The organism is Shewanella sp. HL-SH4, from assembly GCF_051164845.1.
GTDB lineage: Bacteria > Pseudomonadota > Gammaproteobacteria > Enterobacterales > Shewanellaceae > Shewanella > Shewanella glacialimarina.
Genome location: NZ_CP195037.1, coordinates 3,072,988 through 3,534,360 on the forward strand (window position 1 = coordinate 3,072,988; position 461,373 = coordinate 3,534,360).

General features: G+C 40.5%; 391 protein-coding genes, 19 tRNA genes, 1 other RNA gene, 11 pseudogenes and 1 other annotated feature (2 of these 423 cut by a window edge). Of the genes and pseudogenes, 263 read left to right on the plus strand and 159 right to left on the minus strand.

Annotated features, from left to right (window positions below; all coding sequences use genetic code 11):
• From mrdA to leuS, 7 genes and pseudogenes are all read right to left on the minus strand, one after another.
• A pseudogene (gene mrdA / locus ACRWQL_RS14400) lies at nucleotides 1-209 on the minus strand (penicillin-binding protein 2); it reaches 1,698 nt to the left of the window's first position.
• 98 nt (nucleotides 210-307) lie between these two features.
• Entirely contained in the window at nucleotides 308-778 is a 471-nt protein-coding gene (gene rlmH, locus ACRWQL_RS14405; protein ID WP_226413719.1) for a 23S rRNA (pseudouridine(1915)-N(3))-methyltransferase RlmH, read from the minus strand.
• Nucleotides 778-1,107 (minus strand): ribosome silencing factor, encoded by a 330-nt coding sequence (rsfS, locus tag ACRWQL_RS14410; RefSeq protein WP_226413721.1) that lies wholly within the window; start codon nucleotides 1,105-1,107, stop codon nucleotides 778-780. The genes rlmH and rsfS overlap by 1 nt, the downstream gene beginning before the upstream one ends.
• 154 nt (nucleotides 1,108-1,261) lie before the next feature.
• On the minus strand, nucleotides 1,262-1,915 hold the full coding sequence (nadD, locus tag ACRWQL_RS14415) for a nicotinate-nucleotide adenylyltransferase (RefSeq protein WP_434950694.1): 654 nt from the start codon (nucleotides 1,913-1,915) through the stop codon (nucleotides 1,262-1,264).
• 14 nt (nucleotides 1,916-1,929) lie between these two features.
• On the minus strand, nucleotides 1,930-2,961 hold the full coding sequence (holA, locus tag ACRWQL_RS14420; protein ID WP_434950696.1) for a DNA polymerase III subunit delta: 1,032 nt from the start codon (nucleotides 2,959-2,961) through the stop codon (nucleotides 1,930-1,932).
• A complete protein-coding gene (gene lptE, locus ACRWQL_RS14425; RefSeq protein WP_434940682.1) occupies nucleotides 2,962-3,456 on the minus strand; it encodes an LPS assembly lipoprotein LptE in 495 nt (164 codons plus the stop codon).
• Nucleotides 3,457-3,612: 156 nt separating this feature from the next.
• Complete coding sequence (gene leuS / locus ACRWQL_RS14430) at nucleotides 3,613-6,204, minus strand: leucine--tRNA ligase (protein ID WP_434953393.1); 2,592 nt, start codon at nucleotides 6,202-6,204, stop codon at nucleotides 3,613-3,615.
• A gap of 138 nt (nucleotides 6,205-6,342) precedes the next feature.
• Between leuS and ACRWQL_RS14435 the strand changes: the two genes are divergently transcribed.
• Complete coding sequence (locus ACRWQL_RS14435; protein WP_434950698.1) at nucleotides 6,343-6,843, plus strand: zinc ribbon-containing protein; 501 nt, start codon at nucleotides 6,343-6,345, stop codon at nucleotides 6,841-6,843.
• 40 nt (nucleotides 6,844-6,883) lie between these two features.
• On the opposite strand, the gene ACRWQL_RS14440 is transcribed toward ACRWQL_RS14435, so the two are convergent.
• The 7 genes from ACRWQL_RS14440 to miaB form a co-directional block, all read right to left on the minus strand.
• On the minus strand, nucleotides 6,884-7,174 hold the full coding sequence (locus tag ACRWQL_RS14440; RefSeq protein ID WP_434950700.1) for a DUF6482 family protein: 291 nt from the start codon (nucleotides 7,172-7,174) through the stop codon (nucleotides 6,884-6,886).
• 234 nt (nucleotides 7,175-7,408) lie between these two features.
• Nucleotides 7,409-7,927 (minus strand): type II secretion system protein, encoded by a 519-nt coding sequence (locus ACRWQL_RS14445; protein WP_434931313.1) that lies wholly within the window; start codon nucleotides 7,925-7,927, stop codon nucleotides 7,409-7,411.
• Entirely contained in the window at nucleotides 7,914-9,518 is a 1,605-nt protein-coding gene (gene lnt / locus ACRWQL_RS14450; protein WP_434950702.1) for an apolipoprotein N-acyltransferase, read from the minus strand. Before lnt ends, ACRWQL_RS14445 begins: the two co-directional genes overlap by 14 nt.
• Nucleotides 9,519-9,719: 201 nt before the next feature.
• Nucleotides 9,720-10,595, minus strand: coding sequence for a CNNM family magnesium/cobalt transport protein CorC (gene corC, locus ACRWQL_RS14455; RefSeq protein WP_434931315.1), 876 nt, complete (start codon nucleotides 10,593-10,595; stop codon nucleotides 9,720-9,722).
• 61 nt (nucleotides 10,596-10,656) lie between these two features.
• Nucleotides 10,657-11,121 carry an rRNA maturation RNase YbeY gene (gene ybeY / locus ACRWQL_RS14460; protein WP_434926966.1) on the minus strand — a complete coding sequence of 155 codons (465 nt, stop codon included), beginning with the start codon at nucleotides 11,119-11,121 and terminating at the stop codon, nucleotides 10,657-10,659.
• Nucleotides 11,118-12,188 carry a PhoH family protein gene (locus ACRWQL_RS14465; RefSeq protein ID WP_434950704.1) on the minus strand — a complete coding sequence of 357 codons (1,071 nt, stop codon included), beginning with the start codon at nucleotides 12,186-12,188 and terminating at the stop codon, nucleotides 11,118-11,120. The genes ybeY and ACRWQL_RS14465 overlap by 4 nt, the downstream gene beginning before the upstream one ends.
• 147 nt (nucleotides 12,189-12,335) lie before the next feature.
• The gene (gene miaB / locus ACRWQL_RS14470) at nucleotides 12,336-13,760 is read right to left on the minus strand and encodes a tRNA (N6-isopentenyl adenosine(37)-C2)-methylthiotransferase MiaB (RefSeq protein ID WP_434926964.1); all 1,425 of its coding nucleotides are present in this window, start codon (nucleotides 13,758-13,760) and stop codon (nucleotides 12,336-12,338) included.
• Nucleotides 13,761-14,157: 397 nt separating this feature from the next.
• On the opposite strand from miaB, the gene ACRWQL_RS14475 reads away from it, so the two are divergent.
• The 11 genes from ACRWQL_RS14475 (at nucleotide 14,158) to ACRWQL_RS14525 (ending at nucleotide 18,991) form a co-directional block, all read left to right on the plus strand.
• Entirely contained in the window at nucleotides 14,158-15,432 is a 1,275-nt protein-coding gene (locus tag ACRWQL_RS14475) for an FAD-dependent monooxygenase (protein ID WP_434950706.1), read from the plus strand.
• Nucleotides 15,433-15,565: 133 nt separating this feature from the next.
• The gene (gene pth / locus ACRWQL_RS14480) at nucleotides 15,566-16,153 is read left to right on the plus strand and encodes an aminoacyl-tRNA hydrolase (protein WP_434926962.1); all 588 of its coding nucleotides are present in this window, start codon (nucleotides 15,566-15,568) and stop codon (nucleotides 16,151-16,153) included.
• Between the two features lie 62 nt (nucleotides 16,154-16,215).
• A complete protein-coding gene (ychF, locus tag ACRWQL_RS14485) occupies nucleotides 16,216-17,307 on the plus strand; it encodes a redox-regulated ATPase YchF (RefSeq protein WP_434926961.1) in 1,092 nt (363 codons plus the stop codon).
• Nucleotides 17,308-17,635: 328 nt separating this feature from the next.
• Nucleotides 17,636-17,712 (plus strand) — tRNA-Met (locus ACRWQL_RS14490).
• 44 nt (nucleotides 17,713-17,756) lie between these two features.
• Nucleotides 17,757-17,841 (plus strand) — tRNA-Leu (locus tag ACRWQL_RS14495).
• A 47-nt stretch (nucleotides 17,842-17,888) separates the two neighbouring features.
• Nucleotides 17,889-17,963 (plus strand) — tRNA-Gln (locus ACRWQL_RS14500).
• 52 nt (nucleotides 17,964-18,015) lie between these two features.
• A tRNA-Gln gene (locus tag ACRWQL_RS14505) sits at nucleotides 18,016-18,090 on the plus strand.
• Between the two features lie 19 nt (nucleotides 18,091-18,109).
• A tRNA-Met gene (locus ACRWQL_RS14510) sits at nucleotides 18,110-18,186 on the plus strand.
• Between the two features lie 90 nt (nucleotides 18,187-18,276).
• Nucleotides 18,277-18,361: transfer RNA gene (locus tag ACRWQL_RS14515), tRNA-Leu, on the plus strand.
• 38 nt (nucleotides 18,362-18,399) lie between these two features.
• Nucleotides 18,400-18,474, plus strand: a tRNA-Gln gene (locus ACRWQL_RS14520).
• Nucleotides 18,475-18,700: 226 nt separating this feature from the next.
• The gene (locus tag ACRWQL_RS14525; protein ID WP_226413751.1) at nucleotides 18,701-18,991 is read left to right on the plus strand and encodes a YkgJ family cysteine cluster protein; all 291 of its coding nucleotides are present in this window, start codon (nucleotides 18,701-18,703) and stop codon (nucleotides 18,989-18,991) included.
• 78 nt (nucleotides 18,992-19,069) lie between these two features.
• On the opposite strand, the gene ACRWQL_RS14530 is transcribed toward ACRWQL_RS14525, so the two are convergent.
• The 4 genes from ACRWQL_RS14530 to lolB form a co-directional block, all read right to left on the minus strand.
• Nucleotides 19,070-21,214, minus strand: coding sequence for a M3 family metallopeptidase (locus tag ACRWQL_RS14530; RefSeq protein WP_434950708.1), 2,145 nt, complete (start codon nucleotides 21,212-21,214; stop codon nucleotides 19,070-19,072).
• A 187-nt stretch (nucleotides 21,215-21,401) separates the two neighbouring features.
• Nucleotides 21,402-22,349, minus strand: coding sequence for a ribose-phosphate pyrophosphokinase (locus ACRWQL_RS14535; protein ID WP_226415846.1), 948 nt, complete (start codon nucleotides 22,347-22,349; stop codon nucleotides 21,402-21,404).
• A gap of 47 nt (nucleotides 22,350-22,396) precedes the next feature.
• Nucleotides 22,397-23,296, minus strand: a complete 900-nt coding sequence (gene ispE / locus ACRWQL_RS14540) for a 4-(cytidine 5'-diphospho)-2-C-methyl-D-erythritol kinase (protein ID WP_434950710.1) — start codon at nucleotides 23,294-23,296, stop codon at nucleotides 22,397-22,399.
• Nucleotides 23,297-23,322: 26 nt separating this feature from the next.
• Nucleotides 23,323-23,928 carry a lipoprotein insertase outer membrane protein LolB gene (gene lolB / locus ACRWQL_RS14545; protein WP_434926958.1) on the minus strand — a complete coding sequence of 202 codons (606 nt, stop codon included), beginning with the start codon at nucleotides 23,926-23,928 and terminating at the stop codon, nucleotides 23,323-23,325.
• Nucleotides 23,929-24,139: 211 nt separating this feature from the next.
• Here lolB and hemA point away from each other — a divergent pair, with 211 nt between their 5' ends.
• From hemA to ACRWQL_RS14585, 8 genes and pseudogenes are all read left to right on the plus strand, one after another.
• Entirely contained in the window at nucleotides 24,140-25,390 is a 1,251-nt protein-coding gene (gene hemA, locus ACRWQL_RS14550) for a glutamyl-tRNA reductase (protein WP_434950712.1), read from the plus strand.
• 14 nt (nucleotides 25,391-25,404) lie between these two features.
• Nucleotides 25,405-26,490 carry a peptide chain release factor 1 gene (prfA, locus tag ACRWQL_RS14555; RefSeq protein WP_434926957.1) on the plus strand — a complete coding sequence of 362 codons (1,086 nt, stop codon included), beginning with the start codon at nucleotides 25,405-25,407 and terminating at the stop codon, nucleotides 26,488-26,490.
• Nucleotides 26,491-26,499: 9 nt separating this feature from the next.
• A complete protein-coding gene (gene prmC, locus ACRWQL_RS14560; protein ID WP_434950713.1) occupies nucleotides 26,500-27,354 on the plus strand; it encodes a peptide chain release factor N(5)-glutamine methyltransferase in 855 nt (284 codons plus the stop codon).
• A gap of 86 nt (nucleotides 27,355-27,440) precedes the next feature.
• Nucleotides 27,441-27,836, plus strand: a complete 396-nt coding sequence (locus ACRWQL_RS14565) for a SirB2 family protein (protein ID WP_434926955.1) — start codon at nucleotides 27,441-27,443, stop codon at nucleotides 27,834-27,836.
• A 10-nt stretch (nucleotides 27,837-27,846) separates the two neighbouring features.
• Nucleotides 27,847-28,635 (plus strand): transglutaminase family protein, encoded by a 789-nt coding sequence (locus tag ACRWQL_RS14570; RefSeq protein WP_434938857.1) that lies wholly within the window; start codon nucleotides 27,847-27,849, stop codon nucleotides 28,633-28,635.
• Between the two features lie 157 nt (nucleotides 28,636-28,792).
• Nucleotides 28,793-30,041: pseudogene (locus ACRWQL_RS14575) on the plus strand (DUF819 domain-containing protein).
• Between the two features lie 16 nt (nucleotides 30,042-30,057).
• On the plus strand, nucleotides 30,058-30,909 hold the full coding sequence (gene kdsA, locus ACRWQL_RS14580; RefSeq protein WP_226413771.1) for a 3-deoxy-8-phosphooctulonate synthase: 852 nt from the start codon (nucleotides 30,058-30,060) through the stop codon (nucleotides 30,907-30,909).
• An 84-nt stretch (nucleotides 30,910-30,993) separates the two neighbouring features.
• Nucleotides 30,994-31,866, plus strand: coding sequence for a multidrug transporter (locus ACRWQL_RS14585; RefSeq protein ID WP_434950715.1), 873 nt, complete (start codon nucleotides 30,994-30,996; stop codon nucleotides 31,864-31,866).
• 24 nt (nucleotides 31,867-31,890) lie between these two features.
• On the opposite strand, the gene ACRWQL_RS14590 is transcribed toward ACRWQL_RS14585, so the two are convergent.
• Both ACRWQL_RS14590 and ACRWQL_RS14595 read right to left on the minus strand, forming a co-directional pair.
• Entirely contained in the window at nucleotides 31,891-32,838 is a 948-nt protein-coding gene (locus tag ACRWQL_RS14590) for a 2-dehydropantoate 2-reductase (RefSeq protein WP_434950717.1), read from the minus strand.
• Between the two features lie 16 nt (nucleotides 32,839-32,854).
• Nucleotides 32,855-33,220 carry a VanZ family protein gene (locus ACRWQL_RS14595; RefSeq protein WP_434931320.1) on the minus strand — a complete coding sequence of 122 codons (366 nt, stop codon included), beginning with the start codon at nucleotides 33,218-33,220 and terminating at the stop codon, nucleotides 32,855-32,857.
• Between the two features lie 152 nt (nucleotides 33,221-33,372).
• Here ACRWQL_RS14595 and ACRWQL_RS14600 point away from each other — a divergent pair, with 152 nt between their 5' ends.
• Complete coding sequence (locus ACRWQL_RS14600) at nucleotides 33,373-33,858, plus strand: YajQ family cyclic di-GMP-binding protein (protein ID WP_226413779.1); 486 nt, start codon at nucleotides 33,373-33,375, stop codon at nucleotides 33,856-33,858.
• Nucleotides 33,859-33,916: 58 nt separating this feature from the next.
• Here the strand turns inward: ACRWQL_RS14600 and ACRWQL_RS14605 are convergent, their stop codons facing one another.
• From ACRWQL_RS14605 to ACRWQL_RS14620, 4 genes are all read right to left on the minus strand, one after another.
• A complete protein-coding gene (locus tag ACRWQL_RS14605) occupies nucleotides 33,917-35,311 on the minus strand; it encodes an AmpG family muropeptide MFS transporter (protein ID WP_434950719.1) in 1,395 nt (464 codons plus the stop codon).
• Nucleotides 35,312-35,442: 131 nt separating this feature from the next.
• A complete protein-coding gene (locus ACRWQL_RS14610) occupies nucleotides 35,443-35,775 on the minus strand; it encodes a hypothetical protein (protein WP_434950721.1) in 333 nt (110 codons plus the stop codon).
• Between the two features lie 314 nt (nucleotides 35,776-36,089).
• A complete protein-coding gene (locus tag ACRWQL_RS14615) occupies nucleotides 36,090-36,689 on the minus strand; it encodes a peptidylprolyl isomerase (protein ID WP_434950722.1) in 600 nt (199 codons plus the stop codon).
• A 49-nt stretch (nucleotides 36,690-36,738) separates the two neighbouring features.
• Nucleotides 36,739-37,305, minus strand: coding sequence for a YajG family lipoprotein (locus tag ACRWQL_RS14620; protein WP_434950724.1), 567 nt, complete (start codon nucleotides 37,303-37,305; stop codon nucleotides 36,739-36,741).
• Between the two features lie 170 nt (nucleotides 37,306-37,475).
• Between ACRWQL_RS14620 and ACRWQL_RS14625 the strand changes: the two genes are divergently transcribed.
• Together ACRWQL_RS14625 and ACRWQL_RS14630 are read left to right on the plus strand one after the other, a co-directional pair.
• A complete protein-coding gene (locus tag ACRWQL_RS14625; protein ID WP_434950726.1) occupies nucleotides 37,476-38,501 on the plus strand; it encodes a DUF2804 domain-containing protein in 1,026 nt (341 codons plus the stop codon).
• 38 nt (nucleotides 38,502-38,539) lie between these two features.
• Nucleotides 38,540-39,442 (plus strand): sterol desaturase family protein, encoded by a 903-nt coding sequence (locus ACRWQL_RS14630; protein ID WP_434950728.1) that lies wholly within the window; start codon nucleotides 38,540-38,542, stop codon nucleotides 39,440-39,442.
• Here ACRWQL_RS14630 and ACRWQL_RS14635 read toward each other — a convergent pair.
• Nucleotides 39,432-40,565, minus strand: coding sequence for a methyltransferase (locus ACRWQL_RS14635; RefSeq protein ID WP_434950730.1), 1,134 nt, complete (start codon nucleotides 40,563-40,565; stop codon nucleotides 39,432-39,434). The two genes, ACRWQL_RS14630 and ACRWQL_RS14635, sit on opposite strands and share 11 nt — an antisense overlap.
• A gap of 286 nt (nucleotides 40,566-40,851) precedes the next feature.
• Between ACRWQL_RS14635 and ACRWQL_RS14640 the strand changes: the two genes are divergently transcribed.
• On the plus strand, nucleotides 40,852-41,262 hold the full coding sequence (locus ACRWQL_RS14640) for a hypothetical protein (protein WP_434938841.1): 411 nt from the start codon (nucleotides 40,852-40,854) through the stop codon (nucleotides 41,260-41,262).
• 93 nt (nucleotides 41,263-41,355) lie between these two features.
• On the opposite strand, the gene ACRWQL_RS14645 is transcribed toward ACRWQL_RS14640, so the two are convergent.
• Nucleotides 41,356-41,679, minus strand: a complete 324-nt coding sequence (locus ACRWQL_RS14645) for a hypothetical protein (protein ID WP_434953465.1) — start codon at nucleotides 41,677-41,679, stop codon at nucleotides 41,356-41,358.
• A 72-nt stretch (nucleotides 41,680-41,751) separates the two neighbouring features.
• Nucleotides 41,752-41,847, minus strand: a pseudogene (locus ACRWQL_RS14650) (prepilin-type N-terminal cleavage/methylation domain-containing protein); the annotation flags it as partial.
• Nucleotides 41,848-42,071: 224 nt separating this feature from the next.
• On the opposite strand from ACRWQL_RS14650, the gene ACRWQL_RS14655 reads away from it, so the two are divergent.
• Nucleotides 42,072-43,853 (plus strand): ABC transporter transmembrane domain-containing protein, encoded by a 1,782-nt coding sequence (locus ACRWQL_RS14655; RefSeq protein WP_434953394.1) that lies wholly within the window; start codon nucleotides 42,072-42,074, stop codon nucleotides 43,851-43,853.
• Nucleotides 43,854-43,926: 73 nt separating this feature from the next.
• On the opposite strand, the gene ACRWQL_RS14660 is transcribed toward ACRWQL_RS14655, so the two are convergent.
• A complete protein-coding gene (locus ACRWQL_RS14660) occupies nucleotides 43,927-45,525 on the minus strand; it encodes an AMP-binding protein (RefSeq protein ID WP_434950731.1) in 1,599 nt (532 codons plus the stop codon).
• Nucleotides 45,526-46,102: 577 nt separating this feature from the next.
• On the opposite strand from ACRWQL_RS14660, the gene ACRWQL_RS14665 reads away from it, so the two are divergent.
• On the plus strand, nucleotides 46,103-48,667 hold the full coding sequence (locus tag ACRWQL_RS14665; protein WP_434950733.1) for a TonB-dependent receptor plug domain-containing protein: 2,565 nt from the start codon (nucleotides 46,103-46,105) through the stop codon (nucleotides 48,665-48,667).
• A 95-nt stretch (nucleotides 48,668-48,762) separates the two neighbouring features.
• Here ACRWQL_RS14665 and ACRWQL_RS14670 read toward each other — a convergent pair whose 3' ends face one another.
• Entirely contained in the window at nucleotides 48,763-49,293 is a 531-nt protein-coding gene (locus ACRWQL_RS14670) for a thioredoxin family protein (protein WP_434950735.1), read from the minus strand.
• A 112-nt stretch (nucleotides 49,294-49,405) separates the two neighbouring features.
• Here ACRWQL_RS14670 and ACRWQL_RS14675 point away from each other — a divergent pair, with 112 nt between their 5' ends.
• Nucleotides 49,406-50,023: a LysE family translocator gene (locus ACRWQL_RS14675; RefSeq protein WP_226413808.1), complete on the plus strand. Its 618-nt coding sequence runs from the start codon at nucleotides 49,406-49,408 to the stop codon at nucleotides 50,021-50,023.
• A gap of 144 nt (nucleotides 50,024-50,167) precedes the next feature.
• Here ACRWQL_RS14675 and ACRWQL_RS14680 read toward each other — a convergent pair whose 3' ends face one another.
• Nucleotides 50,168-50,521 (minus strand): DUF3144 domain-containing protein, encoded by a 354-nt coding sequence (locus tag ACRWQL_RS14680; RefSeq protein WP_434950737.1) that lies wholly within the window; start codon nucleotides 50,519-50,521, stop codon nucleotides 50,168-50,170.
• Nucleotides 50,522-50,588: 67 nt separating this feature from the next.
• Nucleotides 50,589-51,131, minus strand: coding sequence for a prepilin-type N-terminal cleavage/methylation domain-containing protein (locus tag ACRWQL_RS14685; protein WP_434931334.1), 543 nt, complete (start codon nucleotides 51,129-51,131; stop codon nucleotides 50,589-50,591).
• 90 nt (nucleotides 51,132-51,221) lie between these two features.
• Between ACRWQL_RS14685 and ung the strand changes: the two genes are divergently transcribed.
• On the plus strand, nucleotides 51,222-51,881 hold the full coding sequence (gene ung / locus ACRWQL_RS14690; RefSeq protein ID WP_434950739.1) for a uracil-DNA glycosylase: 660 nt from the start codon (nucleotides 51,222-51,224) through the stop codon (nucleotides 51,879-51,881).
• 65 nt (nucleotides 51,882-51,946) lie between these two features.
• On the opposite strand, the gene ispB is transcribed toward ung, so the two are convergent.
• Complete coding sequence (gene ispB, locus ACRWQL_RS14695) at nucleotides 51,947-52,918, minus strand: octaprenyl diphosphate synthase (RefSeq protein WP_434926935.1); 972 nt, start codon at nucleotides 52,916-52,918, stop codon at nucleotides 51,947-51,949.
• A 553-nt stretch (nucleotides 52,919-53,471) separates the two neighbouring features.
• Between ispB and rplU the strand changes: the two genes are divergently transcribed.
• From rplU to ACRWQL_RS14730, 7 genes are all read left to right on the plus strand, one after another.
• A complete protein-coding gene (gene rplU / locus ACRWQL_RS14700) occupies nucleotides 53,472-53,783 on the plus strand; it encodes a 50S ribosomal protein L21 (RefSeq protein WP_226413818.1) in 312 nt (103 codons plus the stop codon).
• A 16-nt stretch (nucleotides 53,784-53,799) separates the two neighbouring features.
• Nucleotides 53,800-54,054, plus strand: a complete 255-nt coding sequence (rpmA, locus tag ACRWQL_RS14705; protein WP_006080527.1) for a 50S ribosomal protein L27 — start codon at nucleotides 53,800-53,802, stop codon at nucleotides 54,052-54,054.
• Nucleotides 54,055-54,361: 307 nt separating this feature from the next.
• Nucleotides 54,362-55,537 (plus strand): Obg family GTPase CgtA, encoded by a 1,176-nt coding sequence (gene cgtA / locus ACRWQL_RS14710; protein WP_226413820.1) that lies wholly within the window; start codon nucleotides 54,362-54,364, stop codon nucleotides 55,535-55,537.
• 16 nt (nucleotides 55,538-55,553) lie between these two features.
• A complete protein-coding gene (locus ACRWQL_RS14715) occupies nucleotides 55,554-56,312 on the plus strand; it encodes a threonine/serine exporter family protein (RefSeq protein ID WP_226413822.1) in 759 nt (252 codons plus the stop codon).
• On the plus strand, nucleotides 56,312-56,782 hold the full coding sequence (locus tag ACRWQL_RS14720) for a threonine/serine exporter family protein (RefSeq protein ID WP_434950740.1): 471 nt from the start codon (nucleotides 56,312-56,314) through the stop codon (nucleotides 56,780-56,782). Before ACRWQL_RS14715 ends, ACRWQL_RS14720 begins: the two co-directional genes overlap by 1 nt.
• Before the next feature lie 14 nt (nucleotides 56,783-56,796).
• Entirely contained in the window at nucleotides 56,797-57,300 is a 504-nt protein-coding gene (gene folA, locus ACRWQL_RS14725) for a type 3 dihydrofolate reductase (RefSeq protein ID WP_434950742.1), read from the plus strand.
• 64 nt (nucleotides 57,301-57,364) lie between these two features.
• Nucleotides 57,365-57,766: a DUF3718 domain-containing protein gene (locus ACRWQL_RS14730; RefSeq protein WP_434931338.1), complete on the plus strand. Its 402-nt coding sequence runs from the start codon at nucleotides 57,365-57,367 to the stop codon at nucleotides 57,764-57,766.
• Nucleotides 57,767-57,953: 187 nt separating this feature from the next.
• Here ACRWQL_RS14730 and ACRWQL_RS14735 read toward each other — a convergent pair whose 3' ends face one another.
• The 7 genes and pseudogenes from ACRWQL_RS14735 to lptD form a co-directional block, all read right to left on the minus strand.
• Complete coding sequence (locus ACRWQL_RS14735) at nucleotides 57,954-59,975, minus strand: HAMP domain-containing methyl-accepting chemotaxis protein (RefSeq protein ID WP_434950744.1); 2,022 nt, start codon at nucleotides 59,973-59,975, stop codon at nucleotides 57,954-57,956.
• Between the two features lie 110 nt (nucleotides 59,976-60,085).
• Nucleotides 60,086-60,904, minus strand: coding sequence for a symmetrical bis(5'-nucleosyl)-tetraphosphatase (locus tag ACRWQL_RS14740; protein ID WP_434950746.1), 819 nt, complete (start codon nucleotides 60,902-60,904; stop codon nucleotides 60,086-60,088).
• Between the two features lie 4 nt (nucleotides 60,905-60,908).
• Nucleotides 60,909-61,289 (minus strand): Co2+/Mg2+ efflux protein ApaG, encoded by a 381-nt coding sequence (gene apaG, locus ACRWQL_RS14745; RefSeq protein ID WP_434926928.1) that lies wholly within the window; start codon nucleotides 61,287-61,289, stop codon nucleotides 60,909-60,911.
• Nucleotides 61,290-61,355: 66 nt separating this feature from the next.
• Nucleotides 61,356-62,168 (minus strand): 16S rRNA (adenine(1518)-N(6)/adenine(1519)-N(6))-dimethyltransferase RsmA, encoded by an 813-nt coding sequence (rsmA, locus tag ACRWQL_RS14750; protein ID WP_434950748.1) that lies wholly within the window; start codon nucleotides 62,166-62,168, stop codon nucleotides 61,356-61,358.
• An 8-nt stretch (nucleotides 62,169-62,176) separates the two neighbouring features.
• A complete protein-coding gene (gene pdxA, locus ACRWQL_RS14755; protein WP_434931341.1) occupies nucleotides 62,177-63,160 on the minus strand; it encodes a 4-hydroxythreonine-4-phosphate dehydrogenase PdxA in 984 nt (327 codons plus the stop codon).
• A gap of 9 nt (nucleotides 63,161-63,169) precedes the next feature.
• Nucleotides 63,170-64,473 (minus strand): annotated as a pseudogene (gene surA, locus ACRWQL_RS14760) (peptidylprolyl isomerase SurA).
• A gap of 152 nt (nucleotides 64,474-64,625) precedes the next feature.
• Complete coding sequence (gene lptD, locus ACRWQL_RS14765) at nucleotides 64,626-66,926, minus strand: LPS assembly protein LptD (RefSeq protein WP_434950750.1); 2,301 nt, start codon at nucleotides 66,924-66,926, stop codon at nucleotides 64,626-64,628.
• Between the two features lie 144 nt (nucleotides 66,927-67,070).
• Between lptD and ACRWQL_RS14770 the strand changes: the two genes are divergently transcribed.
• The 5 genes from ACRWQL_RS14770 to ACRWQL_RS14790 are packed head-to-tail and all read left to right on the plus strand — an operon-like array spanning nucleotide 67,071 to nucleotide 71,306.
• Nucleotides 67,071-68,126, plus strand: coding sequence for an aminoglycoside phosphotransferase family protein (locus ACRWQL_RS14770; protein WP_434950752.1), 1,056 nt, complete (start codon nucleotides 67,071-67,073; stop codon nucleotides 68,124-68,126).
• Nucleotides 68,127-68,843, plus strand: a complete 717-nt coding sequence (gene murU / locus ACRWQL_RS14775) for an N-acetylmuramate alpha-1-phosphate uridylyltransferase MurU (protein WP_434950754.1) — start codon at nucleotides 68,127-68,129, stop codon at nucleotides 68,841-68,843.
• Between the two features lie 41 nt (nucleotides 68,844-68,884).
• Entirely contained in the window at nucleotides 68,885-69,658 is a 774-nt protein-coding gene (gene djlA, locus ACRWQL_RS14780; protein WP_434931344.1) for a co-chaperone DjlA, read from the plus strand.
• A 57-nt stretch (nucleotides 69,659-69,715) separates the two neighbouring features.
• Nucleotides 69,716-70,333, plus strand: coding sequence for an outer membrane beta-barrel protein (locus ACRWQL_RS14785; protein ID WP_434950755.1), 618 nt, complete (start codon nucleotides 69,716-69,718; stop codon nucleotides 70,331-70,333).
• A 25-nt stretch (nucleotides 70,334-70,358) separates the two neighbouring features.
• On the plus strand, nucleotides 70,359-71,306 hold the full coding sequence (locus ACRWQL_RS14790) for a D-2-hydroxyacid dehydrogenase (protein WP_434950757.1): 948 nt from the start codon (nucleotides 70,359-70,361) through the stop codon (nucleotides 71,304-71,306).
• Nucleotides 71,307-71,477: 171 nt separating this feature from the next.
• On the opposite strand, the gene purT is transcribed toward ACRWQL_RS14790, so the two are convergent.
• The gene (purT, locus tag ACRWQL_RS14795) at nucleotides 71,478-72,653 is read right to left on the minus strand and encodes a formate-dependent phosphoribosylglycinamide formyltransferase (protein WP_434929111.1); all 1,176 of its coding nucleotides are present in this window, start codon (nucleotides 72,651-72,653) and stop codon (nucleotides 71,478-71,480) included.
• Between the two features lie 220 nt (nucleotides 72,654-72,873).
• On the opposite strand from purT, the gene ACRWQL_RS14800 reads away from it, so the two are divergent.
• Both ACRWQL_RS14800 and ACRWQL_RS14805 read left to right on the plus strand, forming a co-directional pair.
• Nucleotides 72,874-73,302, plus strand: coding sequence for a DUF3302 domain-containing protein (locus ACRWQL_RS14800; RefSeq protein ID WP_226413854.1), 429 nt, complete (start codon nucleotides 72,874-72,876; stop codon nucleotides 73,300-73,302).
• Nucleotides 73,302-74,444, plus strand: coding sequence for an HlyD family secretion protein (locus ACRWQL_RS14805; RefSeq protein WP_434950759.1), 1,143 nt, complete (start codon nucleotides 73,302-73,304; stop codon nucleotides 74,442-74,444). Before ACRWQL_RS14800 ends, ACRWQL_RS14805 begins: the two co-directional genes overlap by 1 nt.
• A gap of 80 nt (nucleotides 74,445-74,524) precedes the next feature.
• On the opposite strand, the gene ACRWQL_RS14810 is transcribed toward ACRWQL_RS14805, so the two are convergent.
• Nucleotides 74,525-75,100, minus strand: a complete 576-nt coding sequence (locus ACRWQL_RS14810) for a DUF4136 domain-containing protein (protein ID WP_434938814.1) — start codon at nucleotides 75,098-75,100, stop codon at nucleotides 74,525-74,527.
• An 85-nt stretch (nucleotides 75,101-75,185) separates the two neighbouring features.
• On the opposite strand from ACRWQL_RS14810, the gene ACRWQL_RS14815 reads away from it, so the two are divergent.
• Nucleotides 75,186-75,497: a DUF1289 domain-containing protein gene (locus ACRWQL_RS14815; protein ID WP_434938812.1), complete on the plus strand. Its 312-nt coding sequence runs from the start codon at nucleotides 75,186-75,188 to the stop codon at nucleotides 75,495-75,497.
• Here ACRWQL_RS14815 and ACRWQL_RS14820 read toward each other — a convergent pair.
• The 7 genes from ACRWQL_RS14820 to ACRWQL_RS14850 form a co-directional block, all read right to left on the minus strand.
• Nucleotides 75,494-76,765, minus strand: coding sequence for an ATP-binding protein (locus ACRWQL_RS14820; RefSeq protein WP_434950761.1), 1,272 nt, complete (start codon nucleotides 76,763-76,765; stop codon nucleotides 75,494-75,496). The genes ACRWQL_RS14815 and ACRWQL_RS14820 overlap by 4 nt on opposite strands.
• Before the next feature lie 14 nt (nucleotides 76,766-76,779).
• Nucleotides 76,780-77,493, minus strand: coding sequence for a response regulator (locus ACRWQL_RS14825; RefSeq protein ID WP_434926913.1), 714 nt, complete (start codon nucleotides 77,491-77,493; stop codon nucleotides 76,780-76,782).
• Nucleotides 77,493-77,912 carry a DUF3019 domain-containing protein gene (locus tag ACRWQL_RS14830; RefSeq protein WP_434950763.1) on the minus strand — a complete coding sequence of 140 codons (420 nt, stop codon included), beginning with the start codon at nucleotides 77,910-77,912 and terminating at the stop codon, nucleotides 77,493-77,495. The genes ACRWQL_RS14825 and ACRWQL_RS14830 overlap by 1 nt, the downstream gene beginning before the upstream one ends.
• 2 nt (nucleotides 77,913-77,914) lie before the next feature.
• A complete protein-coding gene (locus tag ACRWQL_RS14835) occupies nucleotides 77,915-78,406 on the minus strand; it encodes a MipA/OmpV family protein (RefSeq protein ID WP_434950764.1) in 492 nt (163 codons plus the stop codon).
• Between the two features lie 11 nt (nucleotides 78,407-78,417).
• Complete coding sequence (locus tag ACRWQL_RS14840) at nucleotides 78,418-78,795, minus strand: MipA/OmpV family protein (protein ID WP_434950766.1); 378 nt, start codon at nucleotides 78,793-78,795, stop codon at nucleotides 78,418-78,420.
• A gap of 186 nt (nucleotides 78,796-78,981) precedes the next feature.
• The gene (locus ACRWQL_RS14845) at nucleotides 78,982-79,572 is read right to left on the minus strand and encodes a TetR/AcrR family transcriptional regulator (RefSeq protein WP_434953395.1); all 591 of its coding nucleotides are present in this window, start codon (nucleotides 79,570-79,572) and stop codon (nucleotides 78,982-78,984) included.
• Between the two features lie 14 nt (nucleotides 79,573-79,586).
• Nucleotides 79,587-81,011 (minus strand): coniferyl aldehyde dehydrogenase, encoded by a 1,425-nt coding sequence (locus tag ACRWQL_RS14850; RefSeq protein WP_434950768.1) that lies wholly within the window; start codon nucleotides 81,009-81,011, stop codon nucleotides 79,587-79,589.
• A 182-nt stretch (nucleotides 81,012-81,193) separates the two neighbouring features.
• Here ACRWQL_RS14850 and ACRWQL_RS14855 point away from each other — a divergent pair, with 182 nt between their 5' ends.
• Nucleotides 81,194-81,625 carry a universal stress protein gene (locus ACRWQL_RS14855; RefSeq protein WP_434931356.1) on the plus strand — a complete coding sequence of 144 codons (432 nt, stop codon included), beginning with the start codon at nucleotides 81,194-81,196 and terminating at the stop codon, nucleotides 81,623-81,625.
• Between the two features lie 233 nt (nucleotides 81,626-81,858).
• On the opposite strand, the gene ACRWQL_RS14860 is transcribed toward ACRWQL_RS14855, so the two are convergent.
• Nucleotides 81,859-83,436, minus strand: a complete 1,578-nt coding sequence (locus tag ACRWQL_RS14860) for a PH domain-containing protein (protein ID WP_434950770.1) — start codon at nucleotides 83,434-83,436, stop codon at nucleotides 81,859-81,861.
• On the minus strand, nucleotides 83,429-84,037 hold the full coding sequence (locus ACRWQL_RS14865; RefSeq protein ID WP_434950772.1) for a PH domain-containing protein: 609 nt from the start codon (nucleotides 84,035-84,037) through the stop codon (nucleotides 83,429-83,431). Before ACRWQL_RS14865 ends, ACRWQL_RS14860 begins: the two co-directional genes overlap by 8 nt.
• A gap of 193 nt (nucleotides 84,038-84,230) precedes the next feature.
• Here ACRWQL_RS14865 and ACRWQL_RS14870 point away from each other — a divergent pair, with 193 nt between their 5' ends.
• From ACRWQL_RS14870 to secF (ACRWQL_RS14945), 16 genes are all read left to right on the plus strand, one after another.
• A complete protein-coding gene (locus ACRWQL_RS14870; RefSeq protein ID WP_434926904.1) occupies nucleotides 84,231-84,842 on the plus strand; it encodes an alpha-ketoglutarate-dependent dioxygenase AlkB family protein in 612 nt (203 codons plus the stop codon).
• A 213-nt stretch (nucleotides 84,843-85,055) separates the two neighbouring features.
• Nucleotides 85,056-85,355: a BolA family protein gene (locus tag ACRWQL_RS14875; RefSeq protein WP_434926903.1), complete on the plus strand. Its 300-nt coding sequence runs from the start codon at nucleotides 85,056-85,058 to the stop codon at nucleotides 85,353-85,355.
• A 407-nt stretch (nucleotides 85,356-85,762) separates the two neighbouring features.
• On the plus strand, nucleotides 85,763-86,272 hold the full coding sequence (gene luxS / locus ACRWQL_RS14880) for an S-ribosylhomocysteine lyase (protein WP_226413880.1): 510 nt from the start codon (nucleotides 85,763-85,765) through the stop codon (nucleotides 86,270-86,272).
• A 166-nt stretch (nucleotides 86,273-86,438) separates the two neighbouring features.
• A complete protein-coding gene (locus ACRWQL_RS14885) occupies nucleotides 86,439-88,511 on the plus strand; it encodes a hypothetical protein (protein ID WP_434950774.1) in 2,073 nt (690 codons plus the stop codon).
• A gap of 479 nt (nucleotides 88,512-88,990) precedes the next feature.
• Nucleotides 88,991-90,325 carry a Na(+)-translocating NADH-quinone reductase subunit A gene (locus tag ACRWQL_RS14890; protein ID WP_434953396.1) on the plus strand — a complete coding sequence of 445 codons (1,335 nt, stop codon included), beginning with the start codon at nucleotides 88,991-88,993 and terminating at the stop codon, nucleotides 90,323-90,325.
• Nucleotides 90,325-91,524, plus strand: a complete 1,200-nt coding sequence (locus ACRWQL_RS14895) for an NADH:ubiquinone reductase (Na(+)-transporting) subunit B (RefSeq protein ID WP_434926900.1) — start codon at nucleotides 90,325-90,327, stop codon at nucleotides 91,522-91,524. The genes ACRWQL_RS14890 and ACRWQL_RS14895 overlap by 1 nt, the downstream gene beginning before the upstream one ends.
• Nucleotides 91,517-92,302, plus strand: coding sequence for a Na(+)-translocating NADH-quinone reductase subunit C (locus ACRWQL_RS14900; RefSeq protein WP_434950776.1), 786 nt, complete (start codon nucleotides 91,517-91,519; stop codon nucleotides 92,300-92,302). Before ACRWQL_RS14895 ends, ACRWQL_RS14900 begins: the two co-directional genes overlap by 8 nt.
• A complete protein-coding gene (locus ACRWQL_RS14905) occupies nucleotides 92,302-92,934 on the plus strand; it encodes an NADH:ubiquinone reductase (Na(+)-transporting) subunit D (protein ID WP_226413890.1) in 633 nt (210 codons plus the stop codon). The genes ACRWQL_RS14900 and ACRWQL_RS14905 overlap by 1 nt, the downstream gene beginning before the upstream one ends.
• Nucleotides 92,935-92,939: 5 nt before the next feature.
• Nucleotides 92,940-93,548, plus strand: a complete 609-nt coding sequence (gene nqrE, locus ACRWQL_RS14910) for an NADH:ubiquinone reductase (Na(+)-transporting) subunit E (RefSeq protein ID WP_226413892.1) — start codon at nucleotides 92,940-92,942, stop codon at nucleotides 93,546-93,548.
• A gap of 47 nt (nucleotides 93,549-93,595) precedes the next feature.
• The gene (gene nqrF / locus ACRWQL_RS14915) at nucleotides 93,596-94,843 is read left to right on the plus strand and encodes an NADH:ubiquinone reductase (Na(+)-transporting) subunit F (protein WP_235088546.1); all 1,248 of its coding nucleotides are present in this window, start codon (nucleotides 93,596-93,598) and stop codon (nucleotides 94,841-94,843) included.
• 97 nt (nucleotides 94,844-94,940) lie between these two features.
• The gene (locus ACRWQL_RS14920; RefSeq protein WP_434953397.1) at nucleotides 94,941-95,954 is read left to right on the plus strand and encodes an FAD:protein FMN transferase; all 1,014 of its coding nucleotides are present in this window, start codon (nucleotides 94,941-94,943) and stop codon (nucleotides 95,952-95,954) included.
• Nucleotides 95,955-95,979: 25 nt separating this feature from the next.
• A complete protein-coding gene (gene nqrM, locus ACRWQL_RS14925) occupies nucleotides 95,980-96,201 on the plus strand; it encodes a (Na+)-NQR maturation NqrM (protein WP_226413896.1) in 222 nt (73 codons plus the stop codon).
• 275 nt (nucleotides 96,202-96,476) lie between these two features.
• Nucleotides 96,477-96,953, plus strand: coding sequence for a transcription elongation factor GreA (greA, locus tag ACRWQL_RS14930; protein ID WP_235088551.1), 477 nt, complete (start codon nucleotides 96,477-96,479; stop codon nucleotides 96,951-96,953).
• A 234-nt stretch (nucleotides 96,954-97,187) separates the two neighbouring features.
• On the plus strand, nucleotides 97,188-97,775 hold the full coding sequence (locus ACRWQL_RS14935) for a hypothetical protein (RefSeq protein ID WP_434950778.1): 588 nt from the start codon (nucleotides 97,188-97,190) through the stop codon (nucleotides 97,773-97,775).
• Between the two features lie 144 nt (nucleotides 97,776-97,919).
• Nucleotides 97,920-99,731, plus strand: a complete 1,812-nt coding sequence (gene secD, locus ACRWQL_RS14940; protein WP_434950780.1) for a protein translocase subunit SecD — start codon at nucleotides 97,920-97,922, stop codon at nucleotides 99,729-99,731.
• 4 nt (nucleotides 99,732-99,735) lie between these two features.
• Nucleotides 99,736-100,659 carry a protein translocase subunit SecF gene (gene secF, locus ACRWQL_RS14945; RefSeq protein ID WP_434950782.1) on the plus strand — a complete coding sequence of 308 codons (924 nt, stop codon included), beginning with the start codon at nucleotides 99,736-99,738 and terminating at the stop codon, nucleotides 100,657-100,659.
• A gap of 68 nt (nucleotides 100,660-100,727) precedes the next feature.
• Here the strand turns inward: secF (ACRWQL_RS14945) and yhbY are convergent, their stop codons facing one another.
• Nucleotides 100,728-101,027: a ribosome assembly RNA-binding protein YhbY gene (gene yhbY, locus ACRWQL_RS14950; protein WP_226413900.1), complete on the minus strand. Its 300-nt coding sequence runs from the start codon at nucleotides 101,025-101,027 to the stop codon at nucleotides 100,728-100,730.
• Between the two features lie 90 nt (nucleotides 101,028-101,117).
• Between yhbY and rlmE the strand changes: the two genes are divergently transcribed.
• The 14 genes from rlmE (at nucleotide 101,118) to rpsO (ending at nucleotide 114,271) form a co-directional block, all read left to right on the plus strand.
• Complete coding sequence (rlmE, locus tag ACRWQL_RS14955) at nucleotides 101,118-101,747, plus strand: 23S rRNA (uridine(2552)-2'-O)-methyltransferase RlmE (RefSeq protein WP_434950784.1); 630 nt, start codon at nucleotides 101,118-101,120, stop codon at nucleotides 101,745-101,747.
• A gap of 46 nt (nucleotides 101,748-101,793) precedes the next feature.
• A complete protein-coding gene (ftsH, locus tag ACRWQL_RS14960) occupies nucleotides 101,794-103,761 on the plus strand; it encodes an ATP-dependent zinc metalloprotease FtsH (RefSeq protein ID WP_434926896.1) in 1,968 nt (655 codons plus the stop codon).
• 76 nt (nucleotides 103,762-103,837) lie between these two features.
• Nucleotides 103,838-104,671, plus strand: coding sequence for a dihydropteroate synthase (gene folP, locus ACRWQL_RS14965; RefSeq protein WP_434950786.1), 834 nt, complete (start codon nucleotides 103,838-103,840; stop codon nucleotides 104,669-104,671).
• A 61-nt stretch (nucleotides 104,672-104,732) separates the two neighbouring features.
• Nucleotides 104,733-106,070, plus strand: a complete 1,338-nt coding sequence (glmM, locus tag ACRWQL_RS14970; protein ID WP_434950788.1) for a phosphoglucosamine mutase — start codon at nucleotides 104,733-104,735, stop codon at nucleotides 106,068-106,070.
• 147 nt (nucleotides 106,071-106,217) lie between these two features.
• Entirely contained in the window at nucleotides 106,218-107,000 is a 783-nt protein-coding gene (gene tpiA, locus ACRWQL_RS14975; RefSeq protein ID WP_434926893.1) for a triose-phosphate isomerase, read from the plus strand.
• Nucleotides 107,001-107,004: 4 nt separating this feature from the next.
• Nucleotides 107,005-107,340 carry a preprotein translocase subunit SecG gene (gene secG / locus ACRWQL_RS14980; RefSeq protein ID WP_226413912.1) on the plus strand — a complete coding sequence of 112 codons (336 nt, stop codon included), beginning with the start codon at nucleotides 107,005-107,007 and terminating at the stop codon, nucleotides 107,338-107,340.
• A 12-nt stretch (nucleotides 107,341-107,352) separates the two neighbouring features.
• Nucleotides 107,353-107,439: transfer RNA gene (locus ACRWQL_RS14985), tRNA-Leu, on the plus strand.
• Between the two features lie 83 nt (nucleotides 107,440-107,522).
• Nucleotides 107,523-107,599, plus strand: a tRNA-Met gene (locus ACRWQL_RS14990).
• Between the two features lie 160 nt (nucleotides 107,600-107,759).
• On the plus strand, nucleotides 107,760-108,215 hold the full coding sequence (gene rimP, locus ACRWQL_RS14995) for a ribosome maturation factor RimP (RefSeq protein WP_226413914.1): 456 nt from the start codon (nucleotides 107,760-107,762) through the stop codon (nucleotides 108,213-108,215).
• A 31-nt stretch (nucleotides 108,216-108,246) separates the two neighbouring features.
• The gene (gene nusA, locus ACRWQL_RS15000; RefSeq protein WP_434926890.1) at nucleotides 108,247-109,746 is read left to right on the plus strand and encodes a transcription termination factor NusA; all 1,500 of its coding nucleotides are present in this window, start codon (nucleotides 108,247-108,249) and stop codon (nucleotides 109,744-109,746) included.
• A 25-nt stretch (nucleotides 109,747-109,771) separates the two neighbouring features.
• Nucleotides 109,772-112,417, plus strand: coding sequence for a translation initiation factor IF-2 (infB, locus tag ACRWQL_RS15005; protein ID WP_434950790.1), 2,646 nt, complete (start codon nucleotides 109,772-109,774; stop codon nucleotides 112,415-112,417).
• A 61-nt stretch (nucleotides 112,418-112,478) separates the two neighbouring features.
• Nucleotides 112,479-112,901, plus strand: coding sequence for a 30S ribosome-binding factor RbfA (gene rbfA / locus ACRWQL_RS15010; RefSeq protein ID WP_226413920.1), 423 nt, complete (start codon nucleotides 112,479-112,481; stop codon nucleotides 112,899-112,901).
• Nucleotides 112,901-113,863 (plus strand): tRNA pseudouridine(55) synthase TruB, encoded by a 963-nt coding sequence (gene truB, locus ACRWQL_RS15015; protein WP_434926888.1) that lies wholly within the window; start codon nucleotides 112,901-112,903, stop codon nucleotides 113,861-113,863. Before rbfA ends, truB begins: the two co-directional genes overlap by 1 nt.
• Before the next feature lie 138 nt (nucleotides 113,864-114,001).
• Nucleotides 114,002-114,271 carry a 30S ribosomal protein S15 gene (rpsO, locus tag ACRWQL_RS15020; RefSeq protein WP_235088586.1) on the plus strand — a complete coding sequence of 90 codons (270 nt, stop codon included), beginning with the start codon at nucleotides 114,002-114,004 and terminating at the stop codon, nucleotides 114,269-114,271.
• Nucleotides 114,272-114,354: 83 nt separating this feature from the next.
• On the opposite strand, the gene ACRWQL_RS15025 is transcribed toward rpsO, so the two are convergent.
• Nucleotides 114,355-116,391 (minus strand): putative bifunctional diguanylate cyclase/phosphodiesterase, encoded by a 2,037-nt coding sequence (locus ACRWQL_RS15025; RefSeq protein ID WP_434938784.1) that lies wholly within the window; start codon nucleotides 116,389-116,391, stop codon nucleotides 114,355-114,357.
• 413 nt (nucleotides 116,392-116,804) lie between these two features.
• Between ACRWQL_RS15025 and pnp the strand changes: the two genes are divergently transcribed.
• The 10 genes from pnp (at nucleotide 116,805) to deoD (ending at nucleotide 129,795) form a co-directional block, all read left to right on the plus strand.
• Complete coding sequence (pnp, locus tag ACRWQL_RS15030) at nucleotides 116,805-118,901, plus strand: polyribonucleotide nucleotidyltransferase (RefSeq protein WP_434926886.1); 2,097 nt, start codon at nucleotides 116,805-116,807, stop codon at nucleotides 118,899-118,901.
• A 158-nt stretch (nucleotides 118,902-119,059) separates the two neighbouring features.
• A complete protein-coding gene (gene nlpI / locus ACRWQL_RS15035; protein WP_434926885.1) occupies nucleotides 119,060-119,962 on the plus strand; it encodes a lipoprotein NlpI in 903 nt (300 codons plus the stop codon).
• 77 nt (nucleotides 119,963-120,039) lie between these two features.
• The gene (gene prfC, locus ACRWQL_RS15040; RefSeq protein WP_434950792.1) at nucleotides 120,040-121,623 is read left to right on the plus strand and encodes a peptide chain release factor 3; all 1,584 of its coding nucleotides are present in this window, start codon (nucleotides 120,040-120,042) and stop codon (nucleotides 121,621-121,623) included.
• A 94-nt stretch (nucleotides 121,624-121,717) separates the two neighbouring features.
• The gene (locus ACRWQL_RS15045) at nucleotides 121,718-122,479 is read left to right on the plus strand and encodes a TatD family hydrolase (protein WP_434953398.1); all 762 of its coding nucleotides are present in this window, start codon (nucleotides 121,718-121,720) and stop codon (nucleotides 122,477-122,479) included.
• A gap of 182 nt (nucleotides 122,480-122,661) precedes the next feature.
• The gene (locus ACRWQL_RS15050; protein WP_434926883.1) at nucleotides 122,662-123,936 is read left to right on the plus strand and encodes a NupC/NupG family nucleoside CNT transporter; all 1,275 of its coding nucleotides are present in this window, start codon (nucleotides 122,662-122,664) and stop codon (nucleotides 123,934-123,936) included.
• 360 nt (nucleotides 123,937-124,296) lie between these two features.
• Entirely contained in the window at nucleotides 124,297-125,133 is an 837-nt protein-coding gene (locus ACRWQL_RS15055; RefSeq protein ID WP_434926882.1) for an outer membrane protein OmpK, read from the plus strand.
• A 395-nt stretch (nucleotides 125,134-125,528) separates the two neighbouring features.
• Nucleotides 125,529-126,302 (plus strand): deoxyribose-phosphate aldolase, encoded by a 774-nt coding sequence (gene deoC, locus ACRWQL_RS15060; RefSeq protein ID WP_434950794.1) that lies wholly within the window; start codon nucleotides 125,529-125,531, stop codon nucleotides 126,300-126,302.
• Between the two features lie 119 nt (nucleotides 126,303-126,421).
• Nucleotides 126,422-127,753, plus strand: a complete 1,332-nt coding sequence (gene deoA, locus ACRWQL_RS15065) for a thymidine phosphorylase (protein WP_434950796.1) — start codon at nucleotides 126,422-126,424, stop codon at nucleotides 127,751-127,753.
• 11 nt (nucleotides 127,754-127,764) lie between these two features.
• Complete coding sequence (locus ACRWQL_RS15070; RefSeq protein ID WP_434950798.1) at nucleotides 127,765-128,982, plus strand: phosphopentomutase; 1,218 nt, start codon at nucleotides 127,765-127,767, stop codon at nucleotides 128,980-128,982.
• Nucleotides 128,983-129,084: 102 nt separating this feature from the next.
• On the plus strand, nucleotides 129,085-129,795 hold the full coding sequence (deoD, locus tag ACRWQL_RS15075) for a purine-nucleoside phosphorylase (protein ID WP_188840584.1): 711 nt from the start codon (nucleotides 129,085-129,087) through the stop codon (nucleotides 129,793-129,795).
• Between the two features lie 70 nt (nucleotides 129,796-129,865).
• Here the strand turns inward: deoD and ACRWQL_RS15080 are convergent, their stop codons facing one another.
• Nucleotides 129,866-130,516: a YtjB family periplasmic protein gene (locus tag ACRWQL_RS15080; protein ID WP_226413946.1), complete on the minus strand. Its 651-nt coding sequence runs from the start codon at nucleotides 130,514-130,516 to the stop codon at nucleotides 129,866-129,868.
• A gap of 140 nt (nucleotides 130,517-130,656) precedes the next feature.
• Here ACRWQL_RS15080 and serB point away from each other — a divergent pair, with 140 nt between their 5' ends.
• Entirely contained in the window at nucleotides 130,657-131,703 is a 1,047-nt protein-coding gene (serB, locus tag ACRWQL_RS15085; RefSeq protein WP_434950800.1) for a phosphoserine phosphatase SerB, read from the plus strand.
• 136 nt (nucleotides 131,704-131,839) lie between these two features.
• Nucleotides 131,840-132,746: pseudogene (locus ACRWQL_RS15090) on the plus strand (alpha/beta fold hydrolase).
• 30 nt (nucleotides 132,747-132,776) lie between these two features.
• Here ACRWQL_RS15090 and ACRWQL_RS15095 read toward each other — a convergent pair.
• Nucleotides 132,777-135,182 (minus strand): PilZ domain-containing protein, encoded by a 2,406-nt coding sequence (locus ACRWQL_RS15095; RefSeq protein WP_434950802.1) that lies wholly within the window; start codon nucleotides 135,180-135,182, stop codon nucleotides 132,777-132,779.
• A 214-nt stretch (nucleotides 135,183-135,396) separates the two neighbouring features.
• On the opposite strand from ACRWQL_RS15095, the gene radA reads away from it, so the two are divergent.
• Nucleotides 135,397-136,761, plus strand: a complete 1,365-nt coding sequence (gene radA / locus ACRWQL_RS15100; RefSeq protein ID WP_434950803.1) for a DNA repair protein RadA — start codon at nucleotides 135,397-135,399, stop codon at nucleotides 136,759-136,761.
• A 33-nt stretch (nucleotides 136,762-136,794) separates the two neighbouring features.
• Here the strand turns inward: radA and ACRWQL_RS15105 are convergent, their stop codons facing one another.
• The 4 genes from ACRWQL_RS15105 to ACRWQL_RS15120 form a co-directional block, all read right to left on the minus strand.
• Nucleotides 136,795-137,160, minus strand: coding sequence for a PilZ domain-containing protein (locus ACRWQL_RS15105; protein ID WP_434931375.1), 366 nt, complete (start codon nucleotides 137,158-137,160; stop codon nucleotides 136,795-136,797).
• A gap of 211 nt (nucleotides 137,161-137,371) precedes the next feature.
• Complete coding sequence (locus ACRWQL_RS15110; RefSeq protein WP_434950805.1) at nucleotides 137,372-140,827, minus strand: two-component regulator propeller domain-containing protein; 3,456 nt, start codon at nucleotides 140,825-140,827, stop codon at nucleotides 137,372-137,374.
• Nucleotides 140,828-141,121: 294 nt separating this feature from the next.
• Complete coding sequence (locus ACRWQL_RS15115) at nucleotides 141,122-142,429, minus strand: HlyC/CorC family transporter (protein WP_434938770.1); 1,308 nt, start codon at nucleotides 142,427-142,429, stop codon at nucleotides 141,122-141,124.
• Nucleotides 142,430-142,646: 217 nt separating this feature from the next.
• Nucleotides 142,647-143,435 (minus strand): cytochrome C assembly family protein, encoded by a 789-nt coding sequence (locus ACRWQL_RS15120; protein WP_434931379.1) that lies wholly within the window; start codon nucleotides 143,433-143,435, stop codon nucleotides 142,647-142,649.
• A 358-nt stretch (nucleotides 143,436-143,793) separates the two neighbouring features.
• On the opposite strand from ACRWQL_RS15120, the gene ffh reads away from it, so the two are divergent.
• The 8 genes from ffh (at nucleotide 143,794) to ACRWQL_RS15160 (ending at nucleotide 150,421) form a co-directional block, all read left to right on the plus strand.
• Nucleotides 143,794-145,167, plus strand: a complete 1,374-nt coding sequence (gene ffh, locus ACRWQL_RS15125) for a signal recognition particle protein (RefSeq protein ID WP_434931380.1) — start codon at nucleotides 143,794-143,796, stop codon at nucleotides 145,165-145,167.
• A gap of 191 nt (nucleotides 145,168-145,358) precedes the next feature.
• Nucleotides 145,359-145,610 carry a 30S ribosomal protein S16 gene (gene rpsP, locus ACRWQL_RS15130; protein WP_160053063.1) on the plus strand — a complete coding sequence of 84 codons (252 nt, stop codon included), beginning with the start codon at nucleotides 145,359-145,361 and terminating at the stop codon, nucleotides 145,608-145,610.
• 20 nt (nucleotides 145,611-145,630) lie between these two features.
• Nucleotides 145,631-146,161, plus strand: a complete 531-nt coding sequence (gene rimM, locus ACRWQL_RS15135) for a ribosome maturation factor RimM (RefSeq protein ID WP_226413964.1) — start codon at nucleotides 145,631-145,633, stop codon at nucleotides 146,159-146,161.
• A 15-nt stretch (nucleotides 146,162-146,176) separates the two neighbouring features.
• A complete protein-coding gene (gene trmD, locus ACRWQL_RS15140; protein WP_434950807.1) occupies nucleotides 146,177-146,923 on the plus strand; it encodes a tRNA (guanosine(37)-N1)-methyltransferase TrmD in 747 nt (248 codons plus the stop codon).
• Between the two features lie 34 nt (nucleotides 146,924-146,957).
• Nucleotides 146,958-147,311, plus strand: a complete 354-nt coding sequence (gene rplS / locus ACRWQL_RS15145) for a 50S ribosomal protein L19 (protein ID WP_188955527.1) — start codon at nucleotides 146,958-146,960, stop codon at nucleotides 147,309-147,311.
• A 379-nt stretch (nucleotides 147,312-147,690) separates the two neighbouring features.
• The gene (locus ACRWQL_RS15150) at nucleotides 147,691-148,782 is read left to right on the plus strand and encodes a 3-deoxy-7-phosphoheptulonate synthase (protein ID WP_434950809.1); all 1,092 of its coding nucleotides are present in this window, start codon (nucleotides 147,691-147,693) and stop codon (nucleotides 148,780-148,782) included.
• Between the two features lie 11 nt (nucleotides 148,783-148,793).
• A complete protein-coding gene (gene tyrA, locus ACRWQL_RS15155) occupies nucleotides 148,794-149,933 on the plus strand; it encodes a bifunctional chorismate mutase/prephenate dehydrogenase (RefSeq protein ID WP_434953399.1) in 1,140 nt (379 codons plus the stop codon).
• 131 nt (nucleotides 149,934-150,064) lie between these two features.
• Nucleotides 150,065-150,421 (plus strand): hypothetical protein, encoded by a 357-nt coding sequence (locus ACRWQL_RS15160; protein ID WP_434950811.1) that lies wholly within the window; start codon nucleotides 150,065-150,067, stop codon nucleotides 150,419-150,421.
• A 66-nt stretch (nucleotides 150,422-150,487) separates the two neighbouring features.
• Here ACRWQL_RS15160 and ACRWQL_RS15165 read toward each other — a convergent pair whose 3' ends face one another.
• Nucleotides 150,488-152,428 carry a chorismate mutase gene (locus ACRWQL_RS15165; protein WP_434950813.1) on the minus strand — a complete coding sequence of 647 codons (1,941 nt, stop codon included), beginning with the start codon at nucleotides 152,426-152,428 and terminating at the stop codon, nucleotides 150,488-150,490.
• 48 nt (nucleotides 152,429-152,476) lie between these two features.
• Nucleotides 152,477-152,601, minus strand: a sequence feature (Phe leader region).
• Between the two features lie 112 nt (nucleotides 152,602-152,713).
• On the minus strand, nucleotides 152,714-153,064 hold the full coding sequence (hpf, locus tag ACRWQL_RS15170; protein ID WP_434926868.1) for a ribosome hibernation-promoting factor, HPF/YfiA family: 351 nt from the start codon (nucleotides 153,062-153,064) through the stop codon (nucleotides 152,714-152,716).
• Between the two features lie 386 nt (nucleotides 153,065-153,450).
• On the opposite strand from hpf, the gene ACRWQL_RS15175 reads away from it, so the two are divergent.
• Nucleotides 153,451-154,116 carry a cytochrome b/b6 domain-containing protein gene (locus ACRWQL_RS15175; RefSeq protein WP_434950815.1) on the plus strand — a complete coding sequence of 222 codons (666 nt, stop codon included), beginning with the start codon at nucleotides 153,451-153,453 and terminating at the stop codon, nucleotides 154,114-154,116.
• A 94-nt stretch (nucleotides 154,117-154,210) separates the two neighbouring features.
• Here ACRWQL_RS15175 and ACRWQL_RS15180 read toward each other — a convergent pair whose 3' ends face one another.
• Nucleotides 154,211-154,660, minus strand: a complete 450-nt coding sequence (locus tag ACRWQL_RS15180; RefSeq protein ID WP_226413978.1) for a c-type cytochrome — start codon at nucleotides 154,658-154,660, stop codon at nucleotides 154,211-154,213.
• 195 nt (nucleotides 154,661-154,855) lie between these two features.
• On the opposite strand from ACRWQL_RS15180, the gene trpR reads away from it, so the two are divergent.
• Nucleotides 154,856-155,131: a trp operon repressor gene (gene trpR, locus ACRWQL_RS15185; RefSeq protein WP_434950817.1), complete on the plus strand. Its 276-nt coding sequence runs from the start codon at nucleotides 154,856-154,858 to the stop codon at nucleotides 155,129-155,131.
• A 94-nt stretch (nucleotides 155,132-155,225) separates the two neighbouring features.
• Here the strand turns inward: trpR and ACRWQL_RS15190 are convergent, their stop codons facing one another.
• Both ACRWQL_RS15190 and slyD read right to left on the minus strand, forming a co-directional pair.
• Complete coding sequence (locus ACRWQL_RS15190) at nucleotides 155,226-155,609, minus strand: hypothetical protein (RefSeq protein ID WP_434950819.1); 384 nt, start codon at nucleotides 155,607-155,609, stop codon at nucleotides 155,226-155,228.
• 283 nt (nucleotides 155,610-155,892) lie between these two features.
• On the minus strand, nucleotides 155,893-156,465 hold the full coding sequence (slyD, locus tag ACRWQL_RS15195; RefSeq protein WP_434950821.1) for a peptidylprolyl isomerase: 573 nt from the start codon (nucleotides 156,463-156,465) through the stop codon (nucleotides 155,893-155,895).
• A gap of 710 nt (nucleotides 156,466-157,175) precedes the next feature.
• On the opposite strand from slyD, the gene thrA reads away from it, so the two are divergent.
• The 4 genes from thrA to ACRWQL_RS15215 all read left to right on the plus strand — a co-directional run bounded on the left by thrA (nucleotide 157,176) and on the right by ACRWQL_RS15215 (nucleotide 162,652).
• Nucleotides 157,176-159,644: a bifunctional aspartate kinase/homoserine dehydrogenase I gene (gene thrA / locus ACRWQL_RS15200; RefSeq protein ID WP_434950823.1), complete on the plus strand. Its 2,469-nt coding sequence runs from the start codon at nucleotides 157,176-157,178 to the stop codon at nucleotides 159,642-159,644.
• Entirely contained in the window at nucleotides 159,644-160,594 is a 951-nt protein-coding gene (gene thrB / locus ACRWQL_RS15205; RefSeq protein WP_434950825.1) for a homoserine kinase, read from the plus strand. The genes thrA and thrB overlap by 1 nt, the downstream gene beginning before the upstream one ends.
• 37 nt (nucleotides 160,595-160,631) lie before the next feature.
• Entirely contained in the window at nucleotides 160,632-161,915 is a 1,284-nt protein-coding gene (thrC, locus tag ACRWQL_RS15210) for a threonine synthase (protein ID WP_434950827.1), read from the plus strand.
• Nucleotides 161,916-162,100: 185 nt separating this feature from the next.
• A complete protein-coding gene (locus ACRWQL_RS15215) occupies nucleotides 162,101-162,652 on the plus strand; it encodes a hemerythrin domain-containing protein (protein ID WP_434953400.1) in 552 nt (183 codons plus the stop codon).
• 95 nt (nucleotides 162,653-162,747) lie between these two features.
• On the opposite strand, the gene ACRWQL_RS15220 is transcribed toward ACRWQL_RS15215, so the two are convergent.
• Together ACRWQL_RS15220 and ACRWQL_RS15225 are read right to left on the minus strand one after the other, a co-directional pair.
• Entirely contained in the window at nucleotides 162,748-162,933 is a 186-nt protein-coding gene (locus tag ACRWQL_RS15220; RefSeq protein WP_226413992.1) for a DUF3545 family protein, read from the minus strand.
• A 473-nt stretch (nucleotides 162,934-163,406) separates the two neighbouring features.
• A pseudogene (locus ACRWQL_RS15225) lies at nucleotides 163,407-163,517 on the minus strand (IS3 family transposase); the annotation flags it as partial.
• A gap of 2 nt (nucleotides 163,518-163,519) precedes the next feature.
• Here ACRWQL_RS15225 and ACRWQL_RS15230 point away from each other — a divergent pair.
• Nucleotides 163,520-163,684: pseudogene (locus ACRWQL_RS15230) on the plus strand (IS4 family transposase); the annotation flags it as partial.
• A 37-nt stretch (nucleotides 163,685-163,721) separates the two neighbouring features.
• Here the strand turns inward: ACRWQL_RS15230 and pgi are convergent.
• From pgi to ACRWQL_RS15250, 4 genes are all read right to left on the minus strand, one after another.
• Nucleotides 163,722-165,356: a glucose-6-phosphate isomerase gene (gene pgi / locus ACRWQL_RS15235; RefSeq protein WP_434950829.1), complete on the minus strand. Its 1,635-nt coding sequence runs from the start codon at nucleotides 165,354-165,356 to the stop codon at nucleotides 163,722-163,724.
• 17 nt (nucleotides 165,357-165,373) lie between these two features.
• A complete protein-coding gene (gene tal / locus ACRWQL_RS15240) occupies nucleotides 165,374-166,327 on the minus strand; it encodes a transaldolase (protein WP_434926860.1) in 954 nt (317 codons plus the stop codon).
• A gap of 291 nt (nucleotides 166,328-166,618) precedes the next feature.
• A complete protein-coding gene (locus ACRWQL_RS15245; RefSeq protein ID WP_434950830.1) occupies nucleotides 166,619-167,737 on the minus strand; it encodes an OmpA family protein in 1,119 nt (372 codons plus the stop codon).
• 484 nt (nucleotides 167,738-168,221) lie between these two features.
• Nucleotides 168,222-170,588 carry a phosphoketolase family protein gene (locus ACRWQL_RS15250; protein ID WP_434950832.1) on the minus strand — a complete coding sequence of 789 codons (2,367 nt, stop codon included), beginning with the start codon at nucleotides 170,586-170,588 and terminating at the stop codon, nucleotides 168,222-168,224.
• A gap of 511 nt (nucleotides 170,589-171,099) precedes the next feature.
• Here ACRWQL_RS15250 and ACRWQL_RS15255 point away from each other — a divergent pair.
• The gene (locus ACRWQL_RS15255; RefSeq protein ID WP_434931978.1) at nucleotides 171,100-172,536 is read left to right on the plus strand and encodes an alanine/glycine:cation symporter family protein; all 1,437 of its coding nucleotides are present in this window, start codon (nucleotides 171,100-171,102) and stop codon (nucleotides 172,534-172,536) included.
• A 124-nt stretch (nucleotides 172,537-172,660) separates the two neighbouring features.
• On the plus strand, nucleotides 172,661-173,437 hold the full coding sequence (gene yaaA, locus ACRWQL_RS15260) for a peroxide stress protein YaaA (protein WP_434950834.1): 777 nt from the start codon (nucleotides 172,661-172,663) through the stop codon (nucleotides 173,435-173,437).
• A 155-nt stretch (nucleotides 173,438-173,592) separates the two neighbouring features.
• On the opposite strand, the gene ACRWQL_RS15265 is transcribed toward yaaA, so the two are convergent.
• Nucleotides 173,593-175,032, minus strand: coding sequence for a M20/M25/M40 family metallo-hydrolase (locus ACRWQL_RS15265; RefSeq protein WP_434950835.1), 1,440 nt, complete (start codon nucleotides 175,030-175,032; stop codon nucleotides 173,593-173,595).
• A 134-nt stretch (nucleotides 175,033-175,166) separates the two neighbouring features.
• On the opposite strand from ACRWQL_RS15265, the gene ACRWQL_RS15270 reads away from it, so the two are divergent.
• Nucleotides 175,167-175,463, plus strand: coding sequence for an ArsR/SmtB family transcription factor (locus tag ACRWQL_RS15270; RefSeq protein ID WP_226415862.1), 297 nt, complete (start codon nucleotides 175,167-175,169; stop codon nucleotides 175,461-175,463).
• Between the two features lie 167 nt (nucleotides 175,464-175,630).
• Here ACRWQL_RS15270 and rpsT read toward each other — a convergent pair whose 3' ends face one another.
• Nucleotides 175,631-175,897: a 30S ribosomal protein S20 gene (gene rpsT, locus ACRWQL_RS15275; RefSeq protein ID WP_226414009.1), complete on the minus strand. Its 267-nt coding sequence runs from the start codon at nucleotides 175,895-175,897 to the stop codon at nucleotides 175,631-175,633.
• Between the two features lie 257 nt (nucleotides 175,898-176,154).
• On the opposite strand from rpsT, the gene murJ reads away from it, so the two are divergent.
• From murJ to ACRWQL_RS15335, 12 genes are all read left to right on the plus strand, one after another.
• Nucleotides 176,155-177,723, plus strand: coding sequence for a murein biosynthesis integral membrane protein MurJ (gene murJ, locus ACRWQL_RS15280; protein WP_434950837.1), 1,569 nt, complete (start codon nucleotides 176,155-176,157; stop codon nucleotides 177,721-177,723).
• A 111-nt stretch (nucleotides 177,724-177,834) separates the two neighbouring features.
• Complete coding sequence (ribF, locus tag ACRWQL_RS15285) at nucleotides 177,835-178,770, plus strand: bifunctional riboflavin kinase/FAD synthetase (protein ID WP_434950839.1); 936 nt, start codon at nucleotides 177,835-177,837, stop codon at nucleotides 178,768-178,770.
• Between the two features lie 30 nt (nucleotides 178,771-178,800).
• Nucleotides 178,801-181,623 carry an isoleucine--tRNA ligase gene (gene ileS / locus ACRWQL_RS15290; protein ID WP_434950840.1) on the plus strand — a complete coding sequence of 941 codons (2,823 nt, stop codon included), beginning with the start codon at nucleotides 178,801-178,803 and terminating at the stop codon, nucleotides 181,621-181,623.
• 12 nt (nucleotides 181,624-181,635) lie between these two features.
• The gene (lspA, locus tag ACRWQL_RS15295) at nucleotides 181,636-182,154 is read left to right on the plus strand and encodes a signal peptidase II (protein WP_434950842.1); all 519 of its coding nucleotides are present in this window, start codon (nucleotides 181,636-181,638) and stop codon (nucleotides 182,152-182,154) included.
• Complete coding sequence (gene fkpB / locus ACRWQL_RS15300) at nucleotides 182,151-182,594, plus strand: FKBP-type peptidyl-prolyl cis-trans isomerase (RefSeq protein ID WP_226414019.1); 444 nt, start codon at nucleotides 182,151-182,153, stop codon at nucleotides 182,592-182,594. The genes lspA and fkpB overlap by 4 nt, the downstream gene beginning before the upstream one ends.
• 9 nt (nucleotides 182,595-182,603) lie before the next feature.
• Complete coding sequence (gene ispH, locus ACRWQL_RS15305) at nucleotides 182,604-183,563, plus strand: 4-hydroxy-3-methylbut-2-enyl diphosphate reductase (protein WP_434950844.1); 960 nt, start codon at nucleotides 182,604-182,606, stop codon at nucleotides 183,561-183,563.
• A gap of 257 nt (nucleotides 183,564-183,820) precedes the next feature.
• The gene (gene pilV, locus ACRWQL_RS15310; protein ID WP_434950846.1) at nucleotides 183,821-184,369 is read left to right on the plus strand and encodes a type IV pilus modification protein PilV; all 549 of its coding nucleotides are present in this window, start codon (nucleotides 183,821-183,823) and stop codon (nucleotides 184,367-184,369) included.
• Nucleotides 184,370-184,378: 9 nt separating this feature from the next.
• Nucleotides 184,379-185,350: a PilW family protein gene (locus ACRWQL_RS15315; RefSeq protein WP_434950848.1), complete on the plus strand. Its 972-nt coding sequence runs from the start codon at nucleotides 184,379-184,381 to the stop codon at nucleotides 185,348-185,350.
• Nucleotides 185,351-185,400: 50 nt separating this feature from the next.
• Entirely contained in the window at nucleotides 185,401-185,826 is a 426-nt protein-coding gene (locus tag ACRWQL_RS15320; RefSeq protein ID WP_226415863.1) for a pilus assembly PilX family protein, read from the plus strand.
• A gap of 6 nt (nucleotides 185,827-185,832) precedes the next feature.
• Nucleotides 185,833-189,366 (plus strand): pilus assembly protein, encoded by a 3,534-nt coding sequence (locus tag ACRWQL_RS15325; protein ID WP_434953401.1) that lies wholly within the window; start codon nucleotides 185,833-185,835, stop codon nucleotides 189,364-189,366.
• A 5-nt stretch (nucleotides 189,367-189,371) separates the two neighbouring features.
• Nucleotides 189,372-189,767: a type IV pilin protein gene (locus ACRWQL_RS15330; protein ID WP_226414027.1), complete on the plus strand. Its 396-nt coding sequence runs from the start codon at nucleotides 189,372-189,374 to the stop codon at nucleotides 189,765-189,767.
• Nucleotides 189,764-190,057, plus strand: coding sequence for a TapY2 family type IVa secretion system protein (locus ACRWQL_RS15335; protein WP_434950850.1), 294 nt, complete (start codon nucleotides 189,764-189,766; stop codon nucleotides 190,055-190,057). Before ACRWQL_RS15330 ends, ACRWQL_RS15335 begins: the two co-directional genes overlap by 4 nt.
• 67 nt (nucleotides 190,058-190,124) lie before the next feature.
• On the opposite strand, the gene ACRWQL_RS15340 is transcribed toward ACRWQL_RS15335, so the two are convergent.
• Nucleotides 190,125-190,649: a GspH/FimT family pseudopilin gene (locus tag ACRWQL_RS15340; RefSeq protein ID WP_434950852.1), complete on the minus strand. Its 525-nt coding sequence runs from the start codon at nucleotides 190,647-190,649 to the stop codon at nucleotides 190,125-190,127.
• Between the two features lie 90 nt (nucleotides 190,650-190,739).
• Nucleotides 190,740-191,261, minus strand: a complete 522-nt coding sequence (locus ACRWQL_RS15345) for a GspH/FimT family pseudopilin (protein ID WP_226414033.1) — start codon at nucleotides 191,259-191,261, stop codon at nucleotides 190,740-190,742.
• A 239-nt stretch (nucleotides 191,262-191,500) separates the two neighbouring features.
• Between ACRWQL_RS15345 and glnB the strand changes: the two genes are divergently transcribed.
• Both glnB and ACRWQL_RS15355 read left to right on the plus strand, forming a co-directional pair.
• Nucleotides 191,501-191,839, plus strand: a complete 339-nt coding sequence (glnB, locus tag ACRWQL_RS15350) for a nitrogen regulatory protein P-II (RefSeq protein ID WP_226414035.1) — start codon at nucleotides 191,501-191,503, stop codon at nucleotides 191,837-191,839.
• A gap of 94 nt (nucleotides 191,840-191,933) precedes the next feature.
• Nucleotides 191,934-193,220, plus strand: coding sequence for an NAD(P)/FAD-dependent oxidoreductase (locus tag ACRWQL_RS15355; RefSeq protein ID WP_434950854.1), 1,287 nt, complete (start codon nucleotides 191,934-191,936; stop codon nucleotides 193,218-193,220).
• A gap of 96 nt (nucleotides 193,221-193,316) precedes the next feature.
• On the opposite strand, the gene ACRWQL_RS15360 is transcribed toward ACRWQL_RS15355, so the two are convergent.
• Nucleotides 193,317-194,330: a LacI family DNA-binding transcriptional regulator gene (locus ACRWQL_RS15360; protein WP_434950856.1), complete on the minus strand. Its 1,014-nt coding sequence runs from the start codon at nucleotides 194,328-194,330 to the stop codon at nucleotides 193,317-193,319.
• 396 nt (nucleotides 194,331-194,726) lie between these two features.
• On the opposite strand from ACRWQL_RS15360, the gene ACRWQL_RS15365 reads away from it, so the two are divergent.
• The 3 genes from ACRWQL_RS15365 (at nucleotide 194,727) to ACRWQL_RS15375 (ending at nucleotide 199,827) form a co-directional block, all read left to right on the plus strand.
• Nucleotides 194,727-197,339, plus strand: a complete 2,613-nt coding sequence (locus tag ACRWQL_RS15365) for a TonB-dependent receptor (RefSeq protein ID WP_434950858.1) — start codon at nucleotides 194,727-194,729, stop codon at nucleotides 197,337-197,339.
• A 75-nt stretch (nucleotides 197,340-197,414) separates the two neighbouring features.
• The gene (locus ACRWQL_RS15370) at nucleotides 197,415-198,938 is read left to right on the plus strand and encodes a tryptophan halogenase family protein (protein WP_434950860.1); all 1,524 of its coding nucleotides are present in this window, start codon (nucleotides 197,415-197,417) and stop codon (nucleotides 198,936-198,938) included.
• Between the two features lie 187 nt (nucleotides 198,939-199,125).
• Nucleotides 199,126-199,827 (plus strand): SapC family protein, encoded by a 702-nt coding sequence (locus tag ACRWQL_RS15375; protein ID WP_434950862.1) that lies wholly within the window; start codon nucleotides 199,126-199,128, stop codon nucleotides 199,825-199,827.
• A 115-nt stretch (nucleotides 199,828-199,942) separates the two neighbouring features.
• Here ACRWQL_RS15375 and ACRWQL_RS15380 read toward each other — a convergent pair whose 3' ends face one another.
• The gene (locus tag ACRWQL_RS15380; protein ID WP_434926839.1) at nucleotides 199,943-200,845 is read right to left on the minus strand and encodes a sulfite exporter TauE/SafE family protein; all 903 of its coding nucleotides are present in this window, start codon (nucleotides 200,843-200,845) and stop codon (nucleotides 199,943-199,945) included.
• Nucleotides 200,846-201,434: 589 nt separating this feature from the next.
• On the opposite strand from ACRWQL_RS15380, the gene ACRWQL_RS15385 reads away from it, so the two are divergent.
• The 6 genes from ACRWQL_RS15385 (at nucleotide 201,435) to nagP (ending at nucleotide 210,301) form a co-directional block, all read left to right on the plus strand.
• Nucleotides 201,435-204,122 carry a family 20 glycosylhydrolase gene (locus tag ACRWQL_RS15385; RefSeq protein ID WP_434950864.1) on the plus strand — a complete coding sequence of 896 codons (2,688 nt, stop codon included), beginning with the start codon at nucleotides 201,435-201,437 and terminating at the stop codon, nucleotides 204,120-204,122.
• A 267-nt stretch (nucleotides 204,123-204,389) separates the two neighbouring features.
• Nucleotides 204,390-205,295: an N-acetylglucosamine kinase gene (nagK, locus tag ACRWQL_RS15390; protein WP_434950866.1), complete on the plus strand. Its 906-nt coding sequence runs from the start codon at nucleotides 204,390-204,392 to the stop codon at nucleotides 205,293-205,295.
• A 100-nt stretch (nucleotides 205,296-205,395) separates the two neighbouring features.
• Entirely contained in the window at nucleotides 205,396-206,397 is a 1,002-nt protein-coding gene (gene nagB-II, locus ACRWQL_RS15395) for a glucosamine-6-phosphate deaminase NagB-II (RefSeq protein ID WP_226414053.1), read from the plus strand.
• A gap of 35 nt (nucleotides 206,398-206,432) precedes the next feature.
• Entirely contained in the window at nucleotides 206,433-207,623 is a 1,191-nt protein-coding gene (gene nagA, locus ACRWQL_RS15400) for an N-acetylglucosamine-6-phosphate deacetylase (RefSeq protein ID WP_434950868.1), read from the plus strand.
• 54 nt (nucleotides 207,624-207,677) lie between these two features.
• The gene (gene nagX / locus ACRWQL_RS15405) at nucleotides 207,678-208,838 is read left to right on the plus strand and encodes a transmembrane glucosamine N-acetyltransferase NagX (protein WP_434950870.1); all 1,161 of its coding nucleotides are present in this window, start codon (nucleotides 207,678-207,680) and stop codon (nucleotides 208,836-208,838) included.
• Between the two features lie 158 nt (nucleotides 208,839-208,996).
• A complete protein-coding gene (gene nagP / locus ACRWQL_RS15410; RefSeq protein ID WP_434950872.1) occupies nucleotides 208,997-210,301 on the plus strand; it encodes an N-acetylglucosamine MFS transporter NagP in 1,305 nt (434 codons plus the stop codon).
• A 293-nt stretch (nucleotides 210,302-210,594) separates the two neighbouring features.
• Here nagP and ACRWQL_RS15415 read toward each other — a convergent pair.
• Together ACRWQL_RS15415 and ACRWQL_RS15420 are read right to left on the minus strand one after the other, a co-directional pair.
• Nucleotides 210,595-210,670, minus strand: a tRNA-Thr gene (locus tag ACRWQL_RS15415).
• A gap of 7 nt (nucleotides 210,671-210,677) precedes the next feature.
• Nucleotides 210,678-210,753, minus strand: a tRNA-Phe gene (locus ACRWQL_RS15420).
• A 384-nt stretch (nucleotides 210,754-211,137) separates the two neighbouring features.
• Between ACRWQL_RS15420 and ACRWQL_RS15425 the strand changes: the two genes are divergently transcribed.
• Nucleotides 211,138-211,689 carry a cytochrome b gene (locus ACRWQL_RS15425; RefSeq protein WP_434950874.1) on the plus strand — a complete coding sequence of 184 codons (552 nt, stop codon included), beginning with the start codon at nucleotides 211,138-211,140 and terminating at the stop codon, nucleotides 211,687-211,689.
• 33 nt (nucleotides 211,690-211,722) lie between these two features.
• Entirely contained in the window at nucleotides 211,723-212,310 is a 588-nt protein-coding gene (locus tag ACRWQL_RS15430) for a YceI family protein (RefSeq protein ID WP_434926831.1), read from the plus strand.
• A gap of 297 nt (nucleotides 212,311-212,607) precedes the next feature.
• Here ACRWQL_RS15430 and ACRWQL_RS15435 read toward each other — a convergent pair whose 3' ends face one another.
• Nucleotides 212,608-212,883, minus strand: coding sequence for an oxidative damage protection protein (locus ACRWQL_RS15435; protein ID WP_226414073.1), 276 nt, complete (start codon nucleotides 212,881-212,883; stop codon nucleotides 212,608-212,610).
• Between the two features lie 2 nt (nucleotides 212,884-212,885).
• On the minus strand, nucleotides 212,886-214,004 hold the full coding sequence (mutY, locus tag ACRWQL_RS15440; RefSeq protein WP_434950876.1) for an A/G-specific adenine glycosylase: 1,119 nt from the start codon (nucleotides 214,002-214,004) through the stop codon (nucleotides 212,886-212,888).
• A 159-nt stretch (nucleotides 214,005-214,163) separates the two neighbouring features.
• On the opposite strand from mutY, the gene trmB reads away from it, so the two are divergent.
• The 5 genes from trmB to ACRWQL_RS15465 all read left to right on the plus strand — a co-directional run bounded on the left by trmB (nucleotide 214,164) and on the right by ACRWQL_RS15465 (nucleotide 218,645).
• Nucleotides 214,164-214,880, plus strand: coding sequence for a tRNA (guanosine(46)-N7)-methyltransferase TrmB (gene trmB / locus ACRWQL_RS15445; RefSeq protein ID WP_434926829.1), 717 nt, complete (start codon nucleotides 214,164-214,166; stop codon nucleotides 214,878-214,880).
• Nucleotides 214,881-214,906: 26 nt separating this feature from the next.
• On the plus strand, nucleotides 214,907-215,233 hold the full coding sequence (locus ACRWQL_RS15450) for a 50S ribosome-binding protein YggL (protein WP_226414077.1): 327 nt from the start codon (nucleotides 214,907-214,909) through the stop codon (nucleotides 215,231-215,233).
• The gene (glsB, locus tag ACRWQL_RS15455; RefSeq protein WP_434926828.1) at nucleotides 215,234-216,148 is read left to right on the plus strand and encodes a glutaminase B; all 915 of its coding nucleotides are present in this window, start codon (nucleotides 215,234-215,236) and stop codon (nucleotides 216,146-216,148) included. It begins immediately after the preceding gene.
• 235 nt (nucleotides 216,149-216,383) lie between these two features.
• Nucleotides 216,384-217,235 carry a YggN family protein gene (locus ACRWQL_RS15460; protein WP_434926827.1) on the plus strand — a complete coding sequence of 284 codons (852 nt, stop codon included), beginning with the start codon at nucleotides 216,384-216,386 and terminating at the stop codon, nucleotides 217,233-217,235.
• Nucleotides 217,236-217,703: 468 nt separating this feature from the next.
• Complete coding sequence (locus tag ACRWQL_RS15465) at nucleotides 217,704-218,645, plus strand: LysR family transcriptional regulator (RefSeq protein WP_226414080.1); 942 nt, start codon at nucleotides 217,704-217,706, stop codon at nucleotides 218,643-218,645.
• 443 nt (nucleotides 218,646-219,088) lie between these two features.
• Here ACRWQL_RS15465 and ACRWQL_RS15470 read toward each other — a convergent pair whose 3' ends face one another.
• From ACRWQL_RS15470 to ACRWQL_RS15500, 7 genes and pseudogenes are all read right to left on the minus strand, one after another.
• Nucleotides 219,089-220,942: a DUF885 domain-containing protein gene (locus ACRWQL_RS15470; RefSeq protein WP_434950877.1), complete on the minus strand. Its 1,854-nt coding sequence runs from the start codon at nucleotides 220,940-220,942 to the stop codon at nucleotides 219,089-219,091.
• Between the two features lie 212 nt (nucleotides 220,943-221,154).
• Nucleotides 221,155-222,290 (minus strand): annotated as a pseudogene (hemW, locus tag ACRWQL_RS15475) (radical SAM family heme chaperone HemW).
• A gap of 80 nt (nucleotides 222,291-222,370) precedes the next feature.
• Entirely contained in the window at nucleotides 222,371-222,988 is a 618-nt protein-coding gene (gene rdgB / locus ACRWQL_RS15480) for an RdgB/HAM1 family non-canonical purine NTP pyrophosphatase (RefSeq protein WP_434950879.1), read from the minus strand.
• Nucleotides 222,989-223,127: 139 nt separating this feature from the next.
• Complete coding sequence (locus ACRWQL_RS15485; RefSeq protein WP_434950880.1) at nucleotides 223,128-223,568, minus strand: DUF4426 domain-containing protein; 441 nt, start codon at nucleotides 223,566-223,568, stop codon at nucleotides 223,128-223,130.
• 198 nt (nucleotides 223,569-223,766) lie between these two features.
• Entirely contained in the window at nucleotides 223,767-224,315 is a 549-nt protein-coding gene (locus tag ACRWQL_RS15490) for a YggT family protein (protein ID WP_434926823.1), read from the minus strand.
• Nucleotides 224,316-224,447: 132 nt separating this feature from the next.
• Nucleotides 224,448-225,266 carry a pyrroline-5-carboxylate reductase gene (proC, locus tag ACRWQL_RS15495; RefSeq protein ID WP_434931415.1) on the minus strand — a complete coding sequence of 273 codons (819 nt, stop codon included), beginning with the start codon at nucleotides 225,264-225,266 and terminating at the stop codon, nucleotides 224,448-224,450.
• A gap of 220 nt (nucleotides 225,267-225,486) precedes the next feature.
• Nucleotides 225,487-226,179 carry a YggS family pyridoxal phosphate-dependent enzyme gene (locus tag ACRWQL_RS15500; protein ID WP_434950882.1) on the minus strand — a complete coding sequence of 231 codons (693 nt, stop codon included), beginning with the start codon at nucleotides 226,177-226,179 and terminating at the stop codon, nucleotides 225,487-225,489.
• Between the two features lie 24 nt (nucleotides 226,180-226,203).
• On the opposite strand from ACRWQL_RS15500, the gene ACRWQL_RS15505 reads away from it, so the two are divergent.
• The 34 genes and pseudogenes from ACRWQL_RS15505 (at nucleotide 226,204) to ACRWQL_RS15670 (ending at nucleotide 262,487) form a co-directional block, all read left to right on the plus strand.
• The gene (locus tag ACRWQL_RS15505) at nucleotides 226,204-227,241 is read left to right on the plus strand and encodes a type IV pilus twitching motility protein PilT (protein ID WP_434926820.1); all 1,038 of its coding nucleotides are present in this window, start codon (nucleotides 226,204-226,206) and stop codon (nucleotides 227,239-227,241) included.
• 11 nt (nucleotides 227,242-227,252) lie between these two features.
• Nucleotides 227,253-228,364: pseudogene (locus ACRWQL_RS15510) on the plus strand (PilT/PilU family type 4a pilus ATPase).
• Nucleotides 228,365-228,543: 179 nt separating this feature from the next.
• Nucleotides 228,544-229,668: a hypothetical protein gene (locus tag ACRWQL_RS15515; RefSeq protein WP_434950884.1), complete on the plus strand. Its 1,125-nt coding sequence runs from the start codon at nucleotides 228,544-228,546 to the stop codon at nucleotides 229,666-229,668.
• Between the two features lie 386 nt (nucleotides 229,669-230,054).
• Nucleotides 230,055-230,567 carry a glutathione peroxidase gene (locus ACRWQL_RS15520; protein WP_434953402.1) on the plus strand — a complete coding sequence of 171 codons (513 nt, stop codon included), beginning with the start codon at nucleotides 230,055-230,057 and terminating at the stop codon, nucleotides 230,565-230,567.
• A 113-nt stretch (nucleotides 230,568-230,680) separates the two neighbouring features.
• Nucleotides 230,681-231,694, plus strand: coding sequence for a ferrochelatase (gene hemH / locus ACRWQL_RS15525; protein ID WP_434931419.1), 1,014 nt, complete (start codon nucleotides 230,681-230,683; stop codon nucleotides 231,692-231,694).
• A gap of 589 nt (nucleotides 231,695-232,283) precedes the next feature.
• Nucleotides 232,284-232,613, plus strand: coding sequence for a stress response translation initiation inhibitor YciH (gene yciH, locus ACRWQL_RS15530; protein ID WP_226414092.1), 330 nt, complete (start codon nucleotides 232,284-232,286; stop codon nucleotides 232,611-232,613).
• A gap of 139 nt (nucleotides 232,614-232,752) precedes the next feature.
• Nucleotides 232,753-233,358 carry a YqgE/AlgH family protein gene (locus ACRWQL_RS15535; RefSeq protein WP_434926815.1) on the plus strand — a complete coding sequence of 202 codons (606 nt, stop codon included), beginning with the start codon at nucleotides 232,753-232,755 and terminating at the stop codon, nucleotides 233,356-233,358.
• A gap of 54 nt (nucleotides 233,359-233,412) precedes the next feature.
• Nucleotides 233,413-233,838 (plus strand): Holliday junction resolvase RuvX, encoded by a 426-nt coding sequence (gene ruvX / locus ACRWQL_RS15540; protein WP_434950885.1) that lies wholly within the window; start codon nucleotides 233,413-233,415, stop codon nucleotides 233,836-233,838.
• Nucleotides 233,839-233,971: 133 nt separating this feature from the next.
• Nucleotides 233,972-234,526 (plus strand): DUF4136 domain-containing protein, encoded by a 555-nt coding sequence (locus ACRWQL_RS15545; protein WP_434950887.1) that lies wholly within the window; start codon nucleotides 233,972-233,974, stop codon nucleotides 234,524-234,526.
• 288 nt (nucleotides 234,527-234,814) lie between these two features.
• Complete coding sequence (locus ACRWQL_RS15550; RefSeq protein WP_434950889.1) at nucleotides 234,815-237,550, plus strand: SLBB domain-containing protein; 2,736 nt, start codon at nucleotides 234,815-234,817, stop codon at nucleotides 237,548-237,550.
• 17 nt (nucleotides 237,551-237,567) lie between these two features.
• Nucleotides 237,568-237,966, plus strand: coding sequence for a type II secretion system major pseudopilin GspG (gene gspG, locus ACRWQL_RS15555; RefSeq protein WP_434950890.1), 399 nt, complete (start codon nucleotides 237,568-237,570; stop codon nucleotides 237,964-237,966).
• Complete coding sequence (locus ACRWQL_RS15560) at nucleotides 237,963-239,633, plus strand: GspE/PulE family protein (RefSeq protein ID WP_434950892.1); 1,671 nt, start codon at nucleotides 237,963-237,965, stop codon at nucleotides 239,631-239,633. Before gspG ends, ACRWQL_RS15560 begins: the two co-directional genes overlap by 4 nt.
• Nucleotides 239,634-239,635: 2 nt before the next feature.
• Nucleotides 239,636-240,832, plus strand: a complete 1,197-nt coding sequence (locus ACRWQL_RS15565) for a type II secretion system F family protein (protein WP_434950894.1) — start codon at nucleotides 239,636-239,638, stop codon at nucleotides 240,830-240,832.
• On the plus strand, nucleotides 240,833-241,438 hold the full coding sequence (locus ACRWQL_RS15570) for a pilus assembly FimT family protein (protein WP_434950896.1): 606 nt from the start codon (nucleotides 240,833-240,835) through the stop codon (nucleotides 241,436-241,438).
• On the plus strand, nucleotides 241,428-241,850 hold the full coding sequence (locus ACRWQL_RS15575) for a PulJ/GspJ family protein (protein WP_226414108.1): 423 nt from the start codon (nucleotides 241,428-241,430) through the stop codon (nucleotides 241,848-241,850). Before ACRWQL_RS15570 ends, ACRWQL_RS15575 begins: the two co-directional genes overlap by 11 nt.
• On the plus strand, nucleotides 241,850-242,545 hold the full coding sequence (locus ACRWQL_RS15580; RefSeq protein ID WP_434950898.1) for a PulJ/GspJ family protein: 696 nt from the start codon (nucleotides 241,850-241,852) through the stop codon (nucleotides 242,543-242,545). Before ACRWQL_RS15575 ends, ACRWQL_RS15580 begins: the two co-directional genes overlap by 1 nt.
• A gap of 3 nt (nucleotides 242,546-242,548) precedes the next feature.
• Entirely contained in the window at nucleotides 242,549-243,445 is an 897-nt protein-coding gene (locus ACRWQL_RS15585; RefSeq protein ID WP_434950900.1) for a hypothetical protein, read from the plus strand.
• Nucleotides 243,446-243,468: 23 nt separating this feature from the next.
• A complete protein-coding gene (locus tag ACRWQL_RS15590; protein WP_434950902.1) occupies nucleotides 243,469-244,695 on the plus strand; it encodes a hypothetical protein in 1,227 nt (408 codons plus the stop codon).
• Nucleotides 244,696-244,706: 11 nt separating this feature from the next.
• On the plus strand, nucleotides 244,707-245,261 hold the full coding sequence (locus ACRWQL_RS15595) for a hypothetical protein (RefSeq protein ID WP_226414116.1): 555 nt from the start codon (nucleotides 244,707-244,709) through the stop codon (nucleotides 245,259-245,261).
• Nucleotides 245,261-245,935, plus strand: coding sequence for a hypothetical protein (locus ACRWQL_RS15600; protein ID WP_434950904.1), 675 nt, complete (start codon nucleotides 245,261-245,263; stop codon nucleotides 245,933-245,935). Before ACRWQL_RS15595 ends, ACRWQL_RS15600 begins: the two co-directional genes overlap by 1 nt.
• 125 nt (nucleotides 245,936-246,060) lie before the next feature.
• Nucleotides 246,061-248,181, plus strand: coding sequence for a type II secretion system protein GspD (locus tag ACRWQL_RS15605; RefSeq protein ID WP_434950906.1), 2,121 nt, complete (start codon nucleotides 246,061-246,063; stop codon nucleotides 248,179-248,181).
• A gap of 437 nt (nucleotides 248,182-248,618) precedes the next feature.
• Nucleotides 248,619-250,079 carry a hypothetical protein gene (locus ACRWQL_RS15610; protein WP_434950908.1) on the plus strand — a complete coding sequence of 487 codons (1,461 nt, stop codon included), beginning with the start codon at nucleotides 248,619-248,621 and terminating at the stop codon, nucleotides 250,077-250,079.
• A 378-nt stretch (nucleotides 250,080-250,457) separates the two neighbouring features.
• Nucleotides 250,458-251,762: a flippase gene (locus ACRWQL_RS15615; protein ID WP_434950910.1), complete on the plus strand. Its 1,305-nt coding sequence runs from the start codon at nucleotides 250,458-250,460 to the stop codon at nucleotides 251,760-251,762.
• Nucleotides 251,763-251,854: 92 nt separating this feature from the next.
• Complete coding sequence (locus ACRWQL_RS15620; protein WP_434950911.1) at nucleotides 251,855-252,946, plus strand: nitroreductase family protein; 1,092 nt, start codon at nucleotides 251,855-251,857, stop codon at nucleotides 252,944-252,946.
• Nucleotides 252,947-253,066: 120 nt separating this feature from the next.
• Entirely contained in the window at nucleotides 253,067-254,227 is a 1,161-nt protein-coding gene (locus ACRWQL_RS15625; RefSeq protein ID WP_434950913.1) for a polysaccharide pyruvyl transferase family protein, read from the plus strand.
• Nucleotides 254,196-255,137 carry a glycosyltransferase gene (locus ACRWQL_RS15630; protein WP_226414130.1) on the plus strand — a complete coding sequence of 314 codons (942 nt, stop codon included), beginning with the start codon at nucleotides 254,196-254,198 and terminating at the stop codon, nucleotides 255,135-255,137. Before ACRWQL_RS15625 ends, ACRWQL_RS15630 begins: the two co-directional genes overlap by 32 nt.
• On the plus strand, nucleotides 255,124-256,200 hold the full coding sequence (locus tag ACRWQL_RS15635; RefSeq protein WP_434950915.1) for a glycosyltransferase family 4 protein: 1,077 nt from the start codon (nucleotides 255,124-255,126) through the stop codon (nucleotides 256,198-256,200). The genes ACRWQL_RS15630 and ACRWQL_RS15635 overlap by 14 nt, the downstream gene beginning before the upstream one ends.
• 149 nt (nucleotides 256,201-256,349) lie before the next feature.
• On the plus strand, nucleotides 256,350-256,832 hold the full coding sequence (gene pssD, locus ACRWQL_RS15640) for a PssD/Cps14F family polysaccharide biosynthesis glycosyltransferase (RefSeq protein ID WP_226414134.1): 483 nt from the start codon (nucleotides 256,350-256,352) through the stop codon (nucleotides 256,830-256,832).
• A complete protein-coding gene (gene pssE, locus ACRWQL_RS15645) occupies nucleotides 256,829-257,281 on the plus strand; it encodes a PssE/Cps14G family polysaccharide biosynthesis glycosyltransferase (RefSeq protein WP_434950917.1) in 453 nt (150 codons plus the stop codon). The genes pssD and pssE overlap by 4 nt, the downstream gene beginning before the upstream one ends.
• A 47-nt stretch (nucleotides 257,282-257,328) precedes the next feature.
• Nucleotides 257,329-258,279, plus strand: a complete 951-nt coding sequence (locus ACRWQL_RS15650) for a Wzz/FepE/Etk N-terminal domain-containing protein (RefSeq protein WP_434950919.1) — start codon at nucleotides 257,329-257,331, stop codon at nucleotides 258,277-258,279.
• Nucleotides 258,280-258,283: 4 nt separating this feature from the next.
• On the plus strand, nucleotides 258,284-259,594 hold the full coding sequence (locus ACRWQL_RS15655; protein WP_434950921.1) for a hypothetical protein: 1,311 nt from the start codon (nucleotides 258,284-258,286) through the stop codon (nucleotides 259,592-259,594).
• Nucleotides 259,595-259,636: 42 nt separating this feature from the next.
• Nucleotides 259,637-260,758, plus strand: a complete 1,122-nt coding sequence (gene wecB, locus ACRWQL_RS15660) for a non-hydrolyzing UDP-N-acetylglucosamine 2-epimerase (RefSeq protein ID WP_434950923.1) — start codon at nucleotides 259,637-259,639, stop codon at nucleotides 260,756-260,758.
• A gap of 98 nt (nucleotides 260,759-260,856) precedes the next feature.
• Complete coding sequence (locus tag ACRWQL_RS15665; RefSeq protein WP_434950925.1) at nucleotides 260,857-261,543, plus strand: WecB/TagA/CpsF family glycosyltransferase; 687 nt, start codon at nucleotides 260,857-260,859, stop codon at nucleotides 261,541-261,543.
• Nucleotides 261,544-261,572: 29 nt separating this feature from the next.
• Nucleotides 261,573-262,487, plus strand: coding sequence for a glycosyltransferase (locus ACRWQL_RS15670; protein WP_434950927.1), 915 nt, complete (start codon nucleotides 261,573-261,575; stop codon nucleotides 262,485-262,487).
• 144 nt (nucleotides 262,488-262,631) lie between these two features.
• Here ACRWQL_RS15670 and ACRWQL_RS15675 read toward each other — a convergent pair whose 3' ends face one another.
• The 8 genes from ACRWQL_RS15675 to wecC are packed head-to-tail and all read right to left on the minus strand — an operon-like array spanning nucleotide 262,632 to nucleotide 271,328.
• Complete coding sequence (locus ACRWQL_RS15675) at nucleotides 262,632-263,792, minus strand: glycosyltransferase (RefSeq protein ID WP_434950928.1); 1,161 nt, start codon at nucleotides 263,790-263,792, stop codon at nucleotides 262,632-262,634.
• Nucleotides 263,789-265,228: an MOP flippase family protein gene (locus tag ACRWQL_RS15680; RefSeq protein ID WP_434950930.1), complete on the minus strand. Its 1,440-nt coding sequence runs from the start codon at nucleotides 265,226-265,228 to the stop codon at nucleotides 263,789-263,791. Before ACRWQL_RS15680 ends, ACRWQL_RS15675 begins: the two co-directional genes overlap by 4 nt.
• The gene (locus tag ACRWQL_RS15685; protein ID WP_434950932.1) at nucleotides 265,225-266,322 is read right to left on the minus strand and encodes a TDP-N-acetylfucosamine:lipid II N-acetylfucosaminyltransferase; all 1,098 of its coding nucleotides are present in this window, start codon (nucleotides 266,320-266,322) and stop codon (nucleotides 265,225-265,227) included. The genes ACRWQL_RS15680 and ACRWQL_RS15685 overlap by 4 nt, the downstream gene beginning before the upstream one ends.
• On the minus strand, nucleotides 266,312-267,448 hold the full coding sequence (gene rffA, locus ACRWQL_RS15690) for a dTDP-4-amino-4,6-dideoxygalactose transaminase (RefSeq protein WP_434950934.1): 1,137 nt from the start codon (nucleotides 267,446-267,448) through the stop codon (nucleotides 266,312-266,314). Before rffA ends, ACRWQL_RS15685 begins: the two co-directional genes overlap by 11 nt.
• Entirely contained in the window at nucleotides 267,448-268,137 is a 690-nt protein-coding gene (gene rffC / locus ACRWQL_RS15695) for a dTDP-4-amino-4,6-dideoxy-D-galactose acyltransferase (protein ID WP_434950936.1), read from the minus strand. The genes rffA and rffC overlap by 1 nt, the downstream gene beginning before the upstream one ends.
• Nucleotides 268,121-268,996, minus strand: a complete 876-nt coding sequence (rfbA, locus tag ACRWQL_RS15700; protein WP_434953403.1) for a glucose-1-phosphate thymidylyltransferase RfbA — start codon at nucleotides 268,994-268,996, stop codon at nucleotides 268,121-268,123. The genes rffC and rfbA (ACRWQL_RS15700) overlap by 17 nt, the downstream gene beginning before the upstream one ends.
• Before the next feature lie 8 nt (nucleotides 268,997-269,004).
• A complete protein-coding gene (gene rfbB / locus ACRWQL_RS15705; RefSeq protein WP_434950938.1) occupies nucleotides 269,005-270,063 on the minus strand; it encodes a dTDP-glucose 4,6-dehydratase in 1,059 nt (352 codons plus the stop codon).
• Nucleotides 270,060-271,328 carry a UDP-N-acetyl-D-mannosamine dehydrogenase gene (wecC, locus tag ACRWQL_RS15710; RefSeq protein ID WP_434950940.1) on the minus strand — a complete coding sequence of 423 codons (1,269 nt, stop codon included), beginning with the start codon at nucleotides 271,326-271,328 and terminating at the stop codon, nucleotides 270,060-270,062. The genes rfbB (ACRWQL_RS15705) and wecC overlap by 4 nt, the downstream gene beginning before the upstream one ends.
• Nucleotides 271,329-271,680: 352 nt before the next feature.
• On the opposite strand from wecC, the gene wecA reads away from it, so the two are divergent.
• The 6 genes from wecA to rfbC all read left to right on the plus strand — a co-directional run bounded on the left by wecA (nucleotide 271,681) and on the right by rfbC (nucleotide 278,473).
• Nucleotides 271,681-272,721, plus strand: a complete 1,041-nt coding sequence (gene wecA, locus ACRWQL_RS15715) for a UDP-N-acetylglucosamine--undecaprenyl-phosphate N-acetylglucosaminephosphotransferase (protein ID WP_434950942.1) — start codon at nucleotides 271,681-271,683, stop codon at nucleotides 272,719-272,721.
• Between the two features lie 160 nt (nucleotides 272,722-272,881).
• Entirely contained in the window at nucleotides 272,882-274,291 is a 1,410-nt protein-coding gene (locus ACRWQL_RS15720) for an MBL fold metallo-hydrolase RNA specificity domain-containing protein (RefSeq protein ID WP_434950944.1), read from the plus strand.
• A 596-nt stretch (nucleotides 274,292-274,887) separates the two neighbouring features.
• Entirely contained in the window at nucleotides 274,888-275,970 is a 1,083-nt protein-coding gene (gene rfbB / locus ACRWQL_RS15725) for a dTDP-glucose 4,6-dehydratase (RefSeq protein WP_434950946.1), read from the plus strand.
• Nucleotides 275,971-276,020: 50 nt separating this feature from the next.
• Nucleotides 276,021-276,893, plus strand: a complete 873-nt coding sequence (gene rfbA / locus ACRWQL_RS15730) for a glucose-1-phosphate thymidylyltransferase RfbA (RefSeq protein WP_434950948.1) — start codon at nucleotides 276,021-276,023, stop codon at nucleotides 276,891-276,893.
• Nucleotides 276,893-277,924, plus strand: a complete 1,032-nt coding sequence (rfbD, locus tag ACRWQL_RS15735; protein WP_434950949.1) for a dTDP-4-dehydrorhamnose reductase — start codon at nucleotides 276,893-276,895, stop codon at nucleotides 277,922-277,924. The genes rfbA (ACRWQL_RS15730) and rfbD overlap by 1 nt, the downstream gene beginning before the upstream one ends.
• Nucleotides 277,925-278,473: a dTDP-4-dehydrorhamnose 3,5-epimerase gene (gene rfbC / locus ACRWQL_RS15740; protein ID WP_434950951.1), complete on the plus strand. Its 549-nt coding sequence runs from the start codon at nucleotides 277,925-277,927 to the stop codon at nucleotides 278,471-278,473.
• A 181-nt stretch (nucleotides 278,474-278,654) separates the two neighbouring features.
• Here the strand turns inward: rfbC and ACRWQL_RS15745 are convergent, their stop codons facing one another.
• Nucleotides 278,655-278,945, minus strand: a complete 291-nt coding sequence (locus ACRWQL_RS15745; RefSeq protein WP_434950953.1) for a GIY-YIG nuclease family protein — start codon at nucleotides 278,943-278,945, stop codon at nucleotides 278,655-278,657.
• Between the two features lie 183 nt (nucleotides 278,946-279,128).
• Nucleotides 279,129-280,958, minus strand: coding sequence for an ABC transporter ATP-binding protein (locus ACRWQL_RS15750; protein WP_226414167.1), 1,830 nt, complete (start codon nucleotides 280,956-280,958; stop codon nucleotides 279,129-279,131).
• A 214-nt stretch (nucleotides 280,959-281,172) separates the two neighbouring features.
• Between ACRWQL_RS15750 and ACRWQL_RS15755 the strand changes: the two genes are divergently transcribed.
• The 6 genes from ACRWQL_RS15755 to sstT all read left to right on the plus strand — a co-directional run bounded on the left by ACRWQL_RS15755 (nucleotide 281,173) and on the right by sstT (nucleotide 288,437).
• On the plus strand, nucleotides 281,173-282,741 hold the full coding sequence (locus tag ACRWQL_RS15755; RefSeq protein ID WP_434950955.1) for a DNA-3-methyladenine glycosylase 2 family protein: 1,569 nt from the start codon (nucleotides 281,173-281,175) through the stop codon (nucleotides 282,739-282,741).
• 73 nt (nucleotides 282,742-282,814) lie between these two features.
• Complete coding sequence (locus tag ACRWQL_RS15760; protein ID WP_434926767.1) at nucleotides 282,815-283,372, plus strand: methylated-DNA--[protein]-cysteine S-methyltransferase; 558 nt, start codon at nucleotides 282,815-282,817, stop codon at nucleotides 283,370-283,372.
• Nucleotides 283,373-284,090: 718 nt separating this feature from the next.
• On the plus strand, nucleotides 284,091-285,368 hold the full coding sequence (locus ACRWQL_RS15765; protein ID WP_434950957.1) for a DEAD/DEAH box helicase: 1,278 nt from the start codon (nucleotides 284,091-284,093) through the stop codon (nucleotides 285,366-285,368).
• A 7-nt stretch (nucleotides 285,369-285,375) separates the two neighbouring features.
• Nucleotides 285,376-285,855 (plus strand): dual specificity protein phosphatase family protein, encoded by a 480-nt coding sequence (locus ACRWQL_RS15770; protein ID WP_434950959.1) that lies wholly within the window; start codon nucleotides 285,376-285,378, stop codon nucleotides 285,853-285,855.
• A 284-nt stretch (nucleotides 285,856-286,139) separates the two neighbouring features.
• Nucleotides 286,140-287,066 carry a chemotaxis protein gene (locus tag ACRWQL_RS15775; protein ID WP_434950961.1) on the plus strand — a complete coding sequence of 309 codons (927 nt, stop codon included), beginning with the start codon at nucleotides 286,140-286,142 and terminating at the stop codon, nucleotides 287,064-287,066.
• Between the two features lie 144 nt (nucleotides 287,067-287,210).
• A complete protein-coding gene (sstT, locus tag ACRWQL_RS15780) occupies nucleotides 287,211-288,437 on the plus strand; it encodes a serine/threonine transporter SstT (RefSeq protein ID WP_434938608.1) in 1,227 nt (408 codons plus the stop codon).
• 172 nt (nucleotides 288,438-288,609) lie between these two features.
• Here sstT and ACRWQL_RS15785 read toward each other — a convergent pair whose 3' ends face one another.
• The 3 genes from ACRWQL_RS15785 to ACRWQL_RS15795 form a co-directional block, all read right to left on the minus strand.
• Entirely contained in the window at nucleotides 288,610-289,263 is a 654-nt protein-coding gene (locus tag ACRWQL_RS15785) for a pseudouridine synthase (protein WP_434950963.1), read from the minus strand.
• A gap of 102 nt (nucleotides 289,264-289,365) precedes the next feature.
• Nucleotides 289,366-289,926 (minus strand): protein disulfide oxidoreductase, encoded by a 561-nt coding sequence (locus tag ACRWQL_RS15790; protein ID WP_434950965.1) that lies wholly within the window; start codon nucleotides 289,924-289,926, stop codon nucleotides 289,366-289,368.
• A gap of 107 nt (nucleotides 289,927-290,033) precedes the next feature.
• A complete protein-coding gene (locus ACRWQL_RS15795) occupies nucleotides 290,034-290,630 on the minus strand; it encodes an ACP phosphodiesterase (protein ID WP_434950967.1) in 597 nt (198 codons plus the stop codon).
• Nucleotides 290,631-290,850: 220 nt separating this feature from the next.
• Here ACRWQL_RS15795 and ACRWQL_RS15800 point away from each other — a divergent pair, with 220 nt between their 5' ends.
• The 6 genes from ACRWQL_RS15800 to secF (ACRWQL_RS15825) all read left to right on the plus strand — a co-directional run bounded on the left by ACRWQL_RS15800 (nucleotide 290,851) and on the right by secF (ACRWQL_RS15825) (nucleotide 296,804).
• Complete coding sequence (locus ACRWQL_RS15800) at nucleotides 290,851-291,066, plus strand: hypothetical protein (protein WP_434950969.1); 216 nt, start codon at nucleotides 290,851-290,853, stop codon at nucleotides 291,064-291,066.
• Between the two features lie 192 nt (nucleotides 291,067-291,258).
• Nucleotides 291,259-292,299 carry a tRNA preQ1(34) S-adenosylmethionine ribosyltransferase-isomerase QueA gene (queA, locus tag ACRWQL_RS15805; protein ID WP_434931450.1) on the plus strand — a complete coding sequence of 347 codons (1,041 nt, stop codon included), beginning with the start codon at nucleotides 291,259-291,261 and terminating at the stop codon, nucleotides 292,297-292,299.
• A gap of 155 nt (nucleotides 292,300-292,454) precedes the next feature.
• A complete protein-coding gene (gene tgt, locus ACRWQL_RS15810; RefSeq protein ID WP_434926757.1) occupies nucleotides 292,455-293,579 on the plus strand; it encodes a tRNA guanosine(34) transglycosylase Tgt in 1,125 nt (374 codons plus the stop codon).
• Nucleotides 293,580-293,641: 62 nt separating this feature from the next.
• Nucleotides 293,642-293,974, plus strand: a complete 333-nt coding sequence (yajC, locus tag ACRWQL_RS15815; protein ID WP_226414194.1) for a preprotein translocase subunit YajC — start codon at nucleotides 293,642-293,644, stop codon at nucleotides 293,972-293,974.
• 17 nt (nucleotides 293,975-293,991) lie between these two features.
• Nucleotides 293,992-295,842: a protein translocase subunit SecD gene (gene secD, locus ACRWQL_RS15820; RefSeq protein WP_434926756.1), complete on the plus strand. Its 1,851-nt coding sequence runs from the start codon at nucleotides 293,992-293,994 to the stop codon at nucleotides 295,840-295,842.
• Between the two features lie 14 nt (nucleotides 295,843-295,856).
• A complete protein-coding gene (secF, locus tag ACRWQL_RS15825; protein WP_434926755.1) occupies nucleotides 295,857-296,804 on the plus strand; it encodes a protein translocase subunit SecF in 948 nt (315 codons plus the stop codon).
• 87 nt (nucleotides 296,805-296,891) lie between these two features.
• Here the strand turns inward: secF (ACRWQL_RS15825) and ACRWQL_RS15830 are convergent, their stop codons facing one another.
• Nucleotides 296,892-297,347, minus strand: coding sequence for a hypothetical protein (locus ACRWQL_RS15830; RefSeq protein ID WP_434931452.1), 456 nt, complete (start codon nucleotides 297,345-297,347; stop codon nucleotides 296,892-296,894).
• 175 nt (nucleotides 297,348-297,522) lie between these two features.
• Nucleotides 297,523-297,933, minus strand: a complete 411-nt coding sequence (locus tag ACRWQL_RS15835) for a DUF3224 domain-containing protein (protein WP_434950971.1) — start codon at nucleotides 297,931-297,933, stop codon at nucleotides 297,523-297,525.
• 203 nt (nucleotides 297,934-298,136) lie between these two features.
• Here ACRWQL_RS15835 and ACRWQL_RS15840 point away from each other — a divergent pair, with 203 nt between their 5' ends.
• The 5 genes from ACRWQL_RS15840 (at nucleotide 298,137) to ACRWQL_RS15860 (ending at nucleotide 301,246) form a co-directional block, all read left to right on the plus strand.
• On the plus strand, nucleotides 298,137-298,454 hold the full coding sequence (locus ACRWQL_RS15840) for a DUF2007 domain-containing protein (RefSeq protein ID WP_434931453.1): 318 nt from the start codon (nucleotides 298,137-298,139) through the stop codon (nucleotides 298,452-298,454).
• A gap of 72 nt (nucleotides 298,455-298,526) precedes the next feature.
• Nucleotides 298,527-298,886, plus strand: coding sequence for a rhodanese-like domain-containing protein (locus ACRWQL_RS15845; RefSeq protein WP_434926751.1), 360 nt, complete (start codon nucleotides 298,527-298,529; stop codon nucleotides 298,884-298,886).
• Nucleotides 298,887-299,798 carry a precorrin-2 dehydrogenase/sirohydrochlorin ferrochelatase family protein gene (locus tag ACRWQL_RS15850; protein WP_434931454.1) on the plus strand — a complete coding sequence of 304 codons (912 nt, stop codon included), beginning with the start codon at nucleotides 298,887-298,889 and terminating at the stop codon, nucleotides 299,796-299,798.
• 75 nt (nucleotides 299,799-299,873) lie between these two features.
• Nucleotides 299,874-300,410 carry a YaeQ family protein gene (locus tag ACRWQL_RS15855; protein ID WP_434950973.1) on the plus strand — a complete coding sequence of 179 codons (537 nt, stop codon included), beginning with the start codon at nucleotides 299,874-299,876 and terminating at the stop codon, nucleotides 300,408-300,410.
• A gap of 254 nt (nucleotides 300,411-300,664) precedes the next feature.
• Nucleotides 300,665-301,246: a CBS domain-containing protein gene (locus ACRWQL_RS15860; RefSeq protein WP_434950975.1), complete on the plus strand. Its 582-nt coding sequence runs from the start codon at nucleotides 300,665-300,667 to the stop codon at nucleotides 301,244-301,246.
• A 107-nt stretch (nucleotides 301,247-301,353) separates the two neighbouring features.
• On the opposite strand, the gene ACRWQL_RS15865 is transcribed toward ACRWQL_RS15860, so the two are convergent.
• Nucleotides 301,354-303,765 carry a S8 family serine peptidase gene (locus tag ACRWQL_RS15865; RefSeq protein WP_434950977.1) on the minus strand — a complete coding sequence of 804 codons (2,412 nt, stop codon included), beginning with the start codon at nucleotides 303,763-303,765 and terminating at the stop codon, nucleotides 301,354-301,356.
• A 368-nt stretch (nucleotides 303,766-304,133) separates the two neighbouring features.
• Between ACRWQL_RS15865 and ACRWQL_RS15870 the strand changes: the two genes are divergently transcribed.
• Nucleotides 304,134-304,628, plus strand: a complete 495-nt coding sequence (locus tag ACRWQL_RS15870) for a GNAT family N-acetyltransferase (RefSeq protein WP_434950979.1) — start codon at nucleotides 304,134-304,136, stop codon at nucleotides 304,626-304,628.
• 155 nt (nucleotides 304,629-304,783) lie between these two features.
• Here the strand turns inward: ACRWQL_RS15870 and ACRWQL_RS15875 are convergent, their stop codons facing one another.
• The 14 genes from ACRWQL_RS15875 to ACRWQL_RS15940 all read right to left on the minus strand — a co-directional run bounded on the left by ACRWQL_RS15875 (nucleotide 304,784) and on the right by ACRWQL_RS15940 (nucleotide 321,968).
• A complete protein-coding gene (locus tag ACRWQL_RS15875; protein WP_434950981.1) occupies nucleotides 304,784-305,167 on the minus strand; it encodes a rhodanese-like domain-containing protein in 384 nt (127 codons plus the stop codon).
• 69 nt (nucleotides 305,168-305,236) lie between these two features.
• A complete protein-coding gene (locus tag ACRWQL_RS15880; protein ID WP_434953404.1) occupies nucleotides 305,237-305,449 on the minus strand; it encodes a YgaP family membrane protein in 213 nt (70 codons plus the stop codon).
• A gap of 45 nt (nucleotides 305,450-305,494) precedes the next feature.
• Nucleotides 305,495-308,728, minus strand: a complete 3,234-nt coding sequence (locus tag ACRWQL_RS15885; protein ID WP_434950983.1) for an efflux RND transporter permease subunit — start codon at nucleotides 308,726-308,728, stop codon at nucleotides 305,495-305,497.
• Between the two features lie 14 nt (nucleotides 308,729-308,742).
• Nucleotides 308,743-309,813, minus strand: a complete 1,071-nt coding sequence (locus ACRWQL_RS15890; protein WP_434950985.1) for an efflux RND transporter periplasmic adaptor subunit — start codon at nucleotides 309,811-309,813, stop codon at nucleotides 308,743-308,745.
• A 195-nt stretch (nucleotides 309,814-310,008) separates the two neighbouring features.
• Complete coding sequence (locus tag ACRWQL_RS15895; RefSeq protein WP_434950987.1) at nucleotides 310,009-311,259, minus strand: outer membrane protein transport protein; 1,251 nt, start codon at nucleotides 311,257-311,259, stop codon at nucleotides 310,009-310,011.
• Nucleotides 311,260-311,658: 399 nt separating this feature from the next.
• A complete protein-coding gene (gene putP, locus ACRWQL_RS15900; protein WP_226414231.1) occupies nucleotides 311,659-313,122 on the minus strand; it encodes a sodium/proline symporter PutP in 1,464 nt (487 codons plus the stop codon).
• A 144-nt stretch (nucleotides 313,123-313,266) separates the two neighbouring features.
• Nucleotides 313,267-313,974 carry a DUF3379 domain-containing protein gene (locus tag ACRWQL_RS15905; protein ID WP_226414233.1) on the minus strand — a complete coding sequence of 236 codons (708 nt, stop codon included), beginning with the start codon at nucleotides 313,972-313,974 and terminating at the stop codon, nucleotides 313,267-313,269.
• On the minus strand, nucleotides 313,967-314,530 hold the full coding sequence (locus tag ACRWQL_RS15910) for a sigma-70 family RNA polymerase sigma factor (RefSeq protein WP_226414235.1): 564 nt from the start codon (nucleotides 314,528-314,530) through the stop codon (nucleotides 313,967-313,969). Before ACRWQL_RS15910 ends, ACRWQL_RS15905 begins: the two co-directional genes overlap by 8 nt.
• A gap of 208 nt (nucleotides 314,531-314,738) precedes the next feature.
• Entirely contained in the window at nucleotides 314,739-316,364 is a 1,626-nt protein-coding gene (locus ACRWQL_RS15915; RefSeq protein WP_434950989.1) for a BatD family protein, read from the minus strand.
• Nucleotides 316,358-318,502: a VWA domain-containing protein gene (locus tag ACRWQL_RS15920; protein WP_434950991.1), complete on the minus strand. Its 2,145-nt coding sequence runs from the start codon at nucleotides 318,500-318,502 to the stop codon at nucleotides 316,358-316,360. The genes ACRWQL_RS15915 and ACRWQL_RS15920 overlap by 7 nt, the downstream gene beginning before the upstream one ends.
• Nucleotides 318,499-319,503: a vWA domain-containing protein gene (locus ACRWQL_RS15925; RefSeq protein WP_434950993.1), complete on the minus strand. Its 1,005-nt coding sequence runs from the start codon at nucleotides 319,501-319,503 to the stop codon at nucleotides 318,499-318,501. Before ACRWQL_RS15925 ends, ACRWQL_RS15920 begins: the two co-directional genes overlap by 4 nt.
• Complete coding sequence (locus ACRWQL_RS15930; protein WP_434950995.1) at nucleotides 319,497-320,072, minus strand: DUF4381 domain-containing protein; 576 nt, start codon at nucleotides 320,070-320,072, stop codon at nucleotides 319,497-319,499. Before ACRWQL_RS15930 ends, ACRWQL_RS15925 begins: the two co-directional genes overlap by 7 nt.
• Nucleotides 320,073-321,008 carry a DUF58 domain-containing protein gene (locus ACRWQL_RS15935; RefSeq protein ID WP_226414247.1) on the minus strand — a complete coding sequence of 312 codons (936 nt, stop codon included), beginning with the start codon at nucleotides 321,006-321,008 and terminating at the stop codon, nucleotides 320,073-320,075.
• 3 nt (nucleotides 321,009-321,011) lie between these two features.
• Entirely contained in the window at nucleotides 321,012-321,968 is a 957-nt protein-coding gene (locus ACRWQL_RS15940; RefSeq protein WP_434950997.1) for an AAA family ATPase, read from the minus strand.
• 335 nt (nucleotides 321,969-322,303) lie between these two features.
• Between ACRWQL_RS15940 and fadI the strand changes: the two genes are divergently transcribed.
• The 3 genes from fadI to ACRWQL_RS15955 all read left to right on the plus strand — a co-directional run bounded on the left by fadI (nucleotide 322,304) and on the right by ACRWQL_RS15955 (nucleotide 326,256).
• Nucleotides 322,304-323,614, plus strand: coding sequence for an acetyl-CoA C-acyltransferase FadI (gene fadI, locus ACRWQL_RS15945; protein WP_434950999.1), 1,311 nt, complete (start codon nucleotides 322,304-322,306; stop codon nucleotides 323,612-323,614).
• 5 nt (nucleotides 323,615-323,619) lie between these two features.
• The gene (gene fadJ / locus ACRWQL_RS15950; protein ID WP_434951001.1) at nucleotides 323,620-325,746 is read left to right on the plus strand and encodes a fatty acid oxidation complex subunit alpha FadJ; all 2,127 of its coding nucleotides are present in this window, start codon (nucleotides 323,620-323,622) and stop codon (nucleotides 325,744-325,746) included.
• Between the two features lie 330 nt (nucleotides 325,747-326,076).
• The gene (locus ACRWQL_RS15955) at nucleotides 326,077-326,256 is read left to right on the plus strand and encodes a hypothetical protein (protein ID WP_434953405.1); all 180 of its coding nucleotides are present in this window, start codon (nucleotides 326,077-326,079) and stop codon (nucleotides 326,254-326,256) included.
• Nucleotides 326,257-326,574: 318 nt separating this feature from the next.
• On the opposite strand, the gene ACRWQL_RS15960 is transcribed toward ACRWQL_RS15955, so the two are convergent.
• From ACRWQL_RS15960 to ACRWQL_RS15970, 3 genes are all read right to left on the minus strand, one after another.
• The gene (locus ACRWQL_RS15960) at nucleotides 326,575-327,174 is read right to left on the minus strand and encodes a hypothetical protein (protein WP_434951003.1); all 600 of its coding nucleotides are present in this window, start codon (nucleotides 327,172-327,174) and stop codon (nucleotides 326,575-326,577) included.
• A 107-nt stretch (nucleotides 327,175-327,281) separates the two neighbouring features.
• The gene (locus ACRWQL_RS15965; RefSeq protein ID WP_434951005.1) at nucleotides 327,282-331,574 is read right to left on the minus strand and encodes an EAL domain-containing protein; all 4,293 of its coding nucleotides are present in this window, start codon (nucleotides 331,572-331,574) and stop codon (nucleotides 327,282-327,284) included.
• A 285-nt stretch (nucleotides 331,575-331,859) separates the two neighbouring features.
• Entirely contained in the window at nucleotides 331,860-334,646 is a 2,787-nt protein-coding gene (locus ACRWQL_RS15970) for an insulinase family protein (RefSeq protein ID WP_434951007.1), read from the minus strand.
• 189 nt (nucleotides 334,647-334,835) lie between these two features.
• Here ACRWQL_RS15970 and sixA point away from each other — a divergent pair, with 189 nt between their 5' ends.
• Entirely contained in the window at nucleotides 334,836-335,303 is a 468-nt protein-coding gene (gene sixA / locus ACRWQL_RS15975) for a phosphohistidine phosphatase SixA (RefSeq protein WP_434951009.1), read from the plus strand.
• A 75-nt stretch (nucleotides 335,304-335,378) separates the two neighbouring features.
• Here sixA and smrB read toward each other — a convergent pair whose 3' ends face one another.
• Entirely contained in the window at nucleotides 335,379-335,906 is a 528-nt protein-coding gene (gene smrB / locus ACRWQL_RS15980) for an endonuclease SmrB (protein WP_226414271.1), read from the minus strand.
• Between the two features lie 79 nt (nucleotides 335,907-335,985).
• Between smrB and prmB the strand changes: the two genes are divergently transcribed.
• From prmB to ACRWQL_RS16010, 6 genes are all read left to right on the plus strand, one after another.
• Nucleotides 335,986-336,930: a 50S ribosomal protein L3 N(5)-glutamine methyltransferase gene (gene prmB, locus ACRWQL_RS15985; protein WP_226414274.1), complete on the plus strand. Its 945-nt coding sequence runs from the start codon at nucleotides 335,986-335,988 to the stop codon at nucleotides 336,928-336,930.
• A 62-nt stretch (nucleotides 336,931-336,992) separates the two neighbouring features.
• Nucleotides 336,993-338,087: a chorismate synthase gene (aroC, locus tag ACRWQL_RS15990; RefSeq protein WP_434951011.1), complete on the plus strand. Its 1,095-nt coding sequence runs from the start codon at nucleotides 336,993-336,995 to the stop codon at nucleotides 338,085-338,087.
• Nucleotides 338,088-339,257, plus strand: a complete 1,170-nt coding sequence (locus ACRWQL_RS15995; RefSeq protein ID WP_434951013.1) for an MFS transporter — start codon at nucleotides 338,088-338,090, stop codon at nucleotides 339,255-339,257. It begins immediately after the preceding gene.
• A gap of 64 nt (nucleotides 339,258-339,321) precedes the next feature.
• Complete coding sequence (locus tag ACRWQL_RS16000; protein WP_434951015.1) at nucleotides 339,322-340,506, plus strand: ATP-NAD kinase family protein; 1,185 nt, start codon at nucleotides 339,322-339,324, stop codon at nucleotides 340,504-340,506.
• A 4-nt stretch (nucleotides 340,507-340,510) separates the two neighbouring features.
• Complete coding sequence (locus tag ACRWQL_RS16005) at nucleotides 340,511-340,789, plus strand: YfcL family protein (protein WP_226414285.1); 279 nt, start codon at nucleotides 340,511-340,513, stop codon at nucleotides 340,787-340,789.
• A gap of 3 nt (nucleotides 340,790-340,792) precedes the next feature.
• Nucleotides 340,793-341,374, plus strand: coding sequence for an RNA methyltransferase (locus tag ACRWQL_RS16010; protein WP_434951017.1), 582 nt, complete (start codon nucleotides 340,793-340,795; stop codon nucleotides 341,372-341,374).
• Between the two features lie 798 nt (nucleotides 341,375-342,172).
• Here the strand turns inward: ACRWQL_RS16010 and ACRWQL_RS16015 are convergent.
• The 4 genes from ACRWQL_RS16015 to ACRWQL_RS16030 all read right to left on the minus strand — a co-directional run bounded on the left by ACRWQL_RS16015 (nucleotide 342,173) and on the right by ACRWQL_RS16030 (nucleotide 342,697).
• Nucleotides 342,173-342,249: transfer RNA gene (locus ACRWQL_RS16015), tRNA-Met, on the minus strand.
• A 51-nt stretch (nucleotides 342,250-342,300) separates the two neighbouring features.
• Nucleotides 342,301-342,377, minus strand: a tRNA-Met gene (locus tag ACRWQL_RS16020).
• Nucleotides 342,378-342,494: 117 nt separating this feature from the next.
• Nucleotides 342,495-342,571 (minus strand) — tRNA-Met (locus ACRWQL_RS16025).
• Between the two features lie 49 nt (nucleotides 342,572-342,620).
• Nucleotides 342,621-342,697, minus strand: a tRNA-Met gene (locus ACRWQL_RS16030).
• 309 nt (nucleotides 342,698-343,006) lie between these two features.
• On the opposite strand from ACRWQL_RS16030, the gene rlmKL reads away from it, so the two are divergent.
• The 5 genes from rlmKL (at nucleotide 343,007) to rmf (ending at nucleotide 349,667) form a co-directional block, all read left to right on the plus strand.
• Nucleotides 343,007-345,142, plus strand: a complete 2,136-nt coding sequence (gene rlmKL / locus ACRWQL_RS16035) for a bifunctional 23S rRNA (guanine(2069)-N(7))-methyltransferase RlmK/23S rRNA (guanine(2445)-N(2))-methyltransferase RlmL (RefSeq protein ID WP_434953406.1) — start codon at nucleotides 343,007-343,009, stop codon at nucleotides 345,140-345,142.
• Nucleotides 345,132-345,362, plus strand: a complete 231-nt coding sequence (locus tag ACRWQL_RS16040; protein WP_434926724.1) for a glutaredoxin family protein — start codon at nucleotides 345,132-345,134, stop codon at nucleotides 345,360-345,362. The genes rlmKL and ACRWQL_RS16040 overlap by 11 nt, the downstream gene beginning before the upstream one ends.
• Before the next feature lies 1 nt (nucleotide 345,363).
• Complete coding sequence (locus tag ACRWQL_RS16045; RefSeq protein WP_434951019.1) at nucleotides 345,364-347,280, plus strand: ABC transporter ATP-binding protein; 1,917 nt, start codon at nucleotides 345,364-345,366, stop codon at nucleotides 347,278-347,280.
• A gap of 26 nt (nucleotides 347,281-347,306) precedes the next feature.
• Nucleotides 347,307-349,211, plus strand: coding sequence for a DUF3466 family protein (locus ACRWQL_RS16050; RefSeq protein WP_434951020.1), 1,905 nt, complete (start codon nucleotides 347,307-347,309; stop codon nucleotides 349,209-349,211).
• A 279-nt stretch (nucleotides 349,212-349,490) separates the two neighbouring features.
• Nucleotides 349,491-349,667 (plus strand): ribosome modulation factor, encoded by a 177-nt coding sequence (gene rmf, locus ACRWQL_RS16055; RefSeq protein WP_226414298.1) that lies wholly within the window; start codon nucleotides 349,491-349,493, stop codon nucleotides 349,665-349,667.
• Nucleotides 349,668-349,777: 110 nt separating this feature from the next.
• Here rmf and fabA read toward each other — a convergent pair whose 3' ends face one another.
• Complete coding sequence (gene fabA, locus ACRWQL_RS16060) at nucleotides 349,778-350,293, minus strand: bifunctional 3-hydroxydecanoyl-ACP dehydratase/trans-2-decenoyl-ACP isomerase (protein ID WP_434931477.1); 516 nt, start codon at nucleotides 350,291-350,293, stop codon at nucleotides 349,778-349,780.
• A gap of 76 nt (nucleotides 350,294-350,369) precedes the next feature.
• Nucleotides 350,370-352,127 (minus strand): S16 family serine protease, encoded by a 1,758-nt coding sequence (locus ACRWQL_RS16065; RefSeq protein ID WP_434951022.1) that lies wholly within the window; start codon nucleotides 352,125-352,127, stop codon nucleotides 350,370-350,372.
• Nucleotides 352,128-352,370: 243 nt separating this feature from the next.
• Between ACRWQL_RS16065 and ACRWQL_RS16070 the strand changes: the two genes are divergently transcribed.
• The 3 genes from ACRWQL_RS16070 (at nucleotide 352,371) to ovoA (ending at nucleotide 356,584) form a co-directional block, all read left to right on the plus strand.
• A tRNA-Ser gene (locus ACRWQL_RS16070) sits at nucleotides 352,371-352,460 on the plus strand.
• Between the two features lie 715 nt (nucleotides 352,461-353,175).
• On the plus strand, nucleotides 353,176-354,309 hold the full coding sequence (locus ACRWQL_RS16075; protein ID WP_434951024.1) for a MalY/PatB family protein: 1,134 nt from the start codon (nucleotides 353,176-353,178) through the stop codon (nucleotides 354,307-354,309).
• A gap of 112 nt (nucleotides 354,310-354,421) precedes the next feature.
• Nucleotides 354,422-356,584 carry a 5-histidylcysteine sulfoxide synthase gene (gene ovoA / locus ACRWQL_RS16080; protein ID WP_434951026.1) on the plus strand — a complete coding sequence of 721 codons (2,163 nt, stop codon included), beginning with the start codon at nucleotides 354,422-354,424 and terminating at the stop codon, nucleotides 356,582-356,584.
• On the opposite strand, the gene ACRWQL_RS16085 is transcribed toward ovoA, so the two are convergent.
• On the minus strand, nucleotides 356,556-357,689 hold the full coding sequence (locus ACRWQL_RS16085; protein WP_434951028.1) for an ADP-ribosylglycohydrolase family protein: 1,134 nt from the start codon (nucleotides 357,687-357,689) through the stop codon (nucleotides 356,556-356,558). The two genes, ovoA and ACRWQL_RS16085, sit on opposite strands and share 29 nt — an antisense overlap.
• Nucleotides 357,690-358,060: 371 nt before the next feature.
• On the opposite strand from ACRWQL_RS16085, the gene nhaC reads away from it, so the two are divergent.
• Nucleotides 358,061-359,473: a Na+/H+ antiporter NhaC gene (gene nhaC, locus ACRWQL_RS16090; RefSeq protein ID WP_434951029.1), complete on the plus strand. Its 1,413-nt coding sequence runs from the start codon at nucleotides 358,061-358,063 to the stop codon at nucleotides 359,471-359,473.
• A gap of 233 nt (nucleotides 359,474-359,706) precedes the next feature.
• Here the strand turns inward: nhaC and ACRWQL_RS16095 are convergent, their stop codons facing one another.
• Both ACRWQL_RS16095 and ACRWQL_RS16100 read right to left on the minus strand, forming a co-directional pair.
• Nucleotides 359,707-360,780, minus strand: coding sequence for a hypothetical protein (locus tag ACRWQL_RS16095; protein WP_434951031.1), 1,074 nt, complete (start codon nucleotides 360,778-360,780; stop codon nucleotides 359,707-359,709).
• 5 nt (nucleotides 360,781-360,785) lie between these two features.
• On the minus strand, nucleotides 360,786-361,835 hold the full coding sequence (locus ACRWQL_RS16100; RefSeq protein WP_434951033.1) for a hypothetical protein: 1,050 nt from the start codon (nucleotides 361,833-361,835) through the stop codon (nucleotides 360,786-360,788).
• A gap of 704 nt (nucleotides 361,836-362,539) precedes the next feature.
• Here ACRWQL_RS16100 and ACRWQL_RS16105 point away from each other — a divergent pair.
• Nucleotides 362,540-364,165, plus strand: coding sequence for a methyl-accepting chemotaxis protein (locus ACRWQL_RS16105; protein ID WP_434951035.1), 1,626 nt, complete (start codon nucleotides 362,540-362,542; stop codon nucleotides 364,163-364,165).
• Between the two features lie 244 nt (nucleotides 364,166-364,409).
• Here ACRWQL_RS16105 and ilvN read toward each other — a convergent pair whose 3' ends face one another.
• The 3 genes from ilvN to ACRWQL_RS16120 form a co-directional block, all read right to left on the minus strand.
• Nucleotides 364,410-364,904 carry an acetolactate synthase small subunit gene (gene ilvN, locus ACRWQL_RS16110; RefSeq protein ID WP_226414341.1) on the minus strand — a complete coding sequence of 165 codons (495 nt, stop codon included), beginning with the start codon at nucleotides 364,902-364,904 and terminating at the stop codon, nucleotides 364,410-364,412.
• Entirely contained in the window at nucleotides 364,904-366,622 is a 1,719-nt protein-coding gene (locus ACRWQL_RS16115; protein WP_434951037.1) for an acetolactate synthase 3 large subunit, read from the minus strand. The genes ilvN and ACRWQL_RS16115 overlap by 1 nt, the downstream gene beginning before the upstream one ends.
• Nucleotides 366,623-366,969: 347 nt before the next feature.
• On the minus strand, nucleotides 366,970-368,145 hold the full coding sequence (locus tag ACRWQL_RS16120; RefSeq protein WP_434953407.1) for a multidrug effflux MFS transporter: 1,176 nt from the start codon (nucleotides 368,143-368,145) through the stop codon (nucleotides 366,970-366,972).
• A gap of 376 nt (nucleotides 368,146-368,521) precedes the next feature.
• Here ACRWQL_RS16120 and ACRWQL_RS16125 point away from each other — a divergent pair, with 376 nt between their 5' ends.
• On the plus strand, nucleotides 368,522-370,267 hold the full coding sequence (locus tag ACRWQL_RS16125) for a SulP family inorganic anion transporter (protein WP_434953408.1): 1,746 nt from the start codon (nucleotides 368,522-368,524) through the stop codon (nucleotides 370,265-370,267).
• Between the two features lie 103 nt (nucleotides 370,268-370,370).
• Here ACRWQL_RS16125 and ACRWQL_RS16130 read toward each other — a convergent pair whose 3' ends face one another.
• From ACRWQL_RS16130 to ACRWQL_RS16140, 3 genes are read right to left on the minus strand one after another with little or no spacing between them, the layout of a single operon-like run.
• Nucleotides 370,371-371,429, minus strand: coding sequence for an HlyD family secretion protein (locus ACRWQL_RS16130; protein ID WP_434951039.1), 1,059 nt, complete (start codon nucleotides 371,427-371,429; stop codon nucleotides 370,371-370,373).
• Nucleotides 371,429-372,757 carry a glycosyltransferase family 2 protein gene (locus ACRWQL_RS16135; protein WP_434951041.1) on the minus strand — a complete coding sequence of 443 codons (1,329 nt, stop codon included), beginning with the start codon at nucleotides 372,755-372,757 and terminating at the stop codon, nucleotides 371,429-371,431. Before ACRWQL_RS16135 ends, ACRWQL_RS16130 begins: the two co-directional genes overlap by 1 nt.
• Nucleotides 372,754-374,148 (minus strand): diguanylate cyclase domain-containing protein, encoded by a 1,395-nt coding sequence (locus ACRWQL_RS16140; protein ID WP_434951043.1) that lies wholly within the window; start codon nucleotides 374,146-374,148, stop codon nucleotides 372,754-372,756. The genes ACRWQL_RS16135 and ACRWQL_RS16140 overlap by 4 nt, the downstream gene beginning before the upstream one ends.
• A gap of 431 nt (nucleotides 374,149-374,579) precedes the next feature.
• Between ACRWQL_RS16140 and ACRWQL_RS16145 the strand changes: the two genes are divergently transcribed.
• A complete protein-coding gene (locus ACRWQL_RS16145) occupies nucleotides 374,580-375,203 on the plus strand; it encodes a 2OG-Fe(II) oxygenase (protein ID WP_434951045.1) in 624 nt (207 codons plus the stop codon).
• A 60-nt stretch (nucleotides 375,204-375,263) separates the two neighbouring features.
• Nucleotides 375,264-375,668 carry a hypothetical protein gene (locus ACRWQL_RS16150; RefSeq protein ID WP_434951046.1) on the plus strand — a complete coding sequence of 135 codons (405 nt, stop codon included), beginning with the start codon at nucleotides 375,264-375,266 and terminating at the stop codon, nucleotides 375,666-375,668.
• Nucleotides 375,669-375,817: 149 nt separating this feature from the next.
• Here ACRWQL_RS16150 and ACRWQL_RS16155 read toward each other — a convergent pair whose 3' ends face one another.
• Entirely contained in the window at nucleotides 375,818-376,573 is a 756-nt protein-coding gene (locus ACRWQL_RS16155; RefSeq protein ID WP_434951048.1) for a substrate-binding periplasmic protein, read from the minus strand.
• 120 nt (nucleotides 376,574-376,693) lie between these two features.
• Between ACRWQL_RS16155 and ACRWQL_RS16160 the strand changes: the two genes are divergently transcribed.
• The 8 genes from ACRWQL_RS16160 to ACRWQL_RS16195 all read left to right on the plus strand — a co-directional run bounded on the left by ACRWQL_RS16160 (nucleotide 376,694) and on the right by ACRWQL_RS16195 (nucleotide 381,518).
• A complete protein-coding gene (locus tag ACRWQL_RS16160) occupies nucleotides 376,694-377,245 on the plus strand; it encodes a DUF1569 domain-containing protein (RefSeq protein WP_434951050.1) in 552 nt (183 codons plus the stop codon).
• Between the two features lie 41 nt (nucleotides 377,246-377,286).
• Nucleotides 377,287-377,709 carry a secondary thiamine-phosphate synthase enzyme YjbQ gene (locus ACRWQL_RS16165; protein ID WP_434951052.1) on the plus strand — a complete coding sequence of 141 codons (423 nt, stop codon included), beginning with the start codon at nucleotides 377,287-377,289 and terminating at the stop codon, nucleotides 377,707-377,709.
• Between the two features lie 203 nt (nucleotides 377,710-377,912).
• The gene (gene uvrY / locus ACRWQL_RS16170) at nucleotides 377,913-378,557 is read left to right on the plus strand and encodes a UvrY/SirA/GacA family response regulator transcription factor (RefSeq protein ID WP_226414368.1); all 645 of its coding nucleotides are present in this window, start codon (nucleotides 377,913-377,915) and stop codon (nucleotides 378,555-378,557) included.
• Nucleotides 378,558-378,631: 74 nt separating this feature from the next.
• Nucleotides 378,632-380,464 carry an excinuclease ABC subunit UvrC gene (uvrC, locus tag ACRWQL_RS16175; protein WP_434951054.1) on the plus strand — a complete coding sequence of 611 codons (1,833 nt, stop codon included), beginning with the start codon at nucleotides 378,632-378,634 and terminating at the stop codon, nucleotides 380,462-380,464.
• Between the two features lie 44 nt (nucleotides 380,465-380,508).
• Nucleotides 380,509-381,057, plus strand: coding sequence for a CDP-diacylglycerol--glycerol-3-phosphate 3-phosphatidyltransferase (gene pgsA / locus ACRWQL_RS16180; RefSeq protein WP_226414372.1), 549 nt, complete (start codon nucleotides 380,509-380,511; stop codon nucleotides 381,055-381,057).
• Nucleotides 381,058-381,214: 157 nt separating this feature from the next.
• Nucleotides 381,215-381,290 (plus strand) — tRNA-Gly (locus ACRWQL_RS16185).
• An 18-nt stretch (nucleotides 381,291-381,308) separates the two neighbouring features.
• A tRNA-Cys gene (locus ACRWQL_RS16190) sits at nucleotides 381,309-381,382 on the plus strand.
• Nucleotides 381,383-381,432: 50 nt separating this feature from the next.
• Nucleotides 381,433-381,518 (plus strand) — tRNA-Leu (locus ACRWQL_RS16195).
• Between the two features lie 737 nt (nucleotides 381,519-382,255).
• Here ACRWQL_RS16195 and panP read toward each other — a convergent pair.
• Nucleotides 382,256-383,896, minus strand: coding sequence for a pyridoxal-dependent aspartate 1-decarboxylase PanP (gene panP, locus ACRWQL_RS16200; RefSeq protein ID WP_434951055.1), 1,641 nt, complete (start codon nucleotides 383,894-383,896; stop codon nucleotides 382,256-382,258).
• A gap of 515 nt (nucleotides 383,897-384,411) precedes the next feature.
• Between panP and ACRWQL_RS16205 the strand changes: the two genes are divergently transcribed.
• Both ACRWQL_RS16205 and ACRWQL_RS16210 read left to right on the plus strand, forming a co-directional pair.
• Entirely contained in the window at nucleotides 384,412-386,379 is a 1,968-nt protein-coding gene (locus ACRWQL_RS16205) for a BCCT family transporter (protein ID WP_434938510.1), read from the plus strand.
• A 109-nt stretch (nucleotides 386,380-386,488) separates the two neighbouring features.
• Complete coding sequence (locus ACRWQL_RS16210) at nucleotides 386,489-386,842, plus strand: YajD family HNH nuclease (protein ID WP_226414380.1); 354 nt, start codon at nucleotides 386,489-386,491, stop codon at nucleotides 386,840-386,842.
• 125 nt (nucleotides 386,843-386,967) lie between these two features.
• Here ACRWQL_RS16210 and ACRWQL_RS16215 read toward each other — a convergent pair whose 3' ends face one another.
• The gene (locus ACRWQL_RS16215; protein WP_434926687.1) at nucleotides 386,968-387,192 is read right to left on the minus strand and encodes a DUF1289 domain-containing protein; all 225 of its coding nucleotides are present in this window, start codon (nucleotides 387,190-387,192) and stop codon (nucleotides 386,968-386,970) included.
• A 93-nt stretch (nucleotides 387,193-387,285) separates the two neighbouring features.
• Between ACRWQL_RS16215 and ACRWQL_RS16220 the strand changes: the two genes are divergently transcribed.
• The 7 genes from ACRWQL_RS16220 to ACRWQL_RS16250 all read left to right on the plus strand — a co-directional run bounded on the left by ACRWQL_RS16220 (nucleotide 387,286) and on the right by ACRWQL_RS16250 (nucleotide 396,024).
• Complete coding sequence (locus ACRWQL_RS16220; RefSeq protein WP_434951057.1) at nucleotides 387,286-388,641, plus strand: methyltransferase; 1,356 nt, start codon at nucleotides 387,286-387,288, stop codon at nucleotides 388,639-388,641.
• Between the two features lie 304 nt (nucleotides 388,642-388,945).
• Nucleotides 388,946-389,995, plus strand: a complete 1,050-nt coding sequence (locus ACRWQL_RS16225) for a 3-oxoacyl-ACP synthase III (RefSeq protein ID WP_226414388.1) — start codon at nucleotides 388,946-388,948, stop codon at nucleotides 389,993-389,995.
• Nucleotides 389,996-390,060: 65 nt separating this feature from the next.
• A complete protein-coding gene (locus ACRWQL_RS16230) occupies nucleotides 390,061-390,954 on the plus strand; it encodes an alpha/beta fold hydrolase (RefSeq protein ID WP_434951059.1) in 894 nt (297 codons plus the stop codon).
• Between the two features lie 114 nt (nucleotides 390,955-391,068).
• Nucleotides 391,069-392,811: an olefin beta-lactone synthetase gene (gene oleC / locus ACRWQL_RS16235; RefSeq protein WP_434951061.1), complete on the plus strand. Its 1,743-nt coding sequence runs from the start codon at nucleotides 391,069-391,071 to the stop codon at nucleotides 392,809-392,811.
• Nucleotides 392,811-393,881, plus strand: coding sequence for a 2-alkyl-3-oxoalkanoate reductase (gene oleD / locus ACRWQL_RS16240; RefSeq protein ID WP_434951063.1), 1,071 nt, complete (start codon nucleotides 392,811-392,813; stop codon nucleotides 393,879-393,881). Before oleC ends, oleD begins: the two co-directional genes overlap by 1 nt.
• 149 nt (nucleotides 393,882-394,030) lie before the next feature.
• Nucleotides 394,031-394,546, plus strand: coding sequence for a hypothetical protein (locus tag ACRWQL_RS16245; RefSeq protein ID WP_434951065.1), 516 nt, complete (start codon nucleotides 394,031-394,033; stop codon nucleotides 394,544-394,546).
• A 293-nt stretch (nucleotides 394,547-394,839) separates the two neighbouring features.
• Complete coding sequence (locus tag ACRWQL_RS16250; RefSeq protein ID WP_434951067.1) at nucleotides 394,840-396,024, plus strand: trans-sulfuration enzyme family protein; 1,185 nt, start codon at nucleotides 394,840-394,842, stop codon at nucleotides 396,022-396,024.
• Nucleotides 396,025-396,048: 24 nt separating this feature from the next.
• Here the strand turns inward: ACRWQL_RS16250 and ACRWQL_RS16255 are convergent, their stop codons facing one another.
• A complete protein-coding gene (locus ACRWQL_RS16255; RefSeq protein ID WP_434951069.1) occupies nucleotides 396,049-396,774 on the minus strand; it encodes a tRNA (adenine(22)-N(1))-methyltransferase in 726 nt (241 codons plus the stop codon).
• Between the two features lie 179 nt (nucleotides 396,775-396,953).
• Between ACRWQL_RS16255 and ACRWQL_RS16260 the strand changes: the two genes are divergently transcribed.
• The 3 genes from ACRWQL_RS16260 to ACRWQL_RS16270 all read left to right on the plus strand — a co-directional run bounded on the left by ACRWQL_RS16260 (nucleotide 396,954) and on the right by ACRWQL_RS16270 (nucleotide 401,108).
• Nucleotides 396,954-400,172 carry an SNF2-related protein gene (locus ACRWQL_RS16260; RefSeq protein ID WP_434951071.1) on the plus strand — a complete coding sequence of 1,073 codons (3,219 nt, stop codon included), beginning with the start codon at nucleotides 396,954-396,956 and terminating at the stop codon, nucleotides 400,170-400,172.
• Nucleotides 400,173-400,189: 17 nt separating this feature from the next.
• Complete coding sequence (locus tag ACRWQL_RS16265; RefSeq protein ID WP_434951073.1) at nucleotides 400,190-400,510, plus strand: hypothetical protein; 321 nt, start codon at nucleotides 400,190-400,192, stop codon at nucleotides 400,508-400,510.
• A gap of 70 nt (nucleotides 400,511-400,580) precedes the next feature.
• A complete protein-coding gene (locus tag ACRWQL_RS16270) occupies nucleotides 400,581-401,108 on the plus strand; it encodes a tRNA-uridine aminocarboxypropyltransferase (RefSeq protein ID WP_434951075.1) in 528 nt (175 codons plus the stop codon).
• A 202-nt stretch (nucleotides 401,109-401,310) separates the two neighbouring features.
• Here the strand turns inward: ACRWQL_RS16270 and ACRWQL_RS16275 are convergent, their stop codons facing one another.
• The 5 genes from ACRWQL_RS16275 to ACRWQL_RS16295 all read right to left on the minus strand — a co-directional run bounded on the left by ACRWQL_RS16275 (nucleotide 401,311) and on the right by ACRWQL_RS16295 (nucleotide 410,036).
• On the minus strand, nucleotides 401,311-403,398 hold the full coding sequence (locus ACRWQL_RS16275; protein WP_434951077.1) for an MtrB/PioB family decaheme-associated outer membrane protein: 2,088 nt from the start codon (nucleotides 403,396-403,398) through the stop codon (nucleotides 401,311-401,313).
• A gap of 12 nt (nucleotides 403,399-403,410) precedes the next feature.
• On the minus strand, nucleotides 403,411-404,397 hold the full coding sequence (locus ACRWQL_RS16280) for a DmsE family decaheme c-type cytochrome (RefSeq protein WP_434951079.1): 987 nt from the start codon (nucleotides 404,395-404,397) through the stop codon (nucleotides 403,411-403,413).
• 103 nt (nucleotides 404,398-404,500) lie between these two features.
• Complete coding sequence (locus ACRWQL_RS16285; RefSeq protein ID WP_434951081.1) at nucleotides 404,501-406,477, minus strand: OmcA/MtrC family decaheme c-type cytochrome; 1,977 nt, start codon at nucleotides 406,475-406,477, stop codon at nucleotides 404,501-404,503.
• 278 nt (nucleotides 406,478-406,755) lie between these two features.
• Nucleotides 406,756-408,891: a multiheme c-type cytochrome gene (locus tag ACRWQL_RS16290; protein WP_434951083.1), complete on the minus strand. Its 2,136-nt coding sequence runs from the start codon at nucleotides 408,889-408,891 to the stop codon at nucleotides 406,756-406,758.
• A 329-nt stretch (nucleotides 408,892-409,220) separates the two neighbouring features.
• Nucleotides 409,221-410,036, minus strand: a complete 816-nt coding sequence (locus tag ACRWQL_RS16295; protein WP_434951085.1) for a hypothetical protein — start codon at nucleotides 410,034-410,036, stop codon at nucleotides 409,221-409,223.
• 262 nt (nucleotides 410,037-410,298) lie between these two features.
• Here ACRWQL_RS16295 and ffs point away from each other — a divergent pair.
• Nucleotides 410,299-410,396, plus strand: an RNA gene (ffs, locus tag ACRWQL_RS16300) — signal recognition particle sRNA small type.
• 114 nt (nucleotides 410,397-410,510) lie between these two features.
• Here ffs and ACRWQL_RS16305 read toward each other — a convergent pair.
• The 6 genes from ACRWQL_RS16305 to dinG all read right to left on the minus strand — a co-directional run bounded on the left by ACRWQL_RS16305 (nucleotide 410,511) and on the right by dinG (nucleotide 416,056).
• A complete protein-coding gene (locus tag ACRWQL_RS16305; RefSeq protein ID WP_434926672.1) occupies nucleotides 410,511-410,831 on the minus strand; it encodes a late competence development ComFB family protein in 321 nt (106 codons plus the stop codon).
• Between the two features lie 78 nt (nucleotides 410,832-410,909).
• The gene (locus ACRWQL_RS16310) at nucleotides 410,910-411,818 is read right to left on the minus strand and encodes a histone deacetylase family protein (protein ID WP_434951087.1); all 909 of its coding nucleotides are present in this window, start codon (nucleotides 411,816-411,818) and stop codon (nucleotides 410,910-410,912) included.
• 7 nt (nucleotides 411,819-411,825) lie between these two features.
• Nucleotides 411,826-412,530, minus strand: a complete 705-nt coding sequence (locus ACRWQL_RS16315; RefSeq protein ID WP_434951089.1) for a DUF2057 domain-containing protein — start codon at nucleotides 412,528-412,530, stop codon at nucleotides 411,826-411,828.
• Between the two features lie 9 nt (nucleotides 412,531-412,539).
• Nucleotides 412,540-413,202 (minus strand): primosomal replication protein, encoded by a 663-nt coding sequence (locus ACRWQL_RS16320; RefSeq protein ID WP_434951091.1) that lies wholly within the window; start codon nucleotides 413,200-413,202, stop codon nucleotides 412,540-412,542.
• Nucleotides 413,199-413,972, minus strand: coding sequence for a sulfite exporter TauE/SafE family protein (locus ACRWQL_RS16325; RefSeq protein ID WP_226414433.1), 774 nt, complete (start codon nucleotides 413,970-413,972; stop codon nucleotides 413,199-413,201). Before ACRWQL_RS16325 ends, ACRWQL_RS16320 begins: the two co-directional genes overlap by 4 nt.
• Before the next feature lie 8 nt (nucleotides 413,973-413,980).
• A complete protein-coding gene (dinG, locus tag ACRWQL_RS16330) occupies nucleotides 413,981-416,056 on the minus strand; it encodes an ATP-dependent DNA helicase DinG (RefSeq protein WP_434951093.1) in 2,076 nt (691 codons plus the stop codon).
• A gap of 74 nt (nucleotides 416,057-416,130) precedes the next feature.
• Between dinG and ACRWQL_RS16335 the strand changes: the two genes are divergently transcribed.
• From ACRWQL_RS16335 to ACRWQL_RS16370, 8 genes are all read left to right on the plus strand, one after another.
• Nucleotides 416,131-418,635, plus strand: coding sequence for a DNA polymerase II (locus tag ACRWQL_RS16335; RefSeq protein ID WP_434953409.1), 2,505 nt, complete (start codon nucleotides 416,131-416,133; stop codon nucleotides 418,633-418,635).
• A gap of 483 nt (nucleotides 418,636-419,118) precedes the next feature.
• Entirely contained in the window at nucleotides 419,119-421,977 is a 2,859-nt protein-coding gene (locus ACRWQL_RS16340; RefSeq protein WP_434951095.1) for a TonB-dependent receptor domain-containing protein, read from the plus strand.
• Nucleotides 421,978-422,849: 872 nt separating this feature from the next.
• Nucleotides 422,850-423,632: a DUF3450 domain-containing protein gene (locus ACRWQL_RS16345; protein WP_434926666.1), complete on the plus strand. Its 783-nt coding sequence runs from the start codon at nucleotides 422,850-422,852 to the stop codon at nucleotides 423,630-423,632.
• Nucleotides 423,632-424,987: a MotA/TolQ/ExbB proton channel family protein gene (locus ACRWQL_RS16350; protein ID WP_434926665.1), complete on the plus strand. Its 1,356-nt coding sequence runs from the start codon at nucleotides 423,632-423,634 to the stop codon at nucleotides 424,985-424,987. The genes ACRWQL_RS16345 and ACRWQL_RS16350 overlap by 1 nt, the downstream gene beginning before the upstream one ends.
• On the plus strand, nucleotides 424,987-425,514 hold the full coding sequence (locus ACRWQL_RS16355) for a MotA/TolQ/ExbB proton channel family protein (RefSeq protein WP_226414447.1): 528 nt from the start codon (nucleotides 424,987-424,989) through the stop codon (nucleotides 425,512-425,514). The genes ACRWQL_RS16350 and ACRWQL_RS16355 overlap by 1 nt, the downstream gene beginning before the upstream one ends.
• A gap of 13 nt (nucleotides 425,515-425,527) precedes the next feature.
• Nucleotides 425,528-425,932, plus strand: a complete 405-nt coding sequence (locus tag ACRWQL_RS16360) for an ExbD/TolR family protein (protein ID WP_226414450.1) — start codon at nucleotides 425,528-425,530, stop codon at nucleotides 425,930-425,932.
• A gap of 1 nt (nucleotide 425,933) precedes the next feature.
• Entirely contained in the window at nucleotides 425,934-426,554 is a 621-nt protein-coding gene (locus ACRWQL_RS16365) for an energy transducer TonB (protein WP_434926664.1), read from the plus strand.
• Nucleotides 426,554-427,801 carry a tetratricopeptide repeat protein gene (locus tag ACRWQL_RS16370; protein WP_434951097.1) on the plus strand — a complete coding sequence of 416 codons (1,248 nt, stop codon included), beginning with the start codon at nucleotides 426,554-426,556 and terminating at the stop codon, nucleotides 427,799-427,801. The genes ACRWQL_RS16365 and ACRWQL_RS16370 overlap by 1 nt, the downstream gene beginning before the upstream one ends.
• A gap of 70 nt (nucleotides 427,802-427,871) precedes the next feature.
• On the opposite strand, the gene ACRWQL_RS16375 is transcribed toward ACRWQL_RS16370, so the two are convergent.
• The gene (locus tag ACRWQL_RS16375) at nucleotides 427,872-428,381 is read right to left on the minus strand and encodes a diguanylate cyclase domain-containing protein (protein WP_226414458.1); all 510 of its coding nucleotides are present in this window, start codon (nucleotides 428,379-428,381) and stop codon (nucleotides 427,872-427,874) included.
• 74 nt (nucleotides 428,382-428,455) lie between these two features.
• On the opposite strand from ACRWQL_RS16375, the gene ACRWQL_RS16380 reads away from it, so the two are divergent.
• The 15 genes and pseudogenes from ACRWQL_RS16380 to ACRWQL_RS16450 all read left to right on the plus strand — a co-directional run bounded on the left by ACRWQL_RS16380 (nucleotide 428,456) and on the right by ACRWQL_RS16450 (nucleotide 448,588).
• Entirely contained in the window at nucleotides 428,456-430,294 is a 1,839-nt protein-coding gene (locus ACRWQL_RS16380) for a DUF885 domain-containing protein (protein ID WP_434951099.1), read from the plus strand.
• 76 nt (nucleotides 430,295-430,370) lie between these two features.
• The gene (locus tag ACRWQL_RS16385; RefSeq protein ID WP_226414463.1) at nucleotides 430,371-430,649 is read left to right on the plus strand and encodes a peptidylprolyl isomerase; all 279 of its coding nucleotides are present in this window, start codon (nucleotides 430,371-430,373) and stop codon (nucleotides 430,647-430,649) included.
• Nucleotides 430,650-430,733: 84 nt separating this feature from the next.
• Nucleotides 430,734-431,264 (plus strand): GNAT family N-acetyltransferase, encoded by a 531-nt coding sequence (locus tag ACRWQL_RS16390; RefSeq protein ID WP_434951101.1) that lies wholly within the window; start codon nucleotides 430,734-430,736, stop codon nucleotides 431,262-431,264.
• A gap of 176 nt (nucleotides 431,265-431,440) precedes the next feature.
• Nucleotides 431,441-431,674 (plus strand): FeoA family protein, encoded by a 234-nt coding sequence (locus ACRWQL_RS16395; RefSeq protein ID WP_226414467.1) that lies wholly within the window; start codon nucleotides 431,441-431,443, stop codon nucleotides 431,672-431,674.
• Nucleotides 431,671-433,981: pseudogene (gene feoB / locus ACRWQL_RS16400) on the plus strand (Fe(2+) transporter permease subunit FeoB). Before ACRWQL_RS16395 ends, feoB begins: the two are co-directional and overlap by 4 nt.
• A gap of 154 nt (nucleotides 433,982-434,135) precedes the next feature.
• A complete protein-coding gene (glnS, locus tag ACRWQL_RS16405) occupies nucleotides 434,136-435,806 on the plus strand; it encodes a glutamine--tRNA ligase (protein ID WP_434951103.1) in 1,671 nt (556 codons plus the stop codon).
• Nucleotides 435,807-435,874: 68 nt separating this feature from the next.
• The gene (locus tag ACRWQL_RS16410) at nucleotides 435,875-437,014 is read left to right on the plus strand and encodes a 4-phosphoerythronate dehydrogenase (RefSeq protein ID WP_434951105.1); all 1,140 of its coding nucleotides are present in this window, start codon (nucleotides 435,875-435,877) and stop codon (nucleotides 437,012-437,014) included.
• A 167-nt stretch (nucleotides 437,015-437,181) separates the two neighbouring features.
• Nucleotides 437,182-438,198, plus strand: a complete 1,017-nt coding sequence (locus ACRWQL_RS16415; protein WP_434926657.1) for an aspartate-semialdehyde dehydrogenase — start codon at nucleotides 437,182-437,184, stop codon at nucleotides 438,196-438,198.
• A 267-nt stretch (nucleotides 438,199-438,465) separates the two neighbouring features.
• Complete coding sequence (locus tag ACRWQL_RS16420; protein WP_434951107.1) at nucleotides 438,466-442,818, plus strand: FimV/HubP family polar landmark protein; 4,353 nt, start codon at nucleotides 438,466-438,468, stop codon at nucleotides 442,816-442,818.
• A gap of 94 nt (nucleotides 442,819-442,912) precedes the next feature.
• Complete coding sequence (truA, locus tag ACRWQL_RS16425) at nucleotides 442,913-443,698, plus strand: tRNA pseudouridine(38-40) synthase TruA (protein ID WP_226414479.1); 786 nt, start codon at nucleotides 442,913-442,915, stop codon at nucleotides 443,696-443,698.
• A 24-nt stretch (nucleotides 443,699-443,722) separates the two neighbouring features.
• On the plus strand, nucleotides 443,723-445,018 hold the full coding sequence (gene folC, locus ACRWQL_RS16430) for a bifunctional tetrahydrofolate synthase/dihydrofolate synthase (RefSeq protein ID WP_434951109.1): 1,296 nt from the start codon (nucleotides 443,723-443,725) through the stop codon (nucleotides 445,016-445,018).
• Nucleotides 445,019-445,033: 15 nt separating this feature from the next.
• Nucleotides 445,034-445,699: a cell division protein DedD gene (gene dedD, locus ACRWQL_RS16435; protein WP_434951111.1), complete on the plus strand. Its 666-nt coding sequence runs from the start codon at nucleotides 445,034-445,036 to the stop codon at nucleotides 445,697-445,699.
• A gap of 202 nt (nucleotides 445,700-445,901) precedes the next feature.
• Nucleotides 445,902-446,390 carry a CvpA family protein gene (locus tag ACRWQL_RS16440; protein WP_226414484.1) on the plus strand — a complete coding sequence of 163 codons (489 nt, stop codon included), beginning with the start codon at nucleotides 445,902-445,904 and terminating at the stop codon, nucleotides 446,388-446,390.
• Between the two features lie 35 nt (nucleotides 446,391-446,425).
• Nucleotides 446,426-447,940, plus strand: coding sequence for an amidophosphoribosyltransferase (gene purF / locus ACRWQL_RS16445; RefSeq protein ID WP_434926653.1), 1,515 nt, complete (start codon nucleotides 446,426-446,428; stop codon nucleotides 447,938-447,940).
• A 297-nt stretch (nucleotides 447,941-448,237) separates the two neighbouring features.
• Nucleotides 448,238-448,588 carry a hypothetical protein gene (locus ACRWQL_RS16450; protein WP_434951113.1) on the plus strand — a complete coding sequence of 117 codons (351 nt, stop codon included), beginning with the start codon at nucleotides 448,238-448,240 and terminating at the stop codon, nucleotides 448,586-448,588.
• A gap of 60 nt (nucleotides 448,589-448,648) precedes the next feature.
• On the opposite strand, the gene mnmC is transcribed toward ACRWQL_RS16450, so the two are convergent.
• A complete protein-coding gene (gene mnmC / locus ACRWQL_RS16455; protein ID WP_434951115.1) occupies nucleotides 448,649-450,664 on the minus strand; it encodes an FAD-dependent 5-carboxymethylaminomethyl-2-thiouridine(34) oxidoreductase MnmC in 2,016 nt (671 codons plus the stop codon).
• Nucleotides 450,665-450,819: 155 nt separating this feature from the next.
• On the opposite strand from mnmC, the gene fabB reads away from it, so the two are divergent.
• Nucleotides 450,820-452,031: a beta-ketoacyl-ACP synthase I gene (fabB, locus tag ACRWQL_RS16460; protein WP_226414494.1), complete on the plus strand. Its 1,212-nt coding sequence runs from the start codon at nucleotides 450,820-450,822 to the stop codon at nucleotides 452,029-452,031.
• Nucleotides 452,032-452,116: 85 nt separating this feature from the next.
• On the opposite strand, the gene ACRWQL_RS16465 is transcribed toward fabB, so the two are convergent.
• Nucleotides 452,117-452,713, minus strand: a complete 597-nt coding sequence (locus ACRWQL_RS16465) for a Yip1 family protein (protein WP_434926650.1) — start codon at nucleotides 452,711-452,713, stop codon at nucleotides 452,117-452,119.
• A 334-nt stretch (nucleotides 452,714-453,047) separates the two neighbouring features.
• On the opposite strand from ACRWQL_RS16465, the gene miaE reads away from it, so the two are divergent.
• Entirely contained in the window at nucleotides 453,048-453,812 is a 765-nt protein-coding gene (gene miaE / locus ACRWQL_RS16470; protein ID WP_434951117.1) for a tRNA isopentenyl-2-thiomethyl-A-37 hydroxylase MiaE, read from the plus strand.
• Nucleotides 453,813-453,924: 112 nt separating this feature from the next.
• Here the strand turns inward: miaE and ACRWQL_RS16475 are convergent.
• Nucleotides 453,925-454,643, minus strand: a pseudogene (locus ACRWQL_RS16475) (UDP-2,3-diacylglucosamine diphosphatase).
• Entirely contained in the window at nucleotides 454,643-455,134 is a 492-nt protein-coding gene (locus tag ACRWQL_RS16480; RefSeq protein WP_434926647.1) for a peptidylprolyl isomerase, read from the minus strand. The pseudogene ACRWQL_RS16475 and the gene ACRWQL_RS16480 overlap by 1 nt, the downstream one beginning before the upstream one ends.
• Before the next feature lie 142 nt (nucleotides 455,135-455,276).
• Between ACRWQL_RS16480 and cysS the strand changes: the two genes are divergently transcribed.
• Nucleotides 455,277-456,656, plus strand: a complete 1,380-nt coding sequence (gene cysS, locus ACRWQL_RS16485; protein WP_434951119.1) for a cysteine--tRNA ligase — start codon at nucleotides 455,277-455,279, stop codon at nucleotides 456,654-456,656.
• Between the two features lie 29 nt (nucleotides 456,657-456,685).
• On the opposite strand, the gene ACRWQL_RS16490 is transcribed toward cysS, so the two are convergent.
• The 4 genes in view from ACRWQL_RS16490 to ACRWQL_RS16505 are tightly spaced (at most 34 nt apart) and all read right to left on the minus strand, a layout consistent with a single transcriptional unit that may run on beyond the window.
• Entirely contained in the window at nucleotides 456,686-457,930 is a 1,245-nt protein-coding gene (locus ACRWQL_RS16490) for a CDP-glycerol glycerophosphotransferase family protein (protein WP_434951120.1), read from the minus strand.
• Nucleotides 457,931-457,964: 34 nt separating this feature from the next.
• Nucleotides 457,965-458,384, minus strand: a complete 420-nt coding sequence (locus tag ACRWQL_RS16495; protein WP_226414508.1) for an adenylyltransferase/cytidyltransferase family protein — start codon at nucleotides 458,382-458,384, stop codon at nucleotides 457,965-457,967.
• A gap of 31 nt (nucleotides 458,385-458,415) precedes the next feature.
• On the minus strand, nucleotides 458,416-459,768 hold the full coding sequence (locus ACRWQL_RS16500) for a sugar phosphate nucleotidyltransferase (protein ID WP_434951122.1): 1,353 nt from the start codon (nucleotides 459,766-459,768) through the stop codon (nucleotides 458,416-458,418).
• A gap of 9 nt (nucleotides 459,769-459,777) precedes the next feature.
• Nucleotides 459,778-461,373, minus strand: partial view of a WecB/TagA/CpsF family glycosyltransferase gene (locus ACRWQL_RS16505; protein WP_434951124.1) — the 3' portion only. Its footprint extends 387 nt past the window's final position; 1,596 of the gene's 1,983 nt are visible here — the last part of the coding sequence; the start codon falls outside the window, past its right edge; it ends in the stop codon at nucleotides 459,778-459,780.

The following is a 461,373-nucleotide window of genomic DNA, read 5'->3' on the forward strand; positions in this document are numbered from 1 at the left end:
CGACTGGGGGCGGTGGGGACAACTCTAATACGGTTGTCGTTGGAGCGGGTTTCATAATCTTTGTAAGAAACCACCTGTAATTGATACAGATTAAAAAATACTATACTGAGTAAAATGAACACGCAAAAAAAAGTGAACAATGCACGGCGTTTGAATAACGAAGCCTCGGCGGCGTGGTCATGCATTGTGATGCGCTTCTTTGGCGGCACTTAAGTCTCCAGCGGGTAAATAGCGAAAAGGTTAGCGTCGCTTTTATCGTGTTGCGGTGTCAACAACCATAAATGTCTTTTAATGAACTCACACCCTATTACTCGCGATGATAAGGATGATTATTATTGATGCTCCAGGCGCGATAGAGGCTTTCACCAATTAAGATACGCACAAGTGGATGTGGTAATGTTAGGGCTGACAAACACCAGCTTTGATCTGCTGCGGCCTTGCAGGCTGGGGCAAGTCCTTCTGGCCCACCAATCAATAAACTTACATCTCGTCCATCTAATTGCCACTTTGTCATTTGTTCAGCTAAATCGGGTGTTGTCCAATTTTTACCGGGCAAATCTAAGCTCACAATATGATTGCCTTTTGCAACAGCGGCTAGCATTGCTTCGCCTTCTTTTTGCAAAATTCGAGCGATATCAGCATTCTTGCCCCGTTTACCCGCAGTGATTTCGACTAATTCTAGCGGCATATCCCGGGGGAAACGACGCTGATATTCTTCAAAACCTCGGGTAACCCAGTCGGGCATTTTTGTGCCTACGGCAATCAGTTGTAACTTCATTAGGCGTTATTGTTCGACCACAATTTTTCAAGCTCGTAATATTCACGAGTTTGCTCTTGCATCACATGAACAATCACTTCACCTAGGTCTACTAATACCCATTCGCTGCTGTCACGGCCTTCAACACCAAGTGGTTGCATGCCAGCTTTTTTGGCTTCAACAACAAGATGTTCACCAATAGAGCGAACGTGTGTTTTAGATGTACCAGTACAAATCACCATAGTATCAGTGATAGTTGATTGTTTTTTAACATCTAATACAACGATGTTTTTTGCTTTTAAGTCTTCGATTTTATCGACGACGAAATCTTTCAGTTCGGTGCTTTGCACGCGAATTACCTCACTAGTCAAAATTAACGGAGCATTATACTCAATTTCATCCCACGGAAGCAATTAAGCAAAGGTGTTTATGCTGATCCATATTGCAATCAGGGCGCGACAAACAGCTTTAATCCTATTTAGATTTGTTTTGGTGATTGGTTATTTAACAAAGGTATAACTTATGTTGCTGAATATAGCTAAGCGTAGAAGGCATAATAAGTTCATTGACTGGCTGATTGTTGTGTAGCTTGTGACGTACATCGGTTGAAGAAATATTCTGTAAAGCGATAGCGACTGGAATGACTGCACCATGTGTAGGTGGTGTTTGATGAGATATTAATTGTTGTACATAATCGACATGGTTAATTGATTTGCTATCAAGTACTTGCTGCATTGAATTACAGGTGTCAAGTTGCCAGCCTGGACGTTGGCATAGCACGATATGGCAATGATTAAATAATGTTTGCCATAGATGCCAGCTAGGTAAGTGTAAAAATGAATCCATTCCCATAATAAAATAAAACTGATGCTGCGGATAAGTGTGCTGTAAATTCTGTAGGCTCACGACAGTATATGAAGGGCTATCACGGTTAATTTCAATGTCACAGACCTCAAGATCACTGAATTGCTGGCAAACATCTTCTACCATGGCAAGTCGGTGTTTGCTGCTAACATTAGTGGATTGCTTATGGGGCGGAATATGATTTGGCATCAGCCACACTTTGTCCAAGTGTAATTGCTGTTTCACTTCTAGTGCAGGGCGAATATGGCCTAAATGGATAGGGTCGAAGGTGCCGCCTAAAATACCTATTCGCATGTTTAATCCTAGGTCTAGCTTAATTCTATATGGGCTAAACGATTGTGTGCCCGCGGATCAAAAAGAATACACAAATGGCTCATACCCACCCAATCTTCAATACCATGCTGTTTAAGGTTGAGCTCTAATGTTGATGCCAAACCCAACATATGTTCAATATGGTGAAGCTCTAAACGCGTTAATGCAGCTTGATAAAGGGGTTTTCGTTTATCCCAAATTCGATATTTACCCCACAATTGACTGAGTTGCTCACCCTGTAATTGGGCGAGTTTCAAATTAAGTAATAGGGTTATTTCTTTAAAAATTGCCCACATTAAAATAGGCATGGCTGTACCTTCACCTTGCAGCTGTGCCAACATATGCTGAGCTTGCTTTTGATGATTAATCAAAATAGCGTCGGTAAGCTGGAACACACTGAAGCGTGATTGGTCTTCAAAATAGTCAGTCAGTTGCTCTGGGGTAATGTTGTCATTTGGGCTGACCAGTTGCAAAATTTGCATCGCTTGTTCGGCGGCGAGTAAATTACCTTCAAACAAATTAAACATCATTGCTTTGGCGTCATGATGTATAGTTAATTTATGCTGCTGGATGCGATTGTCTAACCAGCGCTCAAACTGTTTACCTTCAGGGGTGGCACAAGGAATATATAATCCCTGGCTATCTAGTGACTTAAACCACTTGCTGTTAGTTTGTTCAACGCCTGCTTTGGGACCTTGAATGATTAACAGAATATCTGGATTTAGTTGTTGTAATAATATTTGGAACGCATTAGCACCGTCAGTACCAGGCTTACCATTAGGTAAATTAAGTTCGATAATTCTTCTACTGGCAAACAAGCTCATCGATTGCCATTCTTGAATTAACTCACCCCAGTTAAAACCAGTTTCTTGACTAAGCTGTACGCGCTCATCAAAGCCTTGTTTTTTGGCGGCGGCAATAATTTGTCTTTTACTGTCTTCAATCAACCATAAATCATCACCAAATAATAAACACACTTGGGGAAGTTTCTGCAGATGAGTTTTTAGCTGGTCTGGATAAACCCGCATTTATTCACTACCGATTGAAGCAAGTGTTTGAATAATGCTGTCGGCGGCTTGGGCACGCATCTCACGGGTTAATATTTCCATTTCGCGGCTTTTAGCTAACGCGGTACGGGGATCGTCCTGGTAGTCTCGTCGTATTTCAGCTTGGAATTCTGTTGGTTCTTGCTCTGGTAACATCACGGTATAGTTGACCAAGTAAATTAACTCATACTCAGCGACATTGCCCGTAGGGTAGAGGGAGAGGGTTGCACGCTCTAATGAATCACTGACAAGTCTTAGCGTAGGCGTATCTTCTGCAGCTGCTACCAGTGTGACCCGATTAATACGTAGCCTGTCGCCCACTAAGCGGGTTAGTTCGCTATATTGGTCACTACTACTGAGGTGTAATTGTTGTAATTCAACCGGAATCGAGTAACTGCGCTGTAATTTAAAGCCACAACCTGCGGTGGCAATTAGCACAAAAAAGAGTAACGCTAAGCCAATACGTTTTACCAACATAAGTGTTATCGACATCCTTTATATCCATGGCAACCATGGCGGTAATAATGAATGCCCATCTTATGCTGGTTATCATAAGATGGGCAAGTTACTCATTAGTGTTTGGTAGACTTTACCCTACCTGTTATTTGCCAAGGTTAGACTGGCAACAACATACTAGTTAGCAACAATATTAAGCAATTTACCCGGTACATAAATCACTTTACGGACAGTCAGTCCTTCAGAGTGTTTTTGTACATGCTCATCTTCCATCGCGAGTGCTTGAACTTGTTCTTGAGTTGCATCTGCTGCGACAGTGATTTTTGCACGTAACTTACCGTTAATTTGCACAATAATCAGTTTGCTGTCTTCAACAAGGGCTGACTCATCAACTTCTGGCCAGCGGCTATCTTCGATATCGCTGCTATTGCCAAGCTCTTTCCATAGATTAAAACTGATGTGCGGCACGATTGGGTACAATAAACGTGTGACTGCGGATAAAGCTTCAGCCATTAATGCGCGATCTTGAGCGGACTCTTGTGGCGCTTTTAATAGATGATTCATCAATTCCATAACGGCTGCAACAGCGGTATTGAACATTTGACGACGACCAATATCATCACTGACTTTAGCAATGGTTTTATGCAGTTCACGGCGCAGTGCCTTTTGGCTGCCGCTCAGTGCTTTAACATCTAACGCTTCTGTTGTCCCGGCTGCGATATGATCACTGGCCAGTTTCCAAAAACGCTTGATAAAGCGGTGTGCACCTTCTACGCCAGATTCTTGCCATTCGAGGGTCAATTCTGGAGGTGAAGCGAACATCATGAATAAACGGACGGTATCAGCACCGTACTTTTCAACCATGACTTGTGGATCGATACCATTGTTTTTTGACTTCGACATTTTGCTCATGCCGGTGTAAACCAACTCGTTACCGTCTTTGTCGATAGCTTTGATGACGCGACCTTTGTCGTCTTTTTCAAGTTCAGCAACATCAAGCGGCGATACCCATACTCGGGCGCCTTTCTCGTTGTTGTAGTAGTAAGCGTCAGCTAATACCATACCTTGAGTCAGCAATTGCTTAGCTGGCTCGTTCGAGTTAACCAAGCCCATATCGCGCAACAGCTTATGGAAAAAGCGGAAATACAATAGGTGCATACACGCATGCTCAATACCACCAATATATTGATCTACCGGCAGCCAGTAGTTAGCTTTGGCTGGGTCAAGCATTTGATCTGCATGCGGGCTACAGTAGCGAGCATAATACCAAGATGACTCCATAAAGGTGTCAAAGGTATCGGTTTCACGCCAGGCAGTTTGACCATTAATGGTGGTTTCAGCCCAGGCTTTATCTGCTTTAATTGGACTTTGAATACCGTCCATCACCACATCTTCTGGCAGAATAACTGGCAGTTGATCTTCTGGTGTTGGCATAACTGTGCCATCTTCCAAGGTCACCATTGGGATAGGAGCACCCCAGTAACGTTGGCGAGAAACACCCCAGTCACGTAAGCGGAAGTTAACTTGGAGTTTACCTTTGCCTTCAGCGCTTAGCTTGGCGTTAATAGCTTCAAAAGCCGCTTTAAAATCTAAGCCGTCAAGTGCTGGGAAAGACGCGCCAGAATTAAACACGACACCTTTTTCAGTGAAGGCTTCTTTACTGATATCAACGTCGCCATCAACAGGTTTAATAACCGCTTCAATAGCTAAACCAAACTTTTTAGCAAATTCATAATCACGCTGATCATGTGCTGGAACTGACATGACTGCACCAGTGCCGTAGTTCATTAACACAAAGTTAGCGACCCAAATAGGCACAAGTTTGCCACTGATTGGATGCACAGCGTTTAAGCCTGTTGCCACACCTTTTTTCTCCATTGAAGCCATAGCGGCTTCAGTGGTGTCAGCATTTTTACATTCTTCAATGAACTCTGCTAAAGCTGGGTTATTCACAGCGGCTTGAACAGCTAAAGGATGACCTGCAGCAATAGCCACATAAGTCACACCCATTACAGTATCTGGGCGAGTGGTATAAATATCGAAACTTTGCTGGCTATTTTCCACCTGGAAGGTCATTTCAATCCCTTCACTGCGGCCAATCCAGTTACGTTGCATAGCTTTAACTTGCTCAGGCCAACCATCAAGCGTATCGATATCGTTTAATAATTCTTCTGCGTAGTCAGTGATTTTAATAAACCACTGTGGAATTTCTTTTTGCACGACTTCAGTGTCACAGCGCCAACAACAACCGTCTTGTACTTGCTCGTTTGCCAGTACGGTTTCGTCATTTGGACACCAGTTTACTGATGAGGTTTTTTTGTACACTAAACCTTTTTCATACAGCTTAGTGAAAAACCACTGTTCCCAGCGATAGTACTCAGGGGTACATGTGGCAATTTCACGACCCCAGTCATAACCAAAACCTAATAATTTGAGCTGGTTCTTCATGTACTCAATATTTTCATAGGTCCATGGAGCTGGCGAGGTTTTATTATTAATCGCTGCATTTTCCGCAGGCAGGCCGAAAGAATCCCAACCAATAGGCTGCAGAACATTTTTTCCTTGCAAACGTTGGTAACGAGCGACAACATCACCTATGGTGTAGTTACGGACGTGTCCCATGTGAAGGCGACCTGACGGATAAGGGAACATAGAGAGGCAGTAAAACTTCTCTTTAGTCTCATCTTCAGTCACTTCGAAGGTTTTTTGGTCTTGCCAGTGCTTTTGCACTAAGGCTTCAATTTCTAAAGGATTATATTGTTCTTGCATCAATCTATTTTCGGCCATGCCGCCCACTGTTGGATTTGCGCGTATTGTATGATCTAACGCGCATTCGCCTGATGAATAACTACATAGAATAAACTAGAAGTGATGCTTTAAAAAGGTTCGTCTTAAGGAGTATTTAATATGAGTGGAAGAAGTACAGCATTATTGGCCTTATATCAGGCATTAATTGACCAAGTGAAACAGCAGTTTGAGCAGGATAACTCATTGACTGCTAAAAGTTTGTTTAAATCTATTACTAAAGGAAAAAACTATTTACAGCTCAAATCTACAGCCGATGAACAAGAGCTGGCTTTGGTAGAAGAATTTTTAAAGCGTGATATTGCCAGCTTTTTAAAAGAGGAAAATGCCGACGATATTAGTTATAGCCCAACAGCAATTGCATTTGAAAATACCTTATGGCAATGGTTAAGTAGCATAACTGACAGAAGCCAGGTGCAATGGCACGAATTACAGCAAGATTTTAAGCATCATGGTTGCTATAAATCTGGAGAGATTATTAACCAAGGCGTATTGACCTGTGACAACTGCAACCATCAAATGACAATCGACTTTCCTGGCGTGATACCAGATTGTCCTAACTGTGACCACGATACGTTCTCTCGAGAACCCTTGTCGCCTTAAGTGTTGATTTTCTAATGACAGTCGAGTATCGACTGTCGTTTTAAAAATTAACCCTATATTGACAATTACTGGAGCTACTATTACCAATCATTTCATCATATGCGGTTTGGATTTCTATAATGGCGTAACGGATCCCTTGCAGTTTAAGCAGTTCTTCTGCTTCTTTAATTGAATTAAGGCTTAGCCATTTTCCATCTTTACTGCGTGCACTGCGAAAGTTACCACTGCTATCTTTAACACCTAACAGATAATGGTTCGAGTCAGCATAGCTGATGATGGTTGGCTGTAATGGTTGTAGTTCGATAGCATTTTTTATTTCTGAAAGTTGCATTTTTACACCCCATAATGTTTCATAATTGTTAACTATACGCAGGGGCGAGTTTTTAGGTTCATTATTGTGAATAAAAAAACACCATAATATGGATGGGAAAATCTATAGAGTGAGTTTTTGTAATGTTAAGCTGCAATATTTTTGTAAATTTTTAATAGCAATGTTTAACAGCATTCTTCAACACAATCTTCAACAGGAATATTCAATAGCCGTATTGTGTAACGTTATAGCTTTTTAGCAGCCGCTTAATTGTACAGAATATAAAGGGGGAGTATCAGCATTGGCTGCCTGGGTATAGCGGAAGTAACAGTTATCATTAATGACTTGACCATTTTTATCTATGTCATAACCTATATAGGTGTTGGCTATGCCCTGATATTGAATGCTCAAGCGACTATCAAGGCTAATCCATTTCTCAATGTCAGTATTATCCAAATAGCCCCATTTTAAGCGGGTTTCAAAAATACCGTCACCCTCTAAATCGATATCGATTAAATCAGCTCGACCGCTGACAGGCTGAACTTGTAGGCTAGGAAGTTTCGATTTGGCATACACAAGAGTGTTGGCGGTTTTCACCGCTGAGGATAAGCCCGATAGGGTACTGGCTCGGGCATCTGATCCTAAATTAATAAATTTTGGTAATGCGACAACGGCTAAAATAGCTAAAATTAAAATCACCACTACCAACTCAATTAACGTAAAGCCCTGTTTAAGAGATGGGGGCGCTCCTGTCGCGATTCTATTCAGTGACATCTTTGCTGTCTTGATGTGTTAATCCTCGATATCTTAACCACAGTGCGAATAATAACAATAACCAGCAAAGAGTCAGTAATGGTGTTTGTCCAATACGTTTGAACCAAGTTTCACCTTGATAAAGCGCAACGTCATTAATCAATACAGCTGTTTCAAATTGAGGCAGGATGTCGACAATTTTACCGTAAGGGTCAACCACAGCAGTGACGCCATTATTGGTTGCCCTGAGTAAAGGTTTACCCATTTCAATTGCACGCATTTGCGCAATTTCCATATGCTGCAATGGACCATTTGAGGTACCAAACCAAGCATCATTTGACACAGTAAGTATAAAGTCAGTATCGGTTTGAGTATTGGCTCTGACCTGTTCTGGAAAAACAATTTCATAACAAATTGCCGGAGCCACTTTATATCCTGCAGCAGATAAGTTTGGTTGAATAAAATCACCCCGTTGAAAAGAGCTCATTGGCAGATTGAAAAAAGGCGCTAATGGTCTTAATAATTCTGCCAAAGGGACAAACTCCCCTATAGGCAATAAATGATGTTTTCTGAATTCATTATCACCGTTAATTTGATAGTCAGCACTAGGTTGTTGCTTGCTGTGATGATTGCCTAAGACGATTAAAGAGTTATAAAAACTCTGTTCTTCTCGACTAATTATACCGGTAATAATGGCAGTGTTGTTTAAGTTAGCTACTTGGTTAGCATTAACTAAGAAATCTTCAACCATGGCTTCTGGTGCGGGGATTGCGGCTTCAGGCCAAATCACAATATCAACACTCGATTTTTCGTCAAAATGATTGCGAGTTAAATCCATAAATTTGAGCATGGTTGGCCATAATGCATCCGGCTCCCACTTCATGCTTTGGGCGATATTACCCTGTACTAATGCTACCTTGACTGATTTTCCACTTGGGGTTATTGGGTTAATATGTGGCGTGATGATTGCGGCAATAATCACAACAGATAAGACTGTTAGAACAGGTAATACACGTTTTTGTGTTGCTAGCATGACAGCGCCAGCGATTATCGCCAGCACAAAGCTGATTCCAAGTGCCCCAATAATACTGGCTAATTCACTTAATGGCCCATTGGTTTGACTATAGCCAATCCATAGCCATGGAAAACCGGTTAATACCCAGCCGCGAAGCCACTCTGTGAGTATCCATAACGCTGGAAACAAGCCTAAATATTTAAATACCAGCAAACCATAATGGCTAGATGCCGACTGTGGGCGAATAATGGTATTGAGTAAGTAACCCGCTAATGCTGGATAAAGCCCAAGATAGAGCGACAAAATAGCCATTAATGCTAATGAAACTATTAAGGGCAGCCCACCAAACGTGGCCATGCTGACGTGCACCCAGCTGATCCCGACGGCAAAGGTACCAAAACCGAAGCTAAGCCAATAGCGAAAGGCATGTTTGCCGATTAACTGCTGACTTTGCCATAATGCAAAAGCCAGTGCCAACGGCATAAGTGGCCAAACATTATAGGGTGCAAAAGATAAAGAGGTACTTGCACCAGCAGCAAACGCACTGATTAAGGTGATTAAACTTAATTGGCTTTGAGGTAATAATTTTTTAAACACAACTCGCCTTATTGATCGCTTTATTTTAACAATGCAGTTTGGGGTTAAGTGGCATCATGTAGATGCGTATTATGCCATGAGCCATTAGGCTATAAAGCCATTAACTTGCTACGACAGCGGATTTTAAAATGGATAAAATAAAAAAGCAGCTTAATTAACATTAAAGCTGCTTTATTGGTGTTAGATTTTTAATTAATAAAATTAGTTATCGTCGTTAATACTGTCAGAGTCAGGCAGTTTTACCCTTAATTGGATCAAACGGCGAGTGTCAGCATTAGTCACTTTAAATTCAATATTATCAATCATAATGGTTTCGTTTCGCTCTGGTAAGTGACCAAAAGCGTGCGAAACTAATCCGCCAACGGTGTCAAACTCTTCATCGCTGAAGTGGGTACCACAGGCTTCGTTGAAATCATCAATTTCAGTTAATGCTTTAACAATGAATACCGTATTACTGATTTTTTTCACCTCAGTGTCTTCCACTGAACTGTGATCAAATTCATCTTCAATTTCGCCAACAATTTCTTCAAGAATATCTTCAATGGTCACAAGGCCTGATACGCCGCCATATTCATCGACAACGATTGCCATATGGTAGCGCTGTGAGCGGAACTCTTTGAGTAACACATCAACCCGCTTACTTTCAGGTACAACTACCGCAGGGCGGATAACTTGAGATAATGTGAAAGGCACATCTGAATTTTTGAAACCATATTTAAGCAAATCTTTGGCTAACAAGATACCTTCAATATGGTCTTTATCTTCATTTACAACAGGGAAACGAGAGTGAGCAGATGCAATAACGGTTTCAAGAAGCTCATCTACCGTAGAATCAATTTGCAGAGTAACAATTTGTGAGCGTGGGATCATAATGTCTCGCACGCGTAGGTCAGAGACCTCTAACACACCTTTAATCATTTCGCGGGTGTCTTCAGTGATTAAGTCGCGCAGCTCTGCGCCATCTATCACGTCTACTAAGTCTTCGCGATTTTGAGGTTCGCCCTGGAATAATTGGTTAAATTTATCGAACCAACTTTTCTTATAGGCGTTTGTACTCGGGGGGATATCGTCACTCATAATATTTAACTAAATAGATAATTGGGCATCGATGTTATCTTGTGCCTGAAAATCTATTTATTTATGCTTCCTTATAGGGGTCTGTAAAACCTAAATGTTCAAGGAGTTGGGTCTCTAAAGATTCCATTTCCTCAGCTTCTTCATCGATAATATGGTCATAACCTAGTAAATGCAAGCAGCCATGTATCACCATATGAGCCCAGTGGGCTTCTAGGGATTTATCTTGCTGTTGTGCTTCTTTTTCTACCACATCTACACAGATGATTAAATCACCCAATAGTGGCAAATCAATTTCAGCAGGCGCTTCAAATGGAAAAGACAATACGTTAGTTGGTTTGTCTTTGCCACGGTATGTATGATTTAAATGCTGACTTTCGCTCACTTCCACAAGACGGATGGTCAGCTCTACTGCAGGCATTGTTTGACCCACAGCGATGCGTACCCATGATTCAAACTGCGCTTGAGTGGGCAAATTGTTTGCTTCAACCGCAATTTGCAGATCTAAATCTAAATTGATCTTGCTCATTTCGTCATGCTCACACTTTCTTGGGCTGCAAGTTGCCGTTTTTGTTCCCGCTCTTGGTAAGCTTTTTCTCTAGCCGCTTTCTCAAGCTGCTCTTTTTGCTCGAATGCTTCATAGGCTTCAACTATGCTGGCAACAATCGGATGACGAACAACATCTTGAGCCATAAAAAAGTTAAAGCTGATTTCAGGCACTTCACTTAATACTTCTATTGCATGACGTAGGCCAGACTTTTGACCTCGGGGTAAATCTGATTGAGTGATATCGCCAGTGATCACCGCACGAGAATTAAAACCAATACGGGTTAAGAACATTTTCATTTGCTCTACCGTAGTATTTTGGCTTTCATCCAAAATAATAAAGGCATCGTTTAATGTGCGACCACGCATGTAGGCTAAGGGTGCAACTTCAATTACGCTACGCTCAATCAGTTTTTCTACTTTCTCAAAGCCCATCATTTCAAATAATGCATCGTAAAGTGGGCGCAGATAAGGGTCGACTTTTTGACTTAAGTCACCGGGTAAAAAACCCAGTTTTTCACCAGCTTCAACCGCGGGGCGGGTGAGTAAAATACGGCGCACTTCTTGACGCTCATAAGCATCCACAGCTGCAGCTACTGCTAAATATGTTTTACCTGTACCGGCTGGTCCAACACCAAAGCTAATATCATGGCGAGTAATGTTATGCATATACACGCTTTGATTTGGGGTACGAGGCTTGATGACACCGCGTTTAGTTTTGATACTAATACCAGAATCATTCAGGCCATCATCGGCCTCTAGTGCGACTGCTTCTTGGATAGCCAAGTGCACCCTGTCAGGCTCTAAGTCAGGGGTACTACCTTTTACGGTTTGAGTTTCAATATAGAGTTGCTTGAGAATATTATTAGCGTTAAAGGCATTACGCGGTAGACCAACAATAGTGAAGTGATTATTTTTATGAATAATCTCAACACCCAAACGGCGCTCTAACTGTTTAATATTATCGTCAAATGGGCCGCATAATGAAGTTAAACGGCGTGTATCTGAGGGTTCCAGATACAAATTCATGGTAGTCACTTTAGTCGACAAATAAGGCTCCGTTAATTGCTGTGCTGATCATTTAAAAACAGTGTACGTAGGTACTGGAATTAATTCTAGCGTCCTGCATAAATAGAAACAAAAAATAAAAGGTGGACCAGCCACCTTTTATTTTATCTTGATACGCTTAAACCTGACTTAAGGTTTAAATTGGGTCACACCTATTTCATCATCTAGCTTATGCTTAGCTAAAATTTCAGCAGGGCGTAGGTTTCTGCGTAAGTCCATTTCAGCTTCACCGCGAACAAATTTACCGCGTAAAGAGTTAGTGTAAACATCAACAATCTCGACATCGACAAAACCACCAATGCTTGAATGTGGCGCTTCAAAGTTAACCACACGATTGTTTTCAGTACGACCACGTAATTCCATTGGGTTTTTAACTGACGGGCCTTCGACTAATACCCGTTGCACTGTGCCTAACATTTGACGGCTATAGCGCATGGCTTGCTGGGTGATACGGTCTTGTAAAATAGCGAGACGCTGTTTTTTCTCTTCATCTGATACGTTGTCTGGCAAATCTGCAGCAGGTGTACCTGGACGAGCACTATAAATAAAACTAAAGCTGTGATCGAAACTCACATCTTCAATTAACTTCATCGTGTCTTCGAAGTCTTGTTCTGTCTCACCAGGGAAGCCAATAATAAAGTCTGAGCTGATATGAATATCAGGGCGGGCTTTACGTAAGCGACGAATAATAGACTTATATTCGATTGCCATGTGGCCGCGCTTCATTTGAGTTAAGATGCGATCAGATCCTGATTGCACCGGTAAATGAAGAAAGCTAACTAATTCAGGCGTATCTTGATAAACATCAATAATATCTTGGGTGAACTCAATAGGATGGCTTGTCGTAAAACGAATACGATCAATACCATCAATACTGGCGACTAAGCGCAGTAACTCAGCAAAGGTACAAATTTGGTCGTCATGGGTTGCACCACGAAACGCGTTAACGTTTTGGCCTAAAAGGTTAACTTCACGTACGCCTTGTTCAGCTAATTGCGCAATTTCTAGAATGACATCATCGACAGGACGACTGACTTCTTCGCCACGGGTGTATGGCACCACGCAGAATGAACAATACTTGCTACATCCTTCCATAATTGACACGAAAGCCGTTGGACCATCAGCGCGAGGCTCGGGTAAACGGTCAAATTTTTCAATTTCAGGAAAACTGATATCGATAACCGCTTTCTCACCACGTTGAATTTGATCAATCATGTCGGGAAGGCGATGTAAGGTTTGTGGGCCAAAAATAATATCCACGCATTGAGCGCGATCTTTAATGGCTTTACCTTCTTGGGAAGCCACGCAGCCGCCCACGCCGATAATTAAATTCGGGTTTTTATCTTTCAAGGTTTTCCATCTGCCTAATTGATGGAAAACCTTCTCCTGCGCTTTTTCGCGAATAGAACAAGTATTAAGCAGTAATATATCTGCTTCACTTGGATCTTCCGTCAAGGTATAGCCTTGATATTCGTCTAATAAATCGGCCATCTTAGATGAGTCATACTCATTCATTTGACAGCCCCAGGTTTTAATATGAAGTTTTTTACTCATCACTGCTCGCCGGTAACCTATAGTAAAAATAGCGCGATATTTTACCTGTTGTCGGGCCTTGTGGCTAGCCTTTGTGCAAGTTTCGTTAATATTACCCAGGCAGAGACAATACCCTTGTTTTAGGTAATGACTTAATCGCATCTTAATATGCTCGCCTTTTAGAGGTTGTTTACGGTTTAAGCACGCCAAAAACTGCTACATCGTTTGACTGGTGACTTGCTTCCAAGACTATTTTTTTGTTCAAGTTTTCGATTAACGCTCGTCAGTATTTCCGTGCTTTATTGATATAGGGCATAATTGAACCGATTTTGATAACTTAACCTAATACTTGTTAATCATTGAGTTTGTGTAGACTGTTATACCTACTAAGTGATGTTTATTTACCCAAGGAAGTCGCATGTCGCAGAATCAATCCACATCAGAGCCTTTTAGTACAGCTGAGCATTCAGGCAATCAATCACACACTCGCCATTTTGATGTTGTTATTAATGGCGGCGGCATGGTGGGAGCTGCTGTTGCTGTTGGGCTTGGGCAGCTTGGATTATCGGTTGCTGTGATTGAGGCTCGGGCTCCACAAGCCTTTGATCTCAGCCAGCCTTTAGATGTGCGAGTATCGGCTATAAGTGTTGCATCAGCGCAGTTGCTGTCGCGCCTAGGGGTTATGGAGAATTTACTGACGTTACGCCATGTACCTTATACTGGGCTTGAAACATGGGAAATGGAAGGCTGTGTCACCCAGTTTAGTGCTGAACAAGTGGCTGAGCCATTGTTAGGTTACTTCTTTGAAAATAGGTTGATTCAACTGGGTTTGTGGCAACAGATTGAAACTTTAACCAATGTTGAGCTTTTTTGCCCCGCTAAAGTGGTTAAATTTGAACGCATAAAGCCATTGGATAAGGGGGAGTCGTTAGATGTTGCCCAAGATGCGATAACGATTGAACTTGATAATGGCAGTATATTGTCAACTCATCTTTTAGTCGGTGCTGATGGGGCTAACTCGCAAGTAAGGCAATGGGCAGGTATAGGCCTTACCGGTTGGGATTACTCACAATCGGCTATGCTGATTAATATTGAAACTCAAGCCCCGCAGCAGTTTGTTACATGGCAACAGTTTACGCCCCAAGGTCCCCGAAGCCTACTGCCTTTGCCGGGCAATAATGCGTCATTAGTCTGGTACGACTCGCCAGCACGCATAAAACAATTAATGCAGCTTAATGATGCCCAGCTAGCTGAACAGATCAAAGAAAATTTTCCGTCGCGTCTAGATCCTCACTTTACTGTAAAGGCTAAAGGTAGTTTTCCGTTAACACGTCGTCATGCCCAACGATACTATGAGCCTAACTTAGTGATACTGGGCGATGCTGCTCATACCATTAATCCCTTAGCGGGGCAGGGTGTCAATATCGGATTTAAAGACGTCGACATATTAATCACACAGGTAGCCAGTGCTATTGGTAGTGGTGACGTGTGGTGGCATGACTGCGTGTTAAAACGTTATCAACAAGCCCGATATGTCGATAACCAATTGATGATGACCGCGATGGATGCCTTTTATGCAGGATTTAGTAATGATATTTTACCTCTGAAAATCCTGCGAAATGGCATGTTGAAACTGGCTAACATCGACGGGCCTATTAAGCAAAAAGTGCTCAAATATGCACTTGGCCTGTAACTGAAAAATCTTAAGCTAAAATGGCTTTCGTTAATCGGTGTTTGTTGGTAGCCAAATTGAGTGTTAAAATGCCGCGTTTTAAAGCTGCAGTGCAATATGTGCTGTGGGTAATTCAAACAATATTTAGGTTGTCATGAGCCACATTAAACTGATTGTAGGGTTAGCTAACCCTGGTGCTGAGTATGCGCAAACCCGCCACAACGCTGGTGCTTGGTATGTCGAAGAGCTTGCACGCATTTTTAATGTGCCACTGGTCCCAGAGAGTAAATATTTTGGATTATCAGCTAGAGTGACCATTAACCACCGTGATGTGCGTTTATTAATTCCAACGACTTTTATGAATCTAAGTGGTAAATCAGTTGCTGCTTTAGCGAATTTTTTTCGTATTTTGCCAGAAGAGATTTTAGTTGCCCACGATGAGCTAGACATGCCACCCGGTGTTGCTAAATTTAAATTAGGCGGCGGACACGGTGGTCATAATGGTTTAAAGGACATTATTTCAAGTCTGGCTAACGATAAAGGTTTTCATCGTTTACGGATAGGTATCGGCCATCCTGGTGATAAAAATAAAGTCAGCGGCTATGTATTGGGCAAAGCCCCTGCAACCGAACAAGAATTGATTGTTGCGGCTATTGATGAAGCCGTACGCGCGACAGATATTTTATACAAAGAAGATATGGTGAAAGCCATGAACAGACTACATTCGTTTAAAGCTGAATAGCTTGGCGATACTATTTCGAACGTCATTATCATTAAGATAATTCTACATATAAAGGTATGCATATGGGTTTTAAATGCGGCATAGTTGGTTTGCCAAACGTTGGTAAATCAACGCTGTTTAATGCGTTAACACAAGCGGGTATTGAAGCGGCAAATTTTCCGTTTTGTACTATTGAGCCAAACACGGGCGTGGTACCGGTACCAGACGCACGTCTTGACGCGTTAGCTGCTATTGTCAAACCTCAACGTATTTTGCCTACTTCTATGGAGTTCGTCGATATCGCTGGCCTGGTTGCTGGTGCATCGAAAGGTGAAGGTTTAGGTAACAAGTTTTTAGCTAACATTCGTGAAACCGATGCAATCGGTCACGTAGTACGTTGTTTTGAAGATCCGAACATTGTCCACGTAGCGAACAAAATTGACCCAGCTGGTGATATTGAAGTGATTAATACTGAGTTAGCTTTAGCAGACTTAGACGCATGTGAACGTGCTATTTTTCGTCAAGCCAAACGTGCTAAAGGCGGCGATGGTGATGCAAAATTTGAAGTAGCAGTACTTGAAAAAATGCGTCCAGTGTTAAACGAAGGCCAAATGTTGCGTTCGTTGGCATTAACTAAAGAAGAGTTAGCAGCCGTTGCTTACCTTAACTTCTTAACCATTAAACCAACAATGTATATCGCTAACGTTGCTGACGATGGTTTTGAAAATAACCCGCATTTAGATGTCGTCCGTGCTATTGCAGCAACAGAGAATGCTATTGTTGTACCAGTATGTGCCGCTATTGAATCTGAATTAGCCGAAATGGAAGCTGATGACCGCGCAGAGTTTATGGCTGACCTTGGTTTAGAAGAGTCAGGTTTGGATCGCGTAATTCGTGCTGGTTACGAATTATTGAATCTACAAACCTACTTTACTGCGGGTGTAAAAGAAGTTCGTGCCTGGACAGTGCCAGTTGGGGCTACTGCACCACAAGCTGCTGGTGTCATTCACACCGATTTTGAACGTGGTTTTATTCGTGCACAGGTTATGGCATATGATGACTTTATCACTTACAAAGGTGAAGCGGGCGCTAAAGATGCCGGTAAATTACGCGTAGAAGGTAAAACATACGTGGTTAAAGACGGCGATGTAATGCATTTCTTATTTAACGTGTAATATTGACTGTTTTAGGGTTAACGGTTGCATTTTTTAACATGGAGTTGGTAGGATTAATTGTCATAAAAGGATAATTATTATCAATCTAGGTAAAAATATCCGTTTACCTAAAATAGTAAGCCTGTATTAGTTTAGGTTGAAATCTGGGCGTGTGATGTAAATGACAGCATTTTAGGTCGCTAATTCGTTGGAAGAACATTCAGTTTGGTGAAGTAATAGCCGAATAAACAAGAATGATGAAATAAGCGAAAAAAAGCAGTTGACCTCGATACCTTGAATAAGCATAATACGCCCCGTTCCTCAGTAAGAGGGCGATGAAAAATGTAGTGGCAATATAGCTCAGCTGGTTAGAGCACAGCATTCATAATGCTGGGGTCGCAGGTTCAAGTCCCGCTATTGCTACCATCTTCACTTAAAGTGAGTTCAAGATGTAAAACAAGAACAGTTGTGCGGGAATGGTGAAATTGGTAGACACGCCAGATTTAGGTTCTGGTGCCGCAAGGTGTGAGAGTTCAAGTCTCTCTTCCCGTACCATTTATTAGAGAAGCTGGCTTGTGCGGGTTTTTCAAAAGTGTTTCAGTTGGGGTATCGCCAAGTGGTAAGGCACCGGGTTTTGATCTCGGCATCCCCAGGTTCGAATCCTGGTACCCCAGCCATTTTATTGTAAGCGTAATGTTTTTAGTTTGACCATAGTCTTAAACAGATTATTGGGGTATCGCCAAGTGGTAAGGCACCGGGTTTTGATCTCGGCATCCCCAGGTTCGAATCCTGGTACCCCAGCCATTTTTAGTAATAAAAATGTGGCAATGTAGCTCAGCTGGTTAGAGCACAGCATTCATAATGCTGGGGTCGCAGGTTCAAGTCCCGCCATTGCTACCATATTTTTTATGGAATGGTTAGCTAGATCAGTAAGTTAATTTCAAAAGTTTATTCTAATATGAATTAGGGTATACTCGTAAAAAGTTTGATGCGGGAATGGTGAAATTGGTAGACACGCCAGATTTAGGTTCTGGTGCCGCAAGGTGTGAGAGTTCAAGTCTCTCTTCCCGTACCATCAAATTGTCTAAAGTAATTCATTCGTTATAAAAATATTGGGGTATCGCCAAGTGGTAAGGCACCGGGTTTTGATCTCGGCATCCCCAGGTTCGAATCCTGGTACCCCAGCCATATATAAAAACCTGTCTTTATGACAGGTTTTTGCGTTTTTGGAACATCATAATAGTAGACCATGTTTGAAGTGCATATCAGCTGAACTGGCATTGATATGAGACCCCTTACATTAGTGTTCATTACCTTCCTAGCAATTCAAATAGCATTAATATAACACTGTCTAGATAAGCTAAATTGTTATTGCTATCATGCAGTATTACTTTTCGGGACATTCAGGATATTGATGAATATTGAAATAAAAGATATCACCATTCAAGAGGTCAGTTGCTCAAACTGCCAAGCTTGTTGTTGCCGATTAGAAGTGATGATCATTTCAGACACTGGTGTGCCAAAAAAACATATCGCTTTCGATAAGTGGGGTGGCGAAACCATGTTGCGCTTAAACGATGGCTGGTGCTCAGCATTAGATAGAGAAACTATGATGTGCACGATTTATGAAAATCGTCCCTGGATTTGCCGTGAATTTGAGATGGGTTCATATGAGTGTGTCACTCAAAGGGCCGAGGTAAGTTAGTCTTCACTTATCAGCCAGTATCGAGATAAAAAAATGCCGCTAATATAATGTTAGCGGCATTGTCGTTTTTAATGGGGATTAATTTAAGCCACGGCGTTTAAGCAGTGCATCTGTAGTCGGTGCTTGTCCTCTGAAGGATTGGTAGGCTTCCATTGGTGGGACGCTATTACCTACCTCGCGAATAGTTTTACGATACTTCATGCCTATTTCACGGTTTAGACCACCTTGAGTTTGTACATAAGCAAAGGCGTCAGCGGCTAAGATTTCACTCCACATATAAGCATAGTAACTAGCAGAATAGCCTCCAGGGAATGAATGCGCAAAGAAGCTTGATTTATAACGTGGTGGTACCGCAGCAATATCAACACCATGCTTTTTGAGTGCGGCGGCTTCAAAGGTAACAACATCTTGCAGTGGCGCATCAGCAGGTAATGAATGCCATTCTAAATCCACTAGTGCTGCGGCCATGTATTCCAATGTGTCGAATCCCTGGTTAAAGCTACGTGCGTTAAGTAATTTTTGCAGTAGGGCTTCTGGGATCACCTCGCCGGTTTGATAATGCTTTGCATAGTTGGCTAACACTTCAGGATGTGCAGCCCAGTCTTCTTCAAATGTTGATGGGAACTCAACAAAATCTCGAGATACTGAAGTGCCTGCTAAGCTTGGGTATTTCACCTTTGAGAACATTCCATGGGTGCCATGACCCATTTCATGGAACATTGTCGTTACTTCATCGTAGCTTACAAATGTTGGCTCACCGTCAGGGGCTTTTCTAATGTTCATCACATTAACGACCACAGGCTTGGTATCAAGCAAAGTCGATTGGCCGACGAATGAGCTCATCCATGCTCCACCACTTTTACCTTCTCGGGTAAAATAGTCTGCATAAAAGATGGCGATTGAACTACCATCGACATCAAACATTTCATAAGCTTTGACATCTTCATGATATACAGGCAAGTCTGGACGTGGCTTCAAGGTCACACCATAAAGTTTTTCAAGGGTGAAAAACACCCCATCTTGTAACACACGTTCAAATTCAAAATACGGTTTAATTGATGCTGAATCTAAATCAAATTTTTCCTTGCGCACCTTTTCTGCGTAAAACTCCCAATCCCATGGTGCCAGGATAAAGTCACCACCGGTTTTGTTGATCATAGCTTGAATATCGGCAGCTTCTTTTTCAGTATTAGCGATAACGGCAGGTACCATAGAGCCAAACATGCTGTATACCGCTTCAGGTGTTTCTGCCATTTGAGACGATAATTGATAATCTGCCCAACTTTTAAAACCTAATAACGCTGCTCGCTCGGCACGAAGTTGTGCTAAACGTGAAACTAACGATGCGGTTTCATTTTCGCCGCTTAGCCCACGATTAGCTGATGCTAACCAGATACGCTCACGTAGTTCACGGTTTTCAAGTTTGGCTAGAACAGGCTGGCGCGTAGTGTTAGTGATGTTGACTAAGTATTTGCCCGTATGACCTTGTGCCTCTGCGTCCATTTGGGCTGCTCGAATACTGCTGTCCGATAACCCAGCTAACTCATCAACAGAATCAACTATTACCGCACTTTGTTTGGTTAGTGTCAGTAAGCGTTGGCTAAACTCATTCATTAAGTTTGATTGCTCTTCGTTTAATAAACGGATTTTTGCTTTTTGTTGGTCGGTTAACTTGGCGCCAGCAAGCACAAAACGCTGATGATACACCTCAATTAAGCGCACCTCTTCGGCGGTTAAGTTGAGTGCATTACGTTGCAGGTAAAGGCTATCAATGCGTGAAAAAAGAGCACTATTCAGGTGAATGTTATCTGAGTGCGCAGCCATAACAGGCGCCATTTCGGCTTTAATTTCAAGTAAGGTTGGATTGCTATTGGAGCCGGTTAGATTGTAGAATATTTGCGAAGTGCGAGTCAGTAATTCGCCACTGGTTTCTAATGCGACAATAGTATTGCTAAAGCTTGGTGCTTCACTATTGTTCGCGATATTAAGAACCTGCTGATAATGTTCTTTAATGCCTTGCTCTAAGGCAGGCTGAAAATGTGCATCTTTGATAATGCTAAAGTCGGGTGCTTGATATTGTAGAGCACTTGGGGTTAACAATGGGTTTTGCATTTGTACATTTTTAGCGGAAGATGCTTGAGTTGTTGATGAATCATGAGTGATTGAACAAGCTGTTGCCATCAAAGATGCTGCTATTGATACTGCCAGTAATGCCTTGCGCATATAAGTAAACCTTCAATAAATGATACCTATTATTTTTGTGCTGACAAGGTAACAAGTCTATCTTAAAAGCATCTTAATCTGACTGGATTAGCTATAGTTGCATTTTTACCGCATAAAAAATGCCGTTTGTAATAATACAAACGGCATTAATAAAACGGTATCAGTATATGTTTACTGAATGACGTGCTTAGTGACGGAACATCGCTGAGATCGACTCTTCGTTGCTTACACGACGAATTGCTTCAGCGAGCACTGCTGACATTGTTAACTGAGTGACTTTAGCAACCTTAAGCATTTCAGCACTTAAAGGTACTGTGTCAGTTACAATCACTTCATCAATCACTGAGTTAGCAATATTTTCTGCTGCATTGCCTGAAAATACAGGATGCGTAGCATAAGCAAACACGCGGTTAGCGCCGTGTTCTTTCAATGCTTCAGCTGCTTTACATAGGGTGCCACCTGTGTCGATCATGTCATCAACAATAATACAATCACGGCCTTGAACATCACCTATGATATGCATAACTTGTGCAACGTTGGCTTGTGGGCGGCGTTTATCAATAATGGCTAAATCTGAATCATCCAGTAATTTAGCAACTGCACGGGCGCGAACTACACCACCAATATCAGGAGAAACAACCACTGGATTATCTAATTTTTTCGCTAACATATCTTCAAGTAACACTGGGCTACCAAATACGTTATCTACAGGCACGTCGAAGAAACCTTGTATTTGTTCAGCGTGTAAGTCGCAGGTTAATACGCGGTCTACACCAACACTTGATAAAAAGTCTGCAACTACCTTAGCGGTAATAGGGACACGAGCACTGCGAACACGACGGTCTTGACGCGCATAACCAAAGTAAGGGATTACAGCGGTGATACGGCCTGCAGAAGCACGACGTAGTGCATCAACCATCACGATTAACTCCATCAGGTTATCGTTGGTTGGCGCACAGGTAGATTGGATGATAAACACATCCGCACCACGTACGTTTTCGTTAATTTGAACACTGATTTCACCGTCGCTGAAACGGCCTACAACTGCGTCGCCAAGTTTACAAAATAAACGGTCTGCAATCTTGATGGCTAGATTTGGGGTAGCGTTACCAGCAAAGAGCTTAATGTCGGGCACTTTATGAACCTCAGGTGTTTGCATTAAAATTAGTGGCTAAATCAATTTTACGTGTTAGCACTCAAAATTGACTCAGAAGAATATTGTTCGAACTCATCTAAGCGCACTAGTAGCGGCGAAGTATTAAGCCCTTTTGCAACAAAACCTTTCATATTAGCAGGAAGTTGCGCTAAGACATCAAGAGCTTGTTGCGAACGCTCGAATTCCCCAAACACACATGCGCCTGTTCCGGTCATTCTCGACGGCGCATATTCTACCAGCCAGCTTAAGGCATTGGCAACTTCGGGGTGTTGTTTGGTTACCAGATTTTGACAATCATTGCTCCATTCATTGGACATTAATGTGTCCAGTTGTAGCTTGGGTGTACTACGGGGCAAGTCAGGGTGTTGAAATACACTGCGGGTACAAACGTGGACATCAGGAGCGATAACGAGATACCAATATTCAGTAGGATATACCGGCTGAAGTTGTTCACCCACACCCTCAGCGAATGCCGCTAAGCCATTAATAAATACAGGAACATCAGCCCCTAGCGCTAATCCAATCTCAGCTAATTTACTCACTGAAAGGTTCGTTTTCCACAGGGCATTTAACGCCACTAACGTTGTGGCTGCATCAGATGAACCTCCACCTAAACCGCCGCCCATGGGCAGTAATTTATCTAACCAAATATGCGCGCCGCCATGATAATTTGTGTATTTTTTTAAAGACTTTGCAGCCTTAAGAATTAAGTTATCGCTGTCGGGGACAGAATCCGAGATATTCGAATGAAGATAGAGCTCAGGCGTTTCTGTAACTTGGAAGTCGAGGTAATCGCAATGATCTATAAATTGAAATAGGGTTTGCAGCTCATGGTAACCGTCTTCACGTTGGCCAGTAACATGTAAAAATAAATTTAACTTGGCAGGAGCTGGCCAGCTTTTAGAGGTTGAGTGATTAGGCTTCAATTTATTATCCTATTATTAAGTGGCGTTTATTTTGGCGTCAATGCCTGCCATAAATTGGTCTGAATTTTTATTTGTACGTCCTTACGGACAATTTTTAGCTGCTTAGGCACCAAAACACCGCTTTGTTGCTGCCAGCTAACAAAACTGACTTGCCAGTCGGCTTCATCATCAGGACTGTTAAATTGGAGCACCTGACCAGAAGAATTATAGCTGATAACGTTATCTTTGCTGCCAATTTGTCCTGTAAGCCATAAAGGTATATCAGCAAATGGAATCGTTATCCCACTTACGCCTTCTAACAATGCTTGGGGGTTATTGTCGTGGTAGGTTTTTCCGTCGACCTCTAATGTTGCAAGACCCTGATCATTTTTCAGGGTGAGCACATTGGTGCCCAGCGGAGTGGTTAGGCGTAACTCATTTCCATTAAGGTGATGAAACCAATATAAATTAGTACTAAACTTATCTGTTGATGACTTAAAAGCAATTTTGCCCTGTAGCTCCCAATTATCGGCGTCTTTGACATGGGTGACTTCAATTGGCTGATACTCTTGTGTTGGCAATGAGGTACAAGCACTCAAAAATAGTATCGATGCGGTAATAACCAAAAAGTGAGCTTTAAAAAAACGTTGCAAAAGTAACTCGTGTACTAAGAAGTGATTCCTCTATAATACTGGGCATTGGCATTGTTGTAAAAATGCTTTTGTGATTAAGGTTTGTTAATCGGTTATTTGAAAGAAAAATTAGACATATATTCGGTTTTGTTAACCCTACAGTGTTTTTAATTAGCCTGATTCAGTAGAATAGCCTAATTAACGATACCGAGAAAAACTTAGAACGAGTCAGATGAGCCTAGTAGCAATCGGGATAAACCATAAAACCGCCACAGTAGATCTACGTGAAAAAGTCGCTTTTTCACCAGATAAAATACATGATGCGATGAAAAGTTTGGCAAGTCGCACCACCACAGGCGAAGCTGTGATTGTGTCTACCTGTAATCGAACAGAACTTTATTGTAATAATGGCAGTGAAGCGGACATTATAGAATGGCTGCAGGATTATCATGGTTTAAAGCATGAAGACTTAATGCCATGCATTTATGTATATCGCGATCAAGTCGCAGTGAAGCATTTAATGCGGGTTTCCTCAGGGCTTGATTCATTGGTATTGGGTGAACCACAAATTCTTGGCCAGGTAAAACAAGCCTTTGTAAAAGCTAAAGAGGCTGGTACAACAGCGATAACCATCGACCGTTTATTTCAAAATACCTTTTCAGTTGCTAAAAAAGTGCGCACCGAAACTGAAATCGGCGCCGCAGCGGTATCAGTCGCTTTTGCTGCTGTGAGCATGGCTAAACACATTTTCTCAAGCTTGAGCCGTACTAAAGTCTTGCTTATTGGTGCCGGTGAAACGATTGAACTGGTTGCCAAACATTTAAAAGATAATAATGTAGAATCAATTATTGTCGCCAATCGCACTATTGAACGTGCACAAGCCATGTGCGAAGAGTTCAACGCGACTGCAATTACCTTGCAGCAAATACCTGATTACCTTGCTAAGGCTGATATCGTGATATCATCCACGGCTAGCCCTTTACCCATTTTGGGTAAAGGTATGGTTGAAAAAGCACTCAAGCAACGTCGTCATCAACCTATGTTGCTCGTCGATATTGCAGTGCCCAGAGATATTGAAGCGGAAGTCGGTGAGTTAGACGACGCTTTCCTTTATACTGTGGACGATTTACATAGTATCATTGAACAGAACATGGCTTCCCGTATGGAAGCAGCCGAACAAGCTGAATTAATAACTGAAGAACAATCTCATATTTTTATGGAATGGGTACGTTCTTTAGAGTCTGTTGACAGTATTCGTGAGTATCGCAGCCAAAGTGTGGCAATTAAAGATGAACTGGTCGAACGTGCCTTGAAAAAATTGGCTCAAGGTGGCGATGGCGAGCAAGTGTTATTGGAATTAGCAAATAGACTAACCAATCGCCTCATTCATGCCCCCACACAAGCATTAACGGTCGCAAGCCGTCAGGGCGATTTGAATACGTTAGGACAATTAAGAATAGCGCTCGGACTCGATAAAAATTAAGGTTAGCGAGCTAAATGAAACAATCCGTTATCCGCAAGCTTGAAGGCTTGCTTGAGCGAAATGAAGAAGTATTGGCATTATTATCAGATCCTGGTGTAATTTCCAATCAAGAGCGTTTTCGCGCATTGTCAAAAGAATATTCTCAACTTGAAGATGTCGTCAAAGGGTTTAAAGAGTTTCAACAAGCGCAGGACAATCTAGCGTCAGCGAAAGAAATGCTTGAAGAAGACGACGCAGAAATGCGTGAAATGGCACAAGAAGAAATGAAAGCGGCTAAAAATGAATTAGCCCGTTTAGAAGACGAACTTCAAATTCTATTACTGCCTAAAGACCCGAATGATGATACCAATGCATTTATGGAAATTCGTGCGGGTGCAGGCGGTGATGAAGCGGCTATTTTTGCGGGTGATTTGTACCGTATGTACAGCCGTTTTGCAGAAGCAAACCGCTGGCAGATGGAAATCATGAACGTCAATGAAGGCGAACATGGTGGCTTTAAAGAAATTATTGTTAAAGTCAGTGGTGAAAGTGTTTACGGCAAATTGAAATATGAATCGGGCGGACACCGTGTACAGCGTGTTCCTGAAACAGAATCTCAAGGTCGTGTTCACACCTCAGCTTGTACTGTAGTAGTTATGCATGAAGTGCCCGAAGCAGAAGCGATTTCAATTAACCCTGCCGACTTAAAAGTGGATACTTTCCGCGCATCTGGTGCAGGTGGTCAGCACGTTAACAAAACCGATTCAGCTATCCGAATTACCCATATTCCCAGCGGAATTATTGTGGAATGTCAGGATCAACGCTCACAGCATAAAAACCGTGCCCAAGCGATGAGTGTACTGGCTGCCCGTATTCAAGCTGTTGAAGATGAAAAACGTCGTAGCGAAGAAGAAACAACTCGCCGTAGTCTTGTGGCAAGTGGTGATCGTTCAGAACGTATTCGTACCTATAATTACCCACAAGGGCGAGTTAGTGATCATCGTATCAACCTGACTCTTTATCGTTTAGGTGAAATAATGGAAGGTGATCTCAATGCATTACTTGATCCTATTATGCTAGAACACCAAGCGGATTTACTTGCGGCCTTATCAGGCGATTAAGGAGCAACCTTGCCCCAGTCATCGTATTCAACAATAGTTGAAGCCCAGCAATGGGCTTTTTCACAATTGGCATCAACCTCTGACTCTGCCCATGTAGATGCAGAGGCTCTGCTTATTCATTGTCTCAATAAAACACGTAGTTTTTTATATACCTGGCCTGAGCGCACACTGACCGTTGAGCAGTTTAAAAACTTTCAGCAGATGGTTAAAAAGCGTCAGCAAGGCATGCCAGTTGCGCATATTATTGGTGAGCGAGAATTTTGGTCATTACCTTTTATTGTCAATGAATCAACACTTATCCCACGCCCAGATACTGAAATATTAGTTGAAACTGCATTAAATTTAGACATTCGATTTAATGCTAGGGTGCTGGACTTAGGCACTGGGACTGGCGCGATAGCCTTATCTATTGCCCATGAAAGACCTAAATGGCGGATAACAGCAATTGATAAAGTGCCAGAAGCTGTCGCCTTAGCTAAAGCTAATCGAGCAAACTTACAACTTGAACAAGTTGAAATATTGCAGTCAGACTGGTTTAGCGCGGTAAAAGATCGTGATTTTGATTTAATTGTCTCCAACCCTCCGTACATCGCTGAGCAAGACGAACATTTAAGTATTGGCGATGTTCGATTTGAGCCACAAAGTGCATTGACTGCTGCCGATGAAGGTTACGCTGATATTTACCATATAGCAGACAAGGCCCGTGAGCACCTGCTGCCTGGTGGCTTTTTATTACTTGAACATGGCTATCAACAAGCTATTAGAGTAAGAGAGAAAATGATCAACTTAGGTTACAAAGATGTCGCCACTGTAAGAGATTTTGGCAGTAACGATCGCTGTACTATAGGGACCTGGACAGAGTAGTCATTACACTGATGCTATTGGAAAGCGGCTAGTTTATCGAGTAGACTAGCCGCTATTTTATTTATGCCCAACTGAGAACAACAATAATGGAAACATTTTATAGTTTATATCCAGCGGTAAAACATACTCATTTAATGTTTATTGCTTTAAGCGTCTCGTTTTTTGTGTTGCGTTTTGTATTGCACCTACGCCAATCACCGCTTATGGACAGAAAATTCCTTAAAGTGGCACCCCACGTAGTTGATACTTTTTTATTAGCGTCAGGGATCACCCTTTGCTTCATGATCAACCAATATCCATTCGTGGATCCGTGGATGACGGAAAAAATTATCTCTGTAGTGGCATATATTGCATTAGGGATCATGGCGCTTAAATCAAGCCGTAATAAACTGTTTAAGTTTTTCGCCTTCCTCGGCGCAATCGGTTGGTTAGTGTTAGCGGCCAAACTGGCTCATTTCAAACAAGTCGTATTAATGGGTTAATTGATTTTTAATGGCAAAACTTCAACTTGATGATGCAGTTTCTATTCCTGAAACTGCATTTGAATTATCAGAACATTTAGGTTTTTCTCGTGCACAGCCAGCTCTATGGGCTTGGTATGAAATAGCAGGCTCAGTACTGAGCCATTATGTGGTTGATCAAGAAGCACGGCTGCAAAGGCTACTTAACTGGTTTTATAATGATTTAGGCTTTCAAGCACGTGAAGATTACTTCAGCGTAGAGGCGGCTGACCTTTGTTATTGTGTATTAAAGCGCCAGGGTAATAGTACAACTCTTGCGACATTACTCGTGTTGCTAGCTAAGCAATTGGATTTACCGCTTGAGGCTGTGTTACTGCCGGGGCAAACGGTTTTACGTAGTTTATTGAATGATAAAATCAGTTACTTTGATCCATTAACAGGTAAAGAGTTAAGCCGACATCAATTACATTCATTAGTGCGAGGCGAGTTAGGTAATGCCGCTAAGTTAAAACCAAGCCATATTAAGCCTGCATCTTTAAAACGTTTAATCAGTCGAATGTTGCATGAGCTAAAAGCGGGTTGTATTGTGAGCCAGAAGTTTGAGCAAGCAATGGAATGTTGTAATTTACTGTTGCAATGGCATCCTGATGATGTGAACTTAAATCGTGAACGTGCTTTTATTGCACAGCAATTAGGTTGCATTAAAGTGGCGATGTCTGACTTACAGCACTTTATTGATAATAGCCCACATGATCCCGTGATTGAGTTGGTTAAAATGCAGTTAAAAGAGCTAAGTCAGCACTCACAAATTTATCATTAATATATTAGGCTCATCTGAGCCTAAATATTGATATAAAGAAAAGTAAGCGCGCCTAAGAAAATTTACCAAGTCCGTACAATAAACAATAAATAAAAACAAGAAAATAACCATAAGCGAATTTCGCTTTCTATACTGCATTTGCAAGGGAGAAAACTGCATGACGACGTCGGCACTGGTCACAAATGACGCCACCGCACTGGGTTTACTAGCCGCTATTCTCGGGTTTGTATTTTATACCAGTTCATCGCCACATCCATTTTGGCAAAAATTCTATAAGTTTATTCCTGCACTTTTATTATGTTACTTCTTACCCTCATTGCTGAATACGTTTGGGGTGGTCGACGGTCATACCTCTCAATTATATTATGTAGCATCACGTTATTTATTACCGGCGTGTCTAGTGTTACTTATTTTAAGTGTCGATTTAAAAGCTATTTTAGGCTTGGGCCCTAAAGCGGTTATCATGTTTTTAACCGGCACTGTGGGTATTGTTATAGGCGGACCGATTGCGTTATTACTGGTTTCATTTATCGACCCAACACTTATCGGTAATAACGGCCCTGATGCGGTTTGGCGTGGTATGACAACCCTTGCTGGTAGCTGGATTGGCGGCGGTGCAAACCAGGCTGCGATGAAAGAGATTTATAGTGTAGGCGGGGAAATTTTCTCTGTAATGGTCACTGTAGATGTTATCGTCGCCAATATTTGGATGGCAGTGTTATTATTTATGGCCTCCAAAGCCAAAGAAATCGATGCCAGAACCGGTGCTGACACCCGTGCAATTGAAGTATTAAAAGCTAAAGTTGAAAAGTATCAAGCAGAAAACGCCCGTATTCCGAACCAGCGTGATTTAATGATGATAGTTGCAGTCGGTTTTGGTGTTACCGGTTTTGCCCATTTGGCCGCAGATTTTCTAGGACCCTTTTTTGAAACCAATTACCCCTGGACAGCAGATTACAGTTTAACCTCTAAGTTTTTCTGGTTAGTTGTTATTGTTACCACAATTGGCTTAGCGATGTCATTTAGCCCAGTCAGGCATTTAGAAAGCCGCGGGCGCATCGAAAGTAGCTACCGCCTTTTTATACATATTGGTGGCAACTATTGGCTTGCACATGGATGTTACCAAAATTATGGACACCCCGATTTACTTTTTAGTCGGGATTGTTTGGATGTTAGTTCATGCAGGCTTTATGCTATTAGTGGCTAAATTAATTAAAGCGCCGTTGTTTTATATGGCAGTTGGCAGTCAAGCCAACGTTGGCGGTGCCGCTTCTGCTCCTGTGGTTGCAGCAGCATTTCATCCTTCACTGGCTCCTGTAGGTGTTTTACTGGCAGTATTAGGTTATGCATTAGGTACTTACATGGCGTGGCTATGTGGTCAGTTTTTACTAATTATTGGCGCGTAAGCGTTAAGAAGGTCAAATGAATCAAAAAATCATTGAATTAGCTAATGGCACTGAAGTAGCCAACGACAAACCATTTGTGTTATTTGGTGGCATGAATGTACTTGAATCGCGTGATTTAGCCATGTCGATAGCTGAACATTATGTCGAAGTAACCCAAAAGCTGGGTATTCCTTATGTGTTTAAAGCCTCTTTTGATAAAGCTAACCGTTCATCAGTGCATTCATATCGCGGTCCGGGTATGGAAGAAGGCTTGAAGATTTTTGAAGAAATCAAAAAAACCTTTAATGTGCCAATCATTACTGATGTGCATGAAATCTACCAGTGTAAGCCTGTGGCTGAAGTGGTTGACGTGATCCAATTACCTGCATTTTTGGCTCGTCAAACTGACTTAGTTGTCGCAATGGCTGAAACGGGCGCTATCATTAATGTGAAAAAGCCGCAGTTTCTTGCGCCGCATGAAATGCGTCATATTGTGAAAAAGTTTAATGAAGCGGGCAATGACAACATTTTATTATGCGAGCGCGGCAGTTGTTTTGGCTACAACAACCTCGTTGTCGATATGCTGGGTATGGATGAAATGAAGCAATCTGGCTACCCAGTTATTTTTGATGCCACCCATGCTTTGCAACGCCCAGGTGGAAGGAGTGATTCAGCCGGTGGACGCCGTGCACAGGCAACTGAACTTGCTAGAAGTGGTATGGCGTTGGGCATTGCGGGTTTATTTATTGAAGCGCATCCTGATCCAGATAATGCTATGTGTGATGGCCCTTGTGCTTTACCATTACATCAATTAGAAAATTATTTGAAACAAATTAAAGCGGTTGATGATCTCGTTAAATCGTTTGAATATATAGATACCAGTAAGTAGTACATTAAAAAAAGCCCTGTTTATCAGGGCTTTTTTATGGCTGTTTAATCGACTTTCATACGACTTTTTATGGGGAAAGTAAGCATGTGGATTGCCTTTACTGTTCTTGCTGCATTTATGCAAGCGTGGCGCAATGCTTTTCAAAGTCAGTTAAGTCAAGACGTTAACATTGCCGGTGTCACGTTAGCGCGATTTATTTGGGCAGGGCCTATCGCGTTAGTGTATTTATTGAGTTTGTATCAATGGCAACCGACTCATATCCCAGATTTTAATGTTAATTTTATCCAATTTGTCGTCGGTGCATCCTTGATGCAAATCTTGGCCACAGGGTTAATGGTAAAGTTATTTAAAATGCAAAATTTTGCCGTTGGAGCTGGACTGGCAAAAAGTGAAGCTTTAGTTGCAGCTATTCTGGGGGTGTTTTTTTTCGGTACTCAGTTAAGTTTATTGGGCTGGTTAGGTGTCATGGTTGGCGGGGTCGCCATTATGCTATTAAGTGCCAAACAAGGCTTTAAACAACTGTCGATAAAAACAGTTTTACTTGGGCTAGCCTGCGGTAGTGCGTTTGCATTAACTTCACTTTGGGTAAGAGAAGCGAGCTTACAACTTGATGCGCCATTCCCCCACGGTGCAGCCTGGGTATTATTGGCCGTTATCAGTCTACAAACGGCTATATTAGTGAGTTATTTACTTAGCTATGATAAAGCAACCTTAGTTGATTTATTTAAGCGACCTAAGTTAACGCTACTTATCAGTGTTACCAGCTGTATAGGCTCAATCGGTTGGTTTACGGCTATGTCTTTACAGGCAGTGCCCTATGTTAAAACATTAGGCCAAATAGAAGTGTTTTTCATGATAATCATCGCCAGTTTTTGGCTTAAACAAAAGGTCAAAATAAACGACATGCTAGGGCTACTACTCATTGCTATTGCTGCCGTGTTAGTGATGTGGAGTTAGCTTGATTATGTGGCGCTTGTTTAGCTAAGTGGCATTTGACTGATTAGCAATTTCTAAGGCTTTAATGCCTTGCTGATTATTAAGGTTAGCGGGCACGGCAATCTGATGTTGTGCAGCGCGCTCAACCACATAACCACTGATATAATCTATTTCAGTTTTTCGCTGTTGAAGAATATCTTGATACATAGATGAGATGTTATTGGCCGTTAGCGTAATGACCTTGTAGACCATCTCTATGCTGGCAGGGAGCGATAACGATATACCATCAGCTTTAGCTACCTCGATACACTCTTCCACAATCTTGCGAATGTGCTTGGTAAAGCGATCCTCTTCCAACTGACCATTCTTGCATGCAAATATCGCTGTAAGTGGGTTAATCGCGCAATTTATGATTAACTTTTGCCATAATGCGGTAATAATGTCGGTGTGCCATATCAGCTCCGGTATTGCCTGCGATAAGCAGTCTTTTAGCGATGTAGCTAATTTTTGCCCTTGGTAATGACCGATAGTTGTTTGGCCATTGCCTGTATGGGTAACCTGCCATTGTGCGTTTCTTAAAGCACCTTGGGATGTTGTTGCTAAACTTAGGCCCATTTTAGGGTAACCACAAAGATGTTTAGCGGCATTTAAGTGTGGACCCATTCCATTATGAAGCAGAATAATATGACAGTGGCTGGCAAGTTTAGGTAATAGATTACACATCAGCTTATCGACCTGATAGGCTTTAACACAAACGATAACAAGATCTAGTTCAGCTAATTCTGGGTTTTCTTGACCAAGTACAATAATGGTATTTTTTTGGGTTGAGTGGGATAGAGTGATAAATTGAAGTGTGCTCGAATGAGAGCTTGGCTCACGGCCAATTAAATAAACGACAGTATCCGTTTGCGAGTTAGCTTGTGTCGCGATTAAATTGAACATTAATTGGCCGATAGCGCCAGCACCTATCACACCAATTTTTTGTGTCATCATCACAAGCACTCGTTAATTAAGGTTTAGCGCCTTTATCTTTCAGTTTTTTATACTGTAAAAAGCTGAAATGAAGCAAATAGAACAATGCAATGCCGACAAAGTCAGCAATAACATCCCCTATTGAAGCACTGCGGTAAGGAAGCCTTGATTGAACCAGTTCAATCAATACCGCATAGCTGGCCAATATACCGAACAAGTAATACCATTTGGGTTTAAAGGCATAGTGGGCAAGAAAAGCGAGACCAAAAAAACTGCCTAAATGACCGACTTTGTCCATATGCTGAAAAGACTGTGAATAGTTCGGCTTAGAAAATACTAAGTAGCTTGTTACTACAACAGCTATTAATAATGCCAGTTTAAAAGCATTTCGATAATTGATCACAAGTGTTACATCTGCCTTGAGGCTTATCTAAATTTGCCCCATGATAAGAAAACTACTGATTAAAGTCATCTATATTCCGCTGTTATATCGCCAAAACTGAATATTTTGCGTTAAAATAACCCAAATACCTCAAGCTTTATTAAAGGATCCCCATGCCATCAATGGATATCGTGTCAGAAGTTGACGAAGAAGAACTACGAAACGCGGTAGAAAACTCTCGCCGTGAAGTATCAGGCCGTTTTGACTTACGTGGAAAAGAAATCGATATTGATTTGAAAGACAATGTCGTTACCTTAAAGTCAGAGGATGATTTTATCTGTAAGCAGCTAGTCGATATATTACGGATGCAGCTGAGTAAGCGAAATGTTGATCCTTCATCAATGGAAGTTGACGATAAATCGGTTCACAGCGGTAAAACCTTCAGTTTAAAAGTTAATTTTAAGCAGGGTATTGATTCATTAGTGGCTAAAAAATTGGTCAAAGCCATTAAAGATAGCAAGCTTAAAGTCCAAGCTGCTATTCAAGGCGACTCAGTGCGTATTACCGGTAAAAAGCGTGATGACCTGCAAGCTGTTATGCGCCTAGCCAGAGAGTCGGAACTTGGCCAACCATTCCAGTTCAATAACTTCAGAGATTAATTCTGGGTGTTAATAAAAAAACCGACATTTATGTCGGTTTTTTTATTGGCAATAAAGATTAATGCGGATCAGTTGGTGTTTGTTCATCTTCGATTGCTTGGCGAGCATTCGCCCTATTAAGCAACACGATTAACAACAACACTGGGAAACCAATCAGACTAGCGGCAATAAAAAAGTTAACGTAGCCAAAAGCATTGACATACTCGCCTGAAAACCCTGCAATAAATTTTGGGAATAAGATCATAATAGAAGACAATAATGCATATTGGGTTGCGCTATAGCCGCTACTGGTTAAGTTGGAGAGATAGGCTATAAAGGCTGCGGTAGCAATACCTGCGCTGAAGTTATCGATAGAAATCGCGAAGGTTAAAAAGGGCACGTTGTAACCAATATAAGCCTGCCAAGCAAACAGCAAGTTAGTCACCGCAACTAAGAGTGCACCTAAAAATAGAATACGCATGGTGCCATATTTCATCACCAGAATACCGCCAGCACCTGCGCCGACTAATGTCATAATTAAGCCGTAAACCTTGCTTAAAAACGCTATTTCTTCTTTGCTAAATCCCATGTCAACATAAAATACGTTGGCCATCACGCCCATCACAATGTCGGAAATTCGGTAACAGGAAATCAGCAATAAAATTAAAATTGCAGTTTTACCATATCGTTTGAAAAAATCAGCAAATGGCAGCACACTTGCGCTGTAGATCCATGCGAGCGCTTTAGCTACTACATTTGGATAGCGTTTGGCAAAATGCTGCTGTAGCAGGCGCTCTTGTTCATCGGCCTCTTTAGTGTCTACCTGTGGCTCTTTAGCAAATAATGCAGTAATAAGCCCTACACTCATCATTAAGGCCATAATAAAGTAAGCTGTTTGCCAAGATTCAAGACTATAGCCTTGGCTGTCTGGTGACACCCAGGCGGCAATGGTTAATGCCCCCGCGGTAGAGACTATCATGGCACTGCGATAACCAATTTGATAAGCCGCGGCTAATGCGGCTTGCATTTTCTCTGGGGCGGATTCAATTCTAAATGCATCAATAACAATATCTTGGGTGGCAGAGGCGAAAGCGAGTAGCAGGGCGCAAATAGCTAAGCGTTCAAGATCTTCAATAGGATCACTTGTCGACATGCCAATAATAGCGCCAATTAAACACAATTGAGCGAAGATCATCCAGCCTCTTCGGCGGCCAAAAAAAGCGGTAAATAGTGGCAAAGACAGTCGATCAACTAACGGAGACCAGGCCCATTTAAAGGCATATGTGAGTGCTATCCAACTAAAGTAACCAATGGCAGCACGATCAACCCCAGCTTCTCGTAACCAAAAACTCAAGGTTGAAAATACCAGCATTAAAGGCAGACCGGCGGAGAATCCGAGAAATAATAGGATCAGTACCCGTTTGTGATAGTAAACGGAAAAAAGGTCACGACAACGGCTTAATATATCTGACATGGATGCTGGATTAATGAGGCGATGGGGCTAGCTTACGGGCTGGACTGAAATGGTTCAAGCCATTGATTATGAAATTAGCTTAAATCAATGGCTCGACTGCTGGAATTAACCATAAATATTCATTTACATGATTAAGGTCGAACACCGATGCAACTTTGAGGAAACGTGCCACCAATATTAATATAGTCACAGCATTCATTAACCTGACTGCGCAGGAACATATCACCCCGCAACGCCCAATCAGGCCACTTGTCAAAGCAGTGTAATAGATGCCAGAACACTTTTTCAGTGTCCGTTTGTGGGCATTCCACGGCAGGTGTTATTTCTGTTAAATATTGCCACTCCTCGAGTACATCCCACATATAGAGTTGAATTTCTTTGTATTCGAGTTGGTTGCTTAAAAAAGCTTTTCCATAGAATGCCAGTTGGGGAGCTTTGGTTTCAATAAAATCGTTAGCTGTCATAAAACGTCCTTGAAAATGAATGCATAAAGAAACAGCATTTGGAGTATATTTTAGAGTATAGACGCAAAGCTCTAAAACGGTAGCTAGGTACAGCAGAATTAATGTTTGTTACAAAATAGATTATTAATGATTTATTTTAATATGTTGCAGTAAATGCTGTTGGATTGGTCTGTTTATTTCAACAAATAAAACTGAAGTGTGGCTTAATTTGGTCGATAACGCGCTTTATAAATAAAACGCGTTATCACAAATACCCTTTATATGTTGTCGACAAGCCTGGTAAGAAGCCGATGATCAGCAGTTGAAGGAGTAAACTAACGAGCTTGTAATGTCGCTTTTTTAAGAATGACTTTATTTACTGGCACATCTGGCCAATTTAGAGTGGTATTTTGCTCTGTTGGCACTAACGAAATGGCTTCTAACACATCCATCCCTTCAATAACTTCACCAAACACGGCATATCCCCAGCGACGTTTAGATGGGTCGAGTTTTTTGTTATCGGCAACATTAAAGTAAAACTGACTATTAGCAGAGTGCGGATCGTTATCACGTGCCATAGCGATAGTGCCTAAGCCATTTGATAGACCATTGCCTGACTCGTTCACCACCGGAGCCATTGTTGGCAGTTCTTCTAATGCAGTGGTAACTCCGCCGCCTTGCACAACAAATTCAGCAATGACACGATGAAATAAAGTGCCGTTATATTCACCTTTTACAACATAGGTTAAAAAATTATCGACTGTACGTGGCGCGCGAGTCCGGTCGAGCTCAATCACTATGTTACCCATAGAGGTTTCTAGGGTGACTTTGGGATAAAGCGTATCGGGTTGAATATCGACAGTAGCTTGGGCGCTAAAGGTCGTTAATAACAATATAGACACGGCAGTGGTAACTGAACGAAATTTCGAAAACATGAATATTCCTTCTTTTTTAAAAAATCTATCTATCAACTTTTGGGTATATTTAGTTATTCAAAAATTGATGTAATTCATCATCGTTAAGAATTTCAGTGGTTAACTTATCAATCAGTTTGTTCATTTCCAGCTCTAACGTGGCGAAATCAGGACTGAATGAGTCTTTAAAATAACCGTTACCACTGAAGCTTTTGGTAAATTCTTGACGTGAATTCGACGCTTTAACATTGATCACTAAACGTGTTTTCGCTTCGTAATTTAAGGTGTTATTGATGACATTAGTGAGCAAATATTCTAGTTGAAATTCGACCTGCTTACTGGCAGCAGGATCGATCACATAACCAGCTTTACGCATTCCAGCTCTAAAAATAGTATCGAGCTGCGCTCGAATCGGTTCACTTGAGCTCACTAACTTTGGTGCCTCAGGGGCCTGGTCAAGTTGAACAATAAAGCTTTTTGAACGGGTATCAAGCATCTCGATACTGATCGCAGTATCATTAGTTGTGTGTAAACCGACTGCTCCAAGAGCTGGGTTTAATGCAATATGAGTTGGCTCGTGGCTAGCACAAGCAGTTAATAACAAGATACTTAATAAAGTAGGGATTATTTTTTTCATGGTGATACTTAAAAATCATTGTGTTGATAGATTATAGCGAAAGGATAACAGAAAACGAGCGTTTTAACATGGCTGGCATTGTGTGGGGTAAATGATTTATCTTGGTTGACAATCTGATTTTATCAGGTCAATTTAGCAGTCATAATAATGTTAAATAATATGGACCCAGTATGCAGCTTGTTCAGCCGCAATTTGCCCCTGAAAGTTTAATTGGCCATGACGGGCAACCTGTTTTTGGTTTATTTGATGGAAGTGTTAAAAACTTAAATGTGAAAGCCTTTAAGTATTTTAATGAAATGGATAAGCCCGCCTCGTTTATTGCAAAGTATTTTGATTTTAAACAATTTCAATTTGTCAGCATTGTGACTCAGCGTTATATATTAGGTTTGGCAATTGCTGATATTCGCTACGCTGCTTCCAGTTTTTGTTATTTATACGACATTCAAGCTAACCGCTTGGTGCAATCTGAATGGCTAAGGCCTTTTGGGATTGGGTGTCGATTAAGTGCATCTGCTAGTAAGGGCTCTGCAAAAGTGGGCAGTAAGCAGCATCATTTTGAATTTGATATTAAAGATGGTCAGTGGCAGGTCAATATTCTATTAACTAATATTCAAGCCAAGCTAGTTTTGTCGCCACCGGCATTAAGTTTGCCGCTCAGCTTGTCTACACCGACCGGTTATAATGGTTGGACATATACCCAAAAACATAATGCCTTGGCGGTGTCTGGCGAGCTAACTGTTTTCAATGAGCCGCAACCTTTACTTAATGCTTTGGCCAGTTATGATTTTTCAGCGGGTTATATGCGGGCTAAAACAGCATGGCGCTGGGCTTCAATTAATGCGTTAACCTCCCAAGGGGCGATAGGATTAAATTTGGCTGCGGGTGTTAATGAAACCGGTAATACTGAAAATGTTATGTGGATAAATGGTCAACGTCACTTTTTAGGTGCTGCGAACTTTATTTTTAACCGTCAGATTAGTGATGATTTTTGGCAGATATCGACTAATGATGGTCAAGTCGATTTGACTTTTAGGGCACTCAATTGCCGTAAAGAAAAGCTTAACCTTGGTTTTATAAAGAATAATTTTCGTCAATATATAGGTTATTACAGCGGGATATTGATTGATAATGATGGCACAAAGTATCACTTACACAATCAACTAGGGTTAGCGGAAGACCACTTTGCAAAATGGTAGTGATCGTTCACACATTAAGTTATAACACGGACAATTAGATGAATTTTGAATGGTTAATATCTCATCCTGAAGTGCTGCTATTAGCACTTGCACCGCTATTTTTTGTATGCATTTTACTCGAATGGCTGGTTCGAAACCGTTTACCTGTCAACGCTCAATATCATGGTGTTGAAGTGGCGTGTAACTTTGCCTTGGCGGCAATGCATCAGGCTACTGATTTATTGGCCGGGTTACTCATCGCAAAACTGTATTTATGGCTATTTGATTGGCGCATGTTCGATATTCAAATGACGGTGGTGAGTTTTATTGCGCTGATTATTGCCCAAGACTTTTGCTATTACTGGTTTCATCGTGCCAGTCATCGTATTCGTTGGATGTGGGCGGCGCATGTCGTGCACCATAGCTCGGAGAATATGAACTTTAGTACCGCTTTTAGACAAAGTTTAATGTATCCATTGGCGGGTATGTGGCTATTTTGGTTGCCTTTGGTTGTGATCGGTTTTGATCCTAACTGGATAGTATTTGTGGTGTTGTTAAACTTAGGTTTGCAGTTTTTTGTGCACACCCAAGCCGTGAAATCTTTAGGGTTTATAGAGTATATATTTAATACCCCTTCACATCATCGCGTACACCATGGCCGTAACCCGCAGTATATTGATAAAAATTACGCTGGTGTATTGATTATTTGGGATAAGCTTTTTGGCACGTTTGAACCCGAAGTGGATACGGTTGAATACGGTATCACTAAACCAGTAAACAGTTTTAATCCGTTAACGGTAACCTTTGCAGAGTGGCGTGATTTGTTAGTCGATGTGAGTCAGCCTCATTTAACTTGGCGGCAGAAAATTGCACTGCTATTGTCACCGCCGCAAGCGAGTAACACCATAGAAAATAGTGGTTCAGATAACAACAACCTTGCAGATGAAAAGACTACTGTTTAATTGCATGTAAAATAACGAATTTATCATTTGATGCAATGGTTGTGCAGTTTTTGAAAATGCGTTTTATTTTGACGTGATACTCTAAATGTCGATTACCTACTACGTGTAATACGCCGCCGGTTGCCAGTTTGCGATAGGCGTCTAAAAACATTTGCCAAGCAATATGGTCGGTAATCGCTTCACCTTGGTGAAATGGGGGATTACATAGGACTAAATCAGGCTCAACATCACCCAGATGGGTCAAACAGTCATCCCAATGAAACTCAGCATTAGCGTTAAGTTTATTGGCACTAAAGTTAACGCGGCTAGATTCAACCGCCATTTCAGAATCATCGACAAAATGGATATTAGCATTAGGATAAAGCTGCGCAGCTCGTAGCCCTAAAATGCCATTGCCACAGCCTAAATCGACAATGGTATGATACTGACCTTGTGGCATGTTATCTAACATGAAGCGCGCGCCGATATCGAGTTTGTTGGCGGCAAAAACATTAGTCATGTTATTAATGCTTAAGCCTAATTCAGTCACCTCCCAGCTCACATCTTGCGGCAAGGCTCTAGTTAAACCATCTGCTATACAGGAAATTACGCGGGTTTTTTTCCAGGTTAAGCTGGCTGATGCAGGGCCTAAATTTTTGTTAATCACATCAATAATCGATTTATTAATCGACTTTGCTTTAGCGCTAATCAACACTTCAACACCCTGAGGTAACACGTGCGATAACCGCTGTAATTGATGGGCAAAATAGCTGAGGTTTTTGGGCAACTTCATCAACACTAGTTGGATGTTACGTGGCAGTAACTCTCGGCTATTAAAGTACTCAATATACGTTGCATTAAGGTGATTGTCCGACAGGTTTTGCTGTGCGCCCAACAGACTTGTTTTTGCGTCTGTTTCAACCACTAATGGCCAGTGATCATTTATAGCGGTTAATGCACACTGTAAGGCCCCAAAACTATCATTGATGATGGCAGTATTAACCGGATTTTGCTGGTTTTCAATAAGGTGCTTAATCAGGTGTTCATCGCTAGCATCCCAGGCCTGCAGATTAGATTCTTGCTTTTTAGGGTAACGAAATAAGGTGAGTTCGATACCTTGGCAGGAAAATTGGCTGGTTGTCATTGATGTTACCCAAAAGTGAATGCATTAAAGCTGTTAATTATCGCAGTTAAGGCGTGTGATTGAAATCACTGGTTTGTATATTATATCAAACTGACTCTTACTATGGCTGATTGTGCGTATTGCCGGTGCTCATGTCATGGTGTGCAGCACTGTGGAAAGTGAGTTTGCTCCCTTAGTTATCTATTAAGTGCTAGGCCTTAGTACAAATGGCTGGTGTCGATATGATTGTATTTAAGCCTTTGACTGAGTAACATCTTCTAAAACATAATACATATAAAGGATTGATATGAAAGGTGCTGGTGGAACATCTGGGGGAATAGGGTCATTTTTTATTGGCTTAATTATGATGAGTGGTGGCTTTTATATGCTGCTCAAGGCGATTAAAGTCACCAGCTCATTTGGCCTTAGCCAAAGTTTATATAATGTAAGCGGTATGAACTTGACCAGCGGGATGATTATGATCCCCTTTATGTTTGGTGTGGGGTTAATGTTTTACAATGCTAAAAATATCTTTGGCTGGATATTGACCTTTGGCTCATTAGTAGGGTTAATTTTTGGGGTGATTAGTTCTATTAATTTCCGCTTCAGCCATATGAGCGCATTTGATTTAATTGTTATTCTGGTGCTGAGTGTCGGTGGTTTAGGTATTTTTCTTCGCTCGCTTAAAACGATTGAAAAACGCTATCCAGAAGCATGATATGTTAAGTGAGCGAGCGTTAACGTTTATAATAATAGATTCATTTTACTGAGCTGCTAGCAAGCCAGTGACAATAAGTCTACCAAGTACTCATTAACAACCTGTCGTCTCTACGTCAATAATTGGCCGGCCACTGACAGAAACTGCTTGCCTGTACCGCAAGTAGCAAGCCGCGACGCCCGCATCTTCTGCAATTTTACCGTGCCAGTAAATCCAAGCGCCAGAAAAAATACTAGGGCGTTTTTTCCAATCTCCACTGGGGACATCCATCAATAAGTCAATACCAGAAGCTGTGCCATCTGGATAACCATAAGCCAGCTTAACAGCAACTCCATCAATATTAATTGTATTTGTCGCCAGTTTTTCAACGCCAGCAATCGCGGCTTTTGAGTAAGTTAACGTTGCAGCTGTCTGCATCGCACTTTCCATACCTGCCATAGTTGAGATTATGGCATCCCGCCGGAAATTAATAAATTTACTTGAGGCAATAATGGCTAATATAGCCAAAATTAAGATGACTACGACCAATTCTATTAGGGTGAATCCGCGTGATAGTTTGAATGCATTGTTGGGGCTATAGTTCATATTTTTCTGGGTCGAATTAGATTTATGAATGGTCAGGATGTATGTTAGCTAACAGTGTAACAGTCATTATCATTCGATGGCTATACAGTGGATATGGATAATACATCCACAATACTACGATTTATTGGTAGTATCGTATCATCTTAATTTGTTATGTAGGTTATACAGTGACAAACTCCACGGCAGATAATGCTCCTGTTACTCCTTCAGAGAGTTGCACTCCTTTGCTATCCACTAGTGCATTATCGACATCAAATACTACTTATAGCGTACTACCTTGGCTCCTCGATTTTCTAAAACCTTATAAAGTGAAAGTGTTTGCTGCGATAGTCTTCCTATTCATCGGTTCACTTGCTTGGTTATCTTTAGGTCAGGGAGTGAAGTTAATGGTAGATGAAGGCTTTATTGCTGATAATGCCGACCGATTAAATCAGATTATGTTATTTATTTTGGGCATTACTATTATCAGTGCTAGTGCTGTTTTCTGTCGATTCTACTTAATGACCTGGTTGGGTGAGCGGGTCAGTGCAGATATTCGTTTAAGGGTTTATTCGCATTTGTTGACCTTGTCACCGGCTTTTTTTGCCTCGCAACGCATCGGAGAGGTTATTTCTCGTTTTACTGCTGACAGCACCTTGATACAAAGCGTTGTAGGGTCAAGTTTGTCGATGGCGCTAAGGTCATCTGTGACAGTTATTGGCGGTATTGTGATGATGGGTTTTACCTCGGTTAAATTAACTGGGTTAGTATTACTCGCTGTACCGTTAGTGCTAGGGCCGGTGGCCTTTTTTGGCAATAAAGTCAGACGATTATCGCGTGAGAGCCAAGATAGAGTTGGGGATTTAGGCGCTTATATTGACGAGACCTTGCATGAAATACATACGGTGCAAGCTTATACCCATGAGTCACAGGATAAAGCGGCTTTTACCGAACGTGTCGAGTCGGTGATGAGTGTGGCTAAAGGGCGGATTAAGTATCGCGCGTTATTGATTGCCACTGTGATGTTTTTAAGTATTTCAGCGATTGCTTTTGTGACTTGGGTCGGGGCGCAGGACGTGATGTCTGGCAGTATATCTGCTGGTGAGTTATCGGCCTTTATGTTCTATGCCGTGATGGTAGCTGGAGCGGTTGCAACCATCAGTGAAGTGTTCAGTGAGATTCAGCGTGCTTCAGGAGCAACAGAACGTTTAATTGAATTAAGCCTAGCGCCAGTTGATATCGTGCAACTAGCGATACCAGAGCAATTAAAAGGTAAGACTCATGGTGCATTATCATTGTCGGAGTTAGTGTTTGCTTACCCTGCAGAGACTAATATTGATGTGATTAATCATTTAAGCGTCGACATTCAAGCCGGTGAACGGGTCGCTTTAGTTGGACCCAGTGGAGCAGGTAAGAGTACTTTATTTGAATTACTGCTGCGATTTTATCAGCCCAAGTCTGGTTCGATATCGTTAGATGGTATTGATATCGCTAACTTGTCTTTACACCAATTACGCCAGCAGTTTGCCCTAGTGCCACAAGAGTCGGTGATTTTTGCCAGTAGTGTGTTTGAAAATGTGCGCTACGGGCGAATTGATGCGACAGAGGAAGAGGTTAAGCAAGCATGTATTGCTGCTAAGGCCGACGAGTTTATCGTTGATTTCCCTGAAGGTTATAATACCTATTTAGGTGAGCGCGGCGTACGTTTATCCGGAGGGCAAAAACAACGTATTGCAATTGCTAGAGCAATATTAGCCGATAGACCCGTGTTGTTATTAGATGAAGCAACCAGTGCTTTGGATGCGGTCAGTGAGGTGAAAGTAAAACAAGCTTTAGAGACATTAATGGCGGATCGCACCACACTGATAATTGCCCATAGGTTGGCAACGGTTATTAACGCTGATCGTATTTTAGTACTCGATAAAGGCCAGCTTGTCGCATCAGGAACGCATAATCAATTAATGCAATCGAGTGAGTTATATCGAGAATTTGCCAGTTTGCAATTACTGACTGAGCAGCCAGAGTGATCAGATTTGAGTTAAATCGTTCCCCAATAAAAAAGATGTCTGGGCATGTTTTTTTATTGGGGATTAGTGTTGGTTACTTACGTAATTCTCTGCGTAAAATTTTACCAACAGTACTTTTAGGTAATTGGGCGGTGAACTCAATAATACGAGGTACTTTATAGGCGGTAAGCTGAGTACGACAATATTGCTTAATCGATTCTTTGGCTGCTTCGCTATCTTGATCGGGATCTTTTAATACAATTACCGCTTTTACTGCTTCTCCGGAATGATCGTTTGCGACACCTACCACGGCACATTCCATAATAAGTTCATGGCCAGAAAGGACATCTTCCACTTCATTTGGGTAAACATTAAAGCCGGATACAATGATCATGTCTTTTTTACGATCAACGATAGTGTGGTAACCATCCTCTGTTGCTATCGCTATATCACCTGTTTTGAAATAGCCATCTTGAGTCATTATGTTAGCTGTTTCTTGTGGTTTATTCCAATATCCAGACATAACCTGGGGGCCACTTACAGCGAGTTCACCGGCTGTGCCAATGTCCACTTCGTTATCGTTCATGTCTAAGATTTTAATTTTGGTGTCTAAAACAGGCTTTCCGATAGTACCTAAGCGTTGATGTCCTGGCGCATTTAAACTGACAACTGGAGAGGTCTCTGACAAGCCGTAACCCTCAGATATCATGCAACCGGTAGTCTGTTGCCATAAATTGGCAGCAGCGCTCGTTAGCGCTGTTCCGCCGGAAATGGTAATGGTCATATGACTAAAATCGAGCGCTTTAAACTCTGGCTGGTGGCATAAGCCAATAAATAAGGTGTTAAGGCCAGCAAATCCTGTAAAAGGATAAGCTTTCATAGTGTTGATTAATCCAGCTATATCCCGAGGATTAGGGATTAATACTGAGCACCCACCCGATTCAAAATACAGCACTAAGTTAACCATAAAAGCGTAGATATGATAAATCGGCAACGGGGCAACAAAGATATCTTCGCCTTCGGTCATGGTGCTGGCAATTCTTGACTTAACTTGCCCTGAGTTAGCCAACAAATTGCGATGGGTTAGCATTGCGCCTTTTGATAATCCAGTTGTGCCGCCTGTGTATTGTAAGGCAATTAAGTCTGTTTGGTTAGGCTTTACTGGGGTGAATGTGTGCTCGCGACCTTGGGATAATAATGTATTAAATTCAATATTGTTGATGGCCGTTTGGGGTTGATCTTGTGGCGCGATCATATCCAGCGCGTGGGTGGAGATGACGTATTCAATGGTAGTAGATTTGACCACGTTTTCTAAGGTGGGCAGTAAGTCTGATAATACCACTAAAGCTTTAGCGCCAGAGTCATTATATTGATGAATTAACTCTCGTTCCGTATACAGTGGGTTAGTGTTCACTATCACAAAACCACCCCGAATAATACCGTAAGCGGCAATGACAAACTGAGTGATATTAGGTAACTGAACGGCGATACGATCACCAGGTTTTAAATTTGTGCAGTTTTGCAAATATGCTGCAAAGTCACGCGAAAGCTGTTCAACCTCGGTAAAGGTGATGTTTTTGCCTAGGCAAGCATATGCTGTTTTATTACCAAACTTGGCGCAGCTTTGTTCAATCAAATCAACAATAGATGTGTAGCAGCTTAGGTCGAGAGTTGAGTCAGCATCATATGCCATGGTATTCACCTTTATTAGTTTTATATTTATGCCGATTATATCGGTAGGTTAATAATCAAACGAGTGTTTAGATTAGAGTGCTTTTAGTTATCAGGTCAATGAAAACTTATTTGAGTCATAAAGTGGCAACTTATTATTTATACTGATGTATTTAAGAGTATTTGCTCTATTTGCGCTTAGTTAGCTCCGTTCACTTAATTTGGTAAACCTTGCTGCATTGACATACAAATACACCGTTTATTCAGTGAGTATAAATGGTTAAACATTAGCACTGACTTAATTGTAAATTTTAATTTCCAGTATATTTAATTGGTTTTTTTGTAAAAAAATTGATTTATTTTTAATTTGAATAAATCCCTTTTAAAACAGTTTCTTGGCCTTGTTTTTTGAGTTTTTACTCGAAAAGCACTGCTTTTTAGCGCATTAATTGCTAATAAATGTTGGCAATTGTGCTGCTGTTGTTATAAAAATGTAGCTGAGATGATGATAATTCATTTTGGGAGAGACGATTTCTTTATACAGGGAGTGTTAGGAAGTGGTGTTCAAACAATAAAATAATAATGACTGAGAATATAAAATGACTATTAACAATAAAAGAAAATTTGGCAAAAACTCATTGAGTTTAGCTGTTTCTATCGCATTATCCGGTTCTTTATTAAGCGCTCAAGTGTATGCAGCAGATGAAGAAGTTGTTGAGCAAAAAGTTGAGAAGATGGCCGTTATTGGCTCCCGATCAGCCCCTCGTTCAGTGGGTGAATCCCCAGTCCCTATTGATATTATTAGCAGTGATGATTTAAAGAAGAATGGTTCAACAGACATGATTGACATGTTGGTGACATCAGTGCCTTCTTTCAACTCACGTGCCCAGCCTATTAGCGACGCGGCAACACTTGTTCGTCCAGTTAATTTACGTGGTTTACCTTCAGACAGTACTTTGGTTTTAGTTAATGGTAAACGTCGTCACCGCGCATCAGTTATTGCTTTCCAAGGCGGCGGAGTTAACGACGGCGCCCAAGGCCCTGATATTTCAGTTATTCCAAGTGCGGCATTAAAGCAAGTTGAAGTGTTACGTGACGGCGCTGCTGCGCAGTACGGATCTGATGCGATCGCAGGTGTAATGAACTTTGTGTTAAAAGATAGCGCTGAAGGTGGCTCTATTTCAGCAACCCAAGGCCAGTATTATGAAGGTGACGGCACATCAACGACTATTGATGCTAACGTTGGCTTACCGTTAACAGACGATGGTTTTGTTAATTTAACCGCTCAGTATAAAACTGCTGATGCAACAAGTCGTAGTGTGCAACGTTTTGATGCAGCAGCTATTTCAGCTGCTGGTAATACAGATATTCCAAACCCAGCACAAACTTGGGGTAACCCAGAAATTAAAGATGATTACACTATCTTCATTAATTCTGGATTTGATATAAATGACAAACACAGTCTTTATGCCTTTGGTAACGTGTCTTCACGTGATGCTGTAGGTGGCTTCTATTACCGTAACCCACACAACCGTGGTTCTGTTTATTCAAACGACGGCGGTGAAACTTTATTAGTAGGTGATGTAGGTTTAGCTGAAACCGGCATTGCATCATGTTCTTGGGTAGGTAACGTTGCTGCAAATGTACCGAACGTATTAAACACTGCAGATTACCAGTCGATGGTTGCTGACCCAAACTGTTTTTCTATGAACCAAGTACGACCAGGCGGATACACACCACAGTTTGCCGGTACTATTGAAGATATGTCATTCTTCGCTGGTGTTAAAGGTGAAGTTGCTGATTGGGACTATGATGCAAGTGCGGGGACAGGGTCTAACAAGTCAACTTTTAGTTTACGTAACTCATTAAATCCATCATTAGGTTTAGCGACGCCAACTGACTTTGAAACAGGTGCTTATGAGCAAGTTGAGACTACGGTTAACCTAGATTTCTCACGCTTATTTGATGTTTTTGAAGGGCTAAATTTCGCAACTGGTGTTGAGTGGCGTGAAGAGTCATTTGAAATTACTGCAGGTGAACAAGCATCTTGGGAAGCAGGTCCTTATGCTTCACAGGGCTTTAACATAGGCTCGCACGGATTTAAAGGCTTTGGTCCTGAATCCGCGGGTAAAAATGATCGCAGCAATATCGGTGTTTACGCTGATGCAGAAGCCTATTTAGGTGAGAAATGGTTAGTTGGCGCAGCACTGCGTTATGAAGACTTTTCAACCTTTGGTGATACGCTAAATTACAAGCTAACTGCACAATATTCGGCTACCGATGATTTAGCCTTCCGTGCCTCACACAGTACGGGGTTCCGTGCACCGACAGTGGGTCAAGAAAACGTTGTTAACACACAAACTTCAATTGTTAACGGCGATTTGATTCAATCATTCATTGCGCCTCCAACGGATCCATTAGCCGCTTACTACGGTGGTAAAGTGCTAACTCCTGAAGAGTCTGTTAGTTATGCTTTAGGTGCTGTTTATCAAAGTGGTGATTTCTTCTTAACAGTTGATTATTACACTATTGAAGTAACAGGGCGTATTGCTCAATCAAGCCAAATTGATGTTGAAGCGGCAGATTATGATGACCTACGAGATCTAGGTGTTGAGTTTCCAGAGTTAATTTCTGCAGTAACGTATTATACCAATGACTTTGATACAACAACTCAGGGTGTTGATATTGTTGGTTCATATGATACTGAGTTGTTAGCTGGTGACACTAAGTTCAGCTTAGCCTATGGTTGGACTGACACTAATGTTGATAAATTTAATGAAGAAACCACTGATGCTGGTAAGGTTCGCCGTTTAGAAGATGGTATTCCAGCACATCGTGCCACATTAACTTGGGGTCAAAACTGGGATGAGTTAAGCATGAATTTACGTGCTAACTACTTCGGTGAGTACTATGCAACACATGCGGATGATACGTCTGATTGGGGTTCTGAAATGGCCAGTTCAGCAGTAACATTTGACTTAGAGGTGAGCTACACCGTTATGGATAGCCTAACCTTCTCGGTAGGTGCAAATAACATATTTGACCAAGAAGCGCAGAAGCTTAAAGATGGTACTTTAGGTGAACTAGGTGGTGTTTATTACGAAAGTGGTCCATTTGACTACAATGGTGGTTACTACTACGGTAAAGTTAATTACCGTTTCTAGAAACAACTTAAGGGCTTAATCAATTTAAGCCCCTAATTAATAACCAATAAAAAGACTGCCTAGGCAGTCTTTTTTGTACCTATTATGTTTTAACATCACTTCATCATGTCTAAAGCCTGATAAACATGCCTGATTTCAAGTACTTTAGGCAGCTCTATTCCTTCTGGGTAGGCTGGACCATAAACTTTGTTGTAAGGTGTACCTGCAGCGCCTTGAATACCCATATACTGTTCAATCACAGTATCAGCCTCAGACCAATTCCCCTGCATTAAAATAATGTTATCGGTCATTAGGGTATTAACTACTTGTTCGCGATGAAGCACATTGGCTTTATTTGCTTGGCAAGGAACACACCAATCAGCTGTTATATCGACAAAAACAGTAAAGCCTTGCTCAACATAAGGAGCTATTTTTTCTGGCGCAAGTGGTTGCCAATGAAGGTTTTTATATGCTTGATAGTTTTCGCCTTTATTAATAAAGGCGATAATGCTGGCAAGACAAAGCGCTAGGCCGCCTAAAACGAAAATAACCGCCATAGGGATAGCCTTGCCTTTAAACTTTGCGAACAATAAACCCGCAATCGCTAACATTAACGATATAAGTAACAATGAAGCAATAATAGACATAGTGATGCTTAATAAAGTGAACTTATAAATAGCATATCAAGATTTACTTAATTTGGTGTTAATGTTCGCAATAACAATGCAATAGTTTATATAAGAATAAGTAAGGGAAAGTATGAGTTTTACGACTTGGTTAGGGTTGCTGGCCATTTGTTGCCTAGGGGCAATGTCACCAGGGCCGAGCTTGGCTATGGTGGTTAGGCATACATTAGGTGGCAGTCGCTTACACGGTATTGTGTGTGCTTGGGCGCATTCCATTGGTATAGGGATTTATGCTTTAGTGACCTTATTAGGGCTTGCTGTTGTGCTTAGGGCATCGCCATTATTATTTAATGCGATTGCGATTGTCGGAGCCTTATATTTGGCTTGGATTGGTATTCAGGCTTTGCGCTCTAAAGGTGGTATGCAGCAAAAACTCGCCGCTGGAAACAAAACTAGTTTATTGGTTGCTGCACGTGACGGCTTGGCCATTTCATTATTTAACCCCAAAATTTTATTGTTCTTTTTGGCGTTATTTAGTCAGTTCGTATTAGCTGCAGAGACAATATCAGGGCAAACATTGATTGTACTAACCCCTTTAGTGATTGATGGCCTTTGGTACACCTTGATTGCGATTATATTATCGCATTCAGCGATATTGCCTAAGTTACGTGAAAAAGCGGTATGGATTGATAGGGTGTCTGGAGTGGTGCTAATTGCGCTTGCTGGGCGGGTTATTTTTACATTGATATAAAAATTTTCAGTATAGGCCTCGGTGTCAAGATTGCTGTGCGCGTTACATTTTTAACCTGTATGCACATATGAAAGAATGCTTACACTTTGAAATTATTAGTAATGCCATCTAGTTTAGAGATGGCATTATTTTTAATGCAATGATCTAGTTTTTGAAAACTTGCACACTGTCATCTTTTGCGGGTTCGTTTTCAGCTTTGGAGATTGGTGGGTGCTTAATGTGATCGTCTAAGTTTTCATTTAGCATGAGTTTATACTCATTGGCAAACCAAGCTAACGCATTGTCTTTTTCTGCTGCTAGATCAGAAGACTTTATTGCTGCTTCAAATGCATTATAGCGAGATGCTGCATAGCGCAATGCTGTACCCACTTTACCAATATCATTTTCTGTTTGACCGATTTGATTGGCTAAAGCGATAAATTGATCCGCTAGTTGATATATAGTCGTAGCGCTTTGTGTTTCAGAAGCGACGTTTTGAGATGCAGATTGTTCAGTCATAATGCTCACTTAAGGTGTTAGTAAAATAATGAGTGTATCGAGTTTAACAGCGAAATTCAGTTTAAATTTAGCTATTAGGATCCGAATCTGTGATGACCTGCCCATTACGGGAATCATAATAAATCGAAAGTGTATTTAATTTATTGTAGAAGAAACGACATTGGTCAGGGTTGATATAGGTGACTCTGTATTCAAATGCTGTTGAGTTTACATTGGTTGAAACACTAGGTGCGTCCTGCAAAATAGTGTTCCAAACAGAAATACAGTCGTTAGTGTTATTGAGTCGAGGTGAACTTTCAAATGGTGGGTAATTTTGAGCTGGGTATCCCCATAGATTTATATCAAGCTGTCCAGCAACACCAGCATTTTCATATATTTGTAAATTGTCCGCAGGACCAGAGTTTCCCATAGAAGCCCATTTGAGATGTGCAAGGCTAATGCCTGATGAAAATGCGCCACCTGTACCTTTGACATTTGATACATGGGCATCTTGTTGTAGGTTGATAAACTTAGGCAAAGCTGTGACAGCAAGAATAGCTAAAATAATAATAACAATGACTAATTCTATTAAGGTAAAACCTTGCTGCTGTTGAGTTGCTTTAAATTTCATAATACTTAATAAACGATTTACAATATCAGTACTTTAAAGTAGCTGATATAAATTAGCAATTTACTCCTAAAAAGTTAAGGATAATGGAAAGTGAAAAGTTGGCCTATATTTATCGAGAATGAACAACAACAGGATTACTTTATTCGGTTAAATCAATTTCTGTCTGAGCAGCAGTCGATGAACAAAGTCATCTTTCCTCCAAAGGCTGATATTTATCGTGCTTTTGAATTAACGCCAGTTGAAAAGGTGAAAGTGGTGGTGATAGGTCAAGACCCCTATCATGGCGAAGGGCAAGCCCATGGGTTAGCCTTTTCAGTTAAATCTGGCGTGAAGGTACCACCGTCACTAGCCAATATTTACAAAGAGTTAGCACAAGATATAGCGGGTTTTTCAATACCATCACACGGTGATTTAACCCATTGGGCTGAGCAAGGCTTGTTAATGTTAAATACGGTTTTAACGGTAGAACAATCTTTGGCGCATTCACATGCTAAGGCTGGGTGGGAAGTGTTTACCGATCATGTGTTAGATTATCTTAACAGCTTACCTCAGCCACTGATATTCGTACTGTGGGGCAGCCATGCTATTAAGAAGGGACGTCTAATTACCCATGAACATCATACTATTTTAAGTGGTCCTCATCCGTCTCCATTATCGGCATATCGTGGTTTTTTTGGATGCGGTCATTTCTCCAAAATAAATCAACAGCTTATTAAAAATGGCCTCAAACCGATTGATTGGCAGGTGTAAAAAAGCAGTAACAAGGGGTGTTACTGCTTTTTAAAACAACTTAGTGTACGTTAGTTAAACATAACCTAGTGCTTACGGTTTACTGATAAGTGGGCAAGGGCAATAAGCGCTTGTTTATAATCTGTATCTGGTAATACGATCAACGCATCAATGGCTTTTTGTGCTTCTTCTTCAGCCCTTTTTTGCGTGTATTCAAGCGCACCTGATTTGTTTAAGGCGGCCACTATCTCATCAATTGCCTGGGTGCCGTCACCTTTTTCTATGGCCATCTTTATTAACGCTTTGGCGGTATCATCACCATGCACCATTGCATAGATTAAGGGTAATGTAGGTTTACCTTCCGCTAAGTCATCGCCAATATTTTTACCTAGCTCACCCGTTTCTGCCGTGTAGTCGAGTAAATCATCGGTTAATTGAAATGCTGTACCTAAATACTTACCGTAATCACCAAGTGCTTGTTGCCATTCAGTTGGGGAGCCTGCTAATACACCTGCCAGTAATGTCGCTGCCTCAAACAGCTTTGCTGTTTTACAGTAAATGACACGCATATAGTTAGCTTCAGTGGTTTCGGGGTCATTACAATTCATTAGTTGCAGCACTTCCCCTTCAGCCAACACATTGGTTGTATCAGCCAGAACCTTTAGTACATGCATACTGTCGAGTTCAGTCATCATCTGAAAAGAGCGGGTATAGAGAAAGTCTCCAACCAATACACTCGCACTGTTTCCAAATAGTGCATTAGCTGTTTCGCGGCCGCGACGTAATGTTGATTCATCGACGACATCATCATGCAGTAGTGATGCAGTATGAATAAATTCAATAATAGCGGCTAATTTAACATGTAACTTACCTTGGTAATCTACAGATCTTGCTGCAAGAATTGACAGTAAAGGACGCAGACGTTTTCCGCCACCATTTATAATGTAGAAGCCTAGTTGGTTAATTAGGGCTACATCAGATTCAAGTTGCTTATAAATAAGTTGGTCGACAGATTGCATATCTGAGTCTGCCAACAGACGAATGGCGGTTAAATCCATAATACTCTCTAATTTATTGTGGAAGACGTTAACTGTCTTTCTATTTGGTGCGCATCTGGGGTCATATCTTACAGGAGAAACGCGCTGATTTTCAAAGTTGTTGTTACTAATTTTTAAACTTGTTATGACTTATTCTCAATTTCTAAAATCTATGTCGGTGCAAATGTTTTAGTTACTTCATTAATACAAAGGAAAATCCCTGATCTAATATGCTGTAAGAGCAAATGAGTCAGTGCTTTTCAAGATAAATTTAGGTAAAATCATTTCAAAATCCGGTGAAGATAACACAGGAAGATTTTAGCGCTACTTTTAAACTAATAGAATGAGTATTTTTGCGTGGTAGTTAAGGCAATTGTACTTAATGTTTATACAATATTCAGTTTGTAACAGTGAATATTGTGCAGTAGTAACGGCTTTTTAATTTGAACCTGAATTAACGCTTGCCAGTATGAAATTCTTCGCGTAGAATCCGCGCCCATTGTCATTAAAAGTTTTTTAGCACCTATTCTCGTAAGATCGAGTTAGTGTGTTAGTCATTTGGAGTGAAATAGCTATGTACGCTGTTTTTCAAAGTGGCGGAAAGCAACATCGTGTTGCTGAAGGTCATACAGTTCGTCTAGAAAAAATTGAAGTTGCTACTGGTGAAACGATTGAGTTTGATCAAGTTCTATTGGTTGCTGATGGTGAGAACGTTCACGTTGGTGCTCCATTAGTTGCTGGTGGTAAAGTTGTTGCTCAAGTGGTTAGCCACGGACGCGGTGAAAAGATTACTATTCAAAAGTTTAATCGCCGTAAGCATCACGAAAAGAAAACCGGCCACCGTCAGTGGTTCACTGAAGTTAAAATAACTGCGATTAGCGCATAATTTAGGAGTCTAACTCATGGCACATAAAAAAGCTGGCGGTTCTACTCGTAACGGCCGCGATTCAGAAAGTAAACGTCTTGGTGTTAAGCGCTTTGGCGGTGAATCAGTTTTAGCAGGTAACATTATTGTTCGTCAACGTGGTACTAAATTCCACGCTGGTGTAAATGTAGGTATCGGTCGCGACCATACTTTATTTGCTCTAACTGACGGCAAAGTTAAATTTGAAGTTAAAGGTGCTAATAACCGTAAGTTTATTAGTATCGAAGCTTAATTTTTTAACTAAGCTAAAATCTAAAGCCCTGCCTCTGGTAGGGCTTTTGTGTTTTTGTTATTGATCTTGTTTACCAATACAAAATTATTTCTAAGCTCACGTTATCCTCTTGGTTTTAAAACAATAGTGAACTGAGTGATTAGAAAGATCTATTTTTTGCAGCAAGCGGAAGATGTATTATCCATACACCACGCTTTTCTGCCCCCTGATATTTATTGTATTTAGGGTTATAATTAGCGCCAAGGTTCTATAGCTCAAAGGTGTCTTCACCTTGTGCTATTAGATGATTGAAGTGTTAGGAGTCCGTATGAAGTTTGTTGATGAATCCAATATCCGTGTAGAAGCCGGTGACGGTGGTAGCGGCTGCGTTAGTTTTCGCCGTGAAAAATATGTACCGGATGGCGGTCCCGATGGCGGTGACGGTGGCGATGGTGGTAGTGTCTTTTTACAGGCAAATGAAAACCTGAACACCCTTATTGATTATCGTTTCACTCGTTTTCATATGGCTGAACGTGGCACCAATGGTCGTGGTCGTGATTGTACTGGTCATGCCGGTGCAGATTTAGTGTTACAAGTACCTGTAGGTACACGTGCAATTGATCAAGAAACCGAAGAAGCTTTAGGCGACTTAACTAGCCATGGCCAAAAGTTACTGGTTGCTAAAGGCGGTTTTCATGGTTTAGGTAATACACGTTTTAAAAGTAGTACTAACCGTGCGCCACGTCAGAAGACTCTGGGAACTCCCGGTGAAGTGCGTGAAATAAAGCTAGAGCTGCTTTTACTGGCCGATGTGGGATTGTTAGGCTTACCTAATGCTGGTAAGTCTACGTTTATACGCTCGGTATCACGTGCTACACCAAAAGTGGCTGATTACCCATTCACAACTTTAATTCCAAACCTAGGCGTTGTTAACCCACGTCATGGGCAAAGTTTTGTTATTGCTGATATTCCTGGGCTAATTGAAGGTGCTGCGGAAGGTGCTGGCTTAGGTATTCGTTTTTTAAAGCATCTTGAACGTTGTCGCGCATTACTACACATTATTGATATTAACCCTATTGACGGTAGTGATCCTATTGATTCTGCCAGAGCTATTGTAGGTGAGTTAGAAAAGTATTCACCAAAGCTTGCCGCTAAGCCTCGTTGGATGGTATTTAATAAAATCGATCTATTGCTTGAAGATGAAGTAAAAGAAAAAGTCGCTCATATTATTAAAGAACTAGCTTGGGAAGGCGAAGTCTTCACTATGTCCGCCTATAACCGCCAAGGTACTGAAGAGTTAAGTATTAAGTTACTTGATTTCATTCAAACATTGCCTGTTGGTCAAGATGATCAAGATGACGAGCAAGAAGTTGAATTTAAGTGGGATAATTATCATCAGGGTAAAGACGACAGCATCAACGAGAATTATGATGATACTGATGACTTAGATGATGATGACTTTGATGATGATGATTATGACGTTGAAGTTATTTATCAACGCTAAGTTTTAAAGGATTACCGTGTACGCAGACAACCAAAATGATATAACCCGTTTAGTTGTCCGCTGCGCTCAATTGCTGCTTGCCTATGGTGCAGAGTCTGACTTGGTTGAAGAACTTAGTCAGCGATTAGGTAAAGCATTGGGCCTTGCAAGTGTTGAACTCTCTATATCTTCCAATGCACTTGTGCTAACTAGCCTTGTACATGGGCGTTGTATTACTACGACCAGACGGATCCGAGCTCATGGGATCAATATGATGGTGGTATGTGAATTACAACGGCTATGTTTGCTAGCTGAAAAAGGCATTTATGGCCCTAATGAGGTCCGCCGCCGTCTCGCTCGTATTCAGCCTAAAACATATCCTGCTAAAGTAGTTATTCCTGTCATTGGACTTTCCTGTGCTAGCTTTTGTCATTTATTAGGTGGCGATGTGATGGCCTGTTTAGTGACTTTTATTGCATCCTCCATAGGGATGAGTGTGAGACTTTTTCTTGCTAAAAGACATTTTAATTTATTAGTTAACTTTTCTATTACCGCCTTTATTACTAATGTTGTTGCCCAATTAGGTTACATTTATCCCATCAGTGAAACTCCTCAAATTGCATTAGCCGCAAGCGTATTAATGCTAGTGCCTGGTTTTCCGCTAATTAACGCTATTTCTGATATGGTAAAAGGTCATATTAATGTAGGAATATCGCGCTGGGGAAATGCAAGTCTACTTACCTTAGCTTCAGTAATTGGTATCACTATAGCAATGCAATTAGGCGGGATATTTTAATGCCGTCTCTGTTATTCGACTTGTTACATAATGCTTTTTTTTCCGCTATACCAGCTTTTGGTTTTGCCATTTTATTCAATGTACCGCAACGTTATCTTGGTTTCTGTGCGTTAGCGGGTGCATTAGGTCATAGTACTCGAACCGTGTTAATGCACGTTAATATGCCGATTGAGTGGGCTACATTTGCTGGAGCCGCTCTCGTGAGGGTTATTACAATTCAGTTTGCTAAACGTCATTTAGCGCCACCGTCAATGTATGCCGTTGCAGCTATTATTCCGATGATACCCGGAACCTACGCCTTTAATACTGTTATAGCGCTTATTCAATTAACGGCTCAAAACCAAGTCAGTCCAGAGTTAAGTGCGCAAGTCATTGTCAATGGGCTTAAAACGGTCTTTATTTTGGGAGCCTTAGCTGTAGGGCTAGCACTACCTAGTTTATTATATTATCGCAATCGCCCTATCATTTAATTAGAGGATTCATCATGCGTATCGCAATGATTGCCGCTATGGCTAACAATCGTGTTATTGGTAAAGACAATCAAATGCCATGGCATTTACCTGAAGACTTAAAGCATTTTAAAGCTATGACGTTATCAAAGCCTGTGGTAATGGGGCGTAAGACTTATGAATCAATAGGGCGTCCATTACCTGGAAGACACAATATTGTCATTACTCGACAGTCGAATTATGCACCGGATGGGGTCACTTGTGTCGGTAATTTTGATCAAGCTGTTGCTGCTGCGGGTGAGTGTGAAGAATTAATCATAATGGGTGGCGGTCAGCTGTATGCTGAACTACTCTGTAAGGCGGATGTATTATATTTAACTCAAATTGACCTAGATGTAAAAGGTGATACCTACTTTCCTGAATGGGATGATGGAAGTTGGCTTTTGAAACAAACTATTACAGCAACAAATGAGCATGGATTGCAATATAGCTTTAACACTTTTGTTAAAAACTGTAAACTTGTTCACGAGTTACCCTGAAACTAAATACAATCACAAAGATGAGCGTATTAAGATACAATAATAAATTATAAAGGAGTGTCAGATGCGTTTAATGCCTGTGGCGATAGCCGTACTGATAGCAGCATCTTCAGTGTCAGTCCCTGCTGTAGCGAACACTGATCAGTTAGTTGCTAACATATGCGATTATGTAAAGTCAGACGATAAAAATCGTTTACGTAAAAAGCTTAAAGAAGCCCGTGTAAAATTACGTAATATTTATTCAGCGGTGAGCTGTGATGGCAGCAGTTTATTGCGTACTGCCTACAATTCTAACGCGAATGATGTTGGTGAGTTTATTGCTAAACGTCTTCCTGCATCAGACCTTTCTGCTGCTGAATCAGATGGTACTTCTATTGTGGATTGGGCCAGTGCCAACGGTCATAGTGGTAGCCCTATCACAGCAGCGATTACTGAACGTCTAGGTGGCGGTGCAGGTGAGGACTAATCGTTAAGATTATTCTGTACCTACAATGCCAAATAAAAAATACCGACTAATAAGTCGGTATTTTTTATTTGGAAATAAGCTTTTAAGTAAAGCGACGACCTCTAATCGATAATTTATTCCATAAGTTAGCTGTAACAAAAAAGGCCTTTACGGCCTTTTCTCATTAGGAGGATAATTTAAATCTAGATTAGACTTTAAACTCTTTAACAGACGATTGTAGTTCTTCTGCCAACATGGCGACTTGGTGGCTTGATTGTGCAGTTTGTTCTGCACCAGAAGAGGTTTCTTCTGATATAAGCGCAATATGTTCAAGCTTCTCAGATACCTGCTGACTGACCAGATTCTGCTCTTGGGCTGCGTGAGCAATGTGAGTGCCAGAATCATAAGCTTTATGAACTGACTTGATAATTGTTTCAAGCGCTATATTGGCCTGTTCATTCTTATCAACACAGCTGCTAGCTTGCGATTTGCCTAGCTCCATAACAGCAACGGCTTGCTGAGCACCTTGCTGTAACACTTCGATCATTAACTGAATTTCTCGGGTTGAATCTTGGGTGCGTGAGGCAAGACTGCGGACCTCATCAGCAACTACCGCAAAACCTCGACCTTGCTCACCCGCTCTGGCTGCTTCAATTGCGGCATTTAATGCCAGTAGATTAGTTTGCTCGGCAATGCCTCGGATAACATCTAAGATTGAGCCAATAGATGCACTATCGGTGTGAAGTTTATTAATCACTGTGCCAGCTTTAGCCACTTCATCTGCCAGGGCTAAGATAGTAAGCTTGCTTTCATCAGCAAGAGAGCGCATGTGTTTGGTTTCTTCGTCGGCTTGTTTTATTTGTTCTAATGCCTGATCTGCGCTCATTGAAACCTGTTGAGAGCTTGAACTTAACTCAGTGGTTGCCGTTGCGACCTGATCGACCTGACTTTTCTGCTCTTGAATGCTAATAGTGGTCTGTGCTGTAATAGCTGAAGTTTCTTCTGCGGCCGCGGCAAGTTGATTTGAACGATCTAAAATCCCCATAATTAAGCTGCGAAGGCTGTCGACTAAACGGTTACAGTTTTTCGACAGTTCAGCAAATTCATCGTGGCCAGAGTCATCTAACTTATGGGTTAAATCACCTGAAGCTAATACATTAAGGGCTTGGTTTACTTGTGCTAAAGATTGTTTTAATGGCTGGACAACCATATAGCTGACAAAAATCGCAACAAATATAGCAAAAAGCACTACTGCCATCGTTTTAACTTCTGCAGAGTCAATCACATCAATTGCTTCGTTACTTATTTCGTTAGTAAATCCATCAATCGCCGTGGCAAATTCAGTCATTTTTACATTGACGGTTTTGGTTTTAACTTGGATATCACTTAAGGCGGCCGCTGCAGCCGCTTCATGTTGTAGTTGCTGCTTTTTTAGACCAATTATAGAGTTATTGCCCGATAATAGTTTAAACACTTTATCTGTTTCTGTATTAAGGTCAGCCAATGTATCACTGTCAATTATATCTTGGCCTTGTAAACTTATATGGCTCAACTTGCCTTTTGCTTCACTGACCATGAATTCCAATTCTTTTATAATCAGATCGTACTTGCTACTGTCAGTGACAGCAACGAGGTCATATACCGTAGTGATTAAATTGATAAATGTGTTATCAACAATATTGGCAGAAGAAGCTAAGCTTCTTTCTACTGAGTCTAAGCTTGTCTCTAAATCTGTTACGTCCAATAGAATAGAAGATGCGTCATCAGCAGCATTTTCTATCTCGCTGCGCATTTTTAATGCATCCTCTTGTTTAGATAAGGATTGCAATCTTTCGCTAAGCATCTTATCTGCTACATTTTCATAGGCTACATAAGCTGTTTTTAGTTGGTTTAGTGGTTGCGAAAGTTGCTCTTGCTCAGAAATTAAGTTTGTTAATTTACTGAATTCAGATACGAATTTTTTATTTTCACTAGCAAGGTATTGTTCTATAGCAGGGATTTTTGAAGAATGGTCACTGTAGTAACCCAAAATAAATTGAATCTGTTGGCCACTAATATTTTCGCTTAACAAATTAGTATGTGCCAAAGCGGGTAGACTAACTTGTTTTAAGGTTTGGGTACCTTTTTTGATGCTGCTATTGCCTAATAATGTGACAACGCCAAGTATGATTAGTAATAAAGTTAAGACAGAAAATCCGCCTATAACTCTAGTGGCCACTTTAATCTTCATATGTTACTCCAACCTATTATTATTTTATCCCAACAGCAAGGACTTTTGTATTCAGGTACTTTTTGAAATCCGATAGTAGATTATCGGCTTATTCGTCTTTTAGTTTAACGCTAAATGAGCTTTTTTTGGGTAATTTTTTCATTTGTTTCAAGGTGCCACAGTGTTAAATGTTCACCCCAACAGCATCCTGTATCTAAAGCATGTAAATGTGCTGCAGATGTTTGCCCCATTAGTGCCGCCCAGTGACCGAAAACGATCTGGTAAGGCGCTTTTAGCTTAGACTCAAAATCAAACCATGGCCTTAATATTTTATCTTTCACTTGGTTTGGAGGCAGTTTACATTCAAAGTCTAAACTGGCATCGGAATGTAAAAACCGCATCCGTGTTAGGGCATTGATACAATATATCGTGCGCTCAATTCCATTAAGGTTGTTACTCCAAAAATTGGGTTTATTCTGATACATTTGGCCAATAATACTTGTCAAATAATCAGCTTGTTTAAGCTGTTCACTAACCATTAAACTTTCAGATATAAGTGTTGCTAAATCCCACTGTGGGGTTACACCAGCATGAGTCATTATGAGATTATGTTCAGGTAAGTGGCGTAATAATGGTTGTTGCCTTAGCCAATTTATTAGCTTAGGGCAGTCGGGCGCTTCTAGCAATGCTTCTAAGCGGTCATTTGGGTTTGCGCGCTTTATTTTGCCATGAATAGCCATTAAATGAAGATCATGATTACCTAGCACTAACTTGCCGCTGTCTTGTAGTGATTCAAATAGTCTTAAGGTTTCTAGCGAACCCGGCCCGCGGGCAACTAAATCACCAACAGCCCAGAGTATATCTTTGGAAGGATTAAAACTGACTTTTTGTAATAGTCTCTGTAGCTCTTGAAAGCATCCTTGAATATCACCGACAAAATAATTGGCCATAATTTTATTGCAGCAACCCTGGCACAGCTAACCTGAAGGTGGGAATGACAGCTGAAAATAGTCTGCCATCATTGTAGACCATACCATATGAGCCTTCCATAAAACCGATAGGGGTTTCTAATACTGTTCCACTTGAATACTGGTAAGCGGTATTAGGTGCAATAGTAGGGGTTTCTCCTACGACGCCAGGGCCTTTTACTTCACTTTTATCGCCATTAGCATTAGTGATGATCCAGTGACGATCTTTTAACGTTACAGCTTGATCGCCCACATTGATTATAGTGATAGTGTAGGAGAATAAATATTTCTCATCTGCTATATCTGATTGATGCTCAAGATATTCAGTGTCGACTTTAATTTTTATCGGAGATTCAGCTTGACTCATAGGTGATATATTTCGTCCTTAAGCAAAAGGGCATATTCATTGAACATGCCCCTTAAGATGAAGTTATTAATTTGTTGTTTTTTTATCTATATATAAATTAGCCATCGCAACATATTGTTGCACACTGATTTGCTCAGGTCGCAGGGTTGAATCTATATTGAGTAGGGCAAAGTCTTCATCATTGAGCATGCCCTTTAAATTGTTGCGCAAGGTTTTACGGCGCATATGAAATGCTGTGGTGCATAAATGACGCATTACAGTTACGTCTTTGCATGGCCAAGGCTTTTGCTCATAAGGCAATAAACGTACCACGGCAGAGTCTACTTTTGGCGCCGGAGTAAAGCAGTGCGGAGGCACTTCTAATACAGGTACGACTTGACAAAAATATTGCGCCATAACGGTGAGACGTCCATAAGCTTTGCAACCTGGGCTGGCCGATAAACGCAATACCACTTCTTTTTGGAGCATAAAGTGCATGGTTTCAATATATTCTGCAAACTCAAATAAATGAAACATTAAAGGCGTTGAAATGTTGTAAGGTAGATTACCAAACACTTTCATTTTTTTGCCTTCTTGTCTAAGCAGGTTAAAATCAAACTGTAATGCATCACCTTGGTGAATAGTCAGTTTATTTTTTAATATAGGATGTGTTTTTAATCGCTCAACTAAATCGCGATCGAGCTCAACGACTGTGAGGTTATCTATGGTGTCTGCAACTGGCTCTGTTAGTGCACCTAAGCCTGGTCCTATTTCAACCATAACGTGGTCATTATCAGGGGAAATAGCACCAACAATGCTACTTATCACACCTTCATCAGTTAAGAAATTTTGTCCGAATCTTTTTCTGGCTGTATGGCCTAAATGTACTTTATTACTCATTAGATTAATTACTTACTCTTATCAATCATTTCAATGGCTTTATTTAATGCGCAAAATAAGCTGCCACTATCTGCTTGCCCTGTGCCGGCAAGATCTAACGCTGTGCCGTGATCTACAGACGTTCTAATATACGGTAGACCTAAGGTGATATTAACTGATTTACCAAAACCTATAGATTTGAGCACGGGTAAACCTTGATCATGGTACATAGCCAATACAACATCGGCTTGTTCTAGATATTTAGGCTGGAATAGTGTGTCTGCTGGAAGTGGACCGACGATGTCCATACCTTGCTGACGTAGCTCATTTAAGGCTGGTATGATGATATCAATTTCTTCACGACCTAAATGACCATCTTCACCAGCGTGCGGGTTTAAGCCACACACAAATATTTTAGGTGAACCTAAGCCAAATTTACTGACAAGCTCACGATGTAAAATACCGATAATGTGGTGCAACCTGTCACGCGTAATGGCTTTTGCCACATAAGCGAGTGGAATATGGGTTGTCATTAATGCAACCTGCAATCCGGGTGTTGCTAACATCATGACTACATCTGGGCAATTTGCCTGTAGGGCGAAGTATTCTGTGTGACCACTGAATGAAATACCCGCTTGATTAATGATGCCTTTATGGACTGGCCCTGTGACAACAGCGTCAAATTCTTTTGACATGTTCTTTTCACCGGCACATTTAAGCGTGTCAACAACGTAGCCACTGTTAGCTTCATTCAACACGCCACATTCAACAGGTTCTGCCAACTTAAATGGCAGAATAGTTAATGTGCCCGCTTGCTGCGCTTTAGCCGGTAATGTTGAGTCATACGTTTTTAGCTGTAACGGTAAATTAAGTAATTTGGCTCTATCTAATAATAATTGTGGATCAGCACAAACAACTAGCTCAGCAGGCCAATCCTGCTGAGCTAGTTTAATGACGATGTCAGGGCCGATACTCGCCGGCTCACCCGGCGTTATCGCGATACGTTTGATCATTGTGAGTTATTAGCCTCGTATATTGTCAGGCTCGAATACTTCGATGTATGCGTCACTGCGCATTTCATCTAACCAGTTTTGTAATTCTTCGTTAAATTTACGACGGAAAATTAATTGGTGTGCTCGATTACTATTAAATTTATCTGTTGCATCTGTTTTTCGACGATCCTCTAGCTGGACAATGTGCCAGCCGTGAGTGGTGCGAAAAGGTTCACTAATTTCACCCGGCTTTAAGTTTTGGAGCGTTTGTGAGAATTCAGGAACATATAAACTTGGTTCAGCCCAGCCTAATTCACCACCTTTTGCACCTGAACCAGGATCTTCAGAATATTGGCGAGCTAACTTATCAAAATCTGCATCGCCACTGCGTATGTCTTTTAAGAAGTTTGCTAACATAGCTTGAGCACGGTCTTCAGATAAAATAGGTGACGGTTTCAATAAAATATGACGTGACTTAACTTCATCGATTTCTTGAGTTTGTAAACCACGAGTATCCATGACCTTAATGATATGAAAACCTGAACCTGATTTTATCGGCCCTAAAATATCGCCTTTTTTAGCGTCAACAACAACTTCTGCAAACAAAGTTGGCATCTCATTGATGTTCATGAACTCCCATATACCGCCTTCAAGAGCTTTGGGGCCAGATGAAGAGGCTATCGCTGTACTGCGGAAATCATCACCTTCATTAAGCCGCTTTAATACAATATCTGCTCTACGACTTGATAGTTCCAGTTGCTCACTGGTTGGGTCGTTTGGGATCTCAATTAAGATATGACCCACTTGAAATTCAACATCTTTCAAACCCTGTTCTTCAATCAGTTTAACTAGACTGTTTATTTCTTGAGGGGATACTTGGATACGACGCTGTACTTGAATACGTTGAATTTCACCTAAAGTGATCTCTTCGCGAAGTTGTTCACGGTATTGGCTGAAGCTCATACCTTCTGATTCTAGTTGCTGCTGCATCTGGTTTACGGTAATTTTTTGTTCTTTAGCGATATTTTCAATCGTTTGATCCAATTGAAGATCGCCAATAGATAAACCAATCCGTTCAGCTGTTTGCAGTTGTAAACGCGTTGAAATTAAGCGATCAATAATTTGAGTGCGTAACGCTTCATCAGAAGGCAGCGTTTGATTAGATGCTTTTGCGTTTGCAGAAACAGTCGTAATCATGTTGCTAATTTCGCTTTCTAAAATAATACCGTCATTTAATTGAACGGCTACGCTGTCTAACGTTTGCGGAGCTGATAAAGCTGGTTGGCTTATTGTCAGTGCAAATAACGCAAAAAAAGTTTCTTACTGTGTTTCATCCAATAAATCCTTGGCACTTTTATTCTGGTATTTTGGGGGGGACCCAAATCTATTGTTATCATTTTTGTCAGTTAATCTTAATTAACTTAACATAGGACTACGGTTTTTAATCTTGGTTCAGCAATTTATCATAAGCTATCATAAAAGCGGCTTAATTCCTTAAGTAAAGTGGCTTACGGTAGTTAAATAAACCTTCATTTAGCATATCTTCAACTCCAAGTGGGCCTGAACCGCCTAAGCCTTTAATGACAAAGTTGAGGTAAATACCTTTATCAAATTCTTCACGCCCGTCGATACTTTGTGATAAATCGTCATCATAGTTTGTTTTGATGCGGTAATGGTAACTTAAACGTATAGCCCAGCAACATGACTCATATTGGACTCCAGTGTAGGTTTCAACACTGCGAGATTCATTTAAGTCATAATACCAATTACCAACAAAGTATAGGTCATCGTTAATCGGCCAAGATGTTCTGAGGCCAGCTTGAGAAATACTGACTCGGTCATTGGTGTTGGTATTGAGAAGATCAGGTACGTAACGATAGCTAAATTGCAGTAATTTGTCGTTACTAGGACGAAAATCTAAAGTGACTTCATTTTTTTTATTCTTACCATTTTCGGTATCATGTTGAACAGAACCGCTAATAAACCAATCTTTATATAACTGTGCATCGAGTTCTGCGGCCAAAATTGACGTTGATTCAGTTTCTTGTAAACGCTGGTTCTCACTTAATACTTTTGATTCGTCAAAATAGAGCGTTTGCCCCAAACTAAATTTAAACTTTTCGAAATTTAGCTCATCAAAGAAGCGAGTAGTGAAACCTAAAGTCAGTTGATTCGCATCAGCAATGCGGTCTAAGCCTGAATAACGTCTATCCCGGAATAAACCAAAATAATCTTCCTGAAGTTGAGCCGTGTCGTAAATGCCAATGTTTGTTTGGTCTTCATAACCCACATAGAGGTATTGAAATTGTGGCTCTAATGTTTGTTTTGATAGACTATCAAACATCGTTGTTGGACGCTCAAAATTTATTTGGCCCAACACTCGAACTTGAGGGATTGTACGGCTTACTGATTCGTCATAGCCAGTATCGAGATCGATAAGTTGCTGCCAATACTGGGTCTGCATAAGCTTAACTTCACTGGTTAAACTTCCAGCTGGCCCCTGAATAGGTAAGGTTAGACTAGGCACCATATGTAAGCGTGTCGCCGTTGAGTATTCATCTTGTTGATGACGGAAGTTAGTCAGTTCTGAGTTGAAATTAAAGTCAATACTATTGAAAAAATCGGTTTGACGATAATTGAAATTTAATTGTGGCATGACCTGGTAGGGTAACTCGTCCTCGCCCAGTACTTTGATGTCTTGTACTCGCATGTTGAAGTCCCAATTTTGCTCAAAATAGCTGGCTTCACCAATACGCGACAATTGATTATCTGTTGAGCGGTTAACATCGGAATTTAAGTCATTGAAATAGTTGTTATCAGATACATCGGTATAGTTTGCTCTGACACGCCAATTGTCATTAAGAGCGCCTTGATGACTCCAATGATATAAATAGCGATCAGGGTTGTTAAATAGTTTGCGATCACTGCCTAAATATTCAACATTCATCTGTCCATTTTGTTGTTCGCCAGCAAGATAACGGAACTCTGTTTTAGTAAATATACCGCGTGAAGACATGATATCTGGCGTAAAGGATAAGTCATACTCTGGTGCAATATTCCAATAATATGGCACGCTAAATTGCAGGCCATTAGTCGTACTTGTACTGAATGCTGGAAATAAAAATCCTGATTTTCGTTTATCGGATACCGGAATCGTCATGTAAGGGATATACAAAACGGGTACATCGGCAATACGCAGTTTGGCATTCCATATTTCACCCCATTCTTCTTCGCTGTCAATTTTAATCATGTCAGCTTCAAGTAACCAAGATTCATCACCAGGTGGGCAAGTGGTAAAGTTAGTGCCAGATAAAATTAAGTTATTGTCAGAGGTTATCTGTAACCGCTTAGCGTCCCCATGAATTTGTTGACCATTAAGCCAGTATTCAGCACCTTCTAAATTGGCGCTGCTGCTGCTCATTTGTGCTTGCAGTGAATCAGCAGTAATGGTGAATTGCTCATCTTTAAAAATGAGATTGCCATTAGCATTTAGTTGTTGTTTGCGCTGATCTAAAATGGCTTCGTCAGCTGCGATATGCCTTGTGCCCTGACTAAAACTAACATCTCCGCGAAAGTGCGCTTTGTTTTCAAAAGAGGCCGATGAATCGTCTGAAATAATCACAATGTCGGTATCTTTTATGCCAGATAGCTTTTCACGATCGCTAAATGAGCGAGAGACAGGGGGCTCGACTATACAAAGTTGAGGGAGTTCCTCTTCTACATTGGGTGCCTGAGCAAACACGTATTGAGGTAATAGGCATAAGGCCAGAAGATATCGGATCTGCATTATAGTCAAATAATTATGAATTCTTGTTCTGGAAAGTTTGGATTAATAAAGAAGTTAGCAGCTAACAAAAACAATCCATTCTTTAGCTGTTTCCAAATGTTATGCTGGCTATAATAAAGCAATTTTTGTTGAAGAGCCATTGAGATGAGTCAAACAGATTTAAGATTTTCCTTATTATCCTCTTGGTTAAATCAGTATTTTGGTCAAGAAGTAAACGTTTCGCTAATTTGTGGTGATGCTAGCTTTAGACGTTACTTTAAACTGACGGTCAAAAACAACCATTATATTGTCTCCGATTCGCCTGTGACTCTAGTGCCTATTGTGCCATTTATTGCGATAGCAAAGGCATATCATCAAGCCGGTGTATTAGTACCTGAAGTTGTACATTACTGTCTAGAACAAGGTTTTGTTTTGCAAACCAATGTCGGCGATGAACAGTTACTCTCTGTTTTACAGCACGATAATGTGACTGGCTACTATCAACAAGCACTAGATTTATTGGTGCCTATTTCTGGTGTGACTCAATACCATAATGCGGAAGGTATCAACCAATTATTACCTTATTACGATAGTGCATTTGTTGAAAAAGAATTAACTATTTTCACCGAATGGTTGATTGGTGCTCATCTTCAGTATGATTTGTCACAAGTAGAATCTACCATGTTGAATGACTGTTTTCAGCAGTTGATAGTTAATGTAGAGGCTCAGCCTAAAATGGGTATGCATCGTGATTTTCACAGCCGTAATTTGCTTATGAATCATGACATACCCGGTCTAGAGCGCCTTGCTGTGATTGATTTTCAAGATGCTGTAATAGGGCCGATAACCTATGATGCCGTATCACTGCTTCGTGATTGTTATGTCAGATGGCCAGAGAATATAGTGAATTCATTGATGCGTTATCATTATCAATTGCTAATGAAACATGAATTAATTGATCATAATGCCGATTTTTCTGTTTATCAACAATGGTTCGATTTGATGGGGCTACAGCGTCATATTAAAGCTGCGGGTATTTTTGCGCGATTAAAATTAAGAGATGGAAAAGCAGGTTATATGGCAGATATTCCTTTAACCTTACAATATATTGTCGATATTGCGGGGCGTTATCCTTCGCTGAAGTCCTTAAGCCAATGGGTTGAAGAGGTGGTGTTACCAAAGGTGCTCGCAAAGAATGCCACTTTAGGAGGAGGTCTCTAAATGAAGGCGATGATATTAGCGGCAGGGCGTGGTGAAAGATTAAGACCACTAACAGATTTAATGCCTAAACCTTTGGTTAAAGTTAATGGTAAACCTTTAATAGAATATCACTTAGAGAAGCTTGCTGAGTTGGGGATAACTGACGTCATAATTAATCATGCATGGCTTGGACACATGCTTGTTGAATCATTAGGTAATGGTGAACGTTGGGGGTTATCGATTCATTATAGCGCTGAAGCCGAGGCGTTAGAAACCGCAGGCGGGATAAAAAATGCTTTACCTTTGTTAGGTTCAGAACCTTTTTTATTACTGAATGGCGATATTTTTATAGATGCATTACCAGATATAGAAGCCGCATTATCTGTGGTTAATCAACGAAAGGCAGATGCTTATATTTGGTTGGTTGATAATCCAACACATCACTCTCAAGGGGATTTTTGCCTTATTTCTTCGTTAAGTTCTGTGGGTAAGAGCGATCTTGAGCATGCGTTAGTGGTTCTTGATGGTTCTACGCGATTCACTTATAGCGGAATGGGCGTGTATCATCCTAAAATGTTTACTGAGCTAGCAAACGGATCACAACCACTCGGTCCGTTACTTAGGCAATCTATTGCACAAGCACAAATTTATGGTCACTGTTTGACACAATATTGGTGTGATGTTGGCACTATTGCTAGATTAGATACATTAAATACACGAGTAATGTCATTATCTTAAGTTTGGATAACAAATTTTTATAAAATATAACGGAACAGTCAATGCGAATTTGGGGCAAGGTTTTTGGGTTTATCATTGGGTTTATGTTTGGCAGAATTGCTGGCGGCATAATGGGCCTTTTTTTAGGACACCTTTACGACAAGCGTAAACGTTTATCTGGCCTCATCCAACAAGCGGGTGAGCGACAAGCGACTTTTTTTAATGCGACCTTTGCTGTTATGGGGCATGTTGCCAAAGCATCTGGCCATGTAACCGAAGCTGATATTCGCGTAGCAACATTATTAATGGATAAAATGCAGCTTACTGGCCAGCCGCGTGCTGATGCTCAGGCTGCATTTCGTTCGGGTCGCCAAGCCAATTTTGATTTATTTCAAACCTTAGCCGATTTTAAACGAGTCACACAAAGCCGGCATGAACTGCTACAAATGTTTTTAGAAATTCAAATTCAAACGGCTCTGTCAGATGGCGAACTACAAGCTAAAGAACAGCAAGTGCTTGCTGTAATAGCGGAACAGTTAGGATTATCTGCAGTGCTAAAAGATTTACTTACTCGCTGGCAAGCAGAATTTCAACATCATCAATCAGGCCAAGGCAGTAAAATGCCACTTAACGATGCTTATCTGGTACTGGGTATTGCCGAGTCTGAAACGGATCAGCAAATTAAACGGGCTTATCGGAAACTAATGAATGAGCATCATCCTGATAAGTTGGTTGCCAAAGGGCTGCCGGAAGAGATGATGATGATAGCTAAAGCTAAAGCTCAGGATATTCAAGCCGCTTATGAAACGATAAAAACTTCTAGAGGTATGCGTTAATTGATTAATTAAGCGGTTATATTAATGGATAAAATGTAAACAGGAGTTGGGCAAAATATGAAGCTAGTAAGATTAGCACTTATGGCTGTTTGTGCATTGATTAACCCAAATAGTTATGCTGAGATATTTGTAGCCCCTTTTGGTGGTTATAGTTTTGGTAGTAATGGGCTAGAAGTCTCAGTTAATGATGCCCAGACTAATCTATCAGAGTTAAACATCACTGAAAGTGGCAACATAGGTATTATGTTAGGTGTAACGACCAATGATCCTGGCAATATGTACTTTCTATATAGCCGACAAGATACAGATTTACGTCAAGGCTCGCTGTCATCAGATAAGTTTACCGAACTAGAGGTTAATTATTTCCATCTTGGCGGAACATTATATTTTCCAAATGGAAATTTGAAACCTTATATTACAGCCAGTGCAGGTTTAACCCAACTGCGTCCAAGCAAAGAGTATTCAAGTGAAACTCATTTCTCTATCGGCATTGGTGGCGGTGTTGCCTATGAGGTTACTCAAAATGTTAGTCTGTTTGCTGATGTGCGCGGATATGCCACTTTTTTGAATTCAGATGGTGGATTATTTTGTAATCAAGCTGGCTGTATATGGCAAATACAGGGTGATTTAATGTGGCAAAGCCAAGTTAACCTTGGTCTTGAGATTGCTTTTTAATGTAAGGACTAAAGGCTAATAGATAATGAAAATAGTTGTGCTAGATGGATTTACATTAAACCCAGGTGATTTAAGTTGGCATGAATTGGCGCAACTAGCACCCTGCAAAGTGTATGAGCATAGCTTAATTGATGATGTGGTTATTCGTTGTCAGGGTGCAGAAATCATTTTAACTAACAAAACCCCAATAACAGCGGATATTTTAAAACAGCTTCCTGATATTAAATATATTGGTGTACTAGCCACTGGTACCAATGTGGTTGACCTTATCTACGCCAAGCAAAGGGGCATATTAGTCACCAATGTACCAGCGTATGGCCCTGACGCGGTAGCGCAAATGGTGTTTGCCCATATTTTGCATCATACACAACAAGTCGCCTTGCATGATAACGCGGTAAAGCAAGGCCTGTGGGCTGGTCAGCGTGATTTCTGTTTCACTTTATCTCCATTAATGTCGCTAAAAGGCAAAGTGCTCGGGTTAATTGGTTTTGGTGACATTGCTCAGCATGTGGCACAAATTGCGTTAGCTTTTGGGATGCAGGTTTTGATTCATACTCCTAAAATTAAAGTAGGACTTTCCCAAGGTATAGAGTGGTGCGAGTTAAACGATCTATTACCTAAAGTTCAATTTTTATCACTTCATTGCCCCCTGACTAATGCAACACACCAAATGATCAATACATTGTCTTTAGCGAAATTACCTAGCAAGGCATTAATAATAAATACTGCCAGAGGTGATTTAGTCAATGAACAAGATTTAGCAGACTGGCTTAACCAAGATAAAGGCTTTGCGGCGGTGGATGTATTGTCGAGCGAGCCTCCCAAAATTGATAATCCATTAATCAGTGCTAAAAATATTACATTAACTCCTCACATTGCTTGGGCAACGAAAGAAGCTAGGCAAAACTTGATGGATATAGCGGTGAATAATTGCCGACAATTCATACTAGGCAAATCAACTAATGTGGTTTAGTCGCATATTTATGTCCCTTTAATTAAAAGGCCAGAGTTACTCTGACTTGATAAGAGGGGTTATAAGATGAGTATGAGGTATGACATTGCATGAGCGGCATTAAAAAACGCCATATTAATATTTAATATGGCGAAGGTAGATGTCAGTTGCATCGCTTAATTTAGCTAATCACTAAAATATCACTTTAATTTCTGCAGCGGCCTTTTTTGCCTTTTCGATGGCATTTTCAATACTGGTATCTTTGGCCAAGGCGACACCTAGACGACGACGTCCATCAATATCGGGTTTGCCAAATAACCTAAGTTGAGTATCGGGTAAGGCTAAAGCCTTTCCCATACCTTGATATCGAATGTTGTCCGATTTCCCTTCCCCTAGAATGACCGCAGAAGCAGCGGGACCAAACTGCTCAATTTTACCGATAGGTAAGCCTAAAATAGCCCTCACATGTAATGCGAATTCCGATAAGTCTTGGCTGATTAAGGTGACTAGGCCAGTATCATGTGGGCGAGGGGAAACCTCAGAGAAGTAAACTTCGTCGCCTTTAATGAATAATTCAACCCCAAAGAGTCCATATCCGCCCAGTGCTTTAACCGTTTTCATTGCGACAATTTGCGCTTGTTCTAACACATTGTCCGGCATAGCTTGAGGCTGCCATGATTCACGATAATCGCCGTCTTCTTGTCTATGTCCAATAGGTGCGCAAAAATGAATGCCATCAATTGCGCTAATGGTGAGTAAGGTAATTTCGTAATCAAAGGGTATAAAGCCTTCGATGATCACTCGTCCTTGACCTGCACGCCCACCTTGCTGAGCATAATCCCAAGCCGCCTGAATATCGTCAGTAGACTTAATGACACTTTGGCCTTTACCTGATGAGCTCATCACAGGTTTGATCACACACGGGAAGCCAATTTGTGCTATTGCCTGGTTCAGTTCAATTAACGTGTCGCAAAAGAAATATGCTGAAGTCGGTAAGCCTAATGTTTCGGCTGCTAATCGACGAATGCCCTCTCTGTCCATGGTTAACTTTGCCGCTTGCGCGCAAGGCACTACGTTTAATCCCTTGGCTTCTAAAGCCAATAACATATCTGTTGCAATCGCTTCAATTTCAGGGATAACAATATCTGGTTTTTCTAATTCAATGACAGCAGATAAAGCAGCCCCATCTAGCATGTTAATCACATGGCTACGATGGGCTATTTGCATCGCTGGAGCGTTAGGGTATCTATCGACACCTATCACTTCAATACCAAATCGCTGCAATTCAATAGCGACTTCTTTACCCAACTCACCGCAACCAAGCAACATGGCCTTGACGGCATCAGTACAACCTGGCGTGCCTAATATCTCTAATGACGAAGTACTCATATTCACCCTTGTTCAGTGTTTTGTTATTAGAACAGTTTACCTACTTTGGAGGTCGCTTTGCTATTGTTTTACCGTAAATATTGAGCTAATACGTTAGATTTACTTATTTAGCTTTATCTTAACATTAAACAAACATTGTAAATTGTAAGTGGGTATGTAAGATTTATTGTTATGAGATTTTACATGGCCTGGAGGCTAAATGTTTTTAGATTACTTTGCATTAGGGATATTATTTTTTGTCGTTATTTTTATTTTTTACGGCATTATTGCTATCCATGATATTCCCTATGAGATTGCTAAAAAACGTAATCATCCGCAACAGGACGCCTTACATATTGCAGGTTGGGTTAGCTTGTTTACTTTGCATGCTATTTGGCCTTTTCTGTGGATTTGGGCCACGTTATATCGTGAGGATAGAGGCTGGGGATTTTCAGATAGCCGCCAAAGAGAGTTAATTCTTGAAGGTGAGGTAAAAGAACTTATTCAGCAAGTGACTCAATTAACGCTTAGGTTAGACCAGGTTGAGAGTAGTAAAGTGGCTAAAGCCATTGCCTCTAAAGGTGATTTAGCAGCGGTAAAAGTAACTGACGAGCTTCAAACCGAGTCAGTTGATAAGGAGATAAAATAATGGATTTACTGCTTATTCTGACCTATGGCGCCATTTGTATCGCAATTTTTAAAGTCTTCAAAATTCCATTAAATAAGTGGACTGTGCCGACAGCCTTACTTGGCGGCATAGTGTTAATAGGTTCATTGTTGTTATTAATGAACTATAACCACCCTTATACCAAGTTTACTCGAGAGTACTTTGTTTCTATTCCGATTACCCCTGCGGTGAAAGGGATTGTGACTGAGGTGAATGTTCAGCCCAACATGCCTGTCAAAGAGGGCGATGTTTTATTCAAAATAGATCCCACACCTTATGCTGCAACGGTAAAGCAAAAACAAGCAGCACTAAAAGAAGCTGAACAACAGGTTCCTCAGCTGCAAGCCGCTTTTGAAGCCGCTCATGCTAAATTAGAACAAGCTCAGGCAGATTCAACCCGTACCGAGTCAGCTTATAGACGTTATGAAGAAGGACGTAAAAAAGGCGGTCAAAACTCACCTTTTACTGAGCTTGAATTAGATAATCGTCGTCAACTTTACTTAGCATCATTAGCGCAGCGCGATGCTGCAAAAGCGGATGAACTTCGCAGCCGCCTAGCATTTGAGTCAAATATTGACGGGGTTAATACTAAGGTTGCGGGATTACAAGCTGAGTTAGCTAAAGCGCAATTTGAATTAGAGCAAACCATTGTGCGCGCACCTGCTGATGGTGTGGTCACCCAATTAGCATTGCGCAAAGGGGTAATGGCCGTTCCCATTCCACTTCGTCCTGCATTAACTTTTATTCCAGATGAAGAACGATATTTTGCCGGTGCTTTTTGGCAAAACTCGTTAATGCGTTTAAAGGAAGGCGATGAAGCTGAAGTGATTATCGATGCTGTGCCTGGTGTGGTGTTTAAAGGCAAAGTGGCTAAAATTTTACCCGCAATGGCCGAAGGTGAAGTCCAGTTTAGTGGTAGCTTACAATCATCAAGTAGACTGTTTCAACGTGGTCGGGTAGTAGTATTAATTGACCTTGATAAGAATGCCACCCTTGATAGCTTGCCTGCAGGCGTTGCTGGACAGGCAGCTATTTACACTGAACACTTCAGTCATGTTGCTGTTATGCGTAAAGTACTACTGAGAATGCAGGGCTGGTTGAATTATCTATTTGGCGATCATTAATTTTTAGCTGATCTCAATCCACTTGGTCTCACTAAAAACGTCCGCATTAGCGGACGTTTTTTTAACTAAAAGTGAAGTGATTATTTTGCCGGTTTGGGCGGAAACTGTTGAAGAATATGATAAACAGTTTCAGCCGTTTTCTGGGCTTTAAGCTCGCCACCTTGTTCAAAATCATATTTATCAGTACCGCGCCAAATCAATCGGTTTTCTTTTGGGTCAATGACATCAATCTGAATAGTTTGCATTTTTGCACTATCACTGCCGATCGGAACCCCAATACTAGTTCCAATACTTGCTCCACCGCTACTTCCCCAGCTACCTGTCCCCAAACCAATTGAAAGACCTGAACTTTTAGGCTTGGTCTCAGTTTGAAAGGCAAAACTAACCAAGAAATCAGCATTATTATCAGTTTGGATAAAACCTTGGTTGACCAATGCTTGCACAATGTCCCGGTTAACTCTTTGTACAGTGAGTGGATCGTCGGTATTGGCAACATCTACAAGGCTAAAGCTTTGTAACTGACTAAAATCATAATTAATATCATAGTCATTTTTTTGCGTACTTTGGCAACCTAAAGCAGCCAAACCTATTATCAACAATATGGCTTTAGAGAAAAAGTGCAACAAGGTTTTATAATGCATGATTGGCGTTAACATAAGAGGCGTCTCCAAAAAATGTACATTTTTACTGCAATTGGTATAACCTTAACTATATCGTTAATTGGTTAACTTCGCTCTCACTATGGAACAATTAAGTTTTTTCGCCATTCCTAGCCCCTGTGTTGGTATCTGTCAGTCAGATACTAAAGGGTATTGTTCAGGCTGTTTTCGCAGTCGTGACGAGCGCTTTAATTGGCTGCATTTCTCTGAACTTCAAAAGCAAGATATCGTGCGCTTGTGTGCTGCGCGGCGAAAAAGGCGTCAATATGCTGTATTCAAAGCGCAAAAATTACAGCAACAACAGCAACAAGCGAGCAGTAATAATCAGTTTGATTTTAACCAAGCTGATGATACGGATTTATTGAGTGATTTAAGTCAGTTTGAGCTAGATTAGCTTTTTGCCATTATTATAGGCCAGCTTAGAGTGAATTCAGTTTTTGCCTGGTTACTTGATATGGCTACATTTCCCTTATGGCGCATCATAATCCGTTTAACAATGGCGAGGCCCAAACCGTGGCCTTTATTGCCACTATGTTGGGATTGGCTACGATAAAAAGCATCAAAAATATAAGGATGATCTTCTACCGGAATACTAGGGCCGTCATTGTTAACTGATAAGTAGACTTTATGTTGATCCGTTCGTAAATTGATTTGAATACTTGATTTAGCATAGCGCTGTGCGTTGGTAACAAGATTTTGTATTGCCCGTTCGACCAAGGACCCTTCGCCTTTAATATAGATTTGCGTGCTGTTAGTAAGATTTAATTCAATATCATGATCACTTAAATCTTCAAGCCTGAGGATCAATTGTTTACAGATGCTGACCAGTTCGCAGTTTTCTAAAATGGGCTCAATTTGCATCGTTTCTAGGCTGGCGTAAGTCAATAACTCCTGCAACAAGTCCTCCATCTCTTTTATATCAGTTTGCATGCCCTCCAAAAAATCAATGCGTTGGTTAATATCGCTTTGAGGTAGACAATATTGCGGTAGTAGAGCAAGTGCGAACTTAAGCCTTGCTAAAGGTGTCCTAATTTCATGTGAGACAGCATTAGTAAGATGTTTTTGGTTATCTATTAAACTGCTGATGTGCTGTGCCATATCATTGAAGGTGAGAGCAAGAGGTGATACTTGAGAACTAGTACTGAGGTCAATGCGAGTATCCCAGTTGGCTTCACCAAATTTTTTAGTAGCGATACGCAGTATTTTTAAATCTCGCGAAAGGGGCCATACCCATATTAAAGCTACCAGTGCCAGTGAGGCATAAAAAACGATAGTAAATATTCCGCGTAATTGACTGCGGGGTTCAATGTCAAACGGTCCAGCCACAAGCACTTGTTCACCGACGGCAATAAATTGCAATTGTTGCTCATTTGATTCAGTGGTTAATATCTGATTATCTGCAAGTTGTATATCACCATTTAAGGCAACTTGATTACGTTGAAGCAGTTGTAATGAAAATGAGTGTTGATCACTTATCGCATCCAGAAGAGATTGCCTATCGGTCTCTGGCTGCTGAGATAAGAGCAATGCTAAAACAATAAGCGGCGTATCGACATCATCATTTTCGTCAACATGGTTTTGCCAAAGGCTATCTAATGTCCAGCCTATGCCTAAAAAGCTTAAGCTGAGTAGTAAATATAGGCTGATGAATAAACGTTTCATTTTAGTGTTATCACCTAGCCATTCCATGCTTCTGGCGCGAATAAATAACCTTGTCCCCATACTGTTTTAATACGAAACGGCGTTTCAATACTATCCCCCAGTTTTTTGCGTAGACGAGATGTGCGAACATCAATTTTGCGATCTTTGCCATCAAAATCGATGTTGAGTAGATATTGATAAATATATTGACGACTTAATACCTGACCTGCCTGTGAGGCTAACAGCCATAACAGCTCAAATTCATGGTTGGTAAGGTCAACTTGTGTATCGCCTAGTCGAATCGTTTGCGTATGCGGATCGATACTGAGCTTGCCAAAATTAAGACAATGAGACTCTGGCTTATTAGGCAAAGCTTGGCGACGAAGTAAATTATTAATTCTAGCCACTAATAATGCTGGTTCAACCGGTTTCACGACGTAATCATCTGCGCCTAATTCTAAGCCTTTAATTTGATCTTCATTGGTGCCCAAGGCACTCATTAATAAAATAGGGCCGGAAAAATAATCGGCTAACTTTTCGCAAAGACTGAATCCATCAAGTCCTGGTAGCATAATATCAAGCAAAATAATGTCAGGCTTGTAGCTGATTAAACGTGTCAATACTGTGTCGCCGCGACGTTCTACTTCAACATGCATGTCATGGGTTTTTAAGTAATCAACAATCAGGTTGGCTAGTCGAATATCATCTTCAACTAATAAAACTCTGTGGGTAGATTGTGGTTGGGTCATTAAAATAAGCTCCAAGGATTTCGATAGCGTCTTCTGATTTGTCGAGATGATGCTTTATTGACCTTTAATTTTACGCCCGCAAGCGTGATGTTGTCGTGTTTACTGACAAGTATAAATTGGATGTCTTTATCTGTTTTTATGGTTAAATTGACCGATTTTTCGTTTGGGTTGTCCGAACACCATCTCGGTATGCTTGGGTAGTCTGAAATAATGCATACGAGTTCTTCATTAACGAAATTCCATGTGAGTAAAAGGTCTATCTCACAGTAATCAAACTGATCATCAGTGAGGCAAAAATTTGGCATAGCATTTAGCTGCACTTGATGTTTAAGAGGCTCTGCCGTTGTTGAAAAAACACTCATAAACAAAACTGATATACCAATAAGCTGATATAAAATGCTGATAGGATGATATTTCAAAACTAAAACCTATAAGCTACGCCAACAAAATAACTTTGACTGTTATCTTGATTGACTAATGGACTATCAGTTATTTCATCAGACAAGGCTGTGTAACGATATGCCATTAAAATATTCCATTGCCCATTAAGAATGTAGCGGGTGGTGAGCTCCATCCCTTTATTCCAGCCTGAATGAGCTTGGTATTGCTGGCTCCAATAGTTATTCTCGTTTTGTCTAACCCCATAATAATATTGAATAACTTTAGCACTTTTCCAGTCAGTTCTTAGGGCTAGGTCAAATACCCATTGCTTAACCGCTAAGCCGTAATTCCAACTAATATGTGCAGTGTCACCATTATGAACATTGAACATGTCATGGGCATAAGCTACTTTAAAGAAGCCAAAACGAGCATAGTAGAAGGCTTCAAGACCACCATAAAAGGTAAATTTTCGCCTTTCTAAACTATTAAACACTTTAGGTTCACTGGTTCTAGGTAATGACGATAACCCCATCGGCATAGTGTTTAAATTGTCTGCAGAGCTTCGGCTAAAAAAAGGTTACTCGGGTCCCAATCATAAAAGAAAGCTCTGTCATCACTATAGCTGGTGATGAGGTTGAGCGAATACTTTTCGGCTTCTTGCAAACTATATCCAAAGTTGCCGTTATCAAAAAACCACTGCTCGCCGTAATAGGCTATCGATGGTAAGACATACAGTGGAATGTCATCATAATCTTGCAATGGATTGGTTTTCTGGCCAAAACCAATGGCGATAGATATGTCCCACTCACCTTCAGTGATACAGTCTCCTGAGACTAAACAAGGGTGATCTGTTTCTGCTGCTGCAGTAAAGTGCGCGCCGAGAATCAGCATAAAAATAACTGTATGGATATATTTAAGCATAGGTGACGGCATAACCTTATATATGTTTAATATTAAGATGTTGATATTTAAAGTTATTGAAACTAAGTCGTTAAATATGAAGCTCGTAATAAACAGTATGTTATCACTATCTCTCTATTGCATTAATAACTAACCCATGACTGATACAAAGTGTTACGAGTGAGAGGCATTTAAAAAGGGCTGGGTTTAGCTTTTGATTGCTTTCCAGAACAATTGAAAACTAGCTTGCCTGTGTAAGTCATCACACCCTAGTTCAGGATGATCAGTAAAGAAGCGGATTGCTGCTAAGTATTGTCCATGACAGTTTTCAAGTAGCAAAGGGAGCGGGTAGTGGCTAATTAGATTTTGTTGTTGACCTTGTTCAATTAACTCGACAACAAACCCTAATATGCTATTCATTGCTTGTTGCCGCGTAATGGGATCTATTTCCGCTGACAGTGAAAATTGCAGGAAAAACTTTTGTTTTATGGGGTGAGTAATCGCCCAATCAATGGCATTTTGCCACAGACTATTTGCATCTTGTTCTACATCATTTATGTATAGCGTATTAAGGGTTATTGCATCAGCAAACTCTTGTTTAATATCTAGAAAGAGTTGATTGATAATACTGTTTTTAGAAGGGAAGTGATGAAATAAGGTGCCGGTTGCCACGCCCGCAGCTTTGGCTATAGAAGCTGTTGAGGTGGCATGAAAACCTTGATTGACGAAAAGCGCTAACGCAGACGCTAAGATGGCTTGTTTCTTATCAGTTTGTTTGTTATTCGCGCTTTTAGTCATCACAAGGATTATTCCTAACGTAAAAAGAACTTCATTAACATCTTTTGAATCACAGTACCGTAAGGCGGGTGAACTAAAATGCCCGAGTTGATTTTACCGCTATTTAATACTGTTTTTGCATGACTAAAGGTAAGGAAGCCCTCTTTACCGTGGTAATGGCCCATACCTGAAGGTCCAATGCCACCAAAGGGTGCGTCATCAGCAGCCACATGAAATACGGTATCGTTAATGCAAACGCCACCTGAGTGGGTATGATGTAAAATATTATTTTGAGTCTTACCGTCAAAACTTAAGATATACAGTGCAAGCGGGCGATCGCGTTGATTGACATAACCTATCGCTTCATCTACCGATTGATAGCTAATAATTGGTAAAATAGGACCAAAAATTTCATCTTGCATCACTAGCATATCGGCATTCACATTGGTCATTAATTGGGTTGCTAGTTTTCGCTTGCCAGATGTGACTCTGCCAGTAGAAGCTGATATGACAGTCGCTCCCTTTGCCTTGGCATCATCAATCACTTTCGTTAAGCGTTCAAATTGGCGATCATTAATAATATTGCCGTAATCTGGGTTGCTATCAAAGTCAGGGTACATTTTGTTAAATCTTGCTTGGTAGGCTTGTATAAATTCGGCAATTTTATCTTCAGGGCAAAGTACATAATCAGGTGCAACACAAATTTGGCCTGCATTTAAGCATTTACCAAAAATTAATCGCTCTACAGCGGTTTCAATAGGCATGTCAGGGGCAATAATAGCCGGTGATTTACCGCCAAGCTCTAATGTCACTGGGGTGAGATTTTCTGCTGCAGCTCGCATAACATGACGGCCAACAACCGTTGAGCCAGTAAACAGAATGTGGTCGAAAGGCAGCGCTGAGAATTGAGCTGCTACATCAGCTTCACCTTCCACTAATGCGACTTCATTTTGATCAAAAACCTGTGCTAATAAGTCCCGCAATACTTGATTAATGTGTGGGGTGAACTCAGACATTTTTAACATGGCTCGATTACCCGCAGCGATAGCGGTGATCAGCGGACCAATTGATAACATCACTGGAAAGTTCCACGGCACAATAATGCCTACAACACCTAAAGGTTGATATTGCACAGAGACTTTAGAAGGCGAAAGTAATAAACCTGCATGGCGCTTACTAGGTTTCATCCAGGCTTTAAGATTTTTTAGGGTGTAATTAATGTTATTAATACAAGGCATAATATCGGAAATGACAGTATCGTTTTCTGAGCGGTGGCCATAGTCATTATTGAGTGCGGTGACTATTTCTTGCTGATTTTGCAATAGTGATTGCTTTAGTTGTTTCAGTTTAGCCACTCGCGACGTATAGCTTGGAGCAGGCATTGATAAATATTGGCTGCGTTGGGAATGAAGCAATTGCTGTAGTGGTGATAACTGTGAGTGTTCAACGGCCATATTCATAAGGTAACTCCTGCAAAAAGAATCGAAAATACGGTTAAATATAAACCGACTGATTAGTCGGTCTAATTTTAAGGGGGTTTTACTCGATATGCAATAACTGTTGAGTATTTGACCAAGATCACTTAGACGTTGTGATAAAAGACTACACTTTAAATAAGGCTACATTTTTTAAGGAGGTTATTATGCGAAGTAAAACGATTTTATGGCCGACAGATTTTTCTGAGACGGCGTCCCATGCACTGCAATATGCCATTGAAATGGCCAATCTGTATAACGTCAGCATAAGAATCTTGCATGTGGTTGATCAACCTTTTGGTGATGAAAATTATATGATCTTAGCGGTAACTCCAGAAGAGTTAGCTAAAAGCATGGAGGAGGCTGCGGCACAAAAAATGCACTCTTTGCTCGCTAAGTTAACTATTACTACTCCAGTTGAAACCATTGTCCGTAGAGGTGATGCTGTCACAGAAATAGTCGCTGAAGCTAATTCAGGCGATATAGGTATGGTTGTGATAGCCAGTCATGGACGTACAGGTTTTGCACATTTTTTACATGAAAATGTTGCTGAATCAGTCGCCAATCAAGCAAGTTGTCCGGTACTGGTGGTCAAATAGTGCAATTGTAGAAATGATTTAGATGGTCTCAGTTACTTCCCCATTAAATCTATCCTCTATTATTAATACTTAACCGTCATTAGCACCAAGACCGACTATTTATTGGCAAAATTAGTACTCATCTATAAAAAGATGACTTAGATAAAAAGATGACCTGGATAAAAAAATAACTGTGCCACAATAGTCAGTGGCACTCGTTATTTTGTTGAGTGTTAAGTGATGCTTGGTAATTGCTAAATCCACTGCTTATATTGAGTTGAAACGGTATTGAGTGATCGGGCTATTAATGTGTTTGCCACTTCAATAGGTATATAAGGCAGTATAATAGCACCACTTGCTAAACCTAATTCTAAATAGGCAAGTTGCTGTGTTTTTTGTCTTGCTGTCTGCGTGACTTTCACGTGTTGTATTTTTTCAAATGGAATTCGTTTCCAGTCTCGTCCTAGTAACCCGCTGTGTTGCCAAACTGCATCTTGTTCTAGCACATATCCCCATCGCTTATAGCGAATATAAAGCAGTAGGCTCACTAATATGGCTGCAACAAACGCGAACTCAACCAGTTTGATGCCTATATCCAAGGTGAAAAATAGGCCAAGTAAAATACTAAAGGGAATAAATGGCAGCCATATTCTTTTATATAACCAAGCAATATTTATCCCAGTGTAGTCGGTCGGTAATGTAATAACTGAAGGGCTTAATGAAGGTAACATACTGAATATCGATTCTATTTCAGTATTTTTAATAGAAGGGATAAGCATATGTTGCTTGGTTCTCTCCTCCACTTCATTACCTTTTACTTGCTTCAAAAACAGCGTCCAGCGGTTAACAAAGCGCGCTAATAACGGTTGTTGAAAATGGATAACCTGAATGCGCTTAATCGCTAATGCATCTTGTTGATGTGCAATAACCCCGCCACTACGTTGCAATGTCTGTTGATGTTTATCGAGTGAATATGGATGATATTTGAGTACTGAGGCTAGAACTGAAATAGCCGAAAAAAGTAGGTAACCCATGATAAATAAACTGCTAATCATGATTAATTGCAGCATGAAACTATCATGTGTGGCTTGGTTTACCCATTCTATTGATGCTTTAATTAAGGGAGATTGAGCGACTTTCTCCCACTCAATTTGTCCAGCTACAGGACCTGCAATAATGGCGAACCAAATAAAGTTATTTTGATAAAAACCAAATATGATCAGCTCCTTCAAGCTTCGTTTTATAATCGGTTGGTCCGAGGTCGTCGCTTTCATCGCTATTTTGCTAGTTTCATCATCCTTGCTTGTTACTGTTTCACTGACATTATTTAGCTGCAATAAGTGCTGCTTTAAAATCTGCGCATGTTGAGCGTCAAGGGCAGTTAGCTTGGCTTCATCTTTACTTGAACCAGCGGTTTCTATGACTAAAACGGCAAGTTTGAGTGGCTTGAAATAAAAAGGTTGTTCAAAACGAATATTTTGAATTCGATTAAGAGGGATTTCATCTTTTTTAGTGAAAAACAGCCCTCGTTTTACATCGAGTTGCTCTGTACTTATTCTGTAGCGAAATTTTCGCCATTGAATGAAGGCAAATGAGGTCAATAAAATAAGTAAGACTATGAATCCATCAATAACCCACACAATCGATACATCGTTGCTCCAACCAGCATAAAAAATTGGGATTAAAGCATAACCGTTACTTAGAATGTTTTTCAGCGAACCGAACACAAAGCTTAATATCGACCAAGGTGATAATGCTTTCCAATCAGTTAAAGTCGGCGTTTGCTTGATGTTGGCTTGTTCATGTGCGCTTGATGGTTGATCATCAGTCATGTTGAGGATCCAAATCAGTATTTAACACTTGTTGTTCTATTTGTTGGTTCTGCGCCGCTTGATGCAATAAATGCTGGCGAAGGTGTTCAGCTACTTCCGCCGGCAATCCGGGCAAATTTATTTCGGCTTCACCTGATCCCGCACTGAAACATTTTAGGGTAATAAGTTGGTATTTTCGTTCAAGTGGCCCCTGAGATAGATTAACGTGTTGTAACCGTGTGTAGGGTAGTGCGGTTGTTGATACCCAAAATAAGCCTTGTTGCATAATAAATTCATCTTTAAATACGCCATAGCAAACCGTTAATGCTTTTAAATAAGTCAATCGAGTAGCAAAAGCCCCAATGGCTACAATAATAGGCAAAATAATAATTTGACTGATCAAATCCAAGGGTGAGGCCAGTATTATATAAATACAAGTTACTATGGCTATTGCGCCAAATAATACACCACTGGTGTAGAGTTGCAGCTTAGGATAATTGTCGTCCACCTTATTTAGGACTAAATCCTGTAAAGGCGTTAGCTGAGTGGGATTCAATAAATCACCATGATCATAGCTTGTTAATGCAGGTGGCATCTGGCTGTGTATATCTGGATTAGTCATTATGTCTCATCAGTCATTAAAACTTGAAAGACACTATATCGACATTTTATGTCACATGATAGAGGGGTGATTGGTTGTAGTTTGTTTATTTGTAATCAGCTTCTTCCGATGATTGTTAGCATTTTTAGATGATAGTGATGTTCCATTTTAGGTGATAATTAGGTTTTATAAATGATGGAGCAGAGTGGCACACATGACGTTAGATTTATTTACTGATCACGATCCTAACATTAAGTTACCTCCAGTGGTGCACCAGCCAGATTTTCTGTCCGAGCGTCAGCAAAGGCTTTTATTACAAGAAGCGAGCGATTACCCTTTAACTAAAATAGAAATTGAGGTGTATGGAAAGAAGCACTTTATTCCGCGCACACAGGTTTGGTTTGGTGATGAAGGGTGTGATTGTCGATACTCTAAAACTTTGATTAATCCCTTACCTTGGCCACCAGTATTGTCAAAATTACGGCAAACATTATTACAAAAGTGCCACTTAGACTTTAATGCCGTGTTGGTTAATCGGTATGCTAACGGGACAGAATGTATGGGCTGGCACAGTGATGATGAGCCTGAAATTGTTGCTAATAGTGCTATTGCATCCATTACACTTGGAACATGTCGCGACTTTGTTGTGCGTCATAAGGCATCTCAACAAAAAATGTCATACGCTTTGCAATCGGGCGATTTATTGATTATGCAACCTGGGATGCAGCAAACTTGGCAACACTGTTTGCCTAAGCGTTTAACGGTCAATACTCCACGTATTAATTTTACTTTTAGGCAGATAACACCTTATTTTTACCAGCTATGAATTACCCACAATGTGTTTTATAAAACAGCACATAAGGTTTAAAGGGTTATCAAGACGCGGCCTGTTTGGTGTCAAAAACATCAGCCGCTATTCTCGCGAATTAATAATTCTATCTTTGTTTCTTGTTGAGTTAACATTTTATCGCCACAGTGTTTGACGTTTACGTTTTAACCCAGTACTCTTCGATTTTTAAGAGCCCAAGAGTAGGTCGCTATGTCAGTTGCACAGACTATTACTGATAAACTGAATCAGTCGTTTACACCATCACATCTTGAAGTGATTAATGAAAGTAATCGCCATCATGTTCCACCTAATTCAGAAACCCATTTTAAAGTGGTCATCGTCAGTGATCTATTTGATGGGCAGCGTCCATTAGCGCGGCATCGCAGCGTGAATGCGATTCTAGCTGATGAATTAGCGAATGGCGTACATGCATTATCAATTAATACCTATACTGAAGCAGACTGGCAAAGTCTTGCTGAAGTTCCTCGAACCCCAAACTGCAAAGGGTAATAGAGCCATTTAAAACCTCACTGATTAGTGGGGTTTTTTATTGAATTAAACTTCAAGTTAGCATAACTATTCTTTTGCGATCTAAGCTTGATTACCTTTACATTAACGCTATATTTATACGACTTGCTTGAGCTGATTGCGCCATTTGTCAATAAGATAAAAGGGACACTGATAATCAAGTGCCTATTTCTGTATAGAGAAACCATTGAGGTTATGTTTTAATCGGATGCCGAAACAGCAAACGGCTGAAAAACTATCACAATTAATCACTATAAGTCTTAGTTGAGTTTAATTCATGCTGGTAGAGAGTTGTGCATTGTTGATGGTATGATGATTCTGTTATCGTTAAACGTGTTGACCATTTTGAGTTGTTTCAAGTTAGCGCGCCCTTATCTTTGGAGAACACAATGCCGTTATTAGATAGTTTTACTGTAGATCACACTCGTATGAATGCTCCCGCTGTTCGAGTTGCCAAACATATGAGCACTCCAAAAGGGGATGCAATCACCGTATTTGATTTACGTTTTTGTGCTCCTAATAAAGACATTTTAAGTGAACGTGGTATTCATACTTTAGAGCATTTGTTTGCAGGATTTATGCGTGATCATCTTAATGGCGACAATGTTGAAATTATCGATATTTCACCGATGGGTTGTCGTACAGGGTTTTATATGAGCCTTATTGGTGAGCCAAACGAGCAACAAGTTGCAGATGCGTGGCTAGGCGCAATGGAAGACGTATTAAAAGTGACTGAGCAAAAAGATATTCCGGAATTAAACGAATATCAGTGCGGTACTTATGAGATGCATTCACTTGAACAAGCACAAGATATCGCCAAAAATATTATTGCTGCTGGTGTTAGCGTAAATAAGAATGATGATTTAGCATTAAGTGGTGAGATTTTAGGCACGCTTTAACGTCAGTTATTACACAAAAAAAAGCGGCTTAGGCCGTTTTTTTGTGCCTAAAATTAACTAATTTTTAACAGCTTGTGGTTGATGCTGTTTTTATGTGGATTAAACCGTTATTGTATATAGCATTAACAGTGCATTTTATAAGACAAGATAGAATACGGAGATTGATATGTCTGATCGCTCTTTTAGCGTTTCAATGGTGGCCTCAGCAGTATTATTAATGCTTGGCAGTTTTCCAAGTGTAGCAAGCACAGTAACGGAGTCTATTGAAGATAAAAACTCCCGTATTGATTTACAACAAGATGGAGTGTCAATATTTCATTATCGCCAATCGGCCAATGTATTGGCCAAAGCTGGTGTGACGGTCCTTCCCAATGTTGAACATGCGCAGAATGCGATTTCAATTCGTGGTGCAACCAATGGCGTTGCAATATTACAAGATAATATTTTTTATTCTGCGGCGCCTTATTCTGGCCAAAACCTTGTTTCTCAACCGAACTTATTTCTCCAATCGGCAGTCTCAACCAACAAGCACACCAATGTAAACTCAGGTGGGCAGGGCGCTTTTGGGCAACTTAATTATCTGACGGCCAAAATCAGTGAGCGTGAAACTGATGCGATTATTAATATTGAAGCCGATCAAGATGGATCGCCTGCTGGGGGCTTAATTGTCAGTGGCAAAACCAAGCAATATGGCATGTTATTGGGCGTTGATTACCAAAAAGATGATACAGATGCAGGGCTCAATACTAGTATTGATAATAAACATCAAGCCACAGATATCCTGTTTAAAATCAACGCTGACAGTTTAGTCGGTGCTAGAAATCCACAAAAAACAGAGTTCAGTTATCATTTTACTGATACGACACTTGATAATAGTGATATTGGATTAACCCTCTCAGATTTTACCACATCGGCTAATAATCGCTATGCAGCGACAACGTTGGATTTTGATCAAGGTAAGCGTCAACGATATGCTCTAGCGCATCAAGTTAATTTATCAGGCCAGTCGATTATGTCGACAGACTTTTATTATCAAAGCTTTGCTCAACGTGGCCATAACACGTTAACAATCAATGACGAAATAATTAACCGTCAGTTGTTACAGGTATTATCTGATTTTGAAACCAATCCTACTTCCCAAGGCTTACCCACAAGTGCAGTGGTTGCCAATAACGATTTTGATGGTTTTGGTGTGCAGACGAAGGGTGTCAGCCTTTATGGCGCTCATGAAGTAACCTACCAAGCGCGTTATCATAGTGATAAGGCTGAAATGAAAGTGGCTAAAATAGATTACTTATTAAGTGAAAATTTAGGCCTCAATGCACTGGATGTGCAATATGGTATTGGTGATTATACGGATGATGCAGATGCATTTACTACGTCGGTTAATACCAAGCTGAACTATGATGCCTGGTCAGTAAATTTCGGCTTAGGTTACGAAAGTGTGAGCGTGACGCGTGAGTTAGGTGACAATGCAGATTTATTAACCGCGACTGACTTTTCTGATGATGGCTGGTTACCTTCTGTTGAACTTGCTTATAAAAAGGATGCCTGGCTATTAGCATTAAGTGCTAAACAAGCCTGGACCGCTGCTGGTGCCGGTAATGCCGAGCAATTAGCACAAGAGGCATTACAATATCAACTGGCATTAAATTATCAACAAGAAAATTTCAATGTCGGTTTATCGACTTATATGCATGACTTTGACAATCAGCATATGACCTGTAAATTGGGTGTTAATTGTGTTCCTTTGCAGGAGGCATTACAGGTTAATTTACAAGATGTCTCTGTTGCAGGTGTAGATTTAACGATTGACTACAAAATGGACTTTAATAGTTTCTCTATTCCAATGGCGTTAGATTATAGCTATACCCAAGCTGAATTTGGTCAGTCTAGCTGTGATGCCGTTGTTGGTTGTTATGCTGATGGCCAACAATTGCCTTGGGTGCCAGAGCAACAAGTTAGCGCCAGTATTGGTCTGGTTATGGGCAAGTTTAGTATTTTTGCTAATGGCTTGTATCAATCAGAAACTGGCAGCGTGTTTACCTTAGGGAATTATGGTATTGACTCGCAACTTAAAATTGATTTAGCAGCGCATTATCAAATGACTCAAGCGCACAATGTCTATGTCCGCATAGAGAATTTGTTAGATGAAGAGTTAATCGCTAAAAATTATCAGATGGGAATGTTATCTCAAAGTGAAATGACAACCTACATTGGTTATCAAGGTAAATTCTAATTCAGATTGTAAATTTTACACCTGTCAACTAGCCTGCTTATTATAGGTTAGTTGGCTAATTATCCGCTGGGCAGTGTTCTGGTTGATAAATAATCATTTCATCTTTAAAGATAGTGTAAAGCTCATGCTGAAATAGCATGGGCTTTATTTCTAATCCTTCCTATTTTAAAAATATTACTTTTAAAATTAATGCTATATTTTAGTTTGCATGGAACAAAATATGCGCTTTAGACCTAATAAATAATCGCCAGTCGCTTTGTACTATATTACAAGACTAAATTGGTGCATTGGTTTGAAAACACCTATTATTTTCGTGGCGATAGTCTTATATATGGGGTAAAATGCGCGCGACCAGCGTGATTATGATCGCATTTCCGTGTTAAACCTGCGCTAGCTCCAGAATGAGGTGTTTTTTAACACATTGTTTTTGTAGCGGAACGTGGCGCATTGTCTTTCCTTCAAACGTAGTGCTTGTGGATATGATTACAATTAAGAAAGGATTGGAACTACCTATAACAGGTAGACCAGAGCAAGTTATCCATAATGGCCCAGCCATTAGATACGTAGCTACTTTGGGTGAAGAGTATATTGGCTTACGTCCAACGATGAAGATTAAAGTGGGCGATAAAGTACAAAAAGGCCAGGTTCTTTTTGAAGATAAGAAGAATTTAGGCGTTAAATATACGGCTTTAGCCAGTGGTACTATTTCCGAAATTAACCGAGGTGCTAAACGTGTACTTCAGTCTGTTGTCATTGAAGTTGAAGGTAACGATTGTGTTGCGTTCAATAAATATGATGCTGGCTCATTAGACACGTTAGACTCGCAAGTTGTTCGTGATAATCTGATTGAATCAGGTTTGTGGACGGCATTGCGTGTGCGCCCATTTAGCAAAGTGCCTGCAGTTGATGCTGCTACACAAGGCATTTTTGTCACTGCTATCGATACACAACCTCTTGCTGCAGATCCTGTGGTAGTCATTGCCGAATATAAAGATGATTTTGCCAATGGCTTAAAAGTGCTTGCGCGTTTAACTGAAGGTAAAGTGTATTTATGTAAAGCATCTGGTGCAGATATTCCTGCAGCAAATGCCCAAGTGGCTGAGTTTGCTGGAAAACACCCTGCAGGGCTTGTCGGTACACACATACATAACATTCTTCCAGCTTCAGCTACTCGTAGTGTTTGGCATGTGGGCTATCAAGATGTTATTGCTATTGGCCAATTATTCACTCAGGGCACTTTAAATACTGAGCGTGTTATTGCCATTGCCGGTCCTAAAGCAAAACAGCCTCGTTTAGTTCGTACTCAAGTAGGCGCAAGCATTACTGAGTTAACGACAAATGAAGTTGATGAAGGCAAAGTTCGCGTCGTTTCTGGCTCAGTATTAAACGGCCGCTTAGCAATCGGGCCTCATGCATACTTAGGTCGCTACCACACGCAAGTTAGCTTACTTGAAGAAGGTTACGAGAAAGAGTTATTCGGCTGGGCTATGCCTGGGGCGGATAAATTCTCAGTCACTCGTGCATTTTTAGGTCACTTAAGTCCTTCTCGCTTATTTCCAATGACAACTAGCACTGGTGGTTCAGACCGCGCTATGGTGCCGATTGGAAACTATGAGCGGGTAATGCCACTTGATATTCTTCCTACCATGTTATTACGTGACTTAGTGTCGGGTGATTATGATGGCGCTGTGAGACTGGGTGCTCTTGAGTTGGATGAAGAAGATTTGGCGTTATGTACTTTCGTATGTCCAGGTAAATATGACTATGCTTCATATCTACGTGACTGCTTAGATACGATCGAGAGGGAAGGCTAATGGGCTTGAAAGATTTTATCGAACGTATTGAACCGCAATTTGAAAAGGGCGGCAAATACGAGAAGTGGTATGCACTTTATGAAGCGGCTGCCACGGTATTTTATACTCCAGGTAAAGTGAACAAGGGTAGAACCCATGTTCGTGATAACATCGATCTAAAGCGTATTATGATTACGGTTTGGGCGTGTACGTTTCCAGCTATGTTTTTTGGTATGTACAACGTGGGTCTTCAAGCGCAAGTGGCATTAGTTGCTGGCTTCGGTACTCCAGATGTTTGGCAAGTTGGCTTGTTTGAGTTATTTGGTGCTCAGTTAACCGCTGACTCTGGGATCACATCATTGATGTGGTATGGCGCGTGCTTCTTCTTACCTATCTACGCGGTGACTTTCGCTGTCGGTGGTTTCTGGGAAGTATTATTCGCTTCAGTCCGTGGCCATGAAGTAAACGAAGGTTTCTTCGTGACTTCAGTGCTATTCGCACTAACTTTACCTGCAACGATTCCTTTATGGATGGTGGCGTTGGGAATTACATTCGGTGTTGTGGTTGCTAAAGAAATCTTTGGCGGTACAGGCCGTAACTTCCTTAACCCTGCGTTAGCGGGTCGTGCATTCTTGTTCTTTGCTTACCCCTTAAGTATGTCTGGTGACACGACTTGGGTTGTTGCCGATGGTTATTCTGGCGCAACATCACTAAGCTTGGCTGCACAAGGCACATTTGATTATGCTAACAATGCAAAATGGATTGATTCCTTTATGGGTTTCATTCCTGGCTCGATGGGTGAAGTTTCTACCTTTGCTATTTTGCTGGGTGGTTTAGTCATTATTTATGCTCGCATCGCTTCATGGAGAATCGTTGGTGGTGTTTTCATAGGTATGGCTGCTATTGCAACATTATTAAACGTAATTGGTAGCGATACTAACCCTATGTTCGCAATGCCTTGGTATTGGCACTTAGTGTTAGGTGGTTTTGCTTTCGGTATGATGTTTATGGCGACTGATCCTGTATCAGCTTCATTTACCAATTCTGCAAAGTGGGCTTACGGTCTGTTAATCGGTGCGATGGTAGTGTTTATCCGTGTGATTAACCCTGCATTCCCTGAAGGTATGATGTTGGCTATTTTGTTTGCCAACTTATTTGCCCCATTATTTGACCACTTCGTCGTGCAAGCAAATATCAAACGGAGGATCGCACGTGGCTAGTAATAAAGATTCGTTCGGTAGAACGCTATTTGTTGTTGTCGGCTTATGTCTTATCTGCTCAGTGCTTGTTTCTACCGCTGCTGTGGTATTAAAACCTATTCAGCAAGAGAACAAGTTACTTGATAAGCAAAAGTATATACTTGAAGCGGCAAGCCTTATTAATACTAAAGAAGGTAAGGTCACTAAAGCAGATATTCTTAGCAAATATAATCAATATGTTGAAGCGCGTTTAGTCGACCTGAAAACCGGTGAGTTTGTCGAAGGTGACGCTAATGCTTATGATCAACGTAAAGCATCACGTGATCTAAGTACTTCATCAATTCCTGAAAATGACATTGCCTCGATCAAGCGCGTTGCCGATAAAGCGGTAGTGTATTTGGTTCGTGATGATAATGGTAAATTAACAAGTGTTATTTTACCTGTTCACGGTTACGGCTTGTGGTCAACCATGTATGCGTTCTTAGCATTGGAAGCTGACTTGAACACGATTCAAGGCTTAGTTTATTACGACCAAGCTGAAACTCCGGGTTTAGGCGGTGAAGTTGAAAATCCAAAATGGAAAGCCTTGTGGAACGGCAAACAGTTATTTGATGAGCAAGGTAACTTTGCGATCAGTGTAACTAAAAACCCTGCAGTGGCGAGCACTGTTTACGGTGTTGATGCACTTTCTGGTGCAACATTAACCAGTAACGGTGTACAACATTCATTGCAGTTTTGGTTAGGTAAAGAAGGCTTTGCAAGCTTTATCGCTAAAGCACGCAACGGAGGGTTAAGCTAATGGCTGACGTTAAAGAACTTAAACAGGTTCTGACTGGACCGATTATCAATAATAACCCAATTGCCTTGCAAATATTGGGTGTATGTAGTGCCCTTGCTGTTACCACAAAGCTTGAAACTGCACTGGTAATGACGATTGCATTAACAGCGGTAACAGCGTTTTCTAACCTGTTTATTTCGCTTATTCGTAATCACATTCCAAGCAGTGTGCGTATTATTGTACAGATGACCATTATTGCCTCATTGGTAATTGTGGTTGACCAGGTACTACAAGCTTATGCTTATGCTATTTCTAAACAGTTATCAGTATTCGTAGGTTTGATTATTACTAACTGTATTGTAATGGGTCGTGCTGAAGCTTATGCAATGAAAACGCCTCCAATGATGAGTTTTATGGATGGTATCGGTAACGGATTAGGCTACGGTGTTATTTTATTGTCTGTTGGTTTTTTCCGTGAATTATTTGGTAATGGTTCATTATTCGGCGTAGAAATCCTCAGTAAAATCTCTGACGGTGGTTGGTATCAACCTAACGGTTTATTACTGCTTCCACCAAGTGCGTTCTTCTTGATCGGCGGTTTTATCTGGTTGATCCGTACTTATAAGCCAGAGCAAGTAGAAGCAAAAGGGTAAACGCAATGGAACATTATATTAGTTTATTAATTCGCTCCGTTTTCATTGAAAATATGGCGCTGGCGTTCTTCTTAGGTATGTGTACTTTTTTAGCTGTGTCTAAGAAAGTGACTACTGCGATGGGCCTAGGTGTTGCAGTTATCGTGGTACTGGCTATTTCGGTACCTGCTAACCAAATTATTTATCAAGGTTTACTTGCTCCTGGTGCTTTAGCTTGGGCGGGTATACCGGAAGCTGATTTAAGCTTCTTGAAGTTCATTACCTTCATCGGTGTGATTGCAGCGCTTGTACAAATTTTGGAAATGGCATTAGATAAATACTTTCCACCTTTATACAATGCATTGGGTATTTTCTTACCATTGATTACTGTTAACTGTGCAATTTTCGGTGCAGTATCATTTATGGTAGAGCGTGATTATAACCTAGGCGAAAGCGTAGTGTTTGGTATCGGCTCTGGTATCGGTTGGGCGTTAGCAATTGTATTGTTAGCGGGTATCCGTGAGAAAATGAAGTATTCTGATGTGCCAAATGGCTTACGTGGCTTAGGTATTACCTTTGTTACCGCAGGTCTTATGGCTTTGGGTTTCATGTCGTTCTCTGGTGTTTCTTTGTAAGAAATACTGAGACGAAGTATTAATTTGAACCTTTAAGGAATAAGTGAATGGGTATTCTTGAATCTACTCCAATAGATGTTTATCTAGGTGTGAGTATGTTTACTGTTATCGTACTAGTTTTGGTATTAGTGATTTTATTCGCTAAGTCGAAGCTGGTTGCTAGCGGTGATATCACCATTAGTATCAATGGTGATGCAGACAAGGCAATTAAAACAGGTGCCGGTGGTAAGCTACTGGGTGCCTTAGCCAATAATGGTATTTTCGTATCAAGTGCATGTGGTGGCGGTGGCTCATGTGGTCAATGTCGCGTGATGATTAAATCTGGTGGCGGTGATATTTTGCCAACAGAACTTGATCACATCAGTAAAGGCGAAGCTCGCCAAGGTTGTCGTTTGTCATGTCAGGTCAACGTAAAAAGTGACATGGACATTGAATTAGACGAAGAAATCTTTGGCATTAAAAAATGGGAATGTGCAGTTATCTCTAACGATAACAAAGCCACTTTCATTAAAGAACTGAAGCTTCAAATTCCTGATGGCGAAACTGTTCCATTCCGTGCCGGCGGTTATATTCAAATTGAAGCACCTGCTCATCATGTTAAATATGCTGAGTTTGAAGTGCCTGAACAATATCGTGGCGACTGGGAGCATTTTGGCTTCTTCAAGTTAGAGTCAAAAGTAGACGAAGAAACAATTCGTGCATACTCAATGGCTAACTATCCAGAAGAGTTTGGTATTATTATGTTGAACGTGCGTATTGCTACGCCACCGCCACGTAATTTAACCTTACCTTGTGGCAAAATGTCTTCTTACATTTGGAGCTTGAAAGCGGGTGATAAAGTCACTATTTCGGGGCCTTTTGGTGAGTTCTTCGCTAAAGACACTGATGCGGAAATGGTATTTATTGGTGGTGGCGCAGGTATGGCGCCAATGCGTTCTCATATCTTCGACCAGCTTAAACGCTTAAACTCGAAACGTAAGATCAGTTTCTGGTACGGTGCGCGTTCTAAACGTGAAATGTTCTATGTAGAAGATTTTGACGGCCTTGCAGCTGAAAATGATAACTTCAAATGGCATGTTGCTTTGTCTGATCCTCAGGCAGAAGATAATTGGACTGGTTACACAGGTTTTATTCATAACGTATTGTATGAAAACTATCTGCGTGATCATGATGCGCCAGAAGATTGTGAGTTCTACATGTGTGGACCTCCAATGATGAACGCAGCAGTTATAGGCATGTTAAAAGATTTAGGTGTTGAAGATGAAAACATCTTATTAGATGACTTCGGCGGTTAATATCAATTAAGTTAAGGTGCTAAATTTAGCACCTTAATTTTTTTATAGATTGCAGTATGCATTAGCTACTGCAATTTTTTGTTTTATGGGATAGTTCATTATGGCGACATCAATTAAATCATTCCTGCTCATCCTGATTGCTTGCACAATTACAGCCTGTACACAGCCTGAAACAACCATTAAGTTGGAAGGGCGAACAATGGGCACCACATATCATATTACTTTGGTCAGTAACGAGCATTTGCCACAAGTACAATTGTTACAAACAGAAATAGATATGGCCCTTGAGACCGTTAATAATCAAATGTCTACCTATCGTCCGAACTCAGAGTTATCTCGTTTTAATCAGTTACAAATTAGACAAGGCGTCGATGTCTCACCCGATACTCTTTTGGTTGTAAAAGAGGGGATCCGTTTGAACGAGATAACCGACGGTGCTTTAGATATTACTCTTGGGCCGCTGGTTAACTTGTGGGGATTTGGTCCAGACAAACGTCCTACATCTATTCCAACTGCTCAAGCCATAAGCGATGCTAAAGCAAAGACAGGGATCAATGAGTTAACTATTGAAGGAACCAAGCTAGTTAAACATAATGCCGATTTATATGTTGATCTATCCTCAATAGCTAAAGGCTTTGGTGTTGATAAAGTGGCATCTTTATTAGACAAGTATCAAATAGAAGGTTATTTAGTTGAAATTGGTGGCGAAATTAGTACTAAAGGCACTAAGTTTGATGGAACGCCTTGGCGTGTCGCAATTGAAAAGCCTGCAGAAGACGGGCAAGAAGTGCAGCAAGTCATAGAACTTGATACAATAGCGTTAGCAACATCAGGTGACTATCGCATTTATTATGAAGAAAACGGCGAACGTTTTACCCATTTAATTGATCCTCGCACAGGTTACCCGATTAAGCACAAATTAGCCTCAGCAACCGTACTACACAAAAGTTCAATGACAGCAGATGGTTATGCTACAGCAATGATGGTATTGGGGACTGAGGCATCATTAGCACTTGCCAAAGAGCAAAATTTAGCAATAATGCTGATTGAAAAGCAGGAACAAGGTTATCAGGTCTTTTATAGTGAGGCCTTTAAGCCTTATCTTGATTGATCCATCCATTAAACTGGAGTCCGAAATGAGCACATTTATTGCTGCGTTTGTGGTGTTATTAGTCTTTTTCTTATTGATGTCTATTGGCTATATCATTAAGAAAAAAGCAGTGGAAGGAAGTTGTGGTGGCTTAGGAGTGTTAGGCATCGAAAAAGCCTGCGACTGCGATGATCCCTGTGACAAACGTAAACGTCGAATGGCAGAAGAAGAACGCCTCGAGAAGTTAGCGCAAAACAGAATTATCTAACTTATTTGATTAGAGTTAATAAAGTTGTATATATAACAGCGCACAAAAAAAGTGGGCTGTTTTTATATGATGACGCTGAAATTTATCGTCTTTAGCAGCATTTTTAGCTATCTGACTAGCAAGTCAGTTAAAGCTTAGGTAAGCTGTTGCCCATTATCTATGTAACATCCCTGTCGTATTACTTGAAGGTTTTAAAGTAAGTCATTCCAAACGATTATTATAGTGTTGATATTTTATCGACACGGGATGCTTTTGTTTTATGGAGATCACTTAACATGAATAAAGTTCCAATGACTGTTGTTGGTGCTGATCAATTACGCAAAGAATTAGACATCTTAAAGTTTGATCGTCGCCCTAAAATTACAGAAGCCATCGCTTCGGCGCGTGAGCTTGGTGATTTAAAAGAAAATGCTGAATATCATGCCGCACGTGAAGACCAAGGAATATGTGAAGCCCGTATTCGTGACATTGAAGGTAAACTGTCGAATGTACAGATTATTGATGTCACTAAAATAGAAAATACTGGCCGAGTTATCTTTGGTACCACTGTAAGTATCCTCAATATCAATACCGATGCTGAAGTAACTTACCGCATAGTGGGTGATGATGAAGCTGATATCAAACAGAATTTAATTTCTGTTAACTCGCCTATTGCCCGTGGACTTATTGGCAAAAATGAAGGTGATGAAGTGGGGATTGCAACTCCAGGTGGCATTACTGATTATGAGATTTTATCGGTTAAATATATTTAGCTATATAGAAATATTAATGATTACCGCTTAAGCTTACAAAGCACTTAATTAATTATTAAGTGCTTTTTTGTTATATGCTGAATAATTAATTTGCTGAATATGACAGGTGCAGTTATTATCTTAAGTTGGCTATAAGCTATTTCTAATAGCATCACATGCAGTTTACACTTTATTGGCGATTTATTGTTTACGACTATATTGAGTAATAAAACTAATTAATAGGTTAAGGTCTATATGACGTTTTCTTGGGCTAAAATATTAATGATATTGATTGTTGTGGGGTTGAGCACTAGCTTCCTTGCCACTAATCATACTTTAATATCAGCTCAATTAAATTACTCTGCTGCACCTACCTGCACGAGTTCCTCTGCTACTGCTAATTGTGTTATCGCTTACCATCAATCAAATCAGTCCGATGTTAATCATCCTCATTTGATCGTGGATAGTACCGACTCAGTTATAAATGGCGAGATTACTGCCAATTACCCATCAACAATTATCGGTACTTCTTTATTCTACTTAGTTGATATAGCAAGTGTTAACACTCAATCTACTAAGCTCCCCATCTCTAATGACTTACATTATGTTCCAACCTATTCAGCACGCTATATTAATTTAGCTCAACACCATTCGGATGAAATTAAACCAAGCTACCTTTTAGCATATGAGTTTATTTCCCCTCCAGTACCAAGTTTGGCAATTGGTTATCAAATTGATTTCAGTCCACAACTAGACTGGACTTTATCGACTGTATCAGCCCCTTCAAGGCTTTCCGGTTGGAAAGAGTCTAATTTACTCTTCGTTCATACTCACATTTGTTAAACGTATAACACAACATTAAAAATAACCATTAGCTATCGCTAATGAATTTTCCTTGAGCTGTTGATCTGCAATAAATGCAGTTATAGCTTATGGTGCATTGTTTACGTGGATTTATTATTCCACGATGTTGTGAGATCTATTGTTATGAAACCTAAGTCAAAAAAAACTCTATTAAACCATTACTCCCAGTGGAAATATTGGCTGCTTATCAGTACGTTAGTAATATTTTTTTTAAGCGCTCTTCCGTCTTGGTATGGCGAAGATGCAGCTGTACAACTGTCATCAAAATCATCACACACCTTATCCTCTGAACATGTTTATCAGGTATTAAATCAAGCGGGGATCAGCAGTAAACGCATTGAGCAAAAGCAGCAGAATGTATTAGTCGTCTTGCAAGACCCACATCAACAAATGCTTGCTAAAAACACCTTAATAAACGAGTTTGAAAAACAGGCTCAAGTCACATTATCCTTATCACCTGCAGCGCCTACTTGGTTGTTAAATATGGGATTTGAACCCATTAAGCTAGGGCTGGATTTACGTGGTGGAGTGCAGTTTTTATTGGATGTCGACTTAGACTTAGTTTTTCGCCAACAAAGTATTATGGTTGGTGATTCGTTAAAACAGTTTGTCAGAAAACAGCATATAAACGGTGTTAGCATTCACTCTGGTGACAGCGCTGAAGTCACGGTTGACCTCACTTTGCCTGAGGCGAGAGGACAAATAAGACAGTTTATTGCAGAACAATATCCGTTATGGCAGGTAACAGGACAGAAAAATACACTATTTGTAGCGCTATCAGAAAATGAGAAGGTGAAATTAACTAATTTGACCGTACAGCAGAATTTACAAATTATGCGCAGCCGCATTGAAGAGTTAGGCATCACTGAGGCTTTGGTACAACGCCAAGGCGAAAACCGTATCCGTATTGAACTGCCAGGTGTGCAGGATCCAGCCACCGCTAAAAATGTCATTGGCGCTACAGCCAGCTTAGCTTTTTATCCTGTTCTTGAGAATGGTTCAGTTAATGCGTTAGTGTTAAAGGATCAAGCCAACAATCCAATTTATGTCGCGAGAACGCCTGTATTAGCTGGAGATCATATTGTTGATGCGCGTGCCGCCACTGGTGATTTTGGCATGGCAAAAGTGAATATCAGCTTAGATTCTGCTGGAGGAAAGTTAATGTCAGACTTTTCGCGCGATAATATAGGTAAACCAATGGCCACTTCTTATAGCGAGTATAGCCGTAATAGTCTGGGGAAATCACAGCAGACGACTAAAGTTATTAGCGTGGCAACGATTCAAAGTCAGTTAGGCAATAATTTTGAAATTACCGGTGTAGGTAGCCATCAAGAAGCTCAGCAGTTGGCATTATTATTACGAGCCGGCTCTATGACTGCGCCTGTAACCATCATTGAAGAACGCACAATTGGCCCAAGTTTAGGCGCTGAAAATATTGTCAATGGTTTTGCTGCGTTAGCATTAGGTATGTCATTGACATTACTCTTTATGGCTTGTTGGTACCGGCGTTTAGGCTGGGTAGCAAATATAGCGCTAATTGCTAATATGGTGATGTTATTTGGATTGTTAGCATTAATTCCAGGGGCAGTATTAACCTTACCTGGTATTGCAGGGTTAGTGCTTACAGTGGGTATGGCTGTAGATACTAACGTACTTATTTTTGAGCGAATAAAAGATAAACTAGCAGAAGGTCGAAGTTTTGCTAGTGCTATTGACGTTGGATTTGATAGTGCTTTTTCAACAATATTTGATGCCAACTTCACCACTATGATCACCGCCGTAGTGTTATTTTCTATTGGCAATGGCCCCATTCAAGGTTTTGCGTTAACTCTGGGTTTAGGCTTGCTAACTAGTATGTTTACCGGCATTTTCGCCTCACGTGCCATCATTAACTTAGTGTATGGCCGTGATACTCGTTACGCGATAAAGGTGTAATACAATGAACTCAACTCAAATGAATAACACAATAGATAAACTTAAGTTTCTAACCAAGTGGCGCTATGCATCGAGCATCCTTTCTATTGCGCTGATGTTGTTATCTTTAGGCATAATAGGTATCAAAGGGTTTAATTGGGGGTTGGACTTTACCGGCGGGGTGGTCACCGAAATTCAACTGGATAAAGGTATCACCGCCAGTGAAATACAACCGCTAATGGTTGCCGCTTATCAACAAGAGGTCAGTGTCATTTCGGCTAGTGAACCAGGGCGATGGGTACTGCGTTATGCCAATATCCCTGTTGAAAATCAACGTCCGGAACTATTAACAGTATTGGCGCCGCTGCAGAGTGACATCAATGTATTAAACAGCAGTATCGTTGGTCCTCAAGTTGGTCAAGAGTTAGTTGAACAAGGCGGCTTAGCGTTATTAATGGCCATGTTATGTATTATGGGGTATCTCAGTTATCGTTTTGAATGGCGTTTAGCATCCGGTGCATTATTGGCTTTAGTGCATGATGTTGTATTTGTGTTGGCTTTTTTTGCTTTAAGCCAACTGGAATTCAATTTAACCGTATTAGCGGCAATATTGGCTATTTTGGGTTATTCGCTCAATGACTCAATAATTATCGCCGACAGGATACGCGAGCAATTAGTCATTAAGCCTCAATGGAATATCACGGATATTAATAATTTAGCCGTTAAATCGACATTTTCGCGCACTATGGTGACTTCCGGTACAACATTATTAACCGTAGTAGCATTATGGATTATGGGGGGGGCGCCGCTGGAAGGTTTTTCAATTGCGATGTTTATCGGTATTTTAACGGGGACGTGGTCATCAATTTCTATTGGGGCAACATTTCCTGAATTACTGGGCTTAAATTCTGACCATTACAGGGTTATACCATTACCCGATACGCCGTAATATTTGTGCAATTTTTAACAATATAAAGCCGCTGAGTTCAGCGGCTTTATATTAACCAAAATCATAGATTATTTTGCTTTTGGAATGGCAATTTTCATCTCTGCTGATTGACGGAAGATAACTAAAATATGACCGATAGTTTGCACTTTCGTTGACTGAGTTTCACGTACAATGGCGTCAACGATGGCATTTTTAAGTTCTCTATCAGAAGAGGCTACTTTTACTTTGATCAATTCATGATAACTAAGTGCGCTATCAATTTCAGCCAGAACACCTTCAGTCAAACCATTGGCACCAAGCATCACAACTGGCTTTAAATTGTGCGCTAAGCCTTTTAGATGCTGTTTTTGTTTGGTTGTTAAATTCATTTATACCAACTTTTACTGAGTTACTGTTGAAAAGCGGCTATTCTACCCTTATATAGTCTTTATGTAACTCTCAATCGTTGCGGAATTTTAATGTCAGCTAAAAAACGTACAGCTAGTTCGAATCGTTGGATGCTAGAACACTTTGATGATCATTATGTTAAATTGGCTCAAAAACGTGGCTTACGCTCACGCGCAGCTTTTAAATTAGAAGAAATTCAGCAAAAAGATCACTTGATTAAGTCAGGTATGACTGTAGTAGACTTAGGTGCTGCACCTGGAGGTTGGTCTCAAGTTGCGGTTAAGTTAGCTGGAGAAAAGGGTAAAGTCATCGCCTGTGATATTTTACCTATGGATCCCATTGTCGGAGTCGATTTCTTGCAAGGGGATTTTAGAGAAGAAAAAGTACTAGAAGCTTTGCTTGACCGTGTAGGTGAAGCTAAAGTGGATGTGGTATTATCAGATATGGCGCCGAATATGAGCGGTGCAGATGTCGTTGACCAACCTAGATCAATGTATTTAGTTGAATTGGCATTAGACATGTGTAGGCAAGTATTGGCTCCAAACGGCTGCTTTGCCGTCAAAGTCTTTCAGGGGGAGGGTTTTGACGATTATATGAAGTCGGTAAAACAAGTTTTCAAAGTAGTAAAAACCCGTAAACCAGACTCATCTAGGGCGCGCTCTAGAGAAGTCTATTTAGTGGCGACTGGTTACAAGTTGTAGTAGTCTAATATCCATTATCGCAAGACTGTAATAGAGGTCTAATAATTTGAGTGACATGGCAAAAAATTTAATACTCTGGGTCGTCATCGCTGTTGTGTTGATGTCAGTATTTCAGGGTTATTCCCCCACTTCTTCGAATTCGCAGAAGATGGACTATTCCGCTTTTCTTGATAATGTCCGAGATGGACAGATTAAGACTGTTGAGATTAAAAGCGATCAGCGTACTATTGAGGGAACAAGATCTTCAGGAGATAAGTTCACCACGATTATGCCTATGTATGACCAAGATTTAATAAATGATCTTGATCGCAGAGGTATCTCGATGAAAGGTCAAGAAGCTGAAGAGTCAGGCTTCTTAACCCAAATATTCATTTCATGGTTCCCAATGCTACTGCTTATCGGTGTGTGGATTTTCTTCATGCGTCAAATGCAAGGTGGTGGCGGTAAAGGTGCAATGTCGTTTGGTAAGAGTAAAGCCAAACTGATGAGTGAAGACCAAATTAAGACAACTTTTGCTGATGTTGCAGGTTGTGATGAAGCAAAAGAAGAAGTTAAAGAGCTGGTTGATTATTTACGTGATCCAACCAAGTTCCAAAAGCTAGGCGGCCGTATTCCAACTGGCGTGTTAATGGTTGGTCAACCTGGTACAGGTAAGACCCTATTAGCTAAGGCTATTGCCGGTGAGTCTAAGGTGCCATTCTTTACTATATCAGGATCTGATTTTGTTGAGATGTTTGTTGGTGTTGGTGCATCTCGTGTGCGTGATATGTTCGAACAAGCAAAAAAATCTTCACCTTGTATCATCTTTATCGATGAAATCGATGCAGTAGGTCGCCAACGCGGCGCTGGTGTAGGTGGTGGTCATGATGAACGTGAACAAACCTTAAACCAAATGCTGGTTGAGATGGATGGTTTTGAAGGTAATGAAGGCGTCATCGTTATTGCTGCAACTAACCGCCCTGACGTTTTAGACTCTGCGTTACTTCGTCCAGGTCGTTTTGACAGACAAGTCGTGGTTGGATTGCCTGATGTTCGTGGCCGTGAACAAATTTTAAAAGTACATATGCGCAAAGTGCCTTTGTCTGAAGATGTTAAAGCAAGCGTAATTGCCCGTGGTACACCAGGATTTTCTGGTGCTGATCTCGCTAACTTAGTTAACGAAGCTGCATTATTTGCTGCACGTGGTAATCGCCGCATGGTTAGCATGGAAGAGTTTGAACGGGCCAAAGATAAAATTATGATGGGCGCAGAACGCCGTTCTATGGTGATGTCAGAATCTGAAAAAGAAATGACAGCTTATCATGAAGCTGGCCACGCCATCGTAGGTTGTTTAGTACCTGAGCATGATCCTGTGCACAAAGTGACTATTATCCCACGTGGACGTGCATTAGGTGTGACCTTCTTCCTGCCATTAGCTGATGCCGTTAGTCAAAGTCGTCTAAAACTAGAGTCACAAATTTCTGTGGCTTATGGTGGTCGATTAGCTGAAGAGTTGATCTATGGTAGTGATAAAGTGTCAACTGGTGCATCACAAGATATCAAATATGCTACTTCTATAGCGCGTAATATGGTGACTCAGTGGGGATTTTCAGACAAATTAGGTCCTTTACTTTACGCTGAAGAAGACAATGAAGTGTTTTTAGGTCGTAGCATGGGCAAATCAAAAGCTATGTCTGCCGATACCGCTTCGCTTATTGATTCCGAAATTAAGGCATTTATTGATAAAAATTATCAACGAGCGCAAACAATGCTGACTGAAAATATGGATATTTTACACTCCATGAAAGATGCATTGATGAAGTATGAAACCATTGATTCATTGCAAATTGATGACTTGATGAACCGTCGTGAAGTTCGTCAACCAGCTGATTGGCAAGTTGATGACTCTTCTGATGATAAAGGTGATGGTAAACCTGAAGCAAAAGATGATGATAAAGTTGAAAATGTGACAACTGAATCGGAAGATAATGCTAAGAAAGATGATTTAAAGCCTGATGAGTCACCCGTTAAATAATTACGTGGTGTAAGTTAAAAAAGCCCCGCAAGGGGCTTTTTTGTTTTAGCTGATGGGTAATTATAGGTAACCAGTAATGTTTAAATTATCACATGGTAATAAACAGTTAGATTTAGCTAAACCTGTTGTAATGGGGATTGTTAACGTAACACCTGATTCCTTTTCCGATGGTGGAGAATTCAATCTATTTGAACATGCCTGCAAACATGTTGATTATATTATCGAGCAAGGTGCTAGCATTATTGATGTCGGTGGTGAATCGACGCGTCCAGGTGCCTCTGAGGTCACTGTTGAACAAGAACTTGCAAGAGTATTACCTCTAATCAAATATATTGCTGATAAACATGATGTTTGGATCTCAATTGATACCAGTAAACCAGAGGTTATGCAGCAAGCTGTAGCAGCGGGTGCGAATTTAATTAATGATGTTAGAGCTTTACAGCTCCCTGGTGCAATTGAGATGGCAGCAACTTTAAAAGTGCCAGTTTGTTTGATGCACATGAAAGGTGAACCTAAAACAATGCAAGACTCACCAGAATATGGAGATGTTATCTCTGAGGTAAGTGCTTTTTTTGAGCGGCGCATTCTAGCTTGTGAGGCTGCAGGGATCACAAGAAGCAAGATAATATTAGATCCAGGCTTTGGCTTTGGTAAAACTTTAGCGCATAATTACCGCTTATTAGCGACATTGCCGCTGCTACATCAATTTCACTTACCAATATTAATAGGTTTGTCTCGAAAAAGCATGATTGGCGATTTATTAGCAAGGCCAACGTCTGAGCGCTTGGCCGGCAGTCTTGCCGGCGCGTTAATTGCTGCGCAGCAAGGAGCTCAAATTATACGTGTACATGACGTTCCCGAAACCGTCGATGTACTGAAAGTCATGTCGGCTACCATGGCGAATATTTAAGTTAGCCGCTGATAGTAAATTAATTACAACAAACTGAGTGAATTCACTTAAGTGGGGATATGTGAAACAAAGACAATTTTTTGGAACCGATGGCATTCGTGGAAAGGTCGGTTCAGGCAAGATGACACCTGAGTTAGCATTAAAACTAGGCTGGGCAGCTGGACGAGTGCTTTCACGCAGTGGTACTAAAAAAGTGATTATTGGTAAAGACACCCGTATTTCAGGTTACTTATTTGAATCAGCACTCGAAGCGGGCTTATCTGCAGCAGGTTTGAATGTGTTACTGCTTGGGCCTATGCCGACACCTGCGGTGGCATATTTAACCAGAACATTTAGAGCAGAAGCCGGGGTTGTGATCAGTGCATCGCATAATCCTTATTATGACAATGGTATTAAGTTCTTTTCAACCGATGGCAGTAAGCTAGATGATGCTATTGAACTTGAAATTGAAGCCGAACTTGAAAAGCCACTGGTATGTGTTGAATCACATTTGCTTGGTAAGGCACGCCGTATCGATGATGCAGCAGGGCGTTACATTGAGTATTGTAAAGGGAATTTCCCTGCAGAGCACACGCTTACAGGGCTAAAAATTGTAGTTGATTGTGCCCATGGCGCAACTTACCACATCGCACCGAGTGTATTTAGAGAGTTAGGTGCTGAAGTGGTTGCTATTGGTGATAAACCTGATGGGTTAAATATCAATGATAAAGTTGGCGCAACCGCAATGGCTAAAATTTGCGAAACCGTACTCGCTGAGAACGCAGATTTAGGTATCGCGTTAGATGGTGATGGCGATCGTATTATGATGGTTAATCGATATGGTGAAGTGATTGATGGTGATCAAATATTATACATATTAGCTGTCGATGCACAAAAGCGTGGTGTATTAAAAGGTGGGGTTGTTGGCACTTTAATGTCCAACTTAGGGCTTGATTTAGCCTTACAAGAGTTGAATATTCCTTTTGTTCGCTCTAATGTTGGCGACCGTTATGTGATGGAACTGCTGAAAAAGCATGAGTGGCGTATCGGCGGTGAAAATTCAGGTCATATTCTTAACTTAGATCATGGCACTACAGGCGACGGTATTATTGCAGGTATTTTAGTATTGGCCGCGATGCGTAGGCAGAATGCTTCCCTTGAGTCGCTTACCGAAGCGATGAAGATGCTACCGCAAGTGCTAGTTAATGTAAGATTTGAAGGCAGTAATAACCCACTTGATTCTGATGCAGTTAAATCGGCACAAGCCTATGTTGAGCAACAACTTGGTGCTCGAGGCAGAGTATTATTAAGAAAGTCTGGTACAGAACCGCTTATTCGCGTGATGGTAGAAGGCGATGAGCATGATCAAGTGCTAGCCTTTGCAAATAGAATTGCCGAAGCGGTAAAAATGTCCTGTTAGTCAGAAATAAATCATAAATATTTAATTAAGCTGTTGCTGGGGTAAAAAGTAACCACTTCGACAGCTTATTGTAAATATTCATCTATTACCTATTGTAACTTGATAAGTGGTTCGCTATTATTCACGCCGCTTTCAAAGGAGACAGTGATGGCACTCAGACGTCCTATGGTAGCTGGCAACTGGAAAATGAATGGCAATTCGGCATTAGCCCAAGAGTTATTTAAAAAGTTTGCAGCAAAGCTCCAAAATGATTCAGCTGAAGTGGTTTTATGCCCGCCTTCAATTTATCTTGAAAGTGTTAGGCAACTGCTTGAGTCAAACAAGCAAACCCTAGATGGGGCACTTGTTAGAATGGGCGCGCAAAATCTTAGTCAACATGACTTCGGCGCGTATACCGGCGAAATATCCGGGCAGATGCTAAAAGATTCAGGATGTCGATACGTAATTATCGGTCACTCCGAACGTCGCCGTATGTACGGTGAAACGAGTAATATAGTGGCAGAAAAGTTTGCCGCAGCTCAAAAACATGGTTTGACGCCTATATTATGTGTAGGGGAGTCAGGTCCAGCACGAGAAGCAAGACGTACTTTTGAAGTTATTGCTGAAGAGTTGGATATCGTCATTGAGAAAAATGGCACTATGGCTTTTGACAATGCGATTATCGCCTACGAACCTTTATGGGCTGTAGGTACAGGTAAGAGCGCAACTCCAGAGCAGGCACAAGAAGTTCATGCGTTTATTCGCAGTCGCCTCTCTGAAGTATCTCCATTTATTGGAGAAAATATCAGAATTTTATACGGTGGAAGTGTCACGCCAAGTAATGCGGCAGATATTTTTGCCCAACCTGATGTTGATGGTGGATTGATTGGCGGAGCTAGCTTAAATTCGTCCGAATTCCTAAGTTTATGTTCCATAGCAATGAGCGCATAATAATATGTACGAAGTACTTATAGTTGTTTACATGGTGGTAGCAATTGGCCTAGTAGGTTTAATTCTTATTCAGCAAGGTAAAGGCGCCGATATGGGCGCATCATTTGGAGCCGGAGCGTCTGGTACGTTATTTGGTTCTAGCGGTTCAGGTAACTTTCTGACTCGCAGCACAGCAGTTTTAGCTATCGCATTTTTCGCTTTAAGCTTAGTAATTGGCAATCTTAGTGCCAATCACAGTAAAGCTGAAGATAATTGGAGCGATATAGGTCCAGCAACTGAGCAAATCATTGATGAAGCGCCAGTAGTTGAACAACAATCAGAAGATAAAATTCCTGATTAAAGTACCAAATTAGCCGAGGTGGTGGAATTGGTAGACGCGCAGCCTTGAGGTGGCTGTGTCTTAACGGACGTGCGGGTTCAAGTCCCGCTCTCGGCACCAGTTAAAAATTGTTCAGTTGGCCTTGTATTACTGAATAGTTATTGCAAGATAAGACGTAAGTCAATATACTTGCATGAAGTTGACGCGGGATGGAGCAGTTTGGTAGCTCGTCGGGCTCATAACCCGAAGGTCGTCGGTTCAAATCCGGCTCCCGCAACCAGCTCCCTGTTATTGGATACTTCGATAACAGATACAGGTTCTATAGCAAAATAGCCTCGTATTTACGGGGTTTTTTGTTATATGGACTTTTGATTTTCCGTGATTTTAAGGCGGATTATACAGGGGCTTTTGCCCTTTTTTTGTTTTTTTGGGGGTCATTTTTGGCAACATTAGAATCAAGACTGGTAGACATGTTAACGGTACCAGTTGAAGCACTTGGTTTTAAGCTTTGGGGCATTGAGTATGTCCAAGCTGGTAAACACTCAATAGTACGCATATTTATTGATCATGAAAATGGCATCCATATTGAAAACTGTGCCGAAGTGAGCCGACAAGTGGGTGCGGTACTTGATGTTGAAGACCCTATTTCTACAGAATTTACCCTTGAAGTATCTTCTCCGGGTGTAGATAGACCTTTATTTACTGCTCAACAATATGCAGCCTATGTAGGCGAAGATGCAAAAGTACAATTGACTATGCCGGTAGCGGGTAGTCGAAATTTAAAAGGCGCCATTGCTAAAGTTGACGGGCAAATGCTCACAATAACAGTAGATGGAAAAGACTTGGTTGTTGCTTTGGATAATATCCGCAAAGGCAACATCATCGCAAAATTTTAATAGTTTCAGGTGAAGAACGAGGCTAGACCAAATGAATAAAGAGATCCTGCTAGTAGCAGAAGCGGTTTCAAATGAGAAAGCGGTTCCGCGTGAGAAAATTTTTGAAGCGTTAGAAACTGCCCTTGCAACAGCAACCAAGAAAAAATACGAAGGTGATATTGAAGTTCGTGTTGCTATCGATCGTAAAACCGGACACTACGACACTTTCCGTCGTTGGATGGTTATCGATGATCAAGGTGAGCCGTTAGAAAACCCATATAGCGAAATTACGCTTGAAGCTGCACGCTATGAGAACCCTGATCTTCAACCTGGCGATTATGTCGAAGATGAGATCGATTCAGTAGTATTTGACCGTATAACAACTCAAACCGCAAAACAGGTTATCGTACAAAAAGTACGTGAAGCTGAGCGTGCTCAAGTTGTTGAACAGTTTATTGAGCGTGAAGGCGAGATTGTTACTGGTGTTGTTAAGAAAAGCACCCGTGAAAACGTGGTTGTTGATTTAGGTAATAACGCTGATGGCGTGATATTTAAAGAAGACTTAATTAGCCGTGAATCATTCCGCCCAGGTGATCGCGTTCGTGCATTACTTTATGCAGTTCGCCCAGAAGCACGTGGCGCGCAGTTATTTTTAACTCGCAGCAAGCCTGAAATGCTTATTGAGCTTTTCCGTGTTGAAGTGCCTGAAATTTATGATGAATTAATTGAAGTTATGGGTGCTGCCCGTGAGCCAGGTGCCCGCGCTAAAATAGCCGTAAAGTCAAACGATAAACGCATAGATCCAATAGGTGCTTGTGTTGGTATGCGCGGTGCACGTGTTCAAGCTGTATCGAATGAATTATGTGGTGAGCGTGTTGATATCGTGTTGTGGGATGATAATCCAGCACAATATGTCATTAATGCGATGGCACCAGCTGATGTTGCTTCAATTATTGTTGACGAGGATAACCATTCAATGGATATCGCCGTTGAAGCTGACAGTCTGGCACAAGCAATTGGTCGTAACGGCCAAAACGTACGTTTAGCGACTCAACTTACTGGTTGGGAATTAAACGTAATGACAGTAGAAGACATGAATAAGAAACACCAAGCGGAAAGCGCGAAAGTGGTTGAATTATTTATGGCTACTTTAGAAGTAGACGAAGATTTTGCAACAGTTCTAGCGGAAGAAGGTTTCACTTCATTAGAAGAGATCGCTTACGTACCAGAAGCAGAATTACTTAATATTAACGGATTTGACGAAGATATCGTGGCTTCTTTGCGTGAACGCGCCAAAGCAGCGATTTCTACGCGTGCATTAGCTTCAGAAGAAGCATTAGATGGTGCACATCCAAGTGAAGACTTATTAGCGCTTGACGGTTTAGAAAGACATCTTGCCTTCGTATTAGCAAGTAAAGGTGTTGTTACATTAGAAGACCTTGCTGAGCAAGGTATCGATGATTTAATCGAAATAGAAGAATTGACAGAAGAAAAAGCAGGTGAGCTCATCATGGCAGCCCGCAATATCTGTTGGTTTGGCGAAGAAGCATAAGTCGATCAACAGGGGGATTTATTTGATGGCAGATACAAGTTTAGAAAAATTAGCTCAAGAAGTGGGCAAAACGGTCGATCGTTTAGTTGAACAATTTAACGAAGCCGGCATTACAAAGACAAAAGCTGACACCGTTTCTGAAAATGAGAAACAGCAGTTATTAGATTTTTTGAAGAAGCAACATGGTGGCGAATCTGCACCAACAAAAATGACATTGCAACGTAAAACCGTATCTACGTTAAGTGTGTCTGGTTCTGGTGGTCAGTCAAAAGACGTTAAAGTTGAAGTGCGTAAAAAACGTACTTTTGTTAAACGTGATGACGCCGATGTAGCTAAACTAGCTGCTGAAGAACAAGCTAAAGCTGAAGAAGCTAAGCTTAAAGCGGCTGCAGATGAAAAAGCTAAAGTTGAAGCAAAGGCTAAAGCTGATGCAGATGCAAAAGCTAAAGTGGCTAAAGACGCTGAAGCTAAAGCTAAAGCTGCCAAGGCACCAAAAGTTGAGCCTAAAGCTGATAAGCCTTTAGACCCAGCAGCTCAAGCAGCAAAGGAAGAAGCTGAACGCATTAAAGCGACTCAGGAGAAAGTTCTGACGCAAAAGCAAATTGAAGAAGCCGACAAAGCTGCTGAAAAGGCGCGTAAATTGGCTGAAGAAAACTCTAAGCGCTGGGCTGACGAAGAGCGTCTACGCCTAGAAGCTGAAAAGAATGGTGATCACCATGTAACCACATCTAAAGTAGCGCGAGCTGCTGAAGATAGTTCTGATATGGATGATGAAAAACGTGGTCGTCGTGCTCGCAACAAAAACACCAGTAAGAAACGCGGTGGTAAAGATGCACGTGACGGTCGTGAAAGACATATGCGTCGCAATACAGCACCACAGTCTATGGCTCATGGCTTTAACAAGCCTGTTGCCGCAGTGACTCGTGATGTGCGTATTGGCGAAACGGTTACAGTTTCTGAATTAGCTCATTTGATGGCAGTTAAAGCAACAGAAATCATTAAGCAAATGATGAAAATGGGTACTATGGTTACCATTAACCAAGTACTTGACCAAGAAACTGCGCAGTTAGTGGCAGAAGAAATGGGCCATAAAGTGGTTCTACTTCGTGAAAATGAACTAGAACATCAAGTAATGCAAGATCGTGATGATAACGTTAAGTTAGAAACGCGTGCGCCAGTTGTGACTATCATGGGTCACGTTGACCATGGTAAAACGTCATTACTTGATTATATCCGTCGCGCTAAAGTAGCAGCTGGTGAAGCCGGTGGTATTACCCAGCATATTGGTGCTTACCATGTAGAAACTGAGAACGGTATGATTACCTTCTTAGATACTCCTGGTCACGCTGCGTTTACCTCTATGCGTGCCCGTGGTGCTAAAGCGACTGATATCGTTATTCTAGTTGTTGCTGCTGATGATGGTGTAATGCCACAAACAATCGAAGCAATTCAACATGCTAAAGCTGGTAATGTGCCATTAATCGTTGCGATTAACAAAATGGATAAGCCAGACGCGGATCCTGAACGTGTTAAAAGTGAGCTATCTCAACATGGCGTAATGTCAGATGATTGGGGTGGAGATAATATGTTCGTCAATCTTTCAGCTAAGACTGGTGAAGGCGTTGATGATCTATTAGAAGGTATTTTACTTCAGTCTGAAGTATTAGAACTTAAAGCCGTTCGTGACACTATGGCAGCAGGTGTAGTCATTGAGTCTAAGCTTGATAAAGGCCGTGGACCTGTGGCAACTGTATTGGTTCAAGAAGGTACTTTACGTCAAGGCGATATCGTTCTATGTGGTTTAGAGTACGGAAAAATCCGTGCAATGAAAGATGAGAATGGTAATTCAATCACTGAAGCCGGCCCTTCAATTCCAGTTGAGATTTTAGGTCTTTCTGGTGTGCCATCAGCGGGTGATGAAGCTACCGTTGTACGTGATGAACGCAAAGCACGTGAAGTTGCACTTTATCGTCAAGGCAAGTTCCGCGATGTTAAGCTTGCTCGTCAGCAGAAGTCTAAACTTGAAAACATGTTTGCTAACATGGAAGAAGGTGAAGTTCAGGAATTGAATATCGTTCTTAAAGCGGACGTACAGGGTTCTCTGGAAGCGATTTGTGATTCATTAACAGGTCTATCAACAGCTGAAGTTAAAGTTAACATTATCGCTCGTGGCGTTGGTGCCCTTACTGAAACTGACGCAACGTTAGCTGCAGCGTCTAATGCTATTATGGTTGGCTTCAACGTTCGTGCTGATGCACAGGCGCGTAAGACAATTGAAGCTGAAAGTGTTGATTTACGTTATTACAGCATCATCTATAACTTAATTGATGAAGTAAGAGCGGCAATGACTGGTATGTTAGCGCCTGAGTTCAAGCAAGTGATCATTGGTCTTGCTGAAGTTCGTGATGTATTTAAGTCTCCTAAGTTAGGCGCAATTGCTGGCTGTATGGTTACTGAAGGTATTGTTAAGCGCAGTGCACCAATTCGTGTACTACGTGACAACGTGGTGATCTATGAAGGTGAGCTAGAGTCTCTACGTCGCTTTAAAGATGATGCCGCTGAAGTTCGTAATGGCATGGAATGTGGTATCGGGGTTAAGAATTACAACGATGTTCGCGTAGGCGACCAAATCGAAGTATTCGAAATCGTCGAAGTAGCTAGAACGCTATAACATGTGAAAGGGCGGCATTAGCCGCCCTTTTTGATTTAATGGCTTAAGTGGGTTAATAGTCATGGCAAAAGAATTTAGTCGTACTCGTCGCATCGCTCAGCAGCTTCAACAAGAGCTGGCTATGGTGCTGCAACGTGATATGAAAGATCCTCGTATCGGTTTTGTTACAGTTAATGACGTTGAAGTTTCACGTGATTTAAGTTACGCCCGGGTATTTGTGACTTTCTTCGAAGAAGACATTAAGTTAGTTGAAGAAAAAATTGCGGCGTTAACCGCTGCTGCACCTTATATCCGTACATTAATTGCAGGGCGCATGAAACTTAGGGTTATGCCTGAGCTGCGTTTTATGTACGATAGTTCATTAGTCGAAGGTATGCGCATGTCTAACCTAGTTAGCCAGGTCATCACTAAAGACAAGCAAAAGCAGCAAGACAGTGGTCGTGTTGATGAGATTGACCAAGACGATACCCAGGAGAAAGATTAATGGCGCGTCGTCAAAAAGGTCGTTTTATTGATGGCATCGTTTTACTCGATAAAGGCACGGGCATTAGCTCTAATCATGCACTTCAGCGAGTAAAACGTTTTTTTAATGCCAACAAAGCTGGACATACCGGTGCGCTAGATCCTCTAGCAACGGGTATGCTACCTGTGTGTTTAGGCGAAGCTACCAAGTTTTCTCAACATCTTCTAGATGCTGATAAACGCTATACAGTGATTGCTAAGCTAGGGCAGCGAACAGATACCAGTGACTCAGATGGCGAAGTGGTTCAAGAGCGAGACATTAATTTTACTGAAGATCAACTGCAACAAGCATTAGCGCATTTTCGTGGTGATACTATGCAAGTGCCTTCAATGTATTCTGCATTAAAGCATCAAGGTAAGCCGCTTTATAAATATGCTCGAGAGGGTATTGAAGTCCCACGTGAAGCAAGACCGATTACGGTTTTTGAATTGAACTTTTTGGGACTAGAAGGTGACGAGCTAACACTTGATATTCACTGTTCCAAAGGCACTTACATTCGCACTATTATTGATGATCTTGGTGAAATGCTAGGCTGTGGTGCGCATGTTATTATGTTGCGTCGCACACAAGTTGCCAATTATCCTTACGATAAGATGGTAACCTTAGAACAGTTAGCGGCGATGATTGACTCTGCGACTGAGCAAGATATTTCTCCTTTTGAAGCGTTAGATTCACTATTACTGCCTATGGATACTGCGGTAGCTAATTTCGCAGAAATAAATTTACCGCAAGATATGTTGTATTATGTTATGCAGGGCCAAGCAATACAGGCATCGGGATTAAAACCCGACGAATTAGTGCGCATCACCATTGGTGAAGAGCATAAATTTGTCGGCGTGGGGTCTATGAATGATGATGGTTTACTCGCACCTAAGCGTCTCATTGTTATTCGCGAAGCTGAATCAGATAATACTATAAGTTGATGCAAGTTTATTATTGCTTAAATTGGGCAAACTAATTATTTATATTGCTCTAGTCATTAATTCTCGGTAGAATGTCGCGCTTCCTTTAGCTGAGTTAGTGATCGGCTAAAGATTATTTATTATATTTTGGAGATACACATGTCACTAAGTGCTGAAACTAAAGCAAAAATTCTAGCAGACTTCGGTCGTTGCGAAAACGATTCTGGTTCTACTGAAGTACAGGTTGCTTTATTAACTGCTCAAATTAACCACCTTCAAGGTCACTTTAAAACGCATATTCACGACCACCACTCACGTCGTGGCTTGTTACGTATGGTAAGTGCTCGCCGTAAGCTTTCTGCTTATTTAAAGCGCACTGACGTAGCTCGTTATACTGCTATGATCCAGAAGTTAGGTTTACGTCGTTAATACGACTTTGACTTACTTTAGTAAGTCAAAATCGTAAAAAGGAGGCTTAGCCTCCTTTTTTATTGTCTTAAATTTGATGATTTCTAAAGTTGTAATATTTTAGCGCTTTCAGAGGCAATATACTTTTGTTCGAACTCTTCTAGTGGTAATGGCTTGCTGAAGAAAAAACCTTGCCCAATAGGACAGTTATTTTCTCTAAGCCAGTCAAGTTGCTCCTCATTTTCAATTCCTTCAGCAACAATTGATAAATTTAGTTGGCGCCCTAGCATCAAAATAGTTGATGCTATTGCACTATCAACCGGAAGGTCGCTTACAAAAGCGCGATCGATCTTCATCGTGGTTATAGGCAAATGGCGTAAATAAGATAACGAAGAGTATCCAGTACCAAAATCGTCAACTGCAATACCAAAACCAGCGGATTTGAGTTGTTCCAATTTTGCTATTGCCTGTTCTATATCATTCATCAATGATGTTTCGGTTATTTCTATTTCAAGTAAGTCTGGACGGATTTGATAGCGTAAAGCAAGTTGTTTGATATCAGGCACCAAACTTGAGTCGGCAAATTGCTGTGATGCGACGTTAACGGCAATAGGAACGGCATAATTGTATTTTTTCTGCCAATCTCTCAGTATTTTACAGCTTTGTTCAATGACCCATCTACCTATTGGAATAATAATACCAGTCTCTTCAGCTACAGGGATGAAAGACATTGGGCTGATGAGCCTGCCATCTTTTTGCCAACGAATTAATGCTTCACAACCAATAACTTTATTTGTGTTAATGTCGAATTTAGGTTGAAAATGAAGTAGGAACTCATTGTTTTTAAGTGCATCGTGCAAAGAGGCTTCTGTACGAAGTCTTACCGCTGCCCGCTCGGTCATTTGTTCTTTAAAAAACGCCCATTGATTCGAACCTGCCGCTTTAGCACTGTACATGGCGATATCAGCATGGCGTATTAAATCCTCTGCACTCTCACCATCATCAGGGTAAATGGAAATGCCGATAGAGGCCGCTGGGTGGATGGTATGTTCATTTAACTGCAGCGGAGCGTTAAGCTGTATCAGCAGTTTATCAACAAAGTCTGCCGCCTGATCTGGGCTTTGGATATCATCGGCTAATACGACAAATTCATCCCCACCTAGACGAGCAACGCTACCCTTATCACCAACAACGCGTTCCAGAATACGGGCGATACGTGCTAGAAATTGATCACCTAATGCATGGCCTAGCGAATCATTAACATTTTTAAAGCGGTCTAAATCGATAAACAGCAGTGCAAAGTTGCGTTTGTGCACACGCGATCGTTGAATAGTTACATTGAGTGTTTCTAGTAATAAAGTTCGATTGGGTAATCCTGTGAGTGGATCTCGGGTGGCCATTTTACGAAGCTTATTTTGAGTTTGACTAAATTGCAGTAAAATTTGATTAAATTTACTGGCCACTAATCCTAACTCGTCATCCTTATGAGCTTTAGAAATTGGCAATAAGTTTTCACCGGGTGAATCTGGATCTATTTTATCTATGGCTTCACTTATTCTTGCGATAGGTTGAGTTAAGAATCGATGGAAAACGACGCTCAGTACCAAGGTGAGTAATAATGCTCGGGCCAATGTTGCAATAAAGCTGAGCTGAAGTTGGTCAAACAGATGCGTCGTTAACTTTTGAGTGTCATAAAATATCGTTAAACTACCAATTAGCTGTTGCTTTTTACTGCCTTCAAAATAGAAGGGGCGGTATAAGGGGCGTGATATTTCCTTTAGGTCACCAAATAAACGGTTACTCAATAAAATGTAATTTTCTGAAAAGTCTTCACCTTCATTCACCACACTGACAAAAAGTGAGCCATCATCAAGCTCAAGCACCGCAGAGCCCACATTATCAACTTTAATAATACCCTCTAAGGTTTGCTGAGCTAATTTATCATCTAATGCCCAGATGGCATTCGTGGTTGTTTGCTCTACAGAGTTAAGTAGTTCTTGCTGCGAGCTAGATAGTTGTTGTTTAGTCGTAACAACAACTAGGGCTATTTCAACAACAAATACAGCGATTGCAAAAAACAACGCCGTAAATACGACAAGATTAGTTTGTTTCCAAGTCAGTGATTTAAATCTTGAGGTCATCATTAATTCCGTGTCTTATAAGACCAGTAATGTTATTCGTCTTTATTATTAGTTTTTGTCTATTATTTTAAGAGTTTTGTGACAAAAAAGTTCGTTTTATGTGATTGATAACAAATTAATTCATTAAATAGAATCTATCCATTACCCTAAAGTAACTGTAGTAAAATTAGTGCTCCTTGTCACTCATATTTATACGAATAGCGTCTAACGCAGGTGATTTAAGTTTACGCTAGCAAAAATAATGAAATAATTTACCAAGTTTGAAGTATTTTATTTATCAGTAAATAGGTAAGTATTTTAGAATGAAGAGTAAATTTTTATACCTAGATAAGAAGTGTCTATTTAACTATTGATTCTATTTGAAGTATACTTGCGCAGGTAATTTAAAGGTCATTAATTAAGGAATGGGTCACGTGAATCCAATTGTAAAGAGTTTTGAGTATGGTCAACATACTGTCACCTTAGAAACGGGTGTTATTGCACGTCAAGCTGATGCTGCTGTTTTAGCAAGCATGGGCGATACCACAGTGTTAGTTACTGTCGTCGGTAAAAAAGTTGCTGATTTAAGCCGCGATTTTTTCCCACTAACTGTTAACTATCAAGAAAAGACCTATGCTGCGGGTAAAATCCCTGGTGGTTTCTTCAAGCGTGAAGGTCGTCCGTCAGAAGATGAAACTCTGATTGCCCGTCTTATCGACCGTCCAATTCGTCCTTTATTCCCTAACGGTTTTAAAAACGAAGTTCAAGTTATCATTACTGTGGTTTCTGTTGACCCACAGATTGAGCCAGACATTGTATCAATGATTGGTACCTCCGCAGCATTAGCTATTTCTGGTATTCCATTTAGTGGTCCTTTAGGTGCTGCTCGCGTTGGTTATATCAACGGCGAATATGTGCTTAATCCAAGTGTTGATCAGCTAGCGACTAGCGACCTTAATTTGGTTGTAGCGGGTACGCAAAGCGCGGTGTTAATGGTTGAGTCAGAAGCGAAATCGCTTGCTGAAGAAATTATGCTAGGTGCCGTGACTTATGGTCACGATCAACAGCAAGTTGTTGTCAATGCGATAAGCGAATTTAAAGCTGAAGCAGGCAAGCCAACATGGGATTGGACTGCACCAGTTCAAGATCAAGATTTAGTTGCAAAAATCAAAGAACTTGCTGAAGCGGGTTTGACAGAAGCTTATCAAATTGAAGTTAAGCAAGATCGCTATGCACAAGTTGGCGTAGTTAAATCAGCGGCTAAAGCTGCATTAACAGCTCAAAATAGCGATGTTGATTTACGGGAAGTAGATAATCTACTTGCCAGCCTTGAAAAGAAAGTCGTTCGCGGCCGTATTATCAGTGGCAAGCCACGTATCGATGGTCGTGAACCTGACATGATCCGCGCATTAAGTGTATTAGCAGGTGTTCTTCCACGTACTCATGGTAGCTCACTGTTTACCCGTGGTGAAACTCAGGCGTTAGTGACATGTACTTTAGGTACAGAGCGTGACGCACAGAAAATTGATAGCATCATGGGCGAACGTACTAATCGTTTTATGCTGCACTATAACTTCCCTCCGTACTGTGTTGGTGAAACTGGTATGGTTGGTTCACCTAAGCGTCGCGAAATCGGTCATGGTAAATTAGCATGGCGCGGTATGAAGGCTGTTATGCCTTCAGCTGAAGAATTTCCGTACAGCGTTCGCGTAGTATCGGAAATTACTGAATCTAATGGTTCAAGCTCTATGGCTTCAGTATGTGGTACTTCATTAGCACTAATGGATGCTGGTGTACCAATCAAAGCATCTGTTGCTGGTATTGCAATGGGTCTAGTTAAAGAAGGCGACGATTTTGTTGTACTTTCTGACATTTTAGGTGATGAAGATCACTTAGGTGACATGGACTTTAAAGTGGCTGGTACTCGTGATGGTATTACTGCATTGCAGATGGATATTAAGATTGAAGGTATCACTAAAGAGATCATGGATATTGCACTGCAACAAGCATACGGTGCACGTGTTCATATTCTTAACGTAATGGATCAAGCAATTGGTTCTCATCGTGATGATATCTCTGATCATGCTCCACGTATCACGACTATCAAGATCAATCCTGAAAAAATCCGTGATGTTATCGGTAAAGGTGGTGCAACTATTCGAGCACTGACTGAAGAAACAGGTACAACTATCGAGTTAGATGACAACGGTACAGTCAAGATTGCTTCTAATAATGGCGAGGCAACTAAAGAAGCTATTCGTCGTATAGAAGAAATTACCGCTGAAGTTGAAGTTGGTCGTATTTATAATGGTAAAGTGATTCGTATCGTTGATTTCGGTGCATTTATTAACATTCTTCCTGGTAAAGATGGCTTAGTGCATATTTCGCAAATCAGTGATGAGCGCGTAGCAAATGTATCAGATCACTTAGAAATGAACCAAGAAGTTGCTGTTAAGGTGATGGAAGTGGATCGTCAAGGTCGCGTACGTTTATCAATTAAAGAAGCACAAACTAAAGAAGCTGCTGAATAAGCGACTATTTTAAGTGTAAAAATTTAGTGTGATGAAAGGGAGGCCAATTGGTCTCCTTTTTTTAATTTTTTGACAATTAAATCAAATAGCAAATAGCACTAACCCCGCTAGGTTGTTATCATGCTGATTATTAATGAACCTGATTAAAGGTAAAGTAGATGGAATTTAAATTACGCACCTCGTTTGTCGCCATGGTGGCAGGTGTTAGCTTGTTGCTTACCGGTTGTGCTGCTACTTCGGGTTCAAATGGGGATGTTGCGATAGGGCAAATTATTGTCGCCCCAGTTATGCCAGATTATAAATTAGAAGTGACTTTGGCCAAGTTGAATGAAATTTTGGCAAGTATGGAACTGACCAACGATCAGCGTGCACGTTTTCATTATGATCGCGGTGTTATTTACGACAGCGTTGGATTACGCCTACTCGGACGTATTGATTTCCACCAGGCACTTAAGCTACAACCAAATTTAGCTGATGCCTATAACTTCTTAGGTATTTACTATACCCAAGAAGGTGAATTTGAAAGTGCATATGAGGCTTTTGATGGCGTATTAGAACTCGCCCCAGAATACGACTATGCATACCTTAATCGCGGTATCGCATTATTCTATGGTGAGCGCTACGAGCTTGCAGTAAAAGATATGATGACTTTCTATCAACGTGATCCAAATGATGGTTATCGCTCTTTATGGCTATACCTCATGTCATCACAAATTGATGCGAAGGCTGCACTAGTTGCGTTAGGTACTCAGCGCGGGCAACTTGAAGATAAAGCTTGGTCAAGTGTATTAGTCGACTACTACTTAGGCAAATTAACCAAGAAACAATTATTTGCTGCCGCTAAAGTGGGTTTAAATCAACCTAAAGAATATGCAGAGCGTTTATGCGAAGCGTACTTTTATTTAGGTAAACGGGCAGAAGAGTTAGGACTGTACCAAGAAGCGGCAAATTATTACCGTCTCACCCTAGCAACTAATATTTATGATTTTGTTGAACATAGATACGCGCGTATCGAGTTAGCTAAAATAAAACACATCCTCGAACAGCCTCCTCAGTCCTAAAAGGCGCTTTGCCTAGCCAAGCTTACTGATAGGCGCTATAATTTGCGCCTTTTTTAGTATCAAGTGCAAAGGTTACCATGTCAGGCATAAATGTTGAGGTCGACAAACGTCGAACCTTCGCCATCATTTCCCACCCGGATGCGGGTAAGACAACAATTACTGAAAAAGTATTGTTATTCGGTCAAGCAATTCAAGTCGCAGGCACGGTTAAAGGCCGAGGCTCTAAGCAGCATGCTAAGTCGGACTGGATGGAGATGGAGCAAGAGCGTGGTATTTCTATCACTACCTCAGTAATGCAATTCCCTTATAAAGAATGTCTGGTCAATTTACTTGATACACCAGGTCATGAAGACTTCTCTGAAGATACTTATCGTACCTTAACCGCAGTTGACTCTTGTCTTATGGTTATCGATGCCGCTAAAGGTGTAGAGGATCGTACTCGTAAGCTAATGGAAGTGACTCGCTTGCGCGATACTCCCATTATCACTTTCATGAATAAATGCGACCGTGATATTCGCGATCCTATGGAAGTGATGGATGAAGTGGAAGAAGAGTTAAAAATTGCCTGTGCGCCTATTACTTGGCCAATTGGTTGTGGTAAGTCATTTAAAGGTGTTTACCATATTCATCGTGAAGAGGCTATTTTATATAAATCAGGCCTTGGTCACATGATCCAAGAAGTGCGTATTGTAAAAGGGATTGATAATCCAGAGCTTGATGAAGCTATTGGCAGTGAGTTAGCAGATCAATTACGTGATGAGCTTGAGTTAGTTGTCGGAGCATCACATGAGTTTGATTTAGATGCATTTTTAAAAGGCAAGTTATCGCCAGTATACTTTGGTACTGCGCTAGGTAATTTTGGCGTTGATCATATGCTTGATGGTTTGCTTGAGTGGGCACCAAAGCCTCAGTCACGCAATACTGAAGTGCGTGAAATTACCGCGAAAGATGAAAATTTTAGCGGTTTTATCTTTAAAATTCAGGCTAATATGGATCCAAAACATCGCGACAGAGTTGCTTTTATGCGCGTAGTGTCAGGTAAATATGAAAAGGGCATGAAAATGCACCATGTTCGTATTGGCAAAGATGTGCGGATTTCAGATGCATTAACCTTTGTTGCAGGTGATCGCGAGCAAGTTGAAGAAGCCTACCCAGGTGATATTATTGGTTTGCATAATCATGGCACGATTCAAATAGGTGATACTTTTACCCAAGGTGAAAAATTTAAATTTACCGGTATTCCTAACTTTGCACCGGAAATGTTCCGTCGTATTCGTTTAAAAGACCCATTAAAACAAAAGCAGCTTTTAAAAGGTTTGGTGCAGCTTTCTGAAGAGGGTGCAGTGCAAGTCTTTAGACCAATAGACTCGAATGACTTAATTGTTGGTGCGGTTGGTGTGCTACAGTTTGAAGTGGTTGTGGGACGTTTAAAGAGTGAATATAACGTTGAAGCTATTTATGAAGGTATTAGTGTTTCTACAGCACGTTGGGTTTACTGTAAAGATGAGCGAAAGCTTGAAGAGTTCCGCCGTAAATGTAGTCCAAACCTTGCGTTAGATGGTGGTGATAATTTAACTTATATTGCGCCGACAAGGGTTAACCTTAATTTATCAATGGAACGCTATCCTGAAGTAGAGTTTGCGAAGACACGCGAAAACTAATCTATTTTAGGCTAGGCTATAGTTGATGTTAAAAAGGCAGTAGTGACTGCCTTTTTTATTGCCTGTTTTTAGAGTCGATTCTATGTCCTTACCTATATTTGATACCCACGCACATCTTGATTTTGAAGTATTTGATCATGACCGTGATGAATTATTCAACCACATGCGAAACAAAAATATAACTAAAATACTTATACCGGGTGTGAGTCCTGAACTGTGGTTTAAGCAACTGGCTGTTGCTCAGCAATATCAATGTTATTTCTCACTAGGGATCCATCCCTGGTATCTTCCTGAGAATATTGATACAGCACTTGAAGAGCTAGAATATCAAATTTATCTAAATCAAACTAACCCATTATTTGTTGCTATTGGTGAGTGTGGCTTAGATAATTTACGTCCAGAATTTGAGCAACAACAAGCGTTGTGTGAACAGCAATTACAGCTAGCAAAAAAGTACCAACTTCCCGTAATTCTGCATGCGGTAAAATGCCATGCTTTGTTAATTGAGTTGTTAACAAAAGCTGCGTTGACAAAAGGTGGCGTTATACACGGTTTTTATGGCAGCGTTGAGGTCGCAAAACAGTACCAAAAATTAGGTTTTAAATTAGGCATTGGTGGCTTGATATTAAACCCTAGGGCAAAAAAACTGCATAAAGTAGTAGCAGAATTATCTTTAGAATTATTTGTCATTGAGACTGATTCACCGAGTATGTCACCCGAAAATCAGCTTGATAAACGCAATACACCGCTCATTTTACCGTTGATTATTGAAAAAATAGCTTTTTTGCGTCAAATTTCAACTGTTCCTATATTAGAACAGCTTAATAGAAATTCTTTGCAACTATTTGAGCTTTAGTTACTTTTTTTGAAACGAGGCCTGTTTACCACAATTGTCTTGCGTAAATATCTGAAACTAAACTTTAAAAGTTTGATCAAAACGACGCTTTTCCTCAATTGCTCGGTTATAATCTGTATTGGAAATAAGGTGAGTTAACAACATTAATAAGAAGTGTTAACAATTAAAAAGGGTGATGTTTAATGGATATAGTTATGAGTCTAGTAGGGGTGGTCACCCTACTTGTGATAGGTTTCTTACTATCTACAAATAAAAAAGCTATTAACGTACGTACCGTAGGTGGCGCTTTATTAATTCAAGCGTTTTTTGCAGGTTTCGTATTATATGTGCCAATTGGTCAACAAGTATTAGGTGGTGTTTCAACTGCCGTTGCTGATGTAATTGGTTATTCTCAAGCAGGTATCAACTTCCTATTTGGCGGTTTAGGTACTGACGCTATGTTTGGTAATGGCGTAGGCTTCGTATTCGCCGTTCGCGTATTACCTGTTATTATCTTTTTCTCTTCTTTAATCGCTGTTCTTTACTATCTAGGCATTATGCAGATAGTAATTAAGTTCATCGGTGGTGGATTACAAAAAGCACTTGGTACAAGCCGCACAGAGTCTATGTCTGCTACAGCAAACATCTTTGTTGGTCAAACTGAAGCGCCTTTAGTTGTACGTCCTTTTATTCCAACAATGACTAACTCTGAGTTATTCGCAATCATGGTAGGCGGCTTAGCCTCTATCGCTGGTGCGGTACTTGCTGGTTATGCTGGTATGGGCGTGAAAATTGAGTACTTAGTAGCAGCATCATTTATGGCGGCTCCTGGTGGCTTAATGATGGCTAAACTAATGCACCCAGAAACTGAAGCAACTAATAATGACATGACTGACTTACCAGAAGATACTGATAAGCCAGCAAACGTTATTGATGCAGCTGCATCAGGTGCCGCTTCAGGTATGCACTTAGCACTTAACGTTGGTGCAATGCTTTTAGCCTTTGTTGGTCTAATTGCAATGGTTAACGGCATGCTTGGTGGTATCGGTGGCTGGTTCGGTTTCGAAGGTTTATCACTAGAACTGATCCTTGGTTACATCTTTATGCCGTTAGCATTCCTTATCGGTGTGCCTTGGTCTGAGGCTATGGTTGCTGGTTCGTTCATTGGTCAAAAAATCGTTGTTAACGAATTTGTGGCTTACTTGAACTTTGCTCCTTATCTTAAAGATATTGCTGATGGTGGCATCTTGGTTGAAGCTACAGGTCAAGCAATGACAGACCGTACTAAAGCGATTATTTCTTTCGCACTGTGTGGTTTTGCTAACCTATCGTCAATTGCGATTCTGCTAGGTGGTTTAGGTGCTATGGCTCCTACTCGTCGCCATGACTTAGCTAAGTTAGGCGTACGTGCGGTTATCGCTGCATCATTAGCTAACTTAATGAGTGCAACACTTGCTGGTTTATTCCTAGCACTGTAGTAAAAGATATTCCTTTACTACAAGGGCTTTACCTACTCTAGTGAGTAAAGCCCTGTATTTAAGATTACATAATCATAATGATTGGCGTTAATCCACCGGTTTCCAGATAGCGAAGTGGTAATGAGTGACAGGTGCATATATTCATATTAACACCGCAAAATCATTCATTTTCGAATGCGACACAAAAGTAACTGTTAGTGTGATGTAGTGAGTAAGTCGCGACATTGTTCACAAAAAAGAATTTAGTATTCGTTTTTATACCGGTTAAATATTGTGATTTACAACAATAGCGGTAAAATACGAAAGCTTAAAACAAAAGCTGTCCTAGAAGGCGGCAAATTATGATAAATGGGGTTGATGATGAAAAACTTTAAAACTTTAGCTTTAGCAGCAACAACTATGGCAGCAATGGCTGCACCTGCACTAGCTGCTGACCGTGGTGAAGATATTCGTTCTGGCGATTACAGCTGGATGCAGTTCAATGCTATGTACTCTTTTGATGAGCTACCAAGCACTGGCGAAAGTGGTCACGATTATCTAGAAATGGAATTCGGCGGCCGTGCTGGCGTTGTTGACCTATACGGTTATGTTGATGTTTTCAACTTAGCGACTGGTGACTCAGGTGATAAAGCGACTGGTTCAGGCGCTAGCAAAATGTTCATGAAGTTCAATCCACGTTTCTCACTAGATGCTATTACTGGTAAAGACCTTTCTTTTGGTCCAGTTCAAGAGGTCTACTTCTCTACTCTATTTAACTGGGGTGGTGGAGTTGTCGGTGAAGATGTAAACGCATCTTTCTGGGGTATCGGTGCTGATGTTATGGTTCCATGGTTAGGTAAAACTGGCATGAACTTATACGCACACTATGACATGAACGGTAAAGATTGGAATGGTTACCAGTTCTCTGCTAACTGGTTCAAGCCTTTCAAATTCTTTGATAACAAAAGCTTCATAGCTTTCCAAGGTTATGTTGATTATCAATTTGGTGCTGATGACGAGTATGGTAATGAGTTTGTTCCTATGAGCTCTAGCGGTGGTGCTGCATATTTCGGTATTCACTGGCATTCAGACAACTATGCTTTAGGCTATGGTCTTAAAGGTTACAAAGATGTATACCTTCTTGAAGACGGCGCAGGTATTGTTGGCTTAGATACAACTGGTTGGGGTCACTACCTAACAGCTACTTACAAGTTCTAATACTTTGTAAGACATTGGAGCCACAAAATTTGTGGCTCCTTTATAGTTTTTAAAAGTTAATACTTAATTAAATGCATTATTTTAAGTGCCGTTAATTAAGCATTAAGCACAACGCGCTAAAATGGATTTTTCGCGGAAAATGATAAAATAAGTCATTTATTTATTTTGCCTTTTCCGGTCTTCAAGGATTCAAGTCGTGGTACTCGTTATCAGATTGAATACTTAGGTTAGTAAATCATATTAGTTTACTGGCAACACGTGAAGACTCGGCCATAGCTGTAATCATATAAGCTGTAATCTTTTTAGCTATATCCTAGTTAGCTATGATCATATGCCACTTTACTTTGTTGCCCTGACAAAAATTATCTACTGATTTTTCTTTATGGAGAACAAACATGACTGATTTAAAAAAAGCTGCGCAACTTGGTATCTCATTAATGGATCTAACCACGTTAAATGATGATGATACTGATCAAAAAGTTATCGACTTATGTCATAAAGCCAAAACTGCTGCAGGTAATACCGCTGCAATTTGTATTTATCCTCGCTTTATTCCTATTGCACGTAAAACCTTAAATGATCTTGATTGTGAAGACATTAAAATCGCGACAGTGACTAACTTCCCACATGGTAACGATGATATTGCAATTGCAGTATTAGAAACTCGTGCAGCAGTTGCTTACGGTGCTGATGAAGTCGATGTGGTATTTCCATATCGCGCATTAATGGCAGGGGATGAAACCGTCGGTTTTGAGCTAGTTAAAGCCTGTAAAGAAGCCTGTGGTGATGATGCTATTCTTAAGGTTATTATTGAATCGGGTGAGCTTAAAGATCCAGCATTAATTCGCAAAGCATCAGAGCTATCAATTGATGCAGGTGCTGACTTTATTAAAACCTCTACCGGTAAAGTGCCGGTTAATGCCACGCTAGAAGCGGCTGAAATTATGCTAACCGTGATCAGCGAAAAGAACCGTAAAATTGGGTTTAGGCCCGCCGGTGGCGTAAAAGATGCAGCTAAAACAGCAGAGTTTTTAGCTGTTGCGGCCCGTATTTTAGGTGAAGACTGGATCAGCCCAAGTACTTTCCGTTTTGGTGCATCAAGCCTGTTGACTAGCTTATTACATACCTTAGAGCTTGCTGACGCGCCTGCAACAATTCAAGGTTACTAATTACAATCAATGTTGTAGCTAAGGTTTATTACCTCTAGTGTGAATAAACCTTATCGCTACCAATTTTTTTGGCGATCCAAATCTAGCAGCCAGTGGATTGCCTAGATGGAGGCTATATTATGTTCCTCGCACAAGAAATTATTCGCAAAAAACGTAATGGTGAAGTTCTTTCCACCGCAGAAATTCAATTCTTTGTTAACGGCATAACAACTAATACGGTATCAGAAGGCCAGATTGCCGCCTTTGGTATGGCAGTTTACTTTAAAGATATGAGTATGGACGAACGTATTGCATTAACGATTGCAATGCGTGATTCAGGCACAGTGTTAAATTGGGACTCATTAGGACTAAACGGTCCTATTATTGACAAGCACAGTACTGGCGGCGTTGGCGATGTTATTAGTTTAATGCTTGGCCCTATGGCGGCAGCTTGCGGCGGTTATGTGCCCATGATTTCCGGGCGTGGTTTAGGCCATACCGGGGGGACATTAGACAAGTTTGATGCGATTCCTGGTTACCAAACTGAGCCATCTAGCGAATTGTTCCGCAAAGTGGTTAAAGATGCTGGCGTAGCGATTATTGGCCAAACGGGTGATTTAGTACCCGCCGATAAACGTTTTTATTCCATCCGTGATAACACAGCTACTGTTGAGTCTATTTCACTGATCACTGCATCAATTTTATCTAAAAAATTGGCCGCAGGACTCGATGCACTGGCTATGGATGTCAAAGTGGGTAGTGGCGCATTTATGCCAACTTACGAAGCATCTGAAGAGCTCGCTCGCAGTATTACCGCTGTTGCAAATGGTGCGGGCACCAAGACCACTGCATTATTAACTGATATGAATCAAGTCTTAGCTTCGTGTGCAGGTAATGCTGTTGAAGTACGTGAAGCAATACAGTTCTTAACCGGTCAATACCGCAACCCACGTTTGTATGCGGTGACTATGGGCTTATGTGCTGAAATGCTGATTTTGGGCGGTATTGCACAAAATGAAGTTGAAGCGCGTATTAAACTAAATACTGTATTAGATAATGGTAAAGCAGCTGAAGCCTTTGCTAAAATGATTGCTGGTTTAGGTGGGCCAACTGACTTTGTTGAGGCGTATGATAAGTATTTGCCCCATGCCAAAATTATTCGTCCAGTGTATGCCAATACTAGTGGTTTTGCTTACAAAATGGATACTAGAGAGCTTGGCTTAGCGGTTGTTACTTTAGGCGGCGGTCGTCGTAGACCTGGCGATGCGCTTGATTACAGTGTCGGATTAACTCAAGTTTGTGCATTAGGTCAAGCCGTTAACAAAGATGTTCCGTTAGCGATGATCCATGCGCAATCTGAAGAGGCATTTTCAGAAGCTGCGGCAGCAATTCAACAGGCCATAGTGATCGGCGATAGTGCGCCAGAAAAGACGCCTGAAATTTATCGCTATATTCGCGCTTCAGATTTATAAAGGAAAACACAATGAAACGTACTTTTATCTTAATGTTAGATTCATTTGGTCTTGGTGCTGCAACCGATGCTGATAAGTTTGGTGATGTTGGCTCTGATACTTTTGGTCATATTGCTCAAGCCTGTGCAGAAGGTAAAGCAGATATAGGCCGCAAAGGACCACTAGTTTTACCTAACTTGGCTAAATTAGGCCTAGGCCATGCAGGCTTTGAAAGCACGGGTAAGTTTGCTGATGGCTTTAACGCTGATGTTGAAGTGATTGGTGCCTATGGCCATGCCGATGAGTTAAGTTCAGGTAAGGACACGCCCAGTGGTCACTGGGAAATGGCGGGTGTACCTGTATTGTATGAGTGGGGATACTTTAGCGATTTAACTAATTCATTTCCAAAAGAATTAACCGACAAAATTCTAAAACGTGCTGGTCTAGAAGGGTTCTTAGGTAATTGCCATGCTTCGGGCACTACCATTCTTGAAGAGTTAGGTGAAGAGCACATGAAAACGGGCATGCCTATTTTCTACACGTCAGCAGACTCTGTTTTTCAAATTGCGTGTCATGAAGAAAGCTTCGGTTTAGAAAACCTCTACAAGCTGTGTAAAATTACCCGTGAAGAGTTAGAGCCGTATAATATTGGACGTGTTATTGCACGCCCATTTGTTGGGACTGGTGCAGCTGATTTTGCTCGTACCGGTAACCGCCATGATTATGCCGTATTACCACCAGCGCCAACTGTATTAGATAAGCTTAAAGACGCCGGTGGTGAAGTGGTCAGTATTGGTAAAATTGCTGATATTTACGCCCATAGTGGTATTACTCAGCAGTTTAAAGCGACAGGTCTTGAAGCGCTATTTGATGAAACGCTAACGCAAATTAAACGTGCTGGCGATAACACCATAGTGTTTACCAACTTTGTCGATTTTGACTCTCATTATGGCCACCGTCGTGATACAGCAGGTTATGCTAAAGCATTAGAATATTTCGATACCCGTTTACCTGAATTATTTGCGATTTTACAGCCAGATGATTTAGTGGTATTTACCGCAGATCATGGTTGCGATCCTACTTGGGTTGGTACTGAGCATACTCGTGAGCGTGTACCTGTATTAGCTTATGGTGCAGGTTTAGCCGCTGGTTCATTAGGTCGTCGTCAGTCTTTTGCTGATATTGGTCAGTCGATTGCAAGCTATTTTAAGCTAGAACCTATGGATTATGGCCAATCTTTTATAGATTAGTCACATTTTCGAACGACGGTTCTATATAAAACTTAATAGCTTTGCTAAACTATCAACAAGATTAAGCAATACAAAATAAAATAGAAACATAGGGGTTATAACATGGCTACACCACATATTAATGCTGTTGAAGGTGCATTTGCTGAGACAGTGCTTTTCCCAGGCGATCCATTACGTGCAAAATACATTGCAGAGACATTTTTAGAAAATGTTGAGCAAGTAACCGATGTACGTAACATGCTTGGTTTTACGGGTACTTATAAAGGTAAGCGTATTTCTGTAATGGGTTCAGGAATGGGTATTCCATCTTGTTCTATCTATGCACATGAGCTGATTAAAGAATACGGTGTTAAAAACTTAATCCGTGTTGGGACATGTGGTGCTATTAGCACGGATGTAAAAGTACGTGATGTGATTATTGGTATGGGTGCATGTACTGATTCACAAGCTAACCGTTTACGTTTCAAAAACCAAGATTTTGCAGCAATTGCGGACTACAGCTTACTAAGCGCTGTAGTTGATTCTGCCAAAGCACACGGCACTAAAATTCAAGTGGGCAACGTTTTCTCTGCTGACTTGTTCTATACACCCGATCCTGAAATGTTTGATGTTATGGAAAGAATGGGTGTATTAGGTGTCGAAATGGAAGCCGCTGGTTTATATGGTGTTGCCCATGAATTAGGCGCTAAGGCACTATGTGTTGTCACTGTATCAGACCACATCCGTACTGGTGAGAAAACCACTTCTGATGAACGTCAAACGACTTTCAATGACATGATAGTGATGACTTTGGATGCTGCATTAACACTTTAGTTTTAATAGCAAACCAATAAAAATGGGCGCATTAAGCGCCCATTTTTTATTTTATATTTACATCATTTTATTAACTTTTATCTTCCGGCTCATCTTTAGAGGCGAGATGTTTCTTAAATTGTTTAATACGTGTTTTTCGACGATCAAAGTCAGCGCGCTTAAACGATAATGCGCGTGATAGCAAGAAACCAATAAAACTGGCCACAAGTAGCATCCACTTCAATAGTTCCATATTCTCTTGATGCAAATATTTAATTTCATCAAAAAATTTGCTCAGGTCTAATCTTACTTCCACATAGCCAAGGTTATTGTCTTGTTGCATCACATTTTCAATTAATGGTGGATAATTGGCTAATAGTTGACGTAATGCTTCTGAATCAGGTGCTAAATCATCGGTAGTCACTGATTGGGCAAAAGCGAGTCTGACTCCTTGAGAGTTATAAATATTAACCGACATTACTTTAGGGTCTGACGCTAAAGTCGATGTCAGCCATCGTAGTTGTTCATCATTTTGTAAAAACATAGCCGGAGCTGCACCGTTTGCCGCCTGTTGCGCAAGGGTTCTCGCCATAAGTTGAGTCTGTGAACTCAACAGTTTTTGACCGTTTTTCAAGCTGCTTTGCCAAAGATTGATTAGGCCTAATACTAAGCCTATGGCAACAATAACCTGAATGATCCTGCTAATTTTTTGTCTTTTCTTGAGACCGTTAACAAAAATCACTTTAATCCTCAGTCATTTTTCTATTTAATGAAACGCTTAGTAGGCGCCTGATTGCCATATTGTTGATGGCTTGGTGGTGTGGAAATTATATTAATCTAAAAACTCATCAGTAGATAGTTGTAATCAAAGAGGTCTGATCCATGCACCGCAGTAGTCTAGCATCCGCCAATGCACTTAATAAGCGTACCCCAAGTAACAGAGGTGTTAGTATTCTATCTTGGTTATTAGCATCATCTACCACTGAGTATTGGCACAATGACCTATTATGCCAACGCTATGAAGAGGCGCAGTATCAAAGTGATATCGCTTCTTTTAGTCATGAACGTGTTCGAGTGATATTTGAATCATCGGCTCAATCACACATTGATGCATGGCTTGCTGAACTGCCGTTTCCTGCGTATTTTAGCGTACTTGAACGCGAAAATGATCTTATCGGTATAGAAATTTCAGCCAGTAAGTCTTTTACTGAAATGAAGTCGGCTTTTGATATTAGTGTGACTCAGCATAGTTTAGCGGCTGAATTATTATTGATCACTGCGCCATTACCTTTGTTGAAACAGCGCGGATTGCTAGCGATGGATATGGATTCAACGGCGATTCAGATAGAGTGTATTGATGAACTAGCTGTGTTAGCTGGAGTGGGTGATGAAGTGGCCGAAGTCACCGCTAGTGCGATGCGAGGTGAATTAGATTTTGAACAAAGCTTACGATTACGAGTAAGCAAACTCGCTAATGCAGATGCAGCTATCATTGATACACTATGCAAAAATTTGCCATTAATGCCTGGTTTAACAGCCTCTTTAGCAGAGTTACAAGCTAATCAATGGAAAGTGGTTGTCGCCTCTGGTGGATTTATGCCTTTTGTTAATCACCTAATGCACCTGTTGAAGTTAGATGCAGCCTTCGCTAACGAACTGGTTATTGAAGATGGCAAACTTACCGGTCATGTTTGTGGAGATGTCGTCGATGCGCAATACAAGGCTACCGTTATCAATAAATGTGCACAAAAGTGGCAAATAGACGCGGGACAGATAGTGGCTATAGGCGATGGTGCTAATGATATCCCTATGATCCAAACGGCAGATTTAGGGATCGCTTTTCATGCTAAGCCTAAGTTAATCAATGCAGCCAATTTAGCGGTAAATAAATTAGATTTACGCGCGTTGGTTTTTTGCTTACAAGCATAGTAAGCATTACGCTGCAGGTGTCACTCAACACAACACCGTCGTATTATTTAGGATGTTTGCTCTATTTTAGTTGATATTGATGGCAGTTATGGTTGAGTATGGGATTATTCTCTAAAAACCAATAGCTGCCATTTTGATATCACCCACTCAACAATCTTTGTTTATTCCCTATCGACAGGGGCAATTACATCTGCGTTATATTCCGGCTCAAACCTCGCATAAGCATCTTACACCTATTTTAATGCTGCATGGCGCCATGTCTAACGGTCGAGTCTTTTATAGTGACTCAGGGCGTGGTTTAGGCTGTTTTATGGCGCAGCAAGGGTTTGATGTTTATGTGCTAGATACCGCAGGAAGAGGGAAAAGTACTCCCTTGATTGATAAGCAATATGAATTAGGCCAAGGGGAGGTTATTAGAGAACAGTTACCTTTGGTGCAATCATTTATTTTAAAACGTCATCCTATGACATCAAAAGTACATTGGAGCGCACATTCCTGGGGGGAGTGTTAATGGCAAGTAGTTTAGCTCGGTTTGCGGATTTACAGACGAGTGTCGCCTCACTGTTAACTTTTGGTAGTAAACGTACCATCAAAATTAAGTCATTACGAAAATGGCTAATGGTAGATCTTTTCTGGAACCGGTTCGCCCCTTTTTGTGTATCTAGGCAAGGCTTTTTCGATGCTAACCGTTATCGATTTGGTATGGATAATGAAAGCCATCACTCACTACTCCAGAGTATTGATTGGGTTAGGGGGAGTGGATAGACCATGATGACCAGTTTAATTACGCACTTGCTGCAAAAAGTGCAAACTGGCCTAGTACGTGGTTTATTGCCGGAGAAAATGACACTGTATTAGGTAACCCGTCGGATGTGCAAGATATGATGGCAGAGTGCGGTTTGCAGCAAGCAAAATATACCTTGCTTGCTAAAAAAAATGGCTACCTAAATGATTATGGCCATGCGGATATGTTGACTCACAAACAAGCCAACGATGACCACTTTATGCAGATTAAAAAGTGGTATCTTGAGCTGAGTGACTGACGATGCTAAAGCTTATTTTATTATGATCCATTAAGATGCGGCTAAGTTCTTGTTGTTTTGCACTGTACTCAGTTTAGGGAAACGTAATTTTACTTCTGTCGTGATGTCTAGAAACTCGCCAATACCAATAACTTTCCAGAGCTGTTCTTCAAGCTGCTTGGCTTTATGATTTGCATGGATAGTAATATATTCTAATTCACGACGAATATAGCTCATATCTGGTTTATCTGCTGCCCCTAAATATACCCTTAACGCCATAAATCTACCTAAACGTTGGCTTTGTTCTATAAAAGATTGTTGATCTACGACACTGATTTCTGTCGCAACTTTGCAATTTAGATTGATTGTGCCACGAGCGTGTCGAGTTATTTGAATGAATACTTCAAAAAAGCGCATATCATCAGCGGCTTTCATTGTTTTAATTGGATCTATAATTTGACTTTTTAGCACCCCATCTGCCATGAGCGGTGTCAGGTTGTATTGCATTATTTGATCTGTATCTTGAGAGAATAAATGGCTTATCTCATCTACTTTGGTGCCAATGCCGATGGCTGAAAGGGAGTATGATTTACTCTGTTTTTCAATAAAATATGGCACGCTAACTAGCTCACGCATCATCAAATTTTTCATTCCATCAGCCAGCTCTTTTTGTTCACCATCTTTATCGGACAGTTGAGTTAACTTTGCTTTGTTGTGATTGATCAGTTTATTTAAAAATTCAACGCCGATATGTGGTGAGTGACCAATTAATGCACTTAAATGAAGTATGCTGCCTTTTGAGCGCGTTCTAATAAGTTGGTATGGTAATGCGCTCAAGTCAATCTGAATTGCTTTGGCCTGTAAGCTAGGCAAGCTAAGACTAACAGATGCTGGTGAGTTAAAATCGAATGCTTCCGCTAAGGTTACTTGCAAGCCTCGGCTAGAAATATCATGGGTTATTCCAGAAGCAATTTTATTACCTTGTTTGATGTTAACTAATGTTTTAAAAGCGAATCTTGATTCATGGCGCCGCTCTGTAAATGGCATTGATATTCTTTTAATGCTATTGACATTTATTTTACGTTGCGCAAAGGTTTTTAGTTGGTTTACATCTTGGTTATTGAACCAAGCTTGATATTGGCTATTTACACTTGAGTTTGTGATATCACAAACTTGAATAATATGACTAAAGCTGGCCAACTGTTGTTCTGTTAATGCTGAATATTGTGCATCATCGCCCGGAAGTGTAGAGGTTTTATAATTCAGTTTATGATCCACTTTTTGGCTAACTAATTTATAGACCCGCCAACTAGACTTTTTTGAACCAAAACCTAAGAATAATCCCAAGTGTTCGCTTTGTTGCAGTTCAAATAATGTCGCTGAATAAAAGTGCACTTTTTCGTTGGCTATATGTGTAAAACAAAACATCAGTTGATGTTCAGTAATATCCGGTGACTTTAATAAATGCACTATGCGGTTATTAGTTAACATCCCTGGCAGCTGGTTAATATCATCCTCATTTTGAAAAAAATGCAGTAATGGCTGATTACCGCGACCAAGCAGGGCATGGGTGATATGAGGCTTACCTTCTTTAATCGAAATGTAGACAGGTAAATGAGGTTGCAAGGGTAAGTAATGACGCTCGAATCCTAAACCTGTGGCATTAACAATGACATCGTTAACATCGACTTTGTAGCGAAATTTATAACTATTAATTAATTGAGTAATAACCTTATCTAGTTCTTCACTGCTACCAATTCGTTTTAGGCGAAATATGGCGCTGTCATCTTTATTTTGGATATCAACAATAGCGTAATCAACACCTTGCTGTAAGTCTTCAAAGTAAAACTCTTCATTAAGTTCAAGCAACTTTACCCTAAGTGGTCTCTCAGGTTGAAAGTTATGTTTTAATGGGAGTTTTATTCTGGCGCCGCCAACGGATAAGTCCAGGGTAGCCCCTAATACTTCAGCGGAGCCAGATTGTGACACAGCAATTTTAATGCTGTAGTTCATTCGCTCTTCACTACGATTAAAATAACTGCCTAAAACAATACCTGGTACCATAAACGGTGAGGCATTTAGGCTTGGCTCATTAGTGCTGCCTTCTTGTTTAAGCTGTTTACGTTTTTGGTGAGCTTTAATGACTTTTTCATACACACCTAAGGTGTATTTGTTTCGATAAATAGGTAACGCTTCTTCAAGGGCTTCTTTTGAGGGCGCATCTAAAAAGTGTCGTTGGTTACCAATGAAAACTTCTTCACAGGCCAGTTCGGTTTTATCACGTAAGTCTATTACGCGAGTACACAGGGCTGATATGCGGTTTAGCTCCATTTTAAGTAAAAAGCGGGTAGAATTTGATTCATCAGCCGTAAGGCTTTCGAACAGTTCCTGAAAATCAGGTTCCATTAATAAGGGCTTTAATTGTTCTATAAGTGCACTGTGGTTGTCTAGGCTCATCTTCTATTATCGTTTTTAATGCTTATTGTGAGTCTGGCTGTTAATCTTATCGGCATGAAAAGACATTGCTTTATCAATAGTATGGGTCTGAAGTTAATCTTAACCCTATTTGAGATAAATGATAAAGTTTACAGAACAATTAGTGTCTATGATTTGATATATCTTGGACTGAAAAGAGTTCTTCCTCAACTTTTTAATTTACTAACTGAGCATTATGGCAAAGAATAAAACAGCATATGTGTGCAATGAATGTGGTCAAGATTTTCCGCGTTGGCAAGGGCAGTGTAATGCCTGTCAGGAATGGAACACGATCACAGAGGTTCGTTTGGGCGCAAGCAGTGCTACGCGTACCCATCAGTTTAGTGGTTATGCCGGTTCCACCAGTAAAGAAGTACAGACGCTCGATCAAATAGATTTAAATGAGTTACCTCGTATTGCCAGTACGTTTGGTGAGTTAGATCGGGTTCTTGGTGGCGGTATTGTTCCTGGTAGCGCGATACTCATTGGCGGCCATCCTGGCGCTGGTAAAAGTACGCTTTTACTGCAAACCTTGTGTCAATTAGCGCAAATTATGCCCGCCTTGTACGTCACGGGAGAAGAGTCTTTACAGCAAGTGGCTATGCGCGCCCATCGTCTAGGGTTACCGACTCAAAATCTGCGTATGCTGTCTGAAACCAGTGTTGAAGCTATTTGTGATGTTGCGATACAAATAAAGCCTAAAGTGATTGTGATTGATTCTATTCAAGTGATGCATATGAGCGATATTCAATCTTCGCCAGGAAGTGTGTCTCAGGTTCGAGAGTCAGCTTCATATTTGACCCGATTTGCAAAACAGCATGGTATAGCGGTCATTATGGTTGGCCATGTCACCAAAGATGGCAGTTTAGCTGGCCCGAAGGTATTAGAACATTGTATTGACTGCTCGGTGATGTTTGAAGGTGATAGTGATAGTCGTTACCGTACTTTACGTTCACATAAAAATCGATTCGGCGCAATTAATGAGTTGGGTGTTTTTGCGATGACGGAACGTGGCTTAAAAGAAGTGGCCAATCCCTCCGCAATATTTTTATCCCGTGGCGATGAAGCATCATCGGGATCATTAGTTATGGTGGTATGGGAAGGTACTCGTCCATTGCTGGTGGAGTTGCAGGTTCTGGTCGACAGTTCAGCCATGTCTAACCCTCGTCGAGTCGCGGTGGGGATGGATGCCAATCGTTTAGCCATGCTACTGGCAGTGATGCACCGCCATGGTGGGTTGCAGATGTCTGATCAAGATGTGTTTGTGAACGTTGTAGGTGGTGTGAAAGTAACTGAAACCAGTGCCGATTTAACGTTATTATTGGCGATGGTATCGAGTTTTCGCGGTCAGGTTTTACCAACTGATTTAGTTGTTTTTGGTGAAGTTGGCTTATCAGGGGAAATTAGACCTGTGCCTAATGGCCAGGAACGTTTAATTGAAGCAGCTAAACATGGTTTTAAACGTGCAATAGTACCTAAAGCTAACATGCCAAAAAAACCACCTGCGGGAATGGAGGTTATTGGGGTGAACAAATTAACTGAAGCTTTAAACGCACTTTAGTTGTGCGTTTTCAGCGTTAAATTTAACGGTTATTTATTCTTCGGGTTGGATAAGCATTTCCAACTCTCGATTAAGCAGCTCAGCATCACCTAAATTAAGTTCAATAATACGGCGCAAGTGACTAATACTTTCAACATCGATATGTAAACAGCGTAAGCCTAAATGCTTGCTAGTTTTATGTACAATTTTTGTGTTCATGACTAACTGAATATCTGAATCAGGTAATACAAACTCTAATGTTATATCACTATTTTTTGTACCGCTGAATGTGTCAGGGATTTCGACCAAAGCACCATTAAGGCTTAAATCTAGAATCGTTGTACGCCAGGTAGACTCAGCCTGAGCAAGATAAGCATTAGCATCAAATAGAATTCTCGAAAATTTGCGTCTCTCGTCCATTAGTCTGTCCTTTAATTTATAGGATTAGTGTTGTATTGATTGCTATAGATTAGCATACGATATAAGCACACATAAAACACCCAGATTCAATTTATTTGTTTCGTCATTATTTCTTCGGGTAATTCAATTGTAAATATAGCGCCTTGTTCTGGAGCCGTGCTCAAGGTGACTTTGCCTTTTAAAACCTGATTAACTAAGTTATATAGAATGTTCATTCCCAGGCCGCTTCCCCCTGGCCACGTTTAGTGGTGAAAAAGGGGGTAAAAATCTTCTGCTTAATTTCATCTGACATACCGCATCCATCATCTTTATAAATAATTTTAAGCCCGTTAGGTTCTCGCGTTACGGTTAAAGTCAGTTGGCCGATTTTATTATCAGGGTAAGCATGAATTATCGAATTATTTAATAAGTTGCTGATAATTTGATACAGTACGCCCGGCTGACTGTGTAATGAAATATCTTCAGGGCACTGGTAATCATATTGGTGTTTAGTGCGGGATAATAATGGGTGCAGCGACACAAATATTTCATCTAAATATTGTTTCAGATTAAAGTCTCTTACTTCTTCATGCGATTGATCCACCGCAACTTTTTTGAAACTTTGTATTAATTTAGTTGCTCTATTTAAATTAGATAGCATCAGTCTTGCACAATCAGCAACTTCAGTTTGATATAGTTCAAAATCTTCGTGTGAAACATCGCCAGATTGATATTTTTTATTGAACTCCTCGACCCTGTCCGAAAGGTGCGATGTCGCTGTCACACTAATACCGATTGGAGTATTCATTTCGTGAGTAATACTTGCGACGAGTCCACCTAACGTGGCCATTTTTTCCTTATCAATGAGCTCATTTTGAGTGAGTTTAAGCTCTTCAGTGCGAGACTTTACTCTATCTTCAAGCTCAATGTTGAGCAGCTTTAGTGCTTCTTCAGTTTCTTTCAACGACTGAATATTCTTTATTGTACCCGTTATTCTGTTTGGTTTTCCTTGATTATTTCTCTCTATCACTTGACCTCTATTAAGTACCCAAAGCCATTTGTCATCAGGTGTTTTTGCTCTATAAGCCAGTTCAAATTTATTTTCCTCTAAGTTTAAGCAAGAGGTCATAATATTAATTACATGGGGTAAGTCATCAGGGTGAACGCACTGTTGTAGGGTGTCCATTAAACTGATTTCGTGTTCAGGATATTGTAAAAAAGTATTAGTACGAGTTGCGGTTTTATTGCGAATATCCCAGTCCCAAAACTCATCACCACTGCCCCATAATGCGAGCTGTAATCGCTGCTCGCTTTTAGCAACTTGCTCCATCATAAAGACTTTAATGCGATATTTACGAGTTTGTAACCAGCTAAAAAATCCGATGATGGCAATAAAAAACAAGCAATAAAGTAAATATGCCCACCATGTTTGCCAGGGTGGGGGCATAATATGAATCTCCAAGGCTCTTATCTGACTAAACTGATTATTATGATTTTTAGCTCTGACTTGAAATTGGTACTTACCCGGTGATAGGCCAGAAAAATGGGCAACATGACTGTTTAAATCATCAAACCATTGCTGATGTAGTCCTAGCATCCTATATTCATATTTAATCTGTTGGGCCTGATGTAAATTATTACTGTGAAAACGAAATGAAAATAATGTGTCTAGATAACTCAACTGAATATTATCGGCATAACTGACATCCAGCGATTGATTAAACCGTGTGTCATCTTGTAGGCGCTGTAACTTATTTAATAAGTAAAACTCGTCGATAATGGGCGTTTTAGGTTCTGGAGTGACGGGTAAATCAGAGGGGGTAATAATGTTAAACCCATTTATACCACCTAAATAAACACGATTATTATCATCAACAAAGCCTGCACCGAAATTAAACTCATTATTCTGAAGCCCATCTGCATCAGTATAATTACGAATTGTATGATCTTTGCTATTAAGAACGCTAAGCCCTTCAGATGTACCGACCCAGAGTTGATCCGACTTATCTTTAACCATAAGGTAAGCGATATTGTCGATTAAACCATTTTGCTTATTAAATAGTTGCACCGCCTTTGTTTCAGGTATAAAAGAGAAAACCCCATCACTGGAAGAGATCCACAACCTATCTTTTATCCAATACGCATTAAATAAATGCTTGCTAGGAAATTGCTCGACAGTGTTTGGCGCATATTGGGTAAATTTGCCCTCTACAGACATATGAATTAACCCTGCACCATAAGTCAATATCCAGTACCCGCCTTGCTGAGCAGGTAAAATCTGACTTATCTCATTACTCGCAAGGCTGTCAGGTGAATTGGGATCATGAGACCAGGATTTATAACCATGTATAGTGGGTATAAATAAACTTAACCCTGCATCTTTTGTCGTAATCCAAGCTTGCTTAGTGTCATCGAATAAAATGCTATAAAGATGGTTACTTGCTATTGCCAGAGGGTTATCTGGCTGAGCTACATATTGGTTAATTTCCTTGGTTTTAATATCCATGATAAACAAACCATTGCCGCGCGTACCAATCCAAAGCTGTTGATTATCATCTTGTGTTATAAAACTAATAAAGCTTTTACTATCAAATTGTGGGTGAGTAAAAAGTGAAAAACCAGTAATGTTTCTTTGAGTATCTTCAGCTGCAATGAATAACCCTTGGGCGGTTCCAATCCAAAGGACGTTTTGTTTATCTCGATAAATAGTTCTAATATCGTTATCAGAGATATTGTTTTCAAAGAATGCATATTGATTGATAGTATTGAAAGCTTGGCTATTTAGATCTGTTTTACTTAAACCAGCTCCTCTTGTGCCAATCCATAGTTGGCGTTCGTCGTCTATCCACAGCCTGGTAATTAAACCACTGCTGACACTGCGAGTGTTACTAGCAGAATGCGAAAAATGCTCAAATTGGTGTGTGCCCGGTTGATACCAAGCTACACCTGCTTGTTGAAAGCCAATCCAAAGTTTACCATCGATATCTAAAGCTAAGTCATTGATATTGTCTTGCTGAATGGTATCGGGAAAAAATAACTGGTGCGAAGTGGTGGTAGGCGATGTTAAACCTTGAGATAAATCTAGATGCAATAATTCACTATTACTGGTGGCTACCCAAATGTTATTACCGTCTCCATTTGCAATACGAGTAATATATTTTGTTTGCTTAGATTGTTGAGATATCGTGGTTAATTTTTTTTGTTCAGGTAAGTAAAGTTGTAGGCCTTGATTATGATAAACCCATAAACGCGATGATTTATCTAAAAATAGGCCGTGAATATTGTTATCTAATAAACCTTTGTCGCCGATATTTAAGTGTTCAATAACCACATTTTGGGTAGCAGAAAAAATATAAATTCCATTATTAGTAGCAATCCAAATATTACCTTCACTATCTTCACTTAGGTCGTTAATTCCGCTAGAGGGTAATCCAAATTTAGGCGCGTTGTAATGCTCAAAACGTTTGGTTTTTGGTTTGAATCTATTTAAACCATCATTGACGGTGGACAGCCAAAGCTCTCCTTTTTTACTGTAATACAAATGACTAATATGATTGCCTGATGGGCCATATTGATCTTCTTTTAAGTAAATCTTTATTTCTTTACCATTGTAACGATTCAAACCTGCCTGTGTCGCTATCCATAAATAACCATCTTGATCCGTAATGACATCATTAACAGTGTTCATGGATAAGCCATGCTCGGCTCCAATCGTGTCAAATAGCACCACAGCCTGAGTATGATGAGGAGCAAAAAATAATATACACAAAAAAGTATAGTAGCTTAGTAGACGTTTTTTTCTCACACAGTTGATCCTTACACTTTTTTACTTTAATAATTATCTTAAGTGTTAAATTTAAGTGTAGAACTAAATTAATAAAATGCGAGTTAAGTACTGGCGTTGACAAAAAAAGGAACCCGCAGGTTCCTTTTTATTTGTGAACTAATTTGAAGTTAATTCATTGCTGCTAACCAATTACTGTTAACCAATAATACTATCATCCGGGTCAACGATGGGTGAGTTTGGCATAATCCGCACGGATTTAATCATATTATCTGATACTTCGATGACTTCTATATGATAATCAGCTAAGCGCAAACTCGTTTTAGCCGCAGGGATATCCTCAAGATACTCGACAATTAACCCATTGAGTGTTTTGGGGCCATCGATAGGGAAATCCCATTTCATCTCTTTATTTAAATCACGAATGTTAATAGTTGCATCTATTAAAAAGCTTCCATCCTGTTGGATGTTAATATCTTCGCTTGGTGTCGTCATCATTGATGTGGTGAAGTCGCCGACTATCTCTTCTAAAATATCTTCAAGCGTAACAAGCCCTTGAATGTCGCCATACTCATCAACAACCAGCCCTATACGTTCTTTATTCTGCTGAAAATTGGCTAGTTGGACGTTTAGCGGTGTGCCTTCAGGAATAAAGTACAGCTCTTTTACCGCACGTAATAATGATGACTTACTAAATTGCTCTTTTGATTGTAGACGAAGAGCATCACGTAAATGGATAAACCCAACCGAATCATCAATTGTGTCTCGATATACTAATACACGAGTATGTGGGCTTTGGATAACAAGCTTATTAATGAGCTTAAAATCATCATTCATATTGATAGCGTAAATATCGGAACGCGCAATCATAATGTCTTCTACGGTGACTTTTTCTAAATCTAATATCGACAATAACATTTCTTGGTGGCGCTGGGGAATAAGCGCACCAGCTTCGTGAACAACGGTACGTAACTCTTCTTGGCTCAATGCATCATTGGTTTTGACTGTTTTAATACCCAATAAACGCAGGAAACCGGTAGTAATAATGTTAAGCCCTTTGACTAACGGCAGCATAATAATCAATAGCCATTTCAGAATAATGCTTGATGGAAAGGCGATTCTTTCTGGGTGTAATGCAGCATAGGTCTTAGGGGTGACTTCTGCAAAAATCAAAATAACGACAGTCAGTACGCCGGTAGTGATAGCAATGCTGGCAGCTTCATCAATATTATATTGGCTAAGTACGCGCATACCGATAATGGTTGCAATTGAAGAAGCGAGAATATTTACTAAGTTATTGCCGATAAGAATAAGCCCAATTAATCGGTCAGGCCTATCAAGTAGCTTTAGCGCTCGCTGTGCTGGTTTGTTACCACTGCCAGCTAAATGCCGTAAACGATAACGGTTAAGCGTCATCATGGCGGTTTCTGAACCAGAAAAGTATGCAGAAATCAAAATCAATACTACAAGGAAAATTAACAGTGCGCTGGTAGATATAGCGTCCAAGGAAGGGGGCTCCGTTATGGTATGTAGGCCGTTATTGACGACCAGAATAGATATATTTAACCAGCATTATTAACCACTGACGAAAAGAGTCAAGTTATAGAGGCTTATAATATCAGTAAAGTAAAAGACAACATGCAGGTTGAACAACTTCATTTCGTTGAAAATACCCGCTTTTTAACGGTTATGGCTACTTCCATAATCGTAACCACAGTGGGAATTAATTAATAATCAATTCCTTAACAATACGGGCACCAAAATAGCCTAATGAAAGTAGTCCTGCACCAGATAAACTGTAAACCACAGCAGTGCGGATACGACAGCCTATTGTGTAGTGTTGCCACAACATAGTGCCATATACTGCCCAGGCAGCCATAGACAGGATAGCTTTGTGGCCTTTACCATCAACAAACATATCTTCTAAAAACACAAACCCAGTCACTAGCGACAAGCTTAATAAAATAAAGCCAATCACAATAAGGTGGTATAGCTGACGCTCTACGGTCATAAGCGGTGGCATAGCAGTGCTCATGATCATTTTCTTATTTTTAAGCTTATTTTGAATAATCCACAATTGCAGTGCATAAAGTGCTGCAATCATTAATGCACTGTATGCCATAAGCGATAATACAACATGTGCAAGAATTTCCGGGTGCAGTTCAAAATGAGTAATATATTGAGGAGGGAGTAGCCATAGCAAAGCTACCGAGATGATTGAACAGGCATAAATTACCGGCAACACGACAATCACTTTTAGCCGCGGTAAGGTAACGGTAAAGGTAAATGCGATGATCCAGTTCACCATTGATATAACATTGGTTAAGCTGAAGTTTTGCCCATCAAGTGTAAAAATTGAATGAGATAAAGCAAAGCCATGCATTACCACACCCAGAGCAGATATCATCATAAGAAGTTTGCGATTGGGACCATCAGCATGAAATAGCCGGCTAGTGGCAAGAATCAATGCAATACAATAAAAAAACATAGCCGAAGCAGAAAAAATAACCATCTGATTTAAACCTATCAAGTTATATGGACATGCTGACTAGATATAATATCTAGTCTCAAAACGCACATGAACACTATTGGGTAAGATTAACATGAAGTCACCTAATAAGGGCAGTGACCTATTACGCAAAATTTAACAGTTTCTGACCGTTAGCTGCAAATAATTTACCTTATTACATCTGTTATGGGTAATAAGACACTTGAACACCATGATTAAACATGAGTTTGATCCTGCTATAAATAAGGCGTAAGGCTAATCGTTTGAGTTAAAAATGAATAATTTGTCACACAAGCGCGCATCTTAAAAATTTTTGAGTATAATAGTGTGCATTATCGATAAGCGTATTAAGAGCGGTTAAATGTTTGAGAATCTATCTGACAGACTATCACGAACACTAAAAAATATAAGTGGTCGCGGTCGATTAACGGAAGACAACATTAAAGACACCTTACGTGAAGTCCGCATGGCTTTGCTCGAGGCTGATGTTGCATTGCCAGTAGTAAGAGACTTTGTTAGCAGTGTAAAAGATCGCGCTGTCGGACAAGAAGTCTCTAAAAGTTTAAGTCCAGGCCAAGCTTTTATTAAGATTGTGCAAAGTGAACTTGAACGCGCTATGGGGGAAGCTAATGAAGAGCTTGACCTAGCTGCTCAGCCTCCGGCTGTCATTATGATGGCGGGTCTTCAAGGGGCGGGTAAAACCACCTCTGTAGCCAAGTTAGGTAAGTTTTTACGCACTCGTCATAAAAAATCCGTGTTAGTTGTCAGTGCTGATGTTTATCGCCCAGCGGCAATAAAACAGCTTGAAACCTTAGCAGCTGAAGTTGAGGTTGAGTTTTTCCCATCTGATGTCAGTCAAAAGCCGTTAGATATAGCAAAAGCGGCAATAGCTTATGCCAAACTAAAGTTCATTGATGTTGTTATTGTCGATACAGCAGGTCGTTTGCATGTTGACGAAGCCATGATGGACGAAATTAAACAGCTTCATGCGGTTATTAAGCCTGTAGAGACCTTATTTGTTGTTGATGCAATGACAGGTCAAGATGCAGCAAATACAGCTAAAGCCTTTAATGAAGCAATGCCATTAACAGGGGTGATTTTAACCAAGGTGGATGGTGATGCTCGCGGTGGTGCTGCGTTATCAATTCGCAGCATAACTGGCAAACCGATTAAGTTTTTAGGTGTTGGTGAAAAAACTGATGCGCTTGAACCTTTCCATCCTGACCGTATCGCATCGCGTATTTTAGGTATGGGTGATGTTCTTTCACTGATTGAAGAAGTTGAACGCGGCGTCGATAAAGACAAGGCAATGAAACTGGCTTCTAAAGTGAAAGCCGGTGGTAGTTTTGATTTAGAAGATTTTCGTGAACAGCTGCAGCAAATGAAAAACATGGGCGGCATGATGAACATGATAGAAAAGCTGCCCGGTGTCGGTAAGTTACCTCCAGAAGCATTAGCGCAAGTTCAAGATGGTAAAATGACTGGCCAAATGGAAGCGATTATTAACTCCATGACAGCCAAAGAACGCAAAAACCCTGATGTAATCAAAGGTTCACGCAAACGTCGTATCGCGCTAGGTTCAGGGACACAAATTCAAGACGTAAATCGCCTGTTAAAGCAATTTACTCAAATGCAAAAAATGATGAAAAAAATGTCAGCTAAAGGCGGCATGAAAAAAATGATGCGTGGTATGAGCGGTATGTTACCGCCTGGTATGAAGATGCCAGGTCGTTAGTTAATCAATTTAATCTTCGGAAGTGATACTTTGCTTGGCGCTATAACCCTTTTTGCTGTAAAAAACGGCGCTTTGGGTTGCATTAGTTTCAAAGTAGGGTAAAATCTTCCGGCTTTCTTACTGGGACCTTCGCGAACACGGGTTCCAGTTTTTATTTTTGCTTCTAGCAAATCATTAGAGGAATAAAACGCATGGTTACCATTCGTTTAGCTCGTGGCGGCGCAAAAAAGCGTCCATTTTACAATATCGTTGTTGCTGATAGCCGCAATGCTCGTGACGGTCGTTTCATCGAACGTGTAGGCTTTTTCAACCCACTAGCTCGTGGTCAAGAAGAAACTTTACGTTTAGATTTAGATCGTGTTGAGCATTGGGTTGCTACTGGCGCGGCAACATCTGAGCGTGTTGCTAAGTTAATTAAAGACGCACGTAAAGCAGCTGCTTAATTGCGTTTAGGTATAGATAGATGAGTAGTAACCAACAGCCGATTGTGCTGGGTAAAATAGGCGCTTGTCATGGCATTAAAGGTTGGCTAAAAATCACTGCCTATACCAATTCTGTTGAAGGCATTTTTGATTATTCTCCTTGGCTTATATATGACCAGGGGAAATGGCGTGAAGTTAAAGTCAGCCAGTGGCGCTCACAAGGTAAGGCGGTTATCGCTGAACTTGAAGGGGTAGTATCACGGGAACAGGCGCAAATGCTCACAAATTGTGAAATTGCGATTATGCCTGAGCAAATGAAAGAACTCAGTGATGATGAATTTTATCACCGTGATCTTATCGGATGTGAAGTGACTAATAATAACGGCTACAACATGGGCATTGTTGACCAGATCGTGGAAACAGGATCTAACGACGTGTTACTTGTCAAAGCTAATGCCAAAGATGCTTTTGGCAAAGTGGAACGTATGATCCCCTTTGTCCCTGAACAATTCATTTTAAAAGTGGATTTGCAAGGCAAACAGATAATAGTGGATTGGGATCCTGACTTCTAAGTCGAGGTACAACATATGTGGTTAGGGGTAATAACCCTGTTTCCAGAGATGTTTCGTGCTGTTACAGACTTTGGGGTGACGGGTCGAGCCGTAAAAAACGGCCTGCTTAAGGTGCACATGTGGAATCCTCGCGATTTCACCCATGACAGACATAACACGGTTGATGACCGCCCATACGGTGGTGGACCTGGAATGTTAATGATGGTGCAACCTTTGCGAGATGCCATTCATGCTGCAAAAGCTGCAGCGGGTGACAGAGCGAAAGTGATTTATCTATCTCCTCAGGGACGCAAGCTGGATCAGCAAGGCGTTACTGAGTTAGCTAAATCAGACAGTTTGATTTTAGTGTGTGGTCGCTACGAAGGTATCGATGAGCGCATTATTCAAACTGAAGTAGATGAAGAATGGTCAATCGGGGATTACGTGCTTTCGGGCGGCGAAATACCTGCAATGACTTTAATCGATTCAGTGGCTCGCCTAGTACCTGGTGTACTGGGTAAGCAAGCTTCAGCAGAGCAAGATTCTTTCTCTGACGGATTACTGGATTGTCCTCATTATACTCGCCCTGAAAACTTAGATGGCATGGACGTACCGGCAGTGTTGTTAAGCGGTGACCACGAAAAAATCAGACTCTGGCGGTTGCAGCAAAGTATCGGAAGAACTTTTCTACGACGACCAGAAATATTTGAAAATCTAGCTCTGACTGACGAACAAACAGCCTTATTAGCGCAGTTTGTAAATGAAACGGACACGTCCGTATAGTCATTGTTTCAGTTATTCTAGAATGGAGTAAGTTATGAACAACATCATTAAAATGCTCAACGATGAGCAAATGAAAACAGACGTACCTGATTTTGGTGCTGGTGATACAGTAGTAGTTCAAGTACGCGTAAAAGAAGGTGATAAAGAGCGTCTTCAGGCTTTTGAAGGTATCGTTATCGCTAAGCGTAACCGTGGTTTGCACTCAGCATTCACAGTACGTAAAATCTCTAATGGTGAAGGTGTTGAGCGTGCTTTCCAAACGCACAGCCCATTAATTGCTAGCATCGAAGTTAAGCGTCGCGGCCGTGTTCGTCGTGCTAAACTTTACTACTTACGTGAGCGTTCAGGTAAATCTGCACGTATCCGTGAAAAATTGGCAACTAAGTAATAGTTATCAATTTAGTTTAAAAGATGCAGTGTTCGCACAACTAACCGCCGAAAGGCGGTTTTTTGTTTTTAGCATTCGTCGCCATCATTTTGAGTCATGTAAGCAGACTTTTTTTAGCCCTTAGCTTTACTTATCGAGCCTGACTCATTATCTGAGTTCCACATTAGTCATTTAACAATAGATAGCCATATGATCCTCATGAACATTGATATGGCAGTAATTACACTTTTGAGTTAAATAAGCCTTGATCTCATAAAAATGCACAGGCATAGTTAGCTCTATGTTGTAATGGTGTATCATTACAAAAATACAGTGGTTTTAGTCATCACTAAAAAGTGTGACTAGATTGCTTTTTACCTTATTACAGTGAGTCGATATCATGCAGCAAGATACCATCAATAATATTCATATTAGTTCTGAGCAAATACTGTCAACGCCGTCACAACTGAAGCAAGAGTTACCCTTATCAGCACATGCATATCGTTATATTTTGGATGCGCGTAAAACGGTAGCAGACATTGTGCATAAACGTGATAGTCGGGTATTGGTTGTGACAGGGCCTTGTTCAATACATGATATTGATGCAGCTAAAGAATATGCGCTTAAGTTGAAAAAATTACACGATGAACTCAGTGATGACTTTTATATTTTAATGCGCGTGTACTTTGAAAAGCCTCGTACCACAGTAGGCTGGAAAGGGCTTATTAACGATCCGAATATGGATGAGTCTTTTGATGTAGAAAAAGGACTACGTATGGCTCGTGAATTGATGATTTGGTTAGCTGAATTAGAATTGCCCGTGGCAACTGAAGCGCTGGATCCTATTAGTCCTCAGTATATTTCTGAATTAGTCACCTGGTCTGCTATTGGCGCCCGCACCACTGAATCTCAAACCCACCGAGAAATGGCATCGGGGTTATCTATGCCTGTAGGTTTTAAAAATGGTACAGAAGGCAAGCTAGATGTTGCTATTAATGCCCTAAAATCTGCAGCCAGCAGCCACCGTTTTATGGGTATTAACCAAGAAGGCCAGGTCAGCTTATTGCAAACTGCCGGTAATCCTGACGGTCATATCATTCTTCGTGGCGGTATTGCACCTAATTATGATGCTAAAAGTGTGGCTGAGTGCGAAACACAAATTCATAATGCTAAGTTGAATGCACGTTTAGTGGTTGATTGCAGCCATGGTAATTCATCTAAAGATCACAATCGTCAAAAACAAGTGTGCGAAGATGTATTTAATCAAATTGTCTCGGGCAATAAATCTATCATTGGTGTTATGCTTGAAAGCCATTTAAATGCAGGTAATCAAAGTACCAATAAGCCATTAAATGAACTTGACTATGGTGTATCTGTCACCGATGCCTGCATTGATTGGGCAACAACTGAAACAATTTTACGACAAGGCGCTAACCAATTATCTGCCGTACTGCCAACTCGCTTTAATGTGCTGCAAGTTGTTAATGGTTAATGAAAAGTATGATGAACGAAAAAACCACAGCTGATTTAGAAAAACTTCGCGATTTAATCGATGGCGTTGATCAACAACTTCTACACCTGTTGCGTAAGCGACTGGATTTAGTGGCACAAGTTGGTGCAGTCAAGCACGCCGCTGGTGTGCCCATTTATGCCCCACAACGTGAAGCTTCCATGTTAGCTAAACGTCGTGACGAAGCGCAAAAGATGAATGTATCGCCACAATTGATTGAAGATATTTTACGTCGCTTAATGCGTGAGTCTTATTTGAATGAAAAAGATGTTGGCTTTAAACAGGTAAAAACAGACTTAGGCCATGTGGTTGTCGTTGGTGGTGATGGGAAGTTAGGTCAGTTATTTACTCAAATGCTCACACTATCTGGTTATCAAGTGAAAAGCTTGGACAAGAATGATTGGCACCGCGCCGAAGCACTATTTGATGGTGCCGGAATGGTGCTGGTTACTGTGCCAATTAAAGTCACCTGTGATGTTATTCGAGAACACCTGACTCATTTACCTGACACATGCATTTTAGCTGATTTAACTTCGATTAAAGAACAGCCTGTTCTGGCGATGCTAGAGGCGCACAAAGGACCAGTGGTAGGTTTACACCCTATGTTTGGCCCTGATGTTGGCAGTTTAGCTAAACAAGTTGTGGTGGTGTGCCATGGGCGTCAACCAGAATCTTACCTATGGTTGCTTGAACAAATTGCAATTTGGGGCGCCAGAATTGTTGAAGCTGAACCGGTTAAACATGATAAAGCGATGCAACTTGTGCAAGCTATGCGTCACTTTTCTAGTTTTGTATATGGTGTGAACTTATGTGAAGAGCAGGCTGATATAGATACATTACTGCAATTTAGTTCACCAATTTATAGATTAGAGCTGGCAATGGTTGGTCGATTGTTTGCTCAAGATCCCGAGCTTTATGCCGATATTATTTTTGCACAACAAGGCAGTCAAGACGCGATAAGTGATTATTTGGACAATTATCGAGATGCGCTAACATTATTGAAGTCAGGTGACAGAACTGCATTTGTAGAAGAGTTTAAACGCGTCGCTAAGTGGTTTGGTGATTTTGCACCACAGTTTCAACATGAAAGCCGTGCAATGTTACAGTCAGTGAATGATATGAAAACAGGTTAATCATTTTTCATTTTTTGTTGATTGCGTAAATACAGTGTAGGGCTTACATTTATATTCTAGTGGTCAGCGTATATTATCGATGACAGCGCATTTAAATTGCCCTTTACCTATTTTATTTTGGAGATGTACCCATGACTTCATTCGATACGCTGTCAACATCAACTTCAACATCAACATCAACATCGCAAGATAATACCGTAGGCCATTTTCTGTATGCAATGATGAGCGCTTTCCCGCTTTTTTTTATTCCTGTGTTAATGAGCTTTTGGCTTAATCTTATTCAGAAAAACATTCAGCCTAATTCATTACTTGCATCACATTTACGTTGGCAACGACTCAGTATTATTGGACTGTGTCCCTTTTTTATAGCGGGCTATTTATTAAGTCCTGTATGGCTAAGTGTGTCGCTCTATCTTATGGGGATAACGTGGTTTAGTTACCGTATATTTAAAGGCTGGGTGAGTTTGAATGAAGGCTTAATGGTTTAGGTTTTATAGTGTTATTCAGAAGGAATAAAAAATGCCGGTTAATACCGGCATTTTTGTGGATAAAGACTACAAATAAAGCTCACGAAGCAGGTTGCTATCGGCATCGGTACAAGGCGCTGCTAATACAATACCATCAGCGTTAAGTTGCTTGGCGGCTTTGGCCTGTGGATATCGGTTATTGCTCTTCTCATTAGCTACATTGCAAATGATAGGTAGATGGCACATTTGTTTTATGCTGACTAATGATGATAAGTCGAGACTGATTTGATCTGGCTTTGCAAAGCTTCTGACCCCAGAATCACACAGGATGACCTGTTGATTTCCTTGCGCTAATACTATTTGTGCAGCAGCAAGCCAATCTTCAGTACTGGCCATGTTATTACGTTCAATAATGACAGGCCTATTTAAGCTGCCTAACTGGCCGAGCAAGCCTTGATTAAACATATTTTGACCACTTAACATAACCATATCGGCTAAGTGGGCACTGCTGATATCGTTTTCTTGTTCGATAAATAATACGCTTACTAATCCCGCTTGCTCAATGACCTGAAGATGTTTCTTTAGTTGGCTTTCGCTAGTTACGCCCAAAGATGGGTTAAGAATAATAGCTTGAAAGCCCGCTTCTTTAGTTTGTTTTGCAAGACTCGCTAGCTCTGTATCAGTTTTAGGTGCATCAACTAATTGAAATGCGCCAAATTGATTATTACCTACTTGCAATTGTTTGCATTGGACTTCACTGTCCTGTGACTTATATTCGCGACTATATTTAGTTGTGGGCGATGTAGTAAGCTGATTTGGTGACTCGACAGCCCTTGAGCTATTCGGTTCAATCAGTAATTGTGCTTGCGACAATTGTGTTGGCTTGACAGATTCACAAGGGTAGCAACCTAATACTTTAATAAAACGGGTTAATCGCTCTAATTCCTTAATGGCTTGCTGCACATCATGGTTGGCAAGATTGCCATCAATGTCGATATAGAACATTTCTTCCCAAGGTGTACCAGGAATGGGACGCGACTCAAGTTTAGACATATTCAAACTATGGGCTTTTAACACCAGTAGTGCTTCAACCAGCGCTCCAGGTTTTTGGCCTGTAGCCATAATTAACGTTGTTTTAGCCGGTAATTGTGCTGGTACATCAACGGGTTTACGCGCAACAACAATAAAACGGCTTTGATTTATTTTTTGGTTCGCTAACCCATCTTCAATAGCGCTTAGCTGATATAGAGCACCCCCTTCAGCGCTACCAATAGCGGCAACACTTTGACTATCAGCTTCAATCACTTTAGACATTGCCTCAGCACTGCTAGCACAATACTCAAGTTTAAATTCTGGATGTAAGCTCAGGTAGCGGCTGCATTGACTAATGGGTTGTGGGTGCGCATAGACGGTTTTAATATTGGCAGTATCAGTACCTCGTTTTGCTAATAAACAATGTCCAACTTCTATTGTGGTTTCGCCCACAATCGATAGGCTGGTATGTTGCAAAACGTCGTACACCTCATTAATTGATCCTGAAGAGGTATTTTCAATCGGTAAGAATCCGTAATCAGCATGGCCTGATTCAACTGCGTTGACAATGTCATCAAAACTTTGACAGCCAAAGTCGATCATTGTCACCTGCCTTCTATCACAGTAACGAGTGGCGGCAAGATATGAATATGAACCTCTGGCTCCTAAAAAGGCCACTGTATAGTGTTGTTTCTGTGTGTCAGGATTGGCTCTGCCGTGTAAAAAAGCTTGCTGGTTAAGCACAGAGTCTTCAATGATGTTTTGGTAAAGAGATATCACAAAATGTGCATCAAGCCCTTTGTCTCGTCCAAGCTGAACAAGTCGTTCTAATAATTGTTTTTCCCTTTGGGTATCACGAATAGGTCTAACATCAACTTCTTTACTGCGGGCGACTTCAAGACTGAGTTCACGACGTTTAGAGAGCAAGGTCAGTAGCTCATTATCTAACGATGTAATCTGTTCTCGCGTTAGATCTAACCCTTGTGGCTTATTCATACTAACCTCTTAATATTGTTCAATTCGATTGCTTATTTCGATAGTAAAAACTAAAAAGCCCCCCATTTGGGAGGCTTTGGTATTTTCATTTTCTTTTTAATACAGAAAAACCGCCTCCCTATGTGGGTTGCATAAAAAATAAAATAAAAACGCGACACAATATTTTGTTCATAGGTTAAAACTAAAACTTCGCTAGGTGAGTGTCAATGTAAAATTGTTCACTTTGGCTTAAACCTGCATAAAAAAGCGCACCCGAGGATGCGCTATGTGTTTTTGGTATGAGTATCAAGCGGCGGTATCCTCCTTGTAGATATACTCAAAATCATCTTCTGCACGTTCAAGTGTAGTATGACGTTGAGCTTGGGGTTTATGGGTCAGGCGATTTAGCTGTTTTTCCAGCTTTTTACCCATTGCAGTAATTGCTGCGTAAAGGTTGTCGTTTTTCGCCTGGGCAAATAGTTCTCCACTTGGCAAGCCTATAGATGCTTCAATTTTAAAGAGCTGCTTTTCCTGAGTAATAATGACATGCGGGTTAATAAGATGAACATCGTGTCTTGTGAGCTTTTCAAATTGTCCTTCAATACGTTCAAGAATAGGGGCAGTGACTTCAAGTTGCTTGCTAGTGATTTTCAGCATATTTTGAACCTTCTGTTGTATTGCTTAACTTCAGATTACCAACTTAAGGCTATTAAAATGTGATCTATATCACGTAATTGAACGGGAGTTTTGTTAGGTGGTATTAATTTGAGCGTATAGACATTGTCGTTAAAAATAGCGGTAATTTAACTTGAAAAGCTAATTAACTAGGCGCATATTTGAATGGATAACAACAGCATGTTAGGCGGTTTAAGAGTGTGTTAACCTGTGTTTTTAAGGATAATGTTTATTGACCTGAGTCGCCTTTTTATTTCTTACACTTCTTTACGTTTTCAACTCCCCTTAATTGAATAAATAATTTTATAATGAGTGATGTTTTCGCCTATGGCGAATTATTACAACATTTATTAAAGTCGAGTGATTAAATGCAATCTCAATTTAAGCAAATTAAAGTGTGGGACTTTTCAGTAAGAGCGTTTCATTGGAGTATGGTGATATTACTCGGAGCGTTGTGGTGGAGTGCTGATGCGGGAGAGATGAGTCTGCATCAGATATTTGCCTACTTGCTACTAACGCTATTAGCTTTTAGGCTTATTTGGGGCATTATCGGGAGTGATACTGCCAAATTTACCCATTTTATTCGCCCCCCTAAAGCCGTTATTAAATATGCTAAAGATAAACAGAAGCCTCAATCTTTAGGGCATAATCCGCTAGGTGGATACATGGTGGTATTATTACTGAGTTTACTAGCCGTACAACTCGTAACAGGATTATTCGCTACAGATGATATTTTTACAGAGGGCCCATTCTATAGCACTGTATCATCTGCCACAGCGAGCACATTGACATGGGTACATAAACAAAACTTCAATTTTATTCTCGGTTTTGCTGCAATGCATGTTTTGGCTGTAATGGTTTATCTCATTAAAGGAGAAAACCTAATTACGGCAATGATAACAGGCTACAAGCGCGTTCAAGGTGAGTTGAAACAACCTAAAATGGTACCCATTTGGCTTGCGTTAATTGTGTTTGCTGTTTTATTTACAGGGGTGTGGTTTAGCTTGTTAGCAGATGTCGTCAAGTATATGTAGTCGATTGCTAATCGGTATGCCTGCTAAAAATTAAAGCCCATTCGATATTAGCGATATGGGCTTTTTATCATACTAGAGCAGAATGTTTGCGATATTAATCTTTTTTATAAACGTCGTGACAGCCTTTACAGCTTTGACCTGTATCACCAAATGCTTTTTTGATCTGCCCTAAATCCGTACCTTGCGCAATGACAGCCAATTTAGTGGCATTTTCTTGGAATTCAGTCATTTTGCTATCAAAATCGGCTTTGTCAGTCCAAATTTTAGCTAACGCGTCGGTATTACCTTTGTCTGAACCTGCGATAAAGCCTTCATGAGGGATTTTTGATAGTGCTGCAACATTGGTTGCACGAGCTGCAAATACCGTGGCATCAAATTCTTTTTTACCTTTTAACATCGCACCCATATCGCCAAAGTTATAGGCAATTAAACCGAATGCTGATTGGCGATATTTAATGGCATGATCAGTATCTTTAAAGTTATTAGCATAAACGCTTGGGATAAGTAGTGCAGTTGCCGTCATTGCGAGTAAAATTTTTTTCATTGTATTCTCTATTATTATCAGGGAGTATCGGCTTTATTTTACACATTTATTTTATGAAATCACCTTTAGATTGTTTCTGAATGTGAGGCGAGTTTACATAACTTCACTTTTGGATATCGCTATATAGTTTGTGCAGCTTTTGCTTTCGGCTGTTTCCTTGTTATTATCAGGGGGACTTTATTAAAGAGAGTACCTATGAGAGCGAATTGGAGTTTAGTGGTCGATAAAATTTTGACTCATTCGAATCATGATGAATTAGCGGTGTTATTTCGGTTATTGCTGACAGAGGAAGAGCGCAGCGCAGTTGCTGGCCGATTAAAGGTGTTTCAAACCTTACTGGAAGGTAAGTTAAGTCAAAGGCAAATCGCAGCTGAGTATCAAGTCAGCATTGCAACGATTACACGCTGTTCTAATTACCTTAAAAACATGTCTAATGAGCAGCGTCAGCAAGTTCAAAAGTTGATTTTGTAGATTGATAGGACTCCCATTACAATAAAAACCGCTTGATGTGATTAAGCGGTTTTTTATTGTTTGTTAAGCCTTTATTATCTCTAGTTAAGGTTGATTAACGGCCCTGGGTTCTAAACACTGGAATTTTATGGCGTCTATAACTAGAGCGCCTTAAAAGTAGGTAAGTCCCAAAGGTTACCAAGCAAATAGCAAACAAAGCGCTAGAATCTTTAGGGATAAAACGATAAAGCAAGGCTGCCGATAAAATATAAAGGAATGGCATATACCCATACAACCAGTCTGGCCATAAACCTTCTTTACGTCTGCGTTTAGTGTCGGTTCGACGGTTTTGTGAGCGTAAGTTATAAATTCTGGCGCCAAACAAAAACACTACAACAGCGGCTGCAATTGCATATTCTTGTTGTAGAATCAAAATACTTACCCCGCCGATAGCAATATATGTGTAAGGTAATAACTCATAAAGTGGCTTAATTAACATGAGCACTCCGTCGCTAATCATTAATTATTATTATTTTTATACTGAGATATACCACGCTGCTAACGCATGTTTATTAAATTGTCCTCAATCATAAACAAGGTGGAAAGGGCAAACGTGACACTATTAAATGGCGTATCAATTGATACCACACAGGATAAAGTATAGCGTATAAAAAAAGTCGCTGACTATATTTTAATCAGCGACTTGCATTTATTCAAACTTTCTACTGGTTTTAATTAGGTGAAATAACCTAATTGCTTAGTAAAATAGTCTACATTTATTATTAATTACAACCACATCCGCCATTGCCATCACAACCCGGTTTTTGGGTGTCACAAGGTTCATGATCGTGCTCATGATTATGTTCATGTCCACCGCCACAACTGCCACCATGGGCATGAATGTGTCCGTGGGCGATTTCTTCCGCAGTTGTTTCTCTCACTGCAATAACTTCAACATTAAATGTTAATGCTTGGCCTGCTAGGGGATGGTTACCGTCAACAATGACACTATCGTCTTTTACTTCTGTTACTTGAACAGGGCGCTGACCCATTTCTGTTTCTGCAATAAAGCGCATACCCGGTACGATATCTTCAATATCACCAAATGCAGCTAAAGGCACTTCTTGCTTCAAACCTTCGTGATATACACCATAAGCTTGTTCGGCTGGTATGTTTGCTTCAAATTTATCACCAACAACTTTACCTTCTAATTCAGCTTCTAGGCCAGGTATAAGATTTTCGGTACCCTGAATATAAACCATTGGCTCTGCATCAAAAGAGCTTTCCAATAATTGACCTTGTGCATCGCTTAGACGGTAATGAATGGTAACCGCGGCATGTTTTGAAATTTTCATAATGACTCCAATTGCTGATATGGGCGCATAATACCTTTATTTTTTTGGGGCTGCGATGATTTGTGTCGTATTTTGATCAATTCCTATTGATTTAGTTAGCTCGTTATTGTTTTTATCCGATTAATCGAATGCTATAGAAATTTACTCATTTATTAAGCATCAAGAACATTATCAGCTTGCTCATTCTTGCTACACTACTATTTGGGATAGCGTAATGGGTGCGCTTTATCTTTAATTATTGAAAAATATAACAATTTAATTGTGATACTAATAACGTTGACGTTAGCGTAAATGCAGTATTTTAATTGTTTTATTGCGAATGCAATTGATGTTTCAGTTTATGAAATATGAAATCTTAAATAAATCAACTTAAATGCTAATTAATATGCAAATTTATTGGCAACTGGGGTTGACAATATAGTGCTAAAAAAGCAATTCTGTAAGCATTAGTGAATAAGAGTTACCTGCAATGGAAAGCGTATGCGTTTGGTAACACTGATGAAACCCGAATAAGTGAGCGATATGTCAGCCTACAAGTCCGTTGTAATAGCAACCATTACAATCATTACAACCACCACTATTAATATAGTGGGGGCGGGCTGATTCATCCTAAATAGAATTCAGTAACAAGCCCGCTTCCCACAAAAGAAGCGGGCTTTTTTATTATAAAATTTTGCATTGATGTCATGATATTGGCAGGAGAAAACGGTATGAAAGTGATGAAGTTTGGTGGTACGTCGTTAGCAAATTGGCCTCGTTTTTTAATGGCGGCTGATATTATTGCTCAGTCTTCTAAGGCTGAACCAGTCGCTACGGTCCTTTCTGCCCCTGCAACAATTACAAATGCATTGTTGGAAATGGTTGATATAGCGGTGGAGGGAAAATCTTACCAAGCGGTTGTTGATCATATCGATCATGTTTTTAATAATTTATATACCCAAGCGGGTGAAACCTTGTTGTCTGTAGCTCAACAGGAATTACTAAAACAGAAACTTAATATGCAAATGCAGCAATGGAAGTCTAAGTTAGAGGGAATATCCTTGTTAGGTGAGTGCCCGGACTCAGTCAGGGCTGCTATTGTTGTTTCTGGCGAGCGTTTATCCGCAGCGTTAATGGAGCAAGTGATGTTGGCTAAAAACATTACTGCCGCGCAGTTGGACCCAGTTGCATTGTTTCTTGCCCATGGGCAGCCTTTAGAGTCTGTAGTCGATATTAATGTCAGTAAACCTCGGTTTGCAGTATTACCGTTAACTGAATACAGAGTGTGGGTTATGCCAGGTTTTACTGCCGCAGATGCTCATGGAAAAATTGTGACCTTAGGGCGTAATGGTTCTGATTATTCTGCTGCCGTGTTAGCCGCTTGTTTAGATGCATCTAGCTGTGAAATTTGGACCGATGTGGATGGTGTTTATAACACAGATCCTCGTGCGGTGACAGATGCTAAGTTATTGTCTCAGTTGAGTTATCAAGAGGCGATGGAGCTATCGTATTTTGGTGCCAAAGTATTGCACCCTAAAACTATCGCCCCAATTGCGCAGTATCATATTCCTTGCTATATCAAAAACAGCTTTAATCCATCAGCTCCAGGTACATTGGTATCGAACGATGAAGATCAAACTGGTTTACAAGTTAAAGCCATTTCTAATCTTGATGATCAGACTATGTTTAACGTATCTGGGCCAGGTATGAAGGGGATGGTTGGGATGGCCAGTCGTACGTTAGCAGCCATTTCACGCAGTGGTATTTCGGTATCATTGATCACCCAAAGCTCATCTGAATACAGTATCAGTTTTTGTGTTGGTACTCGTGACGCAGCGAAAGCGAAATGGGCTCTAGAACAAGAATTTGAATTAGAAATAAAATCTGAATTACTTGAGCCTATTGAGTTGCGCCAAGGTTTAGCTATCGTGTCCTTAATTGGTGATGGCATGAAAACGCATAAAGGAGTGGCGGCTAAGTTCTTCAGCGCGTTAGCTAAGGCGAGCGTTAATATTATAGCAATCGCTCAGGGGTCGTCAGAGCGCTCTATTTCAACCGTTATCCAGCAAAGTAAAACCAAACATGCTATCAGTGCTTGCCATCAGGCTTTCTTTGATGTGCAGCAATACGTTGATGTGTTCTTAGTCGGTGCTGGTAATGTGGGCGCAGGATTGCTTGAACAAATAAAACAACAAAATGACATGCTAAAAGAGCAGCACATCAGCATTCGAGTATGCGGTATTGCTAACTCACGTCAAATGCTACTGGACAGTAATGGAATTGAATTATCTAACTGGCAATGCTTAATGACTGATAATGCTCAACCCTATGATTTAAATAATTTATTGCTATGGGGGCAAGCGCAACAATTACTCAACCCAGTCTTAGTCGATTGTACCTCAAGTGAAGCTGTTTCAGACCGTTATTTAGATGTAATGAATGCTGGATTTCACGTGGTCACGCCAAACAAAAAAGCCAATACCCGTGATTATGCATTTTATCAAGCATTACGCAAAGTGAGTTTAGAGCAACGTCGTCAATTTTTATATGAAACCACGGTTGGTGCAGGTTTACCCGTTATTGATAACCTGAAAAAGTTGTTATGCGCGGGTGATAAACTGCATAAATTTAATGGTATTTTATCAGGTTCGTTATCGTATATTTTCGGGATGCTGGATGAAGGAATGAGTTTATCGCAAGCCACATCAATTGCCCGTGATAAATGTTTCACAGAACCTGATCCTCGCGATGATTTAAGTGGAATGGATGTTGCTCGTAAGGTGCTTATTTTAGCCCGTGAAGTTGGCTTGCCCTTAGAGCTTAGCGATATTAACATTGAATCTGTATTACCTACTGATTTTGATGATAGCGGTGATGTTGAGACATTTATGGCCAACTTATCCCGTCTTGATGCACAAGTATCTTCAAGAGTGTCTAATGCTAAAGCGCAGGGAAAGGTGCTGCGTTATGTTGGTCAAATTGATCAAGGTAAGTGTTATGTTCGCATTATTGAAGTTGATGCGACCGATCCTTTATATAGTGTCAAAGGTGGTGAAAATGCGCTGGCTTTTTACAGTCGCTACTACCAACCCATTCCATTTGTTTTACGTGGCTATGGCGCGGGTACTGATGTGACTGCAGCAGGTGTGTTCGCCGACGTACTTAGAACCCTTAACTGGACACGTGAGGTGGGTTTGTAATGAATAGCATTAATCAAGCTCAACTGAGTGTTTATGCACCAGCATCTATGGGGAATGTAGGTGTAGGTTTCGATTTATTAGGTGCTGCGTTAGCGCCTATTGATGGTAGCCTTCTGGGCGATAAAGTCACTATTAGCGGTATTGAAAGCGGCGTTGAATTTACTCAGGTAGGACCTTGGGCGCATAAATTACCAACGGATTTGAAAGACAATATCGTTTATCAGTGTGCCGTTTTTTTTCTTGATAAACTACAACGTCAAGATGGCGTTAAACTCATTTTAGAGAAAAATTTACCCGTTGGTAGTGGGTTAGGTTCGAGTGCTAGCTCTGTAGTTGCTGCGCTGTATGCACTAAATGAATACTTTGAACAACCATTTGATCAACAAGCTTTGCTATTGTTAATGGGCGAGTTTGAAGGACAAATCTCAGGTAGTGTCCATTATGACAACGTTGCCCCCTGTTACTTAGGTGGCATGCAACTAATGCTTAATACCGCCGATAAGGTTTGTGCGGCGATACCGAGTTTTAAGCAATGGTATTGGGTGGTGGCTTATCCTGGTATTTCATTATCGACCGCTAAAATGCGCGCATTGTTACCCGCTCAATATGATAAAGCCGTGGCGATTGATTTTGGTCGTTATTTAAGTGCTTTTGTACATGCTAGTTATCAACAAGATGCTGCTATGGCAATTGAAGTGCTCAAGGATGTACTTGCTGAGCCTTATCGCGCGGCAGCTATTCCTGGCTACCTTGATGCTAGAGAAGCATTAGCGCAACAAGGAATGCTGACTACGGGGATTTCAGGCAGTGGACCAACATTGTTTAGCGTCACCGACTCATTAGAAAAAGCTCAACAGGCAAAAACCTGGCTAGAGCAACATTACGTGACAGAGCAAGGTGGTTTTGCCCATGTATGTCAATTAGATGAACAAGGTACTCGACGCGTTTAGTATCGAAACAAAATTTTCAATTTAATAGGTAGTGGTAATGGAATTATATAATTTAAAACATCCTTCGCAGGAAGTTAATTTTAGTCAGGCTGTTCAATTAGGGCTAGGTAAAGATAGAGGGTTGTTTTTCCCTAAAACGATCCCTGTGTTAAACGATATTGACAGTTTACTTGATATGCCATTTGCACAGCGTAGTAAACTTGTTTTAGGCGCTTGGTTAGCAGATGAATTAGGGCAAGATAATGTTGATGCATTGGTTGATAAAGCATTTACCTTTGAGGCTCCCCTAAAAGAAGTTGATTTTCATCGTAGCTGTTTAGAGCTTTTTCATGGACCAACCCTTGCATTTAAAGATTTTGGTGCACGTTTTATGGCGCAATGTATCAATTTATTATCAGGAGATAAAGGGTTAACTATTCTGACAGCAACCTCTGGTGACACAGGCGCTGCTGTGGCGGATGCATTTTATGGTTTAGATAAAGTACAAGTTGTTGTGATGTATCCGAAGGGTAAAATCAGTGAGCTGCAAGAGAAAATGTTCACTACTTTAGGCAAGAATATCCACACAGTGGCGGTTAATTCTGATTTTGATGCTTGTCAGCATTTAGTGAAGCAAGCCTTTGATGATGAAGAGGTCAGAGAAGGTTTAGCGCTAAACTCTGCAAATTCAATCAATATAAGCCGTTTATTGGCGCAAATTTGTTATTACTTTGAAGCCATCGCCCAAGCTAAAAAAGCCGGTCATGAAAACTTTGTGGTATCAGTTCCTAGCGGCAACTTTGGTAATTTAACTGCAGGTTTATTTGCTAAAGCGATGGGCTTGCCAATAAAGCGATTTATTGCAGCAACCAATAGCAACGATACTGTGCCACGTTACTTACAAAATGGTGACTGGGCACCACATGATACTGTTGCAACTATGTCAAATGCGATGGATGTGTCAGAGCCGAGTAATTGGCCCCGCGTTGAAGCTATTTGTGAGCAAATGGGCTGGCCACTTTCTGATATTACTGGCTTAGCATTAAATGAATTGCAAACCTCTGAAGCGCTTAAAAATCTATATCGATTGGGTTATCAATCAGAGCCGCATGCAGCTATTGCAGCTCAAGGTTTACGTCAATTATTGGCTAAAGATGAGTATGGGATATTTTTAGGTACAGCGCATCCTGCAAAATTTAAGGATGTGGTGGATAGAGAGTTACAAGTTGACTTACCTTTACCACCTGAACTTGAAGCTGTCGTCAATAAAACCATTTTATCTGTTGAGTTAGACGCTGATTTTACTCAGTTAAAGTCACATTTATTTAGTACTCTTAGATAAATACATTGTTAGCAGAAACACTAAAGCACCTTATTAGGTGCTTTAGTGTTTCTAAAACTGCTAGCTTGTTAATTATCTGGAATATGATCTCTGTCATAACTAATTTATATGGTTGTAGTAGATTTGAAGTTAATAGGATATTGACTACAATTTGAGTAAGTGAGTTAGACATGACGGAGAAGACGATGCTTAAGCGATTAATGCGTGATCACCAACACATAGCCATTTTATTGAATATACTCACCAACAAAAATGCCCGTTTAGCCGAGGGTGAAGCTGTTAACTTTAATCTTGTGAGAGATATTGTTGAGTATATGCAGGGATATGCAGAACATAGTCATCATCCAGTAGAAGACATCACTTATCATTATTATGCCCAAAAAATGTCTATACCTAATAGCGATCAGCTTCGTGATGAGCATGAGCGGTTAGCTCAAGTCTCCGGTTCTTTGATGTACAGTTTAAATATGATCCTTTCTGATATTGTGATTTCAAGAGAAAAGTTGATCAATGATTTAGCTAACTACATCAAGTTACAAGTTGAGCATATGCAGTTTGAAGAAACGGAGGTTTTTCCTCACTTTGCTAAAGCATTAGATATCAGTGATTGGCAAAAAATTGAGCATTTATGCCATAAGAAACTGGTAGAAGACCCACTTTTTAGCCAAAACGATAATGTTATTTTTGAAGAACTTCGACAGTATATTGTGAAAGCAGATAAAAAAATTAATATATAACATTATAAATGTTATCAGTATGATCAAAAAGAGCACCCTAGGTGCTCTTTTATTATATTGCTATTTAGTGAATAAATATTCACGACTGCTCATGTCTATAACACTAACGTATTGGCATCAAATTCAAAAGAATCATCAATATCTTGTAATTCTTTTAGTAAGCGTTGCTTATCCTTAATTGCCTCAATCTCTCGCCATTTACGCTTTTTGTTAGATCCTTTGGAACGGCTTGGTCTTTCAACAACTTCGTCTAACGCACCACCATAGTCTAAACGATCCATGGTAACCTCCCTTGTTATTATGATGTCTCTATGCGAATAAGTATCATATTTCTATTGTAGGGTGCAACTTTTATGTTTCAATTGTGTTAAGTGCAGGTGAAGTTTTAATGAAGGTATTTTACCGTAATTGGCATGATGTGCTGAATAGAGTGGTAGTAGACTAATAAAAAGCCAGCTTACGCTTAACACCGATCAGTTAAGAAACTGATCGGTTGACAGCAAAAATGATCCTACGAAAATGGCTCCTTCTTTTGAACCGAGTCATTTTTTATGTTGTCTAACTGGCTTACTGATACTGAATTACTTGTCGCCCCCGAAGAACTATCTATCTTTCAAAAAGAATTTACCGAAATCGTTCCATCGCTGAAGTCGTCTCCAAGCTTGACTTAACGTTAGTTGATAAGTTGGGAGAAACCGTTGCACCAAGTGCTATTGACCTGGTCAAATGAATTCGGTCACCCTAGTTAAGTTCGTTAAGCCACTTCTTTTAACGGCTTATCCATACGCTCAAATTCATTAGGACTTTGATAATAGAGGTATGAATGCATCCGTTGGCTGTTGTACCACATCGTGATGTAATTCAAGACTGATGTGGTGCGCAATTGCTTCGCCAGGAACAATCCCTAAAAAGCTCAAAGCAATGAGGGAAAACGTTAAGCAATTTATCTTGCCCAAAAAACGAAAACGGCCCAAAAGTAGGACCGTTCGAATTAACAAAACCCGCTATCCAGTTAAGAGAAGAAACTCTTAACTGAATGGTGTTAAGCTTACACTGGCTTTTTTAGTGGTTAAATCTGCCCTTGACGATACAAATTGATTAAGGAATTACTGGAACAATCTAATTCATTTGCATTCTGGTCAGCTCCAATCCGGTCGAGTACATCGTTGCCGAGTAATTTACCTAATTCAACTCCCCATTGGTCAAAGGAGTTAATCTGCCAAATGACACCTTGAACAAATGTTCTGTGCTCATATAAAGCAATTAAAGCACCTAAGGTTCGAGGTGTCAGTTTATCCATTAATAAAGTGTTGCTGGGTTTGTTACCAGACATTACTTTGTGTTTGGCAATCAGCTGCTTTTGGGCATCATCAAGCTTGCTTGTGCTCATTTCGGCTAATGCTTCTTCGTATGTACGACCTTGCATTAATGCCTGAGTTTGGCCAAAGCAATTTGATGCCAGTTGATTGTGATGCTCACCAAGCGGATTATGACTTTGTAATGGCATGATAAAGTCAGCAGGAATAAGTGCAGTACCTTGATGCAATAGCTGATGGTATGCATGTTGCCCATTGGTGCCTTCGCCGCCCCAAATAACAGGACCTGTGCTGTAATCAACAGTTTGCCCTTCTAAAGTGACCGACTTGCCGTTGCTTTCCATATCAAGTTGCTGGAAATAAGCAGGTAAACCACGTAAATAGTGATCATAAGTTAAAATGACATGGGACTGTGCACTATGAAAATTACTATATAACACAGATAGCATTCCCATAATGACTGGCATGTTTTGTTCTAGCGGTGCTTGCTGAAAATGTTGGTCCATGTCAAAGGCACCGGATAATAATTGTTTAAAATTATCCATACCCACAACCAGTGCTATCGGTAAACCAATCGCTGACCATAAAGAATAGCGGCCACCGACCCAATCCCACATAGGAAAAATATTGTCGGCATCCATACCAAACTCAGTCGCTTTCGCGACATTTGAGGTAACAGCCACAAAGTGCTGGGCAACGTCGCTCTGTGATGCCCCTTGTGCTAAAAACCACTCTTTTGCGCTTAGCGTATTAGTAAGCGTTTCTTGCGTGCTAAACGACTTTGATGACATGACAAATAACGTGGTCTCAGCGTTCAAACCCTTCAATTTCTCACAAATCGATGTAGCATCCACATTGGCAACAAAATGACAATTTAGTCCTTGCCAATAAGGTCTTAACGCCTGAGTTACTATTTTAGGGCCTAGAAAAGATCCGCCAATACCAATACTAACGATATCTGTAATCGCTTTTCCTGTGTAGCCTTTCCATTGACCACTTTGTACTTGCTCAACAAACTTAGCCATTTTGGTAAGAGTTTGCTGTACTTCAGGAACAATGTTTTTTCCGTCAGCTTTAATATCTTGGTCAGCCATACTGCGAAGTGCGGTATGAAGTACTGCACGTTGCTCAGTATTGTTGATAATGTCACCGGAAAACATTGCGGTGATTTTATCTTGTAGCTGAGCTTCATTAGCAAGTTTAAATAACAACGCCAAGGTTTCTTTATCAGCACGGTTTTTTGAGTAATCTAGCAGTAAACCACAGCTTTTGAGATGCATTGAGTCAAAACGTTGTTTGTCTTGACTAAATAGCTCACGCATGTGAGGCAGCGCAGCTGCATTACTAATTAACTGTTGCCATGTAGCTGATTGTGTTAATTGAGTCATTAATTCACATTCCTTGTTTAGCTTAACTTCTCTTTTAGCATGACCTCAAGTTTACCTTGGTCAATCGCAAAATTACGAATACCTTCAGCAAGTTTATCAACCGCCATTGGATCTTCATTAAATGCCCAACGGAATTCTGCTTCAGTTAGCGCAGTAGGTGCGGTTGATGATGCCGGTACCGCTTTAAGTTTTTCAGTAACAAGGATATCAGTATTGGCTAACTCTTCTAATAGAGCCGGTCCAATGGTTAAGCGATCGCAACCTGCTAATTCGATGATTTCGCCGATATTACGGAAGCTCGCCCCCATTACAACCGTGCTATAGCCGTGTTGTTTGTAGTAATCATAGATTTCAGTAACCGAAATAACCCCAGGATCCGTTTCCGCAGTGTAATCTTTACCAGTATCTTTCTTGTACCAGTCAAGAATACGGCCTACAAAGGGAGAAATAAGATAAACACCAGCCTCTGCACAAGCTCTTGCTTGAGCAAAGCTAAATAATAGGGTTAAGTTACAGTTAATGCCTTCTTGCTCTAACTCTTTAGCTGCGCATATGCCTTCCCAGGTAGATGCTAATTTAATTAGAATGCGTGATTTATCAATTCCAGCTTCTTTATAAAGCTTGATAAGCTTATGTGCCTTATCAATAGAGCCTTGCTTGTCGAAAGAAAGACGCGCATCTACTTCAGTAGAAATACGGCCTGGGACAAGTTTTAGAATCTCAACGCCAATGTTTACCGCAAGCTTATCACCGGCATCTTCAATTTGTTGTGCTTGATCGTTGCTTTGGTTTTTTGCCCAGCTAACAGCATTTTCGATTAAAGAGGCATATTCAGGAATTTGTGCAGCTTTCAAAATTAACGATGGATTTGTGGTTGCATCTTCTGGTTGATAGCGTTTTATTGCTTCAATGTCACCGGTATCTGCGACAATAGTAGTGAATGCTTTGAGTTGAGCGAGTGCGTTGGCCATGTGACGTTTCCTCTCGATAAAAAATGGTTATTTTACTTCCTTTATTAAACGCGATTTTACTCTTTATTCCAACGTTTTGGTAAAAAAATTACCAAATGTTGCACTGTTTTGCTTAATTTTTGTTTTTTATTGTTGTTAAATTTCGAATTTAGTGCAAATTTATGTTTATTTAATTGGGTGATAAAAACATAAATATGACTAATAGTAGATGTTTAGAGAAGTTTATTATTGTTCAGTAAATAAAAAAGCCGCTGATATCAGCGGCTTTTCGTTAAATCGATTAGTATTAAATTATTTTAATACAGCACGTTTTTCAGTACCAGTAACGATAGCTTCAATACGACGGTTCTGTCTATGAGCTTCAGCAGTGTTACCTTCAACTACAGGCTTAGTTACACCATAACCGATAGATTTAATACGGTTTGCACTGATGCCGTATTTCGATGTAAGGGCATTAGCAACTGAACTCGCACGACGGTCAGATAGAGCCATGTTATATGCTGGTTTACCTACGTTTGACGCATGGCCTTCAACAATAACGGTATGCTCTGGGTTTTTCTTCATGTAGTTAGCTAATTTCTCTAGATCAGAGAATGAAGCTTGATTAATTACTGCAGAGTCATTAGCGAATAAGATGCCACCTAAGTCATGCTTAGTTGTCGCTAATTCATATACTGTACAGCCAGTCGCATCCACTTTGTGGTTACTTGGTGTATTAGGACATTTGTCTAAACGATCAACAACGCCATCAGAGTCAGAGTCAGCATCGGCAGCAACAACTACTACTGGTGCAACAACAGCTGCAACAGGTGCCGCTTTTACTGAACCAAAACGGTAGCTTAACTCAAGACCCCAGTAGTTACTTTCCATAGAAAGTGTGTTCCACTTTTCTTCGTCCAAGTTTTCGTAACGACGGTATTTAGCTGCTAGCTTTAAGTTGTCAGTGAAGTTATAACCAATACCTGCGCCAATATATGGTGCAATACCATTGTCGCTATAATACTCAGTATCCCACTGTTTTTTGTTAGAAATAAGATAGTTCATTGCACCAGCTTCAGCTGATAAAGACCATTTGTTTGCAAATGGGTAAAATGCAACTAAACCTAAAGACATACCACGAGCACCAACATCGTTTAACTTGTTGCTGTAGTCAGTCCATTCGGCACGGCCTAGGTCGCGATAACCTAATTCCACACCAAAATAATCATTGAATAAATATCCGCCGAATACATCCCAAGCATATGGGTCATCTTCGCCACATACTTTCATGGTTTTTTGATCACAGTTTGGCTCGTAGTTATTTACGCCTAAACCGCCACCAACGTACCAAGGTGTTAATTCTTCAGCAGCTGAAGCTGCAAAAGGTAACATTGAGGTCAGTAATACTACTTTTAATATGTTCTTCATCATTTATAAGTCCATTGTTATTAATACTTCACCAATATACCGGTCACATGTTTTTTCAAGTCGAATCGGTATTGCCAACACTTATTGTGGTGAGTCTTATCTGTATTAGTTGACGAGGCGGATTATGGGAGTAAAAACTATCAATTGCCAGTGATAAAGAAGTATTTATTGTCTTATTTTGCAAATAAGTAGTCATTTATTTATTGACAAAACGATTTTGTGTAGGTTTTTTAAACTGTTTGTTGGTTGTATTTTTGTATGAATATTCAGTTGGATATCCCACTAGAACTGAACTGGGGGATGCGTTATTCAACATAGTAAACATTTTTACACCTTTTTAGGATAAAAATATCAGATTATTGGTATTTAGCTGTGGAAATAAAAAATGCGCCCCAAAAAGAGCGCATCGTTTGTTGTCGTTTTATAGCATCACGTAACTAGATTATTTGTTAATAAATGCTATTGGGCTTTATTTATAGGCTCAATGTTAGCGAGTCCATACCCAGTTTTCGATTTCAACAGGATCTACCCCATTTGCCTTGATGTAGTTTTTATGGTCAACCAAGCGTTGTAACATATCAGTGGTAATACGAACGTGTTGAGTTTCGTCAATTACGCCTTGTTGGAACAATTTATACGCCATGTCGATAACTAAGTGGTAGCGAGAGGTGCCGTTACGTACGCCCATATCAAACGGTGTAGTCGTTGAACCTTCTTCTTCATAACCCTTAATACGGAAACGACGGTTACCTTTATAATCAAATACTAGCTTCTTAATGGTGTTTGGGTAACCGTGGTAGTTAAATACCACGCCTTTATCTTCTGTAAAGACTTCATCCATCATCCAAGGCTTGCTTTGGAACTCAAGACTACCTAAGCCACTGCTGTGAAGTTCTGACACACTCACAAAGCGAATGCGTACCCGTGGTAGAATTTCACGAATTAGTACTAGTGAAGCCATACATTCTTGAGTTGCATAATCGCCACAACCGGCTAAAACAACATCAGGATTATTATCAGAGGCGAAATCCCACACCATCATGCCGTCTTTAGCTTGCTTACGAGCTTCGTCTAATGACAACCATTGTGGTAGTGATTTCTTACCAGCAACAATGATGTTTAGTTTGTCACGATCAGCATAAGCTTTTTCGGTATACACCAAAGTACTGTTAGCATCTGCTGGTAAATAAGCAGAAATAATGTTTGGGTGCTTCTCAAGCATAGCACCTAGGAAAGACGGATTCTGATGAGAATAACCGTTGTGATCTTGACGCTCTAGTAACGAAGACAGTACCACGTTACACGCTGGAATTGGCTTGCGGAAATGGATGTCTTGACTTGCATGGACGTATTTACAGTATTGGTCAGCCATAGATGACACAACTTGAGAGAAAGCCTCATAAGTTGGGAACATACCGTGACGGCCCGTTACTGTGTAACCGTGTAACATACCGAAAAGTAAGTTTTCAGATAATAGTTCAATTACACGACCGTCGCGAGACATATCCTCATCCCAGCTCTCAATTGGCCACTGCCAAGCGCGATCTGTTTCTTCAAACACAGCTTGAAGTTGGTTTGAATAAGTTTCATCTGGGCTGAAAATACGCAGGTTACGTTGATCGCGGTTTAATTTGAATGCATCACGCATCCACTGACCCATTTTCAACATTGAGTAACCACGTTGACCGCGAGGAGTTTCAGCGCCGTAACCTAATTTTACTAAGTCTGGATTGGTTAATGCACGAACGACTTCGCCACCGTAGCTCAAACGTTGACGACCACAACAAAGATCTTTAGGTGGCATCAAAGACATAATGTCTTTATCAAATACTAATTCGCCAGCCTCAGTAGTTTGTACAAGTTCATCAAATTTGTAGCTAGCTAACCATTGATCAAGTGCATCTAAATGACCTTTGTCGGTTGCACAGTTATTGACGATGACTTGATGAGATTCACAGTTACCCGCGAGCTTTTTACCATCATATTCAGTAGTACCAGTCCAGCCTTTTGCTGTTCTCATTAAAATCACTGGCCAGCGTGGTTTAACAACATCTTCGCCAGAGCGTGCACGGCGTTGAATGTCATTGATCATGTCATAGGACAAGTCCATTGCCGCTAACATCTGTTCGAAGATATCAGTATCAAGTTCATCATCAACAATAATTGGATGATAACCAAGACCACGGAATTCTAAATCAAGCTCTTCATGACTCATGCGGCCCATACGGGTTGGGCCAGAGATTTTATAACCATTGATATGCACGATTGGAAGAACTGCGCCGTTATTTTTAGGTGATACCAAACGGTTAGCATACCAAGATGCTGCTAGTGGGCCTGTTTCAGCTTCACCGTCACCGATTAAGCAGGCAGCAATCAGATTTGGATTATCTAGCACAGAACCCCATGCAACAGACAATGAATAGCCAAGTTCGCCACCTTCTAAGATTTGTCCTGGTGCTTCTGGGTTAGCATGCGAAGGATAGCCATAGGCTGCAGAGAATTTTTTACAGATATCTTCGATACCGGTTTCTGTATAAGGAATTGTCTCTGGATAGAAATGGCTTAATGAACCTTCCATGAATAGGTTGGCCTGTACTGCAGGAAAACCATGACCAGGGCCAACAAGGTAGATGAACTCACGATTATGTTTAACAATAAGACGGTTTACGTTAGCGTAGACAAAGTTAATACCTGGGCAAGTTCCCCAATGGCCTAGTAATCTAGGTTTAATATCAGTGTGTTCAAGCTTACGTTTATAAAGTACGTTTTGCTTCAAATAAATTTGCGAAGTTGCAAGGAAGTTAGTAGCTCGAACAAACTTTTTGAGTGCGATAATTTCATTAGCATTTGTCATATTGACCTCATTAAAACGAGAAAAATTGAATGTTAGTCTTAATTTGAGAACACTGTATTTCATTTTGAGAGTCAATAATGTGTTGTGGATCTAACTTTTGTTAATTAGGTGGTGATATTTCACTGAGAGTTATGTTGTATTTGTTGTTATGTTGGTTTTATAAAGTGGAGGATTGTTATGCTGTTGTTGATCTGAGGGCGATAAAGTGATTTTTACGTTGAATTTATTAAGTTCTAATTGACTGCCTGTGCTAATTTGTTTGCAAAGAACATCATCGAATATCTTAATTAGTCTGAATGCAATTTCAAACTAAATTAGAGATCATTGGTTGAAAAGGTATAATAAGCCAAGCCACAAGACTGGTTTTTAATTAATAAAAATATAAACCAATAATAATCAAGCAATTAAAATAACTTTATATGTCGTGATTACAGCATCTATACCCAGCTATAAATAAGATTGTTACACGATAGATTGAGTTATTCCAAAGGAATAGATAAGCATTATGGCAATGTTAGAAAAAATAATTAATTATTTAAACGGCCTACTTTGGGGCGAGCTATTAGTTTATGGGCTGGTTGGAGCTGGCTTATATTTTACGATACGCCTTGGGTTTATTCAGTTTACTCAGTTTGGTCACGGCCTTAAATTACTCGCCATTAGCCGTAGACCGGGTAAAAATGGATTATCTTCGTTTCAAGTTTTTTGTACCAGTATGGCTGCTAGAGTCGGTGCAGGTAATATGGCTGGTGTTGCTTTTGCTATAGGGGTAGCAGGTCCTGGTGCCGTTTTTTGGATGTGGGCTATTGCTGTTTTAGGCATGGCCACAGCGATGATCGAATCCACTCTTGCTCAAGTTTATAAAGTAAAAGATGTTGATGGGCAATATCGAGGCGGTCCTTCTTACTATATGGAGCAAGGCTTAGGACAGCGTTGGATGGGGGTGTTATTTTCTGTTCTCTTAATTATCTGTTTTGGTTTGGTCTTCAATGCAGTTCAAGCTAATACAATAGCCGGTGCGATGACCGCTGTATTTGATGTTGATGCACTCTATGTCGGTATTTTGATTACGTTATTCAGTGGCGTGGTTATTATGGGGGGATTAAGAAAGGTTGCTAAAGTATCGGAATTTGTTGTCCCTTTTATGGCATTAGTTTATATCATTATGGCGTTTATTGTCGTACTGATAAATATTGAGGAACTACCAAGAGTATTTATGCTCGTTATCAATAGTGCATTTGGATGGCAAGAAGCTGCTGGTGGCGCTATTGCATATAGTGTCTCGCAAGCTATGCAGGCTGGTATAGCTCGTGGGTTATTTTCAAATGAAGCGGGTATGGGTAGTGCTGCTAACATTGCAGCAAGTGCTTCACCCAACCCAAACCATCCAGCATCACAAGGTTATATACAAATGATGGGGGTCTTTTTTGATACTATCGTTATTTGTACCGCAACGGCGGCAATAATATTGCTTTCGGGTGATGCAGCTGGATCTGGTGAAGGCATTGGCATGACAATCAATGCATTAACTTTCCATGTTGGTTCGTGGGGCGGTGCCTTTATTGCTTTTGCTATCTTGTTATTCTGTTTTACCTCAATTATTGCAAATTACTCTTACGCCGAAACTAACATCATGTTTTTGTCTGGCAACAGCAAAAAAGCGTTACCTTTATTTAGACTTGTTGTATTAGGTATGGTGATGTTTGGTGCTATGGCTAAAATTGGTTTGGTATGGGATTTAGCTGATGTGTCCATGGGACTGATGGCACTGGTTAACATTGTCGCGATAATGTTACTTTCAGGATTGGCGATTAGGGTCATTAATGACTATCGTCAGCAAGTTAAAGAAGGAAAAGATCCGGTATTTGATACCAGTAAATTTCCTGAGCTAGCCGATCAATTGGAAGAACAAATCTGGCCTGACTTATCTGCTAGTAACAAAAAATAAGCCGCTATTGTTTTTTGTGCATTGATTAAAGGCGTTAGGGTAATCGAAAAAGCCATGCTGAATCAGCATGGTTTTTTTATATCAGTCACGTATTATGTGGTGTATTCAGATAAAGGAGTTAGCCATGCTGGTTTTAGTCTCACCTGCCAAAACATTAGATTTTGAACAGCCGCCGATAACGGCAACGTTTACTCAACCGACATTATTATCCCATAGCGAAACACTGATAAAGATATGTCGGCAACTTACGCCTGTTGATATTGCTAGTTTAATGAAAGTTAGCGATAAAATAGCAGGTTTGAATGCTGCCCGTTTTGAGCAGTGGCAACCTGATTTCACTCCAATCAATGCCAAGCAAGCGATGTTCGCTTTCAGAGGGGATGTCTATACCGGATTTGATGCAGATAGCTTATCAGAGTCGCAAATTCACTCAGCACAGCAACATATGCGTATTTTGTCAGGTTTATATGGCTTGCTAAAACCCCTCGATTTAATCCAACCTTATCGCTTAGAAATGGGCACCAAATTAGCTAACTCAGCTGGAAATAATTTATATGCCTTTTGGGGGGAGATTATTACCAATGAAGTGAATAAGGCATTAGCAGAGCAGGGTGATGACATCATCGTCAATCTAGCCTCTAATGAGTACTTTAAATCAGTTAAAGTCAAACAGCTTGAGGGGCAACTTATTACCCCAATTTTTAAAGATTGTAAGAATGGTCAATATAAGATAATTAGCTTTTATGCCAAAAAAGCGCGCGGTTTGATGGCAAGGTATATTGTCAATAATCAACCTAAGACATTAGAGCAGTTAACTGAATTTGACTTAGAGGGCTACTATTACAGCCCTGAACAGTCCAAGTTAGATAGTCCGGTTTTTTTACGTGATGAGCAACACTAGTGTTTATTAATATTTTCAGATGAATATATAGTCAAAAGTCGGTTCAGTTTAGTCATAAAAAAATGCCCTTTTCGTTAAGGGCATTTTTATGGATAAAACATTCAATAAATATAACCTAGCAGAATAGTAAGTTGAGTTGGCTCACTTGACGGTAATTACTCCGATTTAGCGAGTGGCCTTAGCTCAATTTCAGATTGCGCCATCATATAAGCAAATTGCACATATGCTGCTACATTTTGGGCTAGTGCCTTTGGGTCGATTTTATCCAAAGTATCATTAGGGGTGTGATGATAATCAAAATAATCTGTACCATCTTGTTTTAACGATGCCACTGGCACACCTAAACTTGGCATCATAGAAACATCCGGCCCACCAGAGGCGTCATTTGATCCTAAAGCAATCCCATTTAATGTCATCGCCGACACCTGATGCTGAATTTGGCTAAAGCTTGTCGGTGCAACATTAAAATCAATTTGATAAACAGGACCAGCACCAAAATCAGATTCTGCTGCTATGTAATGCTTTTCTAATTCATTGGCATGCATCTCTGCGTAGGCTTTTCCACCGACTAAACCGACTTCTTCAGCAGCGTAGAGTACAATGCGGATAGTACGAGCAGGCTTTTGTGGTAAATCTTGAATTAATTTGGCTGCGGCGGTAACAATCGCAACTCCTGCTCCGTCATCAATAGCGCCCGTACCCTCGTCCCACGAATCTAGATGCGCGCCTATTAAGACAATTTCATCTGGTTTACTACTGCCTGTCACCTCTGCTATTACATTGTAAGATGTGGCAATACCTAAGTTTTCAGATGTCATATTCAACGACATAACAATATTGGGGTCCCGTGTTAACATGGCGTTGATTAAGTCGGCATCAGGTGCTGACATTGCCGCCGCGGGAATTTTAGGCACATCTTCTTGGTAACGCATCATACCCGTATGAGCCATACGGTCATGATCAGTCCCAATTGAGCGTATCACAACCGCAACAGCGCCTTTTTTTGCCGCTTCTACAGCTCCTTTAGAGCGTCCGCCAACAGTAATACCATATCCGTTGCCATCTTTATGCCGTTCAGTCTTATGGTCGATAAAAACAATCTTGCCCTCAATACGCCCAGGTGAGGCTAAAGTGAGTTCCTCTAATGACTCAAAACGTACTATAGGTGCTTGAATGCCTGTCTCTGGCGTACCAATACTGCCACCAAGGGCTGTAATCACCAAAGGTTGCTCAAACGGTGACACAATACTGGCCGAAGTCATTATCCCTCTAGACCATGCTGGAACTTGGACTGATTCTTTATAGACTTTATCAAAGCCCATCAGCCACAGTTTTTCCATTGCCCATTCGACAGCCATAATATCTTTATCTGTACCAGCTAATCGCGGCCCTACCTCTACGGTGAGTGACTCAACAATATCGTAGGCTCTGTTTGAATTAAGGGCTTGTTGCGCTAACAGTTGACTGATTTGCGCATCCTCAGAGTCATTAATCACTCGTTTAATCGATTTAGGTTGTGATGGTGTTGTTTGCTGGCAGCCAAATAATGCCACTGCAAATAAAGCTGTTAAGCTGACGTGCTTATAATTTCTCATGAGTTTCCTTCAAATATTCTAACTATGTCTCACTTTTTTAAACAATCTACCAAAAAGTGTGCTTTATGTCCCGACTCTATTTTTAAGGTGACGCTATATTAGGCAAATGTTAGATGAGGAGAGTATTTTAGGTGATGGATATAGAAAAAATGCAGCAACAAGCCGACCATGCCGTTGTCTTATTAAAAGCGCTAGCGAATGAACGCAGACTGTTTATTTTATGCCACCTGCTTAATGATGGTGAAATGTGTGTAGGTGATATGAATAAAAAGCTAGGGCTAAGCCAGTCTGCTTTATCGCAACACCTTGCATGGTTAAGAAAGGATAATCTAGTTGGCACACGTAAAGAGGCACAAACCGTTTATTACTCATTAAAAAGCGATGAAGTAAAAGCGCTTATTCAAGTGCTGAATAATATGTACTGCCACTAAGCTGTCTTCTTTCAAGCCTTAATCGCTATTTAGCGATTAAGGCTTTTTATTATCTGTCACATAATCAATACTATTGGTCGGCTTAAATGCTTACATCGAATACATATGCTGAATTTTAAACGTAAAAAAAACCGGCCTAGGCCGGTTTTTTGAGATTGATTACTGAATTAAGCAACTAGTGCTTTGATTCTAGCATTCAAACGTGACTTTTGACGGCCAGCTCTATTCTTGTGAATAAGGCCTTTTGTCGCCATACGGTCAACTATTGGTTGTGCAACTGCGAACGCTTCTGTAGCCGCTTTGTGGTCACCGCTTTTGATAGCAGCGATGACTTTCTTAACGTATGTACGTAACATTGAGCGACGGCTTGCATTATGCTGACGACGCTTTTCAGACTGAAGCGCGCGCTTCTTTGCAGACTTGCTATTAGCCAAGGTGCAACTCCTAAAAACTGGATTTGATACTTTTAAAGGCCGAGGAATATGCCTGCTTTAAGTCGCTTTGTCAACGACTAAAATTGAAATCTCATCATAAATGATAAAATATACAATCGGCGTGCTTATCTTCAACCCACTCGTGTAATATGTGGCGTAATTCTAACAGCTCTTTAGCCTATGTGACAGAGTTTGCTTAGAATATTTGCAACAAATACCATTAAATTTTATGGGCAAGATGAGCTTTTGGGGGTCAATTGAGTAAAAAGTTAATTAAATCAGGTGTCGTTGTCAGTGCTATGACATTGATTTCTCGTGTGATGGGGTTAGTGCGTGATGTTGTTATTGCTAACTTAATGGGTGCAGGAAGTAGCGCGGATGTTTTTTTCTTTGCTAACAAAATACCTAACTTTTTACGCCGCCTATTTGCCGAAGGTGCTTTTGCACAAGCTTTTGTGCCTGTGTTAACTGAATATCAAGAAAAGCATTCCCCTGAAGAAACCCGGGAGTTACTCGGAAAAGTTACCGGTACGCTTGGTTTGCTGGTGACGATAGTAACCTTAGTTGGTGTTATTGGCTCTCCTATACTTACAGCATTATTCGGCGGCGGTTGGTTTTTAGACTGGTTGAACGATGGCCCCAATGCCGAGAAATTCGAGCTTGCGTCTTTAATGCTTAAAATCACCTTCCCTTATCTGTGGTTTATCACTTTTACTGCGCTAGCAGGATCAATCTTAAATACCAGAGGCCGGTTTGCTGTATCGGCATTTACCCCGGTTTTTCTTAACATAGCAATCATCGGGTTTGCTTTATACATCTCTCCGACTATGGAAAACCCAGAAATTGGATTGGCATGGGGAGTTTTTGTTGGTGGTCTGGTGCAGTTTGTATTTCAAATCCCTTTTTTAATTCAAGAGCGCGCTTTAGTTAAACCTTCTTGGGGGTGGCATCATCCTGGTGTCGTTAAGATTCGCACTTTAATGCTGCCAGCACTGTTTGGGGTATCGGTTTCTCAAATCAATTTGCTGTTTGATACTTTTATTGCCAGCTTCTTAATGACGGGCTCGATTAGTTGGCTGTATTACGCAGATAGGTTACTTGAATTTCCACTCGGATTATTTGGTATTGCTATCGCAACGGTAATTTTACCAGCACTCTCGAGAAAGCATATTAATGCTGAAGGGGAGGGGTTTCGTCAAACAATGGATTGGGGCGTTAAAGCTATTTTACTATTAGGTATGCCTGCTATGTTTGGCTTGATTTTGCTCGCGCAACCTATGTTAATGGTGTTATTCATGCGCGGGGCATTTAGTCTCACCGATGTTGAAATGGCTTCATACAGTTTAGTTGCTTATGGTGCAGGCTTGCTGAGTTTTATGATGATTAAAGTATTAGCGCCAGGTTATTATTCTAGGCATGATACAAAAACACCGGTTAAATTCGGTATTATTGCCATGGTAACTAACATGGTGTTTAACCTTATATTTGCTATTCCATTCGGCTATGTAGGTTTAGCAATAGCGACATCCTTATCGGCATTGCTTAATGCTGGTTTGTTATATAGCGGTTTACATAAGGCTGGGGTTTACAATCTTAGCCGCGCAACATTGATATTTGCGCTTAAAATTGTCATCGCGACAGCGGTCATGTCTGCAATGTTATGGTATTTTTTACCCGTTCAATCGCAATGGCTTAGTTGGAGCATTAGTGAAAGAATGATGGCGTTAGTCGCGCTTATTTGTAGCGGCGCATTAACTTATCTGGTTACCTTACTTTTGCTCGGTGTCAGACCATGGAAAATAAAAACAGCCCCAGTGATTCTTTAAACGCAGATTTATAGTCGCTTAATAGAGTTATTGGGTTTAAGTGGATAGCGGTTTGGGTATATAATCTGCCGATTTACTATTAATAAACAATTTTAGGCAAGCATTGGCGTAATGGAATTAATCCGCGGTATACACAATTTATTACCTTCTCATCATGGTTGCGTGCTAAGCATAGGCAACTTTGATGGTGTTCACCGTGGCCATGCTGAGGTGATCCGTAATTTGGTAAGTAAAGCGCACCATTTTCAACTGCCTGCGACCATAATGACATTTGAGCCACAACCCCAAGAGTTGTTTCGTGGAGAGCATGCTCCAGCAAGGTTAAGCCTTTTAAGAGATAAAGTCCGTTTATTGGACGAATTAGAAATTGACCGCCTATTATGTGTTAATTTCACACGATCTTTTGCCAGTCAACCCGCTCAGGCGTTTATTGAAGAATTATTGGTTAACAAACTAGGTGTTAAATACCTGGTTGTCGGTGACGACTTTTGCTTTGGGAAAGGGCGTGAAGGCAATTTTGAGATGCTGGTAGCCGCAGGTAAGCAGTTTGGTTTCAGCGTAGTCAGCACTCAAAGCTTTGTCGTTGGAACTCACAGAGTGAGTTCAACTTTAGTACGTGAAGAGCTCATGCTAGGTCATTTAGAACAAGCAAGACGGTTATTGGGTCATCCATTTATGTTGAGTGGTAAAGTGGCTCATGGGCAAAAAATTGGTAGAACTATCGGTTTTCCAACAGCAAATATTGCGTTAAAAAGAAAAGTCGTGCCGATACGCGGTGTATTTGCAGTACGATTTTTTTGGCATGGTAGTGATGTATATGAAGGTGTTGCAAATGTGGGCTTTCGCCCGACAGTGCAAGGCCAAGTTTGTCAGTTGGAAGTGCACTTATTTGATTTTGATGGTGACTTATATGGCAAGCGAGTAGAAGTTGAATTAGTGGCTAAAATCCGTGACGAACAACCTTTTGAGTCATTGGATGCACTAAAAAAACAAATTTTGAATGATGCGAATGAAGCTAAGGCTTTATTCTGCTTTGATGCAAGCTGATTATTCAGCTTAATTAACGGTATGGGATCAATGAGCGACTATAAACTGACTTTGAATTTGCCGGAAACTGAGTTTCCGATGCGCGGTAATTTAGCTAATCGCGAGCCAGAAATGTTAAATCGCTGGACGCAGGATGGGTTATATCAACACATTCGTGAACATAGAGCTGGCCGTAAACCGTTTATTTTGCACGATGGCCCTCCTTATGCGAATGGCAGTATTCATATTGGTCACTCTGTAAACAAAATCCTAAAAGACATTATTATTAAATCAAAAACCATGTCTGGTTTTGATGCGCCTTATATCCCTGGTTGGGATTGTCACGGTTTGCCGATCGAGTTAAAAGTCGAGCAAAAAGTGGGCAAGCCAGGGCAGAAAATTTCCGCGGCTGAATTTCGTGAAGAGTGTCGTAAATATGCGGCTATTCAGGTAGATGGTCAGCGCGATGACTTCATTCGTTTAGGTGTGCTAGGTGACTGGCAAAACCCTTACCTCACCATGGATTTCACTACTGAAGCTAACATTGTGCGTTCATTAGCCAAAGTTATTGACAGCGGCCATTTACACAAAGGTGTAAAGCCAGTGCATTGGTGTACTGACTGTGGCTCAGCACTTGCTGAAGCTGAAGTTGAATATGAAGATAAAACATCACCAGCGATTGATGTTGCTTTTGAAGCGACAGATAGTGCTGTTGTTGCAGCAAAATTTGCTGTAGAAAATTATCCTCATCCAGTATCAATGGCTATTTGGACCACAACACCGTGGACATTACCGGCTAACCGCGCGTTATCTTTAAGCCCTGAGTTTACCTATAGCTTAGTGGAGTTTACTAAAGACAGTGTGACAGCGGCTGTGATTTTAGGCCAAGTGTTGGTTGAATCATGTGTTGAACGTTATGGATTTGATTCACATAAAATTATTGGTGAAGTCAAAGGTGCTGAGCTTGAACTGACTCGTTTTAAACACCCATTTTTAAGCTTTGATGTGCCTGCGATTCTTGGTGACCATGTTACCACTGAAGCGGGTACGGGTATTGTTCACACTGCACCAGGGCACGGTCAAGACGACTTTGTTGTTGGCCAGTTATACGGTTTAGAAGTGGCCAACCCTGTTGGCGATAACGGTGTATTCAAACCTGATACTGAGTTCTTTGCCGGTCAACACGTGTTTAAAGCCAATGACAATGTAGTCGCACTATTAACGGAAAAGGGCGCACTGCTTAATCACGTTGCTTATCGTCATAGCTATCCGCATTGCTGGCGCCACAAAACACCGATTATATTCCGTGCAACACCGCAGTGGTTCATCTCAATGGACAACAAAGGTTTACGTGCACAAGCTTTAGCTGAAATCAAGAAAACGCATTGGCTACCAGATTGGGGTCAAAGTCGTATTGAAAAAATGGTTGAAAACCGCCCAGATTGGTGTATTTCACGCCAACGTACCTGGGGTGTACCAATCACATTATTTGTACACCGTGAAACCGATGAGATACATCCAGATAGCGTGTCATTGATGGAACGTATTGCCCATAGAATTGAGCAACAAGGCATTCAAGCTTGGTGGGACTTAGATGAATCAGAATTATTAGGTGAAGAAGCCTCTCAGTATCGTAAAGTTACTGACACCTTAGATGTTTGGTATGACTCAGGCTCTTCATTCTCATCTGTTGTTGCGGCGCGTCCAGAGTTTCAAGGCCATGACATTGATTTATACCTTGAAGGTAGCGATCAACACCGCGGCTGGTTTATGTCATCACTGATGATTTCTACCGCGATGAACGGCAAAGCGCCTTATAAGCAAGTACTTACACACGGATTTACCGTTGATGGTAAAGGCCGTAAAATGTCTAAATCAGTTGGTAATGTGATTGCGCCGTTGCAAGTAACCAATAAGTTGGGTGCCGATATTCTGCGCTTATGGGTCGCGGCAACCGATTATAGCGGTGAAATGACTGTTTCTGATGAGATTTTAAATCGTAGCGCCGATGCGTATCGCCGTATTCGAAATACCGCTCGTTTCTTGTTGGCTAACTTAAGCGGCTTTAACCCAGAAACCGATATGGTAGCGCCAGAAGATATGGTGGCATTAGATCGCTGGGTAATGCGTCGTGCTGATGCACTACAAAATGAAATTATTGCCGCGTACGATCAGTATAATTTCCACTTAGTGACTCAAAAGTTAATGCAGTTCTGTTCAATTGAATTAGGTGCATTCTACTTAGATATCATTAAGGATCGTCAATATACCGCCAAGCAAGATGGTAATGCTCGTCGTAGCTGTCAATCGGCATTATTCCATATTTCTGAAGCTATGGTACGTTGGATCACCCCAATTTTAAGCTTCACCGCAGATGAAATCTGGCAATTGTTACCAGGCAAACGCGATAAGTATGTGTTTACTGAAGAATGGTATCAAGGGCTACAGTCTGTCACTCTTGAAAGCGATTTAAGTGATGATTACTGGCAGAAGCTGCTTGCTGTTCGTAATGAAGTGAATAAAGTGATTGAACAAGCCCGCCGTGATAAACGTGTAGGTGGTTCATTAGAAGCTGAAGTGACTTTATTTGCCGATGCAGAACTTGCCGCAGAGCTAGCTAAGTTAGATGACGAGTTACGTTTTGTATTATTAACCTCAAAAGCGGTAGTTGCGCCTTTAGCTGATGCACCAGCAGATGCTGTAGTAACTGAACTTGAAAATCTAAAATTAGTGGTAACTAAAAGTGAAGCGCAGAAATGCGAGCGTTGCTGGCATCACCGTGAAGAAGTTAGCACCATTGAAGCCCACCCAACATTGTGTCAACGCTGTGTGACCAATATTGAAGGTGAAGGCGAACAACGTGAGTTTGCATAGGGATAGAATGTTATGAGTACTGTTCCATTAAATTGGAAGGACAGTGGCTTGCGTTGGTATTGGGTAGCTGTATTTGTGTTTATTGCAGATCAGTTATCTAAACAATGGGTACTGGAAAACTTTGATTTATATGAATCAATTCAGTTATTGCCATTTTTCAATTTTACTTATGTACGAAATTACGGCGCTGCATTTAGTTTTTTAAGTGATGCCGGAGGTTGGCAACGTTGGTTTTTTGCGGTTATTGCGATAGGTTTTAGTACCTTGTTAACCATCTGGTTAAGAAAGCAGTCACATCAATTGTTACGTACAAACCTTGCTTACACACTCGTTATTGGTGGCGCATTAGGTAATTTAGTTGATCGTTTAATGCATGGCTTCGTAGTGGACTTTATAGATTTCTATTGGAAAACTAGCCACTACCCAGCATTTAATATTGCTGACTCCGCTATTTTTATTGGCGCAATATTAATTCTGTGGGAAGCCTTTAAGCCTGATGTTGCTCAAACTGAGCAGGAGCAATCAAAGTGACCGATTTAAATAAACCCGATAACCATGCAATTTTATGCCATATGAACCTTATTTTAGAAGATGGTTCAACCGCAGATAGCACCAAAGCATCAGGTAAACCTGCGCGGTTTAATTTAGGCGATCAAAGCCTGAGCCCAGCGTTAGAAGCACAAATTAAACATTTATCTGAGGGTGATAAACATACTTTCACCCTGGATGCTAAAGATGCTTTTGGCGAGTCAAACCCTGATGCTATTCATCATATGGACCGCAGTCGTTTTCCAGCTAACATGAAGTTAGAAGCTGGGGTTATTGTCAGTTTTTCGGGCCCAGGCGGCAGCGAAATTCCAGGTATTGTGCGTGAAACAATAGGTGACTCTATTACTGTGGATCTAAATCATCCATTGGCTGGGCATAAAATCACTTTTGAGCTAGATGTTGTACAGGTTATCACGGAGTAAACATTACCTATGCTAAAAGTTGATCCTACTTCAGCTAAACTCAATATTTTATTAGCAAACCCACGTGGTTTTTGCGCGGGTGTTGATCGTGCTATCAGTATTGTTGAACGTGCTTTAGAGTTATTTGAACCGCCTATTTATGTGCGTCATGAGGTAGTGCATAACCGATATGTAGTTCAAAACTTAAAAGACCGTGGGGCGATATTTGTTGAAGAGCTAGAACAAGTACCCGATAACTCAATTGTTATCTTCAGTGCACACGGTGTTTCTCAAGCGGTTAGAAAAGAAGCCAAGCAGCGTGGTTTAAAAGTGTTTGATGCAACTTGTCCCTTAGTGACTAAAGTACATTTACAAGTGACTCGAGCAAGTCGCAAAGGTATTGAATGTATTTTAATTGGCCATGAAGGCCACCCTGAAGTAGAAGGGACCATGGGGCAGTACGACAATGATAAAGGTGGCGTTTATTTAATTGAGTCACCAGAAGATGTCGCCGCATTGTCGGTGAAAAATGCGGATAACTTATGTTTTGTTACTCAAACAACATTATCTGTCGACGATACACTGGATATTATTGCTGCTTTACAGAAACGCTTTCCATCAATCGAAGGGCCACGTAAAGATGATATTTGCTATGCCACTCAAAATCGTCAAGATGCGGTGAGAAGTCTTTCTGCACAAGTCGATTTATTGATTGTTGTCGGTTCTAAAAATAGCTCTAATTCAAACCGATTGCGAGAGCTTGCTGAAAAAACCGGTACCCAAGCTTACCTAGTTGATACCGCAGCAGATGTCGACCCTAGCTGGTTTAAAGATGTTTCTAAAGTGGCCGTTACAGCCGGAGCTTCAGCACCTGAGGTACTGGTTCAGCAAGTTGTCAACGCCATCGCTGAGCATGCTCCAAGTGTGATTACTGAAGTTGAAGGGCGTAAAGAAGACATTGTTTTTGCTGTGCCTGCAGAGCTAAGGTAGCGTTAGCGCTTTTTCTAGTTCATACTGTATTAAATATACCCGTAGCGTTAAGTTACGGGTTTTTTTGTGCTTAAAATTTAATCGGAGTATAGTTGTTACCAATAACCGCTTTATATGAAGGTAAACATATTAAGCTAGATTGTTAACAACTTGTAAGTTAGAATTGTTGAACAGAAATTTGATATAAGTTATCGTTTTTTAAGCTTAAAATGTAAAATTCGAGGTCAAAAATATGACGGTTGTCGGAGGGTTGACGCATGTCATCTAAAGGGAATGGATTTTCCTTAATTGAAGTTATGGTCTCACTGGTAATACTGGTGATAGGCCTTATTGGCATTTTTAATTTGCACATAGTGGCCAAACAAGGCAGTTTTGAGTCTTTTCAACAAACTCAAGCCTCTTATTATGCCAATGATATTGTTAACAGAATGCGAATGAACCCATCTGAGCTTAGCAATTATGAAGGAACTTATAATGGTGGCACGTCTGCGCCAACTAAAGCCTGTGATGTTGCTATTGGTGTGAACAGTATTTGTACTAATGTTGAGACCCGCCTGTGGGATATATACCAGTGGGAGCAGTCGTTTAAAGGTGAAAATGAAAAGTATTCTGGTGAGAGTGTCGGCGGATTAGATTCTACCACAGCGTGTATAGATATTACTGGTAGGGATGTCACAGTTGTTATGACCTGGCGTGGCATTCGCGCTTCAACAGATGGTTTAAGCGAGGGCAGTGCTTTTGCAAAAAGTTGTGGCTCGTCAAATGATAGGCGTCGTGCGTTAGTTATTAATACCGCGATTTTGTAAGGTAAAAAAATGCTAAAAAAAATAACATTGCAAGCGGGGTTATCGCTTGTTGAATTGATGGTCGCCATGCTGATCAGCTTGTTTTTAACAGCTGGTCTTTTTAGCATGTTTAGTATGTCATCAAGTAATGTGACCACCACGAGCCAGTTTAACCAATTACAAGAAAATGGCCGTATCGCATTAGCGATTATGGAAAGAGATATTAGTCAACTAGGTTTTACAGGTGATATTACCGGCACCGATTTTATTGTTGGCACCAATACAATTGTATCAGCTTCAGCTGTGCCTAATGATTGTGTAGGCGCCGGTGTAAATAATGCAAGCTTCCCTAATAACCAGCTTTCTCACTTTAGGCGGTTGTGGGGTTATGAAGCCGGAGTAAGTGGTGAAGTGTTGGCCTGTATTACCCCAAATGCGAAGACTGATGTTCTACAGATGAAGCGTCTTGTTGGTCCGTCCGTTTTGCCTGCCAATATTAATCCTACTCGTTATTATGCAGCATCTACATCTACTGAGATTGAAATTTTTAATGGTAATGCTGTTCCACCTCCCCTAATGAACAGCCGTATTTGGGAATATCAACATCATGTTTACTATATTGAGAATGACGGTGATATTCCAATATTAAAACGTCGTACACTTTCAATTGGTAATGGGATGAATAACGATGAGCAATTAGTTGAAGGCATCGAAAATATGCGTATTTTGTATGGTTTTGACAATAATGGTGATGATACTGCAGACAGTTATATGCCTGTACAAAATGTAACATCACTTATGTGGGATAATGCATTTTTCCAACGTTTAGTGTCTCTTCGGGTTTACCTGTTAGTGCGTAGCTCCCAAGAAGACAGAAGTTATACTAACAACGTGACATATACTTTGGGTGATAAAACCGTTGGCCCACTTAATGATAACTTTCGTCGAAAAGTTGTCTCCACGACTATTGTATTAGAAAATCCTGTTTTAATTAGGAATTAATCATTAAACAAGTTTGCAAATACATTTAGGTAACAGCAATGCAAAATTCAATAAAAAAGCAGCAGGGAGTCGTTTTATTCTTCTCTTTGATCATTTTAGTCATAATGACAGTTATAGGTGTCGCGCTTGCAGTAAATTCTACCCAGTCATTACGTATGGCTGGTGCGGGATCTGAGCGAATAGAGGCCATGATGTCTGCTCAAGGTGCGCAGGTAAAGGTCATAGCTGATAATGAAGGCGCTGTAATGGGTGCTATGAGTGTCGTGACTGTAATGAATGATGCCGTATTAGGCGTGACGAATACGATTACTCCTATGTCAGTAGGTGATGTTGACTGCCAACGCAGTATGAAGGCTAATTCGGGAATATCACTAATATGCCGACGCTTTGAAGTATCAAGTAGAGCAAGTTTTGGTCGCAGTAATTTAGGGCAAGTTACTGTTATTTTAGGTTTTGAACAAGAAATGTTACCTTAGGAGCTAATTATGATAAAGCTTATATCGTTTACATCGTTATTTGCGGTACTTTGCTTATCTGCTAGTAGTTTCGCAGATGACACTGAACTTTATGTTTTTGAGTCCACAGCAAGGTCAGGTTCAAGACCCCAGGTACTCATTATATTTGATACCTCAGGCAGTATGGGCAGTAACTTCAAAACGGATACACCTTATGTTCGTGGTGCAGAGAACGTCAATTCAGGTGGGACATTAAAACCAGATACTAAGCTATTTTATACTCGTAGCAGCAGTAATATCCCTAGTGCTTCTAGCAAGCAATTCTTTTTACATGGCGTTAATGGTTGTGATGTTGGTGAGAAGTATCTTCAAGATTACGGTATGTTTACTGGTTATATTCGCGAGCATAAGTATGTTGGAGAAAACGGAACCTGGTCTGAAATACCGTTAACTGATGGTTCAGGTATTAGCCAGGTTGATTGTTATGAGGATATTGCTGAGAAGAATTATTATAACAATAACACAAACTTTTGGGGCTTTCCGGTTGATGGGTTAGGAACAAGTGCTAATCCTATAAGCCATACTGCCGCAAACAACTCATCAACACCAGCTCAGATTGACGCAGCAGTAGCTAAAGCTAAACTTACTAACTTTGGTATTGGCCAACCTATTACTCTTTACACTGAAAAGTACGTAAACTGGTATCACAGTTCGAAAACTCAACAAAATTATTCTCGTCTAGAAATTGCTCAGCGAGTTATAGAAGATACCATTGTTACTACTCCTGGGGTTGATTTTGGCCTTTCAGTATTTAACTTTAATGGTGGTGACACCCGTAATGGCGGTAGAATTGTTTATGGCATATCTCCGACTAATGAATCATCAAAAGCAAAATTGTTGACAACCATAGGTGGATTTAAAGCCGAAACTTGGACGCCATTATGTGAGACCTTGTACGAGTCGTATCGTTATTTTGCAGGCTTAGGTGTGTATTATGGCGATGATGATACCAGTCGAACTCCTTATAGGGATGCCGATGCAGAGTCTGGGGGCAAATACAAATCACCTTTTGTGGGTAAACAATGTCAAGATAACGCTTATGTGATTTACGTGACGGATGGTGAGCCAACAAATGATACTAATGCTGACAATCTGATATTAGGGCTAAATGGTGTCACTAAAACCGATAAATACAGTAATAGTTATCTTCCCGCGCTAGCTGGTTGGTTAAAGAAGAATGATGTGAATACTTCTGTTGATGGTTTTCAAACTGTGAGCACATATACTATTGGTTTTAGTTCTGGCGCGGATAGCGCAGCACCTATTTTAAAAGAAACCGCATTACGTGGCGGAGGCGCATATTATTCAGCTAAAGATGCACAAAAATTGCAGGAAGCATTACAACAAATTTTCTCTAATATCTTAGAGGTTAACTCGAGTTTTACCTCACCTTCTATTGCTAGTAATAATTTTGATAGAACCCAAACCCTCGATTCCGTTTATTATGCAATGTTTTTACCTAACAAGGGGCCACGCTGGCTAGGCAACTTGAAAAAGTTCAAAGTCACTGGTAGTGGTGATGTTGTAGACCAATCAGGAAATAATGCCATTGGTGATGATGGTAATCTAAAATCCTCAGCTTGCTCATATTGGACTTCAAAAGCCGTCTGCGATGCAACAAGTGGTGGTGGCGATGGTAATAATGTTGCTATCGGTGGTGCTTCATTAATGCTTCAAAATACCGCGACAAGGACCTTATACAGTAATTTTGGTTCCAACGGTGCATTAAAGGCATTTACTAAAGCGAATGCAATTAATGGTGCTGGCATTGGTAATGAAGATGAGTTAGCTCGTTTTATGGGGGTCGATAAATCCGAGTTAGATAAATTGTTTAAATGGACCCAAGGCATTGATGTAGATGACGAAGATAAAGATAAATCTACCTCAGATACCCGTGTTGATATTATGGGGGACCCTCTTCATTCAAAACCTTTAGCAATAAACTATGGTACCGCTGGTTCTCCTGATGTTCGCGTGATATTAGGTACAAACCAGGGGTTTATTCATATGTTTAAAGATAAGGGTAATACGGTAGAAGAGTCCTGGGCATTTATGCCACAAGAGCTATTACCTAATCTAAGAGAGCTTCGCGCCAATATTCCCACTGGCGTGCATTCTGTATACGGGATGGACAGTCCTTCAGTGGCCTATGTTAAACGTAATGCTTCTGGTGCAATTGAAAAGGCCTGGTTATTTACCGGTATGCGCCGTGGTGGTAAGTCATATTATGCACTTAATATCACCGACCCAGATAAACCATCATTCATGTGGAAGGTCAGCCCTGATTCAGCCGGTATGAGTGATATGGGCCAGTCTTGGGCTGAGCCTGTTGTGACTTTTATTCCTGGTTTGCCTGCAGGTAATACTTCTCCAGCTAATGCGTTACCAGTGTTGATTATTGGTGGAGGCTATAATCCTTCAACAAAGGATGGTGCTGGCGTTGGCCAAGATGATACCAATGGTCGTGGAGTGTATATACTCAATGCCGAAACTGGCGCGCTTGTACATCATTTTGGCGTAGCGGGTGGTAGTAATAAAACCAAGCTTGATGGTATTGTTGATAGTATTCCGAACAGCGTTGCAGTATTGGACAGTAACAATGACCGATTGACAGACCGAATATATGCGACTGACACCGGTGCTAATGTGTGGCGAATGGATCTTCCTAGCGCTTCGCCGGATAGTACCACAGTGCCTTGGACTGCATTTAAGTTTGCCAGTTTAGGTGGAACCTCTCAAGCGAATGATCGTCGCTTTTTTGCCGAACCTGCAGTCGCCCAAACAGTCTTTACTAACATCTCAGAAGTCAGTGTAACAACACCTACTGGTACTACGACCACGCGAACATATCAGAATGTCCCCTATGATGCAGTCACAATAGGCAGTGGCCATCGGCCACACCCGCTAGATAAGTCGCGTTCGGATAAGTTTTTTGTTTTACAGGACAGAAATGTCGTCAGTAAGTCTTTCACTGGGGCAGCAGGTAATGTGGTACCGGCGACTTTAGAGCTATCGAACCTTTACAATGTGTCATCAGCCCCTCCAGTAACTGAAGATGAGAACGTTGCTTTTGGTAAGATGCGTGGCTGGTATTATAACTTCGGTGCCATTGGTGAAAAGAGTTTATCTGCCTCGACGATTATTCAGGGGCGTGTGTTCTTTACTTCATATGTACCTGGTGATACTACATCGGCTAATCAATGTTTAGTGTCTGGTAAAGGCCGTTTATATGGCTTTGATTTACATAAAGGTACTCGCTCATATACGCAAGAATTTATGGAAATGGGCGCTCGTGTTCCTGATACACCGCAACTGGTTATTCCACCCAATGGAGAAGATGATAGTTACATGTACCTTATCGGTATTGGTAACGCGGGAGACCAAATGGAGAAAGTAAAAGATCCTCTAAATCCTGATCCTGATGGCTGTAAAGCAGGTGATGAAAAATGTATTGGTGCAGGGCCTGGTGTAAACAAAATTTATTATCATATTGACGAGTAAACTGAATGAAACTAAAAAATGGTTTTACCCTGATAGAGCTTATGATTACCGTTGTTGTTATTGGCATTTTGGCATCTATCGCATACCCAAGTTACACTCAATTTGTCGCTAAGGGGGCGAGAGCTGATGGTGTCGCTGGGTTAATGAATGCTGCAAATAGACAAGAGCAGTACTATTTAGATAATAAAAAGTATACCGATGATATGAATAAGCTGGGTTTAGGCGCGGATCCCTGGATAGTCGAGAATAAATTTTATTCCATCGATGCTGTAGTGGTAAATAATAGTGATTTTACATTAACCGCAACAGCAAAGGGAACTCAAGCGACTCGCGATTCGGCTTGCGCTTCAATTACCTTAAATGCAGCAGGGAACAAATTGCCTAAGGAGTGTTGGAAATGAAGTTATTACCTTTACTTATCGTTGGTTTAGGATTCAGTATCACGGCTCATAGTGATGAATTACCGCTCACCTATAAATGTTTTATTGAAACTCAAAACGGTGTAGATATAGCTAATTTTAGTTGGTTTGAAAGTGATTTGATAAAAGAACAGGCTGCGCTATTGACTCAGGATGTTAGCACTATGACAGGTAAACGCGGTGTTGTGAGGCATATTGACGAATGTGTAAAACTTGAACAAAAATTTAAGTCCAAAATAGCAAATAAAATGGATGAAGAAATTACTCAATAACTCATCAACTTAGTGGCTTAGTAATTTTATTTTATTGTGTAAAAAAGGTAGCCATCGGCTACCTTTTTTAATTGCAGTTTACACTAGCTGTGATTGCTGAAACTCGTCCGGACACGCCAATTGTTATTCCTTTAGAATCAGGATTACTCTTATCACCAGGACAATAAATGATACTACCTGTTTGGGCCTGGTTCATTAACCCATCAGCATTGAATGTATAGCGTGATAAAGTTGATTTAATAAAGTCATTGCTGTCTACGGCATCGACGGTACGTAATACAGTATCCTGTATACCATTATTGTTTTCCAGTGACCCCAATACCCCATTATCGATAAAAACACTAAATCCTTCAGTCCAGTCAGCGCCGCAACTTGTTCCATTAAATGGGCATATTGATACCCTGCTACCGTAACTTACGGCTTGGCTGCGGGCAAATAATATGGTTGATTCAATATTACTGATAACGCCTCTAGCACGCTGTCCTTCATATAATGATACTAATGAGGGCACAGCTACAGTCATCAAGATACCTGCGACGACAACAGTCACCATTAATTCAACTAGGGTAAATCCTTTAGTGGCTAATTTCATTTTATTATCCTTGGTCATATGTATTCAGTATAACCAAGAGACCAATGAAATTCAGCGATTTATTCTATTCACGTCAATATAAGTTGAGTGTTAGGGTTTGCATGCAATATTTTTCTTAGTGGAAAATCTGACTCTGCCTGCTTGATTGATAATAATTGCTTTAGAGTAGGGGCTATCAAATGTTTCAGGGCAATATGTAAGTGTGCCATTTGTACCTGATGCTAAGCCGTCAGGCTGATACCTTAATGCCTTGCGATTATATTGTATGATATCTTCTTGATGAAACTGGCTGACTTCTTGAATGATTTTATCTTGGCCATCTAATTCATTGGTTTTGCCGGAATCGGTAAATATAGAAAAGCCAGTGTGCCAATCATTACCACATTTTCCTTGGTATAAAGGGCATACCGTTATTCTTACGCCATAACTGATCGCCATGTTTCGAGCAAATTGCATCGATTGCTGAATTGTCCTGATATTACTGTCAACTCTGATTTGTTGCTGTAATGATTTAAACGAGGGAAAGGCGATAACAGACAGTAAGCTGGTGATCATTATTGTGGTCATTAATTCAATAAGATTAAAACCAAAATTGCGCTGACATAACATCATAATAGACTCATCCTTGATTTATCAATATGCCGCTCCCTGCGACACTTGGTTAAATTATAGTCAGAAATTGGTTTTTTGCTTAGAATAAATCAATTTAAAAATAAGTTTAAAATGCAGCAGAAACTTACCTCACTTTCGAGTAAGATATTCAGTAGTAATAGAAAATTGATATAAACTTTAAAAGTTACATCATCTTAGGTAATTAAGTTAACCTATACAGCCCTTTTAGGAGTGATTAAATGAAGAAAGTAGAAGCCATTATTAAGCCATTTAAATTAGATGATGTGCGCGAATCACTCGCTGAAATAGGCATTACCGGTATGACAGTGTCTGAAGTCAAAGGTTTTGGCCGTCAAAAAGGGCATACTGAACTGTATCGTGGCGCCGAGTATATGGTAGATTTTTTACCCAAAGTAAAAATTGAATTAGTAATACAAGATGAATTACTTGAGCAAGCTATCGATGTGATCGTTGATACGGCTAGGACAGGAAAAATTGGTGATGGTAAAATATTTGTCACCGATGTAGAGCGAGTTATCCGAATTCGTACCGGTGAAGAAAACGAAGAAGCTGTATAAACTAAGGCCATTATGGCCTTTTTTATTATCTGAGCTTTCTGTTAGTCACTATATAGTTATGCATTTTATGGTTTTTATTTAATAGGGTTATGTAATGACTCAAAAAATTGTAATCGTGGGTGGTGGAGCTGCTGGCTTAGCATTAGCCTCTCGATTAGGTCGTAAATTTGGTCGTAGTAAGCAACTTGAAGTCTGTTTAATTGATAAAAATACTATTCATATTTGGAAGCCAAAACTGCATGAAGTCGCAGTAGGGGTGATAGACCAATCAATCGAAGGTCTTCAGTATCGTGATCATGGTTTAAAGAATGGTTATCAATATATTAGAGGCAGTATTGAAAATTGCGCTCCCGATCAAAAATGTATTTATTTAGCGCCGGTACTCAATGATGACAATGAAGTCATTATTCCACAGCGCAAAATTGAGTATGATTATTTAGTGCTCGCACTAGGAGGTGTCTCTAACAGTTTTAATACTTTAGGTGCAGAGAAAAATTGTATTTTCTTAGACAGTTTAGAAAGTGCTAATCGTTTTCATGACAAGCTCTTAGATGCGCTATTACAACTTAACGAGACACAAACTCACCTAAGCATAGGTATTGTCGGAGCGGGTGCTACAGGTGTTGAATTAGCCGCTGAACTGCATCATGTTATAGAGTCGGTTACCCAATATGGTTATACCAATATTTCAAAGCAGCATTTAGAGATCCATCTAATTGAGGCCGCCGATAAAGTGTTGCCACAGTTGCCGGAACAAGTCAGTTTTCGTGCTCAAGCTGTGTTAGCCAAACTTGGCATTAAGCTGCACTTAACGGTGCAAGTAAAAGAAGTCACTAAGGCAGGCTTTATCACTGCAGCAGGTGAAACAATAAATGCCAATATAAAAGTTTGGGCAGCGGGTGTAAAAGGGCCCAAAGTGTTAGAAAACTTCAGCGCATTACCGATTACCGCTCGAAACCAAATTGAAGTTGATCATTATATGAAAGTGAAGGGCATAGACAATATCTATGCCTTAGGTGATTGCGCTCAGCTAATACTGGATACTGGTAAGCCTGTGCCACCAAGAGCTCAAGCCGCAGCACAAATGGCTGAAACACTTTTTAAAAATATCAGTGCACAAATGAAACAACAGCCACAAAAAGCGTTTGTTTATAAAGATTACGGTTCTTTAGTATCACTAAGTCGTTTTTCTGCTGTGGGTAATTTGATGGGTAACTTACGCACGGGGACGTTTTTTGTTGAAGGACACTTAGCGCGTCTTATGTATATTTCGCTCTATCAGCGCCATCTTATTAGTTTATATGGTTGGTTCTCGGCATTTGTATACCGCTTAGCGCAAAGGTTATTACGCTGGAAAAGACCTAAGCTTAAGTTGCATTAATTATTAATTATTAATTATTAATTATTAATTTTTCAAATTAGAAAATGCCTCGTTGATGAGGCATTTTTTATGTGACAAAAAGAGTGTATGAGTTATTTATTGTGGTGATGAGGCCGAGTCGCGGATCACAGGTGTAGGGGTAAACACCTTAAAGGTTTCTTTGCCTTGATCTTTTCGTTTATCAATTAATAATTGAGTCGCAATTTGTGCTATCTCAATATTGGGTTGATGAACAGTCGTCAGTTTTGGCCAGGTTTGACGCGAGAAAGGGCTATCTTCGAAGCCTACAATGGATAAATCTTTTGGTATATCCAACCCCGCTAGTCGTGCAGCAAAAAGTGCACCAGCGGCTATTTCATCATTACAGGCAACAATTGCAGAGGGTCTATTTTTCATCGCAATTAATTTATTTGCCCCTTCAACACCCGATTCAAAAGAGTATCTTCCGTCCAATACCCAGTCTTCGTTGACGGTTAAATCATTACTTTCTATGGCTTGCTTGAAGCCATGTAATCGCTCTTTGGTTGATGCATGTTGATGATCACCACTTAAAAAACCAATATGCTGATGCCCAAGGTTTATCAAATGTTGCGTTATTTCAACGGCGCCGTGTTTGTCGTTAACTAAAACGGTTAAGCCTTTATGATCAGTTATCTGCTCACCTGCGATAATTCTGACGTAATTGGCATTAATTTTATCTAGTGCAGCCAAGATATTAGGGGCCTCTGACATAGGCGGAGTTAACACTAACCCAGCTAGTCGAGAATGTTTGACCATAGTGGTGAGTTCTTCACAAATTGTTGGCGATTTTGCATTACAAGGATGAATGAGCAGTTCGAAGCCCCTATCTTTGCAAGCAGATAAAATGCCGTTTTGCATATCAATAACATAATAAGCATTTGGGTTGTCATAAATGAAGCAAATCACATATGAACTTGTACTGGCTAAATTTCTAGCCGCAACATTAGGTTGATAATTTAATGCACTAATAGCTTGGTTGACTTTGTCTATAGTTGTTTGCTTTACCGAAGGTTCCTTGTTAGTGACCCTTGATACTGTTTTTATTGAGACGCCTGCATATTTAGCCACGTCATTAATGGTTACTTTCATGTGAAAATTAACTCTTCTTCAGGCGAAATCCAATTAACTGATCCCCCGTAATTGATCAGTTAAAAGGGTTATTTATCTGCCAATAGTGCGAGTTTTTAAATAAATAGGCAATCACCAATTTATAACAGGTAGGATCTGTTCTATTTTAAAAGGTAACAGAATGTGATTTTACATTATGTTTACATTCTTTACTCTTATGTTTTATATAAGATTATTTAACTCTTGTTCTATTTATCAGACAAAAACACAGTAAAAAAATAGCTTGAATAGTTATTTTGTTGTGGCGTGACTGTTAATTTTTGTGTAATGTTTGCTCTAGACATGACAGCGTTGTCATTCCGTCGGAATGGTTATGAACTCTAAAACGATAATAAAGTTATGGAAGGGGAAAAAAAGATGCGACCATCTACCTTTAAAAAAAATGTACTAGCGACTAACATCGCAATCCTACTTGGCAGTGTTGTATCTGTTGGCGCTTATGCTGCAGACGAAGCTGTTGCTGATGACAACATTGAGAAAATTGAAGTACGTGGTATGCGTGCATCGATGAAAGCTTCTGTTAATGAGAAGCGATTTTCAAACTCTGTGGTTGACGCTGTGACTGCAGAAGATATCGGTAAATTCCCTGACGGTGACGTTGGTGAATCATTAGGCCGTATCCCTGGCGTTGCGGTAAACCGCCAGTTTGGTCAAGGCCAACAGGTTTCAATCCGTGGTGCATCAAGTCAATTGACTAGCACACTACTAAATGGTCACTCAGTTGCTTCAACAGGCTGGTTTGATCAACAAGCGATTGACCGTAGCTTTAACTATTCTTTATTACCACCACAAATGGTGAGTGGTATTGAAGTGTATAAGTCTTCACAAGCTGATTTACCAGAAGGTGGTATCGGCGGTACAGTTATCGTTAAAACACGTAAGCCGTTAGACTTAGATGCAAATACTGCATTTATCAGTGCTAAAGGCGATTACGGTACTATTTCAGAAGAGACTGACCCTGAATTATCTGGCTTATATAGCTGGAAAAATGAAGATGAAAACTTTGGTTTCTTAATTTCTGGTGCCGGTGCTAATACACAGTATCAACGTAACGGTATTGAAACACTATTAGGTTGGGGGGAGATTGTTCCTTCAACATTCCAACAAGACCGTGAACGTACAGCATTGAACGTTGCAGCTCAATATAGAGCAAGCGATGCATTAGAGTTTGGTTTAACCTATACAGGTTTAAGCTTACAAGCAAACAATGCTAACACCTCAATTTTCTTATTCCCAACTCAACAGGGTGAAAGCACCTGTAACCAAACAAATGCTGCTGGTGTATGTACAGACATCACTCATTCAGGTGTTGGTGGTTTTGCTTGGAACCAAGCTTGGGCTCGTGAAGCTGAAATGAATTCAGATACTATTGATTTCGATTTCACTTACAACAACGATAACTTCAAACTTGAAGGTCGCGTAGGTAATACTACTGCTGACGGTGGCACTAGCTTAACGTCTAACTATGGTGGCTCTATTGGTCAACCTGGCGATTTCGCAGGTCACTATGATGCAACTGGCGATATTATTAATATTGATATTGCTAAGAAAGATTTTGCTGCAAGTGATTATAATGGCCAATTATCTAGTGCGGGTTGGGCGTTAAAGAAACAACCTAACACAGATGAAGAGACCTATGCACAGTTTGATATCACTGTACCAACTGATTTAGGTGCGATTTCATCGATTAAAACCGGTTTACGCTATGCTGATCATGATGTAACCCAAGAAACTGATGCTGCAATTGTTGGTGATATTGCAACGCGTGATGCATCATACTACTACGATGGTACTATGAGTTCAGGTGCAGGCTTTACTTTGCCTAGACCAAACTTTGATAACATGATTAATGATGCTAAAGCGGCAATTGATGGCTTTACACGTGATAAATCTGGTTATGGTACTCTGAACGAGAAGAACCTTTCTTTGTATGCAATGGCTAACTTCGAGTCAGAAGGTATCCGTGGTAACTTTGGTTTACGCTATATTTCTACCGACGTTGAGTCAGATTATTATGATTTGAGCAGCACGGGTCAGTTTGCTGATGCATTGTCGACCGATTCATCAAGCTACAGCGACGTGCTACCAAGCATTAACGTGGCATTTGACTTAGCACCAGACTTAATCCTACGTACCTCAGCATCACAAGTTATTTCTCGTCCTAACTATGCTGAATTATTTGCTACCTCGACTTTACCTGGCTTAAATGATGGTACTCCTGGTAATGAAAAGCTTAACCGTGGTGCAGTATCATTAGACCCGTTTAAAGCTTCTCAAGCTGATTTAAGCTTAGAGTGGTATTTCAGTGATTCTGGCTTAGCTGCGGCAACTTACTTTATCAAAGATGTTAATTCGTTTATTTCTACTCGTCAGAAGTTGAATCAACAAATTGGTATTAATGACAATGATTTAATTGCCCAAGGTGAAAGTGCTTGTGGTGTTGGTGTGTATGACTGTTGGACTGTTAGCGAGAAATACAATGCTACCGGTGGTCGTATTGAAGGTCTTGAATTACAACTTCAAGATTCTTATGACAGCGGTTTAGGTTATTCTGTTAACTATACTTATGCAGATGCGGGGTCTCCTGCTGAAAACTATCCTGATCAGGTTGGCGTGTTCTCTGATTCTTCTAAGCACACTGTTAACTTAGTTGGTTATTATGAAATGGATGCATTCTCTGCCCGTCTAGCTTATAACTGGCGCAGCGAGTACATGATGCGCGAACTACCAGGTTTCTATGGTAACCGTCAACATCAAGACTATGGCACACTTGATTTAAGTACAACTTACAGTGTGACAGAGTGGATGGATGTGACGTTTGAAGCAGTTAACTTAACTGAAGAAGACAGTATCCAAACGGGTGTTGCGCCATTAGATGCTGAAGTTATCCCTGAGTTCAAAGCTGATTATCCAGTTTGGAGCTTTGAAGGTGAAGCTCGTTATAAAGTGGGTGTTGCGTTCCGTTTCTAATCAAATAATATAGTTGATTAAAAATCTTAAAGCCCAGCCTTCGCTGGGCTTTTTATTATGTACAAAGGTGGTCGTATGAATATTCAATCAGTTGCGATTATAGGCGGTGGTACAGCTGGCTGGTTAGCGGCAAATCACCTTGGTAAGGCGTTACTTAATAAGAATGTGTCAATTACTTTAATTGAGTCACCTGATATACCAACCATTGGCGTAGGCGAGGGAACGGTTCCTACTATACGTAAAACATTACAAAGCTTTGGCATTAGTGAAACTGAATTTATTAAGCGCTGTGATGTGACATTTAAGCAGTCGATCAAATTTCAAAATTGGCTAGACAAAAAAAGCCATGGAAATAATAATTTCTACCATCATCTTTTTGATCCACCAAGCCCAATGGGTGATGACTTATCTGATTTTTGGTTACAAGGCTCGACCAAGGACTATGCTGATCTAGTATCAAGCCAGTATGCTGTTTGCGAAGCTAATCTTGCACCTAAATTGATAACCACCCCTGAGTATCAGGCGGTACAAGGATATGCATATCATCTGAATGCGGCTAAGTTTGCGCTGTTGCTCGCTGACAACGCAAAGCAAAAATTTGCTGTTAAGCATCTTGTAGCTAATGTACAGGACACTCGTTTAGGTCAAGATGGCAGTATTGATAGCTTAATATTAGATACGTGTGGTGAACAAAAATTCGATTTTTATATAGATTGCAGCGGTTTTGAGTCTGTGTTGCTAGCTAAAGCGTTAAAAGTGCCATTTGTCGATAAGTCACAACAGTTGTTTATTAACAAAGCGGTTGTTGTGCAAGTGCCGACTGAGCCTGAAGCCATTATTCCACCCTATACCAAAGCGACAGCGCATCAAGCCGGTTGGATTTGGGATATTGCTTTAACAAATCGCCGTGGCATTGGTTTAGTGTATTCCAATTCGCATCTTGATGATGAGCAAGCAAAGCAAAAGTTAAATCGTTACCTTAACGGACAGTTAGACCAATATTCTTATCGCACTATTCCAATGCAAGTGGGTTATCGAAAACAATTTTGGGCTAAAAACTGTGTCGGACTAGGGTTAGCTCAAGGCTTTTTAGAACCAATTGAAGCTACTTCGATTATGCTAACCGATTTTGCTGCTGGGTATTTAGCTAGTCGTTTCCCTGCAGATAGCTGCCAGTGCGAAAGCTTGTCAGTTCGCTTTAATCACACCATGACCTATGCATGGGAGAGGGTTGTTGAGTTTGCTAAAATGCATTATTGCTTATCCGATAGAACGGATTCAGACTTTTGGATGGATAATAAAGATACTAAAACTATCCCTGAAGGGCTGCAACAAAAGCTCGCTTTATGGCAACAATATAGTCCATTGAGTGAAGATTTATTTTCAAAGTTTGAAGTCTTTAATGTCGAGAATTACCTCTATGTATTGTACGGGATGAAGTACAAAACCAAGGCGCCTCAATTAACACCTAAATCAGCGCAAGTAGCTCAACAGCATGCGGCGCAGATAGCATTAAGAGGTAAACAACTGAGTGGACATTTACCTGCACATAGAGAGTTACTGCAAAAAATTCACCAGTATGGTTTACAAAAAATCTAAAAAAATCTTTTTTGATGGATATTTAAGCGGTTAACACATTGTTATCTCGATAAGCTCAGTTCCCGCTTGAAAAATCTGAGTATCTTGGTAGTTTCAAGTACTAATTTATTTTAAACACATTATAACAAGCCTCAAAAGTTGTTATTACCACAGCCATATTTAATGAGAAGCGCCTCAAGGAGCCAAGATGTCTAACCAAATTACCCTGATCGATCATACTAAGCACGGTGATCTAAAAATCATTCCTAGTGATTTTTCTCACGTTGCAGACCAGCATATTGTACCTGTTACATTACACGAGATTGCCAGAGCGGCAACTGAGTATCCAATCGTATTTGTTAAGAATAGTGATACTGGTGAGTTTCAATCTGTTGCTATGTTAGGTTTAAAGCCTGGTGAAAACTTAAGTGTAAAAGATGGCAAGTGGTTAGGCTTATATATCCCCGCAGTGGTTCGTGACTATCCATTAGGTTTAATATTAAACCCTGACGTTAAAGATAAAGTTTGGATAGGAATTCGTGAAGAAGCGAAGGACGTGAGTAAAACCGAAGGACAAGCGTTATTTGAAGGCGATAAAGAAACCCCATTTTTAGAGTCACGCAAAAAAGCGCTCATTAAACATTTTGAAGAGGATCAATCTACTCGCAGTATTCTGGGGCTCTTAGCTGAAAAAGAACTGCTTGTTAGCCAAACACTTACAGTTGATGTTGCAGGTGAAAAACGTAACATTAATGGTCTGTATTTGATCGATGAGCAGAAGCTAAATCAACTGTCGGACGAAGACTTTTTAGATCTTAAAAAGCGTGGATTGTTAGGTCCAATTTTTGGTCATTTAGGGTCGTTAAACCAAGTTAACCGTTTAGCGCGTATGGAAGTATTAGGGCGTTAAGTTTTAATATTGCTAATAAAATGGCGCTAATAAGGCGCCATTTTTAATTAATATCCGCTAAAATCCGCTAAATCCTCGGGAAGAACTCAGTGAATACGGAGGAGTCTGTTTACAGCTAAGCAATAAACAACATTATCGTTCCAGTTAAAATTATCCATACCGCAAAAAATAACTTAAGTTTCACAACAGAAAAAAACAGTGCGACCCGTTTGGCTAGCAATCCACCGATTAATGCCCCAGGCCCTGCAAAAAGTAACACCTCAAAATTGGCTAATGAGTCTTGCCCTAAGGTGATAGGTGTTGCCGACCAAACAGTGAGTGCACTGACTACAACCCCTACCGCTATTGACAGTTTGGTGCAATATCCCCGCAGCATTAAGTAAATCACCGCTATCTCTCCAACGCCAACAGATAACCAAGCAGTAATAATGCCACCGATAAAGCCTATGCAACATAATAAGACACAGTCGAATAAAGGTTTGGCCTCAAACTGAGTCGCGATGCCATTGTTGGTTTTTTTTAGGCTGTTTATAATGATAATGCTGCCTAAAATGATTGAAAATAGGCTAAAGCTGATATGTAAAGATGCAGGAGCGTTAATGTGCATTAGTTTACTACACCATAAACCTGCAATAGAGGATATCGAACAACAGATGATCATGGTACTGAAGCCATGCCAGGTTTTGTTATGATGATGTTGTTTTATATAATGATGGCACCAGGTTAATGCACCTGCTGTCATGCCAAAGCATTGGATCAGAAATGAGGTTGATATCGCTTCTTCGGGGCTAAATCCTAATGCAGAAAATGCAGGAATAAATATTACACCACCTCCCGCTCCTGTCGCATTCGCAAATATAGCTCCACATATTCCTAGCAGTGTAAAAACACTATGACTATTCAGTAGTTGTGAAATATTGGGTGTGTGCCAAGCCCATAACACCCACGAGCTAAATAAGGTAATTGTAATAATTAAACTCGTAAGTGGAATTTTGGCAATTAGACGATTCATAGGCATATAAAAAAGTGCAGCGTAAAGGAAAGTGGATTAATCCTATCAGTGTGTAGATAACATGTCATTGCACTATGTTAACAATCTGTTGTGGTCTTGGAGATGTGGCACGGTTAATGTAACTAGCTGATTCTTAATTGGTTAGTGCTTTTTTAATATTGAGTTAATAAAATTGTGTCAAAAAGATGTAGATCTCTCGCCATTTATTAGGTAACTTAAGCAATGACAGCGTTGTCATTGCTTGTAGGTAACGTTGTTATTTAAGGTCAACATGAATAGGAATAGGTCTCCAATTCATGAGTGATAATGGTTTCTCGGTCGGGCGAGATACCATTTTCTATTTTAATATACTTTTAGTCTCTCCCCAGAAACGAGTATAGGCTGGGAACATGTCTTAACTGATTTATGTCCCAGCTTTTTTTTCCTTAAATTTAACATTGAACATTTATCAAGCACTCATTTTACAATGTGCTGAATCAAACCAGCAGGATACTATTTTATAGGCAGTAGCCTAACCCCAGTATTTATTGGTTATGATATCAATCGGCCACACTAAATAAGCCCTAATAAAAACAAAATTTATAACGAGGACGCTATGAAAACGACTTGGGCGCTCAGTGCCATAATGATGTCATTAAGTTTGACTGCATGCTCTCCATCACAATCGACTCTATCTACTTCAGCAACAGCCACCTGGCAGCAAGGTCATCTTGCTGAATTTGCAGATGAACTGATGGTTAAATATCGTTTAGTCTCCAATTTACCAGAAGAAGCATGCCCTGCAGATGCTAAAGCTGATGAGCGTTGTTTTATTGCTGAGATTGATTTCACTAGTCCAAAAGATATGCTGAACGGCGATTGGGAAATCTATTTTAGCCAAATGCGTCCAGTTCAAACGGTACTGAACGATGAGTTTAATATTGAGCGTGTTAAAGGCGATCTTCACCGTTTAACGCCAACCGACCAATTTACTGGTTTTAAAGCAGGACAGGTAAAAACAGTACGTTTTCGTGGCGAGTTATGGCAATTATCAGAAACTGACGCTATGCCTAATTACTATATCGTTGCTAAAGACGCTAAAGGTATTGAGCTAGCACCACAGATCATTAGTAGTACGCGTGTTGAAATTGATGCTGACACTGGCATGGAAGTTAGGCCATACGTCGAAGCATTTGTTGATGCTAAAAGACAATATCAGCTTAGCGATAAAGATAAATTGGTTTGGGCAAAACCCGCTGTGTTATTTGAACAGAATAAATCTGTATCTGTTGCACCTGCATTAATCGCAAATTCTTTATTACCCACACCTCAAACACAAGTCCTGCTAGATAACGTCAAAGCGGTATCTTTGTCTCAAGGGATCACCTTAGACACTCAAAGTGTCACTGATGCAAAGTTGAATGTTGATGACATTCAAGCGGCTTTAGCCCGCCTAGAACGCATTGGCGTACCACAATCAGAAAATGGCGTGAAAGTCTCATTTGCAAGGTTATCGCCAGTTGACAATCTAAACACGGGCTCATATCAGCTAACGGTTGCTGATTCGGGGATTGTGATTAAGGCTAGCGAACCGAGTGGATTTAGCTATGGTATTGCGTCAATAACCTCGCTAGTTAATTTAAACGATCTAACCATAAATGCGATGAAAATTGATGACAGCCCACGTTATCGATACCGTGGTATGCATGTGGATGTGTCGCGTAATTTTCACAGTAAACAATTCTTGTTAGATCTGCTTGATCAAATGGCCGCCTATAAACTTAACAAACTGCATTTGCATATGGGTGATGACGAAGGTTGGCGTTTAGAGATTGATGGCTTACCTGAATTAACCGATATTGGCAGCAAACGATGCCATGATGTAACCGAATCAAGCTGTATTTTACCTCAATTAGGCAGTGGACCTTTTGTTGACACCAAAGTGAATGGTTACTACACAAAAGCTGATTATATTGACATTCTTCAGTATGCGAATGCGCGCCAAATTCAGGTGATCCCGTCAATGGATATGCCTGGCCATTCACGCGCCGCGATTAAATCAATGGATGCTCGATACCGTAACCTTATGGCCAAGGGCGATGAGCAAGCCGCAAAAGAGTTCGTACTCACAGACCCTAATGATACCACCCAGTATTCTTCGGTACAGTATTATGACGACAACACGCTGAACGTGTGTATGGAATCGACTTATCATTTTGTCGATAAAGTGATTACCGAAATAGCAGCCCTGCACACCCAAGCGGGACAGCCTTTAACAACTTACCATATTGGCGCAGATGAGACCGCGGGCGCCTGGTTAGAATCACCTATTTGTCATGATTTTATTGCCAATAACCAATACGGCGTGACAGATATCAAGCTAGTGGGTCCTTACTTTATTGAGCGCGTAGCGAATATGTTAGCTGAAAAAGGTATTCAGCCAGCAGGTTGGAGCGATGGTATGAGCCATACTAATCCAGCGAATATGCCGTCTAACTCGCAAAGTAATGTCTGGGATGTGGTATCTCATAAGGGCTATCAGCGTGCTCATCAGCAAGTTAACAATGGTTGGACAACGATTCTTTCAAATCCAGAAGTGCTTTATTTTGATTTCCCTTATGAAGCGGATCCCAAAGAGCATGGTTATTACTGGGCATCTAGAGGCTTGAATAGCAAACACATATTCAGTTTCATGCCTGGTAATTTACCTGCCAATGCTGAACAGTGGTTAGATATTGAAGGTAACCCATTTGAGGCTGATGATCGTCCTCAAGTTGATGAAAATGGAAAGCAAACCAGTGGCCCTATTGTTGCCGGAAAAGCCTTTGATGGTATTCAGGGACAGCTATGGAGCGAAACATTACGTAGCGATCAAACTGTTGAATACATGATTTACCCAAGATTGTTAATGCTGGCAGAAAGAGCGTGGAACAAAGCTGAATGGGAAGTTCCGTATCAACATGATGGCGCTATCTATAACCAATCTACTCAGCACTTTAGTGCACAAATGAGACAGCAGCAGGCGACTGAATGGCAAAAAATGGCTAATCATTTGGGCCACAAAGAATTAGCTAAACTTGATAAAGCAGGTATTGAATATCGAGTGCCTACAGTAGGTGCAATTATTGATGACAAAGGCGTATTAACGGCAAATATTGCTTTCCCTGGTCTACAAATTGAATATAAAGAGCAAGGTAAAGCGTGGCAGTCTTATCTTAGCCCTGTAGCGGTTAAAGGCTCGGTTGAAGTTCGTGCGATTACACCTGACGGTAAGCGAAAAGGGCGCACTCTAGTTGTGAATTAGTTGTTGTCTTGTTCACCTAAAAAGTCGCTGACAATGACGTTGTTGGCGACTTTTTTATTTTAGAAAACTAAGTTTATACCTCTCTGTTACCCATCTATCATATTGTTTTTAAATGATTAGGTTTTAAATTCTATTTGGTTTGATATTTTTACGCAAAAAACAAATGACAACGCTGTCATTTTAAGTGTAACATAGCCTTAACTTATTCATTGGCTCGAATACAATCAAAAAAATAGTAGCCATAAACTGAATACCGAGAGGGAAGTCATGGGTGAAAATCAGCTTAGCAATTCGCAGCTTTACATTGGCATCGATGGCGGTGGCAGTAAATGTCGCGCAACCATTTATACTGAAGATTATAAGCTATTAGGCACTGGTGTCTCAGGCCGGGCTAATCCATTACATGGCTTAGAGCAAACATTTCAATCAATAACTGAATCAACCCAGCTTGCTTTAGCCGATGCAGGTTTACCCGTTGAAGCCTGTAGCCAACTTGTTGCGGGTCTAGGTCTTGCTGGCGTCAATGTAGGTCATTTCTACGATCAAATTTCAAAGTGGCGCCATCCATTTAAATGTATGTATTTAACAACAGATCTGCATACTGCTTGTATTGGCGCACACAATGGTGCCGACGGCGCCGTGATTATTACCGGTACAGGCTCATGCGGATATGCCCACGTTGGCCATCAGAGCATCAGCTTAGGTGGACATGGTTTTGCCCTTGGTGATAAAGGCAGTGGGGCATGGCTGGGCTTAAAAGCAGCCGAACATGTATTACTCGCCCTTGATGGATTTGCAACCAACACTCAGCTTACACAAAAGTTGCTGACTCACTTCAATGTTTCAGAGGCTATCGGTCTGGTTGAAAATCTTGCGGGTAAGTCATCAAGTGTCTACGCCCAATTAGCCCGGTTAGTGATAGAAAGTGCCCATGACGGTGATGACGTTGCTACGGCTATCGTTAAAGAGGGAGCCAGTTATATCAGTGAGCTTGCCCGAAGACTTTTTACTATTAACCCTAGCCGATTCTCAATGATTGGTGGATTAGCTGAACCCTTATTGCCTTGGCTAGATGACGATGTAGCGGACAAGGTTTCCCCTGCGCTTTCTCCTCCTGAATTTGGCGCGTGTTTATTTGCTCAAAAACAATTTAAAACCCAGTCGGTAGCTTAATAGAAATGATTTGATTTAATTATTTAAAGACAGGTAATTGAATCAAGTTTATGAAATAAGTTACTGGTTATGACATAACAATTTTGTATAAAGGTTTATTATGACAACTAATACCATCATGGAACAAGAAGCTCGCACAGCCCCTCAAAAAATAGCTGAGCAATTAAAAGCGAATGAAAGCATTACGACATTACTGGGTGAAAAGTTACGAGAATTTAAACCAAAGTTTGTCATGATAGTTGGCCGAGGCTCATCTGATCATGCAGGTGTGTTTGCTAAATATTTATTTGAAATTGAAGCTGGCATTCCAACATTTGCAGCAGCGCCATCTGTGGCAAGCGTTTATGGTAAAACGTTACAACTTGAAGGCGGTTTAGTGATTGTTATTTCACAATCTGGCCGTAGCCCTGATATTCTTGCCCAAGCAAGAATGGCTAAAAATGCTGGCGCATACTGTGTCGCGTTAGTGAATGATGAAACTGCGCCAATTAAAGATATCGTTGATGTGGTTGTGCCATTGCGCGCAGGTGAAGAGAAAGCCGTTGCGGCAACTAAAAGTTATTTAGCAACCCTTTCTGCCATTTTACAAGTTGCCGCTAAATGGACTCAAAGTGAGTCCTTAGCACAAGCGGTAGACTCTTTACCACAGGCGTTACAGACCGCTGTTGATGCTGAACCACAATTAACCGCAGAGTCATTAGATGGCGTTAAAAACCTTGTCGTACTCGGCCGTGGTTTAGGTTATGCAGTGTCAAAAGAAATAGCATTAAAAATGAAAGAAGTGTGTTCAATCCATGCCGAAGCTTTTAGTAGTGCTGAATTTTTACATGGCCCAGTAACCTTAGTTGAAAAGAAACTGGCAATTGTAGATGTGTGTATTAATGATGAATCTTACGCAAGCCATGTAGAGCAAATTGATAACGTGAAGCAACGTGGTGCTGATTTAGTTCATTTGAATCAAACGGCAGCAGATATTCACCCTCGTGTAGCACCTTTAGCGTTATTACAGCGTTTTTACATTGATGTAGCCGCTGTTGCTATTGCTCGCGGTATTAATCCAGACCAACCTGCTGGCTTAAAGAAAGTAACACAAACACTGTAATATCTTTAATAAAACTAAAATAAAACGAGAGCATTATGAAACAAATCCTGATTGTTGAGCGATTATTCGATGGAGAAAATTTTCATCAAAATATGGCGGTCACTATCGAAGCAGGCTGTATTATCGCAGTTCAATCTGCTGAAGCTATAGACATTGATATTGATCCTAATACCGTCTCTAAGCTAGCGGGTACGCTAACGCCAGGGTTTGTTGATGTTCAAGTTAATGGCGGTGGCGGGGCATTATTTAATGCCCAGCCCAATGTTGAATGCATTGAAACAATTGGCCGCGCCCATGCAAGGTTTGGGACCACAGGTTTTCTACCGACTTTAATCACTGATGATGTTGAAGTGATGGCAAAAGCGGCTGATGCCGTTGCGCTTGCTATTAAGCAAAATAAAGCGGGTGTATTAGGTGTTCACTTTGAAGGGCCGCATTTGAGCATCCCTAAAAAAGGCGTTCATCCCCAGCAGTATATCCGCAATATCAGTGATGCAGAGCTGGCTATATTTAGCCGCCAAGATCTGGGTATTAAAGTGGTTACCTTAGCGCCTGAAAACGTTTCAACCCAAGTGATTAAAAGTTTAGTTAAAGTTGGCGTCAGAGTATGTCTTGGCCACTCAAATGCAGATTATGACACGGTTGTTGCAGCACTTAATGCTGGCGCTACTGGCTTTACTCATTTATTCAATGCCATGTCAGCTTTAGGTTCACGTGAACCGGGTATGGTTGGCGCAGCACTTGAAAGCCAGGATGCCTGGTGTGGTCTTATTGTAGATGGGCATCATGTACACAGTGCTGCAGCCAGAATCGCAATTAATGCCAAACCACGCGGCAAAATGATGTTAGTCACTGATGCTATGCCACCAGTTGGCATGAGTGAAGATGCAAGTTTTGAATTATTTGGCATAAAAGTAGTACGTCAAGGCGATCGACTTAATGCCACAACAGGCGAGCTGGCGGGTTGTGTGTTAGATATGGTTGGTGCAGTGAATAACAGTGTCAGCATGCTGGGCTTATCCCATGGTGAAGCATTGCGCATGGCATCATTATATCCGGCCCAGTTCCTTGGTTTCGAGTGCGGCCCAGGCTCAACAAGTAACTTAGGTTCATCAAATAGCTTAGGCTTTATTAAACCCGGGTATCGAGCTGATTTGGTATTACTTAATCAAAATAATCAGGTCAGTCGAACTTATATTGGTGGCAAAATTGTTTTTGCCCAGTAATCGATTTATCCCTTCAGTTTCAGCTTCTCGATAATAATAACAATAGAGGCAAGTATGTCTGTTAAGCCCGCTACTAGAATACATAGTGAACAAACTAAGCCAGATAAACCAAGATTAAAGTCCCTTGATGCTTTACGTGGCTTTGATATGTTTTGGATTATTGGTGGCGAAGGCTTATTTGCCGCCATGTTTGCATTAACCGGTTGGGCGGGTTGGCAGTTAGCTGCGGGTCAAATGCAACATAGTCAGTGGCATGGCTTCACCCTATATGATTTAATCTTCCCGCTATTTATTTTCTTATCAGGTGTGGCACTAGGCTTATCGCCTAAGCGATTAGATAAGCTTCCTTATCATTTACGAATGCCTTTATATCGACATGCGCTCAAGCGTTTAGCGTTGTTGATTTCGCTCGGGGTACTTTACAACCATGGTTGGGGAGCGGGTATCCCTACCGATCCTGAACAAATTCGGTTTTCTAGTGTATTGGCGCGTATTGGATTCGCCTGGTTTTTAGCGGCAATTTTAGTTTGGCATACATCATTACGAACTCAAATTTTTACCGCTGTAGGTATACTCGTTTTCTACTCATTATTATTATGTTTTATGCCTTTTCCCGGTGGTCAAGCAGGTGTTTTCACTATGGATGGCAGCATCAATGCTTACGTTGATGGATTGCTTCGCCCAGGTATTGCTTATCAGCATAGGGCACTCGATCCTGAAGGTGTGTTATCAACCTTGCCAGCTGTCGTCAATGCGTTAGTCGGTGTGTTTGTTGGGCAATTTATTGTTAGACCGCATGATAAAGGCGATTGGGCAAAAGTTGGGATTATGGCGCTTTCTGGGTCGGTGTTGTTAGCTTTAGGCTGGTTGCTAAACCCGCTAATTCCGGTCAATAAAGACTTATGGACCCCTAGCTTTGTATTGGTTACCTCTGGCTGGAGTTTACTCTTTTTAGCGTTATTTTACGCCATTATCGATGTGCTGAAATGGCAGAAGTGGTCATTTGTATTTGTCGTGATAGGGACCAATGCAATTATTATTTACCTTGGTTCAAGTTTAATTGATTGGCAGTACATTACTCGCAGTGTGTTTGGCGGCGTTATTCAAGCATTTCCTTCAGCAAGCCAGCCGCTTGTTGGTGTGGTGGGTTTTATCACAGTGCAGTGGTTAATTTTATGGTGGATGTATCGTCGTAATATATTTATTCGAATTTAAATTAAAGGCAGGTCTAGCTGCTACTAGTTATAAATGACAGCGTTGTCTTGGTGGTTAAAGTGTTCTATTATCGAACAAGATAGTCTATATGTGACTCAATCCATATCTAGATTATTCAAACTACAAAGGCCCTATAAATAAAAATAATGAGCAGGTTTATGGAAATGACAACAACAGAACAACAATCTAAAAGTAGCTTTGTCCCTATGGCAATTGTCGCAGTGCTGTTTTTTATTCTTGGCTTTGCCACATGGTTGAATGGCTCTTTGATGCCATATCTTAAACAAATTTTGCAACTGACTCCCTTTCAAGCTTCGTTGATATTATTCTCATTTTATATTGCGGTAACCTTCACCGCATTACCTTCTGCCTGGGTGATCCGTAAAGTGGGCTATAAGAATGGTATGGCTTTGGGTATGGGCATCATGATGCTTGCCGGATTATTGTTTATTCCTGCTGCGCAAACGCAAATTTTTGTATTGTTTTTACTTGCGCAGTTAGTTATGGGTACGGGGCAAACGTTACTGCAAACCGCGGTAAATCCTTATGTAGTTCGCCTAGGCCCTGAAGAATCAGCGGCTGCTCGCGTCAGTGTGATGGGTATTTTGAATAAAGGTGCGGGCGTGATTGCGCCTATGGTATTCACAGCGCTAATATTAGACAGTTTTAAAGATCGTGTTGGTACTGAACTAAGCCAAATTCAAATTGATGAGATGGCTAATAGCTTGATTTATCCTTATTTAGGCATGGCTATATTCATTGGTATTTTAGCTATAGCAGTCAAGAAATCTCCACTGCCTGAGCTTGAAAAAGATGAGCAAGAACAAGGTTCTGAAAAAGGTCAAATTAAACAAGCTTTGGCCCATCCTAATTTAGCATTAGGTGTTGTTGCTTTATTTGTCTATGTTGCCGTTGAAGTGATTGCTGGTGACACTATTGGTACCTTTGCATTAACTCTGGGCGTTGAAAATTATGGTGTAATGACCTCATATACCATGCTGTGTATGGTGTTCGGTTATACTTTAGGTATCATTTGTATCCCGCGGTTTATTTCACAGCCTAACGCACTAATGTTCAGTGCTATTTTGGGATTAGTGTTAACCGCTGGCATCGTATTTGGTGACAGTCAGTCCTATGCAATTGCCAATGTATTATTAGTCCCATTTGGTGGTGCTCAGCTTCCTGATACTTTACTGATGATTGCCTTTTTAGGTTTAGCTAATGCTATTGTTTGGCCTGCGGTATGGCCATTAGCATTGTCAGGTATGGGTAAGTTAACCAGTACGGGTTCTGCCTTATTAATTATGGGTATTGCCGGTGGCGCTTTTGGACCACTATTTTGGGGATTAACTAGTTCAGCAACCTCATTAGGTATGCAGGGCGGTTATATGGTGATGTTCCCATGTTACTTGTTCATCCTATTCTACGCAGTTAAAGGTTATAAAATGAAAAGTTGGAAATAGCTTTTTCATTATAAAGTCCTGCTAATAATAAAAAGAGCGCATGAGCGCTCTTTTTTATTTCATCAAATAATGAGTAACGAACCGATTAATAAGATTCAGAGCTGCAGTTTGAGTATCAGCTGATGGTTCGATGTGTTTTGCTATATTATTGATACTTTCTATTCTTAATGCTTTAAATAAAGGGGGATGCAGTGAAAGGCGGGCTGAGACTATGCTTGAGATAAAAGGATTAATTAAATCGCTAATATTCAGATGCAAAAAAGCCACTCATTGAGTGGCTTTTTTGTTTTTTATGGTGCCGGCACCAAGAGTCGAACTCGGGACCTACTGATTACAAGTCAGTTGCTCTACCAACTGAGCTATGCCGGCTAAATTGTGGTGCCCGAACCCGGAATCGAACCAGGGACACGAGGATTTTCAATCCTCTGCTCTACCGACTGAGCTATTCGGGCAACTAAACTAAGTGTCTAGTTATCTACTTCACACTTAACAATCTTACTAAGTAAGGCCTGTCTCGTCTGGAGTGCGCACATAATATAGTGATGGTTTTTATCGTGCAAGTGGTTTTTAAAAGTTTTTACTCGTTCGGTTAGTTTGTGCGCAAGATGGTGTTTTTTTAAATACTATTGCGGATTTTTAAGGCAAACATGAGCTGAAATGAATATTTAGATAGAGTTATTAGCTGCTATTTAGCGGGTAAATATCAATCTTTTACAATAGTTCTATTTATTAGAATGATTTTAACAATTTTTAGAGGTTTTATTTCAATAAATAGTAAGTAGACTGTTTAGATTAGTTTTAGTCGCAGTTACTGAGTAAAAAACAAGGACCTGTTAATGTTAAACAATACTCCGACTCGATATGGGTTGCTTAATATCTTAGTTCACTGGCTATCCGCTATTGCTGTTATAGGGTTATTTGGCCTAGGTTTTTGGATGGTAGAGTTAACCTATTACAGTAGTTGGTATAAGACCGCACCAGATATTCATAAAAGTGTCGGGGTTATATTATTATTTTTAACCCTCATTAGAGTTTTTTGGCGATTAACAAACGTAAAACCTAATCCCATTTCAACCCATAAAACCTGGGAGAAAAGGGGCGCTCATTTGGCACATAAATTACTTTATGTCCTGATGATAGCCATTATGGTATCAGGAATATTAATTTCGACCGCTGATGGACGTGGAATATGGGTATTTAACTGGTTTGAGTTACCCGGTGTCGGTGAGCTATTTACCGACCAGGCTGACTTAGCCGGACTGTTCCATCAATATGCTGCATATAGCTTAATTACTCTGGTGATAGTTCATGCAGTGGGTGCGTTAAAACATCACTTTATTGATAAAGATTCAACCTTAACCCGTATGTTATGGGTTAAGCATAAATAATCACCAAATCATTTATACAAAGGAAGGATTAACATGAAAAAACATCTAATAGCAGCATTAATGAGCACGGCAATGCTAACGCCTATGTTTGCCACAAGTACTGCCAATGCAGCTGATTACGTTATCGATACCCAAGGTGCCCATGCTTTTATTCAATTTAAAGTTAGCCACTTAGGTTATAGCTTTGTGATGGGGCGCTTTAATGATTTTTCTGGTGATTTTAGCTTCGACAGTAAAGATGTCAGCAAAGGTAATATTAAAGTAAACATCAATACCACTAGCGTTGACTCAAATCATGCTGAGCGTGATAAGCATTTACGTAGCGCTGATTTTTTAAATACCGATAAATTCCCGCAGGCTAGTTTTAAATCAACGTCGGTAGAAGATAAAGGCGAGGGTAAGTTTGTTGTTAATGGCGATTTTACCTTTAACGGTGTGACTAAGCCTATAGCGATTGATGCGGTGATGATTGGCGAAGGTGACGACCCATGGGGCGGATACCGTGCAGGTTTTACCGGAACAACCAGCTTTAAAATGAAAGATTACGGTATAAAAATGGATCTTGGCCCTGCATCTGCCAATGTCGAGCTTGAATTAGTTGTTGAAGGGATCAAGAAGTAATAAAGTCATAATTAAGATATAACGGCTAATCTGTAATAGTTTGGCTGCTTTAGTATCAGAAACGGCCTGTAATCTAGATTACAGGCCGTTTTTATTTGAGCAATTAAACTACTGCAGATATCAAGTGATGATAAATATCAGTCATTATATTTAACGCTAGGGAATGGGTTGTGAGCTCTTTGTTGATACAGGCACGTTTAAGGTTACATAGATGAAGGAGGTTTCTAGCCGGAATAGCATCAATAAAAAAGGATAAGTAAATAACTTATCCTTTAATCAAAAGCAGAAGGAATTGAATTAATCTTCGGCTGGTGGCACATAGCCTTCGATTTCAACGTCTTTGCCTTCAAATAAGAAGTTAACCATTTGCTCTTCAAGAAACTTACGGTCCTCAACATTCATCATGCTAAGTTTTTTCTCATTGATCAACATGGTTTGTTTTTTCTGCCACAAACCCCACGCTTCTTTGCCAATATTATCAAAGATACGTTTACCCAGATCGCCTGGATAAAGTTGAAAGTCTAAGCCATCAGCTGACTTGTTTAAATGAACGCAATTTACCGTGCGAGCCATGTTTACTCCTTAACGTGAACGGGGGAAGCGACAGAATCAGACTGTTGATTTAACACCGCACCAAGATTGGCAAGAATCTTTTCTGTTGCGGCGGCTAATCCGACTTTGGCTGGATGCTTGATGTTATACCAGAGTGGTGGACTTTGTTCCATCACCCCAGTAAATTCCTGTGTGACTCTAACGTCATTTTGAGTAGACACTTCAACCATAATAGGCTGAATATCTAAATGAAAATGACTAAATGTATGCCGAAAACCGACTAAGTCAATGGTAGATTTTTGCAGCGACTGTAACGCTAAATACTGCTCTATTGATGCTTGGTCATCAAATTGTGGAAAACACCACAATCCGCCCCAAATGCCAGTAGGTGGACGTTGTACTAATTGTACTTGGCCTTGATGAAGCATGACCAGCATCCAAGCTTGTTTAGTTGGGATCGTCTTTTTAGGCTTTTTACCCGGATATAGGCTTTGTTTGCCACTAAGTTGAGCAATACAATCAATGGCTACTGGACAAGATGCGCATTGAGGTTTGCTTCTGCTACAAATGCTAGCGCCTAAATCCATCATAGCTTGATTGTACTTTTGCACATCATCACTTGGGGTTAACTGTTCCGTTAACTGCCACAGGGCTTGTTCAACGGCCTTTTGTCCGGGCCATCCTTCAACAGCACCATGTCGAGCCAATACGCGTTTAACATTACCGTCTAAAATAGGGTGGTGCTGGCCAAGTGACAATGACAAAATGGCTCCAGCGGTTGAACGGCCAATGCCCGATAATGCTAGCACTTGTTCAAATTCAATGGGAAATTCACCCTTAAACACATCGCGAACATGAATAGCGGCTTTATGCAGGTTACGGGCTCTGGCGTAATAGCCAAGGCCAGTCCAAAGATGAAGCACTTCATCCTGTGGCGCATTTGCTAAATCGACAACGGTAGGAAACCTTGCCATAAATTTTTCGTAATAGGGGATCACTGTTGCAACTTGGGTTTGTTGTAACATTATCTCTGAAACCCATACTCTATATGGGGTTTTATTGATCTGCCACGGTAATTTTTTACGACCGTGAACATCATACCAAGCGATAATACGCTCAGCGAAAGTGGCTGCTATTTTCATGCGGGCAGTGTAGCGATACGCCTATAATCAAACAAGGTTTATATAAACAATTGTTAGTAGATTAGGTATACTGTGCCGCTGAAATAAAAAATTTAAGATTAACTATTATGATCCGGGCCGTTTCGTTGGAAATTGCACCATTGTAATAAAGAGGCAAAAATGAGCGACGTTACCACAGCTGAATTTAATGAGGAAGGTAAGTACCTTCGTAAAATCAGAAGCTTTGTATTACGTGAAGGCCGTTTAACTAAAGGTCAGTCACAAGCTATTGAATCACATTGGCCAGCTATGGGGCTTGATTACAGTCCTGAAGCATTAAATCTCAGCCAAGTATTTGGCCGTGAAGCTGATACCGTATTAGAGATCGGTTTCGGTATGGGAGGCTCTTTAGTACAAATGGCTAAAGCTGCTCCTGAGCTTAACTACATAGGCATTGAAGTACATAAACCAGGTGTTGGCGCATGTTTAGGCGATGCGGGTGAAGCGCAAGTGACTAATTTACGCGTATATCATCACGATGCAATGGAAGTGTTAGAACACAGTATTGCAGATGGTTCATTATCACGTGTGCAGTTATTCTTCCCGGATCCTTGGCACAAAAAACGTCATAATAAACGTCGTATAGTGCAGCCTGAATTTGCGCAGCTAATACGCCGTAAACTTAAAATTGGTGGCGTATTTCATATGGCGACCGACTGGGAAAATTACAGCGAGTATATGCTTGAAGTAATGCAAGTTGCTGAAGGTTATAAAAACCAATCAGCCACTGGCACAGTGGTTGAAAGACCAGATTATCGTCCATTAACAAAATTTGAAGCACGGGGTCATCGCTTAGGCCATGGTGTTTGGGATATTATGTTCGAACGTATTAGTTAATAACGTCTAAATTAGGAGACAGTATCATGGCAACAAATCGTAGCCGTCGTTTACGTAAGAAATTACGAGTTGATGAGTTCCAAGAGTTTGGTTTTGACATCCAATGGACGTTTGAAGAGTCTGTGTCAGAGCAAGATATTGATAGCTTAATCGATCAATTTATTCATGAAGTGATCGAGCCACGCCAATTAGGTTTCCATGGCGGCGGACATAAAGAATGGCAAGGTATTATTGCGACTCAACACATTGGTAAATGTACCGATGAAGACATTGCAGTGATTACTGATTTTTGGAAAAGCAAACCAGTAAAAGATGTAGAAGCTACAACCTTATATGATATTTGGTGGGGTTAATTGCTAAACCAAGCATTATTACAAGAGGCGGTCGACAGTGTTCGGCCGCTTTTAGGTAAAGGCAAAGTAGCCAATTACATACCGGCATTAGCCAATATTGATAGTACTAAACTTGCAATTGCTGTAACCACAGTTGATGGTCAAACAATTGGAGCTGGAGACTATCTTGAACCCTTCTCTATCCAATCTATTTCAAAAGTATTTAGTCTCACCCTCGCGCTCAATCTTTATCGTGAAGATGAAATATGGAGCCGAGTAGGCAAAGAACCGTCAGGGCATTCTTTTAACTCACTAGTTCAAGTTGAATTAGAGCGGGGTAAACCGCGTAATCCATTTATTAATGCTGGCGCGTTAGTCATTGCTGATTTGTTACAAACCAGAAGCAGTGCACCAAAACATCAAATGTTAGAAGTGGTGCGTAAGCTGAGTATGAATCCAACTATAAGTTACGACAAAGTAGTAGCTGATTCTGAATTTGCTTTTAGTGCGCGTAATGCAGCGATTGCTTACTTAATGAAATCGTTTGGTAATTTTAACGGCGTAGTTGAAAATGTACTTAAAAACTACTTTCATTACTGTGCCTTAAAAATGAATTGTGCTGACTTATCTAAGTCGATGCTTTACCTGGCTAATCGCGGTAAAACCTTGTCAGGTGAACAATGGATAACGCCTATACAAACAAGGCAACTCAATGCACTGTTAGCAACCTCGGGTTTATATGATGGTGCGGGAGAATTTGCCTATCGGGTAGGTATGCCTGGTAAAAGTGGAGTCGGTGGCGGTATTATTGCCGTGATCCCTGGTGATATGTCTGTTTGTGTTTGGTCTCCAGAATTAGACGGTAATGGCAATTCATTGGCCGGAACCGCAATGTTAGAACATCTTTGTCAAAAATTAGGTCGCTCGATCTTTTAAACATATTTCAATCTAGATAAAAATGATTAATTTAACTAAGTTTTAGTTTTTTTGGCTAATGCAATTAAGTTATTCGGTTAATGTCATCTTTAATTTTGTTTTAAGTAACTGAAATAAAGCGGCTTGTTAATTTTGGCACACAACATGCTATGTCATTAGTAACTTATCAATAATTGTTGATTGACTGCTTCTTCTTAGTCAATTGTGATTCCCGTATAGCAAAAGGATTTATTAAATGACTCAACATAATCAAGTCACTAAAAGCACGCTTAATAGCCAGAAATTACTAACGGGCCTTATATTTTCTGGACTGATTTTTACTGCCGGCGCGTTCACCCCTGCAATGGCTAAAATGTCTTTGAACGATCAAAGCTGTAATGTCACCTTGCACTACGACGTAACTGTTGAGCCTAAATCCGTTAAGGTCAGTGAAAAGGGATTAGAAAAATACCGTGTTGAAGTTGGTCAGTTATTCGTGGAAGGAAAACCGGTAAAATTAACGGCTGCTCAGCAAAAAACATTAACTCAATACTCTGATGAAGTCTCTCGTCAGGTGCCTGAGGTGATAGATCTAGTTGGTGAAGTTGTTACCTTGGCAACCCAGGCAGTTACAATGGCGCTGACTCCGTTGCTTGGTGACGCAGCCGGTAGCCAAATCGATAAATTGATGGATGGTATTGAGCAACGTGTAGATACTATGGCTTATCAGCAGGGTGATATGTTTTTCATTGGTTCAACAGAATCGTCTTTAGAAGAAACCTTTAATGATGAGTTTGAGCAAGAAATGGAAAACATTGTCTCAAACTCAATTGGAAGTTTGATGATGAGCATGGGAAGCCAGATCATGTCTTCAGAAGGTGGATCATTCGAACAGAAAATGAATGCTTTTGCGACTAAAATGGAAAATGTAGGTAAAGATATTGAATTACAAATGGAATCACAATCTGAGGCTTTAGAAGGCCGAGCTGACAAAGTCTGCGGCGATTTTGAAAAGTTGATGGTACTAGAAAATCAACTTAGAAAAGATATTCCACAATTGGCACCTTACAAACTAGCCAGTTTAGAGGCGCAGCCTTTATCTGAATAATCTTTTCTACCTCCCTTACCCGATTAATTTTACGCGACTCAAGTGCGTTAACTTGAGGAAGACTTTGTAAATCATTGGTTTCAATGTCTTATGTATGTCACCTGACTTTCCCCCTACTAGTGCTTATTTGGCAGGGGGCTTTTTATATCCGTTATGTACCTTCCTGCAGCACCTCTTCAAGTAAACTTGCAAGTTTGTTCTGATAAAAAAATTCTCAATTATAAATATAGAGCAATGATATAGTTTTTTGTTATACTCATAAAAATTATAAGAAAAATGCACTCTATTTAAATTTTTGCTAGTTTTTCGGATAATTGGCGTAACTTTACAACCTATTGGATTTATTTAATGTTTAATAATGCTATTTAAGCCAACGGCTTCCATTGATATGACATTCATGGAAGATAAAGTGAGTAAAGAAATTGCCGAAAATCGTTTTCAATGTCGTAACAGCTTAAGGCGACTTTCATGTTAGAACTGTTAGAACCAATTGCCATTTTTACCCATGTTGCTCGTGCAGGTAGTTTTAGTGCTGCTGCAAGACGCCTTGGAATATCCAAATCTAAAGTAAGTACGCAGGTAGCTGATTTAGAACATAAATTAGGCGTGCAGCTTATTCAGCGAACAACTCGTAGTTTAAGTTTAACTGAAGCGGGTAATTTACTTTATTTACAAGGTGAAGAGCTGCTGCGCGATGCTGAACAAGCGGTTTCCAGTGTGCATAATTTGAATGATGCAACACGTGGTGTACTTAAAGTGGGAATTTCACAATCATTTGGTACCATGCATCTTATCCCTGCACTACCAGCGTTTATGGCTAAACATCCTGATCTAGAGTTGCAGGTAAGTTTGTTGGACCATAAGGTTGATGTTGTTAGTGAAGGCTTAGATTTGTTGCTAACGATGTCTGAGCAACTTCCTTTAGGCATGGTGGCTCGTCCATTAATGAAGTGCCAGTTCTTATTAGCAGCATCGCCTGAGTATGTGGCTAAGCACGGTAACATATCGCGCCCTGAACAGCTTGTTGAACACAATTGCTTAGTTTACCAAGGTGAATGGCATGAACACAGCATGTGGCAGTTCAAGCGAGGTGACGATTATTGTGAGATTGGTGTATCAGGTAATTTCCGCGTTGATAATGCACCGGCTTTAAAATCAGCAGCCGTTAGTGGGTTAGGTATAGCCTATCTTGCCAGTTATCTGATGGAAGATGAAATCGAGAAAGGCACATTAGTTCCTTTACTGACAGATTGGCAATTGACCAACAATTTACCTTTGCAAGCCGTGTATCCAAGACGTAAGCACTTAGCTCCTAAAGTTAGTGCCTTTATTGACTTCATTAAAGGCCATATTGGTACATCGCCATATTGGGACGTTAAATTCGAACATTTGTATAAATTACGTAAGTAATTTTGAAAACATTGTTCTTAAAATAGAATAAAGCCATGCAGCCCAGAATGGCTTTTTTATTTGTGTTTTTTATCAAAAGCTTAAGCTGATTGTTATGCAGTAAAAGCTAAATTGGTAAATCAATGGTTTAACCGCTGCTTACCATGGGGGTGTTGCAGTCTGTTCTTATTTGAATACAATAGATGTCAGTTGATTCGAAATGATTTGAATAAATACGATTTTGAGAAATGACCCCTTTTCATTAGCGTGTACAAATCAGCCACTTCGCAAATTTTGAGTCACGGCTGGCAGCAGTTTATAATTAAAACAATGTTAGCTTTGAAACCATCATCCTAGTTTTATTGGTTTACCCCAGACTTTGTCTGGGGTTATTTTTTTGTATAAAAAAAGCAACAACCCATGGTCGCTGCTTTATTTTCAAAACTCATCTTATTGTAACGTCGTTACTTAATCGATTTAACCCAGCGGTTCACTTTAGTTTCCAGTACATCTAATGGTAACGGTCCATATTGTAAAACGAGTGTGTGAAAGTCGCGAATGTCGAACTTGTCGCCTAATTGTTTCTTGGCGTGTTCACGTAGCTCAAGGATTTTAATCATCCCCACTTTATAAGCTGTGGCCTGTGAAGGCATAACGACATGACGTTCAACCATTTTTATGGCATCAGACTCTGCATTGGGCGTGTTTTCAACGTAGTAAGCAATACCTTGTTCACGGGTCCACTTTTTAGTGTGGATACCTGTATCTACCACTAAGCGGCAGGCACGCCATAATTCCATGGCTAAGCGGCCAAAGTCTGAATAAGGATCAGCATATAAGCCCATTTCTTTTGGGAAGTATTCAGTATATAAACCCCAACCTTCGCTATAGGCAGTGTAACGACCATACTTACGGAATTGCGGAATACCTTCTAATTCTTGTGCTATGGCAATTTGCATATGATGACCAGGAATACCTTCATGGTAAGCCAGTGCCTCCATTTGGTATTTAGGCATAGCGCTCATGTCATAAAGATTAGCGTAGTAAATACCAGGTCGTGAACCATCTGGTGCTGGTTGATCATAAAAGGCTTTTCCGGCCGACTTTTCACGGAATGCTTCTACCGGGCGTACACTCAAACTTGCTTTAGGTTTGATTTTGAATACTTCATCTATTCGAGACTCCATATTATCAATCATCGCTTTCGCATCAGTAATGTAGGCATCACGACCCGCTTGTGTGTCTGGGTAGTAGAATTGCTTGTCATCTCGCATGAAGGCGAAGAACGCTTGCAGATTACCTTCAAAGCCGACTTTTTTCATAATAATACGCATTTCATCTTGAATGCGCGCGACTTCACTTAACCCTAATTCATGGATTTGATCCGAAGTCATATCGGTAGTCGTTGTACGAGCTAAGGCATTATTAAAGTAAGTCTCACCATCAGGGAACTTCCAGGCACCATCTCGGTTATCTGCCTTTTTCTCTAATTTAACCAGGTAACTTAGCAGGCTTTCATAACCTGGTTTTACACTGTCTATTAAAGCTGACTTTGCATCAGCAAGTAACGATTCTTTTTCTGATCCAGTAATTGATAATTTTGCGACTTTACGATTAAAATCTGCCCATAACGCGCTGTCTTCTCCCGTTGAATCAAAAGGTGCACCGGTAATAATATTCTGGCTGTCTGATATTACGTAAGGAAATACGAATTTAGGGGCAATAATGTTTTTATCAGCACGTATGGTTAATTCAACTTCAAGTTGAGCCAGCAGAGGCTTTACGCCTTCTAAACGGCTGATATAAGCCTTAGCGTCGCTTAGATCAGTAATTTGATGTTGGTTAATTAAAAATGAGGCAATCATTGAATGCATACCATACATCTGGTTAACCGGATAAGTATGGTAACGCCATTTATCATCAGCAATAGCTTGCTCTAAGCTTGCTTTAAATAGCTCAAAACTTAAGGTTGTTTGTTGATCAAGCTTGCTGACATCTAATGTCAGTAATTGAGCCAATTGTGCTTTGGCGAGTGCAAGATTTTTATCTGCACCGGCATCTGAAATATCACCCCATTTATCATAATCTTGCTTTATGCCTAAATAGGTTTGATTGATAGGATTAGCCATAATGCTTTGCATAAATAACTCATCAAACAATGCATTAGCTTTTTGAGATTCAGTCTGTGTTGAACTGACTTTTGTAACACTTTCTTGAGCACTATCAGCAGGCATTGAATGTGAGTGAGCGTAAATATTACCGCTTAAAAGGCTAGAAAGAGTCAACGCAAGTAACGTTGTTTTAGTTTTTATCAGCATTGCGGGCATTCCAATCTTATTTTTAAAAACGCTATCCTAATAAAGCTGGAGGTAAAAGTGTAAATTGAAGTGTTAGTAAGTGTTTCGATATTGTGAAAATAACCTGAAAGACACTCAAATTAGTTACAGTCTGGTGCGACTAGTAAGCACCAGACTGATATGTTATATAAAGCTTATTTGTTGCCTTGCTTTAATTAACCCTTTTATTACAGTTAAATAAACTGTGATAGAAGATCGTTGACAAACATATGACCTTTTGAAGTAAGCTGCCAATGGGTGTCGGTTTCAGTTAACAAGCCTCGATGAATTGATTTAGCCATACCTTCTTTTACAACTGTCGCGCTTTGACCTGTTCGCGCTTCAAATTCTGCTTTAGGAATGGGCGTCATCAAACGTAAGCGATTCATTAAATACTCTAAAGCTCTATCTTCGGTTATGACCTCTGTGGTTTCTGAGGTGTAATCACTCGCCGCCAAGTAGCCCTTAGGGTGCTTAACTTTGACTGTGCGAATAATGCTGTCCGTATCTGGTAGAGTAATTTTTCCGTGGGCGCCACAACCAATACCTAAGTAGTCACCAAATTTCCAATAGTTAAGATTATGTCGACACTGAAAACCAGGTTTTGCGTAGGCTGATATTTCGTATTGCTCATAACCTAGTGCAGCTAATTTTTTTGTCCTTGCTCGTAGATATGCCACAATTTCTCATCATCAGGTAATTGTGGTGGTTTAGAGTGAAACAAAGTATTGGGCTCAATGGTAAGCTGATACCAAGACAGATGCGGCGGCATTAAAGCGCCAGCGGTATCAATATCATGCATGGCTTCATCAAAGCTTTGATTAGGCAGACCGTGCATTAAGTCCAAGTTGAAACTTAAGTAATTGGCTTGCTTGGCTTTCTCTGCTGCTGTTTTTGCTTCATCTTGATCGTGTATACGCCCCAATAGATTAAGCTTTTCTTTAGAGAAGCTTTGCACTCCAATAGATAAACGCGTCACGCCTGCGGCGCGGTATGCGGCAAAATCGTCATGTTCAAGCGTGCCAGGGTTGGCTTCCATGGTAATTTCAATGTCTGTTTCGAATGGGATCATGGCTTCAACCCCTTCGAGTAAACGTTGTATTTGGCTAGCGTCAAATAATGAAGGCGTGCCACCACCAATAAAGATGGTGTGAATAGGTCTTTGTTGAACATAACTCAGATCATTTTTAAGATCTGCCAATAACGCGTCGACATATTGTTGCTGTGGTAATTCGCCATTTTGTCCATGGGAGTTAAAGTCGCAATAAGGGCATTTTTGCACGCACCACGGAATATGGATGTACAAACTAAGTGGTGGTAATGACAACATCGATGGTTAGCCTATTTAAATGGGTATAATGACACTTTTCGCTTAACGGTAGCTTTTAAAAATGAATATTCAACTTACTATTAGCCCTGAATAATTCCTTTGGCCTTCATGGCTGCGACTAACATGGCTAATGCCTTACCACGATGACTATGGGCATTCTTTTCATCACTGGTTAGTTCAGCGGAGGTTTTATCAAATCCGTGTGGAATAAAAATAGGGTCGTAGCCGTGGCCTTGCTCACCTTGGGGGACTAAATTAATAGTGCCTTCCCACGCAGCTTGGCAAATAATTGGCGTCGGGTCTTTGGCATGACGCATATACACTAATACGCATTGAAAGCGAGCTGCACGATTTTGATGTGACTTCATTTCTGTAAGTAACTTTTGATAGTTGCTGACTTCTGTCGCGTCTTGGCCTGAATAACGTGCCGAATAGATACCTGGTTGGCCGTCTAATGCGTCAACTTCGATACCTGAATCATCTGCTATAGCGGGTTTACCCGTGATTTCAGCAGCATGACGAGCCTTAATGATGGCGTTTTCAACAAATGTAGTACCGGTTTCGGCGACTTCAGGGACATCAAATTGGCTTTGGGCAAGCACTTGAATATTGAATTGAGCCAGCATTTGATCAAACTCGTTAAGTTTGCCTTTATTGCCGCTGGCTAACACAATTAGTTGTGAAATGGGTGCTTGCATGAAACTGCCTTATTTTGTCATCTGAAATGATCGGCATTATACCCCAAGCTAGCAGTAAAAGAAGGCGATAAATCAGCTCGCTAAGTTAACCAGTGTAAGTTTAGCTAACCCAATATGGGCTTATTAGTCTGTATTCTAATCAATCAACATAAAACTTTTGCTTAAATTTTAGCGAGGTATTTAATTTTTTAGCGTGTTTAATGGCAATCGAAAAGTTAATTTCCTGGTCGTCACGATAGGGGACCTGGGCAATATAATAAATAGCATCGCCTTCACGAATTTCTTTAAAATTAAGCTCCATTTTTGCATCAAGTAAATTATTAGCAATGCCCGATATTTCAACCGCAACCGCTGGATTACCCCCTTGGCTTGTATCTAATACCGCAATATTGATAATGCCGTTATAGCGGCTGCGCTCAATACCATAGGTTTTAGCTATAGTGGGGGTAATAAAGGTGCTGTTAAGTGCCATATAATGAATGTCAAAATTACCGACTTGTTGTTTCTGCTCTGCTTGTGCTGGCGCAATTAATAGCATTAGGCTCATGATGAGTGCAAACGGGAGTATTTTGTTAAACATTTTAATATCCTTTTTAAAAGCAGCGCAAAACTGCTGTATGTCAGAACTGTAAGTATAGCGCTATATCATGTGTCGCGGTTAATTCTGGCATTAGGTGTCGCAATAAGCGTAACGCCATTTTTACATCAATCTAGTGCCAGTTTTCAGTATGAAAAAGGCAGTCTAAAAAGACTGCCTTTCAATATGATACGTTTTAAGTTAAATCATCGCCCAAAATGGAATGTATTGGGAAAATAAAATATTGATAAAATTCATCGCAATAAACAGCACTAATACCGATAAATCTAAACCACCAATCGCCGGGATCACTTTACGAATTGGCGCTAAAATTGGGTCGGTAAGTTGAGACATTATCATGACAATAGGGTTGTAGCCCTGATTAAACCAGCTTAATACCGCACGAATAAGCAGCATCCAAAATAGCAGCACTCCAGCGTTTTTCAGCACCGAAACTACTGAAAAAAGTAATAAGGTAGCAATATCAATTCCAGCGCCTGCAATGAATGTCAGCACTAACATTTTTAGTATTACTACGATTAAAGCTAATAGTAACGATGCAGTGTCAATGCTACCTATAGAGGGGATAACTCTGCGCATTGGCGCGACAATCGGTTGGGTCGCTTTTACTACAAATTGGCTAAATGGGTTGTAAAAATCGGCTTTAACTAGCTGTAGCCAAAAACGTAAAATAACAACCATTAAATATAAATCAAACAAGGTGCTAACTAAAAAACTCATCGCATTCATGATGTTGCCTTACCATTTTAGTGTTCAGGGTATAGTCATTGGTTTGATTTATTAACCAATGATGTCAAAATAACTTGAGTGATTTTAGCACTCAAAACCGCGAAAACACGTAATTTAAGTCAATTTATATACTTAAAATGTTTTTGCCATTTCTTCTGCTTTAGCAACACAATTACTCATTGCGCTATCGACTAATTCTCGTAAACCACCTTTTTCAAAGGTTTCAACGGCTTGTGCTGTTGTGCCACCCTTTGAGGTGACATTATTACGCAATGTTGCTAAAGATAAATCTTGATTCTGAATCACCATTTGCGCCGCACCCAGAGCCGCTTGCTCTGCTAATGCCCGTGCTTTAGCTTCATCCATACCCATTCTTTTGCCTGTTTCTATCATTGACTCAATGAACAAGAAAAAATAAGCTGGTGAGCTGCCAGCAAGCGCGATAACTTGATTAAGTTCGCTTTCTTTTTCGACCCAAATGACTTTGCCACCGCTTTCCATCAAGGTTTGGCATATGGCTTTATGTGCTTCAGTAATACTCTCATCAGCAAAAATGCCTGTCATGCCATAACCTAATTGTGTTGGCGTATTTGGCATAGTGCGAATAAGTTTAATGGGTTGGTTAAAGTATTCTGGGTATCTCGATGCTGGAATGCCTGCAGCAATAGTGATGACTAACTTATTGGATAAATCGAGAGTTTGCATAGACTCACAAACTTGTTGCATCAATTGGGGCTTGACGCTGAGTACAATCACATCGGCATCTTTTGCAGCCTGGATATTATCGTTAGATACCAGAATACCAAAGTCACTATTAAGTGCATCAAGCTTAGGTTGACTGGGATTAGTCGCGTGAACTAACTCACTTGGATAACCGTTTTTTACCAGTCCGCTAATAATGCTGCGGGTCATATTTCCTGCACCAATAAAACATACTTTCGCTTGTGTCATTATATTGTCCAACTTTTAATTCGATTACGTATCATGTTTGTTTATATGAGGGCAAAAAAGTCATTTTCAATGTTAGCCACTGTGCAGCAGTGTCCATTAGCTATCACTTTTAGAACAACTTGAAGGTGAAACGGCTCATATTTCTATCGTTATTGAGCTTGTTAATGTTGCATGCACTAACATTTAGAAGGCATTAATACAGCGTGCTGCGAGCGCTAGCTTACGCTCTGTCACCAAATATCGCACTGCCTATTCTTACCATGGTAGAACCATTAGCAATGGCCATATCTAAATCGCCACTCATTCCCATTGAAAGGGTATCAATACCTTCAAATTGTTGCTGTAAGTGCTGATATATTTGCTTAAGTTGACTGAACTCAGCTTGCTGAACGTTGACATCATCTGTCGCGGTCGGAATGGCCATGACTCCCCTTAGTGATAAATTAGGCATTTGGCTTATTTGCTTGGCTAATTCAATAACCGCTTGCGCATCAATGCCAGATTTGGTGTCTTCTTGGCTGATATTGACTTGAATGCACACCTGAAGCGGTGCTTTTTGCGCAGGGCGTTGATCGTTCAGCCGTTTGGCCGTTTTCTCACGGCTTAGGGTATGCATCCAATCAAAGTGTTCTGCAACAATTTTAGTTTTGTTCGATTGTAATGGTCCAATAAAGTGCCATTCAATATCTGGATGCGCCTGTTGCATTGCGATAATTTTTTGCTCACCTTCCTGGACATAATTTTCGCCAAAAAGTCGCTGTCCAGCCTGATAAGCTTCTATAATGTTGCTAATAGGTTTAGTTTTACTCACCGCAAGCAGCTTTATCTCGCTGGGCGAGCGTGAACATTTTTGCGCCGCTTGATTCATTCTACTCTGGGCGATTGATAATCTGTCTGCTATTGTTGTATTCATATTGTTAAAATGGACGTCTCTATAATGGAAATCACTGAATTACTGGCCTTTAGTGTAAAACATAAAGCATCAGATCTACATCTTTCTGCAGGTGTTTCACCTATGATCCGTGTTGACGGTGAAGTCAGAAAAATTAACTTGCCGCCGTTAGATCATCAAGGTGTACACAGTTTAGTGTACGACATTATGAATGATAAACAGCGTAAAGATTACGAAGAACATCTTGAAATAGATTTCTCGTTTGAAGTGCCTAACTTAGCACGTTTTCGTGTTAACGCATTTAACCAATCCCGTGGTGCTGGTGCTGTATTTCGTACCATTCCTTCAGATATTTTGTCTCTCGAGCAGCTAGGTGCACCGGATATTTTTAAAAAAATCTCCAGCTTTCCTCGTGGGTTAGTATTAGTGACAGGACCAACAGGCTCTGGTAAATCTACCACATTAGCGGCAATGGTCGATTACATTAATGAAAATCGTCATGAACACATTTTGACCATTGAAGACCCAATCGAATTCGTTCACCAAAATAAGCAATGTTTGGTCAACCAACGTGAAGTGCATAAGCACACCCACAGTTTTAATGCGGCGCTTAGAAGTGCACTGCGTGAAGATCCCGATGTTATTCTTGTGGGTGAGATGCGTGACTTAGAAACCATTCGCTTAGCCATGACAGCGGCCGAAACGGGTCACTTAGTGTTTGGTACCTTGCATACTACTTCAGCGGCAAAAACCATTGACCGTATTGTTGACGTATTCCCCGCAGGTGAGAAAGGCATGGTACGGACTATGCTATCTGAATCATTGCAGGCTGTTATTTCACAAACACTCATTAAAAAGGTCGGAGGCGGACGTGTAGCCGCACACGAAATTATGATGGGAACACCGGCTATTCGTAACTTAATACGTGAAGATAAAGTGGCGCAAATGTATTCAGCTATTCAAACCGGTATGGCTCACGGTATGCAAACGCTAGATCAATGCTTACAAACGTTAGTCAATCGTGGTTTGATTACGCGTGAAGATGCCATGCATAAAAGCGGTAATAAGCAAGCCAACTTTTAAGGAATAGTACAATGGATGTTCGCCCTTTTTTAGCCACTATGGTTGAAAAAAAGCTTCTGATTTATTTATCACAGCTATGTTTCCACCAAGTGCCAAAATTGATGGTGAGTTGCACCCACTGTCAGAGCAAAAGCTAACACCTGCCCAGTCATTAGAGTTTGTTGAATCTTTAATGACCGATGTGCAGAAAAAAGAGTTTAAAGAATCTCGCGAGTGTAACTTTGCCTATGCGGTTTCGGGCTTAGGGCGTTTTCGTGTGAGTGCATTTTGGCAGCGTGACTCAGCAGGCTGTGTCATGCGCCGTATTGAAACTAATATCCCTGAAATGGATGATTTAAAACTGCCGCCCATTCTTAAAGATTTAGTCATGAGCAAACGCGGCTTAATTATTATGGTCGGCGGCACGGGAACGGGTAAGTCAACATCGCTAGCCGCGTTAGTGGGTTATCGTAATGCTCATGCTCGGGGACATATTTTAACCATTGAAGATCCGGTCGAATTTGTGCATAACCACCGTAAAAGTATTGTGACTCAAAGAGAGGTGGGTATTGATACCGTGTCTTTTGATGCGGCACTTAAAAGCTCTTTACGCCAGGCACCCGATGTTATTTTGATTGGTGAAATTCGTACCCAAGAAACCATGGAATTTGCATTATCGTTCGCTGAAACGGGTCACTTATGTATGGCAACCTTGCATGCCAACAATGCCAACCAAGCACTAGATCGAATTATGCATTTAGTACCTGAAAGTAAGCATGCTCAGTTATTATTCGATTTGTCGCTGAACTTACGCGGTATTGTTGCTCAACAGCTTATTGCTAAATCAGATGGTACAGGCCGCCGTGCGGCAATTGAAATCCTTATCAATACACCGCGTATTGGTAGTTTGATCGCAAAAAATGAACTGCATTTGTTAAAAGAAACCATGGCTAAATCGAATGAGCAGGGCATGCAAACCTTTGACCAGGCCTTACTTGGTTTGTACTCTGAAGGTGAAATTAGTTACGCCGATGCATTACACCACGCCGATTCTCCTAATGATTTGCGCTTAATGATTAAGCTTAAAACCAATGACTCTTCTAATTCAGGCTTTTTGGAAGGTGTGACATTAGACATGGATTAAGCCAAGTTAATTAACGCTTTGTGCTATTTATGATTAAGCCGCAACAATCGTTGCGGCTTTTTTGTTATAATAGTTGCCCTTTTTCTGTACCTTTGCCATCAATAATTAAGCTGTCACTTTACAACTGTTTAAATGGGGATCTGCTTTCATCACGTTAACACCACCGTAAGGATCATTTCATGTCTTCTCTCAAGAAATTATCACCATTACTGCTCGCTATTTTATCCTTTCAGCCTCAAGCTGTTGAGGTCACTGATGAGTTAGATATTGGTGGTGCAGTTCGCGTTAATTACGGCTGGAAAGATTATGACAATAACGCAAAATTAGAGTTTGAGTTATTTCGCGCCGATGTGAATTACAATTCAGATGATGGCTTGTTTGCTTCAGCTCAATATCGTTGGTACCAAAATATGGATGTCATCCACCATGCGTATATGGGGTATCAATTTAATGAGGCACAATCATTACAGGTGGGAGTTACCCAAGTGCCATTTGGACTATTGCCTTACGCCGCGCATTCTTTTTGGTTTGGTGCGACATACTACATAGGCTTTGAAGATGATTATGATGCGGGAGTACATTATCAATATCAGCGTGATAATTTACGTGCCGATTTAGCTTATTTCGCCAATGATGAGTACGGTAAAGGTAGTCGCTTTGATCGCTACTCTTTCGATGTGGCAACCACAGAGCAATCACCTTATCAAGAATCTGGCCAATTAAATGCCCGAGTTGAATATGAGATAAGCCAAAATAGTTTTGGCCAAAAGATTGGTAGTTCTATTCAATATGGTCAACTCGATTATGTTGCTAGCGTTAACGGGGGAGAGGGCATTGATGGCAATACACCTAATACAGATGACATCAGCACATTTGCCGGCGCAGTGCATTGGCAAGTAGATTGGCAAACCTGGCAACTTCAATTGCAGTATTTACATTACAATTATGATGTTAAGTATGGTAATCGTATCGCATTATCGGCATTTTCATACCCATTTCAAATAGCGGCACAAGCTGATGTAGTAACCGCTAACCTATCAAAATCTATCGATGTCGATTGGGGGCCTATTTCAAATATTAACTGTTATAACGATTATAGTACGGTACTTGCATCGGGTAGCGGGCTTGCTGATTCGGTTCAAAATGTCACCGGTTGTGCCATTAGCGCCGGTAAATTTTATTCGTATCTTGACTGGATCGCGGGTAAGAATATGTACTTTGTTGGCGGCGACGGTGTTGGCATTGATAATGGTGATACCTCGTGGCATTCTCGACTAAACATTAATGTCGGGTTTTATTTTTAATTAGGCTCAGACTTAACGATGTACAAGAGTTAATTTCGCTATATCAATGATTTCAAACTAGTGATCTAAGTCAGCAGTATAACCGTATACATGAGACATATTTTGTGCTGTAAAATTTTGCTGATAATATTGATTTAATCGTCACTAGCACTTAGTCAGTTCGTGCTTACTAGCTAACTAGCCATCTTCTAAAAGTCAGGTTTTAAAACTCAGTTTTTAGTAAAGCTAGATATCAGTAGATTTAGTTAAATATTAGCAGCTTAACGTATTCATTAATTCAATAAGGATGTCTTATGTCAGGTTTATCGCAAATGTCTTCAAAAACGCTTCCTTCTATAGCGAAGCTTTCATTGGTTGCCACATCACTAGTGGCTCTTGCTATCGGTATGACATTTTTCAGTGCTAATGCCAGTGCAGCAAGTTGCCCTGATTACCTAAATGTAGAAGCGCGTAAACTGCATTCAGATGATAACGTCAACTTGTGTGAGCTAACCCAAGGTAAACCAGTGTTAATAGTCAACACGGCTTCAAACTGTGGCTTTACCTCACAATTTGAAGGGCTTGAAGCCTTACACAAACAGTATAAAGACAAAGGATTAGTTGTTATTGGTTTTCCATCTGATGATTTTTTCCAAGAAGAAAAAGATGAAGCCAAAACCGCCGATGTCTGTTTTATCAATTATGGTGTGACATTCACTATGGTTGCTACCTCACCAGTGCGTGGTAACGATGCCAACTCAGTCTTTCAGCACTTAAACCAGAAAAGCACGGCGCCAAAGTGGAACTTTTACAAATATTTAGTTTCGGCTGACGGTGAGACTGTGACCCAGTTTAATTCGCGCGTAAAACCAGATAGTGAAGAGCTTAAAAAAGCTATCGACAAGCAACTAAGTATTTAATTATTTAATTTCAGTCGCATTTTTAATAAAAAATTGAGACAAGAGGATATTTTCCAAATATCCTCTTGTCATAAATAAATATATTCATCAGTTCATTATACTAGGAGCGAGCTTTGGCGCGATTTTCAGGGTTAGATAAAGAGACAGGGCACAGTGCTCGCGGTAAAACAGGCGTATTGTTGCTTAACCTAGGTACGCCTGACGCGCCTACCACCTCAGCCGTTAGACGTTATTTGGCAGAGTTTTTGGCCGATCCTCGTGTAGTCGAAATCCCTAAACTAGTATGGATGATGATCCTTCACGGTATTATATTACGCGTTCGTCCAGCAAAATCTGCCGCTTTATATAAGCAAATTTGGACTGAGAATGGTTCTCCGCTGCTGGCTATAAGTCAACAACAGCAGGCTAAGCTCGATAAGTTATTAGCTTCAAGCGGAATTGACGCTAGCGTTCACCTAGCCATGCGATATGGTTCACCCTCCGTCGCTTCAACTTTGCAAAAAATGCACAAGCAAGGAATTGATAATTTAGTGGTATTACCGCTTTATCCTCAATATGCCGCGCCCACAACGGCTTCGGCATTTGATGCAATCGCCAAAGAGTTATGCAAATGGCGTTACTTACCCGCATTACACTTTATTAATACCTATCATGATCATCCTGATTTAATCTCAGCACTGGCTAATTCAATTGAGCAAGATTTTGCTAAGCATGGCAAACCGCAAAAATTAGTGCTGTCCTATCACGGTATGCCGGAACGTAATTTACATCTAGGCGACCCTTACTATTGTTTTTGTATGAAAACCAGCCGTTTAGTGGTTGAGAAATTAGGCTTAACGGAAGACGATTACGTCGTTACTTTCCAATCTCGTTTCGGTAAAGCAAAGTGGTTACAGCCATATACTGACGTCACTATTGAAGCCTTACCTGCTAAAGGCATTAATAATATTGCTGTTATTTGCCCTGCATTTAGCGCTGACTGTTTAGAAACCTTAGAAGAAATTCAAGGGGAAAATCGTCACGTATTTGAAGGTGCTGGTGGCACAGACTTCAGATATATTGAATGTTTAAATGATAATGACGACCACATTCAAATGATGGCTAACATTGTAAAACCTTATTGTTAGAAACAGATCCCGGCCCACAAGCATTGCCGGGATGACGTATAGATGCATTGTCAGCATGACGTATAAAGTCTTTCGTCAGCCAGCATGCTTCCAATCAATCATCACCGAGTGCCCCTATTCGTCATCCCCGAGTGCTTTTGTCGGGGAGCTGCTTTTGTTTCAACTAAACACCATTAACACAGCATAAAAATGTACTTTCTCGCCTCATCTATCTCAATTTCATAAACTAAAACCATTGTTCCCAATCATCATTTCTTAAGCCTGCATACTTCCAATCCATCATCTTCAATGTTTTCAATGTTTTCAATGTTTCCAATGCATCATCATGAATGTTTCCCATGCGTCTTCAAATGATGGCTAACATTGTAAAACCTTATTGTTAGAAACAGATCCCGGCCCACAAGCATTACCGGGATGACGTTAGAAGCATCATCACGAATGCTTCCCATGCGTCATCCCCGAGTGCTTTTGTCGGGGATCTGCTTTTGTTTCAACTAAACACCATTAACACAGCATAAAAATTTACTTTCTCGCCTCATCTATCTCAATTTGATAAACTAAATCTATTGTAAAAAAGCACACATAAATTATGAAAATAGATCCTAATATAAGATTAGTATTCAGTACCGATAAAGGCCGTATTGAACCTGAAAAAGAAGTAGAAGCAGTACCCGATGGTGACGGCATAGTTCGGATCCATAAAGATACTAAAGGCCGTAAAGGCAAAGGTGTGAGTGTGCTAAAGGGCCTAGGTTTAGATCAAACTGAACTTAAAGCCTTAGCGCAGAAACTAAAAAAACAGTGTGGTTGTGGCGGTACTGTAAAAGATTTTGATATCGAGGTTCAAACAGATAACCGTGAACAATTGAAAACCCTATTAGAAAAAATGGGTTACACGGTGAAGCTAGCCGGTGGATAACCCCTTAAACATTAAGCCCCTAATATTCAAAGATAATGAATATCAAACGATTATTAAATAAAGTATTGGTTTATATACTTGTACACTCTGTTTCAATAAGTAAGTATTAGGGCTAGGTATTCAAGCAAAGGAAGTTATTATGGATGGTTCAGAAGTCAGTATTGCCAAAAAAAGCCGTCTTCAAGGTGACTGTTTACAAGGTTATCTATTAATTGCTATGCCATCGCTTGAAGAGACATTTTTTGAGCGCAGTGTTATCTACATTTGTGAGCATGATGAAAAAGGCGCAATGGGGTTGGTCGTGAATCGTCCCATTGGTCTTGAGCTCGAAGACTTACTAGAGCAAATGGGACTTAATCCTTCACCTGAGTCGGCTTTCTATATTAATTCTCAAGTATTATCGGGCGGCCCAGTGTCACCAGATCGTGGCTTTGTGCTTCATAGTCCACAGCCGAATTGGATTAATAGCCATCAGGTAACAGATTATTGCATGTTGACGACATCACGCGATGTATTATCAGCCATTGGTACTCAAAAATCGCCCGCAGATTACGTCGTCGCATTAGGTTATGCTGGTTGGGGAAAAGATCAATTAGAGCAAGAATTAGCAAACAATACCTGGTTAACCATTAAAGCAACTCCAGAATTGTTGTATACCAAAGACCCTGAGCATCTGTGGGATATCGCCTCTAAACAATTGGGCTTTGATATGTGGCAAATTTCATCTCAGGTAGGTCATGCTTGAGACAAGACTACGACACACTACGCTAAGTCTACATTATCTACCTGAAGGAACATCATGCAACCTCAAACCATATTAGGTTTTGACTATGGCACCAAAAGTATTGGTATCGCAATCGGCCAAGCTATAACCGCCAGTGCCAGTCCATTAATGTCGATTAAAGCGGTTGATGGCATTCCCAATTGGGACGATATTGGTAAGTTGATAACCGAATGGCAACCAGATCTAGTGGTAGTAGGATTACCGTTAAATATGGATGGTACAGAGCAAGAAATGACCCAGCGGGCACGTAAGTTTGCTAACCGCATTAATGGCCGCTTTGGTATAAAAGTAGCGACTCAAGATGAACGTCTAACAACGGCAGATGCCAAAGCCAGATTGTTTGAATTTGGTGGATTTAAAGCACTATCAAAAGGGCAAATTGATGCAGTTTCTGCGGTACTGATTGTCGAAAGTTACTTTGAAAATCAATTCGGAGACTAAACGGCTTTATCGTATTTTTAAATCAGACCTTTAGTTACCCGCAATAGTATTTAATTTATTGATTAAATGCTGAACTTGACAATCATTTAACTGTCTATAAGCTTGTGATTATTTAAATGTTTTTGGAGTTTGTATGAAAAAGTTAGTTTTAGCGATAGCAGTATTAGCCTTAAGTGCATGTAGCACATTAAAAACCAATACTGATTTTGACCCTGCTGTGTCATTTGACCAATATAAAACATTCACTTGGGTTGCAGCCAAAGAAGAAGACAAAGGTTATCACTTAGATGGATTACTTGATCAGCGAGTGAGAGATGCTGTCGATAGTCAAATGGCAGCTAAAGGGTTAACTAAAGTCGCAGCTGATGCGGATTTATTAGTTAACTACCTGACCAAAGTAGACAAAAAGATTAATGTCGATACGTTTAACAACAACTTTGGCTATAACCCATATTATGGACCAGGTTGGGGATGGAGTGGTTCAATGCACACTCAAACCACGGTGCGTGAGTATGAAGTCGGAACGTTAATAATTGATTTAATTGATAATAAAACGGGGAAGCTTGTATGGCGTGGTAGTGTTGAAGACACCATACGCGATCAAAATACGCCACAAGAGCGTGTAGAGATTATCAACAATGCCATTGGACATGTAATGTCCGCTTATCCTCCTCAGCTTAATAAGTAGCTTTGCAACAATCATCTACTTATTAGCAGACGTATCAAGTTAAAGATTTATCATCCGCTTACTGTAGCACTGACCATTTCTGTTGTTGAATCTAAATCAACTGCAGAAAAGGTCTGTGTGACAAATGATACAAAAAATGGCTTTAAATTAAACTTTATTTAACTAATGCCATCCCACCAGTCTTAATCGTTCGAATAAGGTATATTATCAGCCCACTTTTAGATATGATCTAATGCATATTAGCTTACTTAATCAATTTTAAAACATGAATCAGGTCGGAGATAACTGGTGTTAGATATAACCAAGAAACTACTCATAGCAAGTTTTGTCATCCTAAGTACTCTGAACTTGCCTGCACAGGCTATTACTCCATCACCTCAGATGATTGAGCAATTCAAAAAATTGCCACAGTCAGAGCAACAACGAATATCTCAACAGTACGGCATAGATCCATCAGTTTTGTCAGGTGGAGTGAAGCAGGATACTAAGGTGACGTCACCTGATGTGGTTGGTCAACGAAACTTTGAGGAAGCCGTCAATTCACAATTGAAACAAGAACAAGATTTAGATTTTACTGAAGACTCAGATAAAAACGAATTAAAACGCTTCGGATACAATATGTTTGCCGGCGAGCCATCTACATTTGCACCAGTTTCCGACGTGCCAGTGCCAAATGAATATATGGTAGGCCCTGGAGACGTTATTAACGTTCAATTATTTGGTAAAGAAAATAAAGAATACAAATTAACTATCAATCGCGATGGCACAATTCAATTCCCTGAACTTGGGCCCATATCTGTAAATGGGCTGAACTTTGCTGCATTACGCCAACAGTTACAGCAGCAGATTAAAAGCCAAATGATCGGTATTGAATCTAATATTTCCATGGGAGAGTTACGTTCAATTAGAATTTTTGTTGCTGGGGATGCATACAAGCCTGGTTCATACACAGTATCTAGTTTATCAACTATTACTCAAGCATTGTTTGTTTCAGGCGGAGTGAATGAAATAGGTAGCTTACGTAACGTTCAGGTCAAACGTAGCGGTAAATTGATTGGTAAGTTTGACCTATATGATCTGCTATTAAGAGGCGATGCCTCTGGTGATATTAATCTCCGTTCAGGTGACGTGGTATTTATTCCTTCTGTTGGTGGATTAGTCTCTATTACAGGTGAAGTTCGTCGCCCAGCAATATATGAACTTAGCCCAGGTGAAACTATTGCTGATGTTGTTGATATGGCCGCTGGCGTGAAAAGTGGCAGTTATTCACAATTGACAAGTGTAGAAAGATTTAATAAAAGTGGTTTGAAAACAATAGTAAATGTTGATTTAACATCTGCAAATGGTCGTCAAGTTAAAGCAAAGGCAGGGGATTACGTTTGGGTTAAAAATTCATCTCCTCAATTTGAAAATGCCGTCACTATAGTTGGTGCAGTTGTCCGCCCGGGTAAATATCAATGGAGCCCAAACACTAAAGTGAGTGACTTATTGCCTTCTATATGGGGCGATCTAGCAGCGACAGCTGATTTAGATTATGCCCTAGTTATAAGGGAGCTTAATAAGTATGGTGATATCGAAGTACATCAATTCTCACTAGGAAAGGCAATAAGTGATAACTACTCGGTTGACAATATAAGTTTAACCGCTAGGGATAGAATAATTGTATTTAATTTTAACGATGACACTTTAAATCGTTATGAATTAAATAAACTTGTTCAAGATAGGGTTAAAAAAGTTAATAGCTTACGGGGCGATAACTTAGTTGGTAATGATGCTTTCCAAAGTGGTTTTAATTTAGTAAGTAATAAAGGTAACTCACAATACAAAGATGAAATTGCCGGTGTAGTTGTTACTGAACAACAAAATATTGAACAAGATACGGTCAGAAACGAAGTAGAAAAAATGCTTGTTAATCTTTTCGACGACAAAGACTTAATTGCTTTAAGTAAGTCGATGAGAAGAAGTGAATTACTCTTTCCCGTGATCAGCAAGCTCACACAACAACGAAAAGTGCGTGAGGGTGTTCAAATTGTTTCCGTTACTGGTAAAGTACGCCATCCCGGTATTTACCCTCTGTCACAAAATGCTCGAGTTAAAGATTTAATTCTAGCAGGAGGCGGCCTTCAAGAAGGTGCCTATGTCGAGAGAGCTGAGTTAACAAGAGAGAATAATACCAATGCTCAAGCAGACATCATGCATTCTAATATTAGTATTAGTGGTGTTTTTGATAATGCAGCCGAAGATAACCTAGTGTTACAAAGCCGGGATATGTTAAATGTTTTAACAACACCTGAATGGCAAGAATCAAAATTAATTGAAGTGCGTGGCGAAGTTAAGTTTCCTGGTTCTTATAATATTCGTCGTGGTGAAAAGTTATCAGATGTATTAATTAGAGCTGGTGGCTTTACTGATTATGCTTACCCTAGCGCCGCAGTTTTTGTGAGGCAGTCAATTAGACAGCAAGAACAGATTGAAATTAAAAAGTTAGCCGATCAGTTGCGAAGAGATATTGCTACTAGAGGGGTATCTAAAGATGGCACGTTAATTAACTATGCTGATGCACAATTAATGCTTACCGATCTTGAAAATATCAAGGCTGTAGGAAGATTAGTTGTTGATTTAAGTGCTATTAATGTTGGAATACCTGAAGCAGATATTCAGCTTGAAGAAAGTGACATATTGTACGTACCATCGACTAAACAAACTGTCGCCGTTATGGGTGAAGTGCAGCATCCTGCTACCCACAGATTTAAAAATGGACTAACACTTGATAACTACTTAGCTATGTCTGGTGGATCAAGAGAGCGTGGCGATGCAGACAGAATCTATATCATTAAAGCAGATGGTTCTGTGGTATTACCGACAAAGAGTTTATGGTTTAGCTCTGATGAGCTTATACAAGCCGGTGATACTGTAATTGTTCCTCTTAATACTGAGTATAAAGATAACTTAACCCTATGGACTCAGGTAACTCAGGTTATTTACAACTCTGCAGTGGCTTTGGCTACTATTGCGACACTGTAAGCATTATGGAATTTGAAATGAAAAAAATACAAAAAGGTTTTACGTTAATTGAACTGTTGATTGTGATTGTCATCTTAGGGTTACTAATGTCACTAGTTGCGCCTACTATGTTTTCAAAAGTTGAATCAAGTAAGTCAAAAACAGCAATGGTGCAAATGGAGATGATTGCTACCTCTCTTGATACTTATCGCCTTGATATAGGTAACTATCCAAAGTCATTAGAAGAGCTAAGAAGCTCAACTAATCCTAAATGGGATGGCCCATATTTACCTAAAAACGTACCATTAGACCCATGGAATAATCCTTATATTTATTCAGTACCTGGTGAGAATGGCGAGCCCTATACAATGAAATCCTATGGTAAAGACGGACAAATTGGTGGCGAAGGTGATAATGCGGAAATCGTCTACAAATGATCGATGTTAATTCTTTATTACATCAAGAGTTTCAGATATCTCAAACAGACTTAGATAAAGCCCTAACCTTTCAAAAGAAGTATGCTGGCAGGCTAGAGCATATTTTGATAAACATGGGAGCATTATCAGAAGATCTGCTCCCGAGTTTTTACGCAAAAGTACTTGATGTTGATATTTTTGAGGCTGATAACTTTCAGAATATAGAGATAGCAACATTAAAAAGCTTCGCTGTAAATAATGAGTTGTCTGCTTTTAATTGGTTTGTGATAGAGAAGCTGGAAACAACTGAACAGCATTACTTAGCTATCACCAGTGATCCATTTTCTGTCGAAGCTAACCAGTTTTTGAGCCAGAATAACATTCTGGTCAAGGTCAAAGTTGCCTCTGAAGAACAAATACAGTCAATTAAGGTTTTGTTTGCTAAAGCCGACACTGCTGATATTTCTATAGTAGAAGAGTTATCTGATCTTGAAGAAGATAGATTAAGGGAGTTGGCTGGTGAAGCGCCAACAGTTAACCTATTAAACTCATTAATTTCTCGTGCGCTAAAAGCTAGGGCATCAGACATGCATCTTGAGCCTATTGGAAATCGCTACCGAGTGAGATTTCGAATTGATGGCGTGCTTAAAGAGGCTGACTGGATTGCTCCAAGAATGCGTCTACCTGTTGCTTCTAGACTTAAAATTTTGTCTGGAATGGATATTGCCGAAAAACGCCGTCCTCAGGATGGCAAAATAGGCATGAAGATATCAAATGAAGACCTTGATATTCGAGTATCTGTTTTACCTTTGCATGATGGCGAAAGTATTGTAATGCGCTTTTTAAGGCAAGATGCTATTAGCTACAGTATGGATATGCTTGGGCTTTCTGCCGATATTGAAAAAAACATTCGTGAAGATATTGCTAAAACCGCAGGCGTGATATTGCTAACAGGCCCGACAGGTTCTGGTAAAACAACAACCTTATATACATTCTTAAATGCCATAAATGATGAAACAATTAAAATCATCACGTTAGAAGATCCTGTTGAGTATCAGATTGAAGGTATTAATCAGGTACAAATTCAATCTAGTATCGGCTTTGATTTTGCTGCCGGATTAAGAAGTATTGTCAGGCAAGATCCCGATGTAATCATGCTCGGGGAAATTCGTGACAAAGAAACGGCTCAAGTTGCAATGCAATCTGCTTTAACTGGGCATTTAGTGTTTTCGACAGTGCATACAAATGACGCTTCAAGTGCCTATACCCGTTTGCTTGACCTAGGTGCTGAAGAGTATTTACTCAATGCCGCTATTATTTCGATAATAGCCCAGCGCCTTGTTAGAAAACTATGCGTACACTGCAGTCAACCAGATACTAATCAAGACGCTAATATTGTGAAATATAATTTGCAGCCTCTAGCGGATGCCTATGGTTCTAAAATTCAACTGCATACAGCTGTTGGGTGTGAACATTGCTCAAATACTGGATACCGAGGACGTATTGGCATTATTGAGTATCTGCGATGTGATGACGCTATCAAAACATTACCCAAAGATGAAAACTTTCCAACCAATGCAGTTCGTTTAAATCAAGATCGTGGCGGTCGAACACTTTTACAGGACGGCTTTATAAAGGCTATTGATGGCCAAACGACAATAGAAGAAGTGATTCGAGTAGCAGGATAATTATGGCACTGTTTGAATATAAAGCTTATGACAGCAATGGTTCTATAATTCAGAGCGAAGTCACTGCAGAAACGCTTGAGTCTGCAAAGCAAAAGCTGCTTATAGAAAAGCTTATTATTGTAAATATTAGCGAAAAAATCGCCAAAGATCCCTTCCACTTAGGTTTGTCCCAAAAACTAAGTTTAGATGAGCTTGAGTTTATTACCTCTGAATTGTCACTTCTATTAAGAAGTGGAGTTAAGATTGATAAAAGCCTACATATTTTAAGTAAAGGTAAAAGTAATACACCTTCAGGGAAATTGTTAACCGCTTTATCACAATCAGTTAAGCGAGGTGAGTCTCTATCAGAGGCTTTCTCACGCCACCCTGATTTCGACAATCTATATGTCAATCTTGTCAAAATAGGAGAGGCTAGTGGTGAACTCAGCAAAGTATTTGCAGGATTAGCCCGTGACTTGATTTTCAGGAAAGAATTAAAAAGTAAAATTATTCAATCACTAACTTATCCAAGTGTTATTTTAGTGGTTTGTATCTTAGCTATTTTATTTGTTTTCAACTTTATCGTACCTCAAATGGGTGGCTTGTTTGATGGTAATGACAACTTACCTTTTTATACACTATTTTTACTAGACGCTAGTCGATGGATGCAATCCTACCAGTTGTTTTTAATTGGTGGTGTGCTTACATTTATTATAGGTATCAAAATAGCATTACAAAAAGGATTGATTAATGAACAGTTTGATGAGTTGTTAATTAAGCTACCTTTATTCAAATCAGCCGTGCATCAAATAGAGCGCATTAGGTTTAATACCAGCATGTCACTTATGTTAGACGCTGGCGTTCAACTTGACACTGCGATAGAACTTGCTGCAGGAACAGTTAAAAACAAATTTTTGAGAAATGGCTTGTTGTCTGCAAAATCAAAAGTGAAGCGCGGTGTAAGCTTAACTGAGGCGTTAAGTGCTAGCCCTATTTACCCTGACTTTTTCATTTCATTACTTGAGGTGGGTGAAGAAAGTGGACAGCTTACTCCCGTTTTTGAAGAAATTGCCAACAGAAGTCGTAATGACTTTGGTAGTTGGACGAGTAAAGTCACCAGCTTACTCGAGCCTTTAATGATTTTATTGATGGGAGGCATTGTTGGATCTGTCGTTGTGGTGATGTTGCTAAGCATTATGTCGGTTAATGACGGTTTTTAAATGAGCTTATTTATTAATTCTCTCAATAAAAACCAGACAGTTAAAAAAGGTATTGCTGGGGTAACACTGATTGAGTTGCTTGTTGTTATAGTGCTTCTTGGAATAACAATTACATTAGTTGGGCCGTTTACGTTTAAGCAAATAGAAAGCTCAAAGGCGCGTAATGAGCAGCTTTCTCTCCAACGCTGGCTACAGAAACAGAGCTTCTATGCCTTTACAAGTCAAAGTAACATAACAATTAAATTTGATGGTAAAGCAATATACAGCGTTGTAGAGCCTCAAACCTCACCGTTAGAACAGCAATTGTTAAATCACAATGCTAACCAGGATACAGCATCTCTAGTAGCAAAAAATCAGCTTACAACTGAAACAAATTCTCGTTTTAAAAGTATAGATGACTTCCTGCAATTTGATGACAATCAGCAAGACTTAACCAATGTATTGATACCAACGCATACCTTTGATTTCATTTTTTTTGAACCGCAGCAGCTTAATATTAATAATCATGGCTACTTCGATACAGGTATTTTAACTTATAGGATTAGAGGCGTAATTGTTGAGTTAAATGTATTAGACCTAATTGAAGGTGTCTCTAATGAGTCATAAACAACAAGGTTTCACCCTTATTGAAGTGTTAATTGCGGCAACAATATTATTTGCCGTTATAGGTGCTGTTAGCCAAACATATCAAGGGGCATTAATTGCTAGCACTAAAGCGACTAGAAGTGCTGAATTGTTGGGCGTTACGCCATTATTACTCGACACAATAAGGTTTAGGCTTAAATTAGAAAATAAAACTAATACCATTAATGATGAGGGCATTATTAATGGTTTTGAGTTTTATTGGACAGCAACCGTTATTGAAAAAGGCTCTCCACCATCAAGATTTAGTCCTGAGGATGGTGAGATAATTAACTTTAACGATAAGTTTTATATTTGGGAAGTTGAGTTAACCTTGAAAAAACAGGACTTCACCAAATCTTTTGTGTTTAATGAGTTAACCTGGGGTGCTATGTAATGTTCATTCGACATAGCAGCGTAAGCCGTGGTTTTACATTAATAGAATTGCTAATAGCAATGCTCGTCATGAGTATGGTTATGTATGTGGGGAGTTTGAGTTTTGCCACTTTTAGTCAGCGATGGCAAAAAGATGTTGGTAGTTTCAATTATGAAGTTAATAAAGCTAAAAACTTAGTACTTTTACAACAAATGTTGCGTGGCATTTCAAATTATATTGTCAAAAATGATGACGATAAGATGATTTATTTTTTCCAAGGTAACGCTAAATATTTATTGTTTGTCACTAATAATCCTCTTTTTAACTCTGGAAGTCCCGCACTTGTAAGGTTAAGTGTTAGGGTTCAAGAGGATGGCAAGCAACAACTTAAATACGAAGAGTCCTCATTTGAGCATAACCCGTTAATCAACGCTGCAAAACTGCCTCAGCCTGAATTCAGTAAAGTATTATTTACCGATGATAATATTAGATTTAATTTTTATGGCTGGGAAAGTCAAAATCAGAGAGCAGCTTTTTTTGAAGGGGAGGAGGAAGTTGCTCCTAAGTGGCTTGCTGAATACTTTTCAGACAAAACAGGAATGTTACCTTATGCAGTTAACATTACCTGGGCAGAAAACGAGCCAATTATATTTCCATTAGCCAACGATAATGCCTACCAACTATTGTTTAGTCACAACGTAAAAGATAATGGTTAACCTATGCATATTCTAATAGCCTCACCTCGCCAGTTAAGGGCTTGCCAATCTTTTCAACAAGGTATCGCTTTGATACAGGTATTATTGCTAAGTGCTATTTTAGCAATGATGGCGCTGCATTTTACCTTATCAAGTCGGCAGCAGGTTAACATTGCAACTGATTTACAAAATAAAATAGACGCTGAAGTTCAAATGCGCACGTTAGAAAGTAAGGTGCTTTTTGCTTTACTTACACTGCCAAGAAGCGAGCTAGAACAAGATGAACAACAAAGTAATGTGATAGGCCGTAACTGGAATTTTTTTGGAAAGCCTTTTAAAGCCGCCAATAATGCCACTGTAAGTTTTCAAGATATTAATGGTTTGCTGTCTGTTTATGGCACGGCATATAGCCAACCTTTAGAGCGTTTGTTACTGCAATTTGGTCAGTCATCGCAACAAGCAAAAATTATTCTTTCCAATTTACACCATTGGCAAGGTTTGACCAGAGAGAGTTTTAATCGTGCTGAAAACCAGCAAGTACGCGGCGATTATCTGGCAAATGTGGCTGAACTCAAATTGATAGCCGGTATTGACGACATTCTTTATGAAAAACTTGCACCTGTAGTAACAACATTGCAGAATGTGCTGTTTAATCCTATGACAGCACCGCTGCCAGTACTGGACGTGCTTATGCCTGCTGATATAGCACAAGAGGTTGAGCGGTTACGTCAAGAAGGGCTGCTAACAAAGCAGCGGTTCACCGAGCTGACCCAAATTGTTGAAGATGACACCATTACATTCGCGCCCGGTCGTCGGCAATTTATAAATATGAACGTACAGGTAGGTCATTCAATAGTTACTCGTCGTATGGTTGTCTATATTCGCCCAGAGAATCAGATCCCTTTAGTATGGTTCCAGTAATCGTTAAACTTTAAGAGCAAAAAATGCGCAATGTTATTGATAACCTTTTAAATAAAATAAAAACAATCGTTTTAAATCAGGTTATATATCTTGATTCAACAGCTTTTCGCTTTCACAAAAATGACGATCGAGCAGATGGGGTTTACTCATTTATTCCGTTAGAAAGTGTTCAAGATGACACGCAAATTCCTAAATCAGTAGTGACTATCTTAAGTCGCAATTGCTACCATGAGCACGTGCAGTGGTATCCAATTACTAAAAAATCTGATGTGTTGAAGGTGGTTAAATTACAGTCGCAAACTTCGACTTTGCCTGTTTTATTTATTATCGGCAAAGTATTCAATGGCCAAACTCCGGTCACTTATTATCATCTTAATGATTTATCTACCAAGGTGAACTCCTGGTTAATGGTGCCGGAAACTAGCCTGCTGTCACAACCATTTGTAGCTGAAACACTAATAAGCTATCAAACCTTATCGCCTTCCAATACTGTTTTTATAGCAAAAGGGGTGTCTGGTAGTTCATCCACTTTGAAAGGAGGCGTTATTCAAAGTGATCAACAGTTCGCTATGTCAACGGGTGTTGTTCTAACCAATAGGGTGACATTAGCAACAGATGAGCATGCAAAAATATTAAACATGCAGATGAAAAAGCTCTATAAAATTTCGTTATCGGGGTTATTTAGCAAAGCAAGGTTGTCATCAGCAAGCTTTACCACATTATTTTCAAAACTAGTTTTGCCTACACTTGCCGTTATAACCGTCTATTTAGTGCTATCAGTTCAAATATCCAGTGTGATTGCACAGCACACCAAAAGTGAATTAAGCGCTGCAACAAAAGAGGCTAATGAAGTCTTAAACCAGTATAATCAAATCAACAATATGATTGCACGGTATAAGCTAGTGGCAGATAAAGTGCCAGTACGTACCGAGCTACTGGCTGTTTGGCAAGTATTAGCGCCTTTATATCAATCAGGCATGACCATCAGCTCTGTGCGTCAGAATCAACAAAAAATCACCTTACAATTCTCAGCGGCGTCAGCTTCTAATTCATTACAATTATTAATACAACAACCAGGTGTAACCAATGCCAGTTTTGTCGGGCCAGTAAATCGCCAGGGCAACTTTGACACAGCTACCGTGTTATTTGAGCTAGCAACAATTGAAATCGATGAACAGTCTGTTGAAGTGCAGCTAGGTTCTGACGAGTTATCATCAAACGAAATATCGTTAACTGCGGAGGAACGTTAATGCAGGAGTTAATGAAGTATAAACATTATTTACTGTTGATTGGGTTGCTCATTTTAATCAAATATATTTGGTTACCATTATGGGACTCAAAACAAGACAACTGGCAAAATCAGCAGTATTTACAGTCTAATTTGAATAAGACCCGTGCTTTATTAGCGATAAAACAAGACATGAGCCATGCCCACATGGTTATGTCACAGCGTTTAGCCGAGGCTGAGTCGGGTTTAGCATCAACCGATAACCTTATTAGCTATAAGTTAACTACGCAGTCTAATTTAGAGAAGTTATTTAAACGATTTGACATAGTCATCAGTAACTCTACATGGCGCGATGGCTTAATTGATGAAGGTGTTCAATCTTTGTTCTTAGATATACGTTATAGTGGGTCGTTGATCCAGTATCTAAGCTTTTTAGATGACCTACAGCAAGGTGAGCAATATTCAAATATTACTATCGATACCAATCAGATTAATGTCAGCGGTCAGTCTGCAGATAATCTTGGCTCTATTAATGGGGCTATGTCGTTAAGTTTGGCTGTCAAGATAACTTCAGTGGAGGAGCTGTAATGTCAGTACTTTCTTTCGATAATGCAGTTGATTCAGACAGTCATAATAAATTACCAACTATGTTCGCCACTAAGTTAAAAACCGTATTAATGGCATTAGCGTGCGTAATCACTTTATTACTGGTTGACTACATGTTGTCGCCATCGGCGGAGCAATTTGGCGAGTCAGACCTACTGCCTGAACTTCCGCAATCTCTCAAAGCAAAGGCTTCTGCTACATTGGGCCAGCAGGTTATCGCTCAGTATAATCAGTTTGAAAAACCTGAGGTGGCAGAAGTTGTTGAAGATAAGCAAAACAGCACAACTGAACAACATCTCTCAATTGAACAACAAAATAAACAGTCCGGTTTATTACGCCAACTGTATATGGGTAATGTCATTTACCGCTTGAGTGGTATTGTTAAGTCAACCAATGCCAATAACCAATATAAAGCAGCTCTCAGTTTGACATACCTAGACACAGCACCCGAGCGCTTGGCTATAGAAGTTAATGACAGCAATGAAAGCCAGAAAAAAATAGATAAAAAAGACAAACCTTATGTCACTCTGGTTCAAGGTGAAAGGTTAAATAAATATGTGGTTGAGTCCGTCAGTCACAAACGTATTGTGTTAAATGATAATGGCCGCAGGCTTTGGTTGGAATTATTTCTACAATCAGAAACAAGTGAAAATTGATTTAAAGGCCAATTTTTGCAATTATCGCCAAACCAAACGCGCAAGGGTTTGGTTTCTTTCTTAATTGGTATCTATTTATTTTTTATAAAGCCATAAAAATTAACTGTTAATAGCAAAATAGACGAATGAAAACTAAAGTGGAAATTTTAAATATGCCAGATCAAACGGCTAAAACAAGCTTCAAAATACAACGACTTTTAGGTCAGCTAAAAGTCGTTATGCTAGTGTCTAGTAGCATAATGCTTATTAATGGGTGTGCCAATAGTCAACAAGCCGATAATCGGCCCGCTAAAAAGTTAGACTCATCATACCTTGTTAGCACTCATGTTGACGGGAAACCTGTCGTCAACAACAATGCCGTGGTTCAAGAGAGTCTTAACGAACAAGATGTCAATACTTCGCTGATAAGAGTGCCATCGTTAGTTAAAAATAAAGTCGGCTTCAGCAATGATGAAGCAATTGCAGACAGTTTTTCGGCGCAACCGACTATGACTATCGCAGCTGACAACATGCCATTAAATGACTTTTTGCATTACTCTTTTGGTGAACTGTTGCAAACAAGTTATGTGTTAAGCCAAAACCTAGCAGACGATTCAAATTCAGTAACGTTAAATTTACAAGAAAAAATCAGTCCACAAAAATTGTTTAGTTTAGTTGAGCAATTATTGCTGCAGCGCAACATTGGTATTAAAAGGCAGAATGAGGTTTTATACATACACAAACTCGGCGCCGAAAGTGGTCAAGCTACCGCTGTGGGCTATGGGCGTACAGTAGACAGTGTGCCAAATGCAATCAATGTTCAGCAAATAGTGCCATTAAGGTATTTAATTAATACCAACTCACTGGCCACATTAAGAGATATTACCGGTGTAGGCACGGCTGCTGATGTGTCTCAAGGGGTATTGTTTTTAACTGGAACCAGAGATCAAGTGGTACGTTCGCTTGAATTATTAGTATTACTTGACTCACCCGGCAGCATCAGCCGAAATATTGGTTTTTTAAAATTAATGTATGTCGATACTGACACCTTTATAAAAGCAATTACTGAAATTTTGCAAAATGAAGGCATTATGGGAGAAGGCAGTAGTAGAGATAACCGTATCTCCCTAGTGCCTATTAGCCAATTGGGTGCGGTGGCCGTTTTTGCAAGTGAAGCAGACTTTATCAACAGGGTAGAGTTTTGGGCTAAACAAATCGATAAACCAAGCAAAGGTAACGAAAAACAATATTTTGTTTATACGCCTAAATTTGCCAGGGCATCGGATCTTGGCCAAAGTGTATCAGCGTTAATCTCAGGCAGAAGCGTGTCAAGCCAGCAGGCTGAACAATCTTCTGTAGATAAAGCTGCCGCAATAGAAAATACCGCTGCTAACCAATCAAAAATAAGCAGCGCAAGTAACGCTGAAATCAATATGGTGGTTGATGAGCGATCAAATGCATTGATATTTTATACCTCAGGCCCAGAGTACCAATCCATACTGCCATTGGTTTCTCGCCTAGATGTTATGCCAAAACAAGTGGTGCTAGAGGTGTCTATTGTTGAGGTGACATTAACTGAAGAATTTAAGTTTGGGGTTGATATGGCATTTAGCTCAGGTAACTTTAACTTAAGTAACGCTTTTGGCGCTGCTGAAATTGGTGGCTCGGTGTTAAAGTGGGCCAGTGGCGGCAACAGTATTGACGCCCAGGCTTTTGAAAGTAATAAATGGGTCAATGTGTTATCTAAGCCTAGCTTACTAGTAAGAGATGGTGTTTCAGCCACAATTCAAGTCGGTACCGATATTCCGGTTGTGGGTAAAACAACCACAGACCCAACCAATGGTGTCACTAAGTCAGTAGAGTATCGTAAAACCGGTATTGAATTAACCGTAACACCAACTATTAATGCCCAGGGCGTGGTAATAATGACCATAAGTCAAAGTAACTCTAATCAAGTCGATGGCGGCGCTGATGTAGAAGGTAACCCACAAATATTTGAGCGCAGTATTGATACTGAAGTGGTTGCTGAAAGTGGTCAAACGGTTATTTTAGGCGGTTTAATCAGCGAAAACTCGAATGATAATAAATCTGGCTTACCCTGGTTAAGCCAAATCCCCGTTTTTGGTAACTTATTTGGCACCACAACAGAAAGTAAAGTGAAAACTGAGCTGGTAATAATGGTGACCCCAAAAGTAATTCAGCGCAGCGATGAGTGGAATGAAGTGAAAGAGCAGTTCTCAAAGGGACTGCAATTCATTGAACTTTAATGTGTTTTAAATTTGATGTTAAATATATGTTATTGTGGTTTTTTTTATGTTGCAGTTGTTTGCAATAGCGGTTTCTCTTATAATCAATCCACTGGTTTTTATAAGGCCTGATTAACGGAATTAACTTTTTAAAAGTTTGATGTTTGCCACAATATTTCAATAAGTTATTAGTGGTAGGTCGTTTTGTGAGCACACGTTCATTCTGTTATTGACATATGATGGTGAATACATAAAACTATAGTCGGAAAGTTAAAGTAATGTGCGCTAGAGGATACTAGTGCTTCTAGCTTAACTTTACAAAAGCCATTGAGACATTATAGAATTCACCGAATGGTTTAAATTTAGCTTTCTATCGAAAGTTGTAATATAACGGAACAAATAAGTTAATAAATGATTTATTGCTGCTTGTTCCAATTTCATGAAATTGGAGATTTAAAATGAAAAAGGTATTCAATGCCTCTGTACTTGCTGCTGCTGTAGCATTATCTTTTGGTGCTAACGCTGCTGATATTAGCATCAGCGCTAAAGCTAACATCACTAAAGAAGCTTCTGCTGCTAAAGTTGCCGTAACAGCTTTCAATGCTGATATCACATTCTACAACCGTCAAGAGCTTGCTGGTGGTGATATTGTTTATATCAGCTTCCCACTTGGCACTGTACTTCCTGTTGCTGGTGAGATTTTTGTAGACAAAGGAACTGGTGTTGGTTCTTTCAAGTCTCCAGTGACTGTTGTTCCTGCGACCGCAACTGTTGGACCAAAAATCAAGCTTGAAGTAACAACAGGTAGCCCAGTATTAAACAATTCAAAAACTGTTATTAAACTAGGTTATACTGATTTAACTACAGCTGTTGCAGCAACTTATGTTCCTGTATCTGGTAATGCTGTTTATTCTGCAGAAGATGGTTTTTCTGGTTCAGCTAAAGACACTACAGGTACAAATTCTGTAGCGCTTACAACTACTGTTGATCAAGAAACTGTTTCTGTTACTACTAAGTTTGATGGTTTTGTTAAACGTCTAAACCGTGACACATATGAAACTTCAAAGGGTACATTAGTTGCTGAAGTAACTTCAGTACGCAACCCAGCTACTGTTAAAGCTACTCCAGTTGTAGCTGGCGGTAGTCAAACACTAGTATTAAAAGCTGCTGCTGACATCGGTAATGTTTCAAAAGCAGTTGTTGCTGCTTGTACTGATTTCTCTACTCCAGCATTTACCACAGCTGGTGTTGCATCATGTACTACCGGTGCTCTTGTAGCTCCTGCTGTTGAAGTTCTTGCTGCAGCCTTTACTTGTGCTGACGCTACTAAAGTTCCAGCTTGTAAAGATACAGTTACCTTTGATACTGCTTCTTTAGTACACACTGCTACTGCTACTGCTGGCGAATCTAAAGCTAAGTTTGGTGTATATCTAGTTCCTACAGCAACAAAAGATATCCCTACAACAACTTACTCAGTTACTCGTTCAGTTGTTTACCAAGCAGCTCCAACTAACCTTACTTACAAATATCTTGATAATGCAGATTTAGGTAAGTTCAAGTTAGATGCTTCTGTAGTTAACGTTCCATACCTACCAGTAGGTTATGACTTAACACCTAACGTTGAAATTGCTAACGCTGGTTCAACTGATGCTGAAATTCAAATCGAAGGCTTCGACCAAAACGGTGTTGTTTACACAGCTAAAACGTTAACTGTAAAAGCTGGTAAGAAAGCGGTTACTAAAGTAAGCGAAGCTGATATTGAAACAGCATTCGGTTTACCTGCTAACTCTAAGAAGAAGTTAAGCGTAACTTTCGTTATTGATGCTAACGCTGCTGATATCACATTAGCACCTTACTACCGTCAAAATGAAAGCCGTGTAAACGTAATGTCTGACCAATATAAGAAAGCTGCTAACTAATTATAGTTTTTTTGCTGATTATATAATCAAATATGTGAGTTTACATAGTATGAAAAACGAGCCTTAGGGCTCGTTTTTTTATGTCTGCAATATCATCAATAAATATTTCTTGTGCAATGATTTACAGGTAAAAGTAGCGAGTTAAAGCACCCCTTGTGTGGATTAAAGTGACCGCGATATAAAAGTAAATAGCAAGGCTACATACATAGGGTAAATGCCAGTGACGTAATCTTGCTAAGTGGCATCACATTAAAATTGTAGAATATGATTGGCAAGGTTTATACTGTGGGATTATTATCCCAATTCAGCTTATTTATAAAAAGATTCAGTACTTTAGTTACTTAATCATTCGCTAACAACAAAGTGGTATTACACCGTATGGCCTTTTTTCAATCAAAAGTGTTCACTAATGCCAGTTGGCTGTTAACCGAAAAAATCCTGTTAACAGGAAGTGGATTACTGTTTGTTGTTTTACTGACACGACATTGGTCGGTAGAGCAGGTAGGTGATTACCAGTTTGTATTAGCAATATTAGCCTTACTAGCGCCATTTTCGTCAATGGGATTAAATTCTATTGTCAGTCGTGAATTAGTGCTATTTCCCCATCGCACCGCTTCTATTTTAGGCACAGCATTGGTTATTCGATGCAGTGGTGCGGCTGTAGCTATGCTGGTTAGTGCATTATTGTCTTTTTGGCTTGTCCCCAATGAGTTATTTTATATATTTTTATTATTGTTACTGGCTCAATTAAGCCATGGTTTTTATGTAATAGATTACTATTTTGAAGCCCATGTTAAGTCTAAAGTGTCAGCACTATTACGCACAAGCATTGGCCTGCTGATGTTGTTAGTCAAATTTATCTGGGTGGTAAATGGCTTAGGTGTTGTAGGGGTGTTAGTCATTACCGCTATTGAATGGTGCTTGTTTGCTTTAGCCTGGGTGGGTGTGTACTACTTTTTTCATCAACCTAAACCCGCTTTTGAATGGTCGTCAGCACAAGCTAAACTGTTTTTATCAAAGGGTTGGTGGTTAATTCTATCGGGTGTGGCCAGCATTATTTACTTAAAAATTGATCAAGTGATGCTTGGTTGGATGCAGGGCAGTGAAGCGGTAGCCTATTATAGTTTGGCAAGCCGCTTGTCTGAGGTGTGGTATTTGTTTCCTGGTATTATTGTTGCCTCATTATACCCTGGCTTAATTAAGGCCAAACAATTGGCTGATGTTTATCAAATAAAGCTACAGCAAATATGTACTCTACTATGCTGGATGGCGGTATTGATTGCTGTTGTGATGACAATGATAGCGCCCATATTGGTTGAGCAGTTGTTTGGGGCAAAATACCAGCCCACGGTATTGATATTGCAAATTCATATTTGGGCGGGAGTATTTATATTTATGCGGGCGCTGTTTAGCAAGTGGATATTGATTGAGGATATTCCTAAATACTCTTTGCTGACCCATGGTGGTGGCGCCATTGTTAATGTCATTCTTAACTTTTGGTTGATCCCTATTATGGGCGGTGTGGGCGCGGCCTGGGCAACACTTATCTCTTATGCGATGGCTTCTTACCTAGTGTTGTTTTTATGTAAACCTACTCAAAAAATGGGCGTGATTATGTCAATTGCTTTACTTGCCCCTATTCTTTTTATTGTAAGTAAAGTCAATAAACTGCTATCTAAATAAGGCTATTCTGCTGTTTTAAAAATGATTAACTATACGATGGTGTTGAAAATCCCGTAAAATAGCTGCAAATGTGAATGCTTGACTTGGTACTTATGAAAACTTTATTGCGTAATTGGCTTCCTAATAATGTTAAGCAGCAGATACGCCACCTTTTTACGGCGGTAGATGAATACCAACTGATACTGTTATCCTTTTTGTTTGCTCGTTTCCCCCGTAGCGCTACCTGGCTGTATAGTTTGGTTAATCGCGATTTTATGCGTGAACAGCAAGCCGTGTTATCAGGAAGGTTAGCTTATCGTAAGCAAGATGGCATACAGGCGGTTTCAAGTGCTTTACTTAGGCGTAATATACATCGACTAGAAAAAGGCTTATGTATGCAGCCTAGGCGGAATGTATTTGCAACAGATTTTATATTAGCCACGGTTGAGTGTTTTGCCACTTGTATGAACAACAAGCACATTGAAGCAAGCGAGCTTAAGTGGGCTTTAGATGTGCTAAGTGCTTATTTTGAAGCTGTCACTCATGTCGAAAATATCGCCCAAGCCAATGCCATTTTTATCGCTATCGATAAAAGCGTAATTGAGCATCAATCAGAGCCTAAACATAGCTTTGTTCCTTATCAGCATAAAAGCATAATCGATACAGATATTACGACCGCAAGCCTGCGTGATTTATGTATAAGAAGAAGATCGGTACGTTGGTTTACAGATAAAGCTGTAGCAGATGACCAATTGAATGAGGCAATCAGTATAGCTTTACTTGCACCAAGTGCTTGTAATCGCCAGCCATTTCGATTTCATGTTTGTAATGACCAACAACTTGCACCTGACATTGCACGCCTAGCAGGTGGTACAGCTGGGTTTGCCGATAATATTCCTTGTGTCATTACCATAGTGGGTGATTTAAGTGCCTATCCCATGTCTCGGGACCGCCATGTTATTTATATTGATGCAGCGTTGGCGGCCATGCAGCTGATGCTGGCGTTAGAAACGTTAGGGTTAAGCAGCTGCCCGATTAATTGGCCTGATATAGATGTACCAGAACAAAAAATGGCAGACAGATTAAGGTTAACTGATTTTGAACGTCCCGTGATGCTGGTTGCTATTGGGTATGCTGATCCGCATGGGATGATCCCGTATTCTCAGAAAAAATCGATTAATGTCATTCGCACAGATGTGATTTGACCGCCCTAATATAACCGCATCATATTTGACGGTATATCAAGGATGTTAGGCTAAATATTTGTCATGTTAACAGAGTGACTTTCGCTCTTCTTGCGACAAGGTTAAGTAACAGGTAAACCAATGATTATTGAAATTAAAGGCACTCAGTTCATTAATAAAGGTGCTGAGTTAATGCTTTATGCCGCATTAGAGCAAATTAAACTCAAATGGCCCGAGGCTGAAATCGCTTTACGCCCCTCTTCACATTCTCCTTATTTGAAGCGCGCCAAAGTGGGGGCCTGGCAAAAGTTATGTTTGCATAAGCATGTTATTGATATCAACTGGCTAAGTTATTATTTTCCTCAACCGTTACGGTCTTTCCTTAAAGGGTGGGGAATAGTCACTGAAGCCGACATTGACTGTGTGTTAGATGCATCGGGTTTTGCTTATGGCGATCAATGGCCTATACGGCAGTTAACTCATACGAGTAAAGAGATCACTCGTTTTCATCACAATAAAAAGCCCTTTATTTTATTACCCCAGGCTTTAGGACCATTTGAACTGCCAATTCTAGCCGACTCTATTAAACAGCATTGGCAACATGCTGGGTTAATTTTTGCCCGAGACAAAGTGTCTTATCGTCATATTAAAGCCTGTGTTGGAGAGTCTCAAAAACTGAGTAACTTACACTTAATGCCTGATTTTACTAATTTAGTTAAAGGGCAAGCTGTAGGGTTAGAAAATGCTAATCGAACTGTTTTATTTATTCCTAATAATAAAATGCTCAGCACCAAAAATAACAGGCGAGATTGGGTTGAGCATTATGTGGATATGATGGCCACTTATTGTGTTGATGTGGATAAATTGGGGTATATTCCGGTTTTGCTTAACCATGATGGTGATAAAGATCAGGGGCTGTGTTTAGCAATAGCTAAGCAAGCAAATTTACCTATTCGGATTGTTAAAATTGATGATCCTCTACAAGTTAAAGGCTTGATTGGCGAAGTTGCCGCGGTAATTAGTTCACGTTTTCATGGCTGCGTTAGTGCTTTGAGCCAGGGTGTACCTTGTATTGGCACCAGTTGGAGTCATAAGTATGAAGAGTTATTCGCTGACTATCATCAACAAGCTTATCTTATTAGCCAGCCTAACAGTGACCACAAACCGCAAATAGACACTTTGTTAACCGCGGACTATGCCAATGCTTGTCGCACCAATCCTGCTATTGCTGAACTTAAATCTCAGTCACAACAGATGTGGAATTTAGTGTTTGAAAAAATGGAATCATTACGTGGTAATTGACCCTGAAGACATAACACAAGATAGCAACACTGAGCAGCCGCTTGTGACTGTTTATATGCCTACGCATAATAGGTTGGCGTTACTCAAGCGTGCTGTTCAGTCTGTTTTAGAACAGAGCTTGCAAAATTTTGAATTAATCATTGTCAATGATGGCTCAGCCGATAACACAGAAAGCTACCTTGAACAATTAGCCCAAACCGATAGTCGTATTAGGTGTTTCCATCAATCACCTGCTCAAGGCGCTTGTGCTGCGCGTAACTTTGCGATTCAACAAGCGAGGGGAATGTTTATCACCGGGCTAGACGATGATGATGAGTTTTTACCGAATCGGCTGAAAATGTTTTCACAGGCGTGGGACCCCGACTATGCGTTTTTGTGTCATGGATTTAGATGGCAATATGGTAAGCGCTTTAAGGTGGTTGATGCCACAGCAATGACGATTACTCTGCCATTATTACTGGATTATAACTATGCGACTAATCAGGTGTTTACTTTAACGAGCCGATTACGTGAAATAGCCGGTTTTGACCCAACATTTAAAGCATGTCAGGACTACGATACCTGGGTCAGATTAATCTTTAAATTTGGCAATGCTAGTCGGTTAAGTGGTGACAGTTATATTCTTCATCAAGGCCATGAAGGGCCTAGAGTAACGGTTAAGTCTATAGAGGGTTTGAAGCAATTTTACGCTAAACATGATCATTTAATGAGTCGTCGAAATAGAAAAAACCAACACTTTTTACAATTAATTGCTCAAAAAGAGACATTGTCTTTTAAAGGCTTTATGACCATTGCCACTGACGGTCATTTTCTGCGGAAGTTAAGATATTTTTTATCGAGTCATTTTCATGTCTTGGCGCGAGTTCGTCACCGCTATTTGAAAGAAGGTAAGTTTAATGGCTGGAAATAAGCTTATTATCGTTGGTACGCATTCTACAGAAACCCGTGGTGGGATCAGCGCCGCTGTATCGGGCTATGAACAGGGTTTTACCCAACAAGGTATTGAGTTTATTCGCGTCAATTCCCACAGTGATTTAAGAAGTAGAATATTCACTTGGCTGTCAGCCTGGTTTCAAGTATTGCAACTGTCTGTAAAGTATCGCTCGCGTGCAGTATTTTGGTTTCATTGCGGTCCTTGGCTGTCTTTGACCCGTAAATGGAGTTTTGCGGTAACAGCAAGGCTTTTCGGCTGTCAAACCGTTGCGCATATGCACTCACCAACATTACATAATTACATCAATAGTCAGTATGGTCAGTATTTGCTTAAATTGTTCTTTGCCCCTTTTGGGCGTGTTATCGCATTAACGCCCTGGTGGAAGGACCAATTAGTTTTATTTGGTATAAATAAGCCAATTGATGTGTGTGCTAATCCTGTCTCAGAAGACATTTTGTCGGCAGCAATACAGACGTTATCTACGCCTAAAATAGTACGTGAACCTCAAGGTGATATCGTTATTTTATCTATGGCTAGATTAATTGAGGGCAAAGGTATTGAACATGTTATTGATGCCATGGCTATTTTACCTGAGCATTATCATTTAAAAGTTGCGGGTGAAGGCCCTTTAAAGCAGCTGCTTATTCAGCGCGTCGCCTCATTAAAACTTCAGCATAGGGTGACCTTTGTTGGTTGGGTAGACAGTGTTGTTAAACATAACTTGTTTAACAGTGTAGATATTTTTTGTTTACCCTCAAAATACGACTCATTTGGTGTTGTATTCATTGAAGCTATGGCGTTTGATTTACCCATAATCGCCTGTGACTGGGGGCCAATAACAGATGTTGTAACACCTGAGGTTGGTTTGTTAGTGCCCTATTGTCATCCCCAAGCTATTGCCGATAGCGTTGAAACACTCGCTAAAAACTATCAAGATTATTGGGGCAAGGGGCCTCAGCGTGTAATGGATAACTTTTCCCCATTAACTTGTTGTAAAAATGTAATAAACTCATTGTTTCAGCAAGATAACTCAGCATAATGTTTTTAAATTATGCGGTTCATGGCCGTGGTTTAAATTACACAGCGGGAATGTGGTTATATCCTAGGTTTTACATTACAATATCGCCCCTGGCACCTATTTTAGGTGCATATTTTTTTATTTGATTAGATTTGGTACAAGTAGTTTGTATGCATGAAAAAGTCATTTTGGTGATATATGGACGTGGTGGCCACAAAGAACAGATGCGCCGTCTATTAAATGAATTAAAGAAGAACTCACCAAATCTTCAATTTGTATCTATTGCTGATGTCGATGATCCGTTTGGGTCTTTGCTTCATTATAAATGCCCTGAGCCTAGGGATAAATTTAATGTATGGAGCGCGCCATTCAAAATTCCTTATTCTGCATTAATCAGTTTAATTCAATGTATTAGGTTAATTGTGAAATATAACATTACCGGCATTGTATCAACGGGTCCAGGTATGGCTGTTTTCCCATCTATCTTGTTTCGTTTACTCGGAAAACAAGTCGTGTATATAGAATCCTGGTCTCGCTTTTATTCAGCCTCGCTAACGGGGCGTTTTATGTACTATATATCGACTGTTTTTTACGTGCAGAACGAGTCGATGAAGAGCATTTTTTCTAAAGCAAAATACCGTGGTCGCTTATGAATATTTTTGTAACAGTAGGCCACACACGATTTGATTCCTTATTTAGAAAAATAGACAGCTATCAAAAAGATGAATGGTTTTTTATCTCTCAAATGTATGATGGTGAGTATATACCTGAGTCGGGTACATCAATCCGATACACAGATAAAATTGACCAATATTACAACAATGCTGATGTGGTGATAACCCATGCTGGAGCCGGTACGGTTTATCATTTACTCGAAATAGGTAAACCGATTATTGTTGTCGCTAATAGCGACAGAATTGATTCACACCAAGAAGATTTGATTCGCTATGTTGAGGATAATCATTTTGCACAGGTTTGTCGTGATTTAGATGACCTTGAGGGTTTATTGAATAATATCAGCAGCTATAAGGCTATTAAATATCATAGCGAGCCATTTTGTGCCGCAGCTGATATAGCAAAATTATTAAAATTAATTGATTAAGTTCATGATTAATTTTTTGAACTTACACTTGAATAGGGTGATTTTTGATGTCTAGTGAGATAGAACGACTTAACTCAAATACTGAGGTAGTCTCTTTTAGCGCTATGTTTGCGATGTTGTGGCGTACAAAGTGGTTCATCATAATATTTACAATGGCTGTTTCAACCGCCACAGTGCTATACGCAATAAGTTTACCTAATGTATACCGTGCTTCAGCTTTATATTTGCCAAAAAGCGGAGATGAAGCCGGTGGTGGATTGGCTAAGTTAGCTGGACAATTTGGTGGTTTAGCCAGCATGGCTGGCATTAATATCGGTGGTGGCGGCACAGATAAAACGGTTGCTGCACTGGAGTTTATGAAGTCTCGTGCATTTTTGCAGAGCTTTATCGAAAAACGTGATCTCTACGTACCCATTTTAGCCGCCCAAGGCTGGGATCAAGCATCAAATAAACTTATCATAGTGCCGGAACTCTATGATGAGACAAATAATACATGGGTACGTGCAGCACCTCCAGGTTTCAAGGTTATCCCAACAGCGTGGGAAGCTTATGACGCGCTAAATAAGATGATCACCGTATCTGAGCAGTCTAAAAAAGGCTTTGTTAAAATCGAATTGGAATATTACTCGCCTGAATTAGCCGCAAAATGGTTAGCCTGGCTAGTAGAGGATTTAAATGCGTATTGGAAGGCTAGAGAACACGCACAAACTCAAAAAAGCATTGCATTTTTAACTAAGCAAGCAGACGAAGCGCAATTATCTGAATTAAAGAATGTTTTTTATCAGCTAATCGCTGAGCAAACTAAAACAACCGTACTCAATGAAGTCAGTGACGAAGTGCTTTTCGAGACAATAGCTCCTATTGTATTGCCAGAACAAAAAAGTGCACCATCGCGGGCTCTTATTTGCGTAGTTGGGACATTCATCGGTGTAATCTTATCGTTAATATTGAGTTTACTTTATTGTGCAATCAGACCTGCTGTAAGCGTAAAAGACTAATATAATGCAACCGGCTAAAATAACTTTGCTATCACAGCGAGATGACAGAGTTGTCGCTTTGCTGCATTACATTGTCATGTGGATGATGTCAGGTTATTTGCTCGCTGACATGCTATCGGGTGTGTCATTAATATATTTAGGCTTAGATCTTAAAGTTTCACTGATTTATAAAACACCACTTTTTGGTCTACTGCTTGTACTTATAGGCCGCTATCAGTTTAAGCTGATGTTAGCAATTATTAGTGTAATAATGGTTTTAATGATAGGTCCTGTAGCAAGCTACTTCTCCGTTTTAAAGATCTCTCTTCTGTTTGCTGATTTCGCCTATGTTGTCAAAATCGTTATGCCAATGACGGTATTAGCCTATTTTTACGTGATGAGTCAGCTTGCTCCTGAGTGGGCATTGAAGTGGGCTAAACGAATTCTATGGTGTGGTTTTTTTGCACTCTTAGTTAATTTTATGTTCGGTGCTTTAGGTTTTGGTAAGGCTACCTATAATGTTGGTGGTGAGCAAGAAGGCGCTGGTTCAACTGGATTTATGATGGCCGGCAATGAGCTAGGTGCAACCTATCTTTTACTGTTTGGTTTCGCGTTGCATTATGCTTGGAATCACAAATCATTAATGTTTTTTTCGGCATTAGCATTCACGACGGTTTTATGTGGCGTATTAGTCGCGACTAAAACCACAATGTTAGCCTCACTTATTTTGATCTTTATGATCCCGATAGTGAATGAACGGGCTAATTTGTATCGCCTCACTTGGTTAAAGATAAAAATTATTATTCCAGTATTAATTATTACTATAGTTTTAGTAGTTATGATTGTAGAAATACTTGAGTCCGTTGGGTTGTGGGAGCGGATGCTGTGGTTCTATCAGAAGCGTGGCGTAATTATGATTATTTGGTCTAATCGAGATCAATTTATTATCGACATGATGCAGGTATATATCCATCAGAGTAGCCTGTTCGAACAGTTTTTTGGTCAAGGCATATCAATTGGGCTCAAGCAATTAGTTGGTAAAGGAAGTGTTGAGGTCGATATTGTTGACTCTCTAATCTGGTTTGGTTTTTTAGGCGCATTATTCTGTAGTAGCTTTTACATTTTGTTGCTTTCATATTCAGCAAAATTAGCTAGGCTGCCCGACTCTCAGTATGCCCCCTGTGTTTTTTTGGTTAATAGTTTATTGATGCTCTTATCTATCTTGAGTGGCCATATTTGGATGTCCGGCACGATTGGTATTGTTGTAGGCGTATTGAATAGCTTGTTGTGGTTCGAACTAAAGAAAAGCTCATCGTTATCAATACGTTGCGCTTAGTTAAGTTAATCGCTTCAATTTAGTTTTGTAAAGAGGTGTTAAATGAAGGTTATGTTGATATTTGGTACGCGCCCTGAAGCGATAAAGATGGCGCCCTTAGTCTTGGCTATGAAAGCTCATCCAGGGATAGAAACAAGCGTATGTGTAACCGCACAGCATAGAGAAATGCTTGATCAAGTATTAGAGCTATTTGATATCAAGCCTGACTTTGATTTAGATATCATGAGTCCCGGTCAAGGGTTAACTGAAATTACCTCTCGCATTTTATTAGGTCTTAAGCCTGTTCTTGAACAGGTAAAGCCTGATATTGTTTTAGTTCATGGTGATACTTCAACAACACTGGCTGCTAGTTTAGCCGCTTTTTATCAACAAATTCCAGTTGGTCATGTTGAGGCTGGTTTAAGAACTGGCAATATTCTTTCACCTTGGCCTGAAGAGGGTAACCGAAAATTAACGGGTGCAATTGCCTCAATGCATTTTGCTCCAACATCTACATCAGAGCAAAATCTACTTAATGAAGGCGTACCTGAAGCTAATATTTGTGTGACAGGTAATACCGTTATTGATGCTTTATTAATGGTCAAAGACAAAGTCACTAATGATGAAGTACTTAAAGCGACGTTAAGTCAGCAATTCTCGTGGCGTGATGCTAATAAGCGCATGGTACTCATAACTGGGCATCGACGTGAAAGCTTTGGTGATGGTTTTGAGCAGATTTGTAAGGCAATCCGTAATTCGGCTAGGGCATTTCCGGATGTACAATTTGTATACCCTATGCACATGAATCCAAATGTACGTGAACCTGTAAATCGTTACTTATCTGATATTGATAATGTCATTCTAATAGAGCCATTAGATTACCTACCTTTTGTTTACTTGATGGTGCAATCAGACATCATTCTAACTGACTCAGGTGGCATTCAGGAAGAAGCGCCATCATTAGGTAAGCCCGTGTTGGTTATGCGTGATACTACTGAACGCCCTGAAGCTGTAGATGCTGGTACCGTTAAGTTAGTCGGCACCAATGCAGAGCGAATAGAGGCAGAGATTAGTGAGCTTTTAAGTCATTCTGCTTCATATGATGCAATGGCTAGGGCTCATAATCCTTACGGTGATGGTGATGCATGCAAGCGTATTATTGCTGATATAGTATCTAAATTTTAATTAAAAAACTTACACTACCCATAAGTATTTTTATATTTAAAGTTCAATCTTTCAGATAGTTAGCTAGTGTTAAAGCGGATGATTTTAAAGGTAAAGTAGTGAACACTGAGATTAAGAATAAATTAATACCATTTAGCTCATTAGATGAGGCTAGTGTCTTTGTTCGTGAGAATAAAGGTATGTATATATCTATGAATTTACAAGCGCTTGTGGATGAAACGATTATCGACTTGCTCATGAATCCGAATGTTTATGGGTATGCTGATGGTATAGGGGCTCAAGTTTTTTTAAATAGAAAGTGTGGAGTTAAAACAGTTAAAATTCCAGGTTGTGAGTTATGGCTAAATATTCTTCAGCAGGAAAAAAGTAAATCCTATTCTATTGCTATTATAGGATCTTCTCCAGAAACAAATACACAAACTGTAGCTAAATTAAAGCGTGAATTTCCTAATCATAATATTAGTTATTTTGTTGATGGTTATAATTTTGAAGAAGAGCAGTTACTTGGAGAATTATCATCAACTAATGTGGACATGGTTTTTATAGCATTAGGCCAACCAAGGCAGGAAGTATTAGGTAACAAAATTTTGAATGTTATTCCTAATGTTACCGTTTTGGGCCTAGGCGGCTCTTTTGATGTATTCTGTGGAGTGATTAATCGAGCGCCTAAGTTTTTTATTACATTACATATTGAGTGGCTTTATCGAATTTTATTAGAGCCTAAAAGAAGTATTAAACTTGCCATATCTGTATCACGGTATTTTGTTATGATGCTAAAATCTTAATTTTATATTGATTTCTTTGGGGTTGGATTTTGAATATTCTTTTAGTTACTAATATGTATCCATCTGAAGGGGACGTCAGTTGGAGGGGGTCGTTTGTTAAAGAACAAGTTGACATGTCTCATATCCATAATAAAAATATTAATTACGATGTATTGCATATAAAAGGTAGGATATGTGGTGGCAGTAACTTAAACTATTTACTTGCACCACTATTGGTTTTAAAAAAAATACTATTTAATAAGTATGATGCAATACACTGTCATCATGCATTTTGTGTTTTTGTTTCAATATTGTTTTTTAATAAGATAATTTATACTGTGCATGAAGGTGAGCTTAATAACCATAAAACAAGTGTTCTTATCAAGCTGGCTATTTTTTTATCAAGAAAAGTTATTTTTGTTAATCAAACAGAGTTTTTGAAGTCTAATCATAAGCGAAAGTTTTTTTTACCCTGTGGCATCGATTTTTCTGTTTTTAAACCTTCAAACTCAATCCCTTCAGATTATATATTATTTCCAGCAGATCCCAATAGATGTGAAAAGAACGCACATTTACTCAGGGAGGCTGAAAGTTTTATAAGTGCTAGTTATCCCAACGTTAAATTTGTATATGGCGGGAAAATACCTAGAGAGGATATGCCGAGTTTGATGCGGCAAGCATTACTGATTGTAACTATCGGCAAATTTGAATCCGATGGGTTAGTATTAAAAGAAGCTATGGCTTCTAATGTACCGGTTGTTAGTACTGAAGTAGGCAATGCTAGTTATTACTTGGATGAACATTCCGGTATTACATGTGCACCTAATAAAAGCTCTTTAATAGATGCAATTCTTCTTATTTTGAAAAATCGTGAGCATTACCTAAATGGTAGGAAACGTTTAGAGAAATTGCAAGTTGATCAAAAGATAGTGGTTATGAATTTGGCTAAAATATATAAGTTTTAATAAATATAAAAATTAGACGTGCTAACAATACAAGGTAAAGTTATACACGTCTTAATTTATTTTAAACTGAATATTTTATATGTCGGTATTAATTGTAATAAAGGTTTGTGCATGACATATAAGTTAACCTTCAATATTATTCATTCAGAATAATTTTTCGAATTCCCTGCAAATATTATTTATATTAAACCTTGAAATGTCAGGGGCGTTGAACTCACTAAAGTTTTTGTTAAAGAAATTTTCAAATTCTGAAGTATTATCAAATGTCGTTCCAATTGATATAAATGGTCGCTTAGTTAATGTGTAATCTATCAGCTTACTGGGCGTTTGGTTTTTTGTATCATTTGTAAAGTTAATAAGAAAGTTGGCTGAGCTAAGCTGCTTTATGCAGTCTTCACGCGGGATTAGGTCATATATTTTTAATTTATCACCTAAGATCTCGATAAAAGGGCTGAGAATATCCTTCGTTTCTTGATTTTTGAAATCTGTATAAATTGTAAGTCTAAAGTCACAGTTGGATTTATAGTTTACTAGGTAATTCAGAAAGCTTGTTGGATTTCTTATATCTTTATATAGTCGTCCTGCAAATGCAAACTCTACTTTTTTTGATTGATTGACTTCATTTAGTTCAACATTTTCAAAATCAAAGCCGTGAGGGATTACGACTGCTTTATCGTCCATGTTAAGCTTTTTATAGTCGCTGATAGCATTATCTACAGGGATTGTTATGTAGGTAAATTTAGATAAAGCCCATACTTCTATCCACTTTTGGTAAGGTGCTATTTTATAGTGGTTATAATAATAAGGGTCACCACTTTCTGCGATAGATATATTGTTGAACTTCCCCATTCCAATTGCTGTGCCTAAATGTACTGCAAAAGGGTGAGAGTTAGAGATTATTACATCGTAATTATTTATCTCAATTTTTTTTAAATATCTAGCTAATGAAATTGAATACTCAAATACGTGTCCTGCTGGAAGGAAATATCTAATACATTTTCTAATAAAAGTTTTTAGACCGCTTTTAAGTGGTGATTGCTTACCACTAATAGTTAAGGTTTGGTTCGTTGTGTGTTTAACCATTTTGGGCGGGTTTAGTAAGTAACCAGTTTTAATTGTAATGATATCAATATTGTTTTCTGTTTTATATTGCTCATAATTAAAACCTAAGTCTGCGGTAATAACGGTTACTTTATGTCCTTTACTGGCTAGTTTTTTTGCTAATGCAGTAATTCTAAATGCTCTAGGATTGTTAGTAGGATAAAAAAAGTAGGTTGTAATGAGTATGTTTTTTACTTCGCTCATTTAGATCTCGATTTAATTAGATTTAATATTTCATTTTTACGTAAGATGATATTCGTTACTGTATAAAATACAACTCCGCATGAAATAAGTAAGATTAAATTTGATAATTCTGATACAAGTATGTTTGATGGTATCAATTTAATTGTTAAAAACATTGCTATTGACGTTGCTGTGGCAATCAATATCGAGTTTATGTATGGGATGATACATGGTCCTATAAGCAATTTAACTATTCTGAAATACCAAACAAAAAAGAGTATAACTTGTAGCAATACTAAGCCTGTAGCGACACCTATAAGCCCAAAAAAATGTGCACTGACAAATATTGTTATCGGTATAAATAGCGTTAACATCATATTCCACTGCAGTGATAGCTCTGCTCTACCGCAGGCGAGTATTAGACTTCCGCCAGCATTGCCTAGTGAACGAATAAACGCGTAAATAGCCAAGACCTGAATGATGGGGATAGCGGGTATCCATTGATCACCAATCAACAAGGGAATCAGTAAGGGAGCTACAGCACTTACACCAAATAACAGTGGTGCATTAATTGTTGCCACTAAGTTGAGCATATTGAGGTAACCCGATTTGAGCCGTTCTGGTTGGCTTTTGAAACGGGTTAGTACTGGAAATGCAATACTTGTCAGGATAGGGTTTATCTTACTGATCGGCTGCAGTACGAGGTTAAAAGCCATACTGTAATAACCTAGTGCCTGTGTACCTAAAATACTACCAACCAAAATTTGGTCTATGCGTGAATTAATAAAATTAAAAATGTTTCCTGCCATAAGATTCAAACCGAAATGCAGGTATCGTTGAATGCTTGTAAACTGTATTTTGGTTGTGAACTTGAGCAGAGACCAGCCACTAACCATCAAAATAATGGTGCTGATAATGCATTTTATTAAGTATCCGATAATCAGTGACCAAATCTCTAAGCCATTATACGCGCAAATAACTGCAGCTATGGTGCCTGTAACAGAAGCAAATGATTCACCTATGGCAATGGGCTTAAAAATAAGGTTTTTCTGTAATAAAGCTTTGTGAAGTTGTCCCCATGGTAGTATAAAAAAAGTCACTGCTATATAGGGTAGATAAGGCGTAATGTTACTAATGAAATTAAGGTGTTCTGCAATAAGATTGAAGCCAAATAAAATGCTAAAAACCCCGATACCTAATAATATATTGAGGCAGTAAAGAGTTGAAAGCTCAGTTCTTGTTGGATGGCTTTCCTGAATAACGGCCTCGCTTAAGCCCATTTGACTAAAAAATTCAGAAAAGCTGATTATTATCATCAATAAGGCTACTGTGCCGAATGCTTCTGGAGACAGAATTCTACCTAAAATTATAATTTGCGTCATTTGGGCAGCAGTGGTTATAAGCATTGCTACAGTAGACCAACCGGCACCAGACATTATTTTGTTTTTTAACGTCAATTAACCTCTCCTAAAAGAAGATTATTGAGTTTTTTTGCGCATATTTCTGGGTGAAATATATTTCTAATATTGTTTCTATTATCGATGATTTGCTTTTCTGTCATTATACTGTTGGCAATGATGGTGGGTATTGAGTGAGTATCATGCAAGTAAATGTTCCAGTTTTTATATGTGTTGAAGAGTGGGTTATGTTTAGGGATAAACAGCTCTAACCCGAACTCACAGGCAATATTCAACGTCCCAACACCTTGTTGTCTATCATGGTTATAGATGAGCGCATCGTGGCTACTGACTAGTTGTATAAAATCAATATATTGACACTTTGTAGTTAAAAATACTAACTCTACATCTGTCAGCTTTTCAGTAGCGTAGTTTTTTATTTTTAAAATTTGCTCTTCGGTTGCACCATAATTGAGTACAAACGTGAGTGAATCAAAAAGTGATGATTGTGCAATTAAATCAATAACTGCAGGGAAGTTGTTTGTTTCATCGCCAGAATTACCAACCATGGCATTCAGTTTTATTGGTTTAGTTTGGCGTGATATCACTGATGGTTTTTCTTTTAATTCATAAAACCATGCTGGGAAACCAATTTCTACAAAACTTTTGCAAGTTTGATGAGTAAGTTTTTGTAAGTACTCAAAGTCACCTTTTAGGCCAATTTTAGTGCCAATTCTTGGAAGTACCCATTGTCGAGCGAGGTTGATAATTATGCCTTTAAGGCCTTTAGGAAGGCTGTAATATACATCTGCACCCCACATTGACCATATAACATGCTCAAGTGCTTTTAGGTTAAAAAGCAGATTTAGCAAAAGTAGATTGTCGTATATTCCATGCAGTACTACTTTGTGTCGGCTATTGGCAGAACGAATGATGTTTACAACATCTCTTCTTTGATTGCTTATAGTAAGGTCACCACCTTGAAGCTCATCAAATAGTTGAGGGGCTTCATTGGTATAGATCAACACGTCATGCTGAAGATTTTTATCAGCCAAGTCCTTACGTATAAAGCCTACGTAAGGAATGATATGTCTACTATGGCTTAGAACAAATACATGGCTGACTTTTATGTTTTTTAACACATTATTTTGCACAAAAAAAACCTGATACCGCTGTTATAACTTGTTGTTGCTCAGCTTGTGTCATTTGGTAATACAAGGGTAATCTAACCAGTTTCTGTGATTCTAGTGTTGTGTGCTTATCTTCACCATGAAATACACCATGGTTTTCGCCAGCAGGGCTTGAGTGGAGCGGAATATAATGGAATACGGTTAATATATCGTGTTCGCGCATATACAGAATAAACGCATCACGTTGAGTTTGATCTTCTAATTTTAAATAGTACATATGTGCATTATGTACAATACCTTGTGGTATTGTTGGACCACTCATTTTACCATCATCGATTAGCTGCTGAAACGCGCTTTGGTATGTGTTCCACAATAATAAACGTTTGTCATTGATCTGTTCTGCTGCTTCTAGCTGCGCAAACAAATATGCACCTTGAAGCTCTGATGGTAAAAAGCTTGATCCAATATCTTTCCAGGTGTATTTATCTACTTGTCCGCGGATGAATTGGCTGCGATCAGTGCCTTTTTCTCTTATTACTTCAGCCCTATGTATAAGACTTTCGTCATTGATTAAAATGGCTCCGCCTTCTCCGCCTGCACTATAGTTTTTAGTTTCATGAAAACTAAAACAGCCAATATGGCCAATAGTACCCAATGCTTTACCTTTGTAAGTAGACATGACTCCCTGTGCAGCATCCTCGATAACCCACAGATTATGTCTGTTAGCGATTGTCATAATAATATCCATTTCACAGCCAATACCGGCGTAATGAACAGGAACAATCGCTTTTGTTTTTGATGTTATAGCGGCTTCAATCAATTTTTCATCGATATTCATAGTATCTGGTCTGATATCAACAAATACGATTTTGGCTCCACGAAGTACAAAGGCGTTGGCCGTTGATACAAATGTAAAGCTTGGCATAATGACTTCATCGCCTTCTTTGATGTCTGCTAAGATAGCACCCATCTCAAGTGCTGCTGTGCAAGAAGGGGTAAGCAATGCCTTTAGGGTCTTAAATTCTTTTTCTAACCAGCTCTGACATTGGTGGCCATATGGGCCATCGCCACATAGTTTGCCATTTTGGATTGCGTCAGCAATATATTGGATCTCTGTACCAAGAACTGGTGGACGATTAAATGGGATCATTATCTATATAACCAATGTGATATGGAGTGAGTTTTATAATCTAATTTATTATAAAAGTTAATAGCAGGGATATTTGTTAATTGCGTAGCAACCTGAATGGTAGTGAGTTGTTGCTTTAATGCATAGTTATTAGCCAGTTGCATGAGTTTGCTACCAATCTGTTGGCCCCTAGCATCTACAGCGACGGCAATTAATCCGATTCTACAAATGGTTTCAACTTTTTTCAATGTGATAAAGCCTAAAACTTTCTCTTCATTTTTTATACATAAGCAGATGTCATCAAATTGACCCTGAACTGCTTTTTCAACCCAAGTTGCATAAAAACGTTCTTTATCGCTTAGGGCGAACCAAGGTAAGCAAAATCGAGAGTGCTTGTAAGCGTTATTCACAATATTTCTAAGTTGATCTAAGTCGTCGTATTTTGCTGGTATTATTTCTTCTTGTGGGCATTGGAAGTCGGTCTGTTTTTGAAAAATAATTTCACCTTCCACGTATTTAAACCCTAATGATTGCAGTAGGTTAATCGAATCTGGGGAGTTAGCATTGATTTTGGCTTGTGCAAAATCATACTGTTCTAGCATTGATAACGTTAGTGATGTTGTATTTTCCGTTTGTTCAAAGTTAGCGATTTCCTTTCCAAAGAAGTCGCTATCCCAATTCAAACGTACTAGATTACCCGATATTGCCATTTGCAATGTCCATTAAGTACTTCCCATATCCTGTTTTAGCAAGAGGCGCTGCTAATTTAAGTAAATCTTCTTTTTGTAGCCAACCATTTCTATAAGCCACTTCTTCAAGGCAAGCCACTTTCATGCCTTGTCTATGTTCAATTGTTTGAACAAATTGTCCCGCTTCGAGTAGGCTGTCGTGGGTGCCTGTATCTAACCATGCAAAACCTCTCCCTAATAGCTCTACTGCTAGCTGTTTTTTATCAAAGTAGGCTTGGTTAATACAGGTGATCTCTAATTCACCTCTGGCTGAGGGTTTAACTTGCTTGGCTATTTCTACGACTTGGTTGTCATAAAAATACAGTCCTGTTACGGCCCATTTTGATTTAGGTATTTGAGGCTTTTCTTCAAGGCTTAATACATTAAAATCTTTATCGAACTCAATAATACCAAAGCGCGAAGGATCTTTTACCTGATAAGCAAACACTGTCGCGCCTTCTTTATTACTTTTAGCTCGGGCAATTTTCTCTGCGAAACCTTGACCGTAGAATATGTTGTCACCGAGTACTAAACACACATCGTCTTGGCCAATAAACTCTTCACCGATAATAAAAGCTTGGGCTAAACCATCAGGTTTTGGTTGGACTGCATAGGTAAGCGATATACCAAATTGACTGCCATCGCCAAGTAATCGTTGAAAGCTAGATTGGTCTTCTGGCGTTGTTATGATTAATATTTCTTTTATCTTTGCTAACATTAATACAGACAAAGTGTAATAAATCATTGGCTTGTCATATATAGGCAATAGTTGTTTAGATACCCCTTGAGTTATAGGGTATAAACGTGAACCTGAGCCGCCAGCTAATATTATTCCTTTCATCATATGCCTTAATTTAGTCCTAAACGATCCGTTGTATATGTGTTGTCCATGACAGCTTGCCACCATTGTTTATTATCTAGATACCATTCCACTGTCTTTCTTAAACCTGTTTCAAACGTTTCAACTGGTAACCAGCCTAGTTCGGTGGCAATTTTAGTTGCATCGATTGCGTAGCGTAAATCATGACCTGGGCGATCTTTAACGAAAGTAATTAAATCACGGTAGTGTTTATGTTCTGATGGCTTACCCAATAATTCTTGTAAAACATCACAAATAGCGCCAACAACTTCGAGGTTAGTTTTTTCGTTATGACCTCCCACGTTATAGGTTTGTCCTATTTTACCTGATGTAAGCACGGTATAAAGCGCTTTTGCGTGATCTTCAACATAGAGCCAGTCACGTATTTGATCGCCTTTACCGTAGATAGGTAGGGGTTTATTGTTAAGTGCGTTGATAATGACTAGTGGTATGAGTTTTTCTGGAAAGTGGTATGGGCCATAGTTGTTTGAACAGTTAGTGATAACTATTGGTAAACCATATGTACGGTGCCAAGCTTGAACTAAATGATCTGATGATGCTTTTGAGGCCGAATACGGGCTACTTGGCGCATAAGGTGTTTCTTCAGTGAATAGGCCTTTGGAGTCCTCTAAATCACCAAACACTTCATCGGTTGATATGTGGTGAAATCTAAATTGCGATTTTCTTTCAATTTCTAGTTGCTGCCAGTAATGACGAGCGATTTCGAGTAAATTATAGGTGCCAATAATATTGGTCTGGATAAACTCAGCAGGGCCATCGATTGAGCGATCAACATGACTTTCTGCGGCTAAGTGCATTATGCAGTCTGGTTGAAAGTCATGAACTATTTTTCGAACTGCTTCATTATCACATATATCTGCAAGTACAAATTGGTAGCGAGATGACTCGCTTACACCTGCAACTGAGGCTAAATTGCCAGCATAAGTTAGTTTATCTAAGTTTAACACCCTGTCTTGAGTGTGATTAATTATATGCCTAATGACAGCTGAGCCGATAAATCCAGCTCCTCCAGTTACTAATATATTCATAGCGACCACAGTCCTTTGGTGTCAATAATGAGCTTTGATTTTACTTGCTCTGGTTTTATATCTTTAAATTGGTCATGATCAACCAACATAACAATGATGTCTGCCTGATCAAGTGCTTTTTCGATAGTAACAAGAGTGCACTTATCAGAAATGCTCGCCGGCAAGACTTCTATATTGGGTTCAACTGCTAGTAATTTACCTGGAAGTGATTGTGCTAAACTTTCCGTAATTGCTAGTGAAGGGCTTTCACGAAGATCATCAATGTTAGGTTTAAAAGCAAGACCGAAACATGCAGTGGTAACTTCAGTCGCAGATTTCGTTGGATTTTGTATTAAAAACTCCCCGACTAACGACTTTACTTTTTCAATAACCCATAGCGGTTTACTGTCATTAACTTCTCTTGCTGTGCGGATTAAATGTGCTTTTTCTGGTGTTTTGGCAACAATAAACCAAGGATCCACGGCAATACAATGCCCACCCACGCCAGGGCCTGGCTGTAAAATATTCACCCGAGGATGACGATTTGCTAAAGAGATCAATTCCCATACATTGATGTCTAACTCATCACAAATGAGTGATAATTCATTTGCGAAAGCTATGCTTACATCACGTGAAGAGTTTTCAGTTAACTTAGCCATTTCAGCGGTTCTTGCATTTGTTATAATGCATTCACCTTCAACAAATATTTTGTATAATTCAACACATCTTGCAGAGCAAACAGGCGTTAAGCCACCAATAACGCGATCGTTAGCGACTAGCTCTTTCACCACCTGTCCTGGTAATACTCGCTCAGGACAATGAGCTATATTAATATCACAGGTATCACCAACTTGCTGAGGGAAAGTCAGGTCAGGTCTTAACTCTGCAAGCCATTCAGCCATTTGCTCTGTAGCGCCTACTGGTGAAGTAGACTCTAAAATTATTAAGTCACCTTTTTTCAAAACGGGAGCAATTGATTTACTCGCGGCATGTATGTAGCTTAAATCCGGCTGATGATTATCTTTAAATGGTGTAGGAACTGCGACTAAGAATGCGTCAGCTGGCTCAGCTTTTATTACAGCCTTTAGATATCCATTGTTTACCGCGTGTTGTACGATACTTTCTAGCCCAGGCTCGACTATGTGGATCTTACCCTGGTTAATAGTACTGACAGCATGTTCATTTACATCCACACCGATTACTTTGATTTTTCTTGAGGCGAACATAGCTGCTGTAGGTAAGCCTATGTAGCCTAAGCCAATAACTGAAATACTATTGAAAGACATGTTACTTATTTCCTGTACCATGATGGCAATTCAAAAATTGGGTGAATGTTACCTAAAAGGCGTCTTCACTACAATTAGAATTAACCTTTTTCACGCGTAGTTAGTATTTAGAACTCGCTGATATAATGCGGGCTTCGGGCTATTTTTAAATATAAAAAACGATAAATAATGGATGTGATTAGTTTCACTGTCGGCTCTAATAGTTTGTGTAATATAGTAGCTTGTTTAAATGTCTCATTTAATTGTTTGCCTACCCAACACTGGAATTTGATATTCGCTAGCGCTATAATGGCGTGATCTAATAATTTTCCTATACAAAACTAATGTAAAGCGTTGTTTTTAAAGAGGTTTCATGGAAAGCGTACTCCCAGCCTTTATTACTTTTATTCTTACGTGCACTGCAGTGCAATTTCTCAAACCTTTAGCGCAGTTTGTTGGTTTAGTTGACATACCTAATGGTCGTAAGCAGCATCAAGGTGAAGTTCCGTTAATTGGTGGCCTGGCTATTTATCTTAGTATCCTTTTGGTTTCATCTACTTTTTTTGAATATAGTCGAGAACTAAATATTTATCTGATATCAGCTGCATTGATATTATTTTTAGGGATTTTAGATGACAAGTATGACTTGTCGGTCAGATTGAGGGTTGTTTCGCAGGTTATCATTGCATCGTTAATGATATTTGGCGCAGAAATTTATTTATCGTCCCTAGGGCATATTGTGTATTTTTTCGAGTTAAAGCTTAGTTTTATGGGCATTTTCTTGACCGTTATTGCAGTAATTGCAGCGATCAACGCATTCAATATGGTTGATGGAATTGATGGCCTGGCAGGTTGTTTGAGTTTAATCACTTTTGCATCGCTTGCTTTTCTACTATATCGGATTGACAGCCCATGGTTTATGTTACCGGTTTTATATGTCTCAGCTTTGCTTGCTTATTTAATGTTCAATTTGCGTTGGCCGTCATCAAAATTGTATAAGATATTTATGGGTGATGCTGGCAGTATGTTGATAGGTTTGACTGTTGTTTGGTTATTGGTTATTGGAACCTCTGCGGACAATAGCGCATTTAATCCTGTTACAGCCTTGTATTTAATTGCGATACCTTTAATGGATATGGCTGCAATAATGTATCGCCGAGTTAAAAAGGGCCATTCGCCTTTTACTGCAGATAGAGATCATTTACACCACATATTTGAAAGAGCGGGTTATAGCAGAAGACAAACACTGGTTCGCATTAGTTTTCTTTCGTTTTTATTGGCTGCCATAGGCATTTCATCTGAGCTTTTAAATGTACCAGAATGGATAATGTTTGTTGGTTTTATTGCCATATTTACCGCTTATAGTTGGGCTTTGTCTCATGTCTGGCAAATACTTACCTGGCTAAAAAAGTAAGCCAATACAGTTGAGTCATTTTTCCTTTAGAATTTATTGAGGCCTTGAGTGAAAACTCAAGGCCTCAATGTTCTTATAGATATTTGCTGGAATGGCAGTAGTTCCATGGCATGATTTTTGTGCTAAGTTAAATCCATCTAAAATATAAAATGGATTTTTTATGCAGATACTTCATCATGGTGCGGTTAATGGTGTAACTGGCTCTTGTCATCAATTGGATATCAATGAAACTGGCAGATTATCAAGTTATCTTATAGATTGTGGATTGTTTCAAGGCGCGGAAACCGCGGGTAAATCTTCTGCTCAGCAGCTTCAAATTGAGTTTGATATTAGTGCTATTCAAGCGTTAATTGTCACCCATTGTCATATTGACCATGTCGGTCGGATCCCTTATTTAATCGCTGCAGGTTTTGATAAACCTATTTATGCCACTAAAGCGACTGCGGCATTGTTGCCATTAGTGATTGAAGATGCATTAAAAATTGGCGTGACGCGTGATAAAAAGTTGATTGATGCTTTTTTATTACGACTTGAATCATTAATATTGCCGATTGATTACCATCAATGGACACCATTGCCTCTAGATGATAGCAATGCTAAGCAGCACGACGTTACCGAGATTAAACTTAAGTTTAAACCTGCCGGTCATATCTTAGGTTCAGCCTATGTTGAGTTTGACCTAATAGGTAAGGTAAAACATCGAGTGGTATTTTCAGGTGATTTAGGTGCAACTTATGCTCCTTTACTGGCCAGTCCCCGCAGTCCTTATCGCGCCGATACGTTAGTCATTGAATCTACCTATGGTGATAAGAATCATCAGGGTCGAAAAGATCGCAGTAAATTGCTTAAGCAGATTATTGAAAAGTGTGTTGCTGATAATGGTGTCGTACTCATTCCTGCATTCAGCATTGGCAGAACTCAAGAGTTATTATATGAGTTTGAAAACATTATAGCTAAAAACCAGCATAATCCTATTTGGCAAAATATCGATATTATTGTCGACTCTCCCATGGCTGCTAAGTTCACCCAGAAGTACCTGCAATTCCAAGCTTTATGGGATAGTGAAGCTAAACGGGTGGTTAATAAAGGCCGTCACCCGTTAGATTTTGAGCAACTTTATACTATCGATAGTCATCAAGACCATCTAGCGGTGATCAACTACCTTAACTCTCGTAATAAGCCTGCCATCGTTATTGCAGCCTCTGGCATGTGCAGTGGTGGGCGTATTATGAATTACCTGAAACGCTTTTTATCTGAGCCTACCGCTGATGTGTTGTTTGTGGGCTATCAAGCTCAAGGTACACCGGGTAGGGACATTCAAAACTTTGGCCCGAAAGGTGGCTATGTAATGTTGGATGACGAACGTATCGATATTAAAGCCGGTGTGCATACTATAAGCGGTTACTCAGCCCATGCTGATCAAGCTAATTTAATTAACTTCGTCAAACGTATGCATCATAAACCCAAACATATACGTATAGTGCATGGTGATGATGAGGCCAAACAAGCGCTTGCAGACAAGTATCGCCAACTACTACCCGACTGTAATGTTGAGATTGGTAAAGCTTAGGGTCTAGGTCATTTTACGAGTTGTTATTTAATGCTGTTAGATTTTATAAATCAGATCCCGGCCCACAAGCATTACCGGGATGACGGTAGGTGGTTCATGCCTGTATGAATGAAGAAGCTGCACTACCTATAAGACTGCCTGTTTGATGTTTTTTTCTTCGTCATCCCCGAGATCTGTTATCGGGGACCTCGATCTTAGATATATTGTATGGAGACAGGATCCCGACCCACAAGCATTACCGGGATGACGGTAGGTGGTTCATGCCTGTATGAATGCAGAAGCTGCACTACCTATAAGACTGCCGGTTTGATGTTTTTTCTTCGTCATCCCCGAGATCTGTTATCGGGGACCTCGATCTTAGATATTTTGTATAAGGACAGGATCCCGGCCCAGAAGCATTACCGGGATGACGGTGGCTGATGCATTACCAGGATTACGGTGGGTAGGTGCATTACTGGGATGACGGTGGTTTTGTATACCGAGGTGACGGTGTTACCTTAATACCGGTGGTACATCTTAATCGTTAACCCTTGGTAGACTTTGTATTGTCACTTACAATTAACCTTAATGATTTTGATATAATTGGGTGAATGTCTTTGAAGATATTAGTGACGGGTGGAGCAGGTTTTGTTGGCTCGGCCTTAGTGCGTTTTATAATTGAGCATACCCAAGATGAAGTCGTTAATGTTGATAAACTCACCTATGCGGGTAACTTAGCGTCTTTACAATCTGTGAGTTATAACCCGCGTTATCATTTTGAGCAGGTCGACATTTGTAATCGTGCAGAATTAGATCGTGTTTTTGCCGAACATCAGCCTGATTTTATTATGCACTTAGCCGCTGAAAGTCATGTTGACCGTTCAATTACTGGACCCAGTGATTTTATTCAAACCAATATTGTCGGCACTTTTACGTTGTTGGAGGCAGCGCGTAAATACTGGCAAACACTCGTCCTTGCTAAACAGAATCAATTTCGTTTTCACCATATTTCTACCGATGAAGTGTTTGGTGATTTACCTCATCCTGATGATGTGTGCGCTGATCAATTTGCCTATTTACCTAAATTCACTGAACAAACATCTTATGCACCCAGTAGCCCTTATGCAGCATCAAAAGCATCCAGTGATCATTTAGTTCGTGCGTGGTGCCGCACCTATGGCTTGCCAACGATTGTGAGTAATTGTTCGAATAATTATGGTCCATACCACTTTCCTGAGAAGTTAATTCCACTGGTTATTTTAAATGCAATAGAGGGTAAAGATTTACCGATTTATGGTAAAGGCGATCAAATTCGTGATTGGTTATATGTCGAAGACCACGCTAGGGCACTGTATAAAGTGGTGACTGAAGGTAAGGTGGGTGAGACCTACAATATTGGTGGCCATAATGAGCAACGCAATATCGATGTAGTGAAGGCTATTTGTGGTATTTTAGATGCTCTTTTGCCTAAAGAGACTTCTTACGCTGAACAAATTACTTATGTCACAGACAGACCCGGTCATGACCATCGTTATGCTATTGATGCCACCAAGATAAGCCATGAATTGAACTGGCAACCACAAGAAACCTTTGCAACAGGTTTACGTAAAACTATCGAATGGTATTTAACCCACCAAGGCTGGTGTCAACATGTGCAAGATGGTCGTTATCAAGGTGAGCGTTTAGGCCTTAATTCTTGATAACGGTTGATTAAATACTGGCTTATGTCACGTTGAAAATGAGAGGGGTTATGAAAGGCATTATTTTAGCGGGTGGAACGGGTACGCGTTTATATCCTCTTACTCGTGGAATATCCAAGCAGTTGCTGCCGGTTTATGATAAGCCAATGATTTATTATCCTTTATCAACCTTAATGTTGGCGGGTATAAGAGATATTCTTATTATCACTACCGCTGAAGATAAACACAGTTTTGAACGTCTTTTGGGTGATGGTTCAGATTATGGTGTGCGCCTAAGTTACGCAATCCAGGCGTCACCAGATGGCATAGCACAAGCTTTTATCATTGGTGAATCGTTTATTGGTAATGATAATGTTTGCTTGGTATTAGGGGATAATATTTTTTATGGACAGTCATTTAGCCATACCCTTAAACAAGCTGTAAGTAAGCCGTTCGGCGCAACAATATTTGGTTATCAGGTGAAAGATCCTGAGCGATTTGGCGTGGTAGAGTTTGATCCGCAAATGAATGCTATTTCGATTGAAGAGAAACCACTAAAGCCTAAGTCGAGTTACGCGGTTACTGGGCTGTATTTTTATGATAATCGTGTGGTTGAGTTTGCTAAGGCGCTTACACCTTCAGCCAGACATGAGCTTGAAATAACCGATTTAAATCAACGGTATTTAGATGATGCAAGTTTATCAGTTGAGCTTTTAGGCCGAGGTTTTGCTTGGTTTGATACTGGCACCCATCAAAGCTTGCATCAGGCGTCTTCTTTTGTGCAAACCATTGAAGCCGTGCAAGGATTAAAAGTAGCGTGTTTAGAAGAGATAGCTTGGCGTAATGGTTGGCTTTCTGACGATGACCTTTGCCGAATTGCGCAACCATTATTGAAAAATGAATACGGCCAATACCTACTACGTTTGATTGAGGAAGTAGGCTAATGCGTTTGTTGATCACAGGGGCTAATGGTCAGCTGGGGCGATCGCTAGTCGCATATTTGCACTGCGTTATGATGCCTCATGTTGAAGTATTAGCGTTAACAAAGCAGCAGTTAGATATTTCAAACCTTGATGCTGTTGAATTGGTCATGGCAAAGTTTTTACCCGATTATATTATCAATACCGCAGCTTATACCGCTGTTGATAGGGCTGAAAATGATGTTGAACTCGCTTATGCGGTTAATCGTGATGGGGCGAAAAGTTTAGCCCAAGCGGCCAATGGCATTGGTGCGACAATATTACATGTCTCAACCGATTATGTTTTTGCTGGTGATAAGCTTGGCGAATATCAAGAAGACGATATTACCAGTCCTTTAAGTGTGTATGGCGAAAGTAAACTCGCTGGTGAAGTTGCTGTAATGCAATCTAACCCTAAGCATATTATTTTGCGTACTGCCTGGATGTTCAGTGAATATGGCAATAATTTTGTCCGCACTATATTACGTTTAAGTCAGGATAAACCCACTTTACATATTGTTGATGATCAGTTTGGTGGCCCTACGTATGCGGGACATGTTGCACAGACTTTGATTTCGATTATGCTGCAATTAGATACGAATACAGCTCATACTCTAGGTGCTCAGCGTGGCCAAAATGAGCATATTAATAATACTCTTTATGGCGTGTATCATTTCTCAGGTTTGCCCCATGTGAGTTGGTATCAATTTGCGCAAAAGATAGTTCAACAAAAGATTGTGAATGATCACTCACAGACTGAAAATCATCGCATAGCAACAAAGTTGAACCTTGCTGAATTAAAGCCAATTAGCACAAATGAGTATCCTGTCGCCGCAAAACGACCGCACAATAGTAAATTACATTGTCAAAAAATCACTGACACATTTGGCATTCATCCCAGTGACTGGATATCGGCTTTATCTAAGGTTGTGACTGTATTAGCGCCGCTTGCATTAGAGGATGATACTTCGCAGATAAGATTTACTCCTCCAACTAAGTCCGAGAAAGAGCAATAAATGAACGTGATTGAAACTAATATAGCCGGTGTGAAAATCATTGAGCCAAAGGTATTTGGTGATGACAGAGGCTATTTCTGCGAAACCTGGAATCAACAACAGTTTGAGACATTAGTTGCAGGCAAGCCAACTCATTTTGTGCAAGATAATCATTCTAAGTCGGTAAAAGACACCTTGCGCGGATTACATTTCCAGCGTCAGCAGACTCAAGGTAAGTTAATTCGAGTCATATCAGGTGAAATATTTGATGTTGCCGTTGATATTCGCACTGACTCGCCGACATATGGGCAATGGGTTGGGGTGTTGCTTTCAGCTGACAATAAACGCCAAGTTTGGATCCCTGCCGGTTTTGCCCACGGTTTTTATGTACTAAGTGATTTTGCAGAATGTGTTTATAAATGCACCGATTATTATCATCCACAATCAGAAGAAACCATTTTGTGGAATGATGCTCATCTAAATATCAAGTGGCCTGTAAATGATGCACCTTTATTATCGGACAAAGATCAACATGGACAGTTGTTTAAAAATATTAGGCCACTTGTTTGACTAAAGCCAGATCCCGGCCCAGAAGCATTACCGGGATGACGGTGGGTGGACACATTACCTATATTATTGCCGGTTTGATTTTTTTCTTCGTCATCCCCGAGATCTGTTATCGGGGATCTCGATTTTGGCAGTTGGCAGGTATTGTACGTAGAGCATTTGATTTAAAAGCATATTTTAGGATTTAAAGTAGATCATCATAAAGATCAACCCAGTAAGGGTTATTTTTCTCTATCAATTTAATTTTCCAATTTCGCTGCCATTTTTTAAGTTGTTTCTCACGAGTGATGGCTTGATAAATATCATCATGAATTTCAAAATAAACTAATTTCTTGGTGTTATATTTTTTACTAAACCCATCACATACGTTATTTTTGTGTTCATATATACGCTTTATAAGTGAAGACGTTACCCCTATATAAAGAGTGCCGTTAGGTTTGTTGGCGAGTATATAAACGTATGATTGCTGATCCATAGCAGTGAAAACCTATCCATAGTTAGCGTCTTTTCTGGTTATTATGGTAGTTGATAAAATTGCTTTTGGCATATAGCGGTAACAAGGCGCAGGTACTGGTAATAATGTTATTGAGCGCTCAAATAAGTCCAGAGAACGTCATCCGCTATTCTTGTTCGTGCGGATGACGTCATTTAAACTGGGTTAATCTAGCCCTAAAAAACCTCCAGTTTGATGTGCCCATAGCTGGCTATAAATACCGCCACTGGCGATAAGTTCTTGGTGGCTACCTTGCTCAACTATTTTGCCTTTGTCTAATACGATTAACCTGTCCATCGCGGCTATTGTTGATAGTCGATGGGCGATGGCGATAACGGTTTTACCTTCCATTAATTCATATAATGATTCTTGAATCGCCGCTTCAACTTCAGAGTCGAGTGCTGATGTGGCTTCATCTAACAGCAAAATAGGGGCGTTTTTAAGCAATACCCGGGCAATGGCGATACGTTGGCGTTGTCCGCCTGACAGTTTTACACCACGTTCACCAACTTGAGCATCCAGGCCGACATTGCCATGTGGGTCTGTTAATGCGGCAATAAACTCGGTAGCTTGTGCCTGTTGAATCGCTGCAACTAATTGTGCTTCGCTGGCATTAGGGTCACCATAAAGAACGTTTTCACGAATGGAGCGGTGCAATAGCGATGTGTCCTGTGTCACCATGCCGATATGAGCGCGTAATGAGTCCTGGGTGACATCTTTTAATCCTTGTTGATCAATTAAAATCTCACCTTTTTCGATGTCATGAAAACGCATTAATAAATTCACTAGGGTAGATTTACCTGCGCCTGAACGTCCTACTAAGCCGACTTTCTCACCGGCTTTAATGTGCAAGTCTAGCCCTTCAATCACGCCAGTTTTTTCACCGTAATGAAAGCTTACCTGGTTGAAGTCAATTTGCCCTCGGCTAACATTGAGTGGTTTGGCATCGACTTTATCTTCAATCAAAATAGACTTAGATAAAGTATTCATTCCATCTGTCACTGTGCCAATATTTTCAAATAATGAACTGATTTCCCACATTATCCATTGTGACATGCCATTGAGTCGCAGTGCTAAGCTAACCGCAATAGCGATAGCGCCGACTGTGATGGCATCGTCCGCCCATAACCAAATAGATACCGCAGTAATAGTGAAGGCTAAGATGTAGTTGATGATTTGTACTGATACGTTAATCACGGTGACCAGACGCATTTGGCCGTAAACGGTTTTTAAAAAAATCATCATGCTGTCTTTGGCGTAATCGGTTTCTTGTTGGGTATGAGAAAACAGTTTTACGGTGGCTATATTGGTATAGCTGTCAACAATTCGCCCTGTCATGGTTGAACGTGCGTCGGCTTGCTCTGTTGCTATAGCTTTAAGTTTTGGTACTAATTTCCATTGGATAGCCACATAAGCCGCTAACCAAATTAGCATCGGCAGCATTAGGCGTAAGTCTGCGCTGGCAATCATGACTAACATTGAGGTGAAGTAGACTAAAATGTATACCAATACATCGAGTAGTTTCATCACGGTTTCACGTACTGCAAGGGCTGTTTGCATGACTTTGGTGGCCACGCGCCCTGCAAAATCATCTTGATAGAACGAGATACTTTGTTTCAGTAAATAACGGTGTGCCATCCACCGGATAGCCATAGGGTAATTACCTAACAAGGTTTGATAAACAATTGATGCATGTAGCCAAACTAGAAAGGGAATAACGACTAACACGATAACCGACATGGTGATTAACGTGTCACCTTCATCTTGCCATAATGTCTGGGGATTTTTCGTCACCAACCAATCAACCAATTGTCCCATAAAGCCAAAAAGGGACACTTCTAGCATCGCCAAAAGAGCGGTTAGCACCGACATCGCAATTAATGGCGCGCCGAACCCTTTGGTATAATGACGGCAAAAAGCATATAAGCTTTTGGGTGGCTGAGTCGGTTCTTCGGGTGGCAAAGGTTGTACGAGTGATTCAAAAAATTTAAACATGCAAGGCTCTGGTTATTCTTCAATAATCTTTGCTGTTAGGATACCTTAAGTGCTTTATAACCTCAGTATTATTTACCGCGAATATTGAGAGAAATGTAAATGGCTGTGTTTGTGGTGCTGGTTCAATTAGGGGAGGCTTCAGTACCGATTTCCGCTAGTGCAGAATGGTCTGCTGACGTAAAGTAAGCCTATTATTCATTCTACTGGTGCCATTGTGGCTATTCTTCCTGAACATGACTGTACGATTTTGGCCGAGGTGTGTCGTCAAGCTAGGCTTAGCCGTGACGCGCGATTTGATGGCCAATTTTATACGGGTGTTTTTAGTACTGGTATTTATTGTCGCTCTATTTGTCCCGCGTCACCGCCGCATGAGAAAAATGTCCGCTACTTTGACAGCCCAATTAAAGCGGCTAATCATGGTTTAAGGCCTTGTTTACGTTGTCGTCCAGACAGTGCGCCTTACTCCTATGCGTGGATAGGCACTCAAACCACATTACAGCGGGCGATAAAGCTAATCGACAATGGGGCGATGACAGGTGAGTCGGCACTCAGTGTCGAACAATTGTCTGACAAACTCGGCATCAGCAGCCGATATTTGGTGAAGTTATTTACTCAATTTCTGGGCACATCACCAAAGAAATATGCGCTATATCAGCAAGTGATGTTTGCTAAAACATTATTACATCAAACGGCGTTGCCGATAACCGATGTAGCATTTGCCTCAGGGTTTAATAGTATCCGCAGTTTTAATGACACATTTAAGCAAGCGCTACAATTAACGCCAACATCACTAAGAAAGAATCTTAGTAAAGCCTCTATTGATAAAAGCGACAAAACAGTTCAAACAGTGTCGACGGATATGCAAAGCAACCATCAAAACACCTATCAACGCGATGTTATAAACACCCGCGCGAGCATCACCTTAAAACTTAGCTATCGGCCACCCTTAAACTGGCAGGCAATGCATGACTTTTATCATTTAAGGCAAGTTGCCAATATGGAATGGTTGGCTGACGAAATTTATGGTCGAAGTTTTAATCTTAATGGCGTTAAAGGCATATTGCAGCTCAAACACATAGAGACTAAGTCACTGTTTGAACTTGCGGTAAGCTTTGTCGAACCAACAGATTCACGTTATTTAGCAGCTGTGGTTAATGCCGTCAGAAAGATGCTTGATTTGGATGCTGACATGTTAACCATTGAAGGCCAACTGAAAAGTATTAAGGCTATCGATATCAGTGCCGTTGCATTAAAGCCGGGTTTAAGAATACCGGCTACTTTTTCGGTGTTTGAAGCGGCCTGCCGCGCCGTACTTGGTCAACAAGTGAGTGTGGTACAAGCCTCTAAGTTGCTCAATACTCTGGTGGAGCATTATGGTGAGAGTATAACGCTGGGTCAGCAAACGTTTAGATTGTTTCCAACGCCTGAAGCCATTGGCTGTGCTAGTTTAGATGAGCTGAAAATGCCAGGGGCAAGAAAGTTGGCATTAAATGGCTTAGGTAAGTTTGTGCATAATAACCCGCAGTCTTCACCACTCGATTGGCTTGATGTTAAAGGTATTGGCCCCTGGACTGTCGCCTATGCGCAAATGCGCGGTGAGAGTCAGTCTAATGTATTTTTGAGCGGTGATTTAGTGATCAAAAATCGCTTAAAAGCATTATGTGACAAAAGCGCTACTAGCATAGAAACCGCAAAACAATATCAACAACTGGCAGATCAGGTTGCCGAGCAAGCCGCGCCATGGGGCAGTTACTTAACGTTTCAGTTATGGTCCGCCGAGTGAGGTTGGTATTACTTAATCTCGGTATGATTTAATTAAAACCCGCCTGGATTTAATTTATACAAGGATACAAAAAATGGTTAATCAATATCAGCCGCCAGTATTAACAGTCAATTTAACCAGCCCTGTAGGGGTGTTGTCAGTAAAAGCGTCAAGTGAAGGACTGACTCATTTGACGGTTGTTGATATTAGCCGTCAATCGGCTGCTGTTGAAACATTTGGCGAGGTTATTGAACTTGAATGTAATCGCGAGCAATCAGATGACCTAAGTCGACAACAAAAGCATCTTGCTCAGCAACACATAAACAAGGTCCATAAGCAGTTAACGGAATATTTTGCCGGTAAGCGTAAGGTGTTTGAGTTATCTCTCGCGCCCAAAGGTACAGTGTTTCAGCATCAAGTTTGGCAAGCGTTATCAGCCATGCAATTTGGCGAAATATGCAGTTACAGCGACATTGCTAACGGTATAAATCGCCCTAAAGCGGTAAGGGCCGTTGGGGCTGCAAATGGGGCCAACCCGATTGCGATAATAGTGCCATGCCATAGAGTAATTGGTAAAAGTGGTAAGTTAACCGGTTATGCCTATGGCTTAGAGATGAAGCAATTTTTATTAGGGTTAGAAGCTAAATATTAAAATGCCAAGTACGATGTTGCTCGGATTGAATAAATAGAAAAGCCAGATCCCGGCCCAGAAGCATTACCGGGATGACGGTTTGATATTTTCTTCCGTCATCCCCGAGATCTGTTATCGGGGATCTCGATTTTAAATACTTTGTATGAATACTGGTTCCCGGCCCAGAAGCATCGCCGGGATGACGGTTTGATATTTTTCTTCGTCATCCCCGAGATCTGTTATCGGGGATCTCGATTTTAAATACTTTGTATGAATACTGGTTCCCGGCCCAGAAGCATCGCCGGGATGACGGTTTGATATTTTCTTCCGTCATCCTCGAGATCTGTTATCGGGGATCTCGATTTTAAATACTTTGTATGAATACTGGTTCCCGGCCCAGAAGCATTACCGGGATGACGGTTTGATATTTTCTTCCGTCATCCCCGAGATCTGTTATCGGGGATCTCGATTTTAAATACTTTGTATGAATACTGGTTCCCGGCCCAGAAGCATTGCCGGGATGACGGTTTGATATTTTCCTCCGTCATCCCGAGATCTGTTATCGGGGACCTGGCTTATTATTTCCATTTTAAAGCATTTTCGATAATGTCGTGGCTGGTTCAGAGTGTAGAATTGGATTGTTAGCTCACAGAACGGCACTCTGCTGATTGAATTATTTCAGACTTCACCCACAAACTAATGTAAAATTGTGGTTTATCCAAATTAATTGAATTGATACATGACCCAAACTGTTACTTTTACTGATTTTGGCTTGTCGGCGCCTTTGCTAGCTCGACTTGCTGAGCTAAATTATACCTCCCCAACACCTGTGCAAGCGGCGACAATTCCGGCGTTATTGCAAGGTCAGGATATTCTTGCGGGGGCCAATACCGGTTCAGGTAAAACAGCTGCGTTTGCATTACCTATCATTCAACATTTAAGTCTTAGCACCAAAAAAAGCACCTCAAAAAATAATAATGTCAGTTGCTTAGTATTGGTGCCAACGCGTGAACTCGCTAAACAGGTGGCCGATAGCTTTCAGTCTTACGCAAGTCATTTAAATGGCTTGATTAAAACCGTTGCTATTTATGGTGGTGTGTCAGTCAATACCCAAATGTTAGCTCTACGTGGCGGGGCCGATGTAGTGGTTGCTACGCCGGGGCGATTATTAGATTTACTCTCTTCAAATGCACTTAAGTTAAATACCGTTTCGCATTTAGTGCTTGATGAAGCTGATCGCATGTTAAGTCTTGGTTTTACCGAAGAGTTAACTCAAGTACTTGAGTTAATGCCAAAGAAAAAGCAAACCTTGCTGTTTTCTGCGACTTTTCCTGAAGAGGTCCAAGCCCTAGCTTCATCATTATTAACTAAGCCACTTGAAATACATTTACAAAGTGCTGAAGCAAGTACTTTGGTGCAACGGGTTTTTACTGTTAATCGTGAATCTAAAACGGCATTATTAGCGCATTTGATTAATGAAAATCAATGGCGTCAGGCACTTATATTTGTTAATGCAAAAAATACCTGTAATCATTTAACCCAAAAACTGGCTAAAAGAGGCATTAATGCAGAAGTGTTTCACGGCGATAAAGCACAAGGTGCAAGAAATCGTGTATTAGAAGCTTTCAAATTGTCTGAAATTGATGTATTAATTGCCACCGACATTGCGGCTCGCGGTATTGATATTGAAAAACTACCTGTGGTAATTAATTTTGACTTACCCCGAAGTCCTGCTGATTATATGCACCGTATTGGTCGAAGCGGCCGAGCTGGTGAAGTGGGTTTAGCCATAAGTTTGCTTTGTCATGATGACTATCATCATTTCTCAGTAATAGAGAAAAAGAATCAAATTCGCCTTGAACGTGAGCAAATAGTAGGCTTTGAGGCAGATGAAGAAATGCCATTAAGCGCGCAAATCGTTAAACCAATGGCTAAGCCTGCAGGAACGGGAAAAAAGAAGCGTAAAAAACTTCCTCCTGAAAATGTAAATGTTTGGTCTAAAAACGAAATTAAGTAGTAGGTATATGAAACAAGTTTTTTGGTTAATAGATGGGCAACTTGCAGGACGCAGTGGTCCCAATAAAGATGCATGGGATTTAGCAGAACTTAAAGCCGCCGGATTCGGTGCGATAGCGTCACTCAATGATGGTGCTATGTGTGACACACAAGCTATGGCCGATTTAGGGATAGCGCATCAGGTATTTAGCTTACCTGATAACATCCCGCCCGTTGAAGGTGACGTTGAGATTTGTGCACAAATTATGCCTAAGGTATTAGCTTTTATTCGTCAGGCAGAGTCCGAAAATAAAGCCGTATTACTGCATTGTCGCTCAGGTATTAACCGTACCGAACTTATGATGGCGTATTATTTAATGGAAAATGGCGCAGCCCCTGTGCATGCCGTTAGCCAGGTGCGTAACGCCAGTGGTTTAGCGTTTGACGCTGAAGGCTGGGACCAGTTCGTTTACGATGTGCTGTACAAATTACAAGAGTCATCTAACTAATTATTGGTATTTGTTAGATAAGGGAATACTTAGCAGTGCAATTCTGAATCGATTTAATAATGATTCAGCTGTGTTCTGATGGGTATTCCTTTTTTATTGGATGTTAGTTTCTTAGCCATTACTCATCAAATTTAACAATTATATCCAAATGGTATTGAAATAATCCGCCATTCACTTTATCTATATTACTTTAAGTAGAAAATTGAATTGATAGCACAATAATGACAGCCATTTACTGCTATATTATCAAAGTAGTCATTTTATATTTTTAGTGAGGACACTCAATGGCATCAAAGGTTAGCAAAGCCAGTCAATCCCAAGGGTTGCTCCTGTTTCATTTAAATCAGAGTCAACTGTTTGCATTGGGTACATTAAAAGTTCGTGAACTGGTGCCTTTTACTGCCTTGACAAAGATCCCTAATTCTCATCCTAGTATCATGGGGGCCGCTGCTGTGCGCGGTGGCACCATTCCGATTATTGATATGGCAGCAGGTATTGGATTTAGACCGATAGATGAAAGTGAATTAAAAAATTGTTTTATCATTATTACTGATTGTCAGCGGATGGTGATTGGTTTTGTGGTACGCGCAATAGACAAAATTATTGAATGTAATTGGCGTGATATTGAGCCGCCGGCGACTAACTTAGGCAAGAATGCCTTTTTAACCGGTGTGACACGTTTTGAAGGCCAGTTAGTGCAATTGCTAGATGTTGAGCTATTGCTATCAAAAATATTCCCGCATGACCCATCTGTTAATCGTGCCATTTTAACCGATGTGCAGCGAGAAAAACTTAAACCATTACGTATTTTGATTGTTGATGACTCAAAAGTAGCCCGTAAGCAACTATCTGATGCGTTAGATTCGATTAACATTGGCTACCAGGTTACATCTAATGGCCAAGAAGCATTGACTATGATGGTTGAGGCGGCAAAAGAGCGCAATCCAGTACAACTGTTGGTGAGCGATATCGAAATGCCTGGTCTTGATGGATATGAATTATCGTTCGAGGTCAAAAATAACCCCGAAATTGCCAAAGCTTATATTATTTTACATACCTCACTTTCAAGCGAAATTAGTTTAAGTCAAGCGAAGCAAGTTGGTGCCAATGAAGCGTTAACTAAGTTTGATGCCAAAGAATTGATCGAAGCTATGTTACGCGGTGCAAAACACATTAGCGACGCATCCAACTTGGTTAAATCTCCCAGTTAACATGTTTAATTAATGTGGCTAACATGGAAGTTTAGGGTAATTTCCGCATCAATTTAACGTCTTTGCTAGACTTTGCCCGCCTCATCCTGATATACAGACCTTAGTAAGTAAATCAATAATAATAAATAATGTTAAGGTAAAGTAATGAATCAAAACACATCACTGTTTGCACGTATTGCCAATGGTAGCTTAGTACTACAAATTATTGGCGGGATTATTTGCGGGGTTATCATCGCCTCTGTGTCAAGTGAAGCCGCTGGTCAGGTTGCTTTTTTAGGCGATCTATTTGTTGGAGCATTAAAGGCCATTGCGCCTATTTTAGTGTTTGTTTTAGTGGCGTCATCTATCGCTAATCAAAAGAAAGACAGCCATACTAATATGCGTCCTATTATTGTGCTGTATTTGATTGGTACTTTAGCCGCAGCGATTACAGCGGTTATGTTCAGTTTTATGTTTCCAACCACACTATTATTAGCTACAGGTATTGAAGGTTCTAATCCACCTCAGGGTATTGGTGAAGTATTAAATACCTTGATGTTTAAAGTGGTTGATAATCCGGTTAATGCATTAATGACGGGTAATTATATTGGCATATTAGCTTGGGGTATCGGCTTAGGTGTCGCAATGCACCATGCAAGTGACTCAAGTAAACGTATGTTAGCTGACTTAAGTGATGGCGTATCGACTATTGTACGTTTTGTTATTCGCCTAGCACCTATTGGTATTTTCGGTTTAGTTGCGGCAACTTTTGCTACGACTGGCTTTGCCGCATTAGCCGGATATGGACAGTTATTGCTAGTATTAGTTGGCGCTATGTTATTTATTGCATTAGTGGTAAACCCGCTGATTGTATACATCAAGATTAAACGTAACCCGTATCCTCTGGTATTGAAATGCCTACGTTCAAGTGGTGTGACCGCATTTTTCACCCGTTCAAGTGCCGCTAATATTCCGGTTAATATGGCGTTGTGTGAAGAGCTAAAACTGCATAAAGATACTTACTCTGTGTCTATTCCGCTGGGCGCTACAGTTAACATGGGCGGGGCTGCGATTACCATTACAGTACTGACTTTAGCGGCAGTGAATACGTTAGGTATTCAAATTGATATTACGACGGCGATTTTATTAAGCGTTGTAGCTGCAGTGTCTGCTTGTGGTGCATCAGGTGTCGCTGGTGGCTCGTTATTACTCATACCCTTGGCATGTAGCCTATTTGGTATTTCAAATGATGTGGCAATGCAAGTTGTTGCGGTTGGCTTTATTATTGGCGTTATCCAAGACTCTGCTGAAACAGCCTTGAATAGTTCAACCGATGTCGTCTTTACTGCTGCAGCTTGTGAGGCCGCAGAAAATAAAGCTAACTTAGTTTAATCACCATGCTATTGCGCTTTTAAATTCAATAAGTGACTGCTACCTAAATGCAATAATGGCAATATCATCACGGTAATCTAATAGCGTTAATGTATTTCAAACAAAAATGCCGCCCTTTTTTAAGGGCGGCATTTTTGTTTGAATAACGGGTTAAATCACATATTAAGGAATGCTAAAAATGTGCTGAACTAACAAATTCTAATAGGGTTTGCTTGTAAGGATGAGTAATCGTTAGCGACTGTGCATGCAATTTTAATCGTGGGCTAGCATCAATACTCGCTTTATCAGCATAGAATGTGTCGCCAAGAATAGGGTGACCTAATGCCAACATATGCACCCTAAGCTGGTGGGTTCTACCGGTATGCGGACTAAGCTCAACTAAAGTGGAATAGGGACGTAGTTCAATTATTTTATAGTCGGTTATAGCGGCTTTGCCTTGGTCGGTAACGTGTTGAAAAGGCGGGTTATCGATTATTGGGCCCAAGGCTAAATCAATTTGGCCTGTTTGGTTGTCGATATGTCCGCTTACTTCAGCAATATAGACTTTTTTAGCCTGGCGATTTTGAAATTGGGTCTTTAGGTGTGATTCCGCTTTTTTATTACGGGCAAAAATTAAAATGCCTGAAGTGTCACAGTCAAGGCGATGAACCAAAATGGCATCTGAGTATCGCTCTGTTAGCCGATTAATGGCACAGTCATGGGTCTCAGGCGCTCGTCCTGGATTCGATAATAATCCTGACGGCTTATTGATAACAATAATGTCTCTGTCTACGTATCGAATATCTAGCCAGGGAATGCTGGGTGGCTGATAAGTAAATATGTGCATTGATTTTCTCTTTGATCACTTTTGTACAGCGTGAGTTTTGGGGCTCTACAGCAAGTTCAGGTTTCTACAATAAGTAATGCCAATGATACCGCCTGTTTTGGCTTATAAAAAAGTCGTCAGCCATAAACGTAATTTTAAGCCCCAAGTGGTGGTTACACCAGAGGTAACGAAGCGGATATGCTGATTTTCATCAATAATATAGATAGAAGGAAAAGCATTTGCGCCCCATTGTTGCGATAAACTTGGCTGGTTTATCTCCTGTGGTAATTGTGCCTCGTTAATGACTGCAAAACTGAGCTGATTAAGTTGCATATATTGGGTGATATCATCATCAGAACCTGAGGCGACGGCAATCGATATGACTTGGTAATCATTTGAAGAAGCAACTGAGTTGACCATTGGCGAGGTTATTTTACAGACTGAACACCAGGAGCCCCAAAAGTAAACGAGTGTCGGTTTGGTTGATGTTGATGCTGTTAAGTCAAAAGGCTGTTGGCTAACCGTTACCGCAGATAAATTAGGTGCTTGGCCGTTGATCATGTCGCGCTGTAAATAACTGGTTATAACGAAAAGTATCACTAGGATGATACTTATATCGCGCAATTGTTTTACCCAGAATGAGCCGGTGCGAATACGTTGGCGAAGCAAAATTTTATTATCCATTAGCTATTATCCCAAACTTCAATAACTTCCACTTACAGCATCTTATAAAGCTATTTTGGTCAGCAGCCTCTTATTGTTTGCAGACCCAATAGCTAAATATTTAATGATTAAACTAAATATTCTGCAGGTGTTTTACGGCTGTAGATACGGCTGTAGGCCATTAGTTGAGGGTAAAAGGTGCGAAATGCAATTTCAATTTCGATATAAAGTTTATCTACATCTTTGATGGCACTATTGAATAGCTCTGGTTTAGACAGACGTTTGCTGACGCCCGTGATGGCCTGATCCAAACCTTGTCTCGATTGATAACTGCTTAACCAGTCTTGTTGAATAATACTTGGAATAATCGTTTGCAGTTTCGGGGGTAATTCTTGAGTTGTCTGCATGCATTGGTAAGCTTTTTGAGTGAAATCGAGTAATGATTGTTGATGATATTCTTCCCAGTAATAAGCTAGATAATGATCAAAAGCTAAATCGATTAAAATGGGCGCAACTCTGCGAGAGCTACTAGGAAATTGACTGAGTAAGTCCTTAATAATTTCATGACTATCTGTCACAATATCAATTTGTCTGTGCAACCAGATCCCTTGCTGCAAGTGTTTAGGGTGGTCGATTATGCTGCCTTTAGCAAAATCACCCGCAAGATTAGCCGAAAGGTGCGTGTCGCTAATATCTGCGAGATGTAGATGTACTAAAAAGTTCATAATTTTATACTTCTTTTTTGTAGATTTTACAGTATGATAACGTATGAAAAATAATCAAGCTATTTGTTAGTTATGCTATTTCTGCATTAATAATACAGTGAGTTAATGTACCACAGACTCTGTCTCTGCTGAATAAATAATGCTGAAGTAACCATGCTATAAAGATTATTTAGAAATACGATTTATATTATTCGTTTTGTTTGTTTTAGGATCATGGAAGATGAAAAGCTGGCTTAATAAAATATTGGGGCGCGAACCTATGTTGGTACGCCATAAAGTGCAGGTTGATTTGCGCTATCATTCCTATCGTTTCAGCATGGATGATTTTAAACATCCAAATACAGACAGTTCCGACAACACAGATGAATCAGAATTAGCTTCGGCTAAAGATCAGGCCTGTGAAATCGCTTCTTCTTCAGAATCTTCAATTAAGTAATTAACCCGGCCTTCAGCTGGCAGATATGCCAGGAGACCCGTTAAGTAATGACATCAGTGAATAACTTATAATAGTCACCGATAATACTAAGGTTACAATAATAATATTGTCATAAATTGATCGTCTTAACTTGATCTTTATCTATGGTCGCCATAGACTGGCGGCCGATTTTTGACTAGTTGAGATCCAATTATGCGCGTCACTGACTTTTCGTTTGAGCTGCCTGATGAATTGATTGCCCGTTATCCAACGGCGCAGCGCAATGCATCGCGATTACTGACGCTTGATGGCCATAATGGCGCCTTAGCGGATAAAAAATTCACCGATTTACTGCAAATGATAAATCCTGGTGATCTGATGGTATTTAACAATACCCGCGTAATACCTGCACGTTTATTCGGTCAAAAAACAACTGGCGGAAAGCTAGAAATCCTTGTTGAGCGTATGCTAGATGATAAACGTATTCTGGCGCATGTTCGTAGTTCAAAATCACCTAAAGTTGACAGCTTAATTGACTTAGATGCTGGCTATCAAATGAAAATGATTGCTCGTCATGATGCTTTATTCGAACTTGAGCTGTTATCTGATAAGACTGTTTTAGACGTCCTTGAACAAATCGGCCATATGCCGCTGCCTCCTTATATCGACCGTCCCGACGAAGATGCTGATAAAGAGCGCTATCAAACAGTGTATAACCAAAAGCCTGGTGCGGTTGCTGCACCAACGGCGGGGTTACACTTTGATGATGCAATGCTTGCAGCATTAAAAGACAAGGGCGTTAATATTGCCTTTGTTACCCTTCATGTGGGTGCTGGTACTTTTCAGCCAGTGAGAGTGGATAACGTGCTTGAGCACAAAATGCATTCTGAGTGGGCTGATGTACCACAAGAGGTTATAGAATTAATTGCGCAAACTAAAGCAGCCGGAAAGCGTGTTGTCGCAGTCGGTACAACTTCTGTACGTTCATTAGAAAGCGCAGCAAAAGCCTGTGGTGATGATCCATTAACGGCATTTTGCGGTGATACGGATATTTTTATCTATCCTGGTTTTCAATTCAAAGTAGTTGATGCCATGGTGACTAACTTTCACCTGCCTGAGTCGACATTAATCATGTTGATGAGTGCTTTTGCCGGTTATGAAGAGGTAATGAAGGCGTATCATCATGCGATTGAGCAGAAATATCGCTTTTTTAGCTATGGCGATGCGATGTTTGTGACGAAAAAAGCCCCGTAAGCGGCAAAATTGATTTAAAATAAGCGCCCACTCATATGTGGGCTTTTTTATTGAATTTTTACTGGTTTGACTGTTCATTACTTGAAGTATGAACATTTGCCCTCATTACTATTGAAACAACAACAAGTCAGACTGTTTATCTGACAAGGTGATTTATGAAATTTGAGTTAGATACCACTGATGGACGTGCGCGTCGTGGCCGCCTAGTTTTTGAACGCGGAACGGTAGAGACGCCAGCATTTATGCCTGTAGGCACATACGGTACTGTGAAAGGTATGACCCCAGAAGAAGTCCGCGAGACGGGTGCAGATATTCTGTTAGGAAATACCTTCCACTTATGGTTACGTCCTGGTGAAGAAATCATGCGTAAGCACGGTGACTTACATGACTTTATGAATTGGCAGCGCCCAATTTTAACCGATTCGGGTGGGTTTCAAGTATTTAGCTTAGGTGATATACGTAAGATCACTGAAGAAGGCGTACATTTCCGTTCACCTATTAATGGTGAAAAGATTTTCTTAGACCCTGAAAAGTCGATGCAAATTCAAGATTCGTTAGGCAGTGATGTGGTAATGATTTTTGATGAATGTACACCTTATCCAGCAACACATGATGAGGCACGTAAATCGATGCAAATGTCATTACGTTGGGCAAAGCGCTCACGTGACGAATTTGACCGCTTAGAAAATCCAAATTCATTATTTGGCATTATCCAAGGTGGTGTATTTGAGGATTTACGTGATGAATCGATTGAAGGTTTAACGAATATCGGTTTTGACGGTTATGCGGTTGGTGGATTAGCGGTAGGTGAACCTAAAGCTGACATGCATCGGATTCTTGAACATGTTTGCCCACAGTTACCCGCTGACAAGCCTCGCTATTTAATGGGCGTAGGTAAGCCAGAAGATTTAGTTGAAGGTGTGCGTCGTGGCGTTGACATGTTTGACTGTGTTATGCCAACGCGAAATGCCCGCAACGGTCACTTATTTACCAGCGAAGGTGTGATTAAAATTCGTAATGCACGTCATCGCGATGACACGTCAACACTCGATGCTAAGTGTGATTGTTATACCTGTAAAAACTATTCACGCGCCTATTTATATCACCTAGATCGTTGTAATGAGATCCTAGGTGCGCGTTTAAACACTATTCATAATCTACGTTATTATCAAATTTTAATGGAAGGTTTGCGCGGCGCGATTCAGACAGGTACATTAGACGCCTTTGTAAAAGACTTCTATACCGGTTTGGGGCGTGAAGTGCCTGAGTTTAAAGGCTAATTTACTGTTTATTTAGACTTTTTTGTTCATTTAATTGTTTATTTATAAGAAGAGAGAGAACTATGTTTATTTCAAATGCATATGCAAGCGCAGCAGGCGGACCTCAAAGTGGCGGCACCATGGAATTAGTGTTCATGCTAGTCATGTTCGGCTTAATCTTTTACTTCATGATTTTCCGTCCACAGTCAAAGCGTGTTAAAGAGCATAAAAACCTAATGTCATCGATTTCAAAAGGTGATGAAGTCCTCACTAGCGGCGGTATTTTAGGCAAAGTGACTAAAATCAGTGATGAAAACGATTATGTGTTATTAGCGATTAATGATAACAATCAAATCACCATTAAAAAGGACTATATTGCAGCAGTATTACCTAAAGGTTCTATTGCCTCGCTATAAGCCAAGAGGGCGTCAGAGTGTTAAATAAATACCCTATGTGGAAAAACTTGATGGTGATGATTGTTATCGCCGTCGGGTGTTTTTATGCAATGCCGAACCTTTTTGGTGAAGACCATGCTGTTCAAGTTGTCGCGACTCGTAGTGCTGAAGTCACTGTAACCACGCAATCAAACATCACAGCCGTACTTGAGAGTAAAGGCATAGCGATTAAACGCTCTGAGCTCGAAAATGGCCAATTGTTAGTACGTGTTAGTGATCCTGAGCAGCAATTACTTGCTAAAGAAGCGATAGCAGAGGCATTAGGCAATAATTATACCGTGGCATTAAACCTAGCGCCGGCAACACCAGAATGGCTTGAAGCCCTTGGTGGTTCGCCAATGAAGTTAGGTCTTGACCTTCGTGGTGGTGTTCACTTCTTAATGGAAGTGGATATGGGCGAGGCGCTACGCAAAATGGAAGAAGCTAAAATAGCTGATTTCCGTAGCCAACTGCGCGAAGAGAAAATTCGTTACGCGGGGATCCGTAAAACCCCTAAAGGCATCGAAATTAAATTTCGTGATGCAGAAACTGTGGGTGTTGCCGAACGTTTTCTGAAAACCAAAAGTAACGACATGGTTTATTCTGATGGCAGTCGTGATGGTAATTTCTTTCTAGTTGCCGATATGAGCGATGCTTATATCAAGCAAGTTAAAGAAGAAGCGTTACAACAGAACATTACGACTATTCGTAACCGTGTTAACGAGTTAGGGGTAGCTGAGCCAGTCGTTCAACGTCAAGGTGCTGAGCGCATTATCGTTGAATTACCGGGTGTTCAAGATACAGCTCGTGCTAAAGAAATTTTAGGCGCAACCGCTTCAATTGAATTCCGTATGGTTGATGACAAAGCCGATGCTGCAGCTGCTGCAAGTGGTCGAGTGTCTGCTGCTTCAGAGGTTTATCCTCGTCGTGACGGTGGTATTGCTGTACTGCGTAAAGAAGTCATGTTAACCGGCGATCATATCACGGGTGCACAACCTACTTTTGATGAATATAGCCGTCCTCAAGTGGCAATTAACTTAGACGCTAAAGGTGGCAATATTTTCTCAAACGTGACCAAGGACAACATTGGCAAACCAATGGCAACCTTGTTTATTGAATATAAGGATAGCGGTTTACGTAATCCTGATGGCACAGTGAAAATGACTAAGATTGAAGAAGTCATTTCTGTCGCCACTATTCAAGCACGTTTAGGACGAAATTTTGTCATTACTGGCCTTGAGCATAAAGAAGCACAAAGCCTGGCTTTACTGTTACGTGCGGGTGCATTGATTGCACCAGTGACAATTGTTGAAGAACGTACTATTGGTCCTAGCTTAGGTGCTGAAAATATTCAAAACGGTATGCAAGCTATGATTTTTGGTTTGGCCATCGTATTGGTATTTATGCTGGTTTATTACCGCGCATTTGGCTTTATTGCTAACTTAGCATTGCTTGCTAACCTAGTGATGGTTGTAGGCGTGATGTCGATGATACCTGGTGCGGTGTTAACACTTCCTGGTATTGCCGGTATGGTATTGACGGTTGGTATGGCCGTTGATGGTAACGTACTTATTTATGAGCGTATTCGTGAAGAGTTACTGGCTGGACGCAGTGTTCAACAGGCGATTCATGAAGGTTATGCCAATGCATTTTCAACCATTGCTGATGCCAACATTACTACCTTTATGACAGCGTTAATTTTGTTTGCTGTAGGTACTGGTGCAGTAAAAGGCTTTGCGGTGACCTTAATGATAGGTATTGCGACTTCAATGTTTACCGCAATTGTCGGTACGCGTTCAATCGTTAATGCGCTTTGGGGCGGTAAACGTCTTAAAACGCTGTCAATTTAAGGAAGGAGTTGAACATGTTTCAGTTATTTTCAGTGAATAATACCGTCAACTTTCTTCGCCATGCGGCGCCGATAAGTGTTATGTCGATGCTTCTAGTGATTGCCTCATTTGTTTCTTTAGGAACAAAGGGCATTAACTGGGGTCTAGATTTTACCGGTGGTACGGTTGTTGAAGTTGAGTTTTCTAGCCCAGTTGATTTAAATGTATTACGAAGCAAGCTAACGTCTGTTGAAACAGAAGGAGCATTAGTACAGAACTTTGGTTCAAGTACTGATGTGTTGTTCCGTTTGCCTGTGCGTGAAAACATTAAAAGTGACGTTCAAGCCACTGGCATTATGAAAGTGGTTAACTCAATGGATGACAACGCTATTCAAAAGCGCGTTGAATTTGTTGGGCCTCAAGTAGGTAAACAGCTGGCTGAACAAGGTGGTTTAGCGGTTATTGTCGCATTAATCTGTATTTTGATTTATGTGTCGTTCCGTTTTGAATGGCGCCTGGCTGCGGGCTCTGTAGCCGCGCTTGCCCACGACGTTATTGTTACCCTAGGTGTGTTTTCTATATTACAGCTTGAGTTTGACTTAACTGTTTTGGCGGGGCTATTAACCGTTGTCGGTTACTCACTTAACGATACGATTGTTGTATATGACCGTATTCGCGAGAACTTCCTCAAAATGCGTAAAGGCACGCCTGAAGAGATCGTTAACCAATCAATTACGCAAACAATGAGCCGTACCGTGATTACAACAGGTACGACATTAATTGTGGTTATCGCACTATTCTTAAAAGGTGGCACTATGATCCACGGATTCGCCACAGCGTTATTGTGTGGTATTTTTGTGGGTACATACTCATCGATTTATGTAGCAAGTTATTTAGCCATTAAATTGGGTATTAACCGTGAGCATATGATGCCAGTTGAAATCGAAAAAGAAGGTGCTGATCAGCCTCCAATGATGCCTTAATCAGCCAACTTTTGAATAAAAAGCCACTTTAGTTTGCTAAAGTGGCTTTTTTTATAAAGCTAATAATGTCACTTAACATTAACTGAGTTACTCAAACCAATCTTTTACTTGATCCCATATCCCAAGTGAAAGGTCAGGGAATAGGTCGATACCTAATGCTGACTTTAAGATATACAGTGACAATAACCCCAACAAAATACCCGCCAATATTACCGCTATGATACTTAACATCAGCATGGCCACTGACATTTTCTTTTCTGTGCGAGTATAAGCACGTTTGTTTTTACCTAACAGAAACACATAATAAAATCGCCATTTTATAAACGGGAACTTAAATGTGCCTCTGTTATCAATAAAGTGGCCGCCCCATGTATTGGGGCCGAGTGCACTTTTAATGCCCTGTAGTTGCTCATCAGTGTAAGTTTGGGCTAATGACGAGGGGAGGCGCCCAAGTAACTTTACAATGAGTTCATCTTGACGAATATCGAGCGCAACAGGTGATGATGCTATGTTTTTGTTTTCATCAGTTGGCAAGTTCGACATTCAATAACCTCAATGTGTGGCGTGATAGGGGGACTGATTAACAATAGCTAATTAAAACCTATTTGGGCGAGACTTTATGTGCAAATGCTGTTTGCTAGTTTTTGCATTCAATGGCGAAATTTACTCAGCTGTATTAGACATTATCTTCAGTATGTTAGCTTCAGTTTGTTAACTGCTATTTCGCAGGTATTGATAATGATAACTCATAATTTGTTTGACCATTGTCTGTCGTTTTAAAAAAACCTTGACCCGTCACGTTTTTAAAATCACCCGTTCCAGCATCAACCACAATGGTAAAGTTACTTGAGGCAATATGATTTTGATATTCGCCTGTGTGTTGTAACGTAATGGTACCTTTTAATTGGCTAATAAAAATATTAATCACCTCATAGCCAACAAAAAAGGCATGATCATCGTTCAGATATGTCATTAGGTAATTTACGTTAGCATCGCCTGTTATCTCGCCATCATATTGCTGGGTTATCTTTGCATGGGTTTGCTTACCACCTTCAGCAAAGGTGATGTAGGTGCTTTCATCCCAAGCGGTGATCTGAAAGTGGCCCCTGTAAATGTCATTTTTACTCATTGTTCACCCTAGTAGCTTTGAGAAGACTTAACTGTGATGCAGATAATTTATAACGGTAATAGCTGTTTTTGTCTAATTTTCAACCATGGCACGGTTCTCAACTCGACAGTAAATAAGTTTAGCAGTAGGATGAATAAAATTTTGCTAAAGTGATAGAGGCTTAAGCTGTATTTCACTTAAAATAATACCCTAGGATAATAATAATGGAACAACGCAAAGTCTTGTTAACAGGGGGTAATTTACTTCAAGCCCACACTTGGAAAGGTTTGTTGGAAACCAGTGGGATTGAAGTTGATTTACGTGGTGAGGCGTTAATGGGAGGGGTTGGGGAGCTACCTGTTGATCTTCAGAGTGTTGAATTATGGATAGATACAGATCATTTAAGCGAAGCGCAAAGCATTTTGGCCAACTTAGATGTTGAGCAGCCGCAATGGCAATGTGTACAATGCCATGAAACCAATGAAGGTAGTTTTGAGCTTTGCTGGCAATGTAGTTCTCCCAAAAGTGAGACACATAACTAAGTTTATCGATAATTTTAGTAAACAATTATTCAGATAAATTCTTTTTACTCAGGATTTAATACAGGGAGAATTATGCAACCCACTTCTGCATTTGCACAGCTAGTCGATTCAATTAAAGACAAAGTGACTCATATTAGTATTGAACAATTTCAAGCTGATGATAAATGGGTATTAATCGATGTTAGGGAAGATCATGAATGGCTACAAGGTCACTTACCTAACGCGAAACACTTAGGTAAGGGGATAATTGAGCGTGACATTGAAACGCGTTTTCCTGATAAATCAACTCCGTTATTGCTTTATTGCGGTGGTGGGCATCGCTCGTCATTAGCTGCTTATAATATTCAGCAAATGGGGTATACCCAGATAGGATCATTAGTCGGTGGCTTTAAAACCTGGGTTCAACATCAATTTCCAGTGGTGCAAGATTAAGTGCAATATTTCCCGTTATTTGTAGATACAAAAGAACTCTTTGTGTTAATCGTTGGTGCCGGTGAGGTAGCGAGTCGAAAACTTGATTTGCTCGCCCGTACTGATGCCACTATTCATGTTGTAGCACCTCAAGTGGCTGCTGATGTTGAAGCTTATGCTAACAAAGGTAGGATAAAACTATCACGCCGAGAGGTTTCTATTGAAGACATGTCCTGTTATGACCTCATTTATTTTGCAACAGCAAATGAAAAACTCAATACTGAATTAGCGGTTATTGCGAGTGAAAAAGGTATTTGGGTTAATGTGGTTGATAATCCTAAATTCTGCCGCTTCATCACGCCTTCAATCGTGGATAGAGGCCGACTTGTTGTAGCGATAAGCACAGCTGGTGCCGCGCCAGTATTTGCCCGTACAATTCGCTCACGTTTAGAAACCTTGTTACCTAACTCATTAGCGCCCTTATTTGATTATGTTGCCAGTAAGCGGGAGGACGTGCAGCAAAAACTTACCAATGGCAAAGATAGACGTTTATTTTGGGAGCGATTTTTTAATCTTAATCAAGATCGTTTTGATACTGCGACAGATACTCACTACCAGCAAGCATTTAGTAGTTATGAAAGCCGTGGTGAAATTTTATTATTGGATGAAACCACTCCAGCAGGTTTATTGCCCATCGCTGTGATGCCACTATTGCAAAAACTGGATGTAGTATTTATTGAAAATGATTTAGATGAGCATACAAATGAGCTATTAAGGCGCGATGCATCAAGGGAGTCGCTACCCGCATTAAGTACGATCTCAAAGCAGTTTGAACTTGGTGATAGAATGTTGCTTGTGGCTTCAGCTGAAAAAGTTAATCAACTTAAAGCACACTTTCCTATGGCAAAACATTTAAGACCAGGGGCTATTTAAGCGCATTTCATTTATGATTGCGTTCATCTTTTATAACCGAGTAAATTAGCTCGGTTTTTTATTTTTGAGGTCAACATGGCACCTAAATCTACCGTCTACAAAGTCAACTTACAAATAGCTGATATGGATAGACATTACTATGGTGAGCATCCATTAACGATTGCACAGCATCCATCAGAAACCGATACCCGTATGATGGTGCGTTTATTAGCTTTTGCTCTCAATGCCAGTGAATCTTTACAATTTAGTAAGGGACTTTGTGTTGATGATGAGGCTGAATTATGGGATGTAGATTTATCAGGTGTGGTTGATTTATGGGTTGAGTTTGGTCAGGCCGATGAAAAGTGGTTACGCAAAGCATGCGGGCGAGCAAAAAATGTCATTTTGTATACTTATGGTGGTCGTAGTGTACCGATTTGGTGGCAACAAAACCAAAGTTCTTTAAGCCGTTATAAAAACCTAAAAATAGTTAATTTCCCAGAAGCAGCGGTAGAGCAATTAGCTGCATTTGTGGGTCGTAATATGGCGGTTCAAGTGAATATTAATGAAAGCCAAGTATGGTTATCTAATGCCGACATAAGCGTACTTGTTGAGCCTGAAATACTTCAATAATATTAATTATCACTGGCTTATCTATGGTCAGTGATCTCTCTTCTCATCATCTCAAAGCTTACCCACCTAGCACAATCCTTACGCAATAAAACTGAACTGAACCTTAATTATCGTAATATGAACTAAATTTAATCCTTTGGTATATTGTGAAATGTTTATCTTGGGCAGATAATAAAATTCAGTTAATAACAGTTGTAACTCTTTATAGTGCATTTAAATCAATGGTTTAGATTTATATTGCTAAGGATGTCGTTGTGAAAAAATTAACCCTACATGAAGTCGAAGCAGTCGATGAACTTGCTTGGCCTACAAACCATCAAGAATATAGTCTTCATTCACCCGCTTTAGATGTCTTTACCGATTTTAAAAACGTAAAACCTTTGGTTATCGATGCACACGCTTCTGCTGTAGAAGTTGAAAGCTTGATGAAAAAAGCACATGTTAGATTAAAATTAGTTATTGATAAAAAAGAACATTTTATTGGTTTAGTGAGTTATGACTCATTGAATAGCCAAGAAATCGTTAAAAAGCTGGTCAAAGGAGATTTACGCGAAAATTTACTCATTACTGACTTTATGATCCCTAAATCTAAGTTAAAAGCGATTGCGTATGCTGATATAGCTAACGCTAAAATTGGCGATATTATTGAAACCCTAAAAGTTGCTGGTCAACAACATTGTTTAGTCATAGACCGCAAAGATCATACTATCCGCGGTGTTTTATCGGCAAATGATATTGCTAAAAAATTACACTTGGCGATAGATGTGAGTACACCAACCAGTTTTGCGAGCATTTTTGAGGCAATTTCACCTATTCCTCAACCGCTTGTAGTGTAAATTTGAGGTATAAATAGAAAGCCCCGTGAAGCTAATAATTAAATAGCTTAACGGGGCTTTATAATGTTAATCATTTTAAAACATGATCATTTTTCTAGATTGATTTATTATTGAAAACTCAGTGTCCAAGTATCGATATAGCCAGTGTCACTTCTTGCATTGTCCACCGCTTTTAATTTCCAAGTCCCACTCGATTCAACACCGGTAAAGTTTGCTGTGTAGGTTTTGTTGATATTGTCGGTTCCACTGCCAGTGTTGCTATGTAAAGTTACTATCTGGCCTGTAGGGCTAACCAGTTCAACTTTTAAATCACCAATATAAGTATGGATGATCCCCACGCTAACAGAAACGGTCCCAGAATCACCAGTACGTGCCACATTAATTGAACTTGTAATACCGGTAGTATTGTTATCAGGAATGTTAAAGTTATTGGTATTGGTATAACTTGCTGGACCACCTGTCGTTCCGCCACCTGTAGTGCCTGCAGTATAATTAGCGACTAGGTTTACGCCACTAAATGCGCTGTAGCCTTTAACCATCACATAATAGGTACCCGATTGAACTGTGGTTATTGGGCAAGACTCGCTATTACCACTTTTCCAAGGACGACAGTCATAGCTGGTGGTAGATGGAGAAGCACCGTATTGAACATATAAATCAGCATCACCTGTGCCACCGCTCATGGTAAAGCTTAAGTTTTGCGCACCAGCGGGCACGTCTAATGAGAAATAAAGCTCCTCATCTTTTGCACCAGTAAGATTAGATTTTGCTACTCCATTAACAAGCACTAAATCTCCACCACCTGTGCCTGGGTCAGTTGGGCCATCACATGATGCATCTAAATAAGCTTTAGCCGCTGTAGCGTTAACCATACCATAGCCAGTTTGATTATCGCGTCCTGCAACACTTAAATCATCAGCAGTTGCATTTAATGCCGCACGAACTTGTGTTGCTGTACATTGTGGATGATAGCTCCACACCAATGTAGCTACACCAGAAACGTGCGGTGTTGCCATGGATGTACCATTGTAGAACGCGTAGTCCTTGTTCCCCTGGTTAGCAACAGTCGTGCTAGCACCAAGTTTCGCGCGAAGTGCTAAACCAGTTGCTCTATCTACTGATACTGTAGGAATAGTGATGTCACTATTGGCGTCAACTAGGAATGGGTTTTGTAAGCCTGGTAATGCACTATTACTGTAAACAATTGCGCCAACAGCACCGGCCGTTTTACATGCTTTGGCTGCATTTATTTCAGGATAGCTTGTACCTTGATTGCCAACACGCTCAACTAAACAAATTTTGTTGCTCATATTGCCACAACTAAAGCTAGTTCCGCTTACAGTACATTCAGCTAAGGTAGCGGTTACTTGGCCATTTACAGGGCTAGGGGCATAGCTAGTGCCTGAAGGTGTTAAACGATTGTGTGGTACTACGCCATTATTGAAATATGATTGGCCGCCGATAGTAATGTCAGCCAAACGGCCTTCACCTACGGTAACAGTAGATAAAATTGCTTCACCTGGACCAGATATTTCTACTTGGTCGGTAAATTGAGAGAAGGCAGCGTGATTACGATTGCTGTCAACAGCAGCGACAGACATAACACCGTCATATGAAGCTGGGTAGCTGTACGTGCTGTCGCCAGCGTTGCCCGATGCTGCTATTAGCAATACGCCATTATTGTAGTGTGCATTTAATGCATTGCGCTCAGTTGTGGTTGAACCACTACCGCCTAAGCTCATTGTTACTACATTTGAGCCATTAGCCACACAGGTATCTACTGCCCCCACAAGTGATGAAGAATAACCCCATCCTGCTTCATTAAATACTTTGACCACATGAATTTTGGCATTTTGATTAGGCATTACCCCAACAACACCTTCATTATTAGCAATAGCTGCTATTGTGCCCGCCACATGAGTACCATGGGCATTGTTACTGCCCGGTTGATACCAGTTACCTGTACCTGAGTTATTGGTGCCCGTGACGTTGTTGCCACTTAAATCATTGTGGCTTCGGTCGTATCCTGAGTCGATAATACAGATGGTACGGTTGCCCGTTTGGCTATCGCTTAATACAGTCGCACCTACATAGGTTTGCCCCCAAGGTGTTGTTTCAGCTAAAAAACGACGCTGCATATCTTCTTCGACATATTCAACGTCTGCGTGAAGGCGAAGAGATTGTACTGACTTTGGATCTAATTTCACTGTATAGCTATTACCACGAGCAATGCGTTTCATTTCTTTAGCTTGAACACCGTTTAGCGCTCTAAAATGAGAAAATATTTCGTGTGAACGCGGTTGATAATCAGCTTGTTGTAGATTTGATTGCATAGATGTGTCATTTCTAAACTTAACAATATAACGTTTAGGTAATGGGGAGGTATTATCTAAGCTAGTTGCTGAAATCCCATTTTGTGATGTTAAGTTTAGGGATTGAGGTGCGGCATACAAGCTAGTAGATACAGCAAGTGCGATACCTGAGAGGCTGAGTAAAACTAAAGGTCGTTTCTTTTGCATTTTTTATCTTCCATGTGATGTTTTTATTATTTATATTATTTTTATGGTTGAACTCCCGGGTCGTTACTCAAGGGTTAACTTCGTTCAACCATTGAAATGTAACAGGATGATTACATATGTAAACAAAATGTTACCGTGCGCTGTTTTGTATAATCATTAAGTGGCCTGTATTTGTGTTTTTTTTTAAGCCTTTTCAGTGACTTTTTATTCACTTTTGGTGGTTGGTATATAATGTGAATATACCTGCTGTATAAGCAATTACTAATAACCGAAACATAAAGTTAGCGGCGGTATGGTGTTCAATTATGCTTAATGGAAAGTCGATATGGCGTCTTTAGTTGTATATAAATAAAAGGAATAGCTTATATATGAATGGAATATTAAGGCGAGCCCATAAAGCTGATGCATCACAAGCTTTTATAGTCCGAAATCTTGCTATATTATCCCAATGCGTTGATTGTTATGGTATTGATGCAATGACTAAATGGACTGGAGGTCAGATGCCAGAGGCATATGCTGATAAGCTATCATATGATGGTTATGTCTATGTGGTTGACGGGCAGTCAAATCTATCTGAACAACAGTTCATTATTGCCTCTGGGATGCTTGATGTTAGTAGCGGATTTATTGATGCGCTGTTCGTCCATCCTGAATACATGAATTTAGGTATCGGCAAGTTAATGTTGGCTCATCTTGAGCGCATAGCAAAAAAATCAGGATTGACTTTTATTGCATTAGAGTCGACGTTAAATGCTGCTGCATTTTATCGAAAATGTGGTTTTATAGGTAATGAAATCAGTGTTTATCACTCCCCTAGAGGCTTTGATTTAGACTGTATTGTGATGAAAAAACAACTGGTTTAGTTGACCTGTGGATAGTGTTTTTGAGGTTAAGTAGCAGGGGGCTATTGAATAAAAGATGCCTTTATTATTCACATAAAGGCATCTTGTAAGATGTGTAACCTGAACTCGTATTCTGTCGCTAACCGTTAATATTACTAACGCAATACCAAATAAATTCAGGGTTTTGACTGTATCAATGCATCAACACCACCCGCGTTAGCAGTATTGCTAAATCCTGCTTGGGTTAATGCATCATCTGCAATGCCACTTCGGCGCCCACTTCGGCAATATAAAACAATGCTGTCATCATTTTTAAGCCCTAGTTTTGCCACGCCTGCAACAATTTGTTCAAAAGGAATATTAACAGCTCCTTCAATATGTCCTTCATTAAATTCTTCAGCAGTGCGAACATCAATCACTAACGCTTGCTGATCAATCATCTGCCACGCTTGTGTTGGCGAAACATCTTTAGCAAAACTTGTTGGCACAAATACAGCTAAGCTTACTGCCAGTATTGTTAATAGTGTGAGTGGTGTATGTGACTTTTTAATGGCTTTCATTAAACTTAATATTCCTTATATTGAGTACAAATGATTGCCAGCAAGTATTATTTTTTTGGTGGCAATCTCTTATTTTTCGGTGGCAATCATTGCTTCAGTTTTCAAGCCTAGCTTTTTCATTACCATTGCAGCTGGGCAAAAACCGGTAAATGCGCTTTGAAATAGATTAGCACCTACAAATACGGTCAGCCAGATAAAATGATGGCTAACAATAGTGGTCAGTACTACTGATAGCAGTACCATAAAGCCAGCAAAGGCCATGATTGAGCGTTCGACAGACATTCTGTTCACTTTGTTAATGGTTTTATTGGTCATGGTATTGCTCCTTTATTTTACGGTTAATCGGTTGCGCATCACTGCAAAGTACAACACAGGGATCACAACCAGGGTTAAAATAGTTGAGATAAAGATGCCAAATATAAGGCTAATAGCAAGACCGTTAAATATTGGGTCATCTAAGATAAATAAGGCGCCAATCATTGCCGCTAAAGCGGTTAACATAATTGGTTTTGCTCGAACAGCCCCAGCACTAATGACAGCTTTGTCTAATGCGATACCTTGAGCTAATTGCTGATTGATAAAATCCACCAGTAATATCGAATTTCGCACAATAATGCCCGCTAAGGCGATCATTCCTATCATTGATGTTGCGGTAAACTGTGCTCCTAATAAAGCATGTCCTGGCATAACACCAATAATGGTCAATGGTATAGGTGCCATAATAACCAATGGCACTAAATAAGATTTAAATTGGCCAACCACTAACAAGTAAATGGCTATCATGCCAACCGCATAAGCAATGCCCATATCGCGGAAAGTCTCATATGTGATCTTCCACTCCCCGTCCCACAATATCGCTACTTGCGATAATCCATCTGGTTGATTAACAAAATGCTGTGCTATGGGGTAGGGCTTATCAATATTGGCATCATCAATTTGAGCTGAAATATCGAACATGCCATAAAGTGGACTATCTGTTGGTCCCGCCATATCCGCCACTACCATGATCATCGGCACCATATTTTTGTGCACTATTGGGGCATTAATACTGCCTTTATGAATGCTGGCGACAGAGGATAAGTTAATTGACTCGCCAGCTGGATTTATTAGTTTTAGATTAAGCACTTGCTGCAAATCCACTTTTTCAGCGTCATCTAATTGCAACCTGATAGGTGTGGGATATTTATTGGTTTGGGAATGTAAATAGTTGACATCTTTGCCGCCAATGCTGGTGGCAATGGTATTAACGATTTGCGCGTACGATAGCCCAAGCAGGCTTGCTTTCGCGCGATCGATGTTAACTTGCCATTGCTGTTGTTGGGCTGGTAAATAAATATCCACATCAACCACATGTTCAGTATTGTTAAAGCGTTGCTCTAAGGCGTTAGCCGTTTGCTCGCGAAGTGCTGTTGTTGGCGCATAAACTTCGGCCAAAATTGGCGACCATACAGGCGGTCCTGGAGGCACTTCGACCACTTTTATGTTGGCGTTATAACGATTGGCAATCTCCTTTAGTGGTTCCCGCACAGCTAACGCGATACTGTGACTGTCGCGGCTACGGTGTGACTTATCAACCAAGTTAACCTGAATGTCGCCTAGCTCCTGGCTGCTGCGTAAAAAGTAGTGACGCACAAGCCCATTAAAGTTCATTGGTGCGTGGGTTCCTGCGTACCACTGCTGGTGGTTAATTTCTTCTACTGTGCTGAGGTATAAGCTCATCTCTTGTAATACGCGCTGGGTTTGTTCCACAGGCGTGCCTTCAGGTAAGTCGACAATGACCTGAAACTCGGATTTATTATCAAATGGCAGCATTTTAAGCACAACAGCCTGCATGACGGGTAATGCAAGTGCGATAGCAATTAGTGCGACAATACCAACGGCTAGGCCTTTTCGGGCTTTGGCGGCATGTTCACCAATTAGGAATGGTGACATTAACCGACTGAATAATTTAGCCAGTTTGTCATTTGCCTGATCAGCGCCGACTAAATCCGTGTGTTCAGCTTTTGGGTGGTGAGCCAGTAACTTGTAGGCTAGCCAGGGCGTTAGAATAAAGGCGATAGCCAGTGATAATAGCATGCCCATACTGGCATTTATGGGAATTGGGCTCATGTAGGGCCCCATTAGACCAGACACGAATGCCATTGGAAGTAATGCCGCAATAACGGTGAATGTGGCTAATATGGTCGGTCCGCCAACCTCATCGACCGCTTCGGGAATAATTTCAAGTAACGGTTTATTGCTTAATGCCATGTGCCGATGAATATTTTCTACCACTACAATGGCATCATCGACCAGAATTCCGATAGAGAAAATAAGCGCAAACAGTGATATCCGGTTTAGGGTAAATCCCCATGCCCACGAGGCAAATAAGGTCAGCGCTAAAGTGACAATAATCGCAATGCCAACTACGGCAGATTCACGCGCCCCCATGGCAAAAAGTACTAATAATACTACTGCAGAGGTAGCAAACATTAGCTTAAAAATAAGCGTGTTAGATTTATCTCCAGCGGTTTGGCCATAATCACGTGATATGGCTACCCCAACATTATCGGGGATCAGCAGGTTATCCACTTTTGCAATGCGGCTGAGCACGGCATCAGCAATATCAACCGCATTTTGGCCAGCTTGTTTACCAATGGCGATAGTGACAGCAGGGTAATCACCTGTGCTATCAACGTGACGAACATTGTGTTTTGGCGTATCACTTTTTAAGGTGATCTCAGCAACATCGGATAGATATACCGCAGAGGAGATACCTTGATTATTGGGAGCGGCATTGACTTTCACCAGTAAGTTTTTGACATCATCAATTGTATTGATAAATTGCCCTGCACGGACTTTAATTTCTTGGTTTTGTTGTACCAAAGACTGCAACGTAGATATTTGGTTATTATCTTGTAACCGCTGGGATATTTGGTCAATAGTGACCCCAAAACTATTCATCTTGGCACTATCAAGACGGACATTTAGCACCATGTCGTGACGGCCCTGGGTGTAAATTTCTTTGGTTCCGGGGATGCGTTTAAGCTCAGTTTCTAATCCGTTAGCAACTTGTGTGAGTTGCTCAGCGGTCATATCGGCAGACTTAGCATATAAGGTCAGGCTAACAATAGGGACATCATCAATGCCACGGGGTTTAATCAGTGGCTCGCCTATACCCGCAGCATGATTAAATTTGTCTCGGTTTGAGTATAGCTGGTTGTATATATTGACCACAGCTTCGTCACGGGGAATACCCACTTCAAAAATGGTAATAATTAATGCGCCATCGGGTTGAGAAAAAGAGTAAAGCGTATCAACGCCTTTAATTTCGGAAATAATTTGTTCAGCGGGTAAAGTGACTTGGTGTTCAACTTCACTAGGGCTAGCGCCGGGGTAGGGAATAAAAACGTCTGCAAAGGTGACATCAATTTGCGGGTCTTCTTCCTTTGGGGTCACGATGACAGCAAAAAGTCCTAACAATAAACCTAATATTGCTAATAAAGGCGTTATTGCACTGGCTTGGAAGGTTTTAGCAATGCTACCCGAAAGGCCAAGAGCAGGTGTATTCGATGGTTTCATCTGTTTATTCCTGTTTAGTTGGCTGTAGCTTGACCAAGGTGGAGCACATAATTGGCCGCGTTTAATACTATATTGTCCCCAGGCATAACACCGGCAAGCACCTCTACCATGGCCACACCTTGATCATTTTGATAGGCATTGCCTAAGCGAATTTGAGTTTGTAAATAGTGCTTTTGTTGCTTGCGGTACACAGTGGCCATTTCTCCGACTTGGTAAAATGCAGATTGAGGGATACTAATCACATCTTTAGTCACAACAGGTAAGGCGACCTTTAACCATTGCCCTGCCTGCAAAGTGTTGTCGGGGTTATTGATAATAGCCCTTACCTTAAGGCTGTGGTCTTGTTGAGTACTAAATTGAAATGGATTGAGCTGTTCACTCATATATTGATAATTATCATCTGAAAAACTGAGTTTAGTCAGTAAATTAAGTTGCTGGCGATACTGTTGTGGAACATAAAAAACGGCTCTAAGCTTATCGGTAGCATAGCCAGAAAGTAGCGCTTGGCCATAGCTGATGGTTTCACCTTCTTCTATCATTTTAGCGGTTAATCGTCCGGAGAATGGAGCACTGACAACTGTGTAATTAACGCTTTCTTTGGCGCGAACTAAACGTGCTTGGGTTGCGCTGACAGCCTGATTAGCGCTTTTAGCATTGGCAGTGGCTTCATCCATTGCACCTTGGGATACTGCACCTTGAGGGAATAATGTTCGGTAACGTTGAAATTGAGCCTGTGCTTCCACATTCATGGCTTGTGCTTTAGCCAGATCGGCTTCAGCCGCTGCGAGTTCAGCGCCTTGCTCTTTGCTAGTTATTTCCAGTAATGCAGCGCCCTCAGGGACTAAATCATTGACATCATAATGAATCGCTAATACTCGTCCGGACGTTTGTGCCGCCACGGTTGCAGCTTTCACCGGTTCAACTTTAGCGTCAAGTTGTAAGTAACTTGTTTGCTGATTTAATTGGATCTCAATGGTGTCAAAATCAGGACTTTGTGCAACGACTATGCAGGGGGCCATGAGGCCTGCGATGAGCAATATGCTCTGACTGAATGATGTAGATAATCGAAGTATTGATGTATGCATAATAGTAGCCTTATAAAAGTCCATAAGAAAATTCTAATGGACTTTGGTGATGCTTGCAAGGTGTTTATTAGTAAAAGTTAATACATTAGACTTCACTTAAGTTACACACTCGTTACATCGAAAGCCAGACATAAAAAAACCGCTCTAAAAAGAGCGGTTTAAGTATTCAATACCTAATATTAAAACCTATATGTATTAGAACTTATAGTTGTATTGAGCCGAATAGTAGGTCGCACCTGATTCAGTAAAGGCATTAACAGTCGAGCCCAGCCCGCTTTGTTCAATAACATGGACCTTTTCGCCAACAACCTTAGTGATACCGAAATCGAGTGAAGATTTTGGCGACAGATTATATGTGAAACCTGCTGAATACCACATGCGATCTGAGTCAGGAATAGATAATGAAGAGACTTCACCTACTACGCCATCATCACTGGCAATACCGGTTCTTACTGTCCAGTTGTTATTAATGTCATATGTTGCCCCTAAGCTAAGAAACCAAGAGTCTTTCCAATGGTATTCTTTTAAGCTATGTGACGCTGTACCTTTGTCACCTTCGTTTAGTGAGATCTGGTCAAAGCTGCTCCACTGAGTCCACTGCGCCGTATAGTGCACAGCAAACTTTTCAGTTAACTGATGAAAACCAGCAAATTGGGCTATATCAGCAATAGGGATATTAATTTCATCAAAATTTTCAGCTAGGTAACGTACATCGCCAGTGGCATTCATTTCTGGACTGAAACGATAGCTTAAACCAAATCTGTTATTTGGATTAATTTCATAAGCTAGTCCAACAATGCCGCCTAAAGCCCAACCATCGGCTTCAACATCAACTAATGAGCCAAGGATATTACTGTTTCTGGTTAACGTACCAGAAGCTTGGATCACGTCTAAACCTAGGCCTAGGCTAAGTGATTCATTAATGCGATATGACACACTGGCATTTAAGTTTACTGTTGTTACTTCAGTATTACCGAGTAAATCCGCTGGCGCTGGAATAGTATTTGGGCCCAGTGAGCCATGGTTATTAGCTAATGGGGTTAAATCGGTACCCGTGCCATAGTTACTGAATGCAGCAAATCCATAAGCAAAGGTGTCATTAACTGGGTTGATAAAATAGGCATTAGGGATAACTTTTGCTTCAGCGGCGTTATCAATATGGCCTAATTCAAATGTTCGCCCCATGAAGTCCATTTGTGCATCACTAACCTCTACGTTGACATCGGCATATGACACACCAACAGAGAGTTCTTTTTGATCAAACAAAGCCATTGCGGCAGGGTTACGTGCTAAAACCGATGCGTTGTCAGCTATTATGGCATCACCCGCCATCGCACGGCCAATACCTGCAGCAGATTGGCTATTAAGCTGAAAACCAGCAGCAGTTGCCTGAGCGCTTGCAAGTGCTACCGCAGCTGCTAGTAATGTCTTGTTGAATTTAGTCATTGTTTATTACCTATTTTGAGCTGTTATTATGATTGAAATTATGACTTGATAAGCCAATTTCATTGTGCAGCTTTGAATGTGCAGGCATCTTAGGTAACAGGGGAAAGGCTAACAAGTCCGACCACATGTTAGTTGTTGTTAATATTGAGTTAATTCAAAAGGCTGTTTTTTGTGTATTAAGGTTGTGGTTGGTGGTTTCTTATTTTAATTTGTTGTTTAACAGTAGGTTGGTTTATATTTTGGCTGGTTATGTTGTTAATGCCATGTTGCTTTCAAACGCGGGTGTTAGATGAAGTTAAAATGTAAGAAAGCGTACACTTGTACGCTTTTTTACACAAAGGTTGTTTATTTGTTCAGTTTGATCTATTTCAGTACCTAAGCTGTTATTTTAATCGATAACTATTTCTGGCTTTGTAGGTTTTGTTCAAATGCATTGAACTGGCCTTGCACTTCAGTCGATGGTGGGAATAATTTACTAAATACAACCCCAAAGATAGTCGCGAAAAAGAAGCCAGGAATAATTTCATATAAATCGAAAATCCCACCTTTTAATTGCTCCCAAGCTACAACGGTTACCGCACCGACTAATATTGTTGCAATTGCACCGTTACGGCTAAATCCTTTCCAGAAAAGCGATAGAATCACCACAGGACCAAATGCAGCACCAAAACCTGCCCATGCGTAACTGACTAGGCCTAATACGCTGCTTTGTGGGTCAAGGGCAATAATACCTGCGATAAGTGCGATACTAATAACGCCAATTCGACCCACTAACATTAATTCTTTACTGCTGGCTTGAGGGCGTAGCCATTTACGGTAAAAATCTTCCGTTATCACACTTGAACAAACCAATAGTTGCGAATCAATCGTGCTCATTATGGCCGATAGAATAGCCGCAATAAGTAAACCACCCACCCACGGATTAAACGCTGCACGGGCTAAGTGAATAAACACGGTTTCAGGATTGTCTAAAGGTGATTGGGCGAAATATAATGTACCTGCAATGCCGGTGGCCAGTGCACCAATTAATGCAACAATCATCCAACTCATGGCAATACGTCTTGATAAACGTAAATCTTTCGCACTGCCAATCGCCATAAAGCGAGATAGGATATGTGGTTGACCAAAATAGCCAAGTCCCCAGGCCAGTAATGACACTAGGCCAATAACTGTGGTTTTATCACCCACAAATGTCAGCATAGCAGGATCTAAACTGTCCATGTTTGCCTGAGTGTCGGAGTGATTAAATATGGCGACAGGTACAATAATTAACGCAATTAGCATTAAACAGCCCTGGAAAAAGTCTGTCCAGCTGACGGCAAAAAAACCGCCAACAAAGGTGTATGACACAATAATTACCGAGCCAATGACCAAGGCTAGGGTGTAATCAAGGCCAAAGACTTTTTCAAATAGAATGGCGCCGCCCACCATGCCAGATGATGCATAGAAGGTGAAGAATATTAAAATGGTCACCGCTGAGACCAACTTAAGGACACCATGATTATCGTTAAATCTATGTTCGAAAAAGTCGGGTAGGGTGAGGGAGTTATCTGCAAGTTCAGTATAAATTCGTAAGCGTTTTGCGACAAATAGCCAGTTAAGCCATGCGCCAAATACTAAACCAAAGCCAATCCAGGCTTCACCTAGCCCACCTAAATAAACAGCGCCTGGCAGGCCAAGTAACAGCCAACCAGACATATCGGAAGCGCCGACACTTAATGCGGTAACTGCTGGGCCCATCTTGCGACCGCCGAGAATGTAATCATCGACAGATTCGGTTTTCTTATATGCCCAAAAACCGATCCCCATCATAACGGCTAGATAGCCTATGAAAGTGATTAAAATAGGTGCTTGAATTTCCATGATTGTTCCATATGGTTATTTTTATGGAGCAATGCTAGCAGAAGATTGATGTAGTTCACACTTTCGCGGGGGGAGGATAGGAAAAAATACTCAGCCACACTGTAAAATACGGCTGAGTGCTATGTTAATTTTGTCGTAATTATCTTAGATAAACGTTTGCTCAATTTCGCGTTTAATGTAATTTAGATCAGATTGCTGTTCACCGACAAGTAGCATATAGGTTCCGGCAAATTTGAATCCTTGTCCTTTGTATTTTGCATCGGCAAAGGCCTCATCTAGGGTTAATCTGTTCTCTGCTGGCACAATAAATAAGGTTACTTTGTGACCATTTTCATCTTGCATAACCAAATGCAAAGATTTAACCCCTTGAAAATCGCAGTAGGCAGTATAGAAGACTCTTCCTGGCTGCTGAATAAATTTAGACTGTTGTAGGCCTGATAGACTGGCTAACTTGAAGTTTACGTCATTAAAACCGATGTTTTGTTCCATCTGTAGCGCTTTGGTTTCATGGTAAACATGGGCTAAAGCATTTTCAGATAAATCAATTGGGGTAAAACGTAGCATACTGAAGCTAACCCCAACAACAAACGCAATAGACGCCGCCATCGCCATTAAATAGCGAGTACGTTTTTGGGTTTGATGATGTTGGTTTAGCTGTTGACGCAGTATTAACTTGTCCGCTAGGTCATCAGGTACCGGAATATTAAGCGCTTGTGTTAGTCGATCATCAAGTGCTTGTAAATCTTTAACCAATTTCGCATCAGCTGAGTTATTTGCGATATGCTGCAAAAAGTCATCTGACTGAGTATTGGGATCGCCATAAGCTTGGCGACGAAATTGTAGATCATCCATTTGATTGACCTCTTACTTCTGGGCTGTCTAATGCATCTTTTAATTGGTTTCTGGCACGAAATAATCGTGTCATTACCGTGTTGCGATTTAATTCAAGCATCTCGGCGATTTCATCTCCGCTAAATCCACCAATGAGCTGTAATAACAAAGGTTCACGATATTCTAAATCAAGTTTGCCGATTTGCCTGCGTAGCCAATATTGCTCGGTTTCATCTTCAGTGCTACTAGAGATAACATCTTCAAGTAGCTCTTGTTCTACATCACTGTAATCAAACTGTTTACGTTCAAAGCGTCTGGCATTTTCCCTACGTAAAATAGTGATAAGCCAGGCTTTTGCGGCTTTATCATCTTTCAAAGAATCTAACGCACGCCATGCCCGTAAAAAGGTTTCTTGAGTGATATCTTCAGCCACATGTTTATTACCGCATAACCAATAGGCATAACGGAAAATGTCGGTATGAAGTGCCCTGACAAGGCTATCGTAACGTCTTTGTTTATTTACCATGTCAGATAAGACCGTAGGGTCGGACTTTTTCTTTCGCAGAATTTCAAACATTTTTATATTTTTCTCATAATAATTACACTTAGCTTACTGGGTCAGCGCAAGAGTGCAACGACTATTTTGGAAGTTATTTTATTACTGGTCTTCATTATTATCAGTGACAGATCACTAGTGGCAATTATTATAAGTCGCTACAAAGTGCCAAATAACACCTCCCTTTTATGCTATTTCATAAAAGGGAGCACAACCCATTTGATAGGCCTTAAGGATTCAGTTTAACTATGATTGAATCCGTCTGTTTATTGCTATTAGGTTGATATGATTGGATTGCATCAATAAGCTGTTTTTTATTCACAGGGGTTGTATGTTGGCTGTAGCGGCCGGATTGCAAAACGCTAATTGCTTGTGAAAGTAATTCAGAAAGCTGACTAATTTCCGCCAAAGTGACTTTACGCTTCAATATCGCTGAAAAATACTGTTGCAGCGTGCTTATCACATCGCTGACATTATTACGATCGCAGGCATCCACTATGGCTGCTAAGTTAGCCATATTCGTTGTCGGACGTGCGGTGATTGTTGTGTCACGGGCCTGATTTTGATGACTTCGGCCTGCGGCTTTTCGCCATAACACTAAAGTGATTAACCATAGTGCTGCAAATAATCCGGTCAACCATGGCCAGTAATCCGCGCTATTGTTAGATTGAGCTTGGGGCGAAATCAGTAGTGCATTATCGGCCATTTGCCCTGCGATAACGGTAATGGTTTTGGCAGGTAAAATGGCATATTCCTGCTGCTTTAATTGAATATTCCACCAAGGTACTTTTATTTCTGGCAGGGTATAAGTGCCCGGTTTAGTAGGTACCATAGCGGCAGTTAAGCTGTATTGCGAAATCACTTGTCCATCACGAATACCCGTTTGGCGTAACGGCTTCTCAGGATAAATCTTCATTCCTTCTGTTGCAGGCATTGCCAGCTCGGGGAGGCTATGTTCATCAACATTAATGGCAATTAAGCTGATGGTTCGAGTAATGGGGCTGCCTGCTTCAAAGGTGGTTTTATCATCGGGCCATACTTCGCGTAAGGACACTAAATCACTCACTAACCACTCACCTTGATAACTCGGTGGGTAGCTATTTATTTGAATCACTTTCCGCTCGGCTTCAGTTTGCATCGGAATGCTTTCATTAAAACCAAACATGCCGCCACGGTTTTGTGTTTCAATTAATACATCACCAGAAAAAGTTGCACCGTTAATAATAATTTCACCAGGTAAGCCTGCAACAATACCGTAGTTGCGCTCAATCACTCTAAAGCGGCGACCATTGACGATTTCAGTGCTGTCGGTATCTTCACCAATTTGTTTTATTTGTGCACCTTGGACGACAGGGGCACCCAGTACACCGCGTTGCAATTCTACGGCTAAATAGAGTTTTACCTTGTAGTTAATTAACTGACCAACGTAGGCTTCATCAACATTAGTGCTGACTTCAATATACAAATTTTGAGATTCTTGGGGCTGACTTCCTGCTGGGTTAACCTGCAGGGTAATTGGCGATGAACTTACTCCGCCGATAGTGAACGCTGGAATAGTCACCTTACCGGTATATTTAGGTGATAACAGCACTTGCCATCGAGTTTCTTTGGTGGTGCTGAAGTTTATCATTTGAGTACTTCTGCCCACACTTGTGCGACCAACAATAAAGTTATCCAGTAATGAAGATGTATCTAATGCGCCGGCATTGAGATCGTCATCGGCGCTGATGTTCAACACAAAGTATTCACCTTCACTCACCGGATTTTTGTCGATACTGGCTTCTACTTGAGTGATCGCCATAACCGAAGGGGCCAAAACAATAAGTATTAGGCTTAATAAAATTCGAATTACCACTGTTCTTTTTCCTTGACCTGTTGACGACGTTTTTGATATTCCAATTGCATTTTATTGCGGATCAATACTTGTGGATCCTCATTTATTGCTCTTAATGCTCTTTCCATATCTTCTGGCAATGGTTGTTGGCCTATCGTTGTTGGGCTAATAACCTGATTTATAGGCTTGCCATCCTCATCTAATGTTTCTTCTAAAGGTGTTGCTGAAGTCGTTGGCTGATTTGATAGCTGAGTATTTTTAGCATCCGTACTTTTAGCATCCGTACTTTGCTCAGCACTTAGTTCAGTATTGGCTTGCATACTGGCTTCATTACTTGGCGCAGGTTCATCTTCCGCGGTTGAGTTTTCTGAAGAGCCTGATTTAGACTGAGCGTTATCGGCATTTTCTTCTGCTTGATCATTAGGCTTATCATTGGGTTGACTGCCAGATGATTGTTGCTGATTTTCGTCTTGGCTATCTTCAGATTGTTGTTTGTCAGGTGTTTCATTGCTTTTAGATTGATTATCCTGCTCAGCATTCTCAGGCTGCTTGCCTTGTTGGTCCTGGTTAGACTGATCAGAATCTGAGCTTGAATCTTGAGAGTCTTGTTGCTGATCATTTGGTTGACTGCTGTTTTGCTGGTCCTGATTTTGTTGCTGATTTTGTTGACTGTTCTGCTCGCTATTTTGATCATTTTGTTGTTGATCTTTATCCTGCGAGTCATTTTTCTGCTCACCATTTTGATCGCTATCTTGTTTATTTTGCTGTGACTGTTGTTCAAGTAATTCTTGTGCTAAGGCTAGATTTTCGTCTGCCTCAATAAAATCAGCTCGTAATCCTAAAGCTTGTTGGTAGCGCTTAATAGCTTCAGGTAAATTGCCTAACTGCATTAAACTATTGGCTTGGTTATATAAGCCTTCGGCGCTATTGTCTAATTCAAAACCTTCAAGCGCTTGTTGGTAATTTCCTGCCTTATAATGGGCGCTAGCCTGCCAATTAGGTTGACTGAAATTTGCCGCCGCTTTGGCATACTCTTCTTTATCAAAAGCCTGCTGGGCTTGTTGATCCGCTGTCAGCCATAAGTCATCCCAAATATTGGCCTGTACAGGCTTGCTATAGCCAGTACTGAAGGCTAACAAACCCATTAGTCCAGCTAAAGGTAGCCAGGCAGTTGGTAACATAAGGTTAGCTAGCACACCGTGTTTAAAGCTTAATAACACAGGTAGCAATAATAATAGTGCTAAATAAGGACCTAAATCTTGCCATGATTCACCTTCAAGTTCAGTGGCTTTTGCTTGGCCATCTTCAGCAAGCCATTGAATGAGTTGTTTGATATCGCTGCCATCTGACTGCGCTGCAATTAACACTCCTGAACCTTGTTTAGCCAGTTTTTGCAGCAAGTTAATATCGGTTTTAGCGACCACCACTTCATTGCTGCTATCGCGCATTAATTGGCCATCAGATAGCTTTATAGGGGCACCGGTTTTACTGCCAAAGGCTAATATTGATAAACGGTAGCGGCTATTTTTTAATTCATCATATACCTGGTTAAATTGCTGATCTGAAACCCCATCTGTCATTAGAATAATATCACCAGTAATATGGCCGCCCTGGGCTAAAAGCTGCTGTGCTAATGTGATGGCTGAGGATAAATTTGAGCCTCTTACAGGCATAATATCCGGTGATAATGTGGGCAAGAGGTTCAACAAAGTGCCATTGTCACGGGTCAAAGGGCTAATGGTAAAAGCATCACCCGCGTAGGCAATTAAGCCCGTTTCGCCTTCTTTTATTTCAGACAGTAAATCCGTCGCGCGAAAGCGAGCGTGGGATAATCTATTTGGAGTCAGATCGGTCGCGTACATAGAGTAAGACATGTCCATAATCAACACTCTACCTTGATCCGTCGCAAATACAGGTAAATTTTGTTTGCTGATAGCAGGGCCAGCTAATGCTAATACTGCAACAATCCAACAAAATGCCAGTAACCCCTTAGGTTTATTGCTTTGTTCGGCACTGTCGCTGATCAGCATGCGGGTTAGATGCGGCGCAATATACTCTTTCCAAGCAGATTGTTGCTGATGACGGCGCCAAAATAGCAAGCTTAATAAAATAAGCGGCACTAAACCTAATAGCCACTCTGGGCGGATAAAGTGAATCATTCTATTTTGCCCCCACGCTTAAATGAAGGTAATACCAGACCAGCTTGAAAGTGTTGCTGGGCACTAATTAAGATACTGAGCAATAAAGACATTAATAAAGGCCAATAGAATAATTCTTTCTTCGGGCGATAACTTAATTGATCGCGGCTAACCGGCTCTAATGTATCTATGGTCTGATAAATTTTTGCCAGATCTTCACTGTTTCTAGCGCGAAAATACTGCCCATTGGTCATATCGGCTAGCTTTTGTAACTGAGTTTCGTCTAAATCCATTGATGGGTTAATGCGCTCTTTACCAAAAATAGTACGGCGCTCAAGTAACTCGGCGCCAACACCTACGGTATAAATAGTAATGTTTCTTTTTGCAGCTATTTCTGCTGCCATTTCGGGTTCAATATTACCAGCATTGTTTGAACCGTCAGTTAACAACACCAGCACCCGATTACTTTCATCAACCATTTCAAATCGTTTTACCGCTAATGCGATGGCTTCGCCAATAGCCGTTTGTTTGCCGACTAAACCAATTTGTGCATCGGTTAAAAACTTTGCCACCGAGCGTCTATCTTGGGTCAGTGGCGCTTGTAAATAAGCGTGATCAGCAAATAATATTAATCCGAGGCGATCGCCTTTGCGACGTTCAATAAAGTCGGCTAACACATGCTGAATTAAGGTGAAACGGTCGACGATTTTGCCATCAATCACCATGTCTTCAATTTGCATACTGCCTGATAAATCAACAGCCATCATTAAATCACGACCTTTGGACGGTAACTCAATCGGCTCGCCCAGCCATTGGGGCCTTGCTACTGCACACAATAAACATACCCACATTAGCCAATATAATTTGCGTGAGCGTTTTACCGTTTGTTGGCTTTGGTTTTTGATGGCGTGACCAACACCGGGAAGTTGCAGGTGTCCACCTTGGTCGACGATTTTTGTTTGTCTAAAAAATAACGGCAATGGCAATAAAATAAACACCAAAGGCCAAGTGACACTTAACATGCAGCCTCCTGTTTATGCTGTTTATCAGTATCTTGAATACTGACAGGCTCAAACGGATGTTTATTGGCTAGCCACAGACTCGCCAGCATTAATAACTGCTGATTATCTTCAAGTGTGAGCCCTTTAGCCTGGTGGCGTTTGACTAATAACGTACCTATAAGATGCTGTTTGGTTTTTGGTAAACGTTGATCTAGCCAATTAAACCAAGGTTGACCATTTAAATGTGCCAGTGATTGCCTTGGCAAATAGGTCATTGCGGTTCGTTTTAGTAAGCTATTAACCTCTGAAGCAAAGTCATCTGCTGTACTGTCCATTGATTGTAATATTTTCAGAGCGGTTTTTCGGGGCGCGTGATAACGACGTTGCTTGAGAATTTTACCAATCATCCAGCTCAGTATTAGGATAGATAGCACAAGTAATAGCCAATATCCTGGTGCGATTGGCATAGATGAAACCATGTTAGGCAATAAAATGTCATGCATTTGAGCTAAAGGCGAAACACCTTGGTTAGCCACCGCGGCAGGTGCGGCTGCCGACGCTATGATTGAGTTAATTAAAATAGGTAACATTTAGCGTAATAATTCCAATTGTTCACTCAGTGGTTTACCTGCATCGATAAACTTAGGTTGTACATTAAGTTGCTTCATTAATTGCACAAAGCCTTGTTGGGCAACTTGCTGCTCTACTAACCATTTTTGATAGCTGTCGCGGGTTAATGTTAATTGCTGCTTGCCATCACGTACCGGAAAAGCAAACTGCTTAGGCAAATTCAGTGTCCCCTGGCGAAGCGGATCTGTTATTACAAATGCACCGATATCACAGTGACGTTTTAGCTGTGTTAGCGGCGCAAGGCATTGCGGACTGAAATGGTGACCATCGGTAATGATCCATACTAAAGAGCCCGGTTTTGCTATCCGCTGTAATCGCTGGCAAGCTTTGAACATATGTTCGGGGTCTTGCGGCAAATTATCAAATTGATTGAGCTGTTTTTGATGCACATCAATTAAACCTGATGACAGTTGTAACATGCCTTGTCTACGGCTACGGGGCTTGAGCTCTAAATGGGTTGTTTCACTGGCAATTAATGCACCGAGTTTATCACCATGCTTTACCGCACTCCAGGCTATGGTTGTGGCCACGTGGGCAGCCTGAACCGCTTGTAATAATAATTGTGAACCAAAATATAAACTGTGGCTTAAATCGACTAGTAATAGGATAGGGCGTTCGCGTTCTTCAATAAACAATTTGGTGTGAGCCACGCCAGTACGCGCGGTAACTCGCCAGTCAATAGAGCGCACATCATCACCATTTTGATAATGACGTACCTCAGCAAACTCCATACCGCGGCCCTTGACTAAACTTGCCCTATGACCAGCCATAGCCGCTTTTGTGCGTGTTTTACGGTCAGCTACAACATGCGACAAGCTTTGGCAGGCAATTAACTCCTGCTCGTTCAAGTTTATGCCATCACTAAATAACGGCAGTGATAATTCTGCTGTGCTCATTGCTTAAGGTACTGCTACTTGAGACAAAATTGTGTCAATAACGCGATCTGCTGTTATGCCTTCGGCTTGCGCTTGATAGCTTAACAATAGACGGTGACGTAGCACATTAGGCGCGACGGCTTGAATATCTTCTGGTGATACATAATCACGGCCATAAAGCCAAGCTCTTGCACGGGCGCAGCGTTCTAATGAAATAGTGGCACGTGGACTAACGCCATACTCTAACCATTTAGCCAATTCAGGGCTGTATCGTTCAGGCTGACGGGTTGCCATAACGATTTCAACAATGTATTGCTCAAGGGGGTCAGCAAGGTAAATTTCTAGTGCTTGATCCCGTGCGGCAAATACATCGGCCTGCGCAACAGGCTCAGTTGTCGGCAGTTGATGACTAATCGCTTCTTTACGTGACTGACGTAAAATAAGGCACTCAGTTTCTGCATTTGGGTAATCCAGATTAATGTGCATTAAGAAACGATCTAACTGGGCTTCGGGTAATGGATAAGTCCCTTCATTTTCTAACGGGTTTTGGGTTGCCATCACTAAAAACAGTTTTGGTAAAGGGTAACTGGTTTTACCTACCGTGACTTGACCTTCTGCCATGGCTTCTAATAAGGCTGATTGCACCTTAGCCGGGGCGCGATTTATTTCATCAGCTAGAATCAAGTTATGAAAAATAGGACCTGCTTCAAATTCAAATGTGCCAGTTTGCTGGCGATAAATGTCAGTACCGGTTAAATCTGCTGGCAATAAATCTGGTGTAAATTGAATACGATGAAACTCACCTTCAACCCCATCACACAGAGCTTTAACTGCGCGGGTTTTAGCTAGGCCTGGAGGGCCTTCAACCAGTAAGTGACCATTAGCTACTAAGGCAATTAAAAGATTTTCAGTCAACACAGGTTGACCTAAAATAATAGTGTCGAGATAAGTTCTTAAAGAATGAAATCGGCTTAAAGGCATACGGTTACTCAATCATTTGCTAATAACATAAACACAATGCGCCTTATGTTATGAATTCTATATGGATTTAGCTAGTAGGATTAACAGATTTTAACCCTTAATGAAACCAATAAGCGCAATAAGGTACACTAAGAATATTTTTGTTGTTAATAGCTAAAGTCAGTCACGGCAGATATAGTGCTATTGCAAGATATATCTAAACAGGTGTTTAAAACCAGTAAATAAAAAGTTAGAATCAAATCACACTTTGATGGTCTGACCACTCTGGTCGGGCGAAACGGATATTAACAACTTGAGCTTGTGTCGCCAGGTTAACTATAAAAAGAGGGTGAAAAATGAGTGATAGACAACAGGTAACAAATGCCCGCGGAGAGCGTATTGCAATCGTCGCCGGCTTAAGAACGCCTTTTGCAAAGCAGGCTACCGCATTCCATGGCGTATCAGCATTAGATATGGGCAAAATGGTAGTTAATGAGTTGTTGTCTCGCTCAGAATTAGATCCCAAAACCATTGAACAATTAGTCTATGGTCAAGTTGTTCAAATGCCAGCCGCGCCAAACATTGCCCGTGAAATCGTACTAGGCACCGGTATGGATGTCTCTACTGATGCTTACAGTGTTACCCGCGCGTGTGCGACATCTTTTCAATCAGCGGTTAACGTTGCTGAATCAATCATGACCGGTAACATTGAAATTGGTATTGCTGGTGGTGCCGATTCTTCATCTGTACTGCCCATTGGCGTGTCTAAAAAACTCGCTCACGCATTAGTTGACCTTAACAAAGCGCGTACTTTTCAGCAAAAATTTGCCATTATGCGCCGCTTAGGTTTGAAAGATTTAATGCCTGTACCGCCAGCCGTAGCAGAGTATTCAACCGGTTTATCTATGGGACAAACCGCGGAACAGATGGCTAAGACCTATGGCATTAGCCGTGCAGATCAAGATGCGTTGGCTCACCGTTCGCACACATTAGCAACTCAAACTTGGAACTCAGGCGTGTTGCAGCAAGAAGTGATGGCGGCGCATATTCCACCTTATAAGCAGTTTATCGACCGTGATAACAATATCCGTGAAGATTCAGTACTTGAGTCTTACGCCAAGCTTCGTCCAGCTTTTGACCGTAAACACGGTACTGTGACCGCGGCTAACAGTACGCCATTAACCGATGGCGCATCAGCAATCATCTTAATGAGTGAAGGCCGAGCTAAAGCGCTTGGGTATCAGCCTATTGGTTACATTAAAAGTTACGCCTTTACTGCGATTGACGTTTGGCAAGATATGTTAATGGGTCCGTCATATGCCACACCGTTAGCGCTGAAACGCGCTGGTATGGAATTAGAAGATTTAACTTTAGTTGAAATGCATGAAGCATTTGCTGCCCAAACGCTTGCCAATATGCAGATGTTTGGTTCGAAGAAGTTTGCTCAAGAGAAGTTAGGTCGTAATCGCGCAATTGGCGAAATCGATATGAGTAAATTTAACGTGCTAGGTGGCTCATTAGCTTATGGTCATCCTTTTGCGGCAACCGGAACTCGTTTAATTACCCAAGTATGTCAAGAACTTAAGCGCCGTGGTGGTGGAACTGGTTTGGCAACGGCGTGTGCCGCGGGTGGTTTAGGTGCTGCAATGATCGTGGAAGTGGAGTAATTACAATGGAAAAGACATTTAATTTACAACGTCGTGATGACGGCATCGCTATTTTGACTATGGATGTTCCTGGCGAAACCATGAACACCTTAAAAGCCGAGTTTGGTGCTGAGATTTCAGAAATTCTCATCGAAATAAAAACCGATGCTAGCATTAAAGGCTTAGTCGTTGTTTCTGGCAAAAAAGATTCATTTGTTGCCGGTGCTGATATCAGTATGTTGGCCGCTTGTAAAAGTGAACAAGATGCAAAAGACTTATCACAGCAAGGGCATGTGGTATTTAATGATCTAGAAGGTTTGACTATTCCGGTTGTTGCTGCGATAAACGGCGCGTGTTTAGGCGGTGGTTTAGAGCTGGCTTTAGCGTGTCATTTACGTGTCTGTAGCGATGATAGTAAAACCGTACTTGGTGTACCTGAAGTGCAGTTAGGTTTATTACCCGGTGGTGGCGGTACGCAACGTTTACCTCGTTTAGTGGGCGTAGCAACCGCCTTAGATTTAATGTTGACCGGTAAGCAAGTTCGTCCTAAACAAGCATTAAAAATGGGTTTAGTGAATGATGTGGTACCTAACTCAATTTTGCTTGCTACCGCAATTGAGCTTGCTAAAAAAGGTAAAAGCGCTGCCAAACCGATTAAGCAGTCAAAGCTAAATCAATTTTTAGAGTCAACCTCATTTACCCGTGACATCATGTTTGATCAAGCGCGTAAACAAGTCGAAAAGAAAACAGCCGGTAATTACCCTGCGCCTACAAAAATTATTGACTGTGTTCGCCAGGGCTTAAATAAAGGTATGGCAAAAGGCTTAGAAATTGAAGCGACTCATTTTGCTAATTTAGTAATGTCCAAAGAGTCAGCTGCACTGCGCAGTATTTTCTTTGCTACCACCGAAATGAAAAAAGAAACCGGTGCTGAAGGTGCTGAGCCTCGCATCGTTAAAAAAGCCATGGTGTTAGGTGGCGGTTTAATGGGCGGCGGTATTGCTTCTGTCACCACAACTAAAGCTAAAATACCGGTACGGGTCAAAGATATTTCAGAGCAAGGGTTAAGCAATGCTTTAGCTTATGCCTATAAGCTGTTAGATAAAGGTGTTAAGCGCCGTCATATGACGCCGGCTGCCCGTGACAATGTAATGTCTCTTATGACAACGACCACTGATTATAAAGGTATTAAAGATGCTGATATCGTCGTTGAAGCTGTATTTGAAGACTTAGCATTAAAGCATCAAATGGTTAAGGATGTTGAGCGTGAATGTGGTGAAAATACTATTTTTGCTTCTAACACTTCATCATTACCTATTAGTCAAATCGCTGCCGCTGCCGCGCGTCCTGAAAATGTGATTGGTTTGCATTATTTCTCACCGGTTGAAAAAATGCCGTTAGTGGAAGTGATTGCCCACAAGACCACTTCACCTGAAACTATCGCCACTACTGTAGCATTTGCCCGTAAGCAAGGTAAAACACCTATTGTGGTTCAAGATGGGGCGGGATTTTACGTCAATCGTATTCTTGCGCTTTACATGAATGAGGCCGCGCAATTATTACTTGAAGGTCAGCGAATTGAACATCTTGACCGTTCATTAATTAAGTTTGGTTTTCCCGTCGGCCCAATGACTTTATTAGATGAAGTGGGCATTGATGTTGGGGCTAAAATATCGCCTATTTTAGAAAAAGAGTTGGGGGCGCGTTTTTCAGCACCAGCGGCATTTGATAAGTTACTTGCCGATGATCGTAAAGGACGTAAAAACGGCAAAGGTTTTTACCAATATGGCCCTAAAGCGAAAAAAGCCAAGTTGGTTGATGAATCGGTTTATGGCGTATTAGGTATTAAAGCTTCATCTGATAAAGAAGCAAAAGAAGTTGCCGAGCGCTGTACTATTCAAATGCTTAACGAAGCGGTTCGTTGCTTAGAAGAAGGCATTATTGCTAACGCAAGAGATGGTGATATTGGTGCTATTTTTGGTATTGGTTTCCCACCATTTTTAGGCGGTCCTTTCCGTTATATTGATTCATTAGGGCCTAAAAACCTGGTTGATACCTTAAATCGTTATCAGAAACTTTATGGTGATCGTTTCGCTCCCTGTGAAATGCTAAAAAATATGGCAACTGAAGGAACTCATTTTCATACGAACTGATGAATGCTGAGTCACTAGATTTAGTTGAGATTAAAAAAGCGGCAATCATTTGCCGCTTTTTATTACCTTGCCGGAATACTTTTGCCTGAATTTTAATCGAAGTGAGTGGTGCTTTAGGCTATAATGCGGTTAGTTTGTAATCTTTTAGTATTATTAAGATGTATCAATTTGGACGAAACTAAAGGCAGTTTTAATAATACAGATAACCTAGGCTGAAAATGGAATGCTGCTGTGCAGTGTTTTTAGCCATTATTATGATGGAATGCAGTTAACTGAAGATATAAAGAGGTTTCAGTGATTTTTCAATTAGATTGGTTATTACTCGCTTTATTGTTTGTACTGAGTAGCGTTTTTCTTGGCTTCTCTGCTTATTATGCAGGTTTAGCGGTTAAACGTTGGGCATTGGTTGGCGTGGTTTTAGGGCCTGTGGCATACCCATTATTCACTACTCATAAGCATTTAGCTTATCGTAAAGTTGAAGGTTTAGGCGCCCATAGAGCGAGTTTTTGAGGCTTAGTGCGTACATAAAATATGTTGGCCTGATGAATTAGATAAAAGAATTGGCTAGATGATTTCGCAACAGATGATTATTTAGATTGATAAAGGAGCCTGTAAATCATTATCTGCATGTTTAATAAAAGCAAATGTCTAAACAACAAAAAAGGAGCTCGCAGCTCCTTTTTTATTAATACCCGCTTAGTTATTTCCACCAGGCTTTGGCTTGAGTCACTTCTAAACGCTCTAAGCCTGCAGGCAATTTAACTTTCTTACGAGCTGGTTTAGCTAAACCCAATGCAATTTTTAATGAATTAAACATAGTTATATTCCTTATGCAGTCTGAGTGTCTAGTACTTTGATTGCTGGTAATGCCGCAGTTTGCGTGTCTAGTACTTTGATTGCTGGTAATGCCGCAGTTTGCGTGTCTAGTACTTTGATTGCGGGTAATGCCGCAGTTTGCGTGTCTAGTACTTTGATTGCTGGTAATGCCGCAGTTTGCGTGTCTAGTACTTTGATTGCGGGTAATGCCGCAGTTTGCGTGTCTAGTACTTTGATTGCTGGTAATGCCGCAGTTTGCGTGTCTAGTACTTTGATTGCTGGTAATGCCGCAGTTTGCGTGTCTAGTACTTTGATTGCTGGTAATGCCGCAGTTTGCGTGTCTAGTACTTTGATTGCGGGTAATGCCGCAGTTTGCGTGTCTAGTACTTTGATTGCAGGTAATGCCGCAGTTTGAGTGTCTAGTACTTTGATTGCGGGTAATGCCGCAGTTTGCGTGTCTAGTACTTTGATTGCGGGTAATGCCGCAGTTTGAGTGTCTAGTACTTTGATTGCTGGTAAGGCAGCAGTATGAGAATCTAGAGTTTTAGTCTGCACAGTTGTATTAACCGATAGTATTGATAAAACAGATAGTGCAATTATTCCTTTAATCATTTTAGTCTCTCTTGGCTCAGGGTTATTATTAAATTGTTATTTTTGACAACTAACGATTTAATAGCAGTTCTTGTGCCAATGTTGATTAAAGGTATGATATTTGTTTTTTATGGTTTTTTACGCAGCCTTACTTTAACCGCATCTGCAGTTAACAGAGCTTCGAAGTCTTTTTCAGGCACAGGTTTACTAAATATATATCCTTGTATTTCCTCACAATTAAGAGCTTTTAAAATATTAAGCTGAGCGGCCTGCTCTACGCCTTCTCCTACCACAGTTAACCCCATGTTGTGGGCAATAGTAATAATCGAATCGACCATTTTTAAGTCGCGGTCAGATTTGTCTATATCGTCGACAAATGATTTGTCAATTTTTAAGCAATTGATTGGAAAGCGCTTAAGATAAGATAATGATGAATAACCTGTACCAAAGTCGTCTAAAGCAAGGCTAACGCCCATTTTAGCGAGTTGTTGCATCACTTTTATGGCATTTTCAGGGTTTTTAATTACGGTTCCTTCGGTGATCTCTAACTCTAAATGGTGAGCCGGTAGCTTGGTAAGCCGTAAAATTGACTCTATTCTTTGCTGTAAATCTGGGAGAGCAAATTGACGTGACGATAAATTGACGGCAACGCGGCCACTAAATAAGCCTTGCTCCAACCACTTCTGCGCAGCAAAACACGCTTTACGCAACACAACATCACCAATCTCAACTATTAAGCCGTTTTCTTCAGCAAGTGAGATAAAATCATTAGGCGGAATAATGCCATGTTTAGGGTGGTTTAATCTGACGAGTGCTTCCATACCTGCTAAGCAATCATTTTTTAAATCGACTTTAGGTTGGTAGTAGACTTCAAAAAAATCTTCCTTTAATGCTTCACGAATTAAATTTTCAACTTCTAGTTGTCGTAATGCATTCTGATTTAGAGACTCAGAGTAGAATTGATAGCGGCTACCACCGGCAGATTTCGCATGGTACATGGCAATATCAGCTTTGCGTAACAACGCTTGCTCGTTTTGCTCATCTTCTGGATAAAGTACTATGCCAACACTAATACCTAGCACCAAAGAGTCCCCATTAATTTCAAATGCGGGTTTTAGTGATTGAATAATGTTAGAGGCAATCATGGCACTAGAGCCAATATCGGGGTTCTGGTCAATAAGTAATGCGAATTCATCACCACCCAGTCGATATAAACTGGCATGACTTGGGATTGAAGTTCTAATGCGTTCTGCAACAGATATAAGCAACTCATCACCGACTTGATGCCCTAGAGAGTCGTTTATGCGTTTAAAATTATCTAAGTCTAATACCATCAAAGTATGGTGAATATCTTTCTTCACTAGGTTGTTTAAAGTTACTTGTAAACTTGAGCGATTTGGTAAGCCAGTGAGTAAGTCGTTGTTAGTTAATTTACGTAATTCTTCTTCTTGTTGTTTACGGCGGGTGATATCTGAAAAGACGCCCACATAATGACTTGTTTCACCTTGCTCGTCATACATAGCATCTATGGTTAATTCCATTAAAAAGAAGCTACCATCACCTTTATTGGCTTCTATTTCACCATTCCAACGTCCTTGTTGACGTAATGCACTTCTAATTTGCTCTGAATAAGAATTAGGATAACGAGTAAACTCAAGTTGCTGCTGTAAAAATTTATCGTGACTACACTGTGCGATCTCGCAGCATGCTTCGTTAACTTCAACAAATACATAATCTTGGTTGAGAATGAACATTCCCTCTGAAATATTTTCAATTGCGCGCGCAAAAAGTTTAAGCTGTTCTTCAACTTGTTTAATATTATTAATGTCTTTAATTGTTCCAGTCATACGAACTGGATGATCTTTCTGGTCGCGTTCAACGATTTTGGCTCTGTCTAAAATCCACATCCATTGGTCATTGCGACCCTTTACTCGATAAGCGATTTCGAAGTGATCTGTGATACTGCTAAAGTGATCATTAAGGGCTTTTTGCACTCTAGGTTGATCTATAGGATGAATATTACTTTCTTCGCCAATTTTACCTGAGCGATGTCCATCTTGAGGGAAGTCTAGTGTACCCCAAATATTGGAGCGAAATATTTTTCCGCTTTCTATATCCCAGTCCCACATTTCATCGCCGCTGCCCCAAAGTGAAAGTTTAAGACGCTCTTCACTAAGTACGATTTGTTTTTGGATTTCTTGACGGCGCAAAATCGCTTTGGTTATGAGTATTAAAATAGTCAGCATAATTAGGCTATAAATTATTTTTGCCTTTAATGTAAGCCACCATGGTGGTGTTATTGTTATTTCAATATTCTTTGTAAGGGTTCTTTGTCCCGTTGATTTATCAACCGCATATACACCAAAAATATATGTTCCATGTGGGACATTAGTATATGTGGCTGTATTAGTGTTTTTATTTGGTAGCCAATCATTGTCTATCTCATTTAAAATATAATAGAAATCGAAATTAACTCTATTTTTTCCTATAATATTATATTCGATGCTAAAAGGGTATTCAGAATGCTTAAGTTGAATTTTATTTTGATACTTTATGGCTTTGTCTAAATTTCTTGAACCTATAGTTATTGGTTCATTGAATATGGAAAGGTTTTGAATGGTCACTTCGTTTATTGAATTTTTATGTTCAAAAGCCTTATCTAGGTTAAGATATGTCAACCCATAAGGGCCGCCAATAATAATCCCATTCAAATATTCTAAATTTGACTGCGTACTATAGTCAGGAAGTATGCCATTTTTTTGTGTTAATTTTAACTTTTGATTTTTCTTTAAGTTTATTAAATTAACTTCCATATTAGAAGGAGCAACTATTATATCTTCAATTATATCTATGGAGTAAATGGTTTTCTCTGTTTTCAATATCTCAGATACGACTTCTTTTTGTAAGTCCAAAGATAATATCCCAGTCCTTGAACCGAAAATTAACTGATTGTTATATTGGTTTAAACTTGCAACTAACTCTTTGTTATAGATGTTTTTTATTATACCATCTTTAAACTTGAGCAACCCTTTCTGTGATGCTATATATAAATTCCCATCAATAGATACAAAGTCATAAATAGGGTGGTTTGTTCTTGTGTCAATAGTATCAATTGATTTGGTTATAGGGTTGATAGTTAATATTTTTCCATCAAAAGTCGCAGCAACAATAAATCCTAAATTGTTTTGTTTTATTTTCATGATGTATTCTGACGTTAACTTTTCTTTCTCTTGTGTATCTAAATTAACTTGGTATAAACCTTCAGGTGAACCGACGTAAATAAATTTTTTGTTTGCATAAATACTTTTGTGACCTTCGGCGAACTCTACTTTTAACTTTGTTTCATTATTAAATTTTTTGTCAAAGTAAGTTATCTCTTTTTTATTGCTGGCTATGAATAAGTTGTTTTCATTTGATACGATTGACCAAATGTTCCTTATATTATTATTTATTTTTTTTGCGATATTTTTTTCAAGTGAATATACATTTATCCCATCAGTGAAGTTTGATGTGAATAGTTTGTTTTTAGTGGAGAAAGTCGTTATTTGGTTATTTTCTTTCAGGTCGCTTTTGAATTCGCCAATAATTGTTTTTTTTATTTCATTGCTGTTTTGGCTAAGTTCAATAGAAATTACTTGGTTTTTAGTGAATAGAAGTAATGTATCGGCGAACGAAGTCGACGAAAGACTTAATGCATTTGTTTTGATAATGTTCTTTTTGTTTTTATATAATCCATTCTTTTCTAATGTTATGATTTCATTGTTATTTATTTCAAAGTCTAACGTCTTGCTTGAATGTAGTTTGATTTCATCTGAATATGTAAAAATATCTCCATCATAGTTTCGTATATATAATGTGTCTTTCGAGTTTCTTATTTTTTTTATTTCTTTAAATTTTTGATTTTTAATCAAATTAATTTCTTTCGAGAAGTCAGAGTTAAATATGTAAACTTCACTATTTAAGGCAATGTAATTAATTCCATTGTCATTATATATTGCCCATATTACTGAGTTTGATATGGGGTGATTGGGTTTCGCAAGAGAAAAGGTTTCGGTAAATTTGTTAAATATAGCTAGTCCTTTATCCGTTCCCACAATAAGTTGATTTTTATCATCAATCATTAGATTGCGGATAAAAGAGCTGGGTAGGCCGCTTCCATTATCTTCAGCATAAAAATGGGTGAATTCTGTGCCATCAAAACGGTTTAAGCCATTAACAGTACCAATCCAAATGTAGCCTTCACTGTCTTCAACTATGCTGGTTACTGTATTTTGAGAAAGACCATCTGCGACTGTGTATGAATCATAATTGAGAATAATATCTAGCTGTTCTTCGTTAAAGTCCGAAAAAGACATCGACATAGCGAATGATGCTTGAAAAAAAGCAAAAAGAAATAAGAGTAAAGATAAGATTTTAGGCATAATTTTTATTTTTCTTGTTCTCGTAGATGCCAAGTAGAAGCGTTGATTTGCCTACTTTTTCAGAATCCATGGGGTTTGTCAAAAGTCTGTTAACACAAATGAGACTAAGTGTTGTTTTTTTACCCTTCTTGAGCTGATGTAATTTTATACGAGTTAGTTGTTTTGTTTAACTAGTACTAAGTAATTAGTGATTTATACTCTACATAGTAATAAAGTTAGTTTTTTGTATGGTTTAAGTTGATGTTAAACATTTACAAAGTAATTTAATGTTAACAGACATAATCTCTAAAAGTTAAATTTTTCAGCAGCTTGCTTAAATGTTCTTAGATCTAGAATCATATTTTTAGATCCGAGTTGCTGTTGAGAATGTTGCTCACCACAACTGAATAAGACTAAGCGGTCACAATGCTTGCTCCGCATCTGTTGCATCATGAATTTGATTAAGTCTGCTCTGGTGAGTGTTTCGACTTTTGCGGCAACATTTTCACGTTGATCAAATTGATAATCCCTATTACCTAGACTAACCCAATAGCGCTGTCCACGGGTTTTGAGATTAGAATCGTGTTCCATAATTTGGCTAATTAAACCCTGTTTAGTACTTTCCCATTGTTGATTGGTTATTTGCATTACCGCATAGCTAAAGTCGGCTATAAACTCATCAATGGCTTCAAGCAAAACTCGGGGACCAGTAGAAGGGGATTGGATATAAAAAATCAGCCCAGGATGTCTGTTGAGTGGTAGGTAACCTGTGCCTACCATGTAACCTAATTGCTGTTTTGTACGCAGTTCATGAAAAAAGGTTGATGACATTGTATGGTTTAATAAACTGAACAGTGCCATCTTATCTGTCGTTGCTTCACTAGATTGATAATAAACAATAATAGCACTGTCTTGATGCTGGATTGCTTTCTCACGTAGCAAGGTACCAACACCTTGTAAGTTAACTAACTCTCGTGATGATTCATGGCTAGGTTTTGTCACCAGGGACAATAAGTGTTGTAATTTCTTACCCAATGCTTGAGCTTCTGACACTAACCAATCACCGTAGACTAGACCTTCCAGATAGATTTTTTCATAAAATTCACTTACATGATTATGAAGTTCATCTAAGGTAATTGTTTCAAGCTCTTCTGCCATTCTTACCGGTTCAAAACTACGCTTTTGTAATGTGACTGTTAAGCTGGTAAATAATTGCGAGATAGGTTTTGCTTGAGCAACATTATTCCAGCTTCTTAAAATCTGCTTACGGATCATGTTAAAGCGTTCTTGGGTAAATTGTCGCTCACGTCCTTTATGAATAATCAACGCAAGCAAGGTTTCTTGGTTACCCGTAAACCCTGTGAGGTGGAGGGTAATGCCACCTTGATGCGGGTAAATATTATAATTCAATCCAGCAACTTCAGCCTGATAGGTTGACTCAGTTAAGTAGTCTAGCAATAGCTCAACATATAAACGGGTTAAGGTTGCATGACGAGGTGACATACTGGCTTTTTGTGAATCAAGTGATAAGTAAAGGTGCCCTTTGGGCACATTAAACTCGTCATCTTTTCTATGCCAAATTCTATAGCCTTCGCCTTCAGCAACTACCACAGGTACTGGATGTTGACTTGCCTCATTTCTTGACTGCGGATCGGGCACAATAAATGGATTAGCCTGGGGCAGTTTTAAAGCTTGTCTAATCTCAGTTTGTTGCCAATATGCTAATCGCGATAACTCAATATTCGATACCTTGTAAGGTGTGTGATACCAAGCCGCTTGCTTGTCGGTATCAAGATCTTGGGCAACAACCTGCAAGCGCATATTGAGCGGATGCATTAATTCAAGTAGCGACTGTGCTTCAGCTACATCCAAGTTATCCATTCTATAATCACCATAGACCACATCCTCAATATCATAGTGATGCATGTTAATGCTGAGGTGGCTGGCGAGATCTAATGCTTTAATTTGTTCTTGAAACCGAAAAGCGGTGTTTAATAAATTAGCGCGTTCTTGATAACGCCAATCTTCAAGTCCATGTATTTTGATGAGTTGGATATATTCAAAAATACATTTTACGACTTCATCAATAGCATTAAAACCTTGATCAGTTAACTGAATACTGACTGAGTAATCTTTAAAGTTAAACCCATTGATGCCACCGCCAGCTGATAAGTTATTAGCTAAGCCTTGCTCTTTTAAGTAAGACAACAAACTCCCTGGACTTTCATTGCCTAACAGGTGGCTTATGAAGGTTAATGGTTTGCGTTTATAGAATTGGTCAATTCCGGGTAGTGCAAAATTAACACTGATTCGTTTTTGTTGTTTTAAAGGGATAATTGAAATCTGTTTTAGGCGTTCAGCATCTGTAATCAGTGATTCAGAAGGATAGTGTTTACTTACACCTCGATTGACGATGCCTTCAAAATAGGTTTTAGCCCATAATTCTGATTGGTCCAGTGAAGCAGGCGAGACCAAACACAGAGTCATAATATTTGCGCAATATTGCTGCTGATAAAACGACAGTAGTTCTTCGCGTAATTCAGATTGAGGGCCGGCTAATGTAGCGAGATTACCCACTGAAAATTTAGAAAAAGGGTGGGCTTGGTTAGTGGTCTCTTTTTGCACCTGATATACACGGCGAATATCGTCTTTTAGCTTTAAACTATACTCGGACTCAATAGCATGACGCTCTCTATCGACCAATTCGATATCAAATTTAGGTGCAATAAAAAACTGACTGAAGCGATCTAATGACTCTTCAAAAACATCTGCATTAATAGTGTAAAAAAAGTTTGTTTGTTCAGTGCCTGTCCAAGCATTGTTATTACCGCCATGCTGATTAATAAAAGCATGGTACTCACCTGAGTCAGGGAACTTTTCTGTCCCTAAAAATAGCATATGTTCTAAAAAGTGTGCCATACCTGGGCGATCGGCAGGATCATCAAAGTGACCAACTTGAACAGCCATAGAAGCTGCAGCTTGGTTGGTTTGCACGTCTTCAACCAGTAATACCCGAAGTTGATTCGATAAGCGGATATAACGGTATAAACGATGATCATTTTGACTTGCATGTATTGCTGGAAAATCGGACAAGTGAAGGCTCCAAGTAACGGTTCTAGTTACATATTGATATTGTTATCGGCTTTTAGCAAATAACTCGTCAAACTTTATGACCACTATCGACTAAAGTTGAGTTAATTTTTGTTTGGTGACAGTTTCGCAAGTGCTTTAATGACGCTACAATTGACGTATTAGTAAAATAAGATTGATAATGAGTTAAGTATGCAGCTATTTTTGATGCGCCATGGTGAAGCCAGTTTTGATGCGCCATCAGATCGTGAAAGGATGTTAACGCATCACGGACGTTACCAAACCGGCCAAATGGCTAACTTACTCAATAGTCGTATTTCTCAGCTTGATTTAGTTTTAGTCAGCCCTTATTTGCGCGCCCAACAAACGTGGCAAGTCGTCAGTAAACACTTACCTAAAGCAAGAAAATGCGTTGTGCTAGACAATATTACCCCTTCAGGAGACCCTAAAATGGCCGCTGATGCTATTTTAGCTTATGCACAGCAATATAAAGCAGACACTGTGTTAGTGATTACTCACATGCCGATAGTGGGTTTTTTGGTGAGTGAACTAGTTGCGGGATTAGAACCGCCTATTTTTGCCACCTCTGCTTTTGTACAAATTGACAAACATTCTGAACAAGCAAGTTTTGTGGGCATGAATTACCCTAGTGGGGTTTAACGTCTATTTCTGCAAAGTTACAGTGAATGATAGGGCTGTTCATCTTGAAAGATTAATAGCCGATTATCTCTCAATCTATCTTCGATGTGGCTGATCGCCAATATCAATCAAAATCAGTAGTGCAGCATCACCGCCCCATTCTTTAGGTGCTTGATGAAAAGCCTTTACTTTGGGGTGTTGTGCTAACCACATAGGCAGCTGCTGCTTTAATATCCCCATACCATATCCATGCATTACACTGCAGCAAATGCTGTTTTGCTTTACGCATGCTTGAATAAGAGCGGCAAGCTCTAGTTTGGCTTCTGATTGTCTTAATCCATGCAAATCAAGCAATAGGTCTGGTACGTAATCGCCACGGCGTAAACGTTTTAACTCTATTTTATCAACGCCGTCGTTCGTCCAGCGCATTGGCCCTGTGACGGGCAATAACGGTTGATAGGTGTCAGAAAAGTAGCTACTTGAATGAAGCTGTAGCTCTTTTATTTCCACTTGCTGTTTGTTTTTTACGGGTTGTTTAAAGTGATGGGCTTGTTGCTTAAGGGGTTTTATCCCGGCAACTAAATCACTAAACGACTCGAAATCAGTGATATTTTTGTCATTCATGGCGATATTGTATTGAATTCTAGCCCATCTTAATAGACATCAGTTACAATGCAGCAGAACTATTTTTTAGGAGTGTGTTTTGGATAAAATTTTTGTAGATGAAGCGGTAACCGAGTTACGTACTATTGGCGATATGCTCCGTTGGGCTGTTAGCCGTTTTAATGACGCCGGAATTTTTTATGGCCATGGTACAGATAATGCTTGGGATGAAGCCATTGCATTAGTTTTTCATGCATTACACCTACCGGAAGAAATAGGCCAGCAAGTTATTCAAAGCAACCTAACCAGTAGCGAAAAACATAAAATAGTTGAGCTGATTATTCGCCGTGTTCGTGAACGATTACCGGTTCCTTATTTGACTAATAAAGCCCATTTCGCAGGATTAGAGTTTTTTGTTGATGAGCGTGTGTTAGTGCCACGTTCACCTATTGCTGAAATGATTAATAATAATTTCAGCCCTTGGTTATACAACAAACCAGTACATCGTATTATGGACTTGTGTACTGGCAGCGGCTGTATTGCCATTGCCTGTGCTTATGCTTTTGAAGATGCTGAAGTTGATGCGCTTGATATTAGTGAAGATGCCCTAGAGGTGGCGCAAATTAATATCGAGACGTTAGGCGTGTTAGATCGTGTTTTCCCAATTCAGTCAGATATGTTTGCAGCGATTGAAAAAGGGCCACATTACGATTTGATCGTATCTAATCCTCCTTATGTTGATGCCGAAGATATTGATGATATGCCAAGTGAATATCATCACGAGCCAGCGATTGGTTTAGCATCGGGCCGTGATGGATTAGATTTAACCAAGCGTATTTTAGCTAACGCCGCTGATTACTTAACCGAGAACGGTTTATTGGTGGTTGAAGTGGGTAATTCTATGGTGCATTTAATGGAACAATTCCCAGATGTTCCTTTTATGTGGGTCGAGTTCGAATTTGGTGGTGATGGGGTGTTTGTATTAACCCGTGATCAGCTAGTTGAAAATCAATCACTTTTTGCCATCTATAAAGATAGTGAATAATCATGTTGTAATAGTGTAGCATTACATTATTCAGTTTTTTATTGGTAAAGGGATCGAGACGTATGTCAGGAAACAGTATTGGGCAAAACTTTGTCGTCACCACATTTGGTGAAAGTCACGGTGTGGCACTTGGGTGTATTATTGATGGTTGCCCGCCGGGGCTAGAATTAACCGTTGAAGATATGCAACATGATCTTGACCGTCGTCGTCCCGGCACATCACGCTATACAACAGCACGTCGAGAAGCTGATGAAGTGCGTATTTTATCTGGGGTGTTTGAGGGTAAAACCACAGGGACTTCGATTGGTTTATTGATTGAAAATACCGACCAACGTAGCCAAGACTACTCCAATATAAAGGACTTATTTCGCCCTGGACATGCTGATTACACTTATCAGCAAAAGTATGGTCTACGAGATTATCGTGGTGGTGGACGTTCGTCTGCCCGTGAAACCGCGATGCGTGTTGCGGCTGGTGCTGTGGCTAAAAAGTATTTGAAAGCGGTGCATGGTATTGATATTCATGGCTATTTATCACAGCTGGGTCCGATTAGTGCTGAGTCAGTTGATTTAGCACAGGTTGAGCAAAATGCCTTTTTCTTTCCTGATGCGTCAAAGCTTGATGCACTAGATGAATATATGCGCGAGCTTAAAAAGTCAGGCGACTCTGTCGGTGCAAAAATTACCGTATTAGCTACAGGTGTGCCAGTGGGTCTTGGTGAACCAGTATTTGATCGCCTAGATGCAGATATTGCCCACGCACTAATGGGTATTAATGCGGTAAAGGGTGTTGAGATTGGTGATGGATTTGGTGTGGTGACACAAAAAGGATCTGAAGGGCGTGATTTGATGTCACCGCTTGGTTTTGAGTCAAATCATGCCGGCGGCGTATTAGGTGGCATATCTTCAGGCCAACCTATTGTGGCCAATATTGCCTTAAAGCCAACATCGAGTATTAGTGTGCCAGGTAAAAGTATGACTGCGCAAGGTGAGGTTGCCGATGTTGTCACTAAAGGTCGTCATGATCCCTGTGTCGGGATCCGCGCAGTGCCTATTGCTGAAGCTATGTTAGCGATTGTATTGATGGATCATCTATTACGTCATCGTGCTCAAAATCAAGATGTACACAGCCTAACACCCGTAATCGGAATGCGTTAAATGCCAACCAATTCTAGCCCTGAGTTTCAGCTTCGCTGGCTCAGGGCTTGTTATTTTTTCTTCTTTGCTATTCTTGGTGTTCTAGTCCCTTATCTTGGGGTGTTTTTTGACGCCCGTGGGTTTGATGCCCAAGAAATTGGTTCATTACTTGCCATACTCATGGCGACGCGGATTGTTGCGCCTAACCTTTGGGCTATAGTTGCTGATAGAACAGGGATGCGGGCAGGGTTGATCAAGCTAGGGGCTTTTTGTGCAGCACTGACTTTTATCAGCTTTTTCTTTGAAGGTGGTTTTTGGTATTTAGCGATTAGCTTGACCATCTATACCTTTTTTTGGAATGCCATTTTAGCGCAACTTGAAGTCATCACTCTTGAGACCTTAGGTGACAATGCCAATCAATATGGCGCAATTCGAAGTTGGGGCAGCGTTGGTTACATTGTTTTAGTTGTGCTTGCTGGCGTGAGTATCGAACGTTTAGGGGCTGAGGTGTTGCCGTATATTGGCATGGTGTTATTTATTGGATTATTAATATGTTCAATGCCGCTACCTTCAACTAAAGCCGCTGTGTTAAGCGGGTCAGAACGACCCAAATTACGGCTAGATAAATCAATCATTCTGTTTCTATTGTCAGCCTTGTTATTACAAATGAGTGTTGGACCTTTCTACGGTTTTTTTGTGCTCTATCTTAAGCAAGTTGGTTATTCAGAAACCTTCGCTGGGATCATGGTGGCCTTTGGGGTATTGGCCGAGATAGGCATCTTTTTATACGCTTCAAAATTGATTGGCAAATATGGTTTACGCCTGTTGCTTATTGTTAGTGTTTTGCTGACCTCTGTGCGTTGGTTAATTTTAGGGTATTATCCCGATGTGGTTATTATGCTGATATTTAGCCAAACATTGCATGCATTTACTTTTGGTTTGACCCATGCCGTGTCTATTCAATTTATTCATCGTCATTTTGGTATCCATCATCGCAGTACTGGCCAGGCCTTATATGCTAGCTTGAGTTTTGGAGTGGGTGGTGCGTTAGGAACTTGGGTTAGCGGCTATATTTGGGGCGATGGTAGTGGCGCTGCGCAAGTTTGGTTATTCGCAGCAACTTGTGCGATAGCCTCTGCCGTGGCCGTTATGTTTATTCCCGATATGAATGGTAAAAGCCAGCACAGCTGATGTTGTGGATTCAAATATAGATTAATTGTTTCATTCAACTGCAATTTATAGAGAAGGAGCCAATGTGAAGCCGTTTCGTTTAGGTTTACTCATTAACCCACTAGCAGGTTTAGGTGGCAGTGTCGGTTTAAAAGGGTCTGACGGTGTTGCCGAAGAAGCATTGGCCAAAGGTGCTGAGCCCAAAGCGCATTTGCGGATGCAGCAGGCGTTAGAGCTTGTGTCCGCTTATAAAGACAGAATTGAAATCGTTACTTCGTCGGGCAATATGGGCGAGGATTTGGCGGTTAAAATGGGCTTTAATACTCAGGTTGTGCATCACTGCGGTGATAATCATAATCAATCTAGTGCGGATCGAAGTGAAGTTAATAAAAGTACTCAAAGAGTATTAATTACCACACAGCAAGATACCCGTGACGCTGTAAAGGCATTATTAGATCAGTCACTGGATTTATTACTCTTTGCTGGTGGTGATGGTACTGCAAGAGATGTGTACTCTATTGTTGATGATGCTATTCCTGTATTAGGCGTACCTGCTGGGGTTAAAATTCATTCAGGCGTTTATGGCATAACGCCTAAGGCTTCGGGCTTAGTGGTTAAAATGCTGCTGGACGGTGAGTTAGTCAGTTTAATGACCGCTGATGTCATGGATATTGATGAAACGGCATTTAGGCAAGGCACAGTTAAAGCCAAACGATTCGGTGAAATGTTAGTGCCTGCTGAGCCGCGTTATGTACAAGCGGTAAAAATGGGCGGTAAAGAAACCGATGAATTAGTATTGGCCGATATCGCAGCCGATGTGATTGAATCTATGGATGATGAGATTTTTATCATGGGCTCTGGCAGTACTGTCGCGGCAATTATGGATGATCTTTATTTAGATAACACCTTACTTGGTGTTGATGTTATTCAAGACAAACAGTTAATTGCCACAGATGTAACAGCCCAAGAGTTGCTGCAGATAACAAACGGCAAATCAGCCAAGCTTGTGATCACCTTAATTGGTGGCCAAGGTCATGTGCTTGGAAGAGGTAACCAACAATTGTCACCCGCATTGATAAAACAGCTGGGTAAAGACAATATTTTGATCGTTGCCACAAAAACTAAGCTAAAAGCACTTGAAGGACGGCCATTAATTGTGGATAGTGGCGACCCAGAATTAGATGTAGCCCTTACAGGCTATTATAAAGTAATAACTGGTTACCATGATTACGTCATGTATCAAGTGGCTAACCCAGATTTGGTGGAATAAACCCATGTTAGAAAAGTATGATGTCGCGATGGAATCTTGGATACAAGAAACCGTTAGCAATGGTGATGATGATGCATTATTTGCCAGTGGTTACCTACAAGGCCATATTGCAGTGGTTTTAGCAAAACTTGAAGTGCAAGCTGATCAAGGTATTGATGCACTCGACAATCAAGTGATTCAGTGTCTTGCGCTGGCAAATGAAGAACTTAATGATGCTGATTATGTATTAGTTGCCCAAGCTTGGCAGCAATTACGCAGTCGTATTGTGTCTGCAGTAGCATAGTTAATGTCACTTACTATATTAGATGATAAACAGCTCGAAACAGCATTTGAGCAAGTATCTGCTCACGTTGCAATTGGGCTGGTTAATCCCAAAACCCCAGTGAATGTGGGCGGGATTATGCGCGCATCGGGTTGCTATGGCGTCAATCAAGTATTTTATACTGGTAGACGTTATGATTTTGCGGTTAAAGCGGATACTCAATATGAAGTTGATAAAAAGCAAGCTGCCAAAACCATTCCACTGAAAGGCGTTGAATCATTATTAGCCCAAGTGCCCAAAGGCAGTAAGGTCATTTGCGTTGATCTTGTTGTGGGTGCGATTCCATTACCACAATTCATCCATCCAGAGAATGCCTTCTACATTTTTGGCCCTGAAGATGGCACCATTCCCCAGCAGCTTATCGATGCCGCTGATGACGTAGTGTATGTGCCGACCAAAGGGTGTATGAATCTTGCTGCTTCAGTAAATGTGTTGCTCTATGACCGATTAGCCAAATCAACTGAGCATCAAACCGATGATAAGCTGATTATGAAAAATCGCGATACTAATAACCGCACCCGCGTGAAGCACTGGTTAAAGAAGTAACCAATAAGTAGGGTGTTTTGCTGTTAATCATCAAGGCACTTTGCTTTCTATGTTGTTTTAATTCCACGTTTTAGTTTTCTTACTTCATCCATAAATATCTATTTTTTATCTTCCTAAAAATCCGCAACAATCATCACTAACTCATTTTCCTAGCGAAGCTTAATCAGCGGTTTTCTTTTGGCGGGCATAAAGTGATAATCCAGACGAGTTGCTTTAAGGTTTTTTACTATTGTGATAATGAGATTTGAAAAAAAGAAAGGGTTGTGATCATAACTGAGATTAATAAATGGGTTGCGGGAGCTGGATTACTGTTAACAACAGAAGCGACGACCTTCGTAGGCTTATATAAAGAGTTGAGCCGGACGAGTTGCTTTAAGGTTTTTTACTATTGTGATAGTGAGATTTTTAAAAATAGAAAGGGTTGTGATTGTAACTGAGATTAATAAATGGGTTGCGGGAGCCGGATTACTGTTAACAACAGAAGCGACGACCTTCGTAGGCTTGTATAAAGAGTTGAGCCGGGCGAGTTTTTTAAGATTTTTTACTATTGTGATAGTGAGATTTTTAAAACTAGAAAGGGTTGTGATTATAACTGAGATTAATAAATTGGTTGCGGGAGCCGGATTACTGTTAATAACATAAGCGACGACCTTCGTAGGTAATAAGAGCTGAGCCCACATATCTACAAGCTAAACAACATTATTAAATTGGTTGCGGGAGCCGGATTTGAACCGACGACCTTTGTAGGTAATAAGAGCTGAGCCCGAAATATCTACAAACTAAACAACACTATTAAATTGGTTGCGGGAGCCGGATTTGAACCGACGACCTTCGGGTTATGAGCCCGACGAGCTACCATACTGCTCCATCCCGCGACTGTATTTGTTGCTTTTACTGGGTAATTTATTTGTTCATTAGTTATAAATTGGTTGCGGGAGCCGGATTTGAACCGACGACCTTCGGGTTATGAGCCCGACGAGCTACCATACTGCTCCATCCCGCGACTGTATTTATCACTTGCTCATCAAATTGGTTGCGTGAGCCGGATTTGAACCGACGACCTTTGTAGGTAATTAGAGCTGAGCCCGACATATCTACAAACTAAACAACGCTATTAAATTGGTTGCGGGAGCCGGATTTGAACCGACGACCTTCGGGTTATGAGCCCGACGAGCTACCATACTGCTCCATCCCGCGACTGTATTTGAATCGCTTTGTTTATCGTAATCATGTAATAAATGATTATTGGTTGCGGGGGCCGGATTTGAACCGACGACCTTCGGGTTATGAGCCCGACGAGCTACCATACTGCTCCACCCCGCGTCCGATAAACGCTGCTTTGTTGACTCGCATCCTTAAGAAAGTTTGCTGTGCCCTTCAAAGCGGAGCGAACTATAACGACTGACCTTTGGCTTTGCAAGCGTATTTTGAAAATATGCACCTGTTTGCAGGTAAAGTGCTCGGTTTGGTTGTTTAAATAGCGATTTATAGCCTTAAGGGCTGAAAGAGGAGGTTGTCTCATTAACGTTAGGCAATAGAAGCGCTACCAAATTAGATAAGTCGTTGGGGATATCCGTTTGAACAGGTATAATGCGCCTCAGAATTTATTGAGTAAAGATGACTAGCCAACCCATGTTTAATTTTTTTGCTGCCTCCCCGAAAGGGTTTGAATATAGCCTTGCTTGTGAACTGAAAGAATTCGGTGCGCAAGAGGTAAAAGAAAGTGTTGCAGGTGTTTATTTTTCTGCCCCCCTTGAACTCGCCTATCGGATCACTTTATGGACAAGGTTAGCAAGCCGAATTGTGTTGGTTATCTATAAAGGACCTTGTGAATCACCGGAGCAGTTATATAACGCAGCTTACTGTATTGATTGGCCGTCGCATTTTTCTAATAAGAATACCTTTAGTATCGATTTTCACGGTACCGGCGGTTTTATTAACAACACCCAGTTTGGTGCGTTAAAAATCAAAGATGCTGTCGTTGACCGTTTCCGTGATGATGGTGACAATCGTCCCGATGTTGAAAGGGTTAACCCTGATTTTAAAATTGATGCACATTTCCGAAATGGACAAGTCACTATAGCGATGAACTTTTCTGGTTCGTCTTTGCATCAGCGTGGTTACCGCTCGACTACCGGTGAAGCACCATTAAAAGAAAACTTAGCTGCCAATATGTTGGTCCGTTCAGGTTGGCAACAGCAACCTGTTACTTTATTAGACCCATTTTGTGGTAGTGGCACCATACTAATTGAAGCGGCGTTAATGGCTTGTGATATTGCGCCTGGTCTTAAGCGTGAACGCTTTGGTTTTGAGTGTTGGCGCAGCCATAACAAAACCATGTGGGCATCTGTTCTAGAAGAAGCTCACGCACGCGCAACCTTAGGTAAAAGCCGTTGTAACATTAAGTTTTATGGCTCTGATATCGATTCTCGTATCGTGTCACTGGCACAGCGCAATGCTGAAAACGCCGGTGTCGATGATCTTATTGAGTTTAATGTTACCGACGTACTTCAATTAACCCCACCTGAAGCGGAAGGTTTCTTAATTTCTAACCCACCGTATGGTGAGCGTCTTGGCAGTGTGACTGAGCTATTACAGCTTTACTATCAACTAGGCGACAAGTTCAAAAAAGAATTTGGTGGTTGGAAAGTGGCCATGCTGTGCAGTGATGTAGAGCTTATCTCATCACTAAAGCTTAAAGCCGATAAACAAATGAAAATGTTTAACGGTGCACTTGAATGTGTGTTTAACCTTTATACCCTGCATGCCACAGACACCCGTCGCATCGCGCCTGAGTTACCTGAAGGCGTCGATATTGTTGATATTGCCCCCGCGTTTTCTAATCGTATTAAAAAGAATATGAAGCAGTTAGAAAAGTGGGCAAAGAAAGAGAATATCAACAGCTACCGTATCTACGATGCTGATTTACCAGAATATAACGTTGCTATCGACAAATACGTTGATTACGTTGTGATTCAAGAATATTCAGCCCCTGCGACTATTCCAGAAGCGATTACTAAACGTCGTGTGAGTGATGTTTTACTGTCTTTACCTGGTGCACTAGGCATTAGTGCTGACAAAATTACCTTGAAAACGCGAGAGCGCCAAAAAGGCACTAATCAATATGAAAAGTTGGATGAGAAAAAGTTAGAAGTTATCACCCAAGAGTATGGCGCACGTTTCAAATTAAACTTAACCGGTTATTTAGATACAGGTCTGTTCTTAGACCATAGAGTTACTCGTAAACTGGTTGGTGAAAAGTCACGAGACCGTAATGTATTAAACCTTTTTGCCTACACCGGAACCGCCTCAGTTCATGCAGCATTAGGCGGTGCTAAATCGGTAACTACGGTTGATATGTCTAATACTTATATTAGCTGGGCGAAAGAAAACTTCAGCTTAAACCGCCTAGCGGGTAGACATTACCAATTTATACAAGCCGATTGTCTACAGTGGATTAAAGAAAATAGCCATAATAAATATGAGCTTATATTCATAGATCCGCCAACGTTTTCTAACTCAAAACGTATGGAAGATAGCTGGGACGTTCAGCGTGACTACGTCAATATGCTAGGTGATGCAATCAAATTGTTGTCTCCAGAAGGTGAAATTATCTTCTCTAACAATAAACGTAAATTTAAAATGGATACCGATTTACTCACCAAGATGGGCATGAATGTGGTCAATATTGATGACCAGTGTTTGCCGCTTGATTTTAAACGTAATCCTCATATTCACAATGTTTGGCTAATTACCCATGCCAAATGAGAGTGAATATGTGTTGTATCACACCGAAGGCTGTCACTTGTGTGAGTTAGCATTAGCTTTGGTTGAGCAATCTAAAATCAATTTTAAGCAGGTCGATATTTGTGAAGTTGCAGAGTTAGCCGAGCGTTATGGCACTTCCATCCCCGTGTTTGCTGATGGCCAGCGTGAAATATGTTGGCCTTTCAATGCGTCTGAATTAGCGCGATTTTTAGGAGAGTAGTGTGAGTCTTGTTCGAATTAGTAATGGCTCATTAGCCTATGGTTACACGCCATTATTGCAAAATGCCGATTTTACCATTGAACCCGGAGAACGGGTGTGTATTGTTGGCCGTAATGGTGCTGGAAAATCGAGTTTAATGAAAATTTTATCGGGTGATGTATTACTCGACGATGGCGAATTTAACATCACTAATAATGTTAATGTCAGTCGCTTACAGCAAGACCCTCCTAAAGCAGAAACAGGCACTGTTTATGCTTATATTGCCGCAGGTTTACAGGAAGTTGGTGAGGCATTAGAGAAGTATCATCAATTGTCTCACGACATCGCCGATGCATCGCCTGACGAAATGGATCGTATGCTAAAGGAAATGCAGCCTCTTCAGGACATTCTTGATCATAATAACGGTTGGCAGTTAGATTCTCGCATCATGCAAACCTGTGAACTACTTCGCCTAGATGCGGATAAGCCATTATCTGAATTGTCAGGTGGTTGGCAACGTAAAGTCGCGTTAGCGCGTGCGTTAGTCAGTGAGCCAGATTTATTATTACTTGATGAACCAACCAACCATTTAGATATCGATACTATCGAATGGCTTGAGCAGTTCTTAATGAGTTTTAAAGGCGCTATTGTGTTTGTCAGCCATGACCGTGGTTTTATTCAACGTATGGCGACTCGCATTGTCGATTTAGATCGAGGTGTGGTGACATCTTGGCCTGGTAACTATCAAACTTATCTTGATGGCAAGATTGAATGGTTAAGAGTTGAAGCTGAAAAGAATGCTCAATTTGATAAAAAACTGGCAGAAGAAGAAGTCTGGATAAGACAAGGTGTTAAAGCACGTCGTACCCGTAATGAAGGACGAGTGAGATCACTTGAAGCATTACGCCGAGAGCGAGGAGAGCGCTTAAATCGTCAAGGCAATGCCAAAATGGCCGTGTCAGATGGTCAACGCTCAGGTAAGTTGGTGTTTGATATTCTTAATGTTGATTACAACATTCCAGAGAAAAATTTAGTTAAAAACTTCAGCTCAACTGTCATGCGTGGTGACCGTATTGCCTTAATCGGCCCTAATGGGTGCGGCAAATCAACTCTAATAAAATTGTTAATTGATCAACTGCAACCGCAATCTGGTGAAATTAAAGTTGGCACCAAGTTAGAAGTGGCTTACTTTGATCAGTACCGTGAAGCGCTTGATCCTGAAAAAACCGTTGAAGAAAACGTCGGTGAAGGTAAAAGTACAGTAACAGTAAATGGACAAGATCGTCATATTTTAAGCTACTTACAGGATTTCTTGTTCTCGCCTATGCGTGCAAGAACGCCGGTTAAAGCTTTATCTGGCGGAGAGAAAAATCGGTTATTGCTTGCTCGCTTACTCCTACGTCCAGCAAACTTAATTATCCTCGATGAACCAACAAACGATCTTGATATTGAGACCTTAGAGTTGTTAGAGTCATTACTGACTGATTTCGAAGGCACCTTATTGATCGTCAGCCACGATAGAGCATTTATAGATAATACAGTGACAAGTAGCTGGTGGTTTACTGGAAATGGCCATTGGAGTGAGTATGTTGGCGGTTACCAAGATGCAGTATCCCAAGGTGCAAAATTTTATTCTGAGGAACCTGCGGCAGAAATCGTTGTCCAAGCTCCAGCGGTTAAAGAAGTGGCTCCAGTTAAGGCTGCTGAAAAGCCTGCAAAAAAGCTGTCTTATAAGATGCAACGTGAACTGGATGAGTTGCCAGCTAAGATGGAACAGTTAGAGCAAGAAATCGCATCTTTACAAGCAACGACGAACAATGCTGACTTTTATAATCAGCCACAAGATACGGTTAATAACGCATTACAGCTATTAGCGACAACCGAACAGAATTTAGAAAAATGTTTTGAGCGTTGGGAAGAGCTTGAATCATTAAAATAAAGAATAATAAAACAGGAATAGTTTACATGAAGTTAAAGTTAGACAGAGCCTTATCATTGGTTGCTATTGGTGTATTAAGCGTTATTGGCAGTACACAAGCAGCGCCTGTATATGAAATTGTTAATCTAGATGAAGACACCTATGATTTACGTGGTGCGCTGACAGGCACTCGTTCAGGTTATGCATTGGGTGTTGATAATAACGATGAATTAGTCGGTATTTCTAAAGGAAAAAAGAAGCTCAGCACTGAAGATATCGAAGGCGGCATCATTGATGTCGAAGACGGTATTGCGCCTGCCGAACAAATTACTTATTCAATTTATCAACCAATTGAAGCTAACAATTTTACTTTCACTGCCGCAGCTAATGCCGCCGAAGCATGGAAACCTGCTTTTTTTAGCATCGCAGGTACGACAGCTCCCGGCACGTTAGATGCGGAAGGCGAGCAAGTCGTCAATTCAGTGGATAGCTATTTTTACGGCATGAATAGCAGTGGTGTTAAAGTTGGATCCTTTAGTGCGCCAGAACAACAAATACCTTATGAAGGTACAATAGCAGATCAAGAATATTGGTATATTCGTGAGTTTGAGCTGCGTGGTGTTGCGGTGAACTCCATTAACAGTCCTGCAACTGAACTGTCTTTAGTGCCTCCTTATACCACCTTTACGCGTGAAGAGAGCGGTGACAAACCCGCCGCAACTGTTGAGTTAGGCGGTTGGTCATCGGCGTCAGCGGTTAATGAAAATAATATTGCAACGGGTTACGGCAGCACTGAGCTGGCTTCATTCAGTAAAGACCGAGTCAACCTTTGTATTGATAATTACAATCCAGATGCAGATAATCCATCACCTGTTGATGTTTGTGTTCAAGCAGATCAATACCCTATTAATAACCGTCGTAACATTCAATATCAAACCCGTGCCCTTGTGTGGGATTTAAATAATATTGATGCTGAAGGTAAGCCTTTAGTTACTGAATTACCTTTGGGGTTAACTCCAGGCGAGTCAACTTTTGTATTTACTGCCCAAGGTCTAGGTATTAATAGTCAAGCAGATGTTGTTGGACGCTCCCATGTTTATCGCAATGGGGATACTAATAATTTACGTCAAGATGCTGCTTTTTGGAAAAAAGATGCAAATGGTGTGTATCAATATAATTGGGTTGATTTTAAAGATAACGATATTTTAGCCTCAATGTCATATGATATAAATGATGATGGTTTAATGGTTGGTAGTTACCAAAAGTACATCGGCGGCTATCTACGTAGTAAGTTTTTCATTTTTGACACTAATAACACAACAGAGTTACCCGTCACTCCTGATGATTTTAATATAGGACTTTCAGATCTTAGTAGCAAAGCGAAAGACATTAATAATAAAGGTCAAGTAGTGGGTCAAATTGAAGTGACTTACGATAAAGAAAAACCTAGACCAAAAGCGGGTTTCTTATATAATCACGCAGACAAAGAATTTTTAAACATTAACAATCTTTTGGTTTGTGAATCAAAAGGTTATGAAGCTTCTGGTGATTCTTGGGCTCGTAAGAAAATCACTATTCAAGATGGTACAGGAGAAGAGTTAACTTACGATTCAGAATTTTATGTCGTTGAGGCTAATAGTATCAACGAAGATGGTACTATTGTGGGTACCGCATTTATTCGAAAACCACAGTATCAATTTGATCTTCTGGGTAACTTAATCATCAATGAAGAAAACGGCCTACCTTATTTTGCGCTAGACGGGAATGGTAATCCGGTTACATCTTATCTTCCTCGTATGGTGGTGTTAAAACCGACTAGCGGTGAAGCGTGTAGTTACACTGATGTACCAGAAGAAAAACCTTATGTGCGTCAAGGTGCAGCAAGTTTGTCATGGTTATTTGCGCTGCCACTATTATGGTTAAGACGACGCAAAGTCAAATTAGCTAAGTAAGCGTTAATCACTCTAGCAGCTTGTTGAACTCAGTTAAACGCTGATTTACGCTATGTGCTGATACTGTTATTGAGTAGACTATGAAACATAAAAAATCGAGAAAATATTCTCGATTTTTTTTATTTTTATTCTCAATATGTTAATTAACCTTCACTCTAAATGATGATTTTTTTGTGTTGATATTGTTTGAAAAACGAGCTATTCCTATTTGTCTGGCTTGTTTAATACAACGGGTTTTAAGTATAGCGAGTCAGTTTAATCACAAACGAGGACGCTTACATGAAAAGACAAAAAAGAGATCGTTTAGATAGGGCTTTTTCAAAAGGGTTTCAAGCTGGGATAGGAGGGCGCTCTAAGGAATTGTGTCCCTATGCTGGTTTAGACCCTCGGTCGCAATGGCTTGGTGGTTGGCGTGAAGGCATTGATGGCAGGTTGAATGGGCTGTTTAATAAATGATCTGAATCATTTGTGGATTATATAGACCAAAAAATGCCCTCACTTTGAGGGCATTAACATCGTCAGGTAATTAGACTTTTTGAGATCATTTATAATCAATTCTAAATGAGTTAGAAAGTAGAAGTGTCGCTAAACACACCCACTTTTAAGTCTTTCGCTGAATAGATTTGACGACCATCCACTTCTAATGTGGCATCTGCAATACCCATAACCAATTTGCGATGAATAGTGCGTTTAATATTAAGTCTGTAGGTCACTTTCTTTGAATCAGGTAAAACTTGTCCTGTAAATTTAACTTCACCGACGCCTAATGCACGGCCTTTACCATCAGCGCCTTCCCAGCCCAAGTAAAATCCAACTAATTGCCACATAGCATCTAAGCCTAAGCAACCTGGCATAACAGGGTCAGTGATAAAATGGCAATCAAAAAACCATAAGTCTGGATTGATATCGAGTTCAGCAACGATCTCGCCTTTACCAAATTCACCGCCATTATCATTAATAGTGACAATGCGATCCATCATTAGCATATTGTCTACAGGTAAACGTGGGCGATTAGGACCGAGTAGATTGCCGTGACCACATGCGATTAGTTGTTCCTTGGTAAAACTGTTTGCTCTTTCCATTTTTCTCAATACCACTAGAATGACTTTTTGATGCAGACAAGATAGCGAACACGTGTAAGCTAAACAACTCCGATCACTAAATAATACCTAATTTTGCTAATATTTTTGCAAAAAAGTTAAGTTCGACCTCGTCTCCATGTCCTGCAAGACGATCGAGTCGTTGTTGTACCATACCGTATAAGGTTTCTGGTGGAAAATCATTATCTTCATTTGCTACACCAGCAGGGATAGTCATCAATAATTCAACAGCTTGATCCATGTGCTCAATGGCGTAAATATGAAACTTTTCCTCGGTAATGGCAGCTATTACCTCTGGTTCAAGGTTTAATTGCAAAATATTCGCTTTAGGAATAATGACACCTTGATCACCCGTTAAACCTCGGCGAGAACATAAATTAAAGAAACCTTCAATTTTTTCATTCACGCCGCCGATAGCTTGTACATTACCAAATTGGTCTAATGCACCTGTGACAGCTAAAGATTGTAAAATCGGATGTTCTGCAATGGCAGACATTAAGCAGCAGTACTCAGCTAATGAAGCACTGTCACCATCAATTTCTTGATAAGATTGCTCAAATACAATATTGGCATTTAAATGAAGCGGCGCATCACGGCCAAATATGCGATATAAACAGGACGAAAGGATCATCATGCCTTTTGTATGAATATTGCCTCCAAGCTCAGATTTTCTTTCAATATCCGCAATTTCTCCATCACCATAGTGAACTGATGCGGTAATACGGGCAGGTTCTCCATATGAGTAGTCGCTCGTATCGATAACCGTTAATGCATTGATTTGCCCAACCATAGCCCCTTCGGTAGGGAGGTTAATAAAGTTATCATCAAAACTTTGGGCTGAATAAATTTCTGAACTATTGTGACGAAACTTGAGTTGCTGTAACGCTTTAGCCACAGCATTACTGTTTATACCATTACCCTGTTTGTTACTTGGCAGGCTAGGAATAAAAGCCTTAGCTTGAAGCATTAAAGATCGCATGCCTATCATGTTCAGACTTAATCTTTGTTGATGCTCAATGAGTCTAGAACTGTACCAAAGTAACGGTAATATGCTTGATGTTTCAAGCACTACGCCTTGTTTATTGGCTAATGTCGCTAACCACTGCACATATTGCGTTTCTGAATGTTTGGTTAAATCTAACTCATAACTGATTTCAGCTAATATTGGAAAATGCTGACTAAATAATCTGTCTTCACTTTGTAAGTGACTAAAAGAGATACCCGAGCCCACTAGTATAATTTTGCAGTTTAATGGAATAGGGGCTAAATCTTGATTAATACGATACTCACCATCAGAGAGAATTTGTAACAACAACTCCCATAGACCTTCGCGCTTCCAAATTGACTGCAAACAAATAAACACAAAATGATTGGATGCTAATGCCCCTGCTTTATATTGGCTATTTTTATCGGTCTTTTGCATTTTCCCAATCAGGTCATTACGTCTTATAGGACCTTGTAAATAACAAAACAATGATTGTTGTTTAGCGATTGTGCCAACATTTTCAGGGGGACGCTGCGGCTGCCATTTAAATTTAACCGGCTGGAGATCTTCTGTTGATTTTGTTGCAACTAGGTATTGATCCGCAGGAGTATCAGCCTGTGTACATAATGCTTCAATAAAATCGACACGGTCCACGCCTGGGAAATCAGCTAGAAACAGATTTTGCCCACTCACTTTATTCATTAATTTAAAGCTATCAACAACTCTATCCTGACCCAGCAATAAGTGACTTGGATAAAAAGTACTTGGTACCTCTTTAGGTACATGAAATTGTGGTGCCAGTTTGGCACTAGGAAGCAATGTTAGATTCATAAATTAATAAGTGGACGATATACTGGAAAATAATGACTCAAATAGTAGCATAAAGTGCTGTAAAGTCTTTAAATGAATCGTCTAGCAAGTTAACTGTTATAAAGGGATGTAAGCCCAAGTAGGGCGGTTTTGCCCCTTTTTGCATAAAAACACATCATAGTGGTCAAATGGTAAACATTTAGATTTTTTTTTAAAGTTTATAGTTTACAAGCACCAGAGATACTTATATTATTCAGCTCGTTCGGAGGGATGGCAGAGTGGTCGAATGCACCGGTCTTGAAAACCGGCAACGGTTTATCCCGTTCTAGGGTTCAAATCCCTATCCCTCCGCCACATTCAACGAGAAAGCCTCATCAGAAATGATGAGGCTTTTTTGTTTTGGCGAAAGATAAGGCTTTAAACCCTAGGTTCCTCTTTATTACAAGTAATCCCTCCGCCACATTCTAATGAAGAGGCGTTATCGAAAGATAAGGCCTTTTTATTTGGGCTAAAAATAGGAATTTAAACCTCTGGGTTCCTCTTTATTACAAGCAAGCTATCCCTCCGCCACATTCAACGACAAAGCCTCATCAGAAATGATGAGGCTTTTTTGTTTGGGCCAATATAGGACGTTGAAGCTATGGTTTCCTCTTTGTGACAAGTTAGCTATCCATTCGCTACATTCCAAGGTTGTTTCATTTTTGACTTTATTAACTTGGCAGTGATTTATGTAAGAGTGTAATCACTGCGAGTGATGGTTTAAGCTAATTTTCATATCAGAAATGACTTTGGCTAATGGGTCTGACAGCTGCATGTAAGGGTTCTATTTGATGTTAATCAGCAATTTTTTGGGGTATTAATGTCTGACTTGTTTTGACTTTGTCATTTAAATAGAGGTACGGCTAACTATAATACTATTTTATGTACTCCCTCAGACAAAAAAAGCATGTAATATTAACAAGTTCTTGGGTTATTTTGACTTGTGTTTTAACCTAAACCAAAGGTTAATAGTCATAGCTAAATCGGCTGTTTTCTGCAGACTGCTAAATTAACGTTCAAAGGACCCGCAATGAACTTCAGTGATAAACCTGACCGCACATCGTCAAAAGCCCATAAATGGGAAAAATATAAAGGTACCGATATACTGCCTATGTGGATTGCTGATACTGAGTTTCGCTGTGCTGAGCCTATTTTGTCTGCCTTACATCAGCGAATTGATGATGGCCTGTTCGGATATACCTCACCGGCTCACGATACCGATGCCTGTGAGGCCGTTGTGGCGTGGTGCCAACGTCAGTATAACTGGAAGATTGATCCTAGTTGGTTAGTCTGGACTCCGGGTGTGGTGCCGGCTTTTAATGTGGCTATTCAAGCATATTGCCAAGCAGGTGATACGATTATCGTACAAACACCCAATTATCCTCCTATATTGGCAGCACCTGCAATTAATCATCTCAACAGAACCTGTATAGGCTCGATAGAAGTGGAAGGACGCTGGACACTTGACTTTAATGCCTTAGAAGCGGCTGCCGCGGATCCTAAAGCCAGCTTATTTATTATGTGTAATCCAATGAATCCGCTTGGTACAGTCTTAAATCAAGCCGAACTCGACACCATTGCAGCAATATGCACAAAGCATGGCGTCATGCTGTGCTCGGATGAAATACACTGCGATTTAATTTTAGATGACGTGCCACATTTGCCTGCCAGTGCGCACCCAGAGTTAGCTGAGCATTCAGTGACATTGATGGCCGCGAGTAAAACCTTTAATATCGCGGGATTAGGTACGTCTTTTGCTATTATTCCCAATGAAAAATTAAGAGCAGCCTTCAGCCATGCTGCCCGGGGCAGGTTACCATCGGTAACCGTCACAGGGCTTACCGCTACTAATGCAGCCTTCAGGCATTGCGATGACTGGCATCAACAACAGCTGGCTTATTTGATAGAAAATCGCGATTATTTAGTCACTGAGATCAACAAAATTGACGGTTTAAAAGCTATCTCACCCGCGGCGACTTTTTTACTCTGGGTTGATGCTAGCGGTTTGCAAGTTACCGATACGCAAGCCTGGTGTGAAGCCAAAGGTGTAGGTCCATCAGCGGGCAGAGACTTTGGTGATAAAGACTATTTTCGCTTAAACTTTGGCTGCTCACGAGATTATTTAGTCGAAGCAATTAAAAAACTGCAGGGCGGAGTCGTTTAACCACAAGCAAAATTTTTTGCGGATAATATCAATATAAAGTAAAAAAGTTGAGCCTTTATCCAGTAGTTAATCGTATGACTATAGAATAAAAATTTACGGAACGTGTTTCAGGATGACCTTACCTATACAAAACGCTCAAGAAATGGCTAAACGATCCGCAATGTTCGTTGAACCTGGTGCATTGCGCAGAACCCCTAAACTCAGCAGTGGCAGTGTGGATGACAAGCGCAAAGAAATCGCGCTTTACTTCACTAATACTTTCGATACCTATTCGCAACTGTTTGATTGTTTGCGCGACGATGCTGGTTTTTATCAAAAACCTATCCCCTTGCGCCACCCGCTTATTTTCTATCTTGGGCATACGGCCACTTTTTTCATCAACAAGCTACTATTAGCAAATCTGATCCCCAATAGGATAAATCCTCATATGGAGTCAATTTTTGCTGTGGGTGTTGATGAAATGAGCTGGGATGATTTGTCCGAGGAAAGTTATGACTGGCCCAGTGTTGCTGCGGTAAAAGACTACCGCGCTAAAGTACGTGCCACAGTATTAACATTAATTGATACCTTGGACCTCGTGCTACCCATTGATTGGGAAAATACCTGGTGGCCTATCGTGATGGGTATTGAGCACGAGCGTATTCACCTTGAGACGTCGTCGGTACTGATTCGCCAGCATGAACTGGCCAAAATCCAGTCATTACCTCAATGGCCTGCTTGCAAAGAGACTGGCCAGGCGCCAAAAAATAAATTGATAAGCGTCGCTGCCGGCTCTGTTAATCTTGGAAAATCCTTTGATAGTGATGTCTATGGCTGGGATAACGAACATGGCCAACATCAGGCAGAGGTCGCTGAATTTAAAGCTAGCCAATATTTAGTCAGCAATCAGGAGTTTCTTGAGTTTGTTGAGGCCGGTGGTTATGAGCAAAATTGTTTCTGGAGCGATGAAGGCCTGGCTTGGCGACAATTTACTGAGGCGAAACACCCAGCATTTTGGCATTGGCATAATGGCTGGCGTTTACGCCTGATGACGGAAGAAATTGATATGGCTTGGGACTGGCCTGCTGAAGTTAACTACCATGAAGCTAAAGCGTTTTGTGAATGGAAAACAGTAGAAACTGGGCAACTGATCCGCATGCCAACGGAAGACGAATGGTATCGCTTGTGTGCAGAAGCAGGCGTCGAAGAGCTGGGTAATAGTAAGGCCGATGCTAACTTGCATCTTGACCATTTTGCATCATGTTGCCCGGTAACGCGCTATCAACATGGTCATTGGTTTGATGTGGTGGGCAATGTGTGGCAATGGACTGAAACGCCTATTTACCCTTTCGATAACTTTAAAGTACATCCACTGTATGACGATTTCACCACGCCAACTTTTGATGGTAAACACAATCTGATCAAAGGTGGCTCATGGATTTCAAGTGGTAACGAATCACGCCTTAGTGCACGTTATGCGTTTAGGCGTCACTTCTTTCAGCACGCAGGATTTCGCTATATTGCCTCTAGTATTGAAGCGACTTCTCCTAAGGCTTATTACGAAAGTAATCAATTATTGTCAGAATACGCAGAGTTTCACTTTGGTGACACTTGGTATGGCGTAGATAATTTTCCTAAAGCCTTAGCTGATATTGCACTTGAGGCAATGAAGGGTAAACCCACAGTTAAAGCCCTTGATTTAGGCTGTGCGTGTGGTCGAGCAAGTTTTGAGTTGGCCCGTCAATTTGATGAAGTAGACGGTATTGATTTCTCAGCAAACTTTACCCGCCTAGCGGCTCAAATGGCGCAGCAAGGTGCAGTGCGTTACGCCCGTGCCGAAGAAGGCGAATTAGTCAGCTATCATACTCGTACCTTGCAAGAATTAGGGTTGCAAGCTTATGCAAACCGCGTAGCATTTCATCAAGGCGACGCCTGTAACCTCAAACCCCAATTCACTTCTTATGATTTAGTGCTGGCAGCAAATTTAATTGATAGGCTCTACCAGCCAAGCCGCTTTTTGGCGGATATCGCACAGCGTATCAATGACGGTGGCTTGCTGATTATTGCATCGCCTTACACTTGGCTGGAAGAGCATACACCCAAGGAAGAGTGGATAGGGGGTTTCAAAAAAGATGGCGAAAACTACAGCACATTAGATGGCTTGAAAGATCAATTATCAAGCCACTTTAAGCTAGTGGGTGAGCCGCGAAAAGTCCCGTTTGTGATCCGTGAAACTCAGCACAAGTTTCAGCATACCTTGTCTGAACTTACGGTTTGGGAACGCTTGCCACGCTGATAAGCGTGTCAATTTCGTCAGCAATCAATTTGTGGTCTACCAGTTGTTCAAACCAGCTGGTGGCCACAGTATCGCTTTGCAAGCCAAGCAAGGTTCCCAGCACTATGCCGCGATGTACGTTGTCACCGCCTAAGTTAGTATTGACTTGCAGTGCTTGCCAAGGATTATGTTGGTATTTACAGGCCAGATACAAGACGACAGGCCAAGAATCTGAAATATAACATGCCCTTGAAAACACTTGGCCGACGACCTGATTGTCGGGCACGTTACGTTTTAACAGACTGGCTAAATTAGTACTGGTTTGGCCTATACTTGCTTCAAGTAAAAGTGCTTTAGCGCCGGCCTCATCCGGGCCATCCAACAGACCACACAAGAGTTGCACGTAGCTATCACATACCTGCATTAAAGATTCATCAGGATGGGTCAAGGCCAGATGCCCTCGGCAGGTAATCTTTATTTCGTCTTCGCTTATGCCTTTAAGTCGTTCTGAAAAAACCAAGGGCGCTATGGTTACCAATGCACCTATGGATGCGGTGTCGTGAGTTATCATCCCACAATTTTCAGGCTTGCGTCCCTGCGCCAAGTTAGCAAAAAATCCTCTGTGGTAGGACTCTGCATAAGTATCTGGATGAGCGGCGGGAGTCATTGTCATAAAGTCAATGTAGGCATTAACAAATGCTTGTCGGTCGTAGCGTTGTGGCGAACGCGCCAGGGTGTGCATCAGCACACGAGCGCAATGGGCGTTAAGGGTATTTTCACCCGCCTGCATGCCTTGATGATAATGCACATTCGGTCTGTCCCAAAACTGCGCCTTATCTTTTAAAATAATATCGCCTACCACTTGCGGCGGCTGATCTTTAGATGCATAGCCCTTAGGCGACCTATCATTGGATTGTCGCCCTCCTTTGTGTTTAGAGTGCAAAGACATAATAGATGAAGGATGAAACTCAGGTGGGGCTTCAAAGCGCTGAATACCACCCGTAAAAGCACGCTCTATTTCTATTGGTTGATAATACCAATGCACCGGCATGGACAAAGCATCAGCAATAAAGCTTGTTTTAAGTGCCCAGGTAACGCGAAGTGGCTGAGAAGGGTTGTGATCCATGGTAATGCCTCTTTTACATGGAATAAAACACGCGCAAATACATTATATACCGCAACAATAGCTTACGAATCGATAACGAATGGGTAATTTTTACCATGTTAATATTGATTAAAAACGTATGTGGTCATCCTTGATACGTCATTTATACCAGACTAGATGTTTTTTTAAGGCAATAGGCTAAATTTACTTTGCAACCATAATCTTCACTCAGACAAGCGCAACAGTTTTTTAGCCAGCTTTGTCTTTGGCGCTAAACGACCACTTACAAAAGATAAAAGGTTTATTTTTGATATCCTGCTTGTTTATAGTTTACCCAATTACTTGTACTGATATACTCAGCTTCATCCCAATTGTTACCATAATGTGCGCCAATGTCTGTAATTACGCCTAACTTACCCCGTAGCCCTAGTTTTTTGCAGTCTCTTATCTGTTTTAGCGTGATTATCATCACCATAGCGGGTGGACTTTTTGGTCTAGGGATCAGCCTGCATACACTAATGTTTCTGTGCCTGTTGTGGGTAGGACTCAACGCTTTTAGTCTTGGTTACGGCTATATACAGATACGTGAGTTGATGACTAACGCCCTCACCAGAGCCATGCCTGCCATCTATATATTTATATTGATCGGTATGGTGATTGCTAGTTGTATGCACAGTGGCACTATCGCCACACTTATTTATTATGGCCTTAGCTGGCTGAGTCCGAGTTTGTTTTTGGCTGTTGGTTTATTACTGTGCGCCCTGATGTCGCTAGCAACTGGAACATCTTGGGGTACCGTCGGCACCTTAGGTGTGGTTTTTATTGGTATCGGCTCTGCCATGAATATTCCACTGCCTTTAGTCGCAGGTATGATTGTTTGCGGTGCCACCTTCGGTGATAAAATGTCGCCGATTTCAGATACCACAAACCTTGCTGCTATGAGTGCTGGCACCGATCTCTATCGACACATTTACGCCATGCTGTTCACTACAACGCCGACTTTTATCCTCACTTTTTTAATATTTTTAGTGATCGGATTTAACTATGGTGAGCAAAATATAGACTTGGCAGAGGTCACCTCAATTCAAACAGCACTCGCCAACAATTACAGCCTTACGCCGCTGATTACCTTATTACCCCTGATTTTACTCGCGGTACTGAGCATTAGAAAAGTGCCCGCTGAAGTGACTATGTCATGCAGCATTATACTTGCCGTGCTAATTGCGATTTTTTATCAGCAACAAAGTGCTATATCTGTGCTTAATGCGCTGTGGGAAAATACGCCCGAATCAACGGGTATCCCCAGTTTAGATGCTTTGCTTGGTCGCGGCGGCATTAGCAGCATGAGCTGGACCTTACTGCTGGCGTTAATGGCCATCGCGCTAGGCGGAATTTTGCACGGCGCGGGATTTCTTAGCGCACTATTAGCTGGCATCATAAAAAGAGTGCAGCGCACCGCTACCCTTATTGCGACAACGATTATGTCCGGCTTCTTAGGTAACATTGCTATGGGCGAGGCCTATATTTCGATTATTTTAAGTTGCCAACTGTTTAAGCCTAAATATGAGCAACAAAATTTAGAGCCAGCCATTCTTTCGCGCTCAGTTGAAGAAGGATCCACTATGACCACAGGTCTTATTCCGTGGACTACGGCCGGTGCCTTTTATACCGCCACACTCGGGGTAGATGTACTTGACTACGCGCCCTATGCTTTTTTCAACTACCTTAATGCCATTGTAGCAGTGGCAATGGCAGCCTTTGGCATTGGTCTTCTCAAACTGAAAACGAAACCTGATGTGGCATAAAGGATATTGTTATCATATAAACCCTCCGGTTTTTTAGTGTTAATACGGTAAAATTTAAGCCAATGCTTGAGTTGAATCGACCTCGGAGGTGTTTAATATTCGTAGACGATGTGGAATATTATTCCTTTTGAATAGGGAGAATATATGAGTGTCTGATTTTCTGACCTAATCGATAAATTCAGCTTTAGTACTAGCTCCAAGGTCGAGGAATTCATAGTGACATTAACCTCTCATTATTCGCCAGCCATCTTCTGCAAAAACTCTAAGCGTTGCTGTTCTTGTTCATCAGGTTGCCATGGCTCATCTGACAGTTGTTCGACAGCAAAATCGCCAAGATCAAAACTAGGCTGCTCGCTATGACCATAACGCGTTAACTCCCCGGGCACACCAGGGCGAAGCTCTAACACAAAAGTCGCTATTTTGAAGGGACCTGAGTGTGTTGCAAGCACGCCTTTATAAGCTTTAAGCATCATTTCAGCACCACCTTCTGAGAGTTTTTCTGAGCTGGTGAGTAAGGCTATTGGTTGGCCGTTTTCATTGTGTAAATTAGCCCGTAAACGATAATAGCCCGCTTGTTCAACGTCTAGTTTGATGGGGATAACCATATCACTGCCTTCTGCCCGAATGTTACCTACTCCGGTGATAGTGGCTGCTGGATAACTATATTCAATGCCTGTTGATATTGTTTGCTTTTTGCCTTTAGCGCTAAACGTTACACTCACTTCTATTGGGCCATCCCACTCTTCTTTCGCGTCGAGCTGTGCAGCCCATTCCCCTTCATCGCCGAGCATATCTTTTTTAGCAAGTATGTCATTACCATAGTTAGTATCAGTACTTTGCTCGCTTTTAAGTGAGACCTTAACAGCCGTTACTGCCATGCCGTTTACGACAAGTTTTACTATTACAGGCTCAGGGTAGCTGAAACGATATTGAGGTAGCACTATGCTAGCGCTGCCGCCGCCTTTTAACATAACGGGCTGTGGCAGGTAATTGTTGGGGTTAAGTAAGTGGCTATCTTCAGCAGTTAATGGCATTGAATAAGAAGGTAACGTTAGCTCATTAGCATAGGCATCTGCCAACAAAGAGAAACTCTCACTAATAGACTCAGGGATTGTTTCTACTTGATATTTTATCTTGGGTTTTACCTGCGAAGTTTGAGCTGGCGGCTGAGTAATAGAAGGCTCCTTTTGGGGGGGAATCAACGCCTGAGCTGGCAATATCGCTGGCTCAGAGGTGAAATACCAATACCCTGCTAGACCTACTAGCAGGGTAATAGCAATAACAAGTTTTTTATTATACTTCTTCACAATGATTAATTAGCCGCCTGATACACAAGTGATGACATACTGGTATTCGCCGAGTTGCTGACTAGTCGATAACGTGAACTAAACACCCACCAACCGCGTTTTTCTTCATAGGTATTAAATTGCAAATTGTCACCATTTAGGTAATTAGCACTGCTGTTAGATGTGGTGACTTCATCTTTGGCACTGTTTAAAATAGTGTCACCATGACTGTAGCCTTCGCTCATTAACATAGGGTAATGATACGGCATAAACTGGCTCGGGCCACTGACAGATTGAAGTTTGCCATCAAATGCGACACTGCGTGAGCAGCTGTTATAACTGCCTACCGATGCTGCACCACAGCTTGAGTGGCTGGCGACTACGCCATCATCTTCACCGGGTAAAAATGCACCCGTAGCCCCAAGAAAGTCAGACCCAGCACCCGCAAAACGTAAGCGGGGTACTCTACTTTCTGGAAAGGGCGCAAGCTGGCGGGCACTATTAACACGTAAATCATTAAGTACACCAATTGTTGATGGTGTTGGAGTGGTGCCTAGCCATAAGGACACTGCAAACCTTAAGGTTGCATCGATAAGTCCTGAGCCATTGGCAACATTGACGGCAAGATCGGCTAATTCAACACCACCACCCGCACCTGCAAAATCGAAGGTGGCCACAATGTTTAATGGCTGCAGACCGGCATTTTGTAACCATAGTGCTTGATTATCAATAATATAACGGGTGACTAAATCACCTGTCGAGTGAGTGACAAACACACAGCCACTGGCACAGGTTCCATCACGGGACATTTGCTGTAATTTAGGCCATACGTAATTGCTAGTGATTTTATTGGCTATACGCTCATGTGATGGCCAATCGATACGTTCATCGGCGCGATCCCGCCAATACTGAGCCCAATATTGATCGCCATTATTACTAACCTGAGTGCCTGTTGGCTTACTTTGTAAGTTGTCGGTTTGAAAGCCATGTACTAATACGACTGGATGGCCACCTACAGCGGCTTGAGCTGCACCACTGAGTAAGCCCGCCAGGAGTAAAAATAGTGATTTATTCATCTGATATCCTTGTCTATGTTCTGCTACTGCGGCCACTATTACGACTAACATTATTGTGTTCAATGAAGGTAATAGTAGCGCTAGCATTTTTATTATAATTAGGGGGTTAATTTAATTTTTTTTACTTTCAGCAATCAACATAGAGGAGAAAAAAAGATTGCAACAGTTAAAAATTAGTCATTTTATGACAATAAAGGGGCTCGTGTTTGAATGTTTTATAGTCAGTTTTATAAAGTTATTTTGAAGGTGTTTACCATAAGTGATTTTAAGGCATGGTTATTGTCAGTTTAAATCAATATTAGGTTAACATTTTATTAACACTGTTGTTTTAAGTTTTTACTCCAATTATTTTAAAAATATAACATTTAACTAATTATTACCTAAATATCCCGCCTCGTTAACATCAAAAGCAAGCTTGTGCAGATTTTTATATAATGAAATCGTTTTGATATCAGAGGGATGGTTTTTAACGTTATAACTTTATGTACCATTCCCGATACAAAATAAAATTTTTTGTTTCTCTGCCTAGCATAAAACCTACTCTGTGCAATACTTTATTTTAGTGACGATTACATTTTGGTAACAAATTGTTGTTGAGTCATTATGATAGCTTTAAAAAATATCTAAACGTATTTAGGTTCCCTTTATGGAATGACTGAACCATTAGAATGGATGAATTCAATCGTTTACGATGGTGACATTTTATGAGCCTACAAATTAAACATAAGATGCTGTTAAGCTCTTTAATTCCACTTGCACTGCTTATTTGTATCTGTGGCATTGCCATTAATATGATGGGTAAAATTGAGCAAGGGGTGGTACGAATATACCATGATAGAGTGGTGCCTCTTGAGGACTTAAAAGTCATTGGAGACGATTATGCTGTGTATGTTATTGATGCTATCAATAAAGCAAACGCCGGAGATTTTAGTGCACAAGATGCAGCTGATGCATTGAGAAATGCTAGAAAAAATATTGAGACTCTTTGGACTAAATATATGGCGACTGAACTGACAACAGAAGAAGCCCGTTTAGTTAAAGAAGCTAATGCGATGTTTGTGCCTGCTGACAGGCAAATAGATATGTTAATCAGTAAACTCAATACATTATCAGGCAATATATCCGGACAATTAAGTTCAGATATTATCCCTTTGTATCAAGTAATAGATCCTATTAGCGGTAAAATAGCAGAACTAGTATCACTGCAGATACAAGTTGCCGGAAATGAAACGCAAGCTGTGAATGAGGTTTACAATGCTTCTGTGAACTTATTTCTCTTTCTAACCGCAATCGCGATAATTGCTAGCATCATATTGAGCCGATGGGTAAGAACAAGTGTAATGTCACCTATTACCGATATCCTTTCTAAGTTAAAAGTGATTAAAAAAGACTCTGACTTAACCTTAGTTTTTAAGCAGTTTAATGATGATGAGTTGGGCCAAATATCTATTAATTTAACCGGAGTCATTGAACATTTGAGGGGGATTCTTGAGTCAATATCTGATGCGGCGAATACGATTAATAGTTCTGCTGATAGCTTGAATGATTTTACCCGAGAAACTAACAACCGGATGCAAAAACAGCAGTGTGAAACTGAGCAAACAGCTGCAGCGATGAACCAAATGACTGCAACGGTTGCTGAGGTTGCTCAAAGTACGACAGCTGCTGCAGACTCTGCCCAGAATGCCGACAGTCATGCCCAAAATGGTGATCTAATCGTTCAACAGTCTATTAAAAGTATGTCACTTTTGTCGACTAAAATTCAGCAAACATCTGAGGTTATTACACACCTTGCTAGTGAAAGCCAAAATATAGGACAAGTGCTGGACGTGATTAAAAGTATTGCTGAACAAACTAATTTACTTGCGTTAAATGCTGCTATTGAGGCTGCGAGAGCCGGCGAACAAGGTCGCGGTTTTGCGGTTGTTGCCGATGAAGTGCGTACCTTAGCTAAGCGTACTCAAGAGTCTACACTGCAGATTGAAATCATGATTGATAACTTGCAACAAGGGGTAAAAAAAGCGGTTATTTCTATGGAGTCAGGCGTAGGACAGGTGAATGAAGCTAACAAAAACACAAATTTAGCTGGCGATGCGCTAAAAGAAATTGTCTCTTCGGTTGATAACATTACCGAGTTAAACACCCATATTGCTACGGCAGCAGAAGAACAATCGAGTGTGGCAGAAAGTATCAATCGCAGCATTATAGCTATCAGTGATATTGCCCAGCACTCGACTATGGCAGCAGAGCAATTAAGTCATTCAGTGAATAATTTATCAAAGCTTGCGAGTACCATGCGTGCTCAGGTTGGAACATTTATATTGCATTGATTACCATGGCGTAAATTTTTACTATAATTAAGTTATTAACTTTATGCTGTAACTTGAGATTGATTTTAAACAATATCCTCATTTATGAATTAAATTTATTAATGGTTTATGCTGTTAACTGAATGATTGACGTTATGCGTCTACAATGAATCAATATAAAAATAGCTCCACAAATAAAAGAGCCCAGATTAACCTGTGGCTCTTTTATGTTTACAGACGGGAGTGCTGATTTAATTCAATTAGCTTACGCTCGCATCGATTTTTCACCACGAGATAGCCCCACCACGCCTGAGCGAGACACTTCAATCACCTTAGTGACTTCTGTTAAGGCACCAATAAAGGCATCAACTTTATCACTGGTTCCAGCCATTTGTATGGTGTAAAGGCTTGCTGTTACATCAACTATTTGGCCGCGAAAAATATCCGCAGTACGTTTAACTTCTTCACGCACATCACCAATAGCTTTGACCTTGACCAGAGCTAGCTCGCGTTCAATGTGCGCGGCCTCAGTAATGTTAGCCACTTTTAGAATATCAATAAGCTTATGCAGTTGTTTTTCAATTTGCTCTAACACTTTTGCATCCGCTATCACGGTAATGTTTAGACGTGACAGTGTGTTATCTTCCGTTGGTGCAACGGTTAAGCTTTCAATGTTGTAACCACGTTGTGAAAACAAGCCTACAACGCGAGAAAGTGCACCGGGTTGGTTTTCAAGTAATACAGAAATAATACGACGCATTAGCTTTTCTCCGTTTTGCTTAACCACATTTCGTTCATTGCTCCACCGCGAATTAGCATTGGATAAACGTGTTCTGTCTCATCAACACTAATATCTACAAATACTAATCGATCTTTTATGGCTAATGCTTCGGCCAATTTTGACTCTAGCTCTTTTGGATCGCTAATTGTTATGCCTACATGGCCATAAGCTTCGGCAATTTTGGCAAAATTAGGCACAGAATCCATGTAGGAGTGCGAATGGCGACCAGAATAAATCATATCTTGCCATTGTTTTACCATGCCCAAAAAGCGGTTATTCAAGTTGATAATTTTAACAGGGGTATCATATTGCAGTGCCGTTGATAGCTCTTGAATATTCATTTGAATAGAACCATCGCCAGTAACGCACACGACGGTTTCGTCTGGGAATGCCATTTTGACGCCCATGGCGGCAGGTAAACCAAAGCCCATAGTGCCTAAACCACCAGAGTTGATCCAACGACGTGGTTTATCAAACGGGTAATAAAGGGCGGCGAACATCTGATGCTGACCGACATCCGAGGCGACATAAGCGTCACCATTGGTTAGCTTATATAAGGTTTCGATAACTTGCTGCGGTTTTATGCGATCAGTCGTTCTATCAAACTCTAAACACTCTTGAGCGCGCCATTGAGTAATTTGTTGCCACCAAGCATCTAATGCCTCGGTATCATTCTTACCTTTGGTGCTGGCTAACAATTCAAGCATGGTATCAAGGATGTTATCTGCTGAACCTACAATCGGAATATCTACGCGTACGGTTTTTGAAATAGATGCAGGGTCGATATCTATGTGTAAAATAGTGGCGTTAGGGCAATATTTATCAACATTATTGGTTGTACGATCATCAAAACGTACCCCAATACCAAATATCAAATCACAATTATGCATAGCATTGTTGGCTTCAAATGTGCCATGCATGCCTAACATGCCTAAGCTTTGTTGATGAGTCCCAGGGAAAGCGCCTAAGCCCATTAATGTGCAAATTACCGGAATATTAAGCTGCTCAGCAAGTGACAATATTTGTTTGTCACACTCTGAAATAATCGCGCCACCACCCACATAAAGAACCGGTTTTTTGGCCGCTAATAAGGCTTGGAGTCCACGGCGGATTTGACCTTTGTGACCGGTAGTCGTTGGATTATATGAACGCATTTTTACGCTGTCTGGATAGACATAATCATAAAGGTTATCAGGACTTAGGCAGTCTTTTGGTAAATCGATAACCACAGGCCCAGGGCGACCAGTAGAGGCGATAAAAAATGCTTTTTTAACGATTTCAGGAATATCAGCAGGGTTTTTTACTAAAAAGCTGTGTTTAACGATGGGCCTAGAAATACCAATCATGTCACACTCTTGGAATGCGTCATTACCAATGAGTGAGCTTGGTACCTGACCAGATAACACCACTAAGGGGATAGAGTCCATGTAGGCTGTTGCAATACCGGTAATGGCATTGGTTGCACCAGGACCTGAGGTTACCAGTACCACGCCAACTTTACCCGTGGCGCGAGCATAACCATCTGCCATGTGAACCGCGGCTTGCTCGTGACGAACTAATATATGTTCTACACCAGCTATTTTGTGGAGGGCATCATAGATATCTAAAACAGAACCACCCGGGTAACCAAAAATATGGCTAACACCTTCATCTATTAGTGAGCGCACAATCATACTGGCGCCAGAAAGCTTTTCCATGAAATCAATCCTCTTAAGTTACCGTTATGGTAAACAGTATCTTGCATACAACGACGGTAATCGTTCTAAAAAATAAACTTAAACGGTTATTTAAGTCTGTTAAAGGGTAAGACGTACCTTAAACCCATTATCCGCTCTGCAGAACGTATGAGCTTTATCATATGTAAATCTATATTTACTGCAAGTGTTTTGTTTATTTTTTTAATTAATTTGAAAATATTTCATATTTAATCTAGGTGGAAGGATTGTTGTCACCAGAGTATGTTGGATTAGACAAACAAAAAAGCCATCAAACGCTTGGTTGATGGCTTTGTGGAATTTACGCGTTAACTTACCAACGATAGTTATCAGTTATCAGTAAGAGTGTGATATTTGCTTTGATAATTTTGTAATACCTGACACGCGGCAACCATTAAAATGGCCACTAACATTAAGCTGGCGAATGGCACTGCTGTACCAGTATAGAAATAGGCGAGTAATGGACCTGCTGTTGCCCCAAAACCAAATCGTAATGTACCAATAACCGCAGTAGCCGTGCCGGTTTCTTGCTTAAATTTCATTAGCACAATCGCATCAGCATTCACTGACATAATCCCTAATGCACCCATTAGTGGGATCAGCATTATCACTGTAAAGTGATAACTTAAATCAAACACATTCACCAGCACTAAACCAATGGCGGCAATAGTCGCAAAAAAAGTACCGACATGTAACATACGCTTTGAGCCATAACGACTGACAATACGTGAGTTAACAATGTTGGCTAACATTAATGCACCCACATTAGAGCTGAATAGAATGGCAAATAGCGACTTGTCTAATTCAAACACTTCCATGTATACAAATGGAGATGCAGTTAAATAACAGAAAAATGCAAAAGAGGTCAGTACACCACTGGTGATATGTAATTTTACACCTTGGCGAGAGAACACTGTGTAATAAGATCGAAAAAAAGATTTTTGGCTACGTTGTTCCAAATCAGTATCACTGGGCATTTTTAACTTTGTTAACACAATGATAAGTAATAATGCCGCGTAAAAGCTTAATACAAAAAAGATTAAGTGCCAGTCACCCAGCTCTAATATAAAGCTGCCTATTGTCGGGGCTATTAACGGCGCTAACATCATAATTAAACTAACGTAAGACATGCCTTTGGCAGTATTGTCACCGTAGATTTCTTTAATATAACCTGGCACCACAACGGTGGCTGCTGCGCCGATAAAGGCTTGAAAAAAGCGCAGCACAAGAAAATGCTCTATGGTTTGACTGAATCCAAGCAGTAAGCTGATTACACTAAAACCGATTAACCCAGTAATCACTAATGGCTTACGGCCAACTCTGTCAGCAATCGGGCCAAAAGTCAGCATGCCTAACGCATAGCCTGCCAGGTAAATACTTAGCGATTGCTGAACCATGGTCACATCGGTGCCAAAACCTTTTGCCAAAGTTGACATGGCAGGTAAGTACATATCAATTGCTAAGGGCGTTATCGCAACGATTGCCGCTAACATAGGAAGTAGCATTGCTAAATGCGGGAAAGTGTTTAGGGCAGCTTTGTTTGAAGATTGAGACACAAAAACCTCAGGAAATTATAGAGAAGCCATTTGGAGCAAATAAATGAAAAATGATATTTCAGTAGAGTAGTTTAACATGTAATAGGTGCTTTGGATTTGAGATTTGTAATCAAAAGTATCAATTTTTCTCATCCTCTTAAAGCACCTTGTTAATATCCACTAAGGGCAATTATCGGTTAATGCTGCACAGGTTCATTTTTATGTCACATTTCTGTGCTAGAAAAAAATTACACAAGTTGCTGTAATTTTTCCAATAAAAACCTATCATTGCTGCACTAGCTTTAATGACAAGGAAACTGCTGTGTTGTCACGTTTGTATGAGTTTATGCCAGGTTTAAATACACTTATTAACTATGAGCGAAAGTGGTTTGCGGATGATGTTAAAGCGGCATTATCAGTTGCTGCTGTAGCGCTTCCGGTTGCAATTGCTTATGCCCAACTTACCGGTGTTAACGCTGCTGTTGGCTTATACTCCTGCGTCTTACCTATGATGATATATGCTTTGTTTGGCACCTCAAGGCAACTTATTGTTGGGCCTGACGCAGCGACTTGTGCTGTTATTGCAGCAGTGGTTACGCCACTGGCGGCCGGCGACAGTGTTAAGCATTGGCAACTGGTTATGACCATGACCGCAATGACCGGGTTTTGGTGTTTAATTGCTAGCCGATTTAAATTAGGGGTATTGGCTGATTTTCTGTCCAAGCCAATTTTAATGGGGCTATTAAATGGTGTGGCAATTACCATTATTGTTGGTCAGTTTTCAAAAATATTCGGTTTCACTTTCGACGAAAGATACTTACTTGAACGTTTAGGTGGCGCACCTACTTATTTGTCAAAAACACATGTTCCCACCCTACTAATGGCTATATTAACAGTGGCGATTTATTTTGGCATGAAACGGCTTAGGCCAAGCTGGCCCTCATCAATGTTTGCCATCGCGTTTGGGGCGATATTAGTTTGGCTGTTTAACCTTGAGCAATTTGATGTCAAAACCATAGGGGAAGTAGCAGGAGGATTACCTTTGTTTCAAGCGCCAGAATTTAACGTTGGTATTATACGCGAACTTGTTATGCCTGCACTTAACTTAGCGGTAGTCAGCTTTGTTAGTATGATGCTGACTGCCCGCAGTTTTGCGGCCAAAAATGGTTATGACATTGATGCAGATAAAGAGTTTAGAGCACTGGGGCTGGCGAATATAGCCTCAGCATTATCACAGGGATTTGCAGTAAGTGGCGCTGACTCCCGTACCGCGGTGAATGATGCTAATGGTGGTAAAACACAATTAGTGTCAATTATTGCTGCGGCGATTATTGCCATTATTGCTATTTTTCTGACTGCGCCGCTGGAATTTATTCCAAGTGCTGCGCTCGGGGTAGTGTTGGTGATAGCGTCAGTACATCTTTTAGATTTAAAAGCTGTGTGGCAATTAAGATTACGCGACAAACAAGCCTTTTACTTAGCATCAATTACCTTATTTGCGGTATTGTTTATCGGTGTTATCCCTGGGATTACATTGGCCGTGTTATTGGGTTTGTTCCAATTTATTCGAACAGTTATGCGCCCAACTGATCAGGTTTTAGGGGTAGATATAAAAGGGGTGATCAGAAGTTTAGATAGCAGTGACAAAGCGAAACCTGTGGCTGGTATTTTCATCTATCGATTCAATTCACCGTTAACTTACTTTAATTCAGGTTATTTTAAACGTCGATTGTTAGAGCAATACGCAAGACAAAAAGGCGATATAAAATGCGTTATTATTGATGCTGTGCCGTGTTTTACTCATTTAGATTTAAGTGTAATGGCAATGCTTGCCGATTTAGATGCGATTTTTAAAAAACGCGGTGTACGGCTTGAGCTGGCAGGTAGAAAGCGCCAATTACGTTCATGGTTCGAACAGACCGGGATGAAGTCTGGCAATGAGGGTATTTATATCCGTTCAGATCTGTACCTAGCGTTAAAAGTGAATCAAAGTGAGCAAGCAGCAGATGAGGCATTGCAGGAACACACACTTGATATAGGGCTCGAACAAGCTGAGCAAAATAAGGCCGTGTTGACCCATAGTCAGATATAGAGTCGGTCCTCAGGTTAAACTGAGGACGTTTAGGTTTAGACGCAGGTTTAAGTCTAGGTACAGGGTATGTACGTTATCAAGTTTGACCTTGAAACATCATTAACTACTGATAGTCGAAGATAACTTCTACAGGTAAACCTTCAATGGATACTGGAAGTGAATCATCGGGCGTTAGAATTATTTTTAACACCGCCTTATCTCCTTCAAAAGGCCCTGATAACTGCTGCGGTAATCGACTCACTAATTCAGTCGGCTCAGATATTTTCGCTCTAAGTTCACTTCCGTCAGGCAACTTGATTGTTGCCTGCTGGCCTATTTGCGCATGGCTAAAATATTTAGGTGTTAGGTAAGCTGTAATAACAGGTATTTTGCGACCAGATATCAGTAGCATGGGTTGATTCTCAACAATATACTCCCCCGGCTGAACCATTATGTCGACTATTTGGCTGTCAAATGGTGCCGTATTCGTTAGCTGAGTTTTAATGGCAATTAAGCTTGCAAGTTCTAATTCAATTTCGTTTTTAGATAATGTCACACTGCCAGCTGAAGCGAGTATTTGTTGGCGCTGTTTTTCTTGTGCTAAATCGGCTTTCGACTTCGCTAACTCCATTTTAGAAGCAATATAGGTTTGATGAACCATTGCCATTTCTGAGGATGCAATTAGACCTTTATTTTTTTGCTGTAAGTCTTGATACTGTTTTACCAATAGCGCTTGTGCTGTCACTCCCTCTTCAGCTATTGATATTCTCTCTCTCAGTCGTCCTAAAATAGCATTGTCCAAGCTAATATCCTCACGTTCAAATTGACCTAGATGATCTTTCAGTTTCGTTATTTTAGCGTTGAGTTGTGGGTTTGATATGGTAAGAATAACATCGCCTTTTTTTACTTTGTTACCGCCTCTGACGTTTAAATTAACTAGTACCCCACTATAAGGCGATCTTACCTCTAGTGGTTCAGTGGTGATTATTCCGTTAGCTAGAATAAATATTTCAGGGCGAATTAAAACCCAAGATATTAATATTAAGGGGATAATTACTAGAAGTAGCAATAGGTACCAGCGCGTTTTAAAACCACTACGTTTAGCGCCTGCATAAGGTACTTTTAATCCGTTATCCGTTTGGGGCTTACTTGACTTAGGTGATGCGTTATAACTGACTTTCACTAAAATTTTCTCCCGCGTTTTAACACCCACCAAGGTGCCATAGAGCTTTCTTCATGCGAACGACGTATCATTTCATTCAATAGGGCAAACAAACACACCATTCTCATAAACAGTGCGTAAAAAGGGTAAAGTGGTAGCCATTTTATTAAAGATAAGTCTTGTTTTAGACGCTCTGAAATAGCACAGAGCACAAAGAGGTAAAAAAATAGAAGGATAGTGAAGTAAATGGTGTAAATCACCAAGGAAATAGAAACAACAAATTGCCAAGGATATAATGCCACTATTCCGACACTGTAAATAAAAATAACAAATGGCATTAATACATTTTGTAAAAAACCATATATTAAGGTGAATATGAAGGTGCTAAACCCTAACAGCTTTGGCGTAAATGCCGGCCAATGTTTTCTGAAGTACAGAAAAAGCAAATCGCCATCCCAGCGTAATCGCTGCCATACAAGCTCTTTTAAGGTAACTGGGGCATCAGTATGACCTATCGCCAAAGTAGCAAAGGGAATACGCCACTGGGGATGTCTTTTAAAATACTGTTTTATTCGAATTGTTAAATCTAAATCTTCTGCGGTATGAGTGTCCCAGCCACCAATTTGAATTAAGAAAGTTCGGCGAAATGCACCAAAAGCACCAGAAATATTATTGATAAGATTCCATTGGCTTAACCCCGTTTTCCCACCTTGCATGGAGATTAAATATTCAATTGCTTGCATCCGAGTCACAATCGATTGAGAAACATTTCGTACTCTTAGTGCACCGCCAAGGGCCGGGACGTTTGGGTCTTCAAAATATGGCACCACCTGGCTGACCATATCATTATCAAATGAAGTATCAGCATCTGCATTGATCACTATTTCACCACTGGCAAAATGCAGTCCTGCATTTAAAGTTGATACTCGGCCACCTCTTTGCCATTTAGGTAAAACAATCACTTTTCTATTGGGTAGGCTACAGGCCTTTGCCGATTGAAGTGCCGATTCATAAGTGAGTGCATTTTGCACTGCACCATCAACTACCGCAATAATCTCAATATCTCCGGAATAGGTTTGTTCAATGAGCGATGAAATTGTACTCATTACCGCTTTGCCTTCAGCGTAACAGGTAATAATACAAGATACTTTAGGTTGATAAATGGAGGCTTTAGGCGTTTTAATAAACGTCACATAATGAAAGCGCAAAATGCCACTGATAACTATCATCATCAAAGGCAATTCATAAATGAATATTAACGGTAATAACCAAATGAAAAACAGCATGTGGTTAGCGAGCTGATACCAAATATCTGCAAAGATATACAATATAGTATGCAGTTCACTCATATGGTTATAGACTTTGCTGTCAGAATTTGGTCTGTCAGCCAATCTTCAACATTATCGCTTATCTCTGTGGGCAAACTGATGGCCTTAACGGTAAATTCAATATTTGATTTGTCTTGATACTCTTTTACATTGAGTAGTTTTGAGTAAATGGATTGCAACTGTTTTGTATTTGTCATCGGGAGCAATATTAACAGGCCATTATCGGTGTAGTTTGTACACGCATCGGTTACTCGAACAATACTTCTTAATCTGTCTTGAAAAGCATCCAATTGCATTAGAGCCTTCGCTTCACCTTCAGATTGTAAAAATTGATTAAAATTAATCAGCTGTATACACAGTAAGGTATGGGTATGTTTATGCCTTTTAGCTAATTTGTTTTGCCAATCAATTAACCATAACAACTGCTGCAGACTCATTTGCTCTCCTGCAGAGAGTGAAAACAAAGTGTGCTTTTTACCTTGAATTGCCAAGATTCGTCCTTGGCTAGTCAGCTTGAATCCATATACATTTCTAACATGCAGAGCATCAATCGCATGGGCTTGTCCACATTGTAAACATTCAGCTTCAACCTGTGCTTCGACAAAAATATGTTCACAATTATTACAGTGCTGATTTTCTATTGGGCGGTCATAATCCACCCCGATATGGCGTAAATGTTGTAAACAATTAGGGCACTGTAAGCTGGTTAATTTTTTAAAGTCGTCTTTGGCGCCCACATGACCACAATTGAAGCAGTGCAAACTGCTACGATTACCAATATCAATATTTTTACAACTTGGACATATATCAATGTAATTTAAATGGCCGCAATGACAGTCTGGGCATAGTCTGATCCGATTGACTAAATGGTCGGTTTCAATCCAGTTATTTTGTCTAATACCATTTAACCATGAAAAACAATCTTCAGGGGCTATTCCCCAAGCTTGCAATAGTGGATAAACATAGAGTCGCGAGCTTTGAGGTTGGCGCATTGGTTCAAGAATACTGTTGCTATGTAACCACATATAACAAAGTAGTTTAAACGCTAAATTATCTTGATAATCCAGTTTTACGAGTGCAGACTTTTCTAAAAAGGTGTCAAGCTGAGTGGTGACATTTTGAGTTAACATCCCATTGGATAAATATGGAGACAGCTTGCTTTCCTTAACAACAAGCAAAAGGCAAAGCGAGAACTTATCATCTTTTCTAATTGCATCGAGTTGCTTATCTTGTTGCTCCTCTGGTAGCGACAACACAATAAGAGCAGGTTTTAGACCGCTCGATTTGAATTCATCAAACGAGGTGAAATGTTGAAAGTCTAACGGCCAATCTTCATTTGATAAATGGCCCACCCAGCAAAGAGTGGATTCACAATACCTTTTATCCGCACCATGGTGCACATCGCTTAGCATAACAATCTCAGTATTAAATATTTGAGGCGGGATATTACAGTAATACAGTGAGTTATAGAATATAAATAGTACTGTAATTGTGTGAATATACATCTAACGTATGAGTTTTTAACTTTATAATATTTAAGTATATTGATTATAAAAAGCTATCTATACCAGTGGTTTAAAGGTTTTGCTAAACGGTTTGACTTAATTGAAGTTTAATTTGAAAATCGATATTGGCAGGAGGATATTTATTTTGTTGTCATAATGCCATTGTTAAACTAATATTCGCAGCCTAATTGAGTATTCACACTCTATTGAAAAATTCGGGCGTATTTAATTATTCCCTTTTAATTTAGCAAACCACGCCCCCTCGAAATTCTGACTTAACCTTGTTTTCTAAGTCCTAAAGTAAAGTAAAAAGCGTCGTCTCTTTGGATGTAGCATGTATGGTTTCGCCGATAAGTGAAGCAGTGCTGGATGTGATCGCAGATGCGTTAGTCGATAAAGGCTATAGTCTTTTATCAGATATCATTCCTGATTATGTTAGTTTAGCCCTACTTGAAAAAATGCAGGCTAAGCATGACATTGATTTTAAATATGCGGCTATTAGTCGTGGTATTGAACAGCAAGTTAATGCTGAGATCCGCTCAGATAAAATCAGTTGGCTTGATAAACAAGACCACACAGACAAAGCGTACCTGTCTATTATGGAGCAACTTAGAGAGGGCCTTAATCGACGCTTATTTATGGGGTTGTTTGATTATGAGAGCCACTATGCAGTGTATGAGCCTGGGGCACATTATAAAAAGCATGTCGATGCTTTAAAAGGCAGCCAAAATCGAATTCTTACAACGGTATTTTTCTTAAATCCACATTGGCAATTGGACGATGGCGGCGAGCTGCTTATTTATGATGAGTTCGATTTACTGCTAGAAACGGTAAAACCTCAGATGGGAACGTTAGCCATATTTTTAAGTGAGCGCTTTCCCCATGAAGTGTTACCAACATTAAAAACCCGTAACAGTATTGCGGGGTGGTTTAGGGTAAGTCATGCAACGCATGGTTTTTAATGGTATCTTTGATTTTAATGACGTGTTTTTTTAAATTTAGCACACTAAATAGGACGGGATATGAGTATTAAAGCGAAATGGTTATTAACGGCCTCGTTAGTATGTTTAAGCCAAGCTGTCTGCGCACAAGATCTGGCCGAGAAAGCCTTTGCCGATGAAGTGGTTCAGTGTGCAGCTTATTACCAAATCGCTTCGGAAGCGATTGGTGCAATGAACGCACCGCAAATGCAGGCAGTGGGTGAGCGTTTAAAAATATCGGCGACTGATGCTGCTACATTAGCCGCAAAATATCGCAGTGCAGAACAAGTAGCAAAAGATATTATAGCCGAGAAACAACAACAAATTGCTAAGTTAGGTGGCTCGTCTAATTTAGGCGGGTTAATGGGGCAATACAAAGAGTTGTGTAAAACCGTTGTCTATGAGCCTCAAAAACGTCTGGATTATTGGTCGATGGTGACCATGTAGCATCTCAATATAAATAACGCTATGTCGCTAATTACAGAAAAAACCGTATTCAATGAATACGGTTTTTTGTTAGCTGTTCATTTGTCACCTAAAAGAATTAATATGCACAGCCTATAAAAATATTCTTTAAGTCATTGTTTATTATTTTTTTATAGCCCATAGTTTGCCGCTAATCGGGGTAGTATATTTTGTTCTTGCAGCAGTGATATCCATTTTGTAAGTTGTTGCTTGCTAATAGGTGCTTTGGGATTTAATAAAACACCATGGTCATATTTTTGGTCCCATTTCTTAGAAATTAGTAGCTGAGATTTGACCTCAGGATACTGGGCTAAATAGAATTGCAAGTAAGACCAGGTTACAGGGGCGATATCCGCTCTGCCTCTGAGTATGCTCACAATTGAGGCCTCGTTTGATCTGACGAATTGAATATTATAATCATTATTAAGTGCCTTTGGGTCAACTTGCCACTGAGCAAATGCATAATGATATCCTCTTACCAGGCTGAGGACTTTACCGCTAAAGTTATCAAAATATTGTTGTTCGATAGCCTTGTCTTTCAACGCAATAAAGAGTTCTCCATCATTAATATGTAATGGCACAAATTCATGTTCAATATCTTGCCAACCCCAAATAGGGCTTTCAAATAATATCATGTCATAACGACCCATCTTATACGCTTTATAGCGGTTACTAATACTCGTCGCAACAAATTCAAATTGTACTTCTGATTGAATGCCATTCAATGCCTTTACCACATCAACTGATAATCCAGTATAAAGTCCATCACTTGATTGATTTAAGTAGGGCGCAAATTGATAACCAGCAACCTTAACAATAGGTTTGCTGTGGGCAGATTGTACCGATAAGACGGCAAAAATAAGTAATATGAATAATTGGCGATGCATAGTATTTTTGTGAGTATTATATATATGTACAAAAATGTACCACAAAGGTTGCAAGATAAATACTGTAATCAGAGTGACAATAAGGTGCATTGGTTAGATAAATAATATGAAATGGGCGTCATGATGAATAGAAGACAGTTTATGCAGTTCAGTTTAGTCACCACGACCATGCTGACCATAGGTGGCACAGCTTGGGTGAGTGTAGAACCTGAAGTGGTACCACTTGATATAGACTCCATGATTACATTGCTTGATAAGGTTATGATAAGTCATCCAGTCGCTAATGGAGAGTGGGATGTCGCTCAAATTCTGCAACACTGTGCACAGAGTGTGGAGTATTCAATGTTGGGTTATCCGCAACACAAATCTGATTTATTTAAAGTAACTCTTGGGTCATTGGCATTTGCTGTGTTTGAGTCAAAAAGAAAAATGTCCCATAGTTTAAGTGAACCTATCCCGGGTGCAGCAAGTTTGGATACGCATTTACTGTTGAATACGAGTCATAACCTCACAACTGCTTATGCGCGTTTTAAACAATCATTAATTGATTTTCGAGCCTATGATGGAGTCCTAGCGCCGCACTTTGCCTATGGTGCGCTAACTAAAAAGCAATATGAGTTAGCCCATGGCATGCATTTTATGGATCATTTACTTGAAGTTGAACTCCGATAGTCCTGATAATCATGTTATTAAAATAGACCCTAAGCGAGAAAATGATGTGGTTTCAAAAAAGCATCCAACTAACGGCTAAAAGACGAGGCTTTCACCTCGTTGAAGATGAGTTATTGCAACAATTACCTGAGCTTAAAACCTTTGAAATAGGCTTGGCGCATTTTTTCATTCAACACACTTCAGCGTCACTGACATTAAATGAAAATGCCGACCCAACGGTAAGGGGCGATTTTGAACGACATTTCAATGTTATGGTGCCTGAAAATGCCCCTTATTATCGACATACCTATGAAGGTGCTGATGATATGCCCGCGCATATTAAATCGTCACTCATAGGTGCTGAACTGACCATCCCCATTAGTAAGGGGCGCCTTAATTTGGGGACGTGGCAGGGGATTTACCTGTGTGAACACAGAGACCAAGGTTCGGCGCGCAATATTATTGTGACGTTAAATGGCCAGTAAGTAATCAGCTTGAGCCGCAGACCATTTTTATTTAGTTGAAAATTAGCTTATCGTGCCTGTCTTGCTTGTGTGAGTTCAAGGATTAGTGATAAATTTGTCTGCTAGAAACTTCAAAGCATCATATGTTTTATTATGTCGATGTTTCGCAAAACAAAAATGCCAACATTCAGGATGAATGGCAAATAATAAATAGGTGGTTGAAGTTGATATCTGTATATTTAGTTGATGATCATGAGTTAGTTCGTACTGGGATCCGTCGCCTTTTAGAAGATGAGCGTGGCATTAAAGTAGTTGGTGAAGCACATGACGGCGAAACCGCTGTACAGTGGTCTCGCCAGAATGAAGCTGATGTTATTTTAATGGACATGAACATGCCTGGAATGGGTGGTTTAGAAGCGACACGTAAAATACTACGTTATCAGCCTGATGCTAAAATAATAGTACTAACGGTACAAACTGAAGACCCTTTCCCTAAAAAAGTTATGCAAGCGGGGGCGTCGGGTTATTTAACTAAAGGCTCTACTTCTCCAGAAGTTATCCGTGCAATTAGCCAAGTGTCTCGCGGGCAACGTTATCTTTCTCCTGAAATTGCCCAACAAATGGCGTTAAGCCAGTTCGATAGCAGTGATGAAAATCCTTTTACCAGCCTCTCAGAGCGTGAGTTGCAAATCATGTTGATGATAACTAACGGTGAGAAAGTGAATGAAATTTCTGAAAAACTCAATTTAAGCCCTAAAACCGTTAACAGTTATCGTTACCGATTATTCGCAAAGTTAGGTATTAATGGTGACGTTGAATTGACCCGCTTAGCCATTCGATACAAAATGCTCGACACGGGTTCATTCTAATCAAATTTCACGAGAACCTAATTAGGTTGTCGTGATTTTTATTTGTGTCACCATTAACTGTGTTGTAATCAATTATGTCTGACGGGTTCCAATCTAAACCATTCCTTCGCACTGTAACATCATCACCAGGCGTTTATCGTATGTACGATAAACTCGATAAAGTGATTTATGTTGGCAAAGCTAAAGATCTTAAAAAGCGTTTAACCTCTTATTTTCGAGCCAATTTACCCAATGTAAAAACCCAGGCATTAGTCGCTAACATTGATCACATCGATGTCACAGTTACCCACAGCGAAACCGATGCACTTATTTTAGAAAATGACTATATCAAGCAGTACATGCCTAAATACAATGTATTGTTACGTGATGATAAGTCTTATCCTTATATTTTACTGAGTGGTCATAAACATCCGCGTTTGGCTTATCATCGCGGAGTAAAGCGCGAGAAAGGTCATTATTTTGGGCCATATCCTAACGGCGGTGCTGTTCGCGAAAGCCTTAATTTAATGCAGAAGTTATTCCCTATTCGTCAATGCGATGACCTGTACTACAAATCTCGTTCTCGCCCGTGTTTACAGTATCAATTGTCCCGTTGTAGCGCTCCGTGCGTTGGTATTGTGTCTGATGATGATTATCAAGAGCAGGTTAAATTAGCCACGTTATTTTTACGCGGCAAAGATCAGCAGGTGATCAGCACTTTAGTGGATAAAATGGAACATGCTGCTATTAACATGGCCTATGAGCAAGCCGCTCAATATCGTGATCAAATTAGCGCATTACGTAAAGTAAGTGAGCAACAAGAAGTCTCTAATAATAAAGGTGATATGGACGTTGTTGGCGTGCATTATGCGTCTGGAATTGTCTGTTTTCACTTACTGTTTATTCGAGAAGGTAAGATTTTTGGTAGCCGCAGTTATTACCCAAGTGTGCCAGTGGCCACAGAGTTAGATGAGGTATTATCATCATTTTTGGGGCAGTTTTATTTAAATGAAGACGTGCAGCGCACAGTGCCCAAAGAAGTGATCCTTAGCCACGAATTTGACGGGATGGAAGTGGTCGCCGCCTCAATAGAACAGGCGTTACAGAAAAAGTTTTCGATAAAAACACACGTTCGTGGTGAGCGAGCTAACTTTTTACGTTTAGCGATAACAAATGCCAGTAATGCCGTGGCTACCAGATTGTCACACAAGAATACAATTGAACAACGTTTTAGCTTACTAGAAGAGGCCTTAGAGCTGTCTACGCCAATAAACCGTATGGAATGCTTCGATATCAGCCATACCATGGGTGAGAGTACAGTGGCTTCGTGTGTGGTGTTTAATCGTGAAGGGCCGCATAAAGCGGATTATCGACGCTATAACATCAATGGTATAACGGGCGGAGATGACTATGCTGCAATGGAACAAGCAATTAGTCGCCGCTTTGACCGAATTGATGAAACCGGCAAGGTGCCTGATATTTTATTTATTGATGGTGGGCTAGGCCAACTTCGTATTGCGCAAAATATCGTTGATGAAAAATGTGTCCATTTAGCTAAACCACCTTTGATTGTGGGGGTAACGAAAGGAGAAGGGCGTAAAGCGGGGTTAGAAACCTTTGTATTAGGTGGTTCTGAAGAAATTATTCAAATTGCCAGTGATTCACCCGCATTTCACCTTGTGTTGCATATTCGAGATGAGTCTCATCGTTTTGCTATTACAGGACACCGTAATAAACGTCAGAAAACGCGTAATACTTCAACTTTAGAATCGATAGCGGGTGTTGGACCTAAAAGACGTAAAGCTTTATTGCAACATTTGGGCGGATTACAGGAAGTAAAGGGTGCCAGTGTAGCAGAATTAACAAAAGTTCCCGGAATTAGCCTAGAAATGGCACAAACGATTCATGACACATTGCGAGGGGGCTAAAATTAAGGCAAGATTGGCGCAGCTTACGAATAATTGGTCTATTTATGCCGTTTAACTTACCTATTGCATTAACACTGTTTCGTTTAGTGCTACTGCCTGTATTTATATTTTTCTTTTATTTACCCTATACTTGGGCACCTTTTGCTGCAGCATTTATTTTCTGGCTTGCTGCAGTGACGGATGCATTAGATGGTTATGCTGCCCGTAAATTAGGTCAACTAACCCGTTTTGGTGCTTTTTTAGACCCAGTTGCAGACAAGGTGATGGTATCGACTGCATTAGTCTTGTTGGTTCAGCAAAATGATAATATTTATTTAACTTTAGCCGCATTGTTTATGATTGGACGTGAGATTGTTATTTCAGCATTACGAGAGTGGATGGCTGAAATAGGCAAACGTGGTGTTGTTGCCGTGTCCTGGATTGGCAAATATAAAACAGCAGCCCAAATGGCCGCGATAGTCGGTTTGATTTGGCAACCTACGCCATTTCTAACGGATATGGCCTATGTGTTGTTCTATGTGGCAGCATTGCTGACGTTCTGGTCGATGATAAGTTACATTTCAGCGGCTTGGAATGATTTAACCGCGGAATAGCACATAAATACTTCAATAAGATTATTTAGTGCGCAAACGATAAGTTTTAATAAAAACAGCAATTGACACCGGGGATGAAATCGGTAAAATGCACCCCCGTAGACAAGAGACTAACAGCTAGATAGCCTAGTGCTTAAAGCGAGTTAATCAGATTTACGCGACATTAGCTCAGTTGGTAGAGCGATACCTTGCCAAGGTATAGGTCATCAGTTCGAACCTGATATGTCGCTCCAAATCCTTTTTTACGTTGTGGCGCGATGGCAGAATGGCTATGCTGCGGATTGCAAATCCGTCGACCTCGGTTCGACTCCGGGTCGCGCCTCCACTAAATTGCGTTTAATGGCTTTGATGTTAAAGCGATTAAAACAACACTTTGCCCGAGTGGTGGAATCGGTAGACACAAGGGATTTAAAATCCCTCGCTGAATAAGCGTGCCAGTTCAAGTCTGGCCTCGGGTACCATTATTAGACTCACCTTGATATTTTATATCTGGATTGAGTAATGGATAAACAAGCCTCGACATTGCGTCGGGGCTTTTTTTATGTCTATAGTTTTTTATGTCTATAGTTTTTTAATGTTTGAATTAGCAGGCACGCTAAAGCAAGCGTGCCACTGTCGTTGTCAGAACAGTCTGGCCTCGGGTACCATTATTAGACTCACCTTGATATTTTATATCTGGTTTGAGTGATGGATAAACCAGCCTCGACATTGCGTCGGGGCTTTTTTATGCCTATAGTTTTTTATGTCTATAGTTTTTTAATGTTTGAATTAGCAGGCACGCTAAAGCAAGCGTGCCACTTTCCGTTGTCAGTGCAGTCTGGCCTCGGGTACCATTATTAGACTCACCTTGATATTTATATCTGGATTGAGTGATGGATAAACAAGCCTCGGCATTGCGTCGGGGCTTTTTTATGCCTATAGTTTTTTATGTCTATAGTTTTTTAATGTTTGAATTAGCAGGCACGCTAAAGTAAGCGTGCCACTTTCCGTTGTCAGAACAGTCTGGCCTCGGGTACCATTATTAGACTCACTTTGATATTTATATCGAGATTGAGTGATGGATAAACCAGCCTCGACATTACGTCGGGGCTTTTTTATGTCTGAAATTTATTGGGTTAATAAGTTTATCGGCATTAGTTTTTTATCAAAAAAAAGCCTCAACAATCACAGTTGAGGCTTAAAATTTGAGTCTTGAAGACTATAGCGCCAGTAATTGCGGATAAAATTCGTTATCTAATTGGGCTATTTGGGTTTGCTCGTTGAGCACGTCAGCTAAGATCTCATGGCTGGTTAACGGATTCGCTAAAACAACTCTAAATACGGTTGTGTGCTGTCTTTGATACCTTGCTGGGCGAATACGGGTGCGAGATACAAATGACTTACCTTGTTCACGCTGGTGCTTTTGAATAAATTGAGTTAAACCATCTAAAAGCTCATTAGTTCTGGCAACCATTTCAAAGTCGTTAATCGCAATCGCTTCAGTAAGCTTTAACTGTACCGACAGCGGCACATACCGATAAGTTAACAAACAAAGCTCTGGTTCGGTGACTAGCTCAAACTCTGAATGTTGCTTTATTAGCTGTGCAAAATAACGGGCTTTTTCTAAGCTGTTATTGATCAATATTTCATAGCCTTCACGACCAATAATTTGTAGGCAAGCGTGCACTAGCATAGCCATGCCAGGGCGAGAGCCCTCAAGGGTTTGGCTGCCTAAATCCTTTGACCCCACACGGAGAATATATTCCGCATGATGGGCAATAGTATGTGCCAGTTCAGGGTCTTTAAATAACACCATACCAGCACCCATTGGCACATACATTTGTTTATGGGCATCAATAGTCACTGAGTCAGCCAGTTCAATTCCTTTAAGTAAATGACGATACTTATTGGACAATAAGCTGGCGCCGCCCCAGGCTGCGTCAACGTGAAAATGGCAGCCAAGTTCTGTGGCGAGTTCGGCTAACTCGGTTAATGGGTCTACGTTTCCTGTCTCTGTGGTGCCAGCAACGCCGACTATGGCCATTACTTTTATATTATTTTGTTCAAGCTTTAACGCGGCTTGACGCATGGCGGATACATCGACTTTATTATTGGCATCCGTAGGAATACTCACAATATTATCCCGACCAATGCTGAGTAAATCAGCGGCTTTACCTAATGAATAGTGGCCTCGTTCAGACACTAAAATTGCTAAGTCATCATAACCATAATGGCGTAGTGCTTTGAGCATGCCTTCTCGGCCTACACCTTTGAAACTTCCCTCAGCTTTTAACACTTGATTGCGGGCTATCCACAGTGCAGTAATGTTGGCCACTGTACCACCAGAGCAAAATGCGCCTAAAGAATGATTGGCGCTGTGCATCCATTGTTGGTAAAAGGTTTCATTTTGATCATAAATTAAATGATGCATCATGCCTAAAACCTGACGCTCAAGTGGGGTAAAGGCTTTAGATGTTTCAATTTTAACTAAGTTTTGATTGAGCCCAACCATCATTTTAGACAAGGGCAATACAAAATAGGGTAAAGCAGAGGTCATGTGGCCAATAAAGCTCGGCGCTGATGTATGCACTGAGTGAGCCACTAAGTTTTGCATGATTTCATCTGTATAATCAGATACAAAGCGAGGCGCAGCTGGTATTTTAAACGCTTGAAAGTCGGTTTCTATTTCTGCCAATGGTTTTTCTAACGCGGCAATGCTGTTTCCCAAAAAACCTGCTAAGTCTTGGGAAAGCTTTTGTTCGATAATACTTAAGGTCGACTTAGCATCTTCTGGCACAGTAAAAATGCGCAATAAACTTTGTTCTGATGCATAAGCTTGACGGGTTATATTCGAGGTCATTTAGGCTTGCCGTAATAATAAAAAAGCGCCTCAATGAGTATTGGTTAATGTTGATAGAAGTACAACAACACCCATTGACGAAATAAGGGGGCTAACTTTACTTTATGGCTTAGTTTGCTTCAAGTTTTTATCTTCATTGCCTGTGGGGCAATCGTCATATTTTTACTACAGCTTTATCACCTAAACTAACCGCAGTAACTAACGTGCAATACCCATGTTAGGCACATTGAATTTCTGCATGGTTTGCAGCACAACGCATGCTCGGCTAGATTGGCAATCATTTTGCGTTGGTCGACAGTTACGGCTTGTTAACTGATTAAGTGTTTTTATTTTACACATACACAATAAAAATGTTCGATTACCGCACTAGAGTCATGTTTATCCGCAAGCCTGCACTAAATAGCCGTCAGTTATGCTAGTATTAGCCACTAATTTTTGTGCCGTTTTGATTAAAGAATAACCTCTGTTGTTTAATTAACTCTCTGGTACAAAGTGTAATTTTTAAGGGAGACATTATGTCTATTAAGACAAGTATCAACCCGCCTGTATTTCTCTCTTCAGTTATTCTTATTACCATGATGGTTTTACTCTGTGCCATCGCACCAACTGAAGCTAACTTGTTTTTTAAATCAGTACAGCACTGGTTAGAAGTAAAAACGGGTTGGATGTACATATTAGGCGTTGCCATCTTCTTAGTGTTTATCATTTTCGTCATGATGAGCCGCTTTGGAGATATTAAGCTGGGGCCAGAGCATTCTGTGCCTGATTATAGTTATAAAAGTTGGATCGCCATGCTGTTTTCGGCAGGTATGGGCATAGGGCTGATGTTCTTTGGTGTAGCAGAGCCTGTGATGCACTACCTGGCACCACCCGATGCATCACCTGAATCGATTAAAGCGGCGAAAGATGCATTAAAGATTACTTTTTTCCACTGGGGCATTCATGCTTGGGCTATTTATGCTGTAGTGGCATTGTCTTTAGCCTACTTCTCGTATCGACACAAATTACCTTTATTACCTCGCTCCGCTTTATACCCGTTAATTGGCGAGCGGATTTATGGCCCAATTGGTCATGCCGTTGATACCTTTGCGGTACTTGGCACTATGTTTGGTGTGGCTACTTCATTAGGTTTTGGTGTGCTGCAGATAAACTCAGGTTTGAGCTATCTTATTGACGGCCTGCCTAACAATACCACTGTGCAGGTGGTGTTGATTGTGATCATCACAGGCATTGCCACTTTATCGGTGTTTTCAGGACTCGATAAAGGCGTAAAACGCTTAAGTGAGTTGAACTTAGGTTTAGCATTATTATTAATGGTATCGGTATTAGTGCTGGGGCCAACTGTGTTGTTGATGCAATCTTTTGTGCAAAACACCGGTGGATATTTAAGTGAGATTGTTGGTAAAACATTTAACTTATATGCCTATGAGCAAAAAGATGACTGGATAGGTGGTTGGACATTATTGTATTGGGGCTGGTGGATCTCATGGTCTCCTTTTGTGGGTACCTTCATTGCGCGCGTCAGTCGCGGGCGTACTATTCGTGAATTCTTAATCGGCGTGTTATTTGTGCCATCAGCGATTACGTTTTTATGGATGACAGTGTTTGGTAATACGGCAATCGATGCCATTGCCAATCATGGTGCGAGTTATTTATCTGAAGCGGTATCCAGTGATGTATCAGTTGCACTGTTCAAGTTTTTTGAACACATGCCATTCTCGACGATTTTATCAACAATTGCTGTCTGTTTAGTGGTGACATTCTTTGTGACATCATCTGATTCTGGCTCACTGGTTATTGATAATTTAACCTCGGGCGGTGACAATAATGCTCCGGTTTGGCAACGTATATTTTGGGCTGCATTACAGGGTGTTGTAGCATCTGTGTTATTGGTGGCGGGTGGTTTACAAGCGCTGCAAACGGCCGCTATCGCCAGTGCAATGCCATTTTTAATCGTGATGCTATTGATGTGTGTGGGTCTGTATAAAGCATTAAAAGATGATTGGCTTAAAATCAACAGCGTGCAGTCACACAATACCAGCGTGCAATATGTTAAGGCCAATATGACCTGGCAAGACAGGTTAGATATTTTAGTGTCTATGCCCACTAGAGAGGATGCACAAAATTATCTTGATACCATAGCTCAACCGGCTTTAACCGAGATGAGAGATACCTTAATAAGCAAGGGCCAATTAGCGGATATTATTTTTAAGGATGAGCGGGTTAGGTTAGTTATTGGTCCCGATGACTTATTATCGTTTGTATATGGCCTTCGAATACGAGCTTACACAGTTACGGGCACAACAGAAGAGAATATTAGCTCTGATCAAGCCTATTATCGTGTGGAGGTTTTCCTTGAGCACGGTGGTCAGCAATATGATGTGATGGGTTACACTCAAGAGCAAATTACAGCAGATATTGTCACTCAATATGAGCGTTATTTGCATTATGTGCACTTGTCTCATGCGGAACTTGTCGATTAATTAACGCTAATTACTGCACATTTGTGCATTAACAAAACAAAATCATTGCCCCAAGCGATAAGCCTTATTATCCTTGGGGCAATTTATTTATGCTGAGGTTAGATTCGACATGGTTGGTGAGAGCAAATTAGACAAGGTATTGGCTGAAGCAAGAGACTATAAAGCCAAGCGCGAGACAGGTTATCGTGAACAGGCGTTAAAGCTCTACCCTTGGGTTTGCGGACGCTGTACTCGAGAGTTTACCCATAAAAACTTGAGTGAGTTAACCGTACATCATCGTGATCATAACCACGATAACAATCCATCGGACGGCACTAATTGGGAGTTATTGTGTTTATATTGTCATGATAATGAACATTCGCGTTTTGAAGAGTTAATTCGTTATGGCAGTACCACAGAAAACAAGCAAGATGTCGCGACCCATAATCCGTTTGCCAATTTAAAATCGATGATGAAAAAGTAAGCTGATTTATTCATAGTGCCAATAGCCATATCAGCTTGAATGCCACGAATGGGTCAAGCTGAGTGCTATTGTTTACGTTTGCTTGAGAGTGCCAGTTAATATATTAATAATGTTGTGATATTTGCCTAAAGTAATCTTTTTTCAGCATCTAACCATTTAGCTCTTGATAGAGTCTGGCTATTTTTACTGTCAGCGAACTGTAATTTACGAGACTCTAGTTGATCCAGAATGTGTTGCTGTTGTTGATCGTTGGCCTGTGACCAGATAACAATTTCATCGACATGTCGATAACACCCCATACAGAAATCATCTTCATTTAAGCCACATCGAGCGACGCAAGGTGAATGCATTAAGTTTACCTGCCTATTTTTCGGTAATGATATGCCTTGATATTATCATGTTTAAAATTGAGCTGTTACAATTGCAGTCATCGATTTGCTAATGTGTTAACTGTCATTATGGCCGAACAGGTTCAAATATCTCAGCAAGATAGCGAGTTAACGCAATCTGCCGATCTCCCCCAAAAAGATGTTATTAAGCCAGATTACGCCACTCGGCTCAGCCAATTATCCACGTTATTAGCGTTAACTCAGCCTTTATGGCAGGTAGTGGCGTTTGATTGCAAGTACCTGCCTTGGCAACAAGCATTTCCAACATTAGCTGCCAAACTATGGCGCATTCCTGATACTGAGATTGATCTAATAGACAGTAACCCCTCGTTACTGTTAAGCAGTTTACTGCCGGCATTAGAACAGGATTTGCAAGCTGCAAAACAACACCAGACTCTCAGTTTGCTGCCGTTACTTAATCGCCAAGCTTATGAGTTGGCAGCGGAAATAAATCAGCCCATTGATGAGTCTGCTCTTAAACATTTCAGTGGTCATATTAAAGGCCGTAAATGGCAACAAATTATTGCTTTTACTGAGCAGGCTTTTGCTAATAACCATGACCACCTTCCAATACTTGAGTGGTGTGCAGGTAAGGGGCATTTAGGCCGATTGATTGCAAAAACACAACAAGGTTCTGTGACCAGCTTAGAGTGGCAACAGGACCTCTGTGAGCAAGGGCAGTCAATTGCTGATAAATGGCAGTTAGATCAGAAATTTATTTGTGCAGATGCGTTTGCCGATGTTTGCGCAAATACTTCACCGATTAAACAAACACAACATGCCGTGGCTTTGCATGCCTGTGGCGATTTACATGTTCGTTTACTTCGCTTGGCCAGTGAAGCAGGTACCCAGATTATTTCAATTTCGCCATGTTGTTATCATTTAATTCAAGATAGCCATTATCAGCCATTATCAAATATCGCAAAACAAGCTAAATTAACCTTGTCCCGTCACGATTTACAATTGCCATTGCAGCAAAGCGTGATTGCCAATCAAAAACACAATACCCTAAGACAACAAGAAATAGCATGGCGTTTAGGGTTTGATAGTTTGCAAAGAACAATACGTCAGTCGGATCAATATTTGCCCGTACCCACCATTAAGCAAAGCCAGTTAGCTGGTTCGTTTAGTGATTTTTGTGTTTGGGCTGCAGCCCAAAAAAGTATATCTATACCCAGTGATACTATTTTTGATGATTATCTTCAGCAAGGGCTTAACCGTCAGAGGTTAACCCAACGGATCGATTTGGTTCGACATTTATTTAGGCAAGCTATCGAGCAATGGTTGTTAATAGATAGAGTGTGCTTTTTAAACGAGCAAGGTTACCAGGTAACACTGACGGAATTTTGTCCAACTGAAATAACCCCAAGAAATGCTTTAATCCATGCCTATAAAACACATTTGGTTTAATTTATGCCATTAAGCTTTTGTTTAGACTGTTTTATTTCATAAAAGTCTGATTGATTCAGTTATCTAGCGCAAACTTAACTAACAGCAAGCAAATAATTAAATAGCAAAACCATGTGAGTTTTAACGGTTTTTTATTGCAGTTTTAAGCCATTCTTGTTCAAATGTCGGGTTATTAGTGAATTACAACAAATCAAGCCACCCAACAGTGATGTTTGTGTAACGACATCTTGGTATAAATGACCCTGTGCTTTGGATATTTAAGCCAAATCTGAGTGGTATTGAGTAAAAGTGAACAAATGGTTTAATGAAATACTCTCGCGTGTTTATCAATAGTCTGGCTTATGAGCTAGCGCCTCAAATTGTCACAAGTCTAGATCTCGAATCTCGTCTTGCGCCTTTATATCAAAAGTTTCGTATACCTATGGGGCAACTTGCTGCTTTAACGGGTATTACTGAGCGCCGCTGGTGGCCTAAAGGTTATCGTCTATCTGACGGTGCAATTGCTGCGGCAAATAAAGCAGTGAATGAAACCGGCATCAATGTGAGCGACTTAGGGGCTGTGGTTTATACCGGAGTGTGCCGTGACCAACACGAGCCGGCAACGGCTTGTCGTATTGCCGCTAAGTTAGGTGTATCTAAAGATACTGCTATTTATGATATCAGTAATGCATGCTTAGGCGTTTTATCCGGTATTTTAGATATTGCTAATCGAATTGAACTTGGACAAATTAAAGCCGGTATGGTGGTGTCTTGTGAATCTGCTCGCGATATCGTTGAAGCAACCATTGACCATATGTTGGCTGAACCGACTATGCAAAATTTTGCCCAGTCATTAGCGACTTTAACAGGTGGTTCTGGCGCGGTGGCAGTTATTTTGACTGATGGCAGTTTATCGCTTAAAAATACTCGTCAGCACCAATTATTAGGCGCAAGTCATCTTTCAGCGCCCGAGCATCACAATTTATGCGAGTGGGGCTTACAGGAAGCGGGGCATATGTTGTACCGCGAATTTATGCGTACCGATGCGGTAACCTTGTTAAAAGAAGGCGTCGACTTAGCCAAGCATACCTGGGATCATTTTCTAGAACAGCGTGATTGGGTTGTGGAACAGGTTGATAAGGTCATTTGCCATCAGGTAGGGGCATCTAATCGTAGGCAAGTGTTGAATGCGTTAAACATTCCGCAAGAAAAAGAATATCCAACCTATCAAACCTTAGGCAATATGGGCACGGTGTCTTTGCCCGTTACTGCGGCTATGGCCCATGATGAAGGTTTTTTACGTCAAGGCGATCAAGTTAGCTTTTTAGGTATTGGCAGTGGTTTGAACTGCATGATGTTAGGGATTAAGTGGTAAAAATCCCTTATTAATTGAACACAACTCATTGAACATAAAACAATAAGCATTCAATAGGACACATCATGACGTCGCACACAGAACAATTACAGTCATTACTGCCATTTGAAAGTCATTTTTTAGATAGAAATGGCCATCAGTTACATTATATTAATGAAGGCAAGGGCGAACCTGTTGTTATGGTTCATGGTAACCCAAGCTGGTGTTACTACTTTCGCAACTTAGTCAGTGCGCTTAGTGCTAATCATCAGTGCATTGTGCCTGATCATATAGGTTGTGGAATATCCGACAAACCAAATGATCCTGATTATGATTACACCCTAAACAATCGTATTGATGATTTAGAAGCCCTACTAGACAGTTTAGGTATTACAGAGAACATTACCTTAGTCTGTCATGACTGGGGCGGGATGATAGGCACAGGCTTTGCTGCACGTCATCCTGAACGTATTAAGCGTTTAGTTTATTTAAATACCGCAGCGTTTCATTTACCTCAGTCTAAGCCGTTTCCGTGGGCATTGTGGATTTGCCGTGAAACTTTACTAGGTACCTTGTTAGTGCGCGGTTTAAATGCTTTTTCATCTGCTGCATCGTATGTCGGTGTTAAGCGCAAACCTATGGATAAAGCCGTGCGTGAAGCCTATGTTGCGCCCTTTAATTCGTGGAAAAACCGTATTTCTACAATCCGTTTTGTGCAGGATATCCCATTAAAGCCAGGTGATCGTAACTTTGATTTAGTCACTGACATTGGTGATAGCCTAGCTAAGTTTGCGGATGTGCCCACCTTGATTTGTTTTGGGTTACAAGATTTTGTGTTTGATAAATATTTTTTAGCCGAGTGGCGAGTACGTATGCCCCACGCTGAAGTTCATGAGTTTGCAGACTGTGGACATTATATTTTGGAAGACGCCAGTGACGATGTTATTGAGCTAATTGAAGGTTTTATCAAGCAAAACTAAAGGCTCTTCGGAGCCTTTTTTATTAAAGACTTAAGAATTTTTATCGGTAATAACGGCAAATTGATTTAATTGGCATTATTTTTATTCCACTTTGATTAAGTAACTCAGCTATTTATGACTAACTCAACATCTTTGCCAGATCCAACAGCGGATCAACACACGCAGCCTAACTCAGTAACTGAATATGCTAATTTGTGTCAGCATTTAGTGAATGCCGCTATGCACAGCCCTGATTTATTAGCGGTTGCAGTGCAACAGGCTAAAGGCAACGGCCAGTATCAATATCAAGAGTTAACCTTTGCCGAACTGAATAAACAATCCGACGAGATGGCCTATAAGCTCAACGCCGCTGGCATTCAACAGGGCATGAAAGCGGTATTGATGGTGACGCCAAGTATCGCTTTTTTCAATCTTACTTTTGCACTTTTTAAAGCCGGTATTATTCCCATTTTAGTTGATCCAGGTATGGGGATTAACAATCTAAAGCAATGCTTTATTGAAGCTAAACCTGACGCTTTTATTGGTATACCTAAAGCCCATATAGCAAGACGTGTACTCGGTTGGGGTAAAAAATCAGTCAAGTATTGCATTAATGTTGGCGGTAATCGCGTTGAGCGCTGGCTAGCGGGTTGCCTCAGTAATGAGTCGTTAAAACAGGTTAATGGTACCCAGTACAATCGTTATCCTATGGTTAAATTAGCCGAAGATGACATGGCCGCAATTCTGTTTACCAGTGGCAGTACCGGCACGCCCAAAGGCGTGGTTTACAGCCATAAAATGTTTGAGGCCCAAATAAGTGCCTTAAGAAATGACTATGGCATTAGCGTTGGCGAACGCGACTTAGCCACTTTTCCGCTGTTTTCATTATTTGGCCCCGCCTTAGGCATGGCTTCAATTGTGCCAGACATGGATGCCAGTAAGCCCATTACGGCTGAGCCGAAACACTTATTTGCGGCAATCACGCAATATCAATGTAGCAATATGTTTGTTAACCCCGCACTTCTTGAACGATTAGGCCAGGCTGGCGAGCAAACTCAACATAAGCTCACCTCGATAAAGCGGGTTATTTCAGCCGGCGCGCCAGCAACCATTTCATCTATCAAACGTTTCAGCAATATGCTTGAGCCTGACGTTGAAGTGCTTAATTCCTATGGCGCGACCGAGTCGTTGCCCATCAGTAAAATTGCTAGCAGCGCATTATTCACTACAACTGATAAAACCGATCAAGGTGCAGGCATTTGTGTTGGACAGGCTATTGAAGGTGTTGAAATAGCGATTATCGATATTATTGAGCAACCCATCGCGCACTGGACAGATGATTTAATATTACCCGCTAATCAAATAGGCGAAATTGTGGTGAAAGGCGCCATGGTTAGCCAGGCCTACTATCAACGTGATAGCGCCACCGCAGGGGCAAAAATACAAGACGGCACGCAGATGCGTCACCGAATGGGTGATGTTGGCTACCTTGATGAGAATAACCAACTGTGGATGTGCGGCCGAAAAGCCCACAGAGTCGATGCAAGCGTGAAGGGCCAATTTGAAAAACGGTATTTTTCTATCCCTTGCGAGCGCGTATTTAATACCCATGAGCAAGTGAAACGTTCAGCGTTAGTGCCAGTGACTATTGATGGCAGTATTGTGCCACTCTTATGTATAGAACTGAATAAAGGGGTGGTGTGCTCAACCTCCAAAGTGCTGTATCAAGCCCTACTCGAACTAGCTAATGCTCATCCACATACCCAGGGGATAAGCCGCTTTTTAATTCATCCAGAATTCCCGGTTGATGTGCGTCATAATGCTAAAATATTTCGTGAAAAATTAGCAGTTTGGGCTCAAAAAGAATGGAAAGAATAATGTTTGAACAACACACTATGCTGACTGATTATCCAATTGAAGAGCAAGTTGCACTAAATCAACTCAAGCAAAAGGTGGCGAAGGTTTTTGTCACCGGTGCAGGGGGTTTTTTAGGTTTTGCTATCTGTAAACGACTCATTGCCGCAGGTATTGCCGTGGTGGGTTTTGCAAGAAGTGATTACCCTAAATTAACTCAGATGGGCGTGCACTTAATTCAAGGTGATATTGCTAACCCAGAGCAAGTGACTGAGGCGATGCAAGGCTGTGATCTGGTATTCCATGTGGCGTCTAAGGCCGGAGTTTGGGGCAGTAAACAGAGTTATTTTTCACCTAATGTTGATGGCGTAGATAACATTATTAACGCCTGCCAAGGTTTAAATATTCAATACTTAATTTATACCAGCACCCCAAGTGTGACCTTTGCCGGTGAGGATGAAAATGGTATCAATGAACAGGCACCCTATGCCAAAAGCTATTTAAATTATTACGGTGAGTCTAAGGCGGTTGCTGAAAAAATGATGCTAGCGGCCAATAGTCCAAGCTTAAAAACGACCGCATTAAGACCGCATCTTATCTGGGGGCCGAATGATCCCCATCTTGTCCCACGGGTGATTGAGCGAGCCAAAGCAGGGCGCTTAAAGCTGGTCGGCAAGCCGGATAAGTTAGTCGATACTATTTATGTCGACAATGCGGCCTATGCGCATCTTCTAGCGGCGGTTGATTTAACCTCAGCGGCAAAATCCGCGGGTAAAGCGTATTTTCTCAGTAATGATCAACCTATTACCATGGCGCAAATGCTCAATAAAATATTAGCCTGTGTTGATTTACCTCCGGTGAGTAAGCGAGTACCAGCGGGATTAGCTTATGCTGTAGGCGCCTTACTTGAATCTGTTTATTTGGCATTAAATAAAGCCGAAGAACCAATCATGACCAAGTTTGTCGCTAAGCAGTTATCAACCAGTCATTATTTTGATATTAGCGCCGCTAAACAAGACTTAGGCTACCAGCCGTTGATCTCGATTGATGAAGGCATGCTTCGGTTAGCTGATTCACTAGTCACTAAGCGGTAATTGATTTACGTTATTAGCTCAATTCACTTTTGACACACAGACTGATATGCAGACTTTAGTGTAATTTACTGTTCATCATTTTAAAGTATGCTGCGAGCTAGTTAATCTTCACACCCTATTTATGATCAATGCTATAAGGAAGTAGTGTTATGCATATCAAATCCGTTCTCTCATCTTCAAATGTCCTATTATCCGCTAGCCGCTGCAGTTTATTACTTATTCTTGTCAGCCTGACGATGGCTCAAACGGGGCAAGCTATTCCGTTAAATACTCAGCTTGAAGTGTTTTATGCAGAACAGGATCACGTTGAATCTAATCCATTAATCGGCACATGGCAGCTAGTGTCAGGTCAATATCTTGATGACAAGCAGCAATGGGTCGATTATAAAAGTCTGCATTTAACTTCGATCAAAATAATATCTAAAAGTCATTTCAGTTTTACCACGATGAAGTCTGTCCAGGGCAGTAAACAATTTTGGGCTGCGGGAACCGGAACCTATCAACTAACTGATCAATTTTATATCGAAAAACCGGTACTTAATTCTTTTGGAGTGTCTGAGGGTGAAAGCTTTAAGTTTGAATATCAACTTAAGCAAAACCGACTGCATACAAAGCGCGTTGAAAATGGTGTGTTAAAAGAGACCGAGATTTGGCGACGGATCTAAACTTATTTTATATCTTGTGGCTCAGGCTTTACCCTAAATTGTTTAGTCTAAAGCCATTAATTTGTTGCTTTTAGTTCAAAGCATCAGATATGTGGTGAAGGCTTCAGTTAACTTAGGCTTTAATCAGTAACATGCTCTACTCATATCGCTATCATCTAGGTTATGTAACATTGTATTTACATCTTGCCCGGAACTATTTTGCTTATCCATATTGGTTATATCTTATTCCACTGTATCTTAAATTGGCTCACTACCTTAAAACTACTACAACTAAAGTGAGCTAGGAGAACAAGATGCAAGATAACAAGCAAGCCAAATGGAATTTGGCGACATTAGCTATTCATGGTGGTCATCAGCGTGAAGCCTTTGGCGCGTTAGTTACCCCGCTTTACCAAAGTGCCACATTTGTATTTGATAACGTAGAACAAGGTGGAGCACGCTTTGCGGGAGACGAAGCTGGCTATATTTACACTCGTTTAGGTAATCCCACCACTTCTGAGCTTGAACGTAAGATGGCACTGCTAGAAGGCGCTGAAGACGCCGCTGCGTGTGCCTCAGGTATGGCGGCGGTATCAAGTGCTTTACTTACCCATTTGCAAGCCGGTGATCATTTAGTGGCTTCTAAAGCGGTTTACGGCTGTACCTTTGCATTAATGACAACCCAGCTGAACCGTTTAGGTATAAAAGCCACCCTAGTTGATTTTGCTGATTTAGCGGCGATAGAAGCGGCGATTACTCCGCAAACTAAAGTGCTTTTTTGTGAAACACCGGTAAACCCGCATTTAGATGTATTTGATTTAGCGGCAATGGCTCAAATCGCTAAAAAACATAACCTAGTGTCGATTGTTGATAACACCTTTATGACGCCTTTATTGCAGCAACCGCTGGCAATGGGGATCGATATGGTGATCCACAGCGCGACTAAATACCTTAATGGTCATGGTGATGTCATAGCCGGCATAGTGTGTGGCAGTAGTGAGCATTTACATAAACTTAAATATGAAATACTGAAAGACTTTGGCGGGGTGATATCACCGCATGATGCATGGTTAATATTACGCGGTTTAAAAACCTTAGATGTGCGTTTAGCGCGTCATTGTGACAATGCTGAGGTATTAGCTGAGTATTTAGATAAACATCCGGCCTTTGGTAAGGTGTTTTATCCAGGTTTAACCAAACATGCCGGACATAAGTTTATTGGCTCTCAAATGAAGCGTGCTGGCGGAGTTATTGCCTTTGAGTTAAAAGGTGACAAGCAAGATGCGATGAAATTTGTTAATCGTTTAGGCTTGTTTGCCATTGCGGTCAGTTTGGGTGATGCAGAATCACTTATTCAGCACCCAGCGTCGATGACTCATTCTCCTTATTCTCCCGAAGCAAGACTGGCAGCTGGGATCACAGACAATCTGTTAAGAATTTCAGTGGGTCTTGAAAATGTGCAAGATTTGATTGATGACATCGAGCAAGCGCTGAGTTAATTGCGAGATGTTAACGATCAGTCTTTAGACTTCAGACGCTAGCTGAAGGCTGTCGGCGATGTGCTGATAGCCTTCATATAAGCTGATATCCATTGCCGATTTACCGTTGGCTGTTTTTCTATAATGAATAAGCACATTCTTTAGGTAACGCTCGATAACAACCGATTGCTCAGCGCAATCACTTTGCCAAATCTTATTGCCAAACAAGCTTATCAATGGCGCTAATGTTTGTTTTACCAGGTTAGTTGCCGGCCGACGGACGTAAAGTAACTCATAATTACGGCGGTTTTCGCTGATAAGTTGCTCATCAATCAATTGGCAATGGTTGGCATTGAGCATGGCTCTGAGTTTTGCGACATTATTAACTGAGCACAGTAAAAAATCTAACGTTAAAGACGGGTGAGCATTAATAATACCTGCCACCATTTGCGTCATTAAGTTGCCTCCTATACCGGCAATAACAATTAAATGCTGTCCCTTAAAACTGTCTAACGGTAGCTCTGCGACATCCAAACAATGTACCTGCCAGTGAGATTCTGTGTGAGGCGTAATCGGATAGCAGTGGCTTAATTTTTGTTTTAACTGTTGCATCAACTCAGGCACAATATCAACAAAGTGAACCTGCTTGGTTAACTGGCGGTTGAGCAACTCAGTGCCTAACAAACCATGATCACAACAACAATCCCAAATATGGTCATAGTGTGATGAGGTCATATTAGCAAGACTGGATAAGCGGTGGCTGAGTTTCATATGACCTGTTTCAGTGAATGTGGCTTTGAACAAATACGATTGTAACGACAAAAATACTTGTTCGCTAGCGCAGATAATCTCGATTTATATAGATATTAGCGTGATTCTTCCATAAAATGGCAAGTTAACTTTTTTGCCGCTATCTTGACCATTTTCAGCGGCGCACCTGGGTGTAATGAATGTCGGCTAAACTGTTTAATCTTCCTATCAAGTTATCTCATGAATTATTGGCTAAATTGTTTACCGCTATTCAAATTCAAAAGGCGCAAAACTACTTGATCCAGGGGCGTGTGCTGGAAGTGACTGCTAGCCACGACAACCACAATATAGAAGCCTATACCCAAGGTGCTGCGGATGAGCCGTATCGACAAGACATTAGCCTAGTCAATGTCAATCACAAAGTAATTATGCGCTCTTATTGCACCTGCCCCGTGAGACGAGACTGTAAACATGTTGCCGCAGCCTTGTTAGCACTAATAGATAATAAACCGGTTGAAGAACAAAGGGTTTCCCAGTGGTTAACCCAACTAGATGGATTAGATAAACTTCATGCTAATTCTGATGAGGAAGCGGTTCTAGATCGTATTATTTACTGTTTATCAAGTGATCCCCAAGGCGTGTATGTTGAGTTAAAAAGTAGCAAGCTGAATAAAAAGGGCATGTATAACCGCGGCAGTAAACTCACTATTAGTGACTTACGTTTGCATCTGCCTTGGTGGGTAGGGCCGGAAGATAAGCAAATTATTGGGTTACTATTTGCCAATAATTTGCAAGGTAACAAAGTTTATCTTGAAGGCGAAATTGGCTATTTAGCCTTAATGAAAATGATGCAAGCTGATGTGGCTTTTTGGGAAGATAACCGATTCCCGCTAGTTTCCTGTGACGGCATAACCCCTGAGTTTATATGGGCCGATATGGAAAAAAACCATACTCAAATGCAGATGACCATGCCAGGATTAAATAACTGGGAGTTTATTGCAACTGAGCCGCCATTGTTTATCGAACTCGACTATTTAAAACTAGGGCAAATTGATACAGACTTGTCGGTTAGTCGACTCACTTTATTGCAAAAAATGCCACCGGTACCCAAAGGTAAGTTGGATGTAATAAGCCATGCTTTATTAAAACATTTCCCGTCTAAAATAGTGCCCATTCCGAGTGAAATTGAATTTAAAGAAATTAGCCAAGCCCTGAAAACTCGGCTGACATTTTGTTTGATTAATCGCACTGATAGCCTGTTAAAGCAGCCTGCAATAAGGGTTGAATTTTGTTATGGGGATCTTCGTTTCGATGCCAGTGAGCAGTTTGAACACATCAGTTTGTTCAAAAAAAGTAATGTGCAATATCAAGTCCATCGCCAGGTTGAGTTTGAAAAGCAGCATTTGAGTGAATTACATCAACTGAATTTATTTCCTGTGTTAAATGAGCTTTTAGATTTAAGTCAGAACAAACGCTATTTTTTAAGCCAAGGTTTATTGCCCGAAGCCATTTTAGCCTGGGCTGAATTATCAACTGAAGGAGCTGAGGACCTTATCGAAAAAGGATTTGATGTTCGGTTTGATAATGACTTTGACTTACATATTATTGATGCCGAACTGGCGGTCGATCTTGTCGATGAAGATGAGTCAGGTTGGTTTTCGTTGTCGTTAAATGCCGATATTGATGGCCAGCGTATTTCATTATTAGCGCTGGTAGCAAAATGGTTACAGCAACATGGTGAACCCGATGACGAACAAGAGCTGATATTACCCAGTGATAATGGCCGCTTTATTAAAATTAAAGCCAAATCAATTAAGCCATTGATCTCAGTGATCCAAGAGTTATTTAATCGCAACTCTACCGATGCAATTCAAATTCCACGCAATCGTGCTCATTTGTTAAATGATCTTACCGCCAGTGAAGTACGGTTACTCAATGGCGAGCGGATACGTTTACTTGCCAGCAAGTTAGCTTCTTTTAACGGCATTACGCCGATTGAATTACCCCAAGGTTTAAATGCCACTTTACGTGATTACCAAAAGCAGGGCGTAGACTGGCTGTGTTTCTTGAAGGAATACCAACTAGGGGGGATTTTGGCCGATGACATGGGACTGGGTAAAACGGTTCAGGCGCTAGCATTTTTATTGTATGTGAAACAGCACACTGCCGTTAATGATCGTAAACCCAGCTTGATTATTTGTCCTACCAGCCTGGTGGGTAACTGGCAAAAAGAAGCTGAAAAGTTTACTCCTAGTTTGAAAGTTATAGTGATCCATGGCAGTCAACGCCATCAATGGTTAAACAAGCTAGAACAGTACGATGTGATAGTGACCACTTACCCATTAATTATGCGTGATGAAGATATTTACCATGAACATGTTTTTGAGCACATTATATTAGATGAGGCTCAACAGATTAAAAATGCCCAAGCTAAAGTGACTCAAGTGATTAAAACCTTGAAAGGACGTTTTAGATTGTGTTTGTCAGGTACGCCACTGGAAAACCACTTAGGCGAACTAAAATCATTAATGGATTTTTGCTTGCCAGGGCTGCTTGGCCAGCACACTTATTTTAATAAAGAGTTTAGAGGCCCGATTGAAAAACAAGGTGACGCCGATAAGTCGACCTTATTGAGTAAGCGTATTTCCCCTTTTATGTTAAGGCGAACTAAAAAGCAGGTGGTTGCTGAACTGCCAGAAAAAACTGAAATTATCCAGTCATTGGAACTTGAAAAAGATCAACGTAACTTGTACGAGTCTATACGTCTTGTGATGGAGAAAAAACTGCGCGAATTGTTTGCTAAAAAAGGCGTGTCGAGTAGTCATATTGAGTTTTTAGATGCGTTATTAAAGCTTCGTCAGGCCTGTTGTGATCCAAGGTTAGTGAAATTAGAACAAGCACAAAAAGTAAAAGATAACGCCAAGCTGAACTGGTTAGTCGAAAACTTGCCAGAAATGTTAGAAGAAGGGCGTAAAGTACTTATTTTTAGCCAATTTACTTCAATGTTAACGCTTATCGAGCAAGAACTTAACGTATTGGGTATTAGTTACAGTAAGTTAACCGGCCAAACCAAACAGCGCCAAAATCAGATTGATGCCTTCCAAGAAGGTGATAACTCAGTATTTTTGATTAGCTTAAAAGCGGGTGGTACAGGGCTTAACTTAACGGCGGCTGATACTGTGATCCATTATGATCCTTGGTGGAACCCAGCAGCAGAGCGCCAGGCAACCGATAGGGCGTATCGTATTGGTCAGCAAAACCCCGTTTTTGTGTATAAGTTAATTGCCGAGGGCACAGTGGAAGAAAAAATCCAAGCTATGCAGCAACATAAGCAAGGACTAGCAGACTCTATTCTTTCCGATGGCCAAAAAGGCCCTTGGAAAGGCAGTGCGGATGATTTATTGGCATTATTACGTTAGTAATATAGGGAAGATTTATGCGCTATTTTAAGAAAGCATGCTTTTTAATGACATTTTTATTATTGGGGTGTACTGATTCAAACACTCCTAAAGCGCTATCATCTCCCATAGCGGATGAAAATACTCATACCACTCAAGTACAATGCTCAGATGTCTGGTATCAACAGGTTGAAGCACAGTTAACCTCGGGTGATGGTCAAGGCCATGGGCCTGATATTGGCAGTGAAGAATGGCAAAGTGTGATTGAATTTAAGCTAAGGATAAGAGGGGACAAGTCAGTCCCCCAACGTAATAGCGATGAATGGTGTAGCTTTATTGATGAACAACTTCAACATTAACAACCATTGTACTTTCGATAACAGTAACAGCGCTTTACTTCCTACGCACCAGAAATACGTAAAGGGTTAAATGAACATTATATTACTCACCCATCAACGAGAGTTAGACCGTAAAACCAATACGGGTAAGTTGGTTCGCGAGGTGATGTTGGGTCAAGTTAAGGTTATTGTGTGGGATAGAGTTAACCCTAATCCTTATTTACTCGATAAGTTAGCGACTAAGCAGGTAGGCTTATTATTTCCCAAACAAGAACACTCAACATTAAATGATATTCAAGCTCCGCTGCAACGTTTTATTGATATCGATAATGACAATGCACACAGGTTAGCCGAATTTAGCCATGTGATTATTATTGATTCAACATGGCAAGAAGCACGTAAAATATATAATCGAAGTGATTATTTGCATCCATTGACTAAGATTACCCTAGTGAATGAACTCCCATCGATTTTTAGTTTAAGAAGAAATCAAATTGAAGGAGGCTTGTGTACCGCAGAGTGTGCTTGTTTGCTGTTATCTTATTGTGGATTATCAACAGAAGCGGATGTGTTGCGGGAAAAACTGATTAATTTCAATCCAAAACCTAGGTCGGTTTAAAGGCATAAATAAATCTAGGCAAGTTCCATTTGCCCAAATTTCAATCACAAGATAATTCATTTGTTAATATAATGTTAATTGATAGTGTAATGCAAGAGCTTTACAAAAAAAACGCTAATCTTGATGGTAGATTAGCGTTTTTTCGCTTATTTATTGTTCTAACTTTAAGTTCTAACTTAGTTAGTTGCTATTCCCACAGTCGTTATAGCTTATAGCTCATACTTAGCATAATCATATGTGCTGTATAGTCATGGCTATTACTACCAAAGCCAACGATATTCCAAATAGCATCTGGGGCGATGTCGTTGGCGGCATCATTATCTAGGTACTTTTCAATTTTATAGTCTAAACGTAAACCCATTTTGTCAGTAGCTTGATACTGCGCATAAAGGTTAACATTATGCACTTTGGCAAAGTAATCACCATAGTTGCCGGTTATACCTTGCCTAACCTGTGTGGTGCTATCCGAATCTGAGTAGGTGTAGTCTAGGCCTAGGCGTAAACGGCTATCCATTAAGTTGTTGTAACTTAGCCCTGCACCCATTACATCAATCACATCTTCAATATTAGCCTGCCAAGTTGCGGTAGCGAAGTTACTGCTACCCGATTGAGCAGACTCGATAACTTGATGATTGTAAAATGCATTTAGCATCACATCAGCACTGAACATATAGCTTAAGTTTGCGTCGTAACTGGTGTCTTTGGATTCAGTTAAACCGATTTCGGTATTGGTGTAATCATCAAGTGCATAACGCGCACCAAAATCGATAGTTAGCTCATCAATTGGCGTATGACTTACACGCGCTTCAACCTGACTTCTGTCCCTGTCAGCAAGATAGTATTTACGCAGTAATTGATTCTGCTCTTTTGATGTCCATTCAGAGACTTCATAGTCTGAACCATCACGTTGGCTAAAGCTGCTTTTAACCCACATGTCCCAATTATCGAAACTATTGACACGAATACGGGCCCAAAGGTTATTATCGTCAGTGATTTCACGATCTTGATAGCTTCGCTCATCACGTTTGAATTCATAACCCCCATCTAATTTAATACCATAGTTGATACGATAGTCAGCACCTAACTTAGCCCGATGTGAAGTGTGATCATAGGGCGTATTATAAGCCACTTGACCGTTAACATTATTGATACTTATTTGAGTCCACTGCTCAATTTGAGTGTTGTTTTCTCTGTCGCTGTAATCATAACTGCCATTCACTCTTAGCGTTCGGCTAATTCTGCTGACCGCTTTTAAGTTTAAGCCTGTTATATCAACGCTAGCATCTAATGACTCTGCCGGCAGCTGATATCCGTAACCCGATGTGACAAATTCTTGATCTTGACTCATTTGCCCCAGCATTAAGCGACCCGATACCGCAGTCACAGAGTCATTGAACTGACCCATAAGTGATACGCTATGGGCTTCATTATCTGGGTCTAATGACATGTAACCACGTGTTTGAGCACCAAAGGTAGGGTTAAAGGTACTGTCATAACTTAATTGGTTGTTAGCATTTTTAAATGATGAACCATTATAGTTTAAGCTAGTAAACCAATTGTCACCTTTAAGCTTAATACCGGCTTCTAGTGTGTCTGTGGTGTAATCCACTGGCTGCGGTAGCATGATAGATTGGTTGAAAAAACTCCCCGATGCTTGCTTAAGACCCGTTTTATCTTCACGCTGATAATTAACAAAGGTCGTGAACAGTGACTCCGTTTGGTATTCAATGCCTAAACCGGTTTTTTCACGTTTAAGTGATAATTCAAATGGATTTAAACTTGAGTAAAGCATAGGCATTTGTGAGCTTGAACCCGCGGTTACCCAATTGTCGGGTAGGGTCAAATCGCTGCTACCAACGCCTTGGTAGGGCGTCTGTGCGGTATTGGTTTTATAGCTAGCAATTGAGCGATAATTGAAATTTAGGTTATAGGTTCCCAGCTTACCCACATTAATATCAGCACGACCATTGTCCATGCCAATATCGGTAGCGTCTACCTGTGCTCGATAACCTTGGGTACCGCGATAATTGATATCGGCATCTAACTTGCCTGCAAATTCATTATCACTTTTGAAGGCATTAGCTGACTTTATGTCGCTTTGGCTGTTATGACCCACACCAACACCAATACTGCCAGTTGTGCTAGTTGCAACAGCACATCCTTTACAAGCCCATGCATCAAATTTTACATTATCAGTATTAGCATTGGCTAAGCCATATCCTCCGGCCATAGCGGTAAAGCTGGCTGGCGCTAATAAGGCGAGGGTAATTAAGTTTAATTTGTACTTCATAGTGTTAACTCCCTAGCGCTGTAATAGCTTACCCGATGGATGGTTAGAACCATGTACCTGGCTGTGACAATTTAAGCAACTGCGTCCGCCTGTAAATGCATTGTCACCCACACTTGAACCCATACCTGTGTTACCTAAATAAGCGTTACTTGCATGGCCATCGCTGGTATGACATTGCTGACAAAGTTGCGGTGCACGGGTTTTAAGCATGGCGTCATTCACGCTGCCGTGAGGATTGTGGCAACTGACGCAATTTTCGGTCACTGGAGCATGTTCCCAAAGTTTAGGGCCACGTTTTTCGGTGTGGCACTCGTAACAGGTTTCATTAACGCTTGGTTTAATTAAGTCTGCATCCGCTAAGCTACCGTGTGGATTATGACAATCACTACAGGTCATTTGATTCCATTTCATCGGATGGCTAGAGCGTTTATTCATGTCGGTTTTTTGCTTAGTATGACAGCTTGTACAGACTTCCATTTCGGTCTGCTTAGACAGCACCGGATCTTTGGCGGTATGAACACTGTGACAGGATGCACAAGAAACATCAGCATTATCATGGTGGCTGGTATTCCATGACATGCGTTTGTCATCTAAGTGACAACTCATACACACACTGTTTTGTTTATCTGCTGGCAGGGTAGAGTTTGGGCCAAAGGCTATCATCGGCTCTTTACCACCTTTGTTATGCGAGCCTTGTGGGCCATGACAGGCTTCACATTGCAAACCCGCCATTGGACTCTTGCTGGAGTCAATCGCACCATGTACGCCTTTAAAAAGATCCATGACCTTTTCTGAACGCTTATGACACATTAAACAAGAGTCAGCACCTTTAGGTGAGTATTTACCTTCAGCAAATTTTGTATCTAATGTCGCTTCCACTTCGGCTGGCGACATTTTTTCATCCCATTTTGCTGCACTAGCAGGGCTTACTAAACCCATTAGCAGCACCAGTGAAAACAAGGCTGATAACAAGATTTGAGATGTTGTTTTGGTCTTCATAAGTAGACTTCCTAATTTGTCCATAAAAGCGCTATATCGCTAAATCATTAAGCGCATTGCCAATAAGTCAGGGAGAAATGATCAGCTTCTCCCTGTGGGCAATTTAAAACTTCATAGCAGCATGATTTTCAATGCTGGGGACATGACAACCTAAACAGAATTCAAGTTGCGCAGCGTCATTAGCTTGCTGGTAAGATCCGTTAACTACCGCGCCTTGTCCTTCAGCGTGTGCTTTGATTTCATCGAACCCATGACAAGAAGCACAGGTTGCAGTGATTGGAGTTGTGTAGCTATCTCCTCCGCCGGCAGTGGCTAATGCGCCTTTAAGCTTGAATGCATCAAGGCTGAAGTCATTATGACATTGGGTACAGTCACTAATGATGTCTTGTTTGCCATGTACACTGTGCAACTTCATTTCAATAGCGCCCTGGTTTGCGCCTGAAGCATAAGTGCCATCCGGTGTATGACAAGCAACACAAGCATCGACTCCAATAATCACTTTACCATCGACTTCACGACCTAATTGTTCGGTCATGACAAAACCTGCATGATGGCCTTTATGGATTTCAAAGGTTTCACCATGACAGTTTTGGCAAGTACTGAAGTTAACCGAATCAGTGTGACGATAACTTGGCGCAGCCCCTGATAATGTTCCATGGGTTAGTTCAGCTTTCATTGATGTTGTCGCCACGCCGTCAGCACAGTCAATCGCCTGTACGCCGTCATTACACATTTCTAATCCAATCATTGTGAATGCGGTATCAGTATCACCGGCACCAAAAGGAAGTTTGGCGATATTGAAGCGTAATACACCATCAAGGATAGTGACCTTATCTTGAACTAAGCCACTTTTAACTAGGTCTTGAGTGACTTTTTTATAACCTGTAACAGGATTTGGATTGTAGCCCATGATAGGGAAGTTAGGACCAACGTTGGTGATAGTTTCAAGGCGCTTAATTTTACTAATTAAGGTGTTAGCATCAACTTTTGCCCCATTAGTATCAAGTATGGTAACTGATAGTGTTGCAGATAAGTCATCTTGGTCAGCTTTGTTTGCAACCAAAGTTGCGCTCATGCCATACATGTCAATAAAAGCGGCTTTTTGGGTGAAGGGACTTGTATGAATTTCTTCAGTCCAGCTAGCGTTATGGCAGGCAATACAGTTTGAATTATCAAGTTGTTGTGAGTGGCCATTACCCGCTTTAAAGTCAATGTCAGCGTGACAACTTGTACAGGTTTCCATGGTGGGTATACGAGACCAATTTTGCCACTCAGATAGATTTTCATCTTCTACATGACAAGACTGGCAGTTATTTTCGATTAAATGCTCAGCTGCTGCACCTGTGTATTCTTTGCCATTTTTATCGGTAAAAGTTTTTGAGGTGTTATGAATATTGTGAACTAAATGATTCCACTGACTTTCCATAGACATCGAGCTGTTATGACAAGTTGCACACGTTTCTTGGGTGTAGTAATTACTATGGCGAGTGGTTAAAGGTTTATCTTCAGCATGGCAACTTGTACAGGTTGCATGTGACACAATGTTTTTAGTGTACTGTGCTTGATAGCCATTACCGTCGAAGTCTTCGACTATTTCTTTTCTAGGCACCGCAGTTACACCGTTAAGTAAGGTGGAACCTTGTCCGCCCGCATAAACATTATAACGTTGAGTCAGTGCTTGGTTATAACCAGCTACTTCGAATGTAAAAGTATAATGACCATTTTTCAAGTCGGTATAATTGGCTGTGCCAGACACTCTAGCAGTACGCGTCCATTGAGCACTATTGCCTGCTCCTGTGGCGCCAACGGGCGTTAATTGCGCTGCAGTAATGCCTAAATCTTGTAAACCAATAATGGGCATATCTTGTTCGTTAGTCGCAAAGACATCGATAACCGGTTTACCGTCTACATAAGTGACGTTAGTAACATCTAAATTAAGTACTTTAATATCTGCAGCTGGCTCACCGCCGGGTAACCCTGGTGTGCCCGGTTTACCATCATCTCCACCACCACAGCCCGCTAACGTTAATGTTGTTGCGGCTAGTATTAGTGCTATTTTTGAGTATTGTGTGTTCATCATATTTCCCTGCAAAGGTAAAACATATTCTTAACTGTCAGTATTTTCTGCGTTCTACGTCAAAGCGTGTTGTTTTCAGTTAAGTCGATGTTGGAAAACGTTGTTAATAATAAGATTACGTTATTAAATCGAGTAAATCTTCATCGGTCTTTACATTATGTGAAGCCGGTCTTTCTATTTATAAAGAGGTATATTAATTGCCTATATAGTCACGCATAAATGTAACCTTAGATAGCAAAGCCGCTCTATCGAGCGGCTTCATTTTATCTTTACGCTAACCGTTAATGACCGCCCCAATTTGAATGAGACTGAAGAATTCTAGTATCCGTATGACACGTTGAACATGTCTCTTGAACATTCATCGCCCCATAGTCAGCGGCAGGAACACCAAGTTGATTTATAGTGCCAATCACTCCGCCATTACTTTCAATATGGCCAATCGTTGATTCACTTAATCCATATGGCGGTAAGTGGCAACTTACACAGGCAGCTGTTTGCGGTGACACCACTAATAAGCCACCATTACTGTCTTTACCAAATGCGACTGGCGATGCCGTTGTTTTGATATTTTGGATCGAGAATCCATCATCACCATGACAAGCTTGGCATTCGGTTTTTTTGAAGAATAAATCACCGCTTGAGTCATAAACATAGTGCTTAGCATGTACCTTAATAGCTAAGTTTGAGTTTGACCGTGTACCATTATGACAAGATGCACATCCATCAAGATCATTAGAATAACGGTGGGTGATCTCTGTGGTATGACATTGTTGGCAGTCAGTCATCTTAGCGTGTTGCATGCGCGGTGATGAGTTAACCGGGCTGCCATCTAGGTTGTAGTAGAAAGTATCAGAGGTAAGGTATGGCGCATATTGTTTGCTTCTGTCTCCATCTGCTCGGTTTAAGTCATCTACAACACAATCTGCAATAACGCCTTTTTTAGAACAGACATGAAGTTGGCTACTCAGTGCTATGGTAGATTTAGCATCAATGAGTGTTTTGATATTGAAGCTGGTTGCACTAATTAAAGCATTGATAGAACCATCAGTTTGTTGAGTAAAGGTATTAATACCAACTTTCTGATAGTTAACCAAAAAGTCATCGCCTAAAGTACCATTGATAACAATCGCGCTATTAAAACCACCATATTTGTAAGGACGAGGGTCAATTTGATTAAGGGTAACCAGTTCTGAACCATGTTTAACGGTAAAATTAGCCGTGATAGATGATTCATCAGCTGCAACCATCATTGAGTTGAAAGTGACTTTTAATCTTGATGCTAAGTGGGTGCTGTTAAGTGAATAGTGAGCATCTTCTGCGCCACGGCCCCGTTCTTCACCACCATGACAAGCAAAGCAATTTTCGCCTTGATGATGTGAAGCTTTTGCCCCTGCAGCTTCAGCCGCTGGGCTAGGGCTATGGCAGCTCCAGCAAGATGTGGTATCTATATCTGCCTTCCAGCTATCAGTTAGGTTGAATTCTTGATTTGGGTTATGGCAGGTTAAACAGTTTGATGTCATTTGCGGGTATACACCCACGGTTGAAGCATGTGAATTAGTGTGAATACTATGAACCATGCCTTTGATTGAACCGTCATATGCATATGCTTCACCAATCACATTACCGGCAGAATCTTTATCTTCTTTGAGGTATCGGTTGTAGTCGGTATGACAAAATGAACATGCTTCTTCAGTATTATGCTTGCTGCCATGCATTGATAACTCGCCCGCCTGTCCTTCTCGGTGACAGCTTTGGCAGTCAGCGTTAGCAAGTATTTTTAGTGGTTTGTCAACTTGCACATCGGTTGCGGGGACCCAATAAAAGAAGCTATTGTCGACCATGGTTTTTGATAAGTTATTTGTTGTTTTGATTGATAAATAAACACCATTTGTCGTATCGGCAACATAGTCATATTTACCTAATGTATCGATAGCTTTGTCTATTTTAATTGAGTAGCTGCCGTTATTGTTATCAACAAAACAATCAGTGCACTGACTTTTTGTGCCATCAAAATAGCTAGAACCTGTAAAGTAACCTTCTCCTTTATCTTTGTTAAAGTAACTTAACCAGATTTTACGTTCCGGATCAGGGCTCACGATTTCATTTTCACCCAGTTCAGTTACCGCCCCAACACGGCCAAAAGAAATTGTAGCAATGTCTGTTTGAGTAAGGCCTAAAATAGCGGCACCGTTAGCATCGGTAAGATTAAAGCTGAGAGTAAGTCGTTTGTTTTCGTCGACATCTGCTGCAGTAATAGTGCTTTTGATATTGGTTGCAGATTTTATTGGTGTACCTATAGGACCATCAATACCGTTCTCACCATCTTTTCCATCGCTGCCACAACCCATAAGTGCAAATGAGAGTATCCCTGCACTGAACACAGCTTTTGCTGTGGTATTTAAATTTAATCGTTTCATCGTATTTCCCTGCAATATTCTTATCACTTCAAATGCTATTCATTATAAAGCGTATGGTTTTTACCTATGGACAGTGTAGCCAACCTTAAGTACTTGTTCAGCGTGATGATGTAAGATTTGTGAACTATGCCCATCTATTCCTTTAGTGGTATTTTTTTCATTGTGACAAAGGTTACGTATGTGAGTTTTTGAGCAAAAGTTATCTATCTTTGCAAATTACCGAACGATTAACGGAGACTTTTTTATAACAAATGCGCTACAAAGTTTACACGCTTTACGATGATTGAAGTGGGTAAGTTTTAAGCTATCTTCTCAGAGTGGGATATTAGTCACATTTTGTAACTAACTGATAGTAGGAGTAAGTGAGAATGAATCGTATTGATGTCAATTGGAGTGAGTATGGTCGTTTTCCTGGTATTTAAAAGTGGCGTTAGGGCTTTTTTTTCAGATAAGATCCAATTCAAATGTATATTGAGATTATTGATCACCTCAAAATCTGCGTAGGTATTAATTTGTTGGCGGGGGAAGTCGGTTTGCTGTGTTAGGAAGTTATTTAGTTGATAATTCACACCTATGATCAATTTATTATTGAATAAGTTGTGCATCGAAATTTCACTGCCGATAATACTGTTTTCACTAATTATTGTATTTTCAAACTCAAATGCAGAGTCTGAGTGTTCAGCTTGCCAGTTTATTGAGTAGGCTCTACGTATTAAAAAACTACTAACCATGAAATCCGAAGTGATTTTCCATTGTGATTTGATACCCGCTTGAGCATTAGCACGTATATAAGTCGGCAAAAGACTGCTTTGTAATTGATGGCTTTGTGATAGATGATTTGGTAATAGAGAGTTTTGTAATGGACTGTACAGTAATGAATCGTAATTATCATCCGGACTTATTTCACTTAGTAAGCTGATAGAAGGGATAAAGCTGAACTCTTCAGCTTCATTCGATATTGCTTGTTTAGTTACAAGCATATTTTCAACACTATTTTCAACTTGGTGGCTGTCTATATATAACACGTGGGAGTTGACCTTGTGGATTGCTGAATAATCCACATTAAATTGAGCGGCTAACACTGGTAATTGGATCAAAAGAGAAATCATAAAGGAGAAGAAAGTGACTGATATGAGATGTTGCATTCACTTTCTCCTGTAGATTATCGGTAATGACTTTAAAATGGTTAAGTCAATATTTTACGGCGAACACTTTATCTATAAAGTATAGAAGGTGTTCTTATACCTTGATTGAAAATCGTAAAATTGAGTGATCATTGTGCAAGTAAGCCATTAAAGACAAAAAGACCAGACTTAGGGCTTGATTGCATTGGTGGGTTAAGGGATAATCCCCAGTGTTCTAGATGAGTTTGTTTTTACTTAGCTTATTTAGAAATCTATGGTGACCCTAGGGTCCCCCCGCAATGATAACTTGTGAACTCGGCCAGGCCCGGAAGGGAGCAACCGCAGCAAGCGACTCGTGTGCCGGGGTGTCGGCTCTAGGGGAGCCTCCAACAATTCTCCCCGCAATAATTAAGTTAATAAGTCCTACTTTATAAGACCTATTCATATATGTTAAAAGCTATTCAAGTCCTAATATTTTACTCAGTAAGCCTAATATTACTCATTGTGACCTAACTGTATGACTTGTTCAGCTGACAGTTCATTTTCTTGTTTTAATTTATTGTGTAAATTGGCTTTTAAAAAGGCTCTTGAACGCTCTAAAGCGGAGCTGATTTCATTTTTCATCTGTTTAAGTTCGTTGTAGTCTTCGAAAAAGTAAGTGTCAACGAGATGTCGAATATAGCGCACTGGTAATTGATTTAAAGTCACACAACAAAGATCCGCAAGATAATCTTCAGGTAATTCATCCATTAAACCTTCATCGCGCAATATTTCCAAAAGTAAGACTTCATAATAATTACGAAATTCTAAATGCATGGTCTTCTCCATTATGTGTCGTGTTGGCTTTATCTGTCATTATAGTAGACAACAAAAACGTTTATCATTAGTTTATTTTTACACCCAAACATGATTTGCCGCAATCAGCAATTGACTATGCCTTTGTGTTAACTCATTTGCCTGCCGGCTATATCCACCACCGATTACCGCGGCAACAGGAATGTTGTGATGTTTGGCTAGGGTTAATACTAGCTTATCTCTTGCGAGAATGCCCTGCGTAGATATATTTAAGTACCCTAAATCATCATCTTGATGAATATCAACACCAGCATCATAAATAATAAGGTCGGGTTGGTGAAGTTGTATTAAATACCCAAATACACTGTCAATGTATGATAAGTATTCCTCATCGGAGCAGCCCTTATCAAGTTCAATATCATAATCTGAAATAGGTTTTCTGGATGGGAAGTTTTGTTTGCAGTGAATTGAGCAACTAATGATATTGGGGTTACCCTGGCAGAGTGTTGCTGTACCGTCACCTTGATGAACATCACAATCAAAAATTAAAACTTTATCAACTTGTTGTGTTTCTATTAGGTGACTAGCCGCAATAACTAAATCATTGAAGATGCAGAAACCGCTGCCAAAATCATAGTGAGCATGATGGTAGCCACCCGTAAAATGCACCGATATTTGATGGTTAAGGGCAAGTTGGCAGGTTAGTAATGTGCCATTTACCGCATGTAAAGTGCGTTTTACTAAACTCTCACTCCAGGGGGAACCTATTCTACGCAGTGCTTTAGGGTGAATAGAACCATTGATAAACGCATCAACATAATCAGCATTGTGCACTTGTTTTATGAGACTAATATCAATTTTATTGGCTTGGTGATGCATGCTTGGACAAACTAAATTTTGCTCAATAGCATAATCAAACAAGTTTTGATATTTACTTGTTGGAAATCGATGCTGAGAAGGTAACGCCAGCTGTGAGTAGCTGGCGTGATAAACAAAGGGGATTTTCATTAACGAATTACAGTTGTTTTATTGCCCAGCCCATAAATTCTTTACGGGTTTTCTCATCGGCTTGTAACCACCAATACTGCAACATTTGCTCAGCTTGGGCTGGGTTAGTGGCTTTTGGCAAGTTATCTGTATTTAATTGATTCACTGTGACAGCGGTTGCGGCTACTGTAGGTGAAACCGGGGCAGAAGTCGTTGCTGTATAATTAACAGCAGGATTGCTACTTGTTGCATGTGCAGACATGGCATCGATGTCAGCGACTTTATTGCCGCCAAACAAATTAGCAATAAAAGAGGCCTCTTCAAGTTGAGTATTTTCCACCGAATAACTTACTGAGCCTTTGTCTTCACGAGTAATAATAATTTCAGGTTTTTTGGCAAAAGATTTTGGCCGTTTTACTACCTCACCTGTGGCAGGATAGAGAGTATAATTAAAATCGCCATCAACATTGAGAGTGACAATAAAAGGCGCTGATTTTATAAAGCTTTGGCTATCACTGAAGTCATCTTGAACCATGTCGTGGTATCTAATCGCAATTTTATGAGTGCCAGTAGTTAAATTTAAATCAGATTTATGTTTAAACGAATTTGTTTCTATCTGTTGACCATCTAAAGCTAAATATTCAAACGACATTGGAATGGTAAGATTAGCTGCCATCAGTGAGGTTGATGAAAGTAATGCCAAAATTGCACTGGTGGATAATAATGATTTCATTGTTGCTCCTTAACGATTTAAACTTTGGCGTGGTCGCTCAAAGTGTTGTATCCGCTCTTCAATATAGCTGATGGCTTGGCGGCACTTACCTAAACGACGATGCATTAAAAGAATGTCATTTTGCAATGTAATTTTGTCAGCAGCATGACATACCTCAAGATTTGATTCCATCTGTTGAATTTTAAATTCAATTTTATTAGCCCAAGCAAAATGTTTATTCAACTCTTGGTAAAGTTGATGACTGTTTTGCATGATGTTATTTGCTATCCAACCAAAGCCACTATCCTGTACCGACTGCTGTTGTTTTTTAGCATATCGAGCACGATTACTGGCTTTTTTCTGCTCAGCAGATTTTAAGTTTAATCCTGTCGTCAGCAAAGCACGCCTTAATGCGGTAAACCTATCTTGAATGCGCTGGCAGCTAAGTTCAATAGTGCTTTTAGCTAAGTTAAGCGTTAACTGTTTTTCTAATTGAGCGATATCCTTTCTAAGTTGCACAATGCAAGGGCTTAATTGAGCGCCTTCCTGAATAAAAACGCTATGATTAAAACGCTCAACATGTTGCAGTGTTTTTTTCTGCTGGTCGCCTAATTGATTATCATGCTGCAGTGCCTCTTGTTCTATATGAGCAAGTTGTTGCTTCAGCATTAGGATTAATTGCTGAGTATTCATGCCCAGGCACTCCAGGCTAAATGGGTGGCAATAGATACCACAGAGATAATAAACAACGGCTTGATAAAAGGAATGCCAAAACGGATAGCGCTTCGCGCGCCAATAAATGATCCTGCCATCATGCAGACTCCCATCCATAGGCCTAATATCCAATTAACTTGCCCCAAGCTAGCAAAAATAATTAGCGCAGTAATGTTACTGATTAGTGTCATGATTCTTGCTAAAGCACAACTTTCTAGTAACGGTAATTTATGTAAAGAAATAGAGGAAACAGTCCAAAATGCACCGATACCGGGCCCTGCAAATCCATCGTAACCGCCCAGTATTAATCCTTGAGTTGCTTGGCGTTTATTAGTTGGAGCTTTGGTAGGCGCGACATAATGTGCACTGCCCATGGCTTTAGGGCTGAATAAAGTATAAATCGCAATACTGATAATAAGCAGGGGAAGTAACTTTTCAAGCCAATTCGAGTTAATTAAAAATACCAGTCCGCTACCGAGTATCGCACCGACAAAAGTGGCAATAGCGCAGGTCTTCCAGAATGCTGGTACAAATAATTGCTGTTTATAATAGGTATAGCTAGAGGTAATTGAACCAAAACATGCCGCTAATTTATTGGTCCCCAGAGCTAAATGTGGTGGTATACCCATTGTCAGTAAGGCGGGAATAGATAATAGTCCGCCGCCACCGACTATAGCGTCAATAAAGCCTGCGATAATTCCGATAACCGCCAATGCCGCTAAGTGGCTTGGGTCTAACATTAATTCCAAGGGTATACCTACTCAATCACCCGCCGAAAGGGCGGTAATGCATCAATTAACGATTTGCCATAACGTTTAGTCACCAAACGGCGATCTAAGATTGTCACGCGACCATAATCTTGTTCTTTTCGCAGTAATCTACCACAACTTTGGACTAACTTGCGCGAAGCATCTGGAATGGTGAGTTGTAAAAATGGATTGCCGCCTTTTACTTTTATATATTCGGCATGGGCTTGTTCAACTGGTGATGTCGGCACGGCAAAGGGCAGTTTGGTAATAATCAGGTTAGTGAGGTAATCACCGGGTAAATCTAGCCCTTCAGAGAAGCTACCTGTACCGAAAATAATACTTGGTTTGTCATCATCACAACGTTGTTTATGCTGGCTTAAAATTTGCTGCCTTGGCATTGAACCTTGAATAAAAAGTTGCTCACTAGGGATTTTACCTTCAACTAATTCTACCACTTTGTCCATTTGCCAGTACGATGCAAATAATACCAAAGAGGCCATTTCCCCTTCAATTAAGGCGACTATTTGGGTGGCAAGCTCTGCGGTGTAATCATCATCTGTTGGCTCATTATCCATATGGGGAATAAAAAGCGTGGCATTATTTTCATAATCAAATGGCGATTGCAGAGCTAAAAAGCGACTGCCATCATTGATACTTAAACCAACCTGATGGGCAAAGTGATTAAAGTTATTCAGTGCTCTGAGTGTGGCACTGCACAGCACCACCCCTGCGGCTTTTTGCCATAGCATGGACTCAAGCATAAAACCGACTTCAATGGGGGAGGCACTGACTAAGTAATCTTGTTGTTTACCGGTAATTAACTCAATCCATCTGGCAGTAGGCGCGCCTTTTTTATTGTCTTCTTTAGCGATCATTTTCCACACTTTATGCAGATTCTCTAATCGTTGCAGAATAAAACCTGTTTCAGACAGCAATCCTTCAGATTGGTGCTTTGGCACCTCACCATCTTTAATCGCTTCAGATAAAACAGAAACCACTTTATTAAACTGTTTTAAGCCGCTACCCGTAGCGGTGGCGATGTTTTCAGCCTGAATGGTTAATGATTGGGGTAATTGACCGTGTTCAAAGCGCCATCTGGTTTCTGGGTTGGCAAAAAACTGTGGCTGCGTATCACAAAACTGAGCCACCTGACTAAGTAAGCTAATAATGTCGGAGATGTGATCAAGCATGGCTTGAACTGGGGCAATAATATTATTAGTTTTTAACTGGTTTTGCAGTTTGCTACAGGTTTTAGTCGCCTTGTCTAACCAATCACATGCGCCACGTATCGTCGCCTGCCCGCTCGAAAAGTCCCTTGCGACTATCGGCAAGTGATGGGCTTCGTCTATGATGTAAAACATATCTTCAGGCTCAGGTAAAATAACCCCACCGCCTAATTCTAAGTCAGCAAACAATAAACTGTGATTAGCAATAAGCACATCCCATGTGTCAACATCTTCACGGGCTTTATGAAAAGGGCAGTTATGGTGTGCAGAAACCTGACGATGACAGCTGTGTTTGTCGCAGCATATTTGTTGCCATAAAAAGTCAGGAATAGGCTCTTTTAAACTATCAAGTTCACCATTCCATTTTTTCTGATGATAATCATGATGAATTTTTTGCAGTTGCTCAACCTGGCTCTGATCTGGCTTTGTTTGCCACATCGCCATTTGCGAACTGTCTTGGGAACCCATCATTCCCTCTAGCTTTGCTAAGCAAACGTACCGCTGACGCCCTTTAACTAAACCAAATTTAAAATTTAAACCAGAATGCTGCAAGAAAAAGGGTAAGTCTTTATGCAGTAGTTGCTCTTGCAGTGCCACTGTTGCGGTGGCAATGCAGACTTTTTTCTTACTCGCGATGCCTAAGGGAATAGCGCCTAAAAGGTAGGACAGTGATTTACCAATACCCGTACCCGCTTCAACAACAATAATAGGTCGTTGTTTGTCATATTCACCGGCTAAAGTTTTAGAAATTTCTGCCACCATATAATTTTGTTCACGACGTGAACGAAATTGCGGCATTGCCGAAGCAATGTCTTTATAGATGGTGCGAATTTGCGTTTTTACCTGGTCAGTGAGCATGAGTAGTTTTTATTCTGCGGTGACTGATTTATGCTGTACATAATAACAGTGAATCTTTGTGCTTAAAACAGATAATAAAATTGAACTCAAATCTCTTACCGGTAAATAAAGCCTTAACCCGTATTGAAGGGCAGGTACTTACTCGTCATGCCAACTATCGGCAGGGCCAGTTAGTGCTGCAATATTATATTAAAACGGCTAATGGGCCTGTGCTCGTTGAACTTCATAACGAGGATGTTGTGTGCTTTTGCCGCCAAGCTGATGTGGCCAAGTTAACACCTTACTTGACCCAAGCCCGTGTGGCTGTTTTAGTAATGACCAATTTTGACCATCAAATTGTTTGTGGCATTTATTTAAAAACTAGTTCTGCGCTTAAGCAATTGCAGCGCATCGCCAATGATATCGGGGTGCCTTTATATGAAACCGATATTCGTGCCGAGCAACGTTATTTGATTGAGCGATTTATCGCATTTGATATCGAATGTGAGGGCACTATTGAGTCTAGTGTAAAAAGTCTGCCAGTACTTACCGCGCATCGTGCAAGAAGAGGTAGCGCAAGAACAATCAAGGTAGGCAATGTAGAAGATGATTTTTTGCACGCTGCAGCCAGCGGTACTGCTTTGGCTGATAGCGCGCATGATAAACAAAATGTGTTATCAACAAGAAGTGATTTAAAAGTTATTTCACTCGATTTTGAATGCAGTATGCAAGGCGAGTTGTATTCGGTTGGCCTTTACGGGACTGATTATCAATGCGTTATTATGGTGGGTGAACAAGCATCATACCCTGATGCCGAAGATTACATTGTGTGGGTTAAAGATGAGGTTGCTTTACTGTATCGATTAATCAATTGGTTTGGTGAGTATGATCCCGACGTTATTATTGGGTGGGCTGTGGTGGTATTTGATTTAGCATTGCTATTTAAGCGTTGTAAACATCATCATATTCCACTCAGAATTGGCCGAGGCCACAGTGAGTTAAGCTGGAAAGTCGAAGATAAATATCGCCCTGAAACCTTAAATTTGCCCGGACGAGTGGTATTAGATGGCATTGATTGGCTTAAAGCTGCATTTTATAACTTCGATCGATTTTCGCTTGAGTTTGTGTCGCGTGCTTTATTAAATGAGGGTAAAGCGATTGACCATGTTGAAAATCGAGGTAATGAAATAAGCCAAATGTTCGTTGACGATAAGCTCAAACTAGCGCACTACAATTTAACTGATTGCCGCTTGGTGTGGGATATTTTTGACAAGACTCAGCTACTTGATTTTGCGATAGAACGCGCTAAGTTAACCGGGCTTGAGTTTGGTCGAGTCGGGGCATCTGTCGCCGCTTTTTATCACTTATATCTCCCGCATTTACACCGCAGCGGTTTTGTTGCCCCCCAAATGCCCGCAAGTAATGGGCTGGAAAGTCCAGGTGGTTATGTGATGGATTCTATGCCAGGGCATTATAAAAATGTGTTGGTACTTGATTTTAAAAGTTTGTATCCCTCAATTATCCGCACTTTTTTGATTGATCCTAAAGGTTTAGTAGAGGGCTCAAAGTTAGCTGAGTCAAATTTAGATACCAGTGAAATGTTAGTTGATGGCTTTCTCGGGGCAAAGTTTACTCGCCATCATCCAATTCTGCCCAAGTTGATAGCCAGCTTAGCTGAGCAGCGTGAGCAGGCTAAAAAAGATCACAATGCACCATTATCGCAAGCCATCAAAATTATCATGAACTCACTATACGGCGTATTAGGGTCAAAGGGGTGCGTATTTCATGATGTAAAGCTCGCCAGCTCTATTACGATGCGCGGTCACCAGATAATGAAAATGACCAAGATTTGGATAGAGGGAATGGGCTATCAAGTCATTTATGGTGATACCGACTCTACATTTGTTTGGCTAGGTAATGACATCCAATTAAATGCGTCAGAAATTGGCTTGCAAATGGCAAAAATCATTACCGATAAATGGGCTGATTGGTGTGCGACAGAATTTAAATTGCCAAGTTATCTTGAATTAGAATTTGAAAGTCATTTTCAGCAATTTATTATGCCCACTTTACGCGGAAGTGAAATCGGCAGTAAAAAACGCTATGTTGGCTTGAAATTAGATAAACATGAAAAGCCTGAAATGGTCTTTAAAGGAATGGAGCAGGTTAGAAGCGATTGGACACCGCTTTCTAAACGCATTCAATATCAGCTGTATCAGCGATTTTTTAATCAGCAAGATATTAGCGAGTTTTTAGAGTCCCAAGTTGCGCTATTAAAGCAAGGAGCCTTCGATCAAGAGCTAGTGTTCAAAAAGCGCTTAAAGCGAAATGTTGAAGACTACACCGCTAAGTCGACCCCACATGTTAGGGCGGCAAAGTTGATGGCGGAGTATCAGCAAAATAGCGACTGGCTAAAAAGGGGAGCGGTTATTGAGTATGTAATCACCACCGCAGGCGTGCAACCAGTATGTGATAAAGACTGGTTAATGGATTATGACTATTACATCGAAAAACAAATTCAACCTATCGCAGAGCCGATATTGTCATTACTTGGGTTAAGTTATGGCGATTTTTCTAACGGTCAAATGTCATTGATCTGATATTGTTAATTTGATTTTATCTATACAAAACCTGCAAATTTCCAGTTTTACTTAAGCATATAAATGTTTGCTCATCTAACCTCGTTTTTTATCTCTTAACCCGAGTAGAGGTTAAATAATAAGCGTCTAATAACTAAACCATAATTAACTGTTGTGAAATATTTTTTTGCATTTGTTGTTTTAGTGTTAAATAAATCCGATTAATAATAATTTTAAGAGGTGTTTTTTTAAGTGTCTGATTTTTAGTTTTAATATTATTTATTTATCTCTCTTTGTTCATAAAAGTGAACGGATATCAAAAATACACTTGATTAACTTTTGTCCTTACAGTGTATCAATTGTTGATTACTTGTTTCAAATGTGATTTTATTGCGGTGTAAATGTGATTTTGTAGCGCAAAGTGTTATGATATCTCAACACCAATACTTCAAGTGATGAAGATTGGAATTATAAGAAAGACAAATATATCCAGGGAGATAGACAATGCATAAGAACGTATTAGCCAAATCAGTGCGCTTAGCTTTGATCGGCGGTGCAGCAGCAGCTGCGTTAAGCGTGCCAGCAGTATTTGCAGCTGAAGATGATGGTGCAAAAGTTGAGCGTATAGAAGTAACAGGTTCTCGTATTAAAAGAACTGATATAGAAACTTCTAGCCCAGTTACTGTTATGGACGCAACAGAAATTAAAGCATCAGGCTACGATCGTATTGAAGATGTTTTAAACCAATTACCACAAATCGAAGCAGCTGAAACCGCTTTCCTTGCAAACGGTGCAACTGGTACAGCTACAGTTGACTTACGTGGATTAGGTTCAAACAGAACGCTTGTTTTGATCAATGGTCGTCGTATGCAAGCTGGTAGTATTACTTCACAGGTAGCTGACGTTAACCAAATTCCTGCTTCATTAATTAAGCGAGTTGAAGTGTTAACTGGTGGTGCTGGCGCTGTTTATGGTGCTGATGCTGTAGCTGGTGTTGTTAACTTCGTAATGAATGATGATTTTGAAGGTTTTGCATTCAATGCAGGCGCTTCTGGTTACCAACATGACAACAGCAATGGCTATATCCAAAGCTTAATGGATAAGAGATCATTTGATTACGAAACTGGTAACACAGGTGTTGACGGTAAAACCTACACCATGGATATCACCATGGGTAGTGAATTTGACGGTGGTAAAGGCCACGCAGTAGCTTATGCTGTTTGGCGTAGAAACGATGAGTTATTACAAGGTTCTCGCGATTATGCATCTTGTGCATTAAATGGCGGCGGCACAGCTTGTGGTGGTTCTGGTACTACTCCTAACCCTTTCTTTGATATCTTCCCTGTCGTTGATGGTGCAGTTGATTATTCAAACGAGTTTTATGGATATTTAAATCCAAATGGTGAAGGTTTTGTTCCAGACGATGGTTATCGCTATAACTATGCTCCAGTAAACCACTTTATGCGTCCGAACGAGCGTTTTACCACTGGTGCATTTATTAATTATGAAATTAACGAACATTTCCGTCCTTATATGGAATTGTCGTTCATGCACAACAGAACCGCTGGCCAAATTGCAGAATCTGGTACTTTCTATAACCAAGAACTGTTATTTGATTATAACAACCCGCTAATCAGTGATTTCCAAAAAGCTCAACTACAAGAACTTTTCGGTCAAACAGCTGATGATCAATTTGTTGCCTATATTGGTAAGCGAAATGTTGAAGGTGGTCCACGTTCTAACAATCTAGAGCATTCTTCTTACCGCATACTAACAGGTATGGAAGGTGAGCTTTCTGATGCTTGGTCTTATGACGTAAGTTTTGCTTATTCAGCAACAGCTTCAAACTCTGTATACCAGAACGATTTGTTAGCAACTAAAATTCCTGACCGTGTTGGTGCTGTTGGCACTGAGTGTAATGTAGAAGATGGTTGTTTATACTACAACGTGTTTACTCTAGGTGGCGTAACCCAAGAGCAAGCGGCTCAGTTAGCTGGTGTTGGTATTCAAACTGGTTTAGTGACTCAAACTATTTATAACGGTTATGTAAGTGGTGAATTCGATTTTGGATTACCGTCAGCGTCATCTAACATAGGTGCAGTATTTGGTTTAGAGCGTCGTGAACAGGAATACGAACGTATTTCTGATACCATCTATGCAGAAGGTACATTACTTGGTCAAGGCGGTCCTAACCCAAGTTTGAACGGTGAAGTAACTGTTAACGAAGTGTTTGGTGAATTTGCTATCCCAGTGCTTGATGAGTGGAATGTAAACTTAGCCGCTCGTGCGTCTGACTATTCAACTTCAGGTACTGATTATACTTATTCATTAGGTACTGATTATACTATTGCTGACGCTTATAAGTTACGCATGAGCTACGCTCAAGCTATCCGTGCTCCTAACATTGGCGAATTATTTGATGCACAAGTAATTCAATTGTGGAGTGGTGATGATCCGTGTTCAGGTTCTGCTGCAGATATTACTGCTGCCGGCTTTACACAAGCTATGTGTGCTAATACTGGTATGACTGCTGAGCAATTTGGTAATGTCTCTACATCACCTGCTGGTCAATACAACCAATTCTCTGGTGGTAATACTGAACTAGAACCTGAACAAGCTAAAACCCTAACTGTTGGTTTAGTGGCTAACCCATTTGATAACTTCAACTTCTCTTTGGATTATTTCAATATTCAAATGGAAGAAGTAGTGGGTACAATTGGCGCTGAGCGTATATTAACTAACTGTGCCAAAACTGGCGATGCTTTGTTCTGTGACAACGTTAAACGTAGCGCTTCAGGTAGCTTATGGCTTGGACAAGAAGGTTATGTATCTAACCTAGGTTCTAACATTGGCGGCCGTACTTGGGAAGGTGTTGATGCTACCGCTGGCTACAAAATTGATTTAGGTTCAGGTACTTTAGATTTCGCACTAAACGGTTTCTACAGCATGAAAAAAGAAGTTGAACCTATTTTAGGCGATGCTAGCTTAGCTTATGACTGTTCTGGTGTGATTAGTACTTCTTGTTTCGCGTCACCAAAATGGCGTCATAACTTCACTACTACTTACAGTGGTGATGATTATAGCGTAGCGTTAAAATGGCGTTATTTTGACAAAGTTGACTACGAAGGTACTGCAGATACTAAGTTAATTGCAGATGGCGGCATCGATTCATACAGCTACTTCGATTTATCAGGTAACTATGCTGTGAGCGATAATGTCACCTTTACAGCTGGTGTGAACAACATTTTTGACAAAGAGCCTCCAATGGTTGGTAATACTTTAGCGAGCAACGCTAATACAGTATCTGGCTTCTACGATACTCTAGGTCGATTCCTATTCGTTAGCGCTGGCGTTAAGTTCTAAGAATAGTTGCTATAATATATAAGCTTAAATTTAGCTTATAAACACATTAGCTAATTAAAAAGCACTGGACAGTAATTTGTTCAGTGCTTTTTTGCTTTTGTCATATGCGAGTTAGTGAAAAGTATTGTGATTAGGGTGAATCTTTTCATCTATTCTATGGTGAATTATCATTATTTAATTTCTCCCCTATCAATGATTGAGCTCACTGAGCTGCCCACCCGTAAATTGAGAGCGTTACAAGCGTTAAAGTATCTTTCAGCATTCCAATTCATTAAATATGAGCCAGTCTGAGTTATTCAGGCTTTTAGGCTTGAGGCACGTTTTAAAGAGAGTTGTTAATTTGTATTAAACCTACGACAAAAGAGCGTAAGCCTAAGTGGCTTCAAAGCAATAGAGCTGCACTTGCCGTGTTGTATAATGAGAATCTGTCGTAAAAGGTAAAGGCATATACCTTATTTGTTGCCTAGAAAACCTATAGTACAAGCTGATTCACTAGGTGGTTAATGGCATCAGCGCAGAGATAGCAAATTGCAGTGCTGAACACCAATTGTAATAAGAATTGTGATTTAATTTAGAAATAAGATATATCCCATGACTGCATAATGCTTACAAATTAAGCGACTACACATAATCTCAATCTTTCGTGTTCTTTTCGCTCATTTTTGATGTTCCCAAATGTTGACATAGGTCAACATTTTGTGAAATGATGCGAGCGGGTCTATGCCTTAACAGGCATAGAAAAGGGAAGAAAAACTAACAATCACAAGAGAAAGATAGGCTTAGCGTTGTTGACGTTTTGCTAACATTGTTATCAAGCTATTACAATTGCACTGTCTACACTTTTTTAATTCACTTCAAATTGGTTGGGAACTATGTCCAAGGTAAGCAATAGAACAAAAATCGCTACTGCACTTGTTGGCGCACTGGCTTTAGCTAGTAGCAACCTGGTAGTTGCAAATCCTCTTGCCGATGTGCAAAAGGCTGACAGCAGAATTCATGCTGAAACTGCAGCGTCACAACAAAAAGTTGACAAATACTTTGACCAAGCTCAAGACATGTTGTTTGAGTATGGCAGTGTTGCTGATGAACGCGAATCACTAAAGTCTTACAATGACTACGTAGCTGGTTTAGTGGCGGATCAACAAAAAACACTTGATTCAATACAAACAGACATCAATGGCGTTGACAAGTTACGTCAAGGTGTTGTGCCGTTAATGTTTAAAATGGTTGATGCATTAGAGCAGTTTGTTCAATTAGATCTTCCTTTTAACAGTGAAGTACGTACTGAACGTGTTCAAAATTTAAAAAATATTCTAGACACAGCAGAAGTCACTTTAGCTGAAAAATATCGTCTTATCCTTGATGCATACAGCATTGAACGTGAATACGGTAACTTTGTATCAGTTCATACTGGTAAATTAAGCTTAGATGGTAAAGAAGTGCTAGTTGATTTCTTTAACCTAGGTCGCGTAGCGCTTTACGCTCAAAGTTTAGATCAAAAAATTGCGTGGATGTACGATGCTGAAGCTAAAACTTGGAACAAGTTAGAAGACAGCTATTTACGTGATATTACAAAGGGTATTCGCATTGCTCGTAAGCAAGGTGCTCTAGATCTATTCGCATTACCAATTCCTGCTGCGGAGACTGCTCAATAATGAAGAAGTTAATTACTACAGCTGTATTAGCTGCAAGTTTGTCTTTAACTGCTGGCATGGTTTCTGCTGCTGATGCACCAAAAACTATCGACCAATTATTGCAACAAGTTAAAGTTGAACGCGCTAATGAAGGCAAAAACAGCGCTAAACGTGAAAGAGAATTCCAAAACGAACGTGGTGACAAAGCGTCACTATTAAAACGTGAAAAAGATGCTTTAGCTTCTGAGAAGCAACGTGGTAAAGACCTTAACCAAGCGTTTTTAGATAACGAGCGTAAAATTGCTCAGTTAGAAGAAGATTTAAAAACAGCCCAAGGCGACTTAGGCGAAATGTTTGGTGTTGTTAAAGGTGAAGCTGGCGATTTCGCTGGTAAACTTGCAGCATCTAATATTTCTGCTCAATACCCAGGCCGTGATGCATTTATTGCAGAATTAGGCTCGCGTAAATCATTACCGAAAATTGAAGAACTAGAGCAATTCTGGGAAGCGCAATTATTTGAAATGGTTGAGTCTGGTAAAGTGGTTAAATTCACCGGTAATGTGACTGCAATCGACGGTAACGTTGTTAGCACTTCTATCTACCGTGTTGGTGCATTCAACTTAACAGCTGATGGTCAATATGTTGTTTATAAGCCTGAGTTAAGCTTAATTCAAGAGCTTTCACAACAACCTGAAGGTTATCAAGTTTCTGCAGTAGGCAACTGGGAAAATACCACTTCTGGTTTCTCTGAGTTCTATATTGATCCAGCCCGTGGTGTATTACTAAATATCTTCACTAACAAAGCTAGCATTGAAGATCGTTTAGAAGCTGGTGGACCAATTGGTTATATTATTTTAGTACTACTAGCATTAGGTGGTTTAATCGCCCTAGAGCGTTTAGTCACATTAACAATTACTTCTGGTAAAGTTAAAAGCCAACGTAAAAATATCAATAACCCAGGTAAGAACCCACTTGGTCGTATCTTGAAAGTATATCAAGACAACAAAGATGTTGATGTTGAAACGTTAGAATTGAAACTTGATGAAGCTATTTTGAAAGAAACGCCTGCTTTAGAAGCACGTATTTCAATCATTAAGGTACTAGCAGCTATCGCGCCAATGATGGGTCTTTTAGGTACAGTAACCGGTATGATTGCAACTTTCCAATCAATCCAGTTATTCGGTACAGGCGATCCAAAGTTAATGGCTGGCGGTATTTCTATGGCACTTGTTACTACCGTACAAGGTCTGATTGCAGCGTTACCATTAATGTTATTACACGCAATTGTTGTTGCTCGTAGTAAATCAATCGTTCAAGTTCTTGAAGAACAAAGCGCTGGTATCATTGCAGAACATGCTGAGAAGAGGGCTGACTAATGATGCTATTCCTGATGGATATATGGGATTCCGTCAGGGGCTTCATGGCCTCCGGGGGAGATGTCCTCTGGTTGGTAGCAGCTGTGCTTTTCCTAATGTGGGTATTAATGCTTGAACGTTACTGGTATCTAAACTGGATATCACCAAAGCAACATCAAGCTGTTATATCTGCGTGGGAAGCAAGAGATGAAACACACTCTTGGCACGCACACCGTATCCGTGAAGCTTGGGTGTCCCAAGCTAAGCAAGATTTGAATGCACGTATGCTGTTAATCAAAACCCTAGTAGCAATCTGTCCAATGATTGGTTTACTTGGTACCGTAACCGGTATGATTTCAGTATTCGATGTGATGGCAGTTCAGGGGACGAGTAATGCTCGTCTAATGGCAGCTGGTATCTCAATGGCCACAATGCCAACAATGGCAGGAATGGTAGCAGCGCTATCGGGTGTATTTTTCAGCACTCGTTTAGACTCGAAAATGAGAATCAGATTAGAAATGCTAAAAGACAGCATGCCTCACCACTAAAGAGAGATTGAACATGGCACGTAAGAAGCATTCCAGTATAGACGAGGAAGCGCAAATTGATATGACTCCGATGCTTGACATCGTATTTATCATGTTGATCTTCTTCATTGTAACAACATCATTTGTTAAGCCATCTGGCTTAGACTATAACAAGCCTAAAGCGTCACAGGCTACGTCTAAACCTTCGGCAAACATCTTTATTGGCATCAGTAAATCTGGCGTCATTATGATGGAAAATCGTCAGGTTGATATTGAACGTGTAACCGCTAACGTAGAACGTATGTTAGCTGAAGCACCGGAAGCGGCGGTACTGATTCAAGCAGATAAAGACACTACTCATGGTTTAGTCGTTAAAGTGCTTGATAACGTAAAAGCTGCTGGTATCGACAAAATTTCTGTATCAGCGGGGAATGACTAATATGCTAAGAGCACTCGTATCAATCATAATTGGTGCCGCAGTGACTTTTGGTCTGTTTGCCTTCATGGCATTCTTGGTCGGCGGCGGTGCACAGCGCAACGATGAGTCGACTGAGACCCCTGTTATTGAAATTACGATGGATAAGCAGGATTCGAAGGCACAGAAGAAACCAAGGGTAACTCCTAAGCCACCACCACCACCAGAGCAGCCACCTAAGCCGGATACTACTCCGCCAGATGCTGCAAACAATATTGACACTAATATGGCGTTCAATATGGGTGGAGTTGAAGCGGGTTCAGCATCAACAGGCTTTAAGCTTGGTAATATGATGACCCGTGATGGTGATGCTACACCGATTGTTCGTATCGAGCCTCAATATCCTATTGCTGCAGCTCGTGATGGTAAAGAGGGTTGGGTTCAACTTTCTTTTACAATCAATGAACTTGGTGGTGTAGATGACGTTACCGTTATCAAAGCAGAACCAAAACGCTTATTTGATCGCGAAGCAATTCGTGCTCTTAAGAAGTGGAAATACAAGCCTAAAATTGTTGATGGCAAAGCGCTTAAACAAACCGGCATGGCTGTACAACTTGATTTCACTTTAGAGAAAGGAGGTAGATAATGCGCAAAATTACGACTATTGCAACAGCACTGCTTCTTTCTGTTTGTGGAAGTGCAATGTTGAGCAGTACCGCAATTGCAGCTGAAAAGTGTGAGATTGACAAGCGTCAATCTCGTGCAGTCGGCGACAGTGCTGCTAAGAAAGTACAAAAATCTTTCGAAGCATATACTGAAGGCAATTTAGACGCAGCAATCTCTATATTATTAGAAGCTAATCCTAAAAACGATTTTGACAAAGCTTATGTCGATCGCATGTTAGGTAACTTTTATGCTGAGAAAGGTCAAATGCAAACGGCGATCAAGTACTTGAAGACTGCCGTTGAAGCTGACATTCTTGGTGGTACTGATCACGCTGCAACAATGCGTTTGTATGCTGATTTGTTACTACAAGAGAGAAAATTCAAGGAAGCTATTCCATATTATTACAAATGGATGGACTTTACCTGTAAGGCTGATTCTCAAATGTATCGCCGTGTAGGTATTGCACACACAGAGTTAAAAGAATGGAATAAAGTTCTTGAAGTTGCTGATAAAGGTTTAGCATTAGCAGAAGAGCCTGATAAAAACTTATATCAAATGAAATTGACCGCATACTTTAATCAGAAAAAGTATAAAGATGCAGTTAAAATTCTAGAAACTATGGTGCCTTTATTCCAAGACGATAAGCGTCTATGGGTTCAGTTAGCACAGTTTTATTTGATGACTGAAGATTATGATCGTTCTTTAGCAACTTATGACTTAGCTTATAAAGCTGGTTTCTTAGATACTGATGGAAACATCACTCGTTTAGCACAACTTTTAGCGCAAAAAGGTTCGCCTTATCAAGCTGCTAAAATTTATGAAAAACACTTGAAATCAGGGTTGATTCCAGAAAGTCAGAAAACATTTAATGTTCTTGCTGGATTCTACCATAACGCTAAAGAGTTTAAGCTAGCCGCTAATTACTATGGTAAAGCAGCTGTCGCAGGTAATGATGGTGAATTATATTTAAAGCAAGGGCGTTTATTGTCCCTTGACCAAAATTATAAAGAAGCAATTGTTGCCCTTGAAAAAGCACTTGACTTGGGTATTGATAACCCAGGTGAAGCGCATTTCGAGCTAGCATTAGTGCATTTGACCTTGAAACAATATAAGTCAGCTTATAATCGTGCTGTTCAAGCATCGAAAGATAAAAAGACTGCTAGAAGTGCTAATAGTTACATTTCTTATATTAAAGAAAAAGCCCGTATTCATAATGTGGCCCTGTAGCTAATAGTTATTTTCTAGACATTAAAAAAGCCCCGCGAGGGGCTTTTTTATTATGTGTAGTTTGTATGAATTACTGTAAGTGGGTCAAAGCTTGATGACGCGAATGGTCCAGCGCTAACTCATTTGAAAGTGATTCTACTTTGACAAATAAGCCTTCAATATTTTTATCATTACTGGGCAGACATATTCCTCCTGCGAGTTTGTAATTAATACTGAAATTATGGTCTTTACCGTACTTGGTGAGAAATTGGTTTATTTGCTCATCAATTCTTTGTAAAACCACTTTAGCGCCTTCCTCATCGACATTGAATAACCCAAGGGCAAAATGATTTGTGTCTAATCTTGCGATGAGATCCGTTGCTCGTAAAAGTGCTTCTTGCACCTGATTAGTGAATAATTCCAGTAAATGAGGCTGTTTAACTGTTTCATGTATGTGTGGGCAAAGATACAATAACGCTAAGCTTTGTTTTTCTCGTTGATGGCGGTGCCATTCACGGTTAAACACTTCCATAAAGTATATTTGATTATAGACACCCGTTTCAGGATCTCTAAAGCTTGAATTGCGAAAAGAATAGGTCATTGAGGAACTCCATTGAATATTCTTACTTAATTATAGATATGTTTTTTGATTCATGTGTAAAAGGATTAATAAAAATGAAGAAAACCCTCCTAGCAGCCAGCATATCGTTATTGTTTGCGATCCAAGGTTGTAGCGATAATACGCCACAAGCATCTTTGGCTTCGACTGAAGCCGCAGCTCAATCAATTTCGCAATCAACTAAAGTGTCAGCTGAACAGGCTTACTTAACTATGGTTGATAGCTTTTTTAAAGAGCAATTAAAACTTGAGCCGATTTACGCAACTTTTGTTGGCGTGAATGAATACAATGATCAATTTGGTAAATCATTAACCGAGGAATATTTAAAGGCTCGTCATGATCTTAATGCCAAGTACTTTTCACTGGCTAAAGATATTGATGCGGATGCTTTACCTGCTGATTTGAAAATTAGCTACAGCATGTTTATTTATGATCGTGATATGGAATTGATGGCGGAAACTTATCCTGAGCATTTCTTGCCCATGAATCAGTTTTATAACACCGTTTTCACTATGGTTCAGTTAGGTGCTGGTGAAAGCGCACAACCTTTTAAAACGGTTGATGACTATCAAAACTGGCTTTCTCGTTTAGATGGGTTCGTTAATTGGCTACAGTTGGCCCAAGTAAGAATGGACGAGGGTATTAATAGTAAAGTGGTTCTACCTAAAGTGTTGGTAGATAGAATGATCCCTCAACTAACTGCCCAGGTGGTTGCTAATCCTGAGGATAGTCTGTTTTATTCGCCAATAAAATTGATGCCTGATTCATTCACGGCGGAACAAAAGGCTGAACTGACACAGGAGTATAAATCTTTAATAAGCGTTAAATTAATTCCTGCACTGGCTACACTGCGTGATTATGTTCAAGGTACTTATTTGGCTAACGCAAGGGCTTCTGACGGTTGGTGGGGATTACCTAATGGTAAAGTGTGGTATCAACATTTAGCGAATAGCCATACAACGACCAAAATGCCCGTTGATGAAATTCATCAGATTGGTTTATCTGAAGTGAAGCGTATTTTAGCTGAAATGGATAAGGTCAGAGAACAAGTTAAATTCGAAGGTGATTTAACGGCATTTTTTGCTTCATTATCATCAGAGCCGCAATATTTCTTCACTGACAAGCAAGACTTGATTGATGGTTATATGGAATTAAAAGATACCATTAACCAAGTACTACCTAAATATTTTAATGTTATGCCTAAAGCTGATTATGTGGTGAAACCAGTAGAAAGTTTCCGTGAGCAATCTGCAGCAGGCGCATCATATGAATCACCCGCTGTTGACGGTTCTCGTCCCGGTGTTTTTTATATCAATACGTTTAACTTAAAAGCTCAGCCTAAATGGGGGATGACCACATTATCTTTACACGAAGCAGCTCCTGGTCACCATTTTCAAATAGCGATTAAACAAGAGTTAACAGAGGTTCCTGAATTTCAACGTTTCCAAGGTTATACCGCTTTTGAAGAGGGTTGGGCACTCTATGCTGAGTATTTAGGTATTGAGATGGGCTTGTTCACTGACCCGTATCAGTATTTTGGCAAGCTGTCTGATGAAATGTTGCGCGCTATGCGTTTAGTTGTTGATACCGGTCTTCACGCCAAAGGCTGGAGCCGCGAGCAAGCTATTCAATACATGAAAGATAATTCGCCAATGGCGGAGTCTGATATTGTTGCAGAGGTTGAGCGTTACATGGCCATTCCTGGCCAAGCCTTATCTTATAAGGTCGGCCAGTTAACAATTCTAAAACTACGCGCAGATGCTGAAAAGCAATTGGGTGATAAATTTGATATTAAAGGTTTTCACGATCAAATTCTCACTACAGGTTCATTACCTATGGCGGTAATGGAAAGAAAAGTGTCTGATTGGGTTGATGCTGAATTAGCAAAACATTAATTTTCATGCGTGTGTCACGCGTCTTATTTATGCTAAGGTGTGCGGCACATTTATTTCAAGCTAGGTAGGAGTTAGAATGGTACAAGCAACGGCAAGACATTTGTTAGTCAGTACTGAAGAGCAATGTAACGAATTAAAGCAACAAATTGAAAATGGAGCTGAATTTGCTGAAATAGCAAAATCTTACTCTTCATGCCCTTCAGGTTCTCAAGGCGGTGACTTAGGTGCTTTTGGTCCAGGCATGATGGTAAAAGAGTTTGATGAAGTCGTATTTAATGCGCCATTAAACCAAGTTCAAGGTCCAGTGAAAACTCAGTTTGGATATCATTTATTAGAAGTGACTAGCCGAGGTTAGTCTCTTTGTTAATAATGATGTTAAAGGCGACTAAGTGTCGCCTTTTTTGTCGGAATTTTTGTTGTTATTGTCGGTGAGAGTAATATGGGTATAGCACTGTATAGCGATAGATTAGTGATTAGAAGTTTGCAATATCAAGACTGGGATAATTTTTTATCTATCAACCAAGATCCTCAAGTTAACCAGTATATTCGTGAACCTTCGACTGAAGTCGTGCTACTGGCAAAGTTTGAGTCAAGATTGTTGCCTTGGTCTATTGAAAGTGGTGACTGGCTAACGTTACTGATTGAAACCATTGATGGCGAGTTTGTTGGCTTAACGGGCTTTTATTGTCAGGACTTTTATTCAAAGCGTGTTGAGGTGGGTTACTTATTGTCTTCAAGCATGCAGGGTATGGGCTATGGAACAGAAAGCCTGCAAACTTTAGTTGACTGGGGCCGCTTGCAATTTGATATTCATAAGTATGTTGCTGTTTGTGCGCAAACGAATTTACCTTTAATTAAAGTATTACAAAAAGTAGGTTTTAGTTTAGAGGGCACTTTTTTGCAGCACACTTACTTAGCGGGGAAGTGGATAGATGACTACCAATTCGGCTTAGTATTAGCTCCACGATGAAGATGTTTCAAAATTCATAAAAAAACCCTTTTTTTACTAAGAGGTTTGTCACATAATACTAAATACAATTGAAAACAATTCTCGTTAACACTAAAAACTTTGATCTAGATAAAGTTTTAACTGCCTGACCTTCGCTAGAATTGTCTGGTCATCAATGATGTAAAAGGCGTACCTTAATGAAACTTAGCGAGCTAAGTCCTGGCGACAAGGCAATGATTTGTCAAATCGGCCATCTTTCTCTTCCGCAAACCGTAAAGCGTAAATTACTCTCAATGGGGATTACGCCTAATACTCATTTTAGTTTAGTACGTCGAGCGCCAATGGGTTCCGGTGTAGAACTTAATCTTCGAGGTAGCCATATTTGTATGCGTAAAGATTTAGCTGAAGTTATTGAGGTGGTTAAATCATGACTAGACAATTCCATTGCGTCACTGTAGGTAACCCTAACGCAGGTAAGTCTACGCTTTTTAACGCCCTAACCGGCTCAAATCAACAGGTGGGTAATTGGTCTGGTGTCACGGTTGAAAAGAAAACTGGCCAGTTTAGTCTTGCCGATACCGAGGTTTTTTTAACAGATTTACCCGGTATCTATGATTTATTACCCGCAGGTAACAGCTGTGACTGCTCGCTAGATGAGCAAATTGCTCAACAGTATTTAGCTGATGAAAAAGTTGATGCAATCATTAATCTGGTTGATGCCACTAACATTGAACGCCATTTGTACTTAACGGTACAGTTACGTGAACTTGGCATCCCTATGGTCGTTGTACTTAACAAAACTGATGCGGCTAAAAAACTTAAAATCGACATAGATATTGAACAAATGTCTGCAGCACTAGGCTGTCCTGTTATAGGTGTATGTTCTCGAGATTTGAACGATGTTGAACGCGTTAAGTCCGCTATATTATCGATTGTTGATAAACAAATAGCAGAAAAACCACTTGAGCTTAATTATCACGCTTCAATTGAGCAAAGTGTTATTACATTGCAACAACAAAGTAATTTACATCATTTGCCTCAGTTAAGCCGAGGCCGTGCTTTAGCCATGTTAGGTAATGGCAATGGTTGCGGTAGCTGTGACAGCAGTCAACTTAAAGATGTTGTTAGCGCTTGTACCAAAACCGCAGAACAAAGCGGTGAAGATATAGAAGTGATGGTAGCTACAACACGATACGATTTCGTTGAAAAAATCTTTAACGCTTCTGTTAATGTCGGCGAACATCTTAGTATGACAGATAGGTTAGACCGTTTTGTGCTGCACCCATTTTTAGGCATTCCGGTATTCTTGTTCGTCATGTATTTGATGTTTATGTTCAGCATCAATGTTGGCAGCTCTTTTATTGATTTTTTTGACATGACAGCCGGTGCCATTTTTGTCGCTCATTTTGGTGCTATGCTAAGTTCAATAGGCTCCCCAGATTGGCTAGTGACAATTCTCGCCGGTGGTGTTGGTCAAGGAGTTCAAACCGTTGCGACTTTTATTCCGGTTATTGCAGCGCTATTTTTAGTCTTGTCTGTACTTGAGGCATCGGGCTATATGGCAAGAGCAGCATTTGTTGTTGACGGTTTAATGCGTCGAATTGGTTTTGCCCGGAAAAGCCTTTGTGCCAATGATAGTTGGTTTTGGTTGTTCTGTACCTGCCATTATGGCGACACGTACGTTAGGCAGCGAGCGTGAGCGTATCGTAACCGGTATGATGGCTCCCTTTATGTCTTGCGGCGCCCGATTACCCGTTTACGCATTATTTGCAGCGGCTTTCTTCCCTGACTCGGGGCAAAATTTAGTCTTCATGCTTTATATTATTGGTATCTTTGCCGCAGTTGGTACAGGGCTGCTATTACGCCATACTGTACTTCCTGGAAGCAGCAGTGCGGTAGTGATGGAATTACCAAGCTATGAAATGCCAAGAGTTAAAGCGGTATTATCTCGTACTGTTAAACGCACCAAAAGCTTTATTCTTGGTGCGGGTAAAACCATTGTAATCGTAGTGACGCTGCTTAACTTTATTAATGCAATTGGTATTGATGGTAGTTTTGGTCATGAGGATAGCCAGGAGTCATTACTCAGTGTAGCCAGTCAACAAGTGACGCCTTTATTTTCTCCTATGGGTATTGAACAAGATAATTGGCCAGCAACTGTAGGTATCATTACTGGGATATTTGCTAAAGAGGCCGTGGTTGGCACCTTGAATAGTTTGTATAGCACACCTAGCGCTGGTGATGAAGAGTTGGCATCGTTAGCTGATACATTCCATGCTGCATGGTTAACAATACCTGAGAACTTACTTGGTATCGCCCCTGATGATCCATTATCGATTGATGTTGGGAGTGTTGATAATATTGACACCGCAGCAGAAGAGTTAGCGGTTGATAAATCAACATTCAGCGCCTTACAATCTGGCTTTAGTGGACAAATTGCTGCTTTTTCATATCTATTATTTATTTTACTTTACACGCCATGTGTTGCGGCTATGGGCGCGTTAGTTAATGAGTTTGGTATTAAATGGGCGCGGTTTGCCGCATTATGGACATTTGCTTTAGCTTATGGAACAGCCACTGTTGTTTATCAAGGTGCCACATTCAGTGAACACCCTGTGCAATCAATGGCATGGATAAGTTTCTTTATGTTTGCATTGGTCATCTTCTATGTTTGGTTAAAGAAGAAAGGCCTCAAAGCTCAACAGATTATTCCCGGGATAAAAATTATTACTGGTTAAGCGAATTAATAGATGAATATTGAACAATAAACCCAGCTTTAGCTGGGTTTATTGTTTTTTTTACGCTTTTTGTAGTGCAATAGTTGTAACTGCTACAGTTCTGTAGGATCATCTTATTTTTAACAATATTGCCATGTGTGCCGAGAGGATTTTCATGAGTCAAGTGGACACCGAAGTACGTCCAAGTAACTTCATTCGTAATATCATTGACGAAGACCTAAAAAGTGGTAAGCACAATCAGGTGCACACTCGTTTTCCACCAGAGCCGAACGGCTTTTTACATATTGGTCATGCCAAGTCTATTTGCTTAAACTTTGGTATAGCTAAAGATTATCAAGGCCAGTGTAACTTACGTTTTGATGATACCAACCCTGAGAAAGAAGATATTAACTATGTTAAATCTATTCAGGAAGACGTGCGCTGGTTGGGATTTGAATGGTCTGGCGATATTCGTTATTCATCGAACTATTTTGACCAATTGCATCAATATGCGATTGAGTTAATCACAAAAGGGTTAGCTTACGTTTGTTTCTTAAACGGCGAGCAAACCCGTGAATATCGTGGCACCTTAAAAGAACCCGGTAAAAACAGCCCTCATCGTGATTCATCGGTTGAAGAAAACCTCGCATTATTTGAAAAAATGCGTAATGGTGAATTCAAAGAAGGTGAGTGTGCCCTGCGAGCTAAAATTGATATGGCTTCGCCATTTATGTGTATGCGCGATCCTATCATTTATCGTATTCGATTTGCACATCATCACCAAACAGGTGATAAATGGTGCATATATCCAATGTATGATTTTACCCATTGTATTTCTGATGCGCTCGAGAATATTACTCATTCAGTCTGTACATTAGAGTTTCAAGATAACCGTCGTTTATATGACTGGGTATTAGATCATTTAGATGATTTTCAAGCGCCAAATCGAACTCGTCAATATGAGTTTTCGCGCTTAAATCTGGAATATACCTTAATGTCTAAGCGAAAATTGAATGACTTAGTCACTCGTAAGCTTGTTGACGGTTGGGACGACCCGCGTATGCCTACCATTGCTGGTTTGCGTCGCAGAGGTTATACACCGGGTTCAATTCGTGAGTTTTGTCAGCGTATCGGTGTGACCAAACAAGATAACTTAATTGAAGTGGGTATGTTAGATGCATGTATTCGTGAAGAGTTAAACGAACATGCACCGCGCGCCATGGCAGTACTTCGGCCAATTAAAGTGGTTATTGAAAATTATCCACATGCTGAGCCTGAAAGTATTCAAGCTGCGGCGCATCCTTCTAATGAAGCGATGGGCACCCGAGAGTTATTTTTTGGTCGAGATTTATTTATCGATGCTGAAGATTTTAAAGAAGAAGCTAATAAGCACTTTAAACGTTTAGTGTTAGGTAAAGAAGTGCGTTTACGTAATGCCTATGTGATTAAAGCAGAGCGCTGTGAAAAAGACGCAGATGGCAACGTGACCACTGTTTACTGTAGTTATGACGATGAAACTTTAGGTAAAAACCCTGCTGATGGTCGCAAAGTAAAAGGCGTGATCCATTGGGTTGAAGCATCTTCTGCAAAACCTGCTGAGTTTCGTTTGTATGAACGTTTATTTACTGAAGCTAATCCTGCAACATTTGATACCGTGGATGAGGTGATTAATCCTAATTCATTGGTAGTATTAAATGGATTGGTCGAGCCGAGCCTGGTGAGTGCACCAGCTGAAAAGGCATATCAATTTGAGCGCGAAGGTTACTACTGTGCTGATAATAAAGACTCAAGTGCCGATCGCTTAGTATTTAACTTAACAGTACCGTTAAGAGACTCTTTCGCTTAACTCGTATTATTTTATAAAAGGCGCTATATGCGCCTTTTTTATTATTTTTCAACTATGTAGAAAAGCTGATGAAAATAATTGCTGATGAAAACATGCCTTTTGTTGAGGCATTATTTGCAGAACTTGGCCAAATAGAGTTCGTCAATGGTAGAACCCTAACTGCTGAGCAAGTCAACGATGCTGATGTGCTATTAGTGCGCTCTGTTACCAAGGTTAATCAAGCTTTGTTGCAGCATGCCCATAAATTGAAATTTGTTGGTAGTGCCACCATTGGCACTGATCACATTGATATCGAGTATTTACATCAGCGTGGCATTATGTTTTCAAACGCCCCAGGCTGTAACGCCACTGCGGTGGGTGAATTCGTTTTTATTGCACTTTTAGAGCTAGCTAAAAGGTTACAAACCTCATTAAAAGGTAAAGTGGTAGGGATTGTTGGGGCCGGTAATACCGGCACAGCTGCGGCCAAGTGTTTGCAAGCCTATGGCTTGCAAGTTTTGTTATGCGATCCGCTTAAGCAAGCAGAAGGCGATAGCCGTCATTTTATCTCCCTTGATGAGTTGCTTGAACGGGCAGATATTGTGTCTTTACATGTACCCATTACTAAAGTCGGCCCGCATAAAACCTGGTATTTATTTGATGAGCAAAAGCTCATGTCATTAAAACCAAACATGTGGTTAATAAATTGCTGTCGTGGTGAGGTGATTGATAATCGGGCATTAATAAAGATTAAACAAACGCGAACAGATTTAAAAGTGATTCTCGATGTATGGGAAGGTGAGCCCAATCCAATGGCTGAACTGGTTCCTTTAGTTGAATTTGCTACCCCCCATGTTGCTGGGTATAGCTTAGAAGGTAAGGCTAGGGGCACTTTTATATTATATCAACAGCTCTGCCAACACTTGAATATTGCCGTTAATCAATCATTGAATTACTTATTACCAGAATTTGAGTTTAGTCAGTTATTGAATATCACCAACTTAGATGAAACCAGCTTACTTAAAATGTGCCGTTTAGTATTTGATTTACGCGATGATGATGCGCTATTTAGAGAGCATTTTGATAGTGCTGCTGGATTTGACTTGCTGCGTAAGCAACATACCCACAGACGAGAGTTCAGTGCTTTAGCGGTTAAATATCCTGTGAGTGATGTAAATAGTGCAAGTATAGATTGCAGAAATACCTTGTCATCACTGGGTTTTTCTTAATAAAAGTCTCGTTTTTTTAGCCATTCGTTACCTGTTTTGTCATAAGGTTAGTCAGTTGAGAAAAAATCAACCTAATCGAACCATTTTTAACTAATCAGGCCTAGTATAAGCGCAGTAAACTAGGTAGATTGTTAGTCCAATAAGATTATTAGGAGTCGAGCGTTTATATGTCTCAGGAATTTAATGTTGTCGTTTTAGGTGCATCGGGCGCAGTGGGTCAAACAATGATTGAGATCCTCGAAGAGCGTAATTTTCCGGTTGCTAAGTTATTTCCTTTAGCGAGTAGTCGCAGTGCCGGCGAAACCGTGAGTTTTCATGGTAAGCAGGTTGAAATTCTTGATGTAGAAAAATTCGACTGGACCCAAGCTCAAATTGGATTTTTCTCCGCAGGTGGAGATGTTTCTGCGAAGTGGGCACCAATAGCAGGTGAAGCCGGTTGTGTTGTTATCGATAATACCTCACATTTCAGATATGACATTGATGTACCATTAGTGATCCCTGAAGTGAATCCTGAAGCCATTGCTGATTTCCGTAACCGTAACATAATTGCTAATCCTAACTGTTCAACGATTCAGATGCTGGTTGCATTAAAGCCGATTTATGATGCTTTTGGTATTACGCGTATTAACGTGGCTACGTATCAATCGGTTTCTGGAACAGGTAAAAAAGCCATTGATGAGCTAGCGGGACAATGCACTAAACTACTGCAAGGTTTACCTTCAGAACCTAGCGTTTATCCAAAGCAGATAGCATTCAATGTGTTGCCACAAATTGATAAGTTCATGGAAAATGGCTACACCAAAGAAGAAATGAAAATGGTGTGGGAAACACAAAAAATATTTGGTGATGACGAAATCGTGGTTAATCCAACAGCGGTTCGTGTGCCGGTATTTTATGGTCATTCAGAAGCTATTCACCTTGAAACCCGTGAGCCTGTTGATGCTGAAGCTGTTAAAGCGGTACTTCGTGGCGCCCCAGGGGTGGTGATGTTTGAAAGTGATGATGAATACCCTACAGCGGTAACTGACTCAGCTGGTCATGATCCTGTTTTTGTTGGACGTATCAGAAAAGATATTTCTCATTCTCATGGTATAAATTTATGGGTAACGGCCGATAACATTCGTAAGGGTGCGGCCTTAAACAGTGTTCAAATTGCTGAGATTTTAATTCGCGATTATTACTAAATATCCGATGAGTTAAATTTATCTCAGGTAATTGAGTTATTTAGTCTAAAAAGCCCGCATTTTGTGGGCTTTTTTAGTTTTAGCCTTGCCGCTATAGTAGCAGGGCTGACAAACTTAGTTTATAGTCGTAAAAATGCCAAAATTTCATTAATCATCAATAATGTTAATAACAGTTAACGAAATTTTATAGCAAATAATTAACGATAAAAATGACCTAAAGCCAATTGTCACCATGACAAATGTTTCGTGCTAAAAGGGAAGGATTGAATGACATCTCGTACTTCATATTGGGTGGGCTTACTTTTATGTGCCGCCACAGCAGTCTCAGGAATTCAACTTTTTGCTTCGGCTCAAGCCGATACGCTTAAAATAACCGGCCCTAATGGCGAAGTTAAACAGGCAAACCGGCAATATGGTCCAACGACCTCAGCCGATACTTTTTGGAGTATTGCTCAGAAGGTACGCCCTAATGACCAAGTTACCATTTATCAAGTTATGGCAGCATTATTTGATGCCAACCCCCAAGCATTTAGCGGAAATAATTTTAACACCTTAGAAAGAGGCATGATCCTAACTGTGCCTTCTGCAGAGGTAATGGCTGCTATTCCAAAGGAACAAGCTAAATTACGTGCAGAGCGCGACGATAGTGCAGTGAGAACTGTTGTTAAACAAACACCGCGTCCAGTTGCTACGCCAGTAAAAGTAGAACAAGCACCAGTACCAGAAAAACCACTGCAAATCATTGCTCAAGCACCTGCCAAAATTAGCGAGGCAGAGCCCCTTAGCGCAGCTAAACAGAATGAGATTATTACCCTAAATAATCAGCTCGATAACGCAAATAATAAAACATTGATGCTGACAGATGAGCTTGCTAGAGCGCAAGACCAGTTGATGGCTACACGCAGTGATAATCAAATTTTAAAGCAAAAGTTAGCAGAACTAACTCAAAGCATTGGCCGTCTTGAAGAAGATTTACAGCTTTCAGGTGAAAAACAAGCACAGCTGATTGCTGACAATGAAGCGCTGGTTATTGAACTTGAAGAGGCTAATAAACCACCTGTAGAGCAACCCACTGATTTCTGGCGGAACTTAACCAGTAACACTGGGTTATTAATTGCAGCAGCAAGCTTGCCAATTTTATTAATCTTCGGCGTTATTGCTTTAATCATGCGTCGCCGTTCAAGTGCAAATACTGTAGAACCAGTTCAAACAGAAAATAAATTAGCCTCTAACACTGTTCCAAGCCGCACAGATAATGAAAATGGGGATGATCTTGAAGATCTTGCCATTCATCTTGATGGTGACGATGAAGAGTCCATCGATGATTTATTAGATTTAGACAGTTTAGAGATGCAGTCAGACACTGATTTAGTGATTGATGATGATCAGATGGACATGGCATCTGAAATGTTTTTAGCACAAGCTGAAGATGAAATTGATGTCACGCCTGAAGTCGAAGAGGAAGATGAAGGAACCTCACTTGATGATCTGTGGGCTGAAGCCATGGAAGAGCAGGATTCTGAGCTTGAACCTCTTGAAACAGATGAAGATTTAGACAGTTTGCTGGCAGGCCTTGACGATGAAGAAATTGATGGGGCTTCTCCAGCAGCGCTAGAAGATGATTTAGACGCATTGCTTGCTAATCTTGATGGTGAAACTGATGAAGTCGATGCACCCGCCGAAATGCTACAAGATGATTTAGACGCATTGCTTGCTAATCTCGATGGTGAAACTGATGAAGTAGATGCGCCTGTAGCCGCAGAGCCAGAAGATGATTTAGATGCATTACTCGCAAATCTTGATGTTGAACCTGAAAGCAGTTCTGTTGAAGATCCCCTTGCTGATCAACAAGACAACATTGATGAATTATTAGCAGGATTCGACTTACCTGATGAGGATGCTTCAAATGAGACTGCCTCTGAACTTGAAACAAAGAATGACGTTAATAATAGTATCGTCGATGAAAATACAGCTGACGAAGATGATATCGATTCACTGCTAGCCAGTTTTGAGGCTGATGATGCTCCAGCAGAAACAGAAGCAACTGAAACTGAAAAAGAAACACAAGATCTAGCTGATGCCATTGCCGCTGAACTTGAGTCTGATGATGAAGTTGATGCAAATGAAGTTAATACTGATGACGATGATATAAATGCACTGCTAGCCAGTTTTGAGGCTGAAGATGTCCCAGCAGAAACAGAAGCAACTGAAACTGAAAAAGAAATAGAAGATCTAGCAGATGCTATTGCCGCAGAACTTGAGTCTGATGATGAAGTTCATGCAAATCAAGTTAATACTGATGACGATGATATCGATGCACTGCTAGCCAGTTTTGAGGCTGATGATGCCCCTGCAGAAACAGAAGCTACTGAAACCGAAACAGAAGATCTGACAGATGCTATTGCCGCAGAACTTGAGTCAGATGATGAAGTTGATGCAAATCAAGTTAATACTGATCAAGTTAATACTGATGACGATGATATCGATGCACTGCTAGCCAGTTTTGAGGCTGATGGTGCCCCTGCAGAAACAGAAGCAACTGAAACTGAAAAAGAAACACAAGATCTAGCTGATGCTATTGCCGCTGAACTTGAGTCAGATGATGAAGTTGATGCAAATGAAGTTAATACAGATGACGATGATATAAATGCACTGCTAGCCAGTTTTGAGGCTGATGATGCCCCAGCAGAAACAGAAGCAACTGAAACTGAAAAAGAAATAGAAGATCTAGCAAATGAAATTGCCGCTGAACTTGAGTCAGATGATGAAGTTGATGCAAATCAAGTTAATACTGATGACGATGATATCGATTCACTGCTAGCCAGTTTTGAGGCTGATGATGCTCCAGCAGAAACAGAAGCAACTGAAACTGAAAAAGAAACACAAGATCTAGCTGATGCCATTGCCGCTGAACTTGAGTCTGATGATGAAGTTGATGCAAATGAAGTTAATACTGATGACGATGATATAAATGCACTGCTAGCCAGTTTTGAGGCTGAAGATGTCCCAGCAGAAACAGAAGCAACTGAAACAACTGAAACTGAAAAAGAAATAGAAGATCTAGCAGATGCTATTGCCGCAGAACTTGAGTCTGATGATGAAGTTCATGCAAATCAAGTTAATACTGATGACGATGATATCGATGCACTGCTAGCCAGTTTTGAGGCTGATGATGCCCCTGCAGAAACAGAAGCTACTGAAACCGAAACAGAAGATCTGACAGATGCTATTGCCGCAGAACTTGAGTCAGATGATGAAGTTGATGCAAATCAAGTTAATACTGATGAAGTTAATACTGATGACGATGATATCGATGCACTGCTAGCCAGTTTTGAGGCTGAGGATGCTAAAACAGATCAAGACGCTGACGGTGTCGATGAGCTTGCTATAGACACATTAGCAAGCACAGCAGAAATTACATCAGAAGCTGCTGAAACTGAAACAGAAGATATGCTTGATGCTATCGCCGCTGGATCTGAGTCTGATAAAGGTGACGTTAGTCTTACTGACGATGAATTTCTTGAATTTGATGAGCTGCCAGAAAATACCCCACATTTAGACTCACTATTAGCCGAGCTCGAATCAGCAACCCTTGAAGATGAAGCGGAAGAATTTCTATCTTTTGATGAAGATGATGAGCTAGACGATGATGATTTATCAAACCTAATTAATGAACTTGAGCTGGCGAACGAAACTAATGAGCAAGATGACTTGAGTTTTGATGCATTAGAATCAGAGCTTAATCAAGCTGCGTCTGCCGAGGTTAATAGTGACAAAAATCTAACAAAAAGCGATGACATTGATGATTCAATTTTAGCCGATGCCGAAAATGAGCTCGATGCTCTTTTAGCAGGAATGAGCGCTGAAGATGAGACGTTAAACGATGAGTTGAGCAATGATGCTCAAGAGTTAGATTTTTATGAGTCTGCGTTTGACAATACATCAGCACAAGTGAATAGCCCTGCAGAACAGGTCACTGCTAAAGCTGAAAAAGACTCAGGATTTTTCAATGACTTAAAAGCAGCTAAAAAAGCACCTGCAGAGTTATTGGATTGGGAAACTGATTTATTTAATCCTCCAGCCAAACCTGCAGCACCAACTGACAACCTTATTGATAACAATAAGGACTTTTTAGTCGATGATGAAGATGTCGATTTCAGTGTAAATGACGATATTGATTTTAATATAGATGAAGACGAATTTGTCTTGTCAGATGATGGCTTGACCGTTGATGAGGCAATAGCGGCACTTGATGCAAAAGAGTCTAAATTAGCATCGCCACATATTACAGAGGCCGAACTAAGCAACTTTGAACGCGAGAATGGCTTTATTGATATCAATAAATTACTCAATGACGCAGATGAAGACGATAGCGTTGCCAGTGATAGATATAAAGAAATTGATGTTGATATGGGTGAGTTTGAATCACTTATTGGTAATGCCGATATGATCGATGTTGATGATGAAGAAAACTCCGTTAGCGCCAAGTTAGACTTGGCGCGTGCATACATCGAAATTGAAGATGAAGATAATGCCAAAGCCTTATTAAAAGAAGTTCAAGCGAATGGAAATGATCGCCAACAAGCTGAAGCAAGTTCGTTGATGAAAAAGCTAACCTAAGCCTAAAATTACTATTTAAAACGGCGCTTAGACATGCGTCGTTTTTTTTATGCTAGAATGCGCGCCATTTTGATTTAAAGTGAAAGGTCAAGTTATGCGGATAGCGTTAGGTGTCGAATATGATGGCAGTAATTTTTTTGGTTGGCAGCGACAGGCCGAAGTCGATTCTGTACAGGAACAACTGGAAACAGCGCTTTCGTATATAGCCAATGCCCCGATTAGATTGCATTGCGCGGGTCGAACTGACTCAGGCGTTCATGGCACTGGTCAAGTAGTGCATTTTGATACTGACGTGATACGTCAAATGTCAGCGTGGACTTTAGGGGTAAATACTAAACTGCCTAACACTATTGCTGTGCGCTGGGCAAAAGAAGTCGATGACAGCTTTCATGCTCGCTATAGCGCCACGGCTAGACGCTATCGTTACATTATTTATAACCATTCACTACGCGCTGGAGTACTGTCTCAAGGTGTTAGCCATTACCGTGGTGAAATTAACGAAACCTTAATGCACCAAGCTGCACAAACATTGCTAGGTGAACATGATTTTACTAGCTTTAGAGCGCTGCACTGTCAGTCTAAAACCCCTTATCGCACCGTGCATCATGTCAGCGTGACTCGTCAAGGCATGTATATTCTGGTTGATATTAAAGCTAATGCCTTTTTACATCATATGGTCAGAAATATTGTTGGATCTTTGATTGAAGTGGGCTTAGGTCATCAACCTATTAACTGGTTAGCGCAGTTATTACTCGAGAAAAATCGAAAATTAGCAGCGCCAACAGCCAAACCGAATGGTTTATACCTGGTTGACGTTTCTTATCCTGAGCAATATGATTTGCCTAAGTTGGCTTTAGGGCCATTGTTTATGCTCGATTAATAAAGACAAAGGCTGCCAACCGTGATGCACATAGATACAATTATTGCGCCCAATAAAGATGCTCATTTAGATGAGTGGCTAGACTATTTACTTGCGATACACCCTAGCGAAATAGATATGGGACTCGCCAGAGTCTCTATTGTTGCAGAGCGCTTAGCCTTAATTAATCTACAACCTGCACAGGTTATCACGGTAGCGGGAACCAATGGCAAAGGCACAACTTGTGCCATGTTAGAATCGATATTAATTCAAAGTGGCAAAACAGTTGGTGTATACAGCTCGCCACATTTACTCCGTTATAATGAGCGGGTCAGAATTAATCAGCAAGATTGCACCGATGACCAATTCATTGCCGCATTTCAAGCCATTGAACAAGCTAGAGCAGAGATATCACTGACATTCTTTGAGTACGCCACTTTGGCAGGTTTATATTTATTTAAACATGCTCAGCTAGACGTGATTATTTTAGAGGTTGGTTTAGGCGGCCGTTTAGATGCTACCAATATGATTGACTCAACCGCGACCATAATTACCTCCATAGATTTAGACCATCAAGAATACTTAGGTGATACCCGAGAGCTGGTTGGGCGTGAAAAAGCGGGTGTGTGTCGCAGTGAGTGTATCAGCATAATAGGTGAACCCAATTTACCGCAGTCGGTAGTTGATTATGCACAACAAATTAGTTGCCAGCTTATCAGAGTAGGGCACGAGTTTGATTATCAGCTTAATAATGATAACTGGACTTTCTCTACTCATATAACACAATCTCCAGCATTGACATTGCCTACATTGCCATTAGCGAATGCGGCCTGTGTGGTCGCACTTATGGATAAGCTTTGGCCTGAAATAGATTATGCAACGATTAACAAAGGCCTTGAGTTGGCAAGTTTACCGGGCCGTTTGGAGTGCGTTAACCAAATACCGTTAGTCTTGGTTGATGTTGCACATAATCCACATGCGGCAAAATATCTTGCTGAACAGCTACGCAAAAAAATAGCCATATCAGGCAAAATTGTTGCCATTTGTGGCATGTTAAAAGATAAAGATATATCAGGCGTTTTTGCAGAACTTGTTGATGTAGTGAATCACTGGAATATGGTGACACTATCGACTGAGCGTGGTGCTAGCTCAGCGCAATTGATAGCTTTAATGGAGCCCATTGCACAAAATCAGCTAGATCATAGTGCCGCTTTTGAATTGAATGCTTTTAATAATATGAATGAGGCCTGGACAGCGGTAAATGCTACTATTGAGCCTAATGATGTGGTAATTGTATTCGGCTCTTTTTATACTGTCGCTGCTTTTAAATTGTTAATGTAACACTGGGATAAAATCTTGAAACTTCAATTTCAAAACCGTTTGGTTGGAACTATAGTGCTTGTTGCCCTTGGGGTAATCTTCTTACCTGATCTTTTAGACGGTAAAAAAGCCAAAGTAGTCGAAGAGTTTACTGAAATACCTTTACGTTCAGCGCCTCTAGTTCAGAGCAAGCCATTAACACCAGATGATTTTGAAGTCCTTGATGTTGCCAGTGTCGATATTGTTGGTGACGATGATGAATCTCGAGTGGATCCTGATGTGGTTCCTTTAGGTAATAATGCAGCAGAACCTGTAGCCAAAGAGCCAGCGGCAAAAAAAGTGATTGAGACCGCCAAAGCTCAACCTAAAGCTGTTCCAAGTAAACCTGCAGTCGAAAAAGTAGTACCAAAGCCTGCTCCTAAGCCAGTTGCTAAAGCAGTATCAAGCCCAATTAAGTCCGGTTATACCTTACAATTGGGTGGATTTAATAGTGCGACTAATGTTAATGCGCTAATCGCTAAACTTAGACTGTCAGGCTATACCGCCTATACTTTGCCTGAAAAACCGGTCGAGGGATCATTAACCCGCGTATTTGTTGGCCCTGAAGTGTCAAAGGATAAGCTTGAAGCTCGTCAAACTGCAATAGCGAAACTGACAGGGTTAAAAGGTAAAATTATCGCTTATGATCCAATGGACAATTAATCTTAGTCAATATTTATACTGAGTTGCTCTATGCGGCCATTCATTGATTGCATAGATTTTTTTACTTAGATTGATAATTTATCTGTTGTAGAAATTGATTGTTCTGATTCATGTATGATTAATTTAGTCGATCGGGGGTGAGAAAAGTCTTCACCTCTGTTAGAATCGCGCCGTCTTAGTGCTTACCCGGATCCCCATCTCAATGGTTTGGATTGATTACGCAATTATTATTGTTATTAGCTTATCTACCATCATTAGTTTAGTGCGTGGATTTGCCAAAGAAGCCATGTCGTTAGTGGTATGGTTTGCGGCTTTTTTTATCGCCAGTCAATTTTATCTCGACCTTGCTGTTCATCTTACGCAAATGCAAGATGCAATGGTGCGTAATGGTGTCGCAATTGCCATTCTTTTTATTGCGACGCTTATTATTGGTGCACTTGTTAATTATCTTTTAGGTCAACTCGTTGCTAAAACTGGACTGTCAGGTACCGATAGAGTACTGGGTTTGTGTTTTGGTGCTATTCGCGGGGCGTTAATCGTCAGCGCGTTACTCTTTTTTATGGATGCGTTTACTGGGTTTCCTTCAACCGATTGGTGGAAGGCATCAGTGCTCGTGCCCGAATTTGGTGTGGTTATTCAATGGTTTTTTGACTACTTGGAAAATACATCAAGCTTTGTACCCAAAATCTAAAACAATAAAACACCTTACAGTAAGGAACCTTACCCATGTGTGGTATCGTCGGAATAGTAGGCAAGTCTACAGTTAATCAAACGATTTATGATGCGCTGACAGTGCTTCAACATCGTGGACAAGACGCAGCAGGTATTGTAACCGTTGACGTAAATGCATTTCGTTTACGCAAAGCAAATGGTTTGGTTAAAGATGTATTTGAACCAAAACATATGCAACGTTTACAAGGCAATGCTGGTATCGGCCACGTACGTTACCCAACTGCAGGTAGCTCAAGCGCGTCTGAAGCTCAACCGTTTTACGTTAACTCACCGTTTGGTATTTCATTGGCTCACAATGGTAATTTAACCAATACTACTGAATTAGCTGCAAGCTTAATAACCAAACGTCGTCATATCAATACCACTTCAGATTCTGAAATTTTATTGAATTTGTTAGCCGATGAGTTGCAAGAAACCCGCAGCTTAACGCTATCAGCAGACGAAGTTTTTGACGCTATTAGTAAAGTTCATGCTCAAACCCGTGGTGCTTATGCGGTTGCAGCAATGATCATTGGCCAGGGCTTAGTGGCATTTCGTGATCCTTTTGGCATTCGACCATTAGTATTAGGCAAGCACGAAACCGCATCTGGCACTGAATACATGGTTGCATCTGAAAGCGTTGCTTTAGACGCCGTTGGTTTTGAAGTGATGCGTGACGTTGCTCCTGGTGAAGCGATTTACGTGACTCTTGATGGTCAATTATTTACTCGTCAATGTGCTGTTAACCCAAGTTATTCGCCATGTATTTTCGAGTTTGTTTATTTTGCACGTCCTGACTCGACTATCGATAATATTTCGGTATATGCAAGTCGTGTAAATATGGGCACCAAGTTAGGCGAAAAGATCAAAAAAGAATGGGACGAACACGACATTGACGTGGTTATTCCTATTCCTGAAACCTCATGTGATGTAGCACTTGAAATCGCTCGCCATATGGACTTACCGTATCGCCAGGGCTTTGTTAAAAACCGCTATATTGGCCGTACATTCATCATGCCAGGCCAACAAGAGCGTAAAAAATCAGTACGCCGTAAACTGAATGCCATTAATGCCGAGTTTAAAGGTAAGAATGTGTTATTGGTTGATGACTCTATTGTACGTGGTACGACTTCAGAACAGATTATCGAAATGGCACGCGATGCAGGGGCTAAGAAAGTGTACTTTGCTTCAGCAGCGCCTGAAATCCGTTTCCCTAACGTGTATGGTATTGATATGCCAACCACCAATGAGCTAATTGCCCATGGTCGTGATGCGGATGAAATTGCCAAGCTTATCGGTGCCGACGGTATTATCTTCCAGGATTTAACTGACTTGATTGAAGCGGTTAGAATGGAAAATCCAGAAATTAAACGTTTTGAAACATCGGTATTTGATGGTCATTATATTACTAATGATGTCGACCAGGCATATTTAGATCACATTATGCAGTTACGTAATGATGACGCTAAAGCAAATCGAACCAAGGATATCGGCACTAACTTAGAAATGCACAATGAGTGCCATCCTTAAGTTAAATCGTTAGTCGATTGAATGCTAAAAGCCTGCGAAAATGCAGGCTTTTTGTTACACGGGCATTGATTTAACGCTTTAATTTACATTTTTAAAAGTGAATGAGTGGAAGCTTATTGAAATAGACTTTCAAAGAGCTTTGTTAAAACAGCAGTAAGTTGATTTAAATTTTCTAAAAGTATGTTTAAGTCTTTATTAATTAAAACATGCTTTTAATTTGAATCGATAACCAAAGTTAGTTAGCCTTTATAATTTTATTACATCACAAAAGAGCATTGATTTACCTCTAGGAATAATATGAAACTTATCGTTAAGGTTGTCATTTCCACATTCGTTATTGCTTGTTTTGCCTATTACGGAAGCTTATTTGTTATGCCTAGTGTAACCATCGAAAATCATTCAACGTCAGCCATCAAACAAATAGAAGTTGCTCTACCAAGCTCAAACTTAAACTTTGGGGCGATTAATGACGGTGAGAAAAATACTTTATATTATTCACTGGAACAAAATGATGGTATGTACCGCTATCAATTTGAAAATGAAAACTCTGCTGTTTATAACGGCAGTTGCGGTTACGTGACGAGTAATGAGCTTCATAAGCGGTTCATCATCACGATTAATAAAAACAATCAGGTCATTTGCCGCTAGGTATACGGGAGGCGATGATTTAACCATAGCCTTAACCGGTTGAAGCAAGCAACACTCAATTTATATCGCTTTGCCTTTGAGTAATTTTCGCATCCACATTCGATTAGGGCTCAGCAGGGTTTGTGTTTCAAGATTAATAGGCATGATTTCACCGCATAGGCTTGCAGCCAGACACTCGGCAACTAAGGGCGCTGAACTTAACCCTCGAGAACCAAATCCGCCCAAAACAAATAACCCATCATGAATAGGAGCTGGTGTCGTTTGCCAGTATTGTTGCCATAAACTGGGTTTATCTTTGCTGGCTTGTTGAGTTTGGTAGCGTTTATTTAATTCTGCCATATCAGTTGCATAACCCATTACCGGAAAATGGTCGCGACTGACCATTCTAATACCGACACGGGCTTCATTTTTACTCACATCGATATCGTCTGGCCAACTTACATCAGCAAAACTTTGGCTCATTTTCTTACCGTTTTCTTGTTGTTCAGTCGGACAAAAATCTAAATGTTGAGGATTTTTGACATAACTGGCGCCGACGCAGTGAAGTTCTTCATAAACCGGGGTTAAGTAGCCATTGGCGCAAATCACCGTTTTCAGACTGGCAAGTGTTCCTTGTGAAGGTACATGGCTGACCTGTCCCCTGAAGCCGCTGAGCGGGATCTCACGGGTTTGTTGATAACGGGTTAAATTTGCACCATTGGCAACGACTAACTGCTGGTGAAAGGCGATAGGTGAGTCTTGTTCGTTACACAGTTGCTCGCCAGAAAATAATTCCCAACCTTGCGCTGTTTGTTTGATAGATTCAATATTGCAGTTCATCTTTATGGTGATATTGCCAATAGCGATAGCATGATCTAATGAGGCTTTGGCAAATTCATAGGGGCAAATCCAGCCTCCTAAAGGGTAAAACAAACCTGTTTGCTTTATTTCTACACCGGCAATGTCGCTCGCTTGATTTGCCGATACCGGACGAGCAATATCATCAGGCCAGTCCTGGCCTTTGATTATTTTATCCAGCCGCGCTTTGCTGCGTTCATCAAAACCTGTGTGAAGTACACCACAGAAGCCATGACTAACGTTATAACCTTGACTGGTTAAACGTTGAATCCGCTGACGACTATACAAAAAAGCCTGTTGAAAAAATTGACTTAATGCATCATTTTCGGGTGTGAGCAAAGGATAAATGGCACCTTGTCTATTGCCTGACGCACCTTGACCAATCTCTTCGTCCTGACAATAAAGCACCACGCTTTTGCCTCTTTCTGCTAACGATAAAGCGAGTGAAGCACTGGCTATACCGCCACCAATAATTCCTATGTGCTGATTAATTGATGCAGGCGTAAGCGGACCTTGATAGGCGAAAGTAGCTTGTTGTTGATGCCTTAATGCTTGTCGCTCTTGGCAAGCAATCGTATCAACAGCGTTAGTCGATGTGGTTGGCCCAGTTACTTCCTGAGTGATTGAAGCAGTGGTTTGCTCCGTCAATAACTTAAACCCAGCCTGAGCAATAGCTGTTTGCAGTGAATAGAAAAATGGATCCGTTTGCGTGATTGGTTTGTCGTAAATACTGATTGCCGTATTATTATGGCTAAGTCTGCCGAGTTGCCAAACATTGGCTATCTGGTAAAAGTGATCCCTTAATAAGGGCGTCATCGTATCGGAACAGGCAAACCAATGGTGAACCTTATGTTGAATATTGGCTACGCTTGATAATTGCAGCTCAGTGCGACTAAAGTAGCAGTCTATTGAAATATCATCTCGAATATTAATGCGCTGACAGCCTTCAATCGGCGCAATGGCAATATCTAAAATAAAATCGCATAATATTTGTTTAAAATGTAACATAAAAGCATTAAATTCAGCTTGTTGCTCTTTGCTATGATGAGTAAATAAACTCACATGCAAACGACCATGTTGCCAGGCTGGGCTGGTTTGTTTTAATTGTGTAAATGCAGCCACTAAATCATTAATATGTGACGGTTCAGCTAGGCCTAAATGTCCAACATGGATCAGCTTTGTTTCTGTATCAAGTTGTTTTATAAGCCGCTGGAGATAATTCAGATAATGATTTACCATGAATAAATTGGTGCTTTTACTCAAAATAGTTTACTCAAACAGGAATAATTAACATTATTTTACCTGTGTTTATGGAAAGCTGACCACTTAAATGCCGTAAAACAGATATTATTGCCGCAATTAAGTGCCGACATCTACTAAATGGATATCAAATAATGAAAAGAGTCGTGATCACCGGGCTAGGTATAGTTTCAAGTATCGGTAACAATAAGCAAGAAGTGTTAGATTCACTTAAGGCGGGTCGCAGTGGCATTACCCATTCAGCGCAGTTTGAAGAAATGAAGTTACGCAGCCACGTTTGGGGTGATATTAAAATCAACCCAGCAGACCATATTGACCGTAAAGCACTACGTTTTATGGGCGATGCCGCGGCTTATGCTTATATCGCGATGCAAGAAGCGATTGCTGATGCTAATTTAACTGAAGAGCAGTATTCACATGACCGTGTTGGATTAGTGGTTGGTACCGGTGGTGCGTCTTCTTCAAACCAAGTACAAGCAGCAGATACATTACGCGAAAAAGGCGTCAAACGTGTCGGGCCTTATATAGTGCCTCGTATTATGTCTAGCACTGCTAGCGCGTGCCTAGCAACGCCGTTTAAAATCAGAGGCGTTAACTATTCTATCAGTTCTGCCTGCGCAACATCTTCCCACTGTATCGGCCATGCCGTTGAGCTTATTCAAATGGGTAAGCAAGACATGGTATTTGCTGGTGGTTCTGAAGAAGTTGATTGGACACTGACCATGGGCTTTGATGCTATGGGAGCGCTATCGACTAAATATAATGATAACCCAACTAAAGCATCACGCACCTATGATGCAGACCGTGATGGTTTTGTGATTTCTGGCGGCGGCGGCATAGTCGTTGTTGAAGAGTTAGAGCATGCTTTAGCCCGAGGCGCAAAAATTTATGCTGAGGTTATTGGCTATGGCGCATCGTCAGACGGTTACGATATGGTTGCACCATCAGGCGAGGGTGCGGTTCGTTGTATGAACCTAGCACTAGCGGATGTTGATACACCAATTGATTATGTTAACTCCCATGGCACATCTACTCCAGTGGGTGATGTTCGTGAACTAGAAGCACTACGTGCGGTATTTAAAGATAAAATGCCTCCAGTTGCATCAACTAAGTCACTTACAGGTCATGCACTAGGCGCTGCGGGCGTGCATGAAGCGATTTACAGTATGTTGATGATGGAAAATAACTTTATTGCACCAAGCATCAATATTGATAACATCGATGAGCAAGCGAAAGATATTCCTATTGTTCGCGAGTTACGTGAGGCTAACTTAACCACAATTATGAGCAATAGCTTTGGTTTTGGTGGCACAAATGCCACATTGGTTATGCGTAAATATAAGTAACTTCTTACAGTTTACCCAATAAAAAACCAGTCGTTAGACTGGTTTTTTTATTGCTATAGCTTGGGTAGCTAATTAAATACTTAATCTATTGCATCATGGGGCCAAAGCCTAAGCTCCATAAAATAACGCTTGAACCCATCAACGCGACCAGTAAGACCAAACCTGCCGTCACTACCGAACTGGCATAGATAAAGCCTTTTTCTTCTGGAATGTTCATTATTATCGGAACACCGGCATAAAGTAGATATACAGAGTAGGCTAAACCAAATAAACCGACGACCATAATAAACCATAGTACCGGATATAAAGCGGCTAAACCGACCATAAATAAAGGTGTTGCGGTATAGGATGCTAGTTCAACCGCTTGGGTATAAGTTGGGTCAGCATCAAATGTTTTACCCATCCAGTAGGCCAGATATGCTAAGGCTAGCACGCCAGCAATAAGGCCAAAGTACATTCCAACAGACATTATCATCGCACTTTCACTGGTTAGAAATAAGGCCTCCCCAGCACCAGGGTTCCAACCAATATGTGCGGTTGCAAAATATGCACATATCGCAGGGATGAGGGCAATAAGCAGTACATGACTAAGGCTGCTTTTAAGTGCCTCATGATTTTTTTCAATTGTTTGCCACTCTTGTTTTGGATGAGTGTAAAGCCCCATTAAGTGATTCAGTATCATTATTGTTATCCTTGTTTAGCACATTACAACAAGCTCGCCAAACTACAGACGAACTGACTACAGCTCTTTACAATCGCCTTAATCAGTCCTGCATATACTTAGCACTACAAAACTGAGTAGTAATATTGCTAAGTAATAACCTCATTCCTAATTTGAAGTCTATCTATTAAGGTAATTGAATGCGCTTGTTAACATTAAGTTAAAACTTACTACGCACAAGACTATTTATTGAACATAAATGGCATTTCGTCAAGCGGTATTATGTATTTGTGTTCATAAAAAAAAATATCTGCAGGTAAGATAGTCACAGATACTTGATAGGATAATGGGCTTTATGCAGCAACTACTTGCACCAATTAATGAGTTTTTAGGTTGTGAAACCCCAAACAGTTGGATTGAACACGCCAGACAACCGCAACAATTAATGAATTTGTTAATCGACCACTGTAACTGTGAGTTAAAAGCGGCTCAAACTGCGATGATGATGGTGCGTAAATATGCGATTGATAAAAGCAGCGCAAATATATTAAAAATCTGGGGTAAACCCTATGAAGATTTTGTCTATAGCCAAGCCCGAGATGCTCATGCTTTTCTTAACCGTGATGTGAAAAAGAATGACATTACTAATGAGTTAGTGGCTAACCATCGTTTAACTATTAGCGCTGATTTATTATCAAAAATGATTAAGTTGATTAAAGAAGAGTTTCATCACTTTGAGCAAGTGCTGCAAATAATGACGGCTAGAGGTATTGATTATAGCAATATGCGTGCAGGTACCTATGCCAAACAGCTCATTAGCCATGTACGCACCCATGAACCACTCACTATCGTCGACAAGCTAATAGTCGGTGCATTTATTGAGGCTCGCTCATGTGAGCGATTTGCTAAAATCGCCCCTCACTTAGATGATGAACTGGGTAAGTTTTATATTTCTTTGTTGCGTTCAGAAGCGCGTCACTATCAAGATTATTTATCACTTGCTCAAGATGTAGCGGGTGAGGATATCAGTGATCGTATCGCGTATTTCAGGGTGCAAGAAGCGGCATTGATTATGGCCGATGATACCGAGTTTCGATTTCACAGTGGCGTGCCAGTGTAGTTATACGTCACGATACACAGCTCTTATAATGTTTTGGTGCGCGATTGAGTTAAATACATCATTAGCAAAAAATAAAATAGGTCGGTGTTTTGAGCCAGTGTTTGATGTCAAATTAATTTTCAATAAAAGGCAATTGCACCAATTCACAACCTGATTTATCAACCATTAATACACTGCCTTGGGTATACCAGTCGCCAACAACAACTCGCTTTTTGCCTTGGGCTAGTAAGTGAATGTTAGGGCGATGAGTGTGACCATGTATCATAAGATCACAACCGGTTTCAGCAAGTAAACGCTGAACAGCACTTGGCTCAACATCCATAATTTCATAATGTTTTTGCTGATTGCCCGTTTGACTTTTTTGCCTGATTTTAGCGGCAATATTTAGGCGGGTCTGTTTAGGTAGGTGTGAATAAATCCAACGGACTATGGCTAGGCTGCGAAAGCGTCTAAAGCGCTGGTAACCAATGTCTAAAGTACATAAGCTATCGCCATGCAAAATAACCGTTGAGTTGTCATAAAGATTGGTTTTATACACATCGGGTAATAAGGTCATGCCTGCATTGCGACAAAATGCCTTACCGACCATAAAGTCTCGATTACCCTGGGTAAAAAAACCGGTATGTGCTGAGATACTTGATTTATCGCATTAGCAATATCGACGGTATATGTTTCGGCAATATCATCACCCATCCACACTTCGAACAAGTCGCCAATAATGTAAAGTGCTTCTACATTATCTAAGCCTTGTTTGAGAAACTGCAAGAATGCCTGGGTGATGTCAGGGCGATCTGCACTTAAATGCAAATCACCCACAAAAGCGGTACGCATTACTTAACAGATACGCTTTGAATAACAATCGCTTCTAATGGTACATCTTGATGCATACCACGGTTACCTGTGGCGACCACTTTCATTTTTTCAATGATGTCTAAACCTTCAACCACTTCACCAAATACGCAGTAACCCCAGCCTTGAGACGTTTCTGACTTAAAATCAAGGAATGTATTGTCATTGACGTTGATAAAGAATTGCGCTGTAGCTGAATGCGGATCAGAAGTCCGTGCCATGGCTACTGTACCTTTGCGGTTTGATAAGCCATTGCTTGCTTCGTTTTTAATTGAAGCATTGACACGTTTTTGATCCATTTCTTCTGTAAAACCACCGCCTTGGATCATAAACCCATCAATTACACGGTGAAAAACAGTGCCTTCGTAAAAGCCTTCTTCTACGTATTTCATGAAGTTAGCCGCTGTTATCGGGGCTTTTTCAGCATCAAGTTGTAAGCTAATGTCACCAAGGTTGGTATGTAAAGTAATCATGAAGTCCCACTTAAATAAAATAATTTGCGGCGATTCTAACTTATCTTGATTGCTGCTTAAAGCATTGTGTTCAAAAGCGTGCCCATCATGCTAGAATCGCTAGGAATTATTTTTCGATTAATATGCTTAAAAGAGAACTTCGATGTTAAAGATTTACAACAGTATGAGCCGTGAAAAACAAGAATTTAAACCGATTAACCCAGGTAAAATTGGGATGTATGTGTGTGGCGTAACGATTTATGACTTATGCCACATCGGTCATGGCCGTACCTTTGTATCTTTTGACATGATAGTGCGTTACTTACGTTACATAGGTTACGAGGTTAATTTTCAACGTAATATTACTGATGTCGATGATAAAATTATTCAGCGTGCCAATGAGAATAACGAATCTTGCGATGCGTTAACAGAGCGTTTGACCGCTGAAATGCATAAAGATTTTGATGCACTCAACATGGTGCGTCCTGATTTTGAGCCTAAAGCTACATTGCACATGCCTGAAATTATTGAAATAGTGCAGCGTTTATTAGACCGTGGTCATGCTTATGTTGCTCCGGATGGCGATGTATTATTCAGTGTTGCATCTTACAAAGATTATGGCCGTTTGTCTGGGCAAAACCTAGATCAACTTCAAGCTGGTGCTCGTGTAGAAGTGGATCAAAGTAAGCAAAATCCGATGGATTTTGTGCTATGGAAAATGTCAAAGCCGGGTGAACCAACATGGGATTCGCCTTGGGGCTCAGGTCGTCCAGGTTGGCATATTGAATGTTCAGCCATGAACAGCAAGCACTTAGGAACGCATTTTGATATTCATGGCGGTGGCTCAGATTTACAATTCCCACACCATGAAAATGAAATAGCCCAGTCCTGCTGTGCCCATGACACGCCTTATGTAAACTACTGGATGCACTCAGGCATGGTGATGATAGATCGTGAAAAGATGTCTAAGTCATTAGGCAATTTTTTTACGATTCGTGATGTATTAGCGCATTACGACCCTGAAACTGTGCGTTATTTCTTGTTGTCAGGCCATTATCGTAGTCAGCTAAATTATTCTGAAGATAATTTAAAACAGGCCCGTGCCGCATTAGAGCGCTTATACACCGCGCTAAAGGATTTAGACTTAACCGTTGAGGCTGCGCCAGCCACAGAGTACGTCGCTAAGTTTAAATCAGCTATGGACGATGACTTTAATACCCCTGAAGCCTACTCAGTACTATTTGATATGGTGCGTGAAATCAACCGTCTTAAGTTAACGGATATGGCCGCAGCTTCGGCATTGGGTGTTAGCCTTCAACAGTTAACCTCAGTATTAGGTATTGTCAGCCAAACTCCGGACGCTTTCTTCAAAGGTGAGGGTACTGATGATGAAGTGGCTGAAATTGAAGCCTTGATTGTTGAGCGTAACCGCGCTCGTACAGAAAAAGATTGGCCAGCAGCGGACGTTGCACGCGATCGCTTAAACGAGCTTGGCGTCGTGTTAGAAGATGGCCCAAGTGGCACTACATGGCGTAAAAAGTAATTAGATTGCTGACAAAATAGACCTGCTAATTAAGCAGGTTTTTTTGTGGCTGCAAATTGCTCATTTTGAACAAAGGCATCTAAGCAATCTAAACCACTGCGGCTTTGATATTGCCAAAAGGTATTGATTAAACGACTTCTGGCTGAGTCTTGAACAGTGTTCTGTACTTTACTGTCAGTTAAATCATAGCGCTGATCAGCAAATTCAACTAAATAATCCTGTAAATCATTAAAGGTGAATAAGTCGATGCCTGCCTTAGGTAATTCAGCCACATAGGGGTATTCACTGCGACATTCTGCTTGATAGTGTGCTTTATCAAATAAGAAAAACGCAATGTCACATGGGTATTGCAGGGCATCAATATAGATAGATGAATAGTCTGTTATTAACAAATCAATTTTCTCCAGAATGCCGTAAATATCATCCCAAAAAGTGACATTAATAATATTCGGATACTGGCTTAGCTCAGTCGCAAGATGCGCTTCATTTGGATGTAACCTTATCAACAAGCATTGATTCGACTGTTGTAATTGTGCTGACAAACGTTCAAAGTCGATGGCTTGAGTATAAATGTTGGCAGCGTTATCTAAATGGCTGTCGCGCCATGACGGCGCATATAGGATAACTTGCTGCGTGTTTAACGGCAGCTGAAGTTGCAACCAATCTTCACTTTTATAACGCTGATAATAGTCGGTGCGTGGGTTGCCACAGGTTAAAAACTGCTCATCGTTAATTCTAAAGCTACTAGCAAACAGTTTTTTAACCGTATCGCTGGGAGCTATCATTAAGTTTGGGCGGACATATTGTTGATGATACAGGGCTTTAGCAATGAACTTTTGGCTGATATTTTGCGGATGATAAACCTGAAATAGTGGGCCATTACTGATATCAAATTCGATTTTTTTTAATGGCGAACCGTGCCATAAGTTAATTTTAACAGCGCCTTTGGCGAGGTATTGATTAACATCGCCAATATAGGTGTTATACACATAATACTTAGCGGTTGCACTATGCCAAACACCTAACAGTGACCATCTTAAATAGGCTTCATATCCCTGAGCTCGCAAACGCTTAACTATGTGTTTATCAGCGGATATCCAAATAGCGCGGATGGTTTGTTGTTGCCGCCAGTGTAAAAATAAGTATTTACTGTTATCGGCAAATTTATCTTTATAACAGCCCATCACCGCTTTGTGACCTCTTGGAGTCAAGCCTGAAAGAGTATAAATAAGCTGTGTGATAGCAAAGCGTATAAACAGTAAAATACCTTTCATGACCGTTATCCAAATTGAATGAGTGAACCGCGAATTAAACCGTTTGCGGGCTTAATATCGCGGGACGGGTGTTTGCTAAATTATTTTTGATATCAGTGGTCGATATCTGTTGAGTACGTTCTAAATATAGGACGTTACAAATATCATTCAAGTCATCAAATTTACCTGCCCAATCGTCGCCAATGGCAAATACATCAGCATTGAGGCGAATAATGTCGGTGCGTTTTTGACGCCAATCCGTTTCAGCTATCACCATGTCAACGTATTTACAGGCCTCAACAATTTCAATTCTTTGCTGATAATTAAAGAAGGCTGCTTTGCCTTTTAAGGCATTAAACTCATCGGTTGAAACGCCTACAATTAATCTATCTCCTAAGCTTTTTAAGCGCTTAAACAATCTAACATGGCCAAAATGGAATAAATCGAATGTGCCGTAGGTTATAATGGTTTTCATATCTGTATCCTCAAATTTTGTCTGGTATGCATTAAGCTAATTGCCATAAACGTTTGACGTATCCGAGTTGACTTAATTGCTGAAACTCCATCTCAACTAATTCAATTTCTTCTGCGGGGGCATTTTTATCAAGTAACAGTTGTACCGGACCAAATACCCCATATTTAGCCTGTTGGTTTAAGGTTGCGCTTGCCCCGAAAAGTAATAGATTGCCTTTGGCTACATGCCACAATTGCGGTAACTTGGCTAATATTTGCGAATTGACAGCGATTTCGTATAACTGAATTGTGCGCTGCTGGTTACTACTGGCATTGAAGCGAATAATAGGCTGTTGAGGGGAAGTTGCTTTGGCGACCAGTAAACTTATCAGCATTAAAGGTAAAGCCAGTATCAGCAAAGCAAAACCAATGAATCTATGCACTAATGACGGTTTTTGCTGTGGCTTAACGCCAGTCTGACAAGCTGCAACAAGGCTAGTATCATCGACTTTTACCCAAGTGCTATGGGCTATATCTATGATGTAATCTTGCGAAATAATTTGATTTTTTACGGTGAGATTTTTACCCACAAAAGTATTGGGCATGATGATGCTATCATTTAACTCGCTGTCTTCTATAAAACAGTTTTGGCCAATAACGATTAAGTTATTACAGTTAACTGATGGGTGGACAAAGCTATTTGCGCCAATGCAGCCATAAACGATTTGTTCAGCAAAACTTGGGCATTGGGTTTGTTGGCCAAGGTATAATCCTGCTGCTCCCATGCTATCGGCCTTACGGCCTTTAATGGCGAACTCATCGGCATGTTCTATGATGTGCCTAGTCGCAGCAACAAAGTTTTCAATACTGTCTAAATGGAAGGTTTTCCCGTGTAGTACTTGGTTGATGCTACGCTGTTGATTAAGGGGTAATTCGGCGATAGGCCAATTTAAACTTGCCCCATGTGAACGGCCCGCGGGTAACATTAATAACCCAGGATTTTGATTGTTCATAGTTGCTAATACAAAAGTGTGCTTTATGTTTGAAGCAAAATCGACAAACCTTTTAATACAGGGCGTTCTAACGATATCACCGCGGACAACCAGCTGAGTTTGTTGTGGGTCTAACTGCATACGTTGTAGCACTGAATTAACATCTTCTTCAGGCTTACTTAAAAAGTAATCTATGGTTAGGTTCCATTTGGCCCCTGTGCCAATATGCGCTTCAATCTCACTTGCTCGGTTGGCAACCACTAACTTCGCATGGGTAATACCTGCACAAGATAAGTCCTCTAACGTATATTCAATTAAGGCTTTATTCACTAAAGGCATTAATGCCGCGCTGTACTGACGATTCAGTGGTGCTAGTTCTGTGGCTGAACGATTAGCAAAAATAATGGCTTGCATGGTCTTCTCCTAATACGCACCACGGGCAAATAACACCGCGGGTATGGTTTTAAACAACAATTGAATATCTTTAGCCAGTGATTGTTGGTAGATATAATCAACATCTAATTCAACTTGTTCATCAAATGGAATATTTGATCTTCCAGTGACTTGCCAAATGCATGTGATGCCAGGTTTCACCATTAATCTACGTCTATCTGACAATTGATACAGATTCACTTCACTAGGTAATGCAGGACGCGGGCCAACTAATGACATATCGCCTTTTAACACGTTCCAAAGTTGTGGTAATTCATCAATAGAGAGCTTGCGGATCCATTTGCCAACGTAGGTAATTCGCGGATCTTGTTTCATTTTAAACAGCACACCACCACGCATTTCATTTTCACTTTGCAGCTGGGCTAGACGGGCTTCAGCATCCTTAAACATCGAGCGAAATTTCCACATGGTAAAAGGCTGATTGTCTTGCCCAGCACGGGTTTGGCTGAATAACACAGCGCCTTTTGATTCGAGACGAATAGCCAAGGCAGTGAATAGGAATAGCGGTGAAAGTAATATCAACAGCGCACCTGAACCAAGAATATCAAGCAGCCTTTTGGCGATTTGATTAAGTTTGATTTTAAGAAAAAACCATTGGTATTTTTTGTGATTAACTTGTGGTGTATTTTTACCTAACATCGAGAAATTTTGCTCCGCTGATGAGGTTAAATTTGCATTTTGAAAGTTAACTGCTGCATTTTGCAATTCGTCTAATTCAAGTGTTGATTCTGGTTTGCTATTGAACATTTTTTGTTGGGCTAACTCGATAAAGACACGCATTACAAATAAAGGATTACCCACAATATAACGGCGCCACATTCTTTTAGGCTCTTGCATTAATCGCCAGGTCCATTCCATTCCCATTTGACGAACGGCAACAGGCGCTCTGCTTACGGCATCCGCATAAAAATCAAATAAGCCACCGACACCTATGGCCGCGCCAACGCTTAGCTTTGAACTGTGCTCAGCTATCCAACGCTCTTGTGTTGGTGCCCCCATAGCGACTAACAGTATTTTTGCGCCAGAGGCATTAATTTTGTTGATTACATCATCGGTTTGTTGCGCAGAGAAATAGCCATCATGGGTGCCACAAATACGTAACTGTGGAAAGCGCTGCTGCATTTTTGCCGCCGCTTTGTTGGCGATATCCGGTTTTGCACCCAGCATGAATATTCCTACACCCTGATCGGCAGCTTGTTGGCATAAAAGGGGAAACATATCCGTGCCATTCACATTATCTTTTAGGGCAATTTGATGAATTTTACAGGCCAGACGTAAACCACTTCCGTCAGCAAATACGTGTTTGTTGAGATTAAGTGTCTGTCTATATTGAATATTTTTATAGGCGATATTCATGCAGTCGGCATTTACAAATGCATAGCTGTCGCACTTAGGGGTTTTAGCACTGTTAAGGATACTGCTAATAGCATCACTCATGGTGATATTGCTGATGGTGACTTTGAATAATTGAAACTGCTTTTGAGTTGAGCAAACCACAGTTGAAGACAAGGCGTACCCCAGCAAGCAGCGCAGTGTGGCTAGCAGGTAACATACTACTGAAGTGTT

Coding starts and splice junctions, on each gene's coding strand:
- ACRWQL_RS16415 (WP_434926657.1), top strand. CDS start 437,182: ATGTCTCAGGAATTTAATGTTGTCGTTTTAGGTGCATCGGGCGCAGTG.
- ACRWQL_RS14855 (WP_434931356.1), top strand. CDS start 81,194: ATGCGAAGTAAAACGATTTTATGGCCGACAGATTTTTCTGAGACGGCG.
- fabA (WP_434931477.1), bottom strand. CDS start 350,293: ATGGAAAGAGCAAACAGTTTTACCAAGGAACAACTAATCGCATGTGGT.
- gspG (WP_434950890.1), top strand. CDS start 237,568: ATGAAAAAAATACAAAAAGGTTTTACGTTAATTGAACTGTTGATTGTG.
- nusA (WP_434926890.1), top strand. CDS start 108,247: ATGAATAAAGAGATCCTGCTAGTAGCAGAAGCGGTTTCAAATGAGAAA.
- ovoA (WP_434951026.1), top strand. CDS start 354,422: ATGACCTTACCTATACAAAACGCTCAAGAAATGGCTAAACGATCCGCA.
- ACRWQL_RS14720 (WP_434950740.1), top strand. CDS start 56,312: ATGCCGTCTCTGTTATTCGACTTGTTACATAATGCTTTTTTTTCCGCT.
- ACRWQL_RS16215 (WP_434926687.1), bottom strand. CDS start 387,192: ATGCATTCACCTTGCGTCGCTCGATGTGGCTTAAATGAAGATGATTTC.
- ACRWQL_RS14865 (WP_434950772.1), bottom strand. CDS start 84,037: ATGACTAATCCAGATATACACAGCCAGATGCCACCTGCATTAACAAGC.
- ACRWQL_RS15345 (WP_226414033.1), bottom strand. CDS start 191,261: ATGATGTTATGTCAGCGCAATTTTGGTTTTAATCTTATTGAATTAATG.
- rlmKL (WP_434953406.1), top strand. CDS start 343,007: ATGTTTAATTTTTTTGCTGCCTCCCCGAAAGGGTTTGAATATAGCCTT.
- ACRWQL_RS15535 (WP_434926815.1), top strand. CDS start 232,753: ATGGATGGTTCAGAAGTCAGTATTGCCAAAAAAAGCCGTCTTCAAGGT.
- ACRWQL_RS15330 (WP_226414027.1), top strand. CDS start 189,372: ATGAAACTAAAAAATGGTTTTACCCTGATAGAGCTTATGATTACCGTT.
- rpsO (WP_235088586.1), top strand. CDS start 114,002: ATGTCACTAAGTGCTGAAACTAAAGCAAAAATTCTAGCAGACTTCGGT.
- ACRWQL_RS14785 (WP_434950755.1), top strand. CDS start 69,716: ATGAAGCTAGTAAGATTAGCACTTATGGCTGTTTGTGCATTGATTAAC.
- ACRWQL_RS15365 (WP_434950858.1), top strand. CDS start 194,727: ATGCGACCATCTACCTTTAAAAAAAATGTACTAGCGACTAACATCGCA.
- ACRWQL_RS15430 (WP_434926831.1), top strand. CDS start 211,723: ATGAAAAAACATCTAATAGCAGCATTAATGAGCACGGCAATGCTAACG.
- ACRWQL_RS14605 (WP_434950719.1), bottom strand. CDS start 35,311: ATGTCAGATATATTAAGCCGTTGTCGTGACCTTTTTTCCGTTTACTAT.
- lspA (WP_434950842.1), top strand. CDS start 181,636: ATGAGTACTGTTCCATTAAATTGGAAGGACAGTGGCTTGCGTTGGTAT.
- ACRWQL_RS16345 (WP_434926666.1), top strand. CDS start 422,850: ATGTCCAAGGTAAGCAATAGAACAAAAATCGCTACTGCACTTGTTGGC.
- ACRWQL_RS15465 (WP_226414080.1), top strand. CDS start 217,704: ATGTTAGAACTGTTAGAACCAATTGCCATTTTTACCCATGTTGCTCGT.
- ACRWQL_RS14630 (WP_434950728.1), top strand. CDS start 38,540: ATGAATTTTGAATGGTTAATATCTCATCCTGAAGTGCTGCTATTAGCA.
- queA (WP_434931450.1), top strand. CDS start 291,259: ATGCGCGTCACTGACTTTTCGTTTGAGCTGCCTGATGAATTGATTGCC.
- tgt (WP_434926757.1), top strand. CDS start 292,455: ATGAAATTTGAGTTAGATACCACTGATGGACGTGCGCGTCGTGGCCGC.
- pssE (WP_434950917.1), top strand. CDS start 256,829: ATGAATATTTTTGTAACAGTAGGCCACACACGATTTGATTCCTTATTT.
- wecB (WP_434950923.1), top strand. CDS start 259,637: ATGAAGGTTATGTTGATATTTGGTACGCGCCCTGAAGCGATAAAGATG.
- ACRWQL_RS16250 (WP_434951067.1), top strand. CDS start 394,840: ATGCAAGATAACAAGCAAGCCAAATGGAATTTGGCGACATTAGCTATT.
- ACRWQL_RS14820 (WP_434950761.1), bottom strand. CDS start 76,765: ATGAAACGTTTATTCATCAGCCTATATTTACTACTCAGCTTAAGCTTT.
- secF (WP_434950782.1), top strand. CDS start 99,736: ATGAACTCAACTCAAATGAATAACACAATAGATAAACTTAAGTTTCTA.
- ACRWQL_RS16370 (WP_434951097.1), top strand. CDS start 426,554: ATGCGCAAAATTACGACTATTGCAACAGCACTGCTTCTTTCTGTTTGT.
- ACRWQL_RS14435 (WP_434950698.1), top strand. CDS start 6,343: ATGAGTGGAAGAAGTACAGCATTATTGGCCTTATATCAGGCATTAATT.
- miaB (WP_434926964.1), bottom strand. CDS start 13,760: ATGAGTAAAAAACTTCATATTAAAACCTGGGGCTGTCAAATGAATGAG.
- ruvX (WP_434950885.1), top strand. CDS start 233,413: ATGCAACCTCAAACCATATTAGGTTTTGACTATGGCACCAAAAGTATT.
- djlA (WP_434931344.1), top strand. CDS start 68,885: ATGCGAATTTGGGGCAAGGTTTTTGGGTTTATCATTGGGTTTATGTTT.
- ACRWQL_RS14585 (WP_434950715.1), top strand. CDS start 30,994: ATGTGGATTGCCTTTACTGTTCTTGCTGCATTTATGCAAGCGTGGCGC.
- ACRWQL_RS14635 (WP_434950730.1), bottom strand. CDS start 40,565: ATGACAACCAGCCAATTTTCCTGCCAAGGTATCGAACTCACCTTATTT.
- yhbY (WP_226413900.1), bottom strand. CDS start 101,027: ATGAATTTAACAACCAAACAAAAACAGCATCTAAAAGGCTTAGCGCAC.
- rdgB (WP_434950879.1), bottom strand. CDS start 222,988: ATGCAAGCACCCATTTCACAACTAATTGTGTTAGCCAGCGGCAATAAA.
- deoC (WP_434950794.1), top strand. CDS start 125,529: ATGACTGATTTAAAAAAAGCTGCGCAACTTGGTATCTCATTAATGGAT.
- ACRWQL_RS15840 (WP_434931453.1), top strand. CDS start 298,137: ATGGAACAACGCAAAGTCTTGTTAACAGGGGGTAATTTACTTCAAGCC.
- ACRWQL_RS16115 (WP_434951037.1), bottom strand. CDS start 366,622: ATGGAAAAGCTTTCTGGCGCCAGTATGATTGTGCGCTCACTAATAGAT.
- ACRWQL_RS16075 (WP_434951024.1), top strand. CDS start 353,176: ATGAACTTCAGTGATAAACCTGACCGCACATCGTCAAAAGCCCATAAA.
- mutY (WP_434950876.1), bottom strand. CDS start 214,004: ATGAAAATAGCAGCCACTTTCGCTGAGCGTATTATCGCTTGGTATGAT.
- ACRWQL_RS14565 (WP_434926955.1), top strand. CDS start 27,441: ATGGAAACATTTTATAGTTTATATCCAGCGGTAAAACATACTCATTTA.
- ACRWQL_RS15105 (WP_434931375.1), bottom strand. CDS start 137,160: ATGGACGAGAGACGCAAATTTTCGAGAATTCTATTTGATGCTAATGCT.
- ACRWQL_RS15515 (WP_434950884.1), top strand. CDS start 228,544: ATGTCTTCTCTCAAGAAATTATCACCATTACTGCTCGCTATTTTATCC.
- folC (WP_434951109.1), top strand. CDS start 443,723: ATGCACATAGATACAATTATTGCGCCCAATAAAGATGCTCATTTAGAT.
- ACRWQL_RS14840 (WP_434950766.1), bottom strand. CDS start 78,795: ATGCTTAAATATATCCATACAGTTATTTTTATGCTGATTCTCGGCGCG.
- ACRWQL_RS16085 (WP_434951028.1), bottom strand. CDS start 357,689: ATGGATCACAACCCTTCTCAGCCACTTCGCGTTACCTGGGCACTTAAA.
- ACRWQL_RS15250 (WP_434950832.1), bottom strand. CDS start 170,588: ATGACAAATGCTAATGAAATTATCGCACTCAAAAAGTTTGTTCGAGCT.
- ACRWQL_RS15215 (WP_434953400.1), top strand. CDS start 162,101: ATGCTTAAGCGATTAATGCGTGATCACCAACACATAGCCATTTTATTG.
- ACRWQL_RS16120 (WP_434953407.1), bottom strand. CDS start 368,145: ATGCTACTTCCTATGTTAGCGGCAATCGTTGCGATAACGCCCTTAGCA.
- ACRWQL_RS14625 (WP_434950726.1), top strand. CDS start 37,476: ATGCAGCTTGTTCAGCCGCAATTTGCCCCTGAAAGTTTAATTGGCCAT.
- ACRWQL_RS16490 (WP_434951120.1), bottom strand. CDS start 457,930: ATGAAAGGTATTTTACTGTTTATACGCTTTGCTATCACACAGCTTATT.
- ACRWQL_RS14620 (WP_434950724.1), bottom strand. CDS start 37,305: ATGAAAAAAATAATCCCTACTTTATTAAGTATCTTGTTATTAACTGCT.
- greA (WP_235088551.1), top strand. CDS start 96,477: ATGAATAAAGTTCCAATGACTGTTGTTGGTGCTGATCAATTACGCAAA.
- ACRWQL_RS15835 (WP_434950971.1), bottom strand. CDS start 297,933: ATGAGTAAAAATGACATTTACAGGGGCCACTTTCAGATCACCGCTTGG.
- ACRWQL_RS16380 (WP_434951099.1), top strand. CDS start 428,456: ATGAAGAAAACCCTCCTAGCAGCCAGCATATCGTTATTGTTTGCGATC.
- pilV (WP_434950846.1), top strand. CDS start 183,821: ATGTCATCTAAAGGGAATGGATTTTCCTTAATTGAAGTTATGGTCTCA.
- rfbC (WP_434950951.1), top strand. CDS start 277,925: ATGAACGTGATTGAAACTAATATAGCCGGTGTGAAAATCATTGAGCCA.
- ACRWQL_RS15635 (WP_434950915.1), top strand. CDS start 255,124: ATGGCTGGAAATAAGCTTATTATCGTTGGTACGCATTCTACAGAAACC.
- ACRWQL_RS16290 (WP_434951083.1), bottom strand. CDS start 408,891: ATGAAACGATTAAATTTAAATACCACAGCAAAAGCTGTGTTCAGTGCA.
- ACRWQL_RS16305 (WP_434926672.1), bottom strand. CDS start 410,831: ATGCATTTAGAATTTCGTAATTATTATGAAGTCTTACTTTTGGAAATA.
- ACRWQL_RS16285 (WP_434951081.1), bottom strand. CDS start 406,477: ATGATGAACACACAATACTCAAAAATAGCACTAATACTAGCCGCAACA.
- ACRWQL_RS16010 (WP_434951017.1), top strand. CDS start 340,793: ATGTCACTTACTATATTAGATGATAAACAGCTCGAAACAGCATTTGAG.
- ribF (WP_434950839.1), top strand. CDS start 177,835: ATGGAATTAATCCGCGGTATACACAATTTATTACCTTCTCATCATGGT.
- corC (WP_434931315.1), bottom strand. CDS start 10,595: ATGAGTGACGATATCCCCCCGAGTACAAACGCCTATAAGAAAAGTTGG.
- ACRWQL_RS14640 (WP_434938841.1), top strand. CDS start 40,852: ATGAAAGGTGCTGGTGGAACATCTGGGGGAATAGGGTCATTTTTTATT.
- ACRWQL_RS14850 (WP_434950768.1), bottom strand. CDS start 81,011: ATGAATATGGCCGTTGAACACTCACAGTTATCACCACTACAGCAATTG.
- nagB-II (WP_226414053.1), top strand. CDS start 205,396: ATGACAACTAATACCATCATGGAACAAGAAGCTCGCACAGCCCCTCAA.
- ACRWQL_RS15610 (WP_434950908.1), top strand. CDS start 248,619: ATGAAAAAGGTATTCAATGCCTCTGTACTTGCTGCTGCTGTAGCATTA.
- thrC (WP_434950827.1), top strand. CDS start 160,632: ATGGAATTATATAATTTAAAACATCCTTCGCAGGAAGTTAATTTTAGT.
- fadJ (WP_434951001.1), top strand. CDS start 323,620: ATGGAAAAGACATTTAATTTACAACGTCGTGATGACGGCATCGCTATT.
- ACRWQL_RS15450 (WP_226414077.1), top strand. CDS start 214,907: ATGGCAACAAATCGTAGCCGTCGTTTACGTAAGAAATTACGAGTTGAT.
- ACRWQL_RS15650 (WP_434950919.1), top strand. CDS start 257,329: ATGTCTAGTGAGATAGAACGACTTAACTCAAATACTGAGGTAGTCTCT.
- ACRWQL_RS15600 (WP_434950904.1), top strand. CDS start 245,261: ATGTCAGTACTTTCTTTCGATAATGCAGTTGATTCAGACAGTCATAAT.
- ACRWQL_RS16280 (WP_434951079.1), bottom strand. CDS start 404,397: ATGAAGACCAAAACAACATCTCAAATCTTGTTATCAGCCTTGTTTTCA.
- ACRWQL_RS14905 (WP_226413890.1), top strand. CDS start 92,302: ATGGCTGACGTTAAAGAACTTAAACAGGTTCTGACTGGACCGATTATC.
- lptE (WP_434940682.1), bottom strand. CDS start 3,456: ATGTTGGTAAAACGTATTGGCTTAGCGTTACTCTTTTTTGTGCTAATT.
- dinG (WP_434951093.1), bottom strand. CDS start 416,056: ATGCTCACTGACCAGGTAAAAACGCAAATTCGCACCATCTATAAAGAC.
- ACRWQL_RS15095 (WP_434950802.1), bottom strand. CDS start 135,182: ATGAGCCTAGACAACCACAGTGCACTTATAGAACAATTAAAGCCCTTA.
- yajC (WP_226414194.1), top strand. CDS start 293,642: ATGTTTATTTCAAATGCATATGCAAGCGCAGCAGGCGGACCTCAAAGT.
- truB (WP_434926888.1), top strand. CDS start 112,901: ATGGCGCGTCGTCAAAAAGGTCGTTTTATTGATGGCATCGTTTTACTC.
- infB (WP_434950790.1), top strand. CDS start 109,772: ATGGCAGATACAAGTTTAGAAAAATTAGCTCAAGAAGTGGGCAAAACG.
- ACRWQL_RS15055 (WP_434926882.1), top strand. CDS start 124,297: ATGAAAAACTTTAAAACTTTAGCTTTAGCAGCAACAACTATGGCAGCA.
- ACRWQL_RS14870 (WP_434926904.1), top strand. CDS start 84,231: ATGACGTTAGATTTATTTACTGATCACGATCCTAACATTAAGTTACCT.
- ACRWQL_RS15375 (WP_434950862.1), top strand. CDS start 199,126: ATGTCTAACCAAATTACCCTGATCGATCATACTAAGCACGGTGATCTA.
- ACRWQL_RS14935 (WP_434950778.1), top strand. CDS start 97,188: ATGACGTTTTCTTGGGCTAAAATATTAATGATATTGATTGTTGTGGGG.
- pth (WP_434926962.1), top strand. CDS start 15,566: ATGAGCCACATTAAACTGATTGTAGGGTTAGCTAACCCTGGTGCTGAG.
- ACRWQL_RS16065 (WP_434951022.1), bottom strand. CDS start 352,127: ATGAATCTAACATTGCTTCCTAGTGCCAAACTGGCACCACAATTTCAT.
- panP (WP_434951055.1), bottom strand. CDS start 383,896: ATGACCTCGAATATAACCCGTCAAGCTTATGCATCAGAACAAAGTTTA.
- nagX (WP_434950870.1), top strand. CDS start 207,678: ATGTCTGTTAAGCCCGCTACTAGAATACATAGTGAACAAACTAAGCCA.
- nqrM (WP_226413896.1), top strand. CDS start 95,980: ATGAGCACATTTATTGCTGCGTTTGTGGTGTTATTAGTCTTTTTCTTA.
- ACRWQL_RS16245 (WP_434951065.1), top strand. CDS start 394,031: ATGCATATCAAATCCGTTCTCTCATCTTCAAATGTCCTATTATCCGCT.
- wecA (WP_434950942.1), top strand. CDS start 271,681: ATGGAAAGCGTACTCCCAGCCTTTATTACTTTTATTCTTACGTGCACT.
- rfbB (WP_434950938.1), bottom strand. CDS start 270,063: ATGAATATATTAGTAACTGGAGGAGCTGGATTTATCGGCTCAGCTGTC.
- ispB (WP_434926935.1), bottom strand. CDS start 52,918: ATGGATTTAACCGCCATTCGTCTGTTGGCAGACTCAGATATGCAATCT.
- rfbD (WP_434950949.1), top strand. CDS start 276,893: ATGCGTTTGTTGATCACAGGGGCTAATGGTCAGCTGGGGCGATCGCTA.
- rpmA (WP_006080527.1), top strand. CDS start 53,800: ATGGCACATAAAAAAGCTGGCGGTTCTACTCGTAACGGCCGCGATTCA.
- ACRWQL_RS14685 (WP_434931334.1), bottom strand. CDS start 51,131: ATGAAATTTAAAGCAACTCAACAGCAGCAAGGTTTTACCTTAATAGAA.
- ACRWQL_RS16225 (WP_226414388.1), top strand. CDS start 388,946: ATGAAATACTCTCGCGTGTTTATCAATAGTCTGGCTTATGAGCTAGCG.
- nhaC (WP_434951029.1), top strand. CDS start 358,061: ATGTCTGTAATTACGCCTAACTTACCCCGTAGCCCTAGTTTTTTGCAG.
- ACRWQL_RS15575 (WP_226414108.1), top strand. CDS start 241,428: ATGAGTCATAAACAACAAGGTTTCACCCTTATTGAAGTGTTAATTGCG.
- fabB (WP_226414494.1), top strand. CDS start 450,820: ATGAAAAGAGTCGTGATCACCGGGCTAGGTATAGTTTCAAGTATCGGT.
- ACRWQL_RS15890 (WP_434950985.1), bottom strand. CDS start 309,813: ATGCATACATCAATACTTCGATTATCTACATCATTCAGTCAGAGCATA.
- ACRWQL_RS16420 (WP_434951107.1), top strand. CDS start 438,466: ATGACATCTCGTACTTCATATTGGGTGGGCTTACTTTTATGTGCCGCC.
- ACRWQL_RS15775 (WP_434950961.1), top strand. CDS start 286,140: ATGGCATCAAAGGTTAGCAAAGCCAGTCAATCCCAAGGGTTGCTCCTG.
- kdsA (WP_226413771.1), top strand. CDS start 30,058: ATGAATCAAAAAATCATTGAATTAGCTAATGGCACTGAAGTAGCCAAC.
- ACRWQL_RS16495 (WP_226414508.1), bottom strand. CDS start 458,384: ATGAAAACCATTATAACCTACGGCACATTCGATTTATTCCATTTTGGC.
- ACRWQL_RS15355 (WP_434950854.1), top strand. CDS start 191,934: ATGACTCAAAAAATTGTAATCGTGGGTGGTGGAGCTGCTGGCTTAGCA.
- ACRWQL_RS16350 (WP_434926665.1), top strand. CDS start 423,632: ATGAAGAAGTTAATTACTACAGCTGTATTAGCTGCAAGTTTGTCTTTA.
- rffA (WP_434950934.1), bottom strand. CDS start 267,448: ATGATCCCATTTAATCGTCCACCAGTTCTTGGTACAGAGATCCAATAT.
- ACRWQL_RS14615 (WP_434950722.1), bottom strand. CDS start 36,689: ATGTTTTCGAAATTTCGTTCAGTTACCACTGCCGTGTCTATATTGTTA.
- nagK (WP_434950866.1), top strand. CDS start 204,390: ATGGGTGAAAATCAGCTTAGCAATTCGCAGCTTTACATTGGCATCGAT.
- ACRWQL_RS15965 (WP_434951005.1), bottom strand. CDS start 331,574: ATGCCTAAAATCTTATCTTTACTCTTATTTCTTTTTGCTTTTTTTCAA.
- ACRWQL_RS16145 (WP_434951045.1), top strand. CDS start 374,580: ATGGTTTCGCCGATAAGTGAAGCAGTGCTGGATGTGATCGCAGATGCG.
- ACRWQL_RS15120 (WP_434931379.1), bottom strand. CDS start 143,435: ATGGTTATTTTTTCTGCTTCGGCTATGTTTTTTTATTGTATTGCATTG.
- ACRWQL_RS15960 (WP_434951003.1), bottom strand. CDS start 327,174: ATGATTAAAGGAATAATTGCACTATCTGTTTTATCAATACTATCGGTT.
- ACRWQL_RS15425 (WP_434950874.1), top strand. CDS start 211,138: ATGTTAAACAATACTCCGACTCGATATGGGTTGCTTAATATCTTAGTT.
- ACRWQL_RS16160 (WP_434951050.1), top strand. CDS start 376,694: ATGATGAATAGAAGACAGTTTATGCAGTTCAGTTTAGTCACCACGACC.
- rmf (WP_226414298.1), top strand. CDS start 349,491: ATGAAAAGACAAAAAAGAGATCGTTTAGATAGGGCTTTTTCAAAAGGG.
- ACRWQL_RS15935 (WP_226414247.1), bottom strand. CDS start 321,008: ATGAGCACAGCAGAATTATCACTGCCGTTATTTAGTGATGGCATAAAC.
- ACRWQL_RS15855 (WP_434950973.1), top strand. CDS start 299,874: ATGGCACCTAAATCTACCGTCTACAAAGTCAACTTACAAATAGCTGAT.
- truA (WP_226414479.1), top strand. CDS start 442,913: ATGCGGATAGCGTTAGGTGTCGAATATGATGGCAGTAATTTTTTTGGT.
- ACRWQL_RS16005 (WP_226414285.1), top strand. CDS start 340,511: ATGTTAGAAAAGTATGATGTCGCGATGGAATCTTGGATACAAGAAACC.
- ACRWQL_RS15765 (WP_434950957.1), top strand. CDS start 284,091: ATGACCCAAACTGTTACTTTTACTGATTTTGGCTTGTCGGCGCCTTTG.
- ACRWQL_RS16365 (WP_434926664.1), top strand. CDS start 425,934: ATGCTAAGAGCACTCGTATCAATCATAATTGGTGCCGCAGTGACTTTT.
- ACRWQL_RS15745 (WP_434950953.1), bottom strand. CDS start 278,945: ATGGATCAGCAATCATACGTTTATATACTCGCCAACAAACCTAACGGC.
- ACRWQL_RS15385 (WP_434950864.1), top strand. CDS start 201,435: ATGAAAACGACTTGGGCGCTCAGTGCCATAATGATGTCATTAAGTTTG.
- ACRWQL_RS14610 (WP_434950721.1), bottom strand. CDS start 35,775: ATGACAGCTAACGATTTTATTGAAACCAAAGCTCCCCAACTGGCATTC.
- ACRWQL_RS15270 (WP_226415862.1), top strand. CDS start 175,167: ATGGATATAGAAAAAATGCAGCAACAAGCCGACCATGCCGTTGTCTTA.
- ACRWQL_RS15315 (WP_434950848.1), top strand. CDS start 184,379: ATGCTAAAAAAAATAACATTGCAAGCGGGGTTATCGCTTGTTGAATTG.
- ACRWQL_RS15490 (WP_434926823.1), bottom strand. CDS start 224,315: ATGAATGCGATGAGTTTTTTAGTTAGCACCTTGTTTGATTTATATTTA.
- trmB (WP_434926829.1), top strand. CDS start 214,164: ATGAGCGACGTTACCACAGCTGAATTTAATGAGGAAGGTAAGTACCTT.
- ACRWQL_RS15470 (WP_434950877.1), bottom strand. CDS start 220,942: ATGCTGATAAAAACTAAAACAACGTTACTTGCGTTGACTCTTTCTAGC.
- ACRWQL_RS15875 (WP_434950981.1), bottom strand. CDS start 305,167: ATGAAAGCCATTAAAAAGTCACATACACCACTCACACTATTAACAATA.
- ACRWQL_RS14445 (WP_434931313.1), bottom strand. CDS start 7,927: ATGTCACTGAATAGAATCGCGACAGGAGCGCCCCCATCTCTTAAACAG.
- ACRWQL_RS15615 (WP_434950910.1), top strand. CDS start 250,458: ATGGCCTTTTTTCAATCAAAAGTGTTCACTAATGCCAGTTGGCTGTTA.
- tpiA (WP_434926893.1), top strand. CDS start 106,218: ATGGCACTCAGACGTCCTATGGTAGCTGGCAACTGGAAAATGAATGGC.
- ACRWQL_RS14730 (WP_434931338.1), top strand. CDS start 57,365: ATGCGTTTAATGCCTGTGGCGATAGCCGTACTGATAGCAGCATCTTCA.
- ACRWQL_RS14600 (WP_226413779.1), top strand. CDS start 33,373: ATGCCATCAATGGATATCGTGTCAGAAGTTGACGAAGAAGAACTACGA.
- ACRWQL_RS16395 (WP_226414467.1), top strand. CDS start 431,441: ATGAAACTTAGCGAGCTAAGTCCTGGCGACAAGGCAATGATTTGTCAA.
- ACRWQL_RS14525 (WP_226413751.1), top strand. CDS start 18,701: ATGAATATTGAAATAAAAGATATCACCATTCAAGAGGTCAGTTGCTCA.
- ACRWQL_RS16480 (WP_434926647.1), bottom strand. CDS start 455,134: ATGATTACTTTACATACCAACCTTGGTGACATTAGCTTACAACTTGAT.
- rplU (WP_226413818.1), top strand. CDS start 53,472: ATGTACGCTGTTTTTCAAAGTGGCGGAAAGCAACATCGTGTTGCTGAA.
- ACRWQL_RS15760 (WP_434926767.1), top strand. CDS start 282,815: ATGGTTAATCAATATCAGCCGCCAGTATTAACAGTCAATTTAACCAGC.
- ACRWQL_RS16100 (WP_434951033.1), bottom strand. CDS start 361,835: ATGAATAAATCACTATTTTTACTCCTGGCGGGCTTACTCAGTGGTGCA.
- ACRWQL_RS15335 (WP_434950850.1), top strand. CDS start 189,764: ATGAAGTTATTACCTTTACTTATCGTTGGTTTAGGATTCAGTATCACG.
- sixA (WP_434951009.1), top strand. CDS start 334,836: ATGCAGCTATTTTTGATGCGCCATGGTGAAGCCAGTTTTGATGCGCCA.
- proC (WP_434931415.1), bottom strand. CDS start 225,266: ATGACACAAGCGAAAGTATGTTTTATTGGTGCAGGAAATATGACCCGC.
- ACRWQL_RS15435 (WP_226414073.1), bottom strand. CDS start 212,883: ATGGCTCGCACGGTAAATTGCGTTCATTTAAACAAGTCAGCTGATGGC.
- nqrF (WP_235088546.1), top strand. CDS start 93,596: ATGGGTATTCTTGAATCTACTCCAATAGATGTTTATCTAGGTGTGAGT.
- ACRWQL_RS15500 (WP_434950882.1), bottom strand. CDS start 226,179: ATGAATACAACAATAGCAGACAGATTATCAATCGCCCAGAGTAGAATG.
- ACRWQL_RS16375 (WP_226414458.1), bottom strand. CDS start 428,381: ATGACCTATTCTTTTCGCAATTCAAGCTTTAGAGATCCTGAAACGGGT.
- ACRWQL_RS15625 (WP_434950913.1), top strand. CDS start 253,067: ATGATTATTGAAATTAAAGGCACTCAGTTCATTAATAAAGGTGCTGAG.
- tyrA (WP_434953399.1), top strand. CDS start 148,794: ATGAACGAAAAAACCACAGCTGATTTAGAAAAACTTCGCGATTTAATC.
- ACRWQL_RS16050 (WP_434951020.1), top strand. CDS start 347,307: ATGAAGTTAAAGTTAGACAGAGCCTTATCATTGGTTGCTATTGGTGTA.
- ACRWQL_RS14590 (WP_434950717.1), bottom strand. CDS start 32,838: ATGATGACACAAAAAATTGGTGTGATAGGTGCTGGCGCTATCGGCCAA.
- ACRWQL_RS16265 (WP_434951073.1), top strand. CDS start 400,190: ATGCGCTATTTTAAGAAAGCATGCTTTTTAATGACATTTTTATTATTG.
- ACRWQL_RS14895 (WP_434926900.1), top strand. CDS start 90,325: ATGGGCTTGAAAGATTTTATCGAACGTATTGAACCGCAATTTGAAAAG.
- nqrE (WP_226413892.1), top strand. CDS start 92,940: ATGGAACATTATATTAGTTTATTAATTCGCTCCGTTTTCATTGAAAAT.
- ACRWQL_RS14670 (WP_434950735.1), bottom strand. CDS start 49,293: ATGTCTATTATTGCTTCATTGTTACTTATATCGTTAATGTTAGCGATT.
- ACRWQL_RS16360 (WP_226414450.1), top strand. CDS start 425,528: ATGGCACGTAAGAAGCATTCCAGTATAGACGAGGAAGCGCAAATTGAT.
- ACRWQL_RS15245 (WP_434950830.1), bottom strand. CDS start 167,737: ATGATGAAGAACATATTAAAAGTAGTATTACTGACCTCAATGTTACCT.
- ACRWQL_RS16440 (WP_226414484.1), top strand. CDS start 445,902: ATGGTTTGGATTGATTACGCAATTATTATTGTTATTAGCTTATCTACC.
- ACRWQL_RS16105 (WP_434951035.1), top strand. CDS start 362,540: ATGAGCCTACAAATTAAACATAAGATGCTGTTAAGCTCTTTAATTCCA.
- yaaA (WP_434950834.1), top strand. CDS start 172,661: ATGCTGGTTTTAGTCTCACCTGCCAAAACATTAGATTTTGAACAGCCG.
- ACRWQL_RS16450 (WP_434951113.1), top strand. CDS start 448,238: ATGAAACTTATCGTTAAGGTTGTCATTTCCACATTCGTTATTGCTTGT.
- ACRWQL_RS16270 (WP_434951075.1), top strand. CDS start 400,581: ATGAACATTATATTACTCACCCATCAACGAGAGTTAGACCGTAAAACC.
- ACRWQL_RS15720 (WP_434950944.1), top strand. CDS start 272,882: ATGCAGATACTTCATCATGGTGCGGTTAATGGTGTAACTGGCTCTTGT.
- ACRWQL_RS14885 (WP_434950774.1), top strand. CDS start 86,439: ATGTCTGATCGCTCTTTTAGCGTTTCAATGGTGGCCTCAGCAGTATTA.
- ACRWQL_RS15865 (WP_434950977.1), bottom strand. CDS start 303,765: ATGCAAAAGAAACGACCTTTAGTTTTACTCAGCCTCTCAGGTATCGCA.
- ACRWQL_RS16205 (WP_434938510.1), top strand. CDS start 384,412: ATGTCTATTAAGACAAGTATCAACCCGCCTGTATTTCTCTCTTCAGTT.
- pssD (WP_226414134.1), top strand. CDS start 256,350: ATGCATGAAAAAGTCATTTTGGTGATATATGGACGTGGTGGCCACAAA.
- ACRWQL_RS15485 (WP_434950880.1), bottom strand. CDS start 223,568: ATGTTTAACAAAATACTCCCGTTTGCACTCATCATGAGCCTAATGCTA.
- ACRWQL_RS16040 (WP_434926724.1), top strand. CDS start 345,132: ATGCCAAATGAGAGTGAATATGTGTTGTATCACACCGAAGGCTGTCAC.
- ispH (WP_434950844.1), top strand. CDS start 182,604: ATGCTAAAAGTTGATCCTACTTCAGCTAAACTCAATATTTTATTAGCA.
- ACRWQL_RS14735 (WP_434950744.1), bottom strand. CDS start 59,975: ATGAAGATTAAAGTGGCCACTAGAGTTATAGGCGGATTTTCTGTCTTA.
- uvrC (WP_434951054.1), top strand. CDS start 378,632: ATGTCTGACGGGTTCCAATCTAAACCATTCCTTCGCACTGTAACATCA.
- ileS (WP_434950840.1), top strand. CDS start 178,801: ATGAGCGACTATAAACTGACTTTGAATTTGCCGGAAACTGAGTTTCCG.
- ACRWQL_RS16155 (WP_434951048.1), bottom strand. CDS start 376,573: ATGCATCGCCAATTATTCATATTACTTATTTTTGCCGTCTTATCGGTA.
- ACRWQL_RS16410 (WP_434951105.1), top strand. CDS start 435,875: ATGAAAATAATTGCTGATGAAAACATGCCTTTTGTTGAGGCATTATTT.
- slyD (WP_434950821.1), bottom strand. CDS start 156,465: ATGAAAATTTCAAAACATGCCGCGGTTACCATTCATTACCGTCTAAGC.
- hemA (WP_434950712.1), top strand. CDS start 24,140: ATGAGCCTAGTAGCAATCGGGATAAACCATAAAACCGCCACAGTAGAT.
- putP (WP_226414231.1), bottom strand. CDS start 313,122: ATGGAAATTCAAGCACCTATTTTAATCACTTTCATAGGCTATCTAGCC.
- ACRWQL_RS14835 (WP_434950764.1), bottom strand. CDS start 78,406: ATGGGGTTATCGTCATTACCTAGAACCAGTGAACCTAAAGTGTTTAAT.
- rplS (WP_188955527.1), top strand. CDS start 146,958: ATGAACAACATCATTAAAATGCTCAACGATGAGCAAATGAAAACAGAC.
- ACRWQL_RS15940 (WP_434950997.1), bottom strand. CDS start 321,968: ATGCCTTTAAGCCGATTTCATTCTTTAAGAACTTATCTCGACACTATT.
- folP (WP_434950786.1), top strand. CDS start 103,838: ATGTTTAAATTATCACATGGTAATAAACAGTTAGATTTAGCTAAACCT.
- ACRWQL_RS15830 (WP_434931452.1), bottom strand. CDS start 297,347: ATGTCGAACTTGCCAACTGATGAAAACAAAAACATAGCATCATCACCT.
- glnB (WP_226414035.1), top strand. CDS start 191,501: ATGAAGAAAGTAGAAGCCATTATTAAGCCATTTAAATTAGATGATGTG.
- glnS (WP_434951103.1), top strand. CDS start 434,136: ATGAGTCAAGTGGACACCGAAGTACGTCCAAGTAACTTCATTCGTAAT.
- ACRWQL_RS15050 (WP_434926883.1), top strand. CDS start 122,662: ATGGATATAGTTATGAGTCTAGTAGGGGTGGTCACCCTACTTGTGATA.
- ACRWQL_RS15520 (WP_434953402.1), top strand. CDS start 230,055: ATGACATTTTTCAGTGCTAATGCCAGTGCAGCAAGTTGCCCTGATTAC.
- thrB (WP_434950825.1), top strand. CDS start 159,644: ATGAATAGCATTAATCAAGCTCAACTGAGTGTTTATGCACCAGCATCT.
- ACRWQL_RS15340 (WP_434950852.1), bottom strand. CDS start 190,649: ATGAAATTAGCCACTAAAGGATTTACCCTAGTTGAATTAATGGTGACT.
- thrA (WP_434950823.1), top strand. CDS start 157,176: ATGAAAGTGATGAAGTTTGGTGGTACGTCGTTAGCAAATTGGCCTCGT.
- ACRWQL_RS15895 (WP_434950987.1), bottom strand. CDS start 311,259: ATGACTAAATTCAACAAGACATTACTAGCAGCTGCGGTAGCACTTGCA.
- oleD (WP_434951063.1), top strand. CDS start 392,811: ATGTTTGAACAACACACTATGCTGACTGATTATCCAATTGAAGAGCAA.
- ACRWQL_RS16465 (WP_434926650.1), bottom strand. CDS start 452,713: ATGATACTGAATCACTTAATGGGGCTTTACACTCATCCAAAACAAGAG.
- ACRWQL_RS15505 (WP_434926820.1), top strand. CDS start 226,204: ATGGAAATCACTGAATTACTGGCCTTTAGTGTAAAACATAAAGCATCA.
- nlpI (WP_434926885.1), top strand. CDS start 119,060: ATGGAATTTAAATTACGCACCTCGTTTGTCGCCATGGTGGCAGGTGTT.
- ACRWQL_RS15190 (WP_434950819.1), bottom strand. CDS start 155,609: ATGTTAATTAAGCCACTTTATGAGTTATTACCTTACACATATATTGCT.
- nadD (WP_434950694.1), bottom strand. CDS start 1,915: ATGCGAATAGGTATTTTAGGCGGCACCTTCGACCCTATCCATTTAGGC.
- ACRWQL_RS15545 (WP_434950887.1), top strand. CDS start 233,972: ATGAAAAAGTTAGTTTTAGCGATAGCAGTATTAGCCTTAAGTGCATGT.
- ACRWQL_RS15920 (WP_434950991.1), bottom strand. CDS start 318,502: ATGATTCACTTTATCCGCCCAGAGTGGCTATTAGGTTTAGTGCCGCTT.
- aroC (WP_434951011.1), top strand. CDS start 336,993: ATGTCAGGAAACAGTATTGGGCAAAACTTTGTCGTCACCACATTTGGT.
- ACRWQL_RS15175 (WP_434950815.1), top strand. CDS start 153,451: ATGCAATCTCAATTTAAGCAAATTAAAGTGTGGGACTTTTCAGTAAGA.
- ACRWQL_RS14645 (WP_434953465.1), bottom strand. CDS start 41,679: ATGCAGACAGCTGCAACGTTAACTTACTCAAAAGCCGCGATTGCTGGC.
- ACRWQL_RS15580 (WP_434950898.1), top strand. CDS start 241,850: ATGTTCATTCGACATAGCAGCGTAAGCCGTGGTTTTACATTAATAGAA.
- ACRWQL_RS16320 (WP_434951091.1), bottom strand. CDS start 413,202: ATGAATACTCAGCAATTAATCCTAATGCTGAAGCAACAACTTGCTCAT.
- pdxA (WP_434931341.1), bottom strand. CDS start 63,160: ATGATCAAACGTATCGCGATAACGCCGGGTGAGCCGGCGAGTATCGGC.
- ACRWQL_RS14530 (WP_434950708.1), bottom strand. CDS start 21,214: ATGCGCAAGGCATTACTGGCAGTATCAATAGCAGCATCTTTGATGGCA.
- ACRWQL_RS15880 (WP_434953404.1), bottom strand. CDS start 305,449: ATGTCTGTCGAACGCTCAATCATGGCCTTTGCTGGCTTTATGGTACTG.
- yciH (WP_226414092.1), top strand. CDS start 232,284: ATGAAAATAGATCCTAATATAAGATTAGTATTCAGTACCGATAAAGGC.
- deoD (WP_188840584.1), top strand. CDS start 129,085: ATGGCTACACCACATATTAATGCTGTTGAAGGTGCATTTGCTGAGACA.
- ACRWQL_RS15255 (WP_434931978.1), top strand. CDS start 171,100: ATGTTAGAAAAAATAATTAATTATTTAAACGGCCTACTTTGGGGCGAG.
- ACRWQL_RS15800 (WP_434950969.1), top strand. CDS start 290,851: ATGAAAAGCTGGCTTAATAAAATATTGGGGCGCGAACCTATGTTGGTA.
- ACRWQL_RS16210 (WP_226414380.1), top strand. CDS start 386,489: ATGGTTGGTGAGAGCAAATTAGACAAGGTATTGGCTGAAGCAAGAGAC.
- ACRWQL_RS15565 (WP_434950894.1), top strand. CDS start 239,636: ATGGCACTGTTTGAATATAAAGCTTATGACAGCAATGGTTCTATAATT.
- ACRWQL_RS15380 (WP_434926839.1), bottom strand. CDS start 200,845: ATGCCTATGAATCGTCTAATTGCCAAAATTCCACTTACGAGTTTAATT.
- nagA (WP_434950868.1), top strand. CDS start 206,433: ATGAAACAAATCCTGATTGTTGAGCGATTATTCGATGGAGAAAATTTT.
- ACRWQL_RS14860 (WP_434950770.1), bottom strand. CDS start 83,436: ATGACTGATGATCAACCATCAAGCGCACATGAACAAGCCAACATCAAG.
- ACRWQL_RS14665 (WP_434950733.1), top strand. CDS start 46,103: ATGACTATTAACAATAAAAGAAAATTTGGCAAAAACTCATTGAGTTTA.
- ACRWQL_RS16135 (WP_434951041.1), bottom strand. CDS start 372,757: ATGAGTGAACTGCATACTATATTGTATATCTTTGCAGATATTTGGTAT.
- ACRWQL_RS15795 (WP_434950967.1), bottom strand. CDS start 290,630: ATGAACTTTTTAGTACATCTACATCTCGCAGATATTAGCGACACGCAC.
- sstT (WP_434938608.1), top strand. CDS start 287,211: ATGAATCAAAACACATCACTGTTTGCACGTATTGCCAATGGTAGCTTA.
- rsmA (WP_434950748.1), bottom strand. CDS start 62,168: ATGAGTAATAAAGTACATTTAGGCCATACAGCCAGAAAAAGATTCGGA.
- nagP (WP_434950872.1), top strand. CDS start 208,997: ATGGAAATGACAACAACAGAACAACAATCTAAAAGTAGCTTTGTCCCT.
- ACRWQL_RS14825 (WP_434926913.1), bottom strand. CDS start 77,493: ATGACCCAACCACAATCTACCCACAGAGTTTTATTAGTTGAAGATGAT.
- ACRWQL_RS15265 (WP_434950835.1), bottom strand. CDS start 175,032: ATGAGAAATTATAAGCACGTCAGCTTAACAGCTTTATTTGCAGTGGCA.
- trpR (WP_434950817.1), top strand. CDS start 154,856: ATGAGAGCGAATTGGAGTTTAGTGGTCGATAAAATTTTGACTCATTCG.
- ychF (WP_434926961.1), top strand. CDS start 16,216: ATGGGTTTTAAATGCGGCATAGTTGGTTTGCCAAACGTTGGTAAATCA.
- ACRWQL_RS14740 (WP_434950746.1), bottom strand. CDS start 60,904: ATGGCCAATTATTTTGTCGGTGATATTCAAGGATGCTTTCAAGAGCTA.
- pgi (WP_434950829.1), bottom strand. CDS start 165,356: ATGACTCAATTAACACAATCAGCTACATGGCAACAGTTAATTAGTAAT.
- hpf (WP_434926868.1), bottom strand. CDS start 153,064: ATGCTGAAAATCACTAGCAAGCAACTTGAAGTCACTGCCCCTATTCTT.
- ACRWQL_RS15165 (WP_434950813.1), bottom strand. CDS start 152,428: ATGAATAAGCCACAAGGGTTAGATCTAACGCGAGAACAGATTACATCG.
- ACRWQL_RS15360 (WP_434950856.1), bottom strand. CDS start 194,330: ATGAAAGTAACCATTAATGACGTGGCTAAATATGCAGGCGTCTCAATA.
- pgsA (WP_226414372.1), top strand. CDS start 380,509: ATGCCGTTTAACTTACCTATTGCATTAACACTGTTTCGTTTAGTGCTA.
- holA (WP_434950696.1), bottom strand. CDS start 2,961: ATGCGGGTTTATCCAGACCAGCTAAAAACTCATCTGCAGAAACTTCCC.
- ACRWQL_RS14770 (WP_434950752.1), top strand. CDS start 67,071: ATGAGTCAAACAGATTTAAGATTTTCCTTATTATCCTCTTGGTTAAAT.
- ACRWQL_RS16500 (WP_434951122.1), bottom strand. CDS start 459,768: ATGCAAGCCATTATTTTTGCTAATCGTTCAGCCACAGAACTAGCACCA.
- ACRWQL_RS15460 (WP_434926827.1), top strand. CDS start 216,384: ATGACTCAACATAATCAAGTCACTAAAAGCACGCTTAATAGCCAGAAA.
- ACRWQL_RS14440 (WP_434950700.1), bottom strand. CDS start 7,174: ATGCAACTTTCAGAAATAAAAAATGCTATCGAACTACAACCATTACAG.
- rimM (WP_226413964.1), top strand. CDS start 145,631: ATGAGTAGTAACCAACAGCCGATTGTGCTGGGTAAAATAGGCGCTTGT.
- ACRWQL_RS15560 (WP_434950892.1), top strand. CDS start 237,963: ATGATCGATGTTAATTCTTTATTACATCAAGAGTTTCAGATATCTCAA.
- ACRWQL_RS14680 (WP_434950737.1), bottom strand. CDS start 50,521: ATGACTGAACAATCTGCATCTCAAAACGTCGCTTCTGAAACACAAAGC.
- ACRWQL_RS16390 (WP_434951101.1), top strand. CDS start 430,734: ATGGGTATAGCACTGTATAGCGATAGATTAGTGATTAGAAGTTTGCAA.
- ACRWQL_RS15620 (WP_434950911.1), top strand. CDS start 251,855: ATGAAAACTTTATTGCGTAATTGGCTTCCTAATAATGTTAAGCAGCAG.
- serB (WP_434950800.1), top strand. CDS start 130,657: ATGCACCGCAGTAGTCTAGCATCCGCCAATGCACTTAATAAGCGTACC.
- ACRWQL_RS15160 (WP_434950811.1), top strand. CDS start 150,065: ATGACTTCATTCGATACGCTGTCAACATCAACTTCAACATCAACATCA.
- ACRWQL_RS16310 (WP_434951087.1), bottom strand. CDS start 411,818: ATGAAAATCCCCTTTGTTTATCACGCCAGCTACTCACAGCTGGCGTTA.
- rffC (WP_434950936.1), bottom strand. CDS start 268,137: ATGGCAATATCGGGTAATCTAGTACGTTTGAATTGGGATAGCGACTTC.
- ACRWQL_RS15925 (WP_434950993.1), bottom strand. CDS start 319,503: ATGTTAAGTGTCACTTGGCCTTTGGTGTTTATTTTATTGCCATTGCCG.
- ACRWQL_RS15590 (WP_434950902.1), top strand. CDS start 243,469: ATGCGCAATGTTATTGATAACCTTTTAAATAAAATAAAAACAATCGTT.
- ACRWQL_RS14875 (WP_434926903.1), top strand. CDS start 85,056: ATGTCAGTTGCACAGACTATTACTGATAAACTGAATCAGTCGTTTACA.
- wecC (WP_434950940.1), bottom strand. CDS start 271,328: ATGTCTTTCAATAGTATTTCAGTTATTGGCTTAGGCTACATAGGCTTA.
- ACRWQL_RS14570 (WP_434938857.1), top strand. CDS start 27,847: ATGGCAAAACTTCAACTTGATGATGCAGTTTCTATTCCTGAAACTGCA.
- ACRWQL_RS15070 (WP_434950798.1), top strand. CDS start 127,765: ATGAAACGTACTTTTATCTTAATGTTAGATTCATTTGGTCTTGGTGCT.
- ACRWQL_RS15675 (WP_434950928.1), bottom strand. CDS start 263,792: ATGAGCGAAGTAAAAAACATACTCATTACAACCTACTTTTTTTATCCT.
- rpsP (WP_160053063.1), top strand. CDS start 145,359: ATGGTTACCATTCGTTTAGCTCGTGGCGGCGCAAAAAAGCGTCCATTT.
- ACRWQL_RS14675 (WP_226413808.1), top strand. CDS start 49,406: ATGAGTTTTACGACTTGGTTAGGGTTGCTGGCCATTTGTTGCCTAGGG.
- ACRWQL_RS15655 (WP_434950921.1), top strand. CDS start 258,284: ATGCAACCGGCTAAAATAACTTTGCTATCACAGCGAGATGACAGAGTT.
- ACRWQL_RS14890 (WP_434953396.1), top strand. CDS start 88,991: ATGATTACAATTAAGAAAGGATTGGAACTACCTATAACAGGTAGACCA.
- ACRWQL_RS16385 (WP_226414463.1), top strand. CDS start 430,371: ATGGTACAAGCAACGGCAAGACATTTGTTAGTCAGTACTGAAGAGCAA.
- ACRWQL_RS15220 (WP_226413992.1), bottom strand. CDS start 162,933: ATGGATCGTTTAGACTATGGTGGTGCGTTAGACGAAGTTGTTGAAAGA.
- oleC (WP_434951061.1), top strand. CDS start 391,069: ATGACTAACTCAACATCTTTGCCAGATCCAACAGCGGATCAACACACG.
- lptD (WP_434950750.1), bottom strand. CDS start 66,926: ATGCAGATCCGATATCTTCTGGCCTTATGCCTATTACCTCAATACGTG.
- secG (WP_226413912.1), top strand. CDS start 107,005: ATGTACGAAGTACTTATAGTTGTTTACATGGTGGTAGCAATTGGCCTA.
- prfC (WP_434950792.1), top strand. CDS start 120,040: ATGTCAGGCATAAATGTTGAGGTCGACAAACGTCGAACCTTCGCCATC.
- ACRWQL_RS16315 (WP_434951089.1), bottom strand. CDS start 412,530: ATGAAATCATTATTATCCACCAGTGCAATTTTGGCATTACTTTCATCA.
- ACRWQL_RS16140 (WP_434951043.1), bottom strand. CDS start 374,148: ATGCTAAGCGATGTGCACCATGGTGCGGATAAAAGGTATTGTGAATCC.
- ACRWQL_RS15180 (WP_226413978.1), bottom strand. CDS start 154,660: ATGAAAAAAATTTTACTCGCAATGACGGCAACTGCACTACTTATCCCA.
- ACRWQL_RS16260 (WP_434951071.1), top strand. CDS start 396,954: ATGTCGGCTAAACTGTTTAATCTTCCTATCAAGTTATCTCATGAATTA.
- ACRWQL_RS16355 (WP_226414447.1), top strand. CDS start 424,987: ATGATGCTATTCCTGATGGATATATGGGATTCCGTCAGGGGCTTCATG.
- ACRWQL_RS16275 (WP_434951077.1), bottom strand. CDS start 403,398: ATGAAGTACAAATTAAACTTAATTACCCTCGCCTTATTAGCGCCAGCC.
- tal (WP_434926860.1), bottom strand. CDS start 166,327: ATGGCCAACGCACTCGCTCAACTCAAAGCATTCACTACTATTGTCGCA.
- ACRWQL_RS15785 (WP_434950963.1), bottom strand. CDS start 289,263: ATGCACATATTTACTTATCAGCCACCCAGCATTCCCTGGCTAGATATT.
- ACRWQL_RS15910 (WP_226414235.1), bottom strand. CDS start 314,530: ATGTTTGAAATTCTGCGAAAGAAAAAGTCCGACCCTACGGTCTTATCT.
- trmD (WP_434950807.1), top strand. CDS start 146,177: ATGTGGTTAGGGGTAATAACCCTGTTTCCAGAGATGTTTCGTGCTGTT.
- rfbA (WP_434950948.1), top strand. CDS start 276,021: ATGAAAGGCATTATTTTAGCGGGTGGAACGGGTACGCGTTTATATCCT.
- ACRWQL_RS14660 (WP_434950731.1), bottom strand. CDS start 45,525: ATGGCATATGATGCTGACTCAACTCTCGACCTAAGCTGCTACACATCT.
- folA (WP_434950742.1), top strand. CDS start 56,797: ATGCGTATCGCAATGATTGCCGCTATGGCTAACAATCGTGTTATTGGT.
- secD (WP_434950780.1), top strand. CDS start 97,920: ATGAAACCTAAGTCAAAAAAAACTCTATTAAACCATTACTCCCAGTGG.
- ACRWQL_RS15605 (WP_434950906.1), top strand. CDS start 246,061: ATGAAAACTAAAGTGGAAATTTTAAATATGCCAGATCAAACGGCTAAA.
- murU (WP_434950754.1), top strand. CDS start 68,127: ATGAAGGCGATGATATTAGCGGCAGGGCGTGGTGAAAGATTAAGACCA.
- ACRWQL_RS16255 (WP_434951069.1), bottom strand. CDS start 396,774: ATGAAACTCAGCCACCGCTTATCCAGTCTTGCTAATATGACCTCATCA.
- rlmE (WP_434950784.1), top strand. CDS start 101,118: ATGTCAGCTAAAAAACGTACAGCTAGTTCGAATCGTTGGATGCTAGAA.
- ACRWQL_RS14800 (WP_226413854.1), top strand. CDS start 72,874: ATGTTTTTAGATTACTTTGCATTAGGGATATTATTTTTTGTCGTTATT.
- ACRWQL_RS15770 (WP_434950959.1), top strand. CDS start 285,376: ATGAAACAAGTTTTTTGGTTAATAGATGGGCAACTTGCAGGACGCAGT.
- ACRWQL_RS15110 (WP_434950805.1), bottom strand. CDS start 140,827: ATGAACACTGTTAATGATGTCATTACGGATCAAGATGGTTATTTATGG.
- ACRWQL_RS15845 (WP_434926751.1), top strand. CDS start 298,527: ATGCAACCCACTTCTGCATTTGCACAGCTAGTCGATTCAATTAAAGAC.
- deoA (WP_434950796.1), top strand. CDS start 126,422: ATGTTCCTCGCACAAGAAATTATTCGCAAAAAACGTAATGGTGAAGTT.
- ACRWQL_RS16340 (WP_434951095.1), top strand. CDS start 419,119: ATGCATAAGAACGTATTAGCCAAATCAGTGCGCTTAGCTTTGATCGGC.
- ACRWQL_RS14475 (WP_434950706.1), top strand. CDS start 14,158: ATGTCGCAGAATCAATCCACATCAGAGCCTTTTAGTACAGCTGAGCAT.
- ACRWQL_RS15995 (WP_434951013.1), top strand. CDS start 338,088: ATGCCAACCAATTCTAGCCCTGAGTTTCAGCTTCGCTGGCTCAGGGCT.
- ACRWQL_RS15930 (WP_434950995.1), bottom strand. CDS start 320,072: ATGTTACCTATTTTAATTAACTCAATCATAGCGTCGGCAGCCGCACCT.
- apaG (WP_434926928.1), bottom strand. CDS start 61,289: ATGAGTCAAGCTGAATCTCCGATAAAAATTAAAGTCGACACTGAATAT.
- prfA (WP_434926957.1), top strand. CDS start 25,405: ATGAAACAATCCGTTATCCGCAAGCTTGAAGGCTTGCTTGAGCGAAAT.
- ACRWQL_RS15370 (WP_434950860.1), top strand. CDS start 197,415: ATGAATATTCAATCAGTTGCGATTATAGGCGGTGGTACAGCTGGCTGG.
- ACRWQL_RS14810 (WP_434938814.1), bottom strand. CDS start 75,100: ATGTTAACGCCAATCATGCATTATAAAACCTTGTTGCACTTTTTCTCT.
- cgtA (WP_226413820.1), top strand. CDS start 54,362: ATGAAGTTTGTTGATGAATCCAATATCCGTGTAGAAGCCGGTGACGGT.
- ACRWQL_RS15750 (WP_226414167.1), bottom strand. CDS start 280,958: ATGTTTAAATTTTTTGAATCACTCGTACAACCTTTGCCACCCGAAGAA.
- rlmH (WP_226413719.1), bottom strand. CDS start 778: ATGAAGTTACAACTGATTGCCGTAGGCACAAAAATGCCCGACTGGGTT.
- ilvN (WP_226414341.1), bottom strand. CDS start 364,904: ATGCGTCGTATTATTTCTGTATTACTTGAAAACCAACCCGGTGCACTT.
- mnmC (WP_434951115.1), bottom strand. CDS start 450,664: ATGGTAAATCATTATCTGAATTATCTCCAGCGGCTTATAAAACAACTT.
- ACRWQL_RS15885 (WP_434950983.1), bottom strand. CDS start 308,728: ATGAAACCATCGAATACACCTGCTCTTGGCCTTTCGGGTAGCATTGCT.
- ACRWQL_RS15150 (WP_434950809.1), top strand. CDS start 147,691: ATGCAGCAAGATACCATCAATAATATTCATATTAGTTCTGAGCAAATA.
- ACRWQL_RS15585 (WP_434950900.1), top strand. CDS start 242,549: ATGCATATTCTAATAGCCTCACCTCGCCAGTTAAGGGCTTGCCAATCT.
- ACRWQL_RS16230 (WP_434951059.1), top strand. CDS start 390,061: ATGACGTCGCACACAGAACAATTACAGTCATTACTGCCATTTGAAAGT.
- leuS (WP_434953393.1), bottom strand. CDS start 6,204: ATGCAAGAACAATATAATCCTTTAGAAATTGAAGCCTTAGTGCAAAAG.
- ACRWQL_RS15025 (WP_434938784.1), bottom strand. CDS start 116,391: ATGACCTCAAGATTTAAATCACTGACTTGGAAACAAACTAATCTTGTC.
- rbfA (WP_226413920.1), top strand. CDS start 112,479: ATGGCAAAAGAATTTAGTCGTACTCGTCGCATCGCTCAGCAGCTTCAA.
- ACRWQL_RS15870 (WP_434950979.1), top strand. CDS start 304,134: ATGAATGGAATATTAAGGCGAGCCCATAAAGCTGATGCATCACAAGCT.
- luxS (WP_226413880.1), top strand. CDS start 85,763: ATGCCGTTATTAGATAGTTTTACTGTAGATCACACTCGTATGAATGCT.
- ACRWQL_RS16125 (WP_434953408.1), top strand. CDS start 368,522: ATGCCAGGTTTAAATACACTTATTAACTATGAGCGAAAGTGGTTTGCG.
- ACRWQL_RS16295 (WP_434951085.1), bottom strand. CDS start 410,036: ATGCAACATCTCATATCAGTCACTTTCTTCTCCTTTATGATTTCTCTT.
- ACRWQL_RS16150 (WP_434951046.1), top strand. CDS start 375,264: ATGAGTATTAAAGCGAAATGGTTATTAACGGCCTCGTTAGTATGTTTA.
- smrB (WP_226414271.1), bottom strand. CDS start 335,906: ATGAATGACAAAAATATCACTGATTTCGAGTCGTTTAGTGATTTAGTT.
- purF (WP_434926653.1), top strand. CDS start 446,426: ATGTGTGGTATCGTCGGAATAGTAGGCAAGTCTACAGTTAATCAAACG.
- ffh (WP_434931380.1), top strand. CDS start 143,794: ATGTTTGAGAATCTATCTGACAGACTATCACGAACACTAAAAAATATA.
- ACRWQL_RS16165 (WP_434951052.1), top strand. CDS start 377,287: ATGATGTGGTTTCAAAAAAGCATCCAACTAACGGCTAAAAGACGAGGC.
- radA (WP_434950803.1), top strand. CDS start 135,397: ATGGCAAAGAATAAAACAGCATATGTGTGCAATGAATGTGGTCAAGAT.
- ACRWQL_RS14790 (WP_434950757.1), top strand. CDS start 70,359: ATGAAAATAGTTGTGCTAGATGGATTTACATTAAACCCAGGTGATTTA.
- ACRWQL_RS15570 (WP_434950896.1), top strand. CDS start 240,833: ATGAGCTTATTTATTAATTCTCTCAATAAAAACCAGACAGTTAAAAAA.
- ybeY (WP_434926966.1), bottom strand. CDS start 11,121: ATGAGCAAGATCAATTTAGATTTAGATCTGCAAATTGCGGTTGAAGCA.
- ACRWQL_RS15905 (WP_226414233.1), bottom strand. CDS start 313,974: ATGGATGATCTACAATTTCGTCGCCAAGCTTATGGCGATCCCAATACT.
- rfbA (WP_434953403.1), bottom strand. CDS start 268,996: ATGAAAGGAATAATATTAGCTGGCGGCTCAGGTTCACGTTTATACCCT.
- fadI (WP_434950999.1), top strand. CDS start 322,304: ATGAGTGATAGACAACAGGTAACAAATGCCCGCGGAGAGCGTATTGCA.
- cysS (WP_434951119.1), top strand. CDS start 455,277: ATGTTAAAGATTTACAACAGTATGAGCCGTGAAAAACAAGAATTTAAA.
- miaE (WP_434951117.1), top strand. CDS start 453,048: ATGCAGCAACTACTTGCACCAATTAATGAGTTTTTAGGTTGTGAAACC.
- secF (WP_434926755.1), top strand. CDS start 295,857: ATGTTTCAGTTATTTTCAGTGAATAATACCGTCAACTTTCTTCGCCAT.
- ACRWQL_RS15790 (WP_434950965.1), bottom strand. CDS start 289,926: ATGGATAATAAAATTTTGCTTCGCCAACGTATTCGCACCGGCTCATTC.
- ACRWQL_RS14815 (WP_434938812.1), top strand. CDS start 75,186: ATGGAACAATTAAGTTTTTTCGCCATTCCTAGCCCCTGTGTTGGTATC.
- ACRWQL_RS14845 (WP_434953395.1), bottom strand. CDS start 79,572: ATGACTAAAAGCGCGAATAACAAACAAACTGATAAGAAACAAGCCATC.
- ACRWQL_RS14805 (WP_434950759.1), top strand. CDS start 73,302: ATGGATTTACTGCTTATTCTGACCTATGGCGCCATTTGTATCGCAATT.
- ACRWQL_RS15595 (WP_226414116.1), top strand. CDS start 244,707: ATGAAGTATAAACATTATTTACTGTTGATTGGGTTGCTCATTTTAATC.